Source organism: Microbacterium sp. KU4F (assembly GCF_056868075.1).
This window is the reverse complement of record NZ_CP200324.1, coordinates 2,924,910-3,357,121: the sequence shown is the minus strand read 5'-3', so window position 1 is coordinate 3,357,121 and position 432,212 is coordinate 2,924,910. Positions and strand designations below refer to the sequence as shown.

382 protein-coding genes, 2 tRNA genes, 15 pseudogenes and 2 riboswitches (1 of these 401 only partly in view) are annotated in these 432,212 nt (G+C 69.8%); of the genes and pseudogenes, 172 read left to right on the top strand and 227 right to left on the bottom strand.

The genetic code is table 11. The annotated features are described in order from the left end of the window. Positions 1-681 (top strand): alpha/beta hydrolase family protein (locus AC1VNH_RS16585; RefSeq protein WP_483112662.1); only part of this gene is annotated, 681 nt, incomplete at its 5' end. A 7-nt stretch (positions 682-688) separates the two neighbouring features. Here the strand turns inward: AC1VNH_RS16585 and hflX are convergent. Further along, positions 689-2,203 carry a GTPase HflX gene (gene hflX / locus AC1VNH_RS16580; RefSeq protein WP_344225757.1) on the bottom strand — a complete coding sequence of 505 codons (1,515 nt, stop codon included), beginning with the start codon at positions 2,201-2,203 and terminating at the stop codon, positions 689-691. Between the two features lie 75 nt (positions 2,204-2,278). Between hflX and AC1VNH_RS16575 the strand changes: the two genes are divergently transcribed. Next, entirely contained in the window at positions 2,279-2,920 is a 642-nt protein-coding gene (locus AC1VNH_RS16575) for a class I SAM-dependent methyltransferase (RefSeq protein WP_483112661.1), read from the top strand. Positions 2,921-2,999: 79 nt separating this feature from the next. After that, positions 3,000-4,214 (top strand): MFS transporter, encoded by a 1,215-nt coding sequence (locus AC1VNH_RS16570; protein WP_483112660.1) that lies wholly within the window; start codon positions 3,000-3,002, stop codon positions 4,212-4,214. Here AC1VNH_RS16570 and dapF read toward each other — a convergent pair. The 15 genes from dapF to AC1VNH_RS16495 all read right to left on the bottom strand — a co-directional run bounded on the left by dapF (position 4,211) and on the right by AC1VNH_RS16495 (position 18,851). After that, on the bottom strand, positions 4,211-5,068 hold the full coding sequence (gene dapF, locus AC1VNH_RS16565) for a diaminopimelate epimerase (protein WP_483112659.1): 858 nt from the start codon (positions 5,066-5,068) through the stop codon (positions 4,211-4,213). The two genes, AC1VNH_RS16570 and dapF, sit on opposite strands and share 4 nt — an antisense overlap. Before the next feature lie 9 nt (positions 5,069-5,077). Beyond that, positions 5,078-5,524: a GNAT family acetyltransferase gene (locus tag AC1VNH_RS16560; RefSeq protein ID WP_483112658.1), complete on the bottom strand. Its 447-nt coding sequence runs from the start codon at positions 5,522-5,524 to the stop codon at positions 5,078-5,080. Beyond that, positions 5,521-6,432 carry a tRNA (adenosine(37)-N6)-dimethylallyltransferase MiaA gene (gene miaA, locus AC1VNH_RS16555; RefSeq protein WP_483112657.1) on the bottom strand — a complete coding sequence of 304 codons (912 nt, stop codon included), beginning with the start codon at positions 6,430-6,432 and terminating at the stop codon, positions 5,521-5,523. The genes AC1VNH_RS16560 and miaA overlap by 4 nt, the downstream gene beginning before the upstream one ends. Beyond that, on the bottom strand, positions 6,432-7,976 hold the full coding sequence (gene miaB / locus AC1VNH_RS16550; RefSeq protein WP_243227209.1) for a tRNA (N6-isopentenyl adenosine(37)-C2)-methylthiotransferase MiaB: 1,545 nt from the start codon (positions 7,974-7,976) through the stop codon (positions 6,432-6,434). Before miaB ends, miaA begins: the two co-directional genes overlap by 1 nt. Before the next feature lie 60 nt (positions 7,977-8,036). Then, positions 8,037-8,741 carry a regulatory protein RecX gene (locus AC1VNH_RS16545; RefSeq protein WP_483112656.1) on the bottom strand — a complete coding sequence of 235 codons (705 nt, stop codon included), beginning with the start codon at positions 8,739-8,741 and terminating at the stop codon, positions 8,037-8,039. Beyond that, on the bottom strand, positions 8,738-9,784 hold the full coding sequence (gene recA, locus AC1VNH_RS16540) for a recombinase RecA (protein WP_137416577.1): 1,047 nt from the start codon (positions 9,782-9,784) through the stop codon (positions 8,738-8,740). Before recA ends, AC1VNH_RS16545 begins: the two co-directional genes overlap by 4 nt. A gap of 226 nt (positions 9,785-10,010) precedes the next feature. After that, on the bottom strand, positions 10,011-10,232 hold the full coding sequence (locus AC1VNH_RS16535) for a DUF3046 domain-containing protein (RefSeq protein ID WP_243227206.1): 222 nt from the start codon (positions 10,230-10,232) through the stop codon (positions 10,011-10,013). Further along, complete coding sequence (locus tag AC1VNH_RS16530; protein ID WP_137416575.1) at positions 10,233-10,541, bottom strand: helix-turn-helix domain-containing protein; 309 nt, start codon at positions 10,539-10,541, stop codon at positions 10,233-10,235. A 140-nt stretch (positions 10,542-10,681) separates the two neighbouring features. After that, positions 10,682-11,224 carry a CinA family protein gene (locus AC1VNH_RS16525; RefSeq protein WP_483112655.1) on the bottom strand — a complete coding sequence of 181 codons (543 nt, stop codon included), beginning with the start codon at positions 11,222-11,224 and terminating at the stop codon, positions 10,682-10,684. Further along, on the bottom strand, positions 11,214-11,798 hold the full coding sequence (gene pgsA / locus AC1VNH_RS16520) for a CDP-diacylglycerol--glycerol-3-phosphate 3-phosphatidyltransferase (protein ID WP_483112654.1): 585 nt from the start codon (positions 11,796-11,798) through the stop codon (positions 11,214-11,216). The genes AC1VNH_RS16525 and pgsA overlap by 11 nt, the downstream gene beginning before the upstream one ends. A 27-nt stretch (positions 11,799-11,825) precedes the next feature. After that, a complete protein-coding gene (locus AC1VNH_RS16515) occupies positions 11,826-14,519 on the bottom strand; it encodes an FtsK/SpoIIIE family DNA translocase (protein ID WP_483112653.1) in 2,694 nt (897 codons plus the stop codon). A gap of 56 nt (positions 14,520-14,575) precedes the next feature. Then, the gene (locus AC1VNH_RS16510) at positions 14,576-15,070 is read right to left on the bottom strand and encodes a GNAT family N-acetyltransferase (RefSeq protein WP_483112652.1); all 495 of its coding nucleotides are present in this window, start codon (positions 15,068-15,070) and stop codon (positions 14,576-14,578) included. A 24-nt stretch (positions 15,071-15,094) separates the two neighbouring features. After that, positions 15,095-16,771, bottom strand: a complete 1,677-nt coding sequence (locus AC1VNH_RS16505; RefSeq protein ID WP_483112651.1) for a ribonuclease J — start codon at positions 16,769-16,771, stop codon at positions 15,095-15,097. A gap of 96 nt (positions 16,772-16,867) precedes the next feature. Then, the gene (gene dapA, locus AC1VNH_RS16500) at positions 16,868-17,845 is read right to left on the bottom strand and encodes a 4-hydroxy-tetrahydrodipicolinate synthase (RefSeq protein ID WP_243227200.1); all 978 of its coding nucleotides are present in this window, start codon (positions 17,843-17,845) and stop codon (positions 16,868-16,870) included. A 163-nt stretch (positions 17,846-18,008) separates the two neighbouring features. Then, entirely contained in the window at positions 18,009-18,851 is an 843-nt protein-coding gene (locus AC1VNH_RS16495) for an endonuclease domain-containing protein (protein ID WP_483112650.1), read from the bottom strand. Between the two features lie 271 nt (positions 18,852-19,122). Here AC1VNH_RS16495 and AC1VNH_RS16490 point away from each other — a divergent pair, with 271 nt between their 5' ends. Further along, positions 19,123-19,668, top strand: a complete 546-nt coding sequence (locus tag AC1VNH_RS16490) for an NUDIX domain-containing protein (RefSeq protein WP_483112649.1) — start codon at positions 19,123-19,125, stop codon at positions 19,666-19,668. A 1-nt stretch (position 19,669) separates the two neighbouring features. Here AC1VNH_RS16490 and AC1VNH_RS16485 read toward each other — a convergent pair whose 3' ends face one another. Further along, complete coding sequence (locus AC1VNH_RS16485; protein WP_483112648.1) at positions 19,670-20,434, bottom strand: SDR family NAD(P)-dependent oxidoreductase; 765 nt, start codon at positions 20,432-20,434, stop codon at positions 19,670-19,672. A gap of 36 nt (positions 20,435-20,470) precedes the next feature. Here AC1VNH_RS16485 and AC1VNH_RS16480 point away from each other — a divergent pair, with 36 nt between their 5' ends. Next, positions 20,471-20,977 carry a DUF6578 domain-containing protein gene (locus AC1VNH_RS16480; RefSeq protein WP_483112647.1) on the top strand — a complete coding sequence of 169 codons (507 nt, stop codon included), beginning with the start codon at positions 20,471-20,473 and terminating at the stop codon, positions 20,975-20,977. Here the strand turns inward: AC1VNH_RS16480 and thyX are convergent, their stop codons facing one another. Next, entirely contained in the window at positions 20,978-21,718 is a 741-nt protein-coding gene (gene thyX, locus AC1VNH_RS16475) for an FAD-dependent thymidylate synthase (RefSeq protein WP_344225789.1), read from the bottom strand. A 93-nt stretch (positions 21,719-21,811) separates the two neighbouring features. Here thyX and AC1VNH_RS16470 point away from each other — a divergent pair, with 93 nt between their 5' ends. The 4 genes from AC1VNH_RS16470 (at position 21,812) to AC1VNH_RS16455 (ending at position 24,226) form a co-directional block, all read left to right on the top strand. Beyond that, entirely contained in the window at positions 21,812-22,249 is a 438-nt protein-coding gene (locus AC1VNH_RS16470) for a TlpA family protein disulfide reductase (RefSeq protein ID WP_243227194.1), read from the top strand. Then, positions 22,242-22,811 carry a DUF4395 domain-containing protein gene (locus tag AC1VNH_RS16465; RefSeq protein WP_483112646.1) on the top strand — a complete coding sequence of 190 codons (570 nt, stop codon included), beginning with the start codon at positions 22,242-22,244 and terminating at the stop codon, positions 22,809-22,811. Before AC1VNH_RS16470 ends, AC1VNH_RS16465 begins: the two co-directional genes overlap by 8 nt. 91 nt (positions 22,812-22,902) lie before the next feature. Continuing rightward, entirely contained in the window at positions 22,903-23,328 is a 426-nt protein-coding gene (locus AC1VNH_RS16460; protein ID WP_243227192.1) for an OsmC family peroxiredoxin, read from the top strand. Then, positions 23,321-24,226, top strand: a complete 906-nt coding sequence (locus AC1VNH_RS16455) for a TIGR01777 family oxidoreductase (RefSeq protein WP_483112645.1) — start codon at positions 23,321-23,323, stop codon at positions 24,224-24,226. The genes AC1VNH_RS16460 and AC1VNH_RS16455 overlap by 8 nt, the downstream gene beginning before the upstream one ends. Positions 24,227-24,229: 3 nt before the next feature. On the opposite strand, the gene AC1VNH_RS16450 is transcribed toward AC1VNH_RS16455, so the two are convergent. Continuing rightward, positions 24,230-24,676, bottom strand: coding sequence for a hypothetical protein (locus AC1VNH_RS16450; RefSeq protein WP_483112644.1), 447 nt, complete (start codon positions 24,674-24,676; stop codon positions 24,230-24,232). Beyond that, positions 24,673-25,485, bottom strand: coding sequence for a 4-hydroxy-tetrahydrodipicolinate reductase (gene dapB / locus AC1VNH_RS16445; protein ID WP_483112643.1), 813 nt, complete (start codon positions 25,483-25,485; stop codon positions 24,673-24,675). Before dapB ends, AC1VNH_RS16450 begins: the two co-directional genes overlap by 4 nt. A 37-nt stretch (positions 25,486-25,522) precedes the next feature. On the opposite strand from dapB, the gene AC1VNH_RS16440 reads away from it, so the two are divergent. Then, positions 25,523-25,993 carry a GNAT family N-acetyltransferase gene (locus AC1VNH_RS16440; protein ID WP_483112642.1) on the top strand — a complete coding sequence of 157 codons (471 nt, stop codon included), beginning with the start codon at positions 25,523-25,525 and terminating at the stop codon, positions 25,991-25,993. Between the two features lie 481 nt (positions 25,994-26,474). Here the strand turns inward: AC1VNH_RS16440 and AC1VNH_RS16435 are convergent, their stop codons facing one another. The 4 genes from AC1VNH_RS16435 to AC1VNH_RS16420 form a co-directional block, all read right to left on the bottom strand. Continuing rightward, positions 26,475-27,233, bottom strand: coding sequence for an AAA family ATPase (locus tag AC1VNH_RS16435; protein ID WP_483112641.1), 759 nt, complete (start codon positions 27,231-27,233; stop codon positions 26,475-26,477). A gap of 154 nt (positions 27,234-27,387) precedes the next feature. Beyond that, positions 27,388-28,500 carry a transposase gene (locus AC1VNH_RS16430; protein WP_483112640.1) on the bottom strand — a complete coding sequence of 371 codons (1,113 nt, stop codon included), beginning with the start codon at positions 28,498-28,500 and terminating at the stop codon, positions 27,388-27,390. Between the two features lie 55 nt (positions 28,501-28,555). Beyond that, positions 28,556-28,828, bottom strand: coding sequence for a helix-turn-helix domain-containing protein (locus AC1VNH_RS16425; RefSeq protein WP_483112639.1), 273 nt, complete (start codon positions 28,826-28,828; stop codon positions 28,556-28,558). 9 nt (positions 28,829-28,837) lie between these two features. Continuing rightward, on the bottom strand, positions 28,838-29,404 hold the full coding sequence (locus AC1VNH_RS16420) for a recombinase family protein (RefSeq protein WP_483112637.1): 567 nt from the start codon (positions 29,402-29,404) through the stop codon (positions 28,838-28,840). Positions 29,405-29,639: 235 nt separating this feature from the next. On the opposite strand from AC1VNH_RS16420, the gene AC1VNH_RS16415 reads away from it, so the two are divergent. The 5 genes from AC1VNH_RS16415 to AC1VNH_RS16395 all read left to right on the top strand — a co-directional run bounded on the left by AC1VNH_RS16415 (position 29,640) and on the right by AC1VNH_RS16395 (position 33,692). Further along, positions 29,640-30,707, top strand: coding sequence for a sensor histidine kinase (locus AC1VNH_RS16415; protein WP_483112635.1), 1,068 nt, complete (start codon positions 29,640-29,642; stop codon positions 30,705-30,707). A gap of 11 nt (positions 30,708-30,718) precedes the next feature. Next, entirely contained in the window at positions 30,719-31,354 is a 636-nt protein-coding gene (locus tag AC1VNH_RS16410) for a response regulator transcription factor (protein ID WP_483112633.1), read from the top strand. A gap of 63 nt (positions 31,355-31,417) precedes the next feature. Next, on the top strand, positions 31,418-32,167 hold the full coding sequence (locus AC1VNH_RS16405) for an ABC transporter ATP-binding protein (protein ID WP_483112631.1): 750 nt from the start codon (positions 31,418-31,420) through the stop codon (positions 32,165-32,167). A gap of 89 nt (positions 32,168-32,256) precedes the next feature. Continuing rightward, a complete protein-coding gene (locus tag AC1VNH_RS16400) occupies positions 32,257-32,943 on the top strand; it encodes a hypothetical protein (protein ID WP_483112629.1) in 687 nt (228 codons plus the stop codon). Next, positions 32,940-33,692, top strand: coding sequence for an ABC transporter permease (locus AC1VNH_RS16395; protein WP_483112628.1), 753 nt, complete (start codon positions 32,940-32,942; stop codon positions 33,690-33,692). Before AC1VNH_RS16400 ends, AC1VNH_RS16395 begins: the two co-directional genes overlap by 4 nt. Before the next feature lie 32 nt (positions 33,693-33,724). On the opposite strand, the gene AC1VNH_RS16390 is transcribed toward AC1VNH_RS16395, so the two are convergent. From AC1VNH_RS16390 to AC1VNH_RS16365, 6 genes and pseudogenes are all read right to left on the bottom strand, one after another. Continuing rightward, positions 33,725-33,976 carry a hypothetical protein gene (locus tag AC1VNH_RS16390; protein WP_483112626.1) on the bottom strand — a complete coding sequence of 84 codons (252 nt, stop codon included), beginning with the start codon at positions 33,974-33,976 and terminating at the stop codon, positions 33,725-33,727. Positions 33,977-34,073: 97 nt separating this feature from the next. After that, positions 34,074-34,532 carry a hypothetical protein gene (locus AC1VNH_RS16385; protein WP_483112624.1) on the bottom strand — a complete coding sequence of 153 codons (459 nt, stop codon included), beginning with the start codon at positions 34,530-34,532 and terminating at the stop codon, positions 34,074-34,076. Between the two features lie 20 nt (positions 34,533-34,552). Beyond that, positions 34,553-35,155 carry a histidine phosphatase family protein gene (locus AC1VNH_RS16380; RefSeq protein ID WP_137416556.1) on the bottom strand — a complete coding sequence of 201 codons (603 nt, stop codon included), beginning with the start codon at positions 35,153-35,155 and terminating at the stop codon, positions 34,553-34,555. Positions 35,156-35,214: 59 nt separating this feature from the next. Further along, positions 35,215-36,240, bottom strand: coding sequence for an aldo/keto reductase (locus AC1VNH_RS16375; RefSeq protein WP_483112622.1), 1,026 nt, complete (start codon positions 36,238-36,240; stop codon positions 35,215-35,217). Positions 36,241-36,457: 217 nt separating this feature from the next. Then, a complete protein-coding gene (locus tag AC1VNH_RS16370) occupies positions 36,458-38,737 on the bottom strand; it encodes a polyribonucleotide nucleotidyltransferase (RefSeq protein WP_483112621.1) in 2,280 nt (759 codons plus the stop codon). Positions 38,738-39,407: 670 nt separating this feature from the next. Further along, positions 39,408-40,742, bottom strand: a pseudogene (locus tag AC1VNH_RS16365) (cation:dicarboxylate symporter family transporter); the annotation flags it as partial. A gap of 106 nt (positions 40,743-40,848) precedes the next feature. Between AC1VNH_RS16365 and AC1VNH_RS16360 the strand changes: the two are divergent. From AC1VNH_RS16360 to AC1VNH_RS16350, 3 genes are read left to right on the top strand one after another with little or no spacing between them, the layout of a single operon-like run. Further along, positions 40,849-42,105, top strand: a complete 1,257-nt coding sequence (locus AC1VNH_RS16360; RefSeq protein ID WP_483112619.1) for a sensor histidine kinase — start codon at positions 40,849-40,851, stop codon at positions 42,103-42,105. Further along, positions 42,102-42,782 (top strand): response regulator, encoded by a 681-nt coding sequence (locus AC1VNH_RS16355; RefSeq protein ID WP_483112617.1) that lies wholly within the window; start codon positions 42,102-42,104, stop codon positions 42,780-42,782. Before AC1VNH_RS16360 ends, AC1VNH_RS16355 begins: the two co-directional genes overlap by 4 nt. Positions 42,783-42,826: 44 nt before the next feature. Next, positions 42,827-43,984 carry an aggregation-promoting factor C-terminal-like domain-containing protein gene (locus AC1VNH_RS16350; protein ID WP_483112615.1) on the top strand — a complete coding sequence of 386 codons (1,158 nt, stop codon included), beginning with the start codon at positions 42,827-42,829 and terminating at the stop codon, positions 43,982-43,984. A gap of 17 nt (positions 43,985-44,001) precedes the next feature. Here AC1VNH_RS16350 and AC1VNH_RS16345 read toward each other — a convergent pair whose 3' ends face one another. Further along, positions 44,002-45,966, bottom strand: coding sequence for a GDSL-type esterase/lipase family protein (locus AC1VNH_RS16345; protein WP_483112613.1), 1,965 nt, complete (start codon positions 45,964-45,966; stop codon positions 44,002-44,004). Positions 45,967-46,105: 139 nt separating this feature from the next. Here AC1VNH_RS16345 and AC1VNH_RS16340 point away from each other — a divergent pair, with 139 nt between their 5' ends. After that, complete coding sequence (locus AC1VNH_RS16340) at positions 46,106-46,699, top strand: DedA family protein (protein ID WP_483112611.1); 594 nt, start codon at positions 46,106-46,108, stop codon at positions 46,697-46,699. 28 nt (positions 46,700-46,727) lie between these two features. On the opposite strand, the gene AC1VNH_RS16335 is transcribed toward AC1VNH_RS16340, so the two are convergent. The 3 genes from AC1VNH_RS16335 to AC1VNH_RS16325 form a co-directional block, all read right to left on the bottom strand. Continuing rightward, positions 46,728-47,372 carry an FMN reductase gene (locus tag AC1VNH_RS16335; protein ID WP_243227180.1) on the bottom strand — a complete coding sequence of 215 codons (645 nt, stop codon included), beginning with the start codon at positions 47,370-47,372 and terminating at the stop codon, positions 46,728-46,730. Next, on the bottom strand, positions 47,372-48,574 hold the full coding sequence (locus AC1VNH_RS16330) for an LLM class flavin-dependent oxidoreductase (RefSeq protein ID WP_483112742.1): 1,203 nt from the start codon (positions 48,572-48,574) through the stop codon (positions 47,372-47,374). The genes AC1VNH_RS16335 and AC1VNH_RS16330 overlap by 1 nt, the downstream gene beginning before the upstream one ends. Before the next feature lie 111 nt (positions 48,575-48,685). Continuing rightward, positions 48,686-49,585 (bottom strand): alpha/beta fold hydrolase, encoded by a 900-nt coding sequence (locus AC1VNH_RS16325; RefSeq protein ID WP_483112741.1) that lies wholly within the window; start codon positions 49,583-49,585, stop codon positions 48,686-48,688. 85 nt (positions 49,586-49,670) lie between these two features. On the opposite strand from AC1VNH_RS16325, the gene AC1VNH_RS16320 reads away from it, so the two are divergent. Beyond that, entirely contained in the window at positions 49,671-50,786 is a 1,116-nt protein-coding gene (locus AC1VNH_RS16320; protein ID WP_483112610.1) for an acyltransferase family protein, read from the top strand. A gap of 6 nt (positions 50,787-50,792) precedes the next feature. On the opposite strand, the gene efeB is transcribed toward AC1VNH_RS16320, so the two are convergent. The 3 genes from efeB to efeU are packed head-to-tail and all read right to left on the bottom strand — an operon-like array spanning position 50,793 to position 54,246. After that, entirely contained in the window at positions 50,793-52,097 is a 1,305-nt protein-coding gene (gene efeB / locus AC1VNH_RS16315; protein ID WP_243227177.1) for an iron uptake transporter deferrochelatase/peroxidase subunit, read from the bottom strand. Then, on the bottom strand, positions 52,094-53,323 hold the full coding sequence (efeO, locus tag AC1VNH_RS16310; RefSeq protein ID WP_483112607.1) for an iron uptake system protein EfeO: 1,230 nt from the start codon (positions 53,321-53,323) through the stop codon (positions 52,094-52,096). Before efeO ends, efeB begins: the two co-directional genes overlap by 4 nt. Then, complete coding sequence (gene efeU / locus AC1VNH_RS16305; RefSeq protein WP_483112605.1) at positions 53,320-54,246, bottom strand: iron uptake transporter permease EfeU; 927 nt, start codon at positions 54,244-54,246, stop codon at positions 53,320-53,322. Before efeU ends, efeO begins: the two co-directional genes overlap by 4 nt. A 141-nt stretch (positions 54,247-54,387) precedes the next feature. Between efeU and AC1VNH_RS16300 the strand changes: the two genes are divergently transcribed. Beyond that, entirely contained in the window at positions 54,388-55,395 is a 1,008-nt protein-coding gene (locus tag AC1VNH_RS16300; RefSeq protein WP_483112603.1) for an isopenicillin N synthase family dioxygenase, read from the top strand. A 199-nt stretch (positions 55,396-55,594) separates the two neighbouring features. Here AC1VNH_RS16300 and rpsO read toward each other — a convergent pair whose 3' ends face one another. Then, a complete protein-coding gene (gene rpsO / locus AC1VNH_RS16295) occupies positions 55,595-55,864 on the bottom strand; it encodes a 30S ribosomal protein S15 (protein WP_137416542.1) in 270 nt (89 codons plus the stop codon). A 149-nt stretch (positions 55,865-56,013) separates the two neighbouring features. Here rpsO and AC1VNH_RS16290 point away from each other — a divergent pair, with 149 nt between their 5' ends. From AC1VNH_RS16290 to AC1VNH_RS16280, 3 genes and pseudogenes are all read left to right on the top strand, one after another. Beyond that, positions 56,014-56,238 (top strand): DUF167 domain-containing protein, encoded by a 225-nt coding sequence (locus AC1VNH_RS16290; RefSeq protein WP_483112601.1) that lies wholly within the window; start codon positions 56,014-56,016, stop codon positions 56,236-56,238. A 107-nt stretch (positions 56,239-56,345) separates the two neighbouring features. Then, positions 56,346-57,416: pseudogene (locus AC1VNH_RS16285) on the top strand (MFS transporter); the annotation flags it as partial. A 202-nt stretch (positions 57,417-57,618) separates the two neighbouring features. After that, the gene (locus AC1VNH_RS16280; RefSeq protein ID WP_483112599.1) at positions 57,619-58,542 is read left to right on the top strand and encodes a DMT family transporter; all 924 of its coding nucleotides are present in this window, start codon (positions 57,619-57,621) and stop codon (positions 58,540-58,542) included. Positions 58,543-58,585: 43 nt separating this feature from the next. On the opposite strand, the gene AC1VNH_RS16275 is transcribed toward AC1VNH_RS16280, so the two are convergent. The 5 genes from AC1VNH_RS16275 to AC1VNH_RS16255 form a co-directional block, all read right to left on the bottom strand. Continuing rightward, a complete protein-coding gene (locus AC1VNH_RS16275; RefSeq protein ID WP_243227171.1) occupies positions 58,586-59,146 on the bottom strand; it encodes a YceI family protein in 561 nt (186 codons plus the stop codon). 206 nt (positions 59,147-59,352) lie between these two features. Next, positions 59,353-59,721, bottom strand: coding sequence for an FKBP-type peptidyl-prolyl cis-trans isomerase (locus tag AC1VNH_RS16270; protein WP_243227170.1), 369 nt, complete (start codon positions 59,719-59,721; stop codon positions 59,353-59,355). Between the two features lie 106 nt (positions 59,722-59,827). Further along, positions 59,828-61,225: an NtaA/DmoA family FMN-dependent monooxygenase gene (locus tag AC1VNH_RS16265; protein ID WP_483112597.1), complete on the bottom strand. Its 1,398-nt coding sequence runs from the start codon at positions 61,223-61,225 to the stop codon at positions 59,828-59,830. Then, entirely contained in the window at positions 61,222-62,220 is a 999-nt protein-coding gene (gene add / locus AC1VNH_RS16260; protein ID WP_483112596.1) for an adenosine deaminase, read from the bottom strand. Before add ends, AC1VNH_RS16265 begins: the two co-directional genes overlap by 4 nt. Before the next feature lie 74 nt (positions 62,221-62,294). After that, positions 62,295-63,500: a PrsW family intramembrane metalloprotease gene (locus AC1VNH_RS16255; RefSeq protein ID WP_483112594.1), complete on the bottom strand. Its 1,206-nt coding sequence runs from the start codon at positions 63,498-63,500 to the stop codon at positions 62,295-62,297. Positions 63,501-63,538: 38 nt separating this feature from the next. On the opposite strand from AC1VNH_RS16255, the pseudogene AC1VNH_RS16250 reads away from it, so the two are divergent. Next, positions 63,539-64,407, top strand: a pseudogene (locus AC1VNH_RS16250) (fumarylacetoacetate hydrolase family protein). 50 nt (positions 64,408-64,457) lie between these two features. Here the strand turns inward: AC1VNH_RS16250 and AC1VNH_RS16245 are convergent. From AC1VNH_RS16245 to AC1VNH_RS16200, 10 genes are all read right to left on the bottom strand, one after another. Further along, positions 64,458-64,928, bottom strand: a complete 471-nt coding sequence (locus tag AC1VNH_RS16245; protein ID WP_483112592.1) for a DUF4190 domain-containing protein — start codon at positions 64,926-64,928, stop codon at positions 64,458-64,460. Positions 64,929-65,005: 77 nt separating this feature from the next. After that, positions 65,006-66,469 carry an aspartate ammonia-lyase gene (locus AC1VNH_RS16240; RefSeq protein ID WP_483112591.1) on the bottom strand — a complete coding sequence of 488 codons (1,464 nt, stop codon included), beginning with the start codon at positions 66,467-66,469 and terminating at the stop codon, positions 65,006-65,008. A gap of 115 nt (positions 66,470-66,584) precedes the next feature. Then, positions 66,585-67,502 carry a phosphodiesterase gene (locus AC1VNH_RS16235; protein WP_483112590.1) on the bottom strand — a complete coding sequence of 306 codons (918 nt, stop codon included), beginning with the start codon at positions 67,500-67,502 and terminating at the stop codon, positions 66,585-66,587. Between the two features lie 34 nt (positions 67,503-67,536). Continuing rightward, positions 67,537-67,872, bottom strand: a complete 336-nt coding sequence (locus AC1VNH_RS16230; protein WP_483112589.1) for a peptidase — start codon at positions 67,870-67,872, stop codon at positions 67,537-67,539. Next, positions 67,872-69,098 carry an inorganic phosphate transporter gene (locus tag AC1VNH_RS16225; protein WP_243227161.1) on the bottom strand — a complete coding sequence of 409 codons (1,227 nt, stop codon included), beginning with the start codon at positions 69,096-69,098 and terminating at the stop codon, positions 67,872-67,874. The genes AC1VNH_RS16230 and AC1VNH_RS16225 overlap by 1 nt, the downstream gene beginning before the upstream one ends. Before the next feature lie 188 nt (positions 69,099-69,286). Beyond that, positions 69,287-70,411, bottom strand: a complete 1,125-nt coding sequence (locus tag AC1VNH_RS16220) for a Gfo/Idh/MocA family protein (RefSeq protein ID WP_483112588.1) — start codon at positions 70,409-70,411, stop codon at positions 69,287-69,289. Beyond that, complete coding sequence (locus AC1VNH_RS16215; RefSeq protein WP_483112586.1) at positions 70,408-71,358, bottom strand: sugar phosphate isomerase/epimerase family protein; 951 nt, start codon at positions 71,356-71,358, stop codon at positions 70,408-70,410. The genes AC1VNH_RS16220 and AC1VNH_RS16215 overlap by 4 nt, the downstream gene beginning before the upstream one ends. Positions 71,359-71,389: 31 nt before the next feature. Next, on the bottom strand, positions 71,390-72,214 hold the full coding sequence (locus AC1VNH_RS16210) for a carbohydrate ABC transporter permease (protein WP_483112585.1): 825 nt from the start codon (positions 72,212-72,214) through the stop codon (positions 71,390-71,392). Further along, the gene (locus AC1VNH_RS16205; protein ID WP_483112584.1) at positions 72,214-73,065 is read right to left on the bottom strand and encodes a carbohydrate ABC transporter permease; all 852 of its coding nucleotides are present in this window, start codon (positions 73,063-73,065) and stop codon (positions 72,214-72,216) included. The genes AC1VNH_RS16210 and AC1VNH_RS16205 overlap by 1 nt, the downstream gene beginning before the upstream one ends. 121 nt (positions 73,066-73,186) lie before the next feature. Continuing rightward, positions 73,187-74,491: an extracellular solute-binding protein gene (locus AC1VNH_RS16200; RefSeq protein WP_483112583.1), complete on the bottom strand. Its 1,305-nt coding sequence runs from the start codon at positions 74,489-74,491 to the stop codon at positions 73,187-73,189. 246 nt (positions 74,492-74,737) lie between these two features. Here AC1VNH_RS16200 and AC1VNH_RS16195 point away from each other — a divergent pair, with 246 nt between their 5' ends. From AC1VNH_RS16195 to AC1VNH_RS16185, 3 genes are all read left to right on the top strand, one after another. Beyond that, the gene (locus AC1VNH_RS16195) at positions 74,738-76,228 is read left to right on the top strand and encodes a GMC oxidoreductase (protein WP_483112581.1); all 1,491 of its coding nucleotides are present in this window, start codon (positions 74,738-74,740) and stop codon (positions 76,226-76,228) included. Between the two features lie 47 nt (positions 76,229-76,275). Beyond that, complete coding sequence (locus AC1VNH_RS16190) at positions 76,276-78,378, top strand: S9 family peptidase (protein ID WP_483112580.1); 2,103 nt, start codon at positions 76,276-76,278, stop codon at positions 78,376-78,378. Positions 78,379-78,746: 368 nt separating this feature from the next. Continuing rightward, positions 78,747-79,523: a DUF559 domain-containing protein gene (locus AC1VNH_RS16185; RefSeq protein WP_483112579.1), complete on the top strand. Its 777-nt coding sequence runs from the start codon at positions 78,747-78,749 to the stop codon at positions 79,521-79,523. Between the two features lie 184 nt (positions 79,524-79,707). Here AC1VNH_RS16185 and AC1VNH_RS16180 read toward each other — a convergent pair whose 3' ends face one another. From AC1VNH_RS16180 to AC1VNH_RS16165, 4 genes are all read right to left on the bottom strand, one after another. After that, positions 79,708-80,736, bottom strand: a complete 1,029-nt coding sequence (locus AC1VNH_RS16180) for a 6-phosphofructokinase (protein ID WP_137416521.1) — start codon at positions 80,734-80,736, stop codon at positions 79,708-79,710. A 118-nt stretch (positions 80,737-80,854) separates the two neighbouring features. After that, positions 80,855-83,002, bottom strand: a complete 2,148-nt coding sequence (locus AC1VNH_RS16175; RefSeq protein WP_483112578.1) for a DEAD/DEAH box helicase — start codon at positions 83,000-83,002, stop codon at positions 80,855-80,857. Positions 83,003-83,167: 165 nt separating this feature from the next. Next, the gene (locus AC1VNH_RS16170; RefSeq protein WP_483112577.1) at positions 83,168-83,770 is read right to left on the bottom strand and encodes a hypothetical protein; all 603 of its coding nucleotides are present in this window, start codon (positions 83,768-83,770) and stop codon (positions 83,168-83,170) included. 72 nt (positions 83,771-83,842) lie between these two features. After that, on the bottom strand, positions 83,843-86,062 hold the full coding sequence (locus AC1VNH_RS16165; protein ID WP_483112576.1) for a heavy metal translocating P-type ATPase: 2,220 nt from the start codon (positions 86,060-86,062) through the stop codon (positions 83,843-83,845). Positions 86,063-86,156: 94 nt separating this feature from the next. Here AC1VNH_RS16165 and AC1VNH_RS16160 point away from each other — a divergent pair, with 94 nt between their 5' ends. Further along, positions 86,157-87,548, top strand: coding sequence for an MFS transporter (locus AC1VNH_RS16160; RefSeq protein WP_483112574.1), 1,392 nt, complete (start codon positions 86,157-86,159; stop codon positions 87,546-87,548). Here the strand turns inward: AC1VNH_RS16160 and AC1VNH_RS16155 are convergent. From AC1VNH_RS16155 to AC1VNH_RS16135, 5 genes are read right to left on the bottom strand one after another with little or no spacing between them, the layout of a single operon-like run. After that, positions 87,517-88,473, bottom strand: coding sequence for a bifunctional riboflavin kinase/FAD synthetase (locus AC1VNH_RS16155; RefSeq protein ID WP_243227153.1), 957 nt, complete (start codon positions 88,471-88,473; stop codon positions 87,517-87,519). The genes AC1VNH_RS16160 and AC1VNH_RS16155 overlap by 32 nt on opposite strands. Further along, positions 88,470-88,922: a hypothetical protein gene (locus tag AC1VNH_RS16150; RefSeq protein WP_483112572.1), complete on the bottom strand. Its 453-nt coding sequence runs from the start codon at positions 88,920-88,922 to the stop codon at positions 88,470-88,472. The genes AC1VNH_RS16155 and AC1VNH_RS16150 overlap by 4 nt, the downstream gene beginning before the upstream one ends. A gap of 38 nt (positions 88,923-88,960) precedes the next feature. Then, positions 88,961-89,329, bottom strand: a complete 369-nt coding sequence (locus AC1VNH_RS16145; RefSeq protein WP_344225873.1) for a hypothetical protein — start codon at positions 89,327-89,329, stop codon at positions 88,961-88,963. Further along, entirely contained in the window at positions 89,326-90,231 is a 906-nt protein-coding gene (gene truB / locus AC1VNH_RS16140) for a tRNA pseudouridine(55) synthase TruB (protein WP_483112571.1), read from the bottom strand. Before truB ends, AC1VNH_RS16145 begins: the two co-directional genes overlap by 4 nt. Next, complete coding sequence (locus tag AC1VNH_RS16135) at positions 90,231-90,902, bottom strand: nucleoside/nucleotide kinase family protein (RefSeq protein ID WP_483112569.1); 672 nt, start codon at positions 90,900-90,902, stop codon at positions 90,231-90,233. The genes truB and AC1VNH_RS16135 overlap by 1 nt, the downstream gene beginning before the upstream one ends. A 22-nt stretch (positions 90,903-90,924) precedes the next feature. Between AC1VNH_RS16135 and AC1VNH_RS16130 the strand changes: the two genes are divergently transcribed. Continuing rightward, the gene (locus AC1VNH_RS16130) at positions 90,925-91,791 is read left to right on the top strand and encodes an HhH-GPD family protein (protein ID WP_483112567.1); all 867 of its coding nucleotides are present in this window, start codon (positions 90,925-90,927) and stop codon (positions 91,789-91,791) included. A 13-nt stretch (positions 91,792-91,804) separates the two neighbouring features. Here the strand turns inward: AC1VNH_RS16130 and AC1VNH_RS16125 are convergent, their stop codons facing one another. Next, positions 91,805-92,425: a CPBP family glutamic-type intramembrane protease gene (locus AC1VNH_RS16125; protein WP_483112565.1), complete on the bottom strand. Its 621-nt coding sequence runs from the start codon at positions 92,423-92,425 to the stop codon at positions 91,805-91,807. 85 nt (positions 92,426-92,510) lie between these two features. Here AC1VNH_RS16125 and AC1VNH_RS16120 point away from each other — a divergent pair, with 85 nt between their 5' ends. Next, on the top strand, positions 92,511-93,008 hold the full coding sequence (locus tag AC1VNH_RS16120; RefSeq protein WP_483112564.1) for a flavodoxin family protein: 498 nt from the start codon (positions 92,511-92,513) through the stop codon (positions 93,006-93,008). Between the two features lie 4 nt (positions 93,009-93,012). Here the strand turns inward: AC1VNH_RS16120 and rbfA are convergent, their stop codons facing one another. The 5 genes from rbfA to AC1VNH_RS16095 form a co-directional block, all read right to left on the bottom strand. After that, positions 93,013-93,441 carry a 30S ribosome-binding factor RbfA gene (gene rbfA / locus AC1VNH_RS16115; RefSeq protein WP_137416508.1) on the bottom strand — a complete coding sequence of 143 codons (429 nt, stop codon included), beginning with the start codon at positions 93,439-93,441 and terminating at the stop codon, positions 93,013-93,015. Positions 93,442-93,577: 136 nt separating this feature from the next. Beyond that, positions 93,578-96,337 (bottom strand): translation initiation factor IF-2, encoded by a 2,760-nt coding sequence (gene infB / locus AC1VNH_RS16110; RefSeq protein WP_483112561.1) that lies wholly within the window; start codon positions 96,335-96,337, stop codon positions 93,578-93,580. 59 nt (positions 96,338-96,396) lie between these two features. Further along, positions 96,397-96,669, bottom strand: a complete 273-nt coding sequence (locus AC1VNH_RS16105) for a YlxR family protein (RefSeq protein WP_460736851.1) — start codon at positions 96,667-96,669, stop codon at positions 96,397-96,399. Positions 96,670-96,703: 34 nt separating this feature from the next. Beyond that, positions 96,704-97,690 (bottom strand): transcription termination factor NusA, encoded by a 987-nt coding sequence (nusA, locus tag AC1VNH_RS16100; protein WP_243227143.1) that lies wholly within the window; start codon positions 97,688-97,690, stop codon positions 96,704-96,706. A gap of 72 nt (positions 97,691-97,762) precedes the next feature. After that, positions 97,763-99,598 (bottom strand): lipase family protein, encoded by a 1,836-nt coding sequence (locus tag AC1VNH_RS16095; RefSeq protein WP_483112560.1) that lies wholly within the window; start codon positions 99,596-99,598, stop codon positions 97,763-97,765. Positions 99,599-99,684: 86 nt separating this feature from the next. On the opposite strand from AC1VNH_RS16095, the gene AC1VNH_RS16090 reads away from it, so the two are divergent. Beyond that, entirely contained in the window at positions 99,685-100,479 is a 795-nt protein-coding gene (locus AC1VNH_RS16090) for a DUF1206 domain-containing protein (protein ID WP_483112559.1), read from the top strand. Positions 100,480-100,562: 83 nt separating this feature from the next. Further along, positions 100,563-101,174, top strand: a complete 612-nt coding sequence (locus AC1VNH_RS16085) for an acetate uptake transporter family protein (protein ID WP_344225893.1) — start codon at positions 100,563-100,565, stop codon at positions 101,172-101,174. Between the two features lie 10 nt (positions 101,175-101,184). On the opposite strand, the pseudogene AC1VNH_RS16080 reads toward AC1VNH_RS16085, so the two are convergent. The 3 genes and pseudogenes from AC1VNH_RS16080 to AC1VNH_RS16070 all read right to left on the bottom strand — a co-directional run. Continuing rightward, positions 101,185-102,936, bottom strand: a pseudogene (locus AC1VNH_RS16080) (proline--tRNA ligase); the annotation flags it as partial. A gap of 71 nt (positions 102,937-103,007) precedes the next feature. After that, positions 103,008-104,120, bottom strand: a complete 1,113-nt coding sequence (locus tag AC1VNH_RS16075; protein ID WP_483112557.1) for a hypothetical protein — start codon at positions 104,118-104,120, stop codon at positions 103,008-103,010. Next, positions 104,111-104,302 carry an RNA polymerase sigma factor gene (locus AC1VNH_RS16070; RefSeq protein WP_483112555.1) on the bottom strand — a complete coding sequence of 64 codons (192 nt, stop codon included), beginning with the start codon at positions 104,300-104,302 and terminating at the stop codon, positions 104,111-104,113. Before AC1VNH_RS16070 ends, AC1VNH_RS16075 begins: the two co-directional genes overlap by 10 nt. A 228-nt stretch (positions 104,303-104,530) precedes the next feature. Here AC1VNH_RS16070 and AC1VNH_RS16065 point away from each other — a divergent pair, with 228 nt between their 5' ends. Both AC1VNH_RS16065 and AC1VNH_RS16060 read left to right on the top strand, forming a co-directional pair. Further along, on the top strand, positions 104,531-105,217 hold the full coding sequence (locus tag AC1VNH_RS16065) for a GntR family transcriptional regulator (protein WP_483112553.1): 687 nt from the start codon (positions 104,531-104,533) through the stop codon (positions 105,215-105,217). Beyond that, positions 105,214-106,233: a 1-aminocyclopropane-1-carboxylate deaminase gene (locus AC1VNH_RS16060; RefSeq protein WP_274287688.1), complete on the top strand. Its 1,020-nt coding sequence runs from the start codon at positions 105,214-105,216 to the stop codon at positions 106,231-106,233. The genes AC1VNH_RS16065 and AC1VNH_RS16060 overlap by 4 nt, the downstream gene beginning before the upstream one ends. Positions 106,234-106,478: 245 nt before the next feature. Here the strand turns inward: AC1VNH_RS16060 and ispG are convergent, their stop codons facing one another. Further along, the gene (ispG, locus tag AC1VNH_RS16055) at positions 106,479-107,609 is read right to left on the bottom strand and encodes a flavodoxin-dependent (E)-4-hydroxy-3-methylbut-2-enyl-diphosphate synthase (RefSeq protein ID WP_483112740.1); all 1,131 of its coding nucleotides are present in this window, start codon (positions 107,607-107,609) and stop codon (positions 106,479-106,481) included. Between the two features lie 242 nt (positions 107,610-107,851). Between ispG and AC1VNH_RS16050 the strand changes: the two genes are divergently transcribed. Continuing rightward, positions 107,852-109,747, top strand: a complete 1,896-nt coding sequence (locus AC1VNH_RS16050; RefSeq protein ID WP_483112551.1) for a chorismate-binding protein — start codon at positions 107,852-107,854, stop codon at positions 109,745-109,747. A 6-nt stretch (positions 109,748-109,753) separates the two neighbouring features. Here the strand turns inward: AC1VNH_RS16050 and AC1VNH_RS16045 are convergent, their stop codons facing one another. After that, on the bottom strand, positions 109,754-111,061 hold the full coding sequence (locus AC1VNH_RS16045) for a M50 family metallopeptidase (protein ID WP_483112549.1): 1,308 nt from the start codon (positions 111,059-111,061) through the stop codon (positions 109,754-109,756). Between the two features lie 89 nt (positions 111,062-111,150). On the opposite strand from AC1VNH_RS16045, the gene AC1VNH_RS16040 reads away from it, so the two are divergent. The 3 genes from AC1VNH_RS16040 to pflA all read left to right on the top strand — a co-directional run bounded on the left by AC1VNH_RS16040 (position 111,151) and on the right by pflA (position 116,192). Then, on the top strand, positions 111,151-112,761 hold the full coding sequence (locus AC1VNH_RS16040; RefSeq protein ID WP_483112548.1) for a Mur ligase family protein: 1,611 nt from the start codon (positions 111,151-111,153) through the stop codon (positions 112,759-112,761). Positions 112,762-113,005: 244 nt separating this feature from the next. Continuing rightward, positions 113,006-115,282, top strand: a complete 2,277-nt coding sequence (gene pflB / locus AC1VNH_RS16035; RefSeq protein ID WP_483112546.1) for a formate C-acetyltransferase — start codon at positions 113,006-113,008, stop codon at positions 115,280-115,282. Positions 115,283-115,289: 7 nt separating this feature from the next. After that, on the top strand, positions 115,290-116,192 hold the full coding sequence (pflA, locus tag AC1VNH_RS16030; RefSeq protein ID WP_483112545.1) for a pyruvate formate-lyase-activating protein: 903 nt from the start codon (positions 115,290-115,292) through the stop codon (positions 116,190-116,192). On the opposite strand, the pseudogene dxr reads toward pflA, so the two are convergent. After that, positions 116,186-117,275, bottom strand: a pseudogene (gene dxr, locus AC1VNH_RS16025) (1-deoxy-D-xylulose-5-phosphate reductoisomerase). The gene pflA and the pseudogene dxr overlap by 7 nt on opposite strands. A 4-nt stretch (positions 117,276-117,279) precedes the next feature. After that, positions 117,280-118,224, bottom strand: coding sequence for an FKBP-type peptidyl-prolyl cis-trans isomerase (locus AC1VNH_RS16020; RefSeq protein ID WP_483112544.1), 945 nt, complete (start codon positions 118,222-118,224; stop codon positions 117,280-117,282). A 122-nt stretch (positions 118,225-118,346) separates the two neighbouring features. Between AC1VNH_RS16020 and AC1VNH_RS16015 the strand changes: the two genes are divergently transcribed. From AC1VNH_RS16015 to dhaM, 4 genes are all read left to right on the top strand, one after another. Beyond that, complete coding sequence (locus AC1VNH_RS16015) at positions 118,347-119,138, top strand: lysophospholipid acyltransferase family protein (RefSeq protein WP_483112543.1); 792 nt, start codon at positions 118,347-118,349, stop codon at positions 119,136-119,138. A 96-nt stretch (positions 119,139-119,234) separates the two neighbouring features. Further along, positions 119,235-120,230, top strand: coding sequence for a dihydroxyacetone kinase subunit DhaK (gene dhaK, locus AC1VNH_RS16010; protein WP_483112542.1), 996 nt, complete (start codon positions 119,235-119,237; stop codon positions 120,228-120,230). Positions 120,231-120,237: 7 nt separating this feature from the next. Next, positions 120,238-120,876 carry a dihydroxyacetone kinase subunit DhaL gene (gene dhaL, locus AC1VNH_RS16005; RefSeq protein ID WP_483112541.1) on the top strand — a complete coding sequence of 213 codons (639 nt, stop codon included), beginning with the start codon at positions 120,238-120,240 and terminating at the stop codon, positions 120,874-120,876. After that, on the top strand, positions 120,873-121,616 hold the full coding sequence (dhaM, locus tag AC1VNH_RS16000) for a dihydroxyacetone kinase phosphoryl donor subunit DhaM (protein ID WP_483112539.1): 744 nt from the start codon (positions 120,873-120,875) through the stop codon (positions 121,614-121,616). The genes dhaL and dhaM overlap by 4 nt, the downstream gene beginning before the upstream one ends. Here the strand turns inward: dhaM and AC1VNH_RS15995 are convergent. Beyond that, on the bottom strand, positions 121,559-122,596 hold the full coding sequence (locus AC1VNH_RS15995; RefSeq protein ID WP_483112538.1) for a sugar-binding transcriptional regulator: 1,038 nt from the start codon (positions 122,594-122,596) through the stop codon (positions 121,559-121,561). The genes dhaM and AC1VNH_RS15995 overlap by 58 nt on opposite strands. Positions 122,597-122,710: 114 nt before the next feature. Here AC1VNH_RS15995 and AC1VNH_RS15990 point away from each other — a divergent pair, with 114 nt between their 5' ends. From AC1VNH_RS15990 to glpK, 3 genes are all read left to right on the top strand, one after another. Then, the gene (locus tag AC1VNH_RS15990) at positions 122,711-124,420 is read left to right on the top strand and encodes a glycerol-3-phosphate dehydrogenase/oxidase (RefSeq protein ID WP_483112537.1); all 1,710 of its coding nucleotides are present in this window, start codon (positions 122,711-122,713) and stop codon (positions 124,418-124,420) included. A gap of 119 nt (positions 124,421-124,539) precedes the next feature. Next, entirely contained in the window at positions 124,540-125,298 is a 759-nt protein-coding gene (locus AC1VNH_RS15985) for an MIP/aquaporin family protein (protein WP_483112536.1), read from the top strand. An 84-nt stretch (positions 125,299-125,382) separates the two neighbouring features. Next, the gene (gene glpK, locus AC1VNH_RS15980) at positions 125,383-126,894 is read left to right on the top strand and encodes a glycerol kinase GlpK (protein WP_483112535.1); all 1,512 of its coding nucleotides are present in this window, start codon (positions 125,383-125,385) and stop codon (positions 126,892-126,894) included. 63 nt (positions 126,895-126,957) lie between these two features. Here glpK and AC1VNH_RS15975 read toward each other — a convergent pair whose 3' ends face one another. Continuing rightward, positions 126,958-127,431: an OsmC family protein gene (locus AC1VNH_RS15975; protein ID WP_243227120.1), complete on the bottom strand. Its 474-nt coding sequence runs from the start codon at positions 127,429-127,431 to the stop codon at positions 126,958-126,960. A 47-nt stretch (positions 127,432-127,478) separates the two neighbouring features. Here AC1VNH_RS15975 and AC1VNH_RS15970 point away from each other — a divergent pair, with 47 nt between their 5' ends. Then, the gene (locus AC1VNH_RS15970; RefSeq protein WP_483112534.1) at positions 127,479-128,468 is read left to right on the top strand and encodes an asparaginase; all 990 of its coding nucleotides are present in this window, start codon (positions 127,479-127,481) and stop codon (positions 128,466-128,468) included. On the opposite strand, the gene AC1VNH_RS15965 is transcribed toward AC1VNH_RS15970, so the two are convergent. The 18 genes from AC1VNH_RS15965 to prmC all read right to left on the bottom strand — a co-directional run bounded on the left by AC1VNH_RS15965 (position 128,449) and on the right by prmC (position 147,141). Then, a complete protein-coding gene (locus tag AC1VNH_RS15965) occupies positions 128,449-129,690 on the bottom strand; it encodes a saccharopine dehydrogenase family protein (RefSeq protein WP_483112532.1) in 1,242 nt (413 codons plus the stop codon). The two genes, AC1VNH_RS15970 and AC1VNH_RS15965, sit on opposite strands and share 20 nt — an antisense overlap. Positions 129,691-129,704: 14 nt before the next feature. Next, positions 129,705-131,243, bottom strand: coding sequence for an APC family permease (locus AC1VNH_RS15960; RefSeq protein WP_483112531.1), 1,539 nt, complete (start codon positions 131,241-131,243; stop codon positions 129,705-129,707). A 32-nt stretch (positions 131,244-131,275) separates the two neighbouring features. Further along, positions 131,276-134,053, bottom strand: coding sequence for an FtsK/SpoIIIE domain-containing protein (locus AC1VNH_RS15955; protein WP_483112529.1), 2,778 nt, complete (start codon positions 134,051-134,053; stop codon positions 131,276-131,278). Between the two features lie 88 nt (positions 134,054-134,141). Beyond that, positions 134,142-134,912, bottom strand: a complete 771-nt coding sequence (locus tag AC1VNH_RS15950) for a PP2C family protein-serine/threonine phosphatase (protein WP_243227115.1) — start codon at positions 134,910-134,912, stop codon at positions 134,142-134,144. 145 nt (positions 134,913-135,057) lie between these two features. Next, on the bottom strand, positions 135,058-135,927 hold the full coding sequence (locus tag AC1VNH_RS15945) for a large exoprotein (RefSeq protein WP_483112527.1): 870 nt from the start codon (positions 135,925-135,927) through the stop codon (positions 135,058-135,060). 120 nt (positions 135,928-136,047) lie between these two features. Continuing rightward, a complete protein-coding gene (locus tag AC1VNH_RS15940; protein ID WP_483112526.1) occupies positions 136,048-136,797 on the bottom strand; it encodes a YaaA family protein in 750 nt (249 codons plus the stop codon). 64 nt (positions 136,798-136,861) lie between these two features. Further along, the gene (locus AC1VNH_RS15935) at positions 136,862-137,122 is read right to left on the bottom strand and encodes a F0F1 ATP synthase subunit epsilon (RefSeq protein ID WP_137416473.1); all 261 of its coding nucleotides are present in this window, start codon (positions 137,120-137,122) and stop codon (positions 136,862-136,864) included. Positions 137,123-137,124: 2 nt separating this feature from the next. Beyond that, complete coding sequence (gene atpD, locus AC1VNH_RS15930; protein ID WP_234073313.1) at positions 137,125-138,579, bottom strand: F0F1 ATP synthase subunit beta; 1,455 nt, start codon at positions 138,577-138,579, stop codon at positions 137,125-137,127. 17 nt (positions 138,580-138,596) lie between these two features. Further along, a complete protein-coding gene (locus tag AC1VNH_RS15925) occupies positions 138,597-139,502 on the bottom strand; it encodes a F0F1 ATP synthase subunit gamma (protein ID WP_460736788.1) in 906 nt (301 codons plus the stop codon). Positions 139,503-139,520: 18 nt separating this feature from the next. Further along, positions 139,521-141,161 carry a F0F1 ATP synthase subunit alpha gene (gene atpA, locus AC1VNH_RS15920; protein WP_483112523.1) on the bottom strand — a complete coding sequence of 547 codons (1,641 nt, stop codon included), beginning with the start codon at positions 141,159-141,161 and terminating at the stop codon, positions 139,521-139,523. A gap of 63 nt (positions 141,162-141,224) precedes the next feature. Beyond that, on the bottom strand, positions 141,225-141,878 hold the full coding sequence (locus AC1VNH_RS15915) for a F0F1 ATP synthase subunit delta (protein ID WP_483112522.1): 654 nt from the start codon (positions 141,876-141,878) through the stop codon (positions 141,225-141,227). A 136-nt stretch (positions 141,879-142,014) separates the two neighbouring features. Beyond that, complete coding sequence (locus AC1VNH_RS15910; protein WP_483112521.1) at positions 142,015-142,575, bottom strand: F0F1 ATP synthase subunit B; 561 nt, start codon at positions 142,573-142,575, stop codon at positions 142,015-142,017. A gap of 28 nt (positions 142,576-142,603) precedes the next feature. Next, a complete protein-coding gene (atpE, locus tag AC1VNH_RS15905) occupies positions 142,604-142,840 on the bottom strand; it encodes a F0F1 ATP synthase subunit C (RefSeq protein WP_320435482.1) in 237 nt (78 codons plus the stop codon). A gap of 40 nt (positions 142,841-142,880) precedes the next feature. Next, on the bottom strand, positions 142,881-143,705 hold the full coding sequence (atpB, locus tag AC1VNH_RS15900; RefSeq protein ID WP_483112519.1) for a F0F1 ATP synthase subunit A: 825 nt from the start codon (positions 143,703-143,705) through the stop codon (positions 142,881-142,883). A 114-nt stretch (positions 143,706-143,819) separates the two neighbouring features. Further along, positions 143,820-144,317 (bottom strand): Cg1360 family ATP-synthase-associated protein, encoded by a 498-nt coding sequence (locus tag AC1VNH_RS15895; RefSeq protein WP_483112518.1) that lies wholly within the window; start codon positions 144,315-144,317, stop codon positions 143,820-143,822. Further along, positions 144,314-145,480 carry an MraY family glycosyltransferase gene (locus tag AC1VNH_RS15890; RefSeq protein ID WP_483112516.1) on the bottom strand — a complete coding sequence of 389 codons (1,167 nt, stop codon included), beginning with the start codon at positions 145,478-145,480 and terminating at the stop codon, positions 144,314-144,316. The genes AC1VNH_RS15895 and AC1VNH_RS15890 overlap by 4 nt, the downstream gene beginning before the upstream one ends. Further along, positions 145,477-146,169, bottom strand: a complete 693-nt coding sequence (locus AC1VNH_RS15885; protein WP_483112515.1) for an L-threonylcarbamoyladenylate synthase — start codon at positions 146,167-146,169, stop codon at positions 145,477-145,479. The genes AC1VNH_RS15890 and AC1VNH_RS15885 overlap by 4 nt, the downstream gene beginning before the upstream one ends. 66 nt (positions 146,170-146,235) lie before the next feature. Then, positions 146,236-147,141 carry a peptide chain release factor N(5)-glutamine methyltransferase gene (gene prmC, locus AC1VNH_RS15880; RefSeq protein ID WP_483112514.1) on the bottom strand — a complete coding sequence of 302 codons (906 nt, stop codon included), beginning with the start codon at positions 147,139-147,141 and terminating at the stop codon, positions 146,236-146,238. A 97-nt stretch (positions 147,142-147,238) separates the two neighbouring features. On the opposite strand from prmC, the gene cysK reads away from it, so the two are divergent. From cysK to AC1VNH_RS15865, 3 genes are all read left to right on the top strand, one after another. Next, positions 147,239-148,177 (top strand): cysteine synthase A, encoded by a 939-nt coding sequence (cysK, locus tag AC1VNH_RS15875; protein WP_483112513.1) that lies wholly within the window; start codon positions 147,239-147,241, stop codon positions 148,175-148,177. Further along, positions 148,177-148,752, top strand: a complete 576-nt coding sequence (gene epsC, locus AC1VNH_RS15870) for a serine O-acetyltransferase EpsC (protein WP_483112512.1) — start codon at positions 148,177-148,179, stop codon at positions 148,750-148,752. The genes cysK and epsC overlap by 1 nt, the downstream gene beginning before the upstream one ends. Before the next feature lie 107 nt (positions 148,753-148,859). Next, positions 148,860-150,257 (top strand): amidase, encoded by a 1,398-nt coding sequence (locus tag AC1VNH_RS15865; RefSeq protein WP_483112511.1) that lies wholly within the window; start codon positions 148,860-148,862, stop codon positions 150,255-150,257. Positions 150,258-150,267: 10 nt separating this feature from the next. Here AC1VNH_RS15865 and prfA read toward each other — a convergent pair whose 3' ends face one another. The 9 genes and pseudogenes from prfA to AC1VNH_RS15820 form a co-directional block, all read right to left on the bottom strand. Continuing rightward, a complete protein-coding gene (gene prfA, locus AC1VNH_RS15860) occupies positions 150,268-151,344 on the bottom strand; it encodes a peptide chain release factor 1 (protein WP_243227098.1) in 1,077 nt (358 codons plus the stop codon). Between the two features lie 26 nt (positions 151,345-151,370). Next, positions 151,371-153,326, bottom strand: a complete 1,956-nt coding sequence (gene rho / locus AC1VNH_RS15855; protein ID WP_483112508.1) for a transcription termination factor Rho — start codon at positions 153,324-153,326, stop codon at positions 151,371-151,373. Between the two features lie 177 nt (positions 153,327-153,503). Then, positions 153,504-154,448: a homoserine kinase gene (thrB, locus tag AC1VNH_RS15850; protein WP_483112506.1), complete on the bottom strand. Its 945-nt coding sequence runs from the start codon at positions 154,446-154,448 to the stop codon at positions 153,504-153,506. After that, positions 154,445-155,530 (bottom strand): threonine synthase, encoded by a 1,086-nt coding sequence (thrC, locus tag AC1VNH_RS15845; protein ID WP_483112505.1) that lies wholly within the window; start codon positions 155,528-155,530, stop codon positions 154,445-154,447. Before thrC ends, thrB begins: the two co-directional genes overlap by 4 nt. A gap of 1 nt (position 155,531) precedes the next feature. Next, positions 155,532-156,854 (bottom strand): homoserine dehydrogenase, encoded by a 1,323-nt coding sequence (locus AC1VNH_RS15840; RefSeq protein WP_483112502.1) that lies wholly within the window; start codon positions 156,852-156,854, stop codon positions 155,532-155,534. Continuing rightward, positions 156,851-158,248 (bottom strand): diaminopimelate decarboxylase, encoded by a 1,398-nt coding sequence (gene lysA / locus AC1VNH_RS15835; protein ID WP_483112500.1) that lies wholly within the window; start codon positions 158,246-158,248, stop codon positions 156,851-156,853. The genes AC1VNH_RS15840 and lysA overlap by 4 nt, the downstream gene beginning before the upstream one ends. 118 nt (positions 158,249-158,366) lie before the next feature. Continuing rightward, positions 158,367-158,993 (bottom strand): annotated as a pseudogene (locus AC1VNH_RS15830) (LmeA family phospholipid-binding protein); the annotation flags it as partial. Between the two features lie 185 nt (positions 158,994-159,178). Continuing rightward, a complete protein-coding gene (locus tag AC1VNH_RS15825; protein ID WP_483112499.1) occupies positions 159,179-160,843 on the bottom strand; it encodes an arginine--tRNA ligase in 1,665 nt (554 codons plus the stop codon). Positions 160,844-160,900: 57 nt separating this feature from the next. Beyond that, positions 160,901-161,698: a transglutaminase-like domain-containing protein gene (locus tag AC1VNH_RS15820; RefSeq protein ID WP_483112497.1), complete on the bottom strand. Its 798-nt coding sequence runs from the start codon at positions 161,696-161,698 to the stop codon at positions 160,901-160,903. A 90-nt stretch (positions 161,699-161,788) separates the two neighbouring features. Here AC1VNH_RS15820 and AC1VNH_RS15815 point away from each other — a divergent pair, with 90 nt between their 5' ends. From AC1VNH_RS15815 to AC1VNH_RS15800, 4 genes are all read left to right on the top strand, one after another. Next, positions 161,789-162,553, top strand: coding sequence for an SGNH/GDSL hydrolase family protein (locus tag AC1VNH_RS15815; RefSeq protein WP_483112495.1), 765 nt, complete (start codon positions 161,789-161,791; stop codon positions 162,551-162,553). Positions 162,554-162,744: 191 nt separating this feature from the next. Then, positions 162,745-163,008: a DUF6458 family protein gene (locus AC1VNH_RS15810; RefSeq protein ID WP_274287643.1), complete on the top strand. Its 264-nt coding sequence runs from the start codon at positions 162,745-162,747 to the stop codon at positions 163,006-163,008. Positions 163,009-163,012: 4 nt separating this feature from the next. After that, entirely contained in the window at positions 163,013-164,362 is a 1,350-nt protein-coding gene (locus AC1VNH_RS15805) for a serine/threonine-protein kinase (protein WP_483112494.1), read from the top strand. 104 nt (positions 164,363-164,466) lie between these two features. Beyond that, a complete protein-coding gene (locus AC1VNH_RS15800; RefSeq protein WP_483112492.1) occupies positions 164,467-165,075 on the top strand; it encodes an HD domain-containing protein in 609 nt (202 codons plus the stop codon). Positions 165,076-165,256: 181 nt separating this feature from the next. Here AC1VNH_RS15800 and AC1VNH_RS15795 read toward each other — a convergent pair whose 3' ends face one another. Next, positions 165,257-166,177 carry an aromatic acid exporter family protein gene (locus AC1VNH_RS15795; RefSeq protein ID WP_483112491.1) on the bottom strand — a complete coding sequence of 307 codons (921 nt, stop codon included), beginning with the start codon at positions 166,175-166,177 and terminating at the stop codon, positions 165,257-165,259. A 148-nt stretch (positions 166,178-166,325) separates the two neighbouring features. Here AC1VNH_RS15795 and AC1VNH_RS15790 point away from each other — a divergent pair, with 148 nt between their 5' ends. Together AC1VNH_RS15790 and AC1VNH_RS15785 are read left to right on the top strand one after the other, a co-directional pair. Then, on the top strand, positions 166,326-167,474 hold the full coding sequence (locus AC1VNH_RS15790) for a zinc-dependent alcohol dehydrogenase (protein WP_483112490.1): 1,149 nt from the start codon (positions 166,326-166,328) through the stop codon (positions 167,472-167,474). 12 nt (positions 167,475-167,486) lie between these two features. Beyond that, positions 167,487-168,047: a hypothetical protein gene (locus AC1VNH_RS15785; protein ID WP_483112489.1), complete on the top strand. Its 561-nt coding sequence runs from the start codon at positions 167,487-167,489 to the stop codon at positions 168,045-168,047. 898 nt (positions 168,048-168,945) lie between these two features. On the opposite strand, the gene AC1VNH_RS15780 is transcribed toward AC1VNH_RS15785, so the two are convergent. The 5 genes from AC1VNH_RS15780 to AC1VNH_RS15760 form a co-directional block, all read right to left on the bottom strand. Further along, positions 168,946-169,018: transfer RNA gene (locus AC1VNH_RS15780), tRNA-Arg, on the bottom strand. Positions 169,019-169,065: 47 nt separating this feature from the next. Further along, on the bottom strand, positions 169,066-170,346 hold the full coding sequence (locus tag AC1VNH_RS15775) for a hypothetical protein (protein ID WP_483112487.1): 1,281 nt from the start codon (positions 170,344-170,346) through the stop codon (positions 169,066-169,068). A 109-nt stretch (positions 170,347-170,455) separates the two neighbouring features. Continuing rightward, entirely contained in the window at positions 170,456-171,295 is an 840-nt protein-coding gene (locus AC1VNH_RS15770; protein ID WP_483112486.1) for a CPBP family intramembrane glutamic endopeptidase, read from the bottom strand. Between the two features lies 1 nt (position 171,296). Continuing rightward, positions 171,297-172,025: a tRNA (guanosine(46)-N7)-methyltransferase TrmB gene (gene trmB, locus AC1VNH_RS15765; RefSeq protein WP_483112484.1), complete on the bottom strand. Its 729-nt coding sequence runs from the start codon at positions 172,023-172,025 to the stop codon at positions 171,297-171,299. Between the two features lie 21 nt (positions 172,026-172,046). After that, the gene (locus AC1VNH_RS15760; RefSeq protein ID WP_483112483.1) at positions 172,047-172,883 is read right to left on the bottom strand and encodes a DUF3097 domain-containing protein; all 837 of its coding nucleotides are present in this window, start codon (positions 172,881-172,883) and stop codon (positions 172,047-172,049) included. Positions 172,884-173,007: 124 nt separating this feature from the next. Here AC1VNH_RS15760 and AC1VNH_RS15755 point away from each other — a divergent pair, with 124 nt between their 5' ends. Genes AC1VNH_RS15755 through AC1VNH_RS15740 form a run of 4 tightly spaced genes read left to right on the top strand, consistent with a single transcriptional unit; the run spans position 173,008 to position 177,141 of the window. Continuing rightward, a complete protein-coding gene (locus AC1VNH_RS15755; protein ID WP_483112482.1) occupies positions 173,008-174,999 on the top strand; it encodes a TPM domain-containing protein in 1,992 nt (663 codons plus the stop codon). 33 nt (positions 175,000-175,032) lie between these two features. Continuing rightward, entirely contained in the window at positions 175,033-175,827 is a 795-nt protein-coding gene (locus AC1VNH_RS15750) for a PspA/IM30 family protein (RefSeq protein WP_483112481.1), read from the top strand. 52 nt (positions 175,828-175,879) lie between these two features. Next, the gene (locus tag AC1VNH_RS15745; RefSeq protein ID WP_483112480.1) at positions 175,880-176,698 is read left to right on the top strand and encodes an arginase family protein; all 819 of its coding nucleotides are present in this window, start codon (positions 175,880-175,882) and stop codon (positions 176,696-176,698) included. After that, entirely contained in the window at positions 176,695-177,141 is a 447-nt protein-coding gene (locus AC1VNH_RS15740; RefSeq protein WP_483112478.1) for a Fe-S oxidoreductase, read from the top strand. The genes AC1VNH_RS15745 and AC1VNH_RS15740 overlap by 4 nt, the downstream gene beginning before the upstream one ends. A gap of 106 nt (positions 177,142-177,247) precedes the next feature. Here the strand turns inward: AC1VNH_RS15740 and AC1VNH_RS15735 are convergent, their stop codons facing one another. From AC1VNH_RS15735 to AC1VNH_RS15720, 4 genes and pseudogenes are all read right to left on the bottom strand, one after another. Further along, positions 177,248-177,712, bottom strand: a complete 465-nt coding sequence (locus tag AC1VNH_RS15735) for an SIP domain-containing protein (protein WP_243227076.1) — start codon at positions 177,710-177,712, stop codon at positions 177,248-177,250. A 54-nt stretch (positions 177,713-177,766) separates the two neighbouring features. Then, a complete protein-coding gene (locus tag AC1VNH_RS15730; protein WP_483112477.1) occupies positions 177,767-178,123 on the bottom strand; it encodes a tyrosine-protein phosphatase in 357 nt (118 codons plus the stop codon). Between the two features lie 94 nt (positions 178,124-178,217). Then, a pseudogene (locus tag AC1VNH_RS15725) lies at positions 178,218-178,487 on the bottom strand (tyrosine-protein phosphatase); the annotation flags it as partial. After that, positions 178,484-178,960 carry a carboxymuconolactone decarboxylase family protein gene (locus AC1VNH_RS15720; protein ID WP_243227074.1) on the bottom strand — a complete coding sequence of 159 codons (477 nt, stop codon included), beginning with the start codon at positions 178,958-178,960 and terminating at the stop codon, positions 178,484-178,486. The gene AC1VNH_RS15720 and the pseudogene AC1VNH_RS15725, both read right to left, overlap by 4 nt. Before the next feature lie 96 nt (positions 178,961-179,056). On the opposite strand from AC1VNH_RS15720, the gene AC1VNH_RS15715 reads away from it, so the two are divergent. From AC1VNH_RS15715 to AC1VNH_RS15690, 6 genes are all read left to right on the top strand, one after another. After that, positions 179,057-179,983, top strand: a complete 927-nt coding sequence (locus AC1VNH_RS15715; protein WP_483112476.1) for an alpha/beta fold hydrolase — start codon at positions 179,057-179,059, stop codon at positions 179,981-179,983. Positions 179,984-180,097: 114 nt separating this feature from the next. After that, on the top strand, positions 180,098-181,600 hold the full coding sequence (locus AC1VNH_RS15710; protein ID WP_483112474.1) for an ABC transporter substrate-binding protein: 1,503 nt from the start codon (positions 180,098-180,100) through the stop codon (positions 181,598-181,600). Continuing rightward, entirely contained in the window at positions 181,597-182,550 is a 954-nt protein-coding gene (locus AC1VNH_RS15705; RefSeq protein WP_483112472.1) for an ABC transporter permease, read from the top strand. Before AC1VNH_RS15710 ends, AC1VNH_RS15705 begins: the two co-directional genes overlap by 4 nt. After that, positions 182,547-183,443 carry an ABC transporter permease gene (locus tag AC1VNH_RS15700; protein WP_483112471.1) on the top strand — a complete coding sequence of 299 codons (897 nt, stop codon included), beginning with the start codon at positions 182,547-182,549 and terminating at the stop codon, positions 183,441-183,443. Before AC1VNH_RS15705 ends, AC1VNH_RS15700 begins: the two co-directional genes overlap by 4 nt. Beyond that, positions 183,440-184,234, top strand: a complete 795-nt coding sequence (locus tag AC1VNH_RS15695) for an ABC transporter ATP-binding protein (RefSeq protein ID WP_483112469.1) — start codon at positions 183,440-183,442, stop codon at positions 184,232-184,234. The genes AC1VNH_RS15700 and AC1VNH_RS15695 overlap by 4 nt, the downstream gene beginning before the upstream one ends. Beyond that, positions 184,231-185,022 carry an ABC transporter ATP-binding protein gene (locus tag AC1VNH_RS15690; RefSeq protein ID WP_483112468.1) on the top strand — a complete coding sequence of 264 codons (792 nt, stop codon included), beginning with the start codon at positions 184,231-184,233 and terminating at the stop codon, positions 185,020-185,022. Before AC1VNH_RS15695 ends, AC1VNH_RS15690 begins: the two co-directional genes overlap by 4 nt. Positions 185,023-185,027: 5 nt before the next feature. Here the strand turns inward: AC1VNH_RS15690 and AC1VNH_RS15685 are convergent, their stop codons facing one another. The 3 genes from AC1VNH_RS15685 to AC1VNH_RS15675 are packed head-to-tail and all read right to left on the bottom strand — an operon-like array spanning position 185,028 to position 186,843. Next, positions 185,028-185,636, bottom strand: coding sequence for a GNAT family N-acetyltransferase (locus AC1VNH_RS15685; RefSeq protein WP_483112466.1), 609 nt, complete (start codon positions 185,634-185,636; stop codon positions 185,028-185,030). 10 nt (positions 185,637-185,646) lie between these two features. Further along, on the bottom strand, positions 185,647-186,339 hold the full coding sequence (locus tag AC1VNH_RS15680) for a uracil-DNA glycosylase (RefSeq protein WP_483112464.1): 693 nt from the start codon (positions 186,337-186,339) through the stop codon (positions 185,647-185,649). A gap of 3 nt (positions 186,340-186,342) precedes the next feature. Further along, a complete protein-coding gene (locus AC1VNH_RS15675) occupies positions 186,343-186,843 on the bottom strand; it encodes a phosphoribosyltransferase (protein ID WP_344226076.1) in 501 nt (166 codons plus the stop codon). A 60-nt stretch (positions 186,844-186,903) separates the two neighbouring features. On the opposite strand from AC1VNH_RS15675, the gene AC1VNH_RS15670 reads away from it, so the two are divergent. Continuing rightward, positions 186,904-188,385, top strand: coding sequence for an MFS transporter (locus AC1VNH_RS15670; RefSeq protein WP_483112463.1), 1,482 nt, complete (start codon positions 186,904-186,906; stop codon positions 188,383-188,385). A 9-nt stretch (positions 188,386-188,394) separates the two neighbouring features. Here AC1VNH_RS15670 and AC1VNH_RS15665 read toward each other — a convergent pair whose 3' ends face one another. Continuing rightward, positions 188,395-189,249: a hypothetical protein gene (locus AC1VNH_RS15665; protein ID WP_483112462.1), complete on the bottom strand. Its 855-nt coding sequence runs from the start codon at positions 189,247-189,249 to the stop codon at positions 188,395-188,397. Between the two features lie 4 nt (positions 189,250-189,253). Next, the gene (locus AC1VNH_RS15660) at positions 189,254-190,033 is read right to left on the bottom strand and encodes an SDR family oxidoreductase (RefSeq protein ID WP_483112461.1); all 780 of its coding nucleotides are present in this window, start codon (positions 190,031-190,033) and stop codon (positions 189,254-189,256) included. 158 nt (positions 190,034-190,191) lie between these two features. Between AC1VNH_RS15660 and AC1VNH_RS15655 the strand changes: the two genes are divergently transcribed. Further along, entirely contained in the window at positions 190,192-191,514 is a 1,323-nt protein-coding gene (locus tag AC1VNH_RS15655; protein WP_460736693.1) for a bifunctional o-acetylhomoserine/o-acetylserine sulfhydrylase, read from the top strand. A 113-nt stretch (positions 191,515-191,627) separates the two neighbouring features. After that, positions 191,628-192,833 (top strand): homoserine O-acetyltransferase MetX, encoded by a 1,206-nt coding sequence (gene metX, locus AC1VNH_RS15650; protein ID WP_483112458.1) that lies wholly within the window; start codon positions 191,628-191,630, stop codon positions 192,831-192,833. Between the two features lie 9 nt (positions 192,834-192,842). On the opposite strand, the gene AC1VNH_RS15645 is transcribed toward metX, so the two are convergent. The 4 genes from AC1VNH_RS15645 to AC1VNH_RS15630 all read right to left on the bottom strand — a co-directional run bounded on the left by AC1VNH_RS15645 (position 192,843) and on the right by AC1VNH_RS15630 (position 196,632). Continuing rightward, positions 192,843-194,054, bottom strand: coding sequence for an MFS transporter (locus tag AC1VNH_RS15645; RefSeq protein ID WP_483112739.1), 1,212 nt, complete (start codon positions 194,052-194,054; stop codon positions 192,843-192,845). A gap of 88 nt (positions 194,055-194,142) precedes the next feature. Continuing rightward, positions 194,143-194,472 carry a thiamine-binding protein gene (locus tag AC1VNH_RS15640; RefSeq protein ID WP_483112456.1) on the bottom strand — a complete coding sequence of 110 codons (330 nt, stop codon included), beginning with the start codon at positions 194,470-194,472 and terminating at the stop codon, positions 194,143-194,145. 13 nt (positions 194,473-194,485) lie between these two features. Beyond that, complete coding sequence (locus tag AC1VNH_RS15635; protein ID WP_483112455.1) at positions 194,486-195,754, bottom strand: hypothetical protein; 1,269 nt, start codon at positions 195,752-195,754, stop codon at positions 194,486-194,488. A gap of 38 nt (positions 195,755-195,792) precedes the next feature. Next, complete coding sequence (locus AC1VNH_RS15630) at positions 195,793-196,632, bottom strand: NAD(P)H-hydrate dehydratase (RefSeq protein ID WP_483112453.1); 840 nt, start codon at positions 196,630-196,632, stop codon at positions 195,793-195,795. Positions 196,633-196,660: 28 nt separating this feature from the next. On the opposite strand from AC1VNH_RS15630, the gene AC1VNH_RS15625 reads away from it, so the two are divergent. Continuing rightward, the gene (locus tag AC1VNH_RS15625; RefSeq protein ID WP_483112451.1) at positions 196,661-197,725 is read left to right on the top strand and encodes an NADH:flavin oxidoreductase/NADH oxidase; all 1,065 of its coding nucleotides are present in this window, start codon (positions 196,661-196,663) and stop codon (positions 197,723-197,725) included. Positions 197,726-197,732: 7 nt separating this feature from the next. On the opposite strand, the gene AC1VNH_RS15620 is transcribed toward AC1VNH_RS15625, so the two are convergent. Together AC1VNH_RS15620 and AC1VNH_RS15615 are read right to left on the bottom strand one after the other, a co-directional pair. Continuing rightward, entirely contained in the window at positions 197,733-198,785 is a 1,053-nt protein-coding gene (locus AC1VNH_RS15620) for a hemolysin family protein (protein WP_483112449.1), read from the bottom strand. After that, positions 198,782-200,113, bottom strand: coding sequence for a hemolysin family protein (locus tag AC1VNH_RS15615; protein ID WP_344226077.1), 1,332 nt, complete (start codon positions 200,111-200,113; stop codon positions 198,782-198,784). The genes AC1VNH_RS15620 and AC1VNH_RS15615 overlap by 4 nt, the downstream gene beginning before the upstream one ends. 232 nt (positions 200,114-200,345) lie before the next feature. Here AC1VNH_RS15615 and AC1VNH_RS15610 point away from each other — a divergent pair, with 232 nt between their 5' ends. Both AC1VNH_RS15610 and AC1VNH_RS15605 read left to right on the top strand, forming a co-directional pair. Beyond that, entirely contained in the window at positions 200,346-200,486 is a 141-nt protein-coding gene (locus AC1VNH_RS15610; protein WP_483112448.1) for a hypothetical protein, read from the top strand. Beyond that, positions 200,483-201,448 (top strand): hypothetical protein, encoded by a 966-nt coding sequence (locus AC1VNH_RS15605; protein ID WP_483112446.1) that lies wholly within the window; start codon positions 200,483-200,485, stop codon positions 201,446-201,448. Before AC1VNH_RS15610 ends, AC1VNH_RS15605 begins: the two co-directional genes overlap by 4 nt. 143 nt (positions 201,449-201,591) lie before the next feature. Here the strand turns inward: AC1VNH_RS15605 and guaB1 are convergent, their stop codons facing one another. Further along, positions 201,592-203,049, bottom strand: a complete 1,458-nt coding sequence (gene guaB1 / locus AC1VNH_RS15600) for a GMP reductase (protein WP_483112445.1) — start codon at positions 203,047-203,049, stop codon at positions 201,592-201,594. A gap of 157 nt (positions 203,050-203,206) precedes the next feature. Here guaB1 and AC1VNH_RS15595 point away from each other — a divergent pair, with 157 nt between their 5' ends. Continuing rightward, positions 203,207-206,890: a multifunctional oxoglutarate decarboxylase/oxoglutarate dehydrogenase thiamine pyrophosphate-binding subunit/dihydrolipoyllysine-residue succinyltransferase subunit gene (locus tag AC1VNH_RS15595; protein WP_483112444.1), complete on the top strand. Its 3,684-nt coding sequence runs from the start codon at positions 203,207-203,209 to the stop codon at positions 206,888-206,890. A 62-nt stretch (positions 206,891-206,952) separates the two neighbouring features. Here AC1VNH_RS15595 and AC1VNH_RS15590 read toward each other — a convergent pair whose 3' ends face one another. From AC1VNH_RS15590 to AC1VNH_RS15575, 4 genes and pseudogenes are all read right to left on the bottom strand, one after another. Next, positions 206,953-208,254: an alpha/beta hydrolase gene (locus AC1VNH_RS15590; protein WP_483112443.1), complete on the bottom strand. Its 1,302-nt coding sequence runs from the start codon at positions 208,252-208,254 to the stop codon at positions 206,953-206,955. Further along, positions 208,251-210,740 carry a bifunctional lysylphosphatidylglycerol flippase/synthetase MprF gene (locus AC1VNH_RS15585; protein ID WP_483112442.1) on the bottom strand — a complete coding sequence of 830 codons (2,490 nt, stop codon included), beginning with the start codon at positions 210,738-210,740 and terminating at the stop codon, positions 208,251-208,253. The genes AC1VNH_RS15590 and AC1VNH_RS15585 overlap by 4 nt, the downstream gene beginning before the upstream one ends. 76 nt (positions 210,741-210,816) lie before the next feature. Further along, positions 210,817-211,062 (bottom strand): zf-HC2 domain-containing protein, encoded by a 246-nt coding sequence (locus AC1VNH_RS15580; protein WP_483112440.1) that lies wholly within the window; start codon positions 211,060-211,062, stop codon positions 210,817-210,819. Continuing rightward, a pseudogene (locus AC1VNH_RS15575) lies at positions 211,059-211,656 on the bottom strand (sigma-70 family RNA polymerase sigma factor). The gene AC1VNH_RS15580 and the pseudogene AC1VNH_RS15575 overlap by 4 nt, the downstream one beginning before the upstream one ends. A 110-nt stretch (positions 211,657-211,766) precedes the next feature. Here AC1VNH_RS15575 and aroA point away from each other — a divergent pair. The 3 genes from aroA to bcp are packed head-to-tail and all read left to right on the top strand — an operon-like array spanning position 211,767 to position 214,623. Beyond that, on the top strand, positions 211,767-213,095 hold the full coding sequence (gene aroA / locus AC1VNH_RS15570; protein WP_483112439.1) for a 3-phosphoshikimate 1-carboxyvinyltransferase: 1,329 nt from the start codon (positions 211,767-211,769) through the stop codon (positions 213,093-213,095). After that, positions 213,092-214,135 (top strand): ribosome small subunit-dependent GTPase A, encoded by a 1,044-nt coding sequence (gene rsgA / locus AC1VNH_RS15565; RefSeq protein ID WP_483112438.1) that lies wholly within the window; start codon positions 213,092-213,094, stop codon positions 214,133-214,135. The genes aroA and rsgA overlap by 4 nt, the downstream gene beginning before the upstream one ends. Before the next feature lie 17 nt (positions 214,136-214,152). Next, positions 214,153-214,623 (top strand): thioredoxin-dependent thiol peroxidase, encoded by a 471-nt coding sequence (gene bcp / locus AC1VNH_RS15560; protein WP_243227044.1) that lies wholly within the window; start codon positions 214,153-214,155, stop codon positions 214,621-214,623. A 2-nt stretch (positions 214,624-214,625) separates the two neighbouring features. Here bcp and AC1VNH_RS15555 read toward each other — a convergent pair whose 3' ends face one another. Then, a complete protein-coding gene (locus AC1VNH_RS15555) occupies positions 214,626-215,015 on the bottom strand; it encodes a histidine kinase (protein WP_483112437.1) in 390 nt (129 codons plus the stop codon). Positions 215,016-215,260: 245 nt separating this feature from the next. Between AC1VNH_RS15555 and AC1VNH_RS15550 the strand changes: the two genes are divergently transcribed. After that, positions 215,261-215,509: a WhiB family transcriptional regulator gene (locus tag AC1VNH_RS15550; protein ID WP_121060093.1), complete on the top strand. Its 249-nt coding sequence runs from the start codon at positions 215,261-215,263 to the stop codon at positions 215,507-215,509. Between the two features lie 77 nt (positions 215,510-215,586). Here the strand turns inward: AC1VNH_RS15550 and AC1VNH_RS15545 are convergent, their stop codons facing one another. The 3 genes from AC1VNH_RS15545 to AC1VNH_RS15535 are packed head-to-tail and all read right to left on the bottom strand — an operon-like array spanning position 215,587 to position 218,990. Beyond that, positions 215,587-217,080, bottom strand: a complete 1,494-nt coding sequence (locus tag AC1VNH_RS15545) for a sensor histidine kinase (RefSeq protein ID WP_483112436.1) — start codon at positions 217,078-217,080, stop codon at positions 215,587-215,589. 9 nt (positions 217,081-217,089) lie between these two features. Further along, positions 217,090-218,367, bottom strand: a complete 1,278-nt coding sequence (locus AC1VNH_RS15540; protein ID WP_483112435.1) for a CpaE/TadZ family protein — start codon at positions 218,365-218,367, stop codon at positions 217,090-217,092. After that, positions 218,364-218,990: an SAF domain-containing protein gene (locus tag AC1VNH_RS15535; protein WP_483112434.1), complete on the bottom strand. Its 627-nt coding sequence runs from the start codon at positions 218,988-218,990 to the stop codon at positions 218,364-218,366. The genes AC1VNH_RS15540 and AC1VNH_RS15535 overlap by 4 nt, the downstream gene beginning before the upstream one ends. 114 nt (positions 218,991-219,104) lie before the next feature. On the opposite strand from AC1VNH_RS15535, the gene AC1VNH_RS15530 reads away from it, so the two are divergent. After that, the gene (locus AC1VNH_RS15530) at positions 219,105-219,386 is read left to right on the top strand and encodes an excisionase family DNA-binding protein (protein WP_243227039.1); all 282 of its coding nucleotides are present in this window, start codon (positions 219,105-219,107) and stop codon (positions 219,384-219,386) included. A 5-nt stretch (positions 219,387-219,391) separates the two neighbouring features. On the opposite strand, the gene AC1VNH_RS15525 is transcribed toward AC1VNH_RS15530, so the two are convergent. Then, positions 219,392-219,988 carry a hypothetical protein gene (locus AC1VNH_RS15525; RefSeq protein WP_483112433.1) on the bottom strand — a complete coding sequence of 199 codons (597 nt, stop codon included), beginning with the start codon at positions 219,986-219,988 and terminating at the stop codon, positions 219,392-219,394. Between the two features lie 116 nt (positions 219,989-220,104). On the opposite strand from AC1VNH_RS15525, the gene AC1VNH_RS15520 reads away from it, so the two are divergent. Next, positions 220,105-220,539, top strand: a complete 435-nt coding sequence (locus AC1VNH_RS15520; RefSeq protein WP_137416396.1) for an Rv3235 family protein — start codon at positions 220,105-220,107, stop codon at positions 220,537-220,539. Between the two features lie 62 nt (positions 220,540-220,601). On the opposite strand, the gene AC1VNH_RS15515 is transcribed toward AC1VNH_RS15520, so the two are convergent. Continuing rightward, positions 220,602-221,828: a pyridoxal phosphate-dependent aminotransferase gene (locus tag AC1VNH_RS15515; RefSeq protein WP_283818115.1), complete on the bottom strand. Its 1,227-nt coding sequence runs from the start codon at positions 221,826-221,828 to the stop codon at positions 220,602-220,604. Positions 221,829-221,968: 140 nt separating this feature from the next. Here AC1VNH_RS15515 and AC1VNH_RS15510 point away from each other — a divergent pair, with 140 nt between their 5' ends. Continuing rightward, on the top strand, positions 221,969-222,427 hold the full coding sequence (locus tag AC1VNH_RS15510) for an Lrp/AsnC family transcriptional regulator (protein WP_137416394.1): 459 nt from the start codon (positions 221,969-221,971) through the stop codon (positions 222,425-222,427). Between the two features lie 40 nt (positions 222,428-222,467). Here the strand turns inward: AC1VNH_RS15510 and secA are convergent, their stop codons facing one another. Continuing rightward, positions 222,468-225,254: a preprotein translocase subunit SecA gene (gene secA / locus AC1VNH_RS15505; protein WP_483112431.1), complete on the bottom strand. Its 2,787-nt coding sequence runs from the start codon at positions 225,252-225,254 to the stop codon at positions 222,468-222,470. Positions 225,255-225,474: 220 nt separating this feature from the next. On the opposite strand from secA, the gene AC1VNH_RS15500 reads away from it, so the two are divergent. Continuing rightward, a complete protein-coding gene (locus AC1VNH_RS15500) occupies positions 225,475-226,047 on the top strand; it encodes a PadR family transcriptional regulator (RefSeq protein ID WP_483112430.1) in 573 nt (190 codons plus the stop codon). Positions 226,048-226,103: 56 nt separating this feature from the next. Continuing rightward, the gene (locus AC1VNH_RS15495) at positions 226,104-227,420 is read left to right on the top strand and encodes a hypothetical protein (protein WP_483112429.1); all 1,317 of its coding nucleotides are present in this window, start codon (positions 226,104-226,106) and stop codon (positions 227,418-227,420) included. 62 nt (positions 227,421-227,482) lie between these two features. Here AC1VNH_RS15495 and hpf read toward each other — a convergent pair whose 3' ends face one another. The 6 genes and pseudogenes from hpf to mtrA form a co-directional block, all read right to left on the bottom strand. Next, complete coding sequence (gene hpf / locus AC1VNH_RS15490; RefSeq protein WP_483112428.1) at positions 227,483-228,142, bottom strand: ribosome hibernation-promoting factor, HPF/YfiA family; 660 nt, start codon at positions 228,140-228,142, stop codon at positions 227,483-227,485. Between the two features lie 65 nt (positions 228,143-228,207). After that, the gene (locus AC1VNH_RS15485; protein WP_483112427.1) at positions 228,208-228,867 is read right to left on the bottom strand and encodes a ComF family protein; all 660 of its coding nucleotides are present in this window, start codon (positions 228,865-228,867) and stop codon (positions 228,208-228,210) included. Positions 228,868-228,960: 93 nt separating this feature from the next. Then, the gene (locus AC1VNH_RS15480) at positions 228,961-229,776 is read right to left on the bottom strand and encodes an LpqB family beta-propeller domain-containing protein (protein WP_483112426.1); all 816 of its coding nucleotides are present in this window, start codon (positions 229,774-229,776) and stop codon (positions 228,961-228,963) included. After that, positions 229,709-230,626 carry an LpqB family beta-propeller domain-containing protein gene (locus AC1VNH_RS15475; RefSeq protein ID WP_483112425.1) on the bottom strand — a complete coding sequence of 306 codons (918 nt, stop codon included), beginning with the start codon at positions 230,624-230,626 and terminating at the stop codon, positions 229,709-229,711. The genes AC1VNH_RS15480 and AC1VNH_RS15475 overlap by 68 nt, the downstream gene beginning before the upstream one ends. Then, positions 230,623-232,305 carry an MtrAB system histidine kinase MtrB gene (mtrB, locus tag AC1VNH_RS15470; RefSeq protein WP_243227029.1) on the bottom strand — a complete coding sequence of 561 codons (1,683 nt, stop codon included), beginning with the start codon at positions 232,303-232,305 and terminating at the stop codon, positions 230,623-230,625. The genes AC1VNH_RS15475 and mtrB overlap by 4 nt, the downstream gene beginning before the upstream one ends. Positions 232,306-232,307: 2 nt before the next feature. Next, a pseudogene (gene mtrA, locus AC1VNH_RS15465) lies at positions 232,308-232,987 on the bottom strand (MtrAB system response regulator MtrA). A gap of 149 nt (positions 232,988-233,136) precedes the next feature. Here mtrA and AC1VNH_RS15460 point away from each other — a divergent pair. Genes AC1VNH_RS15460 through AC1VNH_RS15440 form a run of 5 tightly spaced genes read left to right on the top strand, consistent with a single transcriptional unit; the run spans position 233,137 to position 238,450 of the window. Next, positions 233,137-234,417, top strand: a complete 1,281-nt coding sequence (locus tag AC1VNH_RS15460) for a glycerophosphoryl diester phosphodiesterase membrane domain-containing protein (RefSeq protein ID WP_483112423.1) — start codon at positions 233,137-233,139, stop codon at positions 234,415-234,417. Next, on the top strand, positions 234,414-235,049 hold the full coding sequence (locus AC1VNH_RS15455; RefSeq protein ID WP_483112421.1) for a DUF4129 domain-containing protein: 636 nt from the start codon (positions 234,414-234,416) through the stop codon (positions 235,047-235,049). Before AC1VNH_RS15460 ends, AC1VNH_RS15455 begins: the two co-directional genes overlap by 4 nt. After that, complete coding sequence (locus tag AC1VNH_RS15450; RefSeq protein WP_483112419.1) at positions 235,046-236,188, top strand: DUF4350 domain-containing protein; 1,143 nt, start codon at positions 235,046-235,048, stop codon at positions 236,186-236,188. The genes AC1VNH_RS15455 and AC1VNH_RS15450 overlap by 4 nt, the downstream gene beginning before the upstream one ends. Then, on the top strand, positions 236,185-237,144 hold the full coding sequence (locus AC1VNH_RS15445) for an AAA family ATPase (RefSeq protein WP_483112417.1): 960 nt from the start codon (positions 236,185-236,187) through the stop codon (positions 237,142-237,144). The genes AC1VNH_RS15450 and AC1VNH_RS15445 overlap by 4 nt, the downstream gene beginning before the upstream one ends. A 1-nt stretch (position 237,145) precedes the next feature. Beyond that, positions 237,146-238,450 carry a DUF58 domain-containing protein gene (locus tag AC1VNH_RS15440; RefSeq protein WP_483112416.1) on the top strand — a complete coding sequence of 435 codons (1,305 nt, stop codon included), beginning with the start codon at positions 237,146-237,148 and terminating at the stop codon, positions 238,448-238,450. Between the two features lie 333 nt (positions 238,451-238,783). Here AC1VNH_RS15440 and katG read toward each other — a convergent pair. The 3 genes and pseudogenes from katG to AC1VNH_RS15425 all read right to left on the bottom strand — a co-directional run bounded on the left by katG (position 238,784) and on the right by AC1VNH_RS15425 (position 242,557). Continuing rightward, positions 238,784-241,026 (bottom strand): annotated as a pseudogene (katG, locus tag AC1VNH_RS15435) (catalase/peroxidase HPI). Positions 241,027-241,046: 20 nt separating this feature from the next. Beyond that, positions 241,047-241,478, bottom strand: coding sequence for a Fur family transcriptional regulator (locus AC1VNH_RS15430; RefSeq protein WP_483112415.1), 432 nt, complete (start codon positions 241,476-241,478; stop codon positions 241,047-241,049). A gap of 83 nt (positions 241,479-241,561) precedes the next feature. Further along, complete coding sequence (locus AC1VNH_RS15425; RefSeq protein ID WP_483112413.1) at positions 241,562-242,557, bottom strand: stage II sporulation protein M; 996 nt, start codon at positions 242,555-242,557, stop codon at positions 241,562-241,564. Here AC1VNH_RS15425 and AC1VNH_RS15420 point away from each other — a divergent pair. After that, positions 242,556-242,981: pseudogene (locus AC1VNH_RS15420) on the top strand (RDD family protein); the annotation flags it as partial. The gene AC1VNH_RS15425 and the pseudogene AC1VNH_RS15420 sit on opposite strands and share 2 nt — an antisense overlap. Before the next feature lie 412 nt (positions 242,982-243,393). Here AC1VNH_RS15420 and AC1VNH_RS15415 read toward each other — a convergent pair. Next, positions 243,394-243,603 (bottom strand): DUF3499 family protein, encoded by a 210-nt coding sequence (locus AC1VNH_RS15415; RefSeq protein WP_137416377.1) that lies wholly within the window; start codon positions 243,601-243,603, stop codon positions 243,394-243,396. A gap of 58 nt (positions 243,604-243,661) precedes the next feature. Here AC1VNH_RS15415 and AC1VNH_RS15410 point away from each other — a divergent pair. Then, a pseudogene (locus tag AC1VNH_RS15410) lies at positions 243,662-244,099 on the top strand (metallopeptidase family protein). Between the two features lie 6 nt (positions 244,100-244,105). Here the strand turns inward: AC1VNH_RS15410 and AC1VNH_RS15405 are convergent. The 5 genes from AC1VNH_RS15405 to manA all read right to left on the bottom strand — a co-directional run bounded on the left by AC1VNH_RS15405 (position 244,106) and on the right by manA (position 250,114). Further along, positions 244,106-245,515, bottom strand: coding sequence for a DUF5719 family protein (locus AC1VNH_RS15405; protein ID WP_483112411.1), 1,410 nt, complete (start codon positions 245,513-245,515; stop codon positions 244,106-244,108). After that, positions 245,512-247,431 carry a hypothetical protein gene (locus AC1VNH_RS15400; protein WP_483112410.1) on the bottom strand — a complete coding sequence of 640 codons (1,920 nt, stop codon included), beginning with the start codon at positions 247,429-247,431 and terminating at the stop codon, positions 245,512-245,514. The genes AC1VNH_RS15405 and AC1VNH_RS15400 overlap by 4 nt, the downstream gene beginning before the upstream one ends. Continuing rightward, the gene (locus AC1VNH_RS15395) at positions 247,350-248,381 is read right to left on the bottom strand and encodes a glycosyltransferase family 2 protein (RefSeq protein ID WP_483112408.1); all 1,032 of its coding nucleotides are present in this window, start codon (positions 248,379-248,381) and stop codon (positions 247,350-247,352) included. The genes AC1VNH_RS15400 and AC1VNH_RS15395 overlap by 82 nt, the downstream gene beginning before the upstream one ends. A gap of 74 nt (positions 248,382-248,455) precedes the next feature. Further along, the gene (locus AC1VNH_RS15390) at positions 248,456-248,782 is read right to left on the bottom strand and encodes a WhiB family transcriptional regulator (protein WP_274287571.1); all 327 of its coding nucleotides are present in this window, start codon (positions 248,780-248,782) and stop codon (positions 248,456-248,458) included. 168 nt (positions 248,783-248,950) lie between these two features. Further along, the gene (manA, locus tag AC1VNH_RS15385) at positions 248,951-250,114 is read right to left on the bottom strand and encodes a mannose-6-phosphate isomerase, class I (protein ID WP_483112406.1); all 1,164 of its coding nucleotides are present in this window, start codon (positions 250,112-250,114) and stop codon (positions 248,951-248,953) included. A 41-nt stretch (positions 250,115-250,155) separates the two neighbouring features. Here manA and AC1VNH_RS15380 point away from each other — a divergent pair, with 41 nt between their 5' ends. The 4 genes from AC1VNH_RS15380 to AC1VNH_RS15365 are packed head-to-tail and all read left to right on the top strand — an operon-like array spanning position 250,156 to position 253,914. Further along, positions 250,156-251,565, top strand: coding sequence for an O-antigen ligase family protein (locus AC1VNH_RS15380; RefSeq protein WP_483112405.1), 1,410 nt, complete (start codon positions 250,156-250,158; stop codon positions 251,563-251,565). Further along, complete coding sequence (locus AC1VNH_RS15375; RefSeq protein WP_483112404.1) at positions 251,562-251,792, top strand: hypothetical protein; 231 nt, start codon at positions 251,562-251,564, stop codon at positions 251,790-251,792. Before AC1VNH_RS15380 ends, AC1VNH_RS15375 begins: the two co-directional genes overlap by 4 nt. Before the next feature lie 23 nt (positions 251,793-251,815). Continuing rightward, on the top strand, positions 251,816-252,868 hold the full coding sequence (locus tag AC1VNH_RS15370; RefSeq protein ID WP_483112403.1) for an O-antigen ligase family protein: 1,053 nt from the start codon (positions 251,816-251,818) through the stop codon (positions 252,866-252,868). A 44-nt stretch (positions 252,869-252,912) separates the two neighbouring features. Continuing rightward, positions 252,913-253,914: a glycosyltransferase family 2 protein gene (locus AC1VNH_RS15365; protein WP_483112402.1), complete on the top strand. Its 1,002-nt coding sequence runs from the start codon at positions 252,913-252,915 to the stop codon at positions 253,912-253,914. Positions 253,915-253,917: 3 nt separating this feature from the next. On the opposite strand, the gene AC1VNH_RS15360 is transcribed toward AC1VNH_RS15365, so the two are convergent. Next, positions 253,918-254,439, bottom strand: coding sequence for a hypothetical protein (locus AC1VNH_RS15360; protein WP_483112401.1), 522 nt, complete (start codon positions 254,437-254,439; stop codon positions 253,918-253,920). 101 nt (positions 254,440-254,540) lie between these two features. On the opposite strand from AC1VNH_RS15360, the gene AC1VNH_RS15355 reads away from it, so the two are divergent. The 5 genes from AC1VNH_RS15355 to AC1VNH_RS15335 all read left to right on the top strand — a co-directional run bounded on the left by AC1VNH_RS15355 (position 254,541) and on the right by AC1VNH_RS15335 (position 258,116). Beyond that, positions 254,541-255,740 (top strand): nucleotide sugar dehydrogenase, encoded by a 1,200-nt coding sequence (locus AC1VNH_RS15355; RefSeq protein ID WP_483112399.1) that lies wholly within the window; start codon positions 254,541-254,543, stop codon positions 255,738-255,740. Beyond that, positions 255,737-256,489 (top strand): glycosyltransferase, encoded by a 753-nt coding sequence (locus tag AC1VNH_RS15350; RefSeq protein WP_483112398.1) that lies wholly within the window; start codon positions 255,737-255,739, stop codon positions 256,487-256,489. Before AC1VNH_RS15355 ends, AC1VNH_RS15350 begins: the two co-directional genes overlap by 4 nt. A 3-nt stretch (positions 256,490-256,492) precedes the next feature. Next, complete coding sequence (locus AC1VNH_RS15345) at positions 256,493-256,825, top strand: NAD-dependent epimerase/dehydratase family protein (RefSeq protein ID WP_483112397.1); 333 nt, start codon at positions 256,493-256,495, stop codon at positions 256,823-256,825. Then, a complete protein-coding gene (locus AC1VNH_RS15340) occupies positions 256,822-257,520 on the top strand; it encodes an NAD-dependent epimerase/dehydratase family protein (RefSeq protein WP_483112396.1) in 699 nt (232 codons plus the stop codon). The genes AC1VNH_RS15345 and AC1VNH_RS15340 overlap by 4 nt, the downstream gene beginning before the upstream one ends. A gap of 71 nt (positions 257,521-257,591) precedes the next feature. Continuing rightward, positions 257,592-258,116 (top strand): GtrA family protein, encoded by a 525-nt coding sequence (locus AC1VNH_RS15335; protein WP_483112395.1) that lies wholly within the window; start codon positions 257,592-257,594, stop codon positions 258,114-258,116. A gap of 27 nt (positions 258,117-258,143) precedes the next feature. Here the strand turns inward: AC1VNH_RS15335 and AC1VNH_RS15330 are convergent, their stop codons facing one another. The 3 genes from AC1VNH_RS15330 to AC1VNH_RS15320 all read right to left on the bottom strand — a co-directional run bounded on the left by AC1VNH_RS15330 (position 258,144) and on the right by AC1VNH_RS15320 (position 264,002). Next, positions 258,144-259,787, bottom strand: coding sequence for a hypothetical protein (locus AC1VNH_RS15330; protein WP_483112393.1), 1,644 nt, complete (start codon positions 259,785-259,787; stop codon positions 258,144-258,146). Beyond that, positions 259,784-262,138 carry a hypothetical protein gene (locus AC1VNH_RS15325; protein WP_483112391.1) on the bottom strand — a complete coding sequence of 785 codons (2,355 nt, stop codon included), beginning with the start codon at positions 262,136-262,138 and terminating at the stop codon, positions 259,784-259,786. Before AC1VNH_RS15325 ends, AC1VNH_RS15330 begins: the two co-directional genes overlap by 4 nt. Positions 262,139-262,253: 115 nt before the next feature. Continuing rightward, entirely contained in the window at positions 262,254-264,002 is a 1,749-nt protein-coding gene (locus tag AC1VNH_RS15320) for a glycosyltransferase (protein ID WP_483112390.1), read from the bottom strand. A gap of 246 nt (positions 264,003-264,248) precedes the next feature. On the opposite strand from AC1VNH_RS15320, the gene AC1VNH_RS15315 reads away from it, so the two are divergent. From AC1VNH_RS15315 to AC1VNH_RS15295, 5 genes are all read left to right on the top strand, one after another. Continuing rightward, on the top strand, positions 264,249-266,387 hold the full coding sequence (locus tag AC1VNH_RS15315) for a glycosyltransferase (RefSeq protein WP_483112389.1): 2,139 nt from the start codon (positions 264,249-264,251) through the stop codon (positions 266,385-266,387). A 132-nt stretch (positions 266,388-266,519) separates the two neighbouring features. Continuing rightward, complete coding sequence (locus AC1VNH_RS15310) at positions 266,520-267,536, top strand: GDP-mannose 4,6-dehydratase (RefSeq protein WP_483112387.1); 1,017 nt, start codon at positions 266,520-266,522, stop codon at positions 267,534-267,536. Continuing rightward, positions 267,533-268,438 carry an NAD-dependent epimerase/dehydratase family protein gene (locus tag AC1VNH_RS15305; RefSeq protein WP_483112386.1) on the top strand — a complete coding sequence of 302 codons (906 nt, stop codon included), beginning with the start codon at positions 267,533-267,535 and terminating at the stop codon, positions 268,436-268,438. The genes AC1VNH_RS15310 and AC1VNH_RS15305 overlap by 4 nt, the downstream gene beginning before the upstream one ends. A 51-nt stretch (positions 268,439-268,489) precedes the next feature. Then, on the top strand, positions 268,490-269,407 hold the full coding sequence (locus tag AC1VNH_RS15300; RefSeq protein ID WP_483112384.1) for an ABC transporter permease: 918 nt from the start codon (positions 268,490-268,492) through the stop codon (positions 269,405-269,407). Positions 269,408-269,488: 81 nt separating this feature from the next. Then, a complete protein-coding gene (locus AC1VNH_RS15295; protein WP_483112383.1) occupies positions 269,489-270,685 on the top strand; it encodes an ABC transporter ATP-binding protein in 1,197 nt (398 codons plus the stop codon). Here AC1VNH_RS15295 and AC1VNH_RS15290 read toward each other — a convergent pair. From AC1VNH_RS15290 to AC1VNH_RS15265, 6 genes are read right to left on the bottom strand one after another with little or no spacing between them, the layout of a single operon-like run. Next, positions 270,670-271,413: an ABC transporter ATP-binding protein gene (locus AC1VNH_RS15290; protein ID WP_483112382.1), complete on the bottom strand. Its 744-nt coding sequence runs from the start codon at positions 271,411-271,413 to the stop codon at positions 270,670-270,672. The genes AC1VNH_RS15295 and AC1VNH_RS15290 overlap by 16 nt on opposite strands. Continuing rightward, on the bottom strand, positions 271,413-272,201 hold the full coding sequence (locus tag AC1VNH_RS15285) for an ABC transporter permease (protein WP_483112381.1): 789 nt from the start codon (positions 272,199-272,201) through the stop codon (positions 271,413-271,415). Before AC1VNH_RS15285 ends, AC1VNH_RS15290 begins: the two co-directional genes overlap by 1 nt. A gap of 38 nt (positions 272,202-272,239) precedes the next feature. After that, the gene (locus AC1VNH_RS15280) at positions 272,240-274,258 is read right to left on the bottom strand and encodes a DUF6541 family protein (protein ID WP_483112380.1); all 2,019 of its coding nucleotides are present in this window, start codon (positions 274,256-274,258) and stop codon (positions 272,240-272,242) included. 1 nt (position 274,259) lies between these two features. After that, positions 274,260-275,396, bottom strand: a complete 1,137-nt coding sequence (gene glf / locus AC1VNH_RS15275) for a UDP-galactopyranose mutase (RefSeq protein ID WP_483112379.1) — start codon at positions 275,394-275,396, stop codon at positions 274,260-274,262. A gap of 42 nt (positions 275,397-275,438) precedes the next feature. Continuing rightward, positions 275,439-277,238: a glycosyltransferase gene (locus tag AC1VNH_RS15270; protein WP_483112377.1), complete on the bottom strand. Its 1,800-nt coding sequence runs from the start codon at positions 277,236-277,238 to the stop codon at positions 275,439-275,441. Then, positions 277,235-278,161: a glycosyltransferase family 2 protein gene (locus tag AC1VNH_RS15265; RefSeq protein WP_483112375.1), complete on the bottom strand. Its 927-nt coding sequence runs from the start codon at positions 278,159-278,161 to the stop codon at positions 277,235-277,237. The genes AC1VNH_RS15270 and AC1VNH_RS15265 overlap by 4 nt, the downstream gene beginning before the upstream one ends. A gap of 54 nt (positions 278,162-278,215) precedes the next feature. Here AC1VNH_RS15265 and AC1VNH_RS15260 point away from each other — a divergent pair, with 54 nt between their 5' ends. After that, entirely contained in the window at positions 278,216-280,333 is a 2,118-nt protein-coding gene (locus tag AC1VNH_RS15260) for a glycosyltransferase family protein (protein WP_483112373.1), read from the top strand. On the opposite strand, the gene AC1VNH_RS15255 is transcribed toward AC1VNH_RS15260, so the two are convergent. From AC1VNH_RS15255 to rfbA, 3 genes are read right to left on the bottom strand one after another with little or no spacing between them, the layout of a single operon-like run. After that, positions 280,326-282,227 carry a rhamnan synthesis F family protein gene (locus AC1VNH_RS15255; RefSeq protein WP_483112372.1) on the bottom strand — a complete coding sequence of 634 codons (1,902 nt, stop codon included), beginning with the start codon at positions 282,225-282,227 and terminating at the stop codon, positions 280,326-280,328. The genes AC1VNH_RS15260 and AC1VNH_RS15255 overlap by 8 nt on opposite strands. Continuing rightward, positions 282,224-284,044, bottom strand: coding sequence for a rhamnan synthesis F family protein (locus tag AC1VNH_RS15250; RefSeq protein WP_483112370.1), 1,821 nt, complete (start codon positions 284,042-284,044; stop codon positions 282,224-282,226). The genes AC1VNH_RS15255 and AC1VNH_RS15250 overlap by 4 nt, the downstream gene beginning before the upstream one ends. Continuing rightward, positions 284,041-284,913, bottom strand: coding sequence for a glucose-1-phosphate thymidylyltransferase RfbA (gene rfbA, locus AC1VNH_RS15245; protein ID WP_483112369.1), 873 nt, complete (start codon positions 284,911-284,913; stop codon positions 284,041-284,043). The genes AC1VNH_RS15250 and rfbA overlap by 4 nt, the downstream gene beginning before the upstream one ends. Before the next feature lie 82 nt (positions 284,914-284,995). Between rfbA and rfbB the strand changes: the two genes are divergently transcribed. Together rfbB and rfbD are read left to right on the top strand one after the other, a co-directional pair. After that, positions 284,996-285,994: a dTDP-glucose 4,6-dehydratase gene (gene rfbB, locus AC1VNH_RS15240; protein WP_483112368.1), complete on the top strand. Its 999-nt coding sequence runs from the start codon at positions 284,996-284,998 to the stop codon at positions 285,992-285,994. A gap of 2 nt (positions 285,995-285,996) precedes the next feature. Continuing rightward, the gene (rfbD, locus tag AC1VNH_RS15235) at positions 285,997-287,406 is read left to right on the top strand and encodes a dTDP-4-dehydrorhamnose reductase (RefSeq protein ID WP_483112738.1); all 1,410 of its coding nucleotides are present in this window, start codon (positions 285,997-285,999) and stop codon (positions 287,404-287,406) included. Between the two features lie 22 nt (positions 287,407-287,428). Here the strand turns inward: rfbD and AC1VNH_RS15230 are convergent, their stop codons facing one another. The 6 genes from AC1VNH_RS15230 to AC1VNH_RS15205 all read right to left on the bottom strand — a co-directional run bounded on the left by AC1VNH_RS15230 (position 287,429) and on the right by AC1VNH_RS15205 (position 293,278). Then, complete coding sequence (locus AC1VNH_RS15230) at positions 287,429-288,535, bottom strand: glycosyltransferase (protein ID WP_483112367.1); 1,107 nt, start codon at positions 288,533-288,535, stop codon at positions 287,429-287,431. A gap of 60 nt (positions 288,536-288,595) precedes the next feature. Further along, positions 288,596-290,071: an LCP family protein gene (locus AC1VNH_RS15225; RefSeq protein ID WP_483112366.1), complete on the bottom strand. Its 1,476-nt coding sequence runs from the start codon at positions 290,069-290,071 to the stop codon at positions 288,596-288,598. Then, positions 290,068-290,535, bottom strand: coding sequence for a 5-(carboxyamino)imidazole ribonucleotide mutase (purE, locus tag AC1VNH_RS15220; RefSeq protein WP_243227294.1), 468 nt, complete (start codon positions 290,533-290,535; stop codon positions 290,068-290,070). Before purE ends, AC1VNH_RS15225 begins: the two co-directional genes overlap by 4 nt. Positions 290,536-290,643: 108 nt before the next feature. Further along, positions 290,644-291,780, bottom strand: coding sequence for a 5-(carboxyamino)imidazole ribonucleotide synthase (locus AC1VNH_RS15215; protein ID WP_483112365.1), 1,137 nt, complete (start codon positions 291,778-291,780; stop codon positions 290,644-290,646). A 74-nt stretch (positions 291,781-291,854) separates the two neighbouring features. After that, positions 291,855-292,412: a PH domain-containing protein gene (locus AC1VNH_RS15210; RefSeq protein WP_483112363.1), complete on the bottom strand. Its 558-nt coding sequence runs from the start codon at positions 292,410-292,412 to the stop codon at positions 291,855-291,857. A gap of 71 nt (positions 292,413-292,483) precedes the next feature. After that, complete coding sequence (locus AC1VNH_RS15205; RefSeq protein ID WP_483112361.1) at positions 292,484-293,278, bottom strand: biotin--[acetyl-CoA-carboxylase] ligase; 795 nt, start codon at positions 293,276-293,278, stop codon at positions 292,484-292,486. A gap of 159 nt (positions 293,279-293,437) precedes the next feature. On the opposite strand from AC1VNH_RS15205, the gene AC1VNH_RS15200 reads away from it, so the two are divergent. Together AC1VNH_RS15200 and AC1VNH_RS15195 are read left to right on the top strand one after the other, a co-directional pair. Further along, positions 293,438-295,027: an acyl-CoA carboxylase subunit beta gene (locus tag AC1VNH_RS15200; protein ID WP_425561397.1), complete on the top strand. Its 1,590-nt coding sequence runs from the start codon at positions 293,438-293,440 to the stop codon at positions 295,025-295,027. After that, complete coding sequence (locus AC1VNH_RS15195) at positions 295,024-295,251, top strand: acyl-CoA carboxylase subunit epsilon (RefSeq protein WP_483112360.1); 228 nt, start codon at positions 295,024-295,026, stop codon at positions 295,249-295,251. The genes AC1VNH_RS15200 and AC1VNH_RS15195 overlap by 4 nt, the downstream gene beginning before the upstream one ends. Positions 295,252-295,514: 263 nt before the next feature. Here AC1VNH_RS15195 and AC1VNH_RS15190 read toward each other — a convergent pair whose 3' ends face one another. From AC1VNH_RS15190 to AC1VNH_RS15175, 4 genes are read right to left on the bottom strand one after another with little or no spacing between them, the layout of a single operon-like run. Beyond that, positions 295,515-296,561, bottom strand: a complete 1,047-nt coding sequence (locus AC1VNH_RS15190) for a hypothetical protein (protein WP_483112358.1) — start codon at positions 296,559-296,561, stop codon at positions 295,515-295,517. Beyond that, positions 296,558-297,796: a sensor histidine kinase gene (locus AC1VNH_RS15185; RefSeq protein WP_483112356.1), complete on the bottom strand. Its 1,239-nt coding sequence runs from the start codon at positions 297,794-297,796 to the stop codon at positions 296,558-296,560. The genes AC1VNH_RS15190 and AC1VNH_RS15185 overlap by 4 nt, the downstream gene beginning before the upstream one ends. After that, the gene (locus AC1VNH_RS15180; RefSeq protein ID WP_483112355.1) at positions 297,786-298,448 is read right to left on the bottom strand and encodes a response regulator; all 663 of its coding nucleotides are present in this window, start codon (positions 298,446-298,448) and stop codon (positions 297,786-297,788) included. The genes AC1VNH_RS15185 and AC1VNH_RS15180 overlap by 11 nt, the downstream gene beginning before the upstream one ends. A gap of 4 nt (positions 298,449-298,452) precedes the next feature. Then, the gene (locus AC1VNH_RS15175) at positions 298,453-299,733 is read right to left on the bottom strand and encodes a class I SAM-dependent RNA methyltransferase (RefSeq protein ID WP_483112353.1); all 1,281 of its coding nucleotides are present in this window, start codon (positions 299,731-299,733) and stop codon (positions 298,453-298,455) included. A 77-nt stretch (positions 299,734-299,810) separates the two neighbouring features. Between AC1VNH_RS15175 and AC1VNH_RS15170 the strand changes: the two genes are divergently transcribed. Further along, positions 299,811-300,464, top strand: a complete 654-nt coding sequence (locus AC1VNH_RS15170; RefSeq protein ID WP_483112352.1) for a Maf family protein — start codon at positions 299,811-299,813, stop codon at positions 300,462-300,464. A 99-nt stretch (positions 300,465-300,563) separates the two neighbouring features. Further along, positions 300,564-302,420, top strand: coding sequence for an acetyl/propionyl/methylcrotonyl-CoA carboxylase subunit alpha (locus AC1VNH_RS15165; protein ID WP_483112350.1), 1,857 nt, complete (start codon positions 300,564-300,566; stop codon positions 302,418-302,420). Positions 302,421-302,525: 105 nt separating this feature from the next. On the opposite strand, the gene AC1VNH_RS15160 is transcribed toward AC1VNH_RS15165, so the two are convergent. Continuing rightward, entirely contained in the window at positions 302,526-303,986 is a 1,461-nt protein-coding gene (locus AC1VNH_RS15160; protein WP_483112349.1) for an NAD(P)H-quinone dehydrogenase, read from the bottom strand. Between the two features lie 89 nt (positions 303,987-304,075). Between AC1VNH_RS15160 and AC1VNH_RS15155 the strand changes: the two genes are divergently transcribed. From AC1VNH_RS15155 to AC1VNH_RS15145, 3 genes are read left to right on the top strand one after another with little or no spacing between them, the layout of a single operon-like run. Next, the gene (locus tag AC1VNH_RS15155; RefSeq protein WP_243226970.1) at positions 304,076-304,909 is read left to right on the top strand and encodes a purine-nucleoside phosphorylase; all 834 of its coding nucleotides are present in this window, start codon (positions 304,076-304,078) and stop codon (positions 304,907-304,909) included. Continuing rightward, complete coding sequence (locus tag AC1VNH_RS15150) at positions 304,906-306,579, top strand: phospho-sugar mutase (RefSeq protein ID WP_483112347.1); 1,674 nt, start codon at positions 304,906-304,908, stop codon at positions 306,577-306,579. Before AC1VNH_RS15155 ends, AC1VNH_RS15150 begins: the two co-directional genes overlap by 4 nt. Then, positions 306,576-307,169 (top strand): GNAT family N-acetyltransferase, encoded by a 594-nt coding sequence (locus AC1VNH_RS15145; RefSeq protein WP_483112345.1) that lies wholly within the window; start codon positions 306,576-306,578, stop codon positions 307,167-307,169. The genes AC1VNH_RS15150 and AC1VNH_RS15145 overlap by 4 nt, the downstream gene beginning before the upstream one ends. Before the next feature lie 509 nt (positions 307,170-307,678). Here AC1VNH_RS15145 and AC1VNH_RS15140 read toward each other — a convergent pair. Beyond that, complete coding sequence (locus AC1VNH_RS15140) at positions 307,679-309,589, bottom strand: BglG family transcription antiterminator (RefSeq protein ID WP_483112343.1); 1,911 nt, start codon at positions 309,587-309,589, stop codon at positions 307,679-307,681. Positions 309,590-309,748: 159 nt separating this feature from the next. Between AC1VNH_RS15140 and AC1VNH_RS15135 the strand changes: the two genes are divergently transcribed. From AC1VNH_RS15135 to AC1VNH_RS15105, 7 genes are all read left to right on the top strand, one after another. Continuing rightward, positions 309,749-310,072 carry a PTS sugar transporter subunit IIB gene (locus AC1VNH_RS15135; protein WP_309732769.1) on the top strand — a complete coding sequence of 108 codons (324 nt, stop codon included), beginning with the start codon at positions 309,749-309,751 and terminating at the stop codon, positions 310,070-310,072. Positions 310,073-310,089: 17 nt separating this feature from the next. Beyond that, positions 310,090-310,365 (top strand): HPr family phosphocarrier protein, encoded by a 276-nt coding sequence (locus AC1VNH_RS15130; protein ID WP_137416332.1) that lies wholly within the window; start codon positions 310,090-310,092, stop codon positions 310,363-310,365. A gap of 11 nt (positions 310,366-310,376) precedes the next feature. Then, positions 310,377-312,056 carry a phosphoenolpyruvate--protein phosphotransferase gene (ptsP, locus tag AC1VNH_RS15125; protein ID WP_309732772.1) on the top strand — a complete coding sequence of 560 codons (1,680 nt, stop codon included), beginning with the start codon at positions 310,377-310,379 and terminating at the stop codon, positions 312,054-312,056. 35 nt (positions 312,057-312,091) lie between these two features. Continuing rightward, the gene (locus AC1VNH_RS15120; RefSeq protein ID WP_483112339.1) at positions 312,092-313,771 is read left to right on the top strand and encodes a PTS mannitol transporter subunit IIBC; all 1,680 of its coding nucleotides are present in this window, start codon (positions 312,092-312,094) and stop codon (positions 313,769-313,771) included. Positions 313,772-313,886: 115 nt separating this feature from the next. Beyond that, on the top strand, positions 313,887-314,318 hold the full coding sequence (locus tag AC1VNH_RS15115) for a PTS mannitol transporter subunit IIA (RefSeq protein ID WP_307319651.1): 432 nt from the start codon (positions 313,887-313,889) through the stop codon (positions 314,316-314,318). After that, positions 314,315-315,460, top strand: a complete 1,146-nt coding sequence (locus tag AC1VNH_RS15110; protein WP_483112336.1) for a mannitol-1-phosphate 5-dehydrogenase — start codon at positions 314,315-314,317, stop codon at positions 315,458-315,460. The genes AC1VNH_RS15115 and AC1VNH_RS15110 overlap by 4 nt, the downstream gene beginning before the upstream one ends. Positions 315,461-315,550: 90 nt before the next feature. Next, entirely contained in the window at positions 315,551-316,318 is a 768-nt protein-coding gene (locus tag AC1VNH_RS15105) for an alpha/beta hydrolase (protein WP_483112335.1), read from the top strand. Positions 316,319-316,656: 338 nt separating this feature from the next. On the opposite strand, the gene AC1VNH_RS15100 is transcribed toward AC1VNH_RS15105, so the two are convergent. The 9 genes from AC1VNH_RS15100 to AC1VNH_RS15060 form a co-directional block, all read right to left on the bottom strand. Then, complete coding sequence (locus tag AC1VNH_RS15100) at positions 316,657-317,571, bottom strand: hypothetical protein (protein WP_483112334.1); 915 nt, start codon at positions 317,569-317,571, stop codon at positions 316,657-316,659. A gap of 364 nt (positions 317,572-317,935) precedes the next feature. Continuing rightward, on the bottom strand, positions 317,936-319,051 hold the full coding sequence (locus tag AC1VNH_RS15095; RefSeq protein ID WP_483112333.1) for an adenosine deaminase: 1,116 nt from the start codon (positions 319,049-319,051) through the stop codon (positions 317,936-317,938). A 30-nt stretch (positions 319,052-319,081) separates the two neighbouring features. Continuing rightward, complete coding sequence (locus AC1VNH_RS15090) at positions 319,082-320,374, bottom strand: thymidine phosphorylase (protein ID WP_483112332.1); 1,293 nt, start codon at positions 320,372-320,374, stop codon at positions 319,082-319,084. Continuing rightward, on the bottom strand, positions 320,371-320,772 hold the full coding sequence (locus AC1VNH_RS15085; RefSeq protein WP_137416324.1) for a cytidine deaminase: 402 nt from the start codon (positions 320,770-320,772) through the stop codon (positions 320,371-320,373). The genes AC1VNH_RS15090 and AC1VNH_RS15085 overlap by 4 nt, the downstream gene beginning before the upstream one ends. A 30-nt stretch (positions 320,773-320,802) precedes the next feature. Continuing rightward, the gene (locus AC1VNH_RS15080; protein ID WP_483112331.1) at positions 320,803-322,107 is read right to left on the bottom strand and encodes an ABC transporter permease; all 1,305 of its coding nucleotides are present in this window, start codon (positions 322,105-322,107) and stop codon (positions 320,803-320,805) included. Next, on the bottom strand, positions 322,104-323,417 hold the full coding sequence (locus AC1VNH_RS15075) for an ABC transporter permease (protein ID WP_483112330.1): 1,314 nt from the start codon (positions 323,415-323,417) through the stop codon (positions 322,104-322,106). The genes AC1VNH_RS15080 and AC1VNH_RS15075 overlap by 4 nt, the downstream gene beginning before the upstream one ends. Further along, complete coding sequence (locus AC1VNH_RS15070) at positions 323,414-324,928, bottom strand: ABC transporter ATP-binding protein (protein ID WP_243226947.1); 1,515 nt, start codon at positions 324,926-324,928, stop codon at positions 323,414-323,416. The genes AC1VNH_RS15075 and AC1VNH_RS15070 overlap by 4 nt, the downstream gene beginning before the upstream one ends. 103 nt (positions 324,929-325,031) lie before the next feature. Next, positions 325,032-326,156 (bottom strand): BMP family lipoprotein, encoded by a 1,125-nt coding sequence (locus tag AC1VNH_RS15065; protein WP_483112329.1) that lies wholly within the window; start codon positions 326,154-326,156, stop codon positions 325,032-325,034. 172 nt (positions 326,157-326,328) lie between these two features. Further along, positions 326,329-327,444, bottom strand: a complete 1,116-nt coding sequence (locus AC1VNH_RS15060) for a mannose-1-phosphate guanylyltransferase (protein ID WP_483112328.1) — start codon at positions 327,442-327,444, stop codon at positions 326,329-326,331. A 229-nt stretch (positions 327,445-327,673) separates the two neighbouring features. Between AC1VNH_RS15060 and sdhC the strand changes: the two genes are divergently transcribed. The 8 genes from sdhC to AC1VNH_RS15020 all read left to right on the top strand — a co-directional run bounded on the left by sdhC (position 327,674) and on the right by AC1VNH_RS15020 (position 334,287). After that, the gene (sdhC, locus tag AC1VNH_RS15055) at positions 327,674-328,108 is read left to right on the top strand and encodes a succinate dehydrogenase, cytochrome b556 subunit (RefSeq protein ID WP_243226944.1); all 435 of its coding nucleotides are present in this window, start codon (positions 327,674-327,676) and stop codon (positions 328,106-328,108) included. Continuing rightward, positions 328,108-328,551, top strand: a complete 444-nt coding sequence (locus AC1VNH_RS15050) for a succinate dehydrogenase hydrophobic membrane anchor subunit (protein ID WP_483112327.1) — start codon at positions 328,108-328,110, stop codon at positions 328,549-328,551. Before sdhC ends, AC1VNH_RS15050 begins: the two co-directional genes overlap by 1 nt. Before the next feature lie 46 nt (positions 328,552-328,597). Further along, on the top strand, positions 328,598-330,427 hold the full coding sequence (gene sdhA / locus AC1VNH_RS15045; RefSeq protein ID WP_483112326.1) for a succinate dehydrogenase flavoprotein subunit: 1,830 nt from the start codon (positions 328,598-328,600) through the stop codon (positions 330,425-330,427). Positions 330,428-330,429: 2 nt separating this feature from the next. Continuing rightward, a complete protein-coding gene (locus AC1VNH_RS15040; RefSeq protein ID WP_243226941.1) occupies positions 330,430-331,209 on the top strand; it encodes a succinate dehydrogenase iron-sulfur subunit in 780 nt (259 codons plus the stop codon). A gap of 43 nt (positions 331,210-331,252) precedes the next feature. Next, on the top strand, positions 331,253-332,479 hold the full coding sequence (locus tag AC1VNH_RS15035) for a YihY/virulence factor BrkB family protein (protein ID WP_483112325.1): 1,227 nt from the start codon (positions 331,253-331,255) through the stop codon (positions 332,477-332,479). 103 nt (positions 332,480-332,582) lie between these two features. After that, complete coding sequence (locus AC1VNH_RS15030) at positions 332,583-333,239, top strand: hypothetical protein (RefSeq protein ID WP_483112323.1); 657 nt, start codon at positions 332,583-332,585, stop codon at positions 333,237-333,239. After that, positions 333,236-333,571 (top strand): hypothetical protein, encoded by a 336-nt coding sequence (locus AC1VNH_RS15025; RefSeq protein ID WP_483112322.1) that lies wholly within the window; start codon positions 333,236-333,238, stop codon positions 333,569-333,571. The genes AC1VNH_RS15030 and AC1VNH_RS15025 overlap by 4 nt, the downstream gene beginning before the upstream one ends. Further along, on the top strand, positions 333,568-334,287 hold the full coding sequence (locus AC1VNH_RS15020; protein ID WP_483112321.1) for a hypothetical protein: 720 nt from the start codon (positions 333,568-333,570) through the stop codon (positions 334,285-334,287). The genes AC1VNH_RS15025 and AC1VNH_RS15020 overlap by 4 nt, the downstream gene beginning before the upstream one ends. 31 nt (positions 334,288-334,318) lie before the next feature. Here AC1VNH_RS15020 and AC1VNH_RS15015 read toward each other — a convergent pair whose 3' ends face one another. Further along, entirely contained in the window at positions 334,319-334,774 is a 456-nt protein-coding gene (locus tag AC1VNH_RS15015) for a hypothetical protein (RefSeq protein ID WP_483112319.1), read from the bottom strand. 56 nt (positions 334,775-334,830) lie between these two features. Between AC1VNH_RS15015 and AC1VNH_RS15010 the strand changes: the two genes are divergently transcribed. Beyond that, on the top strand, positions 334,831-335,679 hold the full coding sequence (locus AC1VNH_RS15010) for an exodeoxyribonuclease III (protein WP_483112318.1): 849 nt from the start codon (positions 334,831-334,833) through the stop codon (positions 335,677-335,679). Between the two features lie 39 nt (positions 335,680-335,718). Continuing rightward, a complete protein-coding gene (trpS, locus tag AC1VNH_RS15005; protein WP_308220868.1) occupies positions 335,719-336,723 on the top strand; it encodes a tryptophan--tRNA ligase in 1,005 nt (334 codons plus the stop codon). Positions 336,724-337,216: 493 nt separating this feature from the next. Here trpS and AC1VNH_RS15000 read toward each other — a convergent pair whose 3' ends face one another. Further along, entirely contained in the window at positions 337,217-338,056 is an 840-nt protein-coding gene (locus AC1VNH_RS15000) for a hypothetical protein (protein ID WP_483112317.1), read from the bottom strand. Between the two features lie 386 nt (positions 338,057-338,442). Continuing rightward, positions 338,443-339,174, bottom strand: a complete 732-nt coding sequence (locus AC1VNH_RS14995) for a FadR/GntR family transcriptional regulator (RefSeq protein ID WP_483112316.1) — start codon at positions 339,172-339,174, stop codon at positions 338,443-338,445. Between the two features lie 134 nt (positions 339,175-339,308). Here AC1VNH_RS14995 and AC1VNH_RS14990 point away from each other — a divergent pair, with 134 nt between their 5' ends. From AC1VNH_RS14990 to AC1VNH_RS14945, 10 genes are all read left to right on the top strand, one after another. Further along, positions 339,309-340,565, top strand: a complete 1,257-nt coding sequence (locus AC1VNH_RS14990) for an alpha-hydroxy acid oxidase (RefSeq protein WP_483112315.1) — start codon at positions 339,309-339,311, stop codon at positions 340,563-340,565. Between the two features lie 21 nt (positions 340,566-340,586). Continuing rightward, positions 340,587-341,153, top strand: a complete 567-nt coding sequence (locus AC1VNH_RS14985) for a GNAT family N-acetyltransferase (RefSeq protein WP_483112314.1) — start codon at positions 340,587-340,589, stop codon at positions 341,151-341,153. Between the two features lie 31 nt (positions 341,154-341,184). Further along, positions 341,185-342,048: an Fpg/Nei family DNA glycosylase gene (locus AC1VNH_RS14980; RefSeq protein WP_483112313.1), complete on the top strand. Its 864-nt coding sequence runs from the start codon at positions 341,185-341,187 to the stop codon at positions 342,046-342,048. A 64-nt stretch (positions 342,049-342,112) separates the two neighbouring features. After that, positions 342,113-342,260: riboswitch (FMN riboswitch) on the top strand. Between the two features lie 67 nt (positions 342,261-342,327). Next, positions 342,328-343,383: a bifunctional diaminohydroxyphosphoribosylaminopyrimidine deaminase/5-amino-6-(5-phosphoribosylamino)uracil reductase RibD gene (gene ribD, locus AC1VNH_RS14975; protein ID WP_483112312.1), complete on the top strand. Its 1,056-nt coding sequence runs from the start codon at positions 342,328-342,330 to the stop codon at positions 343,381-343,383. Then, positions 343,383-344,012 carry a riboflavin synthase gene (locus AC1VNH_RS14970; RefSeq protein ID WP_483112311.1) on the top strand — a complete coding sequence of 210 codons (630 nt, stop codon included), beginning with the start codon at positions 343,383-343,385 and terminating at the stop codon, positions 344,010-344,012. The genes ribD and AC1VNH_RS14970 overlap by 1 nt, the downstream gene beginning before the upstream one ends. Then, complete coding sequence (ribA, locus tag AC1VNH_RS14965; RefSeq protein ID WP_483112310.1) at positions 344,009-345,280, top strand: GTP cyclohydrolase II; 1,272 nt, start codon at positions 344,009-344,011, stop codon at positions 345,278-345,280. Before AC1VNH_RS14970 ends, ribA begins: the two co-directional genes overlap by 4 nt. Next, positions 345,277-345,750 carry a 6,7-dimethyl-8-ribityllumazine synthase gene (gene ribH / locus AC1VNH_RS14960; protein ID WP_483112308.1) on the top strand — a complete coding sequence of 158 codons (474 nt, stop codon included), beginning with the start codon at positions 345,277-345,279 and terminating at the stop codon, positions 345,748-345,750. The genes ribA and ribH overlap by 4 nt, the downstream gene beginning before the upstream one ends. Before the next feature lie 50 nt (positions 345,751-345,800). Further along, entirely contained in the window at positions 345,801-346,154 is a 354-nt protein-coding gene (locus tag AC1VNH_RS14955; protein WP_483112307.1) for a Fe-S protein, read from the top strand. A 197-nt stretch (positions 346,155-346,351) separates the two neighbouring features. Further along, positions 346,352-347,791: an MFS transporter gene (locus AC1VNH_RS14950; RefSeq protein ID WP_483112305.1), complete on the top strand. Its 1,440-nt coding sequence runs from the start codon at positions 346,352-346,354 to the stop codon at positions 347,789-347,791. Between the two features lie 232 nt (positions 347,792-348,023). After that, complete coding sequence (locus AC1VNH_RS14945; RefSeq protein WP_483112304.1) at positions 348,024-349,919, top strand: ABC transporter ATP-binding protein; 1,896 nt, start codon at positions 348,024-348,026, stop codon at positions 349,917-349,919. Between the two features lie 108 nt (positions 349,920-350,027). Here AC1VNH_RS14945 and AC1VNH_RS14940 read toward each other — a convergent pair whose 3' ends face one another. Beyond that, positions 350,028-351,908: a phosphoenolpyruvate carboxykinase (GTP) gene (locus AC1VNH_RS14940; RefSeq protein WP_483112302.1), complete on the bottom strand. Its 1,881-nt coding sequence runs from the start codon at positions 351,906-351,908 to the stop codon at positions 350,028-350,030. 124 nt (positions 351,909-352,032) lie between these two features. Here AC1VNH_RS14940 and AC1VNH_RS14935 point away from each other — a divergent pair, with 124 nt between their 5' ends. Next, positions 352,033-353,469: a helix-turn-helix domain-containing protein gene (locus AC1VNH_RS14935; protein WP_483112300.1), complete on the top strand. Its 1,437-nt coding sequence runs from the start codon at positions 352,033-352,035 to the stop codon at positions 353,467-353,469. A 68-nt stretch (positions 353,470-353,537) separates the two neighbouring features. Here the strand turns inward: AC1VNH_RS14935 and AC1VNH_RS14930 are convergent, their stop codons facing one another. The 3 genes from AC1VNH_RS14930 to AC1VNH_RS14920 are packed head-to-tail and all read right to left on the bottom strand — an operon-like array spanning position 353,538 to position 357,481. Beyond that, positions 353,538-354,824 (bottom strand): acyl-CoA dehydrogenase family protein, encoded by a 1,287-nt coding sequence (locus AC1VNH_RS14930; RefSeq protein ID WP_483112298.1) that lies wholly within the window; start codon positions 354,822-354,824, stop codon positions 353,538-353,540. Beyond that, positions 354,821-356,047, bottom strand: a complete 1,227-nt coding sequence (locus AC1VNH_RS14925; RefSeq protein ID WP_483112297.1) for an acyl-CoA dehydrogenase family protein — start codon at positions 356,045-356,047, stop codon at positions 354,821-354,823. The genes AC1VNH_RS14930 and AC1VNH_RS14925 overlap by 4 nt, the downstream gene beginning before the upstream one ends. Positions 356,048-356,059: 12 nt before the next feature. Beyond that, the gene (locus AC1VNH_RS14920) at positions 356,060-357,481 is read right to left on the bottom strand and encodes an LLM class flavin-dependent oxidoreductase (RefSeq protein ID WP_483112296.1); all 1,422 of its coding nucleotides are present in this window, start codon (positions 357,479-357,481) and stop codon (positions 356,060-356,062) included. Between the two features lie 207 nt (positions 357,482-357,688). On the opposite strand from AC1VNH_RS14920, the gene AC1VNH_RS14915 reads away from it, so the two are divergent. Genes AC1VNH_RS14915 through AC1VNH_RS14905 form a run of 3 tightly spaced genes read left to right on the top strand, consistent with a single transcriptional unit; the run spans position 357,689 to position 360,747 of the window. Next, positions 357,689-359,002 carry an ABC transporter substrate-binding protein gene (locus AC1VNH_RS14915; protein ID WP_483112295.1) on the top strand — a complete coding sequence of 438 codons (1,314 nt, stop codon included), beginning with the start codon at positions 357,689-357,691 and terminating at the stop codon, positions 359,000-359,002. Continuing rightward, the gene (locus AC1VNH_RS14910; protein ID WP_483112294.1) at positions 358,995-359,912 is read left to right on the top strand and encodes a carbohydrate ABC transporter permease; all 918 of its coding nucleotides are present in this window, start codon (positions 358,995-358,997) and stop codon (positions 359,910-359,912) included. The genes AC1VNH_RS14915 and AC1VNH_RS14910 overlap by 8 nt, the downstream gene beginning before the upstream one ends. After that, complete coding sequence (locus AC1VNH_RS14905; protein WP_483112292.1) at positions 359,905-360,747, top strand: carbohydrate ABC transporter permease; 843 nt, start codon at positions 359,905-359,907, stop codon at positions 360,745-360,747. Before AC1VNH_RS14910 ends, AC1VNH_RS14905 begins: the two co-directional genes overlap by 8 nt. A gap of 33 nt (positions 360,748-360,780) precedes the next feature. On the opposite strand, the gene AC1VNH_RS14900 is transcribed toward AC1VNH_RS14905, so the two are convergent. Then, positions 360,781-362,253: an NAD-dependent succinate-semialdehyde dehydrogenase gene (locus AC1VNH_RS14900; protein WP_483112291.1), complete on the bottom strand. Its 1,473-nt coding sequence runs from the start codon at positions 362,251-362,253 to the stop codon at positions 360,781-360,783. A 280-nt stretch (positions 362,254-362,533) separates the two neighbouring features. Here AC1VNH_RS14900 and AC1VNH_RS14895 point away from each other — a divergent pair, with 280 nt between their 5' ends. After that, positions 362,534-362,971 carry a MarR family winged helix-turn-helix transcriptional regulator gene (locus tag AC1VNH_RS14895; protein WP_483112289.1) on the top strand — a complete coding sequence of 146 codons (438 nt, stop codon included), beginning with the start codon at positions 362,534-362,536 and terminating at the stop codon, positions 362,969-362,971. Then, entirely contained in the window at positions 362,968-363,648 is a 681-nt protein-coding gene (locus AC1VNH_RS14890; protein ID WP_483112287.1) for an NAD(P)H-dependent oxidoreductase, read from the top strand. Before AC1VNH_RS14895 ends, AC1VNH_RS14890 begins: the two co-directional genes overlap by 4 nt. Before the next feature lie 122 nt (positions 363,649-363,770). Here AC1VNH_RS14890 and AC1VNH_RS14885 read toward each other — a convergent pair whose 3' ends face one another. The 4 genes from AC1VNH_RS14885 to AC1VNH_RS14870 form a co-directional block, all read right to left on the bottom strand. Further along, positions 363,771-364,418 carry a pyridoxamine 5'-phosphate oxidase family protein gene (locus AC1VNH_RS14885; protein ID WP_483112286.1) on the bottom strand — a complete coding sequence of 216 codons (648 nt, stop codon included), beginning with the start codon at positions 364,416-364,418 and terminating at the stop codon, positions 363,771-363,773. Further along, positions 364,415-365,200 (bottom strand): creatininase family protein, encoded by a 786-nt coding sequence (locus tag AC1VNH_RS14880; RefSeq protein WP_483112285.1) that lies wholly within the window; start codon positions 365,198-365,200, stop codon positions 364,415-364,417. The genes AC1VNH_RS14885 and AC1VNH_RS14880 overlap by 4 nt, the downstream gene beginning before the upstream one ends. Then, complete coding sequence (locus AC1VNH_RS14875) at positions 365,197-366,519, bottom strand: FAD-binding oxidoreductase (protein WP_483112283.1); 1,323 nt, start codon at positions 366,517-366,519, stop codon at positions 365,197-365,199. Before AC1VNH_RS14875 ends, AC1VNH_RS14880 begins: the two co-directional genes overlap by 4 nt. Positions 366,520-366,655: 136 nt before the next feature. Further along, positions 366,656-367,870 carry an amidohydrolase family protein gene (locus AC1VNH_RS14870; protein WP_483112282.1) on the bottom strand — a complete coding sequence of 405 codons (1,215 nt, stop codon included), beginning with the start codon at positions 367,868-367,870 and terminating at the stop codon, positions 366,656-366,658. A 118-nt stretch (positions 367,871-367,988) separates the two neighbouring features. On the opposite strand from AC1VNH_RS14870, the gene AC1VNH_RS14865 reads away from it, so the two are divergent. Continuing rightward, entirely contained in the window at positions 367,989-368,966 is a 978-nt protein-coding gene (locus AC1VNH_RS14865) for a PDR/VanB family oxidoreductase (RefSeq protein WP_483112281.1), read from the top strand. Between the two features lie 15 nt (positions 368,967-368,981). On the opposite strand, the gene AC1VNH_RS14860 is transcribed toward AC1VNH_RS14865, so the two are convergent. The 3 genes from AC1VNH_RS14860 to glyA form a co-directional block, all read right to left on the bottom strand. Beyond that, complete coding sequence (locus tag AC1VNH_RS14860) at positions 368,982-370,298, bottom strand: amidohydrolase family protein (RefSeq protein WP_483112280.1); 1,317 nt, start codon at positions 370,296-370,298, stop codon at positions 368,982-368,984. A 148-nt stretch (positions 370,299-370,446) separates the two neighbouring features. Then, positions 370,447-371,331 carry a bifunctional methylenetetrahydrofolate dehydrogenase/methenyltetrahydrofolate cyclohydrolase gene (locus AC1VNH_RS14855; protein ID WP_483112279.1) on the bottom strand — a complete coding sequence of 295 codons (885 nt, stop codon included), beginning with the start codon at positions 371,329-371,331 and terminating at the stop codon, positions 370,447-370,449. Positions 371,332-371,469: 138 nt separating this feature from the next. Beyond that, a complete protein-coding gene (glyA, locus tag AC1VNH_RS14850; protein WP_483112278.1) occupies positions 371,470-372,744 on the bottom strand; it encodes a serine hydroxymethyltransferase in 1,275 nt (424 codons plus the stop codon). Positions 372,745-372,780: 36 nt separating this feature from the next. Beyond that, positions 372,781-372,864, bottom strand: a riboswitch (ZMP/ZTP riboswitch). Positions 372,865-372,960: 96 nt separating this feature from the next. On the opposite strand from glyA, the gene AC1VNH_RS14845 reads away from it, so the two are divergent. From AC1VNH_RS14845 to AC1VNH_RS14835, 3 genes and pseudogenes are all read left to right on the top strand, one after another. Further along, entirely contained in the window at positions 372,961-374,448 is a 1,488-nt protein-coding gene (locus AC1VNH_RS14845; protein ID WP_483112276.1) for a family 20 glycosylhydrolase, read from the top strand. Further along, positions 374,445-375,591, top strand: a pseudogene (nagA, locus tag AC1VNH_RS14840) (N-acetylglucosamine-6-phosphate deacetylase). Before AC1VNH_RS14845 ends, nagA begins: the two are co-directional and overlap by 4 nt. Before the next feature lie 534 nt (positions 375,592-376,125). After that, positions 376,126-376,674, top strand: a complete 549-nt coding sequence (locus AC1VNH_RS14835) for a hypothetical protein (protein WP_483112275.1) — start codon at positions 376,126-376,128, stop codon at positions 376,672-376,674. Positions 376,675-376,760: 86 nt separating this feature from the next. On the opposite strand, the gene AC1VNH_RS14830 is transcribed toward AC1VNH_RS14835, so the two are convergent. Further along, positions 376,761-377,216: a hypothetical protein gene (locus tag AC1VNH_RS14830; RefSeq protein ID WP_483112274.1), complete on the bottom strand. Its 456-nt coding sequence runs from the start codon at positions 377,214-377,216 to the stop codon at positions 376,761-376,763. A 257-nt stretch (positions 377,217-377,473) separates the two neighbouring features. Between AC1VNH_RS14830 and AC1VNH_RS14825 the strand changes: the two genes are divergently transcribed. Together AC1VNH_RS14825 and AC1VNH_RS14820 are read left to right on the top strand one after the other, a co-directional pair. Beyond that, on the top strand, positions 377,474-377,848 hold the full coding sequence (locus tag AC1VNH_RS14825; RefSeq protein ID WP_483112273.1) for a YrdB family protein: 375 nt from the start codon (positions 377,474-377,476) through the stop codon (positions 377,846-377,848). Next, positions 377,845-379,209: an FAD-binding oxidoreductase gene (locus AC1VNH_RS14820; RefSeq protein ID WP_483112272.1), complete on the top strand. Its 1,365-nt coding sequence runs from the start codon at positions 377,845-377,847 to the stop codon at positions 379,207-379,209. Before AC1VNH_RS14825 ends, AC1VNH_RS14820 begins: the two co-directional genes overlap by 4 nt. Positions 379,210-379,338: 129 nt before the next feature. Here AC1VNH_RS14820 and nagB read toward each other — a convergent pair whose 3' ends face one another. The 6 genes from nagB to AC1VNH_RS14790 all read right to left on the bottom strand — a co-directional run bounded on the left by nagB (position 379,339) and on the right by AC1VNH_RS14790 (position 385,520). Continuing rightward, positions 379,339-380,118: a glucosamine-6-phosphate deaminase gene (gene nagB, locus AC1VNH_RS14815; protein ID WP_483112270.1), complete on the bottom strand. Its 780-nt coding sequence runs from the start codon at positions 380,116-380,118 to the stop codon at positions 379,339-379,341. Then, positions 380,111-381,037 carry an ROK family protein gene (locus AC1VNH_RS14810; RefSeq protein WP_483112269.1) on the bottom strand — a complete coding sequence of 309 codons (927 nt, stop codon included), beginning with the start codon at positions 381,035-381,037 and terminating at the stop codon, positions 380,111-380,113. Before AC1VNH_RS14810 ends, nagB begins: the two co-directional genes overlap by 8 nt. After that, on the bottom strand, positions 381,034-381,876 hold the full coding sequence (locus AC1VNH_RS14805; RefSeq protein ID WP_483112268.1) for a carbohydrate ABC transporter permease: 843 nt from the start codon (positions 381,874-381,876) through the stop codon (positions 381,034-381,036). The genes AC1VNH_RS14810 and AC1VNH_RS14805 overlap by 4 nt, the downstream gene beginning before the upstream one ends. Beyond that, positions 381,873-382,832, bottom strand: a complete 960-nt coding sequence (locus AC1VNH_RS14800; protein WP_483112267.1) for a carbohydrate ABC transporter permease — start codon at positions 382,830-382,832, stop codon at positions 381,873-381,875. Before AC1VNH_RS14800 ends, AC1VNH_RS14805 begins: the two co-directional genes overlap by 4 nt. A gap of 156 nt (positions 382,833-382,988) precedes the next feature. Then, the gene (locus AC1VNH_RS14795; protein ID WP_483112266.1) at positions 382,989-384,257 is read right to left on the bottom strand and encodes an extracellular solute-binding protein; all 1,269 of its coding nucleotides are present in this window, start codon (positions 384,255-384,257) and stop codon (positions 382,989-382,991) included. Between the two features lie 63 nt (positions 384,258-384,320). After that, positions 384,321-385,520 (bottom strand): ROK family transcriptional regulator, encoded by a 1,200-nt coding sequence (locus AC1VNH_RS14790; RefSeq protein WP_483112265.1) that lies wholly within the window; start codon positions 385,518-385,520, stop codon positions 384,321-384,323. Positions 385,521-385,696: 176 nt separating this feature from the next. Here AC1VNH_RS14790 and AC1VNH_RS14785 point away from each other — a divergent pair, with 176 nt between their 5' ends. Beyond that, on the top strand, positions 385,697-387,148 hold the full coding sequence (locus AC1VNH_RS14785; protein WP_483112264.1) for a L,D-transpeptidase family protein: 1,452 nt from the start codon (positions 385,697-385,699) through the stop codon (positions 387,146-387,148). 58 nt (positions 387,149-387,206) lie between these two features. Here AC1VNH_RS14785 and AC1VNH_RS14780 read toward each other — a convergent pair whose 3' ends face one another. After that, positions 387,207-389,423, bottom strand: coding sequence for an NADP-dependent isocitrate dehydrogenase (locus tag AC1VNH_RS14780; RefSeq protein ID WP_483112263.1), 2,217 nt, complete (start codon positions 389,421-389,423; stop codon positions 387,207-387,209). Positions 389,424-389,604: 181 nt separating this feature from the next. Here AC1VNH_RS14780 and AC1VNH_RS14775 point away from each other — a divergent pair, with 181 nt between their 5' ends. Beyond that, positions 389,605-390,057 carry a GNAT family N-acetyltransferase gene (locus AC1VNH_RS14775; protein ID WP_243226895.1) on the top strand — a complete coding sequence of 151 codons (453 nt, stop codon included), beginning with the start codon at positions 389,605-389,607 and terminating at the stop codon, positions 390,055-390,057. 256 nt (positions 390,058-390,313) lie between these two features. After that, positions 390,314-391,378 carry an endonuclease domain-containing protein gene (locus tag AC1VNH_RS14770; protein WP_483112261.1) on the top strand — a complete coding sequence of 355 codons (1,065 nt, stop codon included), beginning with the start codon at positions 390,314-390,316 and terminating at the stop codon, positions 391,376-391,378. On the opposite strand, the gene AC1VNH_RS14765 is transcribed toward AC1VNH_RS14770, so the two are convergent. Then, positions 391,275-393,989, bottom strand: a complete 2,715-nt coding sequence (locus AC1VNH_RS14765) for a cation-translocating P-type ATPase (protein WP_483112260.1) — start codon at positions 393,987-393,989, stop codon at positions 391,275-391,277. The genes AC1VNH_RS14770 and AC1VNH_RS14765 overlap by 104 nt on opposite strands. Before the next feature lie 131 nt (positions 393,990-394,120). Here AC1VNH_RS14765 and AC1VNH_RS14760 point away from each other — a divergent pair, with 131 nt between their 5' ends. Further along, positions 394,121-395,086, top strand: a complete 966-nt coding sequence (locus AC1VNH_RS14760) for an acetylxylan esterase (RefSeq protein ID WP_483112259.1) — start codon at positions 394,121-394,123, stop codon at positions 395,084-395,086. Positions 395,087-395,121: 35 nt separating this feature from the next. Here AC1VNH_RS14760 and AC1VNH_RS14755 read toward each other — a convergent pair whose 3' ends face one another. The 4 genes and pseudogenes from AC1VNH_RS14755 to AC1VNH_RS14740 form a co-directional block, all read right to left on the bottom strand. Further along, positions 395,122-396,933, bottom strand: a complete 1,812-nt coding sequence (locus AC1VNH_RS14755) for an ABC transporter ATP-binding protein (RefSeq protein ID WP_483112258.1) — start codon at positions 396,931-396,933, stop codon at positions 395,122-395,124. Next, positions 396,930-398,739, bottom strand: a pseudogene (locus AC1VNH_RS14750) (ABC transporter ATP-binding protein). The gene AC1VNH_RS14755 and the pseudogene AC1VNH_RS14750 overlap by 4 nt, the downstream one beginning before the upstream one ends. Before the next feature lie 290 nt (positions 398,740-399,029). Then, positions 399,030-399,521: a methylated-DNA--[protein]-cysteine S-methyltransferase gene (locus AC1VNH_RS14745; protein WP_483112256.1), complete on the bottom strand. Its 492-nt coding sequence runs from the start codon at positions 399,519-399,521 to the stop codon at positions 399,030-399,032. Further along, positions 399,518-401,008 carry an AlkA N-terminal domain-containing protein gene (locus AC1VNH_RS14740; RefSeq protein WP_137419052.1) on the bottom strand — a complete coding sequence of 497 codons (1,491 nt, stop codon included), beginning with the start codon at positions 401,006-401,008 and terminating at the stop codon, positions 399,518-399,520. Before AC1VNH_RS14740 ends, AC1VNH_RS14745 begins: the two co-directional genes overlap by 4 nt. A 496-nt stretch (positions 401,009-401,504) precedes the next feature. Between AC1VNH_RS14740 and AC1VNH_RS14735 the strand changes: the two genes are divergently transcribed. Continuing rightward, complete coding sequence (locus tag AC1VNH_RS14735) at positions 401,505-402,929, top strand: dihydrolipoyl dehydrogenase family protein (RefSeq protein WP_137416265.1); 1,425 nt, start codon at positions 401,505-401,507, stop codon at positions 402,927-402,929. Between the two features lie 90 nt (positions 402,930-403,019). Here the strand turns inward: AC1VNH_RS14735 and purH are convergent, their stop codons facing one another. From purH to AC1VNH_RS14720, 3 genes are read right to left on the bottom strand one after another with little or no spacing between them, the layout of a single operon-like run. Next, positions 403,020-404,627, bottom strand: coding sequence for a bifunctional phosphoribosylaminoimidazolecarboxamide formyltransferase/IMP cyclohydrolase (gene purH / locus AC1VNH_RS14730; RefSeq protein WP_483112254.1), 1,608 nt, complete (start codon positions 404,625-404,627; stop codon positions 403,020-403,022). A gap of 32 nt (positions 404,628-404,659) precedes the next feature. After that, positions 404,660-405,250 (bottom strand): phosphoribosylglycinamide formyltransferase, encoded by a 591-nt coding sequence (gene purN, locus AC1VNH_RS14725; protein ID WP_483112252.1) that lies wholly within the window; start codon positions 405,248-405,250, stop codon positions 404,660-404,662. Positions 405,251-405,259: 9 nt separating this feature from the next. Next, positions 405,260-406,579, bottom strand: a complete 1,320-nt coding sequence (locus AC1VNH_RS14720) for a cell division protein PerM (protein ID WP_483112250.1) — start codon at positions 406,577-406,579, stop codon at positions 405,260-405,262. A 111-nt stretch (positions 406,580-406,690) separates the two neighbouring features. On the opposite strand from AC1VNH_RS14720, the gene AC1VNH_RS14715 reads away from it, so the two are divergent. Continuing rightward, on the top strand, positions 406,691-408,139 hold the full coding sequence (locus tag AC1VNH_RS14715) for an NCS2 family permease (protein ID WP_483112249.1): 1,449 nt from the start codon (positions 406,691-406,693) through the stop codon (positions 408,137-408,139). Between the two features lie 35 nt (positions 408,140-408,174). Here the strand turns inward: AC1VNH_RS14715 and AC1VNH_RS14710 are convergent, their stop codons facing one another. The 5 genes from AC1VNH_RS14710 to AC1VNH_RS14690 form a co-directional block, all read right to left on the bottom strand. Then, complete coding sequence (locus AC1VNH_RS14710; RefSeq protein WP_234073495.1) at positions 408,175-408,615, bottom strand: nitroreductase family deazaflavin-dependent oxidoreductase; 441 nt, start codon at positions 408,613-408,615, stop codon at positions 408,175-408,177. An 82-nt stretch (positions 408,616-408,697) separates the two neighbouring features. Continuing rightward, positions 408,698-409,600: a succinate--CoA ligase subunit alpha gene (gene sucD, locus AC1VNH_RS14705; RefSeq protein WP_243226884.1), complete on the bottom strand. Its 903-nt coding sequence runs from the start codon at positions 409,598-409,600 to the stop codon at positions 408,698-408,700. Between the two features lie 27 nt (positions 409,601-409,627). After that, positions 409,628-410,794, bottom strand: a complete 1,167-nt coding sequence (gene sucC, locus AC1VNH_RS14700; RefSeq protein WP_483112247.1) for an ADP-forming succinate--CoA ligase subunit beta — start codon at positions 410,792-410,794, stop codon at positions 409,628-409,630. A 101-nt stretch (positions 410,795-410,895) separates the two neighbouring features. Continuing rightward, a complete protein-coding gene (locus AC1VNH_RS14695; protein WP_483112737.1) occupies positions 410,896-411,273 on the bottom strand; it encodes a Rieske 2Fe-2S domain-containing protein in 378 nt (125 codons plus the stop codon). Positions 411,274-411,782: 509 nt separating this feature from the next. Further along, on the bottom strand, positions 411,783-412,313 hold the full coding sequence (locus tag AC1VNH_RS14690) for a hypothetical protein (RefSeq protein ID WP_483112736.1): 531 nt from the start codon (positions 412,311-412,313) through the stop codon (positions 411,783-411,785). Between AC1VNH_RS14690 and AC1VNH_RS14685 the strand changes: the two genes are divergently transcribed. Together AC1VNH_RS14685 and AC1VNH_RS14680 are read left to right on the top strand one after the other, a co-directional pair. Beyond that, positions 412,212-412,469: a hypothetical protein gene (locus AC1VNH_RS14685; RefSeq protein WP_483112751.1), complete on the top strand. Its 258-nt coding sequence runs from the start codon at positions 412,212-412,214 to the stop codon at positions 412,467-412,469. The two genes, AC1VNH_RS14690 and AC1VNH_RS14685, sit on opposite strands and share 102 nt — an antisense overlap. 55 nt (positions 412,470-412,524) lie before the next feature. After that, positions 412,525-413,193: a TetR/AcrR family transcriptional regulator gene (locus tag AC1VNH_RS14680; protein WP_483112246.1), complete on the top strand. Its 669-nt coding sequence runs from the start codon at positions 412,525-412,527 to the stop codon at positions 413,191-413,193. Between the two features lie 134 nt (positions 413,194-413,327). Here the strand turns inward: AC1VNH_RS14680 and AC1VNH_RS14675 are convergent, their stop codons facing one another. Then, a complete protein-coding gene (locus AC1VNH_RS14675) occupies positions 413,328-414,476 on the bottom strand; it encodes a pyridoxal phosphate-dependent aminotransferase (protein WP_483112245.1) in 1,149 nt (382 codons plus the stop codon). Between the two features lie 94 nt (positions 414,477-414,570). Between AC1VNH_RS14675 and AC1VNH_RS14670 the strand changes: the two are divergent. From AC1VNH_RS14670 to AC1VNH_RS14660, 3 genes and pseudogenes are all read left to right on the top strand, one after another. Next, positions 414,571-415,793: pseudogene (locus tag AC1VNH_RS14670) on the top strand (acyl-CoA dehydrogenase family protein). Positions 415,794-415,865: 72 nt separating this feature from the next. After that, positions 415,866-417,041 (top strand): AI-2E family transporter, encoded by a 1,176-nt coding sequence (locus tag AC1VNH_RS14665; protein ID WP_483112244.1) that lies wholly within the window; start codon positions 415,866-415,868, stop codon positions 417,039-417,041. A gap of 10 nt (positions 417,042-417,051) precedes the next feature. Then, positions 417,052-418,083 (top strand): ATP-dependent DNA ligase, encoded by a 1,032-nt coding sequence (locus tag AC1VNH_RS14660; RefSeq protein ID WP_483112243.1) that lies wholly within the window; start codon positions 417,052-417,054, stop codon positions 418,081-418,083. 4 nt (positions 418,084-418,087) lie between these two features. Here the strand turns inward: AC1VNH_RS14660 and ligD are convergent, their stop codons facing one another. The 3 genes from ligD to AC1VNH_RS14645 form a co-directional block, all read right to left on the bottom strand. Beyond that, on the bottom strand, positions 418,088-419,110 hold the full coding sequence (gene ligD, locus AC1VNH_RS14655) for a non-homologous end-joining DNA ligase (RefSeq protein WP_483112241.1): 1,023 nt from the start codon (positions 419,108-419,110) through the stop codon (positions 418,088-418,090). A gap of 96 nt (positions 419,111-419,206) precedes the next feature. Beyond that, positions 419,207-420,235, bottom strand: a complete 1,029-nt coding sequence (locus AC1VNH_RS14650) for an SseB family protein (protein ID WP_243226875.1) — start codon at positions 420,233-420,235, stop codon at positions 419,207-419,209. Between the two features lie 44 nt (positions 420,236-420,279). Then, entirely contained in the window at positions 420,280-422,706 is a 2,427-nt protein-coding gene (locus tag AC1VNH_RS14645; RefSeq protein ID WP_483112239.1) for an ATP-dependent helicase, read from the bottom strand. A 268-nt stretch (positions 422,707-422,974) separates the two neighbouring features. On the opposite strand from AC1VNH_RS14645, the gene AC1VNH_RS14640 reads away from it, so the two are divergent. From AC1VNH_RS14640 to AC1VNH_RS14605, 8 genes are all read left to right on the top strand, one after another. Further along, a tRNA-Met gene (locus tag AC1VNH_RS14640) sits at positions 422,975-423,047 on the top strand. Positions 423,048-423,157: 110 nt separating this feature from the next. Beyond that, positions 423,158-423,784 carry a TetR/AcrR family transcriptional regulator gene (locus tag AC1VNH_RS14635; RefSeq protein ID WP_483112238.1) on the top strand — a complete coding sequence of 209 codons (627 nt, stop codon included), beginning with the start codon at positions 423,158-423,160 and terminating at the stop codon, positions 423,782-423,784. A 204-nt stretch (positions 423,785-423,988) separates the two neighbouring features. Next, a complete protein-coding gene (locus AC1VNH_RS14630; RefSeq protein ID WP_483112237.1) occupies positions 423,989-424,609 on the top strand; it encodes an LPXTG cell wall anchor domain-containing protein in 621 nt (206 codons plus the stop codon). A 33-nt stretch (positions 424,610-424,642) separates the two neighbouring features. Continuing rightward, a complete protein-coding gene (locus AC1VNH_RS14625; RefSeq protein WP_483112235.1) occupies positions 424,643-425,194 on the top strand; it encodes a hypothetical protein in 552 nt (183 codons plus the stop codon). Positions 425,195-425,214: 20 nt separating this feature from the next. Further along, a complete protein-coding gene (locus AC1VNH_RS14620) occupies positions 425,215-427,569 on the top strand; it encodes an RCC1 domain-containing protein (protein ID WP_483112234.1) in 2,355 nt (784 codons plus the stop codon). Continuing rightward, positions 427,485-428,309, top strand: coding sequence for an RCC1 domain-containing protein (locus AC1VNH_RS14615; RefSeq protein ID WP_483112735.1), 825 nt, complete (start codon positions 427,485-427,487; stop codon positions 428,307-428,309). The genes AC1VNH_RS14620 and AC1VNH_RS14615 overlap by 85 nt, the downstream gene beginning before the upstream one ends. 3 nt (positions 428,310-428,312) lie before the next feature. After that, the gene (locus AC1VNH_RS14610) at positions 428,313-431,402 is read left to right on the top strand and encodes an RCC1 domain-containing protein (protein WP_483112233.1); all 3,090 of its coding nucleotides are present in this window, start codon (positions 428,313-428,315) and stop codon (positions 431,400-431,402) included. 9 nt (positions 431,403-431,411) lie between these two features. Next, positions 431,412-431,894: a signal peptidase I gene (locus AC1VNH_RS14605; protein WP_483112231.1), complete on the top strand. Its 483-nt coding sequence runs from the start codon at positions 431,412-431,414 to the stop codon at positions 431,892-431,894. Here the strand turns inward: AC1VNH_RS14605 and ykgO are convergent. Further along, positions 431,875-431,997 carry a type B 50S ribosomal protein L36 gene (gene ykgO / locus AC1VNH_RS14600; RefSeq protein WP_137416250.1) on the bottom strand — a complete coding sequence of 41 codons (123 nt, stop codon included), beginning with the start codon at positions 431,995-431,997 and terminating at the stop codon, positions 431,875-431,877. The genes AC1VNH_RS14605 and ykgO overlap by 20 nt on opposite strands. Positions 431,998-432,074: 77 nt before the next feature. On the opposite strand from ykgO, the gene AC1VNH_RS14595 reads away from it, so the two are divergent. Beyond that, positions 432,075-432,212: the 5' portion of a GTP-binding protein gene (locus tag AC1VNH_RS14595; protein WP_483112229.1), read on the top strand. Its footprint extends 846 nt past the window's final position; the window shows 138 of its 984 coding nt (coding positions 1-138); it begins with the start codon at positions 432,075-432,077; the stop codon falls past the right edge of the window.

Below are 432,212 nucleotides of genomic sequence, written 5' to 3'. Positions count from 1 at the left end.
GGCGGATGGACGGTGCTGTCGGCGCTGACGGGCGGCGACGTCTTCGCCGCGGGAGTCTCCCGCTACGGCGTCGGCGACGCACGCGCGCTCGTGGCGGATACGCACGAGTTCGAGTCGCGCTATCTCGACGGACTCATCGGTCCTCTGCCGGAGACGGAGGAGGTCTACGTCGAACGCTCGCCGTTGACGCATCCCGAACGCTTTCGGGTGCCGTTGCTGATCCTGCAGGGCACCGAGGACCGGGTCGTCCCGCCCGCGCAGGCCGAGGCCATCCGCGACGCGCTGCGCCACCACGGCGTCCCGCACGCCTACGTCCTGTACGAGGGCGAGGGACACGGGTTCCGACGCCGGGAGACGACCATCGACGCACTCACCTCGGAGCTCGCGTTCCTCGGCGAGGTGTTCGGCTTCGCCGCGGACGCGCCCGAGCTTGCGCTCTCGATCGGCGCGTTGCGCGTCGCCGACGGTCCGGACGGGCGAGAGGTGTTCATCGACCACGAGAGTCACACCGAGCACGCGGATCGCGACCTCGGCGTCGTCGTCTCCCGCGAGCCCGTGCGGCCCCTGTTCGCCCGCCCTCGCACCTCGGAGTGGACCGAGACCCTCCGACGGGCGGGCTTCACCGCCACGGTGGACGATCCGGAGCTGTTCGTGCTCCTGCCCGCCCTCGACGGCGAGTGAGCGGGGCTCAGGCCAGGAAGTCCTCGAGCCTGCCGGCGAGCGCGGCGCCGACGCGAGCGTGCAGGGCTGTGCCCTCCGCCTCGTGCGTCTCCTCGTAGATCATCCCGTGCTCGTGCACGGCCGAGACCAGGTCGCCCCGATCGTACGGCAGCAGGACCCGCAGCTCGACCTCCGGCAACGGAAGCGCATCCTCGATGACCCGACGGAGCTCGTCGATGCCCTCGCCCGTGCGAGACGACACGAACACCGCTGAGGGCACGAGACCCCGCAGCAGGAGCCGCGCGTCGTCGTCGATGAGGTCGGCCTTGTTGAACACGACGATCTCACGCGTGTCGCGCGCCCCCACATCGCCGATCACGTCGTGGACGGTGGCGAGCTGCGCGGCGGGATCGGGGTGCGAGCCGTCGACGACGTGCACGATGACGTCGGCGTCGCCGACCTCCTCGAGCGTCGAACGGAACGCCTCGACCAGCTGGTGCGGGAGATTGCGGACGAACCCGACGGTGTCGGTCAGCGTGTAGATGCGCCCGTCCTCGGTCACCGAGCGTCGAACGGTGGCATCCAGCGTGGCGAACAGCGCGTTCTCCACCAGGACGCCCGCGCGTGTGAGGCGGTTCAGGAGGCTGGACTTGCCGGCGTTCGTGTACCCGGCGATCGCCACGGCGGGGATCGTGTTGCGCTTGCGCTCTGCGCGCTTGGCGTCACGGGCCGGGGCGAAGTCCCGGATCTGACGACGCAGCTGCGCCATCCGGGTGCGGATGCGGCGGCGGTCGAGCTCGATCTTCGTCTCACCGGGTCCGCGCGAGCCCATACCGGCACCGCCTGCGCCGACCTGACCGCCGGCCTGCCGGCTCATCGACTCACCCCAACCACGCAGGCGCGGCAGGAGGTACTCGAGCTGCGCGAGCTCGACCTGCGCCTTGCCCTCGCGGCTCTTCGCGTGCTGGCTGAAGATGTCGAGGATCACCGTGGTGCGATCGATGACCTTGACCTTGACGACGTCTTCGAGCGCGCGCCGCTGACTGGCGGCGAGCTCGGTGTCGGCGATGACGGTGTCGGCACCGACGGCGGCCACGATGTCGCGCAGCTCCTCCGCCTTGCCCCGACCGATGTACGTCGCGGGGTCGGGATGCGGTCGGCGCTGCAGCACGCCGTCGAGGACGACGGCGCCCGCCGTCTCGGCGAGGGCTGCGAGCTCGCGCAGCGAGTTCTCGGCGTCCTCGGTCGCCCCCTGCGGGTGCACGCCCACGAGGACGACGTTCTCGAGCCGCAGCTGGCGGTACTCGACCTCCGTGACGTCCTCGAGCTCGGTCGACAGGCCTCCGACGCGGCGCAGCGCCTGGCGCTCCTCGCGGTCGAACTGATCGCCGTCGCCGAAGCCGTCGGCGACGGTCGCCGCATCCTGCAGCGCCTGCGCTCCGGCCACGGGGCCGCGCATCCGTGCGCGAGAGTCCGCTCGCGAGAGCACCCGGTCGACGTCGTCGAGCCGCTGCTCGTCGGTGGACGGGGGTGTTTCTGTCATCGTTTCCTTTCGGGGCGTCTCGCGCCCGCTCACTCTAGCCTCCCGCCTTCGGAGACTTACCGCTACGCTTCGTGTATGGGGAGTGACCACTACTTCACCGCGTCACCCGCCAGTCCCGAGAACCTCCGCACCATCCGTGTGACCGTGGCCGGTCGCGACATCGATGTGACGACGGCCGGCGGAGTGTTCAGCCCGGATCGACTGGATGCGGGCACCGCCGTGCTGCTGAGCAACACGCCGCCGCCTCCGGCCGGCGGCCACTTCCTCGACCTCGGATGCGGCTGGGGCCCGATCTCGCTCTCGCTGGCGCTTTCGTCCTCGCACGCCACGGTGTGGGCGGTCGATGTCAACCAGCGGGCGCTCGATCTCGTCCGCCGCAACGCCGAGAGCCTCGGCCTCACCAATGTGAACGCTGTGACCCCCGACGATGTTCCCGACGACATCGCCTTCCGCACGATCCGCTCGAATCCTCCGATCCGTGTCGGCAAGAACGAACTGCACGGCATGCTCGAGCGTTGGATCCCGCGACTGGACGAACGATCCGACGCGTGGCTCGTGGTCGCACGCAACCTGGGCGCCGATTCGCTTCAGCGCTGGCTCGCCGCATCCTTCCCCGCGGGCTTCAGCGTGCACCGCACCGCGACGGCGCGCGGCTTCCGGGTACTCAAGATCCGTCGCCACGGGACAGAGGTCACCGCTCCCATCCCGCTGCCCTGACGGTGATACGCTCGGCTCACAACGACTGATGGGCTGAGGGCGCAGTTCGGGCGGGGGATGCGCCGATCGGAGTTTCAGCATGCCCTCCCCCACTTCCGTCGGCATCCGCTCGTACCGTGCCCTGCCGCGCATCGCCGGCTGGGACTATCTGGTGGCCACGAGCCTCGGGCGTCTTCCCCTGTCGATGGTCCCGCTCGCCGTCCTGACGCTCGTGACCTCCGCCACGGGCTCGATCGCCGTCGGCGGCTTCGCAGCGGCGGCCGCCGCGATCGGCGAGGCCGTCGGCGCTCCCGCCTCCGGCGCGATCGCGGACCGCATCGGGCAGCGGCCCGTTCTGCTCGCCGGTGTGGTCGTGCACGTCGCGCTGCTCCTGCTCTTGACGTGGGGCGCCGGACACGTGCCCGACGGCGGGGCGGTCGCTCTCGCCGCCGGAATCGGGCTGAGCCTGCCGCAGGTCGGCGCGTTCTCCCGCACCCGGTGGCTCTCCCTCGCGCCGGAGGACCTCCCGACCGCCTTCGCCTTCGAGGGCGTCATCGACGAGATCTCCTACATCTTCGGGCCCGCCATCGTGGGTCTGATCGCCGCCTTCGTGTCGCCGCAGGCGGCCACCCTGCTCGCGGGCGCGCTCGTGGTCGCCTTCGCGACGCAGTTCGCCGTGCACCGCACGCACCGAAGCGTCCCGCGCAGAAGGCAGGCGCCGCCGCGGGCCACCGCCCCCGCGGGACGCCGGACGCTGCTGGTCACCGCGCTGGTCGGAATGCTCGCGATGGGCATGTTCTTCGGCGCGAGCCAGACCGGCCTCACCGCCTTCGCGGAGCGCATCGGCATCCCGGATGCGGGTGCGCTGCTCTACGCGGTCATGGCGGTCGGCTCGGCCATCACCACCCTGTCGATGGTGCTCGTTCCCGAGCGCGTCGGCACCTGGACCCGCTGGAGCGTGGCCGCCTGCGGGATGGCGGTGGGCGCGTCGCTCATGCTCGTGGCCGACGACGTCGTGTGGATCGTCGGTGCCGGACTCATCGCAGGCGCCTTCCAAGGCCCGCTGCTGCTGACGATCTTCCGGGTCGTGGGCGACGCAGCGGACGAGGGGCGGGCCGGCATCCTGCTGACGCTCACGACGAGCGGCATCGTCCTCGGCATCGCGGCGGGATCCGCGCTTTCCGGGTTGCTCGCGCAGAACCTGGGGGCCGCCGCGGGCTTCGCGCCCGTGCTCACCGCCACGCTCGTGCTGCTCGTGATGGGCGTGGTGGGCGCCGCGGCCGCCAGGGGTCGAGCGCGCACCGCATCCCGCTAGGCCAGCGTGACCTCGCCGTGGAAGACCAGTGAGGCCGGCCCCGACAGCAGCACGTGGCCGTCGTGCATGCGCACGCCCAGCGTCCCGCCGGGCACGTCCACGACCCACGCCTCGGGCGCCGCGGGCCCTGCCCAGTGGCGCACAGCGAGAGCTGCGGCGGCGACGCCGGTCCCGCAACTGAGCGTCTCTCCGACGCCCCGCTCGAAGACCCGCATCCGGATCCCGCCCACGCCGCCCACGACGAGCGGATCGCTGGGAACGACGAACTCGATGTTGGCGCCGGCGGGAGGCTGCGGGTCGAGCAGGGGCTGGACGGTCAGATCGAGCGCCTCCAGCTCGGCCTCGGACGACAGCGCCACGACGACATGGGGATTGCCGACGTCCACCGGCTGACCCGGACGCGCGACATCCAGACCGCGGGCACGCACGAGCACGTCGTTCTCGTCGACGACCCACTCTCCCAGATCCACCTCGAAGCCGCGTTCGCTGCGCGTGAGCGTCTTGACCCCGGCGCGCGTGCCGATGCGCAGCGGCGCATCGAGAGAGGCGAGGCCGTGGTCCTCGAGGAAGCGCGCGAACACACGCGTGCCGTTGCCGCACATCTCGGCCTTCGACCCGTCGGCGTTGCGGTAGTCCATGAACCACTCGGCGCCGGCTGCAGCAGCGTCCGCACCCTCGGGGATCCGAGCCGACCGAACGACACGGAGGAGTCCGTCCGCGCCGATGCCGAATCGGCGATCGCAGAGCACCGCGATCTGGTCGTCGCTGAGATCGAGCTCTCCGTCGGGATCGGAGAGGATCACGAAGTCGTTCCCGGTTCCGTGGCCCTTGGTGAACGGGAGCGTGCGCGACATTCCGCCAGTCTACGGGCGGGGCAGGTCCGGTTCGTCGGCGATGAGGCGCTTCCCGGTGGCCCAGGTGTCGAAGTCGTCGTATCCCAGGGCCTCGTAGAACCCGCGCGCACCGGAGTTCTCCGGCCGCACCATGAGCTGGACCTTCGGGCACCCCATCGCCGAGAGACGCTCCTCGGCCTCGCGCACGAGCCGACGACCGACTCCGCCGCCGCGGTGGGCGGGATCGACCGCGAGGTAGTACAGCCAGCCGCGGTGGCCGTCGTAGCCGGCCATGACCGAGCCGCAGACGCGTTCCTCGTTCGTCGCGACGAGGAACAGCTCCGGTTGCACGGCCAGCTTGCGCTCGATGTCGCGGTACGGATCGTTCCACGGCCGGGTCAGCCCCGCCTCGTGCCACAGCGCGACGACCGGCTCGGTGTCGGCGACAGCGAAGGGCCGGATGCGGAGCGTGGTCACCCCTCGACGATATCCGCCGCCGCCGTGGCCGCGGTGACCCGACGGGCCGCCGTGTAACGGCGGAACCAGGAGACCTGGCGACGGGCGTACCGGCGGGTGAGCGCCTGCGTCTGCGCGATCGCCTCGTCGCGACTCAGCAGGCCGTCGAGCTCACCGATGGCCTGTGCGTATCCGATGGCCCGGCGCGCCGTGACGCCCGCGTCGAGCCCCCGTTCGCGCAGGCTGACGACCTCGCCGAGCAGGCCGTCGCGCCACATCCGCTCGACGCGCGCGTCGAGACGCGGTACGAGGACGTCGCGCTCTTCATGCGCGACCAGCAGCTGCGTCCGCGGGTGCCAGAGACGCGGGTCTTCGGGCAGCGCGGCGCCGTGCGTCGTGGCGCCCTGCGCCAGGATCTCGAGCGCGCGCACGATCCGTCGACCGTTGTGCGGATCGACGCGTTCCGCGGTGACCGGGTCCATGCCGCGGAGGCGCTCGTACAGCACGCCGGGACCGACCTCGTCCAACTCCGCTTCCAGCGCCGCCCGCAGCGCTTGGTCGCGCGGAGGAAAGCGGAAGTCGTAGGCGACCGCCGAGACGTACAGCCCGGAGCCTCCGACGAGGATCGCGTCAGCCCCGCGGGCGTTGATCGCCTCGATCACCTGCCGGGCGCGCGACTGATAGTCCGCCACAGCGGCTTCCTCGGTCACCTCGAGCACGTCGAAGAGGTGGTGCGGGATCCCGCGCCGCTCGGCGACGGGCAGCTTCGCCGTTCCGATGTCCATGCCGCGATACAGCTGCATGGCGTCCGCGTTGACGATCTCGGCCGCCCGGCCCCTGCCGCGGAGTTCCTCGGCCAGCGCGAGCGAGATCCCGGTCTTCCCCGTGCCGGTGGCCCCGGCCACGATCCACAACCGGGGCGCGGGCATCACTGGTCCCGACGAAGCGAGGGAAGACCCAGCGAGACCGCCTTCGGGCCGGAGCCTGCGGGGGCGGGCACACCGCAGGAATCGGCCTCGGCCCGATCCCACGCGTCGCCCGAACGCGTGCGCCGGATCGCGAGCGGGGCACCGTCCGGCGCGTCGGCCAGGAGGTGGAAGGGCGCCGCGTGCGTCACCACGACCGAGACGACATCACCGGGACGTGGCGCCGGCGAGCCTTCGGGGACCTCGAAATGCACGAGCCGGTTGTCTTCGGCACGCCCGGTGAGCCGGCGCGTGGCCGCATCCTTCTTGCCCTCGCCGGCGGAGACGAGCACCTCGAGCCGGCGACCAACCTGCTTCTGGTTCTCCTCCAGGCTGATGCGCTCCTGGAGGGCGACGAGGCGCTCGTAGCGCTCCTGCACGATCTCCTTGGGCACCTGCTCCTCCATCGTCGCGGCGGGAGTGCCCTCGCGGATCGAGTACTGGAAGGTGAAGGCACTCGCGAACCGCGCTTGTTCGACGACCCGCAGCGTCTCCTGGAAGTCCTCTTCGGTCTCGCCCGGGAAGCCGACGATGATGTCGGTGGAGATGGCAGCGTGCGGGATGCGCGCACGCACCCGGTCGAGGATGCCGAGGAAGCGCTCCGAACGGTAGGAGCGGCGCATGGCCTTGAGAATGCGGTCGCTGCCGGACTGCAGCGGCATGTGCAGCTGCGGCATCACGGCGGGCGTCTCGGCCATCGCGTCGATCACGTCGTCCGTGAAGGCGGCCGGGTGAGGGCTCGTGAAGCGGATACGCTCGAGGCCCTCGATCTCGCCGGCGGCGCGCAGGAGCTTGCCGAACGCCTGACGATCCCCGAACTCCACGCCGTAGGAGTTCACGTTCTGGCCGAGCAGCGTGACCTCGATCGCGCCGTCCTCGACGAGCAGCCGGATCTCGCTGAGGATGTCGCCGGGGCGACGATCCTTCTCCTTGCCGCGCAGGCTCGGAACGATGCAGAACGTGCAGGTGTTGTTGCAGCCCACTGAGATCGAGACCCACCCGCTGTACACGCTGTCGCGCTTGGTCGGCAGCGTCGACGGGAAGACATCGAGCGACTCGAGGATCTCGAGCTCGGCCTCTTCGTTGTGTCGCGCGCGCTCGAGGAGCTTCGGCAGCGAGCCCATGTTGTGGGTGCCGAAGACGACATCGACCCACGGCGCCTTCTCGACGACCGTCTGCTTGTCCATCTGCGCCAGGCAACCGCCCACGGCGATCTGCATGCCGGCATGGGCGTTCTTGCGGGACTTCAGATGCCCGAGCGTGCCGTAGAGCTTTCCGGCGGCGTTGTCGCGCACGGCGCACGTGTTGATCACGACCACGTCGGCCTCGGCGCCGGGCTCGACGGGGACGTACCCCGCCGACTCCAGCGACCCCGAGAGGCGCTCGGAGTCGTGCACGTTCATCTGGCAGCCGAAGGTGCGCACCTCATAGGTCCGCGCGCGGCCGTCTGCGTCGTGCGCGGCGGGCGAGGCGGCGATGAGGGTCGGAGCGCTCGAGGGGATCGTCATGATGGGAGCCATTCTACGTTTGCGCGATCGACCGGCACCGCAGCCGCGAGCTGCCTCCGCTCAGTCGAAGCGGGGACCGCGGACGGCAGGACGCCGGGCCTCCGCGAGAGCCTGTCGGGCCGCGGTCATCGCGACCGACGACGGATAGCCGCGGCGAGCGAGCTGACCGACGAGCCGACGCAGCGCGGCGTCGTCGTCGCGACCGCCGATCGACATCGCCTTGCGACGCGCGAACTCGAGGGCGCGCTCGGCGTCGTCATCGCCGACCGCGTCCAGCGCGGCATCGGCCACATCGCGCGGCACACCACGGCGGGCCATCGCCTGCGCGATCGCCATACGCCCCTCCCCCTTGCGGGACACGCCGACGTGCACCAGCTGTTCCGCCAACGCGGCATCGTCGAGGTAGGACAGGCGGAGGAAGTCCGCCACGATCTCCTCGACGGCGTCGCGCGACAGGTCGCGCTGAGTCAGGAAGGTGCGCGCTTCACGTTCGGAGAGCGAGCGCGACCTGAGCTTGCGCAGCAGCGCGTCGGATGCCGCCTGCACCACCACCGCTTCATCCGCCTCGGAATCGACGTCGACCTCGTGCGACGCACCGAGCATCTCGGCGTCCGGTGCGTCGTCGGGCGCGGGAGCGAAGAACGGGCGACGCACCCGCGGCACCGACTCCTCGCGAGAGCTCGCGGACGCGGCTGAGCGCTCCCCGAAGAGCGGGATCACCGGGGCGAGGCCGTCCGCCTCGCCCCGGTCCTCCTCGTGGATCATGCCGGGCGTCGCTGAGCCAGCTCGTCTTCCACCGGCGCCTCGACGACGGGGCCGATGCCGAGCTTGGTCTTGATCTTCTGCTCGATCTCCGCGGCGACATCGGCGTTGTTGCGCAGGAAGTTGCGGGCGTTCTCCTTGCCCTGCCCCAGCTGCTCGCCGTCGTAGGTGAACCAGGAACCCGACTTCTTGACGATTCCCTGATCGACACCGAAGTCGATGAGGCTTCCCTCGCGGGAGATGCCCGTGCCGAAGAGGATGTCGAACTCTGCCTGCTTGAAGGGCGGCGCCATCTTGTTCTTGACGACCTTGACGCGCGTACGGTTACCGACCGCCTCCGTGCCGTCCTTCAGCGTCTCGATGCGACGGATGTCGAGGCGGACCGACGCGTAGAACTTGAGCGCCTTTCCGCCCGCGGTCGTCTCCGGCGAACCGAAGAACACACCGATCTTCTCGCGGAGCTGGTTGATGAAGATGGCGGTGGTCTTCGTCTGGTTCAGACCACCCGTCAGCTTGCGCAGCGCCTGCGACATGAGGCGCGCCTGGAGGCCGACGTGGCTGTCGCCCATCTCGCCCTCGATCTCCGCCTTGGGCACGAGGGCCGCGACCGAGTCGATGACGACGAGGTCGATGGCACCGGAGCGCACCAGCATGTCGGCAATCTCGAGAGCCTGCTCTCCCGTGTCGGGCTGCGAGACCAGGAGCTGGTCGATGTCGACACCGAGCTTCTTGGCGTAGTCGGGGTCGAGCGCGTGCTCGGCGTCGATGAAGGCGGCAATTCCGCCCGCACGCTGCGCGTTGGCGATCGCATGCAGGGTCAGCGTGGTCTTACCGGAGGACTCCGGACCGTAGATCTCGATGATGCGTCCGCGCGGGAGACCACCGACGCCGAGGGCGACATCCAGCGCGATGGAACCGGTCGGGATGATCTCGACCGGGGCGCGGTCTTCGCTGCCCAGTCGCATGACCGAGCCCTTTCCGAACTGCCGGTCGATCAGGGCGAGTGCCGATTCGAGGGCTTTCTCGCGGTCTGCGGGTGAGGGCATGAGGGTTCCTTCTGCTCGATGTCGGTCGCCTGTAGGCTGCCGCTCCACCCGGCACAGGGTCCGGCTTCGGCGGCAAGGCGTACGTGTCGTTGCGACATCTCCCACGGTAGGCAGGGCCTCCGACATCGCGTCGGAATGCTCCGCATCCGTGGACAGACATCCCTCGGACGCCGTCTGTGCAGAACACTACGCGTGTATCGAACGGATCTTCGACGACACGCCGACGTCATCGACGCGGTTCGAGCCGCCCGACTCCATATCGCCGCGTCGGCGGAACATCCATCTCTGCGCACAGCGCGAGCCAGACGTCTCGCGTCGGCTCCCCCGCGGCCAATGCCTGAGCTGCCGTGCGGTCGCCGGCTCCAGCGAGCACCAGATCATCGACCAGATACGCCCCGCGCGAGCCGAACTCGTCTCGGACGGCGCGATCGAACTCGCTGCGGCGCATTCAGCGCAGCGAGAGTTCGGGAGAGGCCATCGCGACCAGCTCGTCCGGCACGACGTCCGGGAAGGAGTTGATGCCCTCCAGAACGGACAGTCGATCGGAGACCTCGCGCATGATCGTGGAGATGGGAACATCCAGCGCCTCGGCGACGGCACCGAGGATCTCACTCGAGGCTTCCTTCTGTCCGCGCTCGACCTCGCTCAGATACCCGAGGGCCACACTCGCGCGGCTCGCGACCTGACGAAGGGTACGACCCTTCTGCTGACGGAGCTCACGAAGGACTTCGCCGATCTCATGACGTACCAGGATCATTTCGAGCCCTCCTTTTACCGAATCCGTCGTGCACCGGGTGCATAACGCTACAACAGTGCGTGCGGCCAATCTAATCCCGCGCCGCTGGGTGACGGATGAGAATCGCACAACGTAACCCAGTGGTAACCCGATCTGTTCCCTCAGAGCGCCTCGAGCACCATCCGGAGAGCACGACGGGCGGTGCGCTGGCGGATCTGTTCGCGGTCACCGTCGAGCTGCAGCAGTTCCACGCGGGTGCCCAGCGGGGTGGAGACGGCGACGAACACGGTTCCGACCGGCTGCCCGTCCGACGAGGTGGGTCCGGCGATCCCCGTGGTCGCGACACCGACATCCGCACCGGCGCCGCCCACCGCGACCGCCTCCCGCACCCCCTCGGCCATCTGGCGTGCGACCTTGGCCTGTACCGGACCGCCCAACTCGAGCACGAGCGCGTCGACGCCGAGCAGGCTCTGCTTGAGCTCGGTGGCGTATGCGACGATCCCGCCGCGCACGACCTTCGATGCGCCGGCGACCGCGACCAGCTGACTGCACACCTCGCCGCCCGTCAGCGATTCGGCGATGCCGATCGTCCACCCCAGCTCACCGAGACGCTGCACGATGTGCTCGGCGTCCGTGCGTCGCCCGCCGACGATCGAGGTCTGCTCGTCGAGCGCGCTGTCGTCCATGAATCGCTCATCCGACATGGGCGCCTCCCGAACGGCGCGCGCGGCGCCCTCTCACCTCGCTGACGACGTAGTCGATTCCGCTCGCGATCGTGAGGATGACGGCGATCCACATGGTGATGGTGTTCACGACATGGATCCACTCCCCCACGAGGGGGGCGAGCGGAGCGAGCGCCAGCGAGAGCGCCACGGCCTGAGCCACCGTCTTGAGCTTTCCCATCCAGGCCGCGGCGAGCACGTGGTCGCTGACGACCGCGAACCGGTACACAGTGATGCCGACCTCGCGCACCAGCACCACGATCGTGACCCACCAGGGCAGCTCACCGAGAATCGACAGGCCCACGAAGGCGCACCCCGTGAGCGCCTTGTCCGCGATCGGGTCCAGGAGCTTGCCGAGGTCGGTGACGATCTCGTAGCGCCGGGCGAGGTAGCCGTCGATGCCGTCCGTGGCGATCGCCACGATGAACAGCACGGTCGCCGTCCATCGCAACGCACCGCCCTCGCCGGCGTCGGCCAGCAGAAGCCAGAGGAAGACCGGTGCGCACAGGATGCGCACGATCGTGATCGCGTTGGGAAGCTGTCGGGGAACCGCCACGATGCGAGCCTAGCGAGCGGGGAGCGTTCAGTCGCGCCCGGTGAGGCTCCAGGCGTCCTCGGAGCCCTCGTCGCCGTCGACCACCTCGAGTCCGTCGAACTGCGCGTCGACGGCATCCGGTCCATACCGATCGTCGGCGGCGCCGCCAGCGGGCGGGTCCTCACCGCGCAGGCGCGCGAGGACCCCGGGCAGCTGCTCGGGCGTCACCAGCACGTCTCGCGCCTTGGAGCCCTCGGACGGACCCACGATCTCGCGCGACTCCATGAGGTCCATGAGGCGTCCCGCCTTGGCGAAGCCGACGCGCAGCTTGCGCTGCAGCATCGAGGTCGATCCGAACTGCGTGCCGACGACGAGCTCCGCCGCCGCGAGCAGCAGTTCGAGGTCGTCGCCGATGTCGGCGTCGATCTCCTTCTTCTCGGTGACCGCCGCCACGTCCGCCCGGTACTCGGGACGGGCCTGGCCGGTGACGTGCTGCACGACCTTCTCGATCTCGGGCTCGCTGACCCAGGCGCCCTGCACGCGGATGGCCTTGGACGCTCCCATGGGCAGGAAGAGACCGTCTCCCTGACCGATGAGCCGGTCGGCGCCGGGCTGGTCGAGGATGACGCGGGAGTCGGTGACGCTGGTGACGGCGAAGGCGAGGCGCGAGGGCACGTTGGCCTTGATGAGGCCCGTGACGACGTCGACGCTCGGGCGCTGGGTCGCCAGCACCAGGTGGATGCCGCTCGCACGCGCCAGCTGCGTGATGCGCACGATGGAGTCCTCCACATCGCGCGGGGCGACCATCATGAGGTCGGCGAGCTCGTCGACGACGACGAGGAGGTACGGATAGGGCTTCAGCACGCGCTCGCTGCCCGGGGGCAACTGGATCTGCCCGGCGACGACCGCCTTGTTGAAGTCGTCGATGTGGCGGAACCCGAACGACGCGAGGTCGTCGTAGCGCATGTCCATTTCCTTCACGACCCACTGCAGCGCCTCGGCCGCCTTCTTGGGGTTCGTGATGATCGGCGTGATGAGGTGCGGGACTCCGGCGTAGGAGGTGAGCTCCACGCGTTTGGGGTCGATGAGCACCATCCGCACCTCGGACGGCTTCGAGCGCATGAGCAGGCTCGTGATCATCGAGTTGACGAAGCTCGACTTTCCGGAGCCGGTCGAGCCGGCCACCAGGAGGTGGGGCATCTTCGCGAGGTTGGCGACGACGAAGCCGCCGCCGACGTCCTTGCCCACACCGATCGTCATCGGATGCGTGGACTGCAGGGCGTTCTGTGAGCGCAGCACGTCGCCCAGCGTCACGATCTCGCGGTCGGTGTTGGGGATCTCGACGCCGATGGCGCTCTTGCCGGGGATCGGCGCGAGGATGCGCAGCTCGTTGGAGGCGACGGCGTACGCGATGTTGTTGGTCAGCGCCGTGATGCGCTCGACCTTCACTCCCGGGCCGACCTCGACCTCGTACTGCGTGACGGTCGGCCCGCGGGAGAAGCCGGTGACCTTCGCGTCGACCTTGAACTGCTCGAACACGCCCATGATGGCGCGCACGACCGCGTCGTTTGCCTCCGAGCGTGCCTTGGGCGCGGACCCCGCCGCGAGGGCAGCGACCGACGGCAGAGAGTAGGAGGCCGCCGGCGGAACACGATCGCCACTGCCCCCGAAGCCCTCGATGCCGTCGAGGGTGGGCTGCGGACCGGAATCCCCGTCGTCCTGGAGACCCGCAGCGGCGCGACTGTCCGCGACCGCTCGTTCCGCCGCGGCGATCACCGAGGGATCGATGACTTCGGTCAGAGCGTCCGGCGCGCCAGGCAGAGGCGGCGCGGGGCGCGCGGGCTCGAGTGCGTTGTCGAACCCGCCCGGCGGGGGCGTGTCGGTGAACAGCAGCTCGGTGAGATCCTGCGAGCCGGCGTCGTCGTCAGGGTCCTGCTCGCGTCCGGTCTTATTGCGACGCCACCAGGGCATGGCTTCCGTCGCGTCGTCGTCGCCGGAGCTCGCCACATCCTTCGCGCGATCGGGCTTCTCCACCGGCTCGTGCCGCTCGGCGCCGAACATCCAGGCATAGAGATCGCCGAGGCGGCGACCGATGCGGTTCGGGGGCGTGCGGGTGAGGATGAGCACGCTGAGCACGGCCAGCAGCGTCAGGACGATACCCGCTCCGACAGGCGTCAGCAGAAGCGCGAGGGGCTCCCCCGCCATCCAGCCGAAGAGCCCGCCCGCGGTGCTGAGCGCGGGCAGACCGGACGACGGCTGCGGGCGACCACCCAGGACGTGACAGAACCCCGCGATCGTCAGGATGAACAGCGCGAACCCGATGCCGATGCGGCCGTTGTCGTGCACGGATGCGGGATGGCGGAACAGCCAGCCGGCGAGCAGAACCAGGAAGACCGGAAGGATGAAAGAGACCCGTCCGACGAGCCCGCCGATGGAGTACGCGCTGATGGCCGCCGACACCTCGGTGCCGATGAAGAACCACTCGATCACGGCGCCGGCGACGGCGAGCAGGACGAGCAGGAACGGGAACCCGTCACGACGCTGATCCCTTTCGAGCGTCTCGGGTCCGAACGTGCGGAACAGTCCGCCCGTGAGGTGCGCGAGCCCCATCCAGGCGCGGACGGCGACCGAGGGCCGCTCATCCTCGCCCACATAACGCTTGGGAGCGGGTTCGGGTTTGCGCGCGCGCGACGAACCGCCCTTCGCGGGGGCGCGACGCGTCGAGGCGGTACTGCGGGCCATGATCCCACGGTAGATCCGACCCGCGACAGCGGCCGGTAGCCACGCGGCGAAGCGCCTCAGCGCAGGCGACGCACCATGGTGTCGCGTCCCTGGGCGGGCGAGGTGACGGCGAAACCCTCGGAGCGGTAGAGGGTCGCGGCGAAGTTGTCGCGCTCGACGCTGAGGCTCAGGCGCGCGTAGCCCTCGGCGCGCGCCGCCGCCACCAACTGCTGCAACAGGGCACGTCCGACGCCGTGGGCGCGCCAGAGAGGGCGTACGCCGATCACGAGCTCGGGCACGCCGGTGCCGACGTACCCGAACCCCGGCTCGGTGCGCGGCAGCATCCGGTACCAAGCGGCGCCGATCGCCTCGTTCTCCGGACTCACGGCTACGAAGCCCGTGTCGCCCGGACGCTTCCATCCCGCGATGTACCGGGCATGCTCGGGTGCCGCGAGGATCTCGTGCCGCGGGCGCGCGGCGCCGGGCCGCCAGTTCGCGGCCTCGACCACCATGTCCGCGAGGAAGATGCCGTCCGCCTGTTCGGCGGCACGGATCCGGAAGCGCGCGGGCATGCCCGGATCATAGCGATGAAGCGCTCAGGCCTCGATCACCAGCGGGACGATCATGGGGCGTCGACGCAGACGCTGGTTGACCCAGCGACCGATCGTGCGGCGGACGACCTGCGACAGCGCATGCGTGTCCCGCACGCCCGATCCCGCCGCCTCCGCGAGCGCCGCGGCGATCTTCGGCTTGACGTCCTCGAACACCGAGTCGTCCTCGGCGAAGCCGCGCGCGTGGATCTCCGGCCCGGTGATGATGCGGCCCGTCGAGGCGTCGACCACGACGATGACGGAGATGAAGCCCTCTTCGCCGAGGATGCGGCGATCCTTGAGGTCCGCATCCGTGATCTCGCCCACGGTCGAGCCGTCGACGTAGACGAAACCGATGTCGCGCTGCCCGACGACGCGGGCCTCGCCGTCCTTGAGGTCGATGACGGTGCCGTTCTCGGCCAGGATCGTGCGTTCGGCGAGGATGCCGGTGTCCTGTGCGAGCTTCGCGTTCGCCATCAGGTGGCGATACTCGCCATGCACGGGCAGCACGTTGCGCGGCTGAAGGATGTTGTAGCAGTACAGCAGCTCGCCCGCGGCGGCGTGGCCGGAGACGTGCACCTTCGCGTTGCCCTTGTGCACGACATTGGCGCCGAGCTTGGTCAATCCGTCGATCACACGGTAGATCGCGTTCTCGTTGCCGGGGATCTGGCTGGAGGCGAGGATCACGGTGTCGCCGGGGCCCGGCTCGATCTCGTGGTCGAGGTTGGCCATCCGCGAGAGCACAGCCATGGGCTCACCCTGCGAACCGGTCGACATGTAGACGATCCGATCGTCGGGCAGATCGCGCGCCTTCTTGTAGTCGATCAAGACGCCGTCGGGCACCTTGAGGTAACCGAGGTCCTGGGCGATCGTCATGTTGCGCACCATGCTGCGACCGAGGAAGGCGACCCGGCGTCCGTGGGCGGCCGCGGCATCGATGACCTGCTGCACGCGGTGCACGTGACTCGAGAAGCTCGCCACGATCACGCGGCGGGGGGCGCGGCCGATGACCTGGTCGAGCACGGGTCCGATGGAGCGCTCCAGCGGGGTGAACCCGGGAACGTCGGCGTTGGTGGAGTCGACGAGGAAGAGGTCGATCCCCTCCTCGCCCAGGCGAGCGAAGGCGCGGAGGTCGGTGAGGCGGCCGTCGAGCGGCAGCTGGTCCATCTTGAAGTCACCCGTGGCCAGCGCCATCCCGGCGGGCGTGCGGATGGCGACGGCCAGGGCGTCAGGGATGGAGTGGTTCACCGCGACGAATTCGAGGTCGAACGGACCGACCTGCTCGCGCTGACCCTCCGCGACCGTCAGCGTGTACGACTTGACCCGGTGTTCCTTGAGCTTCGCCTCCACGAGGGCGAGGGTCAGCCCCGATCCGATGAGGGGGATGTCGTTCTTGAGCTTCAGCAGGTACGGCACGGCGCCGATGTGGTCCTCGTGGCCGTGCGTGAGCACGATGCCGACGATGTCGTCGAGCCGGTCGCGCAGCGGCGCGAAGTCGGGGAGGATCAGGTCCACTCCCGGCTGGTGCTCCTCGGGGAAGAGCACGCCGCAGTCGACGACGAGGATCTTCCCGTCGTACTCGAAGATCGTCATGTTGCGACCGACCTCGCCGAGCCCGCCCAGGGGCGTGACGCGCAGCGTCCCCTGATCGAGTGCGGGCGGATCGTAGACAGTGTTGGCCATACGTACCTCTCCGGATGCGGCCTGCGCCGCATCCGTGTTTCTTGCCCGCAGATGTGAGGGAGCGGGCGATGGGGCTCGCCTCGTGGCGAGCGGTTGTCAGCGTGTGGTTCCGTGCACCTTGGGCAGGGCGCCGCCGGCGGCGGCGTTGCGGTCGGGACGGAAGTTGGAGAAATCGGCACCGGGGACGTCACGCACCAGGGCGAGCTCGTCCTCGATGATGGCGGCCTCCCACTCCTCCGGCCCGACGAGGGGCAGGCGGACGCGGGGGCTGGAGATGCGGCCGAGGCCGTGGAGGATGTACTTCGCGCTCACGGTGCCCGGCACGTGCGTCATGACGGCCCGAACGAGCGGCTCGAGACGCTTGTGCTCGGCGGTGGCTGTGGCGAGGTCGCCGCGGTTCACGGCGTCCACGATCGCGCGATATGGCGCGGCGGCGATGTTCGCCGTGACGCCGATGAGCCCAGACGCTCCGATCGCGAGGTGCGGCAGCACGTTCGCGTCGTCGCCCGAGAAGTACATCAGGTCGGTCTGGTTGAGCACCCGGCTCACCTCGCTGAAGTCGCCCTTCGCATCCTTGATCGCCAGGATGTTGGGGTGCTTCGCGAGACGCAGAATCGTCTCGTACTTGATCGGCACCCCGGTGCGGCCCGGGATGTCGTAGAGGATGACGGGCAGATCCGTCGCGTCTGCGACGAGACGGAAGTGCGTGAGGATGCCGGCCTGGGTGGGCTTGTTGTAGTACGGCGTGACGATCATGATGCCGTCGGCGCCGGCCTTCTCGCTCGCCCGGTACAGCTCGATCGCGTGAGCCGTCTCGTTCGAACCGCCGCCCGTGATGATCTTGGCCCGGCCCGACGCGACACTCTTTCCGACCTCGACGAGACGGAGCTTCTCCGGGTCGGTGAGCGTCGAGGTCTCCCCCGTCGTGCCGGTGACGACGATGCCGTCGGCACCGGCGGTGATGACGTCGTCGATGTGCTTCTCGACAGCGGGCCAATCGACCTCGCCGTCGGCGGTCATGGGGGTGACCAGCGCGACGAGCACCTGTCCGAAGGGGTTGCCCGTGTGCGTCATGTTCCCAGGCTATCGGTTCCCGCCGCCGCGCCCCCACCGCGTTCGTCGCCGACCCGCTTTCCACGCGCGGCTCGCGGATGCTGCGACATCTGCACGACCGGTGGGGCTTGTGTGACCTGGCGGGGCATGTGGGGCACCGGAAACGTCACCCGTCGTGCAGATGTCACGTCATTGAAGGCGAGGCGACCCGGATCCGGGACAAGGTGGCCGTGATCGCGCGCTGCACGCGCGGCCAGTCGTGCACGATGAGCGCGTAGTCGAAGCGCAGGGTCTCGTACCCCTGTGCCGCGGCCTCCGCATCGCGCACCAAGTCCTTGTGACGCAGGCTGGCCCCATCGTGACTGAGCCGGCCGTCGACTTCGATGATGAGTCGCCCGTCGACCACGAAATCCACCACGCCGATGCCGCGGATGAGAACCTGGCAGTCCAACTCGATGCCGAGCAGCCGCAGACGCAACCTGAGCAGGGACTCGAGACCGCTGTCGGCGTCGGACCGCGCGAGGTCGACGAGCCAGCGGAATCTTGCCGGCAGACTCCTTCTCACCTGTGCCCGGTCGGCCCGATCGATCAGCCCCAGGCGCCAGGCCGATTCGAATGCCGCGAAGAAACTCTCCGCACCGAGACAGGCTGCCGACTGGACGAGCGCCTGCACGATCGAGACGACGCCGAACGCGGCGGCACCCGCATCCCGATGCACGATGCACGCGCACGAGGGGTGGGGATGCGATCGAGCGTCGGGTCCGAGCCAGACGTGCAGAGTCGGGATCTCCTCCAGCACCCACACGCCATGGACGCGAAGCGCCGCGGCACACGCGAGTTCCCCGCCGTGGGCCGCAGCCTCGCGGACATCGGGATGCGCGCCCAGCGCGTACACGCCCTTGCGCACGCGTTCGATGGCTCCGCGATCGGCGGCGCGGGCGAGGGCGCTGCGTGAGGCGCCGAGCTGTGCGGCCCGCGCGATTCCCCCGAGAGTGCGCAGTCTGTCGGCGATCGTCGCGGCGTCCATCCGCCCAGCCTCACCGCGGTGCGCGGCGCGGGCCGAGTGCATTCCCCCGACGCGGGATGACTCGCGGGCCCCGCGCACGTGGGGAGATACGGTCGCGCCCCCCCACTCGCTCCGTGGGGGCCTGCGACATCTGCACGATCCGTGGTGCTGGCGTCTACCCCTGGGGCCTCTGGGGCGGCCGCCTGCCGGTCCGCCGTGCGGACGTCGCGTCAACGATGTCGCGACCCTCGCGGCGACGGGTGCAGGGCGGATGCGGCCGTAAGGTGGCGGCATGGTCTGGCACACGTCCGCGAGCCGCGTCGTCTACGAGAACCGCTGGATCCGGGTGAGGGAGGACGATGTCACCGGCCCCGACGGCGAGGGGATCTACGGCGTCGTCGAGATGCAGCATCCTTCGGTGTTCGTCGTGGCGCTCGACGAGAAGGACGCCATCTGTCTCGTGTCCATCCAGCGCTACACCACCGGCCGCTCGTGGGAGCTGCCCTCGGGCGGCAGCGACGGCGAGGATCCGCTCCTGGCCGCCCAGCGCGAACTCGCCGAGGAGACGGGCCTGGTCGCGGCGGAGTGGGAGCACCTCGGCATGATGAACGCGCTCAACGGCATCGCGGTGGCGCCCGAGCATGTGTTTCTCGCCCGCGGCCTCTCCCCCGCCCCCGCCCCCGACGATGCCCTCGCGCAGGCCGAGGAGGGCATCGACGATGTCGTGCGCGTTCCGTTCGCCGAGGCCCTCGCGATGGTGTTGGACGGCCGCATCAGCGATGGCGAGACCATCGCTGCACTCGCGTACGCCGGTATCCGCCTCGGCCGCTTCGCCTGACTCAGCGGCCGCGACGACCGAGCTTCGATGCGAGCCGGTCGGGGGCGATGCTCGCCAGTGCGGCGAGCATCCGGTAGCGCAGAGTCGGCACCGACACCGCCTTGCCTCGTGCCGCATCACGCAGCGACGGCGTGACCACGTCCGCGGGGTTCAGCCACATCCAGCCGGCGATTCCCTCCTCACCGCGGGCGAGACCGAGCCGCTCGTGGAAGTTCGTGTGCGTGTACCCCGGGCACACCGCCGTCACCGTCACACCGCGCGGCGCGTAGGTCGCGTCGGCCCAGCGGCTGAACGACACGAGCCACAGCTTCGAGGCGCCGTACGTGGAGCGCGGGATGAACGCGGCGATCGAGGCGACGTTCAGGATGCGGCCGCTGCCGCGCGCGAGCATCGGACCGAGAGCGGCGTGCATGAGCCGCATCGGCACCTCCACATGCACGGCGAGATGACGCACCTCGTCCTCGATGTCGTTGCGCTCGAAGTCCAGCGGGAGGCCGAACCCGGCGTTGTTGACGAGGATCTCGATCGGCCGCCCGGCATCCGCCAGTCGATCGACGACCGACTGGCGCGCCCCCGCATCCAGCAGGTCCGCGACGAGAACCTCGGCCCCGACACCGGATGCGGCACGCACCTCGCGGGCGACTGACTCCAGCGCCCGGGCGTCGCGCCCCACCAGCACGAGGTCGGCGCCACGCGCGGCGAGCTGACGCGCGTATTCGGCGCCGAGTCCGGAGCTGGCACCGGTGATGAGAGCCGTCTTCGCCATGCGCCGAGCCTACGCGTCGGTGTCTATCGTGAGGTCATGGTGGACGTGCTGCTCTGGGAATGGGAATGGGAGTGCTGCGGCGAGCCGTTCGCGGTGGGCGACCGCGTCGAGTTCGGTGTGGTCGTGGCCGACGACGCTGTGCGCGAGCTGTGCGCGCCCGCGGCGGAGCCCGAGTTCGTCGAGACCCACCACGAGCGGGAGCCCGAGCTCGGCATCTCGGGCGTCGTGCGCTCCGTGTCGGCACTCACCGTCGCTCATCGGATGCTGCGCGTTCCGCGGCAGCCAGCGGCGCCGGAGATCACGCGCTTCTCGTCGCCGGGCGCGGAATGTGCGATCGAGGTGCGACCGGCGCCGTACGTGCTGACCTCGCAGCAGCTCACCGGAACCGCACGCTCGGAGCCGCTCGACGGTGTCAGCCGCCCTGTCGAAGATGACGCCGTCGGGGACGACGACGCCGAACCGGCGGCTCGCGAGCCGGATCCGGTCGACGGCGAGATCCGCCGCCATCGGATCGGCTACCTCGTCAGGATCGACGAGGAGTGATCAGGGGGCAACGCGCCCGTTCGCGTTGAAGGCGGCGTGCGTGAGCGGCATGAGCTCGGTCCAGAACGCCTCCATCTTCTCCGCGCACATCTCGATCTCGCGTTGCGGGAACGACGGGAAGTGGGTGCCTTCCACTTTCGTGCGCAGCGAAAGGAAGTTCATGAGCGCGCGGGCGTTCATGGTGACGTACATCGACGAGTAGATGTTCAGCGGCAGCACGATGCGCGCCACCTCACGGGCGACACCCGCTTCCAGCATCCGCTGGTACGCCTCGAACGCCTGGATGCTGGCCGCGCGAGTGGCCTCGTCGACCAGCTCGAACTGCTCCTCGGTGCCGGCGAGAAACTCGTACGCCCCGGGCTTGCCCACCTGGATGAGGTTGCGCTCGCGCGCGGGCACGTAGAACACAGGACGCAGCTCGCGGTATCGGCCCGACTCCTCGTTGTAGGAGGCCATCCGGTGACGCATGAACTCGCGGAAGACGAAGATGGGCGCCTGCACGTAGAACGTCATGGAGTTGTGCTCGAACGGCGAGCCGTGACGGTCGCGCATGAGGTAGTTGATGAGTCCGCGATCGCGCGCGGTCGCCTGGTCGCCGGATGCGGCGGATTCGAGCGTCTGCTCCCCCTGCGTCGACACGCGCGCGGCGAAGAGCACGTCGGAGTCGGAGGCACTGGAACGGACGAGCTCGACCGTCACGTCGCTGCGGAACTGGATCTCGGCACTGGACGCGTCACTCACCCCCTCAGCGTATCCCGGCGCTGTGTTACGTACGTGCGTCATCTTCGGCGGATTCGATGCCCTCGCATGCACGCAGGTCTAGCCTGGGATGTCGTGGACCCCCTCATCGCCGTCGCCGTGCTGGCCGCGCTCCTCGCAGCGACTGTCGGCCTCGGTCTCGCCCTGCGCTGGCGTCAGAACCGGCCGCGACGGGTGGATCCCGACGAGGTGGTGGATCCTGCGCGTCTCGGTGCTCCCGCCCTCGGCGAGGTGGCGACCCTGCTGCAGTTCAGCACCGAGTTCTGCGCGCGCTGCCCCGGCGTGCACCGCACACTCTCCGACATCGCCGCCGATCGCGAGGGCGTCGTGCACCTCGACGTCGATCTGACCAACCGCACCGACATCGCCCAGCACTTCCGCGTCCTGCAGACGCCCACGACGCTGATCCTCGACCACCGGGGCACCGTGCGCACCCGGTTCGGCGGGACACCCCGCCGGGACGTGGTGGAGCTGGAACTGGCCCGCGTGACCGAGGAGTCGACCCGTGTCTGATCGCTCACCCGCCCGCATCGATGTGCGAGGGCCCCGCTTCGCCGCCTCCATCAACGCCGTGCTCCTTCTGATCGCGGTGCTCCTGGGCCTCACCGGGCGTGGAGTCGATCCGTCCGCTCCGGCGATCGGATGGTTCGCCTACCAGCCGCTGGCCGCCCAGGAGGCTTTCGCGCCCGGGCCGTGGGCGCTCCTTGCATATCGGGCGGCCGACCCGGGCTTCATCCTGCTGGCCGTGATCGCGGCGCTCTTCCTGTGGGGCGTGCTGTCGCCGCGTACCGCACCGTGGGGCGTGCTGTACCGCAGACTCGTGCAGCCGCGTCTGCAGCCGGCGACAGAGTTCGAAGATCCGCGGCCGCCGCGCTTCGCTCAGGGCGTGGGCCTGTTCGTCACCGTCGTCGGTCTGGTGCTGTACCTCGCCGGCGTGCCGTGGGCGCTGCCGATCGCTGCGGCGGCCGCGTTCGTCGCCGCCTTCTTGAACGCCGTGTTCGGCCTGTGCCTCGGATGCCAGCTGTACCTGCTCCTCGCCCGCGCGGGCATCATCCGCACCGCTCGTCCGGCCTGAGCCCGCACGACTGTCAAGGCCAAAGCCCACACAAAGATCCGGTCGATACGCTGAGACCCGAGGGCCGAGACGCGGCCGGAGGGAGACGACGATGAGTGTCACCAGCGAAGCCAGCACCAGCTGGAAGGGAAGCCTCGCAGAGGGGTCGGGCGAGGTCGCCCTCGAGTCCTCCAACCAGGGACCTCTGGCCGTCAACTGGAAGGCGCGCAGCGAGGGCTCGACCTCGGTGACGACGCCGGAGGAACTGCTGGCCGCGGCGCACTCGTCGTGCTTCAGCATGGCGCTCTCCCACGCGCTGACCGAGAACGGCACACCTCCCGAGAGCATCGAGACGACTGCATCCGTCACGTTCGTCCCGGGCACCGGGATCAGCGGCAGCCACCTCAACGTCAACGCAACCGTACCGGGCCTGTCGGCCGAGGATTTCGCACGTATCGCCGGCGAGGCGAAGACGGGCTGCCCGGTCTCGCAGGCCCTCTCGGGCATCGAGATCACGCTCGAGGCAACGCTTGCCTGAGCCTCGCCACGTCGTCGTCGGCGGCGCATCCGGGCTCATCGGCAGGGCTCTGGTGGCGTCGCTGCGCGCCGACGGCGTGCGGGTGACGACACTCGTACGCCGCCCGGCGCAGAGCCCGGACGAGGTTTCCTGGCTGCAGGATTCCGAGCCCCTGGATCCGGCCGTACTCGAGGGCGCGGATGCGGTGGTGTCGCTCAGCGGCGCGAGCGTGGGCCGGTTCCCGTGGACCTGTTCCTACAAGAGCACGTTGCTGTGGTCGCGCCTCACGCCGACCCGCACGCTTGCTCGGGCGCTGCGGGCGCTGGACTCTGACGCACCCGCCTTCGTCTCGGCCTCCGCGGTCGGCTTCTACGGGTCGGCGCCCGGGGTGGAGCAGGATGAGAGTTCAGGTCCCGGTGACGGCTTCCTCTCGCGGCTCACGGTCGAATGGGAGCAGGCGGCGCGCGAGGCGGGTGAGAACGCCAGGGTCGCACTGCTGCGCACGGCACCCGTCGTGCACCAGCAGGGTGTGCTCAAGCCGCTGTTGCTGCTCACCAAGTTCGGTCTCGCAGGCCCGATCGGGCGCGGCACGCAGTTCTGGCCGTGGATCTCTCTGGACGATGAGGTGGGAGCGATCCGCCACATCCTGGCCGAGCAGATCACGGGTCCGGTGAACCTGACGGGACCGGCCCACGCCACCGCGAACGACCTCGGCTTCGCCCTGGCCCGCCGCATGAACCGTCCCTACGCCCTCCGTGCGCCCGTCTGGGCCGTGCGTGCGGCGCTCGGACCCGACGCCACCGAGGCGCTGCTCACCAACGACGTGCTTCTCTCGCCGACGGTGCTCACCTCGACCGGCTACCGCTTCGCGCATCCCACGGTGGAGGATGCGGTCGCGGCGGCGGTTCCCGCCGGCTGACGCTCAGCCGCGGTCGCCCCGCTCCAGACGGATGGCGGTGCGCACCGCGGCGCGAGCGCGCCGCCGGTCGCCCGACCCGTCGTAGGCGAGACCGAGCCGGTACCAGGCGCGCCAGTCATCCGGCGCCTCCTCGACCTGCTGACGGTAGGCGGGGAACACCGCATCCGCTTCGTCTCGCAGCACGCGCCCGCTCGGCCGGGTCTCCAACGCCTCCGTGGGCAGTGCGTCTTCGGTCTCCAGTCGGCGGCCGAGCGCCTGCGCGCGCACGCCGAACCACAGTTCTCGTCCGACGGCCCACACGGCGATGACCGGGAGTACGAGCAGGGCGATGCCTGCCGCGACACCCAACGGCATCCCGCTGGTCAGGAGCAGCCAGGCGCGCTGGCCCACGAACACGGCGTACAGCGCGAACGCCGCCACCATGACGGCGACGCCGATGCGAGCGCTCACGGGGTCGTCGCAGCGATCTGGCCGGAGGCGGCGCCGTCGGTCACCCCGGCGCCGGTCTTCGGCGCACCCGGCAACCGGATGCCGATGTCGAGGAAGCTATCGAGCCCCACGTGCACACCACGCGCGTCGCGGGCTGCGGCGAGGGCGATGCGGATGCCGGGAGCGTATGCCAGCGCCGGTTCCACCGTGTCGTGGACGATCGAGAGCGACTCCCCCGCTCCCGAGAGGATGACCTCCTGACGCGCGACGACGCCGGGCCGACGCAGCGAGTGGATCGGGACGCTGGCGACCTGCTGTCCACGCGCCCGCTGGTCGACGTGCGGCGCCTGCACCGGTCCGGTGCCCTGGCGGGCGGCGGCGATCATCTCGGCCGTGCGCACCGCGGTGCCGCTGGGTGAGTCGATCTTCGTCTCGCGGTGGGCTTCGACGATCTCGATGGAGTCGAAGAAGCCTGCCGCGGCGGCGGAGAGGGCCGAGCCCATGACGGAACCGAGCGAGAAGTTGGGGATGAACACGACGCCGACGTCGGCCGCATCCGCGAGAGGCCGTACGAGAGCGATGCGCTCGGCCGACCAGCCGCTCGTGCCCACCAGCACGTTCTTGCCGCGTTCGACGGCCGCGCGCACGACGTCGATGGAGACGGCGGGGATCGACGCGTCGATCACGAGGTCCGCATCGTCGATGGCCTGGATGTCGTCGCGCGACGAGAGGGCGGCGACGAGCTCGAAGCCCTCTTCGCCCTCGACCACGCCGCGGATGATGCTTCCCAGCTTGCCGGTTGCTCCCACGATGGCCACACGCGTCGTCATGTCTCCACCCTAGGCGCACCCCGGCTACGCTCGCCGTATGCCCACCCTGCGTGCCCTTCCCGCAGACGACCCCGTCAGTCACGAGCTGCTCACCCTGTACTTCGCCCGTCGCGCCGAGGGGTTCCCCGGCGGCGGATATCGCACGGTCTTCCCGGACCCCGCGGCCTTCGAGGAGCCGAACGGCGTGTTCCTGGTCCTCTTCGACGACGACGGCGCGGCGATCGGATGCGGCGGCATCCGTCGCATCGCGGACGGGCCCGCGGGCGTGCGCTACGAGCTCAAGCATCTCTTCGTCCGACCCGAGGCGCGCGGCAGCGGCGGCGGCCGGCTGCTCGTGACCGAGCTCGAGGAGCGGGCACGGGCCTTCGGAGCCGTGGAGCTCGTGCTGGACACGCACCACTCCCTGGAGGCCGCGGGCTCGCTCTATGCCCGCAGCGGCTTCACCGCGATCGAGCCGTACAACGACAATACGAACGCCACGCGCTGGTACGGCAAGGCGCTCAAGTAGCGCTTACCGGCGAGCTCGTCTCACGCGTGATTTCCAGAACCCCATCGACCAACCACTCCCACAGCGGCTCAGATGACATTTGAATCGTCTCAGGTGGACCTGTTGGATCGAGCAGATCTTGACGCTCCAGCGATATAGGTTCACCCGAGCCGCTCCAATACCGTGACCAAGTCTCTTCCATCAACGCTTGATCGGTGAAGAAGCCACGACGCTCCGCTCGCTGCGCAAAGTTGAAGAGTGCGCTGTTACACCTGGCCGCCCTCAATACCTGTGCCGGCTGGCATCGAATGATCTCGCCTTTGAATCGCCCGTTCATTCTGGTCTGCGCCGCGATCGCATCGTCACGGGTACCCCACGCGAATAGGCAAGCAAGCCGTGATGGGAGGTTTCGGTAGTGACGGATGCGGGACAGCTCTGCGTTGTACTCGGCACGCATCTCGTTTGTGAATCGCGGCGATAGATGTCGCATTTGTCGCGTCGTTCAGCGTCCGATGAGGAGAGCTTCTTGGGCGGCATCGACGGCTTCGGGCGTGAGATGGGTGTGGCCGTTGATCTCCAGAACCCGTCTGATCTGAGTGACGAGGCGATCGGCGAGACGGAAGTTCCCGCTCGTGGCGCGCACGATTGCGGCGAGGGCGGCGGTGTGTGCGAGTCCGGCGTCGGCTGGGTCTGGTGCGGGGAGGCGTTGCGTGACAACGGCGGTGAGTTCGTCGCTGCGGAGGGGGCGGTACTCGTGGGCGAAGCCGATGCGGCTGTAGAGCTGGGGGTAGCGGGCGAGGCGCTTTTCGATGCCGGGCATGCCGATGAGGATGACACCGATGTGGTGGCGGTCGTAGAAGTCTCGGACCTGTTCGAGGCCGGCGGTTTTGAGGCGATCGGCTTCGTCGATGATGAGCAGTTTTGTGTTCCCGCTGTGTTGGGATTCGGGGTGGACGTATGGGTCGACGTGGCCGTGTTGGGCGTAGTCGATGGCCCAGGAGATCTGCTGGCACGCACGGGGTAGGCCCTGATCGATCTGCTTGATGGTCGCGGCGACGGTGGGGGTGAAGAACGCCGTTCGACTTTGCTGGACGCCCTCGGGAACGGGAGGGAGCGGACCACTGTTCCGGGCGAGGGGGTACCACTGTTCCCATTCGTCGGTGCCGGCGTAGTGGCGGGCGGAGAGAGTCTTGCCGATGCCTGGTGGGCCGTAGCAGAGGCCGATGTAGCGGTGTGAGCGTACGGTGTCGGCGAACTCCACGAACCGGCGGTGCTCTCTGGTGCTCACGAATGCGGGGCGGGTGTCGGCGTGTGGTGGGGGCGCCTGGGTGAATTCGTCGAAGGTGCCGCTGAGGAACCGTCGCCCGTCGTCGTCCGCGCCGACGAGGACGGATACCGGCTTTCCGGCGGTCTGTTCAGTCGCTGGCATAGGTCCTCAGTCCGTGTCGCTTCGATTGCGGGTTTGTCGCGGTGGGCTTGGGCGAAGGGAGAGGCGCGGCAGCAGGTCGGTGTCGAGTGTCTTCCGGCAGAGAGCCAGCAATGTTGGTGAGGGATCGGAATTGCTGTTTCAGCGCCCGGCGCCGGCTGTTCCTTGCGCTCTGCAGGTCGGCGAACGTGATCGTTTCGGAGGAGCGTTCGGGGGCGATCGCGCGGCACAGAAATGCGTTGTCGTGGAACAAGCGGACCTCGCCGAGGTCACGGGGGTCGTAGCGGACGGTGACGTCTTCACCGACGTAGGCGGCGAGGACCGGCGAGACGTATCGAGTCGACGCAAATCGGATGCCGTCGCGCTGCACGCGTCTGGTGGCGGTGGCGGTCAGCAGCAGCGCGTCGAGGTCTTCCACGTGGGCGGGCATCCGCGGGATGAAGCTCCCGCTACGCCAGCGCGCGTGCGGCGCCGCCCCAGTCGCGGAGTGCGATCGCTCGTTGTACACGTCGACGATGAACCGCTCGAGGATCTCGTCAAACTGATGCAGGGTCAACGTGGGGCCGCTGGTGGGTGTGCCACCGGTGCCGTGCGGGATAAAGCCAGGTAGGTGAGGGAGCAATTCGGTCGTAATGGTGCGGTAGAACCGCTCGATTTTCCCGCGGCCCTGCGGAACGCCAACCCGGGAGTGGATGAGGCGCACGTGCAGGTCGAGGCACACCTGTTCGATTCTGGCTGAGGTGAAGTCCGACCCGTGGTCGCTGTAGAGAACGTCGGGGAGCCCCGACACCACCCACGGGGCACGTCGCTTCCGGCCCGCGGCTTGGTGAAACGCGAGTGCGGAGCGCTCGGCCGTGGGCGCCGAAACCCCGAGCGCGTATCCGGCGACGGCACGGGAGTAGTCGTCGAGCACGATCGTCAGCCAGGGGCGCACGGGCATCTGCTTGTCGTCGAGGATCGTGATGTCCAGCAGCGTGTGGTCCATCTGCCACTGCTCATTCGGGGCGGATGTCGTGCGCCGGTAGACGAGCTCGAACTTGTCGCGGTAAGCGGCGTCACCGCCTTCGGCGAGGGCCGTCAGGCCGGGGTCGAGAGCGTGCACGATTTGGCGAACGGTCGTGTACCCGGGCGCTGGCAAACCTCGATCACGTGCGATATCACCGACGCGCCGATGAACGTACGCGATGGTGGGAGCCGGCCGGCGAACGGCCAGCGCTTCGATCGCTGTGACCAGTTCCGCGGGGGGGGGTACGCGAGGCGCCTCTATCTCGGCGAGGCGGTCGCGCAAGCTGCCCCGCCTCGATGCGAGCGGCCCATCGCTGCAAGGTTCGCACCGTAACGCCGGAGTGCTCCGCAATCCGTGTCCAGGGCACACCGTCGAGGTGTTGACGCGCAAGCTCGGCTTTCTGCCGGTCGCTGAGGTGCGCCATGATTCCTCGTCAGGCTCGCTCGACGTGCTCGGCCAGGTGCCGGTAGATCGTGGGCCGGGATACCCCGAAAGTGTCGGCGATCTCCTGCACGGTGTGCGCGCCCTCGTCATACATCGCGCGGGCCTGCCGGATTTTCGTCGGCGTCATCTTGAACTTCGGGCCGCCCTTGCGCCCCCGAGCTCGCGCCGCCGCGAGGCCATCGTGCGTGCGCTCCACGATGAGGTCGTGCTCGAACTCGGCGATGGCGGCGAGCATATGGAAGAACAACCTCCCGCCCGGTGTGGTCGTATCGATGCCCTGGGACAGCGCCCGAAGGCCCACTCCACGGTGTTGTAGCTCGTCGGCGATCTGCTTGAGGTTACGGACGGATCGGCCAAGCCGGTCGAGCTTCGTCACGACGAGGGAGTCCCCCTCCCGCAGGTAGCCGAGAGCATCGGTCAGCGCGGGTCGCTTCGCCAGGGCGCCGGAGGCATGCTCGACGAAGATCTTGTCGCAGCCGGCCGCTTCGAGCGCGTCGGTCTGACCGTCGGGGTTCTGCTCGCGCGTCGAGACGCGGGCGTATCCGATCGTGGCCATGTCCTCAGCGTAACGTGAACGCCGCGTTCGTTACATAGTTCGCGGACACGGGTTGTGATACACGACTCGCGGAAGTAGCTCCACCGTTGGAGGACCGTCTCATGAACGGTCGTCTGTAAGACTGCGCCGTTACGATGTCCACATGGGTATTCGAGCTCGATCCACCCTGTCGCGGAACTGGCGGGGCCGCCTTGGCCACCGCAGCGCCAGGTTGTTGAGTTACCGGAGTCCGTTCATGGTGCTACTCGTGAGCTGTGCATTGTTCTGTGGGTTGTGGCTGACCGTAGTGCCGGCAGATGCGGCGGCGCGATGGGTGCAGGCCGGCCTCGGCGTTGTCGTGATCTCCGGAGCGGTCCTCAGCCTCCGTTTCCCATTGGCCGCGGTCGTGACGACAGTCGTCGGTACGGGAACGGGCTGGGCGCTCGGGCTCACGGCTGATCCATTCGTACTCGCGGGCTTCACGGTGGCCGCTCTCGCGGAGCGGCGCGGTGCGCGGCGGGTCCCGTGGTGGATTCCAGTGGGCACTCTCGTGGCGCTGTCAGTGTCGCTCGGGCTCAGCGCTGAGGGTGTCGAAGACCGATTTCGCGGGCTGCTGCTATGTGGGGTGGTTCTGAGTGCCTCCTGGTTTCTTGGGGTGAGGACTCGTCAATTGTCCGAGGCCTCGGCGGAGCGATCGCGCACGGAGGAACGACTGCGGCTCGCCCGTGATGTGCACGACGTGCTCTCACATTCACTCGGAACGATCGGCGTCCGCGCGGGCGTGGCCGCTCATGTGGGCGCGCTGGGCGAGGACGAGCTCCGCGGCGTGCTCCGTGAGATCGAACAGGATGCGCGCAGCTCGCTCGCTGAACTGAAGGGACTCTTGCAGCGTGAGCGGACCGCTCTTGGCGAGGGCGACGCCTTGCCGTCTCTGGCGGAAGATCTGGCTGATCTTGCCAGTTCCGCGGAGCGTGCCGGGTTGCGGGTCCGCGTGGAGACTCCCGACGTTCTCGATGATTTTCCCGTTGCCGTCCGTACGACGCTGTACCGAGTCACGCAGGAGGCGGTGACGAACACAATCCGGCACGCCAACGCCTCCTCAGTGACGATCGCGGTGAGCGTGTCGGACGGCTGCTGCCAGATCGAGGTGCGTGACGACGGCGAAAGCTCTGCACGGGGATTCCGCGAAGGCCATGGTCTGATGGGGATGCGGGAACGAGTCGAGTCGCTGGGTGGAACCCTGACGTTGGATGCTGCATCCCTCGGCTTTGCCGTTACTGCCTCCCTCCCGCTTCCGGTTCCCACATTTGGGAGCACCTCGTGAGCGCGATTCGGGTGCTGCTCGCCGACGATGAGCTCAAGATCCGGGCATCCCTGCGGCTGCTCGTCGACAGCGAACCGGACATGAACGTTGTGGCCGAAGCCAACAACGGCGGGGAGGCCGTACGGCTGGCCGGCGTTCATCGGCCCGATGTGGTGCTCATGGACGTGCAGATGCCGCACATGACGGGCCTTGCAGCCACACGCCAACTCAGCGCGCGCCCCGATGGTCCGCGGGTGATCGTGCTGACGATGTTCGATCTGGACGAGTACGTGTACGATGCACTGCGTTCGGGGGCGTCGGGGTTTCTGCTGAAGAACAGCCCCCCGTCTGAGGTGTTGCACGCAATCCGCGTCACGCACGAAGGGAACGCCCTGCTGGCCCCGGAGGTGACGAAGCGTCTGATCGGACGCTTCGCTCCCGCCCGTGCGCACACAGGAGTAGAGCGACTGACAGATCGCGAACGGGAAACGCTCGTGCTGGTTGGGCGGGGCCTGTCCAACGCCGAGATAGCGGCGGGACTGTTCGTGACGGTGACGACGGTACGCACTTACGTCAGCCGCATCCTCGGAAAGCTCGAGGCTCGTGACCGGGCAGCGCTGGTCATCATCGCCTACGAGAGCGGACTCGTCGGCAGCAACATCCGCTGATCGAACTGCACCCACGGCGGGATTGTCAACGCTTGCAGACTGACAGGCGCGGGGCGGTGCGGTGTGCTGGAAGGCATGATCGAAGTTAGTCATCTGGTCAAGCGTCACGGCTCCCGCGCGGTCGTTGACGATGTCAGCTTCACCGCAGCGGCCGGGCGGGTCACCGGGTTTCTTGGGCCGAACGGGGCCGGAAAATCCTCGACGCTGCGGATACTCCTGGGCCTGGACAGGGCTACCTCCGGTATTGCGCTCATCGACGGAGTGCCCTATCGGTCGCTGGATCGCCCGTTGTGGAAGGTCGGTGCGATGCTCGACGGGCCGGGTGCGAACAAAGGCCGCTCTGCGCGGGCGCACCTGAGCTGGGTCGCGCAGACGAACGCGATCCCGAAGCGGCGGGTCGATGAAGTACTCGAGCTGACCGGGCTCCAGGACGCGGCCCGGACCCGGATCGGCAGATTCTCCCTCGGCATGGGGCAGCGACTCGGAATCGCCGCCGCGCTCCTGGGCGACCCTCAGGTGCTAGTTCTGGACGAGCCGACGAACGGCCTTGACCCTGACGGCATTCGCTGGACCCGGCACCTGCTGCGCTCACTGGCTGCTGAGGGGAAAGCGGTTCTCGTCTCTAGCCACCTGATGAGCGAAATGGAGGAGACAGCTGATGACTTCGTGGTCATCGCCCGTGGGCGCGTGATTGCCCAGGGCGAGGCGGCAGAGGTCAAGGGGAGTCGCCGAACCCTGGAAGAGGCGTTCTTCGCCTTGACCGACGAGCACATCGACTACCGTGCCGCCCGGCCGGAAGGAGAGGGCAGGTGAGCGTTTTTGCATCGAACCGCTTGACGGGGTTGGTCCGGTCGGAGACAACAAAACTCGTCACCGCTCGTCCGATCTGGATTCTCGCGCTCGTGACCGTCCTCGGTACCTGGCCGATGGCCTGGAGCAACGCAGCGTCCGGCGTCGGTATCGCTTCCGACGATCCCCGGTTGTATTCCTTGGTTCCGGTGCCAGTCGAGTATCAGGGGTTTGAGATGGCGGGCTTCGGGTATGTCCTCGTGGTTGCCCTCGCCGCGCTCTGGGCCGGCAGCGAGTACGGCACCGGCCAGCAGATCCGCACCACCCTGCTCGCCACCCCACAGCGGCTGCGCGTCTACCTCACCAAAATCGCGCTGCTTACAGCCGCGGTTGCGGTCATCGGGTTCCTGACGATGTGGGGCACGTTGGTCATCACCCACGCGGCAGGCCAAACCGGCATCAACCCGTGGGCGCTGGACGCCGCGATCTGGGCGAACCTCGGCGGCGTCACGCTCGCCTGGACACTCACCGCACTCATCGCCTTTTCCGTCGGGGTTCTCGCCTGCACCGCGATCCTGCCCCTCATCCTCATCACCCCGCTCGTCATCGGTATCGGAGACTTCCTCGCTGGGATCTGGGACGGCGCAAAGTACCTTCCGACCGCCGCGGGCGCCGCTCTCTACAGTGACCCCACCACCGGCGGCTACCTCACTCCCGTGTTCGGCGGATTCGTCCAGGCGAGCTGGGCGATCGTACTGCTGATAGCCGCCGGCATCGCCTTCACCCGACGAGACCTGTGAGCACGCCAACTATGCTCCACACGCTCCGCGCCGAGCTCACTAAAGCGCTCACACTCCGCAGCATCCAAGCCACCTTCACCGCCGCGATCCTCGCACCGCCCGCCCTCGCACTCGCTTCCGGCCTCGCCTTCGACCCGACATCAGCCGCCGGCGCCTCGTTCCCGGTCGAGTCGCACGGCTTCGAGACAGCAGGATTCGGGCAACCCCTCGTGATCCTGCTCGCCGCCCTCATCGCCGGCACGGAATACATCGACGGCCAACTCCGCAGCACCCTGCTCGCCACTCCACGCCGCGGGCGGGTACTGACCGCAAAGCTCATCGTTGTTGCAGGCGCAGCCGCGCTCATCGGACTGATCGCAACGGCAGCGGCCGTCCTCTTGAAACACGCGGCTCTCGGCGATCACGGCATACCTGTCATCGGCTTCACCGCGGGGATGGCCTGGAACCTGCTCGGCGTCGTCGTGAACTACGTACTCATCGGCCTCATCGCGGCCGCGATCACGATGCTCGCACGGACCTTCATAGCCACCCTGGTTGTCCTGGTGCCGCTCGTACTCGGGCTGACCATCTCGCTCGTCAGCATCTTCCCAATCCTGAAATACCTTCCCGACCTCGCCGGGATCCAACTCCTCACCGAATACCCCGACATCGGACTACTCGAACCCATCCCAGGAGGACTCGTCATGGCCGGATGGGTCGGTGCCCTCGTCGCCCTAGCCGCAATCGCGTTCCGCCGCCGAGACGCCTAACCCGTCAGCAAGGCCCGCGAGAAGCGCGACATTTACCGCCGTGATTCACACATCTCGTTGGTGATGCGTGCCGCACGGAAGCTGACACACCTCTCGTACTGCGGGTTGGGTAACCAGGGAAGCCATTGGTCGCGTTCGTTCAGGTACGTTTCGCTGTCGATTTCTGAATTGGCTGCACCAGCCGAGGCGATACGACCCAAGCGCATGTTGTGGCGCGCCATAGGACTGGCGTCGCGCGTCACGATCACGAACAGTTCGGACGGTAGCTCCGGAGTCGACGTCACCGAACATTCCTAGCGCATCAGACCGGCATCCCAAGCTGTTCCCCACGCTGACGACAATGAGAATCCGAACGCGACGCGCTGGTACGGCAAGGTGCTCTCAGACCACTCCTGAATCGTGCGCCGATGCTCCGCGCGATGCACGCCGTGCCGCCCTCGCGGTGAGCGGGCCGGCGGTCGAGGCGGCGCACACGCCGGCCACTGCGGCGACGACGGCCCACAAGAGCAGGGCAGGACCTCCGACGACATAGCCGAGGAGCACCCAGAACGCGAACGCTCCGAGTCCGGCCGACGATGCCCCGGCCCAGGCTCGCGATGCAACCGAGCGATCGGGACGACGCGCCCACAGCGCGACACTCACGCCATAAACGACGCTCGCCGCCGCCGCGGTGACAGCCCCGCAGATCCCTCCCCAGATCGGCATCATCTCGAGCGCGAAGTTCACTCCTGGAGCGGGCGGAACAATCCACGCGAAAAAGACGAAGAAGTATGCTCCCGTACCCACGACGCCCACGAAGAACATCCACCCGACGACAGAGCCGTACGTTCTCCAGAACATGACTCGACGTTAGCGGTCCGTCAGACGGGCGGGACCTCGGGAAGGCCCGTGCGCAGCTCGAACGGCAGGTGGGCGAGGTCGTTGTGGGACACGAGCGTCCAGGGACGCCCGTGGCGTTGTGCGATGACCGTGAGTCCCGCGTTCGCCTGATTGAGCGTCATCCATCGCCAGTCGGGCGCACCCAGCACCTCGCGCACGAACCAGCCGATCACCGCGTTGTGCGTGATGATCAGCTCGTGCACGTCGCCCTGCTTGCGCACCAGGAAGGCGGCGAGGGCGTCGGCCATCTGCGCCCGCCCCGCGTCTACCGCAGCCTCGGTGATGCCGCCGAAGAAGGGCTCGAAGACCGCGGGGGTCTCCTCCGTCATCCCCGTCGGAACGCAGTCGAACAGCAGCGACGAGGCCTCCGGCGTGATCGACGGCATGCGCTCGGCCACCGCACGGGCCGTCTCCGCGGCGCGCACGAGCGGCGAGTGCCAGACGGCATCGAACGGCACGCCCGAGAGCCGGTCGGCCAACAGCTCTGCCTGGCGGCGGCCACGCGGCGACAACGGTCCGTCGTCGATGCCGTGCTCCGCATCCTGATGCTCGCCGTGGCGGACAAGGTAGATGTAGTGAGTCACGCCTGTCGCTCCGTCGAGTAGGTCGAACGCCTCGTCGGCGTCTCATACACCCTAACCCGCTACTCCGACGCGCGCGCGATCTCCGACAGCTGGCCGCGAGTGAGGCGGAGCCCTACGCCCTGCAGCACCTCCTCGACGTGGGCCGGCGCATACGCGTTCGCGATGGGGGCTGCGACGATCCGCTGCGCGAGCAACCATGCCACCGCGACGGCCGACACCGGCACGCCGAACTCCGCCGCCACCGCATCCAACGCCTTCAGCGTCCGGCTGCCGCGCTTGGTCAGGCTGCCGGCCAGCTGGGCCGCACGGACCGAGGTGACGGCCTTGTCGCGCGTGCGCCGAGCGCCCGCGAGGAACCCGTGCTCCAGCGGGTGCGAGGGCGTCACCGCGACCCCCTGCGCACCGGCGACGAGTCGCAGGTCGCCGTCGAAGTCCTTGCGGCGCAACACGTTGTAGGGCACGTCGAGCACCGTGAACCGCGGGAGTCCCGCGGAGGAGAGGATGCGGGCCTCCACGAGCTGCTCGGCGCGGAGACCGTAGGCGCCGATGGCCCGCACCTTGCCGGCCTCGATCAGCCACTCCAGCGTGGCGAGCGTGTTCTCGAGCGATCCCACCCCTGTGGTGCCGTCGATGTAGAGCACGTCGATACGGTCGGTGCCGAGCCGGACGAGCGAGGCCTCGACCGAGCGGATGAGGTTGACGGGGCCGAGGCCCGGGTGATCGGGATGAGCCCCGACACGGGTCATGAGTACGAGGTCGTCGCGCACGCGGCGCTTGCGCAGCCACTCCCCGATGATGTGCTCGCTGCGTCCACCCGCGAAGCTGTCGGCGGTGTGCACGGCGTTGCCGCCGCGTTCGACGTACGCGTCGAGGATCGTGTGGCTGGTCTCGATGTCGACGTTCCAGCCGAACTCCGCCCCGCCCAGGATGAGGGGGAAGATGCACTGTCCGCTCTCACCGAGATCGATGCGGATGCCGGCGCCGACCCCGGGGCCCTGCACGGGGATCGGGGCGGAGGGATGCGTCTGCGCGACATCCGTCGGCGCGATCGGATGCGTCGCCGTGCCGATTCCGAAGATTCTCACGCGCACCCCTTCCGCACTCTCGTGTCGCGGAACGCGGAATCCGTGGATCTCCCGCGTGGCTCGACGCGTACTTAGACAGTAAATGAGCCCGCGGTCACCGGCTCTCGCCACGGCGACAGATCGATAAACATTGCATAACTCTTTTGTCACGGCTCGCCCGCGAACGGCAGAGACCCCCGCCGCGATACCGCGACGGGGGTCTCACTGCGTGGAAGGATCAGCCCTCTGTGGGAGCCTCCGGACCGGGGTTGGCCGCGTCGCGACCCTCCTGGTCGGCAGCCTCTTCGAGCACGGGCTCGAGCGACAGCTTGCCGCGGTCGTCGATCTTCGTGATCTTCACCAGCAGCTTCTGACCCACGTTGAGCACGTCGTCGACGTTCTCGACGCGCTTGCCGCCGGCGAGCTTGCGGACCTCGCTGACGTGCAGCAGGCCGTCCTTGCCGGGAAGCAGCGAGATGAAGGCGCCGAACGTCGCGATCTTCACCACGGTTCCGAGGAACTGCTCGCCGACCTCGGGGTTGGTCGGGTTGGCGATCGCGTTCACCTGGGCACGGGCGGCCTCGGCCGAGGGGCCGTCGGTCGCACCGATGTAGACGGTGCCGTCCTCCTCGATGGAGATCTGCGCGCCGGTCTCGTCCTGGATCGCGTTGATCGTCTTGCCCTTCGGGCCGATCAGCTCACCGATCTTGTCGACGGGGATCTGGACGCTGATGACGCGCGGCGCGGTGGGCGCCATCTCGTCGGGAGCGTCGATCGCCGCGTTCAGCACGTTGAGGATCGTCAGACGCGCGTCCTTCGCCTGGGTGAGAGCTGCGGCGAGCACCGACGACGGGATGCCGTCGAGCTTCGTGTCGAGCTGGATCGCCGTGACGAACTCGCTGGTACCGGCGACCTTGAAGTCCATGTCGCCCAGCGCGTCCTCGGCCCCGAGGATGTCGGTCAGCGCGGCGTAGCGCGTCTGGCCGTCGACCTCGTCGGACACGAGACCCATCGCGATACCCGCGACCGGGGCGCGCAGCGGCACACCGGCGTTGAGCAGCGAGAGCGTCGAGGCGCACACCGAGCCCATGGACGTCGAGCCGTTGGAGCCGAGAGCCTCGGAGACCTGGCGGATCGCGTAGGGGAACTCCTCGCGGCTGGGCAGCACCGGAACGAGGGCGCGCTCGGCCAGGAAGCCGTGACCGATCTCGCGACGCTTCGGGCTGCCCACACGGCCTGTCTCACCGGTCGAGTAGGGCGGGAAGTTGTAGTGGTGCATGTAGCGCTTGCTCGTCGTGGGGCTCAGCGAGTCGATCTGCTGCTCCATCTTGAGCATGTTCAGCGTGGTGACGCCCAGGATCTGGGTCTCACCGCGCTGGAAGATCGCCGAACCGTGCACGCGCGGGATGACCTGCACCTCGGCGTCGAGCGCACGGATGTCGGCCAGACCGCGTCCGTCGATACGCACACCCTCTGCGAGGATGCGGCCGCGCACGATCTTCTTCGTGACCGACTTGTACGCGGCAGAGAACTCGAGGGTCGCGACAGCGGGCAGCTGCTCGGCCTCGACGGCGGCGACGAGCTCAGCCTTGACGGCATCCTTCACCGCGTCGTCCGCGTTCTGACGCTCCTGCTTGTCGGCGATCTGGTAGATCGGGACGAGCTTGTCGTAGGCCCGCTCGGCGACGAAGTCGTACGTCTCCTGGCTGTAGGGCGGGAAGACCGGGTAGGGCTGGATCTCCTTCGCGGCGGTGTTCGCCACGACGTTCTGCGCCGCGACGAGCTCCTTGATGAAGGGCTTTGCGGCCTCGAGACCCTGCGCGACGATCTCCTCGCTGGGCTTGGTGGCGCCGGCCTTGATGAGGTCCCAGCTGTGCTCGGTGGCCTCGGCCTCGACCATCATGATCGCGACTTCGCCGTCCTCCAGGACGCGACCGGCCACGATCAGGTCGAACACGGCCTCCTGCAGCTGCTCGGCCTTGGGGAAGGCGATCCACTGGTCGGCGTGCTCGCCGTGACCCGGGATGAGCGCGAGGCGCACACCGGCGATCGGACCGGAGAACGGCAGACCCGAGATCTGCGTCGACAGGGATGCGGCGTTGATGGCCAGCGCGTCGTAGAACTCGCCCGGAGCGATGCTCAGGACGGTGACGACGATCTGCACCTCGTTGCGGAGGCCGTCGACGAACGACGGGCGCAGCGGACGGTCGATCAGACGGCACACCAGGATCGCCTCGGTCGAGGGGCGGCCCTCACGACGGAAGAACGAGCCGGGGATCTTGCCGGCGGCGTACGAGCGCTCCTCGACGTCGACGGTCAGCGGGAAGAAGTCGAAGCCCTCACGAGGGTGCTTCCCGGCGCTCGTCGCCGAGAGGAGCATCGTCTCCTCGTCGAGGTAGGCGGCGACGGCACCCTGTGCCTGCTGCGCCAGTCGCCCGGTCTCGAACCGGACAGTGCGGGTGCCGAATCGGCCGTTGTCGAGAACGGCTTCGGCGGCGGTGATTTCCGGACCTTCCAAGAGGTCCCTCCTTCTTTGTTTAGGCTCGCCACCCCGTGTGGGCGACGAGCGGACATGCGAAGGAGCAGGGCTGCGGTTATGGGCGCGCGGCATGACTGCAGAGAGCCTGCGCTGGCCACCAGTAGAAGACCACCCGGCGTGCGACACACGACGAGGAACCCACCACAGGGGACCAGCTTCCCGCCGGCCTGCTCCGTGAACTCGTATGGAGTTGGGCGATCGCAGAAAGCGATCCGCCTCAGCCTACCAGTGCAACCCGTTCTCACGCCGGTCGGCGCCGCCTATCGTGGGACGCACCACCCGCGACAGCGGAACCGACGAGAGGACAGGTCATGACCCACGACGCCAACCCCGCCTCCGACCGCGACCCCGAGCCGGGCACCGAGCCCGCCGCCACCGGCGAAGAGCAGCTGGTCGAGGACGGCCTCCTCGACGGCGCACCCGAATCCCCCGACCCGCGCGAAGAGGCGCAGCTGCAGGCGCAGCTCGAGCGCGAGATGCGCCTCGACGGCTTCGAGCAGGGCATCGAGGGCTGAGACGCGACGAAGAGGGGCCCCGGCACGCATCGCGCATCGGGGCCCCTCTTCCGTGACTCAGCGAGCGGTGGTCGCCAGCGCCGTCGCGGCCGCATCCTGCCGCTCCCCGGCGGGCGCCTTCTCCCCGCATCCGCGCCGTGTCCGCCGGTCAGCGTGGACTCGTCGAAGGGCCGGGCGCCGGAGAGCACCTCGCGCACCCGCGCCTTGTCGATCTGGCGGGTCCACGTGCCGATCAGCACGGTCGCCACGGCGTTGCCGGTGAAGTTCGTGACCGCGCGCCCCTCCGACATGAAGCGGTCGATGCCCACGATGACACCCACCCCTCCGACGAGGTCGGGACGGTAGGTCTGCAGGCCCGCCGCGAGGGTCGCGAGCCCCGCGCCGGTGACGCCGGCAGCCCCCTTCGAGGCGATGATCATGAACACGAGCAGACCGATCTGCTCGGGGATCGACATGGGCGCGCCCATCCCGGTCGCGATGAACAGCGACGCCATCGTGAGGTAGATCGCCGTGCCGTCCAGGTTGAACGAGTAGCCGGTCGGAACGGTGATGCCCACGACGGGCTTGGAGACACCTAGGTGCTCCATCTTCGCGATGAGTCGCGGCAGCGCGGACTCCGACGAGGACGTGCCGACGATCAGCAGATACTCGCGGCCCAGGTACTTCATGAGCGAGAAGATGTTCACCCGGGCGACCGCGTAGAGCAGCGAGCCCAGGACACCCGCGATGAACACGAAGCAGGTGATGTAGAAGGCGACCATCAGAAGGCCGAGCCCCAGGATCGCCGCGACGCCGGTCGAGCCGACGACAGCGGCGATGGCACCGAACGCACCGACGGGCGCGAGCCAGAGGATCATGCCGAGGATGCGGAACACGAGCGTCTGCAGGTGGGTGATCGCCGTCATGATCGGCTTGCCCTTCTCCCCTAGGCCCTGCAGGGCGAAGCCGACGAGCAGCGCGATGAACAGCACCTGCAGCACGCTGCCGCCGGTGAACGCCGCGAAGAACGACTCCGGGACGATGTGCAGCAGGAAGTCCACCGTCGAGGTCGCCTCACCCGTCGCCTGATAGGTGGAGCCGGACATGTCCAGGCCCTCGCCGGGGTGGATGATGTTGCCGACCACGAGGCCGATCGCCAACGCGAAGGTCGACATGCCGAGGAAGTAGACCAGCGCGAGACCGCCGATCTTGCCGACCGTCGCCGCCTTGGCGATGGATCCCACACCCACCACGATCGTGCAGAAGATGATGGGCGCGATCATCATCGTGATCAGGGACACGAACGCGGTGCCGAGCGGCTTCAGGCCGACCGCGAACTCGGGGAAGGCCAACCCCACCACGGCGCCGGCGACCACGGCGATGATCACCGAGACGTACAGCCACGTGTGCTTGTCCCATTTCTTGCGACCGGGGCGGCCTGTCAGCCGCGGCAGGGTCACCGTCGTCGTGCGGGGAAGTCGCAGAGCCATCATCGTCTCCTTCTCGATCGGGCCGCCTCATCGTGGCCACGCTCGTACCCTCGCGCCCGCTGACGGACGGGGTCGAGTTGTGGTCGTATTGGTCACGGAGGATGCGGTGAGACCGACGAAGTTCCCGACGAGCGCTGCCACGCGGCTGTTCCTGCTGATCGCCGCCGCGGCGATCGCGGTGGCGGCTGTGCTCAGCGCGGTGCTCGTGCTGGACGCTCAGCGCGCAGAGCGAGCGGAAGCCGAACGCGTGACGCAGATCGTCGCGCGCACCCTCGCCGACGACCCCTTTGTTCGCGGCAGCATCACCTCCGCCGATCCCTCGGCCGTCCTCCAGCCGTTCGCCGAATCGGTCATGGCCGCCAGCGACCTCGACTTCGTGACGATCATGTCGCCCGACGGCGTGCGCTTCACCCACCGCGATCCCGCCCCGATCGGCGAGCGCTACATCGGCACAATCCCCGCATCCCCTCAGTCGCTGACCGAGGAGCGCGCGGGGACACTCGGCCCCTCGGTGCGCACGATCGCCCCCGTCACCGAGGACGACGAGGTCGTCGGCTGGGTGTCGGCGGGGGTGACCCTGGGCAGCATCGGCGACGGGATCGCCGCTCGGCTGCCGTTCGCGCTGGCGGTCGCGCTCATCGTGCTTGCCGCGGGCCTGGTCGGTGCGGTGCTCGCGCGCGGACAGGCGCGGCGCGTGACGGGCGATCTGGCCGCATCAGAGATCCGCGACACGCTCTCGAGCGCCGAGTCGATGCGCACACTGGGAGAAGCCCTCCGCGCGCAGACGCATGAACACGGCAACCGGATCCACACCGCCGTCGCTCTGCTGGAGATGGGCCGCCGCGACGAGGCGATCGCCCTGCTGACGGATTCCGCACAGACGTCGCAGCAGCTCGTCGATCAGGTCACGGCTCGCACCGACGGGGACGCCACCGTGGGCGCGCTGGTGCTCGGCAAGGTGTCGCAGGCGGCCGAGCGCGGGGTGCTGCTGCGCACGCAGATCACCCCCGATGCACCCCGGTCCGTGCTCTCGGCCGTCGACGCCGTCACGGTCGTGGGTAATCTGCTCGACAACGCCGTGGATGCGGCAGCGGCCGGTCCCGCGCCTCGCACGGTCGACTTCGCGATGACGCGCTCCGGGCGGGACCTCCTGCTCACGGTGACGGACTCGGGCGCCGGAGTGCCGACCGAGATGCGCGAGAGGGTGTTCGAGATGGGCTTCAGCACGAAACCCGCGGGGGCGGAGGGTCGCGGTGTCGGCCTCGCGCTCGTGCGCGACATCGTGACGGCGGCAGGCGGCAGCATCCGCATCGACGACACCGATCCCAGCCGGTTCGTGGTCGTGCTGAAGGGACGGGGATGATCCAGGTCCTGGTCGTCGACGACGACGCACTGACCCTCGAGCTGCACGGACAGTACGTCGGACGCCTGGACGGCTTCGAGGTGAGCGGACTGTGCGCCGGGGCAGCCGCCGCCGTACGCGCTCTCATCGGGCCGGCGCCGAGACCCGCCGTCGACCTCGTGCTGCTGGACATGACCATGCCGGACGCGAGCGGGCTGGATGTGCTGCGCCGCATCCGCGCCGCCGGCAGCACGGTGGACGTGATCGCGGTGACCAGCGTGAGAGACGCCGAAACCGTGCGGGCGACCGCGAGCCTCGGCGTCGTGCAGTACCTCGTGAAGCCCTTCACCTTCGGCGTGTTCCGGGAGCGGCTCGAGCAGTATGCACAGGCACGCGAGCTGCGCACACCACGCGGATCGGCGACGCAGGCGGAGATCGACGCGCTGCTCGGGGCGGGCCGCACGGCGCCCGTTCCGGTCACGCCGAAGGGCATCTCGCCCGACACGCTGGATGCGGTGGGCCGGGCACTTCGCGGGGGCGAAGCGCTCTCGGCCGTCGAGACGGCGCGTCTGCTGGGACTGTCCCGCGTGTCGGCCCGCCGATACCTCGAGCATCTGGTGGAGATCGGCGCCGCCGAGCGACGTGCGCGCCACGGCCGCCCCGGTCGACCCGAAAGCGAGTACCGCTGGTCCATGTGACCGGTGGGGTTGGTGTGACGCCTGTGACGCAATAGCGTGTCCGCATGACCGTCGAGCGCGCGCCACGCCCTCGGGCGCTTCGCCCGAGGGCTCTCGCCGTCGCCGCTGCGATCGTCGTCGTGCTCGCCGGGACGGCCGCGCCCGCTCGCGCAGCCGACACGCCTTCCTGGGACGACGTGCAGAACGCGCGCAACAACCAGGCGGCCGCCGCAGAGCTCGTCGCGCGCATCGACGCCGAGCTCGACGCCGCCCAAGAGCGCAGTGCCACCGCCGCCACGGCGGCGCTGGATGCGGCACGCATCGCAGAGGACGCCCGCCGACGCGCGGACGACGCCGCGCAACACTCCGCAGCACTCGATGCGCAGGCGGTCGCCGCACAGGCGGAGGCCGAGGCGCAGCGTGCGCGCACCGGAGCGCTCGCGTCTTCCATGTACCGCCTCCAGTCCGACGGCCCGCTCGCCGCCCGTCTGCTGACCGCGGCCGATCCCGACGACCTGCTCGACCGTCTCGGGCTGCTCCACACCGTGGGCACGGCCTGGGCCGGCCGCGCGGCGCGAGCGCAGGGGGCGGCGAACGTCCTCGCAACGCTCAACGATCAGGCCACGCTCGCACGCACCGCGCGCGAAGACGCCGCCACCGAGGCCGAACGCGCGGCGGCCGACGCGCAATCCGCCGCGGATGCGGAGTCCGCCGCCGTCGTCGAGCTCACCGCGCAGGCGAGCACGCTCTATGCGCAGCTGGCGACGCTCAAGGGGACGACCGCCGAGGTGGAGCGCCGGTACCGCTTGGCGAGCCAGGTCGCGGCGCAACCGGCCAATCCCGCACCGACCTCCCCTTCCTCCGGCTCACCCGCTCCCCCGGCCCCCTCTCCCGGGTCCGGGGGCGGCGTCGTGGTCGATCCGGCCGGAGCGCGGGAGTACGCGCGCGGGGCGATCGGCGCCTACGGATGGGGGCAGGACCAGTTCGAGTGTCTCGTGTTGCTCTGGAACCGGGAGTCCAGCTGGCGCGCCGACGCGCTCAACCCCTCCAGCGGCGCCTACGGGATTCCGCAGTCGCTGCCGGGCGACAAGATGGCGAGCGCCGGCGCCGACTGGCGCACGAATGCCGCGACGCAGATCAACTGGGGCCTCTCGTACATCTCGAGCCGCTATGGCTCCCCCTGCGGAGCGTGGGGCCATTCGCAGGCCACCGGCTGGTACTGACACCCCGCGTTTCGCGCTCAGGCCGACGAGGAGGCACGGCGCGCGCGCCCCGCGCCGGGCATCTCGACGTAATCGGAGTGCTTCGCATCCAGACCGTCGCCCGCGGTGCGCCCCCGCATCCGACGCCACAGCCACGGCAGCGCGTCACGGCGCAGCCAGCCGCCCGCCGAGGGCTCGTCGTCGTGGAGGGCGGCATCCAGATCGCCCAGTGCCTCGGCATCCGGGATTCCCAGCACCTCGGCCGCGCGATACGCGAGGAAACGGTGGCCGCGTGAGCGCAGGTGCACCTTGTCGTCGGCCCACATCTCCAGCGCGCCGATCCCGGGCAGTGCCTCCAGATCCAGGAGCATGCATCCGTGCACACGTGCGATGCGGCGCAGCTCGGAGGCGTACTGGGCGAATCGGCGGGCGAAGAGTCCCGCCGCTCGACGGTGAGGCAAGAACGGCGTGACCAGCAGGACGTCGCAGCCCGCCTCCCTCAGCGCCACCACCCCCTGCTCCAGGTCGGCGGCGAGCGCCCGTGGCGCCGCGCCGTGGCCGACGAGGTCGTTCGCGCCCATGAGGATCGAGACGAGATCGGGGCGAAGCTCGAGCGCCCGCGGGATCTGCGTCGTCGTGAGATCGCGCACGCGACGCGAGCGGACCGCGAGATTGGCGTAGCGGAACGGTTCGCGGCCGCGGTGCTGCTGCGCCAGCAGCGGCGCGAGGCGGTCGGCCCAGCCTCGGTACTGCCCGTGGGGCGTGCGCGAGGTGTCGCACAGGCCCTCGGTGAGCGAGTCGCCGAGGGCAACGAACCGCGCCCATCGCCGCGGCGCGGGAAGCAGCGCCGGCATGGCGGGACGCGTGTCGCCACGAGCCAGCAGCCGGTCATCGATCCGGCGCAGCTCTCTCGCTTCGTCGTAGTGCCCGAGAAGCTGGCCGTACAGCGATGCCCACGTGCGCTCGGCGACGGCCTCGCGCGCGGCCAGCGAGAACGCCTGTCGCTTCGCCTCGTCGCCCAGGAGGTCGCCCACGCGAGCGCGCAGATCGCCGAGGTCGCCCGGGCGGTAGAGCCAGCCGTCGATGCTCGAGCGCACGAGGTCCACGGGTCCGCCCGTGCCCGTGGCGACGACCGGAACGCCGCTCGCGTGCGCCTCCTGGATCGTCTGACCGAAGGTCTCGCTCTCGCCGGGGTGCACGAAGACGTCGAACGATGCCATCGCCTCGGCGAGCTCGTCGCCCGCGAGGTGCCCGAGGAACACCGCGCCGGGCAGCTGTCGCTCGAGCTGCGGCCGAGACGGACCGTCTCCGACGATCACCAGCCGCGCATCTTCGACGCCGGCCAGCACGGCGAGATCCTCCACCTGCTTCTCCGGGGCGAGGCGCCCGACGTAGCCGATGATGCGTGCACCGGGTGCCACGCTCCGACGGAACTGCTCGCTGCGACGATCCGGTCGGAATCGGTCGCCGTCCACGCCGCGCGCCCACATCCGCAGGCGATCCACGCCCAGCCGCTCCAGCTGCGCCACCGACGAGGTGGAGGGCGCGAGGGTGAGAGTGGCCCGGCGGTGGAGACGTGCGACGTGACCGGCGGCGAGGACGGCGGCCTGCGGCATCCGGTAGCGCTCCGCGTAGGCGACGACGTCGGTCTGGTAGATGGCGACGGATGCGGCGTGCAGCGACTCGGCGGCGTTCACGCCCTGCCACCCCAGCACGAACGGCGAAGCGAGATGGACGACGTCGGGGCGGAACTCGCGGAGGATCGCCGCGATGCGCGCCACGCGCGCGAAGACGACCCGCACCTGCGGATACGACGGCAGCGGGAGCGAGGCGAGCAGTTCGGTGCGGGACGCAGCGACCGCGTCGACGGACTCGGTCGAACGGGGGGCGATCACGAGCGTCTCGTGACCGTCGGCGGCGAGGTGCCGGAGCACCTGCAGGACGGAGCCGGTCACCCCGTTCATGTGCGGAAGGTAGGACTCGGCGATCAGCGCGACTCTCACGAGACCAGGGTGCTCCCGGCGCGGGGTCCGCACGGCGCGAACCCGGGCGGATCGACGAGAGTTCACCGGATGCACCACGGCTCGTCACCGGACGTGCCCCGTTGGGTCGCCGTTCACCCGCCGCTGCGATGCTTCACGGGTGGCGCAGCCTTTTCTGACCGATCTCGCGTCGAGTCCGTGGGCGCTGCCGCTCATGGCCCTGCTGGTGTTCGCCGACGCCCTCCTCGTCGTGATCCCAGGCGAGGTCGCGGTGACCGCGATGGGCGCTCTGGCGGAGTCGACCGGGCAGCCGCCGATCGTCGCGGTCGTGGCCGTCGCCGCTGCCGCCGCGTTCGCGGGCGACGCCGCCGGGTACCTGATCGGACGCACGGTCGGGATCGATCGCTGGCGCTGGATGCGCCATCCTCGCGTCGCGGCGGCCTTCTCCTGGGCGCGGGGCCGCCTGCACCGCAGCGCCGCGACGGTGGTGTTCACCGCCCGCTTCATCCCCTTCGCGCGGGTCGCTGTCACCGTCACGGCGGGGGCCACACGGGTGAGGCCCACGCGGTTCCTGGGTGCCTGCGCGCTCGCGGCGCTCGGCTGGGCCGTCTACCAGAGCCTGATCGGAGCCGCGGTCGGTGCCATCGTCCCCGGCGGCCCCGTGGTGGCGGTGATCGTCTCGATCGTGCTCGCGCTGGGCCTGGGCTTCGCCCTGGATGCGGTCGCCGCAAAACGAGTGAGGGCGCCACGGTGACGCGGCGCCCTCACTCCACACGGAGAGGTCACTCTCCCGCGAGGCCCCCCAGCAGGTGGCCGAACGAACGGCCCTCCCCGAGGTAGTTCGCGGGATCGAACGGATCGGCGTCGACGACGGGGCTGCGACGGGCGATGGCCTCGGCCAGCTCGCGCGCGCCCTTGTCCACACGGCTCGAGAGCGTCGCGACCTGGTCGCCGCTGCCGCCCCAGTCGGCGGAGGCGGCGAAGACACCGGTGGAGACGGCATCCGCGTGCAGGTAGGCGAACAGCGGCCGGATCGCGTAGTCGATCGCCAGCGAGTGGCGGGCGGTTCCCGCGTTCGCGCCGATGAGCACCGGCTTGCCGCGCAGCGCGTCGGGGTCGAGCACGTCGATGAACGACTTGAACAGTCCGGAGTAGCTGGTGGAGAAGATCGGCGTGACGACGATGAGCGCGTCGGCCGACACCACGGTGTTGATCATCGTCTCCAGGGCCGTGGGCGCGAATCCGGTGAGCAGGTTGTTCGTGATGTCGTGCGCGAAGTCGCGCAGCTCGAACACGTCGGCGGTGATCTCGATGTCGCGCTCCGCCAGCTCGCGCGCGGTGGCGGCGAGCAGGCGGTCGGCCAGCATCCGAGTCGACGACGGGTTGGACAGACCTGCCGAGATGACGGCGATACGACGGGTGCTCATCAGGCGCTCCGGGTGGCAGCGGCGCCGAAGGCGGCACCGACCGGCTGCGGGGTGTCCTGGTAGGGCGAACCCGAGGTCAGGTTGTCGCCGCGGTTGGCGCGCGGGGTGGCCTGACGGGGCTCGGCGTCGCCGTACATCTTGCGCACGAGGTTCTCGTGGGTGGGCGCGTCCGGCACGTCGGCGGGACGGTTCTTCGCGAGCTCCTTGCGCAGCACCGGCACGACCTCGCCGCCCAGGATGTCGAGCTGCTCGAGCACGATCTTCAGGGGCAGCCCTGCGTGGTCCATGAGGAACAGCTGGCGCTGGTAGTCGCCGAACAGGTCGCGCATACCGGCGTAGCGGTCGATGACCTGCTGAGGCGAGCCGACGGTGAGGGGCGTCATCTGCGTGAAGTCCTCCATCGACGGGCCGTGTCCGTAGACCGGGGCGTTGTCGAAGTAGGGACGGAACTCGTTGACGGCGTCCTGCGAGTTGGCGCGCATGAACACCTGTCCGCCGAGACCCACGATCGCCTGCTCGGGCGTGCCGTGTCCGTAGTGCGCGTAACGCTGGCGGTACAGCGCGATCAGTCGCTGGTAGTGCTCGGCCGGCCAGAAGATGTTGTTCGCGAAGAAGCCGTCACCGTAGTAGGCGGCCTGCTCGGCGACCTCCGGCGTGCGGATCGAGCCGTGCCACACGAAGGGGGGCACGCCGTCGAGGGGGCGCGGCGTGGCGGTGAAGCCCTGCAGGGGGGTGCGGAACTTGCCCTCCCAGTCCACGACGTCCTCACGCCACAGCTTGTGCAGCAGCGCGTAGTTCTCCAGCGCGATGGGCAGGCCCTGACGGATGTCCTTGCCGAACCAGGGGTACACGGGGCCGGTGTTGCCTCGTCCGAGCATGATGTCGGTGCGGCCGTTGGAGACGTGCTGCAGCATCGCGAAGTCCTCGGCGATCTTCACCGGGTCGTTCGTGGTGATGAGCGTCGTGGCGGTCGACACGAGCAGTCGCTCGGTCTGTGCGGCGATCGCGGCGAGCGTCGTGGTGGGCGACGACGACCAGAAGGGCGGGTTGTGGTGCTCGCCGAGGGCGAAGACGTCCAGCCCCACCTCCTCGGCGTGCTTGGCGACCGTGATGGTGTTGCGGATGCGCTCCGCTTCGCTCGGGGTGTGACCCGACACCGGGTCCTGGGTGATGTCCGAGACCGTGAAGATGCCGAACTGCATTCCCGGCCAGGTGGTGTTCTCGCTCACGATTCCTCTTCCGCTTCCCGGGTGCGTGCCCGCATCCGTTTCTATGCGATTGAATATATCCCCTATAACGCGTCGGGGTCGAGGTTATTCCCGGCGATCGGATGCCGATTCGTACAGATGACGCAGATCCCTGCTCAGTTGGTGGGGCACCGTTTCGCTCGGCGAATGGCCGGTGTCGTACACGACGGCGTGCGCCCCGATCCGCACCGCGTACGCGCGGTACTCGGACTCGGGCCAGAGATCGTGCGTGCCCGTGGCGACGAGCTTGGGGAGATCGAGACCGGCCACGGCGGCCGTCACATCCGGCATCGTCATCATCAGGCCCACGATGTCCGTCACGCTCGAGCGGCGGGTCAGCGCGAATCGCTCGCGGACGAAGCGCAGGCGACCCGGCGGCACGCGGTTGAGGTTGTTACGGATGCCCCAGAGCATGAGACCGGCGCCCGCGCGCGGACCCGCCGCATCCGAGAGACGTCCGATGCGCTTCACGCCCCGGAAGACCTGCCCCGTCGCCGGCGGACAGGTGACGAGCGCGAGGCTCGCGAAGAGGTCGGGCCGGGCCACGAGCGCCAATTGCGCGACGAGGCCGGCGAAGCTGTAGCCGAGCACGTGCACCGGGGCGGATCCGGTCTGAAGCACCGCGATCATGTCGTCCACGAACAGCGGGTAGTCGTAGTGCCGCCGGGGCGGTTCGAGGTTCTCAGGACCAGCGTCCGCCGACTCGTACTGACCCGCCAGGTCGTAGGATTCGACGCGGTAGCCGGCGGCGGCGAGCAGCGGCATGACCAGCACGAAGTCCTCCTTCGAGCCGGTCACCCCGGGAACGAGTAGAACCCTGGGTCCGTCCGCCGGGCCGAGCGACACACGGGCCAACGCCCCCGACGGCGCCGCCACGGCATCGCGTACGGCGTCCGAGGGGAACAGATGCCAGTCCACGTCGCCGATGGATCGGTCCTGCCAGGCAGCGTCCTCGCGCACGGCCATCGCCACCCCCTCACCGGTGGCCACACCCTACTGCCTCCGCGGCCCGGCGACACGCGGGGCACGCGCACCGGTAGGGTCGCACGCGATGAGCCTTCCGCCGACCCCCGCGCCCGCGCGCCCGAAGCGCCGGGTGCCGTTCTGGGACAACGCGCGCTTCGCGTCGATCGTTCTGGTCGTGCTCGGACACGCCACGCAACGCCTCATCTACGACTCGGATGCGGCACTCGCGCTCTACCTCGTGGTCTACGCCTTCCACATGCCGGCCTTTGCTGTCATCTCGGGCTACTTCTCGAAGGCGGGCGTGCCGGGTAAGCGTCAGATGGCCCGCGTCGTCACCGACATCCTGCTGCCGTATCTCATCTTCGAGACCCTCTGGACGATCACCAAGTTCTTCGTCGAGGGCGCCGCCAACCCGAATCCCACCCAGCCCTCGTGGACGCTGTGGTTCCTGCTCGCGCTCGGCATCTTCCGCGTCGTGCTGCCCTACCTCGCGCTCCTGCGCTGGCCGCTGCTGTGGGCGCTGGTGGTCTCGATCGGTGTGGGCTACCTGCCGAACATCGACTCGACGCTGTCGCTGTCGCGCACGATGGGGCTCCTGTTCTTCTTCACCCTCGGCTGGTGGCTGCGCGAACACGACATCGTCGAGCGCTTCTCGCTGCTGGCCCGACCGTGGTGGAGCCGCGTCGCCGCTGCCGCGGTGCTGGTCGCTGCCGGCACGGTCGCGTGGATCTTCATCGACCTCTGGCGGGCGATCGATCTGCGCACGTGGCTGTTCTACGAGGACGCCTACTCGGATCTCGGCGGCGAGCAGTGGTGGGCCGGCGGCATCCGGCTCGCGCTCATGGCGATCGCCCTGCTGCTGACCGCCGCCTTCCTCGCGCTCGTGCCCCGGCGGGCAGCGTGGTGGACCTCGTTCGGGCAGTACACGATGTACGTGTACCTGCTGCATTCCTTCGTGCTCTACCCGTTCCGCGAGTCCGGCGTCCTGCGCGGGCTCGACCCGACGTGGTTCTGGCTGCCGGTCGTTTGCGCCGCATCCGTGCTCATCGCGCTGGGACTCGCGACGGCGCCCGTGCGCCGCGTGTTCCGCCCCCTCGTCGAGCCGCGCTGGTCGTGGCTGTTCGCCGACCGCACCCTCGCGAGTCGCGAAGGACACCGCAGCGACCCGACCGGATCGCGCCGCGCTCCCGAACGCCGCTGACCCCGCTCAGGCGAAGAGGTCGGCTCCCACGAACGAGCCCTCTCGGATGCCGCCCGGCACCGCCCAGATGCCCGATCCGACGTGGCGCAGGTACTCCGTGAGCAGGTCGCGCGCGAGCGCCTTCTGCAGCGTGATGAACTGCTCTGGCGAGCGCTGGTAGGAGAGGAAGAAGAGCCCCGCCTCCAGCGCACCCCGGCCGTCGTTGCCGTCGACGAAGTTGTAGCCGCGACGCAGGATGCGGATTCCGCCGTTGTTGTCGGGGTGGGCGAGGCTGACGTGGGAGGCACGGTCGATGCGGGGCGCGCCCGACGCATCCTTCGCCGAGAAGTCCGGCTCGGTGAACTCCTGTCCGCCCGACAACGGAGCACCCTCGCGCTTGTCACGCCCGATCGTGCGCTCCTGCTCCATGAGCCGCAACCGGTCCCAGGTCTCGATCGTCTGACGGATGCGGCGGGCGACGAGATAGCTGCCGCCGGCGAGCCAGGCGGGGCCTTCATCTGCGACCCACACGTGATCGGCGAGCGCCGCCGTGTCGGTCGCGAGGATGTTGGCCGTACCGTCCTTGAAGCCGAAGAGGTTGCGAGGCGTCGTCTGCGCGGCGCTCGTCTTGGACGTACGGCCGAAGCCGAGTTGCGCCCAGCGGATGCGGGCGCGGCCGAACGCGATGCGGCTGAGGTTGCGGATCGCGTGCACGGCCACCTGCGGGTCGTCGGCGCAGGCCTGGATGCAGAGGTCGCCGTCCGAGTTCAGCGGGTCCAGGTCGTCGCCGACGAAGCGAGGCAGCGGCTTGAGCAGGTCGGGCCGGCGATCGGCGATCCCGAAGCGGTCGACCCCGTCGCGCTCGAAGAGCCCGGGCCCGAACCCGAACGTGATCGTCAGCGAGCTCGCGGGCAGACCCAGCGCCTCGCCGGTGTCGTCCGGCGGGGCCTGGGGTGAGCCGCCCACCGCGCCCGAGGCGCTGACGTCGAGCCCCTGCGTCATACGCGATGCGGCATACGACCAGTCCTGGAGGAGCGAGACGAGGTCGTCGCGCGTCAGATCGTCGTCGAGGTCGAAGGCGGCGAAGTGCAGGTGATCCTGCACCTCGGTGGTGATGCCCGCCTGGTGATCGCCGAAGAACGCGTGGACACCATCCGCATCTGCGGCGGATGCGGCGCCCGCGACAGCCGTGGCGACCGCGGCACCGCCGGCCCCGCCGATGGCGAGGCCGGCGGCACCGGCGCCCAGCAGACCGAGCAGACCCCGCCGACTGAGCCCGGACGGCGCGGCGGCGGGCTCCGGCGGCTGGGCGGCGGAGGGCTGTTCGTTCACGAGAGGACGGTCACCGTCAGACGCGACAGCGGCTCGGCGAGCGCGTTGATCAGATCGGTCAGCGTGCGCTTGTCGGCCTCGGTCAACGTCGAGTACGCGACGAACGACGTGTCGGCGCTGCCGTACGTCGCCAGCTGCACCTCGAGATCGGCGTAGCCCTTGTCGATGGCCGTCACGAGCTTCTGCCCGTCCGCACCCTTGCTCTCAGCGAAGTCGCGCACGAGCGAGTAGGCCATCTTGGACCCCTCCACGTTGGCGGCGAAGTCGTAGAGGTCGGTGCCGCTCCACCAGTCCTCCTCGCCGGAGATCTTGCCGTTCGCGACCTCGTCGAGAAGTGCGATCGCACCGTTCGAGATGCCGGCGATGCCCTGCGCGTCCAGCGCGCTCACGAACTCGTCGGAGTGGACGTAGTCGTTGAGCTGCGCCACATCCGCGACGAGCTGGTCGGCGTGCTCAGCGCGCTGCTCGGGCGTGGAGGGCGTCCAGTCCTGCCAGGCGGGGGTCACGCCGTCGGCGTTGAGCGCGTCCTGCGCGGGGACCCAGAGGTCCTTCTCGATGCGGTGGAACCCGGTCCAATCGAGGCCCTCGGCGACCGCATCCACCTCGCGGTAGTCGATCTTGGGGTCGAGATCGCCCAGCGACTCGGCGACCGGTTCGATCCGCTCGTAGAAGGAACGCACCTGCGGGAAGGACGTGCGGGCGGTCTCATCGTCACCGGCGGTGTAGGCGGCGGTGAAGGCGTCGACGGCGGGGACCAGCTGCTCGACCTGGTCCTTCACGAACGCCGCGTACAGCGAGACGGCCTGCTGCTTCTGCTCGGCGTCGTCGCCGGACGCGGCGACGGTGTCGCCGGTGACGGTGAAGCCGGCGCGCCCGACACCCTCGCCGACCATGCCCGGCTTGCACAGCGTGAAGTAGTTGCCGGGCTGCGCGACGACCGTGAGGGTCCGCGAGGCGCCGGGAGCGATGTTCTCGACCTCGCCGACGATGCGCAGGCCGTCTTCGGCGAGCAGGTAGAACTCGCTGACCTGCGAGCCCGTGTTGGTGACGTCGAAGGCCAGGGTGCCGCTGGTCGCGGTCGCCGTGGGCAGATCGCACGCGGAGTCGCTCGCCGTCACGGCGAGGGCGTCGGATGCGGCCACGTCGGCCTTGGCGACGCATCCGGCGAGCACGAGCGAGGTGAGGACGAGCGCCGCGGCGCCGCCGATCAGACGAGGAGCTGTCATGAGGTTCCTTGATGTGCGGGAGCGACGGCTTCTTGCGCTCGGTGGGACCGCGGGTGCGAACGCGCACCGCGGAAGAAGAGGGCGCCGACGACGGCGATGTAGACGACCCACGCGATGACCTGCAGCCACGTCATCTGCGGCATGAACCCGACGGTGGCCTGCAGCAGCACGGCGACGGGACCGCCGGGGGCGACGATCGTCGACACGTCGAAGGCCCAGCCGAACGGGATACCGGCGAGACCCACGCCCACGACTCCGGTGGCCGCGTCGATCGTGGCAGCGTCGGAGAACGGCCCCGGCAGCACGCCCGCCTCCTGCAGGTCGTGCACGCCGTAGGCGAGGACGCCGGCGGCGACGATGATGAGCAGGGCACCGGTCCAGGTGAAGAACACCCGGAGGTCGAGGCGGATCATGCCGCGCGAGATGAGCGCGCCGAGCACGACCGCCAGCGCGAGGCCGAGGACGGCGCCGCCGAGTGCGGCGGGCGCATTGCCGAAGGACTGCACCATCGACCACAGCAGCAGGGTCGTCTCGAGTCCTTCGCGAGCGACGGAGATGAAGCCGATGACGACGATGCCCCACAGCGCCCCGGTCGCGAGGGCACGGTCGATGTCGCCCTCGAGCGCCCGCTTGAGCCCGCGGCCGGCCCGCTGCATCCAGAAGATCATCCACGTGACCAGCGCGACGGCGACGAGCGAGAGGCCGCCACCGAGGATCTCCTGGGCCTGGAAGGTGAGCTCGTAGGCGCCGAACGTGAGGACCGCGCCGACCACGAGCGAGAGGAGAACGGCCAGTCCCACGCCGATCCACAGCCGCGGTAGCACATCGCGCCGTCCGAGCCGGGCGAGATACGCGGCGAGGATACCGACGACGATGGCGGCCTCGAGGCCTTCGCGCAGACCGATCAGCAGACTCGACAGCACCGCGGCATCCTTCTTTCTGGTAAGGCTTACCTAAGCCCGGAGCGAGATTACTCCTGTTACGACCGGAGGCAAATTCCACGCCGTGCGGTAACGCTCAGCAACATTTCTCCGCGGCGCGACGCCGGGACGTACCTTCGGTGCATGAGCACGCCATCCCTTCCCGTCCTCGACTTCTCCCGCCTGTCCGGCGGCCCGGATGCGGCCGCGACCTTCCGCGACGACCTGCGTCGCGCGACCCATGAGGTGGGCTTCTTCTACCTCACCGGCACCGGCGTCGATGAGCTGGCGCTGCGCCTCGAGAAGGTCGCGCGAGACTTCTTCGCGCTGCCCGAGGCCGACAAGCTGGCGATCGAGAACGTCAACAGCCCCCACTTCCGCGGCTACACGCGCATCGGCGGCGAGCGCACGCAGGGACAGGTCGATTGGCGCGAGCAGATCGACATCGGCCCCGAGCGCGAGGCCGTGACCGACCCGGACGCTCCCGACTTCGACCGCCTCACCGGCCCCAACCTCTGGCCCGAGGCACTTCCGGAGCTGCGAGAGGTCGTGCAGGAGTGGCACGACCGGTTGAGCGAGGTCGCGATCACGCTGCTGCGCCAGTGGGCGCTCGCGCTGGGAGCCGAGGAGGACTTCTTCGACCCCTACTTCGCGGATCCGGGCACACTCATCAAGATCGTGCGCTACCCCGGCAGCCGTGAGCCCGAGCCGCAGCAGGGCGTCGGCGCGCACAAGGATTCCGGCGTCCTGACCCTGCTGTGGGTGGAGCCGGGCAAGGGCGGGCTCCAGGTCGAGCGCGACGGCGGCTGGGTGGACGCTCCCCCGGTCGACGGCGCGTTCGTCGTCAACATCGGCGAGCTGCTCGAGTACGCGACGCAGGGGTATCTGATCGCCACCAACCACCGGGTCGTCTCGCCCCGCTACCCCGAAGACCGCATCTCGGTGCCCTTCTTCTTCAACCCGGCGCTCGATGCCCAGCTGCCCCTCATCCAGCTCCCGCCGGAGCTGGCGGCACGTTCGCGGGGTGTGACCGAGGACCCTACGAACCCGATCTACGCCCGCTACGGCGAGAATGCGCTGAAGTCGCGGCTGCGCGCACACCCGGATGTGGCGGCGATCCACCACGCGGACCTCCTGGCCGCCCGCGCCTGACCCCCCCTCCTGGGGATGCCCGCATCCCCCACTTGACCGCGAGACTGCATTTCCCTCACGAGATCACGGGTAAACACAGTGATCTCGTGTAGAAGATGCAGTCTCGCGGTTCTTTGGCGCGGCGGGCATACATAAGCGAAGGCCGCCCCACACCGTGGGGCGGCCTTCGAAGAAAGCGATATACGCGATCGCGCTGAGATCAGCGGCGCAGACCGAGACGCTCGATGAGCGAACGGTAGCGGTTGATGTCGATGTCCTGCAGGTAACCCAGCAGGCGACGACGCTGACCGACCATGAGGAACAGACCACGACGCGAGTGGTGGTCGTGCTTGTGCTCCTTGAGGTGCTCGGTGAGGTCCTTGATGCGCTGCGTCAGCATCGCGACCTGCACCTCGGGGGATCCGGTGTCACCGGGGTGCGTCGCGTACTCTTCGATGATCGCCTTCTTGACGTCGTTCTCGAGTGCCATAGATGGGATCCCCTCTCTCCTCGTTGCGCGGCGCCCTCCGGCTGATCCGGGGGCTCTCTTTATCCGCGGCCGATCGAACGGCAACCTCCAAAGTCTACCAGCGTTCGGCGCCGACCCCAACCGCCCCCGGCGACGGTACGCTCGCACCCGTGCAGTTCACCGTCCGCGTCAAGCCCGGCAGCCGCCGCGGACCCCTCGTCGAGGCGGATGCGGACGGCGCTCTCACCGTGCACGTGCGTGAGCGCGCGGTCGACGGCGCCGCGAACTCCGGGGTGATCGCGGCCCTCGCTGCGCACCTCGGCGTCCGGCGCCAGGACGTCACGATCCGCACGGGGCACGCCGCTCGCATCAAGCGCATCGAGGTCGCCGAGTGAGGCGGATGCGGCTCGCGCGTCATCTGATCGACGTGCGCCCGCTCACCACCAGCGCGCCGTACGCGCGGATGTGGATCGGCTCCACGCTCGCGGGCCTCGGCGGGCAGCTGACGATCGTCGCCGTCATGCTGCACGTCTATGCCCTCACCGGCTCCGACTTCGCCGTGGCCATGGTCGCGGTGGCGGGCCTGGTCCCGATGGTGCTCGCCGGGCTCTACGGCGGGATGCTCGCCGACGCGTTCGATCGGCGCCTGGTCGCCCTCGTCGCCGCCTGCATCACCTTCGCCTCCACAGCCCTGCTGGCGGCTCTCGCTTGGTCCGGCGACGAGACCGTGTGGTGGCTGTATGCGCTGAGCATCGTCAACTCCGCCGCCAACTCCGTCGTGATGGCCACCAAGTCGGCCATCACGCCGCGGCTGTTGCCCCGCGAACTGCTGCCGGCGGCGGCCGCCCTCAACGGAGTGACCGTCGGGATCATGGTGATGGCCGGCCCCGCACTCGCGGGAGTCCTGGTCGCGACCGCGGGCTATGCCTGGACCTACTCGATCGACGTCGTCCTCATGACCTCGCTGTTCCTGGGCCTCTGGACCCTGCCGAAGCTCCGCCCGGAGGGCGAGAGCGTCCGGCCCGGCCTCGATTCCCTCCGGGACGGCTGGGCGTTCCTGCGCCGCGCGCGCAACATCCGGATGCAGTATCTGCTGGACATCATCGCGATGACGTTCGGACAGCCGCTCGCCCTGTTCCCCGGCATCGGCGCCGTGCTGCTCGGTGGCGGGCCGGTGACGACCGGCATCCTGACCGCTGCGGTCGCCGCGGGCGCATTCCTGTCGAGTCTGTTCTCGGGCCCGATCGGCCGGGTGCGACGCCATGGGCTCGGCATCGAGCGCGCGATCCAGGTCTACGGCGGTGCGATCGCCGTGTTCGGACTCGTGCTGGTCGCAGCGGCCCTCGGGTGGTTCGCGGACGGCGACGTGAACGTCGTCCTGGTCGCCGCCGCCTGCGTGGTGCTCGCCGTCTCGGGCGCGGCCGACAACGTGAGCGCGATCTTCCGCTCGACCATGATGCAGTCGGCGGTGCCCGACACGATGCGCGGCCGCCTGCAGGGCATCTTCATCGTGGTCGTGGCGGGAGGCCCCCGCATCGGCGCGCTCTACGCCGGGAGTCTCGCAACCCTGACGGCGCTGTGGTTCCCCCCGCTGCTGGGCGGCATCGTCATCATCGCGCTCGTCGGCGTGCTGGTGCGTCTGAGCCCGGGCTTCCGCGCGTACGACGCACTCCACCCGGTGCCCTGGCTGCAGCTCGCTGCCGTTGTGCGGCGCCTTTCGGACATCTCATCCGCCTGCAGGCCGGAGTGTCGGTGGCCGTCACTAGAGTCGGTGAGTGCTTCCCGTCGTGCGCCCCGCCGCCCCGCCCCGCCAGGCGGTCATCGCCGTGCAGTTCGTCCTGACCGGCATCATCTGGGGCTCCAGCTTCCTGTTCATGAAGGTCGCGCTCGGCGGGCTCTCCCCCGCCCAGGTCGCGTGGTCGCGGCTCGTGCTCGGGGCGATGACGCTGGGGATCTTCGTGGCCGTTCGCAGGGACACGCTGCCCCGGCGACTCGTGGTGTGGATGCATATGCTCGTGCTCGCACTCTCGTTCTGCGTCGTGCCGTTCCTGCTGTTCTCGTGGGCCCAGCAGCACGTCACCTCGGGCCTTGCGAGCATCTACAACGCCACCACGCCGATCATGACGGCCGTGATGGCCTGGGCCGTGTTCCGCGTCGAGAAGCTGCGCATCATCCAGATCGCGGGAATCCTCATCGGTATCCTCGGGGTGATGGTGATCATCGCGCCCTGGCAGGGACTCGCCCCCGATCAGAGCCTCATCGCCCAGTTCGCCATCCTCGGCGCCACCGCCTGCTACGGCTTCAGCCTCGCCTATATGCGACGCTTCACGTCCGACAGCGGCATGAGCCCGCTGGTCTTCTCGTTCCTGAACATCGGAATCGCCGCGGTGATCATGCTCGTGCTGACGCCGTTCATCGCCCTCACGCCCGTGCGGCTGGATGCGGCGATCATCGTCTGCCTCGTGCTCCTCGGCTGCCTCGGCACCGGCGTCGCCTACATCTGGAACCAGAACGTTCTCCGCGCCTGGGGTCCCACCCGCGCGTCCACCGTCACGTACATCACGCCTGTCGTGGGCGTCGTGCTGGGCGCCGTCGTGCTCGGCGAGACGGTGTCGTGGAACGAACCCGCGGGCGCCCTCGTCGTCTTCCTGGGCATCCTCCTCGCGCAGGACCGCCTGCGGCGCCGCGCGCGGACATGACGAAGGGGACGGATGCGGCCGCATCCGTCCCCTTCGCGTGCGATCAGGCTGCGACCGTGCCCTGCAGGTCGAGCTCGATCGTGACGTCCTTGCCGACGAGCACGCCGCCGGTCTCGAGCGCGGCGTTCCAGGTAAGGCCGAACTCCTCACGGTTGATGACCGTCTTGGCCGTCGCGCCGGCCTTGTAGTTGCCCCACGGGTCGGTGCCGAAGCCGCCGAACTCGAGCTCGAACGTGACGGGCTTCGTCACGTCCTTGATGGTGAGGTCGCCGTCCACGAGGAAGTCGCCCTTCTCGTAACGCACACCCGTCGAGACGAAGGTCATCGTGGGGTAGTTCTCGACGTCGAAGAAGTCGGCCGAACGCAGGTGACCGTCGCGGCCCTCGTCCTTGGTGTCGATGGAGGCGACGTCCACCGTGGCCTCGACCTTGGCCTCGAGCGGGTTCTCCGGGGCGATGATCGTGGCGCTCTTCACGCCGAAGGTGCCGCGCACCTTCGAGATCATCATGTGGCGCACCGCGAAGGTGACCTCGCTGTGCGATGCGTCCAGCGTCCAGGTGCCGGCCTTGTATCCGGGGATCTCGATTGCGTTCGTGTCGGTCATGTTCGCTCCAAAACCAGGGCCGCGCGTTTCGCGGCGTCGAGTCCAGTCAACCGCATCGCCGGGGAACGTATTCCCCTGAATGCAAAATTCTGACGAGAGTCTTAAGAACTTCCGATGGACGCGTTTCGTCTCGCTCCGCTCGCTCAACGAACGACACCCGCAACCACGAAGGGCCCCGGATACCCGGGGCCCTTCGAGAGGTCGTGTCAGCCGACCTTCAACAGGTCGATGATGAAGATGAGCGTCTTGCCGCCGAGGAAGTGGCCTCCTGCGGGGCCGTACGCGAGGTGCGGCGGGATCACGAGCTCGCGGCGACCGCCGACCTTCATGCCCGGGATGCCGTCCTGCCAGCCCTGGATGAGGCCTCGCAGCGGGAACTGGATGCTCTCGCCACGTCCCCAGGAGGAGTCGAACTCTTCGCCGGACTCGTACTCGACGCCGGCGTAGTGCACCGTGACGTTGTCGCCCGGCTTCGCCTCGTCACCGTCTCCGACGATGATGTCGCGGATGACGAGCTCGGTGGGAGCGGGCCCTGCGGGAGCGTCGAACTCGGGCTTCGTGCGGTTGTCAGTCATGCCTCCATCCAAGCACGTCGCCGCCGCCCGCGAGGCGCGGCCGACCCTCTTGACACCATCCGACGACGGGTGGATCCTGACAGAAGAACAACTCAGCGCTCGGGAGTCACGCAGGCATCGCCGCGGCACCGGGCGCTGAGTCTTTTCCGGCTCGCCCCAAACGGGCGCCGGGGCGCTCCCGCATCCGCTCGCGCAGCGTCGGACCGGCGGGCTCGGGCAGGAGGCCGCGGTCCCGAAGGCGCGGGAGCACCAGCTCCCCGAACGCTTCGACGTCGCGGGTTCCGAAGACCGGCTCGAAGAGGAACCCGTCGAGACCGGTCTGGTCGGCCAGCTCCGCGACCCGGTCGGCGACGTGCTCCGCGTCCCCCACGATGCGGAAGCCGCGCGTGCCCTTGCCGCGCAGGTCGTCGAGGATCTGGCGCACGGTCGGTGCCGGTGAACCGTCGCGACCGAGGAAACGCTCGATGTTGCTCGTGCCCATCTGACCGACCACGCCACCGGCGGCCACGACCTCCGCGAGGGTCGTGTCCGGATCGAGCTTCAGCAGGTCGATGCCGGTGTTCCCGGCGTAGAGGGCGGCCACGACTTCGTCCGACTGCATGCCGTGGAACTCGCGCCAGAGCTGCTCGGCGCCCGCCTGCGTCTCGTCGACGATCGCCGTGAGCCCTGCCATGATGCGGATCTCGCCGGGATCGCGCCCCGCCTCGGCGGCGCGGCGGCGGATGTCGGCGACAGCCGCCGCCGTGTGCTCTGGCGTCGTGGCCTGTACGAAGACGCCCTCCGCGTGCGAAGCGGCGAGCGCCCGACCCTTCGGGGAGGTGCCCGCCTGGAAGATCACCGGCGTGCGCTGCGGCGACGGAGGGGCGCCGAAGTATCCGCGCGAGCGGTAGTGCGCCCCGTCGAACTGGGTGCGATGGATGCGGGACGGGTCGATGTAGACGCCGGAGTCCGCATCCGCCACCAGCGCGTCGTCGTCCCACGACTGCTCCCAGTAGCTGCGGGCGAGGGACACGTACTCCTCCGCCATCTCGTACCTCGTGTCGTGCGCGACCATCTCCGGGTGCCCGAAGAGCTCCGCGACGGCGTTCTGCGAGGCACCCGTGACCACGTTCCAGCCGATGCGCCCTCGGGTGAGGTGGTCGAGGGTGCTGAACCGGCGCGCCAACGGCAGGGGGTGGTCCATCCCCGTCGTCGCCGTCACGACAAAGCCCAGCTTTTCCGTCTCGCGGGCGAGGATCGGGATGATGGTCGACGGGTCGAGGCCGGAGAAGTTGATGGCCGCGGACAGGCACGCCGCACTGATGTCGCCGTTCTGCATCGGATAGCCGAAGCCGTCGGCGAAGAAGAGGAAGTCGTACCCGGTACGGTCCATGATCTTCGCCATGCGCACCCAGCGCTCCGGGTCGAGGTAGTCCGCCGCATCGCAGAGCGGGTGCGCCCAGCTGTAGGTGCCGCCGACCTGCGGCGCGTAGACCTCGAAGACGCCGAAGTGGAGGTTCGTCACAGCGCCTCCCCCAGCCATGCCTCGATGTCAGCCTTCGCGCGCGCTTTGAGCGCGTCCCCGGCGAGCGTCGTCTCGATGGAGCTCCACGCGCACGCGGCGAGCTGGCGGTCCGTCAGGCCGATCTGCTCGCGCGCGACGACGTACTCGTCGAGGATGCCGGGACCGAACAGGATCGGGTCGTCCGCGTTGATGGAGCACCGCACGCCCGCATCCAACAGCTGCGGGAGCGGGTGACGGGCGAGGTCGTCGACGACGTCCAGCAGCAGATTGGAGGTGGGGCAGGTGTCGAGGCAGATCCCCCGCCGCGCCAGCTCCGCCACGAGCGTCGGATCCTCGATCGCCCGCACGCCGTGGAGCACCCGCGCAGCGCCCAGATCGTCGATGGCCTGCCAGACCGATTCGGGACCCACGAGCTCGCCCGCGTGCGGCGCGGATTGCAGGCCCGCGGCGCGGGCGATGTCGAACGCGGGGGCGAAGTCGGCGGCGGGATACCCGCGCTCCTCGTTCGCGAGCCCGAGGGAGACGACGCCACGACCCGCGCGGGCCGCTGCCGCCTCCGCGAGCGCGATGGCTTCGGCGAGGGGCTCGGTGCGATCGACTGTGACCATGAGGCCCACCTCGACGCCGTGCCGTTCGCCGGCGACGCGAACGGCGTCGAGATGGGCGTCCAGGGCCGCCTCCACGGTCCCGAAGGCGGCGAGATAGAACTGCGGGCTCACGCCGAACTCGACGTACACCGCGCCGTCGGATGCCGCATCCGCCACGGCCTCGTCGATCAACCGCACGAGGTTCTGCGGATGCGCCAGGACCGCGAGTAGACCCTGGTACATGTCGGCGAACGCGGTGAAACCGGAGAATCCGGACACCGGTGGGATTTCGACCGACATCTCCGCGGCCAGCTCGGCGAGCGTCGCGGGCCTCATGGCCGCCTCGAGGTGGACGTGGAGATGCCCCTTGGGGAGGGCGGCGAGATCGCGGAGGGCCGAGTCGGCCATGGACGCTCCTGACGTCGAGTGAACTGGTCGGTTCACGATAGCGACGCGGTGTTTCGCTCAGATGACGTCCGGCCTCAGAGCGCGAACAGGGCCGCGCGAGCGGCGACCGTGCGCTGCAGCAACGCGGCCTCCTCCGCGCTCGCCCGGGGGTCCCTTCCGCTGATCGCGCGCTGCCTCGCCGCCGCGAGCGCGGTCGCGTCGGCGATGAAGGTCCGCATGATCGGCACCCGGTCACCGTTGAGCGTGCGCGCCCAGGCGAGAGCGGTGCGACGCCCCGCCGCGGTGGCGAGCATGTCGACCTCTTGCGGGGTGAACCAGCCCACGGCCGCGTACTCCCCCAGACGCGCGCGCGTCAGGCGCGCCTCCTCGCGCCGGAGGAACACGATCGCGACGACGAAGATCACGAAGAGGGGGACCTGGAGCACGGCGTACAGCGCGAAGAAGTCGCCCAGGAGGGCGGAGCCGTTCCAGAGTGCGTGCAGGGCGATGGCACCGACGAGGCCCGCCAGCCAGGGTCCGAGCGCGCCGCCGAGGCGGGCGCCGCGACGGGCGGCGAGCCCCAGAGCGAACCCGGTGACCGCGGTGAACATGACGTGTGCGAACGGCGAGAGGATGCCCCGCACGAAGAAGGCCGCGGAGGCCTGCGTGAAGCCGCCCTCGATGAGGGCGCTCGCGAAGTACTGGATGTTCTCCGTGAAGGCGAACCCCGCACCGATCAGCCCGCCGTAGACGATGCCGTCCACGGGGCCGTCGAAGAAGCGTCGGGCGGCGGCGAAGATCAGGAGCACGCCGAGGCCCTTGCCGATCTCCTCGACGATCGGCGCCTGCACGACCGACTGCAGCAGGAGCGCGAACTGCGAATCGCTGCGACCGAACGTCAGCAGCAGCACGAGGTCCACGCCGAGGGCCAGCGCCACGGCGGCGATGGCTCCCCATCCGAGCGCGAGGATGACGAGGCCCTTCGGCTCCGGCTCCCAACGGTCCACGATGCGCAGCGCCCAGAGCACGCCCGCCAGCGGCAGCAGCGCGAGGATCCCTCCCAGCAGCGAGGCGACCGGTCCGATCGCCTCCAGGAAGTAGCCGACGAGCACCACGAGCAGGACCACGAGCAGGGCACCGACCCAGATGTAGAGTCCCCACGCCCGCCGGACCGGCGCGCCGACGGGCGGCTGCGAGGTCGCGGGGGCCGCAATCGGTGCCGGGGCGGCATGAACCGGCTGCGCCAGTGCGGAATCGAAGGCCGGCGGGGTGAGAGTCGGGCGGCCGTCGGGGGTCGTCATTCCCTCAGCCTACGGCCGCCGCCGGTAGCGTGGAGGGCATGCGCTTCGCCCACCTCCGCACCGCTGCGAATCCGGAGCCGAGACTCGTCGTCGTCGACGAGGACTCCGCTGCCTTCGTCGACGCCCTCTTCCCGCACGCCCCGAGAACACTCGAGCAGCTCATCCTCGGCGGAGAGGAGCTGCTGGCGCGTGTGCGGGATGCCGCAGAGTCACCCGAGGTGGAGCGCTTCGGGTTCGCGGGCGTCGAGTTCGCCTCGGCGGTTCTCGCGCCACCCGTCATCCTCGCGGTCGGACTCAACTACGCCGCGCACTCGGGCGAGCTGGGCTCAAGACCGATCAGACCCCGACAGTCTTCGTGCTGTGGCCGAACTCGCTCACGGGACACGAGCAGACCACGAGCTGGCCGCGCAGCCTCAGCGAATCCGTCGACTACGAGGCGGAGCTCGGTGTGATCATCGGCCGCCCCGCGAAGAACGTCCCGCAGGAGAAGGCCCTGGACCACGTGTGGGGCTACACGGTCGTCAACGACGTCACGGCGCGCGACATCCAGTTCTCCGAGGCGCAGTGGTCGCGCTGCAAGTCGTTCGACGGCTTCACCCCGACCGGCCCGTTCGTGGTGACCGCCGACGAAGTGCCCGACCCGCAGGATCTGCACATCTGGACGGTCGTCGACGGCCATACTGTGCAGGACGCGTCGACCGGGCAGATGATCCGGCCGGTGTCGACGCTGGTGTCGCACCTCTCCCAATCGGTGACGCTGCTGCCCGGGACCCTGATCTCCACGGGCAGCCCCGGCGGCGCCGGCTACTCTCGCGATCCGCAGATCTTCCTGCGCGATCGATCGACCGTGACGGTCGGCATCGACGGCATCGGCGCCCTGACGACGCACTGCCGCATCCTGGACTGAACGACGATGGCCCCCAGAGCACCTGGGGGCCATCGTCGTTTCAGACCGGCTCAGCGGGAGGTGCAGGACTGGGTGACCCCGTTGATCTGGTACGAGCCGTCGGGGTTCTCCAGGCAGTACCGCATCGCCTGTTCGAAGACGCTCGCGAAGCTCACGATGAGGATGATCCCCACGATGATCCCGATCACCATGAACACCGAGCTGAGGATGATGGCCCAGACGGCGGGAAGGTTGCGCACGCCCGCCTTGCGGCTCTGCACGAGCGCGACGATGCCGAGGATGAGGCCGATCAGCTGCGCGAAGAAGGCCAGGATGAGTGCCACGATGCCGAGCGTCTTGCCCGGCACCGGAGCGCCGGGGGCCGGCTGTCCGGCAACCGGGCCGGCAGCGGGCGGTGCCGTCGGATAGGCCGGCGGTGCCTCTGAGGAGCCGGGCGGCGCGGTCGGATACGCCGGCGGTGCGGCGGGGTAGGCCGGCGGGGCCGGCGGGGTGTTCTCGGGCGATCCGGTCGGGTCGGTCATGATTCCTCCTGGTTCGGCGCGGGCACGGTGCGCGCTCCGACGCTATCGGCTGCGCCGCGCGGTCGCACGGTCGACACTCAGTCCTGGGTCGGAGTCAGGCTCGTATCGATGATCGGGATGGCTGCCGTGATGGCCTCGAGGCCCGAGAGCCGCGCGGGTGAGAGCTGCTTGAGCACCTCGTCGCGGGGCATGAGTCCCGCCTCGACGACGAGGTCGGCCACGTTTCGACCGGTGAGCAACGCCGTCTTGGCGAGCGCCGCGGCCGCGGCGTACCCGATGAAGGGCGTCAGAGCGGTGATCGCGCCCACCGACGAGCCGACCATCGCGCCCAGGCGATCGTGGTTGGCCGTGATCCCCTCGACGCAATTCACCCGCAGCGTCCACATGGCCTGCCGCATCCAGGTGATCGACTGGAAGATCGAGTGGGCGATCACGGGTTCGAAGGCGTTCAACTGCAGCTGGCCGCCCTCGACCGCCATCGTGACTGTCATATCCGCACCGACGACGGCGAAGGCGACCTGGTTCACGACCTCGGGGATGACGGGGTTGACCTTGCCGGGCATGATGCTGGAGCCTGCCTGACGCGCGGGCAGGTTGATCTCCCCGAGACCCGCCTGCGGACCGCTGGAGAGCAGCCGCAGATCGTTGCAGATCTTCGAGAGCTTGATCGCGTTGCGCTTGAGCGAGGAGGAGAACGACATGAACGAGCCGGTGTCGCTCGTGGACTCGACCAGGTCGTCGGCCGTCGCGAGGTCGAGCCCGGTGATCTCGCGCAGATGGCGGAGCACGGCGGGCGCGTAGTCCGGATGCGTCGTGATCCCCGTCCCGATGGCGGTCGCCCCCATGTTGACCTCGTGCAGCAGCCAGGCGTTCTCGCGCAGCCGGTGCAGGTCCTCGCCCAGGGTCGTGGCGAAGCCGTGGAACTCCTGCCCGAGTGTCATCGGCACCGCATCCTGCAGCTGCGTGCGGCCGACCTTGAGCACGTCGTGGAACTCCCGCGCCTTGTCGAGGAACGCCTGGCGCAGCAGATCGAGCTCCACCAGCAGGCTCTGCAGGGTGAGCGACAGGCCGACCTTGATCGCGGTCGGGTACACGTCGTTCGTCGACTGACTGCGGTTGGTGTGATCGATCGGCGAGAGGAAGGCGTAGTCGCCCTTCTCCCGGCCGGCGAGTCCGAGCGCCACGTTGGTGATGACCTCGTTGGCGTTCATGTTGGTCGACGTGCCGGCACCGCCCTGGATCACGCCGACGACGAACTGGTCGTGATGCCGACCCGAGATCACTTCCTGCGCGGCACGGTCGATGAGCGACGCCCGTTCCGCATCGAGCACTCCGATCTCCCGGTTCGCTCGAGCCGAGGCCTGTTTGACCATCGCGAGCGCGACGATGAGGTCGGGGTAGACGGAGATCGGGCGCTTGGAGATGTCGAAGTTCTCGAGGGCTCGTGCCGTGTGGATGCCCCAGTAGGCATCCGCGGGGATCTCGAGGCTCCCGAGGGAGTCGGTCTCGGTACGGGTACGCGTCGTTGCGTGCTCTGGCATGCGTTGTCCTTGTGGGTCGTCGGCCGGTTGCCTGACCGAGCCTAATCGCCGTTCTCACGCACACCACCGGACACGGCGTATACCCCCGACCCGGCACCGTCCCCGGCGGCGAGCGTCAGCGCGGGCGCTTGCGGGAGAACGCGTCGAGGCGCTCTTGCGGGGTGAGCGCTGCCATCCTCGCGTTCCACTCGGGCGTGAAGAAGTCGGCCGTCTCGGCCTCGACCACCGGGACGACCGCGTGTGTGACCGTGTCGTCATAGACGTGCACCAGATGGAAGGACTGCCCCGCATCCATCCCGTTGACCTCGTCCGCGGGGCGCGCCAGATCCATCGTGTAGCAGGTGGCGGCAGCGACGCTCACGGGCACTCCTGCGAACGTGCCGGAGGTCGAGTGGTGGAGGTGTCCGGCGAGGATGCCGCGCACATCGCTGTCGCGTACCACGCCCGCCAGCCGGTGCTGGTCTCGCAGCTCGAGGATGTCGAAGAACGGAATGTGGCTGGGCAGCGGCGGATGATGCATCGCCAGGAGGGTCCCCAGCGGCGCGGGCGTCGCCAGCACATCGGCGAGCCACGCCAGCTGTGCGTCGTCGATCTCACCGTGGTGCCAGCCCGGCACGGTGGAATCGAGCACGATCAGACGAAGGCCGTCGAGGTCGTGGACGGCGGTGACGGGCTCGTCGCTCGCCGCCGCGTCCAGCAGTTCGGTGCGCAGCGGCGCGCGTTCATCGTGGTTGCCTGCGACCCAGACCAGCGGCGCACCCCACCGCTCGGCGGCGGGCTCCAGCACCTCGCGCAGCGCTCGGTAGGCCTCGGGCTCGCCGAGATCGGTGAGATCTCCCGTGCACACCACCGCGTCGGGGCGGATGCGGGTGCGATCGATTGCGGCCACCGTGCGCCGCAGGTTCGCCAGCGTGTCGTAGCGTCCGCCCAGCGGTACGTTGCCGGCGAGGAAGTGCGTGTCGCTGAGGTGGACGATCGTGCGCCGAGCGGGTGGATGCTGCCCGAACTGCACGGCGGCGGATGCGGCACTCATAGGGCCACCCTACGACCCGACGCCGACGCCGGGATCAGTGACCGATGACGATGAGCAGCAGCCCCGACAGGACGGCCAGTGCGCAGAATCCGAACGCCGCGCACGCGACGGCGAAGGCCAACCGCTTCTGCCCCACCGTCAGCGGCGAGCGCTTGGCCGCCTTCGCCGCGGCCTTCTCCGCCTTGGCGCGCTGCTTGTCGCTCATGACGGTGATCGCATCGGTGAACTCCACCGGCGCCACCACCGGCGCTCGCCCGGCGCGCACCAGCATCCGAAGGCCCAGAGCATAGCTCCCGACGACGGCGACGGCCGCGATGAGGGCGGCGAAGAAGACCTGGACGAAGGCGAACCAATCGATCTGGATGTCCATCAGCGCTGTCCCTTCTCCTGGCGTGCCCGCTCGCGCTCCAGGCGACGCTGGCGGCGCGTGGGCGGCGGGTTGCGCTTGACCTTGACGGCACGCCCGGAGTCGGCGACCTCGCTCATGGCGTTGGCGGCGGTGACCTCGTCACGGCGGGAACGCAGGAAGAGCAGGAGCACGATGATCACGGCCAGGACCGCGTCGATCGCGATGCCCCACGGGCCGAGCCAGGCCACGATGAGAGCCGCCGCCGCGCCGACGATGCCGGCGGCCGGAAGGGTGAGCAGCCATCCGATCGTGATCCGACCGACCGTCCGCCAGCGCACCTTCGCGCCGCGGCGACCGAGCCCGGACCCGATGACCGAGCCGGATGCCACCTGGGTGGTCGACAGGGCGAACCCGAGGGCGCTGGACGCGAGGATCGTGGCGGCGGTCGAGCTCTCCGCCGAGAACCCCTGGGCCGGCTTCACGTCGGTGAGGCCCTTGCCGAGCGTGCGGATGATGCGCCAGCCGCCCATGTACGTGCCGAGGGCGATCGTGAAGGCGCAGGCGAAGATGACCCACAGCTGAGGATCGGCGTGAGCCGAGTCCTGCCAACCGGCCATGATCAGCGCAAGAGTGATCACACCCATCGTCTTCTGCGCGTCGTTGGTGCCGTGGGCGAGGGCGACGAGCGAGGACGAGAAGATCTGCCCCCATCGGAACCCGTCGCGTCCGTCCGGCTTGCCGTCGTAGCGCCGGGTCACGGCGTACGCGAGCTTGGTCGCGGCGAAGGCGATGACACCCGCCGTCACCGGAGCGATCAGTGCCGGGAGGATGACCTTGCTGAGCACGACGCCGAAGTCGATCGCGTAGGCGCCGATGCCCACGAGCGTCGCGCCGATGAGGCCGCCGAACAGCGCGTGCGACGAGCTCGAGGGAAGACCCAGCAGCCACGTGAGCATGTTCCAGGTGATGGCACCGATGAGCCCGGCGAAGATCAGCGGGAGGAAGGCTCCGGGTGAGATCTGGTCCTCGCGCACGATGCCGTGCGAGATGGTCTTGGAGACCTCGGTGGACAGGAAGGCGCCCACGAGGTTGAGACCCGCTGCGAGCAGGACGGCGACCTTCGGCTTCAGGGCACCCGTCGCGATGGGCGTGGCCATCGCGTTGGCGGTGTCGTGGAAGCCGTTGGTGAAGTCGAAGAAGAGCGCGAGTCCGATGATCAGGACGACGATCAGTGCTGCGGTTTCCACCGTTCGCTTTCGGGGAGAGGGAGAAGGAGGGAGAGCCGAGCGAACGGCGGCGCGAACGAACAGTTCACCGTGAAGTCGGCATTCGTTAACCCGACCACACGGAATCCTTACATCGCCCGCCCTCCCGGTCAACTCAGTGCGCCGGGCGTAACCTCCGACTCGCCCGTTCGGTGATCCGGCGCCCACGCTCAGGGCGTCGCGACGGCCTCCCAGGAGGCGGAGCGCGCCGAGGCGCGCACCGCGTCGACGATGTCGGCGGCACGCGCGCCGTCGTCGAACGTCGGAAGACCGTCCGGCGCCTCACCGCGCACCGCGGCGTATGTGTCAGAGACGAACGCGGCGAACGCATCACCCCATCCCTGCGCGTGCCCTGCCGGGAACGCGTTCAACCGGGCCTGTGCCGGCGAGGGTTCCGCCTCGGCGCGCCGCAGGATGCTCGCCCCGTTCGTCGTACCGAACCACACCGTCTCGGGCGTCTCCTGATCGAAGACGGCGCTCGCGGATGTGCCGTCGATCTCGAACCACAGCCGGTTCTTCCGTCCCGCCGACACCTGCGAGACGACGACGCTGGCGGGGACCCCCGACCGGGTGCGCAACGCGACGATCGCCGCGTCCTCGGTCTCGACGGGCGCAGTGGGCCGTTCGGGCGCAGCGATGCTGCCGAAGGCGTGATCGCTGCCGACAGGACGCTCGGGGTGCGCGAGGGCGAACTGCGCGGATGCGGCGTCGAAGCGTTCCCCGCTGACGAACTCGACCAGATCGCACCAGTGCGAGCCGATGTCCGCGAAGGCGCGCGAGCCGCCGCCGAGCGCGGGGTCGACGCGCCAGTTCGCGGTGCGGGCGTCCAGCATCCAGTCCTGCAGATAGGTGCCGTGCATGAGCAGGACTCGCCCCAAGGCGCCTCGGGCCACCCGTGAGCGGATCTCGCGCACGAGCGGGTGGTAACGGTAGACGAAGGGGACGGTGGCGATGACCCCCGCCCGTCGGGCGAGCGCGGCCAGATCGTGCGCCTCGGCCCCGTCGAGCCCCAACGGCTTCTCGCACACGACCGCGACGCCGGCTTCCAGCAGTGCGCGCACGTAGGGCGCATGGGTGGCGTTCGGCGTGCACACGTGGACGACATCCGGGGTGTCGGCCAGGAGATCGTCGAGATCGAGATAGCCCCGACCGCCCCAGCGCTGGGCGGCCTGCACTCCTCGCTCCGGGCGGGAGCCGAGAACGCCGGTCAAGCGCCCCCCGACCGTGCGGACGGCGCGCGCATGGACCTCGGCGATCATCCCGGTCCCGATGATCGCGGCGCGCAGCGCGCTCACGCGGCGAACGTCTGCTCGACCCACGCGCGACTGCGACGGGCGCTCGCGTCCGGGTCGCCGTGCAACTGATCCACCTCGATGACCAGCCAGCCGCCGAAGTCGTCACCGAGCTGCGCCAGCACGCCCGGAATGTCGATGTCACCGCTGCCGGGCTCGAGGAAGAAGGGCTGCGAGGCGACGCGCTCGTACGGGCCGGGGTTCGCCCGGTTCTCGGCGACGAGGGCTGCGGAGTGGTCTTTGATGTGGAGGTCGATGATGCGATCGCGATGACGCGCGACCATCGCGACAGGATCTATGCCCGCCCACGCGAGGTGGCCGAGATCGAACGACGCCCCCAGGACGTCCGGATCGACCTCGGCGAGCACGGTCTCGATCTCCTCCTCGGTCTCGACCCAGGTGCCGACATGGTTGTGCAGCCCGGCACGCACGCCCTCCGCGCGCAGGATGCGGCCCGCCTCGGCGAGCATGTCGGCCTGCCGCAGGAGCCGGTCGCGATCAGCGAGGTATCCGACCGCCGCGCGCTCGGACCAGCGTGGCAGCCGGTAATCGACCATCGGCGCGAGAAAGACCGTGTTCAGACCGAAGAAGAGCGACTCCTCCGCCTTACGACGAACGGGATTGAACCAGCGCGCCCACTCGGCGCTGCCGGGCGCGATGTCCAGTCCCTCGTCCTCCGGCAGCCCGATGGAGGCGTAGCCGGGTGCGACGCGCAGGCCTGCGCGTTCGATCATCGCCGCGTAGCTCTGGAGGGTCTGCGTATCCAGGACCTCCATCATCGTGGCGTCGAATCCGGATGCGGCCACGGCGGCGAGAACGTCGGGGTAGTCCGCGACGAACGACGGCTCTCCGTAGCGCCACCGGCCCGTGCTTCCCGGGACGGTGGGATCGGGCGGCAGGTTGGTCCACTGGATGGGGTTGAGGGCGACCTGTGAGCGTCGGATCGTCATGACGGAACCTTTCGAAGCGGAGCGCACGGACTCACTTGAGACCGGTGGCGGCGATGCCCTGCACGAAGTACTTCTGCAGGAACAGGAACAGGATCAGCACGGGAAGCAGCACCACGACCGCACCCGCGAGTAGCACGCCGAACTCGGTCGTCTGGTTGGCCTGGGCGGCGACGGCGAGCCCGACGGGCAGGGTATACGTGCTCTGAGACTGCGCCATCACCAGAGGCCAGATGAAGGCGTTCCACGAAGCGAGGAAGGTCAACACGCTCACGGTGGCGAGCGCCGGCGCGAGCAGCGGGAGGAAGATCTGGCCGAAGATGCGCAACTCCCCCGCGCCGTCGAGCCGTGCCGCCTCCATGAGGTCCTCTGGGATCGAGTGGGCGAACTGACGGACCACGAACACCGCGATCGGCAGGACGAGCATGGGAAGCGCGATCCCGAACAGCGTGTCGACGAGCCCGAGTTGCACGGCCACCATGAACTGCGGCACGAAGATGGCGACGATCGGCACCATCATCGTCGCCAGCACCAGCGCGAAGACGAACCCGCGACCGCGGAAGTGCAGCTTCGCGAGGGTGTATCCGGCGAGCGAGCTGAACACGAGGTTGCCGGCGACGACGAGCGCCGAGACGATGACACCGTTCAGGAAGTACTGGCCGAACCCGCGGTCGAAGAGGATCCCGAAATTGGCGAGGTTGCCGAAGGACTCCGGGAGCCACGCACCGGGGTTCGCAGTGAACTCCCCCTGCGTCTTGAACGCGCCGAAGTAGACCAGGACGAACGGGATGAGCATCACGACGCACACGACGGTGATGAGCACGTAGAGCAGCGCGCTGCCCAGTCGGGAGGTACGCATCAGTGTTTGGGCCTCAGCATCCGGAACTGCACGACACTCACCACGGCCACCAACACGATCAGCACGAAGGAGCCCGCCATGGAGGCGGCGATGTTCCCGTAACCGAACTGCTGATAGCCCCAAAGGGAGATCGATCTCGTCGAGTCCAAGGGGCCGCCGCCGGTGAGCAGGTAGGGCTCCTCGAAGATGTTCATGTACATGACGGTGATGAGCACCGTCACCAGCAGAGTCGTCGGCCGCAGCAACGGCAGCGTCATGTGCACGATCCGCCGCCACGGGCCCGCGCCGTCGATGGCGGCGGCCTCGTAGACCTCTTCGGGAACGGCCTGGAGTCCGGCGAGGAACAGCACCATCGCGGTCCCGACGTTGCGCCAGACCGTGAGCATGATCACCGAGGTGACGCCCCATGCCGGATCCCCGAGCCAGTTGGGCCCGGCGATGCCGATCGCCGCGAGTGCTTCGTTGACCGGGCCCTCGTAGGTGAGCGCGTACTTCCAGATCACGGATGCGGCGACGATGTTCGCGATGACCGGCAGATAGATGGCCGCACGAAAGACCGGGCGCAGACGCCGGATGCCGCTGCCCAGCAGAATCGCGAGGGCGAGCCCGATGCCGATCGTGAGCGGGACGCCGATCACGACGAAGAGGACCGTGTTGCCGATGGAGCGCAGGAAGTCGGGGTTCGCGAACAGCGCCGTGAAGTTGTCGGCGCCGACGACGTCGACCTGGAGGGGGTCGCGGATGTCTCGCAGCCCGATGTCGGTGAAGCTGAACGCCAGGGCGAACAGGCCCGGAACGACCGTGAACAGCCCGACGACGATGAGTGTCGGCAGCAGGAAGACCCAGGCCACCGGGCTCTGACGCGGGCGCGCTCGGCGGGCCCGCCCGCTCGGCGGGGCGCTCCCCGAGGGGAGACGGCTCGCGCGCGTCTCCCCTCGGGTGAGTGTGGAACTCGTCATGGTCGTCCGACGCTCACTCGACGCCGGTGCCGATCGCGTCGGCCTTGGCCTGTGCGGCGGCGAGCACCTCGGCCGGCGTCGCCTGCCCACGGGCAGCGCGCTCCATCTCGGAACCGAGCATCGCCGAGACCTCCAGCCAGCCGGGAACAGCGGGGACAGCACTCGCCATCGGAATCGCCTCCTTGATGACCGTCAGGAAGGGGTCGTCCGCGATCACGGGCTCGTCCCACGCCGCCTCGACGGCGGGCAGATTGCCGAAGCGCTCGTACCAGGCGACCTGGTTCTCGGGCTGCGACATCCAGCGCACGAGCTTCCACGCCGCGTCCGCGTTCTTGGCGTCCTCGAAGACCGCGAGGCTGCCGCCGCCGATCGCCGAGGTGCTGCCACCGGGACCTGCCGCGTTGAGCGCGACACCCAGGTTCTTGCTCGACCAGCCCTCCCCATTGGCCTCGTCGAGCCACGCCGGGAACCATGGCCCGTTGACGTAAGCGCCGATCTGCCCCGAGGTGAACCACGGCACGGTGTCGAGGAAGGTCGGGCCGTCCGGCGAGGCGTACCCGTCGAGGAAGAGGTTCGTGAACGTCTCGAGCGCCGCAAGGTTCTCCGGAGTGTCGATCGTCCATTCCGTGCGATCGTCCGAGATGAGCGACCCGCCCGCCTGAACGCTGAAGTCGTTGAACTGCTGCGCGGTGTACTCGTTCCACTCCGCCGAGAGGCCGATCGGGAACGTCACTCCCTCTGCCTGCATGGCCTTGGCGAACGCCGGGTAGTCGTCCCACGTCGCGGGCGGCTCGACGCCTGCGGCGTCGGCCAGGTCCTTGCGGTAGTAGAAGGCCTGGGCGTAGGTGTACCAGGGCACGGCGTGTGCAGCGCCGTCGTACTGGGCGGCGTCCCACATGTTGTCGAAGAAGCCGTCGCCGTCGACGAGGCCGTCGGGAACCGGGGCGAAGGCGTCGGTGGCGAGCATGCTCGCCTGCGACTGCGAGAGCAGGAACGTCGCGTCGGGGACGTTGCCGGCCGCGACGGCGGCGGCGACCTTGGTGGCGAACTCCGACTCCGGGATCGAGGTCACGTTGACGGTGACGTCGGGGTTCTCCTTCTCGAAGTCCTCGAAGAAGGCGGGGAGCGCGTCACCCTCCGCGCCGGCCGCCCAGAACTCGATGGTGCCGGTCGCGGCGTCGTCGCCCACGACGGTGTCGGTGGCCGCCTCGGAGTCGCCGGATGCTCGACCGCAGCCGGCGAGGACGACAGCGGCGGTCAGGGCGACCCCGGAAACGAGGAGCGTGCGCCGGAGCGAACGCGAAGGCAGTGCAGACATGGTGGTACGGCCTTTCGGGATGCGGGTGGGTGCGCCCGTGGAGCGGGGAGGGCGCCGGCGGCAGATGCCGAGCCGCGGCCAGGCTATGGTCACGCCGGAAGCCGATCCGGCCGATGTTGACAGAATTAACATCGGCGTCACAGCGGGCAAGAATTCGTTACGAGCGCGAAACTTTATCCACGCATCAGACGTCTTTTGCATCGCAATAGTCGTCTTATACCGATCATCGACATATCTGGAGGATCCGTGGACGCGGACGTACTCATCGTGGGCAGCGGCATCATGGGTGCCGCCGTCGCCGCTGAAGTGGGCAGGCTGCGCCCGGGGACGCGGATCACGATCGTCGAGGCGGGCCCTGCGGGAGAGGGCGAGCCCGCACGCCACCTCCATGACTCCGCCGACGCCGGCACCCGGGACGCGTATCACGCGCACGTCGCGGCCGGCGTGCAGTCCATGTATGTCGGCGCCTCGACGGCGGGATCCTTCGATGCTCGCAGCGCAACGGCGTTCGGGCTCTACGACTTCGCTGCGCTCGGACACGACGCGACCGAGATGCCCGGGGCAGCGAGCGCGTGGAACGTCGGCGGGATGGGATCCCATTGGACCGCCGCGTGTCCCACGCCGTGGGGCCGGGAGATCCCGGCGGCGTTCGCACCCGAGTGGGACGCCGACTATGAGCGAGTGCGCAGCATTCTGCGGATCGGATCCGACCGCTTCGGCCCGACGCCCGCGGGCGCGGCCGTCCTCGACGCGCTCACGCGCGCGTTCGGCGGCGTCAGCGCACCCGGACGCGGACCGCAGATCATGCCCATGGGCGTCTTCCGCACCGACGGAATCGAACGTCGACGCACCGACCCGGGAGTCATCCTCCCGGAACTCGACGGGTCGTCGCAGGCCGTGACACTGCTGTCCGGCACGCTCGCGCGGCGCATCCTGGTCGATGGACAGCGCGCCCGCGGACTCGAGGTCGAGGATCTCACCACCGGCGAGCGCCGTGAACTCCGTGCGGACCACGTCGTCGTCGCCGCGGATGCCCTGCGCAGCCCGCAACTCCTGTTCGCCTCCGGGATACGCCCGCGCGCACTCGGCCGCTATCTCAATGAGCACGCGTTCGTCACCGGAAGGGTGTTCGCGGAACCGCACCATCTCGGCATCGACGAGGTTCCGCCGCTCGGCGACGGAGAATGGATGTCGGACTCGCTCTGGCTGCCGCACAGCGACGACGCGCAGCCTTTCCACTGGCAGATCAGCGTCGGCCCGCTGTTCTCCGAAGATCTCCAGGAGGCCGTGGCGATGGCCGTCGGCATCAGCGTCTATGTGCCCACCGAGGTCAGGGACACATCTCGCATCGAGTTCTCCGAGACGGAGACGGATGCGCTCGGCATGCCCCGCGCCCGTATCCACTACGACTACAGCGAGGCCGACCTGGCTCTCATCGAGCGCGCGACCCGCGAGCAGCGGGTGGCCTTCGAGGCTGTGGCGGGGCCGGATGCCGTCGCCAACACGCTCCTGCTGCCGCCCGGCTCATCCCTGCACTACTCGGGAACGGTGCGTATGAGCGAAACGGATGACGGCACCGGTGTCGTGGACCCCGACGGCGCCGTGTGGGGCACCGAGGGCCTCTTCGTCGCCGGCAACGGCGTTCTGCCGGGGGCGGTCGCCGCCAACATCACGGCGGCCGGCACCGTCACGGCGGTCCGTGCGGCGCGCGCGATCGTGCGCGCGCTCGAGGCCTGAGTCGCTCGTCGCGGCCGGAACCCGCCGCACCCGACTAGCGTGGAACGGTGACCGACTCCGCCATCCCCGCAGCCCCGCATGCCGCTCGCAAGGTCCGCTCGCGTTCGCACCACGGCGACGTCTTCGACGACCCGTACGAATGGCTCCGCGACAAGGACGACGCGAGCGTCGTGGCTCATATCGAGGCCGAGAACGCCTACACGGATGCACGCACCGCGCACCTCGCGGGTCTTCGCGAGCAGATCTTCCAGGCGATCAAGGGACGCACGCTCGAGACCGATCTCTCCGTGCCCACCCGGCGCGGTGCGTGGTGGTACTTCTCGCGCACCGAGGAGGGCAAGCAGTACGGCATCCACTGCCGCGCGCCGCTCGCCTCCCCCGACGACTGGACGCCTCCGGTCCCGGAGAGTGCGCTGCCGGGTGAGCAGGTGCTGCTCGACGGCAATGCGGAGGCGGACGGGGAGGAGTTCTTCTCCCTCGGCACCTTCGAGGTCTCCACCGACGGCCGGCTGCTGTTGTACGGCGTCGACACGTCGGGAGACGAGCGGTACACGCTGCGCGTGCGCGACCTCGAGACGGGCGCGACGCTGCCCGATGTCATCGAGGGCACGTTCGCGGGCGCTTCACTGTCTCCCGACGGGCGCTTCGTCGTCTACTCGACCGTCGACGACGCCTGGCGACCCGACAAGGTCTGGCTCCACGAGCTCGGCACCCCGGTCACCGATGACGCGCTGCTGTTCCACGAGGACGACGACCGCTTCTGGGTCGGCGCCGGCTTCACCCGCAGCGACCGCTTCCTGGTCATCGGGGTCGGCTCCTCCATCACCTCCGAGGAGTGGCTGCTTCCCGCCGACGATCTGCGCGGCGAGCCACGCGTGATCTGGCCGCGCCGAGAGGGCGTGGAGTACGACAGCGACCACGCCGTGGTCGACGGCGAGGACGTGCTCTACATCCTGCACAACGACCAGGCGGTGGACTTCGAGCTCGTGCGAGTGTCCGCATCCGATCCGCAGGGTGGGCGCGAGGTCGTCGTGCCGCACCAGGCAGGACGCCGCCTGCTGGGGTTGTCCGCCTTCCGCGACTGGGGGGTGCTGGCCTACCGCCGCGAGGGGCTGGCGCGACTCGGCATGCTGGACTACGCCGACGGCGCAGTGGCCGAGGTCGAGTTCGACGAGCCGCTCTACTCCGTCGGGACGGCGGGCAACCCCGAGTGGGCTCCTCCCCTCATCCGCCTGGGCTACGGCTCGTTCGTGACGCCCTCGACGGTCTTCGACTATGACCCCGCCACCGGCGAGCGTCTCGTGCGCAAGCAGCAGCCGGTTCTGGGCGGCTACGAGAGCGCCGACTACGCTCAGGCTCGTGTCTGGGCCACCGCGCAGGACGGAACGCAGGTGCCCGTCTCGCTGGTGTGGAAGCGCTCGTTCGGGGATGCGGGGGCTGCGCCTCGACCCGTGCACCTGTACGGCTACGGCTCCTACGAGCACTCCATCGAGCCGGCGTTCTCGGTCGCGCGCCTCTCGGAACTCGACCGCGGGGTGATCTTCGCGGTCGCCCACGTACGCGGCGGCGGCGAGATGGGCCGCGAGTGGTACGAGAACGGGAAGCTGCTGGCCAAGCGCAACACGTTCACCGACTTCGTCGACTGCGCCCTGCACCTGATCGACCACGGCTACACCTCGCCGCAGCTCCTCGTCGCCGAGGGCGGCTCGGCGGGCGGTCTGCTGATGGGCGCCGTCGCGAACCTCGCACCGGAGCTGTTCGCCGGGATCCTCGCCGACGTGCCGTTCGTGGACGCGCTGACGACGATCCTCGACCCCTCGCTCCCGCTGACGGTCATCGAGTGGGATGAGTGGGGAGACCCGCTGCACGACCCCGAGGTGTACGCATACATGAAGACGTACTCGCCCTACGAGAACGTGCGTGAGGGTGTGGCGTATCCCCGCATCCTGGCCGTCACCTCGTTCAACGACACCCGCGTGCTGTACGTGGAGCCCGCGAAGTGGGTGGCACGGCTGCGCGAGGTCGGCGCCGATGCGCTCCTCAAGTGCGAGATGGTCGCCGGCCACGGCGGCGTGAGCGGGCGCTACAACGCCTGGCGCGAGCGCGCGTACGAACAGGCCTGGATGCTGGACGTCCTCGGCCTCGCCTGACCCCGCCGATCCCCGCCGCGGTCGCCGGCCCGGCCCCGTCGCACCCGGATCCGGCAGCCCGCCCCGCCGGCATGTCCCACTTCCCGCAACGCATGTCCCACTTCCCGCAGTTCTCGGCACCGAAAGCTGCGGCAAGTGGGACACGCTGGCTGGGAGGCTCCTCCACAGGCGGAATGAGGGCCGCGAGCGCTGTGCACAGCGCCTGCCCCGCCGTCCGGGCACCGGATGCTCGGAGGTATGGCGCCGGCTGATCCTCTTCCCCCGACCTTCCGCCTCACTTCGCCGTCGCGGACGCGGTGGCGCTCGGGCACTCGCCTCACCGACTTCGTCGGTCGGCTCTGCGGGTCCCCTATCGCGGCGTCCGCTCCGTGGCGGATGCGGCCGCGGGAGACGACATCCGCGGGAGGTGTGATGAGTACGCGCCTCGGCTACGGCCGTGGCAGTTCTTCGGAGGCGAGACCGCGCTCGCCCTCTACGGTGTTCCCGTTCCCGAATGGCCTCACGCCACCGAGATCCATGTCTACGCCCACCGGCCCGCGCGAGAGCCACGCATCGTCGGCGTCAGGGGTCATCGTCTTCAGCTCCGCGAACCGGCGACGCGTGAGCACGCGGGGCACCCGGTCGAGCACCCGGCACGCGCATGGCGCCAAGCCGCCACCGCCTGGGGCGTCGACGACCTCATCTGCGCGGCCGAGTTCCTCGTGTCGGGACCGCATCCGCTCTCGAGCGCGGCCGAGCTGAAGGACGAGATCGACGCGATGGGCGACGTGCGAGGCCGTCTGTCCGCCGCCCTGCGAGATGTGCGCCCCGGCGCCCGCTCGCCACGAGAGACGCGGCTGCGGCTGCTGCTCCAGCGAAGCGGTCTCCCCGAACCCGACATCAACTGGACGCTCTCCGACGCGCACGGTCGGCATGTCGCCGAGCTCGACCTCGCGTACCGGCGTTGGCGTATCGGCGTCGAGTACGACGGGCGTGTGCACGCAGAAGATGCGCGCCAGTTCGCGAAGGACGCCGACCGCTGGGACGCGATCCGCGCCGAGGGCTGGGAGCTCGTGCGCATCCTGAATCACCACATGCGTGGCGACGGCCGAGTGGCGGTGGACAAGGTCCGGCAGGCCCTGGCGCGCGCCGGTTGGCGGCATTGACGCAGCTGATCCGGATATGGGGATGGGGGCCTAGGACGCAGCGTGTCCCAGTTGCCGCAATAGCCCGCGAGGCGTGTCCCACTTGCTGCAAGATCGGAGCACCAAAAGTGCGGCAAGTGGGACATGTCCTGCGGCAAGTGGGACATGCCCTGGCGCGCCTCCCGGAAGGGGGACGAGCGACGGCTCAGCCGAAGAGCGCGGCGGCCTCTTCGTACCGGTACTGGGGAACCGTGTTCAGCTCGCCGAGGGCTTCGGCGAACGGGACGCGCACGATGTCGGTGCCGCGCATGGCGACCATCTGACCCCACGCACCGTCGACGATCGCGTCGGCCGCGTGCAGGCCCAGGCGGGTCGCGAGCACACGGTCGAAGGCGGAGGGAGATCCGCCGCGCTGGATGTGGCCGAGCACCGTCGCACGGGTCTCGATGCCGGTGATGCGCTCGATCTCCGGGGCGAGCACCTCGCTGATGCCGCCGAGGCGCGGGCGGTTGAAGGCGTCGAGGCCCTTGTCGCTGAACGCCTCGTCCATGCCTGTGAGCTTGAAGCCTTCGGAGACGACGACGAGCGGCGCACGTCCGCGGTCGTGCGCGCGGCTGACCTGGTCGACGATCTCGTCGATCGACATCGGGACCTCGGGGATGCAGATCACGTGCGCGCCCGCGGCGATACCCGCGTGCAGCGCGATCCAGCCCACGTGACGGCCCATGACCTCGGCGACCATGCAGCGCTGGTGCGAGTCGCCGGTGGTGCGCAGACGATCCATCGCGTCGGTGGCGATGTTGACGGCCGTGTCGAAACCGAACGAGTAGTCGGTCGCCCGCAGGTCGTTGTCGATCGTCTTCGGCACACCGAGCACGTTGATGCCGTCGTTCGCGAGGCGGTTGGCGGCCGCCAGCGTGCCCTCGCCGCCGATCGCGATGATGCCGTCGATGCGGTGCCCGTACAGGGTCTTCGCGATGTTCTCGGCGCCGCCGCGCGGACCCTCGTAGGGGTTGGTGCGGCTGGTGCCGAGGATCGTGCCGCCCACCTTCGACAGGCCCTTGACCTCGTGCCGCGTCAGCGGGAAGAAGTCGCCGTCGACCACGCCGCGCCATCCGTCGCGGATGCCGACGAACTCGAGGTCGTAGGTCGTGGTGCCCTTGAGCACGACACCGCGGATGACCGCGTTCAGTCCGGGGCAATCGCCGCCGCTGGTGAGAATACCGATCTTCATGCTGGAGTCCCTGCTTTCCGGGTGATGGTGCTCCGGGGAATGGGGCGACGCTGCCTCACCGACACTATCGCCCCGGAGCCCCCGGGCGCACACCCGGGGCCGTGCATATGGATGCGGGTCAGCCGCCGAGCGCGGACCGCGTCAGATGCATGAGCGCGGACAGCTGCACGGAGTCGCTGGAACCGGGCTCGACCGCGTGACCGTCGAGCGCGCGCAGCGACAGGCCCTGCTTGGCGTCGATGAGCTCGGCGATCTTCGTGTCGATCGTGTGCGCGGCGATGATGCGCCACGCCGTGACCGGCTCGTCCTGTCCGATGCGGTGCACGCGGTCGATCGCCTGCGTCTGCTCGGCGGCGGTCCAACTCAGCTCCGCGAGCACCACGTTGGATGCTGCCTGCAGGTTGACGCCGACGCCGGCGGCGGTCAAGGAGCAGACCGCAACAGCGACCTCCGGGTCGGAGTTGAATGCGTCGATGGCCGCCTGGCGAGCGATGGCGGTCTGGTCGCCGCGCAGCGACACGGTCTTCAGGCCGGCCGCGGCGAAGTGCGCCTCGGCCGCATCCATGACGTCGATGTGCTTCGCGAAGAAGACCACCTTGCCGACCGAGCGCTGTAGCTGCACGGTGTAATCCGCCGCGAGCAGCGCCTTGGCCTGGCCGATGCGGCGCACCATGGTGAAGACGTTCTCACTGCCGGATGCGGCGGCCTTCGACTCGTCGAGCTCGTGCTGGGCGACCAGGCGCACGATGTCCTCGTCGATCTCGCCGATCGACAGGCCGCGCTCGCCACGGGCCTCGATGATGCGGCGATACCGCGCCGCCAGACGCTCGCCCAGCTCGCGCTCGGCGTGCCGGATCGAGCGGCCGTATTCGTCGTCCAGCTCGACGGGCAGATCCGCGACGAGCTTGTCGGGAAGATCAGCCGCCACGTCGGTCTTGCGCCGACGGACGATGCCCATGGAGATGACGGCGCTCCGCGCCTGCGGGTAGAACGCCTTGTCGGCGGGCGTGAGCCCCGTCTCATCGAGCTTGGCCATGAGCTCGGGACCGGGCTTCTCGCCGTTGGTCCAGCCCAGGAAGCGCCAGATCGCGTCGAAGTCCTCGACGTCGTTGATCAGGGGCGTACCCGTCAGCGCCAGCATGAGGGGGTTTCGCCGCGCCTCGCGGATGCGGCCGGCCAGGGCCAGCACGTTCCGGGAGCGCTGCGAGGTGAGGTTCTTGATGAAGTGCGCCTCGTCGACCACCATGCCGCCCAGGCCGATCGTGCTGAGCCACGACAGGTGGCGGTCGAGGACCTCGTAGTTGACGATGAAGACATCGGCGAACGCGTCGATGTTCTCGCCGTCGCCCTGGATGACCGTGGCGCGCCGCTGCGGCGTCCACCGGTGCACCTCGCGCGCCCAGTTCATCTTGACGACGTTGGGCACGACGACCAGCAGCGGATACGCGTTCGCGACGGATGCGGCCAGCACCGACTGCGCCGTCTTTCCGAGACCGGGCTCGTCGGCCAGCAGGAAGCTGCGGTGCCCCTCGCGCACGGCCTCGAGGAAGCGCGACTGGTGCGCCATGACCTCGAGCCCCTTGGGCGAGAGACGGTCGAACTCCGGGACGGGAGGCAACTCCATCGAGGCCGCTCCCCCGCCGGCGCCCGTCTCGAACGCCTTGTACAGCGGGCCCATGAGCTCCCAGTCGTCCAGACGACGGCGGGGGGTGCTACCGGTGGAGCGCGGGGTCAGATCCGGCGCGAGGAACGGGTTCGCCATCTGGCGGGCCTCGACCTGCGGCGGCACGACCTGCCGGGATGCGGCGGCGGCGGGAATCATGGCCACGGGCGTCGCCGGCGCGGCATCCGTGATGATCAGCTCGTCGGGCGCGAGCTCCGCCCCGGACTCCAGCAGCCAGTCGCGCCGCATCCGCTTCGCGACCGGCGAGGTCGCCTGGTCGACTTCGAGCAGCTGGATGAGGGATGTGTCGCGGGCGGCGGTCTTGGCGAGGATGGTCGCCACGCCGTCGAGCCGCTTGAGCAGCTCGGCGCGGGACGCGTCCGTGAGAGTCGTGTCGGACTTCACGCGGGCGCGTTCCTCGCGCACCAGGAAGGCGATGACCTGGAACTTGACGCGGTTGGTGGGGCCCAGCTTGCCGCGCTGAGCCTTGGCCTCGACCTCGCGCACCTTGCGCGCGAGGATCGGGATGACGGGGGCCTCGTCGTCGCGCTTGGCGGACGAGGACTTTCTACGGCGTTGCGCCGCCGGTGCCGTGGTCGGCATGCTCCTCCTGAGCGTCGGGTCCGCAACGGACCGTCGACCGGTGTTTCGAGTCTCGCGGGCGGCTCGGTGCCGGCTCGTACGCGAGAGAGTCGACCGGGCCTGACGTGGATGCAGGGATCCGGGCCGACGCTCACAGTTTAGAGCATCGAGCGTGCTTTAGCAGTCTCACCCCCAGAGAGTGGCTGCGATGTCCTCCGTGTACCCGTCTGGCACGCTCGCGCTCCATGAGGTCGCGACCCAGCCGTTGCCGCGGAGGAAGTCCGCTTCATTGCCGTTCGTGCACAGGATGCCGCCGGAGTCGTCAGCGCACACGAAGCCAGCCGCAGCCAACATGTCCTGAATGCGCGGCGCATCGGTCGGATCCACGATCGTCACGCTCGTCGCGAGCGCGGCGCCGGGCGCGGTTCCCCACGTGCAGCGCAAGGTGGGCACGCCCGAGTCGATCAAGCCCCTGAGGGACGCGACCTGGGTCGACGCGATGTCGACGCCGGCGTCGTTCAGCGGTGGCAGCTCGGCACCGAGACGGCTGCGCATCGACGCCGAGTAGATCGCGTCGCACGAGGCCGGCAGCTCGATCTCCTGCGCCTGCGGGCGCGGCGTCGACGAGGGCGAGGCCGACGGCGACGAGCCGGGTGTCGGGGATTCGGAGGGCGCCGTCGACCCGGATGGCGACGTCGTCTCCGTCGGCTCGGGGACGCAGGCAGTCAGCGCCAGGACGACGGCGCACATGCCGAGAGCGACGCCGAATGAACGGGACTTGCGGATCACGACAACCTCCGGGAGTGGGACAGGTTCGACATTAGATGCAGCATCCCGGCCTCCCCGGCAGCCGCGTCGTCGTCAGCCCGCCCGGCGCAGTCGGAGGCTGTTGAGCACGACGAACAGGCTCGAGAACGCCATCGCGGCGCCGGCGATCATCGGGTTCAGCAGGCCGGATGCGGCCAGCGGCAGCGCGGCGACGTTGTACGCGAAGGCCCAGAACAGATTGCCTCGGATGACCGACATCACCCGACGGCTGAGGGAAAGGGCCGTTCCGACCTGACTGAGCCGCGATCCGGTCAGCGTGATGTCTCCGGCATGGCGGGCGGCATCCGTTCCCGCCCCCATCGCGATCCCCAGATCGGAGGCGGCGAGAGCTGCGGCGTCGTTGACGCCGTCGCCCACCATCGCCACTCGCCGCCCCTCCCCCTTCAGCTGTGTGATCACGGCGAGCTTGCCCTCGGGGCCGACCTGCGCCCTCACCTCGCCGATCCCGACCTCTGCCGCCACCCGACGGGCGACGGGTTCGGCGTCGCCGGTGAGCATGAGCACGCGCATGCCGCCGTGGGAGAGCTCGGCGACCGCCTCGGCCGCATCCTCGCGCACAGCGTCCTCCAGCTCGAAGACGGCAGCGGCGTGCATGCGCCCGTCATCGTCGGTCCACCCCACGATGACGTTGGTCCCCACGCTGTCCTCGAGGGCGGCGGCGAGGTCGCCAGGCAGCTGCGCCCCCTCAGCCGCGGCGAGCGCGGCGTTCCCGGCGAACGCGCGGACCCCCTCGACCTCACCGAGCACACCACGGCCGGGAACGGCAGCGAAGTCGGCGACGACGGGCGCGTCCGGGAGGGCCAGCGCGCGGGCGACGGGGTGCTCCGAACCGGCCTCGAGGGCCCCGGCGATGCGACGTGCCCGCGCCGCGTCGACGCCGGGCGCGACGACCGCGCGGCGCACGCGCATCCGCCCGGTCGTGACGGTACCGGTCTTGTCGAGCACGACCGTGTCGATGCGCTGCGCGTTCTCGAGGGCGTCCGGCCCGGTCACGAGGATGCCGAGCTGTGCACCGCGGCCGGTGCCGACCAGGATGGCCACGGGGGTGGCGAGCCCGAGAGCGCACGGGCAGGCGATGATGAGCACGGCGACGGCCGCGACGAATCCCTCGACGACCGATCCGCCCGCGAGGATCCATCCGATCAGGGTGAGCACCGCCAGCACGATGACGATCGGCACGAAGACAGCGGAGATCCGATCCGCCAGGCGCTGCACGCGACTCTTGCCCATCTGCGCGTTCTCGACGAGTTGGGCGATGCGTGCGAGCCGCGTGTCGGCACCGACCGCATCCGCCCGAACGCTCAGCGCGCCGCCGTGCACGATGGTGCCGCCGGTGACCGAGGATCCCGGCACGACGGCGACGGGAACGGCCTCGCCGGTGAGCATGCTCTCGTCCACATCCGCCCGTCCGTCCACGACGGTTCCGTCGGTGGCCAGCGTCCCGCCCGGACGCGTCACGAACACGTCTCCCGGACGCAGTGTCTCCAGTGCTACCGTGCGCCCGTCGACGAGTTGCACCTCGGGCACGGTCAGCTCGCCGAGCGCGCGAAGCGCCGCACCGGCCGCGCGGCGCGACCGCTGCTCGATGTAGCGTCCGAGCAGCAGGAAGACCGTGACGGCGGCGGCCACCTCGAAGTAGACGAGGGAAGTGGCGTCGTGCACCGGCCCGATCAGGACGACCTCGTGCCGGATGCCCCAACGCCCGGCGGATCCGAACAGCAGCGCCCACAGACTCCATCCGAACGCGGCGAAGGTGCCCATCGTGATGAGCGTGTCCATGGTCAGCGCTCCGTGGCGGAGGTTCGCGAACGTTGCACGGTGGAACGGCCATCCGCCCCACAGCACCACGGGAGCCGCGAGCACCAGCGACAGCCACTGCCATCCGGGGAACTGCCACGCCGGAACCATCCCGAGCGCGACGACGGGGATCGCCAGGGCGGTGCTGACCATCAGGCGCGTGCGCAGGGTGGTGGCCCCGGGCGCATCCTCCGCCTCGTGCACGTGACCGCCTTCGGGATGAGCGCGCGGCCGGATGCGGGCCGTATAGCCCGCCTGCGCGACCGCCTCCACGAGCCGCTCCTCCGGGAGGTCCGCGGGGTAGCTCACGTGAGCGGACTCGGTCGCGAGGTTGACCGCCGCCGCCACGCCGTCGACCGCGACGAGTCGCTTCTCCACCCGCGCCACGCAGCTGGCACAGGTCATTCCTTCGATGTCCAGGACCGCCTCACGGGTGGTGCTGCCGCTGTCGTGCATGTTGTCATCCTCCTCGCCCTTCGCAACGATATACCCCCCAGGGGTATTCCGCGAGGCGTGCGCGCCGTGCGGGGCAGGGCGTAGCGTGAGCAGCATGGCGACCCGTCAGAACATGCCCGCGAGCGCCGGCGTCGTCATCGGCGTCGCCGTTCTCGCCTCCTTCGTGTCGTTCCTCGACGGCACCATCGTCAACGTGGCACTGCCCGCCATCTCCCGGGAGCTCGGCGGCGGCCTCGCCACGCAGCAGTGGGTGGTGGATGCCTACCTCGTGACGCTGGGGGCGTTCATCCTCGTCGCCGGCTCTCTGAGCGACGCCTTCGGACGGGTGCGGATCCTGCGCATCGGGCTCCTGATCTTCGGTGCGTCCTCACTCGCTCTCGCCTTCGCACCCAGTGCAGAGTGGCTCATCGCGCTCAGGGCGGTCCAGGGTGTCGGCGGTGCGCTCCTCGTCCCCAGCTCCCTCGCGCTGCTGACTGCACGCTTCGAGGGCGCCCAGCGCTCCCGCGCGATCGGGATCTGGACCGGGGCGACCACCGTCGCCACCCTCGTCGGCCCCCTCGTCGGCGGCCTGCTCGTCGATCTCCTCTCGTGGCGCTGGGTGTTCGTAGTGACCGTTCTTCCCGTCGTGCCCACCCTCCTGCTCCTGACCCGGATCCCGGAGCTGCGTACGCCGGGCGCGCGGATCGATGTGCTGGGCGCGGTGCTCAGCACGGGAGGTCTGGGCGCGTTGGTGTTCGCGCTCATCGAGCAGCCTCGGCTGGGCGCCGACTCTCCGTGGGTCTGGACCGGCGCGATCGGCGGCTTGCTCCTGCTCGCCGGCTTCATCTGGCGGCAACGCGTCGCGCCGTCACCGGTCATGCCGCTGTCCTTGTTCCGCGCCCGTAACTTCTGGGCAGGCAACCTCACGACGTTCTTCGTCTACGCGGGCCTCTCGCTCAACGGACTCGTGCTGACCATCTACCTGCAGCAGACGGCGGAGCTCTCGGCGACAGTCGCGGGGCTCGCATCCCTGCCGCCGACGCTCCTGATGATCGCGTTCAGCTCGCGCGCCGGAGCCTGGGCCGGGAAGGTCGGACCCCGGTGGTTCATGACGGTCGGGCCGGCAGTCATGGCGGCGGGGTCCCTCCTCCTGCTGAGCGTGGGCGAACCATTCGACTACTTCACGCAGGTACTGCCCGGCATGCTCCTGTTCGGGATCGGCCTGACCCTGACCGTCGCACCGCTCACCGCCGCTGTGCTGGGCTCCGTGACCTCCGAGCGCTCGGGCATCGCTTCTGCGGTCAACAACGCCGTCGCCCGAGTGGCCGGACTCCTCGCCGTCGCCGCCATCGGCGTGGTCGTCGGCAACGCGCTGGATCTTGCGGGTCTTCACACCGCGATGGTCTTCGTGGCCCTGCTCATGACGGTCGGCGCCCTCGCATCCGCACTCGGCATCCGAGGCGGCACGGACTCGGCTACGCGCCGAGCATCCGACGCACCTGCGTGACGTCGTCCGCCATCTGGGCGATCAGTGCATCGATGCCCTCGAACGCCACCATTCCGCGCACGCGCTGCACGAACTGCACATCCACCTCGTGGCCGTAGAGGTCGATCCCCTGCTCGTCGAGCACGTGCGCCTCCACCTGGCGTGTCGGCACGTCGTCGAAGGTCGGGTTCGTTCCCACCGAGATCGCGGCGGGATAGCGCGTCCCCGAACGCAGCCCGGTCGCCTCGTCCACGAGCCATCCGGCGTAGACGCCGTCGGCGGGGACGAATCCCTCCAGTGACGGGCTCAGGTTCGCGGTGGGGAATCCGAGCTCGCGGCCGCGTTTGAGGCCGTGGACGACCTCGCCGCGCACGGATGCCGGGCGGCCGAGCAGTTTCGCCGCCCCCTCCACGTCGCCCTCCGCCAGCAGTTCACGCACCCAGGTCGACGACACCCGACGACCGCCGTCGATCGCGCTCACGTCGTCGACGACACCGACACTGAAGCCGAACTCCTCGCCGAGTCGCTCGAGCGTGTCGGGGTCTCCCGCTCCCCCGCGACCGAACCGGAAGTCGTTGCCGACGAGGACGGCGCAAGTGCCGAGGGGTTCGACGAGGATGCCCCGGACGAACTCCCGCGGCTGCAGGTCCGCCAGCGCAGCGTCGAAAGTGAGCACCATCGCTGCGTCGATGCCGGTCTCTGCGAGCAGGCGCAGCTTCTGCGTGACCCCCACGAGGTTCTCCGGGCAACGATCCGGTCGCAGCAGAGCGAGCGGGTTGCGATCGAATGTCACGGCGACGACTTTGGCTCCGCGCGCCGCCGCCTCGACCTTGGCGCGCTCGAGAAGGACGCGGTGCCCCGCGTGCACGCCATCGAACTTGCCGATCGCGACGACGGACGGGCCGAAGCCTGCGGGAACCTCCTGAGGCCCGTGGAAGACGATCACCAGACGGACCTTTCGACACGGGCGGGAGCCGGCATCGCCGCCGCGCGCCCGGGCCGATGGGTGAACAGCCACCAGACCCCGACGAACGGAAGGATCAGCGGCACGAAGACGTAGCCCGACCCGAACCAGCTCCAGACCGTCTCCTCCGGGAAGAGGTCGTGCCGGAACAGGCTGACGGATCCGACGACCAGCACCCCGACCATCTCGAAGACGATGGCGATCCATGCGACGGCGTACCAGAAGCGCGAGTGCGAGAAGATGAGCGCCGCCGTCGCGAGGATGTAGACCCCCGCGGAGATCGCCGACAGCGTGAACGCCAGCGGCGCCGCATCGAATCGCTCGATGATCTGCACGAGCGATCGGCCCGTGGCAGCGAGGGCCAGCACCGCGTACACCGCGACCAGCACGCGGCCGAGGCCGGTGATGCGGGGGCGGTTCGCGGGTGCCATGACCTGACAATCCTAGATCGAGGCGCCGGGCGCCCGGCTCAGGCGCCGATCCCGCTCCAGATCACCTGCATCCGCCAGACCATGACCGCCACCGACCCCGCGGCCACGCCCATCACGACCGTGCTCCAGCGGCTGCGCTCGAGCAGCGCCCAGAAGACACCCGCGGGTGGAAGCAGCGCCGCTGAGACGAGATAGACCCAGAACTCGAGCGTGCTGCCGGAGATGGGGTTACCCGCGAACGGCGCCACGATCGACACGACGATCTGCGCGATCAGCAGGAGCTCCACGAGAGCGAGCGCGCCGACGCTGAGATCGCTCGGGCGCCGACCGGCCAGCCCGAGGACGGTGCACACGAGCGCAGCGATCGCGGCGACGACAACCTGCACGAGCGCGAACCAGAGGATCACGAGTGCTCCTCCGGCATGTTCATCGCACTCTTGAGGTCGGCGCCTCGACGCTCCAGCACACCGATCAGGGCACCGTCCGAGCCGATCGCCGCCGCGGGAGTGGCGGACACTCTCGAGGCAGCGCCGTTGAGGCGCTTGCCGTGGCGCAGATCACGCGCCTCCTCGTTGCCGACGGTGAGCGTGGGCATCGCGAGGGCGGCAGCGGCTGCGGGCTCCCACAGTGCCTGGCTGTCGATGTGCTCGAGGTCGACGGCTCTTGAGATATCGAACGCACCGATGCGGGTCCGGCGCAGTGCGGTCAGGTGTCCGCCGACCGTCAGCGCGGTTCCCAGATCCCGAGCGAGGGCGCGGATGTAGGTGCCGCTGGAGCAGTCGACGACCGCATCCAGCTCTATCGTGCCCTCGCGACGCCGGATGTCGAGCACCTCGAAACGCGAGACGGTCACGGCGCGCGAGGCCAGCACGACGTCTTCACCCGCCCGCGCCAGGTCGTACGCACGTCTGCCCGCGACCTTGATGGCCGACACCGTGCTCGGCACCTGCTCGATGTCGCCGGTGAGAGCGGAGACGCCCGCACGGATCTCCTCGTCCGTCACGGCGGCGAGTCTCGCCGCATCCGCACGATGGACGACCGTCCCATCGGCGTCGTCGGTGTCCGTGCTCGCTCCGAGCAGGATGGTGGTCTCGTAGGTCTTGTCCAGCCCGACCACATAGGTCAGCAGCCGCGTCGCGGCGCCGACACCCAGGACGAGGAGCCCGGTGGCCATCGGATCGAGCGTGCCCGCATGGCCGACCTTGCGCGTGTTCAGCGCGCGACGGGTACGGGAGACGACGTCATGGCTTGTGAGTCCGCCGGGCTTGTCGACCAGGAGCACGCCGGTCGGCGCTGCGTCGCCGGCCATCAGCAGAAGTCCCGGAAGACGCGAATCGGATGCGAAGGATCGGTGTTGTCGACGATCACGCTCGCGCGGCCGCGCGGGTCGCCGTCCTGAAGATAGAGCTCGAAGCCTTCGCGGTAGCGGGCGTTGGATGCTGCGAGAGGGTCAGGGTCGGTGCCGTCGCGCTCCGCCATGCGCTGGAACGCCACGTCAAGGGGCACGTCGAGCCACAGCGACCAGTTCCAGACGTCGCGGAGTTCCGGTCGCAGGAGGAAGAGCCCATCGACCACGAGAACCGCGTCGGCGGGCGCTGGTTCGGTTTCGACGTCCAACCGACGATCTTCGTCCAGGTCCAGCGTCGCGGTCGCGAAGCGCGCGCCCGCGCGGAACGGTCGCAGCATCCGGTCGAGCAGCGCGTCGTTGTCGTAGGAGTCGCGGTAGTGACCCTCAGCGGACGTGCGACCCCGCGCGTAGCGCTCGGCGCGTGGGCGGTGGAAGTCGTCCGCGGATGCGCGGAACACGGTCGAGCCGTCTTCGCGCAAGACATCCGCGAGCGCATCGGCGAACAGGGTCTTGCCCGCACCGTCCCTGCCATCCACGGCGACCAGCAGCCGACCCCGACGATGGTGCTGGCGCAGCTCCGCACGCAGCTCGCCGAGCAGCGTTTCCTGTTCTTGCGAGATCGGTGGGCGCATGTCTCCAGCCTAGGCTGGAGGGATGCCGGATCTCGCCCCCGCGCTCGTCGCCTGGTATCGCGACAACGCGCGCGATCTTCCCTGGCGCGCGCCGGGATTCGGCGCGTGGGGCGTGCTCGTCAGCGAGTTCATGCTCCAGCAGACCCCGGTGAACCGTGTGATCCCCCACCTGGATGCCTGGCTCGCCCTGTGGCCGACGCCCGCGGCGCTCGCGGAGGCGTCGCCGGCCGACGCGGTCCGGCAGTGGGCGAATCTGGGCTATCCCCGTCGCGCGCTGTGGCTGCACCGTGCGGCGGTGGAGATCCGGGATCGGCATGACGGCGTCGTGCCGCGGGAGGTCGATCAGCTGCTCGCTCTCACCGGGATCGGCGACTACACGGCACGCGCGGTCGCCGTCTTCGCATACGGCGATCACCACCCCGTCGTCGACACCAACACCCGGCGCGTCCTCGCTCGTGCCATCGACGGCCAGGCCCAGCCGGGCCCGCCCTCGCGGCGCGACCTGGCGGCGATGGACGCGTTGCTCCCCGCGGATGCGGCCACGTCGGCGGTGGTGAACGCCGCCGCCATGGAACTCGGAGCGCTCGTGTGCACGGCACGCAGTCCACGGTGCACCGAGTGTCCGCTCCGCGCGATGTGCGCATGGCGTGCCGCGGGCTATCCCGACACGGGCGACACCCGCCGGCGACAGGCTCGGTACGAGGGCAGCGACCGACAGGCGCGCGGCGCGGTGCTCAAGCAGCTGCGCGAGGCATCCGAGCATGCGGTCCCCCTCGATGAGGTGGCCGTGGACTGGCCCGACGCGCTCCAGCGCGATCGCGCCATCGATTCCCTGGTTGCGGACGGCCTCGCAGAGGCCGTCGACGGTGAGCTCCGCCTGCCGCGCTGAGACTCGGCGCGGCTCAGGCGAAGAGGTAGTAGAAGCTCAGGTGCAGTGCGAGCACCACGTGGAGGGTCCCCGTCCACGACCGCAGCAGTGCGAGCACGATTCCGAGCACGAGCATCGCCAGCGCCGGCAGCGGCGAGACGAAGCGATCGGGCAGGTAGACCAGGTGCACGCACATGAAGAGAGCACCCACCGCGAGCACACTCCCCCACGCCGGCAGGATTCGACTGACGAACGACTGCAGGAGACCGAACGTCAGATAGTCCTGCCAGAGCACGGATGCCGCCATCCATACGACATAGAGCGGAAGCGGGCGCGGGAGCCCGTAATGGAAGGGCAGCGTCAGGAGCGCTGCTGACGGCAGTGCGAGAGCCCACATCGTGCGACCGCGGGCGAACAGGATCCGGCTCTCCCGACGGAAGGTGAGCATCAATGCGATTGCCAGGATGACCACGAGCGCGGTCTCCACAGCCAGCCGAAGGTCGATGTCCTCCGACAGGAGAGCGCCCGGCCCGTCCGCGAACAACCCCGGCGTCAGCGCGAAGAGCGCGAACCACATCGGAACGGCCGCCACTGCGCTGCGGACGTCGACGGCGGACGGCGCCGCACGCGGGCGTGGTTCGGGGGCGGACGACATGTCGCCACGCTAGCGGCTCGGTGCGCGCTGTTAATCCCGGTCCGCGGCCGGGCGCTTCGCGTGACCCGGGCGTACAGTGCGGGGCGTGGAGACGCTGATCGTCTACGAATCGCTCTGGGGCAACACCCGTCAGGTGGCCGAGGAGATCGCCCGCGGCGCTCGAGAGCGTTCGGACGGGCTCACACTGTGCACCGTCGCGGAGGCACCGTCCGCACTCGCCCCGTCGCTCGGCCTGCTCGTCATCGGCGCCCCGACCCACGCGTTCACGCTGCCGACCCCATCGAGCCGCGCCGAGGCGCGCTCCCACGGTTCCACTGTCCCCCATACCCCGGGAGTCCGCGAATGGCTCGCCACGGTCGTCGTGGAGAGCCCGCCGGCTCGGGTCGCGGCCTTCGACACCCGTCAGGGCCGGTCGTTCCTCGTGGGCTCGGCCGCGAGGTCGATAGCGCGCGCCGCCAAGCGCCGTGCGCTCGTCGTGTCCGACACCGCCGATTTTGTGGTGACATCACGCGAAGGCCCGCTCGAGCAGGGAGAGCTCGAACGGGCCTTCGCGTGGGGACGCGCGTTGACGGCGTCCCGTTGAGAGATCAGTCTTCGTCGTCCTCACGGGAGACGTAGGGGTCGGCGTCACCGGCGTACTGAGCCGACGCCGCCAGACCCGCCACAGCGCTGTCACGCTCGCGCGCCTCGCGCAGCAGGTCTTCGATGTGACCGGCGTTCTCGGGGACGCCGTCGGGGATGAATTCGAGCGTGGGCGTCAGCCGCACGCCGAGCTTGCGGCCCACCTCGCTGCGCAGCATTCCCGTTGCAGCGGTCAGTGCCGCCGCGGAATCGAGACGCTCCTGCTCGGTGCCCAGCACCGTGTAGAACACGGACGCGTGCTGCAGGTCGCCCGTCACACGCACGTCCGTGATCGTCACGAACCCGAGGCGCGGATCGCGCAGCCCCTTCTCGAGCCGCTCGGCGATGAGCACGCGGATCCGGTCGGCGAGCCTCGCCTGCCGTTCACTGGCCATGTTCTTCTTCTCCCTATCTCAGTCCGCTGAAGGCGGACTCGAAACTGCGGAGGACTCGGATGTCCGTCCGAGGCAATCGGGGTAGGGGCCCCGCTCTTGCCGAGGACGGACATCCGAGTCCGTAGCAACCAGAGGATCAGCCGCGCGGCTTCTCCACCATCTCGGTCGTCTCGATCTCGTCGCCGACCTGGATGTCGTTGTACTTGCCGAGGCCGATACCGGCTTCGTAGTCCGTACGCACCTCGGTGACGTCGTCCTTGAAGCGGCGCAGCGACTCGATCGCCAGACCGTCGGCGATGACGACGCCGTCGCGGATGACGCGGGCCTTCGCGTTGCGGGTGATGGTTCCCGAGCGCACGATGACACCGGCGATGTTGCCGAACTTCGAGGAGCGGAACACCTCGCGGATCTCGGCGACACCCGACTGGACCTCTTCGTACTCCGGCTTGAGCAGGCCCTTGAGGGACTGTTCGACGTCATCGATCGCGTTGTAGATGACGGAGTAGAAGCGGACATCGACACCCTCGCGCGCGGCGCGCTCGCGGGCCTTCGTGTCGGGACGGACATTGAAGCCGATGACGATCGCGTTGTCGATCGTCGCCAGGTTGATGTCCGACTCGGTGATGGCACCCACACCGCGGTGGATGATGCGCAGCTGCACGGAGTCGTCGACCTCGATCTTGAGCAGCGACTCCTCCAGCGCCTCGACGGCACCGGACACGTCGCCCTTGATGATGAGGTTGAGCGACTCGACCTTGCCCTCTTCGAGCGCGCGGGTGAAGTCCTCGAGCGAGATGCGCTTGCGGGCCTTGGCCAGCTGCGCGTTGCGCTCGGCGGCCTCGCGCTTCTCGGCGATCTGACGGGCCAGGCGGTCTTCCTCGGTGACGATGAAGACGTCGCCTGCGCGCGGCACGGAGTTCAGACCCTGCACCTGCACCGGACGAGAAGGCCAGGCCTCCTCCACCGGGTCGCCGTTCTCGTCGATCATGGCGCGCACGCGCCCGTAGGCCGTTCCCGCGACGATCGCGTCACCGACGCGCAGCGTTCCGGACTGGATGAGCACGGTGGCCACCGATCCACGGCCCTTGTCGAGCTTCGCTTCGATTGCGACACCGCGCGCAGCCTTGTTCGGGTTCGCCGTGAGGTCGAGGCCGGCATCCGCGGTCAGCAGGACGGCGTCCAGCAGCTCCTGGATGTTCGTCCCCTGACGGGCCGAGACGTCGACGAACATGACGTCGCCGCCGTACTCCTCGGCGACGAGGCCGTACTCGGTGAGCTGCTGACGCACCTTGGCCGGGTTGGCATCGGGCTTGTCGACCTTGTTGACGGCCACGACGATCGGCACCTGAGCGGCCTGCGCGTGGTTGAGGGCCTCCACCGTCTGCGGCATGATGCCGTCGTCGGCGGCGACCACGAGGATCGCGATGTCGGTCACCTGCGCACCACGGGCACGCATGGCGGTGAACGCCTCGTGACCCGGGGTGTCGATGAAGGTGATCGCGCGCTCGATGCCCTCGTGCTCGGTCCACACCTGGTACGCACCGATGTGCTGGGTGATGCCACCGGCCTCGCCCGCCACGACGTTGGTCTGGCGGATCGCGTCGAGCAGTCGGGTCTTACCGTGATCGACGTGACCCATGACGGTCACCACCGGAGGACGGATCTCGAGGTCGTCCTCGCTCTCCGCCTCCAACTCGGCCTCGAGGTCGAGACCGAAGCCCTCGAGCAGCTCCTTGTCCTCGTCCTCGGGCGAGACCATCTGGATCTTGTAGCCGAGCTCCTCGCCGAGCACCTCGAAGGTGGCCTCGTCGAGCGACTCGGTCGCCGTCGCCATCTCACCCAGGTTGAACAGGATGGTCACCAGCGTTCCGGGCTGCACGGTGTACCCGCGCAGCGCCTCGAGCTTGTCCGCGAAGTCGGCGATGGAGGCACCGCGACGCAGGCGGATGATCTCGCCGTTGCCCTTCTGGACGTTGACGCCGCCGACGACCGGCGCCGACCGCATCTCGAATTCTTGCCGCTTCGCCCGACGCGACTTGCGCTGACGCGACTTGCCGCCGCCCTTACCGAAGGCACCCGCGGTGCCACCGCCGGGACCACGGCCGCGGCCACCGCCGCCACCGGGACGACCGGCGAAGCCGCCGCCCGCGGGGGCACCGGGCCGCTGGAAGCCACCAGCACCGCCGGGACGACCGGGACCGCCGGGACGCTGCTGGAACGGAGCGCCGGGACGACCGCCGCCGCCGGGGCGACCGGCACCGCCCGGTCGCGGAGCGCCGGGACGAGGGGCACCGGGGCGCGGTGCCTGCGGACGCGGGATGTTGCCGGGCGAGGGGCGCTGGCCCATGCCCTGCGCGCTCGCGAACGGGTTGTTGCCCGGGCGGGGGCCTGCGGGGCGCTGGCCCATCCCCTGCGCGCTCGCGAACGGGTTGTTGCCGGGACGGGGCGCGCCGCCGGGACGCGGCGGGGTGGCACCGCCGGGCTTGGGAGCCGCGCCGGGCTTGGGAGCGCCGGGGGTCGCCGCAGCGGGCGTCGCGCCCGAAGCGGGTGCGGCGGGGGCTGCCGGAGAAGATGCGGCGGGAGCAGCAGGCGCTGCGGTCACCGGAGCCGGCGTCTCGGCGACCGGCGCAGCCGGAGCCGCGGGGGTCGGAGCCTGCGGGCGCGGTGCCGCAGGACGAGCCGGGCCCGGACGGGCGCCGCTCGTGGGCTTGGGTGCGGCGGCGGGCGCCGCGACCCCGTCTGCCTCGAGGGCAGCACGGAGCTTACGAGCCACCGGGGGCTCGATGGTGGATGAGGGGCTCTTGACGAACTCGCCGAGCTCCTTCAGCTTCGCAAGCGCGACCTTGCTGTCGACGCCGAGTTCGGAAGCGATCTCGTGCACGCGTGGTTTTGCCACAATTCTCCTGTCTTGGGGGCCTACCCAGGACAGGGCAGACCGTTAGTCGCGGACGGGTCTCATTTCGAGCCGTTCACTTTGTGTCCATAGCCGTTCAGCCGTTTCTCGATGGTCTGCGTGTCAAGCGGGCCTGACACACGCAATGCCCGCACGAACGCACGGCGCCTCAGGGCGGCATCCATGCATTCGGGCGTCTCGTGGACCCACGCGCCTCTGCCCGGCAGTGCCCCACGCTCGTCGATGACGAGCGTGGAATCCACGCAGACCACACGCAGGAGGTCTTTTCGGGGAGCACGCGTGCGACATCCGACGCACGTTCGTACGGGTTCCATCTTACACCTGTCGACCGAGGGGGTCAGGGACGCGTCAGCTCTCCAGGATGCTGTCGGGCTGGATGTCGATCTTCGCGCCGGTGAGCTTGGCGGCGAGCCGGGCGTTCTGCCCTTCCTTACCGATCGCCAGCGACAGCTGGTAGTCGGGGACGAGCGCGCGGACGGCCTTCGTGGTCTGATCCAGCACGAACGCGGAGGTCACCTTGGCGGGCGAGAGGGCGTTGGCGACGAAGGTCGCGAGATCGGCGTGGTAGTCGACGATGTCGATCTTCTCGCCGTTCAGCTCCTCGGTGACGGCGCGCACGCGGCGTCCGAGTTCGCCGATGCAGGCGCCCTTCGCGTTGATCGACGGGTCGTCGGTGCGAACGGCCATCTTGGTGCGGTGGCCGGCCTCGCGCGCGAGCGCGACGATCTCGACGACACCGGCGGCGATCTCGGGCACCTCGAGCGCGAAGAGCTTGCGGACCAGGCCGGGGTGCGTGCGAGACACCGTGATCGCCGGCCCCTTCGTTCCCTTCGAGACGCTCGTCACGTACACGCGGATGCGGGAGCCGTGGCGGTACTCCTCGCCGGGCACCTGCTCCTCGGGCGGCAGGATCGCCTCGACGGTGCCGAGGTCGACGTGGACCATGCGAGGGTTCGGGCCCTGCTGGATGACACCGGCGACGATGTCGCCCTCCTTGCCGCGGAACTCTCCCAGCACGGCGTCGTCGGCGATGTCACGCAGTCGCTGGTTGATGACCTGCTTGGCGGCGAAAGCGGCGATACGGCCGAAGTCCTCCGGCGTGCTCTCCTCTTCTCCGACGATGACGCCCTCTTCGTCGCGCACGGGGATGAACACTCCGACGTGGCCCGTCTTGCGGTCGAGGTGAGAGCGCGCACCCTCGGGCAGCTCGCCGCTCGGCGAGGTGTGCTTCGCGTAGGCGGTCAGGATCGCCTGCTCGATGATGGCGACGAGTTCGTCGAAGGGGATCTCCCTCTCGCGCTCGACGGTACGCAGCAGTCCGAGATCGATATCCACGGTGACCTCCTATATTCAGCTCTTCGCGGTGGGCGACGCCGCCGCATCCCCCCTACGTTACCCGATCCGGCCTCATCCGCCGCAGTCGTCGAAGACGCTCGCGGGCACCACGTCGGCGCGCAGCGAGTTCGTCCAGCGCACCAGCGAGGTCAGCATTCCGGAGCGCGGCTGGAGGATGTCCTGGTGCCCGCGCCCCGCCACCGGCACGGCGCGCACGCGCTCCCCCGCCTCGCACAGCCGGTCCACGAGGTCGCGCTGCGTCTTCGTCGGCAGCACCTCGTCGTTCGTGCCCCACGCGATGAACATCGGCGTGCCCCATGGCCCCGTCGGCACGTTCTGGGCCAGGCGGCGTCCGAGGGCGCCGCGCGTGAGCTCAGCGGTGTCGAACGGGGTGTCTTCGCTCAGCCCCAGCGCGGTCAGCGCCGAGACCATCACACCCGGCTCGCTCAGGCACCGCTGCGTCATCTCTCGGATGAAAGAGCGCGCCCCCGTCGTCACGTAGTCCTCGAGCCGGACATCCGAGTACGTGTCTGCGTACGGCACGATGACCCAGGAGACGAGAACCGTCAGCATCGCCCCCGCGTCGCCCCCGGTCAGCTCGCTCGCCAGCGCGACGGGATCGGCGGCGGGCGCGAACGCGGCCGTCCCGAGCACATCGATGCCCGGCGTGTATTCCGGCGCGAGCATGGTCGTCCACAGCGCGGCATGACCTCCTTGCGAGTGCCCCCACACGACGGTCTCGGGCGACAGCACGAGATCCTCGATCTCGCCGGCGGCCAGCACCGCATCCAGCGCCGAACGTGCTTCGCCCGTGCCGATCAGGTAGGGGAACTCACCCGGCGCACCTTGGCCGCTGTAGTCGGGTGCGACCACGACCCACCCGCGGGCAAGCATGCGCTCGAGCGCGGGGATCGCCCACTTCGTCGCGGTGCCGTCGGCGAGACTCGGTGCGCAGCCGCGCGCCACGCCCGTCGTGCCGTGGTTCCACAGCAGGACCGGGCGGGGACCGGGCGGCGGATCGTCGGGGATGATGACCATCCCGCTGCCGACGGCGGGGGCACCGGTCGACGAGCGCGTCGTGTAGAGGATGCGCTGCACCGTGCCGCGGTCGGGCTCGCGACCGCCGTACTCGCCCACACGGATCAGCTGCCCGTGTCCCTCGGGCACGTGCGCGGGAGGGTCGTAGAAGGCGTCGACGACGGGGGCGCCCTCGCGGAGCCAGTCGTTCAGTCCGAAGCCACCCACTGTGCTGACCACGAGCACGAACGAGAGCGCGTAGCGGCCCACCGCACGCAGGACCCGGCGTCGCCGTGAGGGAGCCGCCCGTATCCGGTCCTCTTCGGGCACGCGTGGATTCCGCGTGCGGATGCCACGGGCGATGAGCCCGATACCGAAGACGATGGTGCGCACACCGAAGACGACGGCGACGACGAGCAGCGTGACGTCGGGCCAGGTCAGCGACAGGACGCCGAACGCGACCTGAGCGCCACCCCAGACGGCCGAGAGCACGCGAACGCTGACAACGCCCCGGGCGAGCGCGTCACCGACGGATGCGAGACCGCCGACGACGAGCAGCACCGCGAGAGTGGGAGGCAGCAGTTCGATGCTGCGTCCGAGCCAGACGAGGATGACGATCCCGCCCGCGATCCACAACAGCGCGATCAGCCGTGTCCACCAGGTGGGCCCGGCGCGCCGAGACACCAGCTCGAGCACCCCGGAGACGATGACGCTCAGCCCGACGTACAGTCCGAGCAGCACGAGGGAGGCGAGCGGGCGGATGACGATGAGCAGGCCGAGCACGACGACGACGACACCGATGAGCAGCACGACTCGCGCGGGCGCCGCATCCAAGAGACCCGGCAGAGCACTGACCCGCAGTCGGCGGCGCAGCGGAACGTGTTCGGGCATCGGGACATTGTAGGCGCGCGGCACCCGCGGACCGGCATGCTCCGCAACCCCTCGGCTCTCGACGCGCGAGATCGTATTCTGCGTCGATGAGCACCCCGAAGAAGACCGCCCGGCGCCTCGAGAGCGACCCGCGTCTGCGCACGCTCGCGAAGGCGGGCTACGCGGCGACCGGCCTCGTCCACATCATGCTGGGCGGCATCGTGCTCGCGGTCGCCTTCGGTGGGGACGGCGACGCCGACCAGTCCGGCGCGTTTCGCGCTCTGGCGGCCTCGCCTGGCGGACTCGTCGCGCTCTGGGCGGTGGCGCTCGCGCTCCTGGCGCTGGCGCTGTGGCACGCCGTGGCCGCGCTCGCGGGTGCGGGCGAGAAAGGCACATGGACCCGAAGACTGTCTGAGGCGGGCCAGGCCGCTGCGTTCGCGGCCCTCGGTGTCATCGCGATCGTCGTGTCCGTCGGCGGCCGATCGGATGGGGACGAGAGCGTCAAGGAGACCAGCAGCGGAGTCCTGTCGATCCCCGGCGGACCGTTCATCCTCGGCGCGGTGGGAGTCGGCGTTCTCGTGGCGGGCGTCGCGTTCGGCGTGATCGGGGTGCGGCGAGGCTTCCGCAAGAAGCTCTCGGTGCCGGCCGGAGCGATGCGGGCTGCGGTCGAGACGCTCGGCGTCGTCGGCTACGTGGCCAAGGGCGTCTCGCTCGCGACGGTCGGCGTGCTCCTGGGTGTCGCCGCGATCCGCGTCGATGCGCAGGAGGCGGGTGGTCTGGACGGCGCGGTGCGGTCCCTCCTCGAACTGCCCGCGGGCCCGCTCATCGCGATCGCGGTGGGTGGCGGACTGATCGCCTACGGACTGTTCTGCCTGTTCCGCGCGCGATACGCCCGCCTCTGAGGCGCGCAGCTCCCGGCCGCCGTGTTGCCGAGCTCCACGTGGAAACGGCAAGCTGGCACGATACCCGTCGAACAAGGAGCGAGATGACGTCGTCCCCCACCCTCCGCGGCTACCCGTTCCAGCCGGCGGATCCTGGACTCATCGGGCTGCTCGGTTTCGTGATCGCGACCCTGACAGCGCAGCTCGCGCACCTCGGGCTGCAGGACGAGAACCCGGTGTTCTGGATCGGGGCGGCCTTCGGCGGCGTGGTGCAGGTGACAGCCGGAATGCTCTCCTACTTCATCGGTGACGACTTCCACTTCATCGTCTACAACGCGTTCGGGTGGTACTGGATCGTCGTCCCCGGATTCCTGCTGGGCGAGGAGCTCGGCTTCTTCGAGGTCACCGCGCAGGCGCGCGGACTCTTCTCGCTGATCTTCGCCGTGCTGGCGCTTCTGTTCGCCGTGCCCGGGGCCCTGCACAACAGGGTCCTGCCCATGACGCTGATCTGCGTCGCCGGAGGACTCGGCCTGCAGTCCGCCGGAGCCTTCGCCGACGCGCCGATGCTGGGATCCGTCGGATCGGTGCTGCTGCTGGCCGCATCCGCGCTGGCGCTCTACATGCTCGTCGAGAAGTTCCTGTGGCGCACGATGCACCGCCACCTGCTGCCGCTCGGCCGCCCGTGGCTGCGGGGCGAACCCGCGTCCGAGAGCTGAGGCTCAGCCTCTCCTGCAGCAGCCGGTACGCCGCCTCGAGCGCAAGCTTCTCGCGCGAGCCCGTGCGACGATCCCACACCTCGACGAGCCCCTCGGCCGCATCACGGCCGACGACGACGACGCGCGGGATGCCGACCAGCTCGGCGTCGCCGAACTTCACTCCGGGCGAGACCTTGGGCCGGTCGTCGTAGAGCACGTCCATGCCTCGGGACTCGAGCTCTGCGCTGATCTGCTCCGCGAGCTCGAAAGCCACGGCATCCCGCCCTGCCGCCACGACGTGCACGTCGAACGGCGCGACGGACGCGGGCCAGATGAGGCCCTTCTCGTCGTTGTTCAGTTCGGCGATGATCGCGAGGATGCGGGTCACGCCGATGCCGTAGGAGCCCATCGTGACCGTGACGAGCTTGCCGTTCTCGTCGAGCACCTTGAGCCCCAGCGCCTCGGCGTACTTCCGGCCCAGCTGGAAGACGTGTCCGATCTCCATGCCGCGCGCGAGCGTGACGGGGCCGGAGCCGTCGGGGGCAGGGTCACCCTCGCGCACGTTGGCGACATCGACGGTGCCGTCGGCGAAGAAGTCACGGCCCGCGACGAGCGAGTGCACGTGCTTCTGGTCGATGTTGGCGCCGGTGACCCAGCTCGTGCCGTCGACGACACGGGGGTCGAGAAGGTAGCGGATGCCGGTGGCCGACTCTTCGCCCAGCACGGCACCTTCGGGCGACCAGGGCCCGATGTAGCCCTTGACCAGCAGCGGGTGGGCGGCGAAGTCCGCCTCGGTGGCGGGTGCGACCTCGGCCGGCGCGAAGGCGACCTCGACGCGCTTGTCGTCGACCTCGCGGTCGCCCGGCAGTCCGATGACGACGAGCTCACGCGAACCGTCGAGGTGCGTGAGTGCCAACACGACGTTCTTGAGCGTGTCGGCGGCGGTGTACTCGCCCTCGAGCACCGCGTTCATGTGGTCGACGAGCGTGGCGATCGTCGGAGTGTTCGGCGAGTCGAAGACGACCGGCTCCGGCAGACCCTCGATCGGACCGGCCTCCGGTGCCTCGGTCGTGTACGCCTCGACGTTGGCCGCGTACCCCCCGGCGGAGCGCACGAAGGTGTCTTCGCCGACGGGAGTGGGGTGCAGGAACTCCTCGGAGCGCGACCCGCCCATCGCGCCCGCGTCCGCCTGCACGATGACGTACTCGAGACCGAGCCGCTGGAAGATGCGCTCGTAGGCGTCGCGCTGCGCCTGATAGGAGGCATCGAGCCCCGCATCCGTCGCGTCGAAGGAGTAGGCGTCCTTCATCGTGAACTCGCGACCGCGCAGCAGACCGGCGCGGGGACGCGCCTCGTCGCGATATTTGTCCTGGATCTGATAGATCGTCAGCGGGAGATCCTTGTAGGACGAGTAGAGGTCCTTCACGAGCAGAGTGAACGCCTCCTCGTGCGTCGGGGCGAGCAGGTAGTCACCGCCCTTGCGGTCCTGGAGGCGGAAGAGCAGGTCGCCGTACTCGTCCCAGCGACCCGTCGCCTCGTACGCGCCACGGGGCATGAGCGCCGGGAAGTGCACCTCCTGCGCACCGGCCGCCGCCATCTCCTCGCGCACGACCGTCTCGATCTTCGCCTTCACGCGCAGCCCGAGCGGGAGCCACGCGAAGATGCCGGCCGCCTGCGGTCGGATGTAGCCGGCGCGGATCAGCAGCTTGTGGCTGGCGACCTCGGCGTCGGAGGGGTCTTCGCGGAGCGTGCGGAGAAAGAACGTTGACAGACGTGTGACCACGATTCCCAGTCTACGGATGCGGCGGCCCGCCGTGAGCGCCACGGCTCACGGCGGGCCGAGTGTCCCGGGTGTCAGCCGAGCGTGGCGTTGAGCGCCTGCCACAGGCCGGTCAAGCGTTCCGGGTCACCGTAGGACCAATCGACGCGCAGCACGCTATTGCCGGTCACACCCTCCGCTGTCAACTGCTCGACGGAGGTCGCGGGCGTGACCCAGAGTGTGGTGCTGTCGCTCAGCATGACCGACTCCGCGCCCGGCACCGCGAAGAGTGCCTCATCGACGAGTGTTGATCCTCGCGACAGGAGGACTTCGACCCGGGAGACGCCTGCCTCCCCGTCTAGGACTGCTGACGGTTCACGCTCCATCGCGAACGTGCAGTATTGCGCCACGCCAGTCTCCTTGGCGAGGTCCCATTGAATCCCCATCGGCAGACTGTCGCCGGCGAACGGGATGACCGGAGCATCCAGTTGCTGAGAGACAGCCGTCTCGAGCACGGCACACTCCGGCAGCGAAGGAGCGGGTCCCACGACTGCCGGCCGACCGGGTTCATCCTGCGCGCGGGGTCCGACGAGGTCGACCGCCTGCTCGGCCAGCGCGATGTCCGCCGCTTCGGCGACCACCCACGCATCACCGAACTGGCGAGAGGCGAAACAGAGGGGCATACCGCCGCAGTCGGGGCTTGGAGTCCGCTCACGGATGCTCGCGGGAACCGCCTCGATGGGGTACGCGCCGACGGACAACACGATGTATTGCCCTTGCTCGCCTCTTGCGAACCACTCGCAGGAGACGCCGCCGAGCACTGCGGGCTGAACATACAAGTTGCGCTTCACGGCACCAGGGCCGACGATGAGCGCCACCTCATCGTCGGATATTGCGTGCGTGCAGTCGCCGCCGAGAGCCTGCACGGGAGATTCCGGCGCCCGCGTCGGTTCCGGCGTAGGCGTGACTGTCGGTGTGGGGCTCGGCGTGGTGGTGGTCTCGATCGGGGTAGCGATCCGGTCCGGGCTGCCCATCGCGGTCAGCGCGACCGCTCCCACGACCGCCGCGACCAGCACGACCGCCGCGCCGCCTGTGATCGCCTGCATCCGACGCCGCCGGGCGGCACGCATCCGTCCCGCGCCCGCCGTCACCAGCGTGCGCAGCTCGTTCTGTTCGCCGACCGACAGCCGGTCATCGTTCACGCCCATGACGCCTCCATCTCGGCCATCTCGTCGCGGAGCCGCGCCTTCGCGCACGCCAACCTCGACTTCACCGTCCCGGGCGCGATGCCCAGACCCTCCGCGACCTCCCGCTCCGAGAACCCCTCGAGCACCGCCAGCACCACAACGGCCCGCTCCCGCTCCGGCAACTTCTTCAGCGCGGCGAGCACCCCGCTCTCATCCGATGCCGACGGCGCATCCGCATGACGCGTCCGGCATCGCTCGTTCGGTTCCCGAACTGCGCTGATTCATTCGAAGCCGGTGGCGTATGCACGGCGAGGTGCCTGTTCCGCGCTGCAGAGGTCACTCGCGTCGACCTCTGCACCACGCGTCGTGCAGATGTCCCGGGACGGCGCGCCGATTTGACTGAGAGGGCGTCGTCATGCGCAATATATTGCATGCCGATTCCCTCGCAGACGCTTCCGCCTCGGTCCTTGCTGCGCGACGAGGTCTACGTGCGCCTGCGCGACGCGATCGTCGACGGCACCCTCGCACCCGACGAGCAGCTGCGCGACACGGAGATCGCTGCGTGGCTCGGAGTGAGCCGCACGCCCGTCCGAGAGGCCCTGCTGGAGCTGGGCCGGTCCGGGCTCGTCCGCGCCCTCCCCGGCCGCTCGACCGTCGTCGCACCGATCGACCCGCAGAGCGTCCGCGACGCGCAAGCGGTCGTCGCGGCCATGCACCGGCTGGCGGTCGAGACGGCGGTCCCCCGCCTGAGTGTGGACGACATCGAACGGATGAGGGAGGCGAACGCCGCCTTCACCGCCGCGCACGCGGCCGGCGACGTGGAGGCCGCCCTCGCCGCCGACCACGCGTTCCACGACGTCGCGCTCGCCGCATCCGGAAACGCCGCGGTACGCACCGTTCTGGGGCAGTACGAACCCGTGCTCCAGCGCGCCGAGCGCCTGCGCTTCGGCTCGACCGAAGGGCACGCCTCGGCCGCGCGCCACGCGCGACTCATCGAACTGTGCGCGGACGGCGATGTCGCGGGCGCCGCAGCCCTCGCCGAACAGACCTGGCAGAGCCTCGCCGTCGAGCAGCCGCAGACCCCCGACACCCCGACACCCGAGGAGTACTCCGCATGAAACTCGACCAGTTCCCCCGCCACCCACTCACCTTCGGGCCCAGCCCACTGCAGCACCTGAAGCGTCTCACCCAGCACCTCGGCGGCGCCCAGGTGTGGGCGAAGCGCGAAGACGTCTCCAGCGGACTCGCCTTCGGCGGCAACAAGGTCCGCAAGCTCGAGTACATCGTCCCCGACGTGCTCGCCTCGGGGGCGGACACCCTCGTGTCGATCGGCGGCTACCAGTCGAACCACACTCGCGCGGTCGCCGCCGTCGCCGCACACTTGGGCCTGAAGGCGCGCCTCGTGCAGGAGAAGTGGGTGCCGTGGGACGACCCCACCAACGACAAGGTGGGCAACATCCTGCTCTCCCGCATGATGGGGGCCGACTCGCGGCTCGACGACGCGGGCTTCGACATCGGCATCCGGGACTCGTGGCGGCAAGCTCTCGCGGAGGTGGAGGATGCCGGCGGCACGCCGTACCCGATCCCGGCCGGAGCGTCCGAGCATCCGCTGGGCGGCCTCGGCTTCGCCAACTGGGCGTTCGAGGTGGCCGAGCAGGAGAAGCAGCTCGGCGTGTTCTTCGACACGATCGTCGTCTGCACCGTGACCGGCTCGACTCACGCCGGCATGATCGCGGGCTTCGCCGCGCTGGAGGACCTCACCGGCGTGAAGCGCCGGGTGCTCGGCATCGACGCATCCGCGACGCTCGCCAAGACCCGCGACCAGGTCGGCCGCATCGCCCGCGCCACGGCCGAGCTCATCGAACTGGGCCGCGACCTGCGCGACGACGAGATCCAGGTGCTCGAGGGCTGGGCGGGCGAGCTCTACGGGATTCCGGTCGACTCGACCATGGAGGCGATCGCTCTCGGCGCGCAGCTCGAGGCGATGATCACCGACCCCGTGTACGAGGGCAAGTCGCTCGCCGGGCTCATCGACCTCGTCGGCTCTGGCGACATCCCCAAGGATTCCACGGTGCTCTACGCGCACCTCGGCGGGCAGCCGGCGATCAACGCCTACCACTCCCTCTGGAGCTGACCCGCTCGGCTAAGCGCCCCGCATCCGTCGATCGGATGCGGGGCGCTTCGTGCGTGAGCGGCCGGCGCGGCCATCCTCGCCCGATCACCCGCGGGCCCGAACTGCGACGCAGTTGCGCAACCGCGCCAGTCCCCAACAGGCGCATCTGCGCAAAGGTGTGGCATCTGCGCACATGCGACGCAACTCGGGCAACCGAAAACACCCTGAGCGGCAACCGCAGACCGCAGCGGGCGGATGCGGGCGGGTCAGGCGGTGACGACCTGGGCGGTGCCGAGCGGCGCGCCAGGGCCCATCTCGGCGGCGATGCGGTTGGCCTCCGCGATCAAGGTCGCGACGATCTCGCTCTCGGGCACCGTCTTCACGACCTCGCCCTTCACGAAGATCTGCCCCTTGCCGTTGCCGCTGGCGACGCCGAGGTCGGCGTCTCGTGCCTCACCGGGTCCGTTGACGACACAGCCCATGACGGCGACGCGCAGCGGCACCGTCATGTCCTTCAGCCCCTCCGTGACGTCGTCGGCGAGGGTGTAGACATCGACCTGTGCGCGGCCGCACGAGGGACACGACACGATCTCGAGCTTGCGCTCGCGGAGATTCAGCGACTGCAGGATCTGGTGGCCGACCTTGACCTCCTCCGCCGGAGGCGCGGACAGCGAAACACGGATGGTGTCGCCGATGCCCTCGGAGAGCAGGATGCCGAAGGCGGTCGCCGACTTGATCGTGCCTTGGAATGCAGGTCCCGCCTCGGTGACACCCAGGTGCAGCGGCCAGTCGCCGCGCTCGGCGAGCAGGCGGTACGCCTTCACCATGACCACCGGGTCGTTGTGCTTAACCGAGATCTTGAAGTCGTGGAAGTCGTGCTCCTCGAACAGCGACGCCTCCCACACGGCGCTCTCCATGAGCGCTTCCGGGGTGGCCTTGCCGTACTTCTCCAGCAGACGCTTGTCGAGCGAGCCCGCGTTCACGCCGATGCGAAGCGAAACGCCCGCCGCCGATGCGGCCTTCGCGATCTCGCCCACCTTGTCGTCGAACTGGCGGATGTTGCCGGGGTTCACCCGGACGGCGGCGCATCCGGCATCGATCGCCTGAAAGACGTACTTCGGCTGGAAGTGGATGTCGGCGATGACCGGGATCTGACTCTTCTTCGCGATGATGTGCAGCACATCGGCGTCGTCCTGGCTGGGAACCGCGACGCGCACGATCTCGCAGCCGGATGCGGTCAGCTCCGCGATCTGCTGCAACGTCGCGTTGATGTCGGTCGTCTTGGTCGTCGTCATCGACTGCACGCTGACGGGGGCATCCCCGCCGACGAGAACCTTGCCGACGCGGATCTGGCGGCTCTTGCGGCGCGGGGCGAGGATTTCCGGGACGCGCGGCATCCCGAGGTTGACGGCTGGCACGCGATCAGCCTACGCGCCCGCTCCTGTGTGGGGACCGAGGCTTGCGCCCACGTCGGCCCGACGTCACCGAGCGGTCATGGATGGATGTGGTACTTTCTCGCCATGCACACGAACCGCACCTGGTGGCACACCGCGTAGGCGGTGTGCGTGTGCGACACGGACCGCCCCTGGGCGGTCCTTCTTCATGAGGCGGCCGCTTTCTGGACGAAGGAACGACCAAGATGGACAACGCCGCCTCCCTGATCAGCGACCTGACCGCATCCGCCGCGCCGTTCGCGCTCATCGCGCGCGACACGCAGACCGTCGAGGTGCTCACCGGCGACGTCGTGGACGTCGAGCTGCTCGCGGACATCCCGCTGCACGACGCCGACGGCACCCCTCGCGAGGTGCTGGCACTGGTGCCGTACCGGCAGGTACGCGAGCGCGGGTTCGTCTGCCACGACGACGGCGCACCGCTGCGCTGCCTCGTCGTCACCGAGCATCGCTCGTTCCCGCGCGAGGAGGTGCTCGCCGCCCTCCCCACGACCCCCATCCCGCTCGAGGATGCGGGCTTCGACATGTCGGACGAGACGTACGCCGACATCGTCCGCACCGTCATCGCCGACGAGATCGGCCGGGGCGAGGGCGCCAACTTCGTCATCCGGCGCGACTTCACCGCGTCGGTGACGGCCGATCCGCGCGTGACCGCGCTCACCTGGTTCCGCGCTCTGCTCGAGCACGAGCGCGGCGCGTACTGGACCTTCGCGGTGGTCACCGACGGGCACGTCGCCGTCGGCGCGAGCCCCGAGGCCCACGTGAGCGCGCAGGGCGGGATCGTCACGATGAACCCGATCTCCGGCACGTTCCGCCATCCCGACACCGGCGCGACGGTGGAGACACTGGCCGAGTTCCTGGAGTCGACCAAGGAGACCGAAGAGCTCTTCATGGTCGTGGACGAGGAGCTCAAGATGATGAGCGCCGTCTGCTCCGACGGCGGACGCATCACCGGTCCGCACCTCAAGGAGATGTCGCGGCTCACGCACACGGAGTACATGCTGCGCGGCTCGTCGCGGCTGGATCCTCGCACCATTCTGCGCGAGACGATGTTCGCACCCACGGTGACCGGTTCGCCCATGCAGAACGCGTGCACCGTGATCGCACGGCACGAGACCGAGCCGCGCGGCTACTACTCCGGGGTCGCTGCGCTGTTCACGCCGACGGCGGATGCGGCGGGCACCGGCCACGACCTGGACGCGCCCATCCTCATCCGCACCGCCTACCTCATCGACGGCCGCCTGCGCGTGCCGGTCGGCGCCACGCTCGTGCGCCACTCGGACCCCGATGGCGAGGTCGGCGAGACCCACGGCAAGGCCGCGGGCGTGCTGGGTGCCATCGGCGCCGTCCCCCGTACGCGCATCGCGGACCCCGACGCACCCGTCGCTGCCCGACCGCTGGCGGAGGACCCCGGCATCGCCGCCCTCCTCGCGTCCCGCAACTCGCGCCTCGCAGCGTTCTGGCTGAACCCGCAGAGCGGCTCCTCCGACGGCCCCTTCGCGGGCCGCACGGCCGTCGTCGTGGATGCGGAGGACCGCTTCACGACGATGCTCGCGCACCAGTTGCGCCACCTCGGCCTCGAGACGACGATCGTCGACTGGAGCGTCGCGGACGCGGGCACGCTCGACGCGGCTGACCTCGTGATCGCGGGCCCCGGCCCCGGCGACCCCCGCGACGATGACAGCGCCCGCATCCGTCGGATGCGCGAGATCGTCGGCGCCCGCCTGGACGCCCACCGCCCGCTGCTCGCCGTGTGCCTGAGCCACCAGATCCTCGCGGACCGGCTCGGCCTCGCGCTCGCGCCGCTGGCCCGCCCGCACCAGGGTCTGCAGCTCGAGGTGGACGTGTTCGGTGAGCCCGCATCCATCGGCTTCTACAACACCTTCACCGCGCGCGTCGCACCGGGCACCTCGGTCATCGACGGCGCCGAGGTGTCGGCCGATCCCGTGTCGGGCGACGTCTACGCGCTGCGCGGGGACGGGTTCGCCTCGGTGCAGGGCCACCTGGAGTCCATCCTGTCCCGCGACGGGATGCGGACACTCCAGCGCCTCATCTCCGCCGCCCTGAGGATGCCGACGGCCTGACGCCGCTCAGATCAGCGACAGCGGGTTGATGAGGTCTGCCAGGATCAGCACGCCGCCCATCACCGCGAGCGCCGCCACGACGACGAACGTCAACGGCACCAGCTTCGTCGCATCCACGGGGCGGGGCGCCGGGCGGCGCGCGATGCGCGCCCACCATCTCTTGACGCCGTCCCACAGGGCGACGACGACGTGCCCGCCGTCGAGCGGCAGCAGCGGCACGAGGTTGAAGACGAACAGCGCGATGTTCAGCGAGCCCAGGAGGCCGACGATGCCGGCCACGCGGTTGACGATCGGCGAGGAGGACGACGCCATCTCGCCGGCGATCACGCCCGCGCCCACGACGCTCAGCGGACCGTTCGGATCGCGCTCGGCGCCCGTGACGAGGGTCGAAGCCGTCTCTGCCACCATCACCGGCAGCTTCACGATGATGCCGGCGACGGCGCCCACGTTCTCGATCGCCGCCTGAGGCCCCGCCCACAGGGGCTGGGCGACGAGCGCGCCGGTGGGACGCACCCCGATGAAGCCGATGTCCGTGCTCGGGTCGTCCGCCTTGGGCACGGCCGCCGGCGTGATCGTCACGGTGCGCTGCGTGCCGTCCCGGTCGATGACGAAGTTCATCGCCCGCCCCGGCGACGCCTGGATGAGCGCGGTCGCCTCGGTGAAGTCGGCGACCGCCACACCGTCGATCGAGACGATGGTGTCACCCGGCTCGAGGCCGGCCTGCTCGGCCGGCGCGGAGGTGGACGCGCAGTCCTGAGACGTCGACGAGACCGGCACGCATTCACTGAGCGATGACACGGTCGTCGTCGCCGTCTGAACTCCGAACCCGCTGAAGAGGATCGTGAAGAGCACGATCGCCTGCAGCAGGTTCATGAAGGGCCCGCCCAGCATGATGATGACGCGCTTGTAGACGGGGAGCCGGTAGAAGGTGCGCTCCTCGGCGCCGATCAACGTCTCCGCGTTGGCCTCGCGTGCATCCTGAACGAGCGTGCGGAAGAAGCGGGACGACACGCGCCGCCGAGCCGCGCGGCCTCGCGTCGCCGCGGCGTCCTCCGCATCCTCTTCCCCCGTTGCCGCGGGCGGGTACATGCCCGCCATCGAGATGTAGCCGCCCAGCGGCAGCAGCTTGACGCCGTACTCCGTCTCGCCGCGGCGGCGCGAGAACAGCGTCGGGCCGAAGCCGATCATGTACTGCCCGACGCGCACGCCGAACGCCTTGGCGGGCAGGAGATGGCCGATTTCGTGGAGGGCGATCGAGACGGCGAGGCCGACGACAAGCACCACGACACCGATCACGAAGGCGAGGATCGTCACCGAACCACCGTAGCGGCGACGGCTTTGAGTGAGCCGTGCACCCCACGGCGAGCCACGGGCACGGATCGCGTCTGATTGAATGGAGGGCCATGTCATCGCCCGCGAATCTGCCCCCGGTCCTGCGCCCAGAGAACCCTCCGACGCGGGCGCTGGGCGATCTCGCGATCCGCTTCAGGGCCGAGGTACGCGGCGACGCCCAGGGGGTCGAGCTGCACGGCATCACACTCGCGACGGCGGACCTCCGCCCGGGCGAGGCATTCGTGGCACTCCGGGGCGTGAATCGCCACGGCGCGGAGTTCGCTGCTCAGGCGATCGAGCGCGGCGCCGTCGCGATCATCACGGATGCGGCGGGCGCCGAGCTCATCGGCGCATCCCCCGTCCCGGTGCTCGTCCTCGAGAACCCGCGGGCGCGGATGGGCGAGCTCTCCGCGTGGGTCTACGGCACGGGCATCGATGACGAGCTCCCCCTGCTGTTCGCCACGACGGGCACGAACGGCAAGACGAGCGTGTCCCACCTCCTCGAGGGCATGCTCTCGCAGCTCGGCGTCGTGACCGGGCTCTCCTCGACCGCCGAACGTCACATCGCCGGCCAGGTGATCGTGTCGCGCCTGACCACGCCCGAGGCATCCGAGTTCCACGCTCTCCTCGCTCTCATGCGCGAGCGGGGCGTCGAGGCGGTCGCGGTCGAGGTGAGCGCGCAGGCGCTGAGCCGTCACCGCGTCGACGGGATCGTCTTCGACGTCGCTGCCTTCACGAACCTCACCCACGACCACCTCGACGACTACGCGGACATGCAGGAGTACCTCGAGGCGAAGCTCCCGCTGTTTCGCCCCGACCGCGCCCGCCGTGCCGTCATCTCGCTCGACTCGGCCGCAGCGGCCGACGTCGTGGCGCGGTGCGAGATCCCGTTCACGACCATCGCGACGCCCGACATCGCTGCCGACGCCCAGCTCGCCGCCACCGCCGAATGGCGGGTCGAGATCATCGACGAGCGCCAGGAGGGCACCCGGTTCGCGCTCCACGGCCCCGACGGCGAACGCCTCGAGACCGTGGTGCCGGTGATCGGTCGCCACATGGCCGCCAACGCGGCGCTCGCCATCGTCATGATGTACGAAGGCGGCTATCCGTGGCAGCGGCTCGTGGACACGCTGGACGGCTCGCGCATCGATGCCTACCTGCCGGGTCGCACCGAGCGGGTCTCGGGCGATGCGGGACCCGCCGTGTACGTGGACTTCGGGCATTCGCCCGACGCCTTCGAGAAGACCCTGGCCGCGGTCCGCCGTGTCACCCCCGGCCGTGTGCTCATGCTGTTCGGCGCCGACGGCGATCGCGACACGACCAAGCGTCACGACATGGGGCGCACCGGCGTCGAGGGCAGCGACATCCTCGTCATCACCGACCACCATCCTCGTTTCGAGGAACCGACTTCGATCCGCGCGACCCTGATCGAGGGGGCTCGACGCGCCCGACCCGATGCGGAGATCCACGAGTTCTCGCCGCCCGAGCGCGCGATCGTCGAGGCCGTGGCCCTGGTCGGCGAGGGCGACGCGATCCTCTGGGCCGGACCCGGCCACCAGGATTACCGTGATATCCGCGGGCAGCGCACGCCGTACTCCGCTCGCGAACTCGCCCGCCGCGCACTGCGCGACGCCGGATGGCCCGTTCCCGAGCCGCGCTGGCCCGTTCCTTACGAGGACTGAACCCGCATCCGCCTCCCGACGGCGGCCTCGATCGCACGTGGGACCTTGGTCCCTGGCGTTGCGAGCACCTTGTTGTTCCCACACAACGAATTAAGTGGTCTGACCTCTGTGATTATTCACGGCGTGCACGCTCGGAACGCCGCTGCAGCCCGGGTCTAGCGTGACAACAGGCCCGCCGGGCGGGCGCCCGACGACGAGCACCACCCCGACGCGACCAGCCCCACGAGGACAAGGAAGCGACATCATGAGCATCGTCACCCCCGCAGGAGTATCCCGCGACGCGCAGGACGCCCAGCCCCAGGCCTGGGACGGCTTCACGGCCGGCCCGTGGCAGGACGGCGTCGACGTGCGCGACTTCATCCAGCGCAACTACACCCCGTACACCGGCGACGGCTCGTTCCTCGCGGGACCCACCGAGCGCACGACGCGGGTGTGGAACACGCTCGCCGCCATGTTCCCCGAGGAGCGCGAGCGCGGCGTCTACGACATCGACCCCTACACGCCCGCCGCGATCACGGCCCACCAGCCCGGCTACATCGCCAAGGACGACGAGCTCATCGTGGGGCTGCAGACCGACGCGCCGCTCAAGCGGGCGATCATGCCCAACGGCGGATGGCGGATGGTCGAGGGCGCCCTCAAGACCTACGGTTACGAGGTCGACGAGACCCTGAAGGCGATCTACACGCAGTACCGCAAGACGCACAACGAGGGCGTCTTCGACGTGTACTCCCCCTCGGTGCGCGCTGCGCGCCGGTCGCACATCATCACCGGCCTGCCCGACGCCTACGGCCGCGGCCGCATCATCGGCGACTACCGCCGCGTCGCGCTCTACGGCGTGGACGCCCTCATCGCCGCGAAGAAGCTCGACAAGCTGGGCCTCGACACGACCCCGTTCTCGGAGGACATCGTCCGCGCCCGCGAGGAGCACGCCGAGCAGATCCGCGCCCTGGGCGAGCTGAAGCAGATGGCCGCCTCTTACGGCTACGACATCTCCGGTCCCGCCACGACCGCCCGCGAGGCCGTCCAGTGGCTCTACTTCGCCTACCTCGGTTCGGTGAAGGAGCAGAACGGTGCCGCGATGTCGCTCGGTCGCACCTCGACGTTCCTCGACGTGTACGTCCAGCGCGACCTCGAGCGGGGAGTGCTCACCGAGAGCGAAGCGCAGGAGATCGTCGACGACTTCGTGATCAAGCTGCGGATCGTGCGATTCCTGCGCACCCCCGAATACGACCAGCTGTTCTCCGGCGACCCGACCTGGGTCACCGAGACGATCGGCGGCGTCGGCGAGGACGGCCGACCGCTGGTGACGCGCACCTCCTTCCGCTACCTGCAGACGCTGTACAACCTGGGTCCCGCACCCGAGCCGAACATGACCGTGTTCTGGAGCGAGCAGCTCCCGGAGGGCTTCAAGAACTTCTGCGCGCAGGTCTCGATCGACACGTCGGCCGTCCAGTACGAGTCGGATGACCTCATCCGCGCCCAGTGGGGCGACGACGCGGCCATCGCCTGCTGTGTGTCCCCGATGCGCGTCGGCAAGCAGATGCAGTTCTTCGGCGCCCGCGTGAACCTCGCCAAGACCCTGCTGTACGCCATCAACGGCGGACGCGACGAGGTCACCGGCGAGCAGATCGCGCCCGAGGAGACGCCCGTCGGCGACGGTCCCCTCGACTACGCCGACGTCGACGCTCGCTTCGACCGGATGATGGACTGGCTCGCCGCGACCTACGTGGAGGCCCTGAACTGCATCCACTGGTCGCACGACAAGTACGCGTACGAGCGTCTCGAGATGGCGCTGCACGACAAGGACGTGCTGCGCACGATGGCCTTCGGCATCGCCGGGCTCTCTGTCGCCGCCGACTCCCTCTCCGCCATCAAGTACGCGACCGTCACCCCGATCCGCGACGAGCGCGGCATCGTCGTCGACTACCGCACCGAGGGGGTCTTCCCCGCCTACGGCAACGACGACGACCGCGCGGACGCGATCGCCGTGGAGCTCGTCGAGCGGTTCATGGCGAAGCTTCGCCGTCACCCGATGTACCGCAACGCGCTGCCGACGCAGTCCGTGCTCACGATCACCTCGAACGTGGTCTACGGCAAGGCCACGGGCAACACCCCCGACGGACGCCGCGCCGGCGAGCCGTTCGCACCGGGCGCCAACCCGATGAACGGACGCGACACCCACGGGATGCTGGCCTCGGCACTCTCGGTCGCGAAGGTGCCGTACACGGAGGCCCAGGACGGGATCTCGCTGACCAACACGATCGTGCCTGCCGGCCTCGGCCGCACCGCCGACGAGCGTGCCCACAACCTGGCGGGCCTCTTGGACGCGTACTTCAGCTCCAACGGCTACCACATGAACGTCAACGTGCTGAACCGCGAGACCCTGCTGGACGCCATGGAGAACCCCGAGGCGTACCCGCAACTGACGATCCGCGTGTCCGGCTACGCCGTGAACTTCGTGCGACTGACGCGTGAGCAGCAGCTCGACGTGCTGTCGCGCACGTTCCACGGGGGAATGTGAGACGGTCATGACCGTGCAGCTGGGCACCCCGCTCCCCCGGGACGCGGTGCGCCTCGATGCTCCAGGAGAGGAGGCTGGCACCACCCGTCGCGGTGGCGCCGGCCTCCACGGCCTCGAGGTCGCCGACATCGACCGCGCCGGCCGGCTGGCCGCCATGCGCTCCGGTGAGCTCGGATCCGTGCACTCCTGGGAGCTGGTGACCGCGGTCGACGGCCCCGGAACCCGCCTGACCCTGTTCCTCAACGGCTGTCCGCTGCGGTGCCTGTACTGCCAGAACCCGGACACGTTCGCCATGAAGGACGGCGTCCCGGTGACGGCGGATGCGGTGCTCGAACGCCTCCGCCGCTACCTCGGCGTCTTCCGCGCCACCGGCGGCGGTCTCACGATCTCCGGAGGCGAGGTGCTCATGCAGCCCGCGTTCGCCGCCCGGCTGATCCGCGGTGCCAAGGAGATGGGGATCCACACGGCGCTCGACACGTCCGGCTACCTGGGAGCGCACGCATCCGACGAGCTGCTCGCCGACACCGACCTGGTCCTGCTGGACGTGAAGTCCGGTGACCCCGACACTTACCGCCGTGTCACGGGTCGGGAGCTCGAGCCGACCCTCGAGTTCGGCGAGCGCCTGGCGCGGCGCGGCGATGTCGAGGTATGGGTGCGGTTCGTCCTCGTCCCGGGTCTCACCGACGACGTCGACAATGTCGCCACCGTCGCCCGCTACGCCGCATCCCTGAATGAGATCACCCCGGGCACCGTCACGCGCGTCGAGGTCCTGCCGTTCCACCAGATGGGTCGCGACAAGTGGCACGAGCTGGGGCGCACCTACCCCCTCGAAGACACTCCCGCACCGGAGAAGGAGCTCATCGACCGGGTGCGCGGGCAGTTCGCCGCGGAAGGGCTGACGGTCTACTGACCCGCCGCTGCGACGGCCGCATCCGCGGCACGGCGCGCCCAGCTTCTCGGCATCGGCCAGGCCCTCGCGACTCAGGGCCGCGGGGGCCTCGTGCGTGTCGACGACGCGGCGGACGACGTCGAGGATGTCGAGGAACCCGATCCTTCCGTCGTGGAACGCATCGACGGCCTGCTCGTTGGCCGCGTTGAACACCGCGGGATACGTGCGCCCGGCCTCCCCCACGCTCTTGGCGAGCGCGACCGCAGGGAAGGCCTCCTCATCGAGCGGCTCGAAGGTCCACGTCGACGCGCGGATGAAGTCGAGCGGTGCGCCGACACCAGCCACTCGGTGCGGCCAGTCCAGGCCCAGCGAGATCGGCAGGCGCATGTCCGGCGGCGACGCCTGGGCGATGGTGGACCCGTCCACGAACTCCACCATCGAGTGCACGATCGACTGGGGATGCACGACGACGTCGATGTCGGCGTAGCCGACACCGAAGAGCAGATGCGCCTCGATGACCTCGAGCCCCTTGTTCACGAGCGTCGCCGAGTTGGTCGTCACCACGCGTCCCATGTCCCACGTCGGGTGCGCGAGAGCCTCAGCCGGCGTCGCCGTGGCGAGCTGCTCGCGCGTGCGTCCTCGGAACGGGCCTCCGGATGCGGTGAGCACGAGTCGGCGCACCTCGGAGTGCTCTCCCGACCGCAGCGCCTGCGCGATCGCCGAGTGTTCGGAGTCCACCGGCACGATCTGGCCCGGCGCGGCGAGGGCGGTCACCAGCTCACCGCCGACAATGAGCGACTCCTTGTTCGCGATCGCGAGTGTGCGTCCCTCCTCGAGGGCGGCGAGGGTCGGACCGAGCCCGACGGAGCCCGTGATGCCATTGAGGACGACATCGGCGGCGACGTCTCGGACGAGCGCCTCCGCCTCGACGGCCCCGAGTGCCGTGTCGGCGACGCCGAACTCGGCTGCCTGGGCCGCGAGTCCCGCTGCATCCGTGCCCGCAGCCAGGCCCACGACGCGGAAGCGATCCGGGTTGTTGCGGATCACCTCCAGCGCCTGGGTGCCGATCGACCCGGTGGAGCCGAGGACGACGACGCGCCGCACGGGATCAGCCCTCGGTCGGCTTGGTGGAGACGATGTCGATGACGAAGACGAGCGTCTCGCCTGCGAGCTGCTGCTGTGACGACCCCGCCTCGCCGTAGCCGCACGCCGGCGACATGGACACCAGCACCTGCGAGCCGACCTTCTGCCCTTCCAGCGCTCGCTTGAAGCCGACGACCACGCCATCGGTGGAGAAGCTCGCGGTCTGACCGCGGTCGTAGCTCGAGTCGAACGTCGAGCCATCCGACCACTTCACACCCGCGTAGTTGACCTCGACCGTGTCGCCGGCGCCGACGGTGTCGCCGTCGCCCTGCGTGAGCACGTCGACGCGCACGCCGTCCTCCGGGGCGGATGCCGGAATGGTGATGGTGGGCTTGTCGTCGGTGAAGGTCACGGTGGGCGCCGCGCCCGCGAACGGCTCGGCCTGGCACCACTGCGCCTCGGGCGTCGAGGACAGGAGATCCACGACGAAGACCTGGGCGGCACTGTTGCTGCTGGCCGGGAGGGTCGCGACGACCCGGGTTCCGGGGGTGGCGCAGCCCAGGACCTTGCCGAGCACGCTCTCCGCGGCGACCGGCTGCGGCTGCACGGGCGTCCCGTCGTAGCCGACGGATCCCTGCAGCTGCCCCGTGGCGGCGTCGAAAGCCGAGAGCGCGTACGACACGTAGTCGCCCGCGGCGATGGGAGTGCCGGTGCCCTCGGTGACCACGGTGCGCTCGACGTCGGAGATGTCTAACGGAGCGGTGAAGGTCGCGGTCGGCACCTGACCGAACTCGCCCGACACGGTGACCGCGTCGGAGGCGGAGCCCGACGAGGCGACGTCCGCGCAGAGATCGGCTGCCGCGCTCGCGGCGGGCGTGGAGGTCGCGTCGGGTGAGGATGCGGCGGAGCATCCGGCGAGCGCGAGGGCGCTGACCGCGAGCGCGGACAGGATGTAGAGCGGACGGCGCACGGGAACCTCCATGAATCGGTGCGGGGCCCACCCATCATCCCGCATCCGCCCATGCCCCCGCTGAGAGGGCCCGACGAGGCCTCATGCGCCGGAGGGAATGGAATCCGCAGTAGCCTCTTACGGTGACAGATGCGCAGAGCCGCGACGCGGAGAACGTCCCCGATCCGCGCGCATCCGAATCCAAGCCGGTCACGGATGTCGGCTTCGCCTACTTCCTCGGGCGCCGGGTACTGGCTCCCCTGGCACGCGTCGCCTACCGGCCACGCATCGAGGGGCGCCAGAACGTGCCGCGCACGGGACCGGTCATCTTCGCCGCGAACCACCTCTCGTTCATCGACTCCTTCGCCATTCCCATGGCAGCGCCCCGCCCGGTACAGTTCCTCGCGAAGTCGAGCTACTTCGACGGCCCCGGACTCAAGGGCTGGTTGTCGCGGCAGATCTTCCTCGGACTCGGTGCGAACCCCGTCGAGCGCGGCGCGGGCCAGGCCGCACTGGACGCACTCGACCAGCAGAAGCGGATGCTGGAAGCCGGCAAGGCCATCGCGCTGTACCCCGAGGGCACCCGCTCACTCGACGGCAGGCTCTACAAGGGGCGCACCGGCGTCGCCTTCCTCGCTCTCCAGACCGGGGCACCCGTGGTGCCGGTCGGCCTCATCGGCACGAACGAAGCGATGCCCGTAGGGGCGAAGTTCCCCCGCACGAAGCCGCGCGTCACGATCCGTTTCGGCGAGCCGCTCGATCTCTCCGCCCACGGTCCCGCCAGCTCCGGACGAGCACGCCGCGCGGCGACCGACGAGCTCATGGCGGCGATCCACTCCCTTTCGGAGCAGGAACTGGCCGGCACATACAACGAGGTGCCCGCGCATGGCGCAATCGAACGCATCAAGCGGGTCCTGCCTCACGAGCGTCTCTGACGGCACACTTTCTCATTCACGGCTTTCGGTACTTGACGCTCGACCCCACCGGGTGGAGATTCGGAGCGTCTGCGAAGCCACAATGAGGAGGCATCCGTGAAGAAGTTCATCAATGACCCGGCCCAAGTACTCTCCGATGCTCTGACCGGCATCCGACTCGCACATCCCGAACTGCGCGTCGATTCCACCAACCGCGTCATCTTCCGCGCCGAGGCGACACGCCCCGGCAAGGTCGCGCTGGTCTCCGGCGGCGGCTCCGGCCACGAGCCCATGCACGGCGGGTTCGTGGGCACCGGGATGCTCGACGCCGCCTGCGCGGGCGAGGTGTTCACCTCCCCGACGCCCGACCAGATCCTCGCGGCCACCGTCGGCGCGGACTCGGGCGCCGGTGTGCTGCACATCGTCAAGAACTACACCGGCGACGTCCTCAACTTCGAGATGGCGGCCGAGCTCGCCGCCGCCGAGGGCGTGCGCGTCGAATCCGTCGTCGTCGCCGACGATGTCGCCGTGCAGGACTCCACCTGGACGGCGGGACGCCGGGGCGTGGGCACGACGGTGGTGCTCGAGAAGATCGTGGGCGCGGCCGCCGAGGAGGGCCTGGAGCTCGACGCCCTCGCCGCCCTCGCCACCCGCGTCAGCGAGAGCGGGCGTTCCATGGGCGTCGCCTTGACCAGCTGCACCGTGCCCGCGGCGGGCAAGCCGACCTTCGACCTCCCGGAGGGCGAGATGGAGGTAGGTGTCGGCATCCACGGCGAGCCGGGACGCTCACGTGTCCCCCTCGCCAGCGCGCACGAGATCGCCCGCATGCTCGTCGACCCGATCGTGCACGACTTCGGCGAGGCGCGCGGCGACGCCATCGTGCTGCTGTCGGGGCTCGGGGCCACTCCCCTGATCGAGCAGTACCTCCTGTACGGCGAGATCGCGCCGCTGCTGACCGAGGCGGGCTTCGACGTTCGCCGCGTGCTCGTCGGCGACTACATCACGAGTCTCGACATGGCCGGCGCGTCGCTGACCGTCGTGCGGGCCGACGACGAGTTCGTTCGCCTCTGGGACGCCCCCGTCGTCACGCCGGGTCTGCGCTGGGGAGCGTGAGAGCGCGATGACCGCAGCCACCCGCGAGACGCTGGGCGCCTGGATCTCCGGATTCCGTGACCAGATCGTGCAGCACCAGGCCGAGCTCACCGAGCTCGACTCCGTCATCGGCGACGCCGACCACGGCTCCAACATGGCACGCGGCATGGAGGCCGTCGTGGCGGCGGTGCAGGCGACGCCGCCGGCGGATGCGGCGGCGCTGTTCAAGACCGTCGGAATGACCCTCGTGTCGACGGTCGGTGGGGCGAGCGGGCCGCTGTACGGCACGTTCTTCCTACGTCTCGGGGTGGCGGCGGGCGCCACCGCGAAGCTCGACGCCGCAGCCCTCGGATCCGCGCTGCGTGCCGGCGCGGAGGGCGTGCGTGCCCGAGGCAAGGCCGAGCCGGGCGACAAGACGATGCTGGATGCGATGCTTCCTGCCGTCGACGCCTGGGAGGAGGCGGTGTCCGCGGGCTCCGACCTCGCGTCTGCCGCATCCGCCGCGGCCGACGCGGCCGACGCCGGCCGTGACGCCACCATCCCGCTCGTGGCACGCAAGGGCCGCGCAAGCTATCTCGGCGAACGCAGCGCCGGTCATCAGGATCCGGGGGCGACATCCACGGCGCTGCTGTTCACGACGCTGCGGGATGCGGTGACGGCCGCATGATCGGCTTTGTCGTGGTCTCCCACAGCCGCCCGCTCGCCGAGGCCGCCGTGGCCCTCGCCACCCAGATGGTGGCCGGGACGCTGCCCCCGATCGAGGTAGCCGCGGGCTCCGCGGACGGCGGATTCGGCACGGATGCGGCGGCCATCGCCGCATCCGTCGACCGGCTCGACGCGGCCGAGGACGTCGTCGTGCTGATGGATCTCGGCTCCGCCGTGTTGAGCGCCGAGATGGCGCTCGAGTTCGTCGAGAACCCCGACCGCGTGCATCTCAGTTCTGCACCCTTCGTGGAAGGACTCGTGGCGGCCGTCGTGCTCGCGGCGACGGGAGCCGACTGGACGAGCATCCACGCCGAGCTCGGCAGCGCCTATGCGCAGAAGGCACGCCACCTGGGGGCGGAGCCTGGTCCCGACGAGTCGGCGCCGGAGCCGCCTGTTCCTGCGCCAGAGCCGGCGTCCGGCGGTGACGAGGCGTCGTTCGAGGCGGTCGTCGTCAATCCCTCGGGACTGCACGCGCGGCCTGCGGCCACGTTCGTGAAGACGGCGGCGAAGTTCGACGCCCTGGTGGAGATCGAGAACATCGACGCGGGTTCGGGCCCGGTCTCCGCGGCGAGCCTGCTCGCGCTCATCGCCCTGGGCATCGGGCGCGGAGCGCGCGTCCGAGTGCGCGCGCGGGGGCGCGAGGCTCAGCCGGCGATCGACGCGCTGCGCGCCCTCGTCGAAGACGGCTTCGGGGAGCTCTGAGACGCCCGGGGGTTCATGCGCGAAAGGCTCATGAGCCGCCGGGCGACGGTCTCCTCGAGCACGAGGTCGGTGATGAGCCCCGCGGCCAAGGCGCCCTGCAGCGCGTCGATCTTCGATAGACCCGACATGACGCAGAAGCGTCGCGGGATGCGGCGGACGTCGTCAAGGTCGGGGCCGCTGGAGCGGAGGTTCAGCGACGGGATGTCGGAGGATCCGTCGATGCGGTAGAACATCGTCGCGCAGTCGCCGACGACGCCCTCCTGCTCGATCAGCGCCAGATCACGCTGGTCGAAGTAGTCGCCGGAGTACACGTGCGAGGGGACGGCGGCGCGGGGCGATCCGAGGCCGAACACGAACAGGCCGACGCGACGCTGCATCTGCAGCACAGCGCGCACCGATCGCTCACGCCACATCGCCTCCTTCGTGGCCGCCTCGTCGAACAGCGCAGGCACCGGGAAATGGTGCACGGAGGCCGACCAGGCCGCACCGAATCTCGACAGGATCTCGCCCGCGTACGGGACACCGAAGGTGTGCCCGTTCGCCGCGCCGTTCATCTGCACCACGTGCGTGTCGTGGGTGCGCTTGGTCGGCAGGTGTCGGGCGATCGCCGAGAGCGTCGAGCCCCAGGCGATGCCGACCGTCATCGAAGAGTCGACGTGCTCGCTGAGGATGCGCGCCGCCGACAACGCGGTGCGGTCCAGACGCTCGGCCTCGCCGATGTGACTCGTGGTGGGGACGATGTGCACCGTGATGCCGAACCGCTCCGCCAACCGTTCCTCGATCTGGCTGCGCGCCGCGAGCGGAGAGTGGACCGAGATCGACACCAGGCCCGTGTCGCGGGCATGGGAGATCAGACGGGAGACCGAGGAGCGCGAGGTGTGCATCTCGCGCGCGATCGCCTCCATCGTGAGGTCTTGCAGGTAGTACAGCTGTGCCGCGCGCAACGCGTCGCGCACCTTCATCGACCCGGCCTCCGCCATGATCATCCCTTCGCCCGTTACACCATTCTGCACGTTTGTGCAGAGAACTTGCGACGATGTCCCACTTCCATGCAACCTGCGAGGGTTCCATCGATACGAAAGGTCGACGACGACATGTCGCTCTCCCCCTCGCTGCGGCCGCAGGTCGCACAGATCCGCGATGCTCAGGATCTCGACGTTCTCATCGTGGGCGGCGGGATCAACGGCATCGCCACGCTCCGCGACCTCTCGCTCCAGGGCGTCAAGGCTGCCCTGGTCGAGCGCGGGGACTTCGTCTCCGGCGCGTCGAGCGCATCCAGCCACATGGTGCACGGCGGCGTGCGCTACCTCGAGAACGGCGAGTTCCGCCTCGTGAAAGAGGCGGTCACCGAACGCAACGCGCTCCTGAAGACGGCCCCGCACTACGTCCGGCCGCTGCCGACGACGATCCCGATCTTCAAGACGTTCTCGGGGATCCTGTCTGCGCCTTTCCGGCTGCTGGTCACACACGGACGCGGCAAGCCCAACGAGCGCGGCGCGCTGCTGATCAAGATCGGCCTCGTGATCTACGACACCTTCTCGCGCGACGGCGGCTCCGTCCCGCGGCACCGGTTCGTGGGCAAGAAGAAGTCGCTCGCCGACTTCCCCAAGATGAACGAGGGGCTCGCCTACACGGCGACGTACTACGACGCTTCCATGCACGACCCCGAGCGACTCGCGCTGGATGTGCTCTCGGACGGGCTCGAGGACGGCTCCGCATTGGCCGCGAACTACGTCACGGCGATCGGCGCTGACGAGAGCGGAGTCCTGCTGCGCGACGAGGTCACCGGCACCGAGTTCACCGTGGCGGCGAAGGTCGTCCTGAACACGTCGGGGCCGTGGACCGACCTGACCAACGCGGCACTCGGCACCCCGACCCGCTACATGGGCGGCACGAAGGGCTCGCACATCGTGCTCGACAATCCGGAGCTGCTTGCGGCCACGCGCGGCCGGGAGATCTTCTTCGAGCACTCGGACGGGCGCATCGTGCTGATCTACCCCCTCAAGGGCCGCGTGCTCGTCGGCACCACCGACATCGACGCCGACCCCTCCAAGAAGGTCACCTGCACCGACGACGAGATCCAGTACTTCTTCGATCTCGTGCGCCATGTTTTCCCGACGATCGAGGTCAACCGGTCTCAGATCGTCTACACCTTCTCCGGCATCCGCCCGCTGCCGCGTCACGACGACACGGCTCCCGGTTTCGTCTCCCGCGACTACCGGATCGTCGACGGCACGCTGGGCAAGACCCCGACCCTCAGCCTGGTCGGCGGCAAGTGGACCACCTTCCGCGCCCTGGCGGAGCACCTCAGCACCCGTGCACTCGAGAAGCTCGGCCGGACGCACCGCGTGAGCACGCAGGGCCTGGCGATCGGCGGTGGCAAGGGCTACCCGATGACCCCGGAGGCCCGCCGCGCGTGGGTCGCCGAGCGTAGCGGACGTCACTCGGCATCGCTCGTGCTCAGTCTGCTGGACCGCTACGGCACGCGCGCAGAGGCCGTCCTCGCCGACCTCCCCGCGCAGCCGACTGAACTCGAGCACGCGCACGGCTACTTCCGCGAGGAGCTCGCGTACCTCGCACGCACCGAGCAGGTCGTGCACCTCATCGACCTGCTGCTGCGCCGCACGGACATCGCGTTCGTGGGCGGGCTGAGCGCGGCCACACTCCAGGAGGCCGCCGAGGCGATCGCCGAGCCGCTCGGGTGGGACGAGACCCGCGTGAGCGAAGAGGTCGCTCACGCCACCCAGGTTCTTCGGGAGGACCACCGTATCGACCTCGCGGAGGGCGGACGCCTCGCTTCCTGAGAGAACGTGCGGGCGCGTCCTCTGGTGCGCGCCCGCACACCGGCTCTAGTTTCAGAGCAACCCGATATCCCGCCGCACGAAGGGCGACAGGCGGGCATCACTGAAAGGTCAATGAAGACATGAACGAAGTCAATCTCGGTTTGTACTTCCTCTCCGAAACCGTGGGAACCGCGATGCTGCTGTTGCTCGGTTGCGGTGTGGTGGCGAACGTCGCTCTGGCGAAGACGAAGGGCAACGGCGGCGGATTCCTCCTCGTCAACTGGGGCTGGGGCCTCGCGGTCTTCGCCGGCGTCATCGTCTCGGCATACTCCGGTGCACAGCTGAACCCGGCCGTGTCCATCGGTCTTCTCGTGCACGGCGACATCAGCGGTGTGCAGTTCGCGATCGCGGTGCTCGCCCAGATGCTGGGTGCGATCATCGGCGCCGTCCTGTGCTGGGTCGCCTACAAGCAGCACTTCGACGACGAGCCCGACCCTGCGAACAAGCTCGGGGTCTTCTCCACGGGCCCGGCGATCCGCTCGTACGGCTGGAACCTCATGACGGAGATCATCGCGACCTTCGTGCTCGTGTTCGTCATCTTCGGATTCCGTGACTACGGTGTCGCCGACATCGGCGTCCCCGGTGGCCTCGGCGGCCTCGCCGCCGTGCCGGTGGCCCTGCTCGTGGTCGGCATCGGCGCCTCGCTCGGTGGCCCGACCGGATACGCGATCAACCCTGCCCGCGACCTCGGCCCGCGCATCGCCCACGCCATCCTGCCCATCAAGGGCAAGGGCTCCAGCGACTGGTCGTACTCGTGGGTGCCGGTCGTCGGCCCGCTCATCGGTGGCACGCTCGCCGGCCTGCTCGCCCCGCTCCTGCTGGGCTTCGTCGCGGCCTGATCCGTCCCACTCCCGGGTGGGCGGCGCAGCCGTGCGCCCCCACCCTCCCCACCATCCGAACCAACAGACAAGGAAGTCCATCCAATGGCTGACTACGTCCTCGCCATCGACCAGGGAACCACCTCGACGCGCGCGATGATCTTCGACCGCAAGGGAAGCGTGATCTCCGTCGGGCAGAAGGAGCACGAGCAGATCTTCCCGAGGGCGGGCTGGGTCGAGCACGACCCCGCCGAGATCTGGCGCAACACCCAGGAGGTCATCGGCCTCGCCCTGAGCCGCGCCGACATCACCCGCCACGACATCGCCGCGATCGGCATCACCAACCAGCGTGAGACCGCGGTGGTCTGGGACAAGAACACCGGAAAGCCCGTCTACAACGCGATTGTCTGGCAGGACACCCGCACGCAGTCGATCGTCGACCGTCTCGCCGACGGCGACACCGACCGCTACAAGGACATCGTGGGCCTGCCGCTGGCCACGTACTTCTCCGGAACCAAGATCGTGTGGATCCTCGAGAACGTCGAGGGTGCGCGCGAGAAGGCGGAGGCCGGCGACCTGATCTTCGGCACGACCGACACGTGGGTGCTCTGGAACCTCACCGGCGGTACCGAGGGCGGCGTGCACGCGACCGACGTCACCAACGCCAGCCGGACGCTGTTCATGGACCTCGAGACGCTGCAGTGGCGCGACGACATCCTCGCCGACTTCGGCGTGCCGCGCTCGATGATGCCGGAGATCCGCTCCTCCTCCGAGGTCTACGGCACCGCCGAGTCCTCCTCGCTGCTGCGGGAGACCCCGGTCGCCGGCATCCTGGGCGACCAGCAGGCCGCAACCTTCGGTCAGGCGGCATACGACCCGGGTGAGAGCAAGAACACGTACGGCACCGGCAACTTCCTGATCTTCCAGACCGGTGAGGAGATCGTCCGCTCCAAGAACGGGCTGCTGACGACCCTCGGCTACAAGCTCGGCGACGGCCCGGCGCACTACGCCCTCGAGGGCTCGATCGCCGTCACCGGTTCCCTGATCCAGTGGCTGCGCGACCAGCTCGGCATCATCTCTTCCGCCCCCGAGGTCGAGAAGCTCGCCGAGAGCGTCGAGGACAACGGCGGCGTGTACTTCGTGCCGGCCTTCTCGGGCCTGTTCGCTCCGTACTGGCGCCCGGATGCCCGTGGTGCGATCGTGGGCATGACCCGATACGTGAACAAGGGCCACATCGCCCGGGCCGCCCTCGAGGCGACGGCCTTCCAGTCGCGCGAGGTGCTCGACGCGGTCAACGCCGACTCCGGCGTCGACCTCACCGAGCTCAAGGTCGACGGCGGCATGACCGCGAACGATGCCCTCATGCAGTTCCAGGCCGACATCCTGGGCGTCCCGGTCGTGCGCCCCGTCGTCGCCGAGACCACGGCTCTGGGCGCCGCGTACGCCGCGGGCCTGGCCGTCGGATTCTGGGACAACCTCGACGACCTCCGCGCCAACTGGCAGGAGGACAAGCGCTGGGAGCCGAACATGGATCCCGAGGAGCGCGACCGTCAGCTGCGCCTGTGGAAGAAGGCCGTCACCAAGTCCATGGACTGGGTCGACGACGACGTGCGCTGATCCTCGCTACGAACAGACGCCCCGCGGGTTCCGACCCGCGGGGCGTCTGTCGTTGCGCGGCACTCAGTGGGCTGCTGAGACCTCTGCCTGATGGCGCACGGGGAAGTTCACCGAGTTCGCGATGAAGCACCACTCGTGGGCGGTGGCGTGCGCGGCCTCGGCGGCCGGGATCATCGCCGCGTCGGCCACGACCACGCGAGGCATCAGCAGCACGTCGGTGAAGCGCCCCGCCCCCGAGCCGTCGTCGACCATCGTGCCTTGGGCGGCGTCCTCGTATGACACCACGACCACGCCCGCCACGACGCAGGCGTGCAGGTACGACAGCAGATGGCACTGGCTGAGGGCGGCGAGGAGCATGTCCTCGGGGTTCCAGCGCTCCGGGTCGCCTCGGAACGGCTTGTCGGCGGATCCCCGCAGCTCCGGCTTGCCGTCGATCGTCAGGGTGACGTCGCGGTCGTAGTCGCGGTAGCCGCTCGTCCCGGTGCCGCGGTTGCCGGTCCAGAGCGCGTTCAGGCGGTAGTGGTGAGTGCCAGACATGGGCACAGTCTGCCATGGCGGATGCGGGCGCCGACTACGCTGAGAGGATGCCCGAGACGTTCTCCGCCACCGCCGCCGTCGAGCTCGCCGTCGTGGAACGCAGCGGGTTCGTCGAGTCCCGCCACACCGGCTCCGCGGTGGTCCTCGCGCCTGACGGCACCGTGCTCGCCGCCCATGGAGACCCCGCATCCGCCGTGCTGCCGCGCTCCACCCTCAAGCCGCTGCAGGCCCTCGCGTGCGTGACCGCCGGGGCTCGGCTGGAAGGTGAGCGGCTCGGCCTCGCCACCGCCAGCCACGCGGGAACCGAGCGGCACGTCGCCGTGGTGCGCTCCATCCTGGAGGACGCGGGCTGCACCGAGGACGACCTCGGATGCCCGCCGGCCTGGCCCGCCGACACGGCCACCCGCGACGAGATGGTGCGCGATCACGCGACGCGCTCCCGCATCCGGATGAACTGCTCCGGCAAGCACGCGGCGATGCTGCTCGCATGCCGCGCGACCGGCTGGGACACCGACGGCTATCTGGATCCCGCACACCCGCTGCAGCAGCACATCCGCGAGGTCGTGGAGCGCCTGACCGGCGAGCGTCCGCTCGCGACAGCGATCGACGGGTGCGGCGCGCCCGTGCCGGCGTTGACGCTCACGGGACTCGCTCGTGCCCTGCATCGCATGGGAACGTCCTCGGAGCGCTCACCGTTCGCCCTGCATCGCAGCGCCGCGACGCTCATGAGCGCCGTCCGGGAGAACCCGTGGACGATCGATGGCCCGGGCCGCCCGGACACCGTGATCATCGAGCGCACCGGTATCTTCACGAAGACGGGCGCCGAAGGGCTCGTCGTCATGGTGGCCGCGGACGGGACCACGGCGGCGGTGAAGATGCTCGACGGCTCCTCACGCGCCACCGCGACGGTGGGGCTGCGTCTGCTCGAGCGCGCGGGCGCGCTCGCGACGTCCGAGGCGGATGGGGCGCGCCGCGACCTCTCCCTCGCCGTTCACGGCGGGGACGCGATCGTCGGCGTCATCCGTCCGACGGTGTGATCTCCTTCTCCACCATCCCCCACGGCGAGCCGTAGCCCGCGGGTGCGGGCTCGGCCAGCAGGTCGAGGAACGGCCTCGCGTCGAACGCCTCCGGGCCGAGCACTCCCTCCCCCGCCCAGTCCCCCCGCGCCAGGAGTTCCAGGGCAATGACCGGATTGATCGCGGTCTGCCAGACGACGGCCTGCGAGTTGTCCTGGCGCATGGTCTGCTCGTTGTCCGCCACGTGGTACAGGTAGGTCGATCGTGGTCTGCCGTCCTTGCCGGTGCCGCGCACCCACACTCCCGCGCAGGTCTTTCCGGTCATGCGGTCGCCGAGAGTCGCAGGGTCGGGAAGCGCCGCCGCCACGACGTCGCGGGGAGAGACTCGGACGCCCTTGACGGTCACAGGGTCGGTGCGGTCGAGTCCCGTCTTGTGCAGCACCTGCAACACCTGGATGAACTCGTCGCCCAGGCCGTACTTGAACGTGACGCGCTTCGCATTCGTCCAGCGCGGCATGAGGAGGACCTCCTCGTGCTCCACGTTCACACACTCCACCGGCCCGATCCCCTCGGGGAAGTCGAAGACCTCGGGCTCCGAGAACGGAGCGGTCGTGTACCAGCCTCGGTCCTTCTCGTAGATCACCGGAGGGTTCAGACACTCCTCGATCGTGGTCCAGATGGAGAACGAGGGGGCGAAGTCGTAGCCCTCGACGACGAGGTTCGCACCGTCGCGTACGCCGAGCTCGTCGATCTCATCGAACAGTTCGTCCTGCGCGTAGCGAGCGAACACGTCCGACAGCCCGGGCTCGACCCCGATGCCCACGAGCGCCAGTCGCCCCGCCGCACGCCACTTCTCGGCGGCAGCGAACTGCTCGTCGCCGAGCTTCACACCCGGCAGTTCGTAGGGCTTCTCCGGATGCGGCTTCGACAGGCTCATCGCCATGTCGAGGTAGGTGGCGCCGGCATCGAAGACGCCCGTGAAGATCGGCATCACGAAGCGGGGGTCCACCGCGTTGAGCACGTGCGTGGCGCCGCTCTCGCGCACGAGGGTCGCGACCGATGCCGCATCCGAGGCGTCCACCTGGGCGGCGCTGAAGCGGGGGTCGCCGAGTTCTGCGACGAGCGCCTCGGGCCTGGCCGGATCGTAGTCGGCGATGACGACCGCCTCGAAGAAGTCACGACGGACGGCGATGCGGGCCGCGGCGGAGCCGACGCCGCCGGCGCCGATGATGAGGATGCGCATGTCGTTCTCCTGTCTCAGATCAGGCCGCCGTCGACCGAACGTCCATAGTCGCCTTCATCCGGGACGAGGACCTCGGTGTCGCGGTTGAGGCTCTCGCCCCGGAAGAACCTCTTCGAGCGCGGGAAGAGGAACCACACGAACATCAGCACGACGCCGACGGCGAGCGCGCCGATCCCGATGACGAAGGTGCCGCCGATCCCGAACAGGACCGTGTAGCCGTAGTCGACGTCCCACATGTCGATCGCCGACTGGATGAACGCGTAGGTCAGCATCAGGGCTCCCAGCAGCGGCAGCAGTCCCTTGACCACGAACGCCCCCGCCGAGCGGAAGAGCTCTGCGCGGAAGTACCAGACGCACGCGTATCCGGTGATGGCGTAGTAGAAGGCGATCGCCAGGCCGAGGGAGAGGATCGAGTCCTGCAGGATGTTGTCGCTGATGAGCGACATCCCCACGTAGTACACGACGGCGACCACGCCCATCACCAGCGTCGAGAACGACGGCGTGCGATAGACCGGATGCACGTCCTTGAACCGTGCGGGAAGCGCCCGGTAGACGCCCATCGCGAGCGTGCCGCGCGCCGTCGGCAGGATGGTGGTCTGAGTCGACGATACGGCCGAGATGAGCACCGCGATCACGGGCACCCACCCGAAGGGGCCGAGCAGTCCGTCCTTGATGGCGAGGAAGAAGTCGTCGGCGTTGCTCTCGTTGCCCAGTCCCACGCCGTCCTCGCCCAGGCCCGCGTACATCATGGCCGCGATCGTCACCGAGACGTAGGTCACGAGCAGGATGACCGTCGTGAGCAGCGCGGCGCGGCCTGGCGTGCGCTTGGGGTCTTTGGTCTCCTCGTTCAGGGCGAGACAGGTGTCCCATCCCCAGTAGATGAACAGGGCCAGCAGCACCGCCTCGGTGAAGCCGCTCCAGTCCGCGAATCCGAAGGGATTGAGCCACGAGATGTCGAACGGGGTCGGGTTCGGAGCCGTGCCTGCGAAGAACTGCCAGAGCGCCGCGACGACGAAGATCGCGAGTGCGAGGTACTGGATGGCGAGCAGGATGTTCTGGATGCGTTCGCCGATCTCGACGCCACGCCAACTCACCCAGGTCATCGCGGCGATGAACGCGACGGCGACCAGCAGGATGCGCCAGTCGTTGTTCTCGAACTCGAGACCGAACAGTGCCCAGAAGTAGATCGAGGCGATCTGGGCGAGGTTGGCCAGTACCACCATCCCGGCGACGGCCACACCCCACCCGCCCATCCAGCCCACCCAGGGGCCGAACGCTTTGGTCCCCCAGGTGAAGGTCGTCCCGCAATCGGGGACCGCCCGATTCAGCTCGCGGTAGGCAAACGCGATGAACAGCATGGGAACGAAGGCGATGACGAAGGCGATGGGCGCCTGGGCGCCCACGGCGAGGACGACGAAGCCGAGCGTCGCCACGAGCGAATACACCGGCGCCGTGGACGCGAGCCCGATGACGGTCGAGCCCCAGAGCCCCAGCGTTCCCGCCGCGAGCCCCTTCCCGTCCGGGCGCTGCAGGTGGATGGGGGTGGTTGTCATGCCCAGACGTTAGGGGTCGGATCCATCGGCGGTCAAGCGATCCGCCGCGCACGGACCGGATCGATTCCCGGCAGCTGCACACGCACCGGGACGGATCCCTCGCGCACCAGCCATGCTCGCCCTCGCCCGGGAGCGCAGAAGGGCGGCAATGCGCGATCGCCGGTGAGCATCCGATACTCGGTCGCACAATCCGCATCCACGAGAAGATCGCCGCGCGAGCGCACCTTCTGCAGCACCGGCCAGGACCGCTGCCACAGTTCGGGGTCCGCGACGATCGCGTGCGCCGGGCCCGTGGCGTCGCGGTCGGCGTCGGCGATGCCGACGATGTCGAACCCACGGGTGGCGAGAGCCGCCGCGACGCGTCGCGCCTGCATGCCGTCGCGGACAACCACGCCGACCGGTCTCGCGCCTCCCGGGTACGCGGCCGGCTCGGCGACGGTCGCCTGCGGAGGGGCGTCGACCCACGGGACCTGGATGACACGGCCGTCGAGAGTGCCGCGCCCGGCCGGTGACTGCGGATCGAACAGCTCGGGCGCGCCCCCCGCACCGAGATGGTCGATCTTGCTCGGCATCCGCAGGAGCACCCGCCGCGGAAGGAGGTCGGCGATACGTGCGAGCGGGCCCATGACCCGACCGGTCGAGATCGCGAAGCGCCGTCCTTGGACACGGGCGGATCGGCAGGATCGCTCGATCATGGCCAGCGCGGCGGCCGCGTAGTCGGGCGGAAGCCCGGCCAGGGCGGCATCGAGATCGTCCACCAGCACGAGGGGGTCCGCGGCTGCGTCGAGCTCGCACAGCGCGTCCCAGAATCCCTCGGGGTCAGCGGGAAGCCACCGGGCGGGGGTCTGCACGGCGAGCACAGCGAGCGCCGTCGTCCGCCCGCTGCCAGGCCCACCGAGGATCAGGATGCCGGCGTCGTCCTGCTCCAGACGCGCGGCCCGCTGGCGCTGGTTCTCCGGTTCGTCGACCAGCCCGATCACGGGGCGCTCGGCGCTCACCGGCGCCTCGGACAGCGGCCAGCGCTCCGGAAGCGGCGGTTGCCAGGGGCGCCGCGGCGGGGGCTCGGCGCGGCGATGGGCGCAGATCCTCGCCACATCCGCCCGAGTGGTCCGCGCCACCCGCAGGGCGTGCGGCTCGGCGTCGCCAGCCCGCCGCACGAACGCGGTACCGCGCGATGCGGCGTCTCCCGGGATCTCGGCCGCAGCGTGGGTGCCGATGACGAAGCGGCTGTCGGCGTCGTCCACGACTCGCATGCTGACGCGGAGCGGACAGTTCGCCAGCAACGATTCCCGCACGACCCCCGCGGCACGTTGCGTTCCGAGGATCAGATGGATGCCGAGCGCCCGCCCTCGCGCGGCCAGATCGGAGAACAGCGTTCCGAGCTCACGGTGCGCGTCCAGGAGCGCGGCGAACTCGTCGACGACCACGACGAGGCGCGACAGCTCGACGCCGGCGTCGGCGACGTCGCGCGCCCCGGCGGCGGCGAGAGCACGTTCGCGGTGGCGGACCTCCGCCCGGAGACTCTCCAGTGCGCGCTGCGTCGCTTGCGGGTCGAGGTCGGTCAGCACGCCCGCGACGTGCGGCAGATCCGCGAGCGTATCGAACGCGGTCCCGCCTTTGAAGTCCGCCAACAGGAACGTGACCTCCCGCGTGCTGCGCGTCGCCGCCAACTGCGCGACCCACGTGACGAGGAGCTCACTCTTGCCGGAGCCGGTCATCCCGGCCACGAGGGCGTGCGGACCGTCAGCGACGAGGTCGACGACGACCGGCCCGTTCCCGTCGGCGCCGATCGCCACCGCAAGACCGCCGCGTGCCGTCGCGTGCACGAGCTCGCCTGCGGCGACCGCTGAGGGCAACTCGCGCCGGCCGGGCAGTTCCCGGTACCGCTCGCCCAGTGCCGACGCGAGCTGCGCGGCCTGAGCAGCCGAGAGCACCTCGACGCAGACATCGACCGCGCGCCCGGCGTACTCGAGGCGGGCGCGCGCGATGTCCTCCAGGGTGAGCACCGCTGCGCACCGAGTCGGGAGTGGCTCGTGCGGCTCGACGACGAGCACCGCGGCGTCCTCGGCGCCCCGCGCCTGCGCTGCGTCGACGTCCAGATGACACCGAACGCCGGACGCGAGGTGATGTGGCAGTGCGCTGGTCCACGCCTCCGCAACCTCGCCCACGACACCGAGCGCACCGGGAGGGTGAGCACAGCACAGCTGGAGCACGAGTGCGCGAGCCACAGCCGACGCGGCGACCCGCGGGCCGCGCACGGCGATTCCCGCGCCGAGCGGAATGGCCACGGGCGCGTCAGCGAGTGTCCCGGCGCGCGCGATCAGGTCTCGTGAGAGCTCGTCGTCCGCGGCACTGACCCTCACGTCGCTGACGACGTCACCACGCCCGACGACGAGCATCCCGCTGCGAGACGGATGCGGCCGCCACAGTTCGCCGGGGTCATCGAGATAGCCGTCGAGCGTGGGCGTCGCGCGTAACGCCTCCGAGCGTTCCAGGGCGTGACGCCGATCGACCTCCTCGCGGATGCGGCCGGCGAGATCCGCACGCGTCCGTTGCTGTTCTCGCGCGTCGCGGCGGGCGCCGCGCGAGGCGTCCAGCACCCCCGCGACGACGATGACGGGCCCGAGCAATGCGAACCACAGCACACCTGCGTAACCCGTGACCTGCCAGAGGACGACCGCTCCCAGGACAGGGGCCAGCGAGGCGAGCCATGGGATCGGCGGGCGGCGTCGAGGCGGATCCGGTGGCGGCAGCGTCAGGTGCGCCGACGACGCAGCGGCAGGGCTGACGGCGGGCTGAGGAGTGAACACCACCTCAGTGTCGAGGGGCGGTCGCCCGCTCGAACTCGGCAGGTCCTGCACGGTGCACGCAACGCGGTGAGCGCGCGCCTGTGGAGAGTCAGTCCGTGCGCGTGACGTTCAGAACGATCACGGTCACGTTGTCGCGCCCGCCGTTCTCGAGTGCGGCATCCATCATGGCCGCTGCCGCTTCTGCCGGGTCCTCGTGCTCGCGCAGGAAGTGCTGGATGCCGTAGTCCGTGAGCTCCTTGGTGAGCCCATCGGAGCAGACGACGAAACGGTCGCCGTCGAGCACATCGAGCCGGATGTAGTCCGGCCGCACGCTGTCACTGGGACCCACGGCGCGCGTGATCACATTTCCGTAGGGATGATGCTCGGCTTCCTCGGGGCTGAGCCGGCCGGCCGCGACCAGCTCTTGCACCACCGAGTGATCGGTCGTGATCTGCACGAGGGTGTCGTCGCGCAGCAGATACACGCGCGAGTCGCCGATGTTCAGACTCACCCAGTGCGGCTCGCTGCCGGTGAGCTCGAGGAACACGCCCGTCACGGTGGTGCCCGTGCCGTCGTCCGTGGCTTCGGGGTGCGATGCGATGTCCTTGACGGCCTTCGCGAGCGCCTTCTCGATGGTCTTCGGGGTCACCGAGCCCGACCCCACGACCGCCTCGAGGCGATTCACGGTGCTGGAGCTCGCGATCTCTCCCCCGATGTGCCCGCCCATCCCATCGGCGACGACGAACAGCGGATACTCGGCGAACACAGCGTCCTGATTGACCTCACGGCGGCGCCCGACATCCGTCAGGGCAGCCCAGGCGAGCTCGATCGATCCCTGCGGCAGCGGCACAGTGCGCCGCCGGGTCGCAGCCTCGGGCACGCGGTGTCCTTCCATCGGGGGTGTGGCCACGCCGGTGCCGGCGCGGTCCTCACATCCTAACGACTGCGCCCACCGGATCAGACCCGGCGGGCCGAATGCGGCGAGCCTCCGTTCGCGGGGAACGGAGGCTCGCTCGATGAGATGATCAGCCGCGCGGGGGCTCGGCCTCATCGGATCCGGGCGTCGTCGGCGGTGCCGGCGGAGCCGGCGGGGTGGCCGGGTCGCTCGGTGCCGGCGTGCCACCGGCGGGCGGCGGGGTGTAGGCGGGCGGCGGGTATGCGCCCGGCTGCGGTGCCGCCGGCGGCGGGTACGCACCGGGAGCGGCGTAGCCACCCTGCTGCGGGGGCGGCGGGTATGCACCGGGCTGCTGGGCGGCCGGCGGGTATGTCCCCGGCTGCTGCGCGTAGGCACCCGGCTGCGCGTAGCCCGCGGGCGGCGGGTAGGCGCCGGGAGCACCGTAGGCACCCTGGGGCGCGGGAGCGCCCGGCTGCACCGGAACGCCCGACCACACGACGTTGTCCGCGAGGAAGCTACGGCTCCACGGCGCCGGTGCGATCTGCGGGTTCCAGCGCGACTTGTCGAACGCGACGATACCGAGCCACACGATGCTGAGGAAGAAGTAGAGCACGACCCACGCACCCTCCTTCTGCAGCTTCTGCCCCACGCGATACGCGGCCATGACGAGGTACACGGTTGACGCGAGCGAAGGCAGAAGCGCGAAGAACGTGCCGATGTACGGGATGAGGCTCAGAACGAAGGTGATGCCGAAGAGCACAAGCAGCCACCAGGGGTTCAGGTCGCCGAGCTTCACGAACACCATCTCGCGGTACACGGGGACCCAGCCGCGCCACTTGCCCTCGACGCCGGCCTTCTCGAAGAGCTTCGCGTAGAAGATCGAGGAGACGACGTACGCGGCGGCGCCGATCAGAAGGAGGACGCCGAGGATGGCGAAGAAGATGCCGAACGCCGCAGCGCCGGAATATCCGTAGTCATAGTTGTACGCATAAGGGTTCACGGGGAATCCTCTCGGGTCAGAGGCATGGTGGCCTCGCGGAACCACCCGTCCCGCGGCTCACATCGTAGCGAGCCTGAGTGTTGCCTGACAGGGGGTTTGCATGAAGTTGGGGATGAACCCTCATACCGCCAGGCGGAGTTCGCCTTTCTCCGCGTCGGCGACAGCGAGCCCTGCTTCTTTCGCCCAGCGCAGGAATGCCCCACGAGTTGCGATCCGCGGCCGATCCCGGGCGAGTCGACGCACGAGTGCTCCCTTGGCGTGCTTGTTGAAGTGATTGAGCGCCCGCACCTCGCCCTCCTCGCCCACAGTGACGACGCGAACGTACGCGGATGCGGCCTCCTGCGGAACAGGGCCGAGCGCGACGTAGGCCTCCGAGCGCAGGTCCAGGATGAACGGCACCGAGATCTCACCCAGTGCCGAGGTCACCGCCTCCGCCCAATGGCGGCGCAGTGGAGCGAGCCCCGGCAGCGATACACCGGCGCCCAGCCGATAGCTCGGGATCGGATCGAGCGCTCCGATCGGACCGAACGGGGCCGAATGGATCAGCACGTGCTCTCCCAGCCACCGCCGCGCCCGTGCGTCGAGAGACGAGGCGTCGAGCGCGTCGAACAGCACTCCCGTGTATCTGTCGACCGCGGGCATCGTGGGCGACGAGCGCAACGCCGCGTTCACCGCGATCTCTCCACGCTGGCGCGCGCTCAGCTTGAGAGTCTTCGCCGCCGCCTCCTCGTCGCCGGAGAGCTCCACGAGCGCCGAAACCACCGCCTCGCGTTGCGGCGCCAGCTGCGGCAACCGCAGTTCCGCCGCGTTCCACGGTGCCCCCGCACCACCGGCGCGCTTGGTCTCGGACGGTGGCAGCAGCACGAGCATGATCACTCCAGGAGAACGACACACGCCGCCCGCGGGAGCGGACGGCGTGTGTACGGGATGCGGGTCAGGAGACGAGTGCCGCGTTGCCGGCGACGATCGTCACCTGGTCGTGCTCGACGGAGATGAAACCATCGTGCGCGTTCGCGACGATCTTGTTCCCGCCGGGCTCGGTGATGCGCACCTGGCCCTCGGCGAGGATCGCCAGCACCGGTTCGTGACCGGTCATGAAACCGATCTCGCCCTCGATGGTCTTCGCGATGACCAGGTCGGCCTCACCGGACCAGACCTCGGCATCCGCGGAGACCAGACTCACCTTGAGCGGCATGATCAGCCGTTCTCCTTCTGGATCTGCGCCCACTTGGCCTCGACGTCGGAGATACCGCCGACGTTGAAGAAGGCCTGCTCGGCCACGTGGTCGAACTCGCCCTTCACGATCGCGTCGAACGACTCGATGGTCTCCTTGATCGGAACCGTGGAGCCCTCGACGCCGGTGAACTTCTTCGCCATGTAGGTGTTCTGCGAGAGGAACTGCTGGATACGGCGTGCGCGCGACACGACGATCTTGTCCTCTTCCGAGAGCTCGTCGACACCGAGGATCGCGATGATCTCCTGCAGCTCCTTGTTCTTCTGCAGGATCTGCTTCACGGAGGTGGCCACGCGGTAGTGGTCCTCACCGATGTAGCGCGGGTCCAGGATGCGGCTGGTCGAGGTCAGCGGGTCGATCGCGGGGTACAGACCCTTCGATGCGATCTCACGCGAGAGCTCCGTGGTGGCATCGAGGTGGGCGAACGTGGTCGCCGGAGCCGGGTCGGTGTAGTCATCGGCGGGGACGTAGATCGCCTGCAGCGAGGTGATCGAGTGACCGCGCGTCGACGTGATGCGCTCCTGGAGCACACCCATCTCGTCAGCGAGGTTCGGCTGGTAACCCACGGCCGAGGGCATGCGGCCCAGCAGCGTGGAGACCTCGGAACCGGCCTGCGTGAAGCGGAAGATGTTGTCGATGAACAGCAGCACGTCCTGCTTCTGCACGTCGCGGAAGTATTCCGCCATCGTCAGAGCCGACAGCGCGACGCGCAGACGCGTCCCCGGCGGCTCATCCATCTGGCCGAAGACGAGGGCGGTCTTGTCGAAGACGCCCGCCTCCTCCATCTCGCCGATGAGGTCGTTGCCCTCGCGGGTACGCTCGCCGACACCGGCGAACACCGACACACCACCGTGGTCCTGCGCGACGCGCTGGATCATCTCCTGGATGAGGACGGTCTTGCCGACACCGGCACCGCCGAACAGACCGATCTTTCCACCCTGGACGTACGGGGTGAGCAGGTCGATGCTCTTGATGCCGGTCTCGAACATCTCGGTCTTCGACTCGAGCTGGTCGAAGCTCGGCGCCTGACGGTGGATGCCCCAACGCTCGGTGATCTCGACCTGCTCGCCGGGAGCGGCGTTGAGGACGTCGCCGGTCACGTTGAAGACCTTGCCCTTGGTGACGTCGCCGACGGGAACCGTGATCGGGCCGCCGGTGTTGCGCACCTCCTGGCCGCGGACGATGCCGTCCGTGGGCTTCAGGGCGATGGCGCGAACGAGGTCGTCACCCAGGTGCTGGGCGACCTCGAGCGTGATCTCCGTCGACTCCTCGCCGATGGTGATCGTGGTCTTGAGCGCGTTGTAGATGTCAGGGATCGCGTCGTGAGGGAACTCGATGTCGACGACGGGGCCGGTCACGCGCGCGACGCGCCCGACGACGGCGACGGACGCCTGATCGGCCGTTGCGGTGGTGGTCATGGTGTCTTCCTCGTTTTCTACTTGCCGGACGCCAGGGCGTCGGCGCCGCCGACGATCTCGGCGATCTGCTGCGTGATCTCGGCCTGACGCGCGTTGTTGCGCAGGCGGGTGTAGTCGGTGATGAGCTTGTCGGCGTTGTCGCTGGCCGACTTCATCGCCTTCTGCGTGGCGGCGTGCTTGGCCGCCGAGGACTGCAGGAGGGCGTTGAAGACGCGGCTCTGGATGTACACCGGGAGCAGGGAGTCCAGAACGGCCTCGGCGTCCGGCTCGAACTCGTACAGCGGGTAGACCGCCGCGGCCGACGAAGATGTCTCCTCGGCCGCTTCAACGACTTCGAGCGGAAGAAGACGCACGGTCTCCGGGCTCTGGGTCATCATGCTGACGAAGCGGTTGTAGACGAGGTGGATCTCGTCCACGCCGCCCGCCTCTCCGCCGCGGCGGAAGGCCTCGAGCAGCGTGTCCGCGATCTCCTCGGCCGTCGAGAAGTGCGGCGTGTCGGTGTCACCCGTCCACTCCGCCGCAGCCTCGAGCTTGCGGAACTGGAAGAATCCGACCGCCTTGCGTCCGACGAGGTAGAACACCGGCTCGCGGCCTTCGCTGCGCAGCAGCTCGCCCTGCTCGAGGCCCGCGCGGATGATCTGCGAGTTGAACGCCCCCGCCAATCCGCGGTCGGACGAGAAGATCACGACGGCGGAGCGACGGATCACCTCGGGCTCACGCGTGAGCGGGTGGTCGACGTTCGAGTACGTCGCGACGGCCGACACGGCCCGCGTCACGGCCTGCGCGAAGGGCGAGGACGCGCGCACGCGCGTCATCGCCTTCTGAATGCGCGAAGCCGCGATGAGCTCCATCGCCTTCGTGATCTTCTTGGTCGTCTGAGCAGAAGCGATCTTCTGCTTGTAGACCCTGAGTTGAGCGCCCATGATTTACGGTTCCGTACGTCAGCCGCGACGGCCCTTGACGATCTTCTCCTGGTTGATGTCCTCGACCTCGGCGGCAGCGAACTGCTCGCTGCCGGGGGCACCGATTGCCTTGGCGCCACCGGAGGTGAATTCCAGGATGAACTCGTCAGTGACCTTCTCGAGCTCGGCGACGGTCGCGTCGTCGAGCACGTTGGTGTCGCGGAGGGTGTCGAGGACCTGCGTGTTGCGACGCAGGTGGTCCAGCAGCTCCCGCTCGAACTTCAGCACGTCCTCGACGGCGATCTGATCGAGCTTGCCGTTGGTGCCGGCCCAGATCGAGACGACCTGCTCCTCCACCGGGTACGGCGAGTACTGCGGCTGCTTCAGCAGCTCGGTGAGGCGGGCACCGCGCTCCAGCTGACGGCGCGAGGCCGCATCCAGGTCGGAGGCGAACATCGCGAACGCCTCGAGCGAGCGGTACTGCGCCAGCTCCAGCTTCAACGTGCCCGAGACCTTCTTGATGGACTTCACCTGGGCGTCGCCACCGACACGCGAGACCGAGATACCCACGTCGACGGCGGGGCGCTGGTTGGCGTTGAACAGGTCGGACTGCAGGAAGATCTGGCCGTCGGTGATCGAGATCACGTTGGTCGGGATGTAGGCCGACACGTCGTTGGCCTTCGTCTCGATGATGGGCAGACCCGTCATCGAACCCGCCCCCAGCTCGTCGCTCAGCTTGGCGCAACGCTCCAGCAGACGCGAGTGCAGGTAGAAGACGTCACCCGGGTAGGCCTCGCGGCCCGGCGGACGGCGCAGCAGCAGCGAGACGGCGCGGTAGGCCTCGGCCTGCTTCGACAGGTCGTCGAAGATGATCAGGACGTGCTTGCCGCCGTACATCCAGTGCTGGCCGATGGCCGAACCGGTGTAGGGAGCCAGGTACTTGAATCCGGCGGGGTCGGAGGCGGGAGCGGCGACGATCGTCGTGTACTCCATCGCTCCGGCGTCCTCGAGCGCACCCTTCACGGAGGCGATCGTCGAGCCCTTCTGACCGATGGCGACGTAGATGCAACGCACCTGCTTGTTCACATCGCCCGAGTCCCAGTTGGCCTTCTGGTTGATGATCGTGTCGATCGCGATGGCCGTCTTACCGGTCTGGCGGTCGCCGATGATGAGCTGGCGCTGGCCGCGACCGACGGGGATCATGGCGTCGATCGCCTTGATGCCGGTCTGCAGCGGCTCGTGCACGCTCTTGCGCTGCATGACGCCCGGCGCCTGCAGCTCGAGAGCGCGACGGCCTTCGGCCTCGATCGCGCCGAGACCGTCGATCGGGTTGCCGAGCGGGTCGACGACACGCCCGAGGAAGCCGTCGCCGACGGGCGCGGAGAGGACCTCACCGGTGCGGGTGACCGGCTGACCGGCCTCGATGCCGGCGAAGTCGCCGAGGACGACGACACCGGCTTCCTTCTCGTCGAGGTTCAGCGCGAGGCCCTGGGTGCCGTCTTCGAACACGACGAGCTCGTTGGCCATGAGGCCGGGGAGGCCCTCGACGTGTGCGATACCGTCGCCGGCGTCGATGACGGACCCGACCTCTGCCGTCGCGGCGCCGGTCGGCTCGTATGCTGCGACGAAGTCCTTCAGGGCGTCACGGATGACGTCGGGGCTGATGGAGATGTCTGCCATTGTCTTCCTTCGGTTCATGGGGCCTCGGCCCCGAAGTCTCCGCCCTTGCGGCGGGAAGTCTTGTCAGCCGGCGAGCCGCTGACGGAGATCGGCGAGGCGCGCGGACACGCTCGCGTCGATGACGTCGTCGGCGATCTGCACGCGCAGTCCTCCGACGATCGACGGGTCGATGACCGTGCTCAGCGACACATCGGCGCCGTAGCGCGCCGACAGGGTGGCGCGCAGTCGTTCGCTCTGCGCGTCGCTGAGCGGCGCCGCCACCGTCACGGTGGCGACGACCCGGCCACGCTGCGCCGCGACCAATGACAGGGCACGGGCGAGCGCCTGGCGGATACGACGCTCGCGCGGTTGCTGCACGAGGCCGGAGACGATCAGCATCGTCGCGGCGCTCGCGCGTGCGTCGAGCAGCTTCTCGACCAGCGCACCCTTGGCGGCGTTGTCGCCCATGCGCGAGCCCAGTGCGAGTTCGAGCTCGGGATTCTCGGCGACCGTTCGGGAGAACCCGAAGAGCTCGCCCTCGAGGTCCGCGTCGGACGCCGCAACGGATGCGGCCCGCACCGCGAGCTCCTCGACACCGTCGACGAGCTCGTCGGCGGAAGACCAGCGCTGCACCACCACGGTCTCCAGCAGCTGCACGGCGACCGAGGAGAAGCTCGGACCGAACACGTCCACGACGACCTTGCGGCGCGCGTCGGCGGCCGCGGCGGAATCGGACACCGCACCCGCGAGCGCGGGCGAGGAGCCGAGGACGCGGGCGGCCTGGAACAGCTCCCCGCGACCTCGAGATCCACACCGGATGCTTCACCCAGGGCGGTGGTGGTCACCGCGAGGGCGTGCGTGGTGGCGCTTCCCATTACTTGGTCGCCTTCTCGGAGGCCTCGAGGTCTGCGAGGAAGCGGTCGACGACGCCCTGAGCGGCCTTGTCGTCGCTCAGCTTCTCGCCGATCACGCCGCCGGCGAGATCGAGCGCGAGCGTGCCGACCTCGGCACGCAGCGTGACCAGGGCGGTCTGGCGCTCGGCCTCGATCTGCGCGCGCGCCTGGGCGCTCACACGGGCGGCCTCGGTCGAGGCGGCCTCACGGGCCTCGGCGACGATCTTCTTGCCGTCCTCACGGGCGACCTCACGGATCTCACCTGCCTCCTTGCGCGCCTCGGCGAGCTGAGCGGTGTACTCCTCGAGCGCGGCCTCGGCCTGGCGCTGCGCCTCGTCGGCCTTGGCGATGTTGCCCTCGATCGCGGCGGCCCGCTTGTCGAGGAGCTCCTGCATCCGAGGAAGCACGACGCGCCAGAAGACGAACAGGATGACGACGAAGCACACCGCCGACCAGACGATGTCGTACACCGCCGGGATGAGGGGGCTCGGGGCTGCCGCGCCACCTTCCTCGGCGGCGCGGGCGACAAGAGCGTTCAGCATCCTGTCTCCTTACTTTGTTCGATCGGGCTCAGAAACCGAAGATGAAGCCGGTCGCGATACCGATGAAGGCGAGCGCCTCGGTGAAGGCGATACCGATGAACATGAGGACCTGCAGGCGGCCCGCGAGCTCGGGCTGGCGAGCGACGCCCTCGATCGTCTTGCCGACGACGATGCCCACGCCGATGGCGGGGCCGATGGCGGCGAGGCCGTAGCCGATCGTCGCGACAGATCCGGTCACCTGGGCGAGAACCGTAGTTGCGTCCACGGATGTTTCCTTTCGTTGTGGGCGGCGGGTGCCGTCCCGATCAGTGCTCTTCAGCGACAGCGAGCTGGATGTAGACCGCGGTCAGGATGGTGAAGACGTATGCCTGGAGGAAGGCCACCAGGATCTCGAAGAGGGTGAAGGCGAAGCCGAAGGCGAGCGTTCCGGCCCCGAGCAGCGTCCAGAATCCGCTGAGCCCGAAGACGAAGAACTGCGTCGCGGCGAAGAACAGCACCAGCATGAGGTGCCCGACGATCATGTTCATCAGCAGACGCAGGGTGAGCGTCACGGGACGGATGATGAAGGTCGAGAGGAACTCGAGCGGGATGATGATGATGTACAGCGGCCACGGCACGCCGGAGGGCATCAAGGAGTTCTTGAAGAACTTGCCCGGGCTCTTCTTCACACCGGCGTAGATGAAGGTCACGTAGGCGACGACGGCGAGCAGCAGGGGAACGGCGATCACGCTGGTGCCGGCGATGTTCAGACCCGGGATGATGCCCGTGATGTTCATGAACAAGACCATGAAGAAGATGGTCGTGAGGATCGGCAGGAATCGGTTGCCGTCCTTGCGACCCAGCAGGTCGTGAGCGATGTTGACCCGGACGAAGTCGAGCCCCATCTCCACCACGCTCTGGAAGCGCGTGGGGACCAACCGCATCCGACGCGTTCCGACGAGGAACAGCACGACCAGCACGACGGTCGCCAGGATCTGGATCAGGTTGATCCGCGTGATCGCGAACGGAGTGCCCTCGAACAGGATCGCATCCGGGAAGAACTCCCAGATGGACGGCGCATGGAACTCGTTGCCGGATTCCTCGGCGGAAACGATCAGGGTCGCAGCTTGACTAAACAGCGCTTGCTCCAACTTCGGGGCACCGGTCTAAACCGTTGCGACGATGGATGATGTACACCGCGCTCGGGCACTCTGGCGCTCGTGGTCGGGTGCCGGAACAGCCTATCAAACTCCCAGGGTGGCGAGTCACACAGACCCCGACCGGCGGCCGTCGTCGGTGCGCTCTCCCTCTTCGGGGTCCGTCGGCAGCGTGGTGTCGGACACGTTCGGCAGCCGGCGGCGCATGAGCACGACGACATCGACCACGAGCGAGGCGATGACGCTCACGACGAGGGCGACGAAGAAGACGCCCGGCACGATCCATGCCGCGCCCCGCAGCGCCAGCATGACGAGCACGAACACGACGAGCTTGAGGATCCACCCGCCCAGGACGATGCCGAAGAAGATCGGCACGTACAGCGGGTCGCCGAACCAACGGTTGGCGATGAGGATGCTGCCCGCGGTGATCCCGAGGAACACGGCGGAGATCAGAACACCGACGAGCGCACTGATCAGGCCCTCGACGCCGGCGACGAGCACTCCGCCGACGGCTCCGGCGACCAGCAGCACGCCGATCACCGCCGCGAACCACAGCAGGGCGGTGCGCAGGAAGGGAGTGCTGGAGACGGATGTGGGGGCGGTCATGGTGTTTCCTCGGCGATCTCGTCGGGGGTGGTGGTGGATCTCGAACGACGGGCGGGCAGGAAGGTGACGACGAGGCAGGCGGCCACGCCGACCACGCCGAAGGCGACACCGATCCAGTACTGACCGAACCAGTCCTCGCGTGTGGCGATGTACATCAGCAGGAACGTGATCCCGATGATCGCCGTCCATGCATAGAAGATGAGCACGGCATCGCGGTCGGAGTGCCCCATGTCGAGCATCCGGTGGTGGAGGTGCTTGCGATCGGGTGAGAACGGGGACTTGCCCGCACGCATCCGGCGGAACACGGCGGACCCGAAGTCCAGCAGCGGGAGGATGACGACGGCGATGGGCAGCAGGATCGGGATGAACGCGCCCAGCAACTGCGAGCGCCCGAGCTGATCGGGATCGAGCGCGGCCGGCGAGAGGTTGCCGGTGATGGACACGGCGGAGGTCGCCATGAGCAGTCCCAGCATCAGGGCACCGGAGTCCCCCATGAACATCTTCGCGCGATGCCAGTTGAAGGGCAGGAAGCCCGCGCACGCGCCGACGAGCACCACGGCGATGAACGACGAGAGGTTGAAGTAGTTGTTCGACCCGATGTCGCGGGTGAGCACGTAGGCATAGACGAAGAAGATGCCGTTGGCGATCAGGCACACGCCGGCCACGAGGCCGTCCAACCCGTCGATGAAGTTGACCGCGTTCATCACGATCACGATCGAGAACACCGTGAGCACGATGCTCATCCAGCTGGAGCCGACGGTGACACCACCGATCGGCAGGGCATAGATCTGGATGTTGCCGAACCACGCGACGATGCCCGCTGCGACGAACTGGGCGCCCAGCTTGATCATCCAGTCGAGGTCCCAGAGATCGTCGGCGATGCCGACGAGAACGATGAGCAGGGTCGCAGCGAGGATCGACAGCGTCGGCCACGGGTTCGTCCAGAAGATCGAGAAGAACGGGTTCGTGGACGAGATGGCGAAAGCCGCGACGACGCCGAGGAACATCGCGATCCCGCCCAGACGCGGCGTCGGGCGGGTATGGACGTCGCGTTCACGGATCGCCGGGTGGAGTTTGTACCGGATGGCGACACGCCAGACCATCCACGACAGCGCCGCCGTGATGAGCGCCGTGACGACGGCGATCAGCAGGTACTGCGTCACGCGGAGTCGCCCGCGCCCTCATCCGGCTCCGGCTCGAGCCGATCGCCCAGGACTTCCAGGATCTCGGAGCGGTCGACCGCCCCGTAGCGCAGGATGCGGGCATGCCCCGTGCCGCCGAACGCGAGCGGCGTCGCGTCGATGATCGTCGAGGGCACTCCTCGATCGCTCGCGCCGTCGTCGAGGTACACCGAGACGCTGTCGCCGAGCATGCCGAAGGCGGTGTGCGCGTCGATCGCGGCGGGCTTGCCGGTGAGGTTCGCGCTCGAGACGGCCAGGGGGCCGGTCTCCTCCAGGAGCTCCAGCGCGATCCGGTGCGCCGGCATCCGTACGGCGACGGTGCCGCGCGTCTCCCCCAGATCCCAGGACAACGAGGGCTGGGCGGGCAGGACGACGGTGAGCCCGCCCGGCCAATGCGCCTCGACCAGCCGTTCGACGGGCTCGGGCAGATCGCTCACGAGCGCGCGCACGGTCGACAGGCCCGCGACGAGCACCGGCGGAGGCTGCTGGCGTCCACGGCCCTTCGCCGCGAGCAGCGCCGCGACCGCAGAGGGGCTGAAGGCGTCGGCGGCGACACCGTAGACGGTGTCGGTGGGCATGACGACGAGCTCGCCGCGCGCGATCGCCTGGCGGGCTGCACGCATACCGGCCAGCAGCTGCGACTCGTCGCGGCAGTCGTAGAGAGGGGACATGTCGGCTCCATTCTACGTGTGAGGCGGCCGCCGACCGAGGCGCGGGGCGGCGCTCACGTCGCGGGATCAGGGTCGGATGGCGGTGGTGGCCCGGTCACGCAGTGTGAGGTCGGGGTGCGTCGCGGCCGATCGCCATCCCGCCGCGGTGAGAACCTCGCGGACGGGCGCTCCCTGCACCTCGGCGTGCTCGATGATGATCGTGCCGCCGGGGTGCAGCAGCCGCAGCCCGACGCGGGCGAGCACACGCACGACGTCGAGGCCGTCCTCGCCGCCGTACAGCGCCTGCGGCGGATCGTAGAGGCGCACCTCAGGGTCGCGCGGAATCGCCTGCGCGGGGACGTACGGCGGGTTCGACACCAGAACGGAGACGCTCCGATCCAGTTCGGCGAACGCGTCCGCCAGATCGGCGAAGACGAGCCGAGCGTTCGGCGCGTTCACGCGGGCGAAGTTCTCCTTGGCCCAGATGAAGGCGTCGACGGAGTTCTCCGCGGCATGCACCCGTGCGTGCGGGACCTCGGTCGCCATCGCCAGCGCGATCGCGCCGGAACCCGTTCCGAGATCGACCGCGACCGGCTCGGGCGATGCGCTGGCACGCAGTGCGTCGATGGCCAGCTGGGCGACCATCTCGGTCTCGGGGCGCGGCACGAACACGCCGGAGCCCACGGAGAGCTCCAGATGCCGGAACGGCGCCACACCCGTCAGATGCTGCAGCGGCTCGCGTGCCGCACGGCGCTCGACGAGGCGCATGAGGCGCTCGAGCGCGCCGGTGTCGATCTCGGCCGCCCGGATGGCGGCGGCCTGCACCTCGCCGCGCCCGACTCCCAGCACGTGGGCGACGAGCAGCTCCGCATCGACCCGCGGGTCGACGATGCCGGCGCGCGCGAAGCGCGCCGAGACGTCTCCGAGGACGACGTCGATCCGCGAGGTCGCAGGCGCGTGGACGTGCTGATCGGAAGGCGTGGAAGGGCACATGAGCCCGCCCAGCCTACCCGCTGCGTCATACTCGGCCTTCGACGGGATTGCTCCCCTAGGCTGGGCGCACCTCGTCCCCGACTCGAAAGGTCGCGTCATGCCCGGCATCCACTCCGACATCACCTCCGCGTTCGGCGAGACGCCTCTCGTGCGTCTGAACCGCGTGACGGAGGGCGTCGACGGCGTCGTCCTGGCCAAGCTCGAGTTCTACAACCCCGCCTCCAGCGTGAAGGACCGCCTCGGGATCGCGATCGTCGACGCGGCGGAGGCATCCGGCGAGCTCAAGCCTGGCGGAACGATCGTCGAGTCCACGAGCGGCAACACGGGCATCGCCCTCGCGATGGTGGGAGCCGCCCGCGGTTACCGCGTCATCCTCACCATGCCCGCCTCGATGTCGAAGGAGCGCCGCATCCTGCTCAAGGCCTTCGGCGCCGAGCTCGTGCTCACCGACCCCACGAAGGGCATGTCGTTCGCGGTCGACGAGGCCAAGCGCATCGTCGCCGAGACCCCCGGCGCCGTCTGGGCCCGCCAGTTCGAGAACGAGGCGAACCCCGCCATCCACCGCCGCACCACGGCCGAGGAGATCCTGCGCGACACCGACGGCAAGGTCGACTACTTCGTCGCGGGCATCGGCACGGGCGGCACGATCACGGGTGTCGGCGAAGTGCTCAAGGAGCGCGTGCCGGGCGTGAAGATCATCGCCGTCGAGCCCGCCGACTCCCCCATCCTCACCAAGGGACACCCGGGACCCCACAAGATCCAGGGCATCGGGCCGAACTTCGTCCCCGCCATCCTCAACCGCGACATCATCGACGAGGTCATCGACGTCGAATTCGACGACGCGATCCGCGTGGCTCGGGAGACCGCAGCCAAGGACGGCGTGCTCGTGGGCATGTCCAGCGGCGCCGCGATCTGGGCGGCCCTCCAGATCGCCGCGCGCCCCGAAGCCGCCGGCAAGAACATCGTCGTCATCATCCCGTCCGCGGGTGAGCGCTACCTCACCACGGCGCTGTTCGAAGACCTCCGCGAGGACTGATGCCGGTCGCCGTGGTTCGCCGCATCCGGGAGGACATCGCCGCCGCCCGGATGCGCGACCCCGCCGCGCGCGGCGGGGTGGAGATCGCCCTGCTGTACCCCGGACTCCACGCGATCTGGGCGCATCGCGTCTGGCACGCGCTGTGGCGCCGACGGCTGCGCTTCGTCGCACGGGCGGGCTCGCAACTCACGCGATGGCTCACGGGTATCGAGATCCACCCCGGCGCGCGGATCGGACGCCGCTTCTTCATCGATCACGGCATGGGTGTCGTGATCGGCGAGACGGCGGAGGTCGGTGACGACGTCATGCTCTACCACGGCGTCACCCTCGGCGGCCGCCAACGCGAAGGGGGCAAGCGGCACCCGACCCTCGGCGACGGTGTCGCGGTCGGCGCAGGCGCCAAGATCCTGGGGCCCGTCAACATCGGTGCGCACAGCGTCGTCGGCGCCAACGCCGTGGTCACCCGCGACGCCCCCGCCGACAGCGTGCTCGTGGGCGTACCGGCGAAGGCGCGGCCGCGGGGGCGCGGCGAAGACACCCGTGCGCTGCTGACCGCCCCCGAGTACTCGATCTGACCCGCGACGTCCGCACGTCCCACTCGGGCCTCGGCGCCGCATCCGCATCACCGGGGCACTCCCGTACCGCCGGTCGTGCACACGTCGCGGCACCGTACGCTCGGAGGATGACCGAGCTGCACGAGCTGTCCCTCGTCGAGCTGGCGCGGATGCTGCAGGGCGACGAACTGGGCCCGCTCGATCCCACTCGGCACTACCTGTCGCGCATCGCCGCGCGCGCGGATCTGGGCGCGTTCGCCGAGGTCACCGCCGACGCCGCGCTCCAGCGTGCGGAAGAGCTCGCCCGCGCGACCGCGCGCGGACCCCTCTACGGCGTCCCCCACGCCGACAAGGATCTCGTGGCGCGGGCCGGCGTCCCCACGCGCTACGGCTCCCGTGCCCGCGCGGATCACGTCCCGGGCGTGTCCGATCCGCTGGCTGTCGCCCTCGACGCCGCGGGCGCCGTGAACGTCGGCAAGACGGCGACGAGCGAGTTCGGCCTCACCGGCTACACGGAGCCTCGGATCGGGTCACCGGCGCGCGATCCCTGGAATCCGGCGAACGGCGCCGGCGGCTCGAGCGGCGGCGCGGCGGTCGCCGTGGCCGCGGGTCTGCTGCCGGCCGCCGTGGGCTCGGACGGCGGCGGCTCGATCCGCATCCCCGCGGCGACGGTCGGCGTCGTGGGTCTCAAGCCGTCCCGGGGTCGTCTGCCGATCGGCTCGGGTCTGGACTCGCCCGACCAGCTCGCCGTGACGGGGCCCCTCGCGCGCAGCGTCGCCGATGCCGCCTTCCTGTTCGACGTGCTGGCGCAGCTCGCGCCATACCCGTACGCGACCGCGGCGCCCGCATCAGGCAGTCTCCTCGACGCCGTGCGGCGCGCAGCGCAGCCCTCACGCATCGGGGTCACGACCGTCTCCCCGTGGGACGACGACGAGGACATCCGCCTGGACTCCGATGCGCGCGAGGCCGTCTCGCGAGCCGCAACCTGGCTCGCCGGCGACGGACACGAGGTCGAGGACGCATCGTGGCGCCCGCGAGGCTACGCCGCCATGTTCCGCCGACTGTGGCGGGTCAGCGCGGCGCGGATCCCGCTGTCGGACACAGACAGCGATCTCGTCGAACCGCTGACCGCGTGGCTGGTGGAGCAGGGGCGCGAACTGTCGGGCATCGAGACGTTGGAGACGCTGAGCGCCGCGCGGGCGTTCGAACGTCAGACCGTCGCCGCCTTCGCGCCGTACGACGCGGTCCTCATGCCCGCCCTCGCGCAGTCGCCGCGCCCGGTGGGCTGGTACGACGGGCATGACCCGCTGCGTGCTTTCGCACTCCAGGTGGAGTACGCGCCCTACTCGAGCTTCGTCAACGTCGCGGGGCTGCCCGCGGTGACGCTGCCGGTGACCGCCACCGCATCGGGGCATCCGGTGTCGGTGCAGCTCGTCGGTCGCCCCGGCGGCGAAGCAACGATCCTGTCGCTCGCGGCTCAGCTGGAGGACCGCCGCGGCGCGCTGCCGCATCCACCCGCGTGGTGACGCAGAGGGCTCACTCTCCCGCGAGCGCCGCCAATCGCGCCTCTTCGTCCGCGGCGATGGCGGAGTCGATGATCGGTCCCAGCGCACCGTCCATGACCTGGTCGAGGTTGTAGGCCTTGTAGCCGGTGCGGTGGTCGGCGATGCGGTTCTCGGGGAAGTTGTACGTGCGGATGCGTTCGGAGCGGTCCATGCCGCGGATCTGCGAGCGTCGCGCATCGGATGCGGCGGCGTCCCGCTCCTCCTGCTGCTTGGCGAGCAGGCGGGCGCGCAGCACCCGCATCGCCGCCTCGCGGTTCTGCAGCTGGCTCTTCTCGTTCTGCATCGAGACGACGATGCCCGTGGGCACGTGCGTGATGCGAACAGCCGAGTCGGTCGTGTTGACCGACTGGCCGCCGGGGCCTGAGGAACGGAAGACGTCGATCTTCAGATCGTTCTGATCGATCTGGATCTCCTCCGGCTCATCGACCTCGGGGAAGACGAGGACGCCGGTCGTCGAGGTGTGGATGCGGCCCTGCGATTCGGTGGCCGGGACCCGCTGCACGCGGTGCACACCGCCCTCGTACTTCAGGTGGGCCCACACACCGGCGGCGGGGTCGGTGCTGGAGCCCTTGATCGCCACCTGGACGTCCTTGTATCCGCCCAGATCCGATTCGTTGCGCTCGAGCAGCTCGGTCTTCCACCCCTGAGATGCCGCGTACTGCACGTACATGCGCAGCAGGTCCGCCGCGAACAGTGCGCTCTCGGCGCCGCCTTCGCCGGCCTTGATCTCCATGATCACGTCGCGCGCGTCATCGGGATCGCGCGGGATCAGCAGGCGTCGCAACCGCTCCTGGGCCGCGTCGCGCTGCTCCTCGAGCGCGGGCACCTCGTCGGCGAACGCCGCATCCTCGCCCGCGAGCTCACGAGCCGCCGCCAGGTCGTCGACAGCACCCTGCCACGCCTCATACGCGTGGACGATGCGGGAGAGCTCGGCATAGCGCCGGTTCACCCGCTTCGCCCGCGCGGCGTCGGCGTGCACGGCCGGGTCGGAGAGTTCCTCCTGGACCGCCCTGTGCTCGTCGAGGAGTCCGCGGACGGACTCGAACATGCCGGAATCGGACACGGCCGACGGGATCAGCGGATGTTGTTCTCGTGACCGTGCGAGTGCCCGCCCGAGGCCGGAGCCGGGATGGACTTCTGCATCTGCACGAGGAACTCGACGTTCGAGGACGTCTCCTTGAGCTTGCCCAGCACGACCTCGAGGGCCTGCTGCGGGTCGAGACCCGCCAGCGCGCGCCGCAGCTTCCAGGTGATCTTCACCTCGTCCGCCGACAGCAGCATCTCTTCGCGACGCGTGCTCGACGCGTTGACGTCGACCGCGGGGAAGATGCGCTTGTCGGCGAGCTGACGGCTGAGCCGCAGTTCGCTGTTGCCGGTTCCCTTGAACTCCTCGAAGATGACGTCGTCCATCTTCGAGCCGGTCTCCACCAGCGCGGTCGCGAGGATCGTCAGCGAGCCGCCGTTCTCGATGTTGCGCGCAGCGCCGAAGAAGCGCTTGGGCGGATAGAGGGCCGCGGCATCGACGCCGCCGGAGAGCACCCGACCGCTCGTCGGTGCCGACACGTTGTACGCGCGGCCCAGGCGGGTGATCGAGTCGAGCAGCACGACGACGTCCCGGCCGAGCTCGACGAGACGCTTGGCGCGTTCGATGGCGAGCTCGGCGACCGTGGTGTGGTCCTCGGCGGGGCGGTCGAAGGTCGAGGCGATGACCTCGCCCTTCACCGTGCGCTGCATGTCGGTGACCTCTTCGGGGCGCTCGTCGACGAGCACGACCATGAGGTGGACCTCGGGGTTGTTGTGGGCGATCGCGTTGGCGATCTGCTGCAGCACGATCGTCTTACCCGCCTTGGGAGGCGCGACGATGAGACCGCGCTGGCCCTTGCCGATGGGAGCTACGAGATCGATGATGCGCTGCGTCAGCTTCTCGGGGGCCGTCTCCAGGCGCAGACGCTCCTGCGGGTAGAGCGGGGTGAGCTTGCCGAACTCGACGCGTTCGGCGGCATCCTCGACGGAGAGGCCGTTGATCGCGTCGACCTTGACCAGCGCGTTGTACTTCTGACGGCCCGACTGCTCGCCCTCGCGGGGCTGCTTGATCGCGCCAACGACCGCGTCGCCCTTGCGGAGGTTGTACTTCTTGACCTGGCCGAGCGAGACGTAGACGTCGCTGGCGCCCGGCAGGTAGCCGGTCGTACGCACGAAGGCGTAGTTGTCGAGCACGTCGAGCACGCCGGCGATCGGGATGAGGACGTCGTCCTCGCCGATCTCCGTCTCGAACTCGTCGTTCTGGCCCTGACCTCGACGCTTGTTGCGCTGACGCCCGCGACCGGACTGCTGTTCGTCGTCCTCCGCGGCGGCGGGAGCGACGTTCTGGCTCTGGTTCTGCTGACCGCCCTGACCGTTCTGGCCGGCCGCGCCCTGTGCGTTCTCGCGACGGTTCCGGTTGCGGCTGCGGCTGCGGCTACGGCTACGGCCGCTCTGCTCGCCCTCGGCGTTCTGCTCGGCCTCGGCGCCGGACGCGTTCTCGCCCGAGGCGTCGGCGGCGGGTGACGCGTCGGCTGCCTCGGCGGGCGCGGTCTCGGACTCGGCCGGCGCGGCATCCGTCGATGCGACCTCGGCGGCGGCTTCCGGAGCCACGGGCTCTGCAGCGGCGTCGGCGGTCTCAGCCGGGGCCTCTTCGGGGGCGGCAGCGGACTTGCGTGCGCGGCGCGGGGCCTTCTTGGCCGGCGCCTTCGCGGGCGCCGCTGCGTCGTCCGCGGCGGGGGCGGCTTCGGCGGGTGCCTCAGCGACCGGAGCCTCGGATGCCGCGGGCGCCTCCTCGGCGACCTCGGCCGCGGCGGCATCCGCCGCGGGCGCCTCAGCGCTCTTGGCCCGACGAGGGGCGCGCTTGCGCGGCGCCTTGACCGGGGCCTCGGCGACGGCGGCATCCGCGGCGGGCGCCTCGGATGCGGGCGCCTCGGTGGCGGGGACGGCCTCGGCGACGGTGTCGTCGACGTTGGCGTCGGTGGACTGGATCTCGGAGATGGACTCCACGAGTACTCCCTTGATGAAACGTGTGTCAGCGCGTGACCGCACAGAAAGCCCAACAGACAGGCATTCGTCTACACCCAGCGCATGCTCGGGATACGCGCGACGGCATCGCGGGGATGTGTCGCGGGTATGAGTGCAGGGGTCACGCGGCCGGTTCGCAGATTGCGACGGAGGCCAGATTCACGTCAGTGACGTGGCACCCTCCGCGTTGTCCCTCACTGTACCACCCTTGAAGTCGACCGCGAGCATGAGCGCCTCCCACGGAGTGTCCGCGTGCGCGGCGACCAGCTGGGCGGCTTCCAGCCGGCGTCCGGGGCCGTCGGCGAGCACGAGGACGGACGGTCCCGCGCCCGAGACGACCGCCGCGAACCCCTCCCGACGCAGCGCCTGTATGAGGCGATCGGTCTCGGGCATCGCCGCTGCGCGATAGCTCTGGTGCAGCTTGTCCTCGGTGGCGGCCATGAGCAGCTCGGGGCTCTGCGTCAGCGCCGCGATCAGCAGCGCCGAGCGCGAGACGTTGAACACCGCATCCGCTCGGGAGAACTGGTCGGGCTGCAGGCCGCGCGCGACCGAGGTCGACATCGTGAACTCCGGCACGAAGACGATCGGGGACACGCCGCGATGCACCAACAGCTTCTTGTGCTGCGGACCGTTCTCGTCGACCCACGCGATCGTGAGCCCGCCGAAGAGGGCGGGCGCGACGTTGTCGGGGTGGCCTTCGAGTTCCGTGGCCAGTCTCAGCAGGGTGTCGGCGTCGAGATCCGCCTCACCCTCGAGCAATCCCTTGGCGGCCAAGAGCCCCGACACGACGGCGGCGCCGGAGGAGCCCATCCCCCGTCCGTGCGGAATGACGTTGCGGGCGCGCAGGCGCAGGCCGGGCATCGGCAGACCCGCATCCGCGAAGGCGTAGGCGATGGCGCGCACGACGAGGTGCGACCCGTCGCGCGGCACCTGCTCAGCGCCGGCACCTTCGACCTCGATCTCGAGCACGCCCGGCTCGAGGGCCTCGACTTCGAGCTCGTCGTAGACGCTCAGCGCGAGGCCGAGCGTGTCGAACCCGGGGCCGAGATTGGCGCTCGTAGCGGGCACGCGCACTGTCACCGCGCGACCCACGGCGACCGTCATTGAGAGCCCTGCGGGGCGAGCTCCAGCACCGAGGCGACCTCCGAGACGGAGTTGTCGACAACGGTGGGAGCGACCTCGCCGCCGGATGCGTCGCGCAGGGCCCACTGCGGGTCCTTGAGACCGTGGCCGGTGACGGTGAGCACCACGCGGGCGCCGGCGGGGATCACTCCGGCCTCAGCGCGATCGAGCAGACCCGCGACGGAGATCGCGGATGCAGGTTCGACGAAGACGCCGACCGTCTCGCTCAACAGCTTCTGCGCGGCGAGGATGCGGTCGTCCTCGATGGCGCCGAACCAGCCGTCCGTGGCGTCGCGCGCCTCGAGGGCGAACTGCCAGGAGGCGGGGTTTCCGATGCGGATGGCGCTGGCCACCGTCTCGGGGTTCTTGACGACCTCGCCGCGCACCAGGGGCGCGGAGCCGGCGGCCTGGAGTCCGAACATCCGCGGCACCTTGGTGGAGACGCCGCGCTCGGCCTCTTCGGTGTAGCCGCGCGTGTAGGCGGTGTAGTTGCCCGCGTTGCCGACGGGCACGATGTGGAAGTCGGGGGCGTCGCCCAGCTGGGAGACGACTTCGTAGGCGGCGGTCTTCTGACCGTCGATACGGTCGGGGTTGACCGAGTTCACGAGGTGCACCGGGTAGGCCGCGGCGAGCTCGCGCGCGATCTCCAGGCAGTCGTCGAAGTTGCCGCGGATCTGGATGAGCTTGCCGCCGTGGGCGACGGCCTGGCTGAGCTTGCCCATGGCGATCTTGCCCTCGGGCACGAGAACGGCCGCGGTGATGCCCGCGTGCGCCGCGTAGGCGGCGGCCGATGCCGAGGTGTTGCCCGTGGAGGCGCAGATGACGGCCTTGGCGCCGTGCTCCACCGCGCGCGAGAGCGCCACCGTCATGCCGCGATCCTTGAACGAGCCGGTGGGGTTCATGCCCTCGAACTTGACCCAGACCTCGGCACCGGTGCGGTGCGACAGTGCCGGTGCCGGGATCAGCGGGGTGCCGCCCTCGCCGAGCGTGACCACCGTGGAGGCGTCGGTCACGCCGAGGCGGTCGGCGTACTCGCGGAGGACTCCGCGCCAGAGGTGTGCCATGTCAGTCTCCTTCTACCCGCAGGACCGAGACGACCCGCTCGACGACGTCGCTGTCCGCGAGTCGGTCGACCGTGTCGCTGAGATCCTGCTCGCGTGCTTTGTGCGTTCCTATGACCAGGCGTGCCCGGCCCGAGTCTGCGCCGTCCTCGGCGATGACCGTCTGCTCGACCGTCGCGATCGAGACGTGCCCCTCGCTCAGGGTGCCGGCGATGTGGGCGAGCACGCCCGCCTGGTCGCTGACCTCGAGCGTGATCTGGTAGCGCGTCTGCGCGTGGCCGATCGGCAGGACCGGCAGGTTCGCGCGCGTGGACTCTCCCACCCCCACGCCGCCGGCGATGTGCCGACGGGCCGCGGAGACGACATCGCCCAGCACGGCGGATGCGGTCTGCACTCCGCCGGCGCCGGCGCCGTAGAACATGAGCGAGCCGGCGGCCTCCGCCTCGACGAAGACCGCGTTGTTGGCCCCGTGGACGCTGGCGAGCGGGTGCGAGCGCGGCACCAGCGCCGGGTAGACCCGGACCGAGATCGCCTCGCCCGTGGGCGAATCCTGGCCGGTCAGCCGTTCGCAGACCGCGAGCAGCTTGATGACGTAGCCGGCGTGGCGAGCCGCATCCATCATCTGCGTGGTGATGGCAGTGATGCCCTCGCGGTGGACGGATTCGAGCGGGACAGCGGTGTGGAATGCGAGCGAGGCGAGGATGGCCGCCTTCTGCGCCGCGTCGTAGCCCTCGACGTCCGCGGTCGGGTCCGCCTCGGCGTACCCGAGCGCCTGCGCCTGCGACAGGACGTCGGAGAACTCCGCCCCCTCGGTGTCCATGCGGTCGAGGATGTAGTTCGTGGTCCCGTTCACGATGCCCATGATGCGCTGCACGCGGTCGCCGGCGAGCGAGTCGCGCAGCGGGCGGATGATGGGGATGGCGCCGGCCGCCGCCGCCTCGTAGTAGACCTGCGCACCGACCTGATCGGCGGCGTCGAAGATCTCGGAGCCGTAGGTGGCCAGCAGCGCCTTGTTGGCCGTCACGACGTCTGCGCCGGAGTTGATCGCCTGCAGCAGGTGGGTCCTCGCCGGCTCGATGCCGCCGATGAGCTCGATCACGATGTCGGCACCGACGATCAGCGACTCGGCATCGGTCGTGAAGAGCTCCTGCGGAAGGTCCACGTCGCGCGGGGCGTCGACGTCGCGCACCGCGATGCCGGCGAGCTGGAGACTCGCTCCCGCGCGGTCCGCGAGCTCGTCGCCGTGCTTGAGCAGGAGAGCTGCGACCTGCGACCCGACGGCACCGGCTCCCAGCAGAGCGACGCGGAGGTGGCGATGGTCGATCATGAATCACCTTTCTGCGCGAGGACGGCATCGCGGGCGAGAAGATCATCGACCGTCTCGCCGTGCACGATGACACGCGCCTCGGCGTCACGCACCGCGACCACCGGGGGCCGCGGCATGTAGTTGTAGTTGCTCGACAGCGAGAAGCAGTAGGCGCCGGTGGCCGGCACCGCGAGCAGGTCGCCGGGGGCGACGTCGGCGGGGAGGTACTCGGCGTTCACGACGATGTCGCCCGACTCGCAGTGCGAGCCGACCACGCGCACGAGGGCGGGAGCCGCGTCGCTGACACGGGAGGCGATGCGGGCGGAGTAGTCGGCGCCGTAGAGCGCGGGACGGGCGTTGTCGCTCATCCCGCCGTCGACGCTGACGTAGGTGCGCACAAGCCCGTCGCCGAGGGCCACAGGCTTGACCGTTCCGACCTCGTACAGCGTGACACCCGCAGTTCCGACGATCGCGCGCCCGGGTTCGAACACCAGGGTCGGCACGGGCACGTCGAGGCGCGCACACGTCGAGGCGACCGCATCCACGATGGCATCCGCGAGCTCCTCGATCACGGCGGGCCGCTGGTCGCGCGTGTAGGCGATGCCGAAGCCGCCGCCGAGGTTGAGAACGTCGAGACCGCCGAGCTCCGCGTGGAGGGCGACCAGACGCTCGGCGGATGCGGCGAAGCCCTCCGAGCCGAAGATCTGCGAGCCGATGTGGCAGTGCAGCCCGACGAGCTCGACGCCGGGGATGGCGCGCACCAGAGCCGCCGCCTCACGGGCGCCGTCCAGAGAGAAACCGAACTTCTGGTCCTCGTGCGCCGTGGCGAGGAAGTCGTGGGTCTCGGCATGGATGCCCGTGTTGACGCGGATCAGCACCGGCTGCCTGCGGGAGGCACCGTCGGTCACGGACGCGAGCCGGACGATCTCGTCGACGCTGTCCACGATGATCGTGCCGATGCCGATCTCGACGGCACGTGCCAGCTGGCTCGCAGACTTGTTGTTGCCGTGCAGACCCAGCAGCGCAGGGTCCGCACCCGCGGCCAATGCCACCGCGAGCTCGCCGGGGCTCGCGACGTCGATGCGCAGCCCCTCCTCGAGGACCCACTGCGCGACCGCCGCCGACAGGAAGGCCTTGCCGGCGTAGTAGACGCGCGCTTCGGCTCCGTGGCGGGCCGCGGCCCGCTGGAAGGCCGCCAGTGTGCGGCGGGCCCGGCCGCGCACCTCGTGCTCGTCGAGCACATAGAGAGGAGTGCCGAAGCGGGCGGCGAGCTCGCCCGCATCCACGCCGCCGATCTGCAGTCGACCATCCCGGCGGGAGGCCGATGCGGGCCACACGAGGGGCGCGAGGTCGTTCGCGTCATCCGGCACGAGGAGCCACTCTTCGGCGGCGGCGCGGTCGTGCGAGGAGGACACTACGAGACCCAATCGGTGGTGAAGGGCGGCGGGATTCTCAGCGGCGGCGGAGCCGTCAGGACACCCGACGCGAGTCCCTTGAAGTCTAGGGCACCGCCCATGCCGCTCCCGCCATGCGTCAGGCGCAGCTGCCCTTCTCCCTCGCACCGGCATCGGTCAGCAAGTCGCCCGCGATGTCGAAGTCGGCGGAGAGCCGATCGCCGTGCACGGCGACCCGGCTGAGAGTGAGGCCGCGAGGCAGGTACTGCGCGACGCACACCCGGTACCCGGCCAGCAGAGGATCGGCGACGGAGCCGAACTGCGCCCGCAAGCCGTCCGCGGTCACCTCGGCACCCGCGACGCTCAGCGACACCGGAGTCAGCACGAGCTGCCCGTCCGCGGACGACGGGGTGAGCGCGACGTCCACCGGCACCGCGACACCGAACACCGACAGCTGCGAGGAGGCACGGACGTCGGGCTCGGCGATCGTGAGCCCGTCGATGGACACCGGCGCGGCCTCGGCCAGCAGCGGTCGCAGCTGCTCGGCATCCAGCGACACCGTCGCCTCACCGGAGCTGAGTGTGAAGGGAGCGCGGATGCCGAGATCGTGAAGGGTCACCGACACGTTGCCGGTGAAATCTCCGATCGTCACGTCGTCGGCGGAGATGCGCACTTCTCCCACCTCGCCCAGCGCAAGATCGAGCAGCAGCGAGGGATCGGCGATGTCCACGTCGATCTGCTGATCCGCGGCAAGGTCGAGCCGAGAGACGAGCTCGCTGCTTCACGGCCTTCGTCACGAGGTCGCGCGCCACCCACTCCCCCGCGAAGAACGCGGCGACGATGAGCAGCAGCACCGCCAGCACCGCGATGAGCCACGGCCACCGGCGGCGCCGGCGGGCGGTGCGGGGCGCATCGTCCTGGTCGTCGAACAGCCCCATCACCTCGCTCATCTCACATCCGTTCGGGCGCGCTGACGCCGAGCAGGTCCAGCCCGTTGCGCAGGACCTGGCCGGTCGCGTCGTTGAGCCACAGACGCGTGCGGTGCAGGTCGGTCACCTCGTCGTCGCCCAGCGGGATCACGCGGCAGTTGTCATACCACCGGTGATAGAGCCCCGCGAGCTCCTCGAGGTAACGGGCGATGCGGTGAGGTTCGCGCAGGTCTGCGGCGAAGGCGACCAGCCGCGGGAACTCCTGCAGTGCGCCCAGCAGCGCCGACTCGGTCTCGTGGGTGAGCAGCTCGGGCGCGAACGCCGTGCGCTCGACCCCGGATGCGGCGGCGTTGCGCGCCACGTTGTGGGTGCGCGCATGGGCGTACTGCACGTAGAAGACGGGGTTGTCGTTCGTGCGCTTCTGCAGGATCTCCGGGTCCAGCGTCAGCGGGGAGTCGGCGGGGTACCGTGCCAGCGAGTAGCGCAGAGCGTCCGTCCCCAGCCAGGCCCGCAGATCGTCCAGCTCGATGATGTTGCCCGCGCGCTTGGACAGGCGGGCGCCGTTGATCGAGACGAGCTGACCGATCAGCACCTCGATGTCCTTCTCGGGGTCGTCGCCCGCAGCTCCCGCCAGCGCCTTGAGCCGGTGCACGTAGCCGTGGTGGTCGGCGCCGAGCAGGTAGATCTTGTGGGCGAAACCGCGATCGCCCTTGTTGAGGTAGTAGGCCGCATCCGCCGCGAAGTAGGTGTACTCGCCGTTCGAGCGGCGGATCACGCGGTCCTTGTCGTCGCCGAAGTCCGTAGTGCGCACCCAGACGGCGTCGTCCTGCTCGAAGACGTGGCCCTGTTCCCGCAGGCGCTCGACCGCCTCGTCCACGAGGCTCGGCGAGCCGGCGTGCAGCGCCCGCTCGGAGTACCAGACGTCGAAGTGCACGTTGAACTGCTCGAGGGATGCCTGGATCTCGCCGAGCTGCAACGCGTACGCGAGCTCGGTGGTGAATGCCAGCTGCTCCTCGGGCGAGGCGAACAGCACGCCGCCGGGCTCGCCGTTGACCTCCGCCGCGCGCACGCGCTCAGCCAGGTCCTGGATGTAGGCGCCGACGTAGCCGTCCTCCGGAGCCGGCTCGCCCTTCACCGCGGCGAGCACGGAACGGCCGAAGCGCTCCATCTGGGCGCCCGCGTCGTTGATGTAGAACTCGCGCACGAGGGTGGCGCCGCTGGCCAGCAGCAGCCGGGCGATGGCATCGCCGAGGGCTGCCCAGCGGGTGTGGCCGATGTGAAGCGGGCCCGTCGGGTTCGCGCTGACGAACTCCAGGTTGATCGAGTTGCCGCGCTGGGTGGTGTTGGAGCCGAATGCCGCGCCCGCCTCGACGATCACACGCGCGAGCGCACCGGCGGCCGCGGCATCCACACGGATGTTGATGAAGCCCGGGCCGGCGATCTCGACGGAGGCGACGCCGGGAACCTCACCGAGAGGACCCGCGATCTCCGCGGCCAGCTCCCGCGGGTTCGCTCCCACCTGCTTCGCGAGCTTCAGTGCGATGTTCGACGCCCAGTCGCCGTGGTCACGATTCTTCGGACGCTCGAGGACGATGTCCGACACCGCCACCTCGACACCGGGGCGTCGCGCCTCGACGATCGGTGCGACGACGGCGTGCAGGGCTGCGGAGAGCTGTTCGGGATCCATAGGCGTCCCATTCTACGTTCGTCGGCAGCGACGCCCCGGGCCGCGCAGGCCGGATGCTCAGGACATCGACACGAGCGACGCGTGATCGTCTACGGCCTCGGGCGCGTCCTTGACCGTCGCGTCCACCTCGAGCCGCTCCAACCCCACATATCCGCCGTGGTAGCTCAGGAACGCGCAGTCCGCCGCATCCCGGCCTGTCCCGATCCGCACGAGAGAGGTTCGCGGGGCTAGCCGAGTGGCATCCACGACGCTCCATTCGCCCTCGACGAGAACCTCGGCGACGGCGTGGAAGTCCATGGGATCGAGGCGCGGCGCGTAGCAGGCGACATACCGCGCGGGCACGTCCATCGCGCGTAGCAGCGCGATGACGAGATGGGCGTAGTCGCGACAGACGCCCTGCCCGCTGGCGAGGGTCGTGACGGCGCTGTCGGTGCCGAGACTCATACCCGGGGTGTAGGTGACGCTCGTGGCCACGAACTCGGAGACGGCCTCCACGAGAGCGCGACCGCTCAACCCGCGGAACAGTCGCCGCGCCGTGGCGAACACCTCGTCGGACTGGGCGTAGCGGCTCGGGCGCAGAGCCGTGATGGCGTCGATCTCCGTCGTCGCAGGCTCCGCCCCGGCGCCCACGACCGCCTCATACCGCACCTGAAGGGGGCCGGCCTCACCCGTCAGGCGGTGCAGGCGGTTGCCGGCCGCGTCCACGAGCTCCCTCGGCCTCAGCTCGCGCCCGTCCTGCATCACGCTCAGTCGCTCGCTCAGAGCCCCCGCCGAGCGTGCCACCGCGATCTGCAGAATGAGGTCGACGGAGGAGCCCAGTTCGAGGTCGAGCTCGGCTCTCACATGGCGCTGCACCGGCCCATCCTCGCACGCGCGTCGAGGCCCGAGGCCCGCCGCATCCGGCTCCCGCACCCGCGGCGGGCCCTCGCGCCGTACGCTCGTGTCATGACCCGATCCGCCCGGCTTTCGCCGCGCCGCACGATCGCCGTGCTGGCTGTGTTGGCGGCGGCCATCGCGTGCATCTGCGCACTCGCGTTGACGCGTCCCTGGGCAGCCGGAGCGCTATCGGTCAGTCGCGCGGACGCGGGTGGCACCGCGCCCGCGCCGGTGACGGCGATCTCGCTGCCCGAGCATCCTCGAATCCTCGTCTTCGGCGACTCCTGGACCTATGGTTCCGCCGCCTCCGCGCCCACACTGGGCTACGCGTACCTCTTGGGTCCGCTGATGGACGGCGAGTCGAGTGTGAACGGGTCACGAGGCAGCGGATACCTGATTCCCGGCATCGACGGCGGCACCTTCTCCGAGCGCATCGCCGAGCTGGATGCGTCCGCCCAGCCGGATCTCATCGTCGTCCAGGGCTCGATCAACGATCGAAAGGTCCCGCTCGACGGCTACGACGACGCCGTGCGCACCGCGTGGGACTCGCTCGCCGCGCTGTATCCCGACGCGCAGATCGTCGTTCTCGGACCGGCTCCCCAGATCCTCCCCGTGGAAGCGGCCACCGCCGAGATCGACGAACGGCTGAGCCTGGCCGCGGCCGCGCGCGGCTGGCCGTACATCTCCCCCGTCCGGGATCAGTGGATCACGCCGGAGAACTACGCGTGGATCATCGACACCGGGGCGGTCGGGCGAAATCACCCCACGACCGAGGGCCATGCGTACCTGGCGCAGAGGCTCGCTGCGGCGATCGAGGGTCTGCGCGCCGACTGAACCGTCCTGTGCGGGCGGGCATTATGCACCCTTTCGCGAGGCAGAACCACCGAAGCTCTGAGAGCCCGTGCGCTGGCTATCGTGAACGCCGGGGGCACGGCGACCCGCCGCGCCCGTGCCCGAGCGCCGGCCCCACCGCCGCCGTCCGGGAATCCACCTATCGGGCAGGTCCCGGGGCAGGAGTCGTGAACATGGGTATTGGAAGCGGAATCGCGCTGTTCGTGATCGGAGCGATCCTGGCGTTCGCCGTCAACGTCGACCTCGGCGGCTACGTCAACCTGAGTCTCATCGGGTACATCCTGATGGGCGCGGGCGTTGTCGTCTTTCTGATCAGCCTCATCCTCGTCATGCGGCGCCGTTCGAGCGTGTCCACCTCACGCACCGCCGTCGACCCCGCCAGCGGTGAGCGCGTCACGACGCGTCGCACCACGGACAACGGCGAACCCCTCGCCTGAGTACGTGTCCGACATCCTCGACGCCGTCCCCGCGGGGACGGGATCACTTCTCGCCGGCCGCTACCGCCTGATCGAGCGCGTCGGCAGCGGCGGCATGGGAACGGTCTACCGCGCCCGAGACGAGCTACTCGGCCGCGATGTCGCGGTCAAGCTCTTCCACTCGGAGCAGAGGGACGGCGTCGAGGAACGTCGGAAGGTCGGCGAGGCGACCATGCTCGCCTCGCTGTCGCATCCGTGCCTGGTCACCCTCTTCGACGCGTGCATCGGAGCCCAGCCGCCGAGCTATCTGGTCATGGAGTACATCGCCGGCCCCACCCTGCGTCAGCGTCTCTTGGAAGGACCGCTGGAGCTCGACGAGGCGGCCGCGATGGCGAGCGATCTGGCCGCGGCACTGGAGGCCGTGCATGCAGCGGGTATCGTGCACCGCGACGTGAAGCCCTCCAACGTCATGCTCCGCGCCCGGGGCCGCGGGGCGGCGGGGCGTATCGGCTATCAGGCCGTGCTGGCGGACTTCGGCGTCGCCCACCTCGTGGACTCCACCAGGCTCACGACCCCTGGCGATGTCATCGGCACGGCGGCCTACCTCGCACCGGAGCAGGTCCGCGGTCACGCGCCGGTTCCCGCATCCGACGTCTACTCGCTCGGTCTGCTTCTCATCGAGGCCGTCACGGGCAGCCATCCCTTCGCCGACGCGCCCGCTGCCAACATGCTGTTGGCTCGGCTCAGCCGTCAGCCCGACGTGCCGACGGGAATCGGTTACGCGTGGCGCTCTCTGCTCACCGCGATGACGGTGCACGATCCCGCCTCCCGCCCGAGCGCGGGTGAGGTGCTCGAGCGGGCGCGCGCCCTTTCCGCATCGGCGGCGACCGCCGCGACGCTCCCCCTGGATGAGGCGCTGCTCGTCGCGACCTCACCGATCGCCCTCGCGACTGCCCCGGCGCAGATCACCGAACCGCTCGCCGACCCGATTCCGGTCTCGCCGCCTCGTCGGCCCCGACGCCGTCGCCGCGGGCTCGTGGCACTCACGGCGGCTGCCGGCGTTCTCCTGGCCGGGGCCGCAGCGGTGGGCATCACGAGCGTGCTCGCTCCGGCCCCGGTGGCCGAGGAGTCCGTCGTCCCCGCGCAGGTGAACACCGTCCCCGCCGACGACGGATCGGACCAGACGCCCGCGGAGACGGTGGATTCCGGGGACCAGACCGTGCAGCCGACCGATACCGGCACTCCGCAGCCTGGGCCGGTCACCGATCCGCAGCCGGGGCCGGCGTCGGAGAACGGGTCGAATCGCGGCCCGGGCAACAACAACGGCAACGGCAACGGCAACGGAAACGGGCCGGGCAACAGCAAGAAGCCCTGACGGCGTAGGAACGCCACATTCCGACGTCATCCCGCCGTCCTCGATACCGGGGACCGATGAGGCGAGACGCGGTGCTCGACACTGGGTGAGAGACGAGGAGTCCCATGCCCTACGACATCGACGAGCTACTGCGTCCCCCCTCCGCCACCGCCGCGCTCGCTCTCGAGGCGGCCGAACGGTGGTGTTCCCCCGTCGTGCTGCGGCACAGCCTGCGCTCCTGGGCGTGGGCGCGTGCTCTCGCGGATGCGGAAGGTGTGCACTACGACGCGGAGCTGCTGTTCGCCGCCGCCGCGCTGCATGACATCGGCGTGGCGGAGCCCTTCGACGCGCACCGGGCACCGTTCGAGGGCGCCGGAGGCGCGGCTGCGTGGGTGTTCGCCGCAGGAGCGGGCTGGCCGACCGAGCGCCGTGTCCGGCTGCAGGAGGTCATCGAACGCCACATGTGGGTCGAGGTCGATCCGGCCGTGGACATCGAGGGCCACCTGCTGGAGGTGGCCACGAGCCTGGACGTCGCCGGCGTGGGCGCGTCAAGGTGGGATCCGCGGCTGCTGCGCGCGGTGACCGAGCGGCTGCCGAGAGCGGGGTTCGCCGTCGAGTTCGATGCATCGATCCGGGATCAGGCCGAACGCAAGCCCGCCTCCGCCGCGGCACGGCTTGCGCGGAGCGGCCGCATCGCCGATGGCGAACGCACCTGGCGCTCCCTGACGCGCTGATCCGCCCCGCCCTGACGGGGCCCGACCCGTTGGTCAACCGGCCTGCGCGAACGGGCGCGAGGCATCGATGATGCGCCGCAGCGACACCGCCGCCTCCCACCGATCGAGCGCCCTCGAATCCGACGAATGCCGGATGCGGCGGCGATAGGCGGCGAGCGCCGCATCCGCCGCTCGGAGACGGTCAGCGAACGCTGCGTCCTCGATGGGAGTCGCCGTCTGCTCCGCGCACGCCGCGACGGCCGCCGCCAGGGCACGGCGCTGCCAGTGTCCGAGTTCGGCGTCGAGGGCCAGTCGCGAGAGACTCTCGGCCAGCTTCTCCCGTCGCCGAGGCGACCGCGCGCAACGCGTCGAGGCGCCGTCGCCCCGTCTCCACATCCTCGCGGGCATGCCGCGCCCGGGGGTTGCCTCGTTGTGATCTCACGGCCTCCGCCACCTCGGCCGCCACGGCGTCGGCCGTCGCCGTCAGCTCGGCGATCCGATGCCGCAGCCGCTCGGCGTCCACCGCGCGCGCACCCAGCGCGTGAGCCGCATCCCGGAGGACCTCACCGATATCGTCGCGCAACGCGTTCAGGCGTGAGGTGGCGCGTCCGATGTAGAGCGGCGGCACGACCACGAGATTGACCACGAGACCGACCACGACGCCGAAGGCGGTGGTGATCAGGTACGACGACGAGTAGCTCTGGACGTCGGCGTTGCCCACGAGCAGGACGAACAGTGCGGCGATGGGGATCCAGTCCCGCCCGCTGCCGAGCACGGTCAGCCCGGCGCAGATGGTTCCCACACCGGTCACGAGCGCGACGGCCACAAGGCTCGGCGCTCCGGCGATCAGCAGGGCGATACCGACGAAACCCCACGCGATTCCCACGGCGAGTCCCGCCAGTGTCTCCAGCCCCGCTCGCACCGAGCCCGCCAGCGTGGAGTACATGCTGATCAGTACGCCCAACGGGGCGTAGTACGAGTACTCGCTGTCGGTGAAGGGCACGTAGGGTGCCAGCGTCCAGGCGATGGCGGCGGCGCCCGCCACCTTCACCGCGAGAAGCAGACGTGGTGGATCCACCAGCTCGGACAGCCGACGGCGCAGAGCGAGCGCGGGGCGGGGCATTCGTCGACCGTACGTAGGCGTCATGACCGCCGGAGGGGCCTTGACGGCACCGTGCAGACCCCGCACGCGCCCGGGCACGCGTTACCAGGACCCGTGCCGGACGACAACCCCGTCGTCGCCGGCCATGCCCGGTCGCAGGGTGGGGCCCATGCGAGCGATGACCTACCGCGGCCCCTACAAGGTCCGCGTCGAAGAGAAGCCCGACCCGCAGATCGAGCATCCCAATGATGCGATCGTGCGGGTGGAACGCGCGGCGATCTGCGGGTCCGACCTCCACCTCTTCCACGGCATGCTCCCGGACACGCGCATCGGGCACACGTTCGGACACGAGTTCATCGGACGGGTCGAAGAGGTGGGCCCGTCAGTGCGCAACATCTCGGTCGGCGACAGGGTCATGGTGCCGTTCAACATCTTCTGCGGCACCTGCTTCTTCTGCGCTCGCGGCCTCTTCTCCAATTGCCACAACGTGAACGCCAACGCGACGGCCGTCGGCGGCATCTACGGTTACTCGCACACCGCGGGAGGCTTCGACGGTGGCCAGGCGGAACTCGTGCGCGTCCCCTTCGCCGATGTGGGTCCTGCGGTCATCCCCGACGGGCTGCACGACGAGGATGCGCTCCTGCTCACGGATGCGTTCGCCACCGGCTACTTCGGCGCCCAACTTGGCGACATCTCCGAGGGCGACGTCGTCGTCGTCTTCGGCGCAGGCCCCATCGGGCTCGCAGCCGCGCGCTCGGCCTGGCTGATGGGCGCGGGTCGGGTGATCGTCGTCGACCACCTGCCGTTCCGACTCGAGAAGGCCAAGGACTTCGCCTTCGCCGAGACGGTGGACTTCCGCGAACACAAGGATGTCGTCGTCACCCTCAAGAAGCTCACCGACGGCCTCGGCGCCGACGTCGTCATCGACGCTGTCGGCGCCGAGGCGGACGGGCATCTCGTGCAGCACGTGAGCTCGGCGAAGCTCAAATTGCAGGGCGGCTCCACCATCGCGCTGAACTGGTCCATCGACAGCGTCCGCAAAGGCGGGCGCATCTCCGTCATGGGTGCCTACGGTCCGATGTTCAGCGCGGTGAGGTTTGGAGACGCGATGAACAAGGGCGTAACGATCCGCACGAACCAGGCACCCGTGAAGCGCCAGTGGCCGCGTCTGATCGAGCACATCCAGGCGGGACGCGTCTCGCCGCGGGACATGATCACCCACCGCATCCCCCTCGAGCACATCGCCGAGGGCTACCACATGGTCTCGGCGAAGCTCGACGGTCTCATCAAGGCCGTCGTCCTGCCAGCCACGTCGTGAAAGGACGACCGCATGCCCTACACGGCCGCTCACCCGCCCGTTCCCTCCTCCGCCGAGCTCCGCGACCGCATCCCGGGGTGGGGCGCGGATCTCGATCCCGCCGATCGTCCTTCCGTCCCCCAGGAGATCGACGCCCTCGCCGGGAGCGGCGCCTGGTGGGACGAGCCGGAACGCCAGAAGGAGAACGCGCCGCGGGAGCGCTCGATCGAACACGAGCACCTGCCCGCCGTCTTCGGCACCGCGCAGCCCCTGCACGGCGTCTCCGGAGCCATCCGGCGTTACGCCTACGACCGCTTCAGTGAGGCGCGCGCCGCGCACTGGCTGCTGCTGATCGGCGCCGACCGCGTCGAGGCCACCGGAGCACATCTGCGCTCCTTGGTCACCGCCCGCCCCGACAACCCCATCACCGAGACCGGCATCGCGGCCGAGCTCCGGCACTCGCCACTCGCATCGCGCAAGGGGCGTGTGGACACGCGGCACGCCTGGATCGACCCCCTGCTGGTCGCGGGGCCGTGGCTCGCCGGTGGGCTCGCCGCCGTGTGGGTGGCGCGGCGGGTCCTCCGCCGTAGCTGAGCCGGCGCCCGCCGCCGGCCCTCGCGTCCCCCAAGCGGAATGCACCTGCATCAACAGCCTCGCTCGGTCAGCGATCGACAGATCGCATGGCACAACCAGCCACCTCGGCACGAGCGACGCTCGACTCGCGTGCATGCCGCCTCGTCAGCTTCTCCCGCTCTGCGACCTTCGCAACCTCTCGGTCGAGCCACTGTCACAAACGATGACGACGAGGACGCGTTGCAAGCATGCGCTGACCCGCGTGCCTAACTTCCACCTAGTGGCGAGTCCGCTCCCTCGTGCCGCCTGCGGCTCTAAGCAAGGTCATCGAAGCGGTCGAAGGCTACCGTAACGAGCCCGACCTGGCCTACATGGCCGTCGTCCCCGCAATCCAGCGTGCTGAGCATTCCATCCGCTGCGCCGAGCCGCGCGCCCGCCGCCGGCCTTCGCGTCCCCCAAGCGGCCGACAGACAGCTCAGGCCCGGCAGCGTAACGTCGCAGGAATCGGGGGGTCGGGTGAATTCGAGGCAGCGGGACGCAACGACGACCACGCGCCCATCGGGGTGGCGCGAGATCACAGCCGGGGTCGTCTGGGCCTCGATCGTTTTGTGCGTCTTCGCGCTCTGGCAGCTGTTCGCCCGGGAGTTCGCTGGCGCCGTCGGCACGGCTCTGCATTCCCCACCTTCCCGGGAGAGTCGCGTCCCGTCCTTCTGGGGCTTCGTCGTCGTTGCCGCGGTGCTGCTGGTGTGCGCCGTCGGCGCCCTCGCAGCACGCCGCTGGCTAGCCCTGCCGATCGCTCTGCTGCTCGCTTTCGGCGCGGGAACGATCGCGTCGGGCATGTATCCGCAGGTTGCGCCGTTCGTCTTCGGGCGTGAAGAAGGCCCCGATCCACGGAAGGATCGAGGCCTCTTGTACGCCGTGCCCCCGGAGGGATTCGAACCCCCGACCTACGGTACCGGAAACCGGCGCTCTATCCCCTGAGCTACGGAGGCGTACCGATCGAGACTATCACCGCCGACTCCGGCCCCGTGACGACGGGTCAGGGATACCCGCGAGTCCACAGACCGTAGACGGCGAAGAACTGCAGGACCACGAGGGCGATCAGGATGCCGTTGCGTGTGCGCTTGGAGGCGGAGAGCCGTTCGTGCGCGAGGAGCGGAGACATCGGCATGAGCAGACGGAACGTGCTGGCCTGCGGCAGGAAGACGCCGAAGATGTAGAGCCCGTAGCTGAGCCCGTACGCCGCGACCACGATTCCGAGCTTGCGCACCGGCCGCGACCAGATCAGCATCGCGAAGCCGACCATGAGGGCGATCACCAGCAGCCACCCGAAGACGCCCAGGTACTCGCCCATGAAACGGAACCAAGGGGTCAGGGGCATGAACTCGCCGTTGCCGACGAACGGACGCCACCACGCCGTCTCCGTGAGCAAGTAGGCGTGAGGGGTTCCGGTCCACGCATCCGCGATCCAGGACCAGGCGAGTCCGGCGAGCGCTGTGACACCGCCCGCGACGAGCAGCCCCGCCACTTCGCGACGGGGGAACGGATCGATCCTCCGGCGCCACCAGCGCACGAGGAAGACGATGCCCAGCGCCAGCGCGAGCGCGAGGGCGCCGGGTCGCGTGAACGCCGCGACCAGCGCGATCGGAGTGATCCACACGTACTTGCGCTTCACAGCCAGCAGGAGCGCCGCGAAGGTCAGGGTGAGCACGAGAGATTCCGCGTACGCGATGACGAACACGAACGACAGCGGCGCGAAGGAGAAGAAGATGACGGCCCACTTCGCCTGGCGTGGCGAGGTGACTGCGCGCAGCAGCAGGAACAGCAGCACGGTCGCGGTAGCGCTGAAGAAGGTGCTGAGTCCGATGCCGGCCGCGCGCCAGTCCGAGCCGACGATGTCACCCACCACACGTTCCAGCCAGGGGTAGATCGGCAGGAAGGCCCAGTCGTTCTCGAGCACGTTGCCGTTGGGTCCGATGGGGATGACGGGCGGATACCCGATCAGCGAGATGCGGCCGTACCTGTCCGCGTCCCACCCCGTCAGGAAGGCGGCGAACGTCACGACAGGTCGGTCCTGCGCGCCGAAGCCCCACCCTGCGGCCGTCGAGACCAGGTACCAGAAGAGCAGGAACGCGAGGTTCACGCCGCGCGCGATCGCCCAGTAGCCCATCACCTGGGCGAGCTCGATCCGCCGCACCGCGCGCACGCCGGGATCGGGTCGGGATACATCGTCGACCCAGCCGTGGACGGCCTTCACCGCGCGGCGCCAGCGTGGCGTGCGTGTGCCCTCCGAATCGGCATGCAGTTGCGAACCGGTCACCGTCACGACTTTCCTCTCCCCGCGTGGCGCGAGCGATCCTAGGCGAAGCGGCTATGCCAGCCCCCACAGGATGCTCCCATCTTCGAGCGCGGAGCAAAAGCCCGGCGCTTCAGATGAGGAACACGCCGTCGAGCAGACCCGGATTGTGCGCGTGGACGAGCACCCCGAACACCACCGCGTCGAACAGGAGGTGCACCGTGACGACGTAGGCGAGCGAACGGGTGCGCAAGAAGATGTAGCCCTGCAGCAGCGCGAACGGGATCGTGAGGACCGGCCCCCAGGCGCGGTAGCCGAGCTCCCACAGGAAGGAGACGAAGACGATCGCCTGCACGAGGTTGGCGGTCAGATCCGGCAGATGGCGGCGCAGGAGCGCGAAGACGGTGCAGATGAAGAACAGTTCGTCCCAGATCCCGACCGCTCCGACTCCGATGAAGAGGCGGGCGATGAGATCGGGCGTGTCGACGACGGGCCAGTTCTGATAGACGCCGGAGCTGATGAAGTAGAAGGGCAGGATGAGCCAGCCGAGCACGAGCACCGCGACCAGCCATACCCACTGGAACCGGGTCCATCGCCCGCCCCCGCGCCACGGGAAGCGGATCGCGCGGTCGCGGTAGACGCACCGCGACACGAGATACGGCACCGCGACGGCTCCCCCCAGCGCGAGGGTGAATCGCACCATCGCGGCGTTGTCGAGCTCCGCAGCCAGCGGGATGGCGCTGACGATCAGCATCCCCACCGAGATGAGCGACAGGTCGCGCAGCAGCGAGACCTCCCGCGTGTGACGGCGATCCCCCCACCACGCCGCGACGAGGCCCACCGCGAGCAGGACCCACCCCAGCCATGGCGTGAGCAGCACGAAGAACGCCGGCGCGGCGAGCGCCACCAGCAGCGAGGCCGCGAGCGGCCACGCCCGCAGCGGAGTGCGGCCGACCGTGTCCGCGGCGGGCACCTCAGCCGCCCGATCGCCGGTAGGCGAGGTCGCGGATCGCGCGCCCGACTCGCTCGCCCTTGCGCTCGAAGGCCGTGACGACACGGCCCTCGAAGCGCGGCGCCCAGTCCCCCTCGAACGCGCGGTCGAACGTCGTCGCCTCATCGAGCACGGCGCGCATCTGCAGCGCGTAGTCCTCCCAGTCGGTGGCCAGGCGCAGCATCCCGCCGGGGCGGAGTGCACGCGAGAGCGTCGGCACGACGTCCGGCTTCACCAGCCGCCGCTTCGTGTGCTTCTTCTTGTGCCACGGGTCGGGGAAGAAGATCCACACCTCGTCGACCGATCTTGCTGGCAGCAGATGCTCGAGCACCTCGGGCGCGTTCGCCTCGACGAGGCGCAGGTTGCCCACTCCGGCGCGGTCGGCATCGAGCATGGTGCGCGCGAGTCCCGCGCGGAAGACCTCCACCGCGAGGAAGTCGGTGTCGGGTCGCGTGGTCGCCGCATGCACGATGGCGTGGCCCTGGCCCGAGCCGATCTCGACGATCAGTGGCGCCTGCCTGCCCCACACCGCCGCCACGTCGATGTGCGCGTCAGCTGCGACGGACGTGGCGGCGTTGTCTCGCGGGACCGGGAGCATCAGGTGAGGCCCGAGCTCGGACCAGGCGCGCTCCTGAGCCTCGGACATCCTCCCGCTGCGGCGCACGAACGAGACGGGGCGATCGCGGAAGACGCCGGATGCGGGATCGGTCATCCCCCCAGGATACGAAGCGCCTCAGGCCGTGACGAAGTCGATGAGCTCCTCGACGCGACCCAGCAGCGCCGGTTCCAGGTCACGGTAGCTGTGGACGCTCGCGAGGATGCGCTGCCACGCGCGTGCGAGATCGGCCTTGTCGCGCGCCGGCCAGCCGAGTCCCCGACAGACGCCGGTCTTCCAGTCGATCCCCCTCGGCACCTCCGGCCAGGCCGTGATCCCGACCGCGCGCGGTGTGACGCACTGCCACACATCGATGAACGGGTGGCCCACGATACGCACGTGGGCGCCGTGTCGACCGCGCGCGACCTGCGCGGCGACCCTCGACTCCTTCGATCCCGCGACGAGGTGGTCGACGAGCACGCCGTATCGACGTTCGGCCGTGGGCGGCTCCGCCTCGAGGAGGTCCGAGAGCAGGTCGATCCCCTCGAGGTACTCGACCACCACGCCCTCCACCCGCAGATCGTCTCCCCACACCTTCTCGACGAGCTCGGCGTCGTGCTTGCCCTCGACGAGGATGCGGCTCGGGCGGGCGATGCGCGCGCGCTGATCGGCGACCGCAAACGATCCGGATGCGGTGCGCGCGCGCCCGCCGGTGGCCCGGGCGACGGGGGGCGCGATGAGTCGGACGGCTACCCCGTCGATCAGGAAGCCGGGGCCCAGCGAGAACATGCGTCGCCTGCCGGCGCGATCCTCCAGCTGGACGAGTCCGCCTTCGACCGCCGTGACCGCGCCGCAGAATCCGTCCTCGGCGACCTCCACCACCGTGTCGCGCTCGGCGGGGACCTCGGCGAGGGTCTTCGCGTTCCGCTCGCGCCAGCCGGCGGCGAGCACATCCGTGGGGTACCGATCATCCATAACGCCGAGCAGCGTAACCAGCGCGAGCATGCACATCCGGCAGCGACCCGCATCCATGGCGTACACAGACTCGCCCTCAATAGACTCGGACGAGGGCGGAGTCCGCCCCCAAGGGAGGCCATCGATGCGACCGCGCTGGGCATATGCACTGGTGGCCGCGCTGGCCGCCGTCTTCCTGGTCGCGGCCCCGGCTGCCGCAACGCCGCCGGTGGAGCTCGGCGCGTCGTATGTGAGCGACGAGGCAGGGGTCCTCGGCGACGCGGAACGCGCCCAGGTGGAGGATCGTCTCGAGCAACTCGCCGAGGCCGACAACCTCAATCTGTGGGTCGTCTACGTCGACCGCTTCAGCAACCCGTCCGACGCGAAGGAGTGGGCGACCCAGACGGCCGAGCAGGGTGGGCTCGGCCCCAACCAATACCTGCTGGCCATCGCCGTCGACGCCCGTCAGTACTGGATCTCCAGCGACACCTCGGGTCCGCTCGACGCGAATCAGATCACGACCGTCGATCAGGACTGGGTGTATCCGGCTCTTCGCGACGGCGACTGGGCGGGCGCCGCCATCGCTGCCGCCGATGGGATGTCCGCGGCCCGCAGCGGCGCGGGAGGCGGTGGCGACTCCGGCGGCGGCGGTGTGCCCGGCTCGGGTTCGTCCGGTTCGAGTTCCGGCTCCGGCGGTGCGGTGGGCATCGTGATCATCGTCGTGTCGGTTCTGGCGCTGGTGGCCGTGGGCGCATACTTCGTCATCCGCGCGGCTCGGCGGCGCGCCGCATCCCGCCCCGCGGAGAGCACGGAGGATCTCGGCAAGCGCGCGGCCGCGACCCTCGTCGCCGCCGACGACGCCCTGCGCGAGGCAGAGCAGGAGCACGGCTTCGCCGCCGCGCAGTTCGGCGAAGAGGCCACGAGAGGACTCCGCGAGGCTCTGACCACGGCGCGTACAGAGCTGGACCAGGCGTTCACCCTGCGCCAGCAGCTGGACGACGAGATCCCCGACACCGACGAGCAGGTGCGTGCGTGGCACGAGCAGACTCTGCAGCTGGCCACCTCGGCCGATCAGCGCGTTCAGAGTCAGCTCGAGGCGTTCGCCGACCTGCGACGGATCGAACAGGATCTTCCCGCGACCCGCGAGCGGCTCCGCATGTCCCGGGCCGAGGCGGCTCCCGCCCTCCAGGGTGCTCAGGAGCGCTTCGCCGAACTGACCGCCTCGTACCCGGCCGCGGCCCTGAGCACGATCGCCGACAACACAGCGCAGGCGACCGACCGGCTCGCTCTCGCCGATGGCCAGCTCTCTGCGGCGGATGCCGCGGCCGCCGCCGGGGACACGGGCAAAGCCGCCATCGCCCTGCGTACCGCCGAGCAGGCCATCGCGCAGGCGCGACAGCTGGCGGATGCGGTCGGCGCGCACGGTGACCGTATCGTCGCCGCCGCCGCAGAGATCCCCGCGCTGCGCGCCGAACTCGCACGGGACATCGCCGCCGCCGAGCCCCTGCCCGACCCCGACGGTCGGCTCGCGGCCGCATCCGCCGCAGCTCGCGCGCAGCTCGACGCGCAGGCCGAAGACCCCGTGGCTGCGCTCGCGGCGCTGCAGCGGGTCGACGAGGAACTCGACACACTCCTGCGCTCCGCACGCGACGCGGCGGCGCGCGCCGAGCACGCACGTCAGGTGCTGCCGCCGACGCTTGCACACGCGCAGGCGCAGATCGGTGCCGCCGAGGACTTCATCTCATCCAGACGCGGTGCGATCGGTGCCACCGCCCGCACGCGTCTCGCCGACGCCCGCGCATCGTTCGCCCTGGCCGAGCAGCAGGCTCAGGCAGCGCCCGAGCAGGCGCTGGATGCGGCTTCGCGCGCCGCGCGCCTCGCGTCCGACGCCATCTCCGCCGCCCAGTCGGACGTCTCCGGCTTCTCCGGAGGATCCGGCGGCGGGGGCGACTTCGGCGCGGTCCTCGGCGGCATCCTGATCGGCTCCGCACTGGGAGGCGGCCGCCGACGCGGCGGCTTCGGAGGCTTCGGGGGCGGCTTCGGGGGCGGAGGCTTCGGGGGCGGAGGCTCGCGCGGCGGCTTCGGCGGAAGCTTCGGCGGCGGGGGCTCCCGCGGCGGCAGCGGCGGCAGATTCTGACGGACTTCACGAACCACGACGAAAGGAAACACGATGGCCAAGCAGTCCATCTTCGGACGCATCTCGACCCTCGTCCGGGCGAACATCAACGCGATGATCGACCAGGCCGAGGACCCACAGAAGATGCTCGACCAGCTCGTCCGCGACTACACCAACAACATCGCCGACGCAGAAGCGGCGATCGCCGAGACGATCGGAAATCTGCGCCTTCTCGAGCGCGACCACCAGGAGGACGTGCAGGCGGCGGCCGAGTGGGGCAGCAAGGCGCTCGCGGCCAGTCGTCGCGCCGACGAGATGCGCCGCGCCGGCAACACGACCGACGCCGACAAGTTCGACAACCTCGCCAAGATCGCCCTGCAGCGCCAGATCTCCGAAGAGAACGAGGCCAAGGCATCCGCGCCGCAGATCGCCGCGCAGACCGAGGTCGTCGACAAGCTGAAGGACGGCCTCAACGGCATGAAGCAGAAGCTCGAGCAGCTTCGCTCCAAGCGCAGCGAGCTCCTCGCCCGCGCGAAGGTCGCCGAGGCCCAGAACAAGGTGCACGACGCCATCAAGAGCGTCAACGTCCTCGACCCCACGAGCGAGCTCGGCCGCTTCGAAGACAAGATCCGTCGCCAGGAGGCACTGGCCGCCGGCAAGGCGGAGCTCGCCGCATCCAGCCTCGACGCCCAGTTCGAGAGCCTCGAGGACGTCGGTGAGCTGACCGAGGTCGAGGCGCGCCTGGCCGCGCTGAAGGCGGGCGGGTCCACGCAGGGCGCGCTCGGCGCCGGCACGACGGGCGACGAACTCGGCCAGCAGCAGCAGCTGCCCCAGCAGCACCAGCAGTGAGAAGACGGAGGGGCCGCGCGGAGCGTGGCCCCTCCCCCGTCCGGGAGTCGAGATGACACGGTTCCTCATCACACCCGTGTGGCAGGGTTCACCCTCCGCACGCGCGATGCAGCTCGTGGACGGTGCGGAGGCCATCGCGGGCGACCTGCCGCGCGCGGCATGCACGAACGTGCCGGTTCCACTCGGTGCGGGAGAGGCGCTCGACACGGGCGTGCACCGCTACAGCGCGCTGCGCCAGGTGCAGCACGATCTGCGTGACGCCCTCGCCGCGTCCGACGAGCGCGCGCTGACGGTCGGTGGCGACTGCGCCGTCGGCGTCGCCGCCGTCGAGCGTTCGGCGCGCGCCGGGCGGATCGCGGTCGTCTGGGTCGATGCGCACCCGGATCTGCACACGCCGCAGTCCTCTGCCTCTCACGCGTTCGGCGGGATGGCGCTGCGTGCCGTGCTCGGCGACGGTGCGCCGGATCTCGCGCTGCCCCCGGGCACTGTCGCGCCAGCCGATGTGATCCTCGTCGCCGCGCGTGCCATGGACGACGCCGAGCAGGAGTACATCGCCGCGCACGGCCTCACCGTGATCGATGCGACCGCACTTTCCGATCCCGCGGTGCTCGCGCGGACCGTCCAGCAGCTCGGCGTCGACGCCGTGCACGTGCATGTCGATGTCGACGCGCTCGACCCCGCAGAGATGCCCGGCGTCAAGGACTCCGAGCCCTTCGGCGCCTCGCTGACCGAACTGGTCGCGGCTCTGAAGGCGCTGCGTGATGCGGTGCCGCTGGCCGGCGCCTCGCTCGCCGGGTTCGCCCCCGCATCCCCCGCCGCCGCGAGCAATGACATGGGCACTCTGCTGCGACTGGTCGGGGCCCTCGCGTGAGTGCCGCGAGACCGCCCGCCGGGTGGCGGCAGCGGGCCGACCGCGCGGTCGCACGATCACGCGCCCTGGAGCGCTGGCTCCCGTCCTTCCTCCTGGACTCGCCCGTCAGCGCACTGGGTTACGCCTATGGATGTGCGGTGGGATGGATCTGGGGAACGCTGTGGAGCCGCGGGCGTATCGAGCGGCACGGCCGTCTGTTCGTGTTCCGCGGGATGCCGTCGTGGGCGTTCCCGCGCGGCGGGGTGTGCGTGGGGCATTGTTTCCTCACCGGCGACGGCCGCATCGACGACCGGCTGATCGCGCACGAGTCCGTGCACGAGCGGCAGTGGCGCCGGTTCGGGATCCTGATGCCGATCCTGTACAGCATCGCCGGGCGCGACCCGCTGCGGAACCGCTTCGAGATCGAAGCCGGTCTCGCCGACGGTAACTACATCCCGCGCTGACCCGCTTCCGTTCAACAGGAGATATCCCTCCCACAGGAGGATTCCAGGCCGCTCGTCCTGTCGAGGGGATTTCTCCTGCGCAGCGGAGGCGCCGGAGACGGCGCGCTCAGGCGGTAGCGAGCCCGAAGCGGGCGGGCGTGTGGATGCGGGTGGCATCGATCCCGCGGCGCTCCACGAGGTGGTCGAAGATATCGGCGGTGCCGAGGTATCCCCCGAGCAGGGTGACCGCCGTGCCGCATCCGTCGTCGTCGCACAGCATCTCGTCGGCCCAGGCCACGACCGCCCGGCTCAGCGCCTCGCCCGGCGCGCACGAGCGTCCGGTACCCGGAGCGCCGGAGCGGCTGTCGCGGGTCAACCACGTGATCGTCATGCGGGCCGGGACACGGATCTCCGCGATGTGGGCCGCATCCGGAACCTCGACGAAGACCCGACCGGTCGAACACATCGGCAGCGTCGCGAGCAGCATCTCGAGGTCGTCCAGGGACGACTCGTCAGCGGTCACCAAGTGCTGCGCGCGGGCATGCTTGGACGCACGGCACGCGTTCGCGTTGTGGACGTCGTTCTCGGGCATGATGAGGCGAGTATACGCCCGTCAAGGAAGGTATGCCTCACCTTGGCTGGATCGCTACGCGATCAGGATGCGGCGCAGCTCGGCGAGCTCGGCGTCGGAGACCCCCGCCGCGGAGAGGTACTCGCCGACCGATCCGTACTGTGCGCGCAGCCGACCGAGCAGGGCTCGCATGACCGGCGCCGGCGACGCCGTGGCGAGTTCCTCGGCATGGCGGGCCTCGGGGTGGGCCGCACGCAGCCACGCCACCACTCGACGGTTGCGCGCGACGGGCAAGGATGCGGCGGTGCGGGCGTAGTCGGCGACCACGGCGTCCTCGTCGACACCCGCCGCCGCGAGGATCAGCGCGATCGAAACTCCGGTGCGGTCCTTGCCCACCGTGCAGTGCACGAGGACGGGCTGCGCCTCCACCACCGCGCGCACGACGGCGGCGAGCGCGCGGTGCGGCGTCGTCGACGAGTCGGTCGTACATCTCTGTCAGACTCGCGTCCTCGACGAAGAAGGAGGCGACGGACCCGAGGAACAGCGGCACGCGCACGGTCTCCGGTGCATCCGCTCCGAGGAAGGTGGGATCGGTGCGCACCTCGTCGTCGTCGCGCAGATCCACGATGCGCCGCAGGCCGAGCCCCGCGATGCGACGGCGGGTGCTTTCGTCCAGACGGGCGAGGTTGCCGGAGCGGAACAGCACGCCGCCGCGGGTCGTCCTCCCGCCCGCGGGGAGCCCGCCGATGTCGCGGAAGTTGACGGCTCCGCCGATGAGACCGCCGGGATCGCTCATGGTGTCGGCGCGGTGCGCGGCGGCACCGGATACCGCCCGGCGATGGCGAGACGGTTGAACGCGTTGATGGAGACGACGATCCAGCTCACGGCGACGTACTCGGCCTCGGAGAGAACGAACCCCACCCGGTCGTAGACCTCGTCGGAGACCCCCTCCTCGTGGATGAAGGTGAGCGACTCGGTGAGCTCCAGCGCCGCACGCTCGCGGTCGGTGAAGACGCCCGACTCTCGCCACGTCGGCAGCTGCGCGACGGTGTCGACGTCGAGACCCGCCTTCATGCCCCGGTCGAGGTGCACCCGCACGCAGTAGGCGCAGCCGTTGAGCTGCGAGGCGTGCAGCTGCACGAGCTCTTTCAGCCGCGGCTCGACGCCGGCATCCGCCGCGAGCGCGCCCACCTGCTTGGCCATCGCGTCGATCGCCTGATAGACCTCCGGTGCCGCCTTCGACAGGTGCACGCGCCGCTGATCACCCATGCGGCCCACCCTACCCACGCCGTAAGCCCTGCGGCACGGTTCCGGAATGAGACGCGTGCGCGCCCACCACCGGAGCGCGCGCCGTAGCATTCGGGGGTGACCGACGACGCTTTCGACGAGTTCTCCTTCCTGCCCGCCCAGGCCGAGAGCCTCGGACTCACGGGGCCGCTGCCCACGGCCGAACGGCGGAATCTGACGCTGCCGGACGGCAGGACCCTCTCCGCCCTCCGTTACGGCGACGAGACCCCGGTCGTGACGTTCCTCCACGGCGCGGGCCTCAATGCGCACACCTGGGACACCACGATCCTCGCGCTGGGGCTTCCCGCGCTCTCCATCGACCTCGCCGGGCACGGCGACTCCTCCTGGCGTGACGACGCGCAGTACGTCGCGCGCACGCTCGCCCAGGACGTGGTGCCCGCCCTCGAGTCGTGGACCCGGGTCCCGCAGGTGCTGGTGGGGCATTCCCTCGGCGCGCTCACTGCGACCGCGGTGGCGGCGGCGCGCGGCGACCTGGTGCGCAGCCTCGTGCTCATCGACCTCACCCCCGGGGTGGATCCCGCCGCGGGCCCCGCGCAGATGCGCGCGTTCTTCGCCGGCCCGACGGACTGGGCCGACCGGGAGGAGCTCGTGGAGCGAGCGCTGTCCTTCGGGCTCGGCGGCTCGCGCGAAGCGGCCGCCCGCGGCGTGTACCTGAACTCGCGCGTGCGCCCCGACGGTCGAGTGGAGTGGAAGCACCACTTCGCCCACCTCGCGGCGGCGGCCGCATCCGATACCGGGGCTTCGGCGCCGGACGCCATGCGGGAGCTTCTCGCCGCGAGCGGATGGGACGACCTCGCCGCCGTGCGCGGGCCGATCACTCTCGTGCGCGGCGACGCGGGATACGTCACCGAAGCGGATGCGGAGGAGTTCCGCGAGCGCCGCCCGGATGCCGACGTGATCGTCGTGCCCGCGCACCACAACGTTCACGAGCAGATCCCGGATCGACTCGCGGCCCTGCTGCGTCGGATCGTCGCGGCAGGATGACGCAGTCGAATTGTGACGTGACGCAGCCTCCCCCAGCCCCGGCGGCGATCTAGGCTGGTACACCGCACCGCCCCGTCCTCCCTCCATGCCCCGCGTCCGCGGAAAGGACCACCCATGCATCGCCGAACGCCCCTCGCCCTCACAGCGCTCGTGGCCGCCGCCGTTCTCTCCCTCTCCGCCTGCACGGCCTCGACGACGCCGGCGCCGACGGGCTCCCCGGATGCGGACTCCTCCGTCGTCGTGCGACTCGCGCTCGAGCCCACGAACCTCGACATCCGTCAGACCTCGGGCTCCGCGCTGGATCAGATCCTCATCGACAACCTGTACCAGGGCCTCGTCGCGCGCACGCCCGAGCAGGAGATCGTGCCGGCGCTGGCCAGCGACTGGACTGTCTCGGACGACCGCCTGACCTACACCTTCACGCTGCGCGAGGGCGTCACCTTCCACGACGGTCAGCCGTTGACCCCCGAGGACGTCGTCTACTCGCTGACGCAGCACCGCGACAACGCGGGGTGGGTCGACGCCGCAACGCTCGCGAACGTCACGGGCGTGACGGCCGACGGCCAGAAGATCACGCTGACCCTCTCCCAGCCGGACTCGCAGCTGCTGTGGAACCTCAGCGGCCGCGCCGGCATCATCCTCAAGGAGGGCGACAGCGTCGATTATCAGACGGCGGCCAACGGCACCGGCCCCTTCACACTCGAGCGCTGGACGCGCGGCGACAACATCACGTTCGCCCGCAACCCCGCCTACTGGGGCACGCCCGCCAAGGCGGCGGAGGTCGTCTTCGACTACATCCCGGACAATCAAGCAGCCCTCAACGCCGCCCTCGCCGGCGAGGTCGACGTGGTGACGGGCTTCGATGCGAACCTGAAGACGCAGATCGAGGCGAACGGCGACTTCTCGCTCGTCGTCGGCGACTCCACCGACAAGGGCACGCTCGCCTTCAACCAGACGTCCGGCCCGCTCGCGGACAAGCGCGTGCGACAGGCCATCCGCCAGGCGATCGACCACGACGCCTTCGTCGAGGCGCTCGGCGCGGGCAAGACGATGTACGGTCCGATCCCGTCCCTCGACCCGGGCTACGAAGACCTGTCGGAGGTCGCCCCGTACGACCCCGACGCCGCCAAGAAGCTCCTCGCCGACGCCGGCGCCTCGGACACGACGCTGACGCTCACGATCCCCTCCTTCTATCCGGCGACGATCTCACAGCTGCTCGTCTCGGATCTGAATGCCGTCGGCATCACCCTGAAGGTCGACTCGGTGGACTTCCCGACCTGGCTGAACGACGTCTACATGAACCACGACTACGAGTTGAGCTTCGTGCTGCACACCGAGGCGCGCGACTTCATCAACTGGACGAACCCGCAGTACTACTTCACCTACGACAACCCGCAGGTCACCGAGCTCTACGCGCAGGCGCGCGCGGCCACGACCGATGAGGCGGCAGCGGAGCTTCTCGCTCAGGCGGCACGCATCGTCTCCGACGATGCAGGCGCGGACTGGCTGTACAACGGAGCCAGCGTGGTCGCCGTCGGCACGAACGTGTCGGGCTTCCCCTCGATCAACGTCAACGAGCGGCTCAACGTGTCCGAGCTCGGCAAGAGCGACGGGTGATCCGATACGCGCTGATGCGACTGGCCCTGCTCGCCGCGGGGCTGGTCGTGGCCAGCGTGATCATCTTCTTCACCCTGCGCATCCTGCCGGGCGATGTCTCGCAGCTGATCGGCGGCACGAACTCCACGCCGGCGCAGATCGCCGCCATCCGTGACCGACTGAATCTGGATGCGCCTCTTGCCACGCAGTACCTCGACTGGATCGGCGGCGTGCTGCGCGGCGACCTCGGCACCTCGCTGCTGACCGGAACGCCGGTGTCCGCGGAGCTCGCCGAGAAGGCGCAGGTCACCCTTCCGCTCGGCGGGCTCTCGCTCATCATCGCGCTGCTGTTCGCCGGCCCCCTCGGTGTCGTCTCCGCGCTGCGGCGCTCACGGCTGGGCGGCACCGTCATCGGCGTGGGCGCTCAGACGCTCGCGGCGGTCCCCGTGGTCTGGGCCGGGATGATGCTCGTGGTCGTGTTCGCGGTCTGGTGGGGTGTGCTTCCGGCACAGGGCTTTCCCCGCGACGGCTGGAGCGATCCGGGGGCGGCGCTTCGTTCGCTCGTGCTGCCGGCATTGACGATCGGCATCGTGGAGGGCGCGATGCTTCTGAGATTCGTGCGCAGCGCGACGCTGCAGGCCATGGGACAGGACTACGTGCGGACAGCCGCCTCGCAGGGCCTCACCCGCACACGAGCACTCGTCCAGCACGGGCTCCCGGGCGTCGGTCTGTCCGTGGTGACGGTGCTGGGACTGCAGGTCGCGGGCATCATCGTGGGCGCCGTGGTGATCGAGCAGCTGTTCTCGCTGCCCGGCGTCGGACGGATGCTGGTGCGCGACGTGTCTGCGCGCGACCTGCCGATGGTGCAGGGCGAGCTGCTCGCTCTCACGGCTTTCGTGCTGGTGGTCGGCTTCATCGTCGATCTCGTGCACCGCGCGATCGATCCGCGTCAGAGGGAGTCTGCGGCATGAGTGCTCCTCGTCGCCCGTGGTGGCGGCGTCGGCTGCTGTCCGAGCCCGCCGGTGTCACCGGCGTGGTCATCGTCCTCGCCCTGCTGGCGGTCGCCGCCCTTGCGACGTTCTGGACGCCATACGACCCGCAGGCCGCGGATGTGGCCGGTCGGTGGGCGGGGCCGAGCCCGGCGCATCTGCTCGGCACCGACGCGACCGGTCGAGACATCCTGAGCATCCTCATGGCGGGCTCGCGCACGACGGTCGCGGTGGCCGTCGGCGCTGGTGTCATCGCGACGATCGTGGGGCTCTCGCTCGCCACGCTCGGCGCCCTCACCCACCGCTGGGTGCGGGAGTCCGTCGCGGTTCTCGTCGACATGCTCGTCGCCTTCCCGGTGCTCCTGATCGCCATGATGATCTCCGCGGTGTGGGGCGGATCGCTCGCCGTCGTCGTGTGGTCGGTGGGGATCGGCTTCGGTGTCAACATCGCCAGGGTGAGCCGACCGGAGCTGCGCCGGGTGCTGCACAGCGACTTCGTCGTGGCGGCGCGCGCGTCGGGCCTCTCCGGATGGCAGAACCTCACCCGGCACCTGCTGCCCAACGTGGCTCCCGTGTTCATCGTGCAGCTGTCCTGGTCGATGGCGGTCGCGGTGCTCGCCGAGGCGGGGCTCAGCTACCTGGGCTTCGGAGCGCCCGTGACGGATCCGTCGTGGGGGGTTCTGCTGTCGCAGCTCCAGCAGTACCTCACCGCCTATCCGCTCTCGGTCCTCTGGCCCGGTCTCGCCATCACCGCCACCGTCCTCGGGTTCAACCTGCTCGGCGACGGACTCCGCGACGCCACCGACCCGACGCTGCGCACCCGCAGCGGGTCGGCCCGGCGTGCGCGCACCCATCTGCCGGAGGTGGTCGCATGAGCCTGGAGGTGACCGAGCTCGTCATCGAGATCGACGGCGTCCGCGTGGTCGACGGGCTCAGCTTCCACGTGGCCGACGGCGAGCGACTCGGGATCATCGGCGAGTCCGGATCGGGCAAGTCGCTCACGGCGCTCGCGGTCCTGGGGCTGCTTCCCGAGGGAGCCACGGCGAGCGGCAGCATCCTCCTGAACGGCTACGAGGTGATCGGCGCGCCCGAGCGGGAGCTCGCTCGCATCCGCGGTGACGAGGTGGGAATCGTGTTCCAGGAGCCGCAGAGCGCCTTGAACCCCATCCGCACGGTCGGACGCCAGATCGCCGAGGCACCCCGCATTCACCGGGGCCTCGGCCGCGCAGCACGGCGCGAGGTCGCCGTGGCCGGCGCCCGGCGCGTGGGACTTCCCGAGCCCGAACGCATCGTGGACCGCTACCCGCACCAGCTCTCGGGCGGACAGCGTCAGCGGGTGGCCATCGCCATGGCTCTCGCCCTGGATCCGGGGCTGCTCATCGCCGACGAGCCGACGACCGCGCTCGATGTGACGATCCAGGCGGAGATCCTCGCCCTGCTGCGCACACTCGTGACGGATGCGGGGATGTCGCTCGTGTTCATCACGCACGACCTCGCGGTGCTGGCGCAGATCGCGACGCACGCCGTCGTGATGGACCGCGGCCGCATCGTCGAACAGGGCCCGGTGGCGACGTTGCTGACCGCACCGCGATCGGCGACGACCCAGGGACTGCTGCGCGACGCGCGGGCGACCCTGTGGCGGCCCGACGAGAAGGAGGAGCGATGACGGCCCTGCTCTCCGGTCGTGGTCTCTCGCGCACCTACCGCGCACCGCGCACCGCACCTCTCGCGCCGCGAGGGCTGACGCACGCGCTCGACGGGGTCGACATCGACGTGCACGAGGGCGAGTCGCTGGGCGTCATCGGCGAGTCGGGCTCGGGCAAGTCGACGCTCATCCGTCTCCTGCTCGCGCTCGACACCCCCACCGCCGGCACGGTGAGCTTCGAGGGCCGCCACGTCGACCCGACCGCATCCGCGCGCCGGCTGCACTGGCTCCGGCGCCAGACGGGCATCGTCTTCCAGGACCCCTACGCGTCGCTCGACCCGCGGATGCGGGTGGACCGCATCGTGGGAGAGCCGCTGTGGGCCCTCGGCATCGCGGGCGACCGCGAGAAGCGCGTCGCCGAGGTGCTCGAGGACGTCGACCTCCCGGCCGATGCCGCCGCGCGCTACCCGCACGAGTTCTCGGGCGGACAGCGCCAGCGGATCGCTCTCGCCCGCGCCCTCGTGCACCGCCCGCGCCTGCTCGTCGGCGACGAGCCGCTGTCGGCACTCGACGTGACGGTGCGCGCGCAGATCATCCGTCTGATCGACCGCCTGCGCAGCCGCGACGGCCTGAGCCTGCTGATGGTCTCCCACGACATCGGTGTGGTGCAGGCGCTCTGCGACCGCGTCATCGTGTTGAAGGACGGCCGCATGGTCGAGGAGGGCCCGACCTCGCGCGTCCTGCAGCATCCGAGCGCGGAGTACACGCAGCGGCTGCTGGCCTCTGTCCCGACGCTCCCCGAGGCCTGAGCACGTCAGCGCGAGAACAGACCGCGCTTCTTCTTGGGCTTGAGCGACTTCTGCAGGTAGACCGTGCCGAGCCAGCGCCCGAACTTGAACCCGACGCGTCCCATGCGCCCGACCTCGGTGAAGCCGAGCTTCTCGTGGAGGCGGATGGAGCCCTCGGCGCCCTTGTCGCTGATGACCGCGACGAGCTCGCGGATGCCCTTGTTCTCGCAGGCCTCGATCAGCGCCGCCAGCAGAGCCGTTCCCAGCCCCTTGCCCGAGGCCGCCTGACCGAGGTAGATCGAGTCCTCGACCGTGTAGCGGTAGGCGGACTTGCCCGCCCAGGGCTGCACGAGCGCGTATCCCAGGATCTGCCCCGACGGACTCTCCGCGACCAGGAACGGCAGTTCGAGCTTGCGAAGATGATCGAACTTCTCCCGCCACTTCGTCAGCGACCACTTCTTCTCGTCGAAGGTCACCACGGAGTTGGTCACGTAGTAGTTGTAGATCTCGCGGATGTCGGGGATGTCGGCCGTCGTCGCCTCGCGGATGCGGAACTCGAAGCCGCGCTCGGGCGGAGCCTGGCGACGCAGGTGGCGCGGAAGCCGCCGACGGCGCTGGTATTCCTCTTCGAGCATGGCGCCCAGCCTACGCGGGAAGACGCCAATCGATCCCCGTGGCGCCCTGCGCGATCAGCAGCTCGTTGACGCGGGAGAACGGGCGGGATCCGAAGAACCCCCTGCTGGCCGACAGCGGCGACGGATGCGGCGACTGGATGCTCGGCACGTCACCGAGAATCGGCGTCAGGCCCGCCGCATCCCGCCCCCAGAGCACCGCGACCAGGGGTCCTCCGCGCTCGGCGAGGACGCGGATCGCGTGCTCGGTGACCTTCTCCCAGCCCCAGCCGCGGTGGGATGCGGGCGCGCCCGGCGCGACGGTCAGCACCCGGTTCAGCAGCATGACGCCCTGCTCGCTCCACGCGGAGAGGTCGCCGTGGGCCGCCGGCGGGACGCCCAGGTCGTCGTTGAGCTCGCGGTAGATGTTGGCGAGGCTGCGCGGGATCGGCCGCACATGCGCGTCGACGGCGAACGAGAGACCGATCGGGTGGCCGGGCGTCGGGTACGGGTCCTGCCCCACGATGAGCACTTTGACGCCTTCGAGCGGGCGCTGGAAGGCACGCAGGACGCGATCTCCGGCGGGCAGGTAGGAGCGTCCGGCAGCCGTCTCCTCGCGCAGCCGATCCCCTAGCGCGGCGATGTCGCCGGCTACCGGGGCGAGGGCTTCGGCCCAGCCCGCATCCATGAGACCGGCCGCGGCGAGCTCGGGCAGCGTCTTGGCCATCGGTCAGGCGGAGCCGGGAAGGCCCTGGTCTTCTTCGACGACCGAACCCTGCCACGACCAGGGGAAGTCGATCCACAGGTCCGTGTTCTTCCAGCTGAAGTCCGGCTGGATGATCGTGGTCGGCTTCGTGTAGATCACGGCGGAGCGCACGTCCGCACCGCGCTCCACGAGCAGGCGCACGGCGAGATCGAGTGTGCGGCCGCTGTCGGCGACGTCGTCGACCAGGAGCACACGACGCCCGTTCAGATACGTCATATCGAGCTCGGGGGGAAGTAGCTCGGGAGCGTCGAGCACCGTGCCGATGCCGGTGTAGAACTCGACGTTGATCGCGCCGCAGTTCTTCACGCCGAGTCCGTACGCGATCGCTCCGGCCGGAAGCAGTCCGCCGCGGGCGATCGCGACGACGACCTCGGGCACGAAGTCGGCCGCGATCACGTCGCGGGCGATGTCGCGGCTCGCTTCGCCGAACAGGTCCCAGGTCAGAGTTTCGCGTTCGGGCGCCACGGCGCTCTCCTCGTTCGTCACCGTCCCAGCCTAGAGCGCGGCGCGGTGTAGCGTTTCGCCATGACCGGCACCCGCGCCCCCGGTCGATCGGCGCTCGGCATCACGGCGGGCCTGATCGGCTGGTTCATCCTCGTCGAGATCGTCAGCGGCATCCTGCAGGGCTACTACGTGCCCCTGTTCAGCGACATCGTGGTGCATCTGGGCGTCCACGACGCCGACGTCAACTGGTTCGAGGCCGCGCAACTGCTGCTGTCGGCACTCGTCGTCCCGGTCATGGCGAAGCTCGGCGACATGTACGGGCACAAGCGCATCCTGTTGGTCGCCACGATCCTCACCGCCGGCGCCACGTGGTGGATCGCCTTCGCGGGCTCGTTCTGGAGCTTCCTGATCGCGTGGGCGCTGCAGGGCTTCTACGTCGTCTGGCTGCCGCTCGAGATCGCGCTGATCTTCGAGCGCGGCCGCCGGCAGGGCCGCGGGGTCTCGGCCACCCGCCGAGCTGCCGGTCTGCTCGTGGTGGGACTCCAGGCCGGCGCCATCATGGGTGCGCTGGCGGCCGGGCGTCTGTTCGCCGCCACGGCCGAGAACCTGTCTCTGACCCTCATGCTGCCGGCGATCGCCGTGACGCTGATCGGCGTCGTCATCTGGCTGGGCGTTCCCGAATCCGAGCCGGTTCCCGGACGCCGACTGGATGCGGGTGGCTTCGTCATCCTCGCACTCGCGCTGCTGCTCGTCACCGGCGCCCTGACCTTCCTCCGCATCAACGGCCCCGGCTTCGTCTGGACGTGGCTGCTGTTGGCGGCGGGGCTTACCGCCTTCGTGTGGTTCGTGCGGTTCGAACTGCGCCAGGAGGATCCCGCCGTCGACATCCGCGTGCTGCGCAGACCTGAGATGTGGCCGGTACAGGCCACGGCCGCCCTGGTGGGCATCAGCCTGCTCGGCGCGCAAGGTCCGCTGTCGACGTACGCGGGCACCGATGCCTCGCTCGGCTACGGACTGGGCCTCGATGCCACCGGGCGCTCCAATGTGATCGGCGTGTATCTGGTCTCCCTCATCGTCGGCGCCGTGATCTTCTCGATCACCTCGCGGCGAGCCAGCCCGCGCATCGTGCTCATCGGAGCTGCTCTGCTCGTGGGCATCGGCTATCTCCTGTTCCTGCCGCTGCACCGCGAGCTGTGGCAGGTGCTCATGAACCTGTCGATCGCTGGTCTCGGCTCGGGCGCGCTCGTGGCCGCTCTGCCCGCCGCGGCAGCGGCCGCGGCGCCGCGGGGCCAGACCGGCATCGCCTCCGCACTCACCAACACGACCAAGACGATCGGCGGCACCTTCGCCTCGGCCGTGTTCGGCGTCGTGCTCGCGGTCGGCGCGGGTGCCGTCGCGAGCTCGACCGCCGCATCCCTCGGCGGCTACATCACGGTGTGGATCGTCTGCGCCGCCGGTGGTTTCGCCGCCGCCGCGGTGCTCGTCGTCGTCCCCAAGGTGGCCTTCGCCGACACCGAGGCCACGGCGCACGCGGCCGCATCCGGGGGCACGACCGCGCGCTGAGGCCGAGGATCAACCGACGTCGCGTTGCACCTGTTCGATCCCGTCGATGACGAGGGTCGTGGTGCGCAGGATCTCCGACCACTCCGCGGAATCCGTCGTCACGACGTCCCGAGAACGCGTCACGAGCAGTACATCGTCGATGATCTCGACGTCCCACCCTTTCATCTCGGCCAGGAGCGCCCGGGCGAACGAAAGGTTGTCCTCCTCGAGAGGCTCGCGCTGTGCGGGCCCGGGTTCGGTGACCAGGGCGCGCGCGTCGCTGTGTGCCGGCGGAAGCACGATGCGGGGCAGCGGATGGCTGAGACCGATGCGGATCCACCCGCCGAACTGGGTGTGGCGATACGCGCTCGTCCCCCAGTCCTGCTCGAAGTCCGACCACTCGATGAGACGTCCCGCGGGCGTCACCCACCGCAGGGCGCGCGTCTGGACGAGCCGACCGCGATAGCTCCGTGGTGGCAGCCCGGCAGGAAACGGTCCGGGGTGGTAGGTGAAGCCGTTGTCCGTCGCGAAGCGGACGAGTGCCCAGTGCTGACGCGGCCACATCCGACGTCGCCCGGTGTGCGCCGCGGCACGGCCCAGGATCACCAGCGCGCAGGAGAAGAGCAACGCGGCAACCGCCGCCGTGAGAATCTCGCCCGGAGTCGCTCCCTGTCTGCGGGTCAGCAGCGACACCATCCCCAGCACGGCGACCAGCGCACCGAGGCCGCTCAGCACCGCGGCGATCAGGAGGACGGCGACACGCGTGCGGGAGCGGGGAGCGCGCACCTGCGGATGCTCGGCGACGAACGCTCGCCAGAACCGGCGGAGCTCGCGCCCGCCGGGCCTCGCGGTCAGCGCGTCGACGACGAGCGCCGGTGCGCGCACGCGCTCAGCCCTCGCGCACGCGCAGCGGCTCGCGGGCGACGAGGTGCTGCGCGGACTGCGCGACGGGTCGCACCGTCACGAGGTCGAGGTTCACGTGGCCCGGCGCGCCCAGCGCGTACGCGATGACGTCGGCGACATCGTCCGGGGTGAGCGGGTTCTCGACGCCGCGGTAGACCGCGTCTGCCGCATCCCGATCGCCGCCGAGCCGGTTCAACGAGAACTCCTCGGTGTAGACCATCCCCGGAGCAACCTCGCTCACGCGGATCGGCTCGCCGTTGAGCTCGAGTCGCAGCGCCTTGACGAGCATGCTCTCGGCCGCCTTCGCGGCGTTGTACCCGCCGCCGCCCTGGTACGCGACCTGGGCGGCCGTCGAGGTCACGAAGAGCGTGTCGGCGTGGCCGTCGGATGCGGCCGCCCGCCGCAGCTGGGGCAGCAGCAGCGCGACCAGGCGCTGGGTCGACAGCACATTGGCCTCGTACATCCATCGCCAGTCGTCGGGGTTGCCGTCGGCGACGTCGTCGACGCCGCGCGCACCGCCCGCGACCTGCACCAGCGCGTGCACGGGACCGGATGCGGCGAGCCAGTCGGCGAGCGCCTGCACATCGGCCTCGACGGTCAGGTCGGCCGCGTACGCCACGGCGCCGGTGTCGGCCTCGAGGGCGGCGAGCCGCTCGGCGCGACGCGCGACAGCGACCACCTCCCACCCGTCGGCGCGGAGGCGCCGTGCGGTCGCCTCGCCGATCCCCGTGCTCGCACCCGTCACCACTGCTCGTCTGTTCGCCATGCACTCACGCTAGGCCCTCGCGGTGAACCGGGTGTTACACGGCCGCCCCGCGCCGTTGTTACCCCGCGTTTCTCGGACGTTGTCGCCCGCGCCGCGCCCCTCTAGCCTCGTGATGTTCGCGACAGCCGCCGCGGCACTCGCAGACTTAGGAGCACGTGATGTCCGCACCCGAGAACTGGCTCTTCGAGACCAAGCAGATCCACTCCGGCGCCGCACCGGATCCCACCACCAAGGCCCGCGCGACCCCGATCTACCAGACCACGTCGTACGTGTTCGACAACGCCGATCACGCCGCGAACCTCTTCTCGCTCGCCGAGCCGGGCAACGTCTACACCCGCATCATCAACCCCACGCAGAGCGTCGTCGAGGAGCGCGTCGCCGCGCTCGAGGGAGGCACGGCAGCGCTGCTGGTCGCCTCGGGTCAGGCGGCCGAGACCTTCGCCGTGCTGAACATCGCCGGAGCCGGTGACCACATCGTCTCCTCCAGCTCGATCTACGGCGGCACGTACAACCTCTTCAAGTACACGCTCGCCAAGCTCGGCATCACCACGACCTTCGTCGAGAACCAGGACGACCCCGAGGAGTGGCGTCGCGCCGTCCGCCCCAACACCAAGCTGTTCTTCGCCGAGACCGTCGGCAACCCGAAGATCAACGTCCTCGACATCCGTACGGTCTCCGACGTCGCGCACGAGGCCGGCGTGCCGCTGATCGTCGACAACACGATCGCCACCCCGTACCTCATCCGCCCCTTCGAGTTCGGCGCCGACATCGTCGTGCACTCCGCGACGAAGTTCCTCGGCGGTCACGGCACGACGATCGGCGGCGTCATCGTCGACGGCGGCCGCTTCCCGTGGTCGCAGCACGTCGACCGCTTCCCCGAGCTCACCGAGCCCGACCCCTCGTACCACGGCCTCAGCTACACGGGTGCGCTCGGTGACGGCGTCGCCTACGTCACGAAGGCCCGCGTGCAGCTGCTGCGCGACCTCGGCGCCGCGATCGCCCCGATCAGCGCCTGGCTGCTGCTGCAGGGCATCGAGACCCTCTCGCTGCGGGTCGAGCGCCACGTGCAGAACGCGCAGGAGATCGCGGAGTGGCTCGAGAACCAGGACGACGTCGCCTCGGTGAACTACTCGGGTCTTCCGACCTCGCCCTGGTATGCCGCCGCCAACCAGTACGCCCCGAAGGGCGTCGGCGCGGTGCTCTCGTTCGAGCTCAAGGGCGGCGTGGGCGCCGGACGCGCCTTCGTCGACAACCTCACCCTGTTCAGCCACCTCGCCAACATCGGCGACGTGCGCTCGCTCGTGATCCACCCCGCCTCCACGACGCACTCGCAGCTCACGCCTGAGCAGCAGCTCACGGCCGGTGTCACGCCGGGCCTCGTGCGCCTGTCGGTCGGCCTCGAGAACGTCGCCGACCTCAAGGCGGACCTCGAGAGCGCACTCGCCGCCGCCCGCCGCGCCTCGGAGGCCGCGCGCGCCTGAACCGCCTGACACGAACGCCCCGGATGCCGCATCCGGGGCGTTCGTGCGTTCCGACGCCGCGGCTGTGACGTAACACGGACGCGGACGCGCGAGGACCCCGGGACAATGGAGGGATGGACTGGCAGACCTCCGAGGACACGGTGCCCAGCGCTCCTGTCACGGAGGCGGACGCCCGGCTCGCCCGCGGCCGGCCGCCGGCCAGCGGGGCGTGGCGCGACGGCGACCCGGCTGGAGACCGCCGGTTCGCGGCCTTCCGCAGCTTCCGCACCGAGAACGGGGCCGTGCTCCCCGTCGCACGCCTGGCATATGAGACGTGGGGCGAGCTCTCCCCCGCTGGCGACAACGCGATCCTCATCCTGCACGCGCTGACAGGTGACAGCCACGTGCGCGGCGAGGCCGGCAGAGCCCACCCCACCGACGGATGGTGGGACGAGATCGTCGGTCCGGGTGCGGCGATCGACACGGACCGCTGGTTCGTCGTCGCCCCCAACATGCTCGGCGGCTGCCAGGGCTCGACCGGGCCCGCGACCATCGCGCCCGACGGCACGGAATGGGGTGCGCGCTTCCCGTACCTGACCATCCGCGACCAGATCGCGGCCCAGGCGCTGCTGGCGGACGAGCTCGGCATCGGCAGCTGGCGCGCCGTCGTCGGCGGCTCCATGGGCGGTATGCACGCGCTCGAGTGGGGCGCGAGCTACCCCGAGCGCGTCGAACGTCTGGCGGTGCTCGCTGCTCCCCCGCTGACCACGGCCGACCAGATCGCCCTGAACTCGGTGCAGCTCGAGGCCATTCGCATCGACCCGGGATACGCCGGCGGCGACTACTACGACGCACCCGCCGGCGAGGGACCCCACCGGGGTCTCGCGCTCGCGCGGCGCATGGCCCTGCTGAACTATCGGAGCCCCACCGAACTGAACCTGCGCTTCCAGCGCTCCTGGCAGTCCGGGGTGAGCCCGCTGGGGCGCGGCGGCCGGTTCGCGGTGGAGTCCTACCTCGACTTCCACGGCAACAAGTTCACGCGCCGCTTCGATGCCAACAGCTACCTCACCCTCGTCGAGGCGATGAACTCGCACGACGTCGGACGCGACCGCGGCGGCGTCGAAGACGCCCTGGGACGCATCACCGCCACCACCCTCGTGCTCGGAATCGACAGCGACCGTCTCTTCCCCGTCGAGGGACAGCACCGCATCGCCCACGGCATCCGCAACACGCTGGACGGCGACCGAGCAGCCGTCATCGCGAGCGACTACGGCCACGACGGCTTCCTCATCGAGACGGATGCGGTGGCCCACCACCTGGGCCGGCTTCTCGACGCGTAGGCTCCGCCGTCACTCAGCGGACGTCGAAGAGTGCGCGTAGACGATCGGAACACCCCGGCGACGTTCGACCCCGTACGCGGTGAAAGCGATCGCGAGTCCCGCGGCGGCGAGAGCGGCCCCCACCCAGGGCGGCGCCACGAAGCCCCAGCCCGCGGCGATGACCGCACCGCCCAGAGCGGCGCCGAGGCTGTTGCCGATGTTGAGCGCTGAGTGGTTCAGCGCGGCGGCGATCGACTGGTTGTCGCCCGCCACATCCATGAGTCGCGTCTGAATCGCGGGGCTGAGCGCCGACGAGACGGCACCCACCACGAACACCATGATCGCGAGCGCCCAGATCCAGACGGCGGTCAGCGCGAGAACGGCCAGCGACACGGCCAGCACCGCGAGCCCGAGCAGCAGCGTCCGCCGCAGATTGACGTCGGACAGGTGCCCGCCCAGCAGATTGCCGACCGTCATCCCGAGTCCCATGCCGACGAGCACGAGCGGCACGACCGCCTGCGGCGCATCGGCGACCTCGGTCACCAGAGGCGCCACGTAGCTGTAGACCGCGAAGAACCCGCCGAAGCCGATCGAACCGATCCCGAGGGTGAACCACACCTGCGGGATACGGAAGACGCCCAGCTCCGCCCGCAGCGTGCGCCCCGGCCGTCCCGGCGCTCGTGGCACGAAGAGGGCGATGCAGATCGTGGCGAGCGCGAAGATGGCGGCGACGACGCCGAACGCGACGCGCCATCCGAACTGCTGTCCGAGGTAGGTCCCCGCGGGCACTCCGACGACATTCGCGACCGTGAGCCCCGTCAGCACGAAGGCGACGCCCTGTGCGCGCCGGCCGGGACCGAGCACGTCGGCCGCGACGAGCGCTCCGATCCCGAAGTACGCGCCGTGCGGGAGCCCTGCCAGAAAGCGTGAGACCGCGACGAGCTCGAAGTTCGGCGCAAGGACGGTGAGGGCGTTGAACACGGTCAGCGCCAGGGCGAGGACGACCATCACCCGGTGGCGCGGGAACCGCGCGACGAGCCCCGCGATCGTCGGCGCTCCGACGACGACGCCGAGCGCGTAGAGGCTGATCAGCCAGCCGGCCTGGGCGATGGCGGCGTCCGGGTCCGCAGCCGACTGATTCGGCAGAAGCGCACCCGCGATGTCGGGCAGCAGTCCCATGACCGTGAACTCGGTCATGCCGATGCCGAAGCTGCCGATGGCGAGAGAGAGGAGCGCCCACATCGCCGCCCCCTTCGTCTGTGTCGAAGAGGTCACCGGAACATGTTAGCCACGTGGACCGCGGTCGCCGAATCGTTTCGCTGCCGGGCCGTCAGGCCGAAGGTACCTCGCCCGCGGCCGCATCCTCGATCGCCCGTTCGAGGCGCTCGATCTTGCCGTCCAGCTCGCCCGTGTAGCCGGGCCGGATGTCGGCCTTCACCACGAGCGAGACACGCGAGCCGAAGGGCAGCACGGCGTCGGTGGCCGCCTTCACGACGGCGAACACCTCATCCCACTCCCCCTCGATCTCGGTGAACATGGAGCCGGTTCGGTGGGGCAGCCCGGAATCGCGCACGACCTTCACGGCTGCGGCGACGGCGTCGTGCACGGAGCCGTCCGCGCGGCCCGTGCCGCTTGGGGCGACGGAGAAGGCGATGAGCATGCCGGTCCTTTCGTCAGCCGGCGAAGACGCCGGGCTTGCGGGCGAAGCTGGAGCGTGTGCGCACCCGAGCGAGCTTGACCACCGCCCACGCGGCGATCACGACGAGCAGGATGTTGCGGATCGTGATGACCACGACCGGGAACGGCAGGAGCTCGAGGAGATCGAAGTACACCAAGGGGTAGATGATCTGCGTGGCGACACCGATCACGAGCGCCAACAGCGCCGGAGCCCACCACCGACGACGATCCAGCACCAGCGCGATCACGAGCGGCACGCTCAGCCACACCATGTACTGCGGCGAGCCGACCTTGTTGAGCGAGATGAAGGCCGCCACGAGCGCCAGCGACAGCGCCGGGAAGACGGCGGCGAAGTGCGCGCCCCGCCACACCTTCCAGGCACCCAGGGCGGCGATGGCGAGGACGCCGATCCCCAGCAGCGGCGTCATGACCGCGATGACCGGGTTCACCCCGGGACCGGAGACGTAGAACGTCAGCAGGTCCGGGTCGTAGTGCACCGCAGAGGTGCCACCGAGCAGCCCGTCCCAGAGGTAGTAGGTGCTCACCGGGGCTTCGACCTGCAGCCCGCGCGTGGTCTGCTCACCCACGAAGCCGAACGCGTAGGAGGCGCCGCCCAGAAGCGCCACCGCCCCCAGGGTGATCGCACTGACGACGGCTGCGCCCCCGAGCACGGCGATCCGGCGGCGCACCGCGATGAGCGCGGCAGCCATGACGGCGGCGGGCCACACTTTGATCCACGTCGCCACGGCGAGAAGGATGGACCCGAGCCAGGGCCGGCCGATGAGCCACAGCCCGCCCATGATCGCCAGCGGCACCGTCACCGCATCCAAGCGGTAGAGCGCGACCGGGCCCATGGCGGCGATGAAGGCGAGCCAGAACCAGGCAGCGGTGATGCGCCCGCGCGAACGTGCGCGCCCCACGAGGACGGCGAACGCCGCCGCGTCGACGAGTCCCACCATGATCGCCCAGGCCGGCGTGTATGAGACCGCCCAGGCGAACAGCCACGTGGCAAGCATCGGCAGCATCGCGAGCTGCGGATAGACCCACGCGTCGGTGAGCCCGACGAAGCCGTAGTAGGCGCTGACCTGCTGGCCCGTCGCCGTGTCGATCTGCGGCCACCAGCCGCCGTTGAGGTATGCCCCCGACCACGGCTCGTACACCCGATAGACGTCGCCCATGGGTTCGTTGGGCATGACCCATCCGAGAACGGAGACCCCGATATGGACGACGAGGAAAGCGATCCACAACAGAGCCCGTCTCGACACGCGCCTCATCCTACGGGGCACGCTGTGGAGCTTCCTGATCAGCGGTGGGAGGCGAGCGCCTCCGCGACCGCGCGCGGCAGGTGGTCTGCGACATCCAACGCAGCGATCGGACCGCCCCGGCTTCCCCACCGCGCGGAGGCCAGCGCGCCTGCGCGCCCGTGCAACCAGGCAGCTGCCGCTGCCGCATCCGCGAGGCGTTCCGAGGTGGCATCGCCGAATGCGACCGCGCCCGCGACGACCGCACCGATCGCGCCGGCGAGCACGTCTCCCGTGCCGGCTGTGGCGAGCCACGGCACCCCGGACCGGATGCGGCGAAGGCCGCCGTCGGGATCCGCGACGAGAGTGACGGCGCCCTTCAGCAGCACGACCGCCCCCATCTCGTGAGCGGTCTGGCGAGCCTCTGCCTCCCGGTCGCCCATCGGCGCGAGCCCGAGGGCCTCACGAAGCCGGGCGAACTCCCGCGCGTGAGGGGTGAGGATCCTCGCGGCCGTGGCATCGGGCGCCAGATCCAGCGCGCCCGCGTCGACGACGACGGGCTCGCGGCCTGCGAGCACCGCGCGCAGGGCCTCGGTCTCGGCGGCGTCGCGGGACGCGGCATCCGTGCCCGAACCGATCACCCAGGCCTGAACCCGGCCGGGCGCCGTGACCGTTTCGGGCCTGCGTGCGAGCACCATGTCGGCGGCTCGAGAGGGGCCGATGTAGCGCACCATCCCGCATCCGGTGTGCCACGCGGCGCTCACCCCGAGCACCGCCGCGCCCGGGTAGTCCGCCGAGCCGGTGCGCAGGCCCACCACGCCCCGGGAATACTTGTCATCGTCCGCTGTTGGCATGCGAAGGATGCGCGCCGTGCGCGCCGCATCCTGTTCGATCGCCGTCATGGCGCCACCCTATCCGCGAAGGAGTACCGTGACCGCGCTGTTCAGCCCCTACACGATCCGAGGCGTCGAGTTCCGCAATCGCCTGTGGGTCGCACCCATGTGTCAGTACAGCGCGAGTGACGGCTTCCCGGGCGAGTGGCACCACGTGCATCTCGCCCAGTTCGCCTCTGGCGGCGCGGGGCTGGTCATCAGCGAGGCGACCGCAGTGTCACCCGAGGGCCGGATCTCCCCCGAGGACACGGGCATCTACTCCGACCAGCAGCGCGACGCCTGGGCGCCCATCGTGACCGCGATCCACGCCCGTGGCGCGGCCGCCGGCATCCAGCTCGCCCACGCCGGACGCAAGGCATCGACCTACTCGCCCTTTTCCGGGCACCGCGGCACCGTGCCGGCCGAGGCCGGCGGGTGGGAGGCGGCCGCCCCTTCGGCGATCGCGTTCGAGGGCTATGCGACCCCGCGCGAGCTCACGCTCGACGAGATCGATGCGCTCGTCGCCTCCTTTGGCTCCGCCGCACGCCGCGCCGTGGAGGCGGGCTTCGACGTCCTCGAGGTCCACGCGGCGCACGGCTACCTGCTGCACGAGTTCCTGTCGCCGCTGTCCAACCACCGCACCGACGAGTTCGGCGGTCCGCTCGTCAACCGAGCACGCCTTCTGCTGCGTGTCGTCGCCGCGGTGCGCGAGGCGGCGGGCGAGCTTCCGGTGTTCGTCCGTTTCTCCGGCACCGACTGGGCGGAGGGCGGCTGGGACATCGAGGAGACCGCGCAGGTCGCCGTCTGGGCGGCGGAGGCAGGAGCCGACTTCTTCGACATCTCCTCCGGCGGGCTCGTCGCCCACCAGAACATCACCGTCGGCCCCGGCTACCAGGTGCCGCTGGCCAGGCGCGTGCGCGACGAGGGCCTCGCCGTCAGCGCCGTCGGGCTCATCGAGACCGGCGCGCAGGCCGAGCAGGTGCTGCAGGACGGCGACGCGGACGCGATCATGGCGGCCCGGGAATGGCTCCGCGATCCGCACTTCGCACTCCGCGCCGCCGACGAGCTCGGCGTCGTCGGCCCCTGGCCGCCGCAGTACGAGCGCGCCGCGCGGCGCCGCTGAGACCTGCTCAGCGGCCGCGGCGCGTCGCGTCCTGCACTTCGCCGATCAGCTCCTCGATGACGTCTTCCAAGAAGAGGACCGCGGTCGTGTTGCCCTGAGCGTCGCGCACCTGGGCGAGGTGACGCCCCGCCCGGCGCATGGCCGCCAGCGCATCCTCGAGGTCGGTCGTCTCCTGCACCTGCACCATGTGGTGGATCCGCTTGGCCGGGATCGGACGATCGACCGAGGGGTCGACACCGTCCTCGGCGACACGCAGCACATCCTTCAGGTGCACGTACCCGACCGGCATCCCCTCGTCGTCGACGATCACGTAGCGCGAGAAGCCGTGTCGGGCGACAGCGCGTTCGATCTCGTCCGGGGTCGTCAGCTGCGGCAGCGTCACCAGATCCGCGAGCGGGACGGCGACGTCGCCCGCATCCTTGTCGGTGAACTCGACGACCGCCGAGACCGTCCCCGAGGCGTCCTCGAGGACGCCCTCGATGCGCGACTGGTTGACGATCGTGGCCACCTCTTCGAGCGTGAAGGTCGAGGCGGCCTCGTCCTTCGGCTCCACACGGAACAGGCGCACCACGTGGTTGGCGATCCAGTTCAGCGTGACGATGACGGGGTGGAACACCCGCGACACCCACACGAGCGGCGGCGCCAGCATCAGCACCGCCCGGTCGGGCACGGAGAAGGCCAGGTTCTTCGGCACCATCTCACCGAAGACCACGTGCAGGTACGACACCAGCACGAGCGCGACGACGAACGCGATGACGTCGACGGCCGCGTCGCCCCATCCGGTCAGCTCCAGCGGCACCGCCAGCAAGTGGTGGATCGCCGGCTCCGAGACGTTCAGGATCAGCAGCGAGCAGATCGTGATGCCGAGCTGGCACGTCGCGAGCATGAGCGTCGCGTGCTCCATGGCCCACAGTGCGGTCTTGGCCGATCGCGAGCCCTTCTCTGCGAGCGGCTCGATCTGCGAGCGCCGCGCCGAGATGACGGCGAACTCCGCACCGACGAAGAACGCGTTGAACACCAGCAGCACGACCAGCCAGAGGATTCCCGCCCAGTCGTTCATCGGGTCCGCTCCTGCTCGTCGGTGTCCGCATCCTCGGGGACGGGCCTGGGGGTGAACCGCACACGGTCGACACGACGACCGTCCATGCGCACGACGGCGAGGGTGCCGTCTTCGATCTCGACCTCGTCGCCGACGGCCGGGATGCGGCCGAGCTCGGCCATGAGGAAGCCGCCGAGCGTGTCGTAGACCTCGCCCTCGGGCACGCGGATGCCGGTGCGATCGAGCACCTCGTCGGGGCGCAGCGCCGCCGATACTGTGAGCGAGTCCGCCCCGCGCACGATCTCGGCCCGGCGACGGTCGTGCTCGTCGAGCACCTCGCCCACGATCTCCTCGACGAGGTCTTCGAGGGTGACCACCCCCGCCGTCCCGCCGTACTCGTCGAGCACGACCGCCATCTGATAGCCCCGGGCGCGAAGCTCGGCGACGAGCTGATCGAGGTGCACGGTCTCCGGCACCCGCAGCGGCTCGGTGGCGAGGGCCGCGGCCGGCACCTCGGTGCGGCGATCTCGCGGCACACCGACGGCGGCCTTCAGGTGCACGATCCCGACGATGTCGTCCATGGACTCGCCGAAGACGGGGAAGCGGCTGTGCCCGGTCTTGCGGGCGAGCTGGATGACGTCGTTCGCCGAGTCGGATGCGGCGACCGCGTGCACGCGGGGACGCGGCGTCATCACGTCGTCGGCGGTCAGTCGCGCGAAGGTGAGGCTGCGATCCAGCAGCGACGCCGTGTCCTCCTCCAGCACGCCGGCGCTCGCCGATCGGCGCACGAGGCTGGAGAGCTCTTCGGCGGTGCGTGCTCCCGAGAGCTCTTCCTTCGGTTCGATGCCGATGGAGCGCAGGATGCCGTTCGCGCTGCCGTTGAGCACGGACACCGCGGGGCGGAACACGGTCGTGAACGCGACCTGGAACGGCATGACCAGTTTCGCCGTCTGGCGCGGGATCGCGAGCGCGAAGTTCTTGGGGACCAGCTCGCCGAGAATCATCGAGAAGACCGTGGCGATGGCGATGCCGATCGTGGCCGCGAGCCCCACCACGATCGCCTCCGGCACGCCCCACCCGGCCAGCACCGGGCGCAGGAGGTTGGAGATCGCCGGCTCCATCGTGTAACCGGTGAGCAACGTCGTCAACGTGATGCCCAGCTGCGCGCTCGACAGATGGGTCGAGGTGATGCGCAGCGCGCTGATGGTCATCGCGAGCCGAGACTCACCCGCATCCCTGCGCGCTTCGAGGTCGGCACGGTCGAGGTTGACCAGCGCGAACTCGCTGGCGACGAACAGACCGGTTCCGATCGTGAGCAAGAGCCCCACGCCCAGCATGACGTAATCCATCACACGTCACCTCCCTCGGGGGAGGCGGGTCGGTGGGGCCATCGTCTGCAACTGGGAGGGTCGTCCATCGTGCCGGACAGTCTACGGGAGCCCCGCCCCCGCCGTCCCGTTCCTGTGCACTCCGGGCGCCCGCCCGCTGTACCCCGCCCCTTCTGCCCGAGTTGCGTCGCATGTGCGCATCCGCCACAGTTCCGCGCAAGGGCGACATCTCATCCCTGTCGCGGTTGCGCACATGTGTAGCGCCGCCGCGCTTCCGAAGTCGGCAGGGGGCGCCGCATCCCTCCTCCCCCGTCCGACGGATGCGGCGCGTCCTCCTACGGGGACGGATGCGGCGCCCGCCGACCTCGCGGTGCACCGCACCATGGCCGCATGACGTGGCGCGACGCTCCCCCGCTTACCGGACTCCGCCGACGACGCGACGAGCCCTTCGACCGGCTCGACGAGCGGCAGCTGCGACGAGAGATCGAGACCGGGGCCGTCGTGCGTGCCGCACCCGGCGTCTTCGTCGACGCCGCCAGGTGGCGCGAGCTCACGCCGATGGCCCGCCACGCACAGCGCGTCTGGGAGGCATCGGTCCGCGTCGCCTCGGGCACCGTCTTCAGCCACCACGCCGCAGCCGCGGTGCACGGCATCGACACGCTGGGCGAGTGGCCGGCGCGGCTGGATGTCTCGGTGGAGGCGGATGCGGGAGGGCGATCGACCGGGCTGATGCGTCGGCACACGCGGGCGATGCACAACGTCGAGCTCATGCCGTGGGGCGACTGCTTCGTCACGAGCCCCGCTCAGACGGCCGTGGACCTCGCCGCATCCAGCTCTTTCGCGCGCGGTGTCGCGGCGATCGACCAGGCCGTCTGGAATGCCCGGTCCGGCGGCGCGCTGGCCACGATGGCGCAGGTGCACGACCGTGTCGCCGCGCGGCAGCGGCGCGGGCTGGCGCGCATCCGCCGCGCCGTCGCGTTCGCGCGCACCGGCGCGGCGAACGTGCGCGAGAGCCAGAGCAGGGTGCTGATCGTCGAGCTCGGCTTTCCGGAGCCCGAGATCCAACACCGCATCCGTCTCGCCGACGGCGCACTGTATGTCGCCGACTTCTTCTGGCCCCGACACGACCACATCGGTGAGTTCGACGGACTGGGCAAGTACTTCTCCTACGCACGCGAGACCGGCCGCACCCCCATCCAGGCTCTCGCGGCGGAGAAGGACAGGGAAGATGCGCTGCGACGCCTCGTCGGCGGGTTCTCCCGTTGGAGGGCGGGCGACCTGGACGATCCACGGCGCCTGTACGACATCCTCCGCGGCGCCGGGCTCCCGACATCCCGTCCGCGTCCTCTGGGATAGGGCAGGCAAGCGCCACGATCGGGCGCCCAGGTGCCACACTTTTGCGCACCCGCGCCTGTCAATACATGTCGCGGATGCGGAAAAGTGGCGCATCTGCGCACATGCGACGCAACTCGGGCGTGGAGGACTCGAGCCCTGACGGGTCACCAGCTGACGGGAAGGGCCTTGCCCTCCTCATAGCCGGCGGCCGACTGCAGCCCCACGAGCGCGCGCACGTGGAACTCGGGCACCGTCGCCGCCCCCGCGTAGGTGAAGGAGGACCGCACGCCCGACGTGATCATGTCGAGCAGATCCTCGAGCCCCGGCCGCAGCGGGTCGAGGTAGATCTTCGATGACGAGATCCCCTCGGCGAACAGCTCCTTGCGGGCGAGCTCGTACGCATCCAGTCCGCCGAACCGCGCATGCACCGCCTTCGTCGAGGCCATGCCCCACGACTCCTTGTAGGCCCGCCCCTGCGCGTCCGCGAACAGCTCCCCGGGCGCCTCGATCGTCCCGGCGAACCAGGAACCGACCATGACGGATGCGGCACCCGCCGCCAGCGCGAGCGCCACGTCCCGCGGGTAGCGGACGCCGCCGTCCGCCCACACGTGCGCGCCGAGCTCACGCGCCGCCGACGCGGTCTCCAGCACGGCCGAGAACTGCGGCCGTCCGACGGCGGTCATCATGCGCGTGGTGCACATGGCCCCGGGCCCCACACCGACCTTCAAGATCGACGCGCCCGCGGTGACGAGATCATGCACGCCGTCCGCGGTGACGATGTTGCCCGCCACGAGAGGAAGTCCCAGGCCCAGATCCGCGACCGCGCGCAGGGCGCGCAGCATCCCCTCCTGGTGTCCGTGGGCGGTGTCGAGCACGAGCACATCGACACCGGCCGCCGCCAGGGCGCGCGCCTTGGCGGCGACGTCGCCGTTGATGCCGACGGCCGCGGCGACGATCAGACGCCCGTCCGCATCCACCGCAGGGCTGTAGAGCGTCGAGCGCAGGGCGCTGCGCCGCGAGAGCGTTCCGACGAGATGGCCCCGCTCCACCACGCACACGGTCTCCGCATCCGCCGCGACGATCAGGTCGAACGCCTGCCGCGGGTCGGAGACGTCGTCCGCGTCGATCGCGACCGGTCGCGCGCGCACGAGGTCGCCCAGGGTCGCATCCCGCAGCGCGGTCGCGAGGCGCGTGGCGGGCACGACGCCCACGACGTCGGCGAGGTCGAGGGATGCGGCCGAGGGATCGGCCACGACGATGCCGTATCCCTCCGTCGCGGGCAGGAGCTTGGCGGCGTCCGCCGCCGTCGCCGTCGGAGGCAGCACGATCGGGGTGTCCCAGCGCACCGGCTGACGCTTCACCCACCGGATGGCGCCATCGAGCTCCTGCAGCGGCATGTCCTGCGGGAGCACACCGAGCCCGCCGCGCCGAGCGAGTGTCGCGGCGAGCCGCGCGCCGGTGACGGAGTTCATGTTCGCCGAGACGAGGGGGATGCGCATCGGGGTGCCGTCGCGGGGCGAGAGATCCACGTCCAGGCGGCTCGTCACATCCGAGCGCCGAGGCACCAGGAAGACGTCGGAGTAGGTGAGGTCGGTCTCGGGTTGCGCGCCGTAGAACTCCATGTCTGCAGAGCGTACGCCGCCCACACTCCGCCGAGGCTGTCAACCGCGACGCGCCGGGAGCGAACCCTCGGATACTCGACTAGGCTTGCGTGTCGTGCGTGTGGGCCCACGACGGCCCCGCATTGCGGATGAATCTCACGAAAGCGGGCGATCGAGAGTGTCGAGCCAGGTGACGGGCGTCGGAGTATCGAACGAAGGAGAGTTCGGAGCCAATGAATGGCTCGTCGAGGAACTCTACGAACAGTTCCTTGTCGACCGTAACTCGGTCGACAAGTCCTGGTGGCCGGTCCTGGAGGCCTACCACTCGCAGGCCGGATCGGGCGGCGCCGCCAAGGCCGCACCCGCGGCGCCCGCCGCATCCGAGCCTCATCCCGTGACCGCGCCGATCCCCGTGATCGGCTCGCAGCCGGTCGCGCGCACGACCGGAAAGCCGGCCAAGCCGCAGCCGATCCCGGCGCAGGCTCCCAAGGCGCAGCCCTCAGACCCTGCGGGCGAAGTGCAGGAGGACGTCGTCACCACTCTCAAGGGGATGACGAAGACCCTCGCCGCCAACATGGACGAGTCGCTGACGGTGCCCACCGCGACGAGCGTGCGCACGGTCCCGGCGAAGCTGATGATCGACAATCGCATCGTCATCAACAACCACATGTCCCGTACCCGCGGCGGCAAGGTGAGCTTCACGCACCTCATCGGCTGGGCGCTCATCCAGGCGTTGAAAGAGTTCCCGAGCCAGAACGTCTTCTACGCCGAGGTCGACGGCAAGCCCTCGGTCGTCGCTCCCGCCCACATCAACCTGGGCATCGCGATCGACCTCCCCAAGCCCGACGGCACGCGCGCGCTCATGGTGCCGAGCATCAAGCGCGCCGAGTCCCTCACGTTCAACGAGTTCCTCGCCTCGTACGAAGACCTCGTCAAGCGCGCCCGTACGAACAAGCTGACGGCGGCCGACTTCCAGGGGACCACGCTCTCGCTCACCAACCCGGGCGGCATCGGCACCGTGCACTCGGTGCCCCGCCTCATGAAGGGCCAGGGCTGCATCATCGGCGCGGGAGCCCTCGAGTACCCCGCCGAGTTCCAGGGCTCGAGCGAGAAGACGCTCGTCGAGCTCGGCATCGGCAAGACCATCACCCTGACGAGCACCTACGACCACCGCGTGATCCAGGGCGCCGGCTCCGGCGAGTTCCTCAAGAAGGTCCACGAGCTGCTGATCGGGCAGCGCGACTTCTACGAGGGAATCTTCGCGGCGCTGCGCATCCCCTACGCCCCCATCCACTGGGCCAGTGACATCAACGTCGACCTGGCCGAGCGCATCGACAAGGGCGCGCGCGTCCAGGAGCTCATCAACTCGTACCGCGTCCGCGGTCACCTGATGGCAGACATCGACCCGCTCGAGTACGTGCAGCGCACGCACCCCGACCTCGAGATCGAGAGCCACGGCCTCACGTTCTGGGACCTCGACCGCGAGTTCGTGGTCGGCGGCTTCGGCGGCAAGCGCCAGATGAAGCTCCGCGACATCCTCGGCGTGCTGCGCGACTCCTACTGCCGCACTCTCGGCATCGAGTACATGCACATCCAGGACCCGGTGCAGCGCAAGTGGTTCCAGGACAACGTCGAGGTGAAGTACCAGAAGCCCGGCCACGACGAGCAGCTGCGCATCCTCTCCAAGCTCAACCAGGCCGAGGCGTTCGAGACGTTCCTGCAGACCAAGTACGTGGGGCAGAAGCGGTTCAGCCTGGAGGGCAGCGAGTCGGTCATCCCGCTGCTCGATGAGATCCTGCAGGGCGCGGCCTCCGCGGGCCTCGACGGCGCGGCCATCGGTATGGCGCACCGCGGCCGCCTGAACGTGCTGACCAACGTCGCCGGTAAGACCTACGGCCAGGTCTTCCGCGAGTTCGAGGGCACGAGCCTGCCCGGCAACAAGCGCGGATCGGGCGACGTGAAGTACCACCTGGGCACCGAGGGCACGTTCCAGTCGGATGCGGGCACGGAGCTTCCCGTGATCCTCGCCGCCAACCCCTCCCACCTCGAGACCGTCGACGGGGTGCTCGAGGGCATCGTGCGCGCCAAGCAGGACCGCAAGCCCATCGGCACCTTCGCCTGGCTGCCCATCCTCGTCCACGGCGACGCGGCCTTCGCCGGCCAGGGCGTCGTCGTCGAGACGCTGCAGATGTCGCAGCTGCGCGGTTACCGCACCGGCGGCACCGTGCACGTGGTCATCAACAACCAGCTCGGATTCACGACGCTGCCGGTCGATGGACGCACCTCGGTCTACGCGACGGATGTGGCCAAGACCATCCAGGCCCCCATCCTCCATGTGAACGGCGACGACCCGGAGGCGGTCGTGCGCGCGGCCGAGCTCGCCTTCCGGTACCGCCAGGAGTTCCACCGCGACATCGTCATCGATCTCGTCAGCTACCGTCGCCGCGGTCACAACGAGGGCGACGACCCGTCGATGACGCAGCCGCTCATGACGAACCTCGTCGAGGCGAAGCGTTCGGTCCGCCGGCTCTACACGGAGTCGCTCGTCGGTCGCGGCGACATCACGGAGGAAGAGTACGAGCAGGCCAAACGCGACTTCCAGGACCGCCTGGAGGTGGCATTCGCCGAGACGCACGAGGCCGAGACCGGCACCCACCCGGTGGTGACCGAGAGCGTCGAGGTCGAGCGGGCCGTGGGCGAACCCGAGACCACCGGCGTGTCCACGGATGTCGTGCAACTGATCGGCGACGCCTTCGTGAACAAGCCCGACGGCTTCACGGTGCACGCCAAGCTGCAGCAGCTGCTCGACAAGCGGCACACCATGAGCCGTTCCGGCGGTATCGACTGGGCCTTCGGCGAGCTGCTCGCGTTCGGCTCGCTCCTCGTCGAAGGAACGCCGGTGCGCCTGGCGGGCCAGGACTCCCGCCGCGGCACCTTCGTGCAGCGCCACGCCGTCTTCCACGACCGCGACAACGGTCAGGAATGGCTGCCGCTGACGAATCTCAGCGAGGGCCAGGGGCGCTTCTTCGTCTACGACTCGCTGCTCAGCGAGTACGCGGCCGTCGCGTTCGAGTACGGGTACTCGGTGGAGCGGCCGGATGCCCTGGTGCTGTGGGAGGCGCAGTTCGGCGACTTCGCCAACGGTGCCCAGACCGTGATCGACACCTACCTCTCCTCCGCAGACCAGAAGTGGGGCCAGCAGTCGAGCGTGGTCCTCCTGCTCCCGCACGGCTACGAGGGCGCCGGCCCCGACCACTCGTCCGCGCGCATCGAGCGCTTCCTGCAGATGTGCGCCCAGGACAACATGACGGTCGCGCGTCCGTCGACGCCCGCGTCCTACTTCCACCTGCTGCGCCGCCAGGCCTACGCCCAGCCGCGCCGCCCACTCGTGGTGTTCACCCCGAAGGCCATGCTGCGTCTGCGCGACGCCGTCAGCCCCGTCGAGGCGTTCACGCAGGGCAAGTTCGAGCCGGTGCTGGACGACGAGCGCGGCATCGACAAGAACGCCGTCACGCGGGTGCTCCTGCACGCCGGCAAGATCCACTGGGATCTGCGCTCGGAGCTCGACAAGAACCCCGACGAGCGTGTCGCGCTGGTCCGTGTGGAGCAGTACTACCCCGCCCCGATCGACGAGCTGAACGCCGTCATCGACAGCTATCCGAACGCGGAGCTCGTGTGGGTCCAGGAAGAGCCCGAGAACCAGGGCGCATGGCCCTTCATTGCGCTCGAGGTCGTCAAGCACCTGCACGACCGTACGATCCGTGTCGTCTCGCGGGCCGCATCCGCCTCACCCGCTGCCGGCTCCGCGAAGATGCACCAGATCGAGCAGGCGGAACTCCTGCGCCGCGCGCTCACGTTCTGAGTCCGATCACGTGAAGGCGGGCCCCGGAATTCCGGGGCCCGCCTTCACGTGTGCGCAGACGCTCACCCCGTCGCGGGCGCCGCGAGACCGAGACGAGGCGCCAGAGCGCCGATCGCATAGTCGAGTCCCTTCTGGAGCACGGGCCCCGTGTGTCCCTCCCCCGGGATGGTCTCGGTGAGCACCGCGAACCCCGCCGCGTGCGCACGCGCGGCATTCGCCACCTGTCCCGGGCCGAACTGTCCGTCCTGCTCCCCGTGCGTGAAGACGGCCGCATGTCCGTCGTACTGGCCGGGATGGGCGGCGAGCAGAGCAGCCGGGGTGGCGGCGTCGAACGCTGCTCGATTCCCGCCGAAGACATCCTTGACGGTCTGATCGACGTGTTCCGAGCCGGGGTACTCGTTGCCCGAGATGTCCATGATGTTGCCCCAGGTCTGCGGGAACTGGGCGCCATACGTGAGAGCGCATGCTCCCCCGTTCGAGTACCCGCCGATGACCCAGTACGCCGGGTCGTCGACGATGTTCAGGTGCGCCCGCGCGTATGCGGGGACATCGACGTTGAGATACGTCGAGACCTTCCCGTACGTCGCGGAATCCGCGCACGCGGGGTCGACGTTGACCGAGCCGAGTTGATCGGCGACGATCGCGATCGGGGCGAGTCCGTTGTGCGCGGCGGCGAAGGCGTCGAGGCTCTTGGCCAGCACCGTCGGGTCGGGAGTGCCGGGCTGGCCCATCATGAACACCAACAGCGGAAGACGCGGCGGGTTCGGAACGAGAGCCGCGGGCGGCAGGTACAACGCCGCATCTCGCGCCTGGAAGCCGGTCGCGGGGATCCTCTGGTCGCCCGATAGCGCACTCACCCGGCCCGTCGACGGCATGCCGGCGGGCGGTGTCCACGTCTGGTAGAGGGTGGCGGCGTCACCCGACGCGGCAGAGGTCCCGGGCAGTGGCGCGCTATCCAATGCCTGAATGCCGAGAATCGCCGCGAGGTTGCCGGTGAGCCCATAGGCGGCGTTGACGCTCAGCCCCATTCCGATCGCACCGGCGACGATCAGCAACCCCGCCACCACCCGACGCCACCACGGCCGGATGAACAGTCCCGCCGCGCCCATGGCCGCTGTCGCAACACCCACCGCGATCCATACGGCGGCATGCACCGGAAGGGGACCCTGAAACACGTCCCACGCCTCCAGGAGGTGGGCACCGGCGTAGCCGATGACGGCGCCCACCGCCGCGGTGATCAGCAGACGACGGATGCGGCGTGGCGGCACGACGAGCAGGACGAGCGCGCACACGGCGACGACCGACCAGACGACCCATCGCAGCGGGCTGTTGATGAGTTCGAGTGTCAGCAGCCACTGGATCATCTGTCTCCTCCTCGAGCACTGCGCAGCAGCGCCAGCACATCACGAACAGTAGCGTCGGGCAGGTAGGCCCGACCGATCGCGGTGCCGATCCGCGGGAGATCGACCGGGTCGCCGTAGGCCAGCCAGATCGTGCGATACCGAGGATGGAACTTCCGCTTGAACCGGAAGAGAGAGTCGAAGCCGTACGCGGGCTCGAGGGTCTGAGCCAGCCAGCCGAGCACTCCGGAGAGGATCGTCGTGTCGCCGGGTGCCTCGACGTCGGGTTTGACCGCCATCGGAGCGCCCGAAAGACTGAGCTCCCCCACCCCGTCGGCCGCGGCCTGCTGGGCCGCACGCGCGATCGCGAACTCCATCAGACCGTTGGGCCCGTCGGCGCGACGGCGCATGAAATCGAGCGTCCATCCGCTCGGCACGCCGTCACGCCAGGAGGGCATCCAGCTCGTCACGACCTGGATGCGGTCGGCGTCGTCGACCGCGAGCAGCAACGCCACTTCCGGGTCGGTGATCTCCTCCAAGGTGCCCAGAGTGAACCCCATCTCCGGCAACGCCTTGTCAGCGACCCATTGCTCATCGATCTCGCGGATCTGCGAACGCTCGGCGGCGCTGAGGTCGGCCCACCGCGTCCAGACCGCCGTCATGCCCTCTCGTTCCGCGCGGGTGACGGGCTGGCGCACCTTCTGCCACTGCTTGCCCTCGAGGGTCACCTCGAAGGCGACCAGCACGGTCTCCTCCCCCACGGAGACGTACTTCCATCCCATGTCATCGAAGACCGGAAGTGCTTCGTCGTGAATGCTGTAGAACGCCGCTGTCCACCCCGACTCTGCGCAGAAGTCGACGAAGCCCCTGATGGCCCGCGCCTGCTCTCCGTGCGGTGCGAGCGGGTCGCCGACCGCCAGGGCGACGTCACCGACGAGCCGGTACGCGACCGCGCAGGCGCGGTCCGCGCTGTACCAGTAGCGCGTTCCGCGCCAGGTTCCGAGGAACGAGAGGGTCCCGCCGCCGCGGCGCAGCAGATCGCGGTAGAGGCGCGCGTCCGCATCCTCGGGCGGACGGACGCTTCGATAAAGGCGGACCAGAGCGAGCACGACGATCGCCCAGAACACGACGCCCACCCACTGATAGATCCACAGTGCCGCACCGTGACGAGGGAAAGGCGGCTGTCCGATGCCCTGCAGGAAGGCGGGCGGCACGAACCTGCGCCACGACTCCACCACGATATCGGTGAGCGTCGGAGTCACATCGAACGACTGCCGGAGCAGGGTCTCGCTCGCCACGAAGACGGCGCCGCAGGCGAGAAAGGCGATCAGCACGGTCGCCGCGAACGTCCGGGCGGCGTGGCGGGTCGCACGCACCGGGAACCGGTGGCGCACGACGATCAGGGCCGTGGCGCTCGCGACGGGCACACCGATGGAAGCGACCGCCCACAGCACGTACTCGAGCCCGGATCCATCGGCCCAGGGCTCGATCGCCAGCTCGCCGCTGACCAGCGCGTAGAGGGCGAGCACAGCCAGCACGCCCTGGACGCAGACGGCCAGGAGCAGGCCCGCCCGGCGTCCGCGTCGAAGACCCAGTGCGGCCACGATCAGCAGCGCCAGCGGAACGAGGGCGAGGAGCACGGGGCCGACGCCGCGCGTGAGCACGAGCGCGAACTCGTGGTCGCACACCGGCCGGTAGCTCACCTCGCACCGATCGACGAGATGCTCGTCGAAGGCGAGGAACGACGAGGCCACGAGGGAGAACGGGCCCCGTCCGCCGCCGGCGATCACTGCGGCGAGCGGCCCGAGACCGGTGATCGCCACGAGCACCGCCATGAGCGCGCGCACCTCGCGCGACGAGGATCGATGCCAGTCCAGCCGCGGCCTCCGCCGCGCCAGGAGCGAGCCCGCCGCCAGGCCCAGCAGGGCTGCGATCAACCGATACCAGGAGTCGGCGTCGCCCGCGTAGAGCGCGAACATGACGACGGTGGCGAGCGCGACGAGTCTGATGCGCCGCCGCCAGAGTGCGGACGCGAGCGCGGATGCCGCCAGCACGGCAGCGAAGATCCCCATCGACGGATCCAGTACGGGATCGTTCGATTCCAGGGGGCGCAGTTCGTCGAGACCCCACAGCGCGGCGTGCGCGGTCGCGCCGAGAAGGATCGAGAGGACCCCGCCGGACACGAAGACGATCGCGGATCTCAGGTGACCCAGCAGCGACTCCGCGTAGGCGAATGCCGTGAGGACGAGCAGGAGGCTGAGGAAGACCTCGACCGTCGAATCGGGGACCACGAGCGCGGTGAGGATGGACCACCACCGGCCGTCGGCGAGCGCGGCCGCGCCGCTGCCCCAGGCCGTGGCATCCGCACCCCAGAGGGAACCGGTGGCGAGCGATGCGGCCAGGACGAGGGTGGCGAGGCCGAGGGCGACCGGATGACGCACCGCGTATCGACGCACCTGCGCCGCCGTGATCGCGTGGCGCCGAGCGCGCGACCAGTCCGCCTGTGACACGCGACCTCCCACGGACTCAGAGTGCCGCCGTCACCCTATCGACCAGGGATGGTCCGCGGGAGCAGAACTCTGTGCGTCAGTGATGAGTCGCCTGTGCGGCGCGGAGCCGCTCGAGCACCTGGTCGCGAAGCTGGTCGGGCGCCGTCTCCTTGCACGCCCGCGCGACGACCTCGGTGAGCGTGGTCGCCACGAGCGCCTCGTCGCGGCACTCGGCGCAGGTCTCGAGGTGCTCGCGGATGTCGCTGTGCTCCACGTGGCACATCTCGTTGCGGAGGTACTCCTCGAGATCGCGTCGGGCCTTCTCGCAGCCGCAGTCGGTCATTTCTTGCTCCTGGGTGCAGACGGGGCGATGCCCCGTTCCTTCGCGTAGTCGGCGAGCAGGTCACGAAGCATGCGCCGGCCTCGGTGCAGGCGGCTCATGACCGTGCCGATAGGGGTCTTCATGATGTCCGCGATCTCCTGATAGGCGAAGCCCTCGACATCGGCGAGGTACACCGCCAGCCGGAAGTCCTCGGGGATCGACTGCAGCGCCTCTTTCACGATCGACGCCGGCATGTGGTCGATCGCCTCCGCCTCGGCGGAGCGGGTGCTGGTTGCGGTGGTCGACTCCGCGCCGCCCAGCTGCCAGTCCTCGAGATCGTCGATGGCGCCCTGGTAAGGCTCGCGCTGCTTCTTGCGGTACACGTTGATGTACGTGTTGGTCAGGATGCGGTACAGCCACGCTTTGAGGTTCGTGCCCTGCGTGAACGTCGCCCACGAGGAGAACGCCTTGACGAAGGTCTCCTGCACGAGATCGGCTGCATCGGAGGGATTGCGCGTCATGCGCATCGCCGCCGCATACAGCTGGTCCATGAACGGCAACGCCTGCTCCTCGAATTGAGAGCGGGTGTCCACGGCAGAGGCTGGTGTCGTCCATCGTGGGCAATCCTACGCGTTGCCCGCGAGCGACCTTCGGGCGCTCGAGCACGGCATTCATGCGCGTCCTTCCTTCACCGTCGATCGGAACGGTTCAGTAGGGTGGAACCGATGAGCGACGAGCGCTATTCCCCCGATCTCGCCGGCTGGGCCGCACCGACCGCGCCCGCGACTGTGCGCGCGGTCGTCCAGGTGCCCGGCTCCAAGTCGCTGACCAACCGCGAACTCGTGCTTGCGGCTCTGGCCGACGGCCCCGGCATCCTGCGCGCACCGTTGCACTCCGACGACTCGGCGCGGATGTTGGGGGCCCTCGCCGCCCTCGGTGTGGGTATCGAGCGGATCGAGGGATCGGGCCCCTTCGGTGACGACCTGAGGATCACGCCCGCGACCACGGCGCCGGCCGATGTCGTCGTGGACTGCGGTCAGGCCGGCACCGTCATGCGCTTCGTGACACCGCTGGCCGGCTTCGCGCGGGGCGACGTGACCGTCACGGCCCACGAGAGCGCGCTGCACCGGCCGATGGGCGAGATGATCCGAACTCTTCGCGAGGTGGGCGTCGACATCGACGATGCCGGCACGTGGTCGCTGCCCTTTCTCGTGCGCGGGCGCGGGCATGTGCGCGGCGGCGAGGTGACGATCGACGCGAGCGCGTCGAGCCAGTTCGTCTCCGGCCTTCTGCTGTCGGCGGCGCGGTTCGACGTGGGCCTGCACCTGCGACACGAGGGCGGGCGTCTGCCCTCGATCCCGCACATCGACATGACCGTGGAGTCCCTCGCGCACCGAGGCGTACATGTGGAGCGCCCGGCGCCGGGCGAGTGGATCGTGCCGCCCGGGCCGATCCGCGCGAAGGACATCGCCATCGAGCCGGACCTCTCCAATGCGGCTCCGTTCCTCGCAGCGGCGCTGATCACGGGCGGCGAGGTGACCGTGGACGGATGGCCCGCCCACTCCACGCAACCGGGCGCTCAGCTGCCCGAGCTGCTGGCAGCGTTCGGCGCGCGCAGCAGCCGCCGTCACGGAAGTCTGACCGTCGCCGGCGGCGACGCCATCAGCGGCGTCGATCTCGACCTCTCGGCCGTCGGGGAGCTCACGCCGACCCTCGTCGGCATCGCGCTCCTCGCGGATGCGCCGTCCACGTTCGTCGGCATCGGTCACCTGCGCGGCCACGAGACCGATCGCCTCGCAGCGCTCGTGCACAACGTCCGCGCTCTGGGCGGAGACGCCGAAGAGCTGGACGACGGCATCCGCGTCACGCCACGGCCGCTCACCGGTGGGCTGTGGCGCGCGTTCCACGATCACCGCATGGCCACCACCGGCGCATTGATCGGGCTGGCCGTGCCCGGAGTCGTCGTCGACGACATCGCCACGACGGCCAAGACCATGCCAGAGTTCCCCGAGTTGTGGCAGCACATGCTCGCGGGCACGGAGTCCGCCGGGTGAGCTGGCTGCCCCCGGACGACGACGAGGAGGACCTCGCCTACGACGAGTCCGCCTTCCGCGCGCGCCCGAACCCCAAGGCCAACAGACCGCGCACGAAGCGCCGACCTGCCCACGCCGACGCACGCATCGCGCGCGTCCTCGGCGTGGACCGCGGACGTTATCAGGTGCTCGTCGACGAGGACGAGCCCACGGAACGCGAGATCGTGGCCACGCGTGCGCGGGAGCTGCGACGCACCCCGATCGTCACCGGCGACCGCGCACGCGTGGTCGGTGATGTGAGCGGCACGGAGGGCACACTCTCACGGATCGTCGGCATCGAAGATCGCACCACACTCCTCCGGCGCAGCGCCGACGACACCGACCAGGTGGAGCGCGTCGTGGTCGCCAACGCCGACCAGATGCTCGTCGTCGTGGCCGCCGCCGATCCCGAGCCGCGTGCGCGCCTGGTCGACCGCTATTTGATCGCGGCGCTCGATGCCGGGATTCGGCCGCTTCTCGTGGTGACCAAGACCGATCTCGCCGACCCCGCGCCCTTCCTGTCGCACTTCGACGGCATCGACATCGAGGTCTTCACGAGCGCCCGTGGCGAGATGCCGGTCGAACGCATCGGCGCGGCCCTGATCGGTCACTCCACCGTCTTCGTCGGTCACTCCGGGGTCGGCAAGTCCACACTCGTGAACGCGCTCGTGCCGGGGGCCAGGCGTGCGACAGGTCACGTTAACGAGGTCACCGGACGCGGGCGCCACACGTCGAGTTCGACGGTGTCGCTCCGCTACCGGGGCGACGGCGGATCGGGCTGGGTGATCGACACGCCAGGCGTGCGCTCCTTCGGCCTCGGCCACGTGGACCCGGCCAACATCCTGCGCGCCTTCACCGACCTGGCCACCGTCGCGGAGGACTGTCCGCGCGGCTGCACCCACCTGCCCGACGCGCCGGACTGCGCGATCATCGCCGCGGTCGGCGAGGGCAAGCTCGGCCCCAGCGGCGCGGCGCGCCTGGACTCGCTGCAGCGGCTGCTGGCCACGTTCGGCGGCCGCTGAACGCCTACGCTGGAAGCATGACTCAGCTGCAGCCCGGCGACATCGCCCCCGACTTCACGCTCCACGACCAGGACGGCACCGCGGTCTCGCTTCAGGAGTTCCGTGGCCGCCCCGTCATCCTCTACTTCTACCCCGCGGCGATGACGCCCGGGTGCACGACGCAGGCATGCGACTTCCGCGACAGCCTCTCCTCGCTCACGGCTGCCGGGTACACCGTGCTCGGGGTCTCCCGCGACTCGTCGGAGAAGCTGCGGACGTTCCGCGAGCGCGACGGTCTCACCTTCCCGCTGCTCTCCGACCCCGATCACGCCGTGCACGACGCCTACGGCGCATGGGGCGAGAAGACGAACTACGGCAAGACCGTCGAGGGCGTGCTTCGCTCGACGTTCGTGATCGACGCGGACGGCCGCATCGCGCAGGCGCTGTACAACGTCAAGGCCACCGGCCACGTCGCCCGGCTCCGCAAGCTCCTCGGCATCGACGGCTGAGATCAGTCCTCGCGCCGGGCGTTCTGAGCCGCCCGGCGCGCCGCCGAGATCAGCAGCACGAGCACGATCAACGCGGGAACGCCCAGCTGCAGCCCGTTGAGCGGATGTCCGTACGTCCCCGTCACGGCGCCGATCGCGACCGCGAGCACCAGCAGCTGGACCACGATGCCCCCCGAGCGCCCGCCGGATCTGCCGCGTGCCGCGGCGACACCGAACCAGGCGACGAGCGCGGCTCCCATGAGGGTCAGCACGAGAAGAGCGATCGCCGTCGCCGGGGATGCGGTGTCGCCCTGGGCGAGCGCGACGAGCTGCCAGACCGCGAGCCCCGCGAGTGCGACGCCCTCCAGCAGGACGAGTCCACCCGCAACCAGGCTCAGCAGATCGTTGCGCATGACACCTCGGGAGTTGTGGGAATGGACAGTATTCGGACGCATGCAGTTGGTGACGGAACACAAAACAACCGGTGAACCCTTGATTCACCCTGGTCACTGTGGAACCATTGACGACGTCGTGTGCTCCCACAGCGGCGTGGGGCGAGCTCAAGCTCGCACATCACACAGGGTACCGGACCCCGATCCGGGCTCTTTCACAACCCACCCGTTCTCACAATTTTCCGACGCCTGAGGAGCAACATCACATGGATTGGCGCGACAAATCAGCCTGCCTGACCGTAGACCCGGAGCTGTTCTTCCCGGTCGGTAACACCGGTCCGGCGGTCGACCAGATCGAGAAGGCCAAGTCCGTGTGCGCACGCTGCACCGTCACCGAGATCTGCCTGCAGTACGCCCTCGAGACCGGCCAGGACTCGGGCGTCTGGGGAGGCCTCTCGGAGGATGAGCGTCGCGCCCTCAAGCGCCGCGCCGCGCGCGCCCGTCGCGCCTCCTGAGCACTCCGACACCTGTCAGGCTCCGCATCCGCCGTTCCTGCGCCGACAGGTGCCAGGTGTCGGCGGATGCGTCGTTCTCAGACTTCGCCGCGGTCGATGTAGCGCAGCGGGATGTCGATCGTGACCTCGGTACCGCGGCCCATGATCGTGTGCCAGTCGATCGTGCCGCCCAGTTCACCCTGGATCAGGGTGCGCACGATCTGCGTGCCCAGCCCCCGGCCCACCTGACCTTCGGGCAGACCCACCCCGGTGTCACGGACACGGACCTCGAGGTTGTCGTCTGAGCGTTCGGCGGCGATCTCGACCTCGCCCTCCTGCCCGGCGAGTCCGTGCTCGACGGCGTTCGTGACGAGCTCGGTCAGAGCGAGCGCAAGCGGGGTCGCGTACTCGCTGGGAAGCGTGCCGAAGGACCCGGTCTTGCGGGTACGAGCCCGCGTCGTGGGAGCGGCCGCCACTTCGGCGACGAGCTTCAGCACCCGTGAGAAGACCTCGTCGAAGTCGACGTTCTGCGTGAGTCCCTCGGAGAGCGTGTCGTGCACCACGGCGATCGCCGAGACGCGCCGGGTGGCGTGCGTGAGTGCGTCACGGGCCTCATCCGAGTGCGTGCGGCGAGCCTGGATCCGCAGGAGCGAGGCGACGGTCTGCAGGTTGTTCTTGACGCGGTGATGGATCTCGCGGATCGTCGCATCCTTGGTGATCAGCTCCTGGTCGCGGTGGCGGAGCTCGGTCACATCACGGCACAGCACGATCGCACCGATCCGGTTGCCGTGGTCGCGCAGCGGAATGGCCCGCAACGCCACCGTGACGCCTCGCGCTTCGATGTCGACCCGCCACGGCGCGCGGCCGGTGGCGACGACGGGCAGCGACTCGTCGAACTGCCTCTTCTCGGGGAGGATCTGCGTGATGACCTCCACGAGCGGCTCACCCTCGAGCTCGTCCTCGAATCCCATCCGGTAGAACGCGGACAGCGCATTGGGGCTCGCGAACGTGGTGAGTCCGTCCACGTCGATCCGGATGAGACCGTCCGACGCACGAGGCGCGCCACGCCGCGGCGACGCGGGTGCGGCGACGTCGGGGAACTCCCCCGTCGCCACCATCCCGAACAGGTCGTCGGCGCAGTCGTTGAACGTGATCTGCTGGCGGGAGGGCGTGCGGGCCTCACCGAGGTTCGTGTGGCGCGTCAGGACGCCGAGGATGCGGGCCGGAGAGTCCGCCCCGGCGCGAGCGCGGACCACGGGGACGGCGCGCACGCGCGTGGGAGTCTCCTCGAACCAGTCCGGCGACGCGGAGTCGACGATCCGGCCGGTCGTGAAGGCCTCACGCACCTGGGCACGCCATTGCGGGCGGACGCGGTCGCCCACGATGTCGCGGTAGAAGAGCGTCGCCGCGCCGGAGGGACGTGTATGCGCGACGGCGATGAAGGAGTCGTCCTCCGTGGGCACCCACAGCACGATGTCCGCGAAGGCGAGATCCGCCAGGAGCTGCCCGTCGCCGGCCAGCCGGTGCAGCCACTCCACATCGGCGGGATCGGAGAAGCCGTGCGCGTAGACGAGATCGCTGAGGGTCGACACCCCTCCACCCTATGCGGAGGCGACCAATCGCTCGTGCGGACTCCGAGGACCGCGGCGCTCGCGTCGGGTCGCGGTGACCGGGACCGGCGGAAGCAGAGCCTCCCCGACGATGCGCCGGATCGCCGAGACCATCGCGGACCTCCCGGCCACCTCGGCGGCGGGCCGGGCCGCGAGCATCCCCGCATCCGCCGCCCTGCGGTCCTCCGGCACGAACCACACGTCGCGGATGTCTGCATACCGCTCCAGCGTTCGGCGAAGCTGCCCGCGCGCGTCGATGCCGACTCCGCCGCGACGGAGCCGGTTCACGACGACGGTCAGCGGCGTCGTTCCGATGACCGCCCGCAACTCCCCCACCGAGCGCAGGAAGCGCGCAACGGAGACCGGATCGGCGGCGAGGACCGCCACGACGTGATCCGCCGTCTCCAGCGCGGCCAGCGTCGCGGCGTTACGGCGAGGGCCCGCGATGACATCGCTCACGATCTCCTCGTCCCGCTCCAGGGATGCGGCGACGTCGACCACGGTGTGCTCGGCCCATCCGGCGCAGGCGGCGAGCGCGGCACGCACGCGCTTGTCACTGAGCTCGGGCCACCTCGACGGGCGGTTGATGCCCGTGAGCACGTCGACGTCGGCGCCGCCGAGGGGCACCGAGATGCGCTGGAGCTCGATCTCGTCCAACGCGTCCAGTTCGGCCTGGCGGCATGCGACCGCGAATCCTGGCCCTTCGTCCGGCAGACCGAGGGCCATGGCCAGGGACGGCGCGTGCGCGTCCGCATCGACGAGCGCCACGTGACGGCCGCCGCGGGCGAGCTCAGCCGCGAGACCCACGGCGATGGTGGATCGCCCAGGGGCGCCGTGCGAGCCCCAGACGGCGATCAGCCGTGGCCCGGCGACGGCCGGCCGGGCGACGGCCGACGCCGACGCCGTGGCGAGGGCGGCCGCCACATCCCGCGCCGAGCCGGTCGCCGGAACGGGTGAGGCGAGACCGAAGGCCGCCGCCAGACGGGCGGCGGCCGCATCGTCGCCGAGCGGCAGGACGCGCACGCCCCGCGCGTCCGCGAGGGCGACGGTGTGAGCCGTGAGCTGGTCGACGCGCGCGGCGAGCACCAGTGTGTCGGCGGTAGCGAGAAGCGCCGACAATCCCGCATCCGATCCCTGACCGACCGCGACGGTCGCCGCGAACCTGTCCGGAGGATAGATCGCCACCTCGCGGGCACCGTCCAGCAGCAGCTGCTCCCGCAGTGCGAGGGCGGCAGGCTGCGCAAGGACGAGCACCACGCGCGAGATCACGACGCCCCCTGTGCGGGGACCACCGAGAGCGTCGCCTCACCCGCCAGCGCCGCGAGCACCTCCGCCACGGACTCACGAGGAACGACGAGTTCGACGGAGGGCGCGGTGGTCGCCATCACGGAGTCGCTGCTCGCCAGCGCCGCGACTGCCGCGTCCGCGACCAGGATGCGCGGAGCCTGCCGCACCCCCTCCTCGTCGAGCGGGGCTGCCCACACCTCCACCGGCGTCCCGACCTCGACCGACGCGGGGATCGCCGTGCTGCTGGGGACGACGATGGTGGTGGTGCGGACCTCGGACGCGGCCCCTACGGCGGCCGCCGGGATCAGCTCGCCGGCCGGGATCGTGCGGGTCGCCACGGCGTCGGGGGGCAGGGTGTCTCCCGACGCGTACGCACCTTCGAGCGAGCCCAGGGCGACGTCGACGACGCGTAGTTCCGAGGGCGAGATGCTCTCGCCGGGCACGATGGTGCGGGTCGCCGCGTAGACGGGGACCGTCTGCCGCGACGATGCGACGACGAACCAGACGCCCGCAATCGAGACGAGCACGAGCACGACGCCGATCACGAAGCGCGCGTCCGCCCAGAGCGCGCGGGGACGCTGGCGGGGCGTGACCTGAGCTGTCATGGCGTCCATGCTGACCGAGGCCGGGTCGGGCCGTCGGATCTTATCCACAGCGCTCTTATCCACATGGCGCGCCACCGCGCCGAGGTGTCGGAACGGCACCGCATAATTGAGGGCATGCCCGACACGACCCCGCCCGAGGGCCGCCTCCTCGCCCCGGCATCCGTTGCCGAGGCACTGGCGGTGTCGGTCGACGAGGTCATCGCGCTGGTGATGGAAGGAAGGCTGCGCGGCGTCCGCGTGGGCGAGAGCCGCCAGTGGCGCATCGAGGAGGCCAGCGTGTCGGATTACCTCGACGACGAAGCCGAGGACGCCCGCCGGATGGCGCTGTGGCGCCAGTCCAATGCGGCCAGTTTCCCCGAACTCTGGGGTCACGGGCGCGTCCGCAACCCCGACTGAACTCCTCAGAGCACGTCGGCGCCCTCCCAACGCACCCAGGACAGCGCGGTGAACGGGATCAGTCGGTAACCGCGGACCGTGGCTGAGCGACGCGGCTCATCGACGTCGTGCAGCGCGAGGTCCAAGTGATCCGCCCCCGCCCGGTCGATGGTCCCCGCCACAGCGCGCGTTCCCACCTGCATCGTGACGGGAACGCGTCGACGCGCGAGATCACGCAGGACGAAGCCGATTCCCATACGTTCCGAGACACCCACCCGCGGCGACGGATGCGGCCGGGCCGCGCGCAGGAGGTCGCCCTCTCCCACCCCGACGGCCGCCACGGCGGCCACCGGGACGAGGACGCTGCGTCGCTGCACCTCGAGTCCCATCCAATCGGCGCCGACCGCGATGAGCACCCCGGTCAGAGCGTCCGCGGCAACCAGATCGACGACGAGGTCGGGGCGTTGCGTCTCATCCGTGCGGGCGAGGACGAGGAGCCTTTCACGCAGCGTGACGCGCGACAATCGCAGCCGCTCGGCCTCCGTGTCCAGAACCGCGCGCTCCGCTTCCCACTCGGCATCGAACTGCCCCTGCAGGTCTTCGAAGAAGCGTTCCCAGCGCACGCCGCGAGATTAGACCGATACCCCGCCAATCATGAGAAGTTTTCCACAAACCGTTTCCGACCTGGCCGAACTGCTCTACTGATCCCGCTCAGGATCCCCGTTCATGTGAGGCCCAGATGGTTCAGATCGCCACCGGCGCGACGCGCCCGGAACGCAGCTTCATGCGCTTGTCCGCCGATTTCTTCGCGCCGCAGCCGACGTCGTCGTCCGAGCTGCCCGATCCCGTGCCCCTGGTGCGCAACCTCACCAACGGCGTGCTCGAGGCTCTCGCGGGGGTTCGCGACATCGATCAGCTCGCGCGATGGATGACCGAGGACACCTACCGCGCGCTTCTCACGCGTGTGAACCTCGCCACTCGCGCCCGCAGCGCGCGAGGCGTCGCCGCCGCCCGCCCCGTGCACTCGATCCTGAGCGTGCACCACTCGGAGCCCGCCGATGGCGTCGTCGAGGCGGTCGTGGTCGTCGCCGGTCCCGCCCGTACCCGCGCAGTCGCCATCCGCCTGGAGGGCATGGACCGGCGCTGGCGGGCCACCTCGCTCGCTCTCCTGTGAGAATGCTCTCATAGCCAGCGGGTTGCTGAACGCCGGTCGCGGATGACCCGCCGGCCCCCGCACTACTGGCGGTAGGACGCCAGGAAGTTACCGAGACGCTCGATGGCCTCCGAGATCACCCGGGCCTCCGGGAGGGTCACGATCCGCAGGTGATCCGGGGTCGGCCAGTTGAAGCCCGTCCCGGGAACGAGCAGGATGTGCTCGGCCACGAGAAGATCGTGCACGAGCTTTGCGTCGTCGCGGATCTCATGCACCTCCGGGTCCAGCCGCGGGAACGCGTACAGCGCGCCGGCGGGCTTGACGCAGGACACTCCCGGAATCGCCTCCAGGCCCTCCCACGCCGCATCCCGCTGCTCGTGCAGGCGTCCGGTCGGAGCGATCAACGCATCGATCGACTGAACGCCCGACAGCGCCGCCTGAACCGCATGCTGCGCAGGAACGTTCGGGCACAACCGCGTGGACGCGAGCAGGTTGATGCCCTCGAGGAAGCCGCGCGCGTGCTGGCGAGGTCCGGTGATCACCATCCATCCGCTGCGGTACCCGGCGACACGGTAGGTCTTGGACAAACCGTTGAAGGTGAGGCAGAGCAGGTCCGGCGCGAGCGTCGCCAGCGGGATGTGGCGGGCGCCGTCGAAGAGGATGCGGTCGTAGATCTCATCGGCCAGCAGCAGGAGCGAGTGCTCGCGGGCCAGTTCCACGATCTGTGTCAGCACCTCGCGGGTGTACACCGCCCCTGTCGGGTTGTTGGGGTTGATCACGACGATCGCCTTGGTGCGGTCGGTGATCTTGGAGCGGATGTCCTCGATGTCGGGCTGCCAGCCGTTCTGCTCGTCGCAGACGTAGTGCACGGGCGTGCCGCCGCCGAGGCTCGTCATCGCCGTCCACAACGGGTAGTCCGGTGCGGGGATGAGAACCTCGTCACCCTCGTCCAGCAGAGCCTGCATCGTCATCGTGATCAGCTCGGAGACGCCGTTGCCGAGATACACATCGTCCGGGGTGAAAGGGGGAAAGCCCGGCTCCTGCTCATACCGGTACACGACGGCCCGGCGCGCGGACATGATGCCCTTGCTCTCGCTGTACCCGTGCGCGGAGGGGATCGCGTCGATCATGTCGCGCACGATCTGGAACGGCGCGTCGAAACCGAAGACCGCGGGGTTTCCCGTGTTGAGCTTCAGGATCGTGTGCCCCTCGGCCTCGAGCCTGTCGGCCTCCACCAGGGCCTCGCCGCGGATCTCGTAGAGGACATCCTTCAGCTTCCGGGACTGATCGAGGGGGCGCAGCGAGCTCATCCGATCAGGATAGTCCGGCCTCGGCCGGGCCAATCCGCATCCGCTGGCACGACTGGCGGTTCGCGCACGTCATTCGGCGGTTCTCACACAATCGCCGCCGATACGGTGAAGGGGTAACACCCCTTACCCGAAGGACTCCCATGGCCGCGCGCGATCACCTCGACGACACTTCCAAACGCATCATCGAACAGCTTCAGGAGAACGGGCGCCGCTCCTACGCCGAGATCGGCAAAGCCGTCGGGCTCAGCGAGGCTGCCGTACGCCAGCGGGTGCAGCGGTTGACGGATTCGGGGATCATGCAGGTCGTCGCCGTCACCGATCCCATGCGCCTCGGTTTCCACCGCCAGGCGCTCGTGGGGCTGCGCGTCAGTGGTGACAGCCGCGCCGTGGCCGCCGAACTCGAGCAGATCTCGGCCGTCGACTACCTCGTGCTCACCGCGGGGAGCTTCGACATCCTCATCGAGGTGGTCTGCGCATCCGATCAGGACCTCGCCGAACTGCTGAACGCCCGCATCCGCACGATCCCCGGCGTCATCTCCTCGGAGACGTTCGTCTACCTCGAGGTGCGCAAGCAGTCCTTCGACTGGGGCACCCCCTGAACGAGCGAGCGCCCCGCATCCTGCGGGGCGCTCGCTTCTCTCACTTCTTCTTCGCTCTGCGCTGCGCCCGGTTCTGGGCCTCGGGCTGAGGAGCCTCGGTGCGCTGACCGAATGCACCGCGCGGGGCTTCCGCCGCGGGCGGCGCCGCAGCGGCCGGAGCTGCGGCTTGACGCGCGCGACCCGTGGCCGCCTTCTGCACCTGGCCGCGGTCGTTGCGCACCTCGACGTCGCCGTCCTCGGTGGGAGCGCTGTACTCGAGCCGCTGGCCTTCGACCGAGGGGGCGACCAAGCCCTTGGCCTCGACCTCGGTGTGCTCACCGTCCGGGCGACGCACCTCGACCTCGAGGTTGAAGAGGAAACCGACGGACTCCTCCTTGATCTGACCCATCATCGCCTGGAACATCTCGTAGCCCTCGCGCTGATACTCGATCAGCGGATCGCGCTGAGCCATCGCCCGCAGTCCGATGCCGTCCTTCAGGTAGTCCATCTCGTACAGGTGGTCGCGCCACCGGCGGTCGAGCACCTGCAGCACCACGCGGCGCTCGAGCTCGCGCATCGCCTGCTCGCCGAGCTGCTCCTCGCGGGCGGCGTACGCGATGGACGCGTCGCTGCGCAGCTCCCGCTTGAGACCGGCGGGGGTGACGCGGCCCTTCTCGCCCGCTTCGGCGACGACCTCGTCGATCGTCACACCCACGGGGTAGACCGTCTTGAGCTCGGTCCACAGGGCGTCGAAGTCCCAGCTCTCGGTGTGCCCGCTGCCGGTGTGGTCGTCGACGATCGCATCGATCGCGTCCTCGATGAACTTCGTGACGCGCTCCTGGATGTCGTCGCCGTGCAGGATCTGGCGGCGGTCCGTGTAGATCGCCTCACGCTGACGGTTGAGCACGTCGTCGTACTTCAGGACGTTCTTGCGCATCTCGGCGTTACGCGCCTCGACCTGGGCCTGCGCGCTCTTGATCGCGCGCGAGACCATCCCGGACTCGATCGCGACGTCGTCGGGGAAGTTGGTGCGCGCGAGGATCGCCTCGGCGGCACCCGACTGGAACAGCCGCATCAGATCGTCGGTCAACGACAGGTAGAAGCGGCTCTCGCCGGGGTCGCCCTGGCGACCGGACCGACCGCGAAGCTGGTTGTCGATGCGACGCGACTCGTGGCGCTCGGTACCGAGCACGTACAGACCGCCGGCCTCGACGACCTTCGTGGCCTCTGCCGCGACCGTGTCACGCACCTGCTGGTAGACCTCGTCCCACGCGGCCTCGTACTCCTCGGGGGTCTCGACCGGGTCCAGGCCCTTGCTCTTCATCTCCTGGACCGCGAGGAACTCCGCGTTGCCGCCGAGCATGACGTCGGTGCCTCGACCGGCCATGTTGGTGGCGACCGTGACGGCACCCAGACGTCCGGCACGGGCGACGATCTCCGCCTCACGGGCGTGGTTCTTGGCGTTGAGGACCTCGTGCTTGACGCCCTTCTTGGCGAGCAGCCGCGAGAGGTATTCGCTCTTCTCGACGCTCACCGTGCCCACGAGCACGGGCTGACCCTTCTCGTGACGGGCAGCGATGTCCTCGACGACCTGGGCGAACTTGGCCTGCTCGTTCTTGTAGACGAGGTCGGGCTGATCCTTGCGGATCATCGGCTTGTTCGTCGGGATGGGGACCACGCCGAGCTTGTAGGTCGACATGAACTCGGCCGCCTCGGTCTCGGCGGTACCGGTCATGCCGGAGAGCTTGTCGTACAGGCGGAAGTAGTTCTGCAGCGTCACCGTGGCGAGCGTCTGGTTCTCGGCCTTGACCGGGACGCCCTCCTTGGCCTCGATCGCCTGGTGGATGCCTTCGTTGTAGCGGCGTCCGACGAGGATACGGCCGGTGTGCTCGTCGACGATCATGACCTCGTCGTTCATGACGACGTAGTCGGTGTCGCGTTTGAAGAGCGCGAGCGCCTTGATCGAGTTGTTCAGGAAGGAGATGAGGGGCGTGTTGGCCGACTCGTACAGGTTGTCGATGCCGAGGTAGTCCTCGACCTTCTCGATACCGGGCTCGAGCACACCGATCGTGCGCTTCTTCTCGTCGACCTCGTAGTCGACGCCGGCCTCGAGCGTGCGCGCGATCTTCGCGAACTCCGCGAACCAGCGGTTGGCCTCGCCCGAGGAGGGCCCGGAGATGATGAGCGGCGTACGAGCCTCGTCGATGAGGATCGAGTCGACCTCGTCGACGATGGCGAAGAAGTGGCCGCGCTGGACGAGGTCCTCCTTGCGCCACGCCATGTTGTCGCGCAGGTAGTCGAAGCCGAACTCGTTGTTCGTGCCGTAGGTGATGTCGGCGTTGTACTGCTCGCGGCGGACCTCGGGCGTCTGACCGGAGACGATCGTGCCCGTGGTCATCCCCAGCGCCCGATAGACACGACCCATGAGCTCGGCCTGGTAGCTGGCGAGGAAGTCGTTGACCGTGATGACGTGGACGCCCTCGCCCGCGATGGCGTTGAGGTACGCCGCGAAGGTAGCCGTCAGCGTCTTTCCTTCACCGGTCTTCATCTCGGCGATGTTGCCGAGGTGAAGCGCGGCACCACCCATGATCTGGACGTCGTACGGACGCTGGCCGAGCGTGCGCTTTGCGGCCTCGCGGATCGCGGCGAAGGCTTCGGGCATGAGCTCATCGAGCGTCTCCCCCGCCTGATACCGCGCGCGCAGCTCCGCCGTCTCGCCGCGGAGCTCCTCGTCCGTGAGCTGCGTGTACTCCTCCTCGAGCGCACCGACGGCTTTCACGACCTGCTGCAGGCGGCGGATGACGCGGCCTTCGCCGGCGCGGAGGAGTTTCTCGAGAGGGTTGGCCACGTGGCATCTCCATCTGTCGGGTGGGCGTGCTTCTGCCCAGTCGCACCCGGAGTCCGGGCACACCGCCCCCATGTTATCCGTCTGTGACCTCTGGAAGCACGACGAACGACGGGTTCAAAGCCATTGCCCACCCAGCCGCGGCCCCGCGGCGCGCCGCGAGGACGCCCCCGGCGTTTCCCGGTATGCATATATGCGTCCCCCGCCCCTCGGAAGGAGCCCCATGTCGGTCAGGCAGTCGCTGCTCGCGATCCTCGCGCAGGGCGCGTGCTACGGCTACCAGCTGCGCGCCGAGCTCGAGCGGCGCAGCGGGTCGGACTGGAGCGTGAACGTCGGGCAGATCTACAACACGCTCGACCGGCTCGAGCGCGATGGCCTCGTAGTCAAGGGCGCCGTCGACCCACAGGGCCACGTCTACTACGCCGCGACCGAGGCGGGTAAGGCGTCCGCCTCGGGATGGTTGCTACGCCCGCTTCCGACGGCGAGCGGTTCGCGAGACGAGATCGCGACCAAGATCGCCCTCGCGGCGACGCTGCCGGGCGTGGATGCGGGCGCCGCGGCCCGCGCGGAGCGGGATGCGGCCGCCGAGCGGCTCGCCCACGCGCGGGCGGCCGCGATCGAGGAGCACGAGCTGGCACGCTCGATCGCCCACGAGGCGCGCGTGGCTCGAGCGGAAGCAGAGTTGCGGTGGCTGGAGCGTGTCCTCGAGCGGCTGTCGGCGATCCCCGAAGCCTCGCGCGTGCAGCCGATCTCACAGTCGCGCCCGCGCCGGGGGCGCCCCGCGCGGATCGCGTGAGCGTTCGATCCGCTCACGCTGAGAACAGCCACATCCACCGCGCCTAGGATCGAGCCATGGCCGGTTTCTGGGGTAAGCGCAAGCGTGAGCAGCAGGCCGAGATCGACGCGCAGGACGCGGATCTCGCACGTCGCGCGCAGCAGAGTCTCGTCGCCGCGGACGAGCGCATCCGCGCGACGACGGAAGAGCTCGCCTTCGCGGAGGCGGAGCTGGGCGAACGCTCGACGAAGGAGTTGCGCGAGGCGCTGCAGGCCGTGCGCACGCATCTCGGCGAGGCCTTCCAGCTGCACCAGCTCAACCACGACGAGATCCCCGACACCCCCCAGGAGCTGCGTACCCGCAACGCGCGGATCGTGCAGTTGTGCGAGTGGGCCGAGGACCTCCTCGACGACCGCACCTCCGCGCTGGCAGGCGCGGTCGCCCGCATCCGACAGGCGCCGCAGGTGCTCGCCGGCGTCCGGGCGGATGCCGAGAGGCTGCGGGAACGCGTGCCCGGCGCGCGCGAGGTGGTGGAACGTCTGCGCCAGCGATACTCTCCCGCCGCTCTCAGCCAGATCGAGAATGCCCCCGCCGAAGCGGAGCAGGTGCTGACCTTCGCCGCCCACAGCGCGGAGGTCTCGGTGCGGCGTCGAGAGGCGAATCGCGCCGAGGAGGCCAACATGGCCCTCGAAGCCGCGACGGAGGCCGTGCGGCGGGCCGAATCGCTCCTGGACGGCGTGGAGGACTTCGAGATCGAGGCGCTGCGCGCCGAGTCCACCCTCGCGGAGGTCATCGCGGACTCGCGCGACGACATCATCCGTGCCCGATCACTGCCGACGAATCCCGAGATCCAGCAGGCGATGACCGACTTGGAAAGGGCGCTGGCCGCGCTCCCACCGGCAGGCAGCCCCGCCGACCCCTTCACGCAGCTCTCACAGCTGCGCACCGCCAACACGGCGCTGGACGAGGCGGTCGCCAAAGCACGCCGCCGGGCCGAGCACCCGCTCCCGAGCGCCGCGCAAGTCCGCCACGCCGTCGACGACGCCGAGCGACAGATCGCTGTCGCCCGCAGCCTCATCAACGGGCACAGCGGCTGGATCGGCGCCGACGCGCGCACGCGTCTCGCCGAGGCGGAGCGCACGCGACTCGAGATCGACGCCCTCCCCGATGAAGAGGACTCCCGCGAGAGCGCTCTGCAGCTCGCGCGTCGCAGCGGACAGCTCGCCAGCGAAGCACTGCAGCTGGCCCAGCGCGACATCGACTCCTCTCGCCCGCGCCACGACGACTGGGGCGGCTACGGCCGCGGCGGTCGCGGCGGCGGAATGGGCGACGCGATGGGCGGAATCCTGGGAGGCCTCGTCATCGGCGGCCTCCTGGGCGACATGTTCGACTGACGCTCTCACCGACACCGCGAAGGGGCCGCCTCCGTGCAGAGGCGGCCCCTTCGTCTCTGTCGTCAGGAGGCGACGCGTGCGGGCTGTGCCAGGGTGTCCAGAGCGATGACTCCGTAATCCCATCCCTTGCGGCGGTAGACGACGCTCGGCTGGTCGGTGCGCGCGTCGATGAAGAGGAAGAAGTCGTGTCCGACCAGCTCCATTCGGTCGACGGCGTCCTCGACGCTCATCCATTCGGCGTCGAACTGCTTGGTGCGGATGACGACGGGCGTGTAGTCCTGCTCATCCTCGGCCCCTGTCAGCACGGGCACCTCGCCCGTGGCGACGGCCTTGAGCACATCGACGGATGCGGGCTGCACATCGATTCCGGCGATCTCGCCGGTGCCCTTCTCGTAGTGGGCACCACGCGGATGGTTGCGGGCGTCGACGCGCTTGTCCTTGGCCCGGCGCACCTGCTCGCACAGCTTGTCGACGGCAAGGTCGAGGGCGGTGAACTTGTCCCCGTCGACCGCCTCCGCGCGGATGACCGGCCCCTTGCCGGTGAGGGTCAACTCGACGGTGGAGTCCTCGTGAGCACCGTTTCGGTATGCGCGGTGGGTCACCTTGACCTCGAGCCCGGCGGCCCGCGGCGCGATGTTCTCTATGCGGCTGGACTTCTCGTCCACGACAGAGCGGAAACGGTCCGAGATGCCGACGCCCACGCCGACGATGTTGGTTTCCATCCTTGACCTCCTTGTTCCGGTCCACCCGGTCAAGGGCGGACCTTCGTCGCCTTGTCACCCCCACGCTAGCCCGGGTTCATGTCCGTGTCACGAACGAATCCGGTGCGGCGCGTATGAGCGACGCAGGCGACGCCCATGACCTCGGCTCCCGCCTCCCGGAGCGCCCGTGCGGCCTCGGCGACGGTCGCTCCCGTCGTCACGACGTCATCGACGATGACGACCCGTCGGCCGTCCAGCCGCCGGCTCGCGCGCAAGCTTCCGGCGACGTTCTGCGCGCGCTCGGCGCGGCCGAGCTCGCGCTGATCGCGTGTGCTCCGGATGCGGCGGAGCACCGCCAGCGCCGGAAGGCCGCTGCGATCGAGGATCGCCTCCACCACCCGGTGTCCGCGCCGCCGGAACGCCGCCGCGGAGGTGGGAATCGGAACGAACGCCACCTCCGCGGCATCCGGGAACCCGGCGGCTGCGACGGCGGCGAGCGCAATGGAGAACGGCCGCACGAGCCCGGTGCGTCCCTCCTCCTTGAGGGCGCGCAGTGCACGGGCCGGCCGGTCGGCGAAGTCGAAGGCCGCGTGAACGACGAGGCCCGACGCCAGCACGTGGCGGCGCGGCCTCGGCGCGGCGAGGAGCTCGGCGCACGTCTCGCACAGCGAGCTGTCGGGGGTGCCGCAGCCCGCGCAGTCGACGGGCAGGATGAGGGCGAGGGCGGCGGAGAGGGCGGCGATCACCCCACCACCGTGCTCCGCGAAGGCCATCGCGCGGCGACGGCACCGTCGACGATGAGCGCGACGCGCCGCTGACGACCTCGTGGGGAGGGCGACTCAGTCGGCGTCGCCCTGCTGCGTGGCGAGCACCTGGACTCCGGTGGCGGTCTGCACCCAGTTCGACTGGCGACGCACGTAGAGGGTGCCGTCGGCCGCGAGGATCCGTACGGCCGCCGGCGAGTTCGCGCCGGACATGGCCACCGCATCCACCGGCGCGTCGACGACGGTGGCGGCTCCCCCCACGACCTGCTGCACGAACACGGGTGCGGCCGCCTCGCCCGACACGACACCGATCGTCGTCGTGTCGAGCCACGCCAGGCCGTGCGTGGGCGCGTCGACCGTCGTCAACGACACGGCCGGCCCCAGCGCGCTCGGGACACCGGCCGAGTCCCGCTCGACACCGGCCACGACCAGCATCGACCGGCCGCCGGCGGTCAGCACGGCCGCCATCCGACTGCCGTCACGGGAGATCTGCATCGCGTCGATGCGACTCGCCCCCCAGGCCGACGGCACCTCGAGCACGGTGCCGTCGGTCGTTGTCGCCCGGACGCGGGACGGATCGGCGGCGGGGACCGTCCAGATGATGCCGAAGGGATCGATCGTGGGGGCGAGAACACCTGCGCGCTCGTCGACCACGCGGCTCACGCCGTCATCGGTGATCTCCGCCGCCGATCCGTCCGGGAGCAGGACGGCGGCGGCGCTGCGGCCGACCCCGAGCTGCACGGCCGTCGGCTCGGCCTCGATGAGCGCGGACGACAGTCCGGGCAGCGGCGTGAGCTCCCCGGACAGGAGGTATCCGAACCCGTCAGCATCGCGCACCAGCGCCCGCGAGTCGACGAGCGTGGAGCGCGTCGGGATCCTCGACGCGTTCACCCGCGCACCGTCGACCTGCATCTCGACAGCGGTGACCTGGGCGGTGACCAGGCTCGCGGAGAAGCTGGGTCTGCATCCGGTCCAACGTGACCTGATCCAGCCCGAGCGTCTGCTCGCTGAGCTGTGCCTGCGCGACGCCGTTGGTCAACGGCACGGAGGGGACGAGCGTGACGTTGTCGGGGAAGGCGGAGACGACGGATGCGGCCAGCCAGGGCGAGGGCTCGCCGTTCACGACGGCCGCCGCGATCCGTGTCAGCGCGTTGGTGGTGGGAAACCAGCGCACATCGGGAACCAGGTACCGCCAGGTCGGGTCGAAGTACATGACGTCGTAGGAGCGGAACACGTTGCGGAACAGGTCCTCGTCGAGCACGATCCCGTCCGGCGCGTGCGTGATGCGCCACTCGCCGTCCGCCTGCTGCGCGAGCGAGAACGGCAGCGGGACGCTGGCGCCCTCGTCCGACAGCGTGTAGGTGCCGGCCTCGTCGATCGTCGCCTGCGGGGTGACATCGAGCACGATCTCGTCGTCGATCTCGGTGTAGCTGCGGTCGGCGAGCACGTCGACGATGACCCCCGCCTCCGGCTTCCACTGATCGCGGTAGTCCTCAGAGAGGAACTGACGCGCCACCTGCCAGTTGTCCTGCGGCCCGGATGCGGCACGCACGAAGCCGTCGACGATCTGCCGGGCCGTCGCGCCGGGCTGCGGGCCATCCGGACGGTAGATCACGTCGGGCGCCGTGGAGTCGGACCCCAGCTGCGGGCCCGGCTGCACCGTTCCCGTCGTCGGCAGACCGGCGCACGCGGTCAGCACGAGCGCGAGAGCTCCCAGCAGAGCGATGAGGATCCGTCTCATGTGGACTCCTTGCCTCGCAGCGCGCTGTCGACGTCGATCGGCTGCGTGAGCCCGAGGTCGTCGAGGCCGTCACCCTCCGGAGCCAGCGACAGCGGCGAAGAGGCCGGCTCCGCGCCGGCGCGGCGCGGCAGCGTCAGCACGAAGTTGGTGCCGACCCCCGGCGACGACCAGACGCCCAGCGTTCCGCCGTGCAGGCGGGTGTCTCCCAGGGCGATGGCCAGACCCAGTCCGGTGCCGCCGATCGTCCGCTTGCGCGACGGGTCAGCGCGCCAGAAGCGGTCGAAGACACGCTCCTGGTCTTCGGGCCGCATACCCATCCCGTAGTCGCGCACACCCACTGCGACCGCATCCTGATCCGAGTCCACGGTGACGACGATGGGCCGGCCCTCGCCGTGCTCGATCGCGTTGCCCAGGAGGTTTCGCACGATCCTGCGCACCCGGCGCGGGTCCATCTCTACGGGCGAGTAGCCGCCCGGCGCCACGAGCCGTACATCGCTGCCGTGCTGTTCGGCGAGCTGGTGCATCTGAGCGACGACGTCCTCGGCGAGATGCGCCAGGCTGGTCGGCTCGAGTTCGAGCTGCACGGATCCGGCGTCGTAGCGGCTGATCTCCAGCAGGTCGGTGAGCAGCGTCTCGAACCGCTGCACCTGCGCGTGCAGCAGCTCCGCGGCGCGGGTGCTCACCGGGTCGAAGGCCTCCCGATGATCGTTGAGCACGTCGGCGGCGAGACGGATGGTGGTCAACGGTGTGCGCAGCTCATGCGAGACGTCCGAGACGAATCGCTGCTGCACGAGCGAGAGCTCCGCCAACTCCTTGATCTGCGCCTGGATGCTGTCGGCCATCGCGTTGAACGAACGGCCGAGCGTGGCGATCTCGTCCTCCCCGTGCACGTCCAGCCGCACGTCGAGCCGACCCGCCGCGAGCTCCGCCGACGTGTGCGCCGCCTCGCCGATCGGCACGGTGACCGAGCGCAGGACGAACCACGAGATCCCGGCGATGATCGCGATGAGGGCGAGACCCACGACCCAGAGGGTGCCCTGCACGAAGCCGAGGGTCTGATCGGCTGCGGCGAGATCGTAGGCGATGTAGAGCTCGTACGCGCCGACGCCGGCGACGTTCAGCTGCTGCCCGACGGCGATCCCGGGCACCACGCGCCCCGAGGCATCGGTGAGCGCGATCGACTGCCACCACTGCACGTCGGCGTCCGAGCGCACCTTGTCGCGCAGCGCGTCCGTGATCTGGCCGTCCCAGTTGCCGCCGCCGAGGACGAAGTCCTGCGGCGCGGTCGCCGAGGGGGTCTGGTCGACGCGGAACATCGCGACCAGGTCCGAGTCGGACTGGCGCCCGAGGCTCGCCATGACGCTGTCGACGACGTTGCGCACCTGGGCGCTGTCGCCCTGCAGGGCGGAGTCGAGCGTCGCCTGCGCGGCGGTCGTGGCGCGGCGGGCGTCACCCAGCACCTGGTCGCGACGCGACTGGAAAAGGTCGTTCTGAATCGCCAGCGCCATCCAGACGCACGCGACCAGGATGGCCAGAGTCGACAGGGCGATCGTGAGCACCAGGGTGCGGAATCGGAGCGATCGCTGCCACGAGCCCAGCACCCGCGACGGCCACGTGCGCCAGGCGCGCAGTTCGCGCCGCAGACGCACGGACGGCCGGGGGGCGGTCGCGGCGGGCATCCTCAGCTCGCGGCGCCGGCGCGGTATCCGACGCCGCGCACCGTCGTGACGATCTTCGGGTTGTCGGGGTCGAGCTCGACCTTCGCGCGCAGCCGCTGGACGTGCACGTTCACGAGTCGCGTGTCCGCCTTGTAGTGGTAGCCCCACACCTGCTCGAGGAGCATCTCGCGGGAGAAGACCTGCTGCGGTTTCGATGCGAGCGCGACGAGCAGTTCGAACTCCAGCGGCGTCAGCGGGATGGGAGTCGATCCCCGGCGCACTTCGTGGGCGGCCACATCGACGGTCAGGTCGCCGATGCGCAGGCTCTCCCCGCATCCGTCGCAGCCGGACGAAGTCGGGTGCGGATGCGGGCGACCAGCTCTTTCGGGTTGAACGGCTTGACGATGTAGTCGTCGGCGCCCGACTCGAGGCCGGCGACGACGTCGGCGGTGTCGGTGCGCGCGGTCAGCATGATGATCGGTACGCCGGACTCCGCGCGCAGGCGGGTGCAGATCTCGATGCCGTCCATACCGGGCAGCATCAGATCGAGCAGCACGAGATCGGGGCGCTCGGCGCGGAAGGCATCGACCGCCTGGGCACCGTCGGCGCAGAAGACCGTCTCGAAGCCTTCGGTGTCCAGCACGATCCCGATCATCTCGGCCAGCGCCGTGTCGTCGTCGACCACGAGAATGCGTGATGTCATGAAACGCGTTCTTCCTTTGCGTCCGCTCGGCGGCCGGGTTCCACCGATGCCCCCGTGCGCCCCTTCAGAGTAGTCCACACCGGACCCGGCGCTCACGAGCGATCACCCAGGTGTGTCACGATGAAGGCGATGACGACCGCGAGGAGATCATGACGACCGCGCAACCCGGATGGATGCCCGCTCCGCGTGCCGGAATCGTCCCGCTGCATCCGCTGACGTTCGGAACCGTGCTGGGACGCTCCTTCGTCGCGCTGCGGCAGAACCCCCGTGTGCTGCTGGGGTTCGCTCTGGGCATGCAGATGGCGACGTATCTGGTGCTGCTGGTCGCGGTCGGCGGCATCGCCTTCGCCAGCTTCTCGCGCCTGGCGACCGTGCCGGTGTCGAGCCCCGACTATCCGGACCTGTTCGCGGGCGCGACAGCGATCACCGTGATCTCCAGCCTCGTGCTCGGCGTCGCGAGCTCCGCGCTGACGGTCATCGTCCAGGGCGTCGTCGTGGCCGAGGTCGCGCACGGCGTCGTCGCCGAGAAGCTGACGGTCGGCGCGCTGTGGCGGCGGATCCGTCCCGCCTTCTGGCGCCTGTTCGGATACACGCTCCTGTCCTCGGGCGCCGTACTGGTCGCGATCGCGGTCGCGGCAGCCGCGGCCTTCGCGCTCGGTGTGCTGGCGCTGGCCGCCGGAATCATCGTCGCGATCCTGTTCGTCCTGGCCGCCATCCCCCTGGCTTTCTGGTTGACGACGCGGCTGTTCCTCGTCACGCCGGTCCTCGTGCTCGAGGGGGCCGGCGTGTTCGCGGCCATCGCACGCTCCTGGCGCCTCACGCGCGGCAGGTTCTGGCGCACGCTCGCGACGTGGTTCGTCATCCAGACCGGCTTCGGAATCATCACCCAGATCGTCGTGGTGCCGCTGAACTTCTTCAGCGGCATGTTCGTCGGCGTCCTCTCCCCCACGGGCGACCCGGACGTCGCCGCCGTCATCGCAACCGTCGGGGTCGGCCTTGTGGTGCAGATGGTGTCGCTGCTGGTGCAGTCGATCGCGCTCGTGGTGAACGCCACGGCGGCGTGCCTCGTGTACGTGGACGCCCGGATGCGCACCGAGGGCCTCGATCTCGACCTGCAGTCGTACGTGGACCAGCGTCAGATGGGCGCGGGCGTCGCCGATCCCTATCGCTGGCACATCGGCCGGACGGTGGCGCCGCAGCCCGGCGCCTGGCCACCGCAGCCCGCCCCGTGGCCGGGCGCCTACCCGGCTCCGCAGGCGTACGGCTACGGCCCGCCGCCCGCGTACACGCCGCCCGGAGTCGATGCACCCGTACCGACGGCCGCGGATGCGCAACCCGCCGCGGATCAGCCCGCGAGCAACCAGCCGCCGGCCGGCCGGCCCGCCGAGACCGACTGGGCTGCGCCGCAGGCGGGCCCGGAACAGCGGTGATCCTCGCCGGGGGCGCGCCGTTGATCCCCGACGGCGACGAGGCCAGACGTCTTGCCGAGCGGGAACTCGCAGATCCGAGCTATCGTGCAGCCGAACCGACCCCGTTCGACCGCATCGCACGTGCCATCGGCGACGGCATCGCCAAGCTGTTCACGGGCGACGTGGATGCGGCGTGGGCACCCTTGGTCGCCGTCGGCGCACTGCTGCTGGTCGTGCTCCTCGTGGTGCTCGCCGTCGTCATCTGGGGACGACCGCGCTCCAGAGGTCTCGTGCGCGCGGCCCGCGGCGAGCTCTTCGGCGACGCGGTGACGGCCGGATCCGCCGAGCTGCGGCGCACCGCAGCGACGCTCGCCGAGCGCGGCGACTGGGAGGCGGCGACCGTGGCCGCCGTGCGCGCGCTGGCTCGCGGGCTCGAAGAGCAACAGCTGGTCACGGTGCCGCCCGGGGCGACGGTCACCGCGTTCGCACGCTCCGCCGGGTCCGTCTTCCCCGAGGAGGCCGCCTCACTCATCGACGCCGCGCACGACTTCGATGATGTGCGCTATCTGCGACGGCCGGGAAGCCGCGACGCGTACGAGCGTGTCAGCGCCCTCGACGATCGACTCTCCCGCGCCTCGGCGGCGCACCGATGAGCGTTCGCCCCCGCCTCGCTCCCGCCCGCACGTGGGCCGTCATCGGTGCCGTCATCGTGGTCGTCGGCATCCTCGGCGCGGTGATCTCCTCGAACATGCGCTTCAGCGCATACGACAGGTTCGATCCGGAGGATCCCGGTCCCGACGGGATGCGTGCGCTCGCCCGCATCCTCTCCGATGAGGGCATCGACGTCATCGTGGTGCGCGATGTCGCCGCCGCGGAGGCCGCGCTCCGGGAGGGAGACAGCACCCTCGTCCTGCCGGACTCTCCCCTGCTGTCGGACACGCAGCTGACGTCGTTGGCCGGCGCGGCGGACTCGGTGGTCGTATCGGATCCGCGCGCCCGTTCGATCCGGCTCCTCTTCGACGGCATGGTTCAGGGATACGGCACCGCCGATGCGGTCGCGCCCGAATGCGATCTGCCGGTAGCGCTGCGCGCGGGAGACGTCAGCGTCGGCGCGACCTTCACCGCCGCGGATGCGGTCGGCTGCTACCCGGTCGACGACGCGTTCGGCCTGCTCTGGCAGCAACGAGGGGACGCGACGCTCGCCGCCGTGGACGGATCGGTCCTCTTCACGAACGAACACCTCGCCTCCGACGGCAATGCGGCTCTCGCGCTCGGCCTGCTGGGCGCACATGATCGCCTGGTCTGGCTCGTGCCGGCCCTGACCGCCGGTTCCGGTTCGCCCGGCTCGACGCTCGGAGAGCTGACCCCGCCGTGGGTCACACCGGCGATCGTGCTGCTCGGCGCGACGACTCTGGCCGCCGCGATCTGGCGCGGCCGGAGATTCGGCCCCCTCGTGCACGAGCGGCTCCCGGTGACGGTGCGTGCCGACGAGACGACGCGCGGCCTCGGCCGGCTCTACGCCCGCGCCGGCGCGCGCGAGCATGCCGCGGCGCTTCTGCGAGAGCGCGCCCGCGAGCGGGCGGCGACGGCGCTGTCCGTGCCGCGCCGCGCCGACACCACGGCGATCGCCGATGCCGTCGCCGCAGCCACCGGCATCCCTCCCGCGCGCAGTCACGCCCTGCTCGGCGACGAGCCTGTCTCCGACGATCGGTCGCTCGCCCGCCTCGCCGCAGACCTTCGCGCCCTCGAGGCGCAATTGACCCCGTCCCGTCCGCGAAAGGAACCGCAATGACCGAGAACTCCGATGACGCCCTGCGGATGGCGATGCACGGCGTGCGCACCCAGATCGGCAAGGCCGTGGTGGGGCAGGACGGCGCCGTGACGGGGCTTCTGGTCGCGCTCCTGGCGCGCGGCCACGTGCTGCTGGAGGGTGTGCCCGGCGTCGCGAAGACGCTGCTCGTGCGCGCGTTCAGCCGCGCGCTCGGACTCGACACGCACCGGGTGCAGTTCACCCCCGACCTGATGCCGGGCGATGTCACCGGATCGCTCATCTACGACGCCCGCTCCGGCGAGTTCGAGTTCCGCGAGGGTCCGGTGTTCACGCAGGTGCTGCTCGCGGACGAGATCAACCGCACGCCGCCCAAGACCCAGTCGGCGCTGCTGGAGGCCATGGAGGAGCGCCAGGTCTCCGCCGACGGCGTGACCCGTCCGCTGCCGGCGCCGTTCCTCGTGGCCGCGACCCAGAACCCCGTCGAGCACGAGGGGACCTACGATCTGCCCGAGGCGCAGCTGGACCGGTTCCTGCTGAAGCTGCGCGTCGACGTGCCCGAGCGGGACGCCGAGGTGCAGGTGCTGCGCCGCCACGCGGACGGGTTCGACCCCCGAGCGCTCGACGCCGTGGTGCCGGCCACGGATGCGGCGGGCATCGCCGCAGCCCAGCGGGCGGTCGCATCCGTCGACGCCTCCGACGACCTGCTCGGATACATCGTCGACCTCGCTCGGGCGACCCGCGATGCACCCTCGGTGCAGCTGGGCGCGAGCCCCCGTGCCGCGACCGCGCTGCTGGCCACCGCGAAGGCGTGGGCGTGGCTGGGCGGTTACCCGGCCATCACGCCGGATCACGTGCAGACGATGCTCACCCCGACCTGGCGCCACCGGCTGCGCCTGAACCCCGAAGCCGAGTTCGAGGGCGTCACGGTGGACGGCGTGCTCGCCTCGGTCCTCGCCCAGACGAGGGTTCCGATCTGACGTGTTCGTCACCGGTCGTCTTCCGATCGTCGTCGCCGGCGGTCTCATCCCGTTGATCCTGCTGTCCGCCGCGGGAGTGCCGGCATGGGCGGTGTTCGGCGCGTGGCTCGGCCTCGTCGTCGCGGCGGTCGCGCTGGACACCGCGCTCGCGCCGAGCCCCGGAGACCTGCGCGTCGCGCGGTCTCTGCCCGCGCGCGCCCGGCGCGGCGAGGTCGCGCTGAGCGAGTTGCGCCTGACGAACGCGGGCCGTCGGCCGGTGAAGGGATGGGTGCGGGACGCCTGGCAGCCGACCGCCGGCGCCCCCGCCGCCCGCGCGCGCATCGATGTCGCGGCCGGGCACACCGCGACCCTCCGCGCGTCGCTCGCACCGCGCCGGCGCGGTGAGTTGGCGAGCGACTTCGTCGTCGTACGCTCGCTCGGCCCCCTCGGTCTGTCCGGCCGTCAGCAGCGCATCGACGCCCGCGGCACGCTGCGCGTTCTGCCGCCGTTCTCGTCGCGACGCCATCTGCCGTCCCGCCTGGCGCGCCTGCGGGAGCTCGACGGCGAGACGAGCGTCCAGGTGCGCGGCCGCGGCACGGAGTTCGACAGCCTGCGCGAGTACGTCCGCGGCGATGACGTCCGCTCGATCGACTGGCGCGCCACGGCGCGCTCGGGCACGACGATGCTGCGCACGTGGCGGCCGGAGCGCGACCGCCACATCGTCGTGGTCGTCGATACCGGTCGCACGGCGGCGACTCGCGTCGACGACGGGGTGAGACTCGACGCCGCCATGGAGGCGACGCTGCTGCTCGGAGCCCTGGCCGCCCGCGCCGGGGACCACGTGCACCTCGTGATGATGGATCGCGTCGTACGGGCGCGCGTGAGCGGCGTCGACGGCGCCGGACTCGTTCCCGCGCTCGTGGACGCCATGGCACCGGTCGAGGCCCAGTTGATCGAGACGGACTGGAGCAAGGTCGCCTCCTTGGTGCGCAGGCTGACGGTGCGCCCCGCGCTGGTGGTGCTGCTCACGGCCCAGGACGACCCGGCCGCAGCACGCGGGTTCCTCGCCGCGCTCCCCACGCTGACGGCCCGTTCGCGAGTTCTCGTGGCATCCGCATCCACCGTCGAGGACGCCGACGACACCGCCACGACGGATGCGGATGCGGCCTACGCCTGGGCCGCGACGGAGCACGTCCGTCAGGACGGCGAGCGCGTCGCGGCCGCGATCGCGCGCACGGGTGCTGTCGCCGTGACCGCGGATGCGGCATCCCTCCCGCCCCGCGTCGCCGACCACTACCTCGCGCTCAAGCTGCGCGGCCTGCTCTGAGCCCAGGCGCCGTCGAGGGCCGCCGATCGCGCGGAGCGCTCCGTCCCCTCGCTTCCCCTGTCACAGATCGACGCGAGCGGCTCGATCTCTGACAGGGGAAGAGTCTCTGTCCCCGTTCCGCCGAAGCTCTCGGTCGCGCGAACGCGCCACACTTTTCCGCGTCCGCGACAGCGATTGACTATGGCGGATGCGGAAACCTGGCGCATCTGCGCATATGCGACGCAACTCGGGCACGCGGATGTGACCCCCTGGGACAGGCGAGCGGCCGCGCCGAAGCGCCTCGGAACGCGGAACGCCCCTCCGCGCCGGGCGGAGGGGCGTTCCGGGTTGGGGTCAGACGAGGTCGAAGCGGTCGAGCTCGGTGACCTTCGTCCACGCCGCGACGAAGTCCGTCACGAACTTCTCGGTCGCGTCGTCCGAGGCGTACACCTCGGCGAGCGCGCGCAGCTCGGAGTTCGAGGCGAACACGAGGTCGGCCCGCGTGCCGATGCCGACCAGCTCTCCGGTGGCGTCCTTCGTGCCCTGGAACGCGTGGGACCCGGGGTCGAGCGGCTTCCACGTGTTGCCGAGCTCGAGCAGGTTCACGAAGAAGTCGTTCGTGAGCACGCCCACGCGGTCGGTCAGCACGCCGTAGCGCGAGCCGTCCCAGTTCGCACCGAGCACGCGCAGACCGCCCACGAGCACCGTCATCTCGGGTGCGCTCAGGGTCAGCAGGTTGGCCTTGTCGACCAGCAGGTACTCGGCGGGAAGCGACGGGCGCCCCTTGAGGTAGTTGCGGAAGCCGTCGGCGGCGGGCTCGAGGAACGCGAACGAGTGCTCCTCGGTCTGCTCCGCCGTCGCGTCGGTGCGTCCCGGACGGAACGGCACCTCCACGATCACGCCCGCGTCGGCCGCGGCGCGCTCCACACCGGCGTTGCCGGCGAGCACGATCAGGTCCGCGAGCGAGACCCGGCGACCCGCCGCCTCGAACTCGGCCTTGACCTCTTCGAGGACCGCGAGCACCTTCTGCAGCTGAGCGGGGTTGTTCACCTCCCAGTCCTTCTGCGGCGCCAGGCGGATGCGGGCGCCGTTGACGCCACCGCGCTTGTCGCTGCCACGGAAGGTGGATGCCGCCGCCCACGTCGTCGAGACCAGCTCGGACACGCTCAGCCCGGACTCGAGGATGCGGGACTTCAGCGCGACCGCATCCGCCGCATCGATCAGGTCGTGATCGACGGGAGGCACCGGGTCCTGCCAGATGAGATCCTCCTCCGGCACCTCGGAACCGAGGTAGCGGACCTTCGGACCCATGTCGCGGTGGGTCAGTTTGAACCACGCGCGGGCGAAGGCGTCCTGGAACTCATCGGGGTTCTCGAGGAAGCGCTTGGTGATCTTTCCGTACTCCGGGTCCACGCGCAGAGCGATGTCGCTCGTGAGCATGCGCGGCTCGCGGCGGCCGTCCGAGTGCGCCAGCGGCACCATGTCGCTGCCCGCGCCGTTCGCGGGACGCCACTGCCAGGCGCCCGCAGGGCTCTTGAACAGCTCCACTCGTAGGCGTACAGGATGTGCAGGAACTCGTTGTCCCAGCGCGTCGGGTGATAGGTCCAGGTGACCTCCAGCCCGCTCGTGATCGTGTCGTCGCCCTTGCCGGTGCCGTGCGCGTTCTTCCAGCCGAGCCCCTGCTCCTCGATGCCCGCGGCCTCGGGATCCTCCGCCACGTTCTCGTCGGATGCCGCGCCGTGCGTCTTTCCGAAGGTGTGGCCGCCGGCGATGAGCGCGACCGTCTCCTCGTCGTTCATCGCCATGCGGGCGAACGTCTCACGGATGTCGCGCGCCGAGCGCAGCGGGTCGGGCTCGCCGTTCGGGCCCTCCGGGTTGACGTAGATGAGTCCCATCTGGACGGCCGCGAGCGGCTTCTCCAGCTCGCGGTCGCCCGAGTAGCGCTCGTCGCCGAGCCAGGTGGTCTCGGGGCCCCAGTAGACGTCGTCGTCGGCCTCCCAGACGTCGGCACGTCCCCCGGCGAACCCGAAGGTCTTGAAGCCCATCGACTCCAGCGCCACGTTGCCGGCGAGGATCATGAGATCCGCCCACGAGATCGACTGGCCGTACTTCTTCTTGACCGGCCACAGCAGGCGGCGCGCCTTGTCGAGGTTCACGTTGTCCGGCCAGCTGTTCAGCGGTGCGAACCGCTGCTGACCCTGCCCGCCGCCGCCGCGTCCGTCCGTCACGCGATAGGTGCCGGCACTGTGCCAGGCCATGCGGATCATCAGCGGGCCGTAGTGACCGAAGTCGGCCGGCCACCAGTCCTGCGACGTCGTCATGACCTCCCGCAGATCCTGCTTGACCGCGGCGAGATCCAGCGCTTCGAAAGCGGCCTTGTAGTCGAAGTCCTCACCGAGAGGATTGCCCACGACCGGGTTCTTCGCCAGCAGACGCAGGTTCAGCTTCTTCGGCCACCACACGCGGTTCGCGGAGCCTGCGGTGGGATGCGGCAGCGCACCGTCGGGCTCGGCGTCGATCGGCGAGGGCCCGACGGGCAACCGCGTCTCGTCGGCACCGTCGTGGGGTACAGGGCAACCCGTCGTGATGTCGGACATCTGTTTCCTTTCGTGGGGGATCATTCGCTCTGGGCGGCACATGCCGGACACATGCCCCAGAAGGTCACCTCGGCAGCCTCGACCGAGAAGCCATGCGTCTGTTGGGGATGCATGCACGGCGCCGCTCCCGCAACGCAGTCCACGTCCTCGACGCGGCCGCAGCCACGGCAGACGAGGTGGTGGTGGTTGTCCGCGACGCGCAGCTCGAACAGCCCGGGATGACCCGCGGGTTCGATGCGCCGGGCCAGCCCCGCGTCGACGAAGTCGCCGAGGGCGTTGTAGACCGACTGCATGCTCGTTGCGGGCAGCCGCTCGCGCACACGCGCGAACACCTCGTCCGCCCGGGCGTGCGGCAGCGCGTGCAGCGCGTCGTAGACCCCGCGCCGCGTCTGAGTGACACGAAGGCCCGCGTGACGCAGGGCGATCTCTGTCTCGACGGATGCGGGGGCCACTCCCGCATCCTGTCATTGTTTTGATCTATTCAAAAACACGACACGCCCACGATCTGGTGAACGATCGCTGAACCCGCTTGAGTTCAGCCCGCGACGAGCTCGGTCTGGCCGATGTCGTCCTCGTCCAGATCACCCGTCTGCCCGCGGCGCGCCGCCCGGCGCCCCACCACGAGCATGTAGACGAGGAAGACGCCGAGTGCCATGGCGCCGAGCACGAGCTTCACGGGCCACGGCCACGGCTGGGGGGTGACGTAGGCCTCGACGACTCCCGACAGCGCGAGGGCGAAAACCAGTCCGATTGCGACGGTGGCGAGCGAGCGACCCGCGGCGGCCAGCGACTCCCGTCGCGACCGCGGGCCGGGCGCCACCCAGGCCCAGAAGACGTGGAGCCCCGCCGCCGCAGCGACGAACACGCTGGTCAGCTCGAGCAGGCCGTGGGGAAGGATGTACGCGAAGAACACGTCGAGCCGGCCGAAGGATCCCATCACCGCTGCCGCGGCGCCGAGACCGACCGCATTCTGGATGACGACGGAGACCGGCCAGATACCGGTGATCCCGAACAGGACGCACTGCGCCGCGATCCAGGCGTTGTTCGTCCACACCGTGCCGGCGAACACGGCGGCCGGGTTGTCGGAGTAATAGGCGACGAACTCGTCGTTCGCATACGACGAGAGCTGTGCGTCGGAGCCGAGGGTCGCCACGAGAGCGGGATCCGACGAGATCCACAACGCCACCAGCGCAGCGACCAGGACGAAGGCGCCTGCGACGGCGAGTGTCGTCCGGCGCACGCCGTACAGCGCCGCGGGCAGTTGGTCGAGGAAGAACTGCGGGATGCGACGGAGCAGATTCCCGTCTCCCGCGGTGAGCCGCAGGCGGGCACGGGCCAGCACGAGCGACAGGTGATCGGCCTGCGGACTGCGCCCGGCGGACGTCTTCAACTCGGCCAGATCCGCGGAGGCGGCCCGGTAGCGCATCACGAGCTCGTCGGCCTCGGCTCCACTCAGACGCCGGCGGCCGGCCAGCTCGTCGAGACGCTCCCACTCGGACCTGTGGGCGGCCGTGAGCGCGTCGAGGTCCATGTGTTTCACTGTAGCCATGCCCTCCGCCGTGACGATGGTCGAGATCGGTCAGGACGAGATCCTCACCGGCGAAGCCGTTGCGCTCGACGTCCAACCGGCGGGGTTCTTCCTGCGCCTGGCGGGGGCCGCCATCGACATGATCGTGACCGTGGCCGCCGCCCTCATCGTGATGCTGGCGCTCGGGCTGACCGGGGTCCTCTCCGCAGCTTCGGGGCTCGGTACGATCCTCTCGATCCTGCTGGCGGTCCTGCTGCTGGTCATCGCGCCCACGACGATCGAGACCGCCACGCGCGGACGCAGTCTCGGCAAGCTCATCGTCGGCGCGCGCATCGTCCGCGCCGACGGCGGGGCGGCGGGATTCCGGCAGGCGCTGATCCGCTCTCTCGTCGGCGTTCTGGAGATCTGGTTCACCCTCGGCGCCGTGGCGGCGCTGACCGGGATGTTCACGCCGCGCGCACAGCGTCTGGGCGACCTCATGGCGGGCACCTTCAGTCAGCGCACGCGCACCGGACGCCTCCCCGCCTTCGAGCCGCAGGTGCCGGCTCCCCTCACCGAATGGGCCCGCATCGCCGACGTGGCACCGCTGCCGGCGCCGGTCGCGCGGCGCCTCGCCCGGTTCGTCCGGCAGGCCGAACAGCTGCAGCCGGGGGCACGCCGGATGCTGGCCGCGCAACTGGCGACGGAGGCGGCAGCATCCGTCTCCCCGGTTCCGGCCGCGGATCCGGGCTGTTCGTCCGGGCTGTCGCGGCGCTGCGCTTCCAGCGCGAACTGTCGGCCATCCGGTCGCGCGATGCGCGTGCCGCAGCGCTCCTGCCTGCGCCCAGGGAAGCCCGCGGCTAAGAGGCGCGGAGCGTCTCGTGACGCACGACCAGCCATCCCTTGGGCACCGACAGTCGCTCGGTGTGCACCTGGCACAGATCGTGCGCGTGCGGATCTCCGGCACGTCCGAGCGGACCCACCGCTGCCATCTGGTCGGCATAGTCGTAGGTGAGCGTCGCCACCGCTTCACGCGCGCACGCGACCTTGGAGCACTGACGTTCCTGCACGGTGTGACCCTAACGCGCCCCGGGGACGCCGCCGGTGCGCCGCGCCTAGGATGGTCAGATGATCCGCCGCCGGTCGCGCCCCGCACCCGCAGCCCCCCGTCCCGAACGTCACGGACGTCACGGCCGGCAGGGCCGGAGCGCGGTGGTGCGCCCACCTCTGCCGCCCCTGGAGACGCGCGTCGACCGGTTCGACCTCGCCGTCGGTTCGGTCGCGGAGTTCCTCCGTGGAGCGTGGCCGGGCTGCGCGAGGTGCGCTTCGAGATGGCCGACATGCCTCCGGCGGCGGATGCCGATGGCATCCCGCGCTGGAGCGTGCTCCCCGACGAGAAGCGCATCGTTCTCTACCGGCTGCCCATCGAACGTCTCGCACACCTGCACCGCAACGACGACACCCATCGGCGCATGATGATCGAGAAGCTGCGTCTTCCGCGCCGCTGCCGAGTTCCTCGGGCGGGACCCGTGGGACCTCGGCCCCGATCGCTTCCGCTTTCTCTGAGCGGGCTCAGGGGCGGACGATGATCTCCGACGCCGCCGCATCCGCCGGCCACACCGGGAACGCGCTGATCGCACCGTCCGCGAGGTAGCTCACGGACGCCCGGACCGGATTCGAGGTCTCGATGCGGTACACGGCACCGGGCTGGACCGGCACGGATGCGGTGCCGCCCGGCGCGACGCTGACCCGTTCGGTCTGGGTGGCACCGCTCAGCGGCGTCAGCACGACATCTGCGGAACCGACCGTCGATCCCGCCAGCACCAGCAGCGGTGACGGGCCGTCCGGTACGGCGACGACGCTCGGGGCGACGATGGACTCGACCGCGGTGTACCAGGCGAAGTCCGCACCGTTGCCGAAACTCGTCGTCTGCCAGACGGCGCTGACGACGGCCGAGGTGGCCTCGACGCGCACGGTGTACGTACCGGCCGACAGACCGGCCAGGTCGAGCTCGGTGGGAAGATCCGCGCCCAGGGGAACACTCTGCGTCAACGCGATGCGGCCCGTGTCGTCCTGGACGGTGACCGCGGCCGTCGCATCGGCGCCCGGAGCGAGCAACCGCAGAAGGGTCGTCGCGCCGGCGGAAGCCGCATCGACCGCGCTCTGCGGAACACGCACTCCGGGAATCACCTGCTGCGTCGCGGAACCCACGATCGCGCCGCTCTGCTCGATGCCGCCGGTCAGCAGGGTTCGGGACAGGCTGGACTGCAATGCCGCAGCGACCGGCGCACCCGAGGCGGTGACACGCACCACGGGAGCACCCTCGCCGACCGCGAGCGCGGCCAGCGGCACGAGCCGTTGCGTGTGGGCGTCGACGCGGAGCCCTCTTCCCGACGGCGGAGTGGAGGCGCCGGTCGCGCTGTACAGCGTCAGATCGACGGTGGCGGCGACATCCGAGGGGTTCGAAAGCAGGATGACATCCGCCGAGCCCGTGGTGGTCGCCCCCGCGACGAGCCACGACTCGATGAGCGGGGGCTGACACGCGGCGGCGGCGAAGCCGCGAAGATCGTCGGCGGCTGCCGAACCGCTCGAGGATGCGGCCGCGTCCGATCGTGTCGCGTCCACAGGCGGAGCGACGAACACGGGGTGCCCGTCGGAGCCGACGACGTCGGGATCGCTCGGCTCCGTCGCCTGCTCGAGCGTCGCGCCGTCCGATCCCGACACGGTGGCCGTCGGCGCCGCGCTGGTGATCTGGCCGGCCTGCGTGGCGTCACGTCCGAGAGCGAGCAAGGGCCCGGCACAGGCGAGCACCGTGTCCGCCGGCGTGGGCGTCACGCCCACCGCGAGCGGCTCGTGTGTATGGGTGGGCCAGTTCGCGGCCACACCGACGCCCACCGCCCCGACCATCCCGACGGCGAGGGCCGCACCGACGACGAGCCGCGTACTGGTGGCGGCCCAGCGCCATGCTCGCTGCCTGCTCATACCTGCTCCTCCCGCGAACGCGGTCCGACGATGCGTGGAGTGCGGCGAGCCTCACGGCGCGACGATGCGGTGGGGAACGAGAGCAGCAGGGCGATCGCGACGACCACGAGCTGCACCGCCCCCACGGCCCACCCCTGACGAACCAGCTCCGCGCTCGGCGCGGGCCGCGCGGCCACATCCGTCGTCACGCGCCAAAGCGTGCCCTTGGGTGTCGCGCCGACGACGTCGAGATCGTCGCGCTGATCGAGGGCCGTCTGGGCCGAGAGGCGCAACGCGCGCGCCGCGTCGCTTTCGTCGGATGTCTCGGGAGCCACGACGATGAAGCGGATTCCGGCGGCCGCGACGCGTGCGACGACGTCCTCCGAAGTCGAGGTCACCAGATCGGCGGTGAGCTCGGCCACTTCCTGGTCGGATGCCGAGGCGACCGAGCGGGTCGCATCCAGCGTGGAGCCGCCCGACAGCGTTTCGCTGCCGCCCCACACGACCTGGGCGGCGACGGAGCCGTCGGCCAAGGGTGAGAGCACGATCGTGCCGACATTCGAATCGTCGCGCCCCTGCGCTGCGACGTAGGCGGGAAGTGTGGAGGGCGAGCCGCTCTGCAGTTCGCTCTGTCCTCTCCCCATCGCGGTGACCGAGGGGACGGCGAGGACGGCGAGGGTGCCGATGACGGCGACGGCGCCGAAGACGCGCAGTCCACCGGCGCGCGCCGGTACGCCCGAGTCGAGCGTGAGGGTCGCGGCCGCGACGATCCCCAGCCACGCGAGACTCAGCGCCGCACCCGGCCACAGTGCCACCGGAGTGCCCCGGGTGTCGACCGACACGGCGAAGCCCACGGCCGCGAACGCCGTCGCGATGCCCAGGAGCGCGGTCACGAGCAGCACACCGGCCACCATCCACCGCGGGGTCAGCAGGGACAGCAGCGCGAGCACCGCGAGGGGTGCGACGAGCACGACCACCGCGGTCACGAACGGCGCGATGGCCGTGGATCCGAGCAGACCTGCCCAGCCGGCGAAGTCCGTGCTCGGGAAGCCCGTCGTCAGCGCGAAGCGCCCGGCGGCGTCGGCTCCCGCCTGCGGTCCCGCCCACACCGGTCCGGGGTCGGCGACCAAGCCCCACACGGTCCCGCCGTGCAGCTGGGCCCAGATGAGGGGGGCGAACAGTGCCAGCGCGGGCACGCCCGTCCAGACGATCTGTCCCGCCCCGCGACCGCCGCGCGCGACCACGACGAGCATCATCGCCAGCATCCAGATCAGGATGAGTGCGGGAGCCAGCGACGGCGCGCACGCGAGCACGCCCGCCAGGAGCAACGACGCCGCCCCTGCAGCCGCCCATGACCGATGGGCCACCGCGCCGGCGTAGAAGAGCCACGGCAGCAGCAGGTGCACGATGACGCCCGTGGGGCGGCCGTCGACGAGAGCGGACCAGAAGGTCGGCGCGAGCGCCCAGGCGACGGCGGCGGTGTTGCGAAGCAGCGAGCGGGATGTGAGGCGTGTGGCCGCGAACCAGCCTCCCAGTACCGCGAGCGGCAGTGCAGCGAGCCACAGCACGATGAGGATCCGCGACGGATCCGCCGGCCAGAGCGAGCCGAGCAGCGCCACAACGGCAGCGAACGGATCTGCCGGTCCTGCAACGCCCAGCCCGGTCGCACGGGAGCCGAATGCGGCGTCCGCCCACAGCTGACCGAGTGTCGCCCGCAGCGGCTGGAGCGCGCCGCCGCCGAGAGCGGGCCATGCCAACAGCGCGGGGAATGCAGCCGCCGACACGACCAGCCCGGCCAGCACGAGCCAGGCGCCGCCACCCGTGAAGAAGTGCAGCTCGCCGCGCACCGGTCGGTTCATCGCGTCGGCGTCGGCATCGGCGTCGAAGCGCTGCCGGAGCGTCGATCTGGTGATGCGCAGCAGGGAGGCTGCGACCACGCGACGCTGCGCGAGCGGCGGATGACACCGCGGGATGCGGCGATCGCCCCCCATCGGAAGAACGCCACGATCGAGGCGCCCCATTCGGGCAGCACGCGCGAGGGCTGCTTCGCCACCAGCAGCGCCGCCGCACGCCAGAGCGCCAGCGGGATGAGAGAGAGCAGGTGCAGAGGCACCGCCGCGGCGGGTGCATACGTCAGGCGGCGGTGGATCTGGGCCAGCCGGCGGGCGTAGGCGCGACGGCGACGGGCGCGCCGCGTCGGGGCGGCGGGCAGGCCCGCGACACCGTCACCGGCGACCGCCACCCGCGCGGCGGGCACGAGACTCACCCGGTGACCCGCCAACCGGGCGCGCACGCCGAGATCGAGACCCTCGTCGGCCCCGCCGAGAGCAGGGTCGACGCCGCGGAGGGTGCGCCACAGGTCGGCGCGCACGAGAAGCCCGCGCACGTCGGCCCCGAGAACGTCTTCGTCACCGTCGTGCTGGCCCTGATCGAGTTCGTCCTGAACCATCTCGACGGCGCGGCCGAGCGTCGTCATCGTCACACCCAGCGACGCGATGCGGGCGGGCTCATCCCACTCCACCAGCTTGGGGGCGACCACGGCGACCGAGGGCGCACGCTCGAGGCCTGCGAGCAGGCGTTGCAGAGCCTCCGGCTCGGGTGCGGTGTCCTGGGCGAGAAGCCAGACGAACTCGCCGCTGATTCGCACCGAGGCCAGGCGCACCGCATCGGCGAACGACGTCGAGGCGCCGGCGGTGATCACGCCTTCGGCGCCGGATGCCGTCACCAGCTGCGTCAGAGCGGAGTCTCCGCCGCACAGCACGATGGTGAGCGCGTCGACCCTGCGGGTCTGTGCGGCGAGGGCGGACAGCGTGCGCTCGAGATGCGCCGCTGCGGCCGTACGCCCTTCAGGGCGCACGACGAGGAGAGCGTGGACACGGGCCGACATGACTGAGTCAGCCTAAGCACGAGTTCGCGACACGCGAGGTGCACGCGCCGCAATCGGTGATCTCGATGGGCCGTTCAGCTCACACGACGCTTGAGTTTGCGACGCTCGCGCTCGCTGAGTCCGCCCCAGATCCCGAACCGCTCATCATTGCGCAGCGCGTACTCGAGGCACTCGTCGCGAACATCGCACGTGGTGCAGATGCGCTTCGCGTCGCGGGTGGAGCCGCCCTTCTCGGGGAAGAACGCCTCAGGGTCGGTCTGCGCACACAGTGCATCCGTCTGCCACGCCAGCGGATTGTCGTCGTCGACGGGAGCTTCGCGGCGAACGCCGGGGACCCCGAGGAAGACGGGATCGACATGCCAGTTGTCGGGAACGCCTGAGCGGTACGGTGCGCTCGCCATGTGCTCTCCCCACGATCTCGAATCACGCCCCGCGGTGGGCGGGTGCCTAAATTACACAGGTGTGATTCGCGGAAAGCAAGTCGCTGATCGTAAACCCTCAACCCGCGCTTTAATCTTCACGACGCGCCGACGGCGTGTCGATGGAGCGGATTCGTTACGAGCCGGCGATCAGCGTCCCGGCATTGCGAGGAACAGCTCCCCGGTGCCAGTGACCTCGAGGTGCTGCTCGTCGGGCGTGGCGAACGCCGCGGCACCGGGCGCGAGTTGCACCCGCGCATCCCCAGCCGACACCATCGGCGTGCCGACGGTCGCCACGGCGATGGCGGGTCCGCGAAGGCGGACGCGACGCACGTCGCCCTCGTCCACCGTCACGCGCAGCAGTTCGAAGTCGGTGATCCCGGGCGCGAAGACGTCGACGCCCGGCTCCCCCACGATCGCCGGCAATGTCGGCGCCTCGCCGGGTGTCGTGTCGAGGATGCGCAGCAGCTCGTCGACGTCGATGTGCTTGGGCGTGAGACCGCCGCGCAGCACGTTGTCGCTGGCGGCCATGATCTCTACCCCGAGGCCGGAGAGGTATGCGTGCAGCACACCGGCAGGGACGAAGATCGCCTCGCCGCGCGCAAGCACCACGTGGTTCATGAGCAGCGCCACCACGACGCCCGGATCGGACGGGTACGCGTCGGCGATGCGCGTCAGTGCGGCGAAATGGTCGGTGGGTGTCGTCTGGGCCGCCTGTCGCACAGCGGCGATCACCCCGTCCACGACGCTCTGCGCCTGGCCGGAGAGCAGCCAGCCGAGAGCGTCGCGCAGCGCGGAAGCTTCGTCGGACCCTTGCAGCGCCCGGTCGAGAGCCGTCACGCCCTCGTTCTGGACGAGGGTCGCGAGGATCTCCCGGGTCGCCCCGAGGGGACGCAGGCCGGCAAGCGCCTCGAAGCGGTCGCTGACAGCCACGATCACCTCGGGCTTGTGGTTGTCGTCCTTGTAGGTGCGGTGCGCCGCATCCCGCGGGATGCCCGCCGCTTCCTCCCGCGCGAAGCCTTCCACCGCCTGCTCGCGCGAGGGATGCACCTGGATCGACAGGGGCGAGCCCGCGGCGAGCAGCTTGAGCAGATAGGGCAGTCGCGTCGCCGGGCCCGCGCCGGGCTCCTGCGCATCGAACCACGCATCCAGCGTCACCCCGAGGGAGGGCAGCTCGGCGGGCGAGCCGGGGTGGTCGCCGAACCAGACCTCGGCTTCGGGCACGCCGGAGGGCTCTCGGCCCTGCAGGTCTGCGATGAGATGGGAGGATCCCCAGGAGTAGTCGCGGGGGACGTTGGTCAGCTCGGCCAGCACACCCCCAGCCTAGAAGGGTCGCGGGCTAATCTGGGGGCATCATGGCCGTCCGAACCCAACACCCGGCGGGTCCCGCCCCCGCGCCGCCGGTGCGCGAGCGCACGGGACACCTGCTGCTGCGCGCGTGGTGCGTGTTCGTCGTGTTCCAGGCGATCGCGGGCACCGCATGGACGCTGGCCTTCGGGGTCGCCGCGTCGACCGTGATCGTGGTCGCCACCGCGGTCGTCTCCCTCGTGGTGTGGCTCCTGCTCCGACCGCCGGTCGACGTGCGGCGCCTGCCGTGGTTCGTCCTCGCCTACGGCGTCTGGGCGGCGGCCTCGCTCATCTGGTCCGCGTGGCCGGGGACGACCGGCACCACGCTCGCGCTGTGGCTGATCACGACGGGCCAGGGCATGTTCGTTGCGGCGATGCTCACCTGGCGCGAGATCGTCGCGGCCGTCTCGGCGGCGCTGAAGTGGTCGCTGGGGCTGTCGCTGGCCTTCGAGCTCGTCGTGTCACTGCTCGTGCGCCGCCCCATCCTTCCCGGCGGAGTGCTGCCGGAGCGGGGGGTGAAGTACGACCCGATCGTCTACTGGTCCCGCAACAACCTGTTCGATTTCGACGGGCGCATCCAGGGCATCCAGGGAAACGCCAACCTTCTCGCCGTGGTCGCGCTGCTCGGGCTGATCGTCTTCGCCATCCGCTGGGCGGCGCGTGCCGAGCGACGCTCCTCCGCGATCATCTGGATCTCGATCGCGGCGCTGTTGTTCGTCCACGCAGGTTCCGCGACCGCCTATCTCTCGGCGGCTGCGGTCGTCGTCGTGCTCGTGACGGTATTGCTCATGCGAACCGTCACCAGGCCGGGCGGGCGCACCGTGTACTACGTCGCGTACGCCGGGGTGGCGCTCGTCGGCGCCGCGATCCTCTTCTTCGCTCGCGACACGCTCTTCACCGCCCTCGGCAGGTCGGCCGATCTGACGGGACGCGAAGGCATCTGGGAGCAGGTGCTGGCCAGAGCCGACGAGCATCCCCTCATCGGATGGGGCTTCGCCTCGCCGTGGCTGCCGTGGGACAGCCACTTCGACGGCTGGATCGTCGACCACGGCGAGACGGTCATGCAGGCGCACAACATGTGGATCGACGTCTTCCTGCAACTCGGGGTGATCGGTGTGCTCCTGATGGCGGGCGTCTACGCGACCTTCATCTGGCGCGCCTGGTTCTTCGCGATCGACCGCCCACGATGGGACCTGCGCGATGACCGCCCGTACTCGCCCTTGACGCTGCTGCCCACCCTCGTCGCCACCGTTCTGCTCGTGCAGGGGCTGGCCGAGTCCGGCCCGCTGGTGGTGTGGGGCTGGATGCTCATCGTGCTGCTCGGAGTCAAGGTGCGCCAGTCTCCGTTGCTGGGCGTCGGCCCCGCGGAGACGTCGTGGCGCATCGAGCGCGGCGACCCCGTGACGGATCAGGGATGATCGCCGCCGCTTCCTCCGGCGTGGGCGAACTGCTGCGCTCGGCCCGGATGGCACGCGCCTTCACCCTTCTCGTCTTCGGCACGACCTTCGGCGCCTTCGCCATCGAACGTCTCATGGGCCGGGTGACCTACGTGACGATGGTCGCGGGGCTCTGCGCTCTCGCCGTCGCCATGCTCATCGCGCGCCGCGGGGCTTGTCACCGCTGCGGCTGGCATCCGCGACCCTAGCCCTCTTCCTCGGATGGACGCTGGTGAGCGTCTTCTGGTCGACGGACCATCCGAAGTCCCTCATCGGCTGGGTGGCGCTGGCGGCACTCTCCCTGCTGGGCGTCACGATCGCTCACGTGCGCGACACCCTCCAGACGGCACGGGCGCTGGGAGATGTCATGAGGTGGCTGCTCGCCATCTCTCTGGGCGTCGAGATCCTCTTCGGCATCCTCATCGACATGCCCTTCCCGCTCTTGGGCGTGCAGGGGCTCATCGCCGAGCTCGGACCCGTGCAGGGGATCTTCGGCACCCGCAACGCGCTCGGCTTCGTCGCCGTGCTGGCGTTGATCACCTTCCTCGTCGAATGGCGAACCTCGTCCGTGCGCCCCGGTGTCGCCGTGTTCTCGGTGCTCCTCGCGGGCGGTCTGGCCGTGCTCAGCGACTCCCCCACGGTGATCGTGATCGCGCTGATCGTGGGACTTGCGACGCTCACGCTGATGGTCGTGCGCCACACCCGGCCCGAGTCGCGGCCCATGCTGCAGGCGACGCTCGCCGGGATCGTCGTGGTCGCCCTGGCGGTCGCCTACGCCGCCCGCGGCCCCATCATCGCGATGCTCGGCGCCGGCAGCGACTTCTCGACGCGCGCGGATCTGTGGAACACGATCCTCGACTACGTCCGATATCACCCGGTGCAGGGATGGGGCTGGTACGGCACCTGGTCCACGACCGAGTTCCCGTTCCTCTCCATCAACGTCAGCCTCGGCGAGCGCCACGCATCCGCACTCAACGCCTACTTCGACATCCTCCTGCAGGTGGGATGGTTCGGGCTGCTGCTGTTCGCCGGGTTCTGCGTCGTCGCACTCGTGCGGTCGTGGCTCGAGGCCAGCAACCGCCGCGCCGTGGTGTACACCTGGACCCCCCTGATCCTCACTGCACTGCTCATCGATTCCGTGTTCGAGAGCTTCACCCTCTTCGGATACGGATGGCTCCTTCTCGTCGTATGCGCCAGCCGCGCCGGGCAGTCGCGCTCCTGGCGCGACCGACTCGACAGCGGCGACCCGATGCCGACCGTCCTTCCGGAGGAGCCTGGCCACTGAGCCCGCAGTCGGCTCGAAGACGCCCGGGGTAGGATCAGGTCGCTATGGCCGCCGCATCCGAGAGTCCCGACGTGCCCACCCAGACCCCGTTTGATCCCGCATCCGCCACGATCGTGGTCGTGACGTACAACCGCTCCGCTCTGCTCACACGGTTGCTGACCAGCGTGGCATCGATGGATCCCGCCCCTGGTCACCTCGTGGTGATCGACAACGCATCCACCGACGACACCACCGAGGTCGTCGAGCAGTTCCGGCCGCACCTGAACACGCAGGTCGTGTACCGCCGTCTGGAGTCGAACACGGGCGGCTCCGGCGGTTTCAGCGAGGGCATGCGTACCGCCTACGAGCTCGGATCCGCGTGGATCTGGCTCATGGACGACGACGTCGAGGTACTCCCCGACGGTCTGGCCCGCATGGGAAAGTGGGCGCCGCGGTTCAAGAGCATCCAGGGGCGGCGCTACGACTACGACGGCAGTGAGTTCTACTGGCAGTACCGCGTGGCCGACCGCATGGGCATCCCCATCCCGTTCGCCCCCGCCGGCTTCGACGCGTCCGGATTCAAGGAGATGAACTCCGGCTGCTTCGAAGGCATGTTCATCCATCGCGACATCGTCACGCAGATCGGCCTCCCCGATCCGCGATTCTTCATCTACTGGGACGACCAGCTGTACGGCTGGCTGGCGTCGCGCGTGACGACCTCGGTCATCGTCGACGAATTCGTGTTGCGTCGCACGCGCGAGATCAAGCAATGGGACATGGGCATCCGCCACATGAACGCCTCGAGCGACGCGTACCGCTACTACATCATGCGCAACCGCGCGTACATCAAGCGCTACTATCGCGAGCTGGGTGTCTACAACCCGGTCCTGTTCGCCGCGGGCACCGCCCTGACCTTCGCCAAGGAGATCATCCGACTCCTCGTCGTGGAGAAGAAGTTCACCGGTACGCGCCACCTCTTCCGCGGGCTCCGCGACGGACGCAAGATCGCTCGGGACCGCTCGTGGCGACCGATGCCGGCTCTGTCGTCTTCGGAACCCGCGCGGTAACGCTCACTTCCGGTAGAGCTGGAACTGGCTCTCGGCCGACGGCGAGCTCTCGTCCACCGGGATGAGGTAGCTGACGGCGATCCCGTTGGGCCCGCTCGCGGAACGGCTCACGTACACGTCGTCGACGACGACACCGCCGTCAGCCCACCCCTGCGCCACGAAGGACTCGATCCAGGCGTCGCCCGCAGCCCGGGCGGACCCCGAGGCGAACAGCGAGCACGTTGCCGGTGCGCCCGCGGCGACGAGCGGACCGTTCTGAGCCGTGAACTCCTCGGGCGTCTCGGAACGGGTCACCTTCACGTCGGGAACGGCGACCGTCCAGCATCCCGGGATGGCGTCGGCCGACGCCGTCGGAGTGGCGGTCGGCTGACCGGCGGTCGATGTCGCGGAGGGAGCGGGGGCGGCGCTGGATGCGGACCCGGAGGGCGTCGTCGAGCTGGCGGGACCCGGCTCGGGCGCGCAGGCCGTCAGTGCGGCGGCGAGCACGACGGCAGCCGTCAAGGCGATGCGGATTCGATAGGCCATGGCCTCAGCCTACGAGCCGATGATCGACATCCGCGCGCATGAAGCGCCGGCGAGCGTGGGGTATTCTTGTGAAGTTGTCCGGCACCGGTGGGAGAGTGTAAATGTCGTTCGAGAATGATGTGGTCGTCGTCGGGGGCGGGGGTCATGTCGGTCTTCCGCTGGCTATCGCGCTGGCCAGCCGGGGTAAGCGCACCGTGGTCTACGACGTCGCCGAGAGCGCGGTCGCGCGGATTCGCAAGGCCCAGATGCCGTTCATCGAGCCGGGCGCGGACGAGGTCCTCCAGAAGGTCGTCGCCGAGGGCATGCTGACCGCCTCAACCGACCCTGCGGTCGTGGCGACCGCCGAGAACGTCGTGGTCGTCATCGGCACTCCGGTCGACGAGCACCTCAACCCCGACCCGAATGCGATTCCCCGCGCGCTCGCGACCTGCGCCCCGTACTTCCGTGACGGACAGCTCCTCGCGCTGCGCAGCACGATCTACCCCGGCGTGACCGCCCTCGTTCGAGACATGGTCGCCGGAATGGGTCTTGACATGGATGTGGCGTTCTGCCCCGAGCGCATCGCCGAGCACAAGGCCATGACCGAGCTGTTCGAGCTGCCCCAGATCGTCTCCGGCTACACGCCCGAGGCCGTGGCTCGCGCGGGCGCTCTCTTCCGGTCGTTGACCGACTCGATCGTCGAGCTCACGCCCGAAGAGGCGGAGCTCGCGAAGCTCTTCACGAACACGTGGCGCTACATCAAGTTCGCCGCGGTGAACCAGTTCTACATGATGGCCAACTCCAAGGGCGTCGACTTCGAGCGGGTCCGCGCGGGCCTGACGCACGACTACCCCCGCGCCCAGGACATGCCCGGTGCCGGATTCGCCGCGGGACCGTGCCTCTTCAAGGACACGATGCAGCTCGCCGCGTTCAGCGACAACACCTTCCAGCTGGGTCACTCCGCCATGCTCGTCAACGAGGGACTTCCCCTGTACATCGCGAGCCGCCTCGACGAGAAGCACGATCTGTCGACCAAGACCGTGGGCATCCTCGGCATGGCGTTCAAGGCGGGGTCTGACGACATCCGATCGAGCCTGTCCTACAAGCTGCAGCGCGTTCTCCGCTTCAAGGCGCGCGAGGTCATCGCGACCGACCCCTACGTCCCCGAAAGCGTGGACTCGTCGCTCCTGCCGCTGGAAGAAGTGCTCGAGCGCAGCGACATCCTCATCGTCGCGACCCCGCACAGCGAGTACCGCGAGCTCGCGACCACCAAGCCGGTTGCAGATGTCTGGAACCTGCTGGGCAACGGGGTGCTCATTTGACCGCCGACCTCCGCGTCTCCATCGTCGTCCCCGCGTACAACGAGGGCGATGAGATCATCCCGTTCCTGCATCGCGTGGCCGCCACCGTCACCGTGCCCTTCGAGATCCTCGTCGTCGTCGACACCGACTCCGACACCACGATCCCGGCGGTGGAGTCCGTGACCGCGCTAGACGATCGCGTCCGAGTCATCGTCAACACCTACGGCCGCGGTCCGGCTCACGCCATCCGATACGGATTCGATGCGGCGCGCGCCGAGACCGTCGTGGTCACGATGGCGGATGGCAGCGACGACCCGCGCCAGATCGACGAGCTGACCGAACTGGTGGAACGCGGCGTCGTGGTCGCGGCGGGCAGCCGCTATATGGCCGGCGGTCAGCAGATCGGCGGCCCCCGGCTCAAGCGCACCCTCTCCCGCGTCGCGGGACAGTCGCTGCACCTGTTGGCCGGCATCGGCACACGCGACGCGACGAACTCGTTCAAGGCGTACAACGCGGAGTTCGTGCGCACGGCCACGATCCAGTCACGGGACGGGTTCGAGATCGGACTCGAGCTGACCGCGAAGGCGCGCCGCGCGCGTCTTCCCGTTGCCGAGCTGCCCACCATCTGGCTCGACCGCACAGCGGGAGAGTCGAACTTCAAGCTACGCAAGTGGATCCCCAAGTACTTGCGCTGGTACTTCTTCGCATTCGGCCGCCCCTTGTCGGTTGAGAACCTCGCAGACGCCGCTCGCGGCACGAAGGGAAAGTAAGTCATGGAAAAAGTGCTCGTCACCGGCTCGGCCGGATTCATCGGCGGCTACGTCGTCGAGGAACTCCTCCGCCAGGGCTTCAAGGTCGTGGGAGTCGACAACTACTCGAAGTACGGCCCCGTCAAGAAGTCGTACGACGACAACCCGAACTACGAGCTGGTCATCGCGGACGTCCTCGACACCGAGCGCATGACCGAGCTGCTCATGGACTGCGACCACTTCATCGCGGGCGCAGCTTCATCGGCGGTATCTCCTACTTCCACACGTACCAGTACGACCTCATCGCCGCGAACGAGCGCATCATCGCGTCGTCCTGCGACGCGGCCATCGCCGTGAAGAAGGCCGGCGGGCGACTGAAGAAGGTCACGTACATGTCGTCGTCGATGGTCTTCGAGTCCACCGACCGGTGGCCGTCGAAGGAGGGCGACGAGCTCATCGTCCCGCCGCCGCTGTCGTCCTACGGCTTCCAGAAGCTCGCCGTCGAGTACTTCGCGCGGGCCGCGAAGGGCCAGTACGACCTCGACTACACGATCCTGCGTCCCTTCAACTGCGTCGGAATCGGCGAGTCGCGGGCACTCGGCGACGTCGAGATCCACTCGGGCAACGTCCAGCTGGCGATGAGCCACGTCGTGCCCGACCTCGTCCAGAAGGTGCTCAAGGGCCAGGACCCGCTCCACATCCTCGGTGAGGGCAACCAGGTGCGTCACTACACGTACGGCGGCGACCTCGCCCGCGGCATCGTGCTGACGCTGAACCACCCGGCAGCGCTCAACAACGACTTCAACATCTCCACTCCGGTCGGCCACACGGTCACCGAGCTGGCGGAGATCATCTGGACCAAGATCAAGGGCGCCGACGTCCCCCTGCGCCTGGAGCACGACGAAGCCTTCGAGTACGACGTGCAGAAGCGTGTGCCCGACGTCACCAAGGCCAAGGAGGTCCTCGGCTTCGAGGCCACCACGACCCTCGAGGACATGCTCGACGAGGTCATCCCGTGGATCGAGAACGCGATCTCCGAAGGCACCATCTGAGTCAGTGCGACGGCGCCGGGCAATCTGCCCGGCGCCTTCCGCTTTCTCCGACATCCACGAGAGAAGTCGACATGCGTTGGCCCGACACTCCCCATCTCCGGGACTTCCTCATCCGCAACATCCGCAGAGGCGGCATCTTCCTCGCCATCGGCGGACTCGGTTTCATCGTCGATGCCATCGTCTACAACCTGCTGGTCTTCGGCGGCGGCGACGGCATCCTGCACCCGCAGCCGCTGCTGGCCAAAGTGATCGCCGTCGTGGCCGGCCTGATCGTCACCTACGGCGGCAACAAGCTCCTGACCTATCGCGATCGCAAAGTCTCCGTGAGCCTGCGCCAGATCACGCGTTACGCCGTCGTGAACGTGCTGGCGATCCTCATCCAGCTCGCGTGTCTGGCGTTCTCCCGCTATGTGCTCGGATTCGATTCGGCGCTCGCGGACAACGTCTCAGGCACCTTCATCGGGCAGGCCGTCGCCACGGGTCTGCGCTACGTGCTCTACACCCTGTGGGTGTTCCCGCACTCGCCCGACGTGGACCCCGTCACCTACATCGAAGAGCATCACGAGCCCTCGCCTCCCGCGCATCGGGCGGACTGACCCGCTCCCCCGCCGGCGTTCGACGACTCAGCGCTGCGTCGCAGCGAGTCCGTCCGCCGAGATGCACGTGACGCCGTCCGCATCGAGCCGGATCCGTGCGTCGGGGCTGAACGTGTCCAGGCGGTAGGTCCCCGCCGCGGGGAACGGGATCCGTGTTCCGAACCCCTGCACATCGCCCTCGTTCGCGATGACTCCGACGACGCCCCCGTCCGGCACCGACACCGTGTCGGTCGAGGGGTCGATGTCGATCCACCCTTCGGCGCCGGCGCGGCAGTTCGCCGTCGACACCGCGGAATCCACGGCGACCGGCGTGAGCAGAAGGTTCGTCTTCGCCGAGAGGAGGTCTTCGGCGGTGAAGGGCACCGGGGTGAACTGCCCGCGCGCGACGAACGATCGGATGTCGGTCATCGTCAGCGTGGGCGCCACCATCGCGGCGGGAGTGCGCGAAGCGATGGTGCTCGATCCGTCGTCGATCGTGAGGGCGGCGGAGATCGTCCGCTCGACCGTGCGCTTCATGCCCGCGTCGTTGCGCCCCGTGACGACCGTTCCGGCTGCGTTGTAGGCGATCAGTGCCAGCAGAATCGCCACGACGAGCGTACCGGCAGCGCGGCTACGGCCGATGAGCGCCGTCAGCAGACGCCCGATGAGAGGGACCGCGAGCGCGGCGTAGACGTACACGTAGCGTCCCGCCGAGGCGTTCTCGACGCCGAGGCCGACGCGGGTGAAGGCCGTGAGCGCGGCGAAGACGAGACCGGCGAACACGAGCGCATACGCACCGCTGCCGGCACGGAGGCCGTTCCGACGAAGATCGAGGAGCACGCCGATGCACAGCGCGATCAGAATGGCCGAGGCCAGCGCGGGGAGCGGGATCGCCTTGCCGAGGCTGTCGACCAGGCCGTGCGCCGCGAACTCGGGGACCCTCAGGAGCACGTCCGACAGCGAGCGCGCTCCGAACCCGTCCTTACCTGTCGTGCCGCGGGCGAAGATCAGATACCAGGTGCCGTAGCACACGGCCAGAACGCCCGCGGGTACGATCGCCGCACGCCACCCATGCCGGTAGACGACCAGGAGCAGCACAGCCAGCACCATCGGCAGGCCCGTGCTCGCGAACCCGACGCCGATCAGTAGGAGGAGGGTGATCCCGACGACGTCACGGGAGCGGAGCGGATCGCGAAGAGCGAGCAGGACCGCCGCGATACCCGTTCCCAACGGAGTGATGAACCCGACTTGGAACGCCCACAGGGTGTTCTCCGTGCCGGGGGCGAGAACGCCGAACACCACCGGAACGACCAGGGCGAGCACGGGGGCGACGCCCATGCGCATCATGAGACGCCACAGCATGTGCACCACGAACAGGTGAGCTGCGAAGGTGAGGAGCAGGTACGGCCAGTAGGAGTGGAGGCCCGCCACGGACTTGACGAGCGTCGTCAGCAGCTGCGGGAAGAAGCTGAGATGCCCGTTGTGCGGGACGAGAAGATCCCATTCCGCGCGCTCGGCCAGGAAGTCCCACTCATCGAAGAAGAACCACTGTCCCCGCCCCGCGACCACCAGCACGCCGAGGATGGCGACGAGACTGACCGCATGGGCGATGAACCAGCCGAGCGGAAGGCGCCCTCGCAGGACCAGGCCTGCACGTGATGACGAGGAGACCTGGTCTTTCGGTGTCGTCATCGGCGCACGACCGTCGCACAGCCCAGAGAGGGGTTGTCTCCCGAGGGCGTGTTGATCGCGTACGCGCACACCTGATGTGTGCCGGCGGAGACGGGCACGACGGTACCGAAGGCGTGCCCCGCGCCGAAGCCCGGATAGGCGGCCGCGAGGTCGTCCCGCGCACCGTCTGCCAACACGGATGAGGCGAAAGCGCCGTCCACGTAGATGTGCACCCAGATCGGCCCCTTCGTATCCGGGTCGACCGCGTGCCCGTACACGCCGAGCCCGGTTCCCACCGTTTGCACGTTCTCGAGGGCGCCGCGCGGCGCGCCGCTCACCGTCGTCGAGAAGCAGCCGAGTTGCGTGTTTGTGTTGCCGACGCCGATGTTCAACGCGTACGCGCAGACCTCGTGCGTTCCGGGCGAGGCCGGGAACGTCACGCCGTATCCGTGGTTGTCACCGTAGTCGGCCGGGATCGCGCTCACATCGGGACGGGGGACGTTGGCGCCCGTCCCGGCGGCGAACGCGCCGTCGATGTACACGTGCACGGTCACCGGGTCCGCCGTGTCCAGGTCGTACGCCCATCCCCACACGCCGATCGAGGCGAAGCCGGGCTGACCGTTCTCGACCGCGCCGACGGGGTTTCCCCCCACCACGACGTTCTGGCAGGACAGCGTGGTGTTCCCCGTCCCGGACCGCGTGTTCAGCGCGTACACGCACACCTGATGCGAGCCGTTCGTCGCGGGCACGGTGAAGGTGTATCCGTGATTCGGGCCGTACGTGCCGAAGATGCCGAGCTCGGTGGACGGCGCGTTCGCGAGCACACCGGTCGAGAACTTCCCGTCGACGTAGACGTGCAACCAGACGGGGTCCGTGGTGTCGGGGTCGACGGCCCACCCCGACATGGAGAGCTTCTGCAGGCCCGTCGTCGTGTTCGTCACGGCACCGATCGGGTTGCCCCCGGAGGCGGCGTTCCAGCATCCGAGCTCCGTGTTCGAATCCCCTGTGCCCACGTTCAACGCGTACACGCAGAGCCGATGGGTCCCCGCGGATGCGGGCACGGTGAACCCGAAGCCGTGGCGATTCCCGAAGCCGGGATAGGCGGCGGCGACGTCGTCCCGGGGCACGTCGGCCAGGTAGCCGCCGGCGAAGGCGCCGTCCATGTAGACGTGCACCCAGACCGGGTCGCTCGTGTCCCGGTCGAGCGCATAACCCCATACGCCCAGCCCGCCGGGCTGAGGCTGGATGTTGTCCACCGCTCCGACGGGGTTCCCGCCGCCGGCTCGCACCGTGGAGCACGTCAGTTGTTTGTTGAAGCCGCTTCCCACGTTGATGGCGTAGATGCAGACCTGCCTGTCGCCCGGCGCGGCGGGCACTGTCAATGCGAACCCGTGATTGTCGCCGAGCCCGAAGCGCGAAGCGACGCCCGGCCACGGCTGGTTCGCCGCGGCGCCTTGCACCATGACGCCGTCGACGTAGACGTGGACCATGACCGGATCGGGGGTGTCGGTGTCGACCACCCAGCCCCAGATCCCGATCCCGCCCGGTGCGGGCTGCATGTTCTCCACACTGCCGATGGGCGAGGAGTCGGTGGGAGATCCGAACCAGTCGTAGTACATCCGCCAGAAGTTGCGGTTGCCGTAGGCGGAACAGCCGTCACCGGAGCCGTAGAGGTTGGCCAATGCGGCCGCGTTCGGCTGGTACGGGGTGTAGATGTACAGGTTCGCCGTGGCCTGGTTGCGGATGTTGAGAGTCGTGCCGCCGCAACCGGTGTTCGGGTTGTACTGCACGTACGACGGGCCGATCTTGTACCGCCACGAGTTCGGCGTCTTGGCGTACTGACGGAACTGCCAGCCGGCGGAATAGATCTGGGTGAAGAAACCCGAATAGGCCGCATCGCACCCCTGCGGGGTGTCGGGGCAGTTCGCGCCGGTCGCGTACTGGTAGCCGCGCGCGGAAGGGTTCGTCACCAGTGACTGTTCCTTCTGCACGAGCACGAGGAAGACCTTGGGCGAGATTCCGCACGCCTGGGCCACCTTGCTGATGATGCGCGCAGCAGACTCGTTGGCTGCGCCCGCATAGGCACCGCACTGGTTCGTCCCCGCCGCCGCACGGGTCTGCGTGTTCTGCGTGTAGTTCGCCAGACACGGAACGCCGTCACGCGGACTGCACGCCGTGCGGGTCAGGAACTGCTGGATGTCCGCCTCACTCATGGAGTTGGCGTCATAGAAGTTGGCGTCCGAGATCAAGTACTCGGGATCGAAAGCACCGCTGGGGGCGGCGACGGCACTCGGCGCCGGCGGCAGCGCTACCAGAGCGCCGCACACCACCAGGAGTGCGGCGGCAAGCGCAACGAGTCGACGGGCCCGCATGAATCTCTCCTTCGTCACGGCCCGCGGGTCGTACGAACTGCGGACCTCTGCACACGAGCATATGCGCGAGCGCTCCGTGACGCCCGTACCGTAGCGCAAAACGAACCGTGTCTGCTCATCCCTTCCGAACCGGGAAGAGCCTCTCTCTCCAGGCGAGGTAGTCAGCGGTGAGTGCCTCGAGCTCCGCCGCCGACCCTCCCGTGAGCGTCACACCCACCGGAGCGTCGCTGCTGGCAGGTCCGACGAGGACGTTGAACGCTCCCGCGCGGGGAAAGGTGGCCGCCTGTGCGGAGAAGCCGACGACGACATCCGCCAGCGCGTCGCTCCAGTGCACTCCGGATGCGACCCGCACCGTCTCCTGTCCGAGCTGCGCGAGCGTCGCGGCGGCGTCGTCGAGCGCCGCGGGCGGCGCGGCGTCCGTCAGCAGGAGCCAACGCAGGCACGGGATCTCGTGTCCGTCGGGTCGTCGCACGCGCTGCGCCGGGCGCACCACGTTCGGGTCGGCGACGAGGATCGGAACGTCCTCGGAGAACCACAGCGGCCGCATCCCGTCCAGCTGCATCCCGATCTCGGCATAGTGATGCGCGTCGGAGGCGGGCATGCGTCCCGCCCACCGGGCGAAGAATCTCACGCGGTTCATCGAATCGTGCGTGCTCCGGCCCGGCGAACTGCCTTCCGGATGCACGGCCACCGCCTCCGTAACGACGAGGTAGCGGTCCGCATCGTCCCGCCGAAGCCGCAGGCAAAGATCGACGTCCTCGTACCCGTTCTCGAACTCTTCGTCGAATCCGCGAGCCGCCACGAGGTCCGTCGCTCTGAGCGCCATCACGGCCGCTGTCACGGCCGCGAACGAGACGTCTCGCATTCTCTCCGCATCCTCGCGCGGGTGTCCCGCGAGGAAGTGCCAGGGCAACACCCCTTCACCGAGGAAGACCGTTCCCGCGGCCTGCACGCGGTTGCTGCCCGGGTACATCAGCAGCGGCTGCGTGCCGCGCACGGTCTGGTCCGCGCGAAGCGGTGCCACGAGGGGGCCCGCCCAGCCGGGGTCGAGGACGGCGTCGTTGTTGAGCAACAGGATGAACTCACCGGTGGATTCCGCGATGGCGCGGTTCATACCGCCCGCGAAGTTGGTGTTCTCGCTGCATCGGATGATGCGCACTCTTGGCTCCGCCATGAAGAGGGCGAGAAGGTGACGCAGCACGGCCAGCCGGGACCCGTTGTCGACGACGACGACCTCGACATCGTGGTCCGGCGCTCCGCTCAGGGCCGCCCGGACGGCCTGCACGGTCATCCGCCAGTCCTGGTACGTGGGAACGAGGATCGAGATCCGGTCGGCCACCCGCACGGAGACGGCCTCCTCGACCGCGCTCCAGTCCACACCCGACGCCTTGCCGACGTTGGGAGCCGTGCGAATGCGTTCCTCGACGGCCGCGGTCAGTTCGGCGGCGACCTGCGCGGGCGTGCGACCGTCGGGCAGGTCGACCGAGCGCGTGCCGTCGAGAACTCCGAGCAGATAGTCCCGCGTCACCCCGATCGGACCGTCGGGGTCGGCGACGAGCGGCGCGGTGGAGGAGTGCAGCTGGCCCCCCTCGATGAGCCAGCGCTCACGCCCCAGCGGGTCGTCTCGATCCGTGTTGACGTTCTCGTCCCACCACTCCGGCTCGATGAAGGGATGCATGGCGAGCCCCGCCCGCCGCCCCTCGTCCACGTAGTGGCGGCGCGCCTCCTCCAGGGACGCGGGACGCTCCTCGGGGTTCAGCTGGGCGCGGTAGTACGCGAGGTCGAACAGGCCGAACCGGACGAACTCCTCGGACGGATCCCGGCGAGTCGTCTGAAGGCCGGGCAGGACGTGAGCCGCAGCCACTCGCCCGCGTCTGATCGCCGCCTCCCGCGCGCGCTTAATGAGTGACAATCCGCACCACCTCGTGTGACGAACGCGAGCAACCGCCGCTCGGGCCCGCCGCGCTCCAGCGTAGCGGTCGGCTTCGATTGCCCGCATTCGGGCCCGCGCCGCGTCCCGCTGCGCCAGTCGCTCAGATTCTGCCGAAGGGGGCCGAGATACAATCCCCGAGGCACTGCAGGTGCGCTCCCCTCTGCACGAAGGCAACTCATGACGCATGCACATCCGACGACGATCGTCGTCCCCCTCTACGGCGACCCGACCACCGCGTTGCGCTGCATCCGCAGCGTCCTGACGCACGTCGACCTCACCTTCCACCGGCTGCTGATCGTCAACGACTGCGGACCCGAGGTGGAGACGATGGAGCGCGAGGTGCAAGAGGCCATCGGCGACGCGACGGGTGTGACCTACGTGCGCAACCCCCGCAACCTCGGCTTCGTGGGGACGTGCAATCGCGCGGCACAGGAGCTCGACACCACCGACAACGACATCCTCCTGCTCAACAGCGACGCGGAGTTGATGGCCGGCACGCTGGACGAGATGTCGAGCGTGCTGCACGCCTCGGAGAAACACGGCATCGTCGCGCCTCGCAGCAACCACGCCACGATCAACACCATCCCCCTGCGCACCGCATCCGGCGTGGAGGCCACCGCCGCGCGCTCGCGCGCCGTGTTCGAGGCTATGAAGGACGAGCTCCCACGGTTCACCGTCGCCCCGGTTGCACACGGATTCTGCTTCCTCGCCCGACGGTCGCTCATCCGCAACTACGGCCTGTTCGACACGGCGTTCACCCCGGGGTACGGCGAGGAGAACGACTTCTGCCTGCGTGTCAACGACTACGGATTCTCGTCCGTCATCGCCAACCACGCCTACGCGCACCACGAGGGGGAGATGAGCTTCTCCTCCCTGGACAAGCAGCGGATCCAGGATGAGCACGAGCGGATGCTGATCGAGAGGTATCCGTACTACCCCACGGCGGTCGGGCACTACCTGACAGACGGCGTCGACCCCATCGACTGGTTCGCCGACCTCCTCGTGCCGCAGGATCGACCGCGCAAGGTGCTCATCGACCTGCACCACATGTCGTTGATTTACAACGGCAGCGTGCAGTATGCGTTGAGTTTCGTCCTGCATCTGAAGAGCCTGCGCGAGGCGGGCGAGTTGACCGACATCGAGTTCGTCATCGCGACCTCCTCCGAGGCGATCGAGTTCTTCCGCCTGGAGCAGTACGGATTCCGCGTGGTCGCCAACCAGGACTTCGACGAGGTCTTCGATCTCGGCCTCTCGCTCGCTCCGCTCAACGCCGCGTCCCAGATCCAGCGCCTGGACCGCTTCTGCGTGCGCTGGGTGGCCTCGCTTCTCGACATCATCGCCATCCGCTCGCTTCCGCTTCTCGAGTCCGACTACAGCCGGCGCCAGGTCGTGCTCGACTCGCTCAACCATGCCGACCGCATCGTGGCCATCAGCCAGGCGACCGTCGACGACGCAGCGCGGTACTACGCCCTCGGAGACGACTACCGCTCGCGCACGAGCGTTCTCCACCTCGGCGTGGAGCATCTCTCGGTTAGCGTGCCCGACGCCGTCTTCGACGCCGATGAGCGCTTCACACCCCGTCAGCGCAACGCGGTGCGCGCCGGCGGATACGTCCTGCTGGTCGGCAACCAGTTCCGGCACAAGCAGATCCGCGAGACGGTCGCCGCGCTCTCCCACTTCGAGCTGCCCGTCATCGCCTTCGGAAGCACCGCCGAGGACGACGGCTCGAGCATCGTCCCGCTTCCCAGCGGATACCTCACCGACGCAGACGTCAGCGCCCTGTACGGGGGCGCATCCGTCATCGTCTACCCGTCCGCCTACGAGGGGTTCGGGCTGCCCATCGTCGAAGCCGCCGTGCACGGCAAGCCCGTCGTCCTCTTCGACACGGAGGTCGCTCACGAGGTCGTCGACAGCCTCGAGCTCACCGGCTCCAGCGCGTTCTTCGAGACGTTCGAGGAGCTGCCCGCGACGATCCGTCGCGCGATCTCGTTGCCGGCACCGCTGGCCGACCGGGTGCGCACGCACAAGGAGTACAACGAGGGGCTCCTGGATATCGTCCGGCGCACGCTGGAGGAGCCCGCATCCTTCGACCGGCTGCGCCGCCGTGCGGCGTACTTCCGCGCCACGCGCTCGTACCAGATCGCCGAGTCGGCGCGTGCCGAGTTCCTGCAGTGGAAGCTGTCGCGCCGTTCGTACCGCGTCGCGGAAGCAGCCGTTCGCCGCGTCGAGTTCCTCCGCCCGCTCGCGCGTGCACTACGCGAGCACAGCGATCGGCTGCGCCGGCGCCGGCGCCGCGATGGAGGCAGCCCCCGCTAGCCACCGCAGCCGGCTTTTCGCCCCTCATCCGGCGGCCGGTAGACTGACCGTTCCGATCGGCAAGCACTCGCTCCGTTCGTTCGCCACATCGAATCCGACGCGAATCATCGTCGGACAACGAAAGGGAATTCCTTGACCGAGGCCCGCCGCGTAGCACTCATCACAGGTATCACCGGCCAGGACGGTCGCCATCTCGCGGATCTGCTCCACGAGAAGGGTTACGAGGTCGCCGGCCTCATCCGAGGACAGAACAACCCGCGTCGAGCAACCATTGAAGATCACCATCCGTTCGTGCGGCTCGTCGACGGCGATCTCACCGACCCCTCCTCGCTCGTTCGCGCGGTCGAGACGGTCAACCCCGACGAGGTGTACAACCTCGGCGCCATCAGCCACGTGGGCTATTCATTCGGCAACCCGTCGCTCACTGCCGACGTCACGGGCAAGGGCGTCTTGAACCTTCTCGAAGCCGTGCGGGTGACCGGGCGCGCGGAGACCTCTCGGGTGTATCAGGCCTCCACGTCGGAGATGTTCGGCGGACTCGACTACAACCGTCCCGGCGCCGGCTACAACGAGGACTCGTTGTTCCACCCGCGCAGCCCCTACGGCGTGGCGAAGCTGTACGCGCACTGGATCTCGCGGAACTACCGCGAGAGCTACGGCATGTTCGTCTCCTGCGGCATCCTCTTCAATCACGAAGGCGAGTACCGCGGACCGGAGTTCGTCACCCGCAAGATCACGCGGGCCGTGGCCCGCATCGACGCGGGCCTGCAGGACAAGCTCGTGCTGGGCGACCTCTGGCCCAAGCGCGACTGGGGTTACGCGGGAGACTACGTCCGAGGCATGTGGCAGATGCTGCAGCACGACGAGCCCGACGATTTCGTCCTCGCATCCGGACAGACCCACAGCATCGAGCAGTTCCTGGATCTCGCGTTCGCCGAGGTAGGTGTCTCCGACTGGACGCCCTACGTCGAGAAGAGCGAGTCCCTGGTGCGTCCCGCCGAGGTGGACATCCTCCTGGGCGACGCCACGAAGGCTGAGAGCGTGCTGGGCTGGCGTCGAGAGGTCGACTTCCCGGGTCTCGTTCGCCGCATGGTCGCGCACGACCGCGCGCTGGCCCGAGTCGAGGCCGCCACCCCCGCTTACAAGTGAAAGTCCTGGTCACGGGGGCTGACGGGTTCGTCGGCCGGCACGTCGTCGAGAGCGCGCTGTCCGCCGGACACGAGGTCACCACGCTCTCCCGCGCGACACGGGCACCCCACCACGGCGTCCGTGCGAGCTGGTCGGCAGATCTCACCCGCGAGTGGCCGCTCGACGAGGCACCGGACGCGGTCATTCATCTGGCCAGCTTGGCCGCCGTCGGGCGCTCCTTCGGCGAACCCCAGACCTACATCTCGGCGAATACGGCGATGTTCACCACCCTCGCGGAGAATATACTCGCCGCCGGTGCGACCAACACGCGCATCGTCGTCGCCAGTACCGGGGGGCTCTATGCTCCCGGAGCCGGCCCCTGCGACGAGGAGCGCGAGCTGCGCATGAGCTCGCCGTACGCGGTAAGCAAGGCCGCCGTGGAGTTGCAGGCTCAGTACTATCGCGAGCGCGGACTCGGAATCGTGGTCGCGCGTCCCTTCAATCACATCGGTCCAGGACAGGCACCGGGCTTCCTCGTCCCGGACCTCGCGGTCGCCGTGCACGATCTCGGCCCCCGCGAGCCGCTGCGGGTCGGCAACCTGCAGACCCGTCGCGACTACACCGACGTTCGAGACGTCGCCCGCGCATACGTGGAACTGTTGTCGGTGGCGCGGCCGCGGCCGCTCTACAACATCGCCTCCGGTGTCTCCACGTCCGGCGCCGAGATCCTCTCCCACATCTGCGACGCACTCGGAGTGTCGGCGCCGGAGACGGCGGTGGATGAGAGCCGCCTGCGTCCGAGCGATCCGCACGAGATCGTCGGCGACGCCTCCCGCATCCGCGACGACCTTGGGTGGGCGCCGCGCATCCCGATCGCACAGTCGATCGCCGATTTCGTCCGTTCCCGCTTCGATCTGGCGTGATGCACGCCGCACCGTGGCTCTCAGCCAGCGGCAGTTAGGATTGTGCACGCCATGACAGCGCCCTACGACTCGGCTGCGCGCCGACAAGAACGTTTCGCACGTTTGAGCGAACTCCCGATGCAGCCCGTCGGCTCCCTCGCGGTCGGCGGCGTCTTCAAGCCGATCGCCCACATCTTCCGGCAGCGTGAGATGTTGGATCTGCTCATCCGACGCGATCTCAAGTCCCGTTTCAAGGACTCGAGCCTCGGCTTCGTCTGGACGCTCATCCGCCCGCTGACGCAGCTCGCGATCTACTACGTCGTGATGGGCAAGTTCCTCGGCGCCGCACGGGGAATCGACGATTTCGCCATCTACGTGTTCGCCGGCCTGACGGTCTACGGGCTTTTCAGCGAGATCGTGCTGGGCGGCGTCTCCTCCGTCGTCTCGAACGCCGGACTGGTCAAGAAGATCTACGTGCCACGTGAGGTCTTCCCGCTGGCGGCGGTCGGCGCCGCCAGTTTCACTTTCGCCATTCAACTCGTCGTGCTCCTGGGAGCCACCGCCATCGCCGGCTCGTTCCCGATCCATCCAGAGATCTTCTACGCCATCCCGTCGATCCTGCTCGTCCTGGTCTACGGAACCGCCTTCGCGCTGCTGCTGTCCGCCGTGAATGTCTACCTGCGCGACACCCAGTACCTCACCGAGGTCATCATGATGTTCCTCATGTGGGCATCCCCCATCGTCTATACCTGGACGATGGCGCGCGACATCATCGGCTCGGGTGTGCTGTTCGACATCTACACCTCCAACCCGATCACCCTGGCGGTGCTGGGGTTCCAGCAGGCCTTCTGGGCAGGCGGAGACACCTCCCACTTCCCCTCGGACCTGCTCGCGCGGATGGGCATCGCCTTCGTAATCGGTGTCGTCCTGGTCGTGGTCTTCCATCGCGTCTTCCGCCGACTCCAGGGCAACTTCGCCCAAGGCTTGTGACGACCCGCCCGCCTCTTTCATCTCGAACGACAGAGAGTTCTCATGCAACGCGCCGCTGAACCAGCCCCACAGCGACCCGTCGTGGTCGAAGTCTCCGACGTCTCGAAGCGGTTCGTCGTCCGCAAGGACAACTCGCTGAAGGAGAGGCTCGTCACGCTGGGGCGTGCCGGTCGACGTCATCGCGAAGAGTTCTGGGCGCTGCGCCACGTCTCCACGAAGATCCGCGCCGGTGAGACCATTGGCCTGATCGGCCATAACGGATCCGGCAAGAGCACCCTGCTGAAGCTGATCGGCGGCATCCTCGAACCCACGGAGGGGATGATCACCGGCCGGGGCAAGACAGCCGCCCTCCTCGAACTGGGTGCGGGCTTCCATCCCGATCTCACGGGGCGCGAGAACGTCTACCTGAACGCCTCCGTGCTGGGACTCACTCGCGAGGAGACGGATCGTCGCTTCGATGAGATCGTCGCCTTCTCAGGCATCGCGGAGTTCATCGACACACAGGTCAAGTTCTACTCCTCGGGCATGTACGTCCGGCTCGCGTTCGCCGTCGCTGTGCACACCGACCCGGACATCCTCATCGTCGACGAGGTCCTCGCCGTGGGCGACGAAGCTTTCCAGCGGAAGTGCATGGACAAGATCCGCACCTTCCAGGAAGAGGGGCGCACGATCATCCTCGTCACCCACTCGATGCCGCAGGTGGCGGAGTTGTGCTCGCGAGTACTCCTGCTCCACCACGGCGAAGTGATCGACGAGGGCGAGCCCAACGATGTGATCCCGCAGTTCCGGGACCTCCTCGAGCAGCAGCGGCAAGACGACATCGACACCGTCGAACGCGAAGCAGACGACCCCTCCCACGCGAAGATCCTCGGCATCACCGTCAACGGGCAGTCGCTGACCGAGATCCAGTCCGGCGAGCCGCTCACCCTCGAGGTGGAGCTCTACCACCCCACCGGCATCGACGAGTGGCTGTGCGCGATCCAGATCGACAACGAACAGGGACTCGTCGTCTTCGGAACCGGCACGGATCACGCCGTGACCCCCGCCGGTCCGCTCCGGGGCACGGTACGGGCGAAGGTCGAGCTTCCCGCGCTCCCCCTCGGGAGCGGGAAGTACTTCATCAGCGCGGCCCTGCGAGACGGCGCGCACCGCCAGCTCGCGGCGGTGTCTCAGGCGGCGTCGTTCAACGTACGCTCCGACGGGACCACGTTCGGTACGCTGTTCGTGCGACCCACCATCACCGTCGACGACGTCGCGTCGGGTCAGCCGGAGGGGTGATCGGACGCGTACCGATCGAGGACATCCTCGAGAGGACCGTCGAGGATGAGCTCGCCTCCGTCGAGATAGAGCCCCCGCGTGCAGAAGCGGCGGAGATCGCGCTCATTGTGGCTGACGAAGAAGAGCGTCCGCCCTTCCGCGAGAAGGTCGTCGATGCGGCGATAGCACTTCTCTCGGAATGCCTTGTCGCCCACTGCCAAGACCTCGTCCACGAGCAGGATCGGCTCGGGCAGCTGAGAGACGACAGCGAAGGCAAGACGCACCTTCATCCCGCTGGACAGATGCTTGTAGGGCGTCTCCACGGAGTCCGCCAGCTCGGCGAACTCGATGATGCCGTCGAATCGACGTGCGATCTCGGCGCGGGTCATCCCGTGCAATCCCGCCGTCAGCCGCACGTTCTCGCGCACGGTCAGATCACCCACGAACCCACCGGTGATCTCGATGAGGGGCGCGACCCCGCCGTAGACGGACACCGAGCCCTCATCCGGGAGCATGACGCCCGCGACCAGTTTGAGCAAGGTGGACTTGCCCTGTCCGTTGCGCCCGACGACGCCGATGGCCTCCCCCGGCACCACGTCGAAGCTCACATCGCGAAGCGCCCAGAACTCCGAGGGACGCGAACGCCTGCGTGCGCCACCGAACAGATCCTTGATCGAACGACCGGTTCGCCGGCCACGCCGGAACTTCACGCCTAATCCGGAGACCCGGATCGCACGTTGCTCTGCCATCACAGCTCCTTGAGAACAGCGGGCTCGAGCCGCCGGAAGACGAACACCCCGACAGCGAGCAGAAGCACGCTGACCACGGCGGCGGAGGCCACCGTCAGGCCGTCCCACTGATCGGGGAAGAAGCCCATCCGATACAGCGTGAAGATGCCCGACAACGGGTTGAGTGCGGCGACGTCGCGGAACGAGCCGGGGAGATCGGCGACACCGTAGATCACCGGGGACGCGTAGAAGAGTGCCCGCAGCACCAGGCGCGTCGTGCGCTCGAGATCGCCCCACAGGGCGCACAGCGGAGCGACGATGAGTCCGATGCCCAGGAGCAGGCAGGCCTGGATGATCACCGCGACGGGGAACCAGAGCAGGCCGATGCCCACCGGCGCTCCCGCCGCCCAGGCGAAGAGGACGATCACCGGCAGCGAGCACAAGAACTCGACGCCCTTGCTGAGGACGATGCGGCCGACCCAGATGGACCGCGGAATCGCGGTCGAGCGAACCAGCCGCGCATCCTTCTTGAAGGCCTTCGTGAAGTCGGAGACGGCCGCGTTGAACCACACCCACGGCAGGAGCGCCGTGATGAGGAAGACGATGTACGGCTCTTCGCCGACTCCCCTGCCGAAGACCTGGGTGAAGACGAACCAGTAGATCCCGCTCATGACCAGCGGGTCGAGGACGGACCACAGATACCCGAGCACGCTCGTCGAGTACCGCACGCGCAGATCCCGGGCCGAGAGCAGCCACAGAGAATGGAAGTAGCGACGCGGCGTCCCCGGGGAACCGACGACTGCCTTCACGCTTCCGACTCTATCGTGCGCCCGCCCGCGATCCGCGATCACTCGAGCGGACCGCACTGGTCGATGTGATAGAGCTCCGTGTCGCCGTCAGAGAGGACGAGGGTGAACAGTCCCGCCTCGACGGCCTGGTGGGGACCGGGGAAGTGATTGCCGGAGGGGTCGCCGCCGCCGAACTCGTGCGGCGAGTACGTGACGTAGCGCACGTGCAGGCGGTCGAGGGCCGCACAGACCTCCGGGTTCGTTACGATCTCGGCGAGATGCCACGCCAGCGTGAGTCGATCCGCATCCCACTGGCCGTTGACGTGCGGGAAGACCGGCTCACGCTGCCCGTACACGCCCGTCAGCGCGGATCCGTCCCAGGGATCGCCGAGAACGCGTTGCGTGGGCGGGACGATCGTGCCCAGGTCGGCGAAGAAGTCGATCTGCGCGCGCGAGACCACCTCGCCGCGCGCATCGATCGCGGGCATCCGGAAGACGTCTCCGACGGCACTCGTCGTGCCGCCGAAGGCGAGTCCCAGCGCCGATGACGCCGCGACCACCCAAGCGACGACGATCGCCGGCCACGACCGGGTGCGCTCCGCGGCGGGGCGAGCGCGGCGGCGCCGGGCCAGGAAGAGCACACCCGCGGTGGCGAGCGTCACACCGAGCAGAGGCAGGATCGAGCTCAGTCGATACTTGTCCTTGTACCAGAGCGCCGTCGCGAGCTTCGTGACGACGTCGTCCGATCCCGCGGCGATGACGTAGAGGAGTGCGACCAGCACGTACGCGCCGACCACCCACCTCGTCTGGCGTGTCCGTCCGAGCGCGACCATGCCCACGATCGTCACGACGGCGAGCAGCAGCGCCGGGAAGACCACGGCGCCCGCCCCACTGGGCCACGATTGGGCGAGGACCTGCCAGACGCCCTCCCCCACCGACTGCACAGCTCGCGCCTGCGGCCCACCGAGCCGGTCGTCGAGGGGTCGCGTGAACAGCCCGAGCCTGACGACGACGTACCACACGGCCACGGCGACGCCGAGGAGAATCACCACAGCCGCCGCCAGCGCGGCGCGGACGACCCGCGCCCGCGCCGCCCCGCCGTCGCGCCAGCCGCGCCGCAGCCACCCCAGCGCGGCGGCGACGGCGGGAATCAGCAGGATGAGCGCCCAGCTCGCTAGGACACGGGGCTGACCGAAGGCCACGGCCCCCGCCGTCACCCCTACGGCGGTGAGCGCCCACCATCCTTCGCTTCGCAGAGCACGCGGCCGCACGAGTCGGCGCGCCGCCACGATCGGCGCCGCGATCGCCGCCGGCAGCGCCGCCGTCGCGAGGAATGTCGGGTACAGAGTGCCCCACACGAGCAGCGAATACGGCATCGCCGTGAACACCGATCCGAGAGGAAGGGCGACGAGCGCGACGGTCGCGGCGTCGACACGGTGAAGGATCACCTGCGCGAGCCAGACGACACCCGGCAGCCACAGCGCCGCGGCCACGGCCAGCCACGCCGCGTTGACGGCGACGGCCACCGAAGCCCCGGAGAGCTGGGCGACCGAAGCGACGAGCGTATGCCAGCCTGCAGGGTAGAAACCGAACGCGGAGTCCGTCTCGATGAGCGTGCGCAACGTGAGCGACGACGCGTCGCCGTGCTCGAAGATCGACCAGATCGCGGAGAGGTGGAACACGTTGTCGTACGTCTGGCTGATCAGGTCAGGGCTCGATACCGCCGCGAAGGACACCACTGCGATCAGCGCCGCCGCAGCCGCCCACGTCGCGACGACGGCTCCGTTGAGGCGAGAGGGTTCTCGCTGCGAGCGCGGGGTTCGCTGGCGCAGGAGGAAGACGAGCAGCGCCACGGGAACCGCCAGCGCGAAGGGCTGCCAGGCACCGTACGGCACCCCGACCGCGGCGAAGACGATCCCCGAGATCCCGATCAGAAACACCGAGGTCGGCCCGGCGAGAGCGACCCGCATCATCCACGGCAGGCGCAGCGGTGCGAGGACCATGGCGCCCGGCCCGAGCAGCACCAGCAGGGCAGCCGCGGCCGCGGGCACGACCGCCCACCAGGTCGACATCGTCATGTCAGGCGAGCTTGTTGTGCCACATCGAGAGCGCAGACCCGATCGCCATATGCATGTCGAGGTACTGGTAGGTCCCCAGCCGCCCACCGAAATGAACACCGGTCTCGCCGCGCTGGAGTTCGCGGTAGGCGAGGAGCCCCTCGCGATCCGTCGGCGTGTTCACGGGGTAGTACGGCTCGTCGCCCTTCTCCGCGAATCGGGAGTACTCCCGGACGATGACCGTGCGATCCTCGGGGTAGCGCCCCGCCCGCTCCGGGTGAAAGTGCTTGAACTCATGGATGCGCGTGAACGGCGTGTCCGCATCCGCATAGTTCATGACGCTCGTGCCCTGGAAGTCGCCGATGTCGAGGACCTCCTGCTCGAAATCCAGCGTGCGCCAGGAGAGAGCCCCGGCTTCGTAGTCGAAGTAACGGTCGACGGGCCCCGTGTACACGACCGGGACCTGCCCCACGACGGCTGCGCGATGCAGGGGCTGAGTCTCGTCGAAGAAGTCGGTGTTCACCGATATCTCGATGTTGGGGTGGTCGGCCATGCGCTCCAACCAGGCCGTGTACCCGTCGACAGGAAGACCTTCCCACGTGTCGTTGAAGTAGCGGTTGTCATAGGTGTAACGCACCGGCAGCCGGGAGATCACCTCGGCGGGCAGTTCGCGGGGATCCGTCTGCCACTGCTTGGCGGTGTAGTCGCGGATGAACGCTTCGTACAGCGGACGACCGATCAACCCGATCGCCCGTTCCTCCAGGTTTCGCGCGCTCTTCGGGTCGAACTCCTCGGCCAGCTCGAGCACGCGCGCTCGGGCCTCGCCCGGTCCGAGCGCCGTGTGGAAGAACTGGTTGATCGTGCCGAGGTTGATGGGAAGCGGATAGACCGTCCCGCGGTGGGTCGTGTAGACCCGATGGACGTAGTCCGTGAACGACGTGAACCTGTTCGCGTACTCCCACACCGTGGCGTTGGACGTGTGGAAGAGGTGGGCGCCGTAGCGGTGAACCTCGATGCCGGTGACCGGCTCCGCCTCCGTGTAGGCGTTTCCGCCGATGTGATCACGGCGCTCGATGATCCGCACTTTCCGACCGGCGGATGCGGCGCGTTCCGCGACCGTCAGACCGAAGAAGCCCGAACCCACAACGAGAAGATCCATGCGTGATGCCATGCCTTTCCGGCGTTTCGCGCCCGTGACAGTCTACGGAGACTCGGGAGGGCGACGTGCAAACCTCCGCTCCCACGTGGTCGTCGCCGACAGCGACGGCGCGGCCGCCGCGTATTGACGGGCGAGCGAGCGCCACGTCAGCCGCATGCGCACCCGCGTGAAAAGGGCATCGCGTGCCAGACGCGCCGCGGTCGCGCGATCGCGGCGCATCACGAACACGCCCGTTCCGGCGGCGGACTCCACCAGCGCGCCGTCAAGGAGGCCGAGCGCCCACCACTTGCCCTGGGCCCGCGACAGCCGCATCGGCGACGTCTCCCGGCGCGCCCGACGCGTCTGGCGAACGAGGACGCGGAGCAGGCGACGCACCGACGCGGCGCGCCCCATCGGCGGCTCCACTCGGGCCTCGACCCCGGCGGGCGCGTCGCGGACGAGGGCCTGGCCCGCGTCCGCGAGGACCGCTGCGGGCCGCTGCGGTCCCGCGATCAGCGTGTGCTCCAGATGCTGCGGGCCACTGAGGACGTCGCGCAGGGCCAGCACCCGAAGCGCGGCCGATCCGTACTGTGCGCACAGGATGTGGTTGAGATCCTGGGCGAAAGACGCCGCGAGCACGTGCGGGCCGCCATGCAGGAGGGCCGTGACGATGCGATTGCGCAACTGAAAGTACGCCTGCCAGTCGAGCCCGTCATCCTTCGCGGTCCACGGCATGTGCCACAGCGCCGCCCCGGGGAGCGTGACGGTGTCCACTCCGCGCGCCGCGGCGCGCAGACCGAACTCGGCGTCGTCCCATTTGATGAAGAAGGGCAGGGACGCCCCGACGGCACGCACGACGTCCACGGGGATCAGACACATCCACCAGCCGTTGAAGTCGACCGCGATGCGTCGGCTGAGCGCGGGCGTGTTCTCGACGGTGCGGACGGCCAGATCCACGTCGGATAGCAAGGGGACGACCGGCGTCCACCACATGTCGCCACGATCGACGCGCTCCCCGAAGGAGTGCAGTCTCGTCGGCTCGGTCAGGCTCAGCATCTGCGCGCCGACGATCAACGACTCCGCGGCGAAGCGTGCGAAGGCGCACATCCGCAAGATCGACTCCGGTTCGAGGTCGACGTCGTCGTCGAGCAGGAGCACGTGCGAGCTGCCCGAGTCGGACGCCGCCGACATCGCGCGACTGAAACCGCCGGAACCGCCGAGATTGGGCTGACGCACGACGCTCAGCCTCTCCCCCAGCGACGCCGCGGCGTCGTCGAAACCCGGTGCATCCGCCAGGGCCCGAGTGCCCTGGTCGGCGACCACGACCTGCGTCACCGCGTCCAGCACGTCGGGAGAGCTCCCCAATCGCGAGAGGAGCCTGACGCAGTCCTGTTCCCGGTCGTAGGTGGTGATCCCGATCGTCAGCGACGGTTGCGCCGCGAACTTGGCGCGCACCTCCCAGCGCGCGTCGGAGACGACGGCGTCACCGCCGGCCGGGGCGACATCGAACCACAGCCACGCGACGTCCTGCGCGAGCGCGGTCTCCCACTCATGCCTTCCGGCGTCGAACGTTCTCGTTCCGAGCGTCTGAACCTCTCCCGCCGTGTTCGTGCCGCGCAGGTCCACGCGGACGGAGGCGTTCGCGCGGAAGACGAGTCGGACCTGCCTCACGTCGGAGCGCGCACGCCAGTGCCCGGCCGGGAATGCGCCGAAGTACGTCGCCGATGTGGCCCGCGTGCCCGTGGCGACAGCGAACGCGGTACGCGTCGACGATGCCGCCCCGGAGACGTAGAGACCCTGCCGCGCCGGATCATCGTGGCTTGCGCCGGCGACGCGGTGGACCGGGTGCCAGAGCTCGCTCATCGACCGCGCCGGGCCCGCCGACGCTCGCGAAGGAGGCGGGTGAGGCGTTGGCCGATCGAGAGGCGCTCGTCGAGCTGACGCGCGACCTCGTCCTGGACGTAACGCGCGAGGTACAGCGCCAGCCCGGGACCTTCCGCGGCGACGTACGCGCGAAGGGCCTCGTCGCGAACGAGGCGGTCGTAGTACTCGTGCTCGCCCGCGAGCGCGTACATGCTGTTGCCGAGTTCCCCGGTGACGCCCCGGCGCTGCATCCAGAATGCGAGCGGTTCGCCGTCTATGAAGCCGATGCGGTAAACGGCCGCGGCGCGCAGGTTGAACTCCCAGTCCTCTACCGCGTGCAGGTCCTCGCGGTAGTAGCCGACCTCGTCGTGGAGTCGCCGCCGATAGAGATAGGCGATCGGCACCGCGCGGTTCACCTGCAACAGATCCGCATAGGTGATGGAAGCCAGATGCGGCCAGAAGATCGCTCTGCCGGTCTCGACGAAGCCGCCCTGGCGCTCCTGCTCGTAGACGATCTCCGTTCTCACGACAACCCCGATCTCGTCGGGGTGCTCATCGAGATGGGAGATCGTGCGCGCGAGGAAGCCCGGATGCCAGAGGTCGTCGTCGTCGTGCAGCACGATGAACTCGGTGTCGAGCGCGCGAACGCCTTGGTTTGCCGCGGCGGAGCGACCGACGGGGGCGTGATTGTGGGTGACGCCGACGCGTCGTCGGATCTCGGGAGCGAGCTCCGCGATCGCTTCGTCGACCACGTCGCGCGACCCGCCGTCGTTGACGATGTGCACCTGCCAGCTCGTCGACTCCTGGCCGACGATGTCGCGCAGGGCCCGCCGCAGGAACCAGGGGCGGTTCTTGGTGCGCAACACGATCCCCACCCTCGCGGAGTTCGCAGCGTCGGCCGGCGTCAGTCTGGGCTGGGTCATAGCGCACCGACCATATCACCGGCGTTCTCGACACCGGCCGATACACTGGGAGCGATGCTCAACCGCGTGCGCTCACTGTGGCGGGCGGCGCGACGCGTGCCTCTCGTGCGACAGGTGCTGACCGCAATCGATCGACTCTGGTGGGCGCGGACCATCCGTCGCGCACAGGTCGTCGATCCCGAGATCGTGGCGGCGCAGCTCGGCCGCCCCGTCGGCTCCCGGGCCGCCATCCGTCATTACGTCCGCGGCGCACACCGCGAAGGGTTCACTCTGAATCCCCTGTTCATGGAGGCCACGGTCTCCCGGCAGCTCTCGGACGCCGACCGCGTGCCTGCACTGTACGCCTACCTGGTCAACGATCCGACCCGCATCGTGACGAGCCCCAGCTGGGATGCGGCCGAGCTCGTCCGTCGGCGGCCGGAGGCGCTCCGTGACCCGGGCGGGCCGCTCGGATTCGCCTGGCGTCATGCGCGAGACGGCGGCAGCCTCCCCGTACGCGGCGGCGAGATCAGCGCGCAGCGACTGTGGGCGGCGGTGACGGCCTCGGCGATCCACACGCCCGCGGAGCCGGAGCTCGTCGTCGACCGAGCGTTGATCGTCTGCGTCGTCGGCGCTGACGAAGCATCGCCGGATCTCGCCCTCGCGGCGGCGTCCGCGGCGGCGCAGCGCCTGGACGCTCACCTCGACGTCGTTCTGCTCGACGACGCGTACCCCACGCGGCTGCATGCCCGCATCCTCGCGGCCCGGGACCCGCGCATCCGCGTGCGCCGTCCGCAGGACGGGAAATGTCCGCCTCCGGCACGGCCGGAGGGGAAGGGACTGACCCTGTACCGCGGACCGGACGCCGAGGTGACGGAGTCGATGCTGGTCGAGCTCGCCTCCTGGGCCGCAGACGGTCCCGTTGCACCGTTGTGGGTGTCCGGCGCGGGCGTCATCCTCTCGGCGGGCGCCGTCTGGCGCGGCGGCGCCCGGTACCGCCTGCTCGAGGGTCACCCCGTGGAGGACGCCCGCCGCCTCGGCGATGCGATCTCGGTGCCCGCGCTGGACGGACCGTTGCGCGCGTGGCCGGAGGGGGCCTCGGGAGAGGGCGCCGGACGCACTCTCACCGGCCTGCTCGTCATGACGCCCAGGCCCTGCGACATGCTGCTCCGCGACACCCCCGCGACGGCCGACGCGTCGCGGACACCGGACTCCGACGTGGACGCGATCGTCGCCGCCGCCGGTCTGCGCGTGAAGACGGGGAGCGACATGCCGGTCCTCGAGCGAGTCCCCGGCACCCCACGACGTTGGGCGATCAAGACCGCCGCTCCGGCCGGGCTCGCCGGCGAGTCATGGGGGGAGACCCACTTCGCCCGCGCGCTGGCGGCATCGCTCGAACGGCTCGGCGAGCAGGCCGTCGTGGACGCCCGCACGGCCGTGGATCGGCCCACCTCTCCGCTCGACGATGTCGTCGTGGTTCTGCGCGGTCCGCACCGGCTCGTCCCGCCGCGCGCGGGTCTGCGCATCCTCTGGATCATCAGCCACCCCGACGAGATCACCGCGGCGGAGCTGGACGACTTCGACGTCGTCTTCGCCGCATCGGAGGATTGGGCCGCGCGCGCCTCGGCACGATTCCGCCGAACGATCCGTCCGCTTCTGCAGTGCACGGACGCGACCCGGTTCCATCCGACCGGTGCGCACTCGACGGGCGAGATCGTCTTCGTGGGAACGGCGCGCGGGATCGCGCGTCCGGTCGTCGTCGAACCCCTCCGCGCGGGGATCCCCGTGCGGGTCTACGGGCCCGACTGGCGCGGATACATCCCTGCCAGCACCATCGTGGCGCGGGGGATCCCGAACGACGAGCTTCCGCTGCGGTACGAGACCGCCTCCGTCGTCCTCAACGACCATTGGCCCGCGATGCGCCGGGAGGGGTTCATCTCGAATCGGCTCTTCGACGTCGTCGCTGCCGGGGGCCGGGCGATCTCGGACGATGTCGTCGGCATCGACCGCATCTTCGACGGAGCCGTGCAGACCTTCCGATCGGTGGACGAGCTCATCTCGACCCTGCAGGGAGATCTGGACGCGCGCTTCCCCGACTCGGAAGCGCTTGCCCGCACGTCGGAGCACATCCGCCGTTCCCACTCCTTCGACGCGCGCGCGACGACACTGATCCTGACCGCGGACGCTATCTAGGATCCCGAGGCCGCGCCCCGCGGGGAAGACGTGACCGCAGCGCCCGCAGACCTGCGCGCAGACGCGCCCCGAGGCCGGGCCACGTCATACGCACGAGGATCCTGGCGAAATCCCGGACTCTCGCGTCGCCAAAGTGGCCCAGAGCGGTGAGCGCCCGGTGGTGAGCGGCGGGAGTTCCCGGAACCAGCGCGGTCAGCTGGTCGAGATCGAAATCCAGCGCCGTCTGGCTCAGCGCCAGGTAGTCGCGCGTGAGAACCGTGCGCGTGACATAGCCGGCTTCGGCGGCGGCGTAGGAGGGCATCCGCTCGAGAATGTGCGCCAAGCCTCCGTCACGATACTGCTGCGCACCACCGAAGTCCGTGTAGTCCCACGACCGCGAGAGCAGCACCCGCAGCGCATCCGGACGCGCGATGTACATCGAACCGTAGGGGGCGAGGGGCGAGCTGTCGTCCAGGGGAACCCGGATGCCGAGTTCATCCGCGAGCCGAACAGCACCCGGCTTGTTCGCCCACCACGCCTGTCCGAGCGTGGGGTATCCGACGTGGATCATCGGAGGAAAGACGATCCCGAGCTCCGGACGCCGCTGGAACATCGCCACGAGGTTGCTCGCGTAGCCCCTGCTGTGGAGGAGATTGTCGAACTGCTGCGCGGCGAAATGGCGACCGATGTTGAGGCCGTCCTGCGGCGTCCGCTTCGAGTGGAGCTTGACCACGAGGTCGTAGTCGGCACCCACGAGCACGTCGCGCGCACCGACGAGGAACGCGCTCTGGTCGCGCCCGTCGTTAGAGGCGACGACGCGAACCTCCCATCGCAGAGGCGGGATGCGGCGCGCAGCGATCGCGGCGCGCACGGCATCGGCCTTCCGGGCGGTCGGCGTCGTGACCACGAGGTCGTATCCGTCGGGGAGCGTGTCCGCCAGATCCAGAAGGTCGTCCGTCATCTCCTCGTAGAAGATGTGGGCCACCACCGCGATCCGAAGCGGCCGGGCCGCGTCGTACGTCCCGTCGCTCTCGTCCGGCAGCACATCGAGCAGCGCCAGGTTGGTGTGGAGGATCTTCGGCTGCACGTTGTGCGCGAGGTCGGCCCAGATCGGCGCCGCAGGGTAGCCCGCGTCGACGAGGTCGCGCAGCACCGCGGCACCGTCGACACTGTGCTCGTTCAATGCCAGCGGCGGGTGGAAGAACACCCGACGCTTGAGGATCGGGCAGCCCTCTTCGATGAGTCGACGAGGCTCCCACAGGGAGGGGTTCTCGCTCGCGAACGCATCGAGGTCGAACGCGGCAGCCGAGGTGAACCCGCGATCGGTGAAGTAGCCGGTGAAGTGCGACTCATGGCTGAGGACCGCCATTCGGTAGTCCAGCCGCGCCGGCAGCGATGACCAGTAGCGCGGCCACTCCGCGCTGCGCAGCATCTCGCCACGCACCGCCAGCCAATACGACTGGAGGTGGTACGCGACGGCGCCCGTGCCCGTCAACGGATGCGGCGACGCCGCCGCGTGCGCGGTCATCCCCCAGAAGTGCGCCGGGCGCGCATCCATCCGCGCGAACAGCGCGTCGAACGACCCGATCGGCCCGTACCACGTGTCGTTCGTGAGGAGGAGCTCGTCGTAGCCGAGAACGTCCGCCCCGAGCTGATCGAGCGTCTCCCGCTGGGCGCCCACGTCGATGCCCGTGTTCTCGCGGACACGGATCTCGTCGCACAACTGTTGGACGCTCCGGCGTGCAGTGTCGTCGATCGCACCGTTCACCACCACGATTAGTCGATCGGCGTGGGGTCGGAGTCCTTCGAGAGCACGCAGGACGTAGTCCTCCACCGCGCCGCGCCTGTCGTAGAGCGTGTAGACGACCAGTCGACGTCCGGAAGGCGGAAAGGTCGGGGCAGGCGCATCCGTCATGAGGACTCCCCCCGTACGCCGCGGCGCGTGCGCTGGGCCAACGCCCGTACGAAGGACAGCGCCGGGTGCGCACGCTCGCGCGCCATCATGCGCACGACGTCGAACTGGCGGGTCCGCCCGCGCCATCCGATGCGCTGGAGGAACTGGATCTGTTCGAAACGCGAGCCTCGTGTGGTCTCGAGGAGCCGGTCGAGGGCGTACTCCACCGAGGTATGCGACCGTGCGGCTCGCGGCGGATCGGTCACGGTCAGCGTGATGAACCCCGCCTCGCCCACCGCCTGAGCCAGAAGCAGTCGCTGCGCGGCCGGAGCCACATCGGGGTCGCCGACCATCCTCGCGACGACGTCGAGGGCATCGGGGCGTGCCGCCCACAGGCCGCCGGTCGGTGCGAGCGGACCGAACTCGTCTGTCGGCACCGAGATGTCGAGGTGCGAGGCAGCGCGACGGACGTGTTCGCGGTGCTGCTGCCAGTCGACGGCGGCGGGAAGCACGCCTGCCAACGCCTCAGGGGGAAGCAGCAGCCCCGCCTCCGGACGCCGACGCAGCAAGGCTACGATGAACCCGAGCGGGTCGGACGGTGACCACAGCGCACCCCACTGGTGTTCTCGGAGGAATCGTCGATCGGCCTCGCCGGCATCCCAGAGGGTCGCATCGATGTGCACGAAGAGGTCGTATCCGCTCCGGGCGCGATCGATCGCCGCGCGCAGCACGGCGTCGCGCGACGCCGGTGGTGCGATCTCGGGCGCTCGGACCGGATCGACGGCCGGCCACGCCGCCGAGATCTCGTCCGGATCCTCGTGCGCAGCGGCGACGAGCACGAGCGGGGTGTCTGCGGGGAACACGGCGACCGCCCGAGCGACATCGGCGAGCGAACGCGCACGCACCGATTCGATGTACACCACCGCGGAGCCCTCGACGCGCGGATCCGAGTCGAATCTCACCTCGAGCGAGGCCAGGGCGGAGTGGAGTGTGCGCGGGGCGACGTTTCGGGCCAGGTCCCGATGGACGAGCTCCACGGGGTACCCGTACTCCCCTGCCAGGCGAAGCACATCGCGTGCGATCACGGCGTACCGGATCATAAAGGTCGGATGGTGGAAGAAGAGACGGCGCTTGAGAAGCGGGCAACCGTCGCGCAGAAGCAGATCGGCATGGAATATCGCCGGGTTGTCGCCCGAGTACTCGGCACTCGGGAAGGCCGTCTCGACGACGAATCCTTCTGTCTGGAACCATTCGGCGAAGACGAGCTCATGATGGCGCACGGCGTCGTCGTAGGTGACGATCGGGGCGAGCTGGTGCCAGTAGCGAGACCATGCGTCCGAGAAGAAGACGGAGCGGCGAACCGCCAGCCAATACGACTGCAGGTGCCAGGGCACCGGTTCCCGTCCGCCCGCCGGGTCCCCCTCGGCTCGCGGGTGCTCCGTCATGCCCCAGATGTGCAGAGCTCGCCTCGCCATGCGTGAGAGGAGATCGGCGAAGGGATGCACCGGCCCGTACCAGGTGTCGTTGGTCAGGACGAGCTCGTCGTAGTCACGCAGGTCGTCGCCGAGGTACGCCAGCGCCTCGCGTTGCGCCTCGACGTCGAAGCCCTGATTGGAGCGAACGAGAACCTCGTCGACGACGGACTCCAGTTCGGCGCGCCCCCGAGACGATACGGCCCCGTTGACCACCGCGAGGATGCGAGTGGCGTGCGGCCTGAGGCCGCGCAGCGCGTGCAGGATGTAGTCGCCGACCTCACCCCGCCGGTCGTAGACCACGAAGATCACCAGACGGCGGGCTCCATCGGGCAGCGGAGCGGCCAGCGGCGCTGTGGGCGTCACCGCGTGCCCTGAGCCAGCACCTTCAGCAGATAGGACCCATAGCCGCTCTTCACGAGCGGCTCCGCCCGCGAGCGGAGTTCGTCATCGCTCAGGAATCCGAGTCGCCACGCGACCTCCTCGGGGGCACCGATCGAGAGGCCCTGACGCTTCTGCACCGTGCGGATGAACTCGGTCGCCTCCGCGAGGGAATCGAAGGTGCCCGTGTCGAGCCACGCCGTTCCCCGCGGCAGCAACTCGACGCGAAGCGCGTCCCGGCGCAGGTACTCCTTGTTCACATCGGTGATCTCGAGCTCACCGCGCGGAGAGGGTCGGAGGTTCTTCGCGATCTCCACGACGTCGTTGTCGTAGAAGTACAGTCCGGGAACGGCGTAGTTGCTGCGGGGAACGGTCGGCTTCTCCTCCAATGACACCACCCGGCCCGAAGCGTCGAACTCGACCACGCCGTAGGCCGTCGGGTCGTCGACCCAGTAACCGAAGACGACGCCGCCTTCGAGCTGCTGATACTGACGCAGATGCGTCCCCATCCCCTGCCCGTAGAAGATGTTGTCGCCCAGGACGAGGGCCACCGAGTCTGAACCGATGTGCTCTTCACCGAGGATGAACGCCTGCGCCAGACCGTCGGGACTCGGCTGCACCCGGTAGGAGATCGACACGCCGAACTGCGATCCGTCGCCGAGCAGCCGCTGGAACTGCTCCGCGTCGTGAGGGGTCGTGATGACGAGGATGTCGCGGATCCCGGCGAGAATCAGAGTCGACAGCGGGTAGTAGATCATCGGCTTGTCGTAGACCGGGACCAGCTGCTTGGAGACGCCGAGCGTGATCGGGTGCAACCGCGAGCCAGTGCCCCCGGCGAGAATGATGCCGCGCATGGCCCCAAGTCTCCCCGATTCGCCTGGGTACCGCCAATCTGAGCGGCGCGGCACGGCAACCCGGAACGATAGCCTTGGAATCATGCGGAAGATTCTCGTGACCGGTGGCGCCGGGTTCATTGGTTCGAATTTCGTTCACCATGTGGTGGGGAACACGGATCACGAGGTGCTCGTGCTCGACAAGCTCACCTACGCCGGCAACGAGGCGTCGTTGGCAGGGCTTCCCGAAGACCGGGTGCGTCTGGTGGTCGGCGATATCGCGGACGCGGCCCTGGTGGACGAGTTGTTCGGTCAGGTGGATGCGGTGGTGCACTACGCGGCCGAGTCCCACAACGACAACAGCCTGCACGACCCGCGTCCGTTCCTGGACACGAACATCATCGGCACGTACACGCTGCTGGAAGCTGCCCGTAAGCACGACAAGCGTTTCCACCACATCTCCACCGACGAGGTGTACGGCGACCTCGAACTCGACGACCCCGCACGCTTCACCGAAACAACGCCCTACAACCCGTCATCCCCGTACTCGTCCACCAAGGCGGGCTCGGATCTGCTGGTGCGGGCATGGGTGCGTTCGTTCGGGGTGCGCGCGACGATCAGCAACTGCTCCAACAACTACGGCCCGTACCAGCACGTGGAGAAGTTCATCCCCCGTCAGATCACGAACGTGATCCGCGGCATCCGCCCCAAGCTGTACGGTGCGGGCGAGAACGTGCGCGACTGGATCCACGCCGACGACCACTCCTCCGCCGTGCTCACCATCCTCGACAAGGGCGTCATCGGCGAGACCTACCTCATCGGCGCCGACGGCGAGAAGAACAACAGGGACGTCGTCGAACTCATCCTCGAGACCATGGGTCAGCCCCGCGACGCGTACGACCACGTCACCGACCGCGCCGGCCACGACCTGCGCTACGCGATCGATTCCACCAAGCTCCGCACCGAACTCGGCTGGGCCCCCGCCTACAGCGACTTCGAAACCGGACTCGCCAACACCATCGACTGGTACCGCAACAACGAAGCATGGTGGGCACCCACCAAGGACGGCGTCGAAGCCTTCTACGCCAGCAAGGGCCAGTGACGATGACGGAGTTCGGCAAGCAACTCACCGTCACCGAAACCACCATCCCGGGCCTCGTCGTCTTCGACCTGCCCGTGCACGGTGACTCGCGGGGCTGGTTCAAAGAGAACTGGCAGCGCGAGAAGATGGTGGCGGCGGGTCTTGCCGACTTCGGTCCCGTGCAGAACAACATCTCCTTCAACGATGCCGTGGGCACCACGCGCGGCATCCACGCCGAGCCGTGGGACAAGTTCGTCTCCGTCGCCACCGGCCGCATCTTCGGCGCGTGGGTGGATCTGCGTGAGGGCCCCACGTTCGGCGCGGTCTACACCACCGAGCTCGACCCCTCGAAAGCGATCTTCGTCCCGCGGGGCGTGGGCAACTCATACCAGACCCTCGAAGCAGACACCGCCTACACCTACCTCGTCAACGACCACTGGTCGCCCACCGCCGCGTACTCGTTCCTGAACCTCGCCGACGAGACCGCCGCGATCGAATGGCCCATCCCGCTCGACGAGGTGGAGATCAGCGAGAAAGACAAGAACCACCCCCGCCTCGCCGACGTCACCCCCATCCCACCCAAGAAGGTCCTCGTGCTCGGCGCGAACGGCCAGCTCGGACGCGCCCTGCGCGCTCGCCTCGGCGAGGGCGCACACCTCGAGTACGCCACCCGCGCCGACCTCGACATCACCGCGGACGGCCTCGACACAGCCCGCCGGTGGCGCGACTACGACACCATCATCAACGCGTCCGCCTACACCGCCGTCGACAAAGCCGAAACACCCGAAGGCCGCACGCAGGCGTGGGCCGCGAACGCGACCGCCGTCGCAGCACTCGCCCGCATCGCCACCGCACACGGCATCACCCTCGTGCACGTCTCCAGCGACTACGTCTTCGACGGCACCAAAACAGGCGCGTACACCGAAACCGACCCCCTCGCACCCCTCGGCGTGTACGGGCAGACCAAAGCCGCCGGCGACACCGCAGCCGCCACCGCACCCCGCCACTACATCATCCGCACCAGCTGGGTCATCGGCGACGGCAACAACTTCGTCCGCACCATGGCAAACCTCGCCGAACGCGGCATCAACCCCAAAGTCGTCAACGACCAAACCGGACGCCTCACCTTCACCCCCGACATCGCCGACGCCATCGCGCACCTACTCAACACGAACGCAGCCTACGGCGTCTACAACGTCACCAACACCGGCGAACCCACCACCTGGACCGACATCGCCCGCACCGTATTCCACCTCACCGGACACGACCCCAACCGCATCACCGGCGTCACCACACAGGAGTACTTCGCCAACGCCACCGGCCCAGTCGCGCCGCGGCCGAGCAACAGCGTGCTCGATGTGGAGAAGATCTCGCGGACGGGATTCGCACCGGCCGCGGCATCCGACACGCTTGCGACCTACCTGGCCCGCTGAGCGCTCAGACTCTCGACCAGCGCTACAGCTCCGAATGCAGGGCCCAGACGCGCTCGGCGTGGTCGCGCCAGGAGAAGGCACGACCACGATCGGCGGCGCGCACCGCGTAACGCTTCCTGCTCTCCTCTGAGGCGAGCACCTGCCCGAGCGCGTCCGAGAAGGATTCGACCGGGGCGATCAGCGCACCGTCGAGGAGCACCTCCTCGTGAACGTCCGAGGCCATCGCCACGAGAGGCACGCCGAGCGTCAGCGCCTCGACCGCGCGCCACGGGAAGGCGCTGAGCACCGAGGGCGCGATCACCGCCGTCGCGACGTCGAACACGGACGCCCGGTCGGGCGCGTCGAGGTGGGTGTGCGCGCGGACGCGCTCGGCTGCGAGCCCCGCGGCTGCGGCGAGGTCGAGAACCCGCTGCTCCGACCCGGGAAGCGCGTCCATCACCACCACACCTCGATCACAGCCGTGCGAGCCGATCGCAGAGAACGCGGTGGCGAAGGCGGCATCGTCGCACCGGGATCCGGCGACGACGATGACCTCCTCCCCGACGCCGAGTTCACGGCGCCGGCCGACCGCATCCGAGGGCACGGTGAACCCGCGGGGCGCGGCACCCGGGATGACCCGCACACGTCCCGCCAGCCGCGGCGCGATCTCGGCGAGCTTGGCGGCGAGTGCATGGGTGGGAACGACGACGGCGTCTGCGAACTTCTCTGCGCGGCGCAGCAGCGCACGCTGGGAGGCCACGGCGGCGCGGGGAAGATCGCCGGGGATCTCCCAGGCGCACAGCTCCCACAGCGTCACGACGGTCTGGTCGTTGTCGTTGACGCGATCGTGGCGCACCAACGGCGCGAGCGGACCCGGCGCATGGATGAGCCCTCCGCCGATCCCCGGTGTGATGCCGAGCTGCCACGACGCGCTCAATGCGGGTCGCGCCAGAGGCGCGCGCCAGACGTCTGCCAGTCCGGCGATCTCGGCCGCAGCGCTCTCCGCGCCGGCCGGCACGATCGCGCCGACCGCGCATCCGCGCGGCGCGGTCGCCACGAGAGCGGCAGCGATCTCGCGCGCGGCCTCGGCGGCGTCCGGATCGACGACATCGATCAGCTGATCGAGCACGAGGCGGAGCGTGACGGTCATCCTTCGAGACTACCCATCCGTTCGCGCCCGCTTCTGGGAGGACGCCGCGTCGGTACGCTGTCAGCCCTCCGGGGTCGGGGAGGGCGTCGGCGGATACAGGGCTTGCTGCACGAGCTGATGCACCTTGTCGTAGTCCGGATGGCGATCGTCGATACCGCCCTGAGGCGTCAGCTCGATAGAGGTGACCGGCTGCTCCTTCGCCTTGATGGCGAGCTCGACGAAGTACCCGAGCATGGTCTGCGGGATGTCCGTCTTGACCAGGTGCGTGCCCGCCGCCGCGACGTCCTGGAACCGGCTGAGGACGTTGCCCGGCGTGAACTGCGCGAGGATCGCTTCCTGCAGCTGACGCTGGCGCAGCATCCGGTCCCAGTCGTTCGTCGTGTAGCGCGAACGGGCGTACCACTGGGCGGTGTCGCCGTCCATGTGCTGCTCACCGGGTTCGATCCACCCGATCGCCCACTCCTCTGCGCTCTGACCCTCGTAGGCGGGGCCGCCGCCCTTCGGCAGACGCTCGGTCACGTTGATGTCGACGCCTCCCAGCGCATCGATCAACGCGGCGAAACCGTCCATGTCGATGAACGCGTAGAACGGGATCTGGATGCCGAGGATCCCCTCCGCGGCGTCCTTCGTCGCCTCGACCCCGGGCTCGGAGCCGTTGGCGACCGCATCCGGATAGATCGAATTGCCGTCCTGGCAGACCTCGACCTCGGTGCGCAGCTGGTTGATGCCGCTGCCCCACCCGCACGTGGGGCTGGGGTGCGACTCGTGGCCGTTCGGGTACTTGTCCTGCATCGGACCCGGGGCGAACGGGAAGTTCGGCATGTCGCGCGGGATTCCGAAGATCGTGGTCGCGCCGGTCTCCGCGTTGATCGAGACGACCGAGATGCTGTCGAAACGCATGGAGTCGCGGCCTTCGCCGCTGTCTGCGCCGAGCAGCAGGATGTTGTAGTACCCGTCGACGGGTTCCACGGCGGGGCCGGTCTGGGTGAACACCGCACCGAGCGCGTCGCGCGCGGCGCCGACCGAGTTCGACGCCCAGACCGCACCCGCACTGGACAGCACGAGGGCGCCGATGGCGACGATCGAGGTCGCGAGCCGCGCCCAGGGCTGGACTTTCACGAGTCGGATGAGACGGAGGGTGTCGATCGTGAGGACGATCCACAGTCCCGCGTAGAGGAACAGGATCCCCTGCACGATCAGCATGGGCACAGGGCGCAGGAGAGCGAGCCATCCCGGAACCCAGGCACCCGTGGCGAGATCGACGAAGGTGCCGAGATCGACCAGCGCGATCGCCGCGCAGATGAGGGCGAGCGCCCACAGCAGCAGCGTGGCGCCGAGGCCGAACCGTCCGAGCCGACGGTTGCCCGCCAGCGCCTGAGCGGAGCCCGGCACCAGGAAGTTCAGCACCACGAGCCACCACGCGCGACGCGTCATCACGGTGCGCGACGAGCTGTCCGGATATCGGAGCGGGTAGGGGTTCACCACGGGCGCGGCCGCCTGGCGCCGCCCGGGGCGAGGCGGGCTCACCGCACTCACAACGAATCCTTCAGCCGCTGGTTCTTCTGCTCGACGATCCGCTCGAGCTCACGTGCGTACGCCTCCACGCGCTCGGCGATGCCCTCGTCCGATGCGCCCAGGATCCGCGCCGCGAGGAGTCCGGCGTTGCGCGCTCCGCCGATGGAGACGGTCGCGACGGGGATCCCAGCCGGCATCTGGACGATGCTGAGCAGCGAGTCCAGTCCGTCCAACGTCGCGAGCGGAACCGGGACACCCACGACGGGCAGCGCAGTGACGGATGCGAGCATCCCGGGCAGGTGCGCTGCGCCGCCGGCACCGGCGATGATCACCCGCAGCCCACGCGAGCGTGCCTCGACGCCGTAGCGGTGCAGCTTCTGCGGCGTGCGGTGCGCCGAGACGACCTCGACCTCGTGCGGGATCTCGAACTCGGTGAGAGCGGCCGAAGCCTCGCTCATCACACGCCAATCCGAGTCGGAGCCCATGACGACGCCGACCAGGGGCGCCTCGGAAGAATGCAGCGGCCGGGTCACCCGTCAAGGCTAGGCGGCGTCACTGGAAGATCACCGCAACGGCGCGCGAGGTCGGACCCGTCAGTCCAGGAAGTGCGCGGCCGCGGCCCGCGCCTCGTAGACCACGTCGTCGAGGTCGTCGCCGGCGACGTTCACGTGCCCGACCTTGCGCCCCGGGCGGGGTGCCTTGCCGTACGTGTGCACCTTCGCAGCCGGATGCGCGGACATGGCGGCGTCGAAGCGGTCCTCGAGCGTCCCCTCGGCGGGTCCGCCCAGGATGTTGATCATCACCGACCACGGCGCGCGCACGCGTGAAGCGCCCAGCGGCAGATCGAGCACGGCACGCAGGTGCTGCTCGAACTGGCTCGTGACGGCACCGTCCTGGCTCCAGTGACCGCTGTTGTGCGGGCGCATCGCGAGCTCGTTGACGAGCAGTCGCTCGTCCGTGGTCTCGAAGAGCTCCACCGCCAGCATGCCGGTGACACCGAGGCCCTCCGCGATCGCGAGGCCGATGCGCTCGGCCTCCGCGGACAGTCGGCCCTGCGCACCGGGCGCGGGTGCCACGACCTCGGCGCAGACGCCGTCGCGCTGGACCGTCTCGACCACCGGGTACGCGACGATCTCGCCGGAGGGCCGCCGCGCGACCTGCTGCGCGAGCTCGCGGCGGAAGTCGACGAGCTCCTCGACCAGGAGGGCTCCGCCACGGGCGTCCTCTGCCAGGGCGGTGAACCAGTCCTGCGCCTCGGTCGCCGCCGACACCACACGCACGCCCTTGCCGTCGTAGCCGCCGCGCGGCGTCTTCACGACCGCACGATGGCCGTGGTCGTCGAGGAACTCCTGCAGCTGATCGGCATTCTCCACGCGCGCCCAGTCGGGCTGGGGCATGCCGAGCTGCGCCAGTCGCTCGCGCATCTCGAGCTTGTCCTGCGCGAACCGCAGCGCATCGGGACCAGGATGCACGGCGACACCGTCGGCGACGAGAGCGCGCAGCACGTCCTGCGGCACGTGCTCGTGATCGAAGGTCAGCACATCCACGTCGCGGGCGAAGGCGCGCACCGTCTCCAGGTCGCGGTAGTCGCCCACCGCCGTCGCGGCGAGCGCCGCGCTCATCCCCTCGGACTCGGCCAGCACCCGGATCTCGAGCCCGAGCTCCGCCGCCGGAGCGATCATCATCCGGGCGAGCTGTCCGCCGCCCACGACTCCCACGCGCACCGCCATGATTCTCCTTCCGGATGCTGACCATTCTTCCTCACGCCGGCGCCGACCGCGGGCGCCGCGGGGACGACGGCCGATCAGGCAGGGGCGCCGGGCGGCGCGGGAAGCGGCTGCGCATCGCGGTGGGCGAGGATCTGGTTGACCTCGACCTGGTCGACGAGCACCTCGTGCACCAGCTGCGCCTGCGGGATGCGGCGGATCACCAGAGGCTCGTCCACCCCGTCGTCGAGGATCAACGTCCCGGTGCGCCAGAGCCGCTGCAGGGGACCCCGGCGCACCGTGATGCGATAGCCGCGGACGTGGCTGAGCTCGCGCGAGCGGCGACCGAACGCGCCGGAGCGCTCGATGACGCGACGGGTCGTGACGGTGTACGTGTGCGAGAGCCAGGCGAGATAGGGGATGACGACGAGAACCAGGACGACGAGTCCGGCCGCTAACAGCAGCATCCAGTCCTCGAACGGCGCCGGGAGGTTGCCCAGGAAGTATCCGACGGCTCCGGCGACCCCGATGAGCACGAGCGCGCACCAGAAGAGTCGACGGGCGTGCCGCCGCGTGCGCACGATACGACGCTCCGGCGCCGCGACACCGGGTGCGGGCGTCGGCGGGCGGACCCCGAATCCGGTCGGCTGCGTCACGCTCCCATTGTGCCCTGCGCCGCCGCGTACACGCGGCTCACACGCCCGCCGCCAGGCGACGGATGCGGCGCTCAGCGCACGTGCGTGACGTCTCCCGCCGCCACCGGCACCTCTGCACCACCGGCGGACACGACCAGTCGCCCCTCGGCATCGATGCGCTCGGCACGACCTTCCAGCGTGGTGCCGTCGGGCAGCGCCACCGCGACGTCGCCGCCCAGAGTCGTGCAGGTGGACTCGACGGCTGACTGCACACCGGCCGCGACGGCGTCGCCGTCCGCGGCGATGAGCGCCGAGAGCAGCTCGTCGAGATCCTTCAGGTAGTCCGCCAGCAGACGGTCCTCATCGGCCTCCTGGCCCAGAGCGGCGAAAGACACCGCCGTCGCCACGGGCAGATCCACCCGTGGCATCCGCGTGTTCACCCCCGCCCCCACCACGACCGCGTCGAACTCGCCGGGCACCGCCTCCGCCAGGATGCCGCAGATCTTCTGCCCCTCGACGAGCACGTCGTTGGGCCATTTGAGCCCCACCGCCTGCGGGATGCCGCGCAGCTGCGCGGCGATCGCGCGCGTCATCGCGACGCCCGCGACGAGGGGGATCCATCCCCGCGCGTGTACCGGCAGAGCGCCCACGCGCACCACGACCGAGACCGCGAGAGCCGTGCCCGCCGGTGTCACCCAGGTACGATCCAGCCGCCCGCGGCCGCGGCGCTGGTCGGTCGTCACCAACACGGACAGGTGCGGCCACCCGGCGTCGTCCGCCAGGACGGCGGCGACGACATCCGCGTTCGTCGAGTCGGTCGTCTCGACGACCTGCACCCGGGGGCTGACGGCGGCGGCGAGCGGGTATCCATCGGCGGGGATCGGCATGCGCCACACCCTACTCGCGGGCCCGGATGGCGCTCCCCCGTTGACAGCGGAGCCTCGCAGCTCACGGCGCCGACATCGGAGACACACGACAGCGGATGCGGTACACACCTGTCGACACCCTCCAACGCCAGCGGACACGGCGCCGATAGGGTGGAACGCGTGACGGACAGCCCCGACCTCTCGACCACCGCCGGCAAGATCGCCGACCTGCGCCAGCGCTACCAGGAAGCGGTCGTCGACGCCGAGAAGAACGCCCAGACCAAGCAGCACGCGAAAGACAAGCTCACGGCGCGCGAGCGCATCGAGCTGCTCGTCGATCACGGCAGCTTCGTGGAGATGGACGAGTACGTGCGTCACCGCACGACGGCCTTCGGGATGGAGCGCTCGCGTCCGTACGGCGACTCCGTCGTGATCGGCACCGGCACCATCCACGGCCGCACCGTCGCCGTGTACGCGCAGGATTTCTCCACCTTCGGCGGCTCGCTCGGCGAGGTGGCGGGAGACAAGATCATCAAGATCATGGAGTTCGCGCTGCGGGCGGGCTGCCCCTGCATCGGCATCCTGGACTCGGGCGGCGCCCGCATCCAGGAGGGCGTCGTGGCGCTGGGCAAGTACGGCGAGATCTTCCGACTGAACACCGCTGCCTCCGGCGTGATCCCGCAGATCTCGCTCATCATGGGCCCGGCGGCCGGTGGGGCCGTGTACTCCCCCGCACTCACCGACTTCGTCATCATGGTGGACAAGACGAGCCAGATGTTCGTCACCGGCCCCGACGTCATCAAGACCGTCACGGGCGAGGACGTCGGGATGGAGGAGCTGGGCGGTGCCCTCACGCACAACACACGCTCCGGAGTCGCGCACTACCTCGCCGACGACGAGGACGACGCGATCGACTACGCCCGCACGCTGATCGGCTTCCTTCCCGACAACAACATGTCGGAGGTGCCGGGCTACGAGGGCGTCTTCGAGTTCGAGACGACGGATGCCGACCGCGCACTCAACACGGTCATCCCCGACTCCCCGAACCAGCCCTACGACATCCACCAGGTCATCGAGCACGTGGTGGATGACGGCGAGTTCCTCGAGGTCCAGCCCCTGTTCGCGCCGAACATCGTGATCGGCTTCGGCCGCGTCGAGGGCCGCACGGTCGGCGTGATCGCCAACCAGCCCTCGCAGATGGCGGGCACGCTCAACATCGATGCGGGCGAGAAGGCGAGCCGCTTCGTGCGGTTCTGCGACGCGTTCTCGATCCCGATCGTCACACTCGTGGATGTCCCGGGCTATCTGCCGGGCACCGACCAGGAGTGGACGGGCGTCATCCGCCGCGGCGCGAAGCTGCTCTACGCATACGCCGAGGCGACGGTCCCCCTCGTCACCGTGATCCTGCGCAAGGCCTACGGCGGCGCCTACATCGTGATGGGCTCCAAGCAGCTCGGAGCCGACGTCAACCTCGCCTGGCCCACCGCGGAGATCGCCGTCATGGGCGGGCAGGGAGCGGTCAACATCCTCTATCGAGGCGAGATCAAGCGGGCCGAGGAGGCCGGCGAGGATGTCGCCGCGGTGCGCACGCGCCTCGCGAACGAGTACACCTACAACGTGGCATCGCCCTTCCTCGCGGCGGAGCGCGGCGAGCTGGACGGGATCATCGAACCGGCTCAGACCCGCGTCGCGATCGCCAAGGCGCTGCGCTCCCTGCGCGGCAAGCGCGCCAGCCTGCCGCCCAAGAAGCACGGGAACATCCCGCTATGACCCTCGAGGAACCCGGCGACGCACTGCGCATCGAGGTGCGCAGGGGGAACCCCGACGACGTCGAGCTCGCCGCGGCGATCGCTGTGGTCGCCGCCGCCTACCGGCAGGAGGAGCAGGGTGCGGTGGCCGCGGAGCCTGCCCGACGCTCCGCGTGGTCGCTGTCGCAGCGCGGGCTGCGTCAGCCGCTGCGGCGCGACGTCGGATGGGGCGGATTCAGCGGCTGAGCCGCGCCGCAGGGGCAGCGTCGCAGGTGTCCCCCAAAGTACCTACAGACACTGCTCGCACGGCTTTCGCATACTGGAGGAGCTGGAACGCATCTTCGCGTTCGATCGGCCCGTTGACCGTCAGGGTGCACCAACCGGGTTCGATCTTGCGGGTGGTTTTCGGGTAACCACTCGCCCGGAGACGAGGGGCGAGCGACTCGCCGCCCCTCGTCTCCTTTCCTTTTGCCGGTGCGCGTGCGCAGCCGACTGCTGGATCACGGACCTCAGCTCGCCGGGTGCTCGATCTCGCGCCAGAGATCGACGCTGTCCTCGTCGGACAGACCGAGCGTCGAGGAGGCGCGCCCGACGACGGTGACAGCGACCCGATCATCGGGCGACGTGCGGATGTAGAGACGTTCGGATCGCGCCGAGCGCAGTGTCTGCGCGAGCTCGGCGCGGATGACGTGCAGCTGCTCCTCGGCGAGACCGTCGAGGCCACCCTCGTCGAACATGGTGACCATCGCACCGCGTCGGCGCGCCGCATCCAGCGCCGCGCGTACGTCGGCGTCCAGCAGGCGCGGCCCGCGCAGTTCATCGCGCAGCCGCCCTTCGGCGATGCGGGCATCGGTGCGCTCGTCCTCCGAGAGGCGACCGCCCGTCGCGATCGTGCGCGCCAGGACGGGACCGGCGACCGCCAGAGCGCGCTGCACCTGGATGCGACGCTCCCGCTGCTGGGAACCCTGCGCCGCTTGCACCGCCGATGCGGTGCGCTGCAGTTCGCCGAGCCTTTCGGTGTCGCGCGCCGCGCGGTCCAGCGCGAACGTGAAGAAGTGGGCTCCGGTGACCCAGACCACTGAACCCACCAGTCCGAGACCGAGCGCGGGGATCGGTCCGAGGAGCACCATCGACCATCCCGCGAGCACGGCGGTGCCGCTCCACGCCGCCCATGGCCGGCGGCGGATGACGAGGATCGTCATGAGCGCGCCGAGTCCTCCGATGTACCAGGTGGCGTACTGCTCCGTGCGCGCCTCGGGCGGAATCGCCGCGGAGATGAGCGGCGGCAGCACCATGGAGACCAGGAGCGCCGCCACGCACAGCCACATCGGCAGCCGGTCGCTGCCCCGGGCGACGGTGATCTCCTGGCTGCGCGTGCGCAGCCCCGAGGTCATCCCCCAGAAGATGCAGAACCAGGCCACGACGAGGAAGAGGATGAGCGCCGTCCACAGCAGCAGCGGCTCGCGGACCGGACCGGTGATCCAGGAGGCGCGCGCGACGAGGAAGCCGGTGAAGGCGACACCGAGCATCATGACGACGAACCGGATGCTGATCACGAGCGCACCGCCCGCCATGTCATCGTCACCTGGGTGCCTTCCTTGGAGGAGACCACCTCGGCACTCCCGCCGAACGCGCTCACGCGAGCCAGGATGGAGGCGCGGATCCCGAGCCGATCGGCCGGCACCTCGTCGATGTCGAAACCGGGGCCGCGGTCGGAGACGACGATGACGACGCGACCGGGTTCCGCGCTTCCGCTCACGCGCACCTCCAGCCCCGCGCCCGCGGCGTGCTCCACCGCGTTGGAGATGGCTTGGGCTGCGGCGAGCGCCAGCGCGCGGGCGACCCGACCGGGCACTTCAGGGGTGTCGGGGTCGAGATCGACGACGAGTTCGGCCGGGCACTGCGCGTCGTCGATCGTCCGGCGGATGTCGGCCACGATCGCCTCGGCCGGCACGGGCGCATCGCTGCCTTCGCCCACGTCACGGTCGGTGTTGGCCAGCCGGGTCAGCGCCTCGCGCGCCATGGACACCGCAAGGTCGCTCTCCCGAGGCGTGCGAGCGCGCTCCGCGGCCAGCAGCGCCGCCAGCACACTGTCGTGCATGAGCGCGGCCACCGCGACGCGCTCGCGTTCCGTCGCGTTCACGGCGGCGGCTTGCGCGTACGAGCTCACGGCACGCAGTCGCCGCTCGTCGATCGTCGAGGACGCGGTGCGAAAGGTCCACGCGAGCATCATCAGGACGCTGCCCAGGATGAGCGAGAACGAGGTGTCCAACGACACCGCGATCCACGCATCGGCCACGAAGCGCAGCTCGATCATCCGGACGAGTCCGTAGGCGAAGGGCAGGAGCACGGTGATCGCGACGTGCGCGGGCCGGGGGAACACGATGACGCTCGCCACCGTGGCGACGGTCACCAGGAAGTAGATCCACGGCTGATACGTGATCGCCGTCTCGGACCCGGCCGTCGCCCACGGCCAGACGGCGAGGGCGACCGTGTAGGCCACGACGAAGAAGCGGCCGCCGAAGAGCGTGAAGCGACCGCTGAAGAACGTGATCTCCATCACCACGAAGGGGACGAAGACCACGAGCATGAGGGCGAGCCCCCACCCGTCCCGGACGTCCTGCGAGCCCAGGGCTGCGAAGAACGCCTGCGCACCGAGCGCCCCGAACGCGAGCGCCACCGACACGGCCATCACGCGCTCGACGCGCTCCCGCGTGAACGAGGCGATGCCGGGGATGCCGGTGCTCTCGAGCTCGTCCCGGAGGACGCGTAACGGTCGGCTATCGGTCATGGGCGCCCGCGGACTGCTCCGTGAGCAGTCCGTCCTCCAGCGCGCGCCGCAGCAAGTCGACCTTGGTGGGGGCGGGTCTGCCGACCTCCACGTACTTCACGCGGATGCGCGTGATGTTCTCCTTCGCCGTCGAGAAGGCGATGCCCAGCCGATCGGCCACGATCTTCAGCGGGAGTCCCGCGGCGTACAGCTTGAGCACCTCGCGTTCGCGCGTCGACAGCTGGGCGTCGGCGAAGGCGCGGTCTCCCTCGATCGCACTGGCCCACTCGACGGTGTTCAGCACGTCTCCTCTGGCCACCGTCGCGATCGCTCCCACGACGTCCGAGATCGGCGAGGCCTTGCTGATGACGCCTGCAGCCCCCGCGAGCAGGGCTTCGCGCACGGATGCGGGCCGATCGGCGACGCTGTAGATGATCACCGCCGAGCCGTCTTCCGTCAGCCGGGTGACGTTCTCGGTGACCGTGGTGCCGTCCCCGAGCGTGAGATCCAGCACCACGACATCCGCCTGCTCGCCGCCGTCCGCACGCCACGCGAGGTAGGAGGTGACGGATGCTCCCGAGTAGACGACATCGGTCGTGCCGGTCCGCGCGCAGGCGGCCTCCACCCCGAGCCGCACCGACTCGTGGTCGTCGATGAAGGCGACGCGCGTCATGCGCTCATGCTAGCCGTGCGCCCGTTCGCCGAAGGGCGGCGACCGCTTCGACGTGGTGGGAGTGCGGGAACAGGTCGACAGCGCGCACCGTCTGAGCCTCGTACCCGTGCAGACGGAACTCCGCGAGGTCTCGGGCGAGAGCCACCGGGTCGCACGCGACGTAGACGATGGCGGCCGGCTCGAGGCCGGCGATCGCGCGCGCGGTGTCTTTCCCGGCGCCCGAACGGGGCGGGTCGAGCACGACGACGCCTCGCGCGAGTCTCGCGCGCTGATCGATGCTCGCGTTGTCGGCGAGCTCGGCCACCCAGCGCTCCACGCGCGAGGTCTCGGCCCTCGCCCCCACCCACTGCGCCAGGTTGTGTCCCGCGTGCTCGGTCGCGCGCGCGTTGGACTCCACGCTCGTGATGCGCGCGGAGGGCCCTGCGACATCCCCGATCGCCGCCGCGAGCAGCCCGACGCCGCCGTACAGGTCCAGGTGCCACCCCTCCGGGTCGACGCCGACATCGTGGAGCGCGTCGCTGACGAGCGTCGTCAGGGTGCTCGCCGCCAGGCGGTGCACCTGCCAGAACCCGCCCGCATCCACGCGGAACGCGCGCTCGCCCACCCGCTCGGTGACGACCTCGGCGCGCGGCGCTCGCCGCGGGCGCGCCTCGGGTCGAGCGATCACCCGCACCCGGCCGTCGGCGGGCTGGACGAGATCCACGCGCCCCGGCCGCGCACCCGACAGCCCCGCCGCCGCCTCCGCGATGGCCGCGGTCGCCAACGGCAGGTCCCGAACGGGGACGACGCGGTGACTGCGCGCGCCGAAGGGACCGATGTTCCCCTCCGCATCGACGTGCAGGCTCACCCGCGTGCGCCATCCCGTGCCGTCCGCGCTCTCGGCGTCGCCGGCCGCACTCGGATGAGCCGGCTCCATCGTGGCGGTAAGCGACAGCCGTCCGATGCGCGCCAGGGCATCCTCGAGGACGCGGAGCTTGAGGGCCCGCTGTTCCGGGAGGACGATGTGGCCGAAGTCCGCGCCTCCGGGCCGGTGCTCGGCGGGCATCGACAGATCTGCCTGCGCCCAGACGTGCGGCTGCCGGTGCGGCGATGCGTCGAGGACCTCGACGACCTCCGCCCGCCAGAAGGATCTCTTGGACGTATCGGTCAGGCGCACCCGCACGCGCTCACCCGGCAGGGTGTCCGGCACGAACACGACACGCCGCTCGTCACCGTACCGGCCGACGAAGACGCCGCCGTGGGCGACGTCGGTGATCTCGAGCTCGAGGTGCGTTCCGGCATCCATCCTTCGAGCTTCGCACACGCCCGCCCGGGAGCGCTCTCCGCCGAGGCCCGCGGGCGGCGAGCGTCTACCGTGGAGGGATGCGCGTGCTCCTCGCTTCGACATCGCCCGCCCGTCTCATGCTGCTGCGCCAGGCGGGCATCGAACCGCGTACCGCTGCTCCCGACGTCGATGAGGAGGCGGTGATCGCGGCCGTCGAGGCCGCAGAAGGGCGCACACTCACCCCCGCCGAGCACGTGCTGCTGCTCGCGCGGCGCAAGGCCGCGGCGGTGGTGGCGGCTCTCGAGGAGGACGGGGAGGACTTCGACGGCCTCGTGATCGGCGGCGACTCGATGTTCGAGCTCGACGGCGAGATCCTCGGCAAGCCCTACACGCCCGACGTCGCGACGGCCCGGTGGCGCGACATGCGCGGCCGCACCGGAGTGCTGCATTCCGGACACAGCGTGATCCGGCTCGCCCCCGGCGCAGCTCCCGTCGAGGCGCACGCCGTCGCCGCCGCGTCGGTGAGCTTCGCCGCGGACGTCACGGATGCGGAGATCGCCGCCTACGTCGCGACGGGCGAGCCGCTGCTCGTCGCCGGCGCCTTCACCGTCGACAGCCTCGGCGGCCCCTTCATCACGCGCGTCGAGGGCGACCCGTCAACGGTCGTCGGAATGTCGCTGTCCACGCTGCGGGCCCTGTGCCGCGAGCTCGGCGTGGTGTGGACCGATCTGTGGGGACCCTCCAGCGACTGAACCCGCGTCGGGACTGTTGTAGGTTCTCCCGAACAGATTTATTTGTTCTTGTGGAGTTCGGTCAAAAAGACCCGGCGAGCTCTCGCTAGGCTGGCACTCATGCCTCGCATCGCCAAGGTCCTCATCGCGAACCGCGGCGAGATCGCCGTACGCATCATCCGCGCCGCCCGTGACGCCGGAATCGCGTCCGTCGCGGTCTACGCCGACCAGGATCGGGATGCGCTGCACGTGCGTCTCGCCGACGAGGCGTACGCGCTCGAGGGCACCACGGGCGCCGAGACGTACCTGTCGATCGAGAAGATCCTCTCGGTCCTGCGGCGCGCTGGAGCCGACGCCGTACACCCCGGCTACGGCTTCCTCGCCGAGAACGCGGACTTCGCCCGCGCGGTGATCGGCGCCGGCGCCACCTGGATCGGCCCATCGCCCGACGCGATCGAAGCGCTCGGCGATAAGGTCACCGCCCGCCACGTGGCCGAGAAGGTCGGCGCACCGCTGGCCCCCGGAACGCCGGGGCCCGTCTCGGGCGCCGACGAGGTCGTCGCCTTCGCCCAGCAGTACGGACTGCCCATCGCCATCAAGGCCGCCTACGGCGGCGGCGGCCGAGGCCTCAAGGTCGCGCGCGAACTCGACGAGGTCGCGGAGCTCTTCGAGTCCGCCACCCGCGAGGCGATCACCGCCTTCGGCCGTGGCGAGTGCTTCGTCGAGAAGTACCTCGACAAGCCGCGTCACGTCGAGACGCAGTGCCTGGCGGATGCCGCCGGCAACGTCGTCGTGATCTCCACGCGCGACTGCTCGCTGCAGCGCCGTCACCAGAAGCTCGTCGAGGAGGCGCCGGCGCCGTTCCTGACCGAGGAGCAGAACCGCATCCTCTACGAATCCTCCAAGGCCATCCTGCGCGAGGTCGGCTACCTCGGTGCCGGCACCTGCGAGTTCCTCATCGGCGCAGACGGGACGATCTCCTTCCTCGAGGTCAACACGCGCCTGCAGGTGGAGCACACGGTGTCCGAGGAGGTCACCGGGATCGACCTCGTCCGCGAGCAGTTCCGCATCGCCGAAGGCGAGCTGATCGGCTACGACGACCCGGCTCCCATCGGCCACTCGATCGAGTTCCGCATCAACGGGGAAGACCCGGGTCGCGGGTTCCTGCCGCAGCCCGGCCCCGTGAAGGTCTTCAAGACCTTCGGCGGCCCCGGCATCCGTCTCGATTCGGGCGTCACCGCCGGCGATGTCGTCTCGGGCGCGTTCGACTCGCTCCTGGCGAAGCTCATCGTGACCGGCCGCGACCGCGCGGAGGCGCTCGCCCGCGCCCGTCGCGCCCTCGACGAGTTCGAGGTCGCCGGCCTGCCCACGGTCATCCCCTTCCATCGCGACGTCGTGCGTCAGCCGGCGTTCACCGCCGAAGACGGCGTCTTCGGCGTCTACACGCGCTGGATCGAGACCGAGTACGTGAACGAGATCCCCGCATGGGACGGCGAGCTCAGCGACATCGCGCAGCCCGAGCAGCGCCACACGGTCGTGGTCGAGGTCGGCGGCAAGCGGCTCGAGGTGAGCCTGCCCGACCGGATCGCCGCCGCGCCCGCGCAGACCGGTCGCCCCGCGGCCGTGCCGCCCTCGCGCCGCTCGCACCAGACGACCGCCAACGCGGGCGCCTCGGGCGATGCCGTCAAGGCGCCGATGCAGGCCACGATCGTCAAGGTCGCCGTCTCGGAGGGCCAGCAGGTCGTCAAGGGCGACCTCGTCGTGGTCCTCGAGGCGATGAAGATGGAGCAGCCCATCCAGGCTCACAAGGACGGCGTGGTCGGGGCGATCAACGCCGCCGCCGGCACGACGGTCTCCGCGGGGCACCAGCCCTCACCATCAACTGACCCGCGCGGGCCGCCGCCCCGCCTGCCCGAGTTGCGTCGCATGTGCGCAGATGCGCCACTTTTGCGCAGTTGCGACTGTCATTTTCTGTAGCGGGTGCGCAGAAGTGGCGCGGCCAAGGGATGCCACTCCCGCATGGCCGGGCAGCAGAGCCCGGATGCGGCGAGCGCGGTGGAGCAGCGGGGCGCCGCATCCGGATCAGTCCTCGTCTTCGGTGGCCGGCTCGATCACGTGCATGGCGCGCATCGCGTCGGTCACGGATCCCGACAGGGAGGGGTACACCGTGAACACGCGCGACACCTGGTCGACGGTCAGACGGCGCTCCACCGCGATGGCGATCGGGTAGATGAGATCGGATGCGCGCGGGCCGACGATCGTGCCGCCGATGACCGTTCCGCTGCCCTCGCGCGCGATGATCTTGACGAAGCCGTCCTTGATGCCCATCATCTTGGCCCGCGGGTTGGCCGCGAGCGGCATCTTGCACACGACGCCGTTGATGGCGCCGTCGCGGATGTCCTTCTCCTGCCACCCCACCGTCGCAATCTCGGGCGCGGTGAAGATGTTGGCGGCGATGCGTCGCTGCTCGAGCGGGATGACGACGTCTCCGAGCGCGTGGAAGATGCCCGTGCGCCCCTGCATCGCGGCGACCGAGGCCAGCGGGACGAAGGTCGTGCAGTCCCCCGCCGCGTAGATGTTGGGCACCGAGGTGCGCGCGACGCGGTTGACGCGGATGTGGCCGGACTCCGTCGTCTCGACACCGGCCTCCTCGAGACCGATGCCCGTCGTGTTCGGGATGGACCCCACGGCCATGAGACAGTGGCTGCCCTCGATCGTGCGGCCGTCGGCGAGGGTCACGCGGACACCGTCGCCGGTGTTCTCGGCGCGCTCGGCACGCGCCTTGGCCAGCAGCGTCATGCCCCCGCGCGCGAACACCTTCTCGAGCACCGCCGCGGCGTCGGCATCCTCGCCGGGCAGCACCTGGTCACGGCTGGAAACGAGCGTCACCTTCGCGCCGAGGTTCATGTAGGCGGAGGCGAACTCCGCACCCGTCACGCCCGAGCCCACCACGATGAGGTGCTCGGGGATGGTCTTCATGTCGTAGAGCTGGGTCCACGTGAGAATGCGTTCGCCGTCGGGCTTCGCCGTGGCGAGCTGACGCGGGGAGGCCCCGACGGAGACGACGAGCGTGTCGGCCTCCACCCGGTCGAAGTCCGTGCCGCCGGGGCCGGTGGAGGCGACCACGGCGCCGGGCCCGTCGAGGCGGCCGTGGCCCGAGATGATGCGGACGCCGGCGGACACCAGCGAGGCGCGCATGTCGTCGGACTGCTGACGGGCGAGCGAGAGCAGCCGCTTGTTCACGGCGGCGAGGTTGATGGCCACCTGCGGCTGCAGGGGCTTTCCGGTGCCGTCCTTCGCGAACAGTTGCACGCCCAGATCGCTCGCCCCGGCGATGGCGACGGCCGCATCCGCCGTCGCGATGAGGGACTTCGAGGGAACGACGTCCGTGATGACTGCCGAGCCGCCCACGCCGGCGCGTTCCACGAGCGTCACCTCCGCTCCCAGCTGGGCCGCCGCCAGCGCCGCCTCGTAGCCGCCCGGGCCACCACCGATGATCGCGACGCGCTGGGCGCTCTCGAAGCTCGCAGACATGGGGCTCATTCTCTCCCGCGACAGTGCGCGCCGACGAATCGGCGGATGCGGCGGGCGTCGAAGTGGCCCGCGGGGCCTCGGGTTCATAAGGTGGGGTCATGGCAACGACCCCCCTCAACCCGCTCGACGACCCGGCAGCCGATCCCTTCGAGATCGCGCGCCGCGCCGCCGACGACATCGCACGCCTCACCGGCGTCGCCCAGCACGACATCGCCCTCACGCTCGGCAGCGGCTGGGGCAAGGCCGCGGATCTCATCGGTGAGACCGTCGCGACGATCGATGCGCCGGAGGTCACGGGCTTCAGCAAGCCGGCGCTGGAGGGCCACGTCGGGACGCTCCGGAGCGTCCGGACGCCTTCGGGCAAGCATGTGCTGGTCATCGGCGCGCGCACGCACTACTACGAGGGCCACGGGACCCGCCGCGTCGTGCACAGCGTGCGCACGGCGGCCGCGACCGGCGCCCGCACCATGGTGCTCACCAACGGCGCCGGCGGCATCAAGGAGCACTGGAAGCCGGGAACGCCCGTGCTTATCAGCGACCACATCAACCTGACCGCGGACTCGCCGCTCGAGGGCGCGACCTTCATCGACCTCACCGACCTCTACTCCACGCGCCTGCGTGACCTCGCGCGCACCGTCGATGCGAGCCTGGACGAGGGCGTCTACTGCCAGTTCCGCGGGCCGCAGTACGAGACGCCGGCAGAGGTGCAGATGGCCAAGATCATCGGCGGCCACATCGTCGGCATGTCGACCGCGCTCGAGGCGATCGCCGCCCGCCAGGCCGGGATGGAGGTGCTGGGCTTCTCGCTCATCACCAACCTCGCCGCGGGCATCTCCCCCACCCCGCTCAGCCACGCCGAGGTCATCGAGGCCGGCCGTGAGGCGGAGCCGGTCATCTCCGACCTCCTCGCCCGCGTGATCGGCCAGCTGTGAGCGTGGTCCTCGAGGCCGCCCGCGCGTGGCTCGCGCAGGACCCCGATCCTGAGACGCGCACCGAGCTCACCGACATCCTCACGGCGGCGGATGCGGGCGACGCGTCCGCTCTCGCTGAGCTGCAGGACCGTTTCGGCGCACGCCTCGCCTTCGGAACCGCCGGACTCCGCGGCGAGCTCGGAGCGGGCAGCAACCGCATGAACCGGGTCCTCGTCGCCCAGGCGGCCGCGGGCCTGGCCGCCTACCTCGCAGCGAACGCGCCCGCCGGTCACACGCCCCGCGTGGTGGTGGGCTACGACGGACGCCGCAACTCCGATGTGTTCGCCCGAGACTCGGCGGAGATCTTCGCCGGCGCTGGGCTCGACGCCGTGCTGCTGCCGAGGCTCCTGCCCACACCGGTCCTCGCGTTCGCGGTCCGTCATCTGAAGGCGGATGCGGGCGTCATGGTCACGGCGAGCCACAACCCGCCGAACGACAACGGCTACAAGGTGTACCTCGGCGGAGCGGACGACGGGTCTCAGATCGTGCCACCGGCCGACGGCGAGATCGCGGCGCAGATCTCCCGCATCGCGACGGAGGTCTCCGCGAGCGAGATTCCCCGCTCGCTGGGATACCTCACCGCATCCGAGGAGGTCGTCGAGGCGTATGTCTCGGCCACGGCCGCCGTCGGCCCCGCGCCCGCCGGCGCCGAAGGGTTGCGCTGGGTCTACACCGCGATGCACGGCGTGGGCGGCGAGACTCTGGGTCGCATCGTCGCCGCGGCCGGGTACCCCGAACCCGTTCAGGTGGCCGCGCAGGCAGAGCCGGACGGGCGCTTCCCGACCGTCGCCTTCCCGAACCCGGAAGAGCCCGGCGCGATGGATCTCGCCTTCCAGACGGCGCGGGAGGCGGATGCCGAGCTCATCATCGCCAATGATCCCGACGCGGACCGCCTTGCGGTGGCGGTGCCCGACGCGAATGCCGAGGGCGGCTGGCGCCGTCTGACGGGCAACCAGATCGGGCTGCTGCTCGGCTGGCGCGCGGCGCGCAACGCTGCCGAGGCCGGCGCCTCCGGAACGCTCGCCTGCTCGCTCGTCTCCTCCCCCGGATTGCAGACCGTCGCCGAGCACTACGGCCTGGGCTTCGGCGCGACCCTCACCGGCTTCAAGTGGATCTCGCGCGCACCGGGCCTGATCTTCGGTTTCGAGGAGGCGCTCGGGTACCTCGTGAACCCCGAGACCGTGCGCGACAAGGACGGCATCTCGGCCGCCGTGGCGGCGCTGGAGCTCGCGAGCGAGGCCCGCGCTGCCGGCAAGACGCTGCAGGATCTGCTCGATGAGTTCGACCGGACGTTCGGGTTCTTCGCGAGCGATCAGATCTCGGTGCGGGTGCAGGATCTCGCCATCATCGGCACGATCATGTCGAGTCTGCGGGCGGATCCTCCCGCGCGCATCGGCGACGTGAAGGTGAAGGCGGTCGAGGACCTCAGTGAGGGCTCCGAGGCGCTCCCGCCGAGCGACGTGCTTCGCTACACGCTGAAGGGCGGCTCGCGCGTGATCGTGCGCCCCTCGGGCACGGAGCCCAAGCTGAAGGCGTATCTCGACGTCCGCGCGGATTCGGCGACGGATGCGGCCGAACGCATCGCCGCTCTGAGCGACGGAGTGCGGGAGCTGCTGGACGCCCGTTCGTGAGCGACTGGTCCGATGCCCCGCTGCTCGAGAACGCCCACGTGCGTCTCGAGCAGCTGGGGCCCCAGCACGCGGACGACCTCGCGGCGGCCGTCGCGGTCGACGAACTCTGGCGCACCTGGTACACCCGCATCCCTTCGCCGGACTGCATGCGGGACGAGATCGACAGTCGTCTCGAACGGCAGCGCGCGGGCCTGGTCGCCCCGTGGGCGATCGTCTCCGTGCGGGACGGCCGCGCCGTGGGCATGACGACCTACCTCAACCTCGACGAGGCCAACCGTCGGCTCGAGATCGGCTCGACGTGGATCGGGCGCGCCTCCCAAGGTGTCGGCATCAACCCGGCCGCGAAGCTCCTGTTGCTCGAGCGCGCCTTCGACGTGCTCGGATGCGGCGCGGTCGAGTTCCGCACCCATTGGCACAACCATCAGTCCCGCGCGGCGATCGCCCGGCTCGGCGCCAAGCAGGACGGCGTGCTGCGCAACCACACGGTGTGGGCCGACGGCACGATCCGCGACACCGTCGTCTTCTCGATCATCGACGGCGAGTGGCCGACGGTCCGCGCCGCCCTGACCGCCCGCCTCCGCAATCGCTGACCCGCCGCCTCTGCCTCTCGCACCCCGCCGCCGCGGCCCGCGCTCGTCGCCGCGCCCCTCGTCCGCTCGTCGCCGTGTCCGCCGTCGCCGTGTCCGCCGTCGCCGCATCCGTGTCTCAACCGTTCACGCGAATCGCCCCGGAAACCTGAACGATTGAGACACGCACCCCCGGGGCCCACACCACGCAGCGCCCCACCTGCATCCGTGTCTCAACCGTTCACGCCAGGGACGCGCCGAACGTGCACCCATGAGACACGCAGCACCCGCACCCCCATCCGTGTCTCAATCGTTCACGCGAATAGCCCCCGATACGTGAACGATTGAGACACGCAGGACCACACCAGGAGCCACACGCAGGACCGCGCCAGGAGTCGCGCGCAGGGGCGCGCAGGCGGGGCGGGGCGGGTCGGTGTAGGCGAACCCGCGCGCCGGACGCGGGCGGGGCGGCAGGCGAACCCGCGCGCGGCGCGCAGGCGGGGCGGCAGGCGAACGCGAGCGCGGCGCAGGGCTCAGCCGTCGATGACGGCGACGAGCTCGTCGAGGAAGGCGGAGAAGTCAGTGCCGCGGCGCACGATGCGCTGCACGGAATCGCGCTCGCTGAACACCTCGACGAACTGCTCGAACACGGTCTGGAAGGCTTCGCGATCGGTCTCGGAGAACGCCGCGAGCGCGACGACCTGCACCCGGGAGTCCCCCCACGGCATCGGCGGGTCGGCGATACCGATCGCGATGGCCGTACGCACCGCGGTCATCCCGATCGCATGCGGTACCGCGAGGGCGTCGGTGAACGCCGTCGATGACAGGTGCTCGCGTTCGATGGCCCGCTCGACGTAGTCCGCGTCGATGATGCCGCGTTCCACCAGCATTCCGCCGAGCTGGCGGATGGCGCCCTCCTCGCCGTGCGACGCGTCGAGACCGCGCACGAACGATGCCGCATCGAAGTAGCGCTCGAGCTCGGCACGCAGCCGCGCGAGGCGGCGTCCACGGCGGATGCGGCCGGCGACGGCCTGCACGCGCTCGATGTCGCTGGGGGTCAGGAACGGCTGGATCCGCACGAAGCGCTCCCCCGACACGGGCGCATCGATCGTCGTCAACACGAGGTCGGTGTCGATCGCCGCCCAGTCGGGGTCGACCCGCGTCTCGACGTCGACGACCTCGATGGCCTGTCCGAGCGAGCGGTCCACGCTCGAGCGCAGCAGCTCGTGGAGCTCGTAGTAACCCGGGCAGACGATGGTCGCGGTCAACAGATTGTCGGATCGACGGCTGCGCTCGAGCTGCCCGCCGACGTGCATCGCGATGTAGGCGATCTCGTCGTCCAACAACGGGATGTCGAGGCGTTCCTGCAGTCGGCTCGCGATATAGACGGCGACATCGAAGATCATCGGATACGTCGACTTCAGCGAGCGGGTCAGGGGGTTCCGCGACCACGCGTTCTCCCGGGCGCGAAGCCGCAGGTTCTGCACGTGCAGGCTGAGACGCTGCACGAACTCGGGCGCGAGGATGTCGACGAGGAACTCGGATGCAGCCTCCGCCACCACCTCGCTCACCACCTGCTCCACCTCGGCGTCCAGCGGCGTCCGCGCCGAATCGGCCGCACCGGGGGCGACGATGCGCGTCAGCACGATCGTCGCGAGGTGGATCGTGTCTCCCGTACCCAGGCGCACGCCCAGATGCTCCTGGGCGAGCTCGTCGATGACCCGGGCGATCGCCGCCTGGGCATCGGTCGGCGTGGTCGCCGCCTCGTCCAGCGCGCGGCCGAGCGAGACCCGATCGGCCGAGATTGCGATGTGCATCAGCACATCGGCGATGCCGAACTCGTTCACGTAGTAGCCCAGCTCGCTCAACCGAGCGACGAGCTCCGCCTTGAACTGGCCGAACGCGCGCGGCGCGACCGACTCCTCGCCCAGGGTGCGCCGCAGCGCCGAGAGGTCGAAGGCTCCCTCGTCCATCTCGTCGTGCACGAGGCGGCTGAGGAGCCGGCGCTGTGCGGCTTCGGAACCGACGAGCCGCGCACGGGACGCGGAGCGCTCCAGCACCAGCTCGGTGCCTCCCAAGAGCCCCCGCACCCGGGCGAGATCGGACTCGAGCGTGGCGGGGCTGACGAAGAGCCGGTCGGCCGTCTCGAAGACGTCGATGCCCTCGTCGCCGGCGAGCAGCGCCCGCACGATCGTGTGGAGTCGGTCGCGCGGAGTTCCCGCATCCGTCGGGTGATCGCGCAGTGTGACGGCCGCCTCGGCGCCGGCGCGGTAGCCCAGCGGACCCGATTCGACGGCACCGGCGGCACGCGCGTTCAGCGCGGTGACATAGCTGCGGATGCTGCGCGGCGTCACGCCGAGCAGGTCGGCGAGGGTGCCGGCGGTGATCCAATCACGCTCGCGGACCAGGATGCCCAGCACCCTGTCCTGTCGCGCTCGCGTCACGTCACCCTCCGAGATCCCGGCTGGCACCGGCACTCCATTCCACCACGCGGCCGGCGGGCCCGGCCCACCCTGCCGCGGCGATTTCCGCTCGGGGCGGAAGAACCTCTGGTTGCTGCGCTCTCGGCCGGTTCACAGGATGGAGAGGAAGGAGGCGGGTCGATGAGGATCCTGGTGGTGTGCGGCGCTGGTGCGTCGAGCACATTCGTGGCACAGCGGCTGCAGCGAGCGGCGGTGTCCGCCGGGCTCGATCTCCAAGCCGAAGCCGTACCGCACGCCGCGTTGGCGGCGCGGATCGGCGAGGCGGAGCTCGTGCTCATCGGACCGCACCTGACCCAGGTGGCGGACAGCATCCGCGAGGATGCGGCGCGCCACGGAGTCTCCGTGATCGTCCTGCCCGAGGACATCTTCACGGACCGAGACGGTCGGCGAACGCTCGACCTGATCACGAACCAGACAGCGTCGCTCCCCGGCCCCACGGCCTGAGAAGGAAAGGCACCCACATGTCCCTCGCAACCCGTACCGTGCGCATCGGCTCGTCGCACGGCCTGCACGCCCGCCCCGCGAAGCTCTTCGCCCAGGCGGCCAAGGATGCGGGAGTCCCGGTCACGATCGCGAAGGACTCGGGCGCGGCGACGAACGCCGCCAGCATCCTGGGCGTCATCTCGCTCGGACTGGACTACGGCGACTACGTGACCCTGACCGTGGACGGCGGCGACGCCGAGGCCATCCTCGACCGTCTCGCCGACCTGCTGACCACCGACCACGACGCCGCCTGAGGAGACACATCATGAGCACCACCATTCCCGGAGTCGGCATCGGACTCGGTGTCGCGCAGGGGCCCGTCGCCCGCATGGCCGCACCGCTTCCCGCACCCGCGGACGAGCCTTCGACGCTCGACGTCGCGGCCGAGACCGCCCGCGTGCGCGAGGCCGTCGCGGCCGTCGCGCGTGAGCTCGAGCAGCGCGGCGCCACCGCGGGCGGCGCGGCACAGGACGTCCTCGAAGCCCAGGCGATGATGGCGGAGGACCCGGCACTGGAGTCCGAGGTCGACACGCGACTCGCCGCCGGCGCCACCGCAGAGCGAGCCGTCTACGACGCCTTCGCGAGCTTCCGCGACACCCTCGTCGCCGTCGGCGGCTACCTCGGCGAGCGCGCAGCGGACCTCGACGACGTCGCTCAGCGCGTGATCGCGCGGCTGCAGGGGGTCGCGGCTCCCGGCCTCCCCGAGCCGGGTCATCCCTACGTGCTGGTCGCCACCGACCTCGCTCCCGCCGACACCGCTCTGCTGGATCTCGACCAGGTGCTCGCGCTCGTCACGAGTGAAGGCGGCCCCACCTCGCACACCGCGATCCTGGCCCGCGAGAAGGGCATCGTGGCGATCGTGGGTGCTGCCGGCGCCGCAGACCTCGTCGACGACCAGGTCGTCATCGTGGACGCCGCTGCGGGCATCGTGACCACCCACCCGAGCGAGGAGGAACTGCGTCGCGCGCAGAACCGCGCCGATGCGCGCGCCGCGGCGGCCTCCGCGCCGATCACGCCCGGTGCGCTCTCCGACGGCACCGCGGTGCCCCTTCTGGCCAACCTGGGCAACCCCGAGGGCGCCGCCGAGGCCGTCGCTCTGGGCGCCGAGGGCGTCGGCCTGTTCCGCACCGAGTTCCTCTTCCTCAGCTCCGCCAACGCGCCCACGGTCGCGCAGCAGAAGGAGTCGTACACGCGCCTGCTCGCCGCGTTCCGAGGCAAGAAGGTCGTCGTCCGCGCCCTGGATGCGGGCGCCGACAAGCCGCTCGCGTTCCTCAACGACGCACACGAGGAGAACCCGGCACTCGGGCTCCGGGGGTTGCGCGCCCTCCGTGCGAACGAGGACATCCTGCGCGAGCAGCTGACGGCGCTGAGCGAAGCGGATGCGGCGGTCGCCGCATCCGGTGAGCCCGCCGACCTGTGGGTCATGGCACCCATGGTCGCCACCGTCGAGGAGACGATCTACTTCGTGGAGCTCGCCCGCGAGTTCGGCATCAAGACCGCCGGCGTCATGGTCGAGGTGCCCTCGTCGGCCCTGCTCGCCGATCGGGTGCTGAAGCACGCCGACTTCGCCTCGATCGGGACGAACGATCTGACCCAGTACACCCTGGCCGCCGACCGCCTGCTCGGCTCGGTCGCCGGTTTCCAGGACCCGTGGCACCCCGCGGTGCTGGGTCTCATCGGCACCACCGGTCGCGCCGGACGCGAGCTCGGAAAGCCCGTCGGCATCTGCGGCGAGGCGGCGGCGGATCCGCTGCTGGCCGTGGTCCTGGTCGGCCTCGGCGCGACGAGCCTCTCGATGGCCCCGACGGCCCTGGCCGACGTGCGGGCCACCCTCCTGAAGTACAGCCTCGAGGACGCCCGCCGCATCGCCGAGGCCGCCCTGGCCGCCGACGACGCCGCATCCGCACGCGACGCCGCGCGCGCCGCGTCCACCCCCGCCCCGTAACACCCGTCCCACAAAGAGTAGAAAGAGACAGTCTCATGACGACGACGTCAGCTCCCGTCAAGCAGCCGGGAGGAGCCCGGGTCGCGGTCCAGCGATTCGGCACGTTCCTCTCCGGCATGATCATGCCCAACATCGCGGCCTTCATCGCGTGGGGCTTCATCACGATGCTGTTCATCCCCGCCGGCTTCTTCGGCGCGGACAGCCCCTTCGGCTGGCACTGGTACCCCGTCTCCGAGATCATCGGCGGCGGCGGCGACTCCGCCATCATCGGCTGGAACGGCGCCATGACCGCGCTCGCCCAGGGCGACGGCGGCACCTTCCAGGCCTACGCGGGCCTCGTGGGCGCCATGGTCACCTACCTGCTCCCGCTGCTGATCGCCAACACCGGAGGCCGCATGGTCTACGGCGAGCGCGGCGGCGTGGTGGCCACCATCGCCACGATGGGTGTCATCCTCGGCACCAACATCCCGATGTTCCTCGGCGCGATGATCATGGGCCCGATCGCGGCCTGGATCACCAAGCAGATGGACAAGATCTGGGACGGCAAGATCAAGCCCGGCTTCGAGATGCTGGTCAACAACTTCTCGGCCGGCATCCTGGGCATGATCCTCGCGATCATCGGTTTCTTCGCCTTCGGCCCGGTCTTCCTGGCCATCAGCGACGGCCTCGGCGAGGCGGTGAACTGGCTGGTCTCGCTGAACCTGCTGCCGCTCGTGTCGATCATCGTCGAGCCGGCCAAGGTGCTGTTCCTCAACAACGCCATCAACCACGGCGTGTTCACCCCGCTCGGCATCCAGCAGGCGGACGAGGTCGGCAAGAGCATCCTGTTCCTCATCGAGGCCAACCCCGGCCCCGGCATCGGACTCCTGCTCGCCTTCTCGTTCTTCGGGGTGGGCATGGCCAAGGCCTCTGCTCCGGGAGCTGCGATCATCCAGTTCTTCGGCGGCATCCACGAGATCTACTTCCCGTACGCGCTGAGCAAGCCCGTCACGATCCTCGCGCTCATCGCGGGTGGTGCGGCCGGTGTCACGACCAACATGGCGCTCGGCGGCGGTCTCGCCTTCCCTGCGGCCCCCGGCAGCATCATCGCCGTGGGAGCCGCGGCGATCGGACCCGGTGTCGGCAATCTGCTGATCGTGCTCCTCTCGGTGGTCGTCGCCGCAGCGGTCACCTTCATCCTGACCGCGATCATCCTCCGCGCCTCGCGCAAGCGGGACCTCGCGGCAGAGGCCGACACCTTCGGCGCCGCGATCGCCCAGACCGAGGCGAACAAGGGCAAGTCGTCCGCCGCGATGGATGCGCTCCGCGCCTCGGGCTCTTCGGATGCGGACGCCGCGGACGAGGCGCTCGACAAGCTCGAGACTGAGCTGGAGACCGGCGGCCGGGCCGACGGCGGGCTGCTGACCACCACGAAGGTCACCAACATCGTCTTCGCGTGCGACGCCGGTATGGGCTCCTCCGCCATGGGCGCGAGCGTGCTCCGCAACAAGATCAAGAAGGCGGGCGTCGACGGCGTCACGGTCACCAACAAGGCGATCGCGAACCTCGACGGCAGCGAGGACCTGGTCATCACCCAGAACCAGCTCACCGACCGCGCGCGCAAGCAGACGCCCGGTGCGATGCACGTCTCCGTCGACAACTTCATGAACTCTCCGAAGTACGAAGAGGTCGTGGACCTGGTCGTCGATCAGCAGAAGGATGGTCAGCAGGGCTGACCCCACAGGATGCGGGTCGCACACGCCGTGCGGCCCGCATCCGTGTCCGGCGGGCACGAGGTGCCCGCGGCGCCGCGAGCAGGCAGCGCGCGGCAGGAACGGGAAAGGAAGAATCATGGCAGTTCTCGGTATCGGACAGGTGCGCATCCACTCGGGCGGCGCGACCCGCGACGAGGCCATGCGCGAAGCCGCCGGCATCCTGGAGTCCGCCGGCGCCGTCACCGGCAGATACTTCGACGCCATGCAGCAGCGCGAGCAGGCGGTGTCTACCTATATGGGCAACGAGCTCGCGATCCCGCACGGCACCAACGAGACCAAGGACGAGATCCTCGCCTCCGGGCTGTCGGTCGTCCGCTACGACGGCGGTGTCGACTGGGACGGCAACCCCGTCTCGTTCGTGATCGGCATCGCCGGCAAGGGCGACGAGCACCTCGACATCCTGTCGCAGATCGCACTGCTGTTCTCCGACGAGGACGACGTCGCGCGCCTCAAGGCCGCGTCGACGCCCGAGGAGCTCTACGAACTGCTCGCGTCGGTGAACGCATGAAGGCCGTCCACTTCGGCGCCGGCAACATCGGGCGCGGCTTCGTCGGCCTCCTCCTGCACGAGGGCGGCTACGAGGTGGTGTTCTCCGATGTGTCGGCCGGGCTCGTCGATGCGATCAACGCGGTCGACAGCTACACGGTCCACGAGGTCGGCGACGGTGGCACGGACGTCGTGGTCACCGGGTTCCGCGCACTCAACAGCGCCGAGGACCCGCAGGCGGTCGTCGACGAGATCGCCTCGGCAGACGTGGTCACGACCGCGGTCGGCCCCACGATCCTGAAGTTCGTGGCCCCTCTCATCCGCGCCGGCCTCGCCCGCCGCGACGAGACCCTCGCACCGCTGCAGGTCATGGCCTGCGAGAACGCGATCGGCGCGACCGACCAGCTGCGCGCACACATCGAGGAGCAGGCCGGTGACGACTGGGCCGAGCTGTCCGCGCGCGCCGTGTTCGCCAACACCGCCGTCGACCGCATCGTGCCGGGTCAGCCGGCGGACGCCGGCGTGGATGTGGTCGTGGAGCCCTTCTACGAGTGGGCGATCGAGCAGGCGCCCTTCGGCGGCGAGCTGCCCCGCATCCCGGGCGCCCACTTCGTGGACGATCTGGCGCCGTACATCGAGCGCAAGCTGTTCACGGTGAACACCGGTCACGCCGCGACCGCCTATTACGGCGCACGCGCCGGTATCGAGCGGATCTCGGATGCGCTGGCCGAACCGGAGATCGCGGCGGCGGTTTCGGCGACGCTCGCCGAGACGTCGGCGGTGCTCATCGCGAAGCACGAGTTCGCCCCCGACGAGCTCGCCCGCTACCGGGAGACGATCCTCTCCCGCTTCCGCAACCCTGCCCTCCCCGACACGGTGTGGCGCGTCGGCCGTCAGCCGCTGCGCAAGCTCTCGCGCCACGAGCGGTTCGTCGGCCCCGCCGCGGAGGCGGCGGAGCGCGGCCTGTCCACCGAGGCTCTCGTGGCCACGATGGGCGCCGCGCTCTCCTTCTCGTCCCCCGACGATCCGGAAGCCGTCGAGCTGCAGCGTCTGCTCAGCACGAAGAGCGCCGCCGCGTTCACGACCGAAGTCACAGGACTCGAGCCGCAGCATCCGCTGTTCACGGCCGTGCGCGACGTCGTCGCGGCGCACCAGTCGGCCTGAGCCACCGATCTCACCAGCCCCGCCTCCGTCGGCCAGGACGGAGGCGGGGCTCGCTGCATTCTCCCGGAGAGCTGCCCCTAGCCTGGAGCAGTGACCGAACCGGCACCCTCTCGTCCTCGCCGCCGCATCCGTCGCGTCCTGACCTGGTCGTTGGGCAGTCTGGGCGCCCTCCTCGCGGTCGCGGTGCTGGGCGTGCTCGTCTGGGGGCAGGTGGGCGTCATGGCCGCAGAGCCCGGGCCGCTCGACGCGGTCCGTCGCGACACGGCGATCGCCGTCGACGAGCAGGCCGGCGCGATCGTGCTCTCCCCCGCATCCGGTTCATCCGAAGTGGGGCTCGTGTTCATCCCCGGGGCCAAGGTCGAGCCGATCGCGTACGCCGCCCGGCTCGCCGGTCTGGTCGACGATGGCATCACCGTCGTGATCACCCGCCCCTGGTACAACCTCGCCTTCCTCGACCCGCGGCCGCTCGACGCGTTCACCTCGCTCGCGCCCGGCGTCGGCACGTGGATGGTGGGCGGCCACTCGCTCGGCGGCGTGCGCGCCTGCCAGCTGGCGACGGATGCGGACGCGCTCGTGCTCTTCGCCTCGTACTGCGCGACCGACATCTCCGCCACGGGGCTCCCCGCGCTCAGCATCGGCGGAAGCGAGGACGGCCTGTCGACGCCGGCGAAGATCCGCGACGCGGCACCCCTGCTTCCGGCCGACGCCCAGTTCGTCGAGATCGACGGCGCGTCGCACGCATCCTTCGGCGCCTACGGACCGCAGGCGGGAGACGGCACACCCTCGATGGACGAGGCGGAGATGACCGCGCGCGTGACGGAACTCGTCACCGACTTCGCCGTATCCCTCCCCCGCTGACCACCGATCGCGGTCCCGGCACGGCGTCGGGCCCTGCATCCCGCATCCCGTGTCTCACCGCTTCACGCTCCAGGCCCCGCGTACGTGCGCACCTGAGACACGCACCGCACCCGATCGCCTGCGTGTCTCACTCCTTCACGTGGCACACCCCAGAACCGTGCACGGTTGAGACACGCACCGCACCCGATCGCCTGCCTGTCTCACCGGATCACGTGGCTCACCCCAGAACCGTGCACGGTTGAGACACGCAGCACACCCGGCCCCCACCGTGTCTCAATGCTTCACGCGCCGTGCCGCGAAGGGGTGCACAACTGAGACACGCACCGAGCGCGCCGGGGTCAGAGAGCGGACCGCGACCCACGGTCTTTCCAGCCCCGCGCGACGAGCGCGGCACGCACCTTCGCGACAGCGATCCCTGGATCGGGCGAGAGGTGGTGATCGAGGATGCGGACGAGGTGCCAACCGGCATCCCGAATGGCATCCCAGCGATCGGCATCGCGGCGGAACTGCGTGACGCTGAAGGCATGCTGGCGCCCGTCGTACTCCACCGCCACGCGGTATGCGGGAAACGACTCATCCAGACGCGCGATGGTGCGTCCTTGCGCGTCTCGAAGCGGCACGTTGAGCTCGGGCTCGGGTAGTCCCGCGCGCACCAGCACCAGACGCAGCAGCGTCTCGCGCGCCGACTCGGAGCCCTCCCGGATGAGCGACAGCGGCTCACCGAGGACGTCGCCTCGCATCCGCAGCGCTTCGGTCGTCAGCGCGTGGATGGTGGTGAGGGGACGGTCGCGGCGCAGGAGGTGGTCTGCGGCGACGACGAGGTCGTCCGTCATCCAGGTTCGGGATGCCTGCACCCACGCTCTCTCCGGCGCCTCGACAGGGAGCTCGCCGAGCAGGTGAACGTCGGGATCGCGCTGCTGCAGTCGGTGGCCGGACACCCCGCGCGTGCGTGGCGGAGAGGACGGCCGATGCACCGAGACGTGCACAGACAGCGCATCTTGCGGCGGCACCGCGGCCCCGTACAGCGCCAGCGCGGTGGAATGGCTGAAGAACTGGCCCTCGCGCAAGCGCGGCAGGTACCAGTGGCACAGGCGCATCAGCTCGCCCATCTCCGGATGCGGGACCGGCGGCTCCGCCCGTATGCCGTGGAACGGGGCGAGGAAGCGGTTCCCGCGGAGAACACCGCGCCCGATCCCCGCCTCACGTGCGGATCGATACGAGAAGGCGGATGCCGGGAACGCCGCGTCGGTCATCCCACAGATGTCATCACGGCACGGCGCCGCGTCTCTGCTCGCTCACTCGCTTCGTCGGCGACCCGCCGGTCAGACAGAGTTGGGGAGGGGGCATCGTGCCACCGGCCACACGCCGTGTCTCAGTCGTTCACGATCGAGAGGCGCTGAAGGTGAATCAGTGGGACACGCATCCCGGCCACCCGCATCTGTGTCTCACACGTTCACGCCCGACGCCCCGAATCGGTGAACAACCGAGACACGCGCCACGAGACCCTCATCCGTGTCTCACACGTTCACGCCCGACGCCCCCAAAACGTGAACCACTGGGACACGGAGTGGACGAGCGTTCGACCGATGAGCACCCGGGTGGGCGCCCCATCGAGGCTCAGCGATCGAAGCCCTCGCTGATGAGGTCGATCAACTCCTCGCGCTCCTCGACCGGCAGGAAGACGGCCGCGGCGGCGTTGATCTGGAAGGTCTCGAGATCGTCGAGACCGTAGTCGAAGGCTTCCGCGAGCAGGGCCAGCTCGCGCGTGAGCGAGGTGCGGCTCTGCGTGCGGTTGTCGACGTTCACCGTGACGGCGAAGCCGAGCTGATACAGCAGGTCGAAGGGGTGATCCGCCATCTCGTTGCCCCATGCGGCGATCGCGCCGGTCTGCAGGTTCGAGCTCGGCGAGAGCTCCAGCGGGATCTCGCGGTCGCGCACCCAGCGCGCCAGATCGCCGAAGACGACCTCGACGACATCACCCTCGCGCGAGACGACCTCGAGGTCCTGCGCGATGCGCACACCGTGTCCGAGACGCAGCGCGCGGCCGTCCAACAGTGCCGAACGGATCGAGTCGAGTCCTGCCGCCTCCCCGGCGTGCACGGTGACCGGGAAGAACTGCGAGGCCAGATAGTCGAACGCGGCACGGTGACGCGACGGCAGGAAGCCGTCCTCGGGACCCGCGATGTCGAAGCCGACCGCCCCGCGATCACGGAAGGCGACGGCGAGCTTCGCGATCTCCAGCGAACGGTCGGTGTGGCGCATCGCGGTGATGAGCTGGCCGACGCGGATGTCGTGTCCGGCATCCGCCGCCGCATCCTCGCCTTCCTCGATCCCCTCCTGCACGGCCTCGACGACGTCTTCGAGCGAGAGGCCGCCGGACAGGTGCTGCTCGGGCGCCCAGCGCACCTCGCCGTAGATCACACCGTCGGCGGCCAAGTCCTCGACGAACTCCCGCGCGATCCGCGTCAGGTTCTCCCGCGTCTGCATGACCGACGTCGTGAGGTCGAAGGTCTTCAGGTACTCGACAAGAGAACCGGAGTCGCTCGATTCGGCGAACCAGTCCGCCAGGTCGTCGCCGTCGCTCTCGGGCACGGGAAGGCCCGCGGCGTCGGCGAGCTCGACGATCGTGTCGGGGCGCACCGCGCCGTCCAGGTGGTCGTGCAGGGAGATCTTCGGCAGGCTCCGCAGCGACACTCCGTCGAGGGTGGCGTCGCCGCGCTGGTCGATGGGCATAGGGGGTGCTCCTCGCGGATCGCGGTTGACTCAGGCGGTGATGCGTTCGGCGACGCGGGCGGATGCGGCAGGTGCCGCGTCGCCGATCTCCCAAGCCCCCTCGAGCGCCTCCAGGGCGCGTGGGAAGCGGGCAGCATCCTCCGCCGACAGGGTGAACAGCGGGTGACCGGCCTCGACGCGTTCCCCGAGCTGCGCGTGCAGATCGATGCCGGCCGCGTGAACCACGGCGTCCTGCGGACGCGCGCGCCCCGCCCCCAGGCGCCACGCGGCGATGCCGAAGGGCAGCGCCTCCAGGCGCGTGACGACGCCGGAGCTGGGTGCGAGCACCGTGTGCGTCTCACGCGCCACCGGCAGGGCCGCATCCGGGTCGCCGTCCTGCGCGATGATCATGCGACGCCAGACGTCCATGGCCCGGCCGTCCTTCAGCGCCGCCTCGACGTCCGCGTCGGGCTGACCGGCCAGCGTCAGCATCTCGCGGGCGAGGGCGACCGTCAGTTCGACGACGTCGGCAGGGCCCCCGCCGGCGAGCACCTCCACCGACTCGCGCACCTCGTTCGCGTTGCCGATCGCCCGACCCAGCGGGCTGTTCATGTCGGTGAGCAGGGCCGTCGTCGCCACGCCGGAGTCGTTGCCGAGTGCGACCATCGTGCGCGCGAGCTCGCGAGCCCTGTCGATGTCCTGCATGAAGGCTCCCGAACCGAACTTCACGTCGAGGACGAGGGATGCGGTGCCCTCCGCGATCTTCTTCGACATGATGCTCGACGCGATCAGCGGGATGGCCTCGACGGTGCCCGTGACATCACGCAGCGCGTACAGGCGCTTGTCGGCGGGTGCGAGCCCCGAGCCCGCGGCGCAGATCACCGCGCCGACGTCGTCCAGCTGCGCGAACATCTCGGCGTTGGACAGGGCGGCGCGCCACCCCGGGATCGACTCGAGCTTGTCGAGCGTGCCACCTGTGTGCCCGAGGCCGCGTCCCGAGAGCTGCGGCACCGCGACACCGAATGCCGCCACCAGCGGCGCCAGCGGAAGGGTGATCTTGTCTCCCACGCCGCCGGTGGAGTGCTTGTCGACCGTGGTCTTGGACAGCGCCGTGAAGCTCATCCGCTCGCCGGAGGCGATCATCGCGTCGGTCATCACGCGGATCTCGTCACGGCTCATGCCGTTCAGCAGCACCGCCATCGCAAACGCGGACATCTGCGCATCCGTCACATACTCGCGCGTGTACGCGTCGATCATCCACCGCAGCGCCGACTCATCGATGCTGCGGCCGTCGCGCTTGGCGCGGATCACATCGACGGCGTCGAACGGCTCGACGGCGCTCATCGGCGGTACTCCTCGAGGTCACGGGGACCGAACGCGTCGGGCAGTACCTCGTCGATCGTGCGGATGCCCGACACGGTCTCCAGCAGCATCCCGGGCAGCGCGAACTCGTTCAGCAGCTGGCGGCAGCGCCCGCACGGCATGATCGTCTGTCCGTCGCCGTTCACACACACGAACGCCACGAGCTGGCCGCCGCCGGTCATGTTCAGCTCCGAGACCAGGCCGCATTCCGCACACAGTCCGACCCCGTAGGAGGCGTTCTCGACGTTGCACCCCGAGACGATCCGCCCGTCGGTGACGAGCGCGGCGGCTCCCACCTTGTAGCGGGAGTACGGGGCGTAGGCGCGCTGCATGGCCTCGGTCGCGGCGGTGCGCAGCTCGTCCCAGTCGATGTCGGTCACGGTGTCCTTTCGAGAAAGCGGATGCGGGCGTCAGCCCTTGATGTACGGCTTGCCGGAGGCGGCGGGCCCCCGGATCTGCCCCGCGAACCCTGCGACGGCGAGGATCGTCACGACGTAGGGCAGCATGAGCATGAACTCGCTGGGGATCGGTGTCTTGAGCACCGTCAGGAGGTTCTGCAGGTTCGTCGCGAATCCGAACAGCAGCGCCGCGAGGGTGGCACGGATCGGGTCCCATCGGCCGAAGATGACGGCGGCGAGGGCGATGAAGCCGAGGCCGGCGGTCATGTCCTTGCCGAACTGCGGCACGGAGACGAGGGTGAAGTACGCGCCGCCGATGCCGGCGATGGCGCCCGCGAGCGACACGTTCCAGAACCGGGAGGCGTTGACCTTGATGCCCACGGTGTCGGCCGCCTGCGGGTGCTCGCCGACGGCGCGCAGGCGCAGACCCCAGCGCGTGCGGTAGAGACCCCAGGCGACGAGCGCGACCGTGATGAACATCAGGTACACGATGAACGTCTGGTTGAACAGCACCGGCCCGATGATCGGGATCTCGCTGAGACCGGGGATCTGGATGCGCGTGAAGCGCTCGGGGCGGTTCAGTGCATCCTCGTTCGGCGCCAGCAGGGCGCCGTAGAGGAAGCCCGTCAGACCCGACACCAGCACGTTGAGCACCACACCGACGATGACCTGGTCCACGAGGTACTTGATCGCGAACGCGGCCAGCACGAACGACACGAGGACGCCACCGATCATCGCTCCGATGAGCCCGATGAACGGGTTGCCGGTGATGCTCGACAGGAGCGCCGCGGAGAACGCTCCCAGCAGCAGCTGCCCTTCGATGGCGACGTTCACGACGCCGACACGCTCGCCGATCACGCCGCCGAGGGCGCCGAAGACGAGCGGGACCGACAGCGACACCGCGCCGAAAAGCAGGCTGGGAACCGGCACGAGTCCCTCGGCCCCGGCCCACACAAGGAAGGCGAAGACGCCCAGGACACTGAAGGCGATGGTGAGCCACAGCGGCTGCCGACGGTACGACCATGCCAGCCAGAAGGCGACGAGGGTCAGAACCACGAGCACGGCCCACACCAGCCATGAGGTGACGGCCGTAGGGACGCCCACATCCGGCAGGGCCAAGGCCTGCGACGGGTCGCCGAGGCGGAACGATGAGGTGCCGTCGCGGGGAGAGAGACCGAACAACGCGGCCAGCAGGGCGACCACCGCGACCAGAACGATAGGAGCCTTGAAGTGCCGCTGCTTGACGACGGCGAGGTGGATGGTGCCGTCGCTCTGCTCGCGCTGCGCCGTGGCGTTGTCTTGGATCGGAGCGCTCACGCGGCCACCGCCTTCTTCGCGGCCTTGGCTCGCGCCCTGGCGGCCTTCTCGGCATCGGACTTGGGCAGGAAGAACACCGCGCGCAGCAGGGGCGGTGCTGCGATGAAGAGCACGATGAGCGACTGCACGACGAGCACGATGTCGACCGGGATCCCCTGCGCCTGCATCGAGAAGGATCCCGCCTTCAGCGCCCCGAACAGGATGCCGGCGGCGAACGTCCCCCACGCGCGGCTGCGTCCGAGCAGCGCCACCGTGATGGCGTCGAAGCCGATGCCGGCATCGATCGTGGCGCCGAATCCGGTCGTCACGGTTCCCTGGATCTGGTTCATCGCCGCGAGACCGGCGAGACCACCCGCGAAGAGCATCGCGTAGATGTAGAGGCGATCGACGCTCATGCCCGCCGCACGCGCGGCGTGCGGGTTCTCCCCCACCGCGCGCAGACGCAGCCCGAGGCTGGAGCGCTCGATGAGCCACCACACGAAGACGGTCGCCGCGATCACGACGACGAAGCCCCAGTTGAGCTGCGGGAACTGCGGCCCCAGCAGATCGGGGAACTGCGCCGACTCGGGCGTCGGCTTCGTGATGGGCTGGTTGGTCCCCTCCATCTGGAGCAGACCGGGCGTGCGCAACATCCACAGCAGCAGGTAGTAGGCCACGTAGTTGAGCATGATCGTGAGGATCACCTCGTGCGCGCCGGTGCGGGCCTTCAGCAAGCCGACCAGGCCACCCCACAGCGCACCGCCGACGATGCCGGCGATCAGCGTGATCGGCAGGTGCAGCCAGAGCGGCAGGTCGAGGTTGAAGGCGAACAGTCCCGCGAACATGGCCGCGATGAGCATCTGACCGCGAGCACCGATGTTGAAGAGTCCGGCACGGAAGGCGAGGGCGACGCCGAGACCGGCAGCGATGAGCGGAGTCGCGAAGCCGAGGGCGTTCGTCAGCGGTCGGATCTGCGCCGCGAAGTCGGCGCCGCGGGAGTTGAAGATCGCCCCGCGGAACAGCGCCTCGTACCCGTTGTAGACGGCCTGCCAGACGGCCACGAACGTGTCGCCGGGACGCGCGAAGAAGTAGCCGGATGCGGCCTGCACGTTCTCGTTGGTCACGGCGATCAGGATGCCGCCGACGATCATCGCGAGCACGATCGCGAGCAACGTTGTCACGGCACTGCCGCGCATCAGCTCGCGCAGGAAGATGCCGGACCGCGTCGGCCCGGTCTCCTCACCGGTCAGCGGACCTGTCGCGCGTGGCAGCTCGGCATCGCCGTCGCTCTTGCGCGCGCTTCCGTCGCTCGTGGGCGTCGAACCGCTCATGCGGCCACCTCCGGGTCGGTTGCGCCGGCCATCATGAGGCCGAGGGTGTCACGGGACGTGTCGCCGGGCACGATGCCGACGATGGTGCCGCGATACATGACGGCGATACGGTCGGCGAGGGCGCTGACCTCGTCGAGCTCGGTGGAGACGACGACGATCGGGATACCCGCATCCCTCGTCTCGATGATGCGCTTGTGAATGAACTCGATGGAGCCGACGTCGACGCCGCGGGTGGGCTGCGCGACGACCAGCAGGCGTAGGTCGCGGCTCATCTCGCGCGCGATGACCACCTTCTGCTGGTTTCCTCCCGACAGCGTGCCCGCGGGGGTCTCCGGCCCGCGGGTGCGGATGTCGTACTCCTGGATGCGGTCGCGTGCGAACGCGTCGAGGGCGCGGCGGCGCAGGGTACCGCCGCGGGCGAAGGCGGGGTCGGACGAACGGTCGAGCACGAGGTTCTCGGCGACCGAGAAGCCGCCGACCAGGCCGTCCTCCTTGCGATCCTCTGGTACGAACCCGACGCCTTCGTCGAGAATGGCTCGCACGCTCTTGCCGACGAGTTCGGTGCCGTCGAGGCTGATCGAGCCCTCGACACGCGCAGCGAGCCCGACGATGGCCTCGACGAGCTCGGTCTGACCGTTGCCCTGGACCCCCGCGACCGCGAGCACCTCTCCCGGGCGCACGTCGAAGTCGACGCCGTCGACCACGATCGCGCCGGTGGCGGTGAGAACGCGCAGCCCGCTGACCTTCAGGCCTCCCTCACCGAGCGTGGGCGGCTCCTTCTGGACGGTGAGCTCGACGGCACGACCGACCATCAGGGAGGCGAGTTCGGTGTTGGTGGCGGTCGGCGACGCCTCGCCGACGACCTTGCCGAGCCGGATGACGGTGATGCGGTCCGCGACCTCGCGGACCTCACGCAGTTTGTGAGTGATGAACACGATGGAGGTGCCCTCGTCGCGCAGTTGACGCATGATCGCCATGAGCTCGTCGGTCTCCTGCGGCGTCAGAACCGCGGTGGGCTCGTCGAAGACGAGGACCTTCGCATCGCGCGAGAGCGCCTTAATGATTTCGACACGCTGCTGCACGCCCACCGGGAGGTCGCCCACGAGAGCGTCGGGGTCGATCTCGAATCCGAAGCGCTGCGCCACCTCGCGCACATGCGTACGGGCGGCGTTCAGGTCGAGACGTCCGAGCGCCTTGGTGCTCTCGTGCCCGAGCATGACGTTCTCGGCGACGGTGAAGACGGGGATGAGCATGAAGTGCTGATGGACCATGCCGATACCGGCGGCCATGGCATCGCCGGGGCCGCGGAAGTTCTGGACGACGTCGTCCAGAAGGATCTCGCCTTCGTCGGCGCGATACAGGCCGTACAACACGTTCATGAGGGTCGACTTGCCTGCGCCGTTCTCCCCCAACAACGCATGGATCTCCCCGGGCCGGACCACCAGATCGATGTGGTCGTTGGCGACGAGGCTGCCGAATCTCTTGGTGATCCCGCGGAGCTCGAGCTTCATAGATGCACCCTACCTGGGGAGAAAATGCCTGTCGAAAGGCGTCGGAACGGGACTCGGGGCGAGCGGCTGGAAAGCCACTCGCCCCGAGGTGGTGCGGTTCAGATCAAGAACCGGCGGGAGAGTTCTTCGAGGTGACCGTGATGGTCCCCGCGACGATGTCGTCCTGGAGCTTGGTCAGCTCGTCGGTCAGGCCCTCCGGCAGCTGCGACTCGAAGTCGTGGAAGCTCGAGAGCTTGACGCCCTCGTTCTTCAGCGTGCCGACGTAGGGGGTCGGGTCGAACTCGCCCTTGGAGGCGGCGATGGTCGCGTCGTAGACGGCGACGTCGATCGCCTTCATGATCGAGACCAGCGTGATGTCGGCGACGCTGTCGTCGGCGACGGCGAGGTCGCTGTCGACACCGAGCATGAGCGTGTTCTTTCCGCTGTCGGCGATGGCCGCCGCGGCGCTCTTGTAGATCGGTCCACCCACGGGCAGGATCACGTCGACGCCCTGGTCGAGCACACCCTGAGCCGTCTGCTTCGCGGTGTCGTTCGCATCGAAGCCACCGGTGAACGAGCCCTCCTGCGTGTCGGCGTTCCAGCCGAAGAGCTGGACGTTCGCGCCCTTGTCCTCGTTGTACTTCTCGACGCCCATGGCATAACCGTCCATGAAGACGGCGACCGAGGGGATCTGCATGCCACCGAAGGTGCCGACCTTGTTGACGCCGTCCTTGGCGGACCAGGCAGCGGCGGCGTAACCGCCGAGGTACGCGGCCTCGGCCGTGTTGAAGACCAGCGGCTTGATGTTGGGCGCGTCGGTCTTGCCGTCGAAGTCCGTGTCGGCGTAGTCGTCGATGATCGCGAAGTCGAGATCCGGGTTCGCGTTGGCGGCTTCGACGGTCGCGGCGGCGAGCTTGAAGCCGACGGCGATCACGAGGGTGCAACCCTCGGAGATGGCGGTCTGCATGTTCGGCGCGTAGTCGTTGTCATTGGTCGACTCGAACTCGAGCGGGGTGACGCCGAGCTCCTTGGCCGCCTTGTCCATGCCGTTCTTGGCCGACTCGTTGAACGACTTGTCGTCCCAGCCGCCCGCGTCGGAGACCAAGCACGGCTTGAAGCCGTCGACGACGTCGGATGCGGAGCCGCTCGTCGTTTCGGTCGTGGGGGCGGAACCACAGCCGGCCAGCAGCACCGCGGTGGCCGCGATCGCCAGGCCGCTGAGCAGCGCCTTGGTCGTCGTCTTCTTCACGAGTCCTCCATCAAGAGACGTGGGAATGCCCCGGCAGTTCCGGGGACGGATGCGGCAACGTTACCCAATGTGACGCGCGCACAACGGGCCGAGCGGCAGGCCGCAACGCAATGGTTACAAACGGCCCGTGACGCGCGTCTCGTCCGGCTGCGGCGCGGCGCCGCATCCGGTGTCAGAGCACGTCGCCGCGGCCGTTGAGTTTCAGCGCGTCGACGACCTGCTTGACCCGCTGCGCGTGCTCGGTCGTGGTGACCAGAAGAGCATCGGGGGTGTCGACCACGACGATGTCCTGCACGCCGATGAGGCTGATCACGCGCTGCGTCTGCGTCACCACGATGCCACTGGAGGCGTCGGAGAGGATCCGCGCGTGCTCGCCGAGCACCGCGAGGTCGTTCTTCCGGCCGTTCGAGACGAGCTTGGTGAGGCTCGCGAAGTCGCCCACGTCGTCCCAGTCGAAGTGGCCGGGGATGACGCCCAGCTTGCCCTTGGCTGCCGCAGGCTCTGCGACCGTGTAGTCGATCGCGATCTTCTTCAGGGCGGGCCAGATGCGATCGACCGCCGGGCCGCGGCGATCGCGGTCATCCCAGGCATCCGCCAGTTCGACCAGGCCCGCGTGCAGCTCGGGCTCGTTCGCCTCGATCTCTGCCAGCAGCACATCCGCGCGCGAGATGAACATCCCGGCGTTCCACGAGTAGGCGCGATCGGTGAAGTACTCGCGCGCCGTGGCGAGATCGGGCTTCTCGACGAATCGCTCGACGAGCGCCGCCTCCGGAGCGCCGTCGATGATCAGCTCGTCGGCCTTCTTGATGTACCCGAACCCGGTCGAGGGCTCCGACGGCTGGATGCCGATCGTGCAGATGTACCCGGCACGCGCCACCGCGACCGCCTGACGCACAGCGAAGTCGAAGACCCGAGAGCCCTGGATCACGTGGTCTGCGGCGAAGGAGCCGATCACGACATCGGGCTCGCGCCGCACCAGGATGGCCGCGGCCAGGCCGATCGCCGCGGTGGAATCGCGCGGCTCGGATTCGAGGAACACGTTCTTGTCGGGGATACCGGGCAGTTGCTTCTCGACGGCGGCGCGGTGCGCACGCCCGGTCACGACCGCGATCCGGTCGTGGCCGGCCAGCGGCTCCAGGCGGTCCCAGGTGTCGCGCAGCAGCGTCTGACCGGAGCCGGTCAGATCGTGCAAGAACTTCGGAGCGTCGGCCCGCGAGAGCGGCCAGAGCCTGCTGCCGATGCCGCCGGCCGGAATGACGGCGTAAAAACCCTCGATCTCATTCCCCATACCGGACACCCTATCCGTCGCATATGTCACGCGAATGTCGGCGGCCGAACGCTCGAGCCACCGGCGCCGCCGGTCCATTTATCTCGACGTCGAGATTGTTAGGTTCGCCTAAAGGGCGCCGTCGTGCTGCGGCGAATACACTGTCGGCAGCGCCCGCGTGACGCAGGGGACCAGCAAAAACCCCGAAGGGCAACGCCTGCCCCACCGTGTTCGATCAGGGAGGACGACCGTGGCTGCACCGGCACGCGTCACACCATCGCTCGCTCAGACGACGTCCAAGACGCCGCGCGGAACGCTGTACCGCGGCAACGAGGGCATGTGGTCGTGGGTGCTGCACCGCATCACGGGTGTGTCGATCTTCTTCTTCCTCCTCGTGCACGTGCTCGACACCGCCCTCATCCGCGTCTCCCCCGAGGCGTACGACGCGGTCATCGGCACCTACAAGAACCCCGTGATGGGCATTGGCGAGGTCGTGCTCGTCGCCGCGATCGCGTACCACGCCTACAACGGCCTGCGCATCATCGTCGTCGACTTCTGGTCGAAGGGCGCGCGCTACCAGCGTCAGCTCTGGTGGATCGTGCTGGGCCTGTGGGCGGTCACGATGCTCGGCTTCGCGCCGCGCCACCTCATGAACGTCTTCGCCGCGACGGGAGGCGGTCACTGATGAGCGCGACGATCGCCGATCCCCGCAGCCCGTTCTCGGCCCCCCGGCGCAAGGGCCCCAACCTCGAGAAGTGGGGCTGGGTCTACATGCGCGCCTCGGGTCTCGTGCTCGTGGTGCTGATCTTCGGACACCTCTTCGTCAACCTCCTGACGGGCGACGGCATCCACCAGATCGACTTCGCGTTCGTCGCCGGCAAGCTCTCCTCGCCGTTCTGGCAGTGGTGGGATGTCGCGATGCTCTGGCTCGCCCTCATCCACGGCGGCAACGGCATGCGCACGATCGTCAACGACTACGTCACGCACGCCACCACGCGGCGCGTTCTCGTCTGGGCGATCTGGATCGTGTCGGCCTTCCTGATCCTGCTCGGCACGCTCGTCGTCTTCACCTTCGACCCCTGCCTCGGCGTGACCAGCGACAGCGTGATGTGGGAGGTGTGCCAGTAGGCACGCCGCACCCCACGGATCAGAACAGACAAGAGGAATCCCACCTGTGAGCACTCACTCCACCGCGGACACCGTCGTCAAGGACGGTGTCTACTACCACCAGTTCGACATCGTGATCGTCGGCGCCGGCGGCGCCGGGATGCGGGCGGCGATCGAGGCCGGCCCCGGCGCCAAGACCGCCGTCATCTCCAAGCTGTACCCCACCCGCTCGCACACGGGTGCGGCGCAGGGCGGTATGGCCGCGGCCCTCGCCAACGTCGAAGAGGACTCCTGGGAGTGGCACACGTTCGACACGATCAAGGGCGGCGACTACCTCGTCGACCAGGATGCGGCGGAGATCCTCGCCAAGGAGGCCATCGACGCGGTCATCGACCTCGAGAACATGGGCCTGCCGTTCAACCGCACCCCCGACGGCAAGATCGACCAGCGTCGTTTCGGCGGCCACACCGCCGACCACGGCAAGAGCCCGGTGCGTCGCGCCTGCTATGCCGCCGACCGTACCGGCCACATGATCCTGCAGACGTTGTTCCAGAACTGCGTGAAGCTCGGCATCAACTTCTTCAACGAGTTCTACGTGCTCGATCTGATCACGGTCGACGACGACGGCGCCACGAAGGTCGCCGGCGTCGTCGCGTACGAGCTGGCCACCGGCGATCTGCACGTCTTCCAGTCGAAGGCCGTCGTGTTCGCCACGGGCGGCTTCGGAAAGATCTTCAAGACCACCTCCAACGCCCACACCCTCACCGGTGACGGCGTCGGCATCGTCTGGCGCAAGGGACTCCCGCTGGAGGACATGGAATTCTTCCAGTTCCACCCGACCGGCCTCGCCGGCCTCGGCATCCTCCTCACCGAGGGTGCGCGTGGCGAAGGCGCCATCCTGCGCAACGCCTCGGGCGAGCGCTTCATGGAGCGCTACGCGCCGACCATCAAGGACCTCGCGCCGCGCGACATCGTCAGCCGCTGCATGGTGCAGGAGGTCGAGGAGGGTCGCGGCGCCGGCCCGCACAAAGACTACGTGCTCCTGGACTGCACGCACCTGGGGGCGGAGGTTCTCGAGACCAAGCTCCCCGACATCACCGAGTTCGCCCGCACCTATCTCGGCGTCGACCCGGTCGTCGAGCCCGTGCCGGTGATGCCGACGGCGCACTACGCCATGGGCGGCATCCCGACCAACATCGAGGCCGAGGTCCTGAGCGACAACGACACCGTCGTTCCCGGTCTCTACGCCGCGGGCGAGTGCGCGTGCGTCTCGGTGCATGGCTCCAACCGCCTCGGCACCAACTCCCTGCTCGACATCAACGTGTTCGGAAAGCGCGCCGGACGCAACGCGGTCAAGTACGTCCAGAGCGGCGCGGACTTCGTCCCGCTTCCCGAAGACCCGGCCCGCGAGGTGCGCGAGATGATCGAGGGTCTGCGCAACAACCCCGGCACCGAGCGCATCGCGGTGCTGCGCAAGACGCTCCAGGACGAGATGGACCGCAAGGCCCAGGTGTTCCGCACCGACCAGTCCCTCGGTGAGGTCATGCTCGTCATCGCCGAGCTGCGTGAGCGCTACAAGAACATCCACGTCGACGACAAGGGCAAGCGGTACAACACCGATCTGCTCGAGGCGGTCGAGCTCGGCTTCCTCCTCGACATCGCCGAGGTCGTCGCCGTCGCCGCGCGCAACCGCAAGGAGAGCCGCGGCGGCCACATGCGCGACGACTACCCGACGCGTGACGACGAGAACTACATGAAGCACACGATGTCCTACCTGTCGGGCGATGCGCACTCCTCACACCCGGAGGACCACATCCGCCTCGATTGGAAGCCGGTCGTCTTCACCAAGGACGAGGCCGGGGAACTGCGCTACCCGCCGCTGGAGAGGAAGTACTGAGCATGGCCGCCACCGCCATCGCCGAGACCACCACCGAGGCCCCCGAGGTGCAGGAGACCAACGACTCCGGCATCCAGGCGTTCCTGGTCACCTTCATCGTGCGCCGGTTCAACCCGGAGCTGGACGACGAACCGCGCTGGGTCGACTACGATGTCGAGGTCTATTCCACCGACCGCGTGCTCGACGCCCTGCACAAGATCAAGTGGGAGGTCGACGGTTCGCTCGCCTTCCGCCGCTCGTGCGCCCACGGCATCTGCGGCTCGGACGCCATGCGCATCAACGGTCGCAACCGCCTCGCCTGCAAGACACTGATCAAGGACCTCGACATCTCGAAGCCCATCTACGTCGAGGCGATCAAGGGCCTGCCGCTGGAGAAGGATCTCATCGTCGACATGGAGCCCTTCTTCGCGTCCTACCGCGAGGTACAGCCGTTCCTGATCGCGAACTCCACGCCCGAGAAGGGCAAGGAGCGCGTGCAGTCGATCGTCGACCGCGAGCGCTTCGACGACACCACGAAGTGCATCCTCTGCGCCGCGTGCACCTCGTCGTGCCCCGTGTTCTGGACCGACGGCCAATACTTCGGCCCCGCCGCCATCGTCAACGCCCACCGCTTCATCTTCGACTCGCGCGACGACGCCGGCGATGTGCGTCTGGACATCCTCAACGACAAGGAAGGCGTGTGGCGCTGCCGCACCACCTTCAACTGCACCGAGGCCTGCCCGCGCGGCATCCAGGTGACCAAGGCGATCGCCGAGGTGAAGCAGGCGGTCCTCCGCGGCTGACCGGATGCGAAGCCTCGCCGCCCGATCTCGCTAGGGTGAGGGCGTGAGGCGAGCTGCGGAGGAACACGCCGACGTGCGATTCGTGCTGCCCCAAGACGAGAGCTCCTTGCGCGAGCGGTGGGATTCGGCGCAGGCGAACCTGCGCGAACGTCTGGATGAGCCGATCGAGAAGGCGACGGAACTCACCCGCCGCACCCTCGCCTGGTTCCCCATCCGAGTCTGGCGACACTTCCTCCAGCACAACGGCTTCCTGCTGGCCGCCGGCGTCAGTTACCAATCCCTGTTCGCGATCTTCGCCGGCATCTACCTCGCGGCCGCGGCGGTCGGGGTCTGGCTCGGGGGCGACGACGCGGCCGTGCACCAGCTGATCGACATCGTCAACAGCTACATCCCCGCCCTCATCAGCGAGAGCGGACTGGTCAAGCCGAGCCAGGTCGAGGCCGTCGCCTCGCAGAGCAGCGGGGGCCTGCTGCCGGTGACCGGAGCGATCGCGCTCGTGGTGGTCATCTGGACGGCCATCGGGTTCATCACCTACACCCGTCGCGCGGTGCGCGACACATTCGGCCTGCCCTTCGACTCCCGTAGCTACCTGATGCTGAAGGCCCGGGACCTCCTGGCCGCCGCACTGTTCGGGATCGCGTTGCTCGCCGGCTGGGTGCTCGTGCAGATCACCACCTGGGCACTGGATCTGCTGGCCGGCATCCTGCAGTGGCAGCCGGACTCGACGTGGTCGACCATCCTCGCCCGCGCGCTCAGCCTGGTGGTCGCGTTCCTGGTCAACGCTGTCGCACTCGCCCTGCTCTTCCGTTTCCTGACCGGCGCGTCGCTGCGTTGGCGCCGCATCTGGCCGGGGTCGATCCTCGGCGGCGCTGCTCTCGCCCTGCTGCAGGTGGGCGCCGGTCTCCTGCTGCGATACACGCCGAGCAACCCGCTCATCGCGACGTTCGCCATCTTCATCGGGTTCCTGCTGTGGTTCCGGATCACCGGCATCGTGATCCTCGTGGCCGCGGCGTGGATCGCGGTCTCCACATCCGATCGCGACCTGCCGCTGGTCGAGCTGAGCGATGCCGAGCGCGAAGCACTCGAGCGACGAGCGCTGCTCATCGCGGCTCATGTCCGTCTCCGAGAGGCGAGGAACGCCCTCGCCTCCGCTCCATGGTGGCGGCGGCCGCGCGCGGCACGTGCCGAAAGGCGAGCGCGCCGCGACCTGGCGGCGCTCGACGGCGACGACACCGCTGCTCCCGCGCACCTGCGGGACCTCCTCGACTGACGGGAGTGTGGACAACCGCCGATGGGCGAACGTCCGTCCCCGTATGGTGGTGAAGCGCCGCCCGCCCCGCGAAGCCTCCCCGGGAGACGAAAGTGACGAACCCATGATCGACGTAAACACGCGCATCGACGCGCTCATCACATCGAGCATGGAGGATAAGACCACCCTCGCCTCCATGCGCCTCCATCCACTTCGACTCGTCGAGGGCCATGACCCGTCCGGCCTTGTGAGCGTGCGCTGGGAGGGCGACCAGGTCACCCTCACTGTCTCGAACGGATGGGAACGCACGCTCTCCGCCGATGAGCTCAACGGCGCAGTGATCGCTGCCATGACCGATGCGCTCGCCCGCCGTTACGACGAGACGGCACTGCGCGCCGGTGACGAACTCATCGAGTCTCCCTCGGTTGTCCCGCCCCAACTCGATCTTCGACCGTTCGCGAAAGACCCCGGCTTCGCCGCCGCCATCCGACGTCCAGATTTTCCCGAACGCCTGCGCGCTCTCATCACGGAGACCGAACGACGAACGGCGCTGCGTCAGCTCGGACGCGGCCCGGCGGGCATCGTCACGGCCCGGCTCGGACACGACGGCGCCGTCACTGCGTTGCTCGTCGACGCCGAACAGGCGGAAGGGCGCAGCGGTACCGACATCTCGCGGGATGCAGCCGCAGCGATCGCCCATGCACGCCGTCACTGCGCAGGCACCGACGACGAGACACGGCCGCTCACGGCCACCGAGGCTATCGAGGTACTGAACGCATGAGCGATGAACTGATCACCGTCGATGTGTCGGACTTGCGCTCCGACGCGAAGCTGTGGCGCACGGCCGCGGGCCATGTCGAGAAGGCCGTCGCGTGCGCCCGAGAGCAGGCCCTGCCCAACGAGGCGTTCATGATGGCCGGTATCAGCGTCGCCGCGGGGTACCGCGCACTGGCGACGCAGCTAATCGGGCGGATGACGGATGGGCACGCTCAGCTCACCGGCCTGGCGGCGGCACTCGTCGAGATAGCCGGAGAGTTCGAGCAGTACGAACTGGACACGATGGCCGCCGTCGACGCGCTCGGCGACCAACTCGGAGAGGATTTCGACGTATGAGCAGCGGAGCCGCCGCGGTCGACGCGGCGTTGGAAGAGATCATCGAGAAGATCCGGAGCTTCACCCACGCCGTCGATAGCGCGCTACGTCTGGTTCCCAATGTCCTGTTGGATCTGCTGGGCGATGCTCTGGCGAAGTGGAACGAGTTCTGCCGCAAGGTCGATGCATTCTTCGCCATCGTCGAGGAGATCTTCTCCTACGGGTGGGGTGACGCCGACGCACTGCGACGGGCAGCAGAACGCTGGCAGACGTGCGCTTCCGACCTGCTCGAGAGCGCATACGATCTTCTCTCCCACGACGCCATCAAGGCGGACACCTCGTGGTCAGGAGGGGCGGGAGATCTCTACGCGGCACGATTCCAGGATCAGATCGACGAACTGCGCAACTCGCAGGACGCCACCGAACGTCTCTCGACAGTCCTCGAGGATCACGCCGAAGCTCTCGACACGTTCTACGCGAACCTGACCGCCGGTCTCATCGGCGCGGGTGCGAGTTTAGGGGGTCTCGTCGTCAGCGCCATTGCGCTCGTCCCACCGGTGACCCCAATCGGCGTGGTGGGCCTCATCGTGTCAGCGATCGGGCTCATCGTCAGCCTGTATTACCTCTTCAAGAACGAGGTGGCCGACCTCGAGCGGATGGGCGAGATCGGTGCCGAGGCGCTCGAGCAGGCTCGTTCCGAGTCGTCGCTGGCATGGCCGAAGATCGTCACGACCTGAGAGGACCCTGCACCGCAGGGAGCCGCTATCTTCATCCCTGCGGCGGCAGACTTCTGATCGCGCGAGCGGCGAACGCAACGTAGACCCCCGGCAGCACGAGCGAGACGGCGATGGCGGCCGGCACCGCGATCGCCACGACATCGGCTGAAAGCACAGCGTCGAGCACGAGGGTCAGCACCAGCGCCGCACCACCGAACCCGATCATCAGCCCGAGGGTCATTCCGAACGCGGATCCCGCCATGGGGTAGCGGCGAGTGAGCGCATTCGCGACGGCAGCGACCCCCCAGGAGCCCGTCACCACCAGAGCCAGCCCCACACCATCCCGCACGGCCACCTGGCGGTCGACAGGCAACAACAGCTCGAGCGCGAGCACGGCAACAAGGAACCCAACCGAGAACCACGCCCCTGCGAGGGCGATCCGCCGCGCCGACGAGAGCGTGGCGCGCAGGTTCTCGGGACCGTACGGCTTGGAGGTCTGCGATGACATTGCCCCAGGCTACCCAGACCAATCAGGTGTCGGCGGCGGCGGATACGCTGAAAGACGTGTCACGAACCCTTCGCATCGCCTCTATCAACGTCAACGGAATCCGGGCCGCCGTGAGAAACGGCATGGCGGGCTGGCTCGACAGTGCCGAGGTCGACATCCTGACGCTGCAAGAGGTGCGCGCCGAGCTCGCCCATCTGGAGAGCGCGCTGCCGGGTTGGGAGCTCGTTCACGACGAGTCGCTCACCAAGGGGCGCTCCGGAGTGGCGGTGGCCAGCCGCATCCCGATCACCGCATCCCGCATCGAACTCGGCGACGAGAGCGTCGACTCTCGCGGCCGGTGGATCGAGGCCGACGTCGAGGTCGACGGCGAGCAGCTCACCGTGGTCAGCGCCTACGTGCATTCCGGCGAAGACGGCACTCCCCGGCAGGACGCGAAGTACGGATTCCTCGATGCGATGAGCGTGCGCCTCGTTGAGCTGGCGCAGAACGACGCGCTGGCGCTCGTCACCGGTGACCTCAACGTCGGGCATCGTCCGTTCGACATCAAGAACTGGCGCGGCAACCAGAAGAAGGCGGGCTTCCTCCCCCGCGAGCGCTCGTACTTCGACCGTTTCTTCGGCGATGCCGGGTCTCTGGTGACCGGCGTCGACGGGGTCGAGGGTGTTGGGCTCGGCTGGGTCGATGTGGGGCGCCGCTTCGCCGGCGAGGTGGACGGCCCGTACACGTGGTGGTCCAACCGCGGCCAGGCCTTCGACAATGACACCGGCTGGCGCATCGACTACCACATGGCCACGCCCGCCCTCGCAACACGAGTGGCGGATTACCGGGTGGCGCGGGCGGCGTCCTACGCCGAACGGTGGAGCGATCACGCCCCCGTGGTCGCCGACTACCGACTGGGCGCCTGAGGCGACGGCGCACCGCATCCGGGTCCGTAGAATCGACGGGTGAGCAAAGCGCGCCTGTACTCCGGAATGCAGCCCTCGGCCGATTCCCTCCAGATCGGCAACTACATCGGGGCCTTGCTGCAGTGGCGCGACCTGCAGGAGTCGTACGACGCGTTCTTCTCGGTCGTCGACCTGCACGCGCTCACGCAGCCGAACGACCCGGCCGAGCTCCGCGCGAAGACCCGGCGCACGGCCGCCCAGTACATTGCAGCCGGAATCGAGCCCTCCAAGTCGGCCCTGTACGTGCAGTCGCACGTTCCTGCGCACGCCGAGCTCGCCTGGGTCCTGTCGACGATTACCGGCTTCGGTGAGGCAGGCCGCATGACGCAGTTCAAGGACAAGTCGCAGCGGTACGGCAGCGACGCGACCAACGTGGGCCTGTTCACCTACCCGGTACTCATGGCGGCCGACATCCTGCTGTACCAGACCAACGTCGTGCCTGTCGGCGACGACCAGAAGCAGCACGTCGAGCTGACCCGCGACCTGGCCGAGCGTTTCAACGCGCGCTACGGCAAGACCTTCACCGTGCCGACCCCCGTCATCCAGCAGGACACGGCCCGCATCTACGACCTGCAGAACCCGACATCGAAGATGTCGAAGTCCGCGGAGTCCGACGCGGGTGTGCTCTGGCTGCTGGACGACCCGGCGGTCAGTGCGAAGAAGATCATGCGCGCGGTGACCGACTCCGAGGGCGTGGTGCGCTACGACCGCGAGACCAAACCCGGCGTCTCGAACCTGCTCGTGATCTTCGCCGCCCTCACGGGCCGCCAGATCCCCGCCATCGAGGACGAGTTCGCGGGCCGCGGCTACGGCGACTTCAAGAAGGCGCTGGCCGAGGTCGTCGTGTCGGAGTTCGGCCCGGTGCGCGAGCGTGCCTTGGCCATGCTCGACGACCCCGCCGAACTCGACCGCGCCCTGGCCGTCAACGCGCAGAAGGCCTCTGCCGTCGCGGAGCAGACCCTCGGCGACGTCTACGACCGCATCGGCCTGCTCCGTCGCAGCTGACACCGCGGCCGCCAGCGGCACGGCGGGGCCGGCGGCACGAACTCCTGCAGACGCCGCACCGCCGGAGAGTCCGGGGCACAGCTCAGCCGGTCCGTGCGCGGGCAGCTCTGCCGGTCTGCACCACCGGACGCGACCGCTTCTGCTGGCCCGCACCACCGGACGCGACCGCCTCTGCCGGCCCGAACTCCTGCAAACCCGCCTTCTGGGCTCCCCGCCAAAGCCAGACGTGACGGATTGCAGGAGTTCGGTCCGCCGTTGGCGCGATCCGTAGACCGGCGCGGGCATCGGCATGCTCACGGCGTGGGCGGGGTCGCCTCGACCGCACCCGGCACGAACTCCTGCGGATGCGCACCACTCCGGCGGCCACGCGTCCCCGTAGCCCGAAGCTGCAGGAGTTCGGGCTCTCGCCGGTCGACGCCCGCACGCGGCGGGTATCGGAAGCGCGCCGACCCGCGCTCGAGCCTCCAGCTCGGTCAGCCGCGCCCGACAGCGCTCAGTCGCTCGACGCGCGCGAGTCTCCGCGAGGTTTGCGTGCAAGAACCGCACCGAGCGCGGCACGCACCGCATCCGGTCGGTGGAAGACATCCTCCGCAAGGATGCGGAGAGTGACGTATCCCAACTCGGCTGCGGCGAGGTCGCGACGTCGGTCTCGGATCTGCTGTGCCACGTCGCCGTGGAACGCGCGGCTGTCGCACTCGACGATGAGCCATCCGTCGACGAGCAGATCCACCCTCCCCACGCCCCGAAGCCTGATCTGCAGCGAGGGACGGTAGCCCATGCTCCGCAGCATCAACCGCACGAGCGTCTCCGAGCCCGCTTCCGCTCGCGCATCGATGAGCTTTCGCAGCGGCCTGTAGCGCTGGGGAAGTCGGTCGAAGACGCGATCGAGATCGTCGCCATCGATCAGGCCCAGGTGCAGGGCGCTGTCGAGGCTCGCGACGGCGACCCTCGGCGGCTGACAGCGGCATGCCTGGGCGAGTGCCTCCACCAGATCAGCCTGGAGGTCGGCGCGGGCGCACGCGGACTCGCGCCAATGCGCTCGTATTCCCCGGCGACGCTGCGGCAGGCGCGAGTCCGTGCGGTCGAACTGCAGGTGGACCTCGTCCGCGGACAGGACGAAGACGCCGAATGCGCCGAGCAGCGAGACACAGTCGAGACGACCGCCCCACCTGGCAGCGACGAGGTGAGACTCGTGAACACCTCCCCAGACGTATCGCCCTCGTCGCACCCGGATGAGGTCGCCGCGGTCGAGCGCGTGCCGAATCGTGGCGCGGGTGTAGCCGCGGAGTCGAAGCTCAGCAGTGCGCAGGTAGGAGGGGGAAGCCAGCAGCATCCCGATAGCCTCACGGCCATCACGGACCGACCTGCGACGAGACCATCCGACGCGAGCAACTCGCCGCGCGATCAGGCCGGTGGAGAACACCCCCGGAACGGGATGGTCGCGATCGCGACGAGTGAACGGGCCGAACTCCTGCAGACATGGTGCCCCGTGGCGGCGGAGAGCACCCCACGCCGGATGTGCAGGAGTTCGGTACGGGCGGACGGGCAGGAGGTGGCGGGAGCGCCGGTCCCGTCGAGGAGAGCCACACGGCCCGAACTCCTGCAAAACCGCGTCCCTGGTACCCGGAGAAGCATCCGGCTACGGATGTGGAGGAGTTCGGGTCGGGACAGGCGCCCGCGCCGCGAGCCGACTCCGGTCAGAGCCAGCCGCGCCGCGGATCAGCCGCCGGCGAGGGCGTCGACGGCGAAGCGGATGTGGCGCTCGGCGAGGTCGGCGGCGGCAGCGCCGTCGTGTCGTTCGATGGCGTCGAGCAGCTCGACGTGCTGCGTGTGCAGCACCGCGGCCAACTGCTCCCAGTCCGCATAGTCGCGGAGGGCTTCGAGGATGCGGCCGCTCAGCGACTCCCGGATCGCGACCGTCATCGATGCGACGAGCCGGTTGCCGCCGGCCTGCGCGATCGCGACGTGGAACGCCGTGTCGGTGTCGTTGTACTCCGCGGGACCGAGGCCTGCGACCGCCCCGGCTTCCAGGACGGCGCGGATTGCCGCGATGGCGTCGGCATCGGCGTTCCGCGCGGCGAGTTCGGCGCTCGAGCGTTCGAGCACGATGCGCGCCTCGATGACATCCGGGTAGGGGTAGTTCGCGAGAGCGGCGTGCAGCCGCAGGAAGCGGGTGAGCGCCGCATCCGGCAGCGCGGCGACGAAGGTACCCGCGTCTGCGCCCGCTCCGACCTGGGCGCGCAGCACGCCCTGCCCTTCGAGAACACGCACGGCCTCGCGGACGCCCGCCCGGCTCACGCCCAGGCGCGCGGCGAGCTCGCGCTCCGAGGGAAGCGGATCACCCACCTGCAGCGACCCCGCCATGATCTGGTCCTCGATCGCCTGGATGACGAGTTCGTGCGCGCGACTGCGCTGCACAGGTGCCCATTCCGGGGTGCGCTGATCTGTCACCGGGGTATCCTCTCGCCTTCGAGCCGAACGCAACCGGCGGGTTGACGTCGCCGAGGCCGGGGTCTACTGTACCGCAGAGGTCAGACCAATAGATACGCCCTCTGCGCCGCGTGCTCCCACCTCGAAGGACGACGATGAGTCCCGTCAGCCGACAACTCCCCCAACCGCGCGAACTGCTCGAACTCATGCAGTTCAAGACCCCGGATCTGAACGCGAAGCGTCGCCGCCTCTCTGCGGCGCTCACGATCGACGACCTCCGGCGGATCGCGAAGCGCCGTACTCCGAAGGCCGCCTTCGACTACACCGATGGCGCCGCGGATGGGGAGATCTCGCTGCAGCGGGCCCGCCAGGCGTTCCGCGACATCGAGTTCCACCCCTCGATCCTGCGCGACGTGTCGCGCGTGGACACCAGCACGACGATCTTCGGCGGCCCCTCCGCCCTCCCCTTCGGCATCGCACCGACCGGCTTCACCCGTCTGATGCAGACGGAAGGCGAGTACGCGGGCGCCGCCGCCGCCGGGGCCGCCGGCATCCCCTTCACCCTCTCGACCCTCGGGACGACGTCGATCGAGAACGTGAAAGCGACCAATCCGCACGGTCGCAACTGGTTCCAGCTGTACGTCATGCGCGATCGCGACATCTCGTACGGGCTCGTCGAACGGGCGGCGAAGGCAGGCTTCGACACCCTGTTCTTCACCGTCGACACCCCCGTCGCGGGCGCGCGCCTGCGCGACAAGCGCAACGGATTCTCCATCCCGCCCCAGCTCAGCATCAGCACGGTCGTCAACGCGATCCCCCGCCCCTGGTGGTGGTTCGACTTCTTGACCACACCGAAGCTCGAGTTCGCGTCGCTGACCACGACCGGCGGCACCGTCGGCGAACTGCTCAACAACGCGATGGACCCCTCCATCTCCTTCGAAGACCTCGACATCATCCGCTCGCTGTGGCCCGGCAAGATCGTCATCAAGGGCGTGCAGAACGTTCCGGATGCGCGCAAGCTCGTCGATCTCGGCGTCGACGGACTGGTCCTGTCCAACCACGGGGGCCGCCAGCTCGACCGGGCCCCCATCCCCTTCCACCTGCTGCCGGAGGTGGTGCGCGAGGTCGGACGCGACACCGAGATCGCGATCGACACCGGCATCATGGACGGCGCCGACATCGTCGCCTCGATCGCGATGGGCGCGAAGTTCACGCTCATCGGCCGCGCCTACCTCTACGGGCTGATGGCCGGTGGTCGGGCAGGCGTCGATCGGGCGATCGCCATCCTGGCCGAGCAGGTCGAGCGCACGATGAAGCTGCTCCAGGTGAGCGAGCTCGCCGAGCTGACCCCGGCTCACGTGACCCAGCTGCAGCGCCTGACGCCGCGGTCCACGGGCGACGTCCGGGTCTGACGCGCAGGGTAGCGTGACGGGATGCTGCCCGTCGCCCTTCACACCGCACGACTCGAGTTGTCGGTGCCGACCGCGTCCGATGCCGACGCCATCTACGAGGCCTGTCAGGACGCGGCCATCCCGTTCTTCACGACCGTCCCCTCGCCCTACCCGCGCGAGTACGCCGAACAGTTCGTGGCGCAGGCCGTCGCGCGTTGGGAGGAGCTTTCGCACGCGACCTGGGCGATCCGGCTCGACGGCGCACTCGCGGGAATGGTCGGCCTGCACGATCTGCAGGACACGGGCTCGGCGGAGATCGGCTTCTGGGTATCCGCACCTGCACGCGGGCAGGGCATCGTGCGGGAGGCCGCGGCGGCGGTCATCGACTGGGGTTTCTCGACCGACGCTCTCGAGCTCGTGCGTATGGAGTGGCGCGCGGCCGTGGGGAACACGGCGTCCGCTCGCGCGGCGCAGGCGCTGGGCTTCCGGTTCGAAGGGACCCTGCGCCAGGCACTTCGCAACGGCCACGGACAGCGCAGCGACGGATGGATCGCGAGCCTTCTGGCGACGGATGATCGCACGCGGCAGGAGTGGCCGATAGCCCTCTGACGGCGTCGGCGGTGCGTGGCAGGATGGCGCCATGCCCGAGATGCCGGAGGTCCAGGGACTCGTCGACTTCCTCGGCGCGCGCCTGAACGGCCTCGAGATCACCCAGGCACGGATCACCGCGATCTCCGCACTGAAGACCTACGACCCGCCCATCGAGGTTCTCATCGGGGCCCACGTCGAGACCGTCGCCCGCCGCGGCAAGTTCGTGGACATCGCGACGGATGCGGGCGCGCACCTCGTCTTCCACCTGGCGAAGGCGGGCTGGTTGCGCTGGCACGACACCCTGCCCACGACGGTGATCAAACCGGGCCGCTCCCCCATCGCGCTGCGCGTCGGGTTCGCCGACGGCTCGGGGTTCGATCTCACCGAGGCGGGCACGAAGAAGTCGCTCGCGGTGTCTGTCGTGCGTGAGCCGGCAGATGTTCCCGGCATCGCCAGACTCGGCCCCGACCCCCTCGATCCCGCCTTCACGCGCGATGTGCTGGCGAAGCTCCTCGCCGGTCGCCGCACGCAGACCAAGGGGGTTCTGCGGGATCAGTCGATCGTCGCCGGCATCGGCAACGCCTACTCCGACGAGATCCTCCACGTCGCACGGCTCTCGCCGTATGCGCTGGCAGCCACGCTCGACGACGCCGAGATCGACACGCTGTACTCCGCCACGATCGACACCCTGCGCGACGCGGTGGAGACCGCATCCGGCAAGCCTCCTGCGGAACTGAAAGACGCCAAGCGGCGCGGGATGCGGGTGCACGGCCGCCAGGGCCAGGCGTGCCCGGTGTGCGGCGACGTCGTGCGGTCGGTGTTCTTCGCCGACAACTCGCTCGAGTACTGCGCCACGTGCCAGACCGGCGGCAAGGTGCTGGCGGACCGACGCCTGTCGCGCCTGCTGAAGTGAGATGCGTGTCGGTGCATGTCCGGGAATGAAACGGACGATCCGGCGTTGACTACACTCAGTGCAGAACGTGCTCCGGGGTCGGTGAGAATCCGAACCGGCGGTGACAGTCCGCGAGCGTGATCCTTCGCGAGGAGGGGATCGCCGATCCGGTGGAATTCCGGGACCGACGGTGATGCGACACAGGTCGCGAGTCCGGATGGGAGGCGCACGAGCGCTCAGCGGCGTGTCCGCGAGCGCCGCGACGGCTACCCGGAGCCCGCCGATCAGGAGGCCCGAGAGATGCCGGTGAGCGAGACCGAGGAACGCGCGATGGCGCGAGCGCTGGAGCTTGCCCGGCGAGGCCCCGTCGGGGTGAACCCGCAGGTGGGCGCCGTGCTCCTCTCCCCCGACGGCGAGGTGATCGCCGAGGGCTGGCACCACGGCGCCGGAACGGCCCACGCCGAGGTCGACGCGCTCTCGCAGGCCGATCCGGATGCGGTGCGCGGCGCGACGGCCGTGGTCACCCTCGAGCCGTGCAACCACACCGGCCGCACCGGTCCGTGCGCTCTCGCGCTCATCGAAGCGGGTGTCGCCCGGGTCGTCTACGCGATGAGCGATCCCACCCCGACTGCATCCGGAGGTGCCGAGCGGCTGCGCGCGGCGGGCGTCGAGATCGAGTCCGGCGTCCTTGCCGATCAGGCGCAGGAACTGCTCGCCTCGTGGACCGAGGCTCAGCGGCTGGGGCGCCCGCACGTGACCCTGAAGTGGGCGCAGAGCCTCGACGGTCGCGCGGCGGCGGCCGACGGCTCCAGCCAATGGATCACCGGCTCCGAGGCCCGCGAGGATGTACACCGCCGGCGCGCGAGTGCCGACGCGATCGTCGCGGGCACCGGCACCGTCCTCGCGGACGATCCGGCTCTGACCGCTCGCACGCCCGACGGAGAGCTGCGGCCGGCGCAGCCGCGACCCGTCGTGATCGGCGAACGCGACATCCCGGCCGACGCCGCCGTGCGCCGCCACCCGAAGGAGCCCTGGCACCTGCGCACGCGCGATCTGCGCGAGGCCCTGGCCACCCTGCACGAGCGGGGTATCCAGCGGGTGTTCGTCGAGGGCGGCCCGCACCTGCAGAGCGCTCTGCTGCGCGAAGGTCTCGTGGACGAGATGCTGACCTACGTCGCGCCTGTCCTGCTGGGCGGCGACCGCGTCGCCCTCGACGACCTCGGCGTCGGCGACATCTCCCAGGCGCGCCGCCTGCAGCTGATCGAGGCCCGCCGACTCGGCGACGATCTGCTGCTCATCTCGCGGCCCGCCGCATCCGCCGAAGAATCCCCCTCCGCTCGAGAAGGAGCCCACTGATGTTCACCGGGATCGTCGAAGAGATCGGCACCGTCACCCGCACGGAGCCCTCGGGCGACGGCGTGCGCCTCACGGTGACCGCGCCGCGCGCGGTGTCGGACGCGGCGCACGGCGACTCGATCTCCGTCTCGGGCGTGTGCCTCACGGTCGTCGATCAGGGCGAGGACTGGTTCACCGCCGATGTTATGCGCCAGACACTGGATGTCACCGCGATCGGCGGTGTCACCGCGGGCACGCCCGTCAACATCGAGCGCGCGACGGCCGCCGGCGGACGCCTCGGCGGCCACATCGTGCAGGGCCACGTCGACGGCAGGGGCCGCGTGCTCGAGGTGCGCCCCGGAACCCAGTGGCGCGTCATCCGCATCTCGCTGCCGGCGGAACTCGCCCCGCTCGTGGTCGACAAGGGCTCGATCGCCCTCGACGGCGTCTCGCTGACGGTGAGCGCGGCGAGCGACCCATCGGCCGAAGAGGCGTGGTTCGAGGTGTCCCTCATTCCCGAGACGCTCGCGGCCACGACGCTCGGCGAGCGCGTTCCCGGCGACATCGTCAATCTGGAGACCGACATCCTGGCGCGTCACGTGCAGCGACTGCTGGCCTTCGCCCCCGCAACGGAAGGTGGCTCGCGATGAGTCTGAGTTCCATTCCCGAGGCCCTCGAGGCCCTCGCCGCCGGTCGCCCGGTGATCGTCGCCGACGACGAGAACCGCGAGAACGAGGGCGACGTGATCCTCTCGGCGCAGCTCGCGACCCCCGAGTGGATCGCGTGGACGGTGCGCTGGTCGAGCGGCTTCATCTGCGCCCCCATGCCCGCGGAGTGGGCGGACCGCCTGGATCTTCCTCCGATGGTCGAGGTGAACCAGGATGCGCGCGGCACCGCGTACACGGTGAGCGTCGATGCCGCATCCGGCGTGACGACCGGTATCAGCGCCGCCGACCGGGCGCACACCCTGAACGTGCTGGCGGATCCCGCGTCCGCGCCCTCGTCGGTGAACCGCCCTGGCCACATCCTGCCGCTGCGCGCGGTGGACGGCGGCGTGCGCGAGCGCGGCGGCCACACGGAGGCTGCTGTCGACCTCATGCGGCTGGCAGGGCTCGAGCCCGTCGGTGCGATCGCCGAGATCGTCGACGAGGACGGCAGCATGATGCGACTTCCGGGGCTCATGGCGCTCGGCGAGCGCGACGGCATCCCCGTCATCACGATCGAGCAGCTCGTCGGCTACCTCGACGAGGTGGATCCCCGCGAGGAGCCCTCGACCGCGTCGTCGCACCGCCGACGGGTGAGCCTGCGCGCCGAGGCGACGGTCCCCACCGCACACGGCGAGTTCCGCTTCCTGGCCTACAAGGACCGCGTGACGGGCACCGACCACCTCGCCGTCGTCAAGGGCGAGCTGGATGACGCGCCGCTCGTGCGCGTGCATTCGGAGTGCCTGACCGGCGAGGCTTTCGGTTCACTGAAGTGCGAGTGCGGTCCGCAGCTGGATGCGGCGCTCGACCGCATCGAGAAGGACGGCGGCGTCGTCGTCTACATGCGCGGGCACGAGGGTCGCGGCATCGGCCTCATCAACAAGCTGCGCGCGTACAACCTGCAGGAGCGGGGCCTGGACACGGTCGACGCGAACCTGGCACTGGGTCTTCCCGCCGACGCGCGCGACTACGCCGCCGCCGCGGGGATCCTCGCCGACCTCGGCGTCGAGCGGGTGCGGCTGCTGACCAACAACACCGACAAGGTCACGCAGCTGCGCGCCCTCGGCCTCGACGTCGTCGAGCAGGTCCCGCTGCTCGTGGGGGTCGGCCCCAACAACCATCAGTACCTCGCCACCAAGCGCGACCGGATGGGACACATCATCGCGGACGAGGACCTCACCGAAGCGCTCGCGCAGATGAAGGAGAACCGATGAGCGGCCACGGCGCCCCCCAGCAGACCGAGATCGACGCCCGCGGCCTTCGGGCCGTCATCGTCGCCGGTACCTGGCACAAGACGATCAGCGACGGGCTGATCGCCGGTGCGGAGCGGGTGCTCACCGCATCCGGCGCCGACTACACGCTCGTGCGCGTCGCGGGTTCCTTCGAACTCCCCGTCGTGGCCAAGGCGGCGCTGGAGTCCGGCGCCGACGCGGTCATCGCCCTCGGTGTGATCATCCGGGGCGGCACACCCCACTTCGAGTTCGTCTCCTCGGCCGCCACCGACGGCCTGACCCGCGTCGCCCTCGACACCGGCAAGCCCGTCGGCTTCGGGGTGCTGACCCTCGACGACGAGAAGCAGGGACTCGATCGCGCGGGGCTCGCCGGCTCGAAGGAGGACAAGGGCGCAGAGGCGGCGGATGCGGCACTGCGCACCGCTCTCACGCTTCGCGAGCTCCGCGGCTGAGCGATTCAGGAGGACAAACCTTCAGTAATACATAAGGTATGGTGGCGGGCATGGAGATCCTGCGTCACATCGTCGTCCTCGTGCACCTCGTCGGCTTCGCCATCCTCTTCGGAGCATGGGTCGTGGAAGCCGCCAGCCGCCGCATCCGCATCACCCGCCTGATGAGCCTCGGCATGACCGTCGCCGCGGTCGCCGGCCTGGCCCTGGCCGCCCCGTGGGGCATCGATTACGAGCTGAACTACGTCAAGATCGGCGTCAAGCTCGTGGTGCTCCTCATCATCGGCGCGCTTCTCGGCATCGGTGCGGCCCGCCAGCGTCGCACCGACACGCTGCCCGCGGCCATCTTCTGGCCGATCGGCATCCTCACCCTCGCCAACGCCGCCATCGCCGTCATCTGGCGCTGAGGAGCTCGCGTCCCGGCCCGCCTCGGCGCCGGGACGCGAACCTGGGCGTAAACTGTGTGTTCGTGCGCCGGCGACACCGCCGACGCCCCGGTGACCCAGCGATGTGACGCCCGGTGCACCACCCCCGCCCGAGCACTCGCCGCCGGCGCGTTCCCACGAGGACGCCTCTCGCTCTTCCGACAGGTCTGTCCTCCCCCATGTCTTCTGCCACCGCAACGGCTCCCGCGAACTCCCGCGCCCGCGTCATCACCGCGAGCCTCGTGGGAACCACCATCGAGTTCTACGACTTCTACGCCTACGCGACCGCCGCGGTCCTCGTCTTCCCGATCCTCTTCTTCCCGACCGGAGACGACACCACCTCGCTGCTCGCCTCGTTCGGCGTCTTCGGCGCCGCGATGATCGCGCGCCCCATCGGGGCGTTCGTGTTCGGGCACTTCGGCGACCGCTTCGGCCGCAAGGCGACCCTCGTCGCGTCCCTGCTCACGATGGGGGTGGCGACCTTCCTCATCGGATGCCTGCCCACGTACCAGGTGGTCGGCTGGTGGGCGGCGCTGCTGCTGCTCGTGCTGCGCCTGGCTCAGGGATTCGCACTCGGCGGCGAGTGGTCGGGCGCGGCGCTGGTCGCGACCGAGAACGCACCGAAGGGCAAGCGTGCCTGGTACGGCACCTTCCCGCAGCTCGGTGCGCCGATCGGCTTCATCATCGCGAACACGATCTTCCTCGCGATCAACTTCGCCCTCCCGCATCCCGACGGCACCGCGCAGCGCTCCGAGGCGTTCCTGGCCTGGGGGTGGCGTGTGCCGTTCCTGTTCTCGGCCGTCATGGTGATCATCGGCCTCTGGGTGCGTCTGCGCCTGGTCGAGTCCGACACGTTCCAGAAGGCGGAGAAGAAGGGCGCGCTGCGTAAGTTCCCGCTGGGCGAGGTCATCCGGGGCCACTGGCGTCCGCTGATCCTCGGCACGTTCATCATGCTCGCGACCTACGTGCTGTTCTACCTGATGACGAACTTCACCCTCACGTACGGCACCAAGCCGACCCTTGCGGGCGCGGAGGCGGCGGCGCAGGCATCCGGCACGGCCTTCGACGCCGGCGTCTATGTCGCAGGGCAGGGCTTCGGATACATCGACTTCGTGATCATGCAGATCATCGGCGTCGTGTTCTTCGGCGTGTTCACGCTGCTGTCGGGACCGGTCGCCGACGCCATCGGGCGCCGCAAACTCCTCATCTGGGTCACGTCGGCGATCATCGTGTTCGGCCTCACGTTCAACCTGTTCCTGCTGCCGATGACCGACCCGAAGTTCACGGGCGCGCTCACGCAGGCGTTCCTCGTCTTCGGGTTCATGCTGATGGGTGCAACCTTCGGGCCGATGGGCGCGCTGCTGCCGGAGCTCTTCCCGACGAACGTGCGCTACACCGGCTCGGCGATCTCGTACAACGTCGCCTCGATCCTCGGTGCGGCCGTCGCCCCCTCGATCGCGCTCGGACTGTGGGCCGCCGCCGGCGGGCAGCCCTGGCTCGTGGGCCTGTACCTGTCGGGGTCGGCCGTGCTGACCCTCATCGCACTGATCCTGTCGAAGGAGACCCGCGACATCGACTACGACGAGAACCTCGGGCTCGGCGAGACCGCGTCGCTGTAGCCCGCCGCGTCCTCATTCCGCATACCCTCCCCCCGCTTCCCTTTTCCCGCGAGACTGCACTTTCGTCACGAGATCACGGGTAAACCCCGTGATCTCGTGCAATAGATACAGTCTCGCGGTCTTGGGGGCGAGGGATGCGGGAGAGGGACGGATGCGGTGCCCCGAGGCGGCGACCGGGGTGCGCGAGCGGAGGTACGGTCGAGGGAGGAAATCCCGCCGATCGAGGTCGCCCATGTCCAGCCCCGCTCCCGCCCGCCGCAGTCCGTTCGCGCGCCCCAAGAAGGATGACGGACCGCGCGCCAGCCTGCGCCAGCTGCTGCCGTTCCTCTTCGAGCACAAGCGGGTGCTCGTGGTGGTCACCGTGCTCAGCATCGTGGCCGCGGTCACGACGCTCGCGCAGCCGCTGCTGGTGGGCGAGTTGATCGCCCGCGTGCAGGCGGACGAGGCCCTCGGACTGCTCGTGTGGGGTCTGGTGGCGCTGGTCGTCGGCTCGTCGCTGGTCTCCGGCTATCAGCACTACCTGCTGCAGCGCACGGGCACCGCGGTCGTCTTCTCCAGCCGTCGCCGGCTGATCGCCCGCATCCTGCATCTGCCGATCCGCGAGTTCGACGCCCGCCGCACCGGCGACCTCGTCTCGCGAGTGGGAACCGACACGACGCTGCTCTACGCGGTGCTCACGCAAGGGCTCGCCGACTCGGTGGGCAACGTGCTGATCTTCGTCGGCGCGGTCATCGCGATGCTGCTGATCGATCCGCTGTTGCTCCTGCTGATCCTCGTCGTCATCGGCGCCTCGATCGCCGTGGTGGGCGTGCTGAGCGGACGCATCCGCCGCGCGACGCGCGAACAGCAGGAGACGGTGGGCGAGCTCGCCTCGGGCGTGGAGCGCGCGGTGAGCTCGATCCGCACCGTGCGCGCCGCCGGCGCCGGCGACCGCGAGCAGGCGAGCCTGGAAGACGTGGCCCAGCGCGCGTACGGCAGCGGCGTGCGTGTCGCGAAGGCCTCCGCTCTCGTGGTGCCCGTCGCCGGGGTCGCGCTGCAGCTGTCGCTCCTGGTCGTCCTCGGCGTCGGGGGCTTTCGCGTCGCCTCGGGCGCGATCACGATCGCCAGCCTCGTCACCTTCGTGATGTTCCTCTTCTTCCTCGTGCAGCCGCTCGGCTCGTTCTTCGGCGCGATCACCTCGGTGAGTCAGGCGCTGGGTGCGCTCGGCCGCATCCAGGAGGTCCTCGATCTGCCGACCGAGACGCAGGACGACGCCCAGATCGCAGCCCACGCCGCCCCGCCGACGGATGCGGACGCCACCGACATCGCGGTGGAGTTCCGCGACGTGCACTTCCGCTACCCTGCGGCCGTCGCCGCCGCCCGCGCCAAGACCGAGGCGGAGGCACGTGCCCTTCTCGAGGTGGCCCGCGTGGACACCTCTGCGCTCGAAACTGTCGCGGACGACGAGGGCGACGTGCTGCGCGGTGTCTCGCTGCGCGTGCCGCGGGGATCCCGCGTCGCACTGGTGGGGCCCTCGGGCGCGGGAAAGAGCACGACCCTCGCCCTCATCGAGCGCTTCTACGACCCGACGACGGGCGCCATCCTGCTCGGCGGCCGCGACATCCGCACCCTCGATCGAGAGGAACTGCGCGCTCAGCTGGGGTACGTGGAGCAGGACGCTCCGACGCTCGCGGGCACCCTCGGCGACAACCTGCGTCTCGCTTCCCCCGACGCGAGCGATGAGGCGTGCGAGGCGGTCCTTCGCGCCGTCAACCTCGGCGAGGTGCTCGACCGCTCCCCCGAGGGACTCGCCGCGCCCGTCGGCGAGGGCGGCGTGATGCTCTCCGGTGGTGAACGCCAGCGCCTGGCGATCGCCCGCGCCCTGCTGGCGGCTCCCCCCATCCTGCTCCTGGACGAATCGACCTCGTCGCTGGACGGGCTCAACGAGCAGCGGATGCGGGAGGCGATCGACGCCGTCGCGGAGGGACGCACCCTCATCGTGATCGCCCACCGGCTGTCGACCGTCGTCGACAGCGACCTCATCGTCGTGATGGACCACGGCCGGGTCGTCGGCGCGGGGACGCATTCCGAACTCGTCGCCGAGGTGCCCCTGTACCGCGACCTCGCCAAGCACCAGCTCCTCGTCTGACGCCGACGGCCCCGTTGGAGGGACGCGAAACGCGACCCACGCGGCGTCCGCACCGCATCCCGCGTCCCTCGAACGCCCCAACACCCGGCCGGCGGCCGGCGCCAGTGGTCAGGCGCGAGCGAGGCGGTAACGCAGGGATTCGAGCTCAGCGCGCAGAGCCGACGGGATGCGGTCGCCGAACGTGTCGAAGAACTCCTCCGTCAGCTCCGCCTCCGCCAGCCACGACTGCGGGTCGATCGCGAACAGCTCCGCCAGATCCGTGTCCGTGACATCGGTGCCCGCCAGGTTGAGGTCCTCGGGGCGGGGCAGGCGTCCGATCGGGCTGGGCTCGGCGGGCACCTCGGACTCGAGACGGCGCACGATCCACTCGAGCACACGCACGTTGTCGCCGAAGCCGGGCCAGAGGAACCGGCCGTCGGCGCCGCGGCGGAACCAGTTGACCTGGAACACCCGCGGCGCGCGGTCGAAGCGGAGCGAGCCGCCCACCTTGATCCAGTGCGCGAAGTAGTCCGCCATGTTGTAGCCGCAGAAGGGCAGCATCGCGAACGGGTCGCGGCGCAGCTTCTCCACGGTCCCCTCCGCGGCGGCCGTGCGCTCGGACGAGATCGTCGCTCCGAGGAACACGCCGTGCGTCCAGTCCGTGGCCTCGACGACGAGGGGCACGTTGGTGGCGCGGCGCCCGCCGAACAGGATGGCGTCCAGCGGCACGCCCTCCGGCGTCTCCCAGTCCTCGGCGACCTGGGGGCACTGCGCGGCGGCGACCGTGAAGCGCGAGTTCGGGTGCGCGGCGGGTCGTCCGGACTCCGGCGTCCAGGGGTTGCCCTCCCAGTCGATCAGCTCTGCCGGAGCCTCGTCGGTCAGACCCTCCCACCACACGTCACCATCGGGGCGCAGCGCCACGTTCGTGAAGATCGTGTTGCCCCACAGCGTCTCGACAGCCGTGGCATTGGTGGACTCGCCCGTGCCCGGCGCCACACCGAAGAAGCCGGCCTCCGGGTTGATCGCCCACAGGCGTCCGTCCTCGCCCGGCCGCAGCCACGCGATGTCGTCGCCGAGCGTCTCGACGCGCCATCCCGGGATGGTGGGGCGCAGCATCGCGAGGTTCGTCTTGCCGCACGCCGACGGGAACGCCGCGGCGACGTGGTAGCGCTTGCCCTCGGGGCTGATGACTCGGATGAGCAGCATGTGCTCGGCGAGCCAGCCCTCGTTGCGCCCGATCACCGAGGCGATGCGCAGCGCGAAGCACTTCTTCGCGAGGATCGCGTTGCCGCCGTAGCCGGAGCCGTACGAGTAGACCTCGAGCGTGTCCGGGAAGTGGACGATGTACTTGTCGTCGTTGCACGGCCACGCGACGTCGGCCTCGCCGGGCGCCAACGGAGCACCCACCGAGTGCACGGTGCGCACCCAGTCGGCGCCGTCCGCGATCTGCTGCAGCACAGCCGTGCCGACCCGGGTCATGATGTTGATCGATACGACGGCGTACGGCGAATCGGTCACCTGCACGCCGATGTGCGAGAGCGGACCACCGACCGTGCCCATCGAGAAGGGGACGACGTACATCGTCCGCCCGCGCATGGAGCCGGCGAACAACGCATCGAGCTTGCCGCGCATCGCGGTGGGGTCCGCCCAGTTGTTGGTGGGACCCGCATCCTCCTCCTTCTCGGAGGCAATGAAGGTGCGCCCCTCGGTGCGCGCGACGTCGCTCGGGTGTGAGCGCGCGAGGTACGACCCCGGACGCCACTCGGGGTTGAGCTTGATGAGAGAACCCGCATCCACCATCGAACGCAGCAGCATGTCGTTCTCGGCCTGCGATCCGTCGACCCAGTGGATGCGGTCGGGCTCGGTGAGGGCGGCGATCTCGTCGACCCACCGGGTCAGCGCGGCCATGCCGGGCCCGGATGCGGCCGGACGAGCACCGTAGGTCGTCGCCGTGCGGGCGGCGGTGGGGCGCGCGGGGGCGCTCGAGGTGTAGCTCTCAGCAAGGGCCATGATCACTCCAGTCGGCATCAGCGGCGTTCAGAACGTGGGTTCCCTGCAAGAATGACGCCCCACCCTCCCCCTTTTCAGAACGAAGTGGTCGAAAGAGTGTCGTTTCTTTCGCTATTCTCAAAACATGCCCTCGACGACCATCGAACTGGCGACCCTCGGTCACCGCATCCGTCATTTCCGCACGGCGGCGGGGCTCACCCTCGATGAGCTCGGGGCCACCGTCGGTGTCGCCGGCAGCCACCTGAGCCTCATCGAGAACGGCAAGCGCGAGCCGAAGCTGTCGCTGCTGCAGGAGATCGCGGCGGCCACCGGCACCCAGCTGGCCGAGCTGCTGTCGACCGAGCCCCCGAACCGTCGCGCGGCGCTCGAGATCGAACTCGAACGCGCGCAGACCTCGCACGCGTTCCGACAGCTGGGCCTGCCGCCGATCCGGGTCACGAAGGCGCTCAGCGACGAGACGATCGAGACCGTGCTGGGACTGCACCACGAGTTGCAGCGCCGCGAACGCGAGGCCATCGCGACGCCGGAAGAGGCCCGCCGCGCCAACACGGACATGCGGCTTCGGATGCGGGAGATGAACAACTATCTCCCCGACATCGAGAAGCTCGCCGAGAAGCAGCTGAAGTCGGCCGGTCACACCTCCGGCGCCCTCACGCACCGCACGGTGAGCATCATGGCCGAGCAGCTGGGCTTCGAGCTCATCTACGCGGGCGACCTGCCCGCATCCACCCGGTCGATCACCGACCTCGAGAACGGGCGGATCTACCTGCCACCGGCCTCCATTCCGGGCGGCCACGGCCTGCGGTCGATGGCGCTGCAGGCGATGGCGCACCGGCTCCTGGGCCACCAGCCGCCCAAGGACTACGCCGAGTTCCTGCAGCAGCGGCTGGAGATCAACTACTACGCCGCGGCCTGTCTCATGCCGCCGGCGCCTGCGGTCGCGTTCCTGCAGCAGGCGAAGAAGGACCGCAACCTCGCCGTGGAGGACTTCCGCGACGCGTTCGGCGTCACGCACGAGGCGGCCGGGATGCGGATGACGAACCTGCTGACCGAGCACATCGGCATCCGGCTGCACTTCCTGCGCGTCGCCGGCGACGGCGCGATCTCACGTGTCTACGAGAACGACGACCTGCCGCTGCCGATGGATGTGACGGGCGCGGTGGAGGGGCAGATCGTGTGCCGCAAGTTCGCCGCCCGCGCCGCCTTCGCGGAGCAGAACCGCACGACGGAGCACTACCAGTACACCGACACCCCGTCGGGCACGTTCTGGTGCTCGACGCAGACCGGCACGACCCACGACGGCGAGTTCTCGATCACGGTGGGCGTGCCGTTCGACGACGCGAAGTGGTTCCGTGGCCGCGAGACGGCGAAGCGGGCGACGTCGCAGTGCCCCGACGAGGCGTGCTGCCGCCGCCCGTCGAGCGAGGCGGCCGAACGATGGGAGGGGCGCGCGTGGCCGAGCGCCCGCGTGCACATGCAGATGTTCACGCCGCTGCCGCGCGGCGCCTTCCCCGGTGTCGACGACAACGACGTGTACGACTTCCTCGACCGGCACGCCTGACCCTCCGCGCGAGAGTATCCGTTCGCCGAGCGCGCATCCGATGGAGTGCTCACTCGGCGAACGGATGCTCACTCGGCAGTCGACGGTGTGCCGACCGCCCAGAGAGCCTGGGGAAGCCGGTCGTGCAGCACCCACTCCCCCACCCAGCGGTTCTTGTAGAGCACCGGGTTGTGGCTGGAGACAGTGCGGGCGTTGCGCCAGTGCCGGTCGAGGTGCGCTCCGCGCGCCGTGGCCGACGCCCCGAGGGCGTCGAACAGCCGCGAGGTGAGCTGCTGCACCGCGCCGGTCGCGAAAGACTGCACCTGCGCGGCCCGGATCTCGGCGAGCCCCGCCAACCGGCGCGCGCGGTCGACGGCCACCTCATCGCCGGGCCGATCGCGCGCCTCCAGCGCGGCCCCGTAGGCCTCCTCGATCGCCTCCGCGACGGCGGCGACAGTCGCGTCGACGGCGAAGGCGGATGCGGCGAGCTCGCCCAGTAGGGCCTGGATCTGCGCGTCGTCCTGCACGCGAGCCGCCGTGCCATGGCTGTAGACGCGGGATCGTGCGCGCACGGCGGCGGCCGCATCGGCGACGGCTGCGTGCGCGATCCCGGCCAGCACGGCCAGCAGCACAAGCTGGTAGAGCCCGGTCTGGTATGCGAACCGGTCGGCGACCGGGAGGACGTCCACGGGCTCCACGACAGCGTTCTCGAAGACGATGGTGCCCGTTCCGGTGAGGCGCTGGCCGAAGCCGTCCCAATCGTCGACGACCGTGACACCCGGCTGGTCGAGTCGCACCAGCGCCGCAACGTCCACGCCGTCGGAGAGGCGATGGGCGACGGTGTCGGTCCACTCGGCGAAGATACTGCCGGTCGTGTAGAACTTTCTGCCGTTCAGGCGAAGCACGCCGTCTGCATCCGTCGAGAGCTCCGCGCCCGCCCGCGACGTGGTCGAGCCGGCGGCCTCGCTCCAGGAGTTGCCGCTGATCTCGCCCCCGGCGATGCGCTCCCGCCACCGCCGCGCGAAGCCCGCATCCGTCGTCGTCAGCGTCTGCTCGACGAGCGCGATGTGGCCGCGCAGGATCTGCGGGATGTTGGCGTCGGCCGCGGCTATCGCCACGAGCAGCCGCGTGAAGGTGGGCCAGTCCAGCCCCAGCCCGCCGTCGGCGAGCGGCAGCCGGGCCCTCCCGAGCCCCGCTTCGCGGAGTGACGCGACGGCGTCGCGAGGAAGCTCGCGCGCGAGGTCGCGCCCTCCTGCGCCCTCGGCCACGGCGTCGACGATCGGACGGAACCGCGTCTCGATGTCTGCCGGCAGACGCGCCCAGAGCTGGTCGTCGATGTGCGTGCGGACACCGGCCGCCACGGATGCCGTGCTCATGTGTACAGGGAGATCGGCTGGACGACGCCCGTGAGGAAGTGCGCCCCCACCTCGAGCTTCTTGTAGTCGACCGGGTCGTGGAGGGAGTGGGTGCGGATGTTGCGCCAGTGCAGATCGAGGCCGACGCGGTTCGCCGTGGAGCTCGTTCCCGTGGCCTCGAAGACGCGGTGGGCGACGTCGGTCGCCGTGTCGCTGGCCACGACCTTCAGCTGCGCGATCTCGATCGCGATCTCGGCGCGGTCCTCGGCGGTGACGTCGGCACCCCGGGAGATGACCTCGTCGAAGCGCCGGTTGACGCGGTCGGCGAGCGCCTCGACCGCGGCGGTGCGCGAGACGAGCTCGCCGTACAGCCGCCGTACGAAGGGGTCGTCGCTGTAGGTCGCGACGCCCGAGAGGAACCACGAGTTGGCCCTCGCATTCGTCAGCTCGCGCGCCTGGGCGAGCGCGCCCTGCGCGATGCCGAGGTAGAGGTTTCCGAACACGAGCTGGATCGCGGGTGTCACGAAGCTCTGGATCGGCTCGTCCGTGCCGAATCCAAGGAGGTGCTCCGACTCCACCCGCACATCGCGATAGGTGACGGTGTTGCTCGCCGACAGCCGCTGGCCGAGGTTGTCCCAGTCGTCGACGAGCTCGACGCCGGGGTGCCCGTACGGCAAGACGAGGAAGGCGAACGCACCCGCATCCGGACCGTCCTCGACGACGGCGTTGATCAGCAACGCCTCGCCGACACCCGACCCGGTCGAGTACCGCTTGAAGCCGTTCAGCCGATAGCCGTCGCCGTCGACCGTGAGCGAGAGGTTCGGGTCGACGGGGTTCACCGAGTCGCCCCAGATCCAGCGCCCGGCGATCGTGGCGCGGAACCAGCGCTCGCGCTCCGCCGGCGGTGCGACGAGAGCGATGTTGGCCTCGTTCACGTAGTGGTAGCCGAGCACCTGTGCGATGGAGGCGTCGCTGCGCGCGAGGATGCGCACCGCGCGCAACGCGCTCTCCCAGTGGGCGCCGCCGCCCCCGTACTCGGCGGGATCAAGGAGAGTCGTGAGCTGCGCATCCTTCAGGAGCCGCGCTTCGGCGAACGGTTGTGCGTTCGCACGGTCGCGGGCGAGCGCGTCGAGGGCGAGGCGCTCGGCGACGGATGCGGCGACCGCATCCCAGTGGGCGAGTTCGGCCGCATCCGCGGTGCCGCGGAAGTGGGTGCGGGCGGGGGTGAGAGTCGGTGACGTCATGGCTGTTCCTTCTCAAGCGCGAGTGGAGACGAGGGATGCGGAGCTGTCGGCGGCGCTGGGGGCGCCCACGTACGCTCCGCGATACGCGTGGGCGGGATGCCACCCGGCGATGACGGGGTCGCCGGTGAGCCGCTCGCGGAGCGTTCCGCCGATCCGACCGCCGTCATCGAGGCGTCCGCGGCGGCGCAGCTCCGGAACGAGGAGCTCGACGATGTCCTCGAACGTGCCCGGCGTCACGACGTACGCGAGGTTGAACCCGTCGACGCCGCCGACCTCGATCCAGCGCTCGAGCTCGTCGGCGACGGTGGTGGGGCTGCCGACGATCACGGCGCCGATGCCCCCGATCCCGACGTACTCGGCGATGTCGCGCGGCGTCCACGCGCGTGTGGGATCCGCCTTCGTGAAGATCGAGAGGGCCGAGCGCGCCGCATCCGTGTCGACGTAGGTGAGCGGCTCGTCCGGATCGAGCGTGGACAGATCGATGCCCGACCAGCCGCCGTAGAGCGCGAGCGCTCCCTCCAGCGAGACGTAGGAGCGGTAGTCGGCGTACTTCTCCTGCGCCAGCTCGTCGGTCTCGGCGACGATCACCGTGGCGAGCGTGAGGATCTTCACCGAATCGCGGGGGCGGCCGATCGCCTCCGCCTTGTCACGGATGCTGTCGGTGGTGCGACGGGTCAGCTCCGGGGTGAGGCCGTTGATGAAGATGGCCTCGCCGTGCCGCGCGGCGAACTCCTGTCCGCGCGGCGACGCACCCGCCTGGAAGATCACGGGCGTGCGCTGAGGAGAGGGCTCGCCGAGGTGGATGCCGGGGACGTCGAAGTGGGTGCCGTGGTGGCGGATCGGGTGCACCTTCTCGGGGTCGGTGAAGACACCGGCCTCGCGGTCGCGCACGGCGGCGCCGTCCTCCCACGACCCCTCCCACAGCTTGTAGGCGACATCGAGGAACTCGTCGGCGATGCCGTAGCGGTCGTCGTGGGCGATCTGGTCGCCCAGGCCCAGGTTGCGTGCCGCGCTGTTGAGATACGACGTCACGACGTTCCAGCCCACGCGGCCGCCCGTGAAGTGATCGAGGGTGGTGAGCGTGCGCGCCAGCGAGTAGGGATGCTCGTACGTCGAGGCGATCGTCACGCCGAAGCCGAGCCGGTCGGTGACGGCGGCCATCGCGGGAATCTGCAGGAGCGGGTTGCCCACGGGGATCTGGGCGGCGTCGCGGAGCGCGGGTGCCGCGGAGTCCCGGTAGACGTCGTAGACCCCCAGCACATCGGCGAGGAAGATCGCGTGGAAGCCGCCGCGCTCGAGCAGCTGGGCGAGCTCGGTCCAGTACGCGAGCCGGTTGTACTCGTCGGCGCGGTTGTCCGGGTGACGCCAGAGCCCAGGGGCCTGGTGCGTGACGCAGCTCATCTCGAACGCGTTGAGGATGAGGGGCTTGCTCATCATCCGTCCTTCCTGCCGGCGGGCGCCGTACGGCCGGAAAACTAGCAGCGCGATTCGGGCCCGCCCACGTCGGTCCGACACACGCGTTCATGCGGCATCGCGCATGACGTTTCCTTACGATCCGCGGTGCACGCCCGCCGGCCCCCGTGCAGGATGGCGGACCGTGCGGTCCACAGCCCGCACTCTCCCCCACCCGAGAGGCCCGTCATGTCCGTTTCCTCCCACCGCATCCTGCGCCGGCTCGCCGTCCCCGCAACGCTCGCGGTCACCGCCCTCGCCCTCGCATCCTGCGCGGGCGGATCCGCTGCGGCGGACGGCGGCGACAAAGAGCTCACCGTCCTGCTGATCTCGTCGCACGAGGGCGCGTCGAAGCTGCTCGCCGAGCGCTACGAGGCCGAGACAGGGATCAAGATCAACCCCGTCATCGTGCCCTACGACGAGATCGGCAACACCCTCGCACTCGATCAGCAGTCGGGCGCGAACACGATCGACGTCGCCGCGCCCTGGTACGTGTCGATCGGCGACCTGGCCGATGCCGGCGCCATCCAGGACCTCACCGACTGGATCGACAGCGACGCCGACCTGAAGACCGACGATTTCATCCCCTCGATCTACGATCCGTACAGCCTGGTCGATGGCCGCCGGTACGGGCTCCCGTTCGACGGCGACACGCACGTGCTGTTCTACAACAAGGAGATCCTGGCGCGGAACGGCTTCACCCAGCCGCCCGCCACCTGGGACGAGTACATCGAGCAGTCCCGCACGATCACCGCGAACGAGAGCGCGAACGGCGTCTACGGCAACGTGATCTTCGGTCAGAAGTCGCCGCTCATCCTCGGCGCCAGCTTCGCGAACCGTCTCGCGGGCTTCGGCGGCGAGTTCGTCGACGCCGACGGCAAGCCCGTCATCAACTCCCCCGAGGCGATCGCCGCCGCCCAGTCGCTCGCCGACGCCCTGCCCTCCGCTTACCCCACCCCCGCCGAGACCGCCTTCGGCGAGGGCAACTCGGCCTGGTACGCGGGGCACGCGGCCTTCATCGAGAACTGGACCGACCTCGGGGTGGGGTCCGAGACCAACCCCGACTCCACGGTCAAGGGCGAGTGGGGCGTGACGCTGCTGCCGGTCGGCGGCGACAACACGACCTCCCGCGCCTCCCTCGTCGCGGGCTTCACATGGGTGGTCGCCGCGAACACCCAGAAGACGGATCTCGCACGCGACTTCATCGCCTGGGCGTCATCCAGCGACGTCAACAAGGAGCTCCTCGTCGCGGATCCCCAGACGGGTATCGATCCCAACCGGATCTCCTCGCTCGAGAGCGAGGCCTACGGCACCGCATACCCCGACCTGCAGCGCGTGAACCGCGCCACGCTCGACGGCGCGCTCGCCTGGCCGACCGGAAAGAACGCCACGCAGGCCGCGGAGGTGCTGACGGACGAGTTGGCCAAGCTGGTCGCGGGCGAGGTCACCGCCAAGGAAGCCCTCGACGCCACCCAGGCGGAGTGGGAAGAGCTCCTTGGCTGACGCTCTCACGCCCGCGCGCCCGCGCCGCACCCCTCGGGGGCCGGCGTGGGCGCACCGCGCGCTCGTGGCACCCAGCGTTCTAGCCCTCGTCGTGCTGGGCGTGTACCCGCTGCTGTTCATCCTCGGCGCGGCGTTCACCGATTCCTCGCTCGGCCGGCCGTTCCAGGAGTGGGTGGGCACCGAGACCATCGAGAAGGTGCTCGGGGATGCGGACGCGGTCGCGACCCTCGGTCGCACCCTCGTGTACACCCTCGGGGTGTCGGCGGTGAGCCTCGCGCTCGGCGTCGTGGCTGCGCTCGCGCTTCACGGCGCGGTGCGCAGCGGCTCCCTCGTGCGCACGCTCCTGCTGCTGCCGCTCATCACACCGCCGGTCATCGTCGGAACGCTGTGGAAGCTCGTCTACAACCCCGGCGGCGGGCTCCTCGCGACCGTGCTCGGGTTCTTCGGCGCTCCCCGCGACGCGATCGCCCCGCTCTCCTCCACCACGTGGGCCCTGCCCGGCATCGCCCTCGCGGATGTGTGGGAGTGGACGCCGCTGGTCGCCCTGCTCGTGTTCACGGCGCTGCTCGCACAGGACGCCCAGACGCTCGAGGCGGCGCGCCTGGACGGCGCGCACGGGTTCGCCCTCTTCCGGCACATCACGCTCCCGGCGATCTCGGGCGTGGTCGCGGCGGCGTTCTTCATCCGCCTCGTGCTGGCGTTCAAGGTCTTCGACCTCGTCTTCATGATGACCTCGGGAGGTCCGGGGCAGGCCACGACCACGACGTCCTACCTGATCTACCAGGCGGCCCTGCGCGAGTTCGACCTCGGCAAGGCCGCCGTCATCACCCTGCTGCTCGCCGTCCTCGTGACCGTCGCCACCCTTCCCTTCGCCCTCGTGGCGCGCAGATTGCAGGCCAACCATGAGTGAGCTCCTCGTCTCCCGGCGTCCGCGTGCGTCTCGGCGCAGCATCCTGTCCACCGTCGTGCTCGCAGCTCTCGTGCTGTTCTTCGTGGTGCCGCTGCTGTACCTGGTGTCGGTATCGCTCATGGGCCGCAACGAGACGGGTCAGGGCGTGCTGATCCCTGCGGTGCCGCAGTTCTCGAACTGGACCGAGGTGCTCACGCAGTCGGACCTGCTGCGCGGCATCGCGAACTCCCTGATCGCCGCGGTCGGAGGCGCCGTCGTCTCCCTGCTGATCGCCCTGCCGGGAGCCTGGGCGATGGTGCGCTTCCGCACCGGCGGCGCGACGCTGGCGGGCACGATCATGAGCCCGTGGCTGCTGCCGCCGATCGTCGCCGTCGTGCCGCTGTTCACCCTGCTGCGCCTGCTCGGCGCGAACAACACGCTGTGGGGACTCACCCTGGTCTATGCGCTGGTCAACGTGCCCGTCGCGATCTGGCTGCTGGAAGGGTTCCTCCGCAAACTCCCGATCGAGATCGAGGAGGCGGCGAGGATCGACGGCGCCGGCTCGCTGCGCGTCCTGGTGTCGGTCGTCGCCCCGCTGGTCGCTCCCGCGCTCGTCGCGGTGGGCATCATCGCCGGGGTACTGAACTACAACGAGTTCCTGCTCGCGACCTTCCTGACCCAGTCGCCGGATGCCCGGACCCTGCCCGTGGTGCTCTCGCTGTTCTACGGGGAGCGCACCCCTCACGTCGGCAAGATCGCGGCCGCATCCGTCATCGGGGTGATCCCCGTCTTCGCGGCCGCCGTGTTCCTGCAGCGGTGGCTCGTCGGAGGCCTCACCTCCGGCGCGGTGCGCTGACGCGTTCCTCGCTGCGCTCCGGCCCGCCGATGCTCAGGCGAACGGGTTCGGGGTCAGCGTGTACTTGGTCTGGAGGTACTCGTGTATGCCTTCGGCCCCGCCCTCGCGGCCGAGGCCGGAGGACTTCCACCCGCCGAAGGGCCCGGCCGCGTTGGAGACGACACCCATGTTGAGCCCCATCATCCCGGTCTCGAGGCGCTCGATCATGCGCTGACCGCGGGCGAGGTTCTCGGTGAAGACGTAGGACACCAGTCCGTACTCGGTCGCGTTGGCGAGCGCGACCGCCTCGTCCTCGGTGTCGAAGGGGACGATCGCCAGCACCGGCCCGAAGATCTCCTCACGCAGGATGTCGCTTCCCGCCGCGACGTCGGAAACGACCGTCGGCTCGAAGAAGGTGCCCTCGCCCTGGATCGTCGACCCGCCGGTGCGCACGCTCGCACCGCGCGAGACCGCATCCGACACCAGAGCCGCAGCCTTCGCGACGGCGCGGTCGTCGATGAGCGGACCGATCGCCACGCCCTCCTCTGTGCCGCGGCCGACCCTCATCGCCTGCACCCGTTCGGTGACGCGGCGAGTGAACTCCTCTACGACGCTGCGGTGCACGAGGAAGCGGTTCGCGGCGGTGCACGCCTGCCCGATGTTGCGGAACTTCGCCGCCATCGCGCCCTCCACGGCCTTGTCGAGGTCGGCATCGTCGAAGACGAGGAAGGGCGCGTTGCCGCCGAGCTCCATCGAGGTGCGGAGCACGCCGCCGGCTGCCTGCTCGAGCAGCTTCACACCGACCGGCGTCGAGCCCGTGAACGACAGCTTGCGCAGGCGCGGGTCGCGGATGATCGGCTCCGACACGGCGCCGGAATGCGACGTGGTGATCACGTTGACCACGCCATCGGGCAGACCCGCATCCTGCAGCAGCTGGGCGAAGTAGAGCGTCGTCAGCGGGGTGAGCTCGGCCGGCTTGATGACCACCGTGCACCCGGCGGCGAGCGCGGGGGCGATCTTGCGCGTCGCCATCGCGAGCGGGAAGTTCCAGGGGGTGATGAGGTAGCACGGCCCGACCGGGTGCTGCGAGACGATCATGCGGCCGGTGCCCTCGGGGTTGGCGCCATACCGCCCCTGCACGTGGGCGGCCTCTTCGCTGAACCACCGCAGGAACTCGCCCCCGTAGACGACCTCGCCACGAGCCTCCGCGAGCGGCTTGCCCATCTCGATCGTCATGAGCAGCGCGAACTCCTCCTTGCGCTCCTGCAGCAGGTCGAACGCACGGCGAAGGAGCTCCGCCCGCTCACGCGCCGGGGTCCGTGACCACGACTCGAACGCGTCGACGGCCGCATCCAGTGCTGCGGCGCCGTCTTCCACCGTCGCGCTCGCGATCGTCTTCACGACCGCGTTGGTGGAGGGGTCGCGCACGTCGAGCGTCCGGGCGTCGGATGCGTCGCGCCACGCGCCGCCGATGAACAGCTGCGAGCGGACGCGGGCGAGCAGGTCGGTCTCGGTGAGTGCGGTCATCTCGGCTCTCCTCGGTTGGGTCATCCCGCCGTCGGGACCTGCCCATTCTCATCCGCCGCGGAGCCCCGAGCATTCGCCCGCACGGCGCGCCCCCGCATCCGGACTCGCCGCCGCGTACAGACCTCCGGCGCTGCCATCCGCGTCGCCGGTCGGAGATTCGGGCCGACGTCGGAGGATCCGGCGCGCATCCGCCGACGGGACGCGCATTCTCCGACGGTCGCATACAGACACCACGTGTCAACTGGTTGACTCACTCGGTGTCAACTGGTTGACTCAGGATGTGGCCGACCGGATCTCCTTCACCCTGCACGAGCTCGTCGCGACCATCGACGCGTTCGCGGATGCACGTCTGCGCAGCGGCTACGGGATCTCGATCGGCGACTTCATCTACCTCGCCACGATCGCCGATCAGCAACCGCTCGATCTGACCTCCCTGGCGCGGTGCCTCATGGTCACCAAGGCCGCGGTCAGCAAGCGGATGCCGCATCTCGCCGAGGCGGGGTGGATACGCACCTCGAACGGTCCGGGGCGCCGCATCCTCGTCGGCCTGACGGATGCGGGCGCGAGCCTCGTCGAGCGCGCCGGGGGTGAGCTCGACGGCGAATTCATGAGTCTCTTCGACGATCCGCGCCTGATCGACACCGGAGTCGATCGCGCTGTGCTCGCCCGTCAGCTGGAGGTGCTGACGGAGCTCGTCCAAGAGAAGGAGACCCCGTGAGCACCAGGATCGTCGTCATCGTCGGCACTCCGCTGCCCGACACCCTCAACCACGCCCTCGCGAGTTCGTACGCGGATGCGGCCCGTGCCGCGGGCGCGGAGGTCCGCGTGATCGACCTCGCGGCCGAAGAGGCTCCCGCGCATCCGCGCACGCCCGGCGAGGTGCGGATGCCCCGCACGTCCGACGACGCACCGCTGGATGCGGTCGCGGCGCGAGCGATCGAGGACATCGCGTGGGCCGAGCATCTCGTGTTCTTCTTCCCGCAGTGGTGGGGTACGTACCCCGGCGCCCTCAAGGTCTTCATCGACCGCGTGTTCCTGTCGGGGTTCGCGTTCCGCTATCGCCCGACCGGCCCCCTGTGGGACAAGCTGCTCACCGGCCGCACCGCCCGCATCGTCATGACGATGGACTCGCCCCGCGTGTGGAACGCCGTCGTGTACCGTCACGCCGCGGAGACGAGTCTGCGAAACGCGGTACTCGGCTACTGCGGCGTGCGCACGATCGGGGTGACCCGCTTCGACCAGGTGCGCCACCGCAGCGACGAGACGCGTCGGGCCTGGATCGCCCAGGCGGGCCGGCTGGGCGCGCAAGATGCGGAGCGCCCAGTCCGACGCCGCACACCCGCGGGCTCGGGGGCCGGGGCCGGAGCCGGTGCGGGGGCCGGCGCCGGCGTCTGACCGGCCTGGGCGCTCGCTCGGTCGGAGATTCGCGCGAATGTCGGAGGATGCGGCGCGGATCCTCCGACATTGCGCACATTCTCCGACCGGCGCGGGGCGCGCACCCGAGCACGCGGCACGACTCAGCCCGGCAGGTGCCGGCAGATCCAGCCGCCGCCCTCCTCGCGCACGTACTCGAGGCGGCGGCTCGCGGCGGTGGGGTGCGACGTCCAGAACAGCAGGCGCCGCGGACGCACCGCGTAGCCGATCCAGCCGTCGGGCTGCGTCGGATGCGGGTTCGCCGCAGCGAATGCGGCCCACTGCCGCTCCCGGCGCGCACGCGGCTGGCGGGCGTACTCCGCTGTGTTGAGCCACGCGAGCTGGCGCAGGTAGTCGGAGCGGCCGGCGTAGGCGCGCGCGATCTCGTCCTCCTCCGCCACGGCGGCGGTCCCCTGCACGACGAGCTGGTGCGTGAAGCCGGGCCACAGCACGGTCAACGCGACCCGCGGGTTGAGGCTGAGGTCCCGCACCTTCCGGCTCGCCGCATCCGTGTGGAAGAAGAAGCGCTCCCCGTCGAACTCCGTCAGCATGACGGTGCGCGCGCGGGGGAAGCCGTCCTCGTCGACCGTGGAGAGCGTCATCAACGCGCGCTCCTCACCGTCGCCGGGCAGCCACGACGCCGCGAGCGCGAGCGGATCGCGCGGCGGATCGTCGGCGTGCACCGGGTCGGTGGCCACGTCGATGCGCGGTACCCGGAGGGCGACGATGTCGGATGCGGGAGGGTCGGTCATGCGAACTCGAATCCGTCGATCTCGATGAGCGCCTCCGCCACGAAGTCCACGCCGGCCTCGAAGATCCGACGCCCGTCCTCGGCGTTCGCGCCGGTGGGATCCCCGATCACGCCGTCGGCGCCGAAGTCGTCGCTCGTCCATCCGAACATCACGGGCTTGGCGTTGAAGCCGATGTGGGTCAGCCCCGCGACGCGCTCGGGCACATTGCGTGGCGGAAGCTCCTCCGCCACGAGGTGCGGCGCGAGGTGCATCACGACCGACGTCTCCCCCCAACCGGCATGGATGCCCTGACCGAGCTCGTCGGGCCGGCCGTCGCGTCCGTCGCCCGCGACGCCCGCACCCGAGCCCATGGAGAACGAGCGCAGCCCGAATCGGCGGCGGAGCTCCCTGTTGACCCAGCCGAGCAGCATGACGTTACCGCCGTGTCCGTTGACGAAGGCGACCGTACGCACCGGCGTCTGCGCGATGGAGCGGCCTATCTCGATGAGCTGCTGCAGCAGGGTCGTCCCCTCCATCCAGAGGGTTCCGGGCGCCCAGTAGTGCTCATCGGACTTCGCGTACGCGAGCGTCGGGAGCAGCCACGCATCCACCCCCTGCGCGGCGACGCGCGCGACGGCGGCGGTGGCGACCGCCTCGGCGATCAGGGTGTCGGTGCGCAGCGGCAGGTGCGGACCGTGGTGCTCGATCGCCCCGATCGGCACGACGGCGATCGATCGGTCGCTTGTGGCCGCGACCAGTGCCGGCCCGGAGAGGTCGTCCCATCGCCTCGTCGCCGCCGTCATCGGATCGCCCCCTTGGTCGGGCCGGCGTAGTCGGGGTTGAGCTTGCCCGGGTTCAGCAGGCCCTGCGGGTCGGTCTGCCGCGCGAGCTCCACCGTCTCGGCGAGGCGGAAGTCGACGTTCCACTGGTGCGGGTTGTGCACGCCGACGCCCAGTTCACCGAGCCGTTCGATGCCGGCGTAGACGGCCTCCGGGCTCTCGTAGACGCCCGCCAGCATCCCGATCGGAACGGTGTGGCCCGCCTCGATGTGCAGCCGGCCGCCGGGGTAGACGGCGTGCACCTCGTCGATGCGCTCCACCAGCGCGTCACCGGACACCTCGACGTGGAAGTACACGCCCGGCTCGGACTTCTGCAGCCATTCGATCGGGTGGTTGTAGCTGAGCACGGAGATGGCGGCACTGACGCCCGGCCCCTCGCGTACATCCTCGATCCGCCCGCCGGCCTGCTCGATGAGGGCGATCGCGTCGTCGAGGATGCCGGCGTCGGCGATCATGCGCAGTGAGCTGCGCCGCGCGGGAAACGCCTCGTCGGGCGGCAGCTGGGCGGTGATGTGCGGGGTGTCGGCCGACACCAGCCGCGGCGCCGGCGTCATCCGGCCGAGCGTCCGCAGCACGGACAGGGCGCCGGAGAAGTCGGGGAAGGAGGCGTAGAGGCCACGCCAGTCCTGCAGCGGTTCGAGGCGCACGGTGGCGCGGGCGATGATGCCCGCGGTGCCGTAGTTGTGCACGAATCCCTGCGCTTCGTCGCCCTCCACGTGTCGCAGGGCGCCGCCGGATGCGGGCGTGGCGACGTCGAGCGCGAGCACGAACCCCATGTCGTTCGAGCCGTGGGCGATGGTTCCCGTTCCACCGGAGCCGCCCGCGAGGAATCCGCCGATCGTGGTGTGCACGGTCGACGGGTACATCCACAGCTGCTGGCCGGCCGCGCGGGCGGCGGCCTCGAGCGCGTTCAGGGGCGCACCCGCATCCGCCGTGATCCAGCCGTCGCCCACCTCGACGATCGTGCGGGCGCGCGAGGTGTCGAGCACGAGTCCGCCCGACATGGGGATCGCCTGACCGTAGTTGCCGGTCCCCTTGCCGCGTGGCGTGATGGCCACACCGTGACGTGCGGCGAGGCCGACGACGTCCGCGATCTCCTGAGCGGTCGTCGGGAAAGCGACCAGGTCGGCGATCCCCAACGGCAGCAGCTCGGCGATGATCGGCGACATCCGCGCACCGTCGACGGATGCCTTCTCGCGCTGGCGCATGTCGCTGGAGACGCCGCGCGGACCCAGCAGATCGCGCAGCTCCGCCTCGAGGGCGACGTAATCGGGTGCGGTCATAGGAATCCTCCTTCGCGTGCATCTCCCGACGAAGGAGCGCGACGAGCCGGGTGATGAGTCACTCGCCGCGCAGAGGCCGTGGCCCGCGATCATCATGCGCCGCTCATGTTTCGCGCACGCAACACGCGGTTTGCGATCAGGGGGCGGCGACCCAGCCCTCGGTCGCGGTGGCCGCCACGATGCGCCCACCGCGGATCACGAGGCGATCCGCCGGCGCTTCAGCGATCGCCTGCACGAGCGAGTCCGCGCGCACGGCGAGCAGATCGGCGCGGGCGCCGACCGCGACTCCCGCTTCGGGCAGCCCCATGACCTCCCTCGCACCGGCGGACACCGCGGTGTACGCCTCGTCGGCGGTGAGGTGCGCGGCGACGATGAGGAGCATCGCGGTCTCCAGCGCGTCACCGCGGCCGAGCGGGTTGAACGGGTCGCGCACGTTGTCGGCGCCGGCGGCGAACCGCGCACCCGCGGCCAGCAGCGCCCGGGCAGGCGCGATGCCGCGGGGCGTCGCCACGGGGACACCCCACCCCTGCAACGACAGGTTGGTGATGGGGTTGGCGATGATTCCCACGCCCGACGCGACGACCTCGGCGATGACCGCGTCACGCGCGGGCTCGTCCAGGGTGCCCAGTCGCACACAGTGCCCCGCGGAGCGGTTCTGCGGCCATCCGCGGGTGCGTCGGGCGTAGGCGTCGAGGGTCACGGCGGCCGCGAGCCCCTCATCCGTGTGCAGGTCGACGGGAACGCCTCGGCGCTCGGCGACATCGAGCAGGCGGCGGAGGTCGGCGAGCGGATCATCGGCGAGGTGCGAGGCCCCTCCGACGGCATCGGCACCCGCATCCAGTGCCGCCTCCAGGTGCGCGGTCGGCACGTCGGGGCCGGCGAGGGCGACGATCTCGATGTCCACGAGTGCGGCCAGCTCCTCCCGCACCGCCACGAGCGCCTCCACACCCCGCAGGGGCTCATCTCCCAGCAGCACGTCGACGTGCGTGCGGATGGCGGTGGTGCCGTTGCGGAGCATCCGGAGCACCTGCGCGCGAGCCCGCGCGGCCGCGTCCGCCACCGTCATCGTCTCGGCGTAGACCCGCCACGCCGAGATCGCGGCGCGGAGATCGCCCATGGGCGAGCGGATGGCGTCCCAGCTGAGCGCCTTGTCGAGGTGCGCGTGCGGCTCTGCGGCCGCGGGAAGGAGCATGTATCCGGAGAGGTCGCGCGCACCGGCTGCGGGCACGGGGGCCGCCGGCGACACGGCGGCGACACGGCCGTCCTCGATCACGACGTCGACGCGGGAACCGTCCGCGAGTGTGGCCCCCGCGATCCGATCGATCATCGTGGACTGCGGCGACTCGGTCATGGTGCTGCCTCTCCGGCGCCGTCCGGCACCAGCGCCGACCGTATCCGGCGCGCGTTTCCCGCCGGTAACGCGTCTCTCGTCATCTGCTCGTCATACGGGCCGATTAGCGTGGCGCGCTGTGAGTTACTTCAGCGACGTCGAACGCGATCTCGTCGTGGTGGAGCGCACCGCGCTCGCCGACGACATCGTCGCCTTCGACCTGGCGTCTCCGAACGGGCGCGATCTGCCCGCGTGGACCCCCGGATCCCACCTCGACGTGATCCTTCCGGATGCCGACGGCACCGGCCCGGTGGAGCGCCAGTACTCGCTGTGCGGCGACACGGCGGAGCGCGGGCGATGGCGCATCGCGGTGCTGCGCGAGACGGGCGGGCGCGGCGGATCCGTGCGCGTGCACGACGAGCTCGCGGTCGGCACGCGTGTGCGCGTGCGCGGACCCCGCAATCACTTCCCGTTCGAGGTCTCCCCCGGCACGCGCTATCGGTTCGTGGCGGGCGGGATCGGCATCACGGCGATCCGAGCGATGGCCGCCGCGGCCGAGACCGCCGGCGCGGAGTGGGAGCTGGATTACGCGGGGCGCTCACGCGCCAACATGGCGTTCGCCGCGGAACTCTCTGAGACGTACGGCGACCGCGTGCGCATCCACGCCGGCGACGAGGGCGCCCGCCTCGACATCGACGCACTGGCCGCATCCGTCGACGAACGCACGGCCGTGTTCGCGTGCGGCCCGAAGCGGATGCTGGACGCGCTGGATGCGGGTGTGGACGAGCGTGCGCTGCACGTCGAGCGGTTCGAGGCCAAGGAGTTCGGGGCGCCGGTGTGGCCGGACCCGTTCGAGGTGGAACTGGCCATGAGCGGCGATGTCGTCGTGGTCGCTCCCGAGCAGTCGGTGCTCGACGCGATCCGCGAGCAGTCACCCGACACACTCGTGCTGTCGAGCTGCCGCCGCGGCACATGCGGCACGTGCGAAGTGCCGGTGCTCGAGGGGGACATCGAGCACCGCGACTCGGTGCTCACCCCGATCGAGCAGCGTGACTCGACCGTCATGATGGTCTGCGTCTCGCGGGCGGCGTGCGAACGGATCGTGCTCGATCTCTGAGCGCGCGGACGCTGCTCAGCGGCCGACCCGCGTGCGCAGCCGGTCGACGATCTCGCGCTCGTCACCCTGCACGAGACGGTAGTCGCGCACGACCACACGCCCCGCGACGATCACGTGCCGGGGCCTGCGTCCGGGGGCGGTCCAGAGCAGTCCCGCCACGGGGTCCGCGACACCCGCATCCGCCACCGTGTCCACGTCCCAGACGCACACGTCCGCCGCCGCTCCCGGCCTCAGGTGACCCAGCTCGGGCCGGCCGAGCCCTGCCGCCGCCCCGGCGGTCGCCATCTCCAGGACGTCTCGCGCGTCGAGCTGCGGACCCACGAGCGCCGACACCTGCAGGGCCAGCCGCGCGTCGGCCAGCAGGTGTCCGGCGTCGTTGGACCCGCCGCCGGAGGTGCCGAGTCCGACGCGGATGCCGGCGTCGCGCATCCGCGTGACGGGCGCGATGCCCCATCCCATCGGCACGTCGCAACCGGGGGCGTGCGTCGCGGTGACCCCCGCCGCAGCCAGGCGGTCGATCTCAGCGTCGGTCACATCGCAGAGGTGCGCGATCGTGACATCGGGTGCGACCCAGCCCCACTCCTCCAGGAGGTCCAGGGGCCGCCGGCCGTAGCGCTCCAATGCGATCTGGGTGTCGACCTGCTCGTTCGCCTGCGTGCGACGGCGAAGTCCGTACTCGCGCGCGACTGCACCCAGCGCCCGGAATGTGTCCTCACCATCGGAGTGCACGCCCGCGGGCCCCACCGCGAGCTGCAGCATGCCGTCGGCGCACACCCCGCCCGCATCCGGCGTGAGGAAGTGGGCGGCGATGGCGCTCGCGCTCGCCTCCGCCGCCTCCGGAGCGTCTCGGGCCGAGCCCCGCACGAAGACGAGCCTGGCGCCGAGTTCGGCGGCCGCATCCGCCACCGACCGGGCGATCGCGACCGTGTCGTCGACGGGATGCGGCGAGCGCGCCGGGTCCGGCCAGTTGAGCTGGTGATCCGCCACCGTCGTCACCCCGCTCAGCAGCGACTCCGCGACGCCCGCGGCCGCCGTGGCCCCGGTGAGGGACGCGTCGATGCCGGCGTCGGCGTAGGCGGCCGCCATCGCCGGCAGCCAGTCCCGCATCGGCACGCCGCGGGTTGCGGGCAGCGTGCGGAAGCCGGTCTGCAGGAGATGGTGGTGCGCATTGATCAGTCCCGGCGTCACGACGCAGCCGGACGCATCGAGCTGCTCGCCCATCGCCTCGGCCGGCGCGGACGCCGACACCACTCCGCCGTCGAGCACGAGGTCGCCGTCCCGCTCGGTCTGACGATCGATGAGGATGCGGCGTGCGCCGCGCAGGGTGAGCATGGCCCGATCGTCTCAGCCCGAGATCACCGGCACGTTACCGCGGGCGCGCGTGCACAGCTCCGCCACGAACCGCTCCTGGACCGTCTCCATCCGCCGGAGCCCGCAGCATCGGCTGAGTTGCGTCGCGACTGAGCTGTGCCGTGGCAGGTCAGAGCCCCGCCGCGCGCTCCGCGGCCTCGACGACGTTCGTGAGCAGCAGGGCCACCGTCATCGGGCCCACGCCGCCGGGGTTCGGCGACACGTACCCGGCGACCTCCACGACGTCGGGGTGCACATCGCCGTAGACGATGCTCTTGCCCGTCTCCGGATGCGTCTCGCGCGTCACGCCGACATCCAGCACCGCCACCCCCGCGCGCAGGTGCTCGGCGCGCACGAGGTGCTTGACGCCGGCGGCCGCGACGACGACGTCCGCCTGCGCGAGGTGGAACGGGAGATCCGTCGTGCCGGTGTGGGTCAGGGTCACCGTGGCATTGATGTCGCGGCGTGTCAGCAGGAGCCCGATCGAGCGGCCGATGGTCACGCCACGACCGACGACGACGACGTGCTTGCCCGCCAGGTCGTAGCCGTTGCGCTGCAGAAGCTCGATCACACCGCGCGGCGTGCACGGCAGCGGCGAGGTGATCGGCGTGTTCACGTTCAACACCAGGCGGCCGAGGTTGGTCGGGTGCAGGCCGTCCGCATCCTTATCGGGGTCGATCCGTTCGAGGATGCGATCCGTGTCGAGGTGCTGGGGCAGCGGCAGCTGCACGATGTAGCCGTGGCAGGTCGGGTCGGCGTTGAGCTCGTCGATCAACGCTTCGACGTCTTCCTGCGTGGCATCCGCGGGCAGCTCACGCTGGATCGAGTTCATCCCGATCGCGACGGATTGCTTGTGCTTCATTCCCACATACAGCTGCGAGGCGGGGTCCGCCCCCACCAGCACCGTGGCGATGCCGGGAACCACTCCCCGCTCGGCGAGCGCCGCCACGCGCGCGGTGAGCTCTTCCTTGATCGCGGCCGCGGTGCGGACGCCGTCGAGTGTGATCGCGGTCATTGTCGTCTCCTCTTCGAGCCCGCCCCGAACACGCGCCGGCCTGCGCGAGGAGCGCAGCGTCGCGACCGAGGGTACTCAATCACTATGCACGTAGGGATACGGATGCGGCAACACCCGGTGCTGCCGCATCCGTTCCGATCACTGCTGCAGGTCGGGGTACAGCGGGAACGCGGCGGTCAGCGCGGCGACGCGCGTGCGCAGCGCCGCGACGTCGGCGCCGGGAAGCAGCGCGAGCGCGATGATGTCGGCGACCTCGGTGAACTCGGCGTCACCGAAACCGCGGGTCGCGAGCGCCGGCGTGCCGATGCGCAGACCTGAGGTGACCATCGGCGGACGCGGGTCGTTGGGCACCGCGTTGCGGTTGACCGTGATGTGGATGTCGTGCAGGAGGTCCTCGGCCTGCTTGCCGTCGATGGCCGCCTCGCGGAGATCGACGAGAACCAGGTGCACGTCGGTGCCGCCCGAGCGCACCGCGATGCCCGCATCCTTCACGTCCTGCTGCGCGAGCCGGTCGGCGAGGATCGCCGCGCCGCGGACCGTGCGCTCCTGGCGCTCCTTGAACTCGGGGGTCGCCGCGAGCTTGAACGCGGTCGCCTTGGCGGCGATCACGTGCATGAGCGGACCGCCCTGCTGGCCCGGGAAGACCGCGGTGTTGATCTTCTTCGCGAGATCCTCGTCGTTCGTGAGGATGAAGCCTGAGCGGGGGCCACCGATCGTCTTGTGCACGGTCGAGGAGACGACGTGCGCGTGCGGAACGGGGTTCGGGTGCACACCCGCGGCAACGAGGCCGGCGAAGTGCGCCATGTCGACCCAGAGGTACGCACCGACCTCGTCGGCGATCTCACGGAAACGCGCGAAGTCGAGCTGGCGCGGGTACGCGGACCAGCCGGCGATGATGACTTTCGGCTTGTGCTCGACGGCGAGGCGGTGCACCTCGTCCATGTCGATGACACTGGTCTCGGGGTCGACGCCGTAGGCGACGATGTTGTAGAGCCGGCCGGAGAAGTTGATCTTCATGCCGTGCGTGAGGTGACCGCCCTGGTCGAGCGAGAGACCCAGCAGCGTGTCGCCAGGACGGGCGATCGCGTGCAGCACCGCCGCGTTGGCGGAGGCACCGGAGTGCGGCTGCACGTTGGCGAAGCCGGCACCGAAGAGGGACCGGGCGCGGGCGATCGCGAGCTCCTCGGCGACGTCCACCTCTTCGCAGCCACCGTAGTAGCGGCGGCCGGGGTAGCCCTCGGCGTACTTGTTGGTGAGCACGGAGCCCTGCGACTGCAGCACCGAGACGGGCACGAAGTTCTCGGACGCGATCATCTCGAGGTAGCCGCGCTGACGCTCGAGTTCGCGCTCGAGCACCTGGGCGATCTCGGGGTCGACCTCTGAGAGGGGGGCGTTGAAGTACGGGTCGGTCATGACTCTCCCTGACGACGGTTTCGGACAGATGGGTTCCGTATCGGCCCAGGCGTACGGCCGAATACCGTGTCGGTCGCTCCCCGGTGGTCATCCACCTCAACGCCAGTCGCGACGGCATCGAGCATACCGGACGCGGACGCGAGGCACACCTGAACGCCCGGCACCGCCGCGGCGAACACATGGTGCACCGGAGGCGGGTTTGTTAAGGTTCCTTACATGTCAACCGGCCTGGTTCCGCGACCGGCGTCCGTCGCCCTCGGCGACGGCGCGTTCTCGGTCACGGAGGCGGTTTCGATCACCGGCGAGGCGGATGCGGTCGCTCTCCTGGTCGGACGACTGCGCCGCCGCACGGGACTGTCACCGGTCACCGCTCCGGATGCCCGCATCCGCCTGCGCATCGATCGCGACGGCGCGGCGGAGTCGTACCGGCTTCGGATCGATGCGGACGCGGTGGAGCTCACCGCATCCGATGCCGCGGGCCTGCAGCACGGCGTCCACACGCTGCTGCAGTTGCTGGCACCGACCCGGCAGGGCTGGGTGTGGCCCGCCGCGGTGATCGACGACGCACCGCGGTTCGCCCACCGCGGGCTGATGCTCGACGTCGCCCGGCACTTCTTCGCCGTCGACGTCGTCGAGCGCCTCCTCGATCGGATGGCGGAGCTCAAGCTCAACGTGCTGCACCTGCACCTCAGCGACGATCAGGGGTGGCGACTCGCGCTCGATTCGCGACCGCGGCTGGCCGAGCACGCCTCGGACTCGGCGGCCCTGGGCGATGCGGGCGGCTGCTACTCGCGCGCCGACTGGCAGCGGATCCTGGATGCGGCGGCCTCGCGTCACATCACGGTGATCCCCGAGTTCGACGTGCCGGGGCACACGCACGCCGTGGGGCTCGCGTACCCCGAGATCGCCCAGGCTCCCGTCGTCAGCGCCGAGTTGGAGGAGACGGCCGCGCAGTTCGGCGGCGGTCTGCCCGTCGCGGGGCAGGCGTACACGGGCTTCGGCGTGGGCTTCTCGTCGCTGCGCATCGGCGATGCGGAGACGAGCGCATTCCTGCGCGACGTGTTCACCGAGCTGGCCGCGCTGACGCCGGGATCCTTCCTCCACATCGGCGGCGACGAGGCCCTCGGCACGTCGCGCGACGACTACGACCAGGCGATCGCGGAGGTCACCGCGCTCGTGGCGTCGCTCGGCAAAACCCCCGTCGCCTGGCACGAAGCGGGCAGCGCCGCGCACCTCACGGCCGGCACGATCGGGCAGTACTGGGGCTTCCTGCACCCCGTAGACGGCGCCGACGAGAAGGCCCGCGGCTTCGTCGAGCGCGGCGGACGCCTCATCTTCTCCCCCGCCGACGCGGTGTACCTCGACATGAAGGACAGCGCCGACTGTCCCCTCGGGCTCACGTGGGCGAACGGTCCGACGCCGCTGCGCCGTGCCTACGACTGGGAGCCGAGCGAGGTCGTCTCCGGCATCCGCGAGGACCAGATCCTCGGCGTCGAGGCGGCGCTGTGGACCGAGACGATCCGCACGGAGGAGGACATCCAACAGATGGCGTTCCCGCGCCTCGCCGCGGCCGCCGAGGTGGCGTGGTCGACGGGTGCATCCCGGTCGTGGGAGAGCTTCCGCCAGCGTCTGGCGGATCTCGCGACCCGGTGGGATGCCGATGGGCTCGCCTACGGCCGGATCGACGGCGTGCCGTGGCGGTGAGCGTGATCGTCCACTCGGTACGGATCGTCGACGGCGGCCGCGAGACGCCGGACGGCTGGGTGCGGTGGGAGGTGGGCCGCATCACGCATCGGGGCACGGGCGACGGCTGGCGCGAACATTCCAACGACGTGGTGGTCGATGGGCGCGCCGAGGCGGGCTCCGACGCGGTGCTCACCCCCGGATTCATCGACCTGCACGGGCATGGCGGCGGCGGCCACTCCTACGAGGACGGACCGGATGCGGTCCGCGCCGCGCGGGCGCTGCACCGCGCGCACGGCACGACTCGCGCCGTCCTCTCGCTCGCGACCGCGACGCTCGGCGACCTCGTGGAGCGGCTGGAGACGATCGCGGGCTGGCCCGCACCGACCCCGACATCCTCGGCTCCCATCTGGAGGGTCCCTTCCTCGCACCGAGTCACCGGGGGGCACACGCCGGCGACCTGCTGCGCGCCCCCGACCCCGAGACGCTCGACATGCTGTTGGCGGCCGGCGACGGGACGGTGCGCCAGGTGACGCTCGCGCCCGAGCTTCCCGGCGGCCTCGACGCCGTTCGGCGGATCGTCGCGGCGGGCGTCGTCGCCGCCGTCGGTCACACCGCAGCCGACGCCTCCCTCGCCGCCGAGGCGTTCGATGCGGGAGCGACGGTGCTCACCCACGCCTTCAACGCGATGCCCGGGCTCCACCACCGCTTCCCGGGCCGGTGGGGGCGGCGCTCGCGGACGACCGCGTCGTGCTGGAGATCATCGCCGACGGTGTGCACCTGCATCCGGACATCGTGCGGATCGCCGCATCCGCCGCCGCGGGGCGCGTCGCGCTCGTGACCGACGCGATGGCCGCCGCCGGTGCCGCCGACGGCGACTACCGCCTGGGTGCACTGGACGTCGAGGTCGCCGACGGCGTCGCACATGTGGCCGGCACCGACACGATCGCCGGTTCCACGCTGACGCAGGATGCGGCGCTGCGCGTCGCGGTGACGGCGGGGGTGGCGCTGCCCGCCGCCGTGCACGCGCTCACCGAGACGCCCGCGCGCGTGCTGGGGCTCGATCATCTCGGAGCACTGGAGTCCGGCCGCCTCGCCGACGCGGTGCTGCTGACCGCCGACCTCCGCGTCGCCGGGGTGTGGCTGGCCGGCGAACCCGTCTGAGGCCGCCGGGTGCTCCCCCGAAACTGCATCCTCGTCACGAGATCACGGTGTTTACTCGTGATCTCGTGCGGGAGATGGGCCCACGCAGCCGGAGGCTCCGCGTCCGCGCAGCGGGCGTAGAGGGGCTGTGGGGACAGTCTCGCGCCCGGAGGCACCGCATCCGCGCAGCGGGCGCGGACGCGGTGCGGTGCCGGTCTCGCGGGCAAGGGGCCCGCCGGGCTTCGCGCTGGGCGCCCGCGGGTCTGATGGGTTGTAACGCGTGTTTCGAGACCATAGTGCTGTCTTGATAGCGCTCGGCTTTCCGCTGCTTGACAGCGCCCGTGCGACGAGGACGCAGGTAACCCCAGCCTCAAGAGTGATCGCATCGTCGAAGCACTCAACGAAATCGATATAGACCTGCTGGAGTGCTCACCGACTGCGTTGTGGCATCGGTTATCCGCAGAGCCAAATGCGGCCCTCCCGCGGTCCGCCTCAGTATTGCTCGTGACGATCGAAAGGACCGTCTGAGGATACGGACAGGAAGGAAAACAGAGCATGACGAAGGCAAGGACACTGATCGGCGCGGTAGCAGCATTGCTATTGGCGGGAAGCGGAGCCGCGGCTGCACATGCAGATCCTGGCGGAGTTTCGCCAACCCCGTCCGGCACAGTCATTGTGAACGGGCATGAATTCGGGCCCGAGGACGGCGTCGAAGTGACGCTCGAGTCTTACGAGATGGTGCCGGGACAGGGACCTATCGGCACGGAATATCCGACCACGCTTCCTCCTGGAGAAGTCTCCACCAACCTCGTGTGGGGCTCGAGCTACGCATACGCGGAAGAGTTCGGCTACGTGGATTACCGCGGCACGGGGAAAGCAGCCGCCAACGTATACGAGGGTCAACGGATCGTCTCTGTCTGCTTCTATTGGACGCGCACCGACGGCTACAGGAGCGCGACGACCTGCTCCAACGCCAGCTTCGATGGAGGGTGGAACGCTGGTCCCGAAGTCATAGGCTGGGGGCAAGACACGCTCGTGTCAGATGCGCCGCCCACTATCTTCAACATCGAGACGACTCGAATCGACCCATCCGCACATTGGTGATCGACGGACGAGATGTCTCGTCGGGGCGGAGCGACTTTGTCCTCTGCCCCGACGGTCCTAACCTGACCGCAAGGCTCTGAATTCTTCTAGCGCGCGGAGCCGCGAACGCACAGAACCACAATGCCGAGAGCGCCCACAAACGCCATCGCTCCGAGAGCCAATACAGCCCCCGGCGTCGCAAACGCAAGCAGTGTGAGCGCCACGAACCCCACGATGGCCAGAAGAACGATTGCCACGAGCAGGCCAAGCATCGCCCGGACGAGTGTGCGAACTGCTCGGTGATGCCTCCGCGCATTGACGGCAACGAGGACGAGGACAAGCAGCGCCTGCCAGCAGCAAAAGACAACAACTGACCAGACCAGGCCGTAGGCCAGGTATGGACGTGTTTCAGGAAAGCGCTCAGCCAAGTGCGTCATTATCGCCGGAAGCAACCAAATCTCCGTCACCACGGAAACGGATATGCCGATCACCGCCGCGCCGACAAGTGACGTAGCCAGCCAGACACGCTGTTTGCCATCCGCCCGAGTCAGTTCCAGCACCATTCCCACAGGGTCGCACGCTCCCCACTCAGATTGGAAGCACTCTGACAGAGGGCCGAGCCACAGACCCATAAGCCACAACCTCCGTCACGTCTGTGGACTGGCGCCAGTGCGATCACTCGTCGACTGGTCGGCACGCCATCTGGAGGGCGACGGCCCGGCAGGGACATCCATCGACCGCCACGTCGCCCGGTATGACTGGCCGGCGAGCCGGTCTGGCCCCGCCGGGCTCGCGCTGGGCGCCCGCGTAGAATGGCGGAGTGAGCACCCCTTCGTCCGCGCCCCTGCCCGCCGGCACGCGCCCCGCACTGTCCGCCCTCGACGTGGTGGCGTTCCTGTGCGAGATCGGCGGCATCGTCGCCCTGGCGATCTGGGGCTTCGCGACGTGGGAGTTCCCCTGGAACCTCGTCGTGGGCATCCTCACCCCGGCCGCGGCCATCGTGTTGTGGGCACTGTTCGTCTCCCCCCGTGCCGTGTTCGCGGTGCACCCCTTCGTGCGCGCGGTCGCGGAGCTGCTCGTCTACGCCGCCGCGACCGCCGCCCTGTGGTCGCTCGGCCTCACCTGGATCGGCATCGCGTACGCGGTCGTCGCCGTCACGGTGGGCCTCGTCGTCGGACGCCGCCGCTTCGCATGACCGCATCGGTCGTCGACCTGCTGCGCGAGGCGCTCGGCGACCGGGTCGACACGACAGAGACCGCCCTCGAGGCGGTCCGCGCCGACAAGTCCGGGCACGCAGCCCCAGGCCGCGCCCTCGCCGTCGTTCACGCGGAGCGCATCGAGGACGTCCAGGCCGTGCTGCGCATCGCACGGGCCACCGGCACCCCGGTCGTGCCGCGCGGTGCCGGTACCGGCCTCGCGGGCGGCGCGAATGCGGGCGACGGTCGGATCGCCCTGTCGCTCGCTCGGATGAACCGCATCCTCGAGATCCGTCCCGATGACCTCCTCGCCGTCGTGGAGCCGGCCATCGTCAACGCCGACCTCAACGCCGAGCTCGCCCGCCACGGGGTGTGGTGGGCACCCGACCCCGCGAGCCGCGCGATCTCGACCGTGGGCGGCAACATCGCGACCGGTGCGGGCGGGCTCCTGTGCGCCAAGTACGGCGTCGTGCGCGACGCGGTCCTCGGCGTCGATGTCGTCCTCGCGGACGGCGAGCTCGTGCGCCTCGGCCATCGCAGCGTGAAGGGCGTCACCGGCCTCGATCTGACCTCGCTCATGATCGGATCCGAGGGAACGCTCGGCGTCGTCGTGGGCGCCACGCTCAAGCTGCGACGCCTGGTCGCCGGGCAGACGCACACGCTCACCGCATCCTTCGCCGACGTGCGCGCCGCAGCCGCGGGCGCGGCCGCCGTCACCGCCTCGGGCGTGCAGCCGGCGATCATGGAGCTCATGGATGCGGCGAGCCTCGCCGCCGTGCACGCTCTCTTCTCCCTCCCCGCGCCCACCGGCCGCGAGAGTCTGCTGACCGTGCAGACCGACGGGCCCACAGCCGCCGACGACGCCGCCCGGATCGCTCACGTGCTCGAGGGCGCGGGCGGCCGGGTGCGCCTGGCCGCGGACGAGGCGGAGGGCGAGGCGCTGCTGCAGATGCGGCGGTCGCTGCATCCGGCCATGGAACGCCTCGGCACGACGCTCATCGAGGACGTCTCGGTGCCGCGATCCGCGCTGCCTGCGATGTTCGACGAGATCGTGCGGATCGAGCGCGACTACGGACTCACGATTCCCACGGTGGCGCACGCGGGCGACGGGAACCTCCACCCCAACTTCGTCTTCGAAGGCCCCGAGGTGCCGGACGTCGTCTGGCGCGCGGCCGACGACCTGTTCCGTTCCGCGCTGCGGCTCGGCGGCACACTCACGGGCGAGCACGGGATCGGTGTGCTCAAGCGGCGATGGCTGCGCGACGAGCTCGGCTCACGCCAGTGGGAGCTGCAGCGCGACATCAAACGGGTCTTCGATCCCACCGGCATCCTGAATCCCGGCGTCGTCTTCGCCGACTGAGGCGGCCATGTCCCACTTGCCGCAATTTTGACCCCGGTCTTCTGCGGCAGGTGGGACATGCGATGCCGCAAGTGGGACATGCGATGCGGCACGTGGGACATGCGATGCCGGAAGTGGGAGACGCAGCGCTCAGAGTCCCTGCCAGTCGGGCTTTCCCTCCCAGCTGGCGCGGTAGTAGTCCGCCAGGCGCAGGCGAGATGCGGCGGCCTCGTCCACGACGACGGTGACGTGCGGATGCAGCTGGACCGCCGACCCCGGGACCATGGCGGTGACCGGTCCCTCGAGAGCCCCGGCGACCGCATCCGCCTTCTCCTGCCCGAAGGCGAGGAGCACGAGGTGCCGGGCCTCGAGGATCGTGCCGAGACCCTGCGTGATGCAGTGGCGCGGCACCTCGGAGGCATCGGCGAAGAACCGGGCGTTGTCCTCGCGGGTCTGTGCGGTCAGGGTCTTCACGCGCGTGCGCGACGCGAACGACGAGCCGGGTTCGTTGAACCCGATGTGCCCGTCGGTGCCGATCCCCAGGATCTGCAGGTCCACACCGCCGGCGTCACGGATCGCACGCTCGTACTCCTCGCCCGCCGCGGCGATCCCCGCCTCGCGGCCGTCCGGCACGTGGATGCGGGCGGGGTCCAGCCCCAGCGGCGCGACCACCTCGCGCGCGATCACCGAGTGGTAGCTCTCGGGATGCGAGGGATCCAGACCCACATACTCGTCGAGCGCGAAGCCACGGACCCGCGACACGTCGAGATCCCCGATGCGCTCGCGCAGCGCCTCGTACACCGGCAGCGGCGTGGAGCCCGTGGCCAGTCCCAGAACGGCGTCCTCCCGCATCCGGATCAGCCGCACGATCTCGTCGGCGACGATCGCGCCGCCCTCCTGCTTCGACGCGACGATGACGACTTCAGCCACGTGCGCTCACCTCCTGCTCGATTGCCGTTCCTCCGACGATCGCCGCTCCGACCGCCGCTGCCGGCGAACCGGCCGGCAGCACCCGCATCCGATCCGCCAAAGCGAGCGAACGCAGGAACGGGGATGCGACGGCGCTGCGCTCCAGCTCGATGCGGACCTCCGGGAGCATCCGGTCGGCGAGCGCGGTGAGGCCTCCGCCGAGGACGACTCGTTCCACGTCGGCCGTCAGCACGAGGATGCGCACGGCCGCAGCGACGGCGCGGGCGAGATCGCGGCGGATGACGGCGCCGAGCGGATCGCCCGCGTCCGCGGCGTCGAAGACGTCTCGCACCGGGAGGGCGGCGGGGCGTCCCCATCGGTCGGCGATCGCAGCTCCTCCGGCGAGTGCCTCGATGCATCCGCGACCGCCGCAGCGGCAGAGCGGGCCCTCGGGATCGATGCTGATGTGCCCGACCTCCCCGGCCGACCCTCCGGCACCGCGCCACAGCGCACCGCCGAGCACGATGCCGGCCGCGACGCCGGTGCCGAGGTTCAGGAACGCCAGGCTCGCCCCGGGCTGCTCCAGCGCCGCGGCTCCGAGCGCCGCCGCCTTGACGTCGTTCTCGACGTGCACGGGCAGCCCCAGCCGGGGAGCGACAGCGGCGGCGACATCGAGATCCGCCACGCCGAGGTTGAGTGCGTGGGTCACACGCCCCGACCCCGAACGCACCTGACCCGGCATCCCGATCCCGACCGACGAGAACTGCGCGGCGTCGATGCCCGGCAGAGTGCCGAGGGCGGCGACGGCGTCGGCGACGGTCTCCACCACGCCCACCGGGCCCCACAGGGTCGCGAGCCGCACCGAGGCGAGCACCTGATCCCGGGCGTCGACGACCACCGCATCGGTCTTGGTGCCGCCGACGTCGAGTCCGACCCTCATCCCTTCACCGCACCCGAGACCAGTCCCCCGGTCATGCGGTGCTGCACGATGAGGAAGAACGCGACGACGGGCAGCGCCATCAGGGTGGAGGCGGCCATGACCACGGACCAGTCGGTCGCCTTCGTGACCTGCACGAACGCGCGCAGCCAGATCGGCAGGGTCTGCGGATCGGGGCGGGTGAGGATGACGAGCGCGAACACGAACTCGTTCCAGGCCTGGATGAACGCGAACACACCGGTGGCGACGAGGCCCGGTGCGAGCAGCGGGAAGGTCACCCGCCAGAAGGCCCCGGTTCGGCTGCAGCCGTCGATCATCGCTGCTTCCTCCAGCTCCGCAGGCACGCCTTGGACGAAGCCGCGCAGGGTCCAGATCGTGAACGGGAGGACGATCGCCATGTAGACGAGACTGAGGCCGGCGATCGTGTTGACCAGCGCCCAGCCGTCGAGCACGCGGAAGGTCGAGATGATCATCGCCTCCGCGGGGATCATCTGTACGACGAGGATCGCGACGACGATGCTCTTGCGGCTGCGGAAGCGGAACCGCGAGAGCGCGACCGCCGCGAGGAACGCGAACAGCAGAGCCGCGACGAGGGTGATGCCCGTCACCGTCACCGAGGTTCCGAGCGCACCGAGGAAGCCGCCCTCACCGAGCGCCGTCGCGTAATTGCGCAGCGTGAACTGGTCGGGCCAGAAGTGGGGCGTCTCACCTCGCACGGCGGATGCGGGCAGCAGCGACGTGTTGACCATCCAGTACACGGGGAACACCGCGCAGACGATCACCACCAGGGCGGCCAGATTCAGCAGGACCCGGCCGGTGCGGGTGCGTGCGTGCGTGGTCATGCCTCCTCCTGACGGAGCATCGAGCGGATGTAGTAGCCGGAGATCACGAGCATGATCGCGACGAGGATCACCGAGATCGCGCCGCCCGAGCCGAGGTCGCCCGAAGCCATCGAGACGCTGTAGATGTAGACGCCGATGGTGTTCGTGTCGGCGCGGACGCCGCCGATGGTCTGCAGCGCGTAGATCTGCGCGAACACGCGCAGGTCCCAGATGACCTGGAGGATCAGGAGCACGACGAGGATCGAGCGCAGGTACGGAAAGACGATGAGGCGGAAGCGCGAGAAGGCGCCCGCCCCGTCCAGCTGGGCGGCCTCGAGCACTTCGTCGGGCACCTGTCCGAGCCCGGCGTAGACGGAGAAGGCGACGAAGGGGATCGCGCCCCACGTGATGATGATGGCCGCGACGGCGAAGAAGCTCAGCGGGTCGATGAGCCAGCTGTGGCCGGTCCAGTCGGTGCCGGTCAGCTGGGTGAGCGCGTAGTTGACGAGGCCGTACTGGGTGTCGAAGATCCAGCCCCAGACGATCGTGGCGGTCAGCGCCGGCATCGCCCAGGCCAGCAGCAGCGCGACCGAGACGGCCGTGCGCATGACGCGGCCGAGCTTGGTCATGAGCAGGGCGACCAGAACGCCGAGGACCATCGTCGCCGCGACGCAGACCACGCACAACAGCACGCTGCGCGCGAGCACCTGCCAGAATCCCGAGTCCGTGAGCACGGCGATGTAGTTGTCGAGACCGACGAAGGAGGGCGGTGCGCCGAAGATCTGCGCACGGCCGAACTCCTGGAACGACATGACGACCATCTGCACGAGCGGCCAGCCGATGAACACGGCGAGCATGACCAGCGCGGGCGAGAGCAGCAGAAGGGGGGTGAGTGCCAGGCGCCGCCGGCGGCGCGGAGCGGACGGCGGCCCGGACGCGATGACCGCGTCGACGGGCAGCTCGGTGGCGACAGCCATGGTGACTCCTGAGAACGGATGGGGGGGGTGGCGCCCCGCGAGGCTTCGAACCACGGGAAAGCCGGTCGCCCCGCGAGGAGCGCAGCGACGGGTCGAGACGAGAGCCGAGTCGAAAAGCGGGGCGACCGGCCAGCCGGCCGCCCCGCGTTCAGCGCATCAGCCGTTGAGGATGGATTCGATCTGCTCGTCGGCAGCGGCCGCGAGCGAGGCGACGTCGCCCCCGCCGGCGATGTTGACGAACAGGTCCTGCATGATGCCCTGCGCCTCCACATCCGCCCAGTTCGGCGATGCCGGCGTCAGCTTGGCATTGGCCGCAGCCGAGGCGATGACGGAGGCGAGCTCGGGCGTGGCGGCGGCGACCTTGTCGCCCAGCGACGTCTTGGCGGGCACGAGGCCCGCCTCGGCCAGGATCGTCTGATACTCGTCGCTCAGCATGATCTCCAGCGCGGACTTCGCCAGCTCCGGGTTCTTCGACTTGGCGGCGATGCCGACGTTGGAGCCGCCCGCGAACACCTGCGCGGCACCGCCCTTGGCACCGGGCAGAGCGAACTCGCCGGTCGTCTCGGCGACCGCGGTCGCCTGCTTGTCCTCGTCGGCGACGATCGACCAGTAGGCCCAGCTCGGCGCGGAATAGGTCGCCGCCTGCTGCGTGCGGAAGGGCACCCATCCCTCGGTCTCGTCGCCGTCCTTGGGCGCCAGAGACGCCTTCGTCATCAGCTCCTGCACCTGCTCGAGCCCGGCGATCGATTCGGGGCTGGACAGCTGGGCGTCCCAGCTGCCGTCATCGCTCTGGACGGCGACCTCGCCGCCGTTCTCCCAGATGAAGGGGAGCCCGTTGTACCAGTCCTTGCCGGGGAAGTACACGCCCGAGACGCCGGGGAGGGCTGCCGCGAGGGTCACGCCGTTCGACACGTACTCGTCGAGCGTCGTCGGCACCGAGACACCGGCCTGCGCGTACTGCGCCGTGTTGTAGAACACGACGCGGGAGCCCGAGTAGTAGGGGGCGGCGTAGAGGTCGCCGTCCCAGCTGCCGGCCTCGACGAATCCGGGCAGCAGGTCCGAGCCGCCCAGCTCGTCCTCGATGTCGCCCAGGCTCAGCAGCGCACCGCTCGAGGTGAACGCCGGGGCCTGCGTGTTGCCCATCTCCACCACGTCGGGGCTGTCGTTGGACGACAGGCTCGTGGTGAGCTTGTCGACGAGCCCGGTCCACTGCTGCTCCTCGATGACCAGCGTGGATCCGGGATTCTGATCCTCGAACGTCTTCACGAGATAGTCGCGGGCATCCTGAGGGGTGTCGGTGCCGACGAGCCAGACTCGGATCTGGGCGCTGCCGCCGCTCGACGTGCCGCCCCCTGTCCCCGCGCATCCGGCAAGCGCAATCGCCGATGCGCCCATCAGGGCGACGGCTGGGAGGAACTTCTTCATGTGCTGTCCTCTGTTCTCGATGATGAGACCGTGAGCACCGGCGGCGCTCCCGGGAAGGTCCTGTCAGGAGACGCCGAGCGTCGCCGACAGGACCATGACGGCCGCACCGCGCAGGACGATGTCCTGGCCCTGCTCCGTCATCCGCACCCGGACGCCCTCGTGGAAGGGGGCGAGTGTCCGCGTGCGGAGGGCCTCGGCGGTGGCCTGCGCAAGCACACCGCCGAGGAGTTCAGGGGGGCCGGAGAGAACGATCTCCGACAGATCGAGGGCGCCGACGACCGGGGCGAGCGCGATGCCGAGCCGCTCCCCCGCATCCCGAAGGACCGTGTCGTGCTCGCCGGGGGCGGCCGCATCCGCTCTGGCCGTCAACGCTGGCACGGACAGCCAGGCCTCGAGGCAGCCGACCTTGCCGCACGCGCAGAGCGGGCCGCCGTCGGTGCCGACGGTCACGTGACCGATCTCGCCCGCGGCGAAGCGGCTGCCGCGCATGGGCTGCCCGCCGGCGAGCAGGCCCGATCCGACGCCGCTGCCGACCTTCACCAGCAGCACGTCGTCGCCGGAGCCGCCGAACGTGTACTCCGCCAGCACGGCGGCGTTCGCGTCGTTGGCGACGAGCACCTCGAGACCGAGCGCCTCGCTCAGCACTCCCTCGAGATCGAAGCCGGCCCACCCCATGTTCGGCGCCGTGAGCACGATGCCGCGGTCGTCGATGACGCCGGGCGTGCCGACCCCGACGCCGAGCACCGGCGCCTTCGCGTCGGCCACGAGCCGCTCGGCGAGCGAGATGACAGCCGCCAGAACCTCGGATGCGGCGGCCGGATGCGGCGTCTCGGCGCGCGCGACGATGTCGCCGTCGAGAGTCAGGACGGCACCGATGAAGGCATCGCTGCCTGACAGATCGAGCCCGACGATGCGGTGACCCGCCCGGTCGACGTCGACGAGCATGGCCGGCTTGCCGGGGCGGCTGCCCTCACGCATCCCCTTCTCGACGACGAACCCGTCGCCGATCAGTTCGGCCACCAGGTCCGAGATCGTCACCCGGGTGAGTCCGGTCTCCCGCGACAGATCAGCGCGGCTCATCGCACCGCGGTGGAACAGCGTCTGCAGCACGAGCGAGCGGTTGTGTCCGCGTGCATGCTCGGGCAGGACCTTCACTCCCGTGCGCAGCGCGCGTCCGGGGGCGAAGGCGCCGCCACGAGTGGTCGTGTGGGTGTGCGCGGGCTCGGAGAGGGAAGCGCCGCGCTGCACTTCCGATGCAGTCATGTTTGTTAGTACACCTTACGAACAAACATGATGCAAGCATCCTGCACGCTCGTCACACGACTGTTACACGGCGCCGTAATCGGAACGTTGTCGGAGATCGGACTCTGACCACGCCTTTATCAGACTTGCTCGCGTACCCTGGGAAGACACAGCACACGATGCACGGGGGTGAGAGTGTGACGGATCTGGTAACCGGACCGCACGCACAGAACGACACGGCGGCGGACGACACCGACGCCGGGTCCGGCGACGGCGCGACGCCCGTCTACGCGTGGGCCCCCGAAGAGCCCAAGCCTCGCAAGCGCCACCTCGGTCTCTGGATCGGCATCCCCTCCGGCGTCCTCGCGATCGCGGCCGTCACGGCGTCGCTCGTGCTGATCGCTCCCGGCACCGCCGTCGCCGGCGTGCCGATCGGCGGCTTGACCGTCGGCGGTGCAGCCGACGCGCTGACATCCCGCCTCGCCGGGGCGACGGTGGTGCTCGACACCCCCGACGGCGAGGTCACGGTCACCGGCGCCGCGCTCGGTGCCTCGATCGACGCACGCACGATCGCCGAGCAGGCCTTCGACGCACACCCCCTGTGGAACGTGACCCAGTGGAACTCCGAGCCGCTCGTGGCGGACGTGACACTCGACCCGGCCGTCGCCACCGAGGCCCTTCGCGAGGTGGCCCCCGGCGCGTACACCGACCCCACCGATGCGACGGTGACGTTCGACGCCGCGACCGCCACCTACGTGTCCTCGCCCGAGAAGGTCGGAGAGGGCATCGACCTCGAACAGGTGCGCACCGCCCTGTCCGAGGCGTTCTCCTCCGGCGGCGGTCGAGCCACGATCGAGGCCTCCATCGTTCCGGTGGATCCCGCCATCACGACCGCGGATGCCGAGGCCTCGGTCGCACGACTGAACGGCATCCTCGACACGATCGGCTTCTACGTCGGCGAGGAGCGCACCGTCCCTGTGGACCGCGCGCTCGCGGCATCGTGGCTGAAGCTCGGCACCGAGGACGGCAAGCTCACCCTCTCCGCCGATGCCGACGCCATCCAGCAGACGGTCGCCACGCTGGCTCCGCTCGTGAACCGCGCGCCCGTCGACGCCACCGTCGTCACCAACGCCGCCGGCGACGTGCTCCGCGACCTCACGCCGGGCGCCGCGGGACGCACGCTGGGCGACACCTCCCAGGTGGCCGACGACTTCGCCGCCCAGCTCGCCGCCGGCGACGCGGTGTATCAGCTGCCGGTGACCGAGGCTCCGTTCGCCACGACGGCGCTTCACCGCTACTCCGACGTGAACCTCAGCACGCAGCGGGCGACCTTCTACGAGAACGGACAGGTCGTCAACAGCTGGCCGATCTCGTCCGGACTCGGCGCGAACGCGACTCCGACGGGCGAATTCACCGTGTTCGCGCACGTGCGGATGCAGGACATGGGCTGCACGCCCACGTCGACCTACTGCACGAAGGACGTCCCCTGGGTCACCTACTTCGCGCCGGACATCGGATTCCACGGCACGTACTGGCACAACAACTTCGGCCACCCGATGAGCCACGGCTGCATCAACATGCCCATCGACCAAGCGGCCTGGGCGTACGAGTTCCTCTCGAAGGGTTCCGAGGTCTCGGTCCACTACTGAGCCGTACAACGAGGAAGGGGCCGGATGCATCCGCATCCGGCCCCTTCCTCGTGCGATGTCAGATCGCGTCGATGATGCTGTTCAGCGTCGCAGACGGCCGCATGACCTCATCGACCAGACGCGAGTTCGGGTGGTAGTACCCGCCGATCTCCACGGGCTTACCCTGCACCGCGAGCAGCTCCGCGACGATCGTCTCCTCGGCCGCCGCGAGCTCCTGAGCGATCGGCTCGAAGGCGCGAGCCAGTTCCGCATCCGCCGACTGCGCCGCGAGCTCCTGCACCCAGTAGAGCGCGAGGTAGAAGTGGCTGCCGCGGTTGTCGATCGTGCCGAGGGCGCGACCGGGCGACTTGTCGTTCTCGAGGAAGGTCCCGGTCGCCGCATCCAGCGTGTCCGCCAGCACCTGCGCACGGACGTTGCCGGTGAAGGTCGCGAAGTGCTCGAAGGATGCGGCGAGCGCGAAGAACTCGCCGAGCGAATCCCAGCGGAGGTAGTCCTCGGCCAGCAGCTGCTGCACGTGCTTGGGCGCGGAGCCGCCGGCACCCGTCTCGAAGAGCCCACCGCCGGCGAGCAGCGGAACGATCGAGAGCATCTTGGCGCTCGTGCCGACCTCGAGGATGGGGAACAGATCCGTCAGGTAGTCGCGCAGGACGTTGCCGGTCACCGAGATGGTGTCCTGACCCGCGCGCAGGCGCTCGAGCGAGAACAGCGTCGCCTCGGTCGGCGCGAGGATCTCGATCTGCAGGCCCTCGGTGTCGTGCTCGGCGAGATAGGTGCGCACCTTGGCGATGAGCTGCGCGTCGTGCGCGCGACCCTCGTCGAGCCAGAACACGGCGGGAACGCCGGTGGCGCGAGCACGCGTCACGGCGAGCTTCACCCAGTCGCGCACGGCGATGTCCTTGGTCTGCGTCGCCCGCCAGATGTCGCCCGCCTCGACCGCGCTCTCGAGCACGACCTCGCCCGTCGAGGTGACGACCTGGACGACACCGGCGGCAGCGATCTCGAACGTCTTGTCGTGGCTGCCGTACTCCTCGGCCGCCTGCGCCATGAGTCCCACGTTCGGGACGGTGCCGATCGTGGCAGGGTCGAGCGGGCCGTGGGCGATGACGTCCTCGATCACGGCCTGGTAGACCCCGGCATAGGACGAGTCGGGGATGACCGCGAGCGTGTCGTCCTCGCCGCCGTCGACGCCCCACAGCTTTCCGCCGTTGCGGATGAGCGCCGGCATCGACGCGTCGACGATCACGTCGGAGGGCACGTGCAGGTTCGTGATGCCCTTGTCGGAGTTGACGTACGACAGGCGCGGACCCGAGGCGATCGCCTGCTCGAAGGCCGCGGCGATCTCGTCGCCCTTCTCGAGCCCCGAGAGTCCGGAGAGGATCGCGCCGAGACCGTCGTTGGGGGTGAGTCCGGCGGCGGCGAGCTGGTCGCCGTAGCGCGCGAAGACATCGGCGAAGAACGCCTTAACGACGTGGCCGAAGATGATCGGGTCGCTGACCTTCATCATCGTCGCCTTGAGGTGCACGGAGTACAGCACGTCGTCGGCCTTGGCCGTCGCCAGCGTCTCGGCGAGGAATGCGTCCAGCGCCGCGGCCGAGAGGAACGTCGCATCCACGATCTCACCCGGAAGCACCTTGAGGCCGGACTTCAGCACGGTCTCGGTGCCCGCCGCATCCACGTGACGGATGGTGAGGGTGTCGTCGTCGGGCGAGACCCAGGAGATCTCGTTCGAGCGGAAGTCGTCGTGTCCGAGGGTCGCGACGCGGGTCTTCGAGCCCTCGGCGAACGCCTTGTTGCGGTGCGGATGCTTGCGCGCGTAGCTCTTGACCGCGCCGGGAGCACGACGGTCGCTGTTGCCCTCGCGGAGCACCGGGTTCACCGCCGAACCCTTGATCTTGTCGTAGCGCGCGCGAACGCTCTCCTCCTCGACGCCGTTCGGCTCGTCGGGGTAGTTCGGGATGTCGTAGCCCTGCGCCTGCAGCTCGGCGATCGCTGCCTTCAGCTGCGGGATCGATGCCGAGATGTTCGGCAGCTTGATGATGTTCGCCTCGGGCAGGGTCGCGAGCGCGCCGAGTTCGGCCAGCGCATCGCCGACGAGCTGCTCGGGGGTCAGCTGCTGCGGGAAGGCTGCGAGGATGCGGCCGGCGAGCGAGATGTCGCGCGTCGCGATCTCGACACCCGCCTGGCCGGCGACGGCACGGACGATGGGAAGGAAGGATGCGGTGGCGAGTGCAGGAGCCTCGTCGGTGTGCGTGTAGATGATCGTGGAATCAGGCACGGATTTGTCTCTCCATAGAGGCGTCGAGGGTCAGCCGCCAGCCTATCGCACCCGGTCCGGTTATCTCGATGTCGAGATATCTTCCCGGCCCGATGACGGGGCTCACGCCGCATCCGGACCTCGGAGTTCACACGGCCCGCATCCCTCCCCGCGGGCGGGCGGCAGGCGTTAGCCTGTGACCATGACCGAACTGCGCCTCGAAGAGCTGTCGGCCGCGACGATCGTCGCCGTGAACAACATGTCACTCAAACCCGGGCAGGAACAGTTCCTCGCCCCGGTGAGCTACGGGGTCGCGGCGACCGTGATCGACCCGCGCACCAGCTGGCAGCGCGTCGTGCTCGCGGGCGACGACGTCGTCGGGTTCGTGAGCGCCAACTTCGACGAGCACGAGACGCAGGAGTGGTTCCGCTCGGTTCTCTGGCGCATCAACGTCGACGCCGACGACCAGGGCCAGGGCATCGGCCGCTTCGCCATCGAGGGCCTCACGAACGAGGCGCGCGAGCGAGGGATGGACCACGTCGACGTCATCTACGAGGCAGGCGAGGGCGGTCCCGAGGCGTTCTTCCGCCGCGTGGGCTTCGAACCCGTCGGCGAGACCGAGTTCGGCGAGGTCGTCGCCCGCATCGCTCTCTGAGGGCCGCGGCCGCGCGCTCTGTGCGGTGGCCGCCGCACACGGGTCGGCACTGCGCGTGGTGGCTGCGGGCCGTGCACGCGCGTCGGAGATCTGAGCGGATGTCGGAGCTTTCGGCCGGAATCCTCCGACGCGAGGGGGAATCTCCGACCGGAGGCCCGGAGCTCCCTTCCCTCCCCCGCGGCCGCGTGTCCGCGTGTCGCGCACTTCCTGTGCGGAACCCGCCCGGGCTGCGACGCACGCCGCGGATGCTGGCGGGATGACGCTCGAGGACTGGCTGCGCACCCAGGGCGGCGTGGCGCATCGCACCCTCGCCGCAGACGCAGGCTTTGACGCTCGTCAGGTGCGTGCGCATGCCGCGGCCGGCCGCATCCGGATTCTGCGCCGCGCGTGGATCGCGACGGATGCTGCGCCCCCCGATCTCGCGGCCGCCGCCGCGGCGGGTGGGCGGGTGGCATGCGTGTCCGCCGCGCGCCATCGGGGATGGTGGCTGCCCCCGCTGGTCGACCCCGCCCTGCACCTGCATCTGCCGCCGCATGGGCGTTCCGGAGGCGTTGGCGCCGGAACCATCGCGCACTGGAGCGTGCCCATCGCCCCGGCAGGCCGCTTCGCCCTCGTCGAGTCCGCCGAGGATTCGCTCCGCCATGTGGCGACGTGCCTCGCCCCGGAGGCCGCGCGCATCGTATGGGAGTCGGCCGTCCGGGCGGAGGGGCTCTCGGTCGACGCGCTGCGACTCGTGCGATGGCGCTCGCCCGCCGCATCCGCCCTCGCGCGCGAGGTGACGGGGCTGTCGGACTCCGGGTTGGAAACCGTCTTCGTCGTCCGGCTGGGCCCCTGGGGACTGCCGATCCGGCAGCAGGCGATGATCGCCGGGCATCGGGTGGACGTGCTGATCGGCGACCGGCTGGTCATCCAGCTCGACGGGTTCGCCCATCATCAGAGCGCCGCTCAGCGAGGCCGCGACATCGCCCACGATGCCGAGCTGCGGCTGCGCGGGTACACCGTTCTGCGCTTCGGCTACGCCCAGGTCGTCTACGACTGGCCGCCGTGGAGCGCACGGTCGCCCGCGCCGTCGCAGCCGGTCTGCACCTCGCCCGCTGAGCGCACGTGCGTCGGAGAATCACCCCGATGTCGGAAGATGCGGGGCGAATCCTCCGACATTCACGCGAATCTCCGACGCGCGGCGACGGACGGCGCCGCGCTCACGTGCCGCGCACGAGTCAGGAGCGCGGGGCGCGTGCGCGGCGCAGGGCCTTGTCCGCCTCGACCACGGCGGCGGGGATCACCGACAGCGCGAGCGCCAGCAGCCACTCGCCGCCACTGAGACCCGTGGTCATCAGCAGGTTCTGGGCGAACCCGACCTCGACGCAGACGACGGTCAGCGCGACGGGGATCCACATCCATTTGAGCGCGTCCGCCCACGGCGCCGTGAAGCCGGATGCCGGATCCCGCCGCATCGCCATCCCCGCCAGCACCGATCCCAGGCTGATGACGACGAACGCCATCGTGACCGGCACCGACGGCTCGGCGGTGCGCGCCTCGCCCGGAGCCAGCAGGAGCGCGGCGAGCGCGGTGGCGAAGATGGCGCCGCCGTACACGAGCCACTGCGTGATGGAGCCGCGGTTCGCGAGTGTCTGGCGCACGTCACGGGGCGGCCTCGACATGATGCCGTCCGGGTCGGGCCCGAAAGTGATGGTCAGAACGGGGAAGAACGTGATGAACGTGCTGAGGAAGATGACCATGAGCGGAGTGAGGGGAACGCCGTTGTTGATGTCGAAGACGCTGGCGGTGAGGAAGAGGAGGACGAGCGAGAACAGCGTCGACATCTGGTAGCGGACGTAGCCGACGATCTTCTCGTAGATGCCGCGGCCCAGCCGGATCGCCTCGACGAGGGTGCCGAAGTCGTCGTCCGTCAGGATCATGCGGGCCGCCTGCTTGGTGACCTCGCTCCCGGAGCCCATGGCGACGCCGATGTCGGCCTGCTTGAGGGCCGCGGCGTCGTTGACCGCATCGCCGGTCATCGCGACGATGTCGCCGCGCTCCTGCAGGAGGCGCGCCACCCGCAGCTTGTCCTCCGGGGTCACCCGACCGAACACGTGCAGCTCGGGTAGGCGGGCCGACAACTCCGCGTCGCTCAACTCACGCAGCTCCGAGCCGCTGATGGCGCCGGGGCCGAGGCCGAGCTCGTCGCCGATGGCTGCCGCCGTGACGGCATGGTCTCCCGTGATCATGCGCACCTCGATGCCGGCACCCGCGGCGATCCGCACCGCCTCGATCGCCTCGGGCCGCAGGGGATCGACGATGCCGACGAGGGCCACGAACACGAAGTCGTCCGAGAAGGCCATCGGATCGGCGATCACCGCCTCCCGTTCGTCGTTCAGGATGCGGTAGCCGAACGCGAGCACGCGCAGCCCCTCGCCCGAGAGTCGGGCGTTGGCCGCGAGGATGTCGTCGCGCGCGTCCGCGATCGGCACGACCCCCACGGCGGTCAGCGCCTGGGTGCAGCGATCGAGGACCACATCCGGTCCGCCCTTGATGGTCGCCACGAACGCGCGTTCGCCGTCCCACGGCACGTCGTGGCAGGTCACCATGAACTTGTACGCCGAGTCGAAGGGCACCTCCGCCACGCGCGGATACAGTCGCCGGGTCTCCTCTGCATCGGCGCCGAGCTTGGCGGCGAGCACCACCAGGGCCGCTTCGGTCGGGTCGCCCACCACCGCGCCCGCATCCGAGACCGTCGCGTCGCTGTTGAGGCACAGCCCGTACGCGAGCGCCGTGAAATCGGGCACCTCGAGACCTGCGGCATGGCGCAGGGCACCCGTCTTGCGGTATCCCTCGCCCTCGACCGAGAACCACTGGCCGCGGGCGTAGAGCCGGCGAGCGGTCATCTGGTTGAGCGTCAGCGTTCCGGTCTTGTCCGAGTTGATCGCGGAGGTGGCGCCGAGCGTCTCGACGTCGCTCAGGTTCTTGACGACCGCCCGGTGCTCGGCCAGCTGCTTGGCGCCGTACGAGAGCATCACCTGCACGAAGGTCGGGAGCCCCGAAGGGATGGCCGAGACAGCCATGGCGATACCCACGAGCAGGACCGTCTGGATCGACTCGCCGCGGGCGAATCCGAGCACGATCATGATCGCGACGGCGCCCCACGCGATGAGTCCCAGCACCTTCGTGAGCCCGTCCAGCTCCCGCTGTAGGGGGCTCCGCGTTCCGACGACGGCCGTGAGCATCCCCGCGATGCGGCCCATCTGGGTCTGCATGCCGATCTCGGTCACGAGCATCACTGCGGTCCCGCGCGTGAGACTCGTGTTCTGGAAGAGCATGTTCTCGCGGTCGCCGAGCGCGACGTCGGCGTCGACGAGCGTTCCCGCATCCTTCGGCACCGGGGCGCTCTCCCCCGTCAGCGCCGACTCCTGCGTCTCGCACGTCGCGCTGCGCAGGATGCGGCCGTCCGCCGGGACGAGGTCGCCGGCCTCCAGGTGGACGACATCCCCGACGACGACGTCCGTCGCGTCGGTCTGGCGCAGCGTGCCCTGGCGGAGCACCCGCACCTGGGGGATCTGCAACTGGGAGAGGGCGTCGACGCTGCGACGTGCCGCGAGCTCCTGCCGCGTGCCGAGCACCACGTTCAGGCCCACGAGCAACGCCACGACGACGGCGACGGAGGGCTGCGCGATGAGGATGCTGACCACGACGACGCCGATGAGCATGAGGTTCATCGGGTCGGCGAGCTGACGCAGCGCGATGGTCACCGCGCGGGGCGAGGGTGGCGCGGCGATCGCATTGGGGCCGTTCTCAACCAGTCGCCTGGCCGCCTCCGCGTCCGACAGCCCCTCGCCGATGTCCGTGCCGAGCTCGGCCGCCACACGGTCGGCATCCATCGCCCACCACACTGCGGTTTCGGGCTGCGCGTCCGTCGGTGTCTCTGTGCTGCTCATGCCCCACCTCCCCGATCGCGATCATAGCGACGGGGCGGGAGGCGGCCACCGCGTCACTCTCGACGGATGAGCACCCCATTCTCCGGCCGCGGTGCCGCGGCGAGAACCCCGATGCCCCTATCGTGATGCTCATGCCGCGCTTCGACATGGATCCGCACGCCCTCCGCGAGTACCGGCCCGAGGTGCGCGAGCCCGCAGACTTCGACGCCTTCTGGGCCGAGACGATCGCCTCGTCCCGAGCCGCGGGCGAGGAGGTGCGCTACCAACGGGTCGCGTCGCCGTTCAGCCTTGTCGACGTCTACGACGTCACCTTCAGCGGCTACGCGGGCGAGCCGGTGCGGGCCTGGCTGACGGTGCCGGCCGGCGCGGACGAGCCGCTCCCCGCCGTCGTCGAGTACAACGGCTACGGCGGCGGACGAGGGCTCGCGGGCGAGCGTCTCGGCTGGGCCAACGCCGGCTACGCGCACCTGCTGATGGACACCCGCGGCCAGGGCTCCATGTGGGGAACCGGCGGTGACACCCCCGACCCGCACGGCACCGGCCCGTCGGTCAGCGGCTTCATGACGCGCGGCATCGAGGATCCCGCGCAGTACTACTACCGTCGCGTGTTCACGGATGCGGTGCGCCTGGTGGATGCGGCGCGCACGCTCGACATCGTCGACGCCGACCGCGTCGCGGTGTGCGGAGGCAGCCAGGGCGGCGGGATCGCGTTGGCCGCGGGCGCACTGTCCGAGGGACTCGTCGCGGTCATGCCCGATGTACCGTTCCTCTGCCACTTCGAGCGGGCCGTGGGGCTCACGGACGCGGATCCGTACCAGGAGATCGTGCGCTACCTCGCGGTGCACCGCCACACCGAGGAGCGCGTGTTCACCACGCTGTCGTACTTCGACGGCGTCAACATGGCGCGCCGCTCCACAGCACCCGCACTCTTCTCGACCGCGCTGCACGATCAGACGTGCCCGCCCTCGACGGTCTTCGCCGCCCGCAACCACTACGCGGGCGAGGCGGACATCGAGGTCTACCCCCACAACCAGCACGAGGGCGGTCTCATGTACCAGTGGTTCGCCCAGGCGGAGTTCCTCGCCGCACGCGTGTGAGTTCGGGATGCGGCGGGTCGCCGCATCCCGAACCGTCACACGAGCGAGTCGCGCCAGGCGGCGTGCAGGCGCGCGAAGGTGCCGGTGCCGCCGATGAGCGCCTCGGGCGCGTCGTCCTCGACGATGCGCCCGTGCTCCATGACGAGCACGCGATCCGCGATCGCGACCGTCGAGAGGCGGTGGGCGATGATGAAGGCCGTGCGATCTGCGAGCAGCGTCCCGAGAGCCGACTGGATCTGACGCTCGCTCGGGATGTCGAGCGAGGCGGTCGCCTCGTCGAGGATCAGCACCGCCGGGTTCGCCAGGAAGGCCCGCGCGAACGAGATCAGCTGGCGCTGTCCCGCCGACACGCGGCCGCCGCGCTTGTTCACGTCGGTGTCGTAGCCGTCGGGGAGCGCCTCGATGAACGCGTGCGCGCCGACGGCCATCGCCGCATCCCGCACCTCGTCGAGGGTCGCGTCCGGCTTTCCCAGCGCGATGTTGTCGGCGACCGTGCCGCTGAACAGGTACGCCTCCTGCGTGACCATGACGATCGCGCGGCGCAGATCCGCCGAACCGAGCGTCCGCAGGTCCACGCCGTCCAGCGTCACGGCACCGCGGGTCGGGTCGTAGAAGCGGGAGACGAGCTTGGCCAGCGTGGACTTCCCCGCCCCCGTGGTACCGACCAGGGCGATCGTCTGACCCGCCGGCACATCCAACGAGAAGTCGGGCAGCACCACGCGGCCGTCGCCGTAACCGAACGCCACGTCGTCGAAACGGATCGCGCCGCGCGGGCGCCCCATTGCGACGGGATGGGCAGGCTCGGGAACCGTGGGCTCCTCCTCCAGCACACCCGACACCTTCTCCAGCGCCGCTGCGGCCGACTGATAGGAGTTGAGGAACATCGCCACCTCCTGCAGCGGCGAGAAGAAGTTGCGCACGTACAGCACGGCGGCCAGCAGCACGCCGATCTCCAACGCTCCGCCGGCGACGCGGATGCCGCCGAGGAGCAGGACCGCACCGAGACTCAGTGTCGAGATCGCCATCAGCCCGGGCTCGAACGTGCCGAACAGCCGGATCGAGCGCATGTTCACGTCGCGGTACTGCTCGCTCAGCTCGCCGAACTCGACGTCGCCGCGCTTCTCCTTGCGGAACGCCTTGACCGCACGGATGCCGGTCATGGTCTCCACGAAGTGCACGATGACCTTCGCGCTGACCACGCGCGACTCGCGGTAGACCATCTGCGAGCGGCGGTAGAACCAGCGCATGAGCAGGCCGAGCGGGATGCCCATGACGATGAGCACGACCCCGCTCTGCCAGTCCAGCAGCAGCAGCGCGATGAGCGTGAAGGCACCGAACACCACACCCGAGACGAGTTCGTTGAGACCGCCGTCGAGGAGCTCCCGGATCGTGTCGAGGTCGCTCGTCTGGCGCGAGATGATCCGCCCCGACGTGTAGGACTCGTGGAACTCGAGGCTCAGCCGCTGCGTGTGGCGGAAGATGCGGGTGCGGAGGTCCAGCATCACCGCCTGCGTGAGGCGTGCCGCGACCACCGCGTACCACCCGATGAGGGCGGCACCCAGCAGCCCGGACACGAGATAGACGGCCACCACGCCGATCGTGGGCAGCCAGTCCAGCTCGTCCAGCACCGCCGGCAGCGCGTTGTCGATGCCGAATGCGATCAGCGCCGGACCGACCACGCGCAGCGCCGTCGAGACGACGAGCACGACAGCGGCCAGGACGAGCTTGCCGCGCAGCGGCGCGACGAGGGAGCCGAGCAGCCGCATCGAGCGGCGCCGGATCTCCCGGCTCTCGGCGCGGGTGTAGTCGGAGCGGTCTTCGCCGCTCGTTCCCGTGACGGTACTCATCGCACCTCCTCCTTCTCCTGCTCGTCCAGACTCGAGATCACGTGCCGGTAGTGCGCCGAGGAGCGCATCAGCTCGCTGTGCGTGCCCACCGCCGTGACCCGACCGTCCTCCAGCAGGGCGACGCGGTCCGCGAGCGCAACGGTCGAGGGCCGGTGGGCGACGATGAGGGCGGTCGTGTCGGCCAGGACCCGACGCAGCCCCTCCTCCACGCGTGCCTCCGTGTCGACGTCGAGCGCCGACAGCGGGTCGTCGAGCACGAGCACCGACGGCCGCGCGGCGACCGCACGGGCCAGGGCGAGACGCTGGCGCTGGCCTCCGGAGAGGCTCAGCCCCTCCTCCCCGATCACGGTGTCGACGCCGGCAGGCAGACGCTCGACGAACTCGGCCTGGGCGACCTCCAGCGCTTGGCGCAGCACGCGCTCGCCCTCCGGCGACGCCGCATCCAGGTCGTCGCGTCCGAGCAGCACGTTCTCGCGCACGGAGGAGGAGAAGAGAGTCGCCTCCTCGAACGCCATCGAGATGTGCGTGCGCAGCTCGGCCAGGGTGAGGTCCCTGACATCGACGCCGTCCAGCGTCACGCGCCCGCCGGTCACGTCGTACAGACGGGTCGGCAGGGTGGTCAGGGTCGTCTTGCCCGACCCGGTGAGGCCCACGAGCGCCATCGTCTCGCCCGGCTCGAGGGCGAGGTCGATGCCGTCCAGCAGGTCGCGCTGTGCGTCCGGTGCGTCCTGATAGCGGAAGTGGACGTTCTCGAACACGAGCCGCCCCCGCGGGTTCTCGAGTGAGACCGGCGTGACGGGGTCGTCGATCGTGACCTGCTCGTCGAACACCTCGAACACGCGGTCGGTGGCGGTGCGCGCATCCAGGAGGAAGGAGAAGAGGAAACCGATCGACTCCATGGGCCAGCGCAGCACCGTCGCCATCGCGAAGAAGGCGAACAGCTGGGCGACGGAGAAGCTGGCCGAGCTGAGCGAGCACGATCCCCGCCGCCAGACACAGCGCGAAGGCGATCTCGGGCAGCAGGACGAGCCAGAACCAGATCAGGCCGATGGCCGTGGCCTTGCGTAGCTCGGTCTGGCGCAGCGTCTCGGCCTGGCGCGCGAACTTCGCGAGCGCGTGGGATCCGCGCCCGAACGCCTTCAGCACGCGGATGCCGTGCACGCTCTCCTCGACGGCGGTCGCGAGGTCTCCCGCCTGGTCCTGGCTCTGGCGGGCGAGCACCCCGTACTGCTTCTCGAAGCGGTACCCGGCGTACCAGAGGGGCGCCGAACACAGCAGGAAGATCGTGCCGAGCACCCAGTGCCACTGGAACAGCAGCACCGACCCCAGCGCGATCGTGAGCACGTTGACGACGAGCAGGATCACGCCGAAGGCGAGCCAGCGTCGGATGAGGCTGATGTCCTGCATCATGCGGCTGAGCAGCTGACCCGACTGCCACCGGTCGTGGAAGGCGACGGGGAGTCGTTGCAGGCGCGCGGCGAAGCCGGTGCGCAAGGCGTATTCGACCTTGGTCGAGGGCGCGAGCACGAACCAGCGACGACCCCACACGAGGGCGGCCTCGGCGAGCCCGAGCCCGATGACGGCGAGCGTGCCCCAGAGGATCTGCGTCGGATCGGCGGAGGCGATCGGACCCGCGACGACACCCTCGAGCACGAGCGGGATCATCAGGGCGACGACGCTGGCGGCGAGCGCGCTGACGGCGCCGAGAACGAGCGGACGCAGCACGGGACGAACGAACGGCAGGAGCCTCGCGAGGGCGCGAAGCGTGGACGGCTCGGTGGACGAACGAGAGGGTGTGGAACTCATGATCCTCGAAGAGAGCGTGCGACAGCTGTGCCGCAGAAGGATGAGGTCGCACGCAGAGGTGCGGCGGCTCGGAGAGGGAGAAGGCCGCTCGGAGGCGGCGGGCGGCAGCTACGCGAAGCGCGCGGGCACCGCGAGGACGGCGGGGATTACCGCAATGGCGAATGCCTGAGTCATATCGTCCTCCTCGAGTGCACGGATGCCGCGGCGAGTGCGCGCGACAGCCCTCCAGCCTATGCTGTGTGTTCCCTGAGTGCAACGATCAGTTCCGCGCGGACATTCCCACGCGCGGATCAGGCGGCCTCTCGGGCGAGCAGACTGCGTTTCACGTCGACGCCCCACGCGAAGCCGCCCAGCCCGCCGCCGGTGCGGAGCACGCGGTGGCACGGCACGAACAGGGCCGGCGCGTTGCGCGCGCAGACGGATGCGGCGGCGCGCACCGCGCGGGGACTGCGCAGCGCCGCAGCGAACTCCGCATACGTGAGAGGCTGCCCCGGCTCGATACGTCGCAGCATCCGCCAGCCGGCGAGCTGCCCCGCGGTGCCCGTCTGGTGCACCTCGACCTCGTCGATGGCCCGCACGTCTCCGCCGTAGTACGCGGCCACCGCATCCAGGGCGTCGACCGCGCCCTCGACGATCCCCACGGGTCGATCCGCCGCGCGCACGCGGGCGACGATCACCTCGTGGTCGGCGCTCCAGCCGGAGGCGAGGACCCGCTGCCGATCGTCGACGAGAGCGGTGAACGCTCCGTCGGGGGTGGCGATGGTGGCGATGTGCGCGGTCATGCGATGCGGCTCTCGTTCGGGAGGTGGGCGGGACGGGGGATCTGCGCGGGCACGGCTGCGACGGCGGCCCAGAGGTGCGCGGTGAGGTAGCTGCGCCAGGGTGCGGCACGGACGGACCAGGCGGTCAGGGCGCGGGGCTCCGCGGGGAGCCCGAGCCGGGCGGCGCCCGTACGCACGGCGACGTCGCCGGGGAGGAACACGTCGGGATCGCCCGTGACCCGCATCCGCACGTAGTCGGCGGTCCACGGTCCGATCCCGGGCATCGCGAGCAAGGCCGTGCGCTGATCGTGGGCGTCACCGCCGGCGTCGAGCACGAGCGAGCCGTCGGCGAGGGCGGCGGCGGCGCCCACGATGGCCCGGATGCGGGCGGCGGGGCCGCGCAGCACCTCTGCGCCGCGCTCGGCGATCGCCGCCATGGTCGGGAAGAGCAGGTCGGTGCCTTCGTGGGCGGGCACCCGCTCCCCCAGATGCTGCGCGAGAGCGGCGAGGGCCGTGCGCGCCGCGGCGACGGTGATCTGCTGGCCGACCATCGCGCGGATGAGCATCTCGTGCGGGTCGGCTGCGCCGGGGACGCGGATGCCGGGAAGCGCGGCGACACGCTCGGCCAGCTCGGGGTGGGCTGCGAGCGCCTGATCGACGGCGAGCGGATCCGCATCCAGGTCGAACAGCCGACGCACCCTCGTGACCAGCTGCGGCAGGTCGGCGAGCTGTGAAAGGCGGGCGCGGAGGCGCAGCGCGTCTCCGTCGCGGCGCACCTCGAACCACGCGTTTCCGCCGGCCAGGCGAAGGGTGCGCGCGAAGGTCGTCGCCGTGACGGTCTCCACTCCCGGGAGCGCACGGGCCGTCATCCACGCGAAGATGCCGTCGTCGTCGATCGGACGCCGGTGCGCGAGGAGCAGATCGATCTCGCCGGGGGTCGCGCGGTTCTCGGACCTCCGGCGCGCGCGCAGCGCGAGCGGTGTCATCCCGAACACCTCGCGGACGGTGTCGTTGAACTGCCGCACGCTCGCGAAGCCGGCGGAGAAGGCGACGTCTGCGGCAGCCAGGTCCGTGCCGACGAGGAGCATCCGCGCCGTGTGGGCGCGATGGGCCCGGGCGAGCGCGAGCGGTGGTGCGCCGAGCTCGGCGGTGAGGATGCGGCCGAGCTGCCGCGACGAGTAGCCGAGCCGGCGGGCGAGCCCCGGCACGCCCTCGCGCTCGATGACGCCGTCGGCGATGAGGCGCATGGCACGCCCGGCGACATCGCCGCGGAGGTCCCATTCCGGCGATCCGGGCGCGGCCTCGGGCAGGCAGCGCTTGCAGGCGCGGTAGCCCGCCTCATGAGCGGCGGCGCTCGTCGGGTAGAACGTGACGTTCTCGGCGCGCGGCGTGCGCGCCGGGCAGCTGGGACGGCAGTAGATGCCGGTCGTGTGCACCGCGGTGACGAACTGGCCGTCGAAGCGCGCGTCCCGCGCGTCGATCGCGCGGTAGCGCTCGTCGAAGGTCATCGCAGGGGTGGGCACGTCCCCAGCCTGTCACGCCTCCCCGACGCCGGCTCGCGGTTTTCGGACACCACAGCGCGGGCGCACGCCCCCTGCCCCCGAGGTGGTGTGCCCCTTGCCCGAGTTGCGTCGCATATGAGCAACTGCGACAGGTTCCCGCATCCGCGACAGGAATAGCCTGTCGCATCCGCGCAAAGGTGTAGCGGATGCGGCGCGCCGCCGCCCACGCTCCGTCGGGTGCGGCGAACCGCCGCGATGCGGGAGACCGACGTGCGGGGACGAGCAAGACGGTGGGAGCCTAGCCGGGCTACACAAGTGCGCAGATGCGCCAGTCATTGTCTGGTGCATCTGCCCAAAAGTGGCGCATCTGCGCACATGCGACGCAACTCGGGCACCGGCCGACGCAACACGGGCACCGGACTCCCCGCCGGTGCCGCACCCCACCGAGGCCGGGAACGCAAGCGGCGACCCCGGGGAGGATGTGACGGAGTAGCGTCGCAGCATGAGCGAGCAGACCTACGACCTCATCGTCATCGGCGCCGGCCCCGTGGGCGAGAACGTCGCCGACCGCGCCGTGCAGGGCGGACTCACCGCCGTCATCGTGGAAAGCGAACTCGTCGGCGGTGAATGCTCGTACTGGGCGTGCATGCCGTCGAAGGGACTGCTGCGCGCGGGCGCCGTGCTGCGCGAGGCACGCGACGTCGACGGCGCGAAGCAGGCCGTGTCGGGCGCCCTCGACGTCGCCGGCGTCCTCCGGCGCCGCGACACGCTCACGCACGACTGGAACGATTCCTCGCAGGTGCAGTGGCTCACGGGCGCGGGCATCGACCTCGTGCGCGGCCACGGTCGCCTCGTCGGCGTCAAGCAGGTCGAGGTGACGGATGCCGACGGCGCCGTCACCCGCCTGACCGCCCGCCACGCGGTCGCCGTCTGCACGGGCACCGCGGCCCTCCTTCCCGACACCCCGGGCCTCGCCGATATCGCGCCGTGGACGAGCCGCGAGGCGACCAGCGCGCAGGAGATCCCCGCATCCCTCGCCATCATCGGCGGCGGCGTGGTGGCCGCGGAGATGGCCACCGCCTACGCGGATCTCGGCGCCGAGGTCACGCTCGTCGTGCGGGGCACACTGCTGGCAGCGAACGAGCCCTTCGCGGGCGAGCTCGTCGGCCGCGCCCTCGAGGAGCGGGGCGTGCGAATCCTCCGCCACACGAACGTCGTGTCGGCACAGCGCGTCGGCGATGAGAAGGAGCTGGAGCTGTCGGACGGCACCCGCATCCGCGCGGCGGAGGTGCTCGTGGCGACCGGGCGTGTGCCGCGCACCGGGGATCTCGGACTGGATGCGGTGGGCCTGACCCCGGGCGAGTGGCTGTCCGTCGACGACACGATGCTCGTGACCGGGACCGACTGGCTGTACGGAGTCGGCGACGTTAATCACCGGGCCCTGCTCACACATCAGGGCAAGTACCAGGCGCGCGCCGCGGGCGACGTCATCGCAGCCCGCGCGACCGGCGCCGCCGTCGACGACGCGCCCTGGGGCGCGCACGTCGCGACGGCCGACCACGACGCCGTTCCGCAGGTCACCTTCACCGATCCGGAGGTGGCGTCCATCGGGTTCACCGAGGCCTCCGCGAAAGCCGCGGGCCGCCGCATCCGGGTCCTCGACTACGACCTCTCGTGGATCGCCGGGGCCGCCACCCGCGCCGACGACTACCGGGGCCAGGCCCGTGCCATCGTCGATGAGGAGGCGGGCACGATCATCGGCGCCACGTTCGTCGGCGAGGATGTGGCCGAGCTCCTCCACTCGGCGACGATCGCCGTCGTCGGTCAGGTGCCGATCAGCCGCCTCTGGCACGCCGTGCCGTCGTATCCCACGCTCAGCGAGGTGTGGCTGCGGCTGCTCGAGGCCTACGGCCGCCCGAGCGCCTGAGCTTCCTCCGGCAGGAGGACAACCGCCCCGCAGGACGATCCGGAAGAAATCGTCCTGCGGGGCGGTGATGTCCTGCGAAAGCGCCGGGACTCAGTGGTAGAAGTGGCGCTCTCCCGTGAAGAACATCGTCACGCCGCGCTCGCGGGCGAGGGCGATCGTCTCGTCGTCGCGCACGGATCCGCCCGGCTGCACGATGGCGGAGACTCCCGCATCCAGCAGGACCTGCGGTCCGTCCGAGAACGGGAAGAAGGCATCGGATGCGGCGACGGAGCCGACCGCCCGGTCGCCCGCCCGCTCGACGGCCAGGCGGCACGAGTCGACGCGGTTGACCTGCCCCATCCCGATGCCGACGGTGGCGGAGTTCTTCGCCAGCACGATCGCGTTGGACTTGACGGCGCGGCACGCCTTCCAGGCGAAGATGAGGTTCGTCATCTCCTCGCCGGCCGGGCGCTCGCCCGCGACGAGCTCCCAGTCGGTCGCGACGGACTCGATGTCGTCCGGGAAGCGGTCGGCGTCCTGGAGCAGCAGGCCGCCCGAGACGAGGCGCACGTCCATGCGCTCCTGCTGCCAGTCGGCCGGCAGCTGCAGCACGCGCAGGTTCTTCTTCAGACGGAACAGCTCCAGCGCCTCCGGCTCGAAGGCCGGGGCGACGATCACCTCGGTGAAGATGTCGCGCAGGTTCTCCGCCATCTTCAGCGTGACCGTGCGGTTGGCCGCGATCACACCGCCGAAGGCCGAGACGGGATCGCACTCGTGCGCCCGCAGGTGCGCGCTCGCAATCTCGTCGAGCGCGTTGGGCGCCGACACGGCGATGCCGCAGGGATTGGCGTGCTTGATGATCGCCACCGCGGGCTTGACCATGTCGAAAGCGGCGCGCAGTGCCGCATCCGCGTCGACGTAGTTGTTGTACGACATCTCCTTGCCCTGCAGCTGCAGTGCCTGCGCGATGCCGTGCCCGCCGGTGCGGGTGTAGATCGCCGCGCGCTGGTGGGAGTTCTCGCCGTAGCGGAGCGTCGCGAGCCGCTCGGCCTTGATCGTCAGGTGCGCGGGCAGCTGCTCGCCCTCGGCGAGGGTCTCGTCGGCGAACCAGGTCGCGACGGCGCGGTCGTAGTTCGCGGTGTGGGCGAAGGCACGCGCCGCGAGCTCCTTGCGCTGGGCGAGCGAGGTGCCGCCGGCGGCGATCGCGTCGATGATCGCGGGGTACGACTCGGGCGAGACAACGATCGCGACGTTCGCGTAGTTCTTCGCCGAGGCGCGCACCATCGCGGGCCCGCCGATGTCGATCTGCTCGACCACGGCGTCGCCGGATGCGCCGGATGCGACCGTCTCGACGAACGGGTAGAGGTTCACGACCACGAGCTCGAAGGGCGAGATGCCGAGTTCGGTCAGCTGCTCCTCGTGGTGCGCGAGGCGGAGGTCTGCGAGCAGACCCGCGTGGACGCCCGGATGCAGGGTCTTCACTCGACCGTCGAGGGACTCGGGGAATCCGGTCACGCTCGAGACGTCGACGACGTCGTGCCCGGCGTCGCGGATGGTCTGCGCGGTGGAGCCGGTCGAGACGATCTCGACGCCGGCGGCGACCAGCGCTTCGGCCAGTCGCAGCAGGTCGGTCTTGTCGCTGACCGAGACGAGCGCGCGGCGGACGGGAACGACATCGCGGTCGCGGTAGAGGGACGGATCGTGGCTGGGCCCGGCCATGGGACTCCTCGGGGTGGGGCGGTTGCGGTGGGTCAGACGGCGGATGCGGCGAGGTCGAGCTCGCCGGTGGCGATGCGGCGAACGACGTCGATGAGCAGACGTCGTTCGACGGGCTTGATGCGTTCGTGGAGCGCGGACTCGTCGTCGCCCGGGTGCACCGCGATGCGCTCCTGGGCGAGGATCGGACCGGTGTCGACGCCGTCGTCGACGACGATGACGCTCGCTCCGGTCTCGGCGGCGCCCGCAGCGATCGCGTCGCGCACGGCGTGGGCACCGGGGAACTCCGGCAGGTAGGCGGGGTGTGTGTTGATCAGGCGCGGACTCCACGCGGCGACGACCGACGGCGGCAGCAGTCGCATGAGCCCCGAGAGCACGACGAGGTCGGGCTGCCAGACACGCAGCTGCCGATCGAGCTCCTCCCCCCAGGCCTCGCGCTGGTCGGCGCCCTGCCACGGGATGACGAAGCTCGGGATGCCGAACTCCTCGGCGTGAGCCAGACCGAAGGCTTCGCGGTCGGCGCCCACCACGATCACGCGGGCCGGGAAATCGGCTTCCGCCGCGGCCTCCAGCAGGGCTCGGAGATTCGAGCCGGTGCCGGAGATGAGAACGGCGACCGTGAGCACCCGCACAGTCTAGTCGCGCGCCGCATCCGCCCGCTCGGCGCCGTCATCCGCGCCTCCGCGCGCGCCCGTCAGCCGCGCGAACACACCCGGCTCGGATGCGGTCGTCGCCGCCGCCTCGTCGCCGCGCCGACGTGGCGAGAGCAGCAGGATCGCCGCACCCAGCCCCACCTCGACGCCGATGGCGACGCCGACGGCGACGGCGTCCGGGCCGACAGCAGACAGCCGTCCGGGTCCCATGCTGCCGCTGGCGAGGACCGCCATCAGGGCTGTGGCGAGCCCGGCCAGGGCGGCGATCGACAGCGTGAGCGTCACGAGGATGCCGGTGCTCTCCGCATCCGCCGTCGAGCCGCGCGGGCTGAGGCGGGATCGGGTCGCCCAGCCGGCGACGGCTCCGACCGCGATCGGGAGCAGGGCGAACAGCAGGTACCAGCTGCTGGCCCCCTCCGGCAGCACGCCCAGGATCGGCACGCCCGGCAGCACGCCGAGCTGCGTGCCCGCCGGCGAGACGACGCTCCCCGCGCCGAGCCCGACGCCGGGGCCCGCGACGAAGGACAACGCCCAGACGAGCAGGGTCGGCAGGTACAGCAACTGGGCGAGCGCGAGGACCGCGGCGCCGCCCGCATCCAGATTGCCCGCCTGAGAGAGCGCGACGATGTTCGGAGCGCGCACGATGAGCCCGAACGCGAGGACGACGGCGCCCACCGCGACCAGACCCGTCACGGCGATCGCCGTGCCCCGCACGGCGAGTTCGGGAACCTCGGGCCACGCGCCTCGGGCGCGGTCGAGTCGGGCCCGGACGGCGTCGATGGGTCCGTCGTCACCGTCGACCCAGGCACGGTGGAGAGCGCCCGCGAGCACGCCGGCGGCGTAGTACGCGGTGGGATAGCAGATGGCGCGCCACAGGTCGGTGCCGGCCAACGGCGCCTGCGAGGTGACGGCGATGCCGGACGCGAGCGCGGCGAACACGAGCGTTCCCGTGAGCGCGCCGCTCCACGGCGCCCCGGCGCGCCCGGCGCGGGCTCCGGAGCGCCCGCCGAAGAGCAGGGTGAACGCGGCGAAGGCCAACGGGGCGAGCGAGAGTGTGAAGCTCGCGAGGGTGGCATCGATGCCCAACTCGGCGACGTAGACCTCGGGGAGTGTGATCGCGACGGGAACAGAATGCCCGAACTGCCAGATGGTCGCGGCGCTCTGCCAGATCGCGGAGAGATCTCCCGAGCCGAACGCGACGAACCAGAACACCGTCAGCGGGGCGCCCGCGACGGCGAGGCCGACGGCCGCCGCCACGAGGGCGTCGAGGGCGGAGAGGAGAAGGACGAGGACGCGTTGCATGGCCCCACGACCCTACCCAGCGGACCTTTGCACAGCCGTCCCCCACGCCGCCGCGATCTGCCACGGCTGTTCCGCGTCGCGCAGCGGGCCGCATCCGACTACTCTCGTCGGGTGCACCACCCCCGTACCACCAGCGCTTCGTCCTCCTCCCCCGGCCGTCTCGACCGCTTCTTCGGCATCACGGCGCGCGGCGCCACGGTGGGCGGCGAGATCCGCGGCGGCATCGTCACCTTCGTGGCGATGGCCTACATCGTCCTGCTCAACCCGATCATCCTGTCCGGCGGAACGGATGTGGCCGGCAACACCCTCGGCTTCGCCCAGGTCGCCGCGACCACCGCGCTCACCGCCGGCGCCATGACCATCCTCTTCGGGTTGGTCGCCCGACTGCCGTTCGCGTTCGCCGCGGGTCTCGGCATCAACTCGTTCCTCGCCGTCAGCGTGGTGGGCGAGGTCACCTGGCCCGAGGCCATGGGCCTTGTGCTCATCAACGGCCTCCTGATCGTGCTGCTGGCCGTCACAGGCCTGCGCCGCCTCATCTTCGATGCCGTACCGATGGCGCTGAAGACCGCCATCACGGTCGGGATCGGCCTGTTCATCGCCTTCATCGGGTTCGTCGACGGCGGACTCGTGCAGAGCACGGGCCTCGCGTCGCCTCCCGTCGGTCTCGGTGTGAACGGCTCGATCGCCACCGTCCCGACGCTCCTGTTCGTGCTCACGCTCGTGACCATCGCGATCCTTCTCGCCCGCAAGGTCAAGGGCGCGATCCTCATCGGTCTCGCGGGCGGCACCGTCGTCGCGGTCATCGTCGAGGCGATCTGGCACCTCGGCGCCCGCGCCGACGGCAACGCCGGCGGATGGGGGCTCAGCGTGCCCGAGATCCCGGCATCCATCTTCAGCCTGCCCGACCTCAGCCTCGTGGGTCAGGTCAGCTTCGGTGCCTTCGACCGCATCGGAGTGCTCGCGGCCGCGATGCTCGTGTTCACGCTGCTGTTCACGAACTTCTTCGACGCGATGGGAACGATGACGGGCCTCTCGCGCGAGGCGAACCTCGCCGATGAGCGAGGCAACTTCCCACGCCTGCGCTCCGCGCTCGTGGTCGAGGGCATCGGCGCCGTCGCGGGCGGACTGACCTCGTCGTCGTCCAACACGGTGTTCATCGAGTCCGGCACCGGCATCGGTGAGGGCGCCCGCACGGGCCTCGCGAACCTCGTGACCGGTGGACTCTTCCTGCTGGCCATGTTCGTGACGCCCTTGACCACCATCGTGCCGAGCGAGGTCGCCTCGGCCGCCCTGGTCGCCGTCGGCGCACTCATGATGAGCCAGATCCGCCACGTCGATCTCACCGACGTCTCGGTGCTGATCCCGGTGTTCCTGACGATCACGGTCATGCCGCTGACGTACTCGATCGCCAACGGCATCGGTGCGGGCTTCGTCAGCTGGGTCGTCATCCGCTCGCTGTCGGGGCACGCCCGTCGCATCAGCCCGCTGCTGTGGATCGTCGCCGCCGGCTTCGTCGTGTTCTTCGTGCGCGGTCCGATCGAGGCGGCCCTCGGCGGCTGAGCCACCACCTCGACGCCGAACGTGTGTGCGGGCGCTCAGGCCTCGCGCGGCTCCAGCACGAAGATCGCGATCTGACGGTCGGTCTTGGTCTGATAGACGGCGTAGTCGGGCCACACGGCCACCGCGCGTTCCCACCACAGCTCGCGTTCGTCGCCCTCGAGCTCGCGCGCGGTGTAGTCGCGCTTGACGGCGCCGTCCTGCAGTTCGACGTGCGGGTGCTTGCGGATGTTGTTCCCCCAGGCGGGCTCCTCGGGCGCCCCACCCTTGGACGCCACGACGAGGTAGTCCCCGTCGTGCTCGACGCGCATGAGCGCGGTCTTACGCAGGCCGCCGCTCTTGGCACCCACGGTGGTCAGCACGATGATCGGAACGCCGCGCAGCTCACCGCCCTCGGCGCCGTTGGTGGCTTCGTAGAGCTCGGCTTGCGACCGGGCCCACTCGGACGTGCTCGGCTTGTACTCCCCTGTCAGCGGCATGCGTCCAGGCTACTGCGGCGGGACACGACGAAGGGCGGATGCGGGGGCTCGACCGCCCGCATCCGCCCTTCGCGAGGGGGCCTTACAGGCCCTGGATGATCTCGCGCATGAGCGCGGCGGTCTCGGACGGCGTCTTGCCGACCTTCACACCCGCGGCCTCGAGCGCTTCCTTCTTGGCCTGCGCGGTGCCCGCTGAGCCCGAGACGATGGCGCCGGCGTGGCCCATGGTCTTGCCCTCGGGGGCGGTGAAGCCGGCGACGTAGCCGACGACGGGCTTCGTGACGTTCGCGCGGATGTAATCGGCCGCACGCTCTTCGGCGTCGCCGCCGATCTCGCCGATCATCACGATCGCCTTGGTCTCGGGGTCGGCCTCGAACGCCTCGAGCGCGTCGATGTGCGTCGTGCCGATGATCGGGTCGCCGCCGATGCCGATGGCGGTCGAGAAGCCCAGGTCGCGCAGCTCGAACATCATCTGGTAGGTCAGCGTGCCCGACTTGGAGACGAGGCCGATCGGGCCCTTGCCGGTGATGTTGGCGGGCGTGATGCCCACGAGCGACTCACCGGGGGTGATGATGCCGGGGCAGTTCGGACCGATGATGCGGGTCTTGTTGCCCTTCTCGATCGCGTAGGCCCAGGCCTCGGCCGAGTCGCCGACCGGCACGCCCTCGGTGATGACCACGAGCAGCGGGATCTCGCTGTCGATGGCCTCGATCATGGCGTCCTTCGTGAACGCCGGCGGCACGAAGGCGATCGAGACGTCGGCGCCCGTGGCCTCGATGGCCTCGGCGACGGTGGCGAAGACCGGCAGCTCGACCGGGTTGCCGTCCTTGTCGGTGTGCGAGACGGTCGTGCCGGCCTTACGTGCGTTAACGCCGCCGACGACCTGGGTGCCCGCCTTCAGCATGAGGGCGGTGTGCTTGGTGCCCTCGCCGCCGGTGATGCCCTGGACGATGACCTTGGAGTCCTTGTTGAGGTAGATCGACATGTCTGTGTCCTTATCCGATGCGGGCGATCAGGCGGCGGCCAGCTCGGCGGCCTTGTCGGCGCCCTCGTCCATGCCTGCGGCGAGGGTCACGAGCGGGTTGTTCGCGGCCGCGAGAATCGCGCGACCCTCCTCGACCTGGTTGCCGTCCAGGCGCACCACGAGCGGCTTGGTCGCGGTTTCGCCGAGGATCTCGAGCGCCTTCACGATGCCCTCCGCCACGGCGACGCACGAGGTGATGCCGCCGAAGACATTGACGAAGACGCTCTTGACCTGCGGGTCACCCAGGATGACGTCGAGGCCCGCGGCCATGACGGTGGCGGATGCGCCGCCGCCGATGTCGAGGAAGTTGGCGGGCTTCACGCCGCCGTGGTTCTCGCCGGCGTAGGCGACGACGTCGAGCGTGGACATGACCAGGCCCGCTCCGTTGCCGATGATCCCCACCTGACCGTCGAGCTTGACGTAGTTGAGGCCGGCTGCCTTCGCCTTGGCCTCGAGCGGGTCGGCCGCATCCTTGTCCTCGAGCTCTTCGTGCTCGGGGTGGCGCACCTCGGTCGCGTTGTCGTCGAGTGTGACCTTGCCGTCGAGGGCGATGATGTCGCCGTTCCCGTCGAGGATGAGGGGATTCACCTCGACGAGGGTCGCACCCTCGCCGGTGTACACGGCGTAGAGCTTGACGAAGACGTCGGCGACCTTCTCGACGAGTTCCTCGGGGAACTTCGCCGCGCGGGCGATCTCGACCGCCTTGGTCTTGTCGATGCCGGTGAGCGCGTTGACCTCGATGCGCGCGAGAGCCTCGGGCTTCTCGACCGCGAGCTGCTCGATCTCCATGCCGCCCTCGACGCTGGCCAGCGACAGGTAGGAGCGGTTCGAGCGGTCGAGCAGGACCGAGAAGTAGAACTCCTTCTCGATGGAGGCGCCCGCGGCGACCATGACCCGCTTGACGACGTGGCCCTTGATGTCGAGGCCGAGGATCGCCTTGGCCGCCTCGTACGCCTCGTCGGGGGTCTTCGCGACCTTGACGCCGCCGGCCTTGCCGCGACCGCCCGTCTTGACCTGGGCCTTGACCACCACGACGCCGCCGAGCTTCTCGGCTGCCGCCTTCACCTCCTCGGGGGTGTCCGCGACGATACCGGCGAGCACCGGCACCTCGTACTTCTCGAAAAGGTCTCGTGCCTGGTACTCGTACAGATCCACTGGGCTTCCTTCGCTGGGTCCGAGGGAGGATGACGCAAAACGTCTCGACGTCGAGATATCGACCAGTCCCCCAGCCTACTCCCCGCGCGGGAGTGCTCCGTTCACGCCTGTGCAGACGAGGGCGGCCTCACGCGCCGCAGATCCGACAGCGCGGGGCCCTCGATGCGGCGTCCGTCGGGCGCGAAGCGCGAGGCGTGCAACGGGCAGTCCCACGTGCACTCGGCGTCGTTCCAGTTCAGCACGCCACCCAGGTGCGGACAGACCGCCGAGACCGCGCGCACCTCACCGTCGACCCGCGAGACGCCGACCGGGCGCCCCGCATCCGCGCCGACGACGCCCTTGCCCTCCGACGGGATGCGGGGCGGATGCCGGAGCGCACCCGCCCACCCCTGGACCGCGTGAGCGCCGACCTTGGCGTTCTCCGCCGCACCCTTGGCGAGATCAGCGGGCACGGTGATGCGGGTGCCGAGCCGGCGCATCCAGTCGGCACGCTCGCTCTCGCCGATGCCGTCGATCTCGGCGGCGATCCGCAGCGCGGCCGCGGGACCGTTCGTGAGGCCCCACTTCGCGTAGCCGGTCGCGAATCGCACGCGGCCACCGGTGCGGGGCATGACTCCGGCGAACGGGATCAGGTTGTGGGAGGTGTAGTCCTGTGCCGACCAGCGGTGGGTCGGCACCGCCTCCGGCACGTGACGCCGGGTCCAGGCGATCAGCTCCGCGATGCGCGCGCGTTCGGATGCGGCGCGCCCGACCGGGTGTCCGCCGCCCCCGACGATGAGCCGCGTCTGCTCCCACCGACCATCGCGTTCGGACACGGTGCGCACCGACCTGCTCGGCGCGTCCGCGGACAGGAACATCCCCTCCGGGAGCGCCACCTCGTCCGGCACGGCGAACGCGACGGCGTACGAACGCATCGCGGAGACCTTCGCGAAGTACAGGCCGCGATCGAGCACGGCCGCACCCGTGGCCAGCACGATGTGCTCGGCCGTCATGTCGCCGCGCGCGGTGTGCACCGTCGGCATCCCCGATGTCGAGACCCCCGTCGCCCGCACGCCGGTGTGCAGCGTGCCGCCCGCGGCGAGGAAGGCCGACGCGAGGGCATGCGCGGCCGCATCCGGATCCATCCCCAGCTGGCCGTCCAACGCGACGGCGGAGCGGGCCGGGAACGGCAGGTCGAGCTCGTCAGCCGCGGCCCACCGAACCGGCAACCCGGCCTCCCGGGCGGCCTCGAACTCCTCACGCACCCGGGCACGGCCGGCGTCGTGCTGCGCGTACGTGAAGGCGGTGCGCGCCTCGTACGGCAGGCCCACGCGATCGGCGAACGATCGCAGCCAGGCTGCCCGTCCAGGTTCGCCTGCACGTACGCGCGCACCAGGGAGGGCGAGTGGTGGGAGCGCAGCGCCGACAATTGCGTCCCTTGCAGCAGCGACACCTTGCCCGTGTTCGCGCCCGTCGCGAGTCCGGCGACCTCGCGCGCCTCGAGCACAACGACCTCACGCCCGGACTCGGCGAGCAGCAGCGCCGTCGCGAGCCCGGTGATGCCCGCTCCCACCACGACGATCTCGTGTTCACCGGGGACGAACGGCGTCGCGGGGACGCTACGGGCGTGCTGCTTCCAGAGGAGATCCATGCGGCGCAGTCAACGCGCACCGCGGTCGGTGTCCTCGGGGCTTGACACGGCGACGGGGTCGACGGCCCGGCGCGGGAGCGGGTCTAGGCTTGCTCCGCAGATGAGCGAGACAGCTTCCCCCTCAGCCGCGCGTGACGATGTCGTCGCCGCGGCCCTCGACCTGTTCGCACGGCAGGGTTTCGAGGCGACCTCGGTCGACCAGATCGCCCAGGCCGCCGGCATCTCGCGCTCCACGTTCTTCCGCCAGTTCGGCGGGAAGGACGACGTGGTCTTCGCCGATCACGAGCTCCTGCTCGACAAGCTCCGCACCTACCTCGCCCGACCGCACGAGAACCCGTGGGAGGCGGTCTGCGAGGCCTCGATGCAGGTCTACCGCCACTTCGCGGCAGACCCCGAGCTCGCTCGCCGGCGCTACACGGTCGTGCGCGACGTGCCGGCGCTGCGCGACCGCGAGATCGTCACCGTCTTCCGCTACGAGCGGCTCTTCGACGAGTACCTGCGCACGGCGCTTCCCGGCCTCGATCCGCTGGACGCGGTGAGCTTCGCGGCCCTCGTCACCGCCGTGCACAACCACGTGCTGCGCCGCCTCCTGCGCGGACCCAAGAAGGTCCCGGCCTCGGCACTGCGCCGAGCACTCGACGACTGCCTCGACAAGTTCGGGGTCGGCTCCCACGCATCCCAGGCGCCCGACGACGTCGTGGTGGCCGTCTTCCCCCGCCGCATGCCGGCCGCGGAGGTCGCCCGCCGCCTCCGCGACGACCTGCGCTGAGCGCCGCCTCCGCGACGAGCGGCGCGACGTCTGCACGATCCGTGGTGCAGACGTCATCTGATGTGACGGATGCGGCGCCGGATCCCGCATCCGCCGTGCACGCGTCGCGGCCCCCGCGCCTCGGCGCGTGTGGCTCAGGGAGCGGGCAGCAGCGACAGCCCGTGGAGCAGGTCTCCGCGCGAGGCTGCCGCGCACACGCGCACCCACCCCTCACCCGAGGCACCGAAGGCGGATCCGGGCGCGAGGGCCACGCGCTCGGTGCGCAGGAACTCCTCCGCCCACGCGGCGACATCCCCGCCGGTCGCGTGGCGCAGATCGATCCACAGGTAGAACGCGCCGTCGGGCACCCGGTAGGCGATGCCGCGCTCATCCAGCAGCGCTGTCGCCGCATCCAGGTTCTGCCGGTAATGGGCGCGGGCGAGGGTGATGTTGCCCTGGTCGCCGGTGAGCGCTGCCACGCCCGCGCGCTGATCGGGTACGGCCACACACGCGATCATGGCCTCCTGCACCGTACGGAGGATCTGGTCCATACCGAGCGGGGTGATGAGGAAGCCGACGCGCACCCCCGTCATGGCGTACGACTTCGAGAGGGAGAACACGCCCAGCACCCGGGGCTCGTCGCTCAGCGCGTCGAGCGCTGTCAGGCTCACGTGCGGGTCGCCCCACGTCAGTTCCGCGTACACCTCGTCGCTGATGATCCAGAGGTCGCGCCGGCGCGCGAGTTCGAGGATCCCCCGCGCGAGCTCGCCGTCGATGACCGTGCCGAGCGGGTTCGACGGCGAGTTCACGACGATCGCGCGCGTGCGCGGTGTGATGAGCGCCTCGATCCGATCCAGCTCCGGCAGGAAGTCCACCTCCGGACGCAGCGCGTACGGCACCGGTACCGCGCTCAGCATCCGCGGGCTCATCGAGAACGTCGTGTACCCGGGGTCGGGCACGAGCACCTCGTCGCCGGGGCCCAGCACGAGGCCCATCGCCTGGTGCAGGGCCTGCGTGCCGCCCACGGTGACCCAGACCCGCTCCGGCGACAGGGCGACGCCGTGGTTCGCGGCGAAACGATCGGCGAACGCCTGGCGCAGCGCCGGGATGCCGGCGTTGGCCACGTAGTCGGTCTCGTCCGCCTCCCAGGCCCGCGTGGCCGCGTCGATGATGTGCGCCGCGACGGGCACATCGGGCTCGCCGACCGCGAGCATGGTGACGTCGTCGAGGGTGAGCGCGATCTCGAAGATGCGACGGATGCCGCTGGGAGGAACGGATCGCAGGTGGTCGCTGAGGGCCGGCACCCGCTCAGGCTAACGCGTCACGGCAGCGCATCCGCACAGTGAAACTGAGTGCCAGAGTTGGCGGCACAGCGTCCCACGCGACTATCGTGTGCGCATGACTCCTCTGCCGGGCGACACCGCCGCCGCCTACGACGTGACCGCGCGGCTGGACACCGACTACTACGCCGTGTTCGCCGACATTCCCGCCGCCGACCGAGCGGTCCGGGACCGCGCGAAGGCCTACGTCGACGAGGTCGGCGATCGCATGGTCGCCGCCTGGGACGACAGCTCTACCCGCTGGATCTCGTCACCCGTCTGGGCGAGCTCGATCTGTACAACGACGGCATCGACCACCCTCGGCTCACACACTTCTCCCCGCTGGCCGCGGGCCTGGTCAACATGGAGGTGTCGCGGGGCGACGGCTCGCTCGGCACGGTGATCGCGGTGCAGGGCGGCCTCGCGCTTCGCACCCTCGCTCTCTTCGGATCCGCCGAGCAGCAGGAGCGGTGGCTCGAGCCGCTCGCCCGCGGCGAGGTGCTGGGCTCCTTCGCGCTCACGGAACCCGATCACGGATCCGACTCCGTCTCGCTCGAGACCGTCGCTCGCCGTGACGGCGACGAGTGGGTCCTGCGCGGCGCGAAGAAGTGGATCGGCAACGGTGCGTCCGGCGGCATCACGTTCGTGTGGGCGCGCGTGGACGACCCCTCCGCCGACGAGCACGGCGCGGTGCGCTGCTTCCTGGTCCCGCAGGACACCGCGGGCTACAGCGGCACGGTGATCGCCGGCAAGGCGTCGCTGCGCGGCATCCACCAGGCGCACATCGCCCTCGACGACGTGCGCCTGCCGGCGGATGCGGTGCTCCCCGGCACGCGCAGCTTCAAGGATGCGTCGACGGTGCTGTACTCCACCCGCTCCGGCGTGGCGTGGTCGGCGCTCGGTCACGCCACGGCCTGCTACGAGGCCGCGCTGTCGTACGCGCAGCAGCGTGTGCAGTTCGGCAAGCCCCTCGTGAAGTTCCAGATGGTGCAGGAGCGGCTCACGCAGATGCTCGACGAGCTCACGGCGATGCAGCTTTACTGCCGCCGCATGGCGGACCTCGAGACCGCGGGAGCTCTGCGACCCACCCAGGCCTCCCTCGCGAAGTACCACAACACCCGCGCCGCACGCCGCATCGCCCAGACCGCGCGCGATCTCATGGGCGGCAACGGCATTCTGCTCGAGAACCGCGTGATCCAGCACATGGCCGACATCGAAGCCATCCACACCTACGAGGGCACCGAAAGCGTGCAGGCCCTGCTCATCGGCCGCGACATCACGGGCACCGGCGCGTTCGTCTGAGCCCCACTGCCGCTCCGGCATCCGCGCGTCAAGACGCAGACGCCGGACGGATGCGGCCGATACGGTCGTCGCATGGGACTGTTCCGCCGCGCACCGCAGGAGGTGACGCTCACCTCCCGCGAGGTCGAGCTCACCGCACACCGTGCTCCGTGGAGCCTCTGGGGCGATGCGTTCGGACGCCTCGCGATCCGCGGGCTGCAGATCATCGTGATCGTCGCCATCCTGGCCGGAGCCATCTGGGGCATCCGCCAGGTCACGGTCGTCGTCATCCCGCTCATCCTCGCGCTCATCTTCGCCTCGGCCTTCGCACCGGTCATGACGTGGATGCGGCACAGGGGCGTGCCATCGATCCTGGCCACGCTCCTGACGCTGCTCACCGTCGTCGTGCTGCTCACCGGACTCGGATGGATCATCGTGTGGGCGGTCCGCGACCAGTGGGACGACCTCTCGTCGCAGGCGCAGGGCGGCTTCCAGCAGCTGCTCGACTGGGTCAACACGCTGCCGTTCGCCCCGACGTCGGCGCAGATCGATGAATGGATGGGGCAGCTCGGCGACTTCGTGACGAGTGCACAGTTCGGCAGCGGCGCCCTCGCGGGCGTGAGCGCCGTCGCCAGCTTCGTCACCGGCCTGGTCCTGATGGTCGTGATCCTCTTCTTCTTCCTGAAGGACGGCCCGCGGATGTGGGAGTTCCTGCTGCGCCCGTTCCACGGCACGTCGTACGTGCGCGCGCGGCGGATCGGCGACAAGTCGGTGCAGGTGCTCGGGTCCTACGTGCGCGGCACGGCTGCCGTCGCCTTCGTCGATGCCGTCGGCATCCTGATCGGGCTGCTCATCCTGCAGGTCCCGCTCGCCATCCCGCTGGCGGTCCTGGTCTTCCTGCTCGCCTTCATCCCGATCGTCGGAGCGGTCACTGCCGGCGCGCTCGCCGCGCTGGTCGCGCTCGTGGCGAACGGACCGGTCATCGCGCTGATCGTCGTGGGAGTCGTGATCGCCGTCAACCAGCTCGAGGGCAACTTCCTGCAGCCGGTGCTCATGGGCAGGTCGATGAAGCTGCACTCGTTCGTCGTGCTGGTCGTGCTGGCCGGTGGAACGGCGATCGGCGGCATCCTCGGCACACTGCTGGCCGTGCCGCTGACCGCGGTCGTCTGGGGCATCATCGAGGTGTGGGACGGCCCCGACACCCCGGCGAAGTGGGCGAGGCCCAAGAAGCGCGAGCAGCGCGTCGCAGCGGGCGACGCGACGGCCTGAGGAGCACCCCGTGCGGTACGAGATCCCCGCTCCCATGCTCGCCAAGGCGGTCAAGGACGTCCCGGATGCGGCCGGCTGGAGCTTCGAGCCCAAGTGGGACGGCTTCCGAGTGCTCGCCGCGTGGGACGGGGAGAGCGTGGAGTTGGGGTCGCGCGGCGCGAAGCCGCTCACCCGGTACTTCCCCGAGCTGGTCGAGGCACTGCCGCGCGTACTGCCCGAGCCGTGCCTCATCGACGGCGAGATCGTCATCCCGACCGGCCTGCCGGGCGCGCAACGGCTGGATTGGGAGGCGCTCAGCCAGCGCATCCATCCCGCCGCCTCCCGCGTCACGAAGTTGGCGGACGAGACGCCCGCCTTGCTCATCGCCTTCGACCTGTTGGCTCGCGGCGACCGCGATCTGCGCGACGCACCCTTCGCCGAGCGGCGCGCCGAGCTCGAGGACCTGTTGGCGGGTGTCCAGCCTCCCGTGCACCTGACCCGCACGACCGGCGATCCCGCGACCGCGCAACGCTGGCTCGCCGAGTTCGAGGGCGCCGGTCTGGACGGCGTCGTCGCCAAGCGACTCGACGACGCCTACCAGCCGAACAAGCGCACGATGCTGAAGATCAAGCACGCCCGCACCGCCGACGTCGTCGCGCTCGGCTACCGCGTCCACAAGAGCGGTGTCGGCGTGGGCTCGCTGCTGGTAGGGCTCTACGACCACGAAGGTCGCCTGCGCAATGTGGGCGGGGTGTCGGCGTTCACGGATGCGCGGCGCCGAGAGCTCGTCGACGAGCTGGCTCCCCTGGTGGTGCGCGACGAGTCGGGCGACGCGGTGACGGGTGAGACCGAGCGGTCGAGATTCGCCGCATCCAAGGACGTGTCCTTCGTGCGCCTGCATCCGGAACGGGTGCTCGAGGTGCGCTACGACCAGCTCGAGGGGATGCGATTCCGTCACACCGTGCAGTTCGAGCGGTGGCGCCCGGACCGCGATGCACGCTCGTGCACCTTCTCGCAGCTCGAGCAGGTCTCGGCCTACGACCTCGGCGACGTGCTCGACTGATCGATCACTCCTCCGAGCGCGCGCGACTGGGCTGTACGCGCGGCGGCTCGCCGGGCATCTTCGGGAATTCGGGCGGGAACGGCAGCTCTCCGAGGCCGTCATCGAGGTCGCGCTGCCACCACTCGAGCAGGGTGTCGATGCGTCCGGGATTGCGCGCGATGTGCTCCCACGGGTCACCGATCTCCGCGAGGCGGCGTGGCACGGTGCGCACGGTGAAGGCGTGGGGATCGACGGAGGGAAGTTCGTCCCAGGTGATGGGGGTGGCCACTGTCGCATCGGGAAGCGCCCGTGGACTGTAGGCGCCGGCCATCGTGCGGTCGCGGTTGGTCTGGTTGAAGTCCACGAAGATCCGCCGCCCGCGCTCTTCCTTCCACCAGTTCATCGTCACCCGCTCCGGCTCCCGGCGCGCCAGCTCGCGGCCCGCGGCGATCGCCGCGTGGCGCACATCGAGGAACTCATGCGTCGGCTCGATCGGACAGAACAGATGGATGCCGCGGTTCCCGCTCGTCTTGATCCACGAGTCGAGACCCGCCTCCGCCAGCACCTCGCGCATGAGAGGGGCGATGGCAGCAGCATCCGAGAAATCCGTACCGGGTTGGGGGTCCAGATCGATCCGCAGCTCGACGGGTCGATCGGGGTCGGCGGCGAGCGAGGCCCACGGATGGAAGACCACCGTGTTCATCTGCACGGCCCACACCAGCGCTGCCGGCTCCGTGAGCACGACCTGCGGATGGCTGCGCCCGCTGTTGTAGGTGACGGTGACCGCATCGACGTAAGCCGGGGTGCCCTTGGGCGGGTTCTTCGAGAAGAACGCCTCGCCGTCGATGCCGTCTCGGAACCGCTCGAGCGAGACCGGACGGTGTCCGTTCGCGCGCAGGAACGGTTCGGCGACGGCCAGGATGTAGTCGACGAGCTCGCGCTTCGTGATCCCTACCGCCGGCCACACCTCGCGGGACGGACTCGAGACAGAGATCTCCCGGTCGCCGTCGGGCCCGGGGACGATCACGGTGGTGCGTTCGCTCGCCATGACCCGACCCTAGGGGCGCCGGCTCGCGCCCCGCATCCCCTTGCGCTCGGGAGCGCCGCGCCCCACCCGGCTTCGGGCGACCCGCGGATGCGGGTGTCAGGCGCCGAGGGCGAGCACCGGCGCGAGCTGCGCGCGGCTGAGACGGATCCAGGGCCCGGCGGGGTTCACGATCACTCCGGAGATGCCGTCGTCGGAGCGCAGCGCCCGTGCCAGCTGTTCGGGCGTGACCTTCGCCGGCTGGTCTCCGCGCCCGAGGGCGACGAGCTCCAGCGGGTGGGAGAAGAGCTCGAGGATGCGCTCACCTTCCGTCGTTCGGAGCTCCGCGATGCCGATGCGGTCACCTTCGCCACGGCGGGCGGCGACCCAGACCGGCGCGTAGGTGAGCGCGTCGGCGATGTCGCCGGCCGTCTCGTCGGTGCGGTCCGCGGCCAGCAGCGTCTTCACCGCCAGGTGCGGGTCGAGGTCGGCGAGGGCCTTCTCGATCAGAGGCTTCGGCAGGATGGCGGAGCCGGGACGCGACGCGTGGTCGACGGCGATGCCGCCGAAGTCGCCCGCGACGATCTGACGCAGGAGGCTGATGACGGGCTGTGCCAGCGCCGAGGTCGACGCGTCGCCGTCGGCGCGCACCGCATCCTGCAGCGCCCGGCCGCTGGAGTACACGAGCATGTACTTCTGCTCCTGGTACGTGATGACCGATGTCGGCAGGTTGTCGCCCTTTGCGAGGAGTTCGCGGGCGTCGCCCTGCACGCGGATGTAGACGTGACCCTGCAGCAGCTGACGTGCGACGTTCATGAGCTCGACCGGCTGCGCCTTCTCGGGCAGCGCCGCGAGCGCGTCGCGCAACAGGACGTTGTCGCGCAGCCCCGGCACGGTCTCCAGGTCTTTCGACGCCTCTGCGGCGGGAGAGGCGAGGTGCGGCGGCCTGGCGGCAGCCATGGCCGAGACGCCATCCGGCAGGGCCGGGGCGGCGTCCGGCGTGCGGTTCTCACCGAAGGTGCTGACCGAGATCGGCACGTGGGGGACGTTCTCGGTCGGCGCCTCGGGCGTCGCCTCGGCGGCAGCGGACGCGGCCGCATCCCGTTCGGGTTCTTCGGAGGGCTTGGGTCGGCGCGAGAAGAGTGCCATCGGGCCAGCCTAACCGCGCGACGCGGGGCGCGCCGGGGCGTGACTCAGATCTTCTCGATCGGCGCGATCTTGATCAGCAGCTTCTTGGCTCCGGCGCTGTCGAAGCGCACATGCGCGATGCGCTTGGCACCTTCGCCGGTGACCGCATCGATGCGCCCCTCACCGAAGTCCTCGTGCCGGATGCGGTCGCCCGCGGCGAGCTCGAGGTCGCTGTTGTCGCGCACCTTCGCCGGGATCTTGTTCGCGAAGCGCTCGAGCGAGGTCGACTTGGGCAGCAGCGGCGGGTTGTCGTCGCGACGCGAGCCCCACCCGCCGGGGCGTCGGGCGTTGAGGGCGCGCGACTGTGCGCCGCCGCGCGAGTTGACGTCGCCCGGCGACTGGCGCCAGTCGATGAGCTCGGCGGGGATCTCCTGCAGAAAGCGGCTCGGCATCGCGACCGTGACCTCGCCGAACTGCGCGCGGGTCATCGCGAGGGTGAGATGCAGGAGCTTGCGCGCGCGGGTGACGCCCACGTAGAACAGGCGACGCTCTTCGGCGGGGCCGCCGGGCTCGTTCGCCGAGATGCGGTGCGGGATGAGGTCTTCTTCGACACCGGTGAGGAAGACGGCGTCGAACTCGAGGCCCTTCGCGGTGTGCAGGGTCATGAGCGAAACGGAGCCCGATGCGTCGTCGAGGTCGTCCGCGTCGGCGACGAGCGCGACCTCGGTGAGGAAGTCGCTGATCGTGCCCTGCGGGTTGTTGCGGGCGAACTCGCGCGCCACGGCGACGAACTCGTCGAGGTTCTCGAGGCGGGCCTCATCCTGCGGGTCGCGGCTGGCACGCAGCGCGTCTGAGTAGCCGCTTTTGCTCAGCAACAGCGACAGCGCCTCGGCGACGGCGGTGGGCGGCGCATCCTGCCCCTCGGGCAGCAGCAGCGCCGTCGCCTCGGTGAGCACGCGGTCGAGCTGGGTGATCGCCGCCTGGATCTTGGGCCCGACGCCCAGCGCCTCCGGCGAGGCGAGCGCCTCACGGAACGTGATCTGGTTGTCCTCCGCGAAGCGCGCGATGGCCGTCTCGGTCACGTCGCCGATGCCGCGACGCGGCTTGTTCAGGATGCGGCGCACCGCCATCTCGTCGGCGGGGTTCGCCACGGCGATCAGGTAGGCGAGCGCGTCCTTGATCTCGGCGCGCTCGTAGAACTTCGTGCCGCCCATGATCTTGTACGGCAGGGCGGAGCGGATGAAGATCTCTTCCAGCGCGCGCGACTGCGAGTTGGTGCGGTAGAAGACGGCGATGTCGGAGTAGGCCGTGCCGGCGCGGTGGATCTTCTCGATCTCGTCGGCGACGAACTGGGCCTCGTCGTGCTGCGAGTAGCCGGTGAAGCCGACGATGAGCTCGCCCGCACCCACATCCGTCCAGAGCTTCTTGTCTTGCCGGTCGAAGTTGTTGCGGATGACCGCATTGGCGGCCGAGAGGATGTTCTGGGTCGAGCGATAGTTCTGCTCGAGCAGCACGACCTTCGCACCGGGGAAGTCGCGCTCGAACTCGCTGATGTTGCGGATGTCGGCGCCACGGAAGGCGTAGATGGACTGGTCGGAGTCGCCGACGACGGTGAGGGACGCGGCCTCGACCTCGGGCGCCTTGTCGGGCTCGAAGATCATCATGCCGCCCGCGGAATACGATTCCCCTTCGCCTGAGACGGGGCGCGTCAGTTCGCGGATGAGCGAGTACTGGGCGTGGTTGGTGTCCTGGTACTCGTCGACGAGGATGTGGCGGAAGCGCCGGCGGTAGGTGTCGGCCACCTGCGGGAAGGCACGGAAGAGGAAGACGGTCTGGGCGATGAGGTCGTCGAAGTCGAAGGCGTTCGCGCGACGCAGCGCCCGCTGGTAGTCGCCGAAGACCTCCACGAACACCCGCTCTGCGGGGTCGCTCATGTTCGCCTGGCGCGCGTACCCCTCGGCATCCTGCAACTCGTTCTTGAGCTTGGAGATGCGGCTCTGGACGGCGGCGGGGGTGAGACCGAAGGCGTCGGCCTCGTGCTCTTTCACGAGTCGTTTGATGAGCGCCCGCGAGTCGCCGGAGTCGTAGATCGTGAACGAGCTCGTGAATCCGAACTGCTGCGCCTCGCGGCGGAGGATGCGGACGCAGGCGGAGTGGAAGGTCGAGATCCACATGCCGCGCGCGCTGTCGCCCACGAGCTGCTCGACGCGCTCGCGCATCTCGCCTGCCGCCTTGTTGGTGAAGGTGATGGCCAGGATCTGACTCGGCCACGCCTCACGCGAGCGCAGCAGCGACGCGATCCGGTGGGTGAGCACGCGGGTCTTGCCGGAACCGGCGCCGGCGACGATGAGCAGCGCCGGCCCGCGGTAGATCACCGCCTCCCGCTGCGGGCCGTTGAGGCCGGCGAGGAGGTCGGCGTCGGGACGTGCGGAATCGCCGGCGGGGCGAGCGCCGTCACCGCCGATGATGAGGGGCGTGGAGGCGTCGGTCATGTCCCTCCAAGTCTAGGCGCGACCGCCGACACCCGCCCGGGCCGGCGGTCGCGTACCGTCTCTGCTGCGACATCTGCACGGCCGATCGCCATCGGGTCGCCACATCCATCTCAGCACGCAACACCAGCCCCACCGATCGTGCAGATGTCGCAGCGCCTGCGGCGCACAGACCGTGCCGAGCCGCGCGGGCGCGTGACGCGGTGACGCACAGGGTCATCTTGCGACATGCACTGGCGCGCTCCCCTACCCCGGGTTAGCGTCGAGGCATCGCGGCGATCCGGGTGGTCCCGGGCTCCGGTTCATACCCGGAAGCGTTGCGGGTTCGACTCCCGCCGTCGCGTCTACTTCGCCTCACGCGACACGCGCCTGCCCGCCATCATCGCTCCGTCAGACAGACACCCCTGAAGTGAGCAGCGTCATGTCGTTTCCCCGGGTGCGTGAGGATGGACGCATGGCAGCGAACGGAACGCGCGCGGCGGGGGCGAAAGACACCCGCACGCGGGTACTCAAGGCGGCGGCCGAGTTGTTCTCGGTGCGCGGATACGGCGGCACCACGCTGCAGGCCATCGCGGATCACGCGCGGGTTTCGGTCGAGACCGTCGGGCTTCTGGGGCCGAAACGACGGTTGCTGCGGTCTGCCTTCGACATGGCGTTCGCCGGGCACGGCGCGGCCTTCCCCGCAGCGGGGCAGCCCGCGTACGTCGACCTCGCCGAGGCCTTGGACTTCCCCAGCGCGGTCGAGCAGTACGTGCGGTTGCTCGCGGCCTCCCTCGCACGCACGAGCGGCCTGTGGAACGCGTTCCACGCGGCGGCGGATGCCGATCCCAAAGCGGCCGCGTCGTTTGCCGAGGTCCGAGCCGAACGGCGGCGCGAGTTCGGGCGCACGGCTCAATGGTTGGCCGATCGCGGAGTTATTGCTGAGGACGCCGTGCCCGACATGGTGCGGGAGTTCTACATCATTGCCTCGCACGAGACGTACACGCTCCTGACATCCGAGTGCGGTTACACCGTGGAGACATTCGGCGAGCGCCTGCTGGCACAGGTTCACGGCTTGATCGTGCCCCCGGTGCCGGCGTAGCCTGCCACTTCCGCACGCGCAAGGGACGCTGCGGTCGTCTTCTCGACGCCGCCTGCAGCGAGACCGCCTGAGTTCAGTACGGTCCGACCGTAATCAGCTCGCGGCGGCGTCTGAGCCGTCGATACCGTACCCACGCTGACTGGCGTTGTCGTCACCCCGGAGCGGGGTCCGCCTGAGGTGACGAAACGAGTCGAAGGGGGCGGCGTGGTCATTCCCGCATGCACGACCACGGTCCACAGTGACGGTGCGACCTCCCTCCCCGCGACCGGCCTGGATGCCGGAGTGTGGATGCCGCTGGCGATCATCGCCGCTGCCCTCATCGTGGCGGGGTTCGTTCTCATCCTGTTCCGCCACCGTCGGGCGCACGTCGTCGCCGCGCTGGCCGTGCTCGGCATCGTGGCTGGCGCGACCCTCGCGTCTGCGCCCGCCGCGCAGGCGGCCGACACCCCCCAGACGTGCTCGCTCCTGCGGGTCGAGGCGGTCGACGCGCAGATGCTCGCCGGGCTCGTTCCCGGAGACAGCGCCGGGGCGCTGCGCTACCGGGTGACCAATGTCACCGGTGCGCCGATCGACATCCGTGTGAACACCGTCGTGACGTCCGACGCGGGCGGTCTCGGCCACGACATCGACACCGTCATCACCCTCGACGGTCGTGCCTCCACCACGGAGGCTCTGTCCGACGAGCCGTCGAGCACCACCGTGCGCGTGGCGCCCGGCGCCAGCGTCAGCGCCGTCTACACCCTCACCCTCGCGAGCACGGTCGACAACAGCAAGCAAGGACAGACCGTCCGCTACGACAGCGTCATCACCGCCCTCCAACCCTGAGCTCCACCCACATCCCGCCCGAAAGGCACTCTCATGACCGATACCGTCACGCCCGAAACCGTCACCGCACCTCGTCGACGGATGCCGAAGCGCACCGCCGTCGCCGTCGCCGCAGGCGCCGCCGCCATCGCCCTCGGCGTGGGCGGGTTCCTCACCACGACCGCCGCGTTCACCGACAGCGAGTCAGTCACGGGCAACATCGTGAAGACGGCCACGCTCACGATCGGCAAGAGCGCATCGCAGACGATCGCGCTCGAGAAGCTGATCCCCGGTCAGGAAGTCGTGCAGAACGACGTGCTCACGTTCACGAACGCCGGCAACGTCGACTTCGGCTACACGATCACCCTCAAAAACGTCACCGGACCGGCCGCCCTGCAGGCGTGGGTGCCCGTGAAGATCTCGGCCGGCGGGAAGACCGAGTCGGGAACCCTCGCCTCGCCGCCCAAGATCACCGGACTGTCCCTGGCCCCCGGTGCTGCTGCGGTCGACGTCGACGTCACCATCGGCCTCGACGCCAACGCCGACAACACGGTCAAGGACACGGCCGCCGGCTTCGACCTCGTGGTCGACGCGACCCAGAAGTAAATGCCTTCAAAGCTCCGCACGTGCGCATCATCCGTTCCCTTCTCGCCGGCCTCGCCCTGACCGCCGTGGTCGTCGCGGGGGCGCTGCCGTCGACGACGGCGGCGTTCACCGACGCGACCGCAGCGACGGGGAACACCGTCAGCACCGGCAGCCTCACCGCGACAGCGGTCGACGCCACGACGGCGCAGCCCTCGGCGACGAGCATCGATGTCGCGTGGGGCGCGGCATCCGTGCCCGGCTCGTCACTCGCCCCGTCGTACACGGTGGAGCGCTCGGCCACGGCGGACGGGGCGAACCCGACGACGATCTACACCGGCGGCGACACCCGGACCACGGATGCCGGTAGCGTTCCGGCAGAGGCGGCCGACATCCCCTTCACGGCGATCAGCGCAGGCCAGAGCCACACGGCAGCGCTCGCCGAGGACGGCTCGGTCTACGTCTGGGGAAGCAACCGCTACGGCCAGCTGGGCGTCACGTATCAGGAGGTCGACGTCTCGTCGGTGCCGCGACGGATGGGAGCGGACCGCTTCGGGGGGCAGCGCATCACCGCCATCGCCGCGGGCCACTTCCACACCGTGGCGTTGGCGGAGGACGGAACCCTGTACGCCTGGGGAAGGAACTCCCAGGGTCAGCTCGGCGACGGCGGCACCTACAACTCGCCGGAGCCGACCCAGATCGGTGCGTCGCGCTTCGGCCGGCAGAAGATCGCCGCGATCGCGGCGGGCGGCTATCACACGGTGGCGCTGACAGCGGCCGGGAACGTCTACGCCTGGGGCGGCAACGCCGAGGGGCAGCTCGGCACCGGCAGCGCCAGCAACCCCGTATCGATCCCCCGGCTCGTCCAGGCGGAGCGGTTCGGTGGACAGGAGATCGCCGCGGTCGCCGCAGGCGCCACCCACACCGCTGCCGTGACGAAGAACGGCGGGGTCTACACGTGGGGAGACAACTCCGTGGGGCAGCTCGGCGACGGGAGCACCGAGGACTCGGCCGTGCCCGTGCCGGCGGGGGCGGCCGAGCTCGACGGCAAGCGGATCACCGCCGTCGCCGCCGGCTTCTTCCACACGGCGGCCGTGACGGATGACGGCTCGCTCTACACCTGGGGACACAACACCAGCGGGCAGCTGGGCGATGGCACGAACACGAACTCGCCGGTGCCCGTGCTCGTGGAACGGGACCTGCTCGGAGGCGGGAGCGTCGTGGCGGTCGCGGCCGGACGCTCGCACACCATCGTGGCGGCGGGCGGCGCGGTATACAGCTGGGGCCTCAACGTGATGGGTCAACTCGGCGACGAGACCGCCGGCGGGAGCTCGCTGTCACCCGTGCGCATCGGCGCGGAGCGCTTCGACACGCACGAGGTCGTCGCGCTCACCGCCGGTGAGTACCACTCGTTCGCTTTGGCGGGCGGCGCCGCGTACGGCTGGGGGTCCGGCTACCAGGGACGACTCGGCAATGGGACGGAGGAAAGCTCGGGAACCCCGAAACGCGTCGTCGTCACCGGTGATCCCGCGTGTGCTGCCGGCGCCACCACCCTGGCGGACGGCTCGTGCTCGCTCGCCCCCGATACGGCCTACTACTACCGGGTCACCTACACACTCGGAAACTGGAGCGCTCCCGCATCCGCGTGGACCCCGCTCACCACCGGGCTCGCGGCGCTCACTCCGTCGCTCGCCGACGGCGCGACGTCGACATCGACGTCGCTGAACGTGACGTGGCCGGCGACGAGCACGCCATCCACCTACACCCTCGAGCGTTCCGCGTCGGCCGACGGCGCCGATCCGACCACCGTGTACTCCGGCGGCCACACGACCGCGACCGACACGGGGAACATCCCGGCCGAGGTCGCCGCGATCCCGTTCGTGTCGGTCGCCGCGGGTGAGCTGCACACCATCGCACTGACGACGGACGGCGAGGTGTACACGTGGGGGAACAACTGGCGCGGGCAGCTCGGCAACGGCACGATCTACGCATCCTCGACCCCGGTGAAGGTGGCGCCTGAGCTGTTCGACGGCCACAAGATCACCGCTGTCGCAGCGGGCGAGTATCACTCGGTCGCGCTGGCGGACGACGGCGCCGTGTGGGCATGGGGCTACGGCACGAGGGGACAGCTGGGCGACGGCAACGTGTTGGACCGCGAGCTTCCGGTACACGTGGAAGCAGGTCGCTTCGGCGGGCAGAAGATCACCGCGATCGCCGCGGGCGGCGAGCACACCGTTGCTCTGACGGAGAACGGTCAGCTGTACACCTGGGGCGGCGGCGGGGAGGGGCAAGCGGCACCGGGAATTCCTCGCCGATTCCCGAGAACGTCGACTCCGCATATTTCGGTGGACGCAGGATCACGGCCATCGCCGCGGGGCACGCGCACACGGTCGTCGTGACAGAAGGCGGCGCCGTGTTCGCCTGGGGAAGCGGCACGCGCGGTGAGATCGGCAACGGCGGATTTGCGGATCAGTGGTTCCCTGTTCCCGTCGACATGACGCCCTTCGCCGGCCAGAAGGTGGTGGCTCTCGCCGCCGGAGAAGGCCACACGGTCGCGCTGACGGAGGCGGGCGCCGTATACGCCTGGGGCGACAACGGGAACGGTCAACTCGGGGACGGAACAGCCCTCAACAGGGCGGTACCCACGCCCGTCGACGCTTCCTGGTTCGGCGGGAAGACGATCGGTGCCATCGCGGCCGGCGAGCGTCACACCCTCGCCGTCACGCAGGACGGCACGGTCTTCGCCTGGGGCAGGAACGACCACGTGCAGCTCGGACATAACGCCCTCTTCGTGTCGCTGCTTCCGGCGGCCGTGAACGTCTCGGAACTCGGCGGGCGGAAGGTCATCGGTGTCGCGGGGGGACAGTCGCATACGGTCGCTGTCACGGAGGACGGTGCAGTGTTCACGTGGGGGGACAACGCGCACGGGCAGCTGGGCAACGGCACCACCGAGCCGGAGGGCGTCCCGACCGCGTTCTCGGCGCCGACGCGAGTCTTCTGCGCTGAGGGTGCCGTGCTCACGGGTGATCGATGCTCCCTCACCCCGGACACGACCTACTACTACCGGGTGAGCTATACCCACGGCGACCGCACGGGCCCGGCATCCGCCTGGGTTCCGCTGCGTACCTTGGAGCCATAACCGATGCGCATCATCCGTTCCCTTCTCGCCGGCCTCGCCCTGACCGCCGTGGTCGTTGCGGGGGCGCTGCCGTCGACGACGGCCGCGTTCACCGACGCGACCGCAGCGACGGGGAACACCGTGGCCACGGGCAGCCTCACCGCGACAGCGGTCGACGCCACGATGGCGCAGCCCTCGGCGACGAGCATCGATGTCGCGTGGGGCGCGGCATCCGTGCCCGGCTCGTCGCTCGCCCCGTCGTACACGGTGGAGCGTTCGGCCACGGCGGACGGGGCGAACCCGACGACGATCTACACCGGCGGCGACACCCGGACCACGGATGCCGGGAGCGTTCCGGCGGAGGCGGCCGACATCCCCTTCACGGCGGTCGCCGCGGCCGGCGCCGGAACGGCAGCGTTGGCGGCCGACGGGGCCGTGTACACGTGGGGACCCAACGGGCACGGGCAGCTCGGCAACGGCAGTACGACGAGATCCACGGTGCCCACACGGCTGGGCTCGGAGAACTTCGGCGGGGAGAAGGTTGTCTCGATCGACGTGGGGTCTCTCCACGTCGTCGCGGTGACGGAGTCGGGCGCCGTCTACACATGGGGGAACAGCGAGGTCGGACAGATCGGCAACGGCGGTACCGCCACGCAGACGAGGCCGACGCGCCTTCCGGCGAGCGCCTTCGGTGGGCAGCCGATCGTCGCCGTGACGGCGGGCGCCTACTACACGGTGGCCCTGGCGAAGGACGGGTCGCTGTTCAGGTGGGGCCTGAATCAGGCGACGGAGCTCGGCGTCGCCATCGACATCTCGCGGTCGCGCACACCCCAGCGCATGGATCCTTTGCTCTTCGGCGGGCAGCGGATCACCGCGGTGGAGGCCCGCTCCAACCACACGGTTGCGTTGGCTGCCGACGGCACGCTCTATACCTGGGGGGCGAACGAGTCGGGTCAGCTCGGCACGGGCGACAAGCGGCTCAAAGAAACGCCGCACCGGTTGGATCCGTCGCTCTTCGAAGGGCTCAAGGTCACCAGCATCTCGGCGGGAGACCAGCACATCGCCGTCCTAGCAGAAGGCGGCGCCGTCTTCACGTGGGGATCCAATGCGCACGGACAGCTCGGAGTCACCGCCCTCAAGGCCCCGTGGGTCCCGGTCCGGGTGCCGACGGATAGTTTCGAGGGGCAGGAGATCACCGCGATCACTGCGGGATCGCGTCACACGCTGGTGACCGCGAGCGGCGCGCTGTTCACCTGGGGGGACAACTCCTACGGGCAGCTCGGACGCGGCGGCGGGACGACCTCGTCGACTCCGACCCGCGTGGCAGCAGAGCAGTTCGGGCAGCAGGGGATCGCCGCGATGGCGGCCGGGAGCGCCCACTCGGTCGCTGTCGGGGAGAACGGTGCCCTCTACACCTGGGGGAACAACGGCAGCGGGCAACTCGGCAACGGCCTGCGGGATACCTCCAGTGACACCCCGCAGCACATCGTCGTCACCGGTGATCCCGCGTGTGCGGTCGGCGCGACCACCTTGGCGGACGGCTCGTGTTCGCTCGTCCCCGACACGACGTACTACTACCGGGTCGCCTACACGCTCGGAAACTGGAGCGCTCCCGCATCCGCGTGGACTCCGCTCACCACCGGGCTTGCGGCACTCACTCCCTCCGGCGGCGATACGTCGCCGACGTCCGTGACCGTGACGTGGCCGGCGGCGACCAGGCCGTCCACCTACACGCTCGAGCGTTCTTCTTCGGCCGACGGGTCGAACCCGACCACGGTCTACACCGGCAGCGACACGACCGCGACCGACACCGGCAACCTCCCGGCCGAGCTCGCGGCGATCCCAGTCGCCGCGATCGCCGCAGGCGAGCTGCACACGATCGCATTGACGAGGGATGGCGAGGTGTACACGTGGGGGAACAACTGGCGCGGGCAGCTTGGCAACCGCACAGTCACGGCATCCTCGACGCCCGTGAGGGTGGAGCCGACCTCCTTCGGGGGTCACAAGATCGTGGCCGTCGCGGCCGGCGAGTACCACTCGGTCGCGCTGGCTGATGACGGCCGCGTGTGGTCGTGGGGATACGGCGAGCAGGGGCAGCTGGGTCACGGCATCCCAGGGGACTGGCTGACCCCCGTACCGGTCAGCGCGGATCGCTTCGGCGGGCAGCGCGTCGCCGCCATCGCCGCGGGCGGCGAGCACACCGTCGCGCTGACCGAGAACGGCGAGCTGTACACCTGGGGCAGCAACGCGTGGGGGCAGCTCGGCGACATCGCGGCCATGAACTCACTGGCTCCCATGCGTATCGATCCCTCTCATTTCGGCGGGCGCAAGATCACGAGCATCGCCGCGGGAGCCTCGCATACGGTCGTGGTGGTGGAGGGGGGTGCAGTCTTCGGCTGGGGGAAAGGCGGGAGCGGTCAGATCGGTGACGGCGGCACCGACGAGATGTACTGGACGCCGACCCCTGTCGACATGACCCCCTTCGCCGGGCAGGCGGTCGTCGCCGTCGCCGCGGGCGAGCTGCACACCGTGGCGCTGACGGCGGACGGCAAGGTGTACGCCTGGGGTTACGGCAATGATGGCGCCCTCGGGAACGGAACCATTTTCACCAAAGTGGTGCCCACGCCCGTCGATGCGACGCTGTTCGGCGAGAACAAGATCGTCGCCGTCGCGGCGGGTGAGCGTCACACTCTCGCTGTCACCGAGAACGGAGTCGCGTTCTCCTGGGGGGACAACGCTGACGGACAACTCGGCCACGATGCCTCGGTCGACTCGTCGCGTCCGGCGTTCGTCGACGCTTCTCGGCTCGGCGGGCGCAGGTTCATCGGCGTCGCCGCCGGACAGACGCACGCGATCGCCCTCATGGACGACGGCGGCGTCGTCACGTGGGGCTCGAATGTTCACGGGCAGGTAGGAGGCAGCGCAACCGAGCCCTTGTCCGTCCCCACCGCCGCGGGACCGACACGTCCGTACTGCGCCCCGGGTGCGGTGCTCACGGGCGATCGGTGCTCCCTCACCCCGCACACGACCTACCTTTACCGCGTGACGTACACGAGCGGTGACCGTGCGGGTCCGGCATCCGCGTGGACCCCACTGCTCACCGGGATGCCCTAGCCGATGCGAATGCTGTCAGCCCTGCGGTGGGTGCTCGTTGCCGTGATCGCGCTCGTGCTGCTCGCCCCGTTCGCGCTGAGCGCCGTGACGGGACTGCGAACCCTCGAGGTCGACGGCGGGTCGATGGCGCCCACCTATGAGCGCGGCGACCTCGTCGTCGTCGACCCGGCTCGGGTCGAGACGGTGGCGGTCGGAGACGTCGTCACCGTGCGGCGACCCTCGGGGGTGCTCTACACGCACCGGGTGGAAGGTGTGGATGCCGACGGGCAGATCACCACGCGGGGGGATGCCAACCCCGTCGCCGACATCCCGGCCGTCAAGGCTGGCGACATCCTCGGCGTCGTGACGGCGCACATCGCACGGCCGTGGGCAGCCGTGATCGTCGCGGCGCAGTCGCTCCCAGGTCGCGTGAGTCTCGCGCTTGTCATGGTCGGGCTGCTCGTCATCAGCGGATACGGCCCACGGACCCGCCTCAGCCCTGCCGCCCCTTGAAGCGGGGGTTGAGCTTGTTGATGACGAACACCTTGCCGCGCCGACGCACGACCTGGGCGCCGGGCTGGTTCTTCAGGGACTTGAGCGAGGCACGGACTTTCACGGCGACTCCTTATTGATAACGGTTCTCATCAAGAGGTTATGCTGGGTGCTCCGCCCGAGCAACTGGAGAGGACCGGCATGGAATCGATCCCTGTCGCCATCACCGGGGTGTGCGCACCCGAACGCCACCTTTTCGCCGAACGCGCCGCCGCGACACTCGGCCGCCGCCTGGTCTGGGCGTACGGCGGACCGAGGCACACGACGTCGCATCGCGCC

Bases quoted from the DNA above. Each gene is read 5' to 3' on its own strand.
- AC1VNH_RS16060 (WP_274287688.1), top strand. From the start codon at position 105,214: ATGAAACTCGACCAGTTCCCCCGCCACCCACTCACCTTCGGGCCCAGC.
- AC1VNH_RS14930 (WP_483112298.1), bottom strand. From the start codon at position 354,824: ATGAGCACGGCATCCGTGGCGGCCGGTGTCCGCACGCACATCGACGAC.
- AC1VNH_RS15380 (WP_483112405.1), top strand. From the start codon at position 250,156: ATGGCCGTCCGAACCCAACACCCGGCGGGTCCCGCCCCCGCGCCGCCG.
- guaB1 (WP_483112445.1), bottom strand. From the start codon at position 203,049: ATGGAGTTCTACGGCGCGCAACCCGAGACCGACCTCACCTACTCCGAC.
- AC1VNH_RS16300 (WP_483112603.1), top strand. From the start codon at position 54,388: ATGAGCACGCCATCCCTTCCCGTCCTCGACTTCTCCCGCCTGTCCGGC.
- dhaM (WP_483112539.1), top strand. From the start codon at position 120,873: ATGATCGGCTTTGTCGTGGTCTCCCACAGCCGCCCGCTCGCCGAGGCC.
- glf (WP_483112379.1), bottom strand. From the start codon at position 275,396: ATGGATCTTCTCGTTGTGGGTTCGGGCTTCTTCGGTCTGACGGTCGCG.
- AC1VNH_RS15395 (WP_483112408.1), bottom strand. From the start codon at position 248,381: ATGTCGGCCCGTGTCCACGCTCTCCTCGTCGTGCGCCCTGAAGGGCGT.
- AC1VNH_RS15710 (WP_483112474.1), top strand. From the start codon at position 180,098: ATGCATCGCCGAACGCCCCTCGCCCTCACAGCGCTCGTGGCCGCCGCC.
- AC1VNH_RS16425 (WP_483112639.1), bottom strand. From the start codon at position 28,828: ATGGCGCACCTCAGCGACCGGCAGAAAGCCGAGCTTGCGCGTCAACAC.
- AC1VNH_RS16175 (WP_483112578.1), bottom strand. From the start codon at position 83,002: ATGCCGACCACGGCACCGGCGGCGCAACGCCGTAGAAAGTCCTCGTCC.
- AC1VNH_RS15170 (WP_483112352.1), top strand. From the start codon at position 299,811: ATGCGCGTGCTCCTCGCTTCGACATCGCCCGCCCGTCTCATGCTGCTG.
- AC1VNH_RS15640 (WP_483112456.1), bottom strand. From the start codon at position 194,472: ATGCTCATCGCCTTCTCCGTCGCCCCAAGCGGCACGGGCCGCGCGGAC.
- AC1VNH_RS15175 (WP_483112353.1), bottom strand. From the start codon at position 299,733: ATGGATGCCGGAACGCACCTCGAGCTCGAGATCACCGACGTCGCCCAC.
- AC1VNH_RS16210 (WP_483112585.1), bottom strand. From the start codon at position 72,214: ATGCGTACCTCCCGACTGGGCAGCGCGCTGCTCTACGTGCTCATCACC.
- AC1VNH_RS16245 (WP_483112592.1), bottom strand. From the start codon at position 64,928: ATGACCGACCCGACCGGATCGCCCGAGAACACCCCGCCGGCCCCGCCG.
- AC1VNH_RS15095 (WP_483112333.1), bottom strand. From the start codon at position 319,051: ATGCCCATCGACCAGCGCGGCGACGCCACCCTCGACGGAGTGTCGCTG.
- AC1VNH_RS16490 (WP_483112649.1), top strand. From the start codon at position 19,123: ATGGTCTGGCACACGTCCGCGAGCCGCGTCGTCTACGAGAACCGCTGG.
- AC1VNH_RS15270 (WP_483112377.1), bottom strand. From the start codon at position 277,238: ATGAGCGAGCTCTGGCACCCGGTCCACCGCGTCGCCGGCGCAAGCCAC.
- purE (WP_243227294.1), bottom strand. From the start codon at position 290,535: ATGGGCTCCGACTCGGATTGGCGTGTGATGAGCGAGGCTTCGGCCGCT.
- mtrB (WP_243227029.1), bottom strand. From the start codon at position 232,305: ATGCCCGCCGCGACCGCCCCCCGGCCGTCCGTGCGTCTGCGGCGCGAA.
- AC1VNH_RS15030 (WP_483112323.1), top strand. From the start codon at position 332,583: ATGATCGACGTAAACACGCGCATCGACGCGCTCATCACATCGAGCATG.
- AC1VNH_RS15510 (WP_137416394.1), top strand. From the start codon at position 221,969: ATGGCCGCGCGCGATCACCTCGACGACACTTCCAAACGCATCATCGAA.
- AC1VNH_RS15450 (WP_483112419.1), top strand. From the start codon at position 235,046: ATGAGCGTTCGCCCCCGCCTCGCTCCCGCCCGCACGTGGGCCGTCATC.
- AC1VNH_RS15315 (WP_483112389.1), top strand. From the start codon at position 264,249: ATGACGCATGCACATCCGACGACGATCGTCGTCCCCCTCTACGGCGAC.
- AC1VNH_RS15040 (WP_243226941.1), top strand. From the start codon at position 330,430: ATGGCCGCCACCGCCATCGCCGAGACCACCACCGAGGCCCCCGAGGTG.
- atpD (WP_234073313.1), bottom strand. From the start codon at position 138,579: ATGACCACCACCGCAACGGCCGATCAGGCGTCCGTCGCCGTCGTCGGG.
- dapF (WP_483112659.1), bottom strand. From the start codon at position 5,068: ATGTCGCGCACGCTCCCGTTCACCAAGGGCCACGGAACCGGGAACGAC.
- efeO (WP_483112607.1), bottom strand. From the start codon at position 53,323: ATGACAGCTCCTCGTCTGATCGGCGGCGCCGCGGCGCTCGTCCTCACC.
- AC1VNH_RS14765 (WP_483112260.1), bottom strand. From the start codon at position 393,989: ATGAGCAGCACAGAGACACCGACGGACGCGCAGCCCGAAACCGCAGTG.
- AC1VNH_RS15810 (WP_274287643.1), top strand. From the start codon at position 162,745: ATGGGTATTGGAAGCGGAATCGCGCTGTTCGTGATCGGAGCGATCCTG.
- AC1VNH_RS15280 (WP_483112380.1), bottom strand. From the start codon at position 274,258: ATGACGATGTCGACCTGGTGGGCGGTCGTGCCCGCGGCCGCGGCTGCC.
- AC1VNH_RS14760 (WP_483112259.1), top strand. From the start codon at position 394,121: ATGCCGCGCTTCGACATGGATCCGCACGCCCTCCGCGAGTACCGGCCC.
- AC1VNH_RS15335 (WP_483112395.1), top strand. From the start codon at position 257,592: ATGCGTTGGCCCGACACTCCCCATCTCCGGGACTTCCTCATCCGCAAC.
- AC1VNH_RS15160 (WP_483112349.1), bottom strand. From the start codon at position 303,986: ATGAGCCCCATGTCTGCGAGCTTCGAGAGCGCCCAGCGCGTCGCGATC.
- AC1VNH_RS15460 (WP_483112423.1), top strand. From the start codon at position 233,137: ATGACGACCGCGCAACCCGGATGGATGCCCGCTCCGCGTGCCGGAATC.
- AC1VNH_RS14610 (WP_483112233.1), top strand. From the start codon at position 428,313: ATGCGCATCATCCGTTCCCTTCTCGCCGGCCTCGCCCTGACCGCCGTG.
- AC1VNH_RS15390 (WP_274287571.1), bottom strand. From the start codon at position 248,782: ATGGCGAGCGCACCGTACCGCTCAGGCGTTCCCGACAACTGGCATGTC.
- AC1VNH_RS15645 (WP_483112739.1), bottom strand. From the start codon at position 194,054: ATGTGGGCGCTCCTCTCTCTCGCCATCGGCAGCTTCGGCATCGGCATG.
- AC1VNH_RS15885 (WP_483112515.1), bottom strand. From the start codon at position 146,169: ATGTCCCCTCTCTACGACTGCCGCGACGAGTCGCAGCTGCTGGCCGGT.
- AC1VNH_RS16415 (WP_483112635.1), top strand. From the start codon at position 29,640: ATGGTGCTACTCGTGAGCTGTGCATTGTTCTGTGGGTTGTGGCTGACC.
- AC1VNH_RS15750 (WP_483112481.1), top strand. From the start codon at position 175,033: ATGGCCAAGCAGTCCATCTTCGGACGCATCTCGACCCTCGTCCGGGCG.
- AC1VNH_RS15345 (WP_483112397.1), top strand. From the start codon at position 256,493: ATGGAAAAAGTGCTCGTCACCGGCTCGGCCGGATTCATCGGCGGCTAC.
- AC1VNH_RS15290 (WP_483112382.1), bottom strand. From the start codon at position 271,413: ATGGCAGAGCAACGTGCGATCCGGGTCTCCGGATTAGGCGTGAAGTTC.
- AC1VNH_RS16090 (WP_483112559.1), top strand. From the start codon at position 99,685: ATGAGCACCCCGAAGAAGACCGCCCGGCGCCTCGAGAGCGACCCGCGT.
- AC1VNH_RS15960 (WP_483112531.1), bottom strand. From the start codon at position 131,243: ATGACAACCACCCCCATCCACCTGCAGCGCCCGGACGGGAAGGGGCTC.
- AC1VNH_RS15520 (WP_137416396.1), top strand. From the start codon at position 220,105: ATGGTTCAGATCGCCACCGGCGCGACGCGCCCGGAACGCAGCTTCATG.
- rbfA (WP_137416508.1), bottom strand. From the start codon at position 93,441: ATGGCCAGTGAACGGCAGGCGAGGCTCGCCGACCGGATCCGCGTGCTC.
- recA (WP_137416577.1), bottom strand. From the start codon at position 9,784: ATGCCCTCACCCGCAGACCGCGAGAAAGCCCTCGAATCGGCACTCGCC.
- AC1VNH_RS16495 (WP_483112650.1), bottom strand. From the start codon at position 18,851: ATGGACGCCGCGACGATCGCCGACAGACTGCGCACTCTCGGGGGAATC.
- rpsO (WP_137416542.1), bottom strand. From the start codon at position 55,864: ATGGCACTCGAGAACGACGTCAAGAAGGCGATCATCGAAGAGTACGCG.
- hpf (WP_483112428.1), bottom strand. From the start codon at position 228,142: ATGGAAACCAACATCGTCGGCGTGGGCGTCGGCATCTCGGACCGTTTC.
- AC1VNH_RS15230 (WP_483112367.1), bottom strand. From the start codon at position 288,535: ATGACCGTCACGCTCCGCCTCGTGCTCGATCAGCTGATCGATGTCGTC.
- AC1VNH_RS15500 (WP_483112430.1), top strand. From the start codon at position 225,475: ATGTCGGTCAGGCAGTCGCTGCTCGCGATCCTCGCGCAGGGCGCGTGC.
- trmB (WP_483112484.1), bottom strand. From the start codon at position 172,025: ATGACCGATCCCGCATCCGGCGTCTTCCGCGATCGCCCCGTCTCGTTC.
- AC1VNH_RS15135 (WP_309732769.1), top strand. From the start codon at position 309,749: ATGAGGATCCTGGTGGTGTGCGGCGCTGGTGCGTCGAGCACATTCGTG.
- AC1VNH_RS15330 (WP_483112393.1), bottom strand. From the start codon at position 259,787: ATGACGACACCGAAAGACCAGGTCTCCTCGTCATCACGTGCAGGCCTG.
- AC1VNH_RS16530 (WP_137416575.1), bottom strand. From the start codon at position 10,541: ATGATCCTGGTACGTCATGAGATCGGCGAAGTCCTTCGTGAGCTCCGT.
- AC1VNH_RS14635 (WP_483112238.1), top strand. From the start codon at position 423,158: ATGGCAGCGAACGGAACGCGCGCGGCGGGGGCGAAAGACACCCGCACG.
- AC1VNH_RS15215 (WP_483112365.1), bottom strand. From the start codon at position 291,780: ATGGCGGTGCGCGTGGGAGTCGTGGGCGGCGGACAGCTCGCCCGGATG.
- AC1VNH_RS15795 (WP_483112491.1), bottom strand. From the start codon at position 166,177: ATGCCCCGCCCCGCGCTCGCTCTGCGCCGTCGGCTGTCCGAGCTGGTG.
- AC1VNH_RS14795 (WP_483112266.1), bottom strand. From the start codon at position 384,257: ATGAAGAAGTTCCTCCCAGCCGTCGCCCTGATGGGCGCATCGGCGATT.
- AC1VNH_RS16480 (WP_483112647.1), top strand. From the start codon at position 20,471: ATGGTGGACGTGCTGCTCTGGGAATGGGAATGGGAGTGCTGCGGCGAG.
- AC1VNH_RS15265 (WP_483112375.1), bottom strand. From the start codon at position 278,161: ATGACCCAGCCCAGACTGACGCCGGCCGACGCTGCGAACTCCGCGAGG.
- ligD (WP_483112241.1), bottom strand. From the start codon at position 419,110: ATGGCGAGCGAACGCACCACCGTGATCGTCCCCGGGCCCGACGGCGAC.
- AC1VNH_RS15090 (WP_483112332.1), bottom strand. From the start codon at position 320,374: ATGAGCGCCGTCGAGCCGTTCGACGCCGTCGATGTGATCCGCGCCAAG.
- AC1VNH_RS14970 (WP_483112311.1), top strand. From the start codon at position 343,383: ATGTTCACCGGGATCGTCGAAGAGATCGGCACCGTCACCCGCACGGAG.
- AC1VNH_RS15375 (WP_483112404.1), top strand. From the start codon at position 251,562: ATGATCGCCGCCGCTTCCTCCGGCGTGGGCGAACTGCTGCGCTCGGCC.
- purH (WP_483112254.1), bottom strand. From the start codon at position 404,627: ATGGCCGGGCCCAGCCACGATCCGTCCCTCTACCGCGACCGCGATGTC.
- AC1VNH_RS14875 (WP_483112283.1), bottom strand. From the start codon at position 366,519: ATGACCGCACCCGATTACGTCGCCCTCGAGGCGGAGCTGCGCGATCTG.
- cysK (WP_483112513.1), top strand. From the start codon at position 147,239: ATGCCCGGCATCCACTCCGACATCACCTCCGCGTTCGGCGAGACGCCT.
- AC1VNH_RS14905 (WP_483112292.1), top strand. From the start codon at position 359,905: ATGAGTGAGCTCCTCGTCTCCCGGCGTCCGCGTGCGTCTCGGCGCAGC.
- pflA (WP_483112545.1), top strand. From the start codon at position 115,290: ATGACCGTGCAGCTGGGCACCCCGCTCCCCCGGGACGCGGTGCGCCTC.
- AC1VNH_RS14665 (WP_483112244.1), top strand. From the start codon at position 415,866: ATGGGACTGTTCCGCCGCGCACCGCAGGAGGTGACGCTCACCTCCCGC.
- AC1VNH_RS16485 (WP_483112648.1), bottom strand. From the start codon at position 20,434: ATGGCGAAGACGGCTCTCATCACCGGTGCCAGCTCCGGACTCGGCGCC.
- AC1VNH_RS14940 (WP_483112302.1), bottom strand. From the start codon at position 351,908: ATGGCCCTTGCTGAGAGCTACACCTCGAGCGCCCCCGCGCGCCCCACC.
- AC1VNH_RS15825 (WP_483112499.1), bottom strand. From the start codon at position 160,843: ATGGATCCCGAACAGCTCTCCGCAGCCCTGCACGCCGTCGTCGCACCG.
- AC1VNH_RS14870 (WP_483112282.1), bottom strand. From the start codon at position 367,870: ATGACCGAGTCGCCGCAGTCCACGATGATCGATCGGATCGCGGGGGCC.
- AC1VNH_RS14820 (WP_483112272.1), top strand. From the start codon at position 377,845: ATGACCGCATCGGTCGTCGACCTGCTGCGCGAGGCGCTCGGCGACCGG.
- AC1VNH_RS15990 (WP_483112537.1), top strand. From the start codon at position 122,711: ATGTCGCTCTCCCCCTCGCTGCGGCCGCAGGTCGCACAGATCCGCGAT.
- AC1VNH_RS16135 (WP_483112569.1), bottom strand. From the start codon at position 90,902: ATGCGCCCACCGATCTCGCAAGAACAGGAAACGCTGCTCGGCGAGCTG.
- AC1VNH_RS16085 (WP_344225893.1), top strand. From the start codon at position 100,563: ATGACGTCGTCCCCCACCCTCCGCGGCTACCCGTTCCAGCCGGCGGAT.
- AC1VNH_RS14605 (WP_483112231.1), top strand. From the start codon at position 431,412: ATGCTGTCAGCCCTGCGGTGGGTGCTCGTTGCCGTGATCGCGCTCGTG.
- AC1VNH_RS16460 (WP_243227192.1), top strand. From the start codon at position 22,903: ATGAGTGTCACCAGCGAAGCCAGCACCAGCTGGAAGGGAAGCCTCGCA.
- AC1VNH_RS16440 (WP_483112642.1), top strand. From the start codon at position 25,523: ATGCCCACCCTGCGTGCCCTTCCCGCAGACGACCCCGTCAGTCACGAG.
- AC1VNH_RS14735 (WP_137416265.1), top strand. From the start codon at position 401,505: ATGAGCGAGCAGACCTACGACCTCATCGTCATCGGCGCCGGCCCCGTG.
- AC1VNH_RS14710 (WP_234073495.1), bottom strand. From the start codon at position 408,615: ATGCCGCTGACAGGGGAGTACAAGCCGAGCACGTCCGAGTGGGCCCGG.
- AC1VNH_RS16050 (WP_483112551.1), top strand. From the start codon at position 107,852: ATGGACAACGCCGCCTCCCTGATCAGCGACCTGACCGCATCCGCCGCG.
- AC1VNH_RS15865 (WP_483112511.1), top strand. From the start codon at position 148,860: ATGACCGAGCTGCACGAGCTGTCCCTCGTCGAGCTGGCGCGGATGCTG.
- dapB (WP_483112643.1), bottom strand. From the start codon at position 25,485: ATGACGACGCGTGTGGCCATCGTGGGAGCAACCGGCAAGCTGGGAAGC.
- AC1VNH_RS15735 (WP_243227076.1), bottom strand. From the start codon at position 177,712: ATGCCCGAGAACGACGTCCACAACGCGAACGCGTGCCGTGCGTCCAAG.
- AC1VNH_RS15205 (WP_483112361.1), bottom strand. From the start codon at position 293,278: ATGCCGATCCCCGCCGATGGATACCCGCTCGCCGCCGCCGTCAGCCCC.
- pflB (WP_483112546.1), top strand. From the start codon at position 113,006: ATGAGCATCGTCACCCCCGCAGGAGTATCCCGCGACGCGCAGGACGCC.
- AC1VNH_RS15995 (WP_483112538.1), bottom strand. From the start codon at position 122,596: ATGGCGGAGGCCGGGTCGATGAAGGTGCGCGACGCGTTGCGCGCGGCA.
- AC1VNH_RS15365 (WP_483112402.1), top strand. From the start codon at position 252,913: ATGGCCGCCGCATCCGAGAGTCCCGACGTGCCCACCCAGACCCCGTTT.
- AC1VNH_RS14755 (WP_483112258.1), bottom strand. From the start codon at position 396,933: ATGAGTACCGTCACGGGAACGAGCGGCGAAGACCGCTCCGACTACACC.
- AC1VNH_RS15495 (WP_483112429.1), top strand. From the start codon at position 226,104: ATGGCCGGTTTCTGGGGTAAGCGCAAGCGTGAGCAGCAGGCCGAGATC.
- glpK (WP_483112535.1), top strand. From the start codon at position 125,383: ATGGCTGACTACGTCCTCGCCATCGACCAGGGAACCACCTCGACGCGC.
- AC1VNH_RS15060 (WP_483112328.1), bottom strand. From the start codon at position 327,444: ATGGGGAATGAGATCGAGGGTTTTTACGCCGTCATTCCGGCCGGCGGC.
- AC1VNH_RS15815 (WP_483112495.1), top strand. From the start codon at position 161,789: ATGACCCGATCCGCCCGGCTTTCGCCGCGCCGCACGATCGCCGTGCTG.
- AC1VNH_RS14985 (WP_483112314.1), top strand. From the start codon at position 340,587: ATGCTGCCCGTCGCCCTTCACACCGCACGACTCGAGTTGTCGGTGCCG.
- AC1VNH_RS14835 (WP_483112275.1), top strand. From the start codon at position 376,126: ATGACGAAGGCAAGGACACTGATCGGCGCGGTAGCAGCATTGCTATTG.
- rfbD (WP_483112738.1), top strand. From the start codon at position 285,997: ATGACGGAGTTCGGCAAGCAACTCACCGTCACCGAAACCACCATCCCG.
- AC1VNH_RS15655 (WP_460736693.1), top strand. From the start codon at position 190,192: ATGTCCGCACCCGAGAACTGGCTCTTCGAGACCAAGCAGATCCACTCC.
- thrB (WP_483112506.1), bottom strand. From the start codon at position 154,448: ATGACGGTCGCCGTGGGTCGCGCGGTGACAGTGCGCGTGCCCGCTACG.
- AC1VNH_RS15515 (WP_283818115.1), bottom strand. From the start codon at position 221,828: ATGAGCTCGCTGCGCCCCCTCGATCAGTCCCGGAAGCTGAAGGATGTC.
- AC1VNH_RS14720 (WP_483112250.1), bottom strand. From the start codon at position 406,579: ATGCAACGCGTCCTCGTCCTTCTCCTCTCCGCCCTCGACGCCCTCGTG.
- AC1VNH_RS16420 (WP_483112637.1), bottom strand. From the start codon at position 29,404: ATGGCCACGATCGGATACGCCCGCGTCTCGACGCGCGAGCAGAACCCC.
- AC1VNH_RS14945 (WP_483112304.1), top strand. From the start codon at position 348,024: ATGTCCAGCCCCGCTCCCGCCCGCCGCAGTCCGTTCGCGCGCCCCAAG.
- miaA (WP_483112657.1), bottom strand. From the start codon at position 6,432: ATGCCCGCGCCCCGGTTGTGGATCGTGGCCGGGGCCACCGGCACGGGG.
- AC1VNH_RS15790 (WP_483112490.1), top strand. From the start codon at position 166,326: ATGCGAGCGATGACCTACCGCGGCCCCTACAAGGTCCGCGTCGAAGAG.
- atpA (WP_483112523.1), bottom strand. From the start codon at position 141,161: ATGGCAGACATCTCCATCAGCCCCGACGTCATCCGTGACGCCCTGAAG.
- AC1VNH_RS16065 (WP_483112553.1), top strand. From the start codon at position 104,531: ATGCCGATTCCCTCGCAGACGCTTCCGCCTCGGTCCTTGCTGCGCGAC.
- AC1VNH_RS16105 (WP_460736851.1), bottom strand. From the start codon at position 96,669: ATGGAACCCGTACGAACGTGCGTCGGATGTCGCACGCGTGCTCCCCGA.
- ptsP (WP_309732772.1), top strand. From the start codon at position 310,377: ATGAGCACCACCATTCCCGGAGTCGGCATCGGACTCGGTGTCGCGCAG.
- AC1VNH_RS15755 (WP_483112482.1), top strand. From the start codon at position 173,008: ATGCGACCGCGCTGGGCATATGCACTGGTGGCCGCGCTGGCCGCCGTC.
- AC1VNH_RS14740 (WP_137419052.1), bottom strand. From the start codon at position 401,008: ATGACCTTCGACGAGCGCTACCGCGCGATCGACGCGCGGGACGCGCGC.
- AC1VNH_RS15535 (WP_483112434.1), bottom strand. From the start codon at position 218,990: ATGACAGCTCAGGTCACGCCCCGCCAGCGTCCCCGCGCGCTCTGGGCG.
- AC1VNH_RS14800 (WP_483112267.1), bottom strand. From the start codon at position 382,832: ATGGCTGTCGCCACCGAGCTGCCCGTCGACGCGGTCATCGCGTCCGGG.
- AC1VNH_RS16575 (WP_483112661.1), top strand. From the start codon at position 2,279: ATGGGGAGTGACCACTACTTCACCGCGTCACCCGCCAGTCCCGAGAAC.
- AC1VNH_RS16230 (WP_483112589.1), bottom strand. From the start codon at position 67,872: ATGGACATCCAGATCGATTGGTTCGCCTTCGTCCAGGTCTTCTTCGCC.
- AC1VNH_RS15580 (WP_483112440.1), bottom strand. From the start codon at position 211,062: ATGACCGACTGCGGCTGCGAGAAGGCCCGACGCGATCTCGAGGAGTAC.
- AC1VNH_RS14950 (WP_483112305.1), top strand. From the start codon at position 346,352: ATGTCTTCTGCCACCGCAACGGCTCCCGCGAACTCCCGCGCCCGCGTC.
- AC1VNH_RS16570 (WP_483112660.1), top strand. From the start codon at position 3,000: ATGCCCTCCCCCACTTCCGTCGGCATCCGCTCGTACCGTGCCCTGCCG.
- AC1VNH_RS15300 (WP_483112384.1), top strand. From the start codon at position 268,490: ATGACAGCGCCCTACGACTCGGCTGCGCGCCGACAAGAACGTTTCGCA.
- AC1VNH_RS15405 (WP_483112411.1), bottom strand. From the start codon at position 245,515: ATGAGCAGGCAGCGAGCATGGCGCTGGGCCGCCACCAGTACGCGGCTC.
- AC1VNH_RS16150 (WP_483112572.1), bottom strand. From the start codon at position 88,922: ATGGCACCCGCGAACCGCCCCCGCATCACCGGCCTCGGCCGCGTGCTG.
- AC1VNH_RS16180 (WP_137416521.1), bottom strand. From the start codon at position 80,736: ATGAAGATCGGTATTCTCACCAGCGGCGGCGATTGCCCCGGACTGAAC.
- AC1VNH_RS15355 (WP_483112399.1), top strand. From the start codon at position 254,541: ATGTCGTTCGAGAATGATGTGGTCGTCGTCGGGGGCGGGGGTCATGTC.
- AC1VNH_RS16535 (WP_243227206.1), bottom strand. From the start codon at position 10,232: ATGCGCCGCAGCGAGTTCGATCGCGCCGTCCGAGACGAGTTCGGCTCG.
- AC1VNH_RS14810 (WP_483112269.1), bottom strand. From the start codon at position 381,037: ATGAGGGTCGGACTCGACGTCGGCGGCACCAAGACCGATGCGGTGGTC.
- AC1VNH_RS16200 (WP_483112583.1), bottom strand. From the start codon at position 74,491: ATGTCTGCACTGCCTTCGCGTTCGCTCCGGCGCACGCTCCTCGTTTCC.
- AC1VNH_RS15255 (WP_483112372.1), bottom strand. From the start codon at position 282,227: ATGACGGATGCGCCTGCCCCGACCTTTCCGCCTTCCGGACGTCGACTG.
- AC1VNH_RS16515 (WP_483112653.1), bottom strand. From the start codon at position 14,519: ATGGCCCGCAGTACCGCCTCGACGCGTCGCGCCCCCGCGAAGGGCGGT.
- AC1VNH_RS15760 (WP_483112483.1), bottom strand. From the start codon at position 172,883: ATGGATGATCGGTACCCCACGGATGTGCTCGCCGCCGGCTGGCGCGAG.
- AC1VNH_RS15425 (WP_483112413.1), bottom strand. From the start codon at position 242,557: ATGGACCTCGACGCGCTCACGGCCGCCCACAGGTCCGAGTGGGAGCGT.
- AC1VNH_RS15985 (WP_483112536.1), top strand. From the start codon at position 124,540: ATGAACGAAGTCAATCTCGGTTTGTACTTCCTCTCCGAAACCGTGGGA.
- AC1VNH_RS15590 (WP_483112443.1), bottom strand. From the start codon at position 208,254: ATGATCCAGTGGCTGCTGACACTCGAACTCATCAACAGCCCGCTGCGA.
- AC1VNH_RS15610 (WP_483112448.1), top strand. From the start codon at position 200,346: ATGTGTAGCGCCGCCGCGCTTCCGAAGTCGGCAGGGGGCGCCGCATCC.
- AC1VNH_RS15260 (WP_483112373.1), top strand. From the start codon at position 278,216: ATGCTCAACCGCGTGCGCTCACTGTGGCGGGCGGCGCGACGCGTGCCT.
- AC1VNH_RS15785 (WP_483112489.1), top strand. From the start codon at position 167,487: ATGCCCTACACGGCCGCTCACCCGCCCGTTCCCTCCTCCGCCGAGCTC.
- AC1VNH_RS14980 (WP_483112313.1), top strand. From the start codon at position 341,185: ATGCCCGAGATGCCGGAGGTCCAGGGACTCGTCGACTTCCTCGGCGCG.
- AC1VNH_RS15325 (WP_483112391.1), bottom strand. From the start codon at position 262,138: ATGCGGGCCCGTCGACTCGTTGCGCTTGCCGCCGCACTCCTGGTGGTG.
- AC1VNH_RS15120 (WP_483112339.1), top strand. From the start codon at position 312,092: ATGACGACGACGTCAGCTCCCGTCAAGCAGCCGGGAGGAGCCCGGGTC.
- AC1VNH_RS15110 (WP_483112336.1), top strand. From the start codon at position 314,315: ATGAAGGCCGTCCACTTCGGCGCCGGCAACATCGGGCGCGGCTTCGTC.
- AC1VNH_RS14790 (WP_483112265.1), bottom strand. From the start codon at position 385,520: ATGACTGCATCGGAAGTGCAGCGCGGCGCTTCCCTCTCCGAGCCCGCG.
- AC1VNH_RS15475 (WP_483112425.1), bottom strand. From the start codon at position 230,626: ATGAGACGGATCCTCATCGCTCTGCTGGGAGCTCTCGCGCTCGTGCTG.
- AC1VNH_RS14915 (WP_483112295.1), top strand. From the start codon at position 357,689: ATGTCCGTTTCCTCCCACCGCATCCTGCGCCGGCTCGCCGTCCCCGCA.
- AC1VNH_RS15970 (WP_483112534.1), top strand. From the start codon at position 127,479: ATGCCCGAGACGTTCTCCGCCACCGCCGCCGTCGAGCTCGCCGTCGTG.
- AC1VNH_RS14745 (WP_483112256.1), bottom strand. From the start codon at position 399,521: ATGACCGCGCACATCGCCACCATCGCCACCCCCGACGGAGCGTTCACC.
- AC1VNH_RS14885 (WP_483112286.1), bottom strand. From the start codon at position 364,418: ATGACCGACCCTCCCGCATCCGACATCGTCGCCCTCCGGGTACCGCGC.
- AC1VNH_RS14650 (WP_243226875.1), bottom strand. From the start codon at position 420,235: ATGGCACTCTTCTCGCGCCGACCCAAGCCCTCCGAAGAACCCGAACGG.
- AC1VNH_RS16355 (WP_483112617.1), top strand. From the start codon at position 42,102: ATGATCCAGGTCCTGGTCGTCGACGACGACGCACTGACCCTCGAGCTG.
- AC1VNH_RS15940 (WP_483112526.1), bottom strand. From the start codon at position 136,797: ATGCTCGTGCTGCTGCCACCGTCCGAGACCAAGCGCGCCGGTGGTGCG.
- AC1VNH_RS15670 (WP_483112463.1), top strand. From the start codon at position 186,904: ATGACCGGCACCCGCGCCCCCGGTCGATCGGCGCTCGGCATCACGGCG.
- AC1VNH_RS14900 (WP_483112291.1), bottom strand. From the start codon at position 362,253: ATGACCGCACTCACCGAGACCGACCTGCTCGCCCGCGTCCGCTCGCAG.
- truB (WP_483112571.1), bottom strand. From the start codon at position 90,231: ATGGCCGGCGACGCAGCGCCGACCGGCGTGCTCCTGGTCGACAAGCCC.
- add (WP_483112596.1), bottom strand. From the start codon at position 62,220: ATGGCCGACTCGGCCCTCCGCGATCTCGCCGCCCTCCCCAAGGGGCAT.
- AC1VNH_RS14925 (WP_483112297.1), bottom strand. From the start codon at position 356,047: ATGACGTCACCGACTCTCACCCCCGCCCGCACCCACTTCCGCGGCACC.
- AC1VNH_RS16235 (WP_483112590.1), bottom strand. From the start codon at position 67,502: ATGAGTGCCGCATCCGCCGCCGTGCAGTTCGGGCAGCATCCACCCGCT.
- AC1VNH_RS16350 (WP_483112615.1), top strand. From the start codon at position 42,827: ATGACCGTCGAGCGCGCGCCACGCCCTCGGGCGCTTCGCCCGAGGGCT.
- AC1VNH_RS15555 (WP_483112437.1), bottom strand. From the start codon at position 215,015: ATGCGCAACGATCTGCTGAGCCTGGTTGCGGGTGGACTCGTCCTGCTG.
- AC1VNH_RS15630 (WP_483112453.1), bottom strand. From the start codon at position 196,632: ATGACGGCGATCGAACAGGATGCGGCGCGCACGGCGCGCATCCTTCGC.
- AC1VNH_RS16255 (WP_483112594.1), bottom strand. From the start codon at position 63,500: ATGACGACCCCCGACGGCCGCCCGACTCTCACCCCGCCGGCCTTCGAT.
- AC1VNH_RS15840 (WP_483112502.1), bottom strand. From the start codon at position 156,854: ATGATCGACCATCGCCACCTCCGCGTCGCTCTGCTGGGAGCCGGTGCC.
- AC1VNH_RS15965 (WP_483112532.1), bottom strand. From the start codon at position 129,690: ATGCGCATCCTCATCATCGGCGCCGGCGGCGTCGGCTCCGCCGCGGCC.
- AC1VNH_RS15685 (WP_483112466.1), bottom strand. From the start codon at position 185,636: ATGCTCGAAGAGGAATACCAGCGCCGTCGGCGGCTTCCGCGCCACCTG.
- AC1VNH_RS15115 (WP_307319651.1), top strand. From the start codon at position 313,887: ATGGCAGTTCTCGGTATCGGACAGGTGCGCATCCACTCGGGCGGCGCG.
- AC1VNH_RS16270 (WP_243227170.1), bottom strand. From the start codon at position 59,721: ATGACTGACAACCGCACGAAGCCCGAGTTCGACGCTCCCGCAGGGCCC.
- AC1VNH_RS15800 (WP_483112492.1), top strand. From the start codon at position 164,467: ATGCCCTACGACATCGACGAGCTACTGCGTCCCCCCTCCGCCACCGCC.
- ribH (WP_483112308.1), top strand. From the start codon at position 345,277: ATGAGCGGCCACGGCGCCCCCCAGCAGACCGAGATCGACGCCCGCGGC.
- AC1VNH_RS16215 (WP_483112586.1), bottom strand. From the start codon at position 71,358: ATGACGATCCGACGCTCACAGGTCGCCCTCAACCCCATCCAGTGGACC.
- AC1VNH_RS16040 (WP_483112548.1), top strand. From the start codon at position 111,151: ATGTCATCGCCCGCGAATCTGCCCCCGGTCCTGCGCCCAGAGAACCCT.
- AC1VNH_RS15360 (WP_483112401.1), bottom strand. From the start codon at position 254,439: ATGGCCTATCGAATCCGCATCGCCTTGACGGCTGCCGTCGTGCTCGCC.
- AC1VNH_RS15935 (WP_137416473.1), bottom strand. From the start codon at position 137,122: ATGCCGCTCAAGGTGAGTCTGGTCTCCGCGGATGCCGAGGTCTGGTCC.
- prfA (WP_243227098.1), bottom strand. From the start codon at position 151,344: ATGTTCGAGTCCGTCCGCGGACTCCTCGACGAGCACAGGGCGGTCCAG.
- AC1VNH_RS15925 (WP_460736788.1), bottom strand. From the start codon at position 139,502: ATGGGCGCTCAACTCAGGGTCTACAAGCAGAAGATCGCTTCTGCTCAG.
- AC1VNH_RS15050 (WP_483112327.1), top strand. From the start codon at position 328,108: ATGAGCGCGACGATCGCCGATCCCCGCAGCCCGTTCTCGGCCCCCCGG.
- AC1VNH_RS14920 (WP_483112296.1), bottom strand. From the start codon at position 357,481: ATGAGCAAGCCCCTCATCCTCAACGCGTTCGAGATGAGCTGCGTCACG.
- AC1VNH_RS15720 (WP_243227074.1), bottom strand. From the start codon at position 178,960: ATGGGTGATCAGCGGCGCGTGCACCTGTCGAAGGCGGCACCGGAGGTC.
- AC1VNH_RS15180 (WP_483112355.1), bottom strand. From the start codon at position 298,448: ATGACGCGCGTCGCCTTCATCGACGACCACGAGTCGGTGCGGCTCGGG.
- aroA (WP_483112439.1), top strand. From the start codon at position 211,767: ATGAGCGACGAGCGCTATTCCCCCGATCTCGCCGGCTGGGCCGCACCG.
- AC1VNH_RS15895 (WP_483112518.1), bottom strand. From the start codon at position 144,317: ATGACCGCCCCCACATCCGTCTCCAGCACTCCCTTCCTGCGCACCGCC.
- AC1VNH_RS16240 (WP_483112591.1), bottom strand. From the start codon at position 66,469: ATGCCAGAGCACGCAACGACGCGTACCCGTACCGAGACCGACTCCCTC.
- AC1VNH_RS15615 (WP_344226077.1), bottom strand. From the start codon at position 200,113: ATGGATTACGTCATGCTGGGCGTGGGGCTCTTGCTCACGATCGGAACC.
- AC1VNH_RS15000 (WP_483112317.1), bottom strand. From the start codon at position 338,056: ATGCTGCTGGCTTCCCCCTCCTACCTGCGCACTGCTGAGCTTCGACTC.
- rfbA (WP_483112369.1), bottom strand. From the start codon at position 284,913: ATGCGCGGCATCATTCTCGCCGGGGGCACTGGCTCGCGGTTGCACCCG.
- AC1VNH_RS15660 (WP_483112461.1), bottom strand. From the start codon at position 190,033: ATGGCGAACAGACGAGCAGTGGTGACGGGTGCGAGCACGGGGATCGGC.
- AC1VNH_RS15195 (WP_483112360.1), top strand. From the start codon at position 295,024: ATGACCCTCGAGGAACCCGGCGACGCACTGCGCATCGAGGTGCGCAGG.
- AC1VNH_RS16510 (WP_483112652.1), bottom strand. From the start codon at position 15,070: ATGCCCGCGCGCTTCCGGATCCGTGCCGCCGAACAGGCGGACGGCATC.
- AC1VNH_RS14935 (WP_483112300.1), top strand. From the start codon at position 352,033: ATGCCCTCGACGACCATCGAACTGGCGACCCTCGGTCACCGCATCCGT.
- AC1VNH_RS15680 (WP_483112464.1), bottom strand. From the start codon at position 186,339: ATGGCCAAGACGCTGCCCGAGCTCGCCGCGGCCGGTCTCATGGATGCG.
- AC1VNH_RS15745 (WP_483112480.1), top strand. From the start codon at position 175,880: ATGACACGGTTCCTCATCACACCCGTGTGGCAGGGTTCACCCTCCGCA.
- AC1VNH_RS15445 (WP_483112417.1), top strand. From the start codon at position 236,185: ATGACCGAGAACTCCGATGACGCCCTGCGGATGGCGATGCACGGCGTG.
- epsC (WP_483112512.1), top strand. From the start codon at position 148,177: ATGCCGGTCGCCGTGGTTCGCCGCATCCGGGAGGACATCGCCGCCGCC.
- AC1VNH_RS16525 (WP_483112655.1), bottom strand. From the start codon at position 11,224: ATGTCGGATGAGCGATTCATGGACGACAGCGCGCTCGACGAGCAGACC.
- AC1VNH_RS16330 (WP_483112742.1), bottom strand. From the start codon at position 48,574: ATGCAGTTCGGCATCTTCACGGTCTCGGACATCACCCAGGACCCGGTG.
- miaB (WP_243227209.1), bottom strand. From the start codon at position 7,976: ATGACGATCCCCTCGAGCGCTCCGACCCTCATCGCCGCCTCGCCCGCC.
- AC1VNH_RS15015 (WP_483112319.1), bottom strand. From the start codon at position 334,774: ATGTCATCGCAGACCTCCAAGCCGTACGGTCCCGAGAACCTGCGCGCC.
- AC1VNH_RS14805 (WP_483112268.1), bottom strand. From the start codon at position 381,876: ATGACCACGCACGCACGCACCCGCACCGGCCGGGTCCTGCTGAATCTG.
- ribD (WP_483112312.1), top strand. From the start codon at position 342,328: ATGCCGGTGAGCGAGACCGAGGAACGCGCGATGGCGCGAGCGCTGGAG.
- AC1VNH_RS16095 (WP_483112560.1), bottom strand. From the start codon at position 99,598: ATGCCCGAACACGTTCCGCTGCGCCGCCGACTGCGGGTCAGTGCTCTG.
- AC1VNH_RS16160 (WP_483112574.1), top strand. From the start codon at position 86,157: ATGGCGACCCGTCAGAACATGCCCGCGAGCGCCGGCGTCGTCATCGGC.
- thrC (WP_483112505.1), bottom strand. From the start codon at position 155,530: ATGGCACACCTCTGGCGCGGAGTCCTCCGCGAGTACGCCGACCGCCTC.
- rfbB (WP_483112368.1), top strand. From the start codon at position 284,996: ATGCGGAAGATTCTCGTGACCGGTGGCGCCGGGTTCATTGGTTCGAAT.
- AC1VNH_RS15100 (WP_483112334.1), bottom strand. From the start codon at position 317,571: ATGACCGACGCGGCGTTCCCGGCATCCGCCTTCTCGTATCGATCCGCA.
- ribA (WP_483112310.1), top strand. From the start codon at position 344,009: ATGAGTCTGAGTTCCATTCCCGAGGCCCTCGAGGCCCTCGCCGCCGGT.
- AC1VNH_RS15700 (WP_483112471.1), top strand. From the start codon at position 182,547: ATGAGTGCTCCTCGTCGCCCGTGGTGGCGGCGTCGGCTGCTGTCCGAG.
- AC1VNH_RS15605 (WP_483112446.1), top strand. From the start codon at position 200,483: ATGACGTGGCGCGACGCTCCCCCGCTTACCGGACTCCGCCGACGACGC.
- AC1VNH_RS14770 (WP_483112261.1), top strand. From the start codon at position 390,314: ATGACGCTCGAGGACTGGCTGCGCACCCAGGGCGGCGTGGCGCATCGC.
- ispG (WP_483112740.1), bottom strand. From the start codon at position 107,609: ATGCCGCGCGTCCCGGAAATCCTCGCCCCGCGCCGCAAGAGCCGCCAG.
- AC1VNH_RS16505 (WP_483112651.1), bottom strand. From the start codon at position 16,771: ATGGCCAACACTGTCTACGATCCGCCCGCACTCGATCAGGGGACGCTG.
- glyA (WP_483112278.1), bottom strand. From the start codon at position 372,744: ATGACCGACCCGTACTTCAACGCCCCCCTCTCAGAGGTCGACCCCGAG.
- AC1VNH_RS15550 (WP_121060093.1), top strand. From the start codon at position 215,261: ATGGATTGGCGCGACAAATCAGCCTGCCTGACCGTAGACCCGGAGCTG.
- AC1VNH_RS14775 (WP_243226895.1), top strand. From the start codon at position 389,605: ATGACCGAACTGCGCCTCGAAGAGCTGTCGGCCGCGACGATCGTCGCC.
- AC1VNH_RS15620 (WP_483112449.1), bottom strand. From the start codon at position 198,785: ATGAACGACTGGGCGGGAATCCTCTGGCTGGTCGTGCTGCTGGTGTTC.
- dhaL (WP_483112541.1), top strand. From the start codon at position 120,238: ATGACCGCAGCCACCCGCGAGACGCTGGGCGCCTGGATCTCCGGATTC.
- AC1VNH_RS16075 (WP_483112557.1), bottom strand. From the start codon at position 104,120: ATGGGCGTGAACGATGACCGGCTGTCGGTCGGCGAACAGAACGAGCTG.
- AC1VNH_RS14680 (WP_483112246.1), top strand. From the start codon at position 412,525: ATGAGCGAGACAGCTTCCCCCTCAGCCGCGCGTGACGATGTCGTCGCC.
- AC1VNH_RS16335 (WP_243227180.1), bottom strand. From the start codon at position 47,372: ATGAGCACCCGTCGTATCGCCGTCATCTCGGCAGGTCTGTCCAACCCG.
- AC1VNH_RS15025 (WP_483112322.1), top strand. From the start codon at position 333,236: ATGAGCGATGAACTGATCACCGTCGATGTGTCGGACTTGCGCTCCGAC.
- AC1VNH_RS15185 (WP_483112356.1), bottom strand. From the start codon at position 297,796: ATGACCGATAGCCGACCGTTACGCGTCCTCCGGGACGAGCTCGAGAGC.
- AC1VNH_RS16165 (WP_483112576.1), bottom strand. From the start codon at position 86,062: ATGCACGACAGCGGCAGCACCACCCGTGAGGCGGTCCTGGACATCGAA.
- bcp (WP_243227044.1), top strand. From the start codon at position 214,153: ATGACTCAGCTGCAGCCCGGCGACATCGCCCCCGACTTCACGCTCCAC.
- AC1VNH_RS14645 (WP_483112239.1), bottom strand. From the start codon at position 422,706: ATGACCGACGCCTCCACGCCCCTCATCATCGGCGGTGACGGCGCTCGC.
- AC1VNH_RS15165 (WP_483112350.1), top strand. From the start codon at position 300,564: ATGCCTCGCATCGCCAAGGTCCTCATCGCGAACCGCGGCGAGATCGCC.
- hflX (WP_344225757.1), bottom strand. From the start codon at position 2,203: ATGACAGAAACACCCCCGTCCACCGACGAGCAGCGGCTCGACGACGTC.
- AC1VNH_RS16130 (WP_483112567.1), top strand. From the start codon at position 90,925: ATGCCGGATCTCGCCCCCGCGCTCGTCGCCTGGTATCGCGACAACGCG.
- AC1VNH_RS14990 (WP_483112315.1), top strand. From the start codon at position 339,309: ATGAGTCCCGTCAGCCGACAACTCCCCCAACCGCGCGAACTGCTCGAA.
- AC1VNH_RS14695 (WP_483112737.1), bottom strand. From the start codon at position 411,273: ATGCGCCGGCTCGGCACCCGCATCACCGTGCCCGCTGATCTCGCCAAG.
- metX (WP_483112458.1), top strand. From the start codon at position 191,628: ATGGACTGGCAGACCTCCGAGGACACGGTGCCCAGCGCTCCTGTCACG.
- AC1VNH_RS16125 (WP_483112565.1), bottom strand. From the start codon at position 92,425: ATGTCGTCCGCCCCCGAACCACGCCCGCGTGCGGCGCCGTCCGCCGTC.
- AC1VNH_RS15695 (WP_483112469.1), top strand. From the start codon at position 183,440: ATGAGCCTGGAGGTGACCGAGCTCGTCATCGAGATCGACGGCGTCCGC.
- AC1VNH_RS16275 (WP_243227171.1), bottom strand. From the start codon at position 59,146: ATGACCGACACGAACGCAATCGAGATCCCCGGATACAAGGCCGGCACC.
- AC1VNH_RS15530 (WP_243227039.1), top strand. From the start codon at position 219,105: ATGCCCGACACGACCCCGCCCGAGGGCCGCCTCCTCGCCCCGGCATCC.
- AC1VNH_RS14845 (WP_483112276.1), top strand. From the start codon at position 372,961: ATGTCAACCGGCCTGGTTCCGCGACCGGCGTCCGTCGCCCTCGGCGAC.
- AC1VNH_RS14955 (WP_483112307.1), top strand. From the start codon at position 345,801: ATGGAGATCCTGCGTCACATCGTCGTCCTCGTGCACCTCGTCGGCTTC.
- AC1VNH_RS15075 (WP_483112330.1), bottom strand. From the start codon at position 323,417: ATGAGCGGTTCGACGCCCACGAGCGACGGAAGCGCGCGCAAGAGCGAC.
- AC1VNH_RS16325 (WP_483112741.1), bottom strand. From the start codon at position 49,585: ATGGCCGTGCGCGAGGACGCTGCCTGGCAGGACCGATCCATCGGCGAC.
- AC1VNH_RS16320 (WP_483112610.1), top strand. From the start codon at position 49,671: ATGAGCCTTCCGCCGACCCCCGCGCCCGCGCGCCCGAAGCGCCGGGTG.
- AC1VNH_RS15690 (WP_483112468.1), top strand. From the start codon at position 184,231: ATGACGGCCCTGCTCTCCGGTCGTGGTCTCTCGCGCACCTACCGCGCA.
- sucD (WP_243226884.1), bottom strand. From the start codon at position 409,600: ATGTCGATCTACCTCAACAAGGACTCCAAGGTCATCGTCCAGGGCATC.
- AC1VNH_RS14860 (WP_483112280.1), bottom strand. From the start codon at position 370,298: ATGCTCACCCTGCGCGGCGCACGCCGCATCCTCATCGATCGTCAGACC.
- AC1VNH_RS16385 (WP_483112624.1), bottom strand. From the start codon at position 34,532: ATGTTCTGGAGAACGTACGGCTCTGTCGTCGGGTGGATGTTCTTCGTG.
- AC1VNH_RS15070 (WP_243226947.1), bottom strand. From the start codon at position 324,928: ATGAAGCTCGAGCTCCGCGGGATCACCAAGAGATTCGGCAGCCTCGTC.
- AC1VNH_RS14830 (WP_483112274.1), bottom strand. From the start codon at position 377,216: ATGGTGCTGGAACTGACTCGGGCGGATGGCAAACAGCGTGTCTGGCTG.
- AC1VNH_RS15130 (WP_137416332.1), top strand. From the start codon at position 310,090: ATGTCCCTCGCAACCCGTACCGTGCGCATCGGCTCGTCGCACGGCCTG.
- AC1VNH_RS15155 (WP_243226970.1), top strand. From the start codon at position 304,076: ATGGCAACGACCCCCCTCAACCCGCTCGACGACCCGGCAGCCGATCCC.
- AC1VNH_RS14855 (WP_483112279.1), bottom strand. From the start codon at position 371,331: ATGACCGCGATCACACTCGACGGCGTCCGCACCGCGGCCGCGATCAAG.
- dapA (WP_243227200.1), bottom strand. From the start codon at position 17,845: ATGACGCACACGGGCAACCCCTTCGGACAGGTGCTCGTCGCGCTGGTC.
- AC1VNH_RS16545 (WP_483112656.1), bottom strand. From the start codon at position 8,741: ATGATCCACGAGGAGGACCGGGGCGAGGCGGACGGCCTCGCCCCGGTG.
- AC1VNH_RS14625 (WP_483112235.1), top strand. From the start codon at position 424,643: ATGACCGATACCGTCACGCCCGAAACCGTCACCGCACCTCGTCGACGG.
- prmC (WP_483112514.1), bottom strand. From the start codon at position 147,141: ATGTGCCCTTCCACGCCTTCCGATCAGCACGTCCACGCGCCTGCGACC.
- AC1VNH_RS15020 (WP_483112321.1), top strand. From the start codon at position 333,568: ATGAGCAGCGGAGCCGCCGCGGTCGACGCGGCGTTGGAAGAGATCATC.
- AC1VNH_RS15910 (WP_483112521.1), bottom strand. From the start codon at position 142,575: ATGCTGAACGCTCTTGTCGCCCGCGCCGCCGAGGAAGGTGGCGCGGCA.
- AC1VNH_RS14880 (WP_483112285.1), bottom strand. From the start codon at position 365,200: ATGACGGCGGCGACGAGGCGATGGGACGACCTCTCCGGGCCGGCACTG.
- AC1VNH_RS15975 (WP_243227120.1), bottom strand. From the start codon at position 127,431: ATGTCTGGCACTCACCACTACCGCCTGAACGCGCTCTGGACCGGCAAC.